The organism is Burkholderia sp. NRF60-BP8, assembly GCF_001522585.2.
In the GTDB taxonomy this organism is placed as follows: Bacteria; Pseudomonadota; Gammaproteobacteria; order Burkholderiales; family Burkholderiaceae; genus Burkholderia.
The window spans coordinates 910,879-1,363,270 of the sequence record NZ_CP013373.1 but is presented as its reverse complement, the minus strand read 5'-3'; the positions used below and the strand labels follow the sequence as shown (position 1 = coordinate 1,363,270).

The following is a 452,392-nucleotide window of genomic DNA, read 5'->3' as shown; positions in this document are numbered from 1 at the left end:
CGACCGGGTGGCGCTCAAGCGGCTGATCGTGCTCAATCGCGACATCTTCCTGCGCACCCTGTGCGTGCTCGGCGCCTTCGGATGGTTCGCGCATCTCGGCGCAAAACAAGGCGACGCGACACTCGCCGCGAATGCGCTGCTGCTGAATTTTCAGACCTTCATGGCGTACGGCCTCGACGGCTTCGCGCATGCGGCCGAGGCGCTCGTCGGCGCGGCGGCCGGCGCGCGCGATCGCCACGCTTTCCGGCAAGCCGTACGCGTCACGCTGTTCTGGTCGGCGCTCGGTGCGCTGCTGTTCGCGCTCGTTTACTGGGTGGCGGGCGGCTGGATCGTCGCACGTCTGACCGACCAGGCCGAGATCCGCGCCGTCGCGCTGCGCTACCTGCCGTGGGCCGCGATCTCGCCGATCGTGTCGGTCTGGGGTTTCCTGCTCGACGGCGTGTTCATCGGCGCGACGCAGACGCAATCGCTGATGCGCGCGATGGTCGTGTCGCTGTCGATCTTCGTCGCGGCCACGCTCGCCGCCGTCGACACGTTCGGCAATCACGGCCTCTGGTTCGCGCTGCTGGTATTCATGGCGGCGCGCGGCGTGACGCTCGCGCGCTACCTGCCGGCGCTGTTACGGCGCATTGGCGCCGACCCGCAAGCCGCATCCGCGGCCCGCGCGTGACAGCGGGCCGAGCGACCGTTACTGCACGGGTTTCGGCGACGGCGCGTCGAGCATCGACGGCGGCGTCATGTCGGTCGGCACGCCGCGATAGTCGGCCGGATCCTCGGGCGGGTGGCCGCGGCGCGCCTGGCGGGGATCGCTGCTGCAGGCGGCAAGAAGGGATGCGACCAGCACGGCCAGCATGAAACGGGTCATCAGGTAGGGCTCCAGAAAACGGCGCGCCCATCGCACGCCGGGACCGCGCCGAGTCTAGCGGAAATCCGGTTTCAGGGTTGCGCCGTGCATGTCCTACTATGTACGCATGGCGCTGTGCCGTTGATAGGAGGCTGCCATGTCGTCTGAGGAAATTGCGGGCCTGATCGGCCTGTTCATCGGTGTGATGGTGCTGGTCGCGCTGTCGTACTTCGAGTCGCGCGAATACAAGCGCAGCCACGAAGGCGAAGGGATGATCCACCACTGGATGGCGGAACACCACTTGCTCGACTGGCGGCGCAAGCACTGAGCGCGCCGCCGCCGTACGGCCCTCCTCCGGCCGTCGCGAACGTGCCGCCCTGCGGCACGGGGGTCTTCGCGTATCGCTGAAATTATCAGGGCCCGATACGCTCACATTGATCGGATACACGAACGCCGTCGCGCGGCACAGGCCACGCGACGGCGTTCGCTTGCGCGCGCCGCGCCTCGGAAGGTGCGACGCGGTTCGATCCGCTCAGCCCAGGAAGTGGCGGGCGTAGCGCGCGTTGATGTCCGACAGGCGGAACAGCGTCAGGAAATCCGCGCAGTTGAAGTCGGGATCCCAGGCCGGTGCGCCGCAAATCTTTGCACCGAGACGCAGGTAACCCTTGATCAGCGGCGGCGGCGCGACGACGGTGCCCGTCTGCAGTTCGTCGACCGGCAGCGCCGTGTGCGGGAACGCGCGATACTCGGGCGCCGTCAGCGAGCCTGCCGACAGCGACTGGTACAGGTTCGCCGCGTAGTGACCGCCATCGGCCATCGACACGCTCGCGCAGCCGAGCATCGTCTCGTAGCCGTTCTGCATCATGTACGCGCCGAGGCCGCCCCACAGCGCCATGATGACGGCGCCGCTGCGGTAGTCGCTGTGCACGCACGAGCGGCCGACCTCGACCATCTTTCCGCGCAGGTGCGTGAGCCGCGACAGGTCGAATTCGCCTTCGGCGTACAGGCGGCCGACACGCGCCGCCTGGTGCGGCGGCAGCACGCGATACGTGCCGACGACTTTCAACGTGTCGAGATCGCGGACCAGGAGGTGATCGCAATACGCGTCGAACGGATCGACGTCGAGCCCGGAAGGGCCGCTGACCTGCGCGCCCATTTCTTCGGCGAACACGCTGTAGCGCAGGCGCTGGGCTTCGCGCAATTCGTCTTCCGTACGCGCCCATGCGGCGCGCAGGCGATACTCCGATGTGACGGTTTCACTGGCGCGCGGCAGGTGGCGCCGCGACGTGTCGAGGGGCAGCGAGGCAAAAGGGAGCGTAGGCGTCGGCAGTTCTCGCATTAGGCTTTCCTGGTCGTAAGGAATAGGACGACATGCCCGCCAATGTAGTAATCGGCCGTGACCGTTATGTGGCACGACCGTGTCCTTTCAATGACGTGTCGCCGAATTGACTTTAGCAGAAAGCTCGCAAAACCGTATGATCAATCCCTTCAAACCCATTCGGGCGGGCCTCACGCCAGTTCGGGCGTCAGGACGGCCCGCAGCACGGCCTGCCGGCTGCCGTCGCGCGTGCGGCTAGCCAACCACACGATTCCGCCCTTCTTGACGCTCCAGCTGTCGTCGCCGCCGGCGATCAATTGCGCGGCGACGCTGCCGAGCGTCGGCTGGTGGCCGACGATCACGACCGTCGGGGCGATGCCTTCCGGCCAGCCGGCCGCTGCCAGCACGTCGTCGACGCTGCCGCCCGGGGCGAGCGCGTCGACGGTGCGGTACTGGTCGGTCAGTGCCTCGACGGTCTGTACGGTGCGCGCCGCCGGGCTCGCGAGGATCACGGTATTCGTCTCGAGCCGGCCGCGCAGCCATTTGGCCATCGCCTGCGCGTCCTTGCGGCCGCGCACGGTCAACTGGCGCGCGAGATCGCTCGTCGCGTAGTCTTCGGCCTCGGCGTGGCGCCACAGGATCAAGTTCATCATGATGTTCTCCTTGCTTCGGCGAGCGAACGCGCGCGCATGCGCGCGGGGCGGCCGATCTCACGAGAATTGTCGCAAATCGCGGCCGATTCGCGGCCGGGGCATTTACCCGCATATCGTGATTGACCGAATCGGTCATTCGACGTTATTATCTTTGGCTCGTCGGAGCGTAGCGCAGCCTGGTAGCGCATCTGATTTGGGATCAGAGGGTCGAAGGTTCGAATCCTTTCGCTCCGACCAAAGGAATCAAGGGGTTAGCTGATGCTAACCCCTTTTTCTTTGGAGCTCCGTCGGGCTATTGCTACCATCTGGGGTGATTTCCATCAGGAACCGCGCCCGATGGCTGACCGCCTTGTCCTCGCCCAGCACCGTCTTTTCATCACCCGCGCCGACTGGCGTAATGCCGAACAATATCCCAAAGCGACCTTCCGCGATCCATCGACCTGGTCTTGGGAACTCCTCCGGCGCAATAGCGAGTACGCACAAGACTACATCCAGTATCGTCCCGATATGCTGACGTTCCAGCGGCTCCCGCTACGTCGACGCGGGGCATCACACGTCGACCGACATGGCCTGTTGTGAAGCAACGAGCTTCGGTGGCGGGGTGCACTTGCAAATACACAGGTCATCGCTCAGCGCGACGCGCCGTCCATCCGGCCCTGTCATTGGAAGTCGTGGACCGGCGCATTGAATCTTGCCGATCGATTTGCAAGCTGGGCAAATTACGTCGTCATCTTCGTGCGCGATATGCCTGCCGTCCAATTCAAACGGTGTTGCCTTCACACGAACGGTTCCCGCCACGGTCGTATGATCGCCATCGAGAATCAAGTATCGGGTCATTTGCCATTACCTCAGTCACATCCCCAAACGGTCGAATAAAGGTGTGCCACGCAGTCAGCCATGTGGAGCCAAGCCTCCGATTAAAAAGGCCAATCTCGCCATCCCAACGCCCACGCACCACCCCACTAGAATAGGACCGATTTCACCCGTGTACTCGCGGTCGTACTTCCAAGCTGCGACGAATAGCAACGGCACTGGTACACCAATCATCCCGATCATCTTGGGCCAATCGGCATACGGAGCGAATACATGAAGTGCACTGCTCACAAGGGCCCAGCACGGCAGCCCAAGGACGAACAGCAACCAGCCCAACCCTGTCAACGTCACGGGGTGCGCACGCCTCTTCGCTTCATTCGGTTGGTTCACGTTGAACGATCTTCCTGTCGATTACAGAAGAGGCCATCCGCTTGTAGTCTTCCAGCGAGGAACCGAGTCACGACTGATCAAGGTATGCAACGAGTTCCCACGAAACAGGGGCCATGCGCTGACGTGTACCCAACATGCTGTCGAGGACCGCTAGCCGTCGAGGTTCGTGCACGACGACGGAAGGCAACACGTCACCCTTAAGAAACCTGCGTTCCACGTCGCCAACCTGACCAGCCTCCAGTTTCGCACACCATACGCCATCTTCCGGACACTGCTGGCCGGTACGCGCGACGGCCCCCAATGGCAGACGTGCCGCAACGTTTTGCGATTGCTCTTGTTGCGAAATCTGCTTGGCTTTCCGTTCAAGCGGCAGGCCGGTTTTCGGATCGAGATTTTGAGCCCTCGCCATCTCATTGATCATCTCGTCCGAAGGCTTCTGTGGCGGGACAGCGACGTCCTGCTCCTTTTGCCATTGGAATGTACCATCCCACGCCGGGAGCTTCGCGGGCGGGAGCGGTACGATCTTGTCAATCTCCGGAACTCTGGGATTACGGCCATCGTTACGATCAATGAATTCGCCGATTAGCTCATAGCGACGCGAACGCTCGGGATCGTTCGCAAGTCCGAGGTAATACAACTTATTGGATTCCGGTGGCCCTCTAAAGCCTTTTTCCAGAAAGGAAGCTGATTGAGAATCACCTGCCGCAACACCTTTCTGAAATTCTGCAATAGCATCGGAATACGATTGAGCAGCCATTCGGTCCACGCCCAACAAGCTTGCTGCTTGACCAAAGCCTTGATCAGCAGCACACGCCAGCATCTGCCGCGCGACATCAGGAGCATTATCATTCGGCAATAACTTGTCACCAATGTAATATTGCGCCTCAGGATTACCAAGGTCAGCCGCTTTTCGAAAGTAACGTAGAGCAGCCTCGGAGTCCTGCTTTAGACCATAACCAATTTCTAGATAATGACCAACAGAATAATATCCACTTGGAATATTCTGCCTAACAAGCGACATGGCGAGATCGACAGACTCTGAGCGCGGGTCCGGCGAGTTCGCTAGCCCCTCCGAAAGGAGCGATTGCAAATTTTGATTCGCCTTGTAGTGCCCGTGCGCCGCAGCGATTCGATAATACCGGGCAACATCATCGTAATCCTTTGGCCCATCTTTTTTTTCAAGATAGCGTGCATACCGAAACAGATTGTCAGCCTTTGGATCAAGCGGTGGTAGACGATCTGCCTGATGTATGCATGTAAAAGCCAAATTGGCGCGAACAGCGCCCATGTCAGGAGAGGATGCCACTGAATTATCCTTTTTGGTACAAGCACATAACGTGAGCGCAGCAACAACGATCAAAAATTTTTTCATCATATATCAGTCGCTACGGTTGATTGCATTTGACGTGCGCAAAAAACCGACGAGAGAAGCAACCGGGGGCAGATTTTGATTCTTGTTAACTTTATTGCGCACGATAATATCCCCCCAATTCTTGAATGCTTTCACTGGGTCCTCTTGATCACTCGCGTCGCCCGTATGCAAACTCCACAACTGCAGCCTCAGCGACTTCGCGATATCTTGCTGGTCTGTACAGATATTCAACTCACTATCGCCCTCCATGCTGCGGGAATTGATATTTGCTGAACCGATAGTCGTGAATGCATCGTCAACAGTCATCAACTTCGCATGAACGTACACCGGAACCCAGCCGCCGGCCGGCGAATCGGGCGCGACTAACGTGCACACGTGAACCTTCAGTCCGGTTATATCTTTCGTCGGAATATCGATTTTGTCTGCGTCATCTTTTTCCAGCTTGTCTTGATCGCGCGTCTTGTCCACAATAGCCTGATTTTGACGCTTCAACTCATTGATTTGCTGTTGCAGGTCCTGCTGGCGCAACCTGCTTTGCTGTATGAACGTCATGACGCCTTGCACCGCTGACGACGTATAATCCACTCCCTGTGTAGCAATTTTCTGCTCGGCGGCTTGCTCGGCGGCAAGTTTCGCTTCGAGTGTCTGCTGCTGTACTTCAAGCGATTGCTTGTTTAGCTCGCGTACGACACCCGGAATCGAATTGCTCTGACCCAGTGCATCGAGCATACGATAGGTGTTGAACGAGCCGGGGCCCACGCCCTCATCGCTGGAGTTCGTGATGACAAAAAGATGAATCGGACCGTGGTAACCTGGGTCGCGTCCGCCTTTGATTTGCCGTTTCACCGCCTCCTTAATCTGATCGGCAAGCGGTACCCATCGGAAGTACTGGTTCTGGATGAAAACGTACTTCGTCGCGTTATTCACGGCCTGGAGGTACATGGCTCCAATATCGGTCACCACGCCCTTCGATGTCGATTGCTTCGACTTTGTGCGCACTATTTGCGCCATCACCTTCGCTCCGGCGTCTGGCCCGGCGCGCATCGTCAGACGCTTTTCCATACCGGCGCGGGCCTTTCCAAGACTTTGCCCCGTGGCAGCGTCCCATGCCTGACAAAAATTCGCATTCAAATATTGAAGAATGGGGCCAGTCACGCGACTTGAAATATCCTGCCAAGGAAACGGGCCGCAACGTCCTTGCTCAGGTTCACTGCGCTTGGCGCTGTGATCGTCTTTGTCCCAGTACTGATCGAGCATGTTGTGCCCCATCACGAACCCTGTTGCAAGACTCGGCTCCTCGTAGTCGATCAACACCATTTTCTGGTGATGGGTCGGCGTAGCGATAGCCGTTAAGCCAGCATTCATTACCTTGGTGCGCGTATCTCGGGTGGAGTCCTTGCCGCGCATGTAGAGTCGCCACGCGTTTTCGACCCGAGCTTTTAAGTCGAAGTCACGCGTAGCAAATTCAACGTTCGAGAAGGTAAGCGGGTAGTGGGTCAACCAGTTAACTTTGCGCTGCAGAGATTCGTGCCACGAGCCGGTCATGCTTACGTTGTTCAGATTGGCGCAGTAGTACCAAAACGTATCGTAGATTCGTTGACCGGTGGTCTGGTAGTCTTGCGACATTAGCGAGAGCTTCTTATATACCCAGTCTGGCGTGACGGCCTTGATCCAAGTTTGCATGTTGTATCCCGGCATGTTGTTCTCACCCCACTGAGATACATACCAGTCGTCATGCCAGCACAGTAACCGGACCTTTACATTTTCCTTGCCCTTCTGTACCAGCAGACTCCCGATGGTTCTCACACCACGCTCGCCACGCCTGAAATACATCGACGGCTGAAATCCCCAACAGATAATATCGACTGAGTGCTTCGCGTTGTGGATCGCGTCATACACCGCGCCAAATGCCTCTTTGCCGTTCACGAGTGGCCTAAACGTAGCCCACGTCGGATTGTATTCCGTGTTTTGCACAAACCAGGGCAGCGTGATATTTCCTGAATTCGTATGATTCAGCGCAATCGGCGTCGTTATGGATTTGATCAGATTCGCCATGGCCTATGCTTCCGAAGACGGGTTGAGCAGTTCAAAATAATGTTGCCGGTGTTTGGCACGGTCCGGGGCCTCACTCTCGCCTTCAGCCAGTCCTTCGTGAAACGGAAACCCCTGATTCGCCAGTTTGCCGTTCGCAGCGTCGCGATACTCACCGGGAACGGGAATCTCATGTTTGACGCCGTTCGCCAGTTCAAGTGTGTACTTCTGTGTCACCACATGGTGGTCGATAGGCAACTGCCCGGACTTATCGAATACTCCTTGTTTGACTAGAACGCCATCGGCGTAAAGCTTATAGGGCATTCCCACCGGGATAACACCGGTTGAGGAGGGCGACGCGAACGTGTTCAGTGACAGCTTCTGCGTCGGCGAATCCTTGAACGCCGGGTTCGTTATATCGACCCGTGCGGGGCCAGCGAACGAATAGCTTGCGGCCTTGAAGTCGATCTTGCCCGGTGAGTGGATATTGATGCTGCCGTCCTGACTGATCTGGATGATCGCGCCGCCGCACAGAATCCGGATTTCCTTACCGGAGGCGACTTCGATAACATCCGTTACGGACCGGATGTGCAATGCAAGTTGGGCTGCCAAATCGATGACGCCGGCATGCGCCTGAATATCGATGTCGCCCTTACCGGCGATTGCCTTCATCCCGCCGTTCTGCGCAAAGATGCTGATCAAGTTGAGCGCCGCGACGATCAACGACTGTCCCGACGCGACGGTCGTGGTCTGACCGCTGACGAGGTTGATGAGCTGGTCCGCCGCGAGATGCACCGACTGCTGCGTCGACGCGGCAATTCCGGCCGGACTGTCCAGCAGCATCACGGGTTCCTTGAAGGCGTTCGCGGTGCCCGTGCCGCCACCTGCCGTGCGACCGCCCTTGGCCTCCGGTGTCTGCGGCAATTCGAGTGCATCCGTGAAATGCTTCAACGCATCTTGACCGGTCTTGAGGTCCGCCGCCTGATGCCCCTTGCTGGCTTCCGACAACGAATCGACCAAATTCCCCGCACGGGCCAGTTGCTGGCGTGCTTCCCGCACGTCCAGTTGTTCGGCGTCCGGGGACTTGTGCTGCGTGCTGATCGCCATCCCCTGATTAGCGCGCATGGCACCGAATGCGTCGGTATGAAGCTTGTAGCCAATCCCGCGATACCCGCCTCGCGTGTTGCCCGTCTGATCGATCAAGTACCCTTGATGAAATAGATGGTAGGTTCCCCCGGTATAGCTCGTCAGGCGCTGCCCGCCCTGATGCGTGGAATCGTCGTGGATCAGGGCGTTGTAGGCACCGGTATTGCCGAAGCCGCGCGACTGTTGACCTGATTTCAGTACGTCCGAATGCCACGGCTGCTGAGTCGTCCCCCCAGGCAATCTACCCATCACGAAGGGGCGATCACAATCCCCTTGCCAGTAACCGACCGCGACCCATTCGCCCTTGCGCGGCACGTGAACTGCACCATAGCCGTCACCCGTATCGCCTTGCATGACCCGCAACCACGGCGATGTGTTGTAGTCGTCTGGCTTGCTCTGCCGGTCCCATGCGAACCGGCCACGTATCTCGTTGTTCTTGTTCGTCCACGCTTCCTCGCCGTCCGGTGCGCCGACCAGCAGGTGCTCGACTTGCATTGTCGGCTTCTTATGCTCGAGCGGACTGCGATACACAACATCCGTGTGCTGCGCTTCCATCTTCATCAAGAAGAAACCCACCGAACCATCGTTGGCACGAGGCCGGGATACCGACGCCTGCTCGTATTCCGCCTGAACACGATCGAACTCCGATTGCAGGCTGAACGGAAACGCTTCCGACTGCCGGGCGAACGGCACGTTGTTCAGGATGAACCAGTGCATATCGACCGCCAGAAACTCTCGGTCTTTCGAATCGGGGGCATCGTGACGAGGATGATCATTCAGAACGAACCGCGAACCTGAATCGAGCCAGCGCACCCCACCGACGCCTATAAAACGACGGGCCATCGCATCCCATGCTTGCGTCCGAATCTGTGCCCGGCGAGCACCACTGTCTGAGTCGGGGTAGCCCAACGTCGTCGGTTCGTACACTGTCGCCGGGACGTCCGGGATACTAAGGGTTTCCTTGTCACGGTAATGCTGGACGGTGTATGTAGTCGTTTCCATCAAGCTCCCGGCCGCGAAGCTCGAAGCCGGTCGATCCTGATCGAAAGAGGTAGACCTGAACTCCATAGGCTGAGCAGTCTGTTGCATCACCCACTGCGTCAAGCCATTGATCTCATCGCCTGTATTGCTTCGGGAATACGCGACATCATGAGCCTCCGGTAGCGCCGAGATCCTGTCCACGATCACAAGCGTTGTCTTTGGCGGCTCGCTCTCCTTGACCGGCGCATGCTCCCAATAGAAGTACCAGCCCTCATCTTCCAAAAGCCGATGGACCAAGTTCAGGTCCGATTCACTTTGCCGCGTATACGTGCGGGTACTTGGCTGACTACCGAGATTGAATCGATAGCGCCCGCGCAGTTGAGGGTATTTGTCGAAGACTGTGCTAATGCTTTGGACCGCGTCGGAATCGAGCCAGTAGTAATCGTCTCGACCTTCACCCAAGAAGAACAAGGCGGACGCGAACTCGATCTGGTAAAGCGAAAGCGCGCCATCGGCTCCCAATCGCCTGATCTGATAGACAAAGCCGTGGATCGGCCGATATTCCGCGTCGGAATTGGCGGCTGCCGGTTGCTGGATGAACAACGACACCTGCTGATGCATTAGAGCGAGCAATTCGATGTCGTCACGCGTGGAGACTGCATCAACGGTCCAGCGGTAATCGCGACCGATCTTCGACCAGCCTTTCGCGCGAACGGGCGTAAGCGCGTTATCGCCCAACGGGGTGCGCAGCGTCAGCAAACGGCCGTGCTGCATGAGGCCTCGGTTAATCGCGTCGAAGACGTCGCTGTATCTCAAACTCCCCGAATCTGTCAGTCCGAGTGCCATCGGTTCTTGTCCTTGTCTCTCAGGTTCGACCGTCGCAAAGATGCAAGGCAAGGACGGTCTGCGGTCGCGAATATTGCCGCTCGCGCGATTTTATCCGGAATAAGGCAGTTTCGTGACGCGGACAGAACTTGTCGGGCGATTGTTTGACAATTATTTGCGGAGACATCCGCAAATAATTCACAAAATAACAGGAGATCGTGCCATTTCTTTCGTTTTGCTTTCGCCCCAGCCTTGAGGTTCACTAACCTACTACGTGGGGGCGCGCAGGCGCGTTGTTTGCCATGTCTCGTTCGCTGGGATGCTCCCTGTTTCGGGACTCGCCCCGGTACGGCCCGGCCCCGGCTCAACCACCCCATCGCCCCGCCTACACATACACCGCCAAGCCCGCGCACGGAACTTGCTGGAACACGCGATAATACGTGTGAACAACCCGCAACCGCGCATGAAAAACAACGTTCTCAAGCCAGCCCTCTGCGCGTCGCTGCTCGTGCTCGCCACCGTCGGCTCCGCATCGGCGAAAGCGCTCGACGACGCGCTCGACTGCCATTCGACCGGCCACAAGTTCGTCGCGCCGCTGCTCGCCGCCGGCGACATCCAGTCGGAGCCGATGCACGTCGAATCGAACTCGGTCAATGCGTTCCGCACGAGCCGCCCGCTGACGGCCTACGGCTTCGGCGTCTATGTCGTGCTCGGCTACCAGGCGAATGACCCGATCTTCCGTCCGGGCGACGGCACGCCGATCGGCGACTGGGCTTACGGGGTCGTCGTGCGCGGCACGAAGAGTTCGGTCGAGGAAGCCGTGCGCAAGGCCGGCAGCGACGCGACCGTCAAGCAGGCGTTCCCGTTCCTGACCGCGATCGTCTGCTCGTCGGACTGAGCGGATCGCCGGCACGCCGGTGCGGCCGCGCCTGAGGGGGCGCGCCGCCGGCATCGCTCCACCCGGAGCCCGAGCGCCTTCCGGGCCGCTATCGCCCCGTCACGCGCCGGTATACACCACGCGATACGGAATACCGACCTTCTCCCACTCCGCCGCCTCCTGGCTGAGGCTGTAGTCGGTCAACGGGTTCTGCTCGACCCAGGCGTTCGGCAGACGCACCTCATACCCGCCCTTCTTCATCTGCGAAACGGAAATGTCGGGCAGCCCCGCGTCGGTCCGGCGCCGGCACAGCAGTGCCGCGAGCCGCAGGCAGAACAGCAGCGGCCACTCGACCTCGCGCGCCTGCGACAATTTCCCGAGCTTGCCCGCATGGCCGAGCACGAGCGCGGCGAGCCGCGCCTGGTCGGTGCGCGAAAAACCCGGCATGTCCGCGTTGCTCGCGATATAGGCCGAATGCTTGTGATATGCGCTGTGCGAGATCGACAGGCCGATCTCGTGCAGCGCGGCCGCCCAGCCGAGGAACATCCGCCCTTCCTCGCGCGCTTCCTCGTCGTCTTCCTCGAGCTCGTCGTAGAAGCGCCCGGCGAGCGCGCCGATTCGCTCGGCCTGCGCACGATCGACGCCGTAGCGGCGCATGAAACCCTCGACGGTCACCGCACGCATGTCCTCGTGCTGCGTCCGGCCGAGCAGGTCGTACAGCACGCCGAGGCGCAGCGCGCCGTCGGTCGTATCGACGTAGTCGACGCCCAGCTCCTCGAACACCGCCAGCATGATCGCCAGGCCGCCCGCGAGCACCGGCACGCGGTCGGGTTTCAGCGCGATCAGCTTCAGCCGGTTGACGTTCTCCGACTTGATCAGCGCACGCTTGAGCCGCTCGAGGCCGCCGCGCGAAATGCCGTGCGTGATGCCCGGATCGTTGAAGCCGTTCGCCTCGACGAGTTCCGCGAGCGCGCGTGCGGTGCCGGACGACCCGATCGCCTGATCCCAGCCGGCCTTCTTGTATTCGCTCGAAATGATCTGGATCTCGCGCTTGGCCGCGAGTTCGGCCTGCCGCATCGTGTATTCGTCGACGTTGCCGGCCGGAAAGAAGGTGCGGCTATGGCTTACACAACCGATGTAAAGGCTCTCCATCACGATCGGCGTGTAGTGCGAACCGATGATGAATTCGGTCGAGCCGCCGCCGATGTCGACGACGAGCCGCTTGCCGGCGCTCGCCGGCACCGAGTGCGCGGCGCCCGCATAGATGAGGCGCGCCTCTTCGCGGCCCGCGATCACTTCGATCGGGAACCCGAGCGCCGCCTCGGCCTCGCCGAGGAATTCGGCGGCGTTCTTCGCGACGCGCAGCGTGTTGGTCGCCACCGCGCGCACATGATCGGGATGGAAATCGCGCAGGCGCTCGCCGAACCGCTTGAGCGCCTCCCAGCCACGCTCCTGCGACGCGCGATCGAGCATCTTGTCGCTCGACAGGCCGGCGGCCAGCCGAACCGGCTCGCGCAGCGCGTCGACGGGGTAGATCTGGCTGCCCGCCGGCGTTTCCTCGACGCGCCCGACGATCAGCCGGAAGCTGTTCGAGCCGAGATCCACGGCAGCCAGCAAGTGGGGAGTTGTAACCATCAGAAGGGGGCTCCGTGCGCGTTCTTCCGCGGCCGCCGTTCCGGCAACCGCGGGCGATCAATCAAAGGCGACATTTTAAGCGTGGAACGCTTGCCGTTGCCACGCTTCACGGGCATGCACACGGCTCGATTCCATATAGCCGAAACATTTATGCGACGAAACGGTTACGGCGTAGAATTTCCCGATATAAAAACCATTGCTGTCATCAGCACGTCATCGTACCGTGAGAGTTTCCGAGCGTCCTTTCGATTCATCGCCTGAATTCCCCCCTACTCTGCCGATGTCCGTCCGTTACCCGCTTCTCAATCGTGAACTCGGCATCCTCGGTTTCAACGAGCGCGTGCTGGCCCAGGCGGCCGACCCGCAAGTGCCGTTGCTCGAGCGCCTGCGCTTCATCTGCATCACCAGCAGCAACCTCGACGAATTCTTCGAAGTCCGGATGGCCGGCCTGCAGGAACAAATCCGCGACAACCCCGGCGCGCTCACGCCCGACGGCATGTCGTTACAGCACGCTTACGATCTCGTCGTCGAACGCGCGCAGCGGCTCGTTCATCGACAGTACACGATGCTGCACGAAACCGTGCTGCCGGCGCTCGAACAGGAAGGCATCTACTTCCACGCGAGCGACTCGTGGAACGACGAGCAGCTCGAATGGGCGCGCCGCTATTTCCTCGACGAGCTGCTGCCCGTGCTGACGCCGATCGGCCTCGATCCCGCCCACCCGTTCCCGCGCGTACTGAACAAGAGCCTGAACTTCGTCGTCGAGCTCGAAGGCCGCGACGCGTTCGGTCGCCAGGCCGTGATGGGCATCGTGCAGGCGCCGCGCGCGCTGCCGCGCGTGGTGCGCATGCCGCATGCGCTGTCGGGTTTCGAGCACGGCTTCGTGCTGTTGAGCTCGTTCATGCAGCGCTTCGTCGGCGAACTCTTCCCGCAACTCGTCGTGAAGAGCTGCAACCAGTTCCGCATCACGCGCAACAGCGAGCTGTTCGTCGACGAAGACGAAATCACGAACCTGCGTGTCGCGCTGCAGGGCGAACTGCCCGCGCGCCACCTCGGCAACGCGGTACGCCTCGAAGTGTCGGCCGACACGCCGCTGCACATCGTGCGACGCCTGCTCGAGGAAAGCGAACTCGGCGACAAGGACTGCTATCGCGTGGCCGGGTCCGTGAACCTCGTGCGCCTGATGCAGATTCCCGATCTCGTCGACCGCCCCGACCTGAAGTTCACGCCGTTTACCGCATCGACGCCTGCCGCCATCACCAACGCGCCGACGATGTTCGACGCGATCGACGCCGGCGACATCCTGCTGCACCACCCGTACGAAAGCTTCCAGCCGGTGCTCGAACTGCTGCAGCAGGCCGCGAGAGACCCGAGCGTCGTCGCGATCAAGCAGACGATCTACCGCACCGGCACCGACTCGCCGCTGATGGACGCACTGATGGAAGCCGCGCGCAACGGCAAGGAAGTGACCGTCGTCGTCGAGCTGCTCGCACGCTTCGATGAGGAAACCAACATCAACTGGGCGTCGCAGCTCGAAGCCGTCGGCGCGCATGTCGTGTACGGCGTGGTCGGCCACAAGTGCCACGCGAAGATGATGCTGATCGTGCGACGCGTCGTGCAGGCCGGCAAGGCGTCGCTGCGCCGCTACGTGCATCTCGGCACCGGCAATTACCATCCGCGCACCGCACGCCTCTACACCGACTTCGGGTTGATGACGGCCGACCAGAAGATCTGCGAGGACGTTCATCACGTATTCCAGCAACTGACCGGCATCGGCGGCGAACTGACGCTGCACGAGCTGTGGCAGTCGCCGTTCACGCTGCATCCGCGCATCATCGATTCGATCCGCGCGGAGATCGTCAATGCGCAAGCCGGCAAGCGCGCGCGCATCGTCGCGAAAATGAACGCGCTGCTGGAGCCGTCGGTGATCGCCGCGCTGTACGAAGCGTCGCAGGCCGGCGTCAAGGTCGACCTGATCGTGCGCGGCGTCTGCGCGCTGAAGCCCGGTGTGCCGGGGCTGTCGGAAAACATCACGGTGCGCTCGATCGTCGGCCGCTTCCTCGAACACCACCGCATCTACTATTTCCACGCGGGCGGCGCCGAGGACGTCTATCTGTCGAGCGCCGACTGGATGGACCGCAACCTGTTCCGCCGCGTCGAAGTCGCGTTCCCGATCCGCGAGCGCAAGCTCAAGCGGCGCGTGATCGCCGAAGGGCTGTCGGTGTGCCTGGGCGACAATCAGTCGGCCTGGCAAATGCACAGCGACGGCCACTATCGCCGCCGTCGCACCGGCAAGACGATCCGCAACGCACAGCTCGGGTTACTCGCGAAGTTCTGCTCGTGAGCCGCCGGCGCGATGCGGGTCGAGCGCCGCTTCGCCCCCCAAAAAAAGCAGCCCGCGGGCTGCTTTTTTGATGCCGGGCCGCTAAGCGATCATGCTTCGTAAGCGGCCGGCCGGATCGCGATGATGCGCGAGCCCGGGAACCGTGCGGTGAACGTACTGCCGCGCCCTTCCTCGCTCTGCACGTACAGATGCGCGTCGTGCCGCTGCAGTACGTGCTTGACGATCGCGAGCCCGAGGCCCGTGCCGCCCGTATCGCGCGACCGGCTGCGATCGACGCGGTAGAAGCGCTCGGTGAGCCGCGGCAGGTCCGCGGCCGGAATCCCGAAGCCGCTGTCCGTGACGGAAAACACGCCCTGCGCACCCTCGCGCCGCCACGACACGACGATCTTGCCGCCGTCCGGCGTATAGCGGATCGCGTTCGTGACGAGATTCGCGAACGCGCTGAACAGTTCCGTCTGCGCGCCCGTGACGCCGAGCGTCTCGTCGATCGAGAACGCGATGTCGTGATGCCCGTTCGACAGCGTGTGCGCATCTTCCTTCAGATGATCGAACACCGCACGCATGTCGATCGCGTGATCGATCGGCGGCTTGCTCTCGCCTTCCAGCTTCGCGAGCACCAGCAGGTCGGTCACGATGTGCCGCATCCGCGACGCCTGCTGCTCCATCATGTCGAGATAGCGCGCGCGATCCTCCTCGTTCAGCGGCAGCTCGCGCATCGTCTCGAGGAAGCCCGACAGCACGGTGAGCGGCGTCTTCAATTCGTGCGACACGTTCGCGACGAAGTCGCGCCGCATCGCGTCGGTGCGCTCGAGCTCGGTGATGTCCTGCGTGAGCAGCAGCTTGCGGTTCTCGCCGTACGGAAACACCTGCACGGCCAGCACGTTCTGCCGCGAATCGCCCATGCCGCGCATCACGAGCGTCTCGTCGTAATGCTGCGCATTCAGATAGCGGACGAAGTCGGGATGGCGCACCAGGTTCGTAATGTGCTGGCGCAGGTCGCGCTTCGCATCGAGGCCGAAATGGACTTCGGCGATCGCGTTGCACCACTCGATCTGGTCGTGGTCGTCGAGCATCGCGACGCCGTTCGGTGAGGCCTGGATCGCCTGGATGAAGCGCGAGTGCTGCTGTTCGACCTGTCGCACCTGCGCATGCCACTGCTTCGCGAGCTTGTGCAGCCGATAGTAGATTTCGCCCCAGATGCCCGGCGCGCTCGGCACCTCGCCGTAGACCGGTGCATCGAGCAGGCGCCACAGGCGTTGCGTATGGAAGGTGCTGAAAAAGCCCTGCGCGACCAGCATCACGACCACGAACGCAAGGCCCGCGGTCGGGCCGGCGAAGACGCCGACCAATACGCCGATCAGCACGAGCAGCACGAGCGACACCAGAAAGCGCGCCCAGATGATGTTCATGATTCAGCGTCCGAAAGAATGAACGGCATGCCGCGGCACACGGCATGCCCGAATACGTTACGCGTGCTTGGCGAGGCGGTAGCCGCTGCCGCGCACGGTTTCGATCATCGCATCGCAGCCGGCCGGTTTCAAGGCCGCGCGCAATCGTTTGATGTGCACGTCGACGGTACGCTCCTCGACGAACACATGGTCGCCCCACACCTGGTCGAGCAACTGCGTGCGGCTGTGCACGCGCTCCGGATGCGTCATGAAGAAATGCAGCAGGCGGAACTCGGTCGGGCCGAGATCGAGCTTGATCTCGCTGCCGTCGCCGTGCGCGGCGACGCGATGCGTGGCCGGATCGAGGCGCAGCCCGTTGATCGACACGACGTCCTCGGTCAGCTGCGGCGCGCGGCGGCGCAGCACGGCCTTGATGCGCGCCATCAATTCCTTCGGCGAGAACGGCTTCGTCACGTAGTCGTCCGCGCCGATCTCGAGGCCGAGCACCTTGTCCTGCTCGTCGCCGCGGGCGGTGAGCATGATGATCGGGATGTGCTTGGTCCGTTCGTTGTTGCGCAGGTCGCGCGCGAACGCGATACCGGACTTGCCCGGCAGCATCCAGTCGAGCAGCACGAGATCGGGCAGCACGTCGCTGATCAGGTTCTGCGCCTGTTCGGCGTTGTACGCGCGGATCGGGCAGTGACCGGCGTGCTGGAGATTCACCGAGATCAGTTCGGAAATCGCGGGCTCATCTTCAACGACGAGAATGTTGCTGGGCATCGGCACCTCTGTTCTTCCTGTACGGAGTCGATTAACTGTTGGCTTCGCGATCGAGCGTGTCGCGCGGCTGGTGCCGCACGTCGGTGCCCTTCACGATGTAGATGATGAATTCGGCGATGTTCTTCGCGTGGTCGCCGATCCGTTCGATCGCTTTCGCGATGAACAGGTACTCGAGGCCGACCGAGATCGTGCGCGGATCTTCCTGCATGTACGACACGAGCTTGCGCACGAACGCGCGAAACTCCATGTCGATCTCCTTGTCGTCCTTGACGATCTGCGCGGCGGCCACCGTATCCAGGCGCGCGAACGCGTCGAGCGCGCGGCGCAGGATCGTCACGGCCATCTCGCCCGACACCTTGATCTCGGCGATGTTGACCGCACGCGCGGCCGGCTCGTCGACCAGGCGGCGCACGCGCTTCGCGATCTTCTCGGCCTCGTCGCCGGCGCGTTCGAGGTTCGTAATCGTTTTCGAAATCGACATCAGAAGACGCAGGTCGCGCGCGGCGGGCTGCCTCCGCGCGATGATGTTGCCGCACTCCTGGTCGATGTCCACTTCCATCGCGTTCAGCGTTTCCTCGGCCGCGATCACCTTCTCGGCCGTCTCGCGATCGAATTCGTTCAGCGCGTGCATCGCGCCGACGATCTGCGACTCCACGAGGCCGCCCATTTCCAGCACTTTCGACGACACGGCATTCAGGTCCGCATCGAACTGGCTCGACAGATGTTTATCCGACATGACTGTTGTTCTCCGTCATCAACCGAAGCGGCCGGTGATGTAGTCTTCCGTTTCCTTGCGCACCGGCTTGATGAAGATCTTTTCGGTCTCGCCGAACTCGATCAGCTCGCCCAGGTACATGTAGGCCGTGTAATCCGAGCAGCGTGCGGCCTGCTGCATGTTGTGCGTGACGATCACGACCGTGTAGTCGCTCTTCAGCTCCGCGATCAGCTCTTCGATGCGGCCCGTCGAGATCGGGTCGAGCGCCGAGCACGGTTCGTCGAGCAGCAGCACTTCCGGACGGATCGCGATGCCGCGCGCGATGCACAGACGCTGCTGCTGGCCGCCCGACAGCCCGTAGCCGCTCTGGCTCAGCTTGTCCTTCACTTCGTTCCACAGCGCGGCCTTCGTGAGCGCCCATTCGACGCGGTCGTCCATTTCGGAACGCGTGAGCTTTTCGAACATCTTCACGCCGAACGCGATGTTGTCGTAGATCGACATCGGGAACGGGGTCGGCTTCTGGAACACCATGCCGATCCGCGCGCGCAGCAGCGAGATGTCGCGCTTCGTCGTCAGCAGGTTCTCGCCGTCCATCAGGATTTCGCCTTCGGCGCGTTGCTCCGGATAGAGCGCGAACATCTTGTTGAACGTGCGCAAGAGCGTCGACTTGCCGCAGCCCGACGGGCCGATGAACGCCGTCACCTTCCCTTCGGGAATGCGCAGGTTGATGTTCTTCAGCGCATGGAACTTGTTGTAGAAGAAGTTGAGGTTGTTGACCTCGATCTTCGCGTTCAGCGGCGCGAGCGGACGGCCGTTCGCCGCATCGTGCGTGCCGGTGGGCGCAGCGTTGCGCTCGACGGGATTCAGGTGGCTTTCTGCCATATTCATCGGATTGCTCCGCCGTTACTTTTTCGAGAAGATCGAGCGCGCCAGGACGTTCAGTCCGAGCACCCCGAGCGTAATCAGGAACACGCCCGCCCATGCGAGCGACTGCCACTCCGCGAACGGGCTCATCGCGAACTTGTAGATCGTGACCGGCAGGTTCGCCATCGGCTGGCTCATGTCCCACGAGAAGAACTGGTTCGACAGTGCGGTGAACAGCAGCGGCGCCGTTTCGCCGGCGATCCGCGCGACCGCGAGCAGCACGCCCGTCACGATCCCGCCGACCGACGCGCGCAGCGTGATCTTCAGCACCATGCGCCACTTCGGCGTGCCGAGCGCGACGGCCGCTTCGCGCAGCGCATTCGGCACGAGCTTCAGCATGTTCTCGGTCGTGCGGATCACGATCGGGATCTGCAGCAGCGCGAGTGCGATCACGCCGGCCCAGCCCGAGAAGCGCCCCGACTTCGCGACGACGATCGCGTACACGAACAGGCCGATGACGATCGACGGCGCCGACAGCAGGATGTCGTTGATGAAGCGGATCGTGCTCGCCAGCAGGTTCTTCTGGCCGTATTCGGCGAGATAGACGCCCGCGAGGATACCGATCGGCGTGCCGACCAGCGTGCCGAAGCCGCACAGCAGCAAGCTGCCGACGATCGCGTTCGCGAGACCGCCGCCTTCCGTGTTCGGCGCCGGCGTCGATTCGGTGAACAGTTGCAGCGACAGGCCGCCGACGCCGAGGTGCACCGTCGTGTAGAGAATCCACACGAGCCACACCAGGCCGAAGGCCATCGCGCCGAGCGACGCGGCGAGCGCGATCGCGTTGATGGCCTTGCGCTTGCGCTGCAGGCGGTTGCGCATCGCGTCGAGCGCGGCGCCGTCCGGCCCCGGGAAATTCATGATGGGCTCGCTCATTTCTTGCCCTCTCCCTTCTCGAGACGAAGCAGCAGCAGTTTGGAGATGGACAGCACGATGAACGTGATCACGAACAGGATCAGGCCCAGTTCCATCAGCGCGGACGTATGCAGGCCCGGCTGCGCTTCCGCGAATTCGTTCGCGAGCGCCGACGTGATGCTGTTGCCCGGCGCGAACAGCGACACGCTGTCGAGCAGGTTGGTGTTGCCGATCACGAAGGTCACGGCCATCGTTTCGCCGAGTGCGCGGCCGAGGCCGAGCATCACGCCGCCGATCACGCCGGTCTTCGTATAGGGCAGCACGACCTTCCACATCACTTCCCAGGTCGTGCAGCCGATTCCGTATGCCGATTCCTTCAGCAGCACCGGCGTGACCTCGAACACGTCGCGCATCACCGACGCGATGTACGGGATGATCATGATCGCGAGGATCACGCCGGCCGCGAGGATGCCGATGCCGATCGGCGCGCCGGACGTCAGCGGGCTGAGCACCCACACGTCCTTGAACAGGCGGCCGATCGGTTTCTGGAAGTATTCGGCGAAGATCGGCGCGAACACGAGCAGCCCCCACATGCCGTACACGATCGACGGAATCGCGGCGAGCAGTTCGATCGCGATGCCGAGCGGACGGCGCAGCCACACGGGCGCGAGCTCGGTGAGGAACAACGCGATGCCGAAACTGACCGGCACTGCAATGACGAGCGCAATGATCGACGTCACGATGGTGCCGTAGATCGGCACGAGTGCGCCGTAGATGTCCGAGTTGGGATCCCACTCGGATTGCCACAGGAAGCCGAGGCCGAACTTCTGGATGGTCGGCATCGACGCAATGATCAGGGAAACGATGATCCCGCCCAGCAACAGCAGGGTCACGATCGCGGCGAGCCGCGCAAGGCCGCCGAACAGGACATCCCCGAGACGGCTCGGCGCGCGCTGTGCACTGTCGGGCGATCGGGAGGACGTGTATGAAATATCAGACATGGGTGCCTGCTTTTGATTGCCGGGCGCCGTAACGCCCGGCTTTACCGCACACACTGCCCGACCGGCACGGCCGGGCAGCGAACCGCTGGATGGCTTACTCGGCGGCGACCGGCTTGCCCGAAGCGTCCGTCACCTTCGTCTTCCACTGCTTGCGGATTTCCGTCTCGACCGACGCCGGCAGCGAGATGTAGTCGAGGCTGTCGGCTGCCTTCTCGCCGTTCTTGAACGCCCAGCTGAAGAACTTCAGCGTTTCCGCGCCCTGCTCCGGCTTGTCCTGCTTCGCGTGCAGCAGCACGAACGTCGCACCGACGACCGGCCATGCTTCCTTGCCCGGCTGGTTCGTCAGGATCTGGTAGAACGACTTCGACCAGTTCGCGCCTGCGGCTGCCGCCTTGAACGTTTCCGTCTTCGGCTCGACCACCGTGCCCGTCGAATTCTTCAGCGCGGTGTAGGTCATGTTGTTCTTCTTCGCGTACGCCCACTCGACGTAGCCGATCGCGCCCGGCAGGCGCTGCACGAAGGCCGCGACGCCGTCGTTGCCCTTGCCGCCCGTGCCCGTCGGCCAGTTGACCGTCGTGCCTTCGCCGATCTTCGACTTCCACTCGTCGTTGACCTTCGACAGGTAGTTCGTCCAGATGAAGCTCGTGCCCGAACCGTCAGCGCGGCGGACCACGGCGATGTCCGTATCCGGCAGCTTGACCTTCGGGTTCAGCGCGACGATCGCCGGGTCGTTCCACTTCTTGATCTTGCCGAGGTAGATGTCGCCGAGCACCGGGCCCGACAGCGTCAGTTCGCCGGCCTTCACGCCCGGCACGTTGACGACCGGCACCACGCCGCCGACCACCGTCGGGAACTGGAACAGGCCTTCCTTCGCGAGCTCTTCGTCCTTCAGCGGTGCGTCCGAACCGGCAAAATCGACCGTCTTCGCGACGATCTGCTTCAGGCCGCCCGACGAGCCGATGCCCTGGTAGTTGACCTTCGAACCGCCGGACTGCTGGTAGTCCGCAGCCCATTTCGTATAGATCGGCATCGCGAACGTGCTACCTGCGCCCGTGATGTCGGCAGCGTGGGCGGCGACGGCGAAAAGCGCGCCAGCCAGGCCGGCAATCGCGGTTTGCATCAATTTCATGAGACCTCCAGTGTGTGAGCGGATGACTACGGCACCGCGAAGGTTAGGGGCTCCTCATGACGGTAATGTGACAATCGATGAAACTGGCGTGACAGTAACATGACTGGTTGAAAGGGAGTATCGGGGTGGCGCGGCGAGGCGCGGGAGCGCCGCGGGCGGCAAGAATTGCGTTGCTCGGAGAGGGCGGGAGGCACGCCCTTTCCCACGGGCGTGCGGGCGCATCGTAGCGCACCGTCAGCCGGACGGGAAACCCGCCCGGGCAAGAGTCATGATTTTGGGGTCGAATGCATGATTCGGTCGGAACAGCGCGTGTGCCGAACGTCGCTTCTATTAGGTAAGGCAAACCTTTGCGTCAGACGAAACGACGGCGCCCGAGGGCGCCGTACGCACATTCATCGACAGCCGGCGCGCGGGTCCGTCGGACCGTTGCGCGCCCCGGCGCAGGTCAGGTCGTCGCCGCGCGCACCGCGTCGGCGATCGTCTCCGCATGGCGCACGGCATCGGCCGCCTGCTGCGCTTCGACCATCACGCGCAGCACGGGCTCCGTGCCCGATGCGCGGATCAGCACACGGCCGCTGCCGGCGAGCGCGGCTTCGGCTGCATCGATCGCGGCGCGAATCGACGCGCTGCCCTTCCAGTCGGCGCCCGGCTTCATCCGCACGTTGATCAGCTTCTGCGGGAACAGCGTGACGCCGTCGAGCATCTGCGCGAGGGTGCGGCCGCTGCGCTTGAGCGCGGCCAGCACGAGCAGCGCCGACACGATGCCGTCGCCGGTCGAGTGCCGGTCGAGCGACAGGATGTGGCCCGACCCTTCCGCGCCGAGCTGCCAGCCGTGCTCGCGCAACTGCTCGAGCACGTAGCGGTCGCCGACCGCCGCCCGCACGAATTTCACGCCCTCGCGCTGCAGCGCGACTTCGACGGCGAGGTTCGTCATCAGCGTGCCGACCGCGCCGTCGACCTTGCCGTCGGTCGCGATCCGGTCCTTCACGAGCACGTAGAGCAGCTCGTCGCCGTTGTACAGGCGGCCGGTCGCGTCCACGACCTGCAGGCGATCGGCGTCGCCGTCGAGCGCAATGCCGAGATCGGCGTGGTTCGCCCGCACCGCGCGCACCAGCGCATCCGGCGCGGTCGCGCCGACGCCGTCGTTGATGTTGAAGCCGTTCGGCGCGACGCCGATCGGAATGACGTCGGCGCCGAGTTCGTGGAATACGTGCGGCGCAACCTGGTACGCGGCGCCGTGCGCGCAATCGATCACGAGCTTCAGCCCGCGCAGGTCGAACGCGGCCGGGAACGTGCTCTTGCAGAACTCGATGTAGCGGCCGCCGGCGTCGTCGAGGCGGCGCGCCTTGCCGAGCCCGTCCGACGGCGCGCACTCGAGCGGCTTGTCGAGCCACGCTTCGATCGCAGCCTCGGTGTCGTCGGGCAGCTTGTTGCCGTCAGCCGAGAAAAACTTGATCCCGTTGTCGTGATACGGGTTGTGCGACGCGCTGATCACGACACCGGCCGACAGACGCAGCGCACGCGTCAGGTACGCGACGCCGGGCGTCGGCATCGGGCCGGCCAGCATCACGTCGACGCCGGCCGCCGAGAATCCGGCCTCGAGCGCGGCTTCGAGCATGTAGCCCGACACGCGCGTGTCCTTGCCGATCAGCACGGTCGGACGCGAGCCTGCCGCGACGTCGGCCGAGCTGGCCAGTACCTTGCCGGCCGCATAGCCGAGACGCAATACGAAATCCGGCGTGATGGGCGCGTCGCCCACCGTGCCGCGAATGCCGTCCGTGCCGAAATATCGACGTCCCATGGGATCCTTCCTCCTTCGTCTTTCTGACTTGCTTATCGTTGCCGCGCGGCTGCGCGCACGGCTTTCCATACTTTCAGCGCATCGACCGTCGCCGCGACGTCGTGCACGCGCACGATCGCGGCGCCGCGCTCGACCGCGCACACCGCGGCCGCCACGCTCGCCGCGACGCGCTCCATCGGCGGCTTGCCGCCGATCACCGCGCCGAGCATCGATTTGCGCGACATGCCGGCGAGAATCGGATAAGCGCGCCCGTCGGGTCGCGCCGGTGCCGTGTCCGGCAATGCGGCCAGCAGCGCATAGTTGTCGTCGACGACCGCCTTGCCGAACCCGAAGCCGGGATCGACGCAGATGCGCTCCGCCGCCACCCCCGCGTCGCGCAGCGCCTGCGCGCGGGCCGCGAGAAAGTCGCGCACGTCGGTCACGACGTCGCCGTAGTCGGGTTCGCCGACCTGCATCGTCTGCGGCTCGCCGAGCATATGCATCGCGCACAGGCCGCTATTGCCGTCGCGCACCGCGTCGATCGCACCCGGCTGGCGGAACCCCCAGATGTCGTTGATCAGGTCCGCGCCGGCGGCCAGCGCCGCGCGCATCACGGCCGGCTTGTAGGTATCGATCGACAGCGGCACGTTCAGCGGCCGCAGCGCCTCGACGAGCGGAATCACGCGCGCGAGCTCGTCGTCGAGCGGCACGGGCGGCGCGCCGGGGCGCGTCGATTCGCCGCCGATGTCGAGCAGGTCCGCGCCGTCGGCGATCATCCGCTCGGCCTGGCGCAGCGCATCGTCGCGCGCGAGGAAGCGGCCGCCGTCGGAAAACGAATCGGGCGTGGCGTTGAGGATGCCCATCACGAGCGGGCGTTCGAACGTCAGTTCGAAGCGGCCGCACCGGAGCGGCGCGGGAATGAACGGGGACACTGCGGAATCGGACACGAGCAACTAGCGTGGATGAATGCAAAACGGGCCGGTGTGAAGCCACACCAGCCCGTGAACGGTGCTAAAGCGGAGATTATGCCGCCGGCGTAGCCGGCGCCGGCGCGCTGCCGGGCTTGACCTCGGCGCTGCCGCCGCCCGACGAATCGCCGCCGACAGCCGGCGAGCTCTTCGGCGAGCGCGGCGGACGGCCTTCCATGATGTCGTTGATCTGATCGGCGTCGATCGTCTCCCACTCCATCAGCGCGGCCGTCATCGCCTCGACCTTGTCGCGGTTCTCTTCGAGCAGGCGACGCGCGAGGTTGTACTGTTCGTCGAGCACGCGGCGGATTTCCGAGTCGACCTTCTGCTGCGTCGCTTCCGAAATCGTGCGCGTGAAGCCGCGGCCGAACGGCGACGCATCGTTCTCGTCGTCGACGTAGACCATCGGCCCGAGTGCGTCGGTCATGCCGAAACGCGCAACCATCGCACGCGCCGTCTGCGTGGCCTTGTTGAAGTCGTCCGATGCGCCGGTGCTGACCAGATTCATGAACAGCTCTTCGGCCACCCGCCCGCCGAACAGGATCGCGAGGCGGTCCAGCAGGTAATCCTTCGAATACGTCTCGTTGTCATGCTCCGGCAACTGCCAGGTGACGCCCAGCGCGCGACCGCGCGGGATGATCGTGACCTTGTGCACCGGGTCGGCCTTCGGCAGCAGCTTCGCGATCACCGCGTGGCCCGACTCGTGATACGCGGTTGCGCGCTTCGCTTCCTCGCGGATCACGGCCGACTTGCGCTCCGGACCCATGAAGATCTTGTCCTTCGCGTCCTCGAAATCCTGCATCTCGACGATGCGCTTGCCGCGACGTGCGGCGAACAACGCCGCCTCGTTCACGAGGTTCGCGAGATCGGCGCCCGAGAAGCCCGGCGTGCCGCGCGCGATGACCGCCGCGTCGACGTCGTTCGCGATCGGCACCTTGCGCAGGTGCACGCGCATGATCTGCTCGCGGCCGCGGATGTCCGGCAGGCCCACATACACCTGACGGTCGAAACGGCCCGGACGCAGCAGCGCCTTGTCGAGCACGTCGGAACGGTTGGTCGCGGCGATCACGATCACGCCCGAGTTCGCCTCGAAGCCGTCCATCTCGACGAGCATCTGGTTCAGCGTCTGCTCGCGCTCGTCGTTGCCGCCGCCCATGCCGGCGCCGCGATGACGGCCGACCGCGTCGATTTCGTCGATGAACACGATGCACGGCGCATGCTTCTTCGCCTGCTCGAACATGTCGCGCACGCGGGCCGCACCGACACCGACGAACATTTCGACGAAGTCCGAACCCGAGATGCTGAAGAACGGCACCTTCGCTTCACCCGCGATCGCGCGAGCGAGCAGCGTCTTGCCGGTACCCGGAGGGCCGACCAGCAGCACGCCGCGCGGAATGCGGCCGCCCAGTTTCTGGAATTTCTGCGGATCGCGCAGGAAGTCGACGAGCTCGGACACTTCCTCCTTCGCTTCGTCGCAGCCCGCGACGTCGGAGAAGTTCACCGCATTGTTGTTCTCGTCGATCAGCCGCGCACGCGATTTCCCGAACGAAAATGCGCCGCCTTTGCCGCCTCCCTGCATCTGCCTCATCATGTAGAACCAGAACGCGATGATCAGGATCGTCGGCCCGAGGTAATACAGCGCGGACATCAGCGCGTTCGGCTCGTCGTCGGCCTTGCCGCTGACCTGCACGCCGTACTTCATCAGATCGCCGACCATCCAGATGTCGCCGGGCGACACGATCTGGTATTTCTGGCCATCAGCCGGAGTGACGGTGAGGTTGCGCCCCTGAACGATGACGTTCTTGACCTTGCCGTTCTTGGCGTCGTCCATGAACTGCGAATAGGACACGCCTTCCTGGACGCGGGGCTTGTCGAACTGCTTGAACACCGTAAACAGCACCAGTGCGATCACCAGCCACACCGCTGCCTTCGAAAACATATTGTTGTTCAAAGCACCACTCCTTCACTCGTAGACGAGCGCCTACATTTTCCTTGCGGCGCCCCTCGGTCATTCTAATCCAGTCCGACCACCCCTGCCATAAGCATTGACAACCGCCGCGATAGCGCTTCGCTTGTCTGGCAAGGGCCGGAGCCCGTTTGCGCATCAGCGCGGGTGCTTCAGTTGCCGACCCAAAATGAACGTTTCGGACGATTTGTCGCGGGATGCCTTGGGCTTGCGCGGCGCGACGACCTTAAACTGCTGTTTGAACTTCTCGACGATCTGGCTGTAGCCGCTGCCGTGAAAACACTTCACGAGCAGCGCACCGTCCGGCTTCAGATGGTTCTGCGCGAATTCGAGCGCCAGATCGCAGAGATGCTCGATGCGCGCCGCGTCCGCCGAGGCCACCCCGGACAGGTTGGGGGCCATGTCGGAAATAACAAGGTCCACTGCGCGGCCTTCGAGCACTTCTTCGAGCTGGTGGAGGACGTCGTCCTCGCGGAAGTCGCCCTGCAGGAAGTGGACGTCGGCGATCGGCTCCATCGGCAGGATGTCGAGCGCAACGATCGTGCCGTCGATGCCGCCTTCGCGCGCCGCGTCGCGCTTCTTGCCCTGCGCGAGCTTGTTGCGGGCATACTGGCTCCAGCTGCCCGGCGTCGCGCCGAGATCGACGATCACCTGGCCCGGACGGATCAGCTTGTCCTGCTCGTCGATTTCCTTCAGCTTGTACGCGGCGCGCGCGCGATAGCCCTCCCGCTGCGCCATTTTGACGTACGGGTCGTTGATGTGGTCGTGCAGCCAGTGCTGGTTGAAGCGGTTTTTTGCCATTCGAGAGAGAGATTGCTGCCAATTGCTTCGTGAAGCCGCGCTTTTAGCGGATAATACGCGTCTTCTTCGCGCGGCTGCGGCCCCTTTTCAGGCCCAAGCCGCGATTTTACGTGGTTTCGGCGCACGGCTGACGCGGTAACGTTCCGCGATCGCTATCCAGTCGGCGCGCCCTTATTAAGATTTCGACATTTCCATGCCCGCCCTTTCGCTTTCTCCCGCCGAGCGCTCCGCGCTGCGCTCCCAGGCCCATGCGCTCAAGCCCGTCGTGCTGATCGGCGCCGAAGGGCTGACCGACGCCGTACTGAAGGAAATCAAGGTGCACCTCGACGCGCACCAACTGATCAAGATCCGCGTGTTCGGCGACGAACGCGACACGCGCGTCGCGATCTACGACGAGATCTGCGACCGCCTGAACGCGGCGCCGATCCAGCACATCGGCAAGCTGCTGGTGATCTGGAAGCCCGAGGCGGCGGTTGCGGCCCCGACCCGCGGCCGTCGTGCCGGCGCGCTGCCGAGCGCGGCCGAAGCCGCCGACGACCGCAAGGGTCGTGCGCCGCGCACCGTCAAGGTCGTCAAGGTGTCGCCGAACGCGAGCCCCGTGCGCCGTCCGCGGCCGGTCAAGGTCACCGTGCGCGGCAACGAGCGCGTGACCGCAGGCGGCACCGTGAAGCGTGCGAAAAAGCGCCAGGCCAGCACCAAGCGGCCGTTCCAGGGCAAGTAACACGCCGGTGCGGCACGGATTCCCGTGCCGCCCTGCCCCGGCGCGCCGCTCAGGCGTCGCGCGCCGGCAGACGCCAGATCAGCATCAGCCCCAGCACGCTCTCGACGAGATAGAACACGCTCGAGACGCCGTGCAGCATCCCGAAGCGGCTCGCATACGGCGAATTCGCGATATCGGTGCCCGCATCCATCGCGGCCACCCGCAGCGCGTTCATGAACGGCTGCAGCGCGAAATACCCGACCAGCACGCACACGACCATCGCGGCAACGATCCAGCGCACGCGGCGATATTCGCTGATGCCGCGCCGCACCTGCTGGTTCGACAACGCGAGCAGCAGCACGCCGCACACGACGCCGAGGATCGCCTCGATGCGAAACAGCTGGGCGGCGACCGAACCGGCCGTCATCCGCTCCAGCGTCTTGAACAACACGGGCGCGACCGCATACCCGATCGTCAGCAGGCTGCCGACCCACACGGCCGACAGCAGACGGAACACGCGATGCGGCATCACGTCGCCCCGCTTCAGATGTAGCTGACCGAGATGATTTCGTACTCGCGCACGCCGCTCGGCGCCTGCACGGCCGCGACGTCGCCTTCGGACTTGCCGATCAGCGCGCGCGCGATCGGCGAGCTGACCGAGATCAGGCCGTGATCGATGTCGGCTTCGTCGTCGCCGACGATCTGGTACTTGACGGTGTCGCCCGACTCGAGATCCTCGAGCTCGACCGTCGCGGCGAACACCACGCGGCCATCGGCGTCGAGCACCGTGGGGTCGATGACCTGCGCGGCGGACAGCTTCGATTCGAGTTCGGCGATGCGCCCCTCGATGAAGCCCTGTTTTTCCTTCGCGGCATCGTATTCGGCGTTTTCGGACAGGTCGCCCTGTGCGCGGGCCTCCGCGATCGCGTTGATCACGGCCGGCCGCTCGACGGACTTGAGGCGCTGCAATTCATCGCGCAGTTGCTCTGCGCCACGCTTTGTCAACGGAATGGTGCTCATAAACGGCTCAATCGCTAAAAACGGCTATAAAAAAAATCACCGCGATTAAGCGCGCTTCCGATGCACTGGAAACACCGCCTAATCGCGGCACGTGTTGCTTCGACAGGTAACTGACCGCTTAGTTTAGGCGAGCGTGAAGACCTTGTAAATCATAGACTTCCAGATCCTTCAGGTAGCGCAAGCCCTCGACGGCCGCGCGCGCGCCCGACATCGTCGTGTAGTACGTGACCTTGTGCGCCTGCGCGCTCATGCGGATCGAACGCGAATCGGCGATCGCCTGGCGCGTCTCGTCGACCGTCGTGAACACGAGTGCGATCTCGCCGTTCTTGATCATGTCGACGATGTGCGGACGGCCGTCCTTCACCTTGTTCACGACCTTCACCGGCACGCCGGCCGCTTCGATCGCGGCAGCCGTGCCCTTGGTCGCGACGATCGGGTAGCCGAGGTCGTGCAGCATGCGCGCGACTTCGACGGCCTTCGGTTTATCCGCGTCCATCACGGTCAGCAGCACCGTGCCCGACTCCGGCAGGCGCGAACCGGCCGCGAGCTGCGACTTGAACAGCGCTTCGCCGAACGTCTGGCCGACGCCCATCACTTCGCCCGTCGAGCGCATTTCGGGCCCGAGGACCGGATCGACGGTCGGGAACTTGACGAACGGGAACACCGCTTCCTTCACGCTGAAATACGGCGGCTCGATTTCCTTCGTCACGCCCTGCTGCGCGAGCTTCTGGCCGACCATCGCGCGCGCCGCGATCTTCGCGAGCGGCAGGCTGGTCGCCTTCGACACGTACGGCACCGTGCGGGACGCGCGCGGGTTCACTTCCAGCACGTAGATGATGTCCTGCTTCGACCCATCCGCCTGCGGCACCTGCTGGATCGCGAACTGCACGTTCATCAGGCCGACCACGTTCAGCGCCTTCGCCATCGCGCCCGTCTGGCGCTTCAGTTCGGTCACGGTTTCCTTCGACAGCGAGTACGGCGGCAGCGAGCACGCCGAGTCGCCCGAGTGAACGCCCGCCTGCTCGATGTGCTCCATCACGCCGCCGATGAACACGGCTTCGCCGTCGCAGATGCAGTCGACGTCGCACTCGATCGCATCGTTCAGGAAGCGGTCGAGCAGCACCGGCGAATCGTTCGACACCTTCACGGCCTCGCGCATGTAGCGCTCGAGGTCGCGCGGCTCGTGGACGATTTCCATCGCGCGGCCGCCGAGCACGTACGACGGACGCACGACGAGCGGATAGCCGATTTCGTCGGCCAGCGCGAGCGCTTCGTCTTCGGCGCGGGCGGTGCGGTTCGGCGGCTGGCGCAGGCCGAGGTCCTGCAGCAGCTTCTGGAAGCGTTCGCGGTCTTCGGCCGCGTCGATCATGTCCGGCGACGTACCGACGATCGGCACGCCGTGCGCCTCGAGGTCGAGCGCGAGCTTCAGCGGCGTCTGGCCGCCGTACTGGACGATCACGCCGACCGGCTTTTCCTTGTCGACGATCTCGAGCACGTCTTCGAGCGTCAGCGGCTCGAAGTACAGGCGATCGGACGTGTCGTAGTCGGTCGACACCGTTTCCGGGTTGCAGTTGACCATGATCGTTTCATAGCCGTCCTCGCGCATCGCGAGCGCCGCGTGCACGCAGCAGTAGTCGAACTCGATGCCCTGGCCGATCCGGTTCGGGCCGCCGCCCAGCACCATGATCTTCTTGTTCGTGGTCGGCTGCGCCTCGCACTCTTCCTCGTAGGTCGAGTACATGTAGGCCGTTTTCGTCGCGAACTCGGCCGCGCACGTGTCGACGCGCTTGTAGACCGGGCGCACGTTCAGTTCCACGCGGCGCTTGCGGACGTCTTCCGGCGTCGCGCCGAGCAGCTTCGCGAGGCGGCGGTCGGAGAAGCCGCTCTGCTTCAGGTAGCGCAGCTCGTCGAACGTCAGCGACGCGAGCGTGCGGCCGCCGAGCGCCTTTTCCTTCAGGATGATCTGCTCGATCTGCTCGAGGAACCACGGGTCGATCGCGGTTTCCGCGAAGATTTCCTCGGCCGTCATGCCGATGCGGAACGCATCGCCGACGTACCAGATGCGATCCGGGCCCGGCTCGTGGATCTCGATCGCGATCTCGTCGCGGTTGGTCGACTTCTCGTCGAGGCCGTCGACGCCGACTTCAAGGCCGCGCAGCGCCTTCTGGAACGATTCCTGGAACGTGCGGCCGATCGCCATCACTTCGCCGACCGACTTCATCTGCGTGGTCAGGCGCGAATCGGCTTCGCGGAACTTCTCGAACGCGAAACGCGGGATCTTCGTGACGACGTAGTCGATCGTCGGCTCGAACGACGCCGGCGTCTGGCCGCCGGTGATTTCGTTCTTCAACTCGTCGAGCGTGTAGCCGACCGCCAGCTTCGCGGCGACCTTCGCGATCGGGAAGCCGGTGGCCTTCGACGCGAGCGCCGACGAACGCGACACGCGCGGGTTCATCTCGATGACGACCATGCGGCCGTCCTTCGGGTTGATCGAGAACTGCACGTTCGAGCCGCCCGTGTCGACGCCGATCTCGCGCAGCACCGCGAGCGATGCGTTACGCAGGATCTGGTACTCCTTGTCGGTGAGCGTCTGTGCAGGCGCGACCGTGATCGAGTCGCCGGTGTGCACGCCCATCGGGTCGAGGTTTTCGATCGAGCAGACGATGATGCAGTTGTCGGCGCGGTCGCGCACGACTTCCATCTCGTATTCCTTCCAGCCGAGCAGCGACTCTTCGATCAGCAGCTCGCGCGTGGGCGACAGGTCGAGACCGCGCTTGCAGATCTCCTCGAACTCTTCGCGGTTGTACGCGATGCCGCCACCCGAGCCGCCGAGCGTGAACGACGGACGGATCACGACCGGGTAGCCGCTGCCGCCGGTGGCCGCCATGATCTCGGCGTGCACCTTGGTCGCTTCTTCCATCGAGTGCGCGATGCCCGACTTCGCGGAGCCGAGACCGATCTTGGTCATCGCGTCCTTGAACTTCTGGCGGTCTTCCGCCTTGTCGATCGCTTCCGGCGACGCGCCGATCAGCTCGACGCCGAACTTCTCGAGCACGCCGTGGTGGTGCAGGTCGAGCGCGCAGTTCAGCGCGGTCTGGCCGCCCATCGTCGGCAGGATCGCGTCCGGGCGCTCCTTCTCGATGATGCGCGCGACGACTTCCCACGTGATCGGCTCGATGTAGGTCACGTCGGCCGTATTCGGGTCGGTCATGATCGTCGCCGGGTTGCTGTTGACGAGAACGACCTTGTAGCCCTCCTCACGCAACGCCTTGCAAGCCTGCGCGCCCGAATAGTCGAACTCGCACGCCTGGCCGATGATGATCGGGCCGGCGCCGATGATGAGGATGCTCTTGATGTCTGTGCGTTTTGGCATGGCTTGTGAATTCAATAAGTAATCGTTGTCGTGGGTCGGCCGGCGGCGCTCAGCTCATGGTCGCGAGCGCAAGCTTCACCGAGAAACCGATGAACAGGCCGCCCACGCTGCTCGCCGCGCCTGCCGCGAGCTTGCGGCGGCGACGGAAATGCTCGGCGAGCCGCGCCCCCGCGAAGATCAGCGTGCTCAGGTACAGGAAGCTCGCGCATTGCGCGATCGCCCCGAGCACGACGAACGACAGCGCGGGATGCGGGAATGCCGGGTCGACGAACTGGATGAAGAACGAGATGAAGAACAGGATCGCCTTCGGATTCAGCAGGCTCACGATCAGCGCCTTGCGGAACGGCCTGTCGAAAGACCGCTCGCCGTCGTCCGCCTGCGGCGCCTCGACCGGCGCATCGCCGCGCGCGCGCAGCTTGCTCCACGCGCCGCGCAGCATCCCGATGCCGATGTACAGCAGGTACGCGGCGCCGCCGTACTTGACGACGGAGAACAGCAGCGGGTTCGCCTTCAGCAGCGACGCGACGCCCGCGGCCGACAGCACCATCAGCACGGTATCGCCGACGAACACGCCGCAGGCCGCGCGATAACCGGCCTTCACGCCGCGCTGCGCGGCGAGCGACAGCACGTACATCGAGTTCGGCCCCGGCAGCAGGATGATGAAGATCACGCCGAACACGTAGGTCCAGATATCCGTGATGCCGAGTGCGTGGCCGAACATGATGCGAATCTCCCGTCCTTCGGTTGCGTCGATGACGTTAAGCGTTGCGCTGCTTCGCCGCGTCCATCAGCGCGGTGAAACGGTCGAACAGGTAGCCGATGTCGTGCGGGCCAGGCGACGCTTCCGGGTGGCCCTGGAAGCAGAACGCCGGCTTGTCGGTCAGCTCGAAGCCCTGCAGCGTGCCGTCGAACAGCGATACGTGCGTCACGCGCGCGTTGGCCGGCAGCGAATCGGCGTCGACCGCGAAGCCGTGGTTCTGCGACGTGATCACGACACGGCCGTCGCCGAGATCCTTCACCGGATGGTTCGCGCCGTGGTGGCCCGTTTTCATCTTGAGCGTCTTCGCGCCCACCGCGAGGCCCATGATCTGGTGGCCGAGGCAGATGCCGAAGGTCGGCACGCCGCGCTCGATGAACTCCTTCGTGGCCGCGATCGCGTAATCGCACGGCTCCGGATCGCCGGGGCCGTTCGACAGGAACACGCCGTCCGGATTCAGCGCGAGCGCATCGGCCGCGCTGGCCTGGGCGGGCAGCACCGTCACGTGGCAGCCGCGCTCCGCGAGCATGCGCAGGATGTTGTACTTGACGCCGAAGTCGTACGCGACGACGCGATACTTCGGCGCTTCCTGCATGCCGTAGCCGCCTTCGAGACGCCATTCCGTCTGCTTCCACTCGAACGGCTTGGCGGTCGACACGACCTTCGCGAGATCCATGCCGGCGAGGCCCTCGAACGAGCGCGCGAGCTCGATCGCCTTCGCTTCGTCGTCGGAGCCCGTCAGGATGCAGCCGCTCTGCGCGCCCTTGTCACGGAGGATGCGGGTCAGCTTGCGGGTGTCGATGCCGGCGATCGCGACGACGCCTTCGTCGCGCAGGTAGTCGCCGAGCGTGCGGTCCATGCGGAAGTTCGATGCGAGCGTCGGCAGATCGCGGATGATCAGGCCGGCGGCATGGACTTTCGTGGCTTCGACGTCTTCGGCGTTCACGCCGACGTTGCCGATATGCGGATAGGTGAGCGTGACGATCTGGCGCGAGTAGCTCGGATCAGTCAGGATTTCCTGATAGCCGGTGATCGCGGTATTGAACACGACTTCGCCGATCGTATGGCCTTCGGCCCCGATCGAATAACCACGAAAGACCGTGCCGTCGGCGAGTGCAAGCAAGGCGGGAGAAAAAGACGGCAACACGGGAGGCTCCTTGGGGAACACCCTGCTGCCGACCTGTTTACCCTGCCGCGCGAGCGCCGCGCTGCGTGGGCGCGCGCGGTCGCTAGCTGGACGCGGCCTGCGTTGTCGAGACGCGAACCCGGCGCATGGCGCACGAGGCTTCGCGGCATCGCCCGACAGACGGCGTGCGGCGGATGAACGGGATGTATGAGGTAGGCGCTAGGGTGCGAGGTTGATCAGCACAAACTTTCAAATTATAGCCTGAAAATGGGCCTATCTTCAATTGATATGGCCGTCCGATCGCGGTCGCGCCGCACTCCGCGGCGCGGCGCGGCGTGCTACGGCCCCGTTTCCGGGGCCGCCCTACCTGTCAGCGTACCGCCGGATCAGTGCGCTTGGCCAGTGCCGCGCGCAGGCCACGCGTACCAGACCGCACTCGCGAGCTGCAGCGCGAGCAGCACGCCCCAGGCGGTGAAATGCGCGGCCGCCGGATAACGGCCGTCGACCGCCGGCCAGTGCGACAGCACGGCACCGACGCCGATCTGGAACGCGAAGATCAGCAGGAAGATCACGAGCGTGAGCGTCGTGTTCGCGCGACCGATCAGATGGGCGGGAAAATGGCCGGCCATCACCGCGTAGGTCAGGATGCCCACGCCGCCGAACATGCCATAGGCGGCCCACAGCCCGGCCGGCGGCAACGGCACGCGCGCGACGATCGCGAACTGCGTCGCGACGAACAGCGCCATGCCGATACCGCAAGTGGCGTAGACCGACACGCCGCGCCGCTCGAGCACGCGCGCCGCCGCGCCGAAGCCGACGCAGCCGGCCATCATCGCGAAGCCGAGCACCGACACGAGGCGCGCGGCATGCGGCGCATCGAACCCGCCGACATCGCGCAGATACGGGCCGACCCACAGCGACTGCATCGCATAGAACACGCCCTGCGTGACGACGGAAAACGACGCGATCTTCCAGAACGCGCGGCTGCTCAGGATGTGCCACGTGCCCTTGAACTGGCTGACGAGCCCGCCCTGATGGCGTGCCTGCTGCGCGTCGGGCGCCCCGAAGCCGATCGACGCCGCCACGACCACCGTCAGCGCCGCGAGGCCGAAACAGATCGCGCGCCAGCTCGTCCAGCCGAGCAGCCAGGTCAGCGGCGAGCCGACCATCACGCCGCCGAGACCGCCCACGGCCATCACGAGGCCGTTGACGAGCGGCAGCCGGCCGACCGGAAAATGCTGCGCGAGCGCCTTGAACGCCGCGCCGAGACACACCGATACGCCGACGCCGATCAGCAGGCGGCCGACCATCATCGCGCCGATGCCGTGCGCCGCGCCGAACACGGCCGCGCCGGCCGCCGCGAACAGCAGCATGCCGGCCGTCACGCGGCGCGGGCCGAAGTGGTCGAGCATCACGCCGGCCGGAATCTGCGCGCCGGCGAAGCCGAGGAAATAGAGGCTGGTGAGCAGGCCGAGATCGGCGGCCGACAGCCCGAGCTCGTGCGTGACGAACGGCGCGAAGCCCAGATTGACGCCGCGAAACACATACGACACGAAATACCCGACCGAAAACAGCGCGAGCACCCTCACCTGCACCGACGACATCGCTTCCCCTTGTCATATGAAGACGCGCGACGCAGCGCCGCCGCGCCGCGCGCAAACGAAAACGCCGTCACCTCGGTGACGGCGTTTCGTCGAATTCGTCGGATGATAGCGCAATCGTGCGGGCGTTACCGGCCGCCACGCCGTGCGCACCCCCGCGCTTACTTCTTCTTGCCCTTGTGCGCGGCGGTCTTGGCCGGCGCGGCTTTCGCGGGGGCGGCTTTCGCGGGCGCGGCCTTCGCCGGCTTCGCCGACGACTTGGCGGCGCCGCGCTTGCCGCCGTGCGACTTGCCGCCCACCGCCAGGCTCGCGCGCTCGATGTGCGCACCGCCCGTCGACGTCGCGATCCGTTCCGGACCGGGTTCCGCCGGCACCGCACGGCCGACCGGCACGTGCAGCACGAGCGCCTGGCCCGGCATCGCGAGATCGCGGTGCGTACGGTTCCACGCCTTCAACTGACCGACCGACACGCCGTAGCGGCCGGCGATCGCCGCCATCGACTGCTTGCGGCGCACGCGGATCAGCATCTTGCGCGTATCGGGAACGTCCGGCTCCATCGCGAGCACGCCGTTTTCGGCGACGTCGGCGCTGATGTCCTCGTCGTCGTCGTCGCCGCGCGGCACGACGATCGTCGAGCCCGGCTTCAGGCGCATGCCGGCCGGAATCTTGTTGACCGACATCAGCGTATCGGCGTCGACGCCGATCTTCTCGGCGATCGCGGCCGGGCGCGCACGCTCGCTGACCGTGTAGGTGGTCCACGACGACAGCTGGCCGCTGTAGGCTTTCAGGCTCTTCTCGAACGCGGACGCGTTGTCGAACGGCAGCAGGATCTGCGGCTCGGTCGCGCCGAGGATCACCGGCTTCGAGAACGACGGGTTCAGCGAGCGGAACTCGTCGAGCGGCAGGTTCGCGAGCTTCGCGGCCACCGCCACGTCGATGTCGCGCGACGTCGTGACCGTCACGAAATACGGGTGGTTCGGGATATCGGGCAGCGTCAGGCCGTACTGCTGCGGGCTCGCGATGATGTTCTTCACCGCCTGCAGCTTCGGCACGTAGTTGCGCGTCTCGTTCGGCATCCGCAGGCTCTGGTAGTCGGTCGGCAGGCCGGCCGCCTGGTTGCGCGCGATCGCGCGCTGCACGTTGCCCTCGCCCCAGTTGTACGCGGCCAGCGCCAGATACCAGTCGCCGAACATGTCGTGCAGGCGGGACAGGTAGTCGAGCGCGGCGCTCGTCGACGCGAGCACGTCACGACGCTCGTCCTGCCACATGTTGCGCTTCAGGTTGTACGTGCGGCCGGTGCCGGGCATGAACTGCCACATGCCGGCCGCTTTCGCGACCGACAGCGCCTGCGGGTTGTACGCGGACTCGATGAACGGCAGCAGCGCAAGCTCGGTCGGCATGTGACGCGCCTCGAGCTCCTCGACGATGTGATACAGGTACTTCTGCGAGCGCTCGGTCATGCGCTGCACGTAATCGGGCCGCTGCGTGTACCAGGTCGTCTGCATGTCGACGAGATCGCTCTGCAGGTCGGGCATCTGGAAGCCGCGACGGATGCGCGCCCAGAGATCGGAGTCTGCACTGGTCAGGTCGCCGACGGATTGCTTGTCGACGTCGACAGTTTCTTTGGCGGTGGCTGATTTACGGAGGTAGTTGGACGTCGCCTGCGAATCGGCGGCGTTGTTGGCGACAGGGGGCTGGCTCGCACACGCGGCGAGGAGTAGCACCACCATCGCACTCAATATAAGTCGCATGAAAATCTCGGCTTCCGACGGCTGGAAATTGCAGGCGATACTACGGAAGTGCGTGCTTCACGTCAATAAAAACACCGAAAACTCAGCGAAATCCTACATTTGGAGCAATTTTTACAGGCACCGCTTGAGCTTTGGAGTCCTCCGGAAAACGTCATCGAAACCGGTTTTTCCATTCGCGCATCAGCGTGAACGCCGCCAGACGATCCGTCACCGTTTCGTGCAGCTCGGCCTCGAGCGTCGCGTGGATCGCCGCGTTGTCCGCCCGCATGAACGGGTTAACGGCACGCTCGTGCGCGATCGTAGTGGGCAGCGTCGGCACGCCGCGCGCCCGCAGCGCCTGCGCGTCGTCGCGCCACGCCGCGAGCGCCGCATTGTCGGGCTCGCACGCGAGCGCGAAGCGGATGTTCGACAGCGTGTATTCGTGTGCACAATGCACGCGGGTGTCGCCCGGCAGCGCCGCGAGCGCGTCGAGCGACGCGAGCATCTGCGCGGGCGTGCCTTCGAACAGGCGGCCGCAGCCGCACGAGAACAGCGTGTCGCCGCAGAACACGTGCGGCGCCGCGTTGCCCTGCCCGACCCGCTGGAAATACGCGATATGGCCGCGCGTATGACCCGGCACGTCGAGCACGTCGAATGCGACGGCCGGTGCGTCGAGCGTCACGCGATCGCCGCCCGAAAGCGGCCGCGTGACCACGTCGATCGCTTCGGCCGCGGGGCCGTAAACGGCGAGCGGAGCATCGGCCGGTTGGCTATTGCGCAGCGCCTCGACACCGCCGACGTGGTCGGCGTGGTGGTGCGTGAGTAAAATAGCGGTCAACCGCCAGCCTCGTTCGGCAAGAACCCGGCGTACGGGCGCGGCTTCACCCGGGTCGACGGCGATCGCATCGCAGCCGTCCGAGACGAGCCAGATATAGTTGTCTTCGAATGCCGGAACCGGCACGTATTCCAGCTCGTTCATGGGCGCGCAATCATCGTTATGTCTGACCGTCAAATTATAGACTGGCCCGCCTGGACCGACTCGCCGCCCGGCCGCTACGTGCTGGGCTGGGAGCAGGCGCAGCTCGACCGGATCGTGTCCGACGTCTTCGGCTTCCACGCGCTGCAGCTCGGCTTGCCGCAGCTCGACGCGCTGCGCGAGAACCGCATGCCGTATCGCGGCCTGGTGCTCGACCCGGCGAGCGGCGCGAGCGCGCCGTATCAGTATCCGCGGGCGCGCGAAACGCACGCGGCGGCCCACGCGCCGGCCGATCGCAGCACGACCTGGTGCGATCTGCTCGACCTGCCGTTCGAGTCGCAAAGCGTCGACCTGATCGTGATGCCGCACACGCTCGAATTCACGTCCGATCCGCACCGCCTGCTGCGCGAGGCCGAGCGCGTGCTGATGCCGGAAGGCCAGCTCGTGATCACCGGCTTCAACTCGCTCAGCCTGTGGGGCATGCGGCAGTCGTTCGGGCGCATGGCGAACCGCCCGTTCGTGCCGGCCACGCGCGACCAGATCGCGTTCATCCGGCTCAAGGACTGGATCAAGCTGCTCGGCTTCGACCTCGAACGCGGCCGCTTCGGCTGCTACCGGCCGCCGCTCGCCACCGATCAGTGGCTGGCCCGCTACGGCTTCATGGAGGCCGCCGGCGACCGCTGGTGGCCGATCTTCGGCGCCGTCTACATGGTGACGGCCGTCAAGCGCGTGCGCGGCATGCGTCTCGTCGGCCCGATCAGGATGAAGAAGCCCGTGCTCGCACCGGGCCTGACGCCGGCGGCCTCCCCGACCACCCACCAAGAACGTTCATGACAACCGACACCATCGACATCTATACCGACGGCGCCTGCAAGGGCAACCCCGGCCCCGGCGGCTGGGGTGCGCTGCTGCGCTACGGCACCCAAGAAAAGGAACTGTTCGGCGGCGAGCCGAACACGACCAACAACCGCATGGAGCTGATGGGCGTGATCGCCGCGCTCGAGGCGCTCAAGCGGCCGTGCCGGGTGATCGTGCATACCGACTCGCAATACGTGCAGAAAGGCATCAGCGAGTGGATCCACGGGTGGAAGAAGAAAGGCTGGGTCACCGCGGCGAAGACGCCCGTGAAGAACGCCGACCTGTGGAAGCGGCTCGATGCGCTCGTCGTGCAGCACGACGTCGAATGGCGCTGGGTGAAGGGCCACGCGGGCCACCCCGAAAACGAACGCGCCGACGCGCTCGCGAATCGCGGCGTCGAATCGCTCGCGGCCTGAATCCGGGCCGCCCTCCACTCTTTCCCGATTTATCCGCCGATTTATCCGACATGCGCCAGATCATTCTCGATACCGAAACCACCGGCCTGAACGCCCGCACGGGCGACCGCCTGATCGAAATCGGCTGCGTCGAGCTGCTGAACCGACGGCTCACCGGCAACAACCTGCACATCTACGTGAACCCCGAGCGCGACAGCGATCCGGGCGCACTGGCCGTGCACGGCCTCACGACCGAGTTCCTCAGCGACAAGCCGAAGTTCGCGGAAGTCGTCGACCAGATCCGCGACTTCGTGAAGGGCGCCGAGCTGATCATCCACAACGCACCGTTCGACCTCGGCTTCCTCGACGCCGAATTCGCGCGGCTCGGCCTGCCGCCGTTCACCGAGCATTGCGGCGGCGTGATCGACACGCTGGTGCAGGCCAAGCAGATGTTCCCCGGCAAGCGCAATTCGCTCGACGCGCTGTGCGACCGCTTCGGCATCAGCAACGCGCACCGCACGCTGCACGGCGCACTGCTCGACTCGGAGCTGCTCGCCGAGGTGTATCTCGCGATGACGCGCGGCCAGGACAGCCTCGTGATCGACATGCTCGACGACACGGGCGCCGACGGCGGTGCGGCGAACGGCCAGCGCGTGTCGCTTGCGGCGCTCGATCTGCCGGTCATCGCAGCAAGCGACGACGAGTTGGCCGCGCACCAGACGCAGCTCGACGAGCTCGACAAGTCGGTCAAGGGCGCCTGCGTGTGGCGCCAATCCACCTCCACCGACGCGGAAGCAGCGGACGCCGCGCAGGCCGCCTGACGCGGCACCCGCCCCGCCGCGCGTGCGGCCGCGCCTACGCGCGCGGCTGCAGCGCGATCACCGCCATCCCGCCGAGCGCGAGCACCGCGCCGGCCACGTCCCAGCGGGTCAGCGCGACGCCGTCGACCACCCGCAGCCAGATCAGCGCCACCGCGATGTACACGCCGCCGTACGCGGCGTAAGTGCGCCCCGCCGCGCTCGGGTGCAGCGTCAGCAGCCACGCGAACAGCGCGAGCGACAGGGCGGCCGGCACCAGCAGCCAGGCCGGGCGCCCGGCCTTCAGCACGAGCCACGGCAGATAGCAGCCGACGATTTCGGCCAGCGCGGTAGCGGCGAACAGCGCCGCGATCCTCATCAGTTCGGTCATCCGGTTCCTCGCGAATTCAGCCCGGTCGCGACGGGCGGTACGGCCGCGCCGCGCGCCGCCGATCATACCCGAGCGGGCCGCGCCGGCGCCCCCGCCAGACGGGCGACTCCGGTCAATTTGCACGATCGTCCGTCATCGTGCTATCATGTCGCCTGTTTCAACATTCAATCTCTGTCTTTTCGATTTTGAGAGAAGTCCGTCCGCACAATGCGGGCCGGTGCCTCGATCGAAATTGCATCCACAGGAAAGCCCGCCCGACAGGCCCGCTTTTCTCGTTTCGTTGCCCCTCCGGGGCGTTGCCGGAACGCCGGACCCTCGTCCGCACCGGCATCTGCCGCCTGCATCACGCGGCCCATTCTTCATGAGCGCACTGTCGCGACGGCCCATCGGGCCCGCGTCGAAGCAGCCCCTCGGCCCTTTGCTGCCTTGCGCAGTCAGTGCTCGATGGTCTGCCCCGACGCGCAGCACACGACCCCGCGCTCGCCGGCAAACCGTGTCGGACGGCCTGCCCGTTCCGGCGCTGTCAAAGGAGTGCATGACCTTGACCGCAACACACGTCAGCCCGACCGCTGTCTCCTCCCCCGCTTCGTCGTCCGCCGAAGCCCCGCTCGCCGTGGACGACATCACCGTCGTCGACCAGAGCCTGCTCAAGCGCGCCGTCAGCGCGATGGCCATCGGCAATGCGATGGAATGGTTCGACTTCGGCGTCTACAGCTATATCGCCGTCACGCTCGGCAAGGTGTTCTTCCCGTCCAGCAGCCCGTCCGCGCAGTTGCTCGCCACCTTCGGCACGTTCGCGGCCGCGTTCCTCGTGCGTCCGCTCGGCGGCATGGTGTTCGGCCCGCTCGGCGACCGCATCGGCCGCCAGCGCGTGCTCGCCGCCACGATGATCATGATGGCCGTGGGCACCTTCGCGATCGGACTGATCCCCAGCTACGCGTCCATCGGCATCATGGCGCCCGTGCTGCTGCTCGTCGCCCGCCTCGTGCAGGGCTTCTCCACCGGCGGCGAATACGGCGGCGCCGCCACCTTCATCGCCGAGTTCTCGACCGACAAGCGCCGCGGCTTCATGGGCAGCTTCCTCGAATTCGGCACGCTGATCGGCTATGTGCTGGGCGCGGGCGTCGTCGCGCTGCTCACCGCGTCGCTGTCGCAGGACGCGCTGCTGTCGTGGGGCTGGCGCGTGCCGTTCCTGATCGCCGGCCCGCTCGGCCTGATCGGTCTCTACATCCGGATGAAGCTCGAGGAAACGCCCGCGTTCAAGCGCCAGGCCGAACAGCGCGAAGCGCAGGACAAGGCCGTGCCGAAAGCGCGCTTTCGCGAGACGCTGCTGCGCAACTGGCGTGCGCTGCTGCTGTGCGTCGGCCTCGTGCTGATCTTCAACGTGACCGACTACATGGTGCTGTCGTACCTGCCGAGCTTCATGTCGTCGACGCTGCATTTCGACGAATCGCACAGCCTCGTGCTGGTGCTGATCGTGATGGTGCTGATGATGCCGATGACGCTGTACGCCGGCCGCCTGTCGGACAAGATCGGCCGCAAGCCGGTGATGCTCGCCGGCTGCGTCGGCCTGCTGGTGCTGTCGATCCCGTCGCTGATGCTGATCCATGCGGGCACCACGGCGTCGGTGTTCGGCGGCCTGCTGATCCTCGGCGTGCTGCTGTCGTGCTTCACCGGCGTGATGCCGTCGGCGCTTCCCGCGCTGTTCCCGACCGAAATCCGTTACGGCGCGCTCGCGATCGGCTTCAACGTGTCGGTATCGCTGTTCGGCGGCACGACGCCCCTCGTCACCGCGTGGCTCGTCGACGTGACGCACAACCTGATGATGCCCGCGTACTACATGATGGGCGCCGCGTTGATCGGCGTCGTGTCGGTCGTCGCGCTCGCCGAAACCGCGCGCCAGCCGCTGAAGGGCTCGCCGCCGGCCGTCGCGACGCGCCGCGAAGCGCATCAGCTCGCGCGCCAGTTGCGCGAGGAAAACGACGAATCGGACCTCTACGGCGTCGCGACGCCCGCACGCGCATGAGCGTCGCTCAATGAAAAAGCCCCGGCCGAAGCCGGGGCCCGATCGAACCCGATCCGCCCGACCGGCTTGCGCCGGCCGGGCTTTTTTTCATCCGCGCGCCGCGAACGTGCTCATGCGTGCGCTTCGCAGTGACGGCAGAAGATCAGCGCGCGCGAGCGCGACACGGCCGCCTGCGCGCCGCGCGCCGCGACGATCAGCCCGACCTGGCCGAGATTGAAGTCGCGCTCGACCATCAACTGCGCCAGCGCGGCAAGCGGCAACACGACGGACGGGTGGTACAGACTCGATTCGATCAGGGCTTTCATCATCGGCTCCATCTGGCAACGCGTAATTCGATGGAGTGGATTCTAGGGATCGGTCGCCTCCGGATAAACAGCGCGAATGCGAAGTCACTTGTCAGCCGTCGAGAACAATCGGCAGCGACTGGCCGGACACGAGCCGGCGGCGTCCAACATCGATGTGCGACGGCCCGGCGCGCGAACCCTAGGCGAGCGGCGTTTCGACGAAGGCCGGCAGCGCTTCCGCCCGCGCGGAATGCGCGGCGAGCGCCGGATAACGGGCCGGATCGATCCGCGCAAGCACCGGGTAATCTGCGGCCACGAATTGCGTGAAGCGCCACGCCACCGCGACCGTCACGTCGGACTGCAGCAGCCGCGCACCGCCGAACCAGCCGTTGGTGGCCGCGACCAGCGGCTCCAGTGCGCCGTATGCGGCTTCGAGCTGGCTCAGCACGCGCTCGACCCACGGTTCGTGCTGCTTGTCCGACGGCCGCAGCGCCTGCTCGCAGACGACCTGCACGGTCTTCTCGGCGGCAGCCAGCGCGAACCCGATCGGCACCAGCGCGCGCAGCCGGGCATCGACGGCGTCGGGCAGCAGGCGCCGCTCCGGCGCGGCCAGGTGGTCGAGATAGTCGACGATCAGCGACGAATCGATCAGCGTCGCGCCGCCGTCGGTCACGAGCGTCGGCGCCTTGACGACCGGGTTGGTCGTCCTGAACTGCTCGACATGACGAAACACCGAGAGCGACTCGTGTTCGAACGGCAGGTCGAGCAGCTTCGCCGAGATGGCGACGCGGCGCACGAACGGGGAATCCAGCATGCCGATCAGCTTCATCGCAAACGCTCCGTTTCGAGGAAATGGAACCGCCGACTGTAGCAGCGTCGCGCGGCAGCGCCTAGCACCCGTTCGCGCCAATAACGGGCTTGTGCTGGCCTCAGCGTGCCCGTGCGCTCGACACGCGCGGCCGCGCATCGAGCTCGCACTGCCCGTCCACAGTGACCATAATGCAGGTTCACGCTCCTTCCGCCCCAGGGTCCGCCATGTGGTACGCCGTCGTCGAGCAGCAGCGGGAATGGATGCGCGCATGGCGCGCGGCGACGCGATACGCGTTCGATGCGTGGCCCGCGGCGTCGCTGCCGCATGCCGCGTCGTCGTGCTACGACGACCTGTTCGAACCGCTGCTCGGGCCGCAGGCCGCGCCGCCGGGCTTCGACCTCGCGTGGCCGGACGTCGGCGAGCAGGTCGTCGCGCACACGCCGTTTTGCGACTTGCGGCGCTTCGCGCACGCCGATGCGCGCCGCACGGTGTTGCTGTGCGCGCCGCTCGTCGGGCACGCGGCCGTGATGATGCGGGAAACCGCCGAAACGCTGCTCGCCGATGGCGACGTCTGCGTGACCGACTGGCGCAATGCGCGCGACGTGCCGCTCGCGGCAGGCCGTTTCGGGCTCGACGAGTACGTCGCGATGCTCGACGACTTCGTCGCCACCCTCCAGCGCGACGATCGGCCGCTGCACGTCGTCGCCGTGTGCCAGGCGACCGTACCGGCGCTCGGCGCACTCGCGCTGCGCGCCGCACGCGGCCTCGCGCCGCCCGCGAGCATCACGCTGATCGGCGGCCCGCTCGACGCGCGGCTGAACCCCAGCGCGCTCGGCGCCGCGGCCGCCGCCCATTCGCTCGACTGGTGCCGGCGCCACCTGATCGACATCGTGCCGCCCGGCTTCGCGGGGCACGGCCGCGCCGTGTTCCCGACCTATCTGCAGCAGGGCGAGATCGCGCTCCTGTATCCGCAACGCTTCCTGACGCTGATCGAAACCTACGCGCTGGCGGCGTCGCGTTTCGACATGAGCGGGCTTGCCGACGCCCGGCGGGCGCTGCGCGAATACACGGCGCTGCTCGACATGCCGGCCGACTATTTTCTCGACACGGTCGACGTCGTGTTCCAGCGCATGCTGCTCGCGACCGGCGCGTGGCGCGTGCGTGGCCGGCGCGTCGACCCCGCCGCGCTGCGCGACGTCGCGCTGCTGACCGTCGAAGGCGCCCGCGACGCGGTCACGGGCGCCGGGCAGACGCATGCGGCGCTCGCCCTGTGCAGCGGCCTGTCGGCCGACGAGCGCCATCGCGTCGACATCGACGATTGCGATCACTATGGGCTGTTTACGGGGCCACGCTGGCACGGCAACGTCCATCCAGCGCTGCAGCGCGTGTTCGCGCTGGCGGAAGCCGGCCGAGCCCGCCCGCGCCGGAGCCGTCGGACGTGACGCCGCGTCAGGGGCGCACCGCGTCGAGCAGCGCGCGCACCTCGTCGTCGCTCGTCTGCTCGAAGCGCGCGTAGAACTGGCTGATCCCGAAGAACCGCAGCGGCTGCGACACCGTGACGAACGCGTCGGCCAGGCCGTCGAACGCGTGCGCCGCGCCCGCCGGCGCGACCGGCACCGCCGCGACGATGCGCGCCGGGTGGCGCTCGCGCAGCGCCTGCAGCGCGACGCGCATCGACGCGCCGGTCGCGACGCCGTCGTCGACGACGATCGCGATGCGTCCGTCCACCGCCTGCGGCGGCACCGCGCCGCGGTACAGCGCCTCGCGGCGTTGCAGTTCGGCCGTCTCGCGCGCGATCACGTCGGCGAGTTGCGCATCGGAGACGTCCATCGAACGGATCACCGAGCGTTGCAGATGCATCGCGCCGCCCGTCGCGATCGCGCCCATCGCGAGTTCGGGGTCGAACGGCACGCCGAGCTTGCGCACGACCAGCACGTCGAGGGGCGCGCGCAGCGCGCATGCGACCGGATACGCGACGGGCACGCCGCCGCGCGGCAACGCGAGCACGACCACATCGCTTCGCCCTGCGTATTCGCGCAACGCGTCGGCCAGTTGGCGGCCCGCGTCGGCGCGATCGGCAAAACCGCTTTCGGTCACGATCGACTCCCTGCCGTTGCGCCGCGTGCGCGCCACCCGCGCCGGCGCCTGTCAACGAGGATGGTGCATCGCTCGCGCCGATGCAAGCAGGGTCACACCGGCGCGACGCGCCGCAAGGAAGGGTCAGAGGCCGCCGGCCTGCCGGTACAGCCGCCAGAACGACTGGGCGTAGGACTGCGCGAGTTCGGGTGCGCGCCGGAACACGTTCACCGTGTCGGCGTGCTCGGCCGCGCCGTCGGACAGCGTCGTCAGCGCGACGCTGTCGTCGACGATCACGAAGCGCGACGCGGGGCCGCCGCCCCGGGAGTCGATCGCGACGTCGATGCCCGCGGATTTCAGATAGCCGGCGCCGCTGTACCTGCCCGCACGCGGCGGGCGCACCAGCACGACGCGCACTTCGATCCCGCGCGCGCGGGCCGAGCGCAGCGCGCTCGCGACAGCCGGCGGCACCTGCGTATAGCCGGCCAGCAGCACGCGGCGCTGCGCCTGTTCGATCAGGTCGACGGTCGCGTCGGCCGCCGCGTTGTCATACGAAAAGTACGTGCCGACCGATGCGGCGTCGGACGGAATGTGGCTGGCGTGGACGCTCGTCGCGCAGCAGAACGCGGCGAGAATGAAGGCGGCTGGTCTCATGGCGGGCGCCATTGTAGCGACGCCATTTCGCGTGGCAAGGGGCGGCGACGACGCTGCTGCGCCGGCGCAACACACGGTGCGAAACAGGTGCCCGGCGGCCGGGTTTCAGCCGGGTTTCGCCGTGCCGATCAGCCGGCCGCGACGCGCGCGAGCCAGCTCGTCACGCCTTCGACGGAACGGAAATCCGCGAGGCTGCGCGCCGGCAACGCGGGATACGCGCCGGCGGCCATCTCGGCCAGCGCGCGGCCGGGGCCGAGTTCGAGAAACGCGGTTGCGCCGGCCTCCACGCACGCGGCGAGACAGGCCGCCCACTCGACCGGCTCGGCGATCTGCCTCGCGAGCTTGTCGAGGCCCGTGTCGACGTCGAGCACCGACGCGCCGTCGATCCCCGAAAACAGCCGCGTGCCGGGCAACGGCCGACGCACGGGTGTCGTGGCCAGCGTCGCGCGGAATGCGGGTACGGCCGCCGCGAGCCGGCGCGTGTGCGACGCGATCCGCACGCAGACGGGCGCGACGCGCAGCGCGCCGGCACGGGTCGCATCGTCGGCCACGGCATCGACATCGGCGCGCCGCCCCGCGACCACGAACGCATCGCCGGGATTCGCGATCGCGATGGCCGCGTCGCGACCGTCGCACAGCCGCGCGAGTTGCGGGCGCGTCAGGCCGCGCACGAACACCATCCGCTCGTCGCCGCCGCTCGCGGCATCCATCTCGCGTGCCCGCGCGGCGGCCAGCTCGAGCGCATCGTGCGGGTCGATCATCCCCGCGACGCTCCACGAGCCGACCTCGCCGACGCTGTAGCCCGCGACGCAACGCCGGCGCGGCCACGCCGCGTCGAGCAGCGCCGCCGCCGCGAGCGCCTGGACCGTGCAAAGAATCTGCGCGGCGCGGTTTTCCCGCAGCGCGTCGGGTCCGGCCTGCCGGACCCACGCGCGCGGATCGTCGCCGAGCAGCCGGCCCGCATGCGCGAACAGTGCGTCGGCCTGCGGCGCCGACCCGGTCAGGCCGAACATGTCGGCGCGTTGCGCCCCCTGCCCCGAGCACAGAATGGCCAGCGTCATCGCGCATCCCCTTCGGCGTCGAGCGCATCGACGAACACGCTCATCGCGAGCAGGTCGGCCGCGCCGCCCGGGCTCAGCCGGCGCGCGACGAACGCACGATGCGCGGCCGCCGCGCGCAGCCGCCAGTCGGGCGTGCGCACGCCGCCGCGCGCGACGAACGCGCGGGCGGTCGCACGGGCGAAATCGAGGCCATCCCGGCCGCCCCGATGCAGCAGATTCGTGTCGTCGAGCACGGCGATCAACGCGAAGCACGCGGCAACCCGCGCGGCTTCCGGATCGTCCGGCAGGTCGCGCCGTGCGCGGCGCAGCGCGGGCAGCCCGACCGCGTACACGGACGGGAAACCGTCGGCCGCCTCGCGACGCGCGCCGCCGACACCGTAGCGACGGCTGGCGCACTCGCCGTGGCTGTCCGGCAAACGCGGGCCGCCGAGGATCTCGACGCCCCAGCGACGGGCCACGAACGCACCGAGCGTGGTGCCGTCCGGCATCGCACCCGGCCGCGCGCGCCGGCCGGCGGCCGCGCACAGCAGCCCGAGCCCGAAGATCGCGCCGCGATGCGTATTGACGCCGCCGGTCGCGGCGAGCATCGCGTGTTCGGCTCGCAGGCCGATCTTGCGCAGCACGGCCATGTCCGCGTCGCGCGCGCCCGCGTCGGCGAGTTCCGCGAAGTACGGTCGCAGCACGGCCGCGCTGCACGCGAACGTCGCCGCGTCCATGTCCGCGTGACTGCCGGTGTCGACGTGACTGACGAGGCCCGGCTTCGGATAGGTCTCGATCTCGAGCACGAGGCTGCGCTCGGCCAGCGCGGCGATGCGCTCGACATCGGACGGCGCCGCCAAGCGGCAGGCACCGCGGGCGCTCATCGCGAGCCTCCGGCGAATGCGTCGGCGCGCATCAGCTCGACGGCCCGCGCGGTCTTCACCGCGACTTCGGGCAACCGCGCGTGCAGTTCGCGCCAGTTGACGCCCGCGCCGTCGTCGCGCAGCAGCTCGCCGTCGATGCGCATCGGCGCGCGCGCGTCGATCGCCGCGAGACCGTCGAGCAACGGCGCGAGCGACGCGGGGTCGGGCAGCGGGAATACGATGTCGAGATCGGATGAGGCGCTCAGGTAAGCCTCGCCCGTCAGCGCCTGCCAGGCGAGGCTACCGAACACGCGGCCCAGCACGCCGCAGCGCGCGCCGAGCGCATCGAGCGCGCGCAACGGCGCGTGCCATGCCGCGGGCGCGGCGGCGCGCACGTCCGTCAACGTCGGCAGCGGACCGACCGTCGCGAGCGCGTCGGCGGACACGTTCAGCGCGATGCGCCGCTTGCCTGCCGAAGGCGGCAGCGGCAGGCCGAGCGGCACGCGGCCGGCATCGGCTTCATCCGGCGACGCGCGACGCACGATCAGCGGCCAGCCGCGTGCGGCCCATGCGCGTACGAGCGGGTCGCCCGCGAGCGCGGGGTCGCGGGCGAATGCCGCACCCCACCCGCCCGCCGTCAGCGTGACGAGCGTATGGCGGCGCAGCGGCAGCTCAGCGTGCGGCACGCGCGAGTGCCTCGACGCGGGCGGCGACGTCGGTCGCGATCGGCCTGCCGCGCGCCGCGCGCCGGTCGATGCGCTCGGCCGGCTTGCCGAGCCATTCGCCGACCTGCGCGTCGAGCGCGCGGGACGGATCGAGCACGGCGTCGACGGCGCCCATCTTCACGAGATTGTCGAGCCCCGGTGCGAACACCGGTGTCGAACGCGCCATCTCCTTCAGCACGTCGATCGGCAGCTTGGTCACGCGCGACATCGACGGTAGGTCCATCACCTCGGGCTCGGCGCCCGGCACCGCGAGCAGCGTACGCGTCGCGAGCGCGGTCGCGATGAATGCGCCGGCGGCCGTGTGGCCGTACAGCACGCCGATCGTCCGGTGCCCGACGAGATCCGCGTGCATCAGGCACTTCGCGAGATGCGACAGCCCTTCGTTCAGGCCGAGCAATTCGTCGCGCTTGCTCATCCGCTGGCTGTCGCTGTCGACCAGCACGAGGATCGGCGTGTCGCCGCCGCGCGCGACCGTCTCGAGCACGTGCGACGCGAGCGTCAGCGCCTCATCGATGCCGAACGGCAGGCGCTCGGCAACGCCGATCACGTCGACGCGCATGCCGGCCAGTTCCGCGTGCCCCGTCAGCAGCCCGCCATGACGCGCGATCGCATGGCCCGCGGGAAACAGCGCGTTCAGTACTTCATCGAGCGTCATGCTGCCTCCCGCCGGGCCGCCCCAAGGGAAGCAGGCGCCCCCTCGGGGCGCAGCGAACGAAGTGAGCGTGGGGGTCGTTTCATTTCTGCTCCTGTAACTGGTCGGCGAGCGCGGCGAATGCTTCGTCGGACATGCCGGGAATCGCTTCCGGCCGATCCGCGCCGAGCATGCGCCACACGTCGAGCGCATCCTGGCAGGCGCCGAACCGTTCGACCCGCGCTTCGAGGCGCGCCTGCTCCGCGCACAGCATCGCCGCATCGAACGCCGGCGCCCGGTCGATCAGCGCGAGCGCGGCCGCGCGGAACGCGTCCGGCGTATCGGCCACGTAGCGATCGGCGCCGCCGATCAGCCGCCGGTGCTTGCCGCCCATCGTGCGCCAGATCAGCGCGCGATCCTTCGAGTCGAATTCCTCGACGCCGCGATTGGTCTCGATCACCTCGGGGCCCGACACGCTGATGCGCCCCTGCTCCGACACCGCGAGCGCGGAACAGCACGCGGCGAGCAACCCGCCGCCGCCGTAGCAGCCCGCGCGCCCGCCGATCAGCCCGATCACCGGCACGCCGGCCGCACGCGCTTCGACGAGCGCGCGCATGATCTCGGCGATCGCGAGCTCGCCCGCGTTCGCTTCCTGCAGCCGCACGCCGCCCGTATCGAACAGGATCAGCACCGGCTTGCCGACTTCGCGCGCGGCGCGCAGCAACCCGGTGAGCTTCGCGCCGTGCACTTCGCCGAACGCGCCGCCCATGAAGCGGCCCTCCTGCGCGGCGACGAATACCGGCCGGCCGTCGAGCCGGCCGTGGCCGACCACCATCCCGTCGTCAAACTGCTGCGGCAGATCGAACAGCGGCAGATGCGGGCTCGTCACGCGCTCGGCCGGCCCCAGGAATTCGCCGAAACTGCCCGCGTCGAGCAGCCCGTCGATACGCTGCCGCGCCGATGCTTCGTACCAGCTCGCTGCGTTCGCGACGAACGCCGGCGCGTCGTGAATCACGTCGCTCATCATGCGTCTCCCTCGATCGCGCGCACGGCCTGCGCGAGCCGCAGCGACACCATGTCGGGGCGCGCGCCGCCGTCGTTGATCGACAGCTTCAGACCGCCCGGCGTGCGCCGCTCGACGAAATCCGACACGACCGCCTGCCAGACCGCGCCGAAACCGACGGCCGCGGTACGGATGTCGATCTCGCATTCGTTGCCCGGCAGCACGCGCTCGACCAGCACCTCGAGGTTGCCGGACGCGACCACGCCGACGAGCGCCGCGGCCTGCTCGCCCTTCGCGCGTTCGCGCGCGGTGAAGCGATAGTTCAACTGTTCCATGCCCTCTTCCTCACCAGTTGCGGAACCGGGCCGGCGGCGCATAGAGCCCGCCCGACCAGTGCACGAGATCCTTGATCGAACGCGCGGCGAGCCAGCGGCGGTCGGCGTCGAGCGGATCGATGCCGAGATCTTCCGGGCGGCGGATCACGCCGCGCTCGCGCAGCCGTTCGACCAGCTTCCGGTCGCGGCCGCGGCCGACGTCCGTATAGCCGGCGACGCCGCGGATCGCGTGCTCGCGTTCGTCCTTGTCGCGGCACATCAGCAGGTTCGCGATCCCTTCCTCGGTGACGATGTGCGTGACGTCGTCGCCGTACACCATGATCGGCGCGAGGTCGAGCTGCAGCTTGTCGGCAAGCTTCAGCGCGTCGAGCTTCTCGACGAACATCGGCACGTTCTTGTCGCCGAACGTCTCGCCGATCTGCACGACCAGCTTGCGGCCGCGCCGCAGCGCCGCCGGCGTGTCGGGGTCGGCTTGCGCGCCGGCCTTCAGCCACGGCTCGCTCGGATGGCGGCGGCCGCGCGCGTCGCTGCCCATGTTCGGCGCGCCGCCGAAGCCGGCGATCCGCTCGGCCGTGACCGTCGACGAATGGCCTGCCAGGTCGATCTGCAACGTCGAGCCGATGAACATGTCGCATGCATAGAGGCCCGCCGTCTGGCAGAACGCGCGGTTCGAGCGCAGCGATCCGTCGGGGCCCGTGAACCACACGTCGGAGCGCGCACGGATGTAGTCGTCCATCCCGACTTCGGAGCCGAAGCAGTGGATCTGCTCGACCCAGCCCGATTCGATCGCGGGAATCAGCGTCGGATGCGGATTGAGCGCCCAGTGCGTGCAGACCTTGCCCTTCAGCCCGAGCTTCTCGCCGTAGGTCGGCAGCAGCAGCTCGATCGCGGCCGTGTTGAAGCCGATCCCGTGATTCAGGCGGCGGATGCCGTACGGCTCGTAGATGCCCTTGATCGCGAGCATCGCGGTCAGGATCTGCGTTTCGGTGATCGCGGCCGGATCGCGCGTAAACAGCGGCTCGACGTAGAACGGCCGACCGGCCTCGACGACGAAATGCACGCGATCGCCCGGGATGTCGACGCGCGGCACCTTGTCGACGATGCGGTCGACCTGCGCGATCACGATGCCGTCCTTGAACGCGGTGGCCTCGACGACGGTCGGCGTGTCCTCCGTATTCGGGCCGGTGTACAGGTTGCCGTCGGCGTCGGCGCTCACGGCCGCGATCAGCGCGACCTGCGGCGTGAGGTCGATGAAGTAGCGGGCGAACAGTTCGAGGTAGGTATGCACCGCGCCGAGCGCGATCTTGCCGCCGAACAGCAGCTTCGCAATGCGCTGCGACTGCGGGCCCGAATACGCGAAGTCGAGACGCTTCGCGATCCCGCGCTCGAACACGTCGAGATGCTCGGGCAGCACGACGCCCGACTGCACCATGTGCAGGTCGTGGATCTTCGCGCTGTCGACGTCGGCGAGCGCGGTGGCGAGCAAGTCGGCCTGCTTCTGGTTGTCGCCTTCGAGGCAGACGCGGTCGCCGGGCCGCAGCACCGCCTCGAGCAACGCGACGGTGTCGCGCGCATCGACCCGCTTGCCGTGCGCGTAGGCCGCGCCGGCCGCGAGGCGTGCATCGCGCGCCTGCCGCGCGTGATTCCATCCCGTCATGAACAGTTCTCCGCTTCGATGGTTCAGCGGCATTCTAAGCCTGGCGCCGCCGCCGATTGATGATGTTGACGAATGCGACTCAGAGGACGCCGCGATGGATGCGGCCCGCCGCGGCCGGCACGCGCCGGCCGCCCGGATCGCACTCGGCGGCTATGCGCCGACCAGCGCGCGCGTCGTGAAGAACAGCAGCGAAGGCCCGAGCAGGCAGCCGACGCCGGTATGGAACGTCGCGACCAGCGCGCCGTACGGAACGAGCCGGCGATCGGTCGCGGCGAGCCCCGCGCTCACGCCGCTGACGGTGCCGGCCAGCCCGCCGAAGATCATCGCGGAGCGCGGCGTCTTCAGGCCCATGAAGTTGGCCGCGACCGGCGTGCCGACCATCACGATGATCGCCTTGACGAGCCCCGTCGCGATGCTGAGTGCGATCACGTCGGAGCTCGCGCCGATCGCCGCGCCCGTGACGGGCCCGACGATGTAGGTGACGGCGCCCGCGCCGATGGTCGTCATGCTGACCGCATCGGTATAGCCGAACGCGCGCGCGATGCACGCGCCGACGATGAACGGCAGCACGGTGCCGAGCAGCAGCGACACGACGCCGACGAGCCCGGCCTTGCGCGCTTCGGTCGGCTGCACCTCGAACGCGGTCGCGACGATCGCGAAATCGCGCAGCATCGCGCCGCCCATCAGGCCGATGCCGGCGAACAGCTTGACGTCGGCCAAGCCCTTCTCGCCGCCGGTGAATGCGCCGCCGACGTACGCGAGCACGAGACCGATGACGATCGCGATCGCCGAGCCGTGCACGCGGCCGAACGTGAGCTTGCGCGACGCGATCGAAGACAGCCACATGATCAGGCCGACCAGCGCGAACGAAGCGACGAGCCCGTTGTGGGCGACGGTTTTTTCGAGCATCTGCAGCATGGCGGCCTCCGTTATCGTTCTTCGAATTGCGGCACGCCCGCGAAGGCCGTGTCGTCGCGCCCCATGCGCGCGAGTACCGCGATGCAGCATGCGCAGACCGCGACCGCGCCGACGGCGGCCAGCAGCGCGACCGGCCCGCCCTTGAGCGCGGCGACGACGTTCTGGTTCGCGGCCATCGCGACGACGACCGGGATGTACATCGCGCCCCAGAAACCGACGCCGGCCTCGGTCTCCTTCGGCAGCCAGCCGCGCCGATGCAGCCACAGGCGCAGGCAGATCAGCAGCAGCATCGCGATGCCGACGCCGCCGACGTTGGTCTTCACGCCGATGGCTGCGCCGAGCAGGTCGCCGAGAAACAGTCCGGCCAGGTGGCAGAACGCCAGCAGCGCGGTTCCGTAGATGATCATGAGTCGTCTCCAGTCTCTTCGTGACGGGCGCCTGACGCGCGCGGGAGCCAGGCCCGCACGCCGATCCCGGGCGGACTGTTCGTCTCCTGCGGCGGGGCGCCGCGGCCCGGCGGCTCGTCGTGCGAGCGCGTTCTCGGGGTCGATGGGATGATGCGGGTTCGGGCCGGACGCCGGATGCCTTAGACTGACCGATGCAACCGGCGGCGCGACACGGGCTACGCGTCCGGTGCCCCCTTCGCGGAGGCCGCACTGGCGCGTGATCCGATACTAGCGCCGCAAAATCCGGCCATTTATGAAGTTGTCGAAACCGATTCAGTGGATTTAGCAATGCGTCCGTTACCGCCCGAGCTGCTGCGCAGCTTCGTCGCCGTCGCCCAGTCCGGCAGCTTCACCGCTGCGTCCGAGCGCGTGAGCCTGTCGCAGTCGACCGTCAGCCAGCATATCCGCCGCCTCGAGGAGCTGCTCGACCGGCCGCTGTTCGAGCGCGACACGCGCAACGTGCACCTGTCGCAGCACGGCGACGCGCTGTTCCGCTACGCGGTGCGCATCCTCGAACTGATGGACGAGGCCGTCACGTCGGTATGCGGGCCGCCGCTGTCGGGCAAGGTGCGGCTCGCGATGTCGGAGGATTTCGCGTCGGCGCACCTGACGGCCGCGCTCGCGAGCTTCGTGCAGCGCAACCCGGACGTCGAACTCGCGATCTCGACCGGGCTGTCGGGCGACCTGTTCGACGCGCTCGACGAAGGCCGGCACGATCTCGTGTTCGCGAAACGCATCGCCGGCAGCCGGCGCGGACGCGTGATCCGCAGCGAACCGCTGTACTGGTGCACCGGCCCCGATTCGCCGATCACCGGCCACGAAGCCGTGCTGCCGCTCGCGATGCATCCGGAACCGAGCGTGTCGCGCCGCCGCGTGCTCGAATCGCTCGAAGCCGTCGGGCGCCCTTACCGGATCGCCGTCGTGAGCAGCAGCATCGCGGTGTTGCGGGCGGCCGCGAGCGCGGGACTCGGCGTCAGCGCGTTCGCCGGCTACGTGATCCCGGCCGGGCTCGCGCGGCTCGAGGCGGGACTGCCGGAACTCGGCGAACTCGAATACGTGATCGACCGCCCGGCGGCCGCGTCGCGCTCGACGCTCGCGCTGGAAGCCACGTTGATCGCGGCGGCGGCCGAGTTGTAACGGCGCCGTGCGCACCTGACGGCTTTGCCCGGCACGCGTCATCGTCCGCGCAGCACCCGCTCGCGACAATGGGACCCATCGGAGGCGCGCCGCGCATCGCCACGCGCCTCCGATACCCCGTCCCCTTGATCGGAGCCCGCCATGAAGAACGTCCTGCGATTCGCCGCCGCGACCGCTGCAGCCGCGCTGCTGTCCCCCGCCTTTGCCCAGACCGACGCGTCGGCGCCCGCACCGGGCCTCACGCGCGCGGAAGTCGTCGACCAGCTCAAGCAGGCCTATCTCGACGGCGAACTACCGACGAACGACGGCAACTACCCGCCGGACGCCGCGACCCGCGCGCGCAATCGCGAACTCGTGCAGGCCGCGAGCCCCGCGTGGCTGGCCCATGTGCCGCCCGCGCCCCAGGCAACGTCGCAGCAGTGACCGGCGCCGCCGCCGCGCGCGATCGGGTCGTGATCAGGGCAGGAAGCTGCGGCGCCGCGCGTCGATCAGCTCGACGAGCAACCGGTCGCGCTCCGCCGCCAGTTCCTGCATCGAGCGCTCGCCCTGGATCGCGCGCAGCGCGTCGTTCAGCTTGCGATCGACTTCCGGATCGAACGAAGGCGTGCCGAGGTCGTCCCACCAGCTCGTGATCGGCCCCGACAGGTGCTCGAGGAAGTGCGCGATCCCGCCCGCGCCGCCGCCGAGGTGATAGGTCAGGCACTGCCCCATCAGCCCCCAGCGCAGGCCGGGGCCCCACGCGACGGCCTTGTCCGCATCGGCGACGCTCACGACGCCTTCGCCGACGAGGTGATACACCTCGCGAAACAGCGCGGCCGCGAGCCGATTCGCGACGTGGCCGGTCATCTCCTTGTTCAGGACGATCGTCTGCTTGCCGAGCCCGTCGTAGAAACGCTTCACGCGTGCGATCACGTCCTGGCCGGTCGCATCGCCGCCGACCAGCTCGACGAGCGGAATCAGGTGCGGCGGATTGAACGGATGCGCGATCAGGCAGCGTTCCGGATGCTTCGCGCACGCGGTCTGGATCTCGGACATCTTCAGGCCCGACGAGCTCGACGCGATCGGCACGTGCGCGGGCAGCACGCCGTCCATCTGGCGATAGAGCGCGCGCTTCAGGTCGAGTCGCTCGGGGCCGCTCTCCTGCACGAAGTCGACGCCGTCCAGCGCACGCACGAGATCGGCGTCGAACGACAGCCGCGCGGCAAGCTCGGCGGCCCGCTCGCCGAGAAACGCGGCCAGCGCGTCGCGCAGCCGCGCATCGGCCTGCGGGGCCGGGTCGGTCGCGACGACGTCGAAGCCCTGCGTCAGGTAGAAAGCGGCCCAGCTCGCGCCGATCACGCCGGCGCCGACGATCGCGATACGTCGAATGTCCATGGTTGTCCCGTGTGGTTGGTCTGCAGATATGCCGCGCCGATTGTCGCATCGAATCCCGCGCGCACGCGTCGACGCAGATTGCGCAATCCCTCTTGAAATGCGCGACGGCGGCCACTAATTAAGCGTCGTCGGGCAGTGCCTCATGCAACGCACCGCCCCCGTATCGATCCAGTGGAGCCACCCGTCGCGCCCGCCGCAGGCGCCGCGCCGTCACGTCTCCCGCGTTCCCTGTTCAGGAGGACCAACATGAGCGGTATCCATTTCGGCAACGACCTGTTCGACGAATTCGCCCGCGTGCAGCGGCAGATGGCGAGCCTGCTCGGCGAGCGCCCGTCCGGCATCCGCGCGGTGCGCCCCGGCGCCTTTCCCGCACTCAACGTCGGCGCCACCGACGATGCGATCGAGATCGTCGCATTCGCGCCCGGCATGGCCGCGGCCGATTTCGACGTATCGATCGACAAGGATCTGCTGACGATCAGCGGCGAGCGCAAACCGGCGCCGCGTACCGAAGGCGACGACGTGCGCACGTATGCGCAGGAGCGCTTTCACGGCGCGTTCCGCCGCGTGGTCGAACTGCCGCGCGACGCGGACCCCGACCAGGTCAGCGCCCGCTACGAAAACGGCTGCCTGCTGATTCGCGTCGGCCGGCGCGAAGCATCGAAGCCGCGCGCGATCACCATTCAGTAAACCTTCAGGATACCGACATGAACACGAATCCGACCCTGGCCGAACGCCACCCGGGCACCGTTCACGCTGCCGCCGCCGAAGCCGCCCGCCGGCCCGCGATCACCCCGTCCGTCGACATCGTCGAGGGTTCGCGCGGCGTCACACTGCGCGCCGACCTGCCCGGCGTGCCGCGCGAGAACCTCGACGTGAAGGTGCACGACAATACGCTGACGATCGAAGCCGCCACGCACATCGACGCGCCGGCCGAGCTGCGCGTACGGCACGCGGAAGTGCGGGCGACGCGCTATGCGCGGTCCTTCGTGCTGAGCGCCGATCTCGACACGTCGCGGATCGACGCGAACCTGCGCGACGGCGTGCTGACGCTGACGATTCCGCGCCGCGAGGAAACGCGCCCGCGCCGCATCGACGTGACGGCCGGCAATGCGTAAAGGTCGATGCGCGTCCTGACACGACGCGCGTGAAAAAGCCCCGCACCGGCGCGATGCCGGGCGGGGCTTTGTTGCATCGAGCCGCGCGCATTCGGGCGCGCGGACGGCAGATTCAATCGAAATCGAACAGGTCGAACACCGACTTCTTGCGACGCCGGCCGTCGTGCCGGTATCGCTCGTCGTGCGAGCGGCCGTCGCGCCCCCAGCCGTCGTCGCGGCCGTGCTGCGCGTACGCATCGCGTTGCGCCGGCGTGTCGCGGCGAGCCGGCGCGTCATCGGTTTCGCGGGCGATCAGCTTGTCGAGTTCGCCGCGATCGAGCCATACGCCGCGGCAGGTCGGACAGTAGTCGATCTCGATCGACTGGCGCTCGGCCATCAGCAGGTCGGGCGTCTTGCAGACAGGGCATTTCATCGCATTTCTCCTTTCCGTTCGAATTTCATTCGGAATCCGTATGAGGTGAAAGAGCCGGCCGCTGCGGCGGCCGGCGTCACGCGTGCCGCGTCAGTCGCGCGCCACGTGCGCCGCCCGCTTCGCCTTCGCGCGCCGCGCCAGCATGTTCATGCCCTCGACGAACGCCGAGAACGCCATCGCCGCATAGATGTACCCCTTCGGCACGTGCGAACCGAATCCTTCGGCGATCAGCGTCATGCCGATCACGACCAGGAACGACAGCGCGAGCATCACGATCGTCGGGTTGCGGTCGATGAAGCGTGCGAGCGGCTGCGCGGCGAACAGCATCACGGCCACGGCGACGATCACGGCGACGAACATGATCGGGACGTGCTCGGTCATGCCGATCGCGGTCACGATGCTGTCGATCGAGAACACGATGTCGAGCATCACGATCTGTCCGATCGCGGCCCACACCGTCAGGCCGGCCGCACCGACGGCCCCGCCCGCGCCGTTACCGTCGTGCGACACGTGGTGATGGATCTCGGTGGTCGCCTTCCACACGAGGAACAGGCCGCCCGACAGCAGGATCATGTCGCGCCACGAGAACGCATGGTCGAACAGCGTGAACACGGGTTCGGTGAGGCTCGCGATCCACGCGACGCTGCCCAGCAACGCGAGGCGCATCACCAGCGCGAGCGCGATGCCGAGGCGCTGCGTCCGCGCGCGCTGCGCCTCGGGCAGCTTGTTGCTGAGGATCGAGATGAAGATCAGGTTGTCGATGCCGAGCACGACTTCCATCACGACGAGCGTGAGGAGCGCGGCCCAGACGGCGGGGTCGGCGGCAAGCGTCAGCAGGTAGTCCATGGAATGGGCCGATACGAAAGTGGAAAGCCCGATGATATGCCGCCCCCACACTTCGGAAAAATCAGAGAGAATCTGACATTAGGTTCGGTTTTTACGATATATCCTGCTCCGATGCTGAATTTTCGACATCTGTACTATTTCTGGGTCGTCGTGAAGGAAGGCGGCTTCGCGCGTGCGGCCGCCCGGCTGGACATGGCCGTGCAGACGATCAGCGCGCAGGTGCGCGAACTGGAGAAATCGCTCGGGCACCAGTTGCTGCGGCCGGCCGGGCGCGGCGTCGCGATGACCGACGCGGGGCAAGCCGCCTTCGCGCGCGCGGAGGTCATCTTCGAGATGGGCCGGCTGATTCCCGACGACGTACGCGCGGCGGCCAGCCAGCCGACCGTGCGGCTCGCGGTCGGCCTCGCGGACGGCATCTCCAAGCTCGCCGCGCACGCGATCCTGGCCCCGGTGCTCGACACGCCCACGCTGCGGCTGCTGTGCCACGAGGGCGAGCACGACGCGCTGCTCGCGGAACTCGCGCTGCATCATCTGGATCTCGTGCTGGCCGGTCAAGGCGCGCCGTCCGGGTCGAACCTGCGCGTGACGAGCGAGCGCCTCGTCGCGTCGCCGGTCGACTGGTACGGGCCCGCGGCACTCGTCACGCCGAGCGCACGGCAGCGCTTTCCGCAGTGCCTCGCCGGCCTGCCGGTGCTGCTGCCGACCGCGCATTCGGCATTGCGCGCGCGTCTCGACCGGTGGCTGGAAAGCGAGCGGATCGTGCCGCGGGTGGCCGGAGAGTTCGAGGACAGCGCGCTGATGGCCGTGTTCGCGGCGCGCGGCCTCGGCGTGTTTCCGCTGAGCGAACTCGGCGCGAACGATGCGTCGCTGTTGCGCGGGCTCAGGCGGCTCGGCCGGGCGGGCGACGTGACCGAGGAAATCCACGCGATCCGCTCGCGGCGCGGCGAACATCATCCGCTGACGTCGCGCTTGCTGGCCGCGGCGCACGGCGCGCCGGCCGTCTGAAGCGAGCGCGACATCAAACGAAACTATAATGTCGCCCCGGCCACACGAGACGTGTGTGCACGCCCATCCGGGCACCACCCTTGCGCCGCCTCTCGCCGAGCCTTCTGAAAGACGCCATGCACAACCGATTTCGCCTGTTTTCCGTTTCGTGCGCGCTCGCGGCCGCGACCGTGCTGGCGGCATGCTCGTCGCCGCCCAAGCCGATCTACCAGCAGGAACAGTTCGACGCGACCAGCAGCCCGTATGCGCATACGTTCCACTCGAAATCCGACGCGGCCTGCGAGGCCGCGCGGCGCGCGCTGCTGAGCCAGGGCTACGTGGTGTCGTCGTCGCGCAACGATGCCGTCGACGGCAGCAAGAATTTCCAGCCGAGCAACGACATGCACGTCGTGATCGAGTTTCACGTCGTGTGCGCGGATGCGAATGCGGACGGCTCGTCGAGCATCGCGTACGTGAACGCCGTGCAGGACCGCTATACGCTGAAGAAGTCGAATACGTCGGCCAGCGTCGGCCTCAGCGTGTTCGGCTCGCTGTCGCTGCCGATCGGGTCGAGCGACGATGCGCTCGTCAAGACCGCGAGCGAGACGATTCCCGCCGGCGTGTTCTATGAGCGCTTCTTCAATCTCGTCGACCATTTCCTGAAGATCGATCCGGCGCGCCGCGACCGTGCGACCGTGAAGGCTGCCGAGAAGGAGCCCGTCGCGCCGCTGCCCGAGCCCGCGCCGACGCCGCAGGGCGAGCCGATGAAGATGACGACGCCGGTCGTGCCGACGCCGCCCGCGGCGCCGGTGCCGCTTTCGGCGCCGGGCGTCGCGCCGGGGTCGGGTGCGAATGCCGTGCCGTCGGCGGCATCGGCTGTCGCGGCGCCTGCAACGCGCGCTGCCGCGCCGGCGGCGGCGTCCGGGTCGGTGCCGGCTTCGGGCGCCGCGCCCGCAGCGGCGTCCGCGCCTGCGCCGGCTTCGGCGGCCGGTCCGGCGCCTGCGTCGGCTCCCGCATCAGCGCCTGCTCCCGCATCAGCGCCTGTGCCGGCTTCCGGGCCGGCAACCGCGCCGGCCCCTTCGTCGACCTCAGGTTCGACGGCCGCACCGGCTTCCGCGCCCGCGTCTGCTCCGAGTCCGGCAGCAGCGCCGGCCACCGCCGCTCCGTCGTCGGCCGCGTCCGCGCCTTCGGCGGCAGCGACGGCACCCGCGTCGGCATCGGCATCGGCGCCGCCGAGCGCATCGCCTGCGCCGGCTGCCGCCGATCCGGTCGCATCGTCCGCGCCGTCCGGCGCGAGCGCGCCAACCGCGCACTGATCGCCCTCCCGTATCGTCGCGCCCGGGCGAATGCACCGTAGCGCGACGGTACGCCTCCCTTCCGCGTCATTCCCCGAAACCGTTCACGTCCATGCGGCCGTACGCCCGCCGCGCATGGCCGCGCGGGATTGAAGGGATGACGGCGAGGTAACGCCGACGCATCGCCGCTGGCCGCACGCGGCCCAAAACCGCAGTTCACCACACGCGACGATCACAGACGGCCCGCCGTCTCGCCGTCTCGCGACTGTGCTGTCCGCCGGCGCCGTTGCCTACCGCAACGTCGCGCGCAGCGTCTGCAAATGCTCGACGGTCGTGGTCACGCCGCCGCAGACGATCACCGCGATGTCCGCTGCCGACGCGAGCACCGGCACCGGCCGCTCCAGCGCGGCCAGCGCAGCGCCGCACGCAGGCTCGACGACGATCCTGTGTTCGTCGAGAAACCGCAGCGATGCAGCCACCGCGTCGGCATCGGACACGACGACCGGATGGATCGCGTGGCGTGTCGCCCATTCGACCGCCGCGTCGCACGGCCGCTTCGCGCCGAGCGTCGTCGCGATGCTCGCGATGGCCGCCAGTTCGACCGGACACCCCTGCGCGAGCGAGCGCGCGTAGCAGTCGGCGCCTTCCGTCTCGGCCGCGACGACCGGCACGTCGTACCAGCCGTTGCGCGCCAGCCCTTCGAGCACGCCGCACAGCAGACCGCCGCCGCCGACCGCGAGCACGACCGCGTCGGGCTTCGGGCCTACCGCCGCCATCTCGTCGATCATCGTCGCGTGCCCCTGCCACAGGATGCGGTCGTCGAACGGATGCACGAACGCGTCGTGCTCGCCGAGCGCCGACTGCGCGAACGCGTTCGCCTCCGCCCAGCTCGCGCCGTGCACCACGAGTTCCGCGCCTTCGACGCGGATCAGCTCGCGCGCCCGGGCCGACGTGCTTTCCGGCACGACGACGCGCACCGGCACGCCCAGCTCGCGGCCGCAATACGCGACCGCGATGCCCGCGTTGCCGCCCGACGACGACACGAACCGCCGGGCCCCGTCCGCCTGGCGCGCCTCGCAGACGGCGCCGATGCCGCGCAGCTTGAACGAGCCTGACGGCTGCAGCGCATCGAGCTTCAGCCGGATGACCTTGCCGAGCCGACGGGACGCGATGGGCGAGCGGATATAAGGAGTCGGGATATGAAGCGGCATGGGACGGGACGCAATGAGGACGGAGGAAAACGCACGCGACGCGCGACGAAGCGAATGCGGCAACGACGGTGGTCATCGTACGGCACGCTCGTCATGCTTTCCAATACCATCGAATGGCGTTTGCTATGCTTGGCAGGCATATCCACTCACCGGACCGGACACCGCATGCGCCAGATCGAACTGCGTCACCTGCGCTACTTCGTCGCCGTCGCCCAAGCCGGCAGCGTGATGGCCGGCGCCCGCGCGGCCGGCATCGTGCAGCCGGCGCTGTCGCGGCAGATCCGCGAGCTCGAGGACGCGATCGGCACGCCGCTGCTGATTCGCCGCGCGACGGGCGTCACGCTCACGGCGGCCGGCACGAGCTTCCTGCACGACGCGACCGGTCTGCTCGCGATGCTGCAGGACAGCCGCGAGCGCGCGTTGCGCAGTGCGGCCGGCCAGCTCGGCGAACTGCGGCTCGGCGCGCTGCCGAACTGCCTGCCGTTGCCGGTCGTCGCGAACGTCCTGAAGGCGTTTCGCGACGCGTGCCCGGACGTGAAACTGTCGATCGCGCCGATGCTGTCGGCCGAACAGGCGAACGCGCTGATGCGCGGCCAGCTCGACGCCGGGATCATGGCGTGGCGTCGCGAGGAAGCGCCGCACCTGACGGGCGTACGGCTGTTGAGCGATCGCTTCGTGCTGGCGATGCCCGCGCCGCCGGGCGGCCGCTTCGTCGCGCCGCGCACGCTGGCCGACGTCGCGAACGAGCCGTTCGTCTGGTTCGATGCGCAGCGCTCCGCCGCGCACCACCGGTTCCTGATGACCCAGTGCCAGCAGGCCGGCTTCACGCCGCGCATCGCGCAGGTCGGCAGCGACATCCCGACGCTGATCGGTCTCGTCGCGGCCGGGATGGGCTGCGCGTTCGTGCCGGAAAGCGCGTCGCCGACCTGCCCGCGCACGGTCCGGCTCGTCGCGCTCGACGAACTCGCGAGCCGCTTCGACATCGAGTTCGTGTTCGACGGCGCGGCGGCGGCGCCGTCGCCGGTCGTCGCGCGTTTCCTGGCGGCGGTCCGCGAGGCGGCCGGCGAATCGGGCTGAACGAAGGCGGATGCATCGGCGCGCGATCGGACGACGCACGTTGCCACGCCGACGAACGGAAGGCCCATTTCCGCGATCCCGGCGTTTCTGCGGTTTTCGTGGACTAAACGACGCCATCGCGTCTTCGAAAAATCTTTCGGAACGCCGACGGACGACGCCACGACCCCGCAATTTTCAAATTGACACCAAAAACAGTCGTTTAACGCCGATTCGAATCGTCATGGCCCGAAATATACTGCGCGCGCATCCAACCCCTCGTGCCAAAGAGAGGATGCGTTTCCGCCCCGGCCACGGTCCCCCTGTGGTCGGGGCTTTTTTGCCGTCGAGCCCGGCGGTGAAAGGCTTTCCGGCTATTGCGCGACGTCGGCCATCGGCGCTCGCCTTCCCCGCCGAAGCATGGCTCCCAGGTCACGCCATGCGTTCGCCCGCACGCTGCATTGTTGACATGAAATCAAGATAATTTCGCCCGGATGCGGCTTTTTCCGCAAAAGTCATGCTGGCACACTTCACGCTGTCCTCGACGGCCTCGCGCCGTCGTTCCCCGCTTACAGGAGCTCACCGCGTGAACCCCACGACTTCCTCCCCGTCCCGCGGCGGCGCCGCCCTGCCGCTGCTCGCGCTCGCCGCCGGCGCGTTCGGCATCGGCACGACCGAGTTCTCGCCGATGGGCCTGCTGCCCGTGATCGCCGACGGCGTGCACGTGTCGATACCGCAAGCCGGCATGCTGATCAGCGCGTATGCGATCGGCGTGATGGTCGGCGCGCCGCTGATGACGCTGCTGCTCGCGCGCTGGTCGCGCCGCGCCGCGCTGATCGCGCTGATGTCGATCTTCACGATCGGCAACCTGCTGTCGGCCGTCGCACCGGACTACACGACGCTGCTGCTCGCGCGGCTCGTGACGAGTCTCAACCACGGCGCGTTCTTCGGGCTCGGCTCGGTGGTCGCGGCGAGCCTCGTGCCGCGCGACAAGCAGGCCAGCGCGGTCGCGACGATGTTCATGGGCCTGACGATTGCAAACGTCGGCGGCGTGCCGGCCGCGACCTGGCTCGGCCACCTCATCGGCTGGCGCATGTCGTTCGCGGCGACCGCCGGCCTCGGCGTGATCGCGATCGCCGGCCTGTTCGCCGCGCTGCCGAAGGGCGAAGCCGGCACGATGCCCGACCTGCGCGCCGAACTCTCCGTGCTGACGCGGCCCGTCGTGCTCGGCGCGCTCGGGACGACGGTGCTCGGCGCCGGCGCGATGTTCACGCTCTATACGTACGTCGCACCGACGCTCGAACACCTGACGGGCGCGACGCCCGGCTTCGTGACCGCGATGCTCGTGCTGATCGGAGTCGGCTTCTCGATCGGCAACGTCGCGGGCGGCCGGCTGGCCGACCGCTCGCTCGACGGCACGCTGATCGGCTTCCTGGTGCTGCTGATCGCGACGATGGCGGCGTTCCCGCTGCTCGCCGCCACGCATGCGGGCGCCGGCGTCACGCTGCTGGTCTGGGGAATCGCGACGTTCGCGGTCGTGCCGCCGCTGCAGATGCGCGTGATGCGCGCGGCCCATGAAGCGCCGGGCCTCGCGTCGGCCGTCAACATCGGCGCGTTCAACCTCGGCAACGCGGTGGGCGCCGCCGCCGGCGGTGCGGCGATCTCGGCCGGGTTCGGCTACGCGGCGGTGCCGCTCGTCGGCGCGCTGATCGCCGCCGCCGGACTCGCGCTCGTCATGCTGCAGGTCACGCAGCGCCGCCGCGCGCCGGCCGCCGCGAATTCGTGAGCACTGCGCGCCCGGACCGCCTGCCGCCTTCCGCACGCATTTTCACGGCCGCGCCATTGAACCGATCCATGAAGCTGGACTGTTGACGTCCAGGCGGTTCAATGAAAAACACCCCAAAGGCTGGATCTAGTCCAACTTTCGGGATGTGGTCCACATGCGGCCGTTTTCATTTTCGACGGACGGTCCGATTCCGCCGGCCCGGTCAGCGCCCCGTGGCAAACCCGCCGAAGAACGCGCGCGCGTTCGCATCGAGACTCTCGAGGTGATAGCCACCCTCCTGCACGATCACCGTCGGCAATCCGAGCGCGCCGATCGCGCCGCCCAGTCGCCCGAACCCGTCGGTCGTGACCGCGACCTGCGATTGCGGATCGTCCTTGTAGATGTCGAAGCCGAGCGCGAGCACGAGCGCATCGGGCTGAAACCGCGCGAGCGCGCGCAGCGCGTCGTCGAGCCGCTCGAAGAACGCCGACTCCGGCGCGCCGTGCGGCATCGGCAGGTTGAGGTTGAAGCCGGCGCCGGCGCCCGCCCCCGTCTCTTCCTCGTAGCCCGCGACGACCGGGTAGAAGTTGGTCGGGTCGCCGTGAATCGATACGTACAGCACATCGTCGCGGCCGTAGAAAATCTCCTGCACACCCTGCCCGTGATGCATGTCGGTATCGAGAATCGCGACGCGGCGATGGCGGCCGAGCAGCGCCTGCGCGGCGATCGCCGCGTTGTTCAGGTAGCAGAAGCCGCCGGCCGCGTCGCGGCGCGCATGATGACCGGGCGGCCGGCACAGCGCGTAGGCCTCGCGTGCGCCGTCGTTGACGTCGGCGGCCGCGGCCAGCGCGTCCTGCGCCGACCAGTACGCCGAGCGCCACGTATTCGCGCCCACCGGGCAACTGCCGTCGGCGAGATAGCGCGCGGCTTTCGCGAGCACGCCGCGCAGCGGGTTCGGATCGCGCACGAACACGTTCGACATCACTTCGTCGCCCCAGTCGTCGGGCATCCGCTTCCAGTCGCGGTGCGCGTCCTCGAGAAAGCGCAGGTAGTTCATGTCGTGCACGGCAGCAATCGGCGCGGCGCCGCGGTCGGCCGGCTCGCGCACGTCGAAGTCGAGCGAGCGGACGGCCGCGACGAGCCGCGCCGCGCGCTCGGGCACTTCCTGCGGCTCGCGCATCTGCCCGCGCGACAGGTAGCTGCGCGGATGGTGCAGCAGCTGTTCGGGATGGAAATAGGTTTTCATGAAGGTCCTCGTCGATTCGCCGTATCAGGCGCCGTGCGTCACGGCCGGCGCGTCGACGCGCGTCGCGATGCCCGCGCGCGCCAGCACCGCATGGAGCAGCACGTTCGTGCCGCGCGTCACGTCGTCAGGCAACGCGTCCTCGGCTTCGTTGTGCGACAGCCCGTCGACGCACGGAATGAACACCATCGCGGTCGGGCAGCGGCGCGCGAGCAGGATCGCGTCGTGGCCGGCGCCGCTCACGATCCGCTCGTGCGTGTAGCCGAATGCGGCCGCCGCCTGCGCGACCAGCCCGACGCAATCGCGGTCGAACGGCGTCGCCGGGCTGCGCCAGCAGGTATCGATCGCCACCTGCACGCCGCGCACGGCGGCGACGCGCGCGCATGCGTCGCGCAGGTCGCGCTCCATCGCATCGACTTCGGCATCGTCGTGATGACGCAGGTCGACCGTGAACGTCAGGTCGCCGGCAATCGTGTTGCGCGATGCGTTGCGAATCCCGACCTGCCCGATCGTCGCGAGCCCGCGCGGCGCGTAGGCGGCGACGATCCGTTCGAGCTCGAGCGCAATCTGCGCGCTCGCGAAATACGCATCCTTGCGATACGGCATCGGCGTCGTGCCCGCGTGCGCAGCCACGCCCGTCACCGTCACGTCGAGCCAGCGGATCGCCTGCCCGCCCGTGACGACGCCGATCGTCGTGCCGTTCGCCTCGAGCACCGGCCCCTGTTCGATGTGCGCCTCGAAATACGCGTCGACCGCGCCGCCCGTTGCGCGCGTGCCGCGATAGCCGCACGCGTCGAGCGCCGCGCCGAGCGTGACGCCGTCGGCGTCCTGCGTCGCGAGCGCGTCGTCGAGCGGCAACGCGCCCGTGAACACGGCCGAACCGAGCATCGCCGGCGCGAAGCGCGCGCCTTCCTCGTTGGTCCACGACACGATCTCGAGCGGCTTGTCGGTCGCGATGCCCGCGTCGTTCAGCGTGCGCACGAGTTCGAGCGCGGCGAGCACACCGTAGACGCCGTCGAAGCGGCCGCCTTCGGGCTGCGTGTCGAGATGGCTGCCGATCAGCACCGGCGCGGCGTGCGCATCGGCGCCGTCGCGCCGGGCGAACAGGTTGCCGACGGCATCGACGCTCACCGCCAGCCCCGCGTCGCGGCACCATTGCGCGAACAGATCGCGTCCGCGCCGGTCGTCATCGGTGAGCGCGACGCGCCGCACGCCGCCGCGCGGTGTCGCGCCGACGCGCGCCATGTCGGCCAGGCTGCGCCACAAGCGGGCGCCGTCGATTTCCAGCAGGTCGTTCATAAGCATTCCCGATCGATTCGTTCGTTGAGGTTCAATGCGAGCCGAGCGCTTCGGCGGCGGCCGGCCGCGCGGCGCGGCGCGCATCGAGCGCGACGATGCAGAGCAGCGAAATGCCGGCGAGACACGTGTAGAACACCGCGAGCGGCCACCACTGGCCCGTGAAGCGATGCGCGAGCCACGTGCCGACGAGCGGCGTCAGGCCGCCCGCGATCGCGCCGCAAATCTGGTAAGCGAGCGAGATCGCCGAATAACGCACGTGTGCGGGAAACACGTCGCTGACGAAACCCGCGATCACCGAGTAGAAGCCGGCCATGCAGACGACGGCGAGCGCGATGCCCGCGACCAGCGAAGCGGACGTGCCGCCCTGCACGAGCATGAACATCGGATACGGCGACAGCATCGCGAGCAGTGCCGCGAGTTTCAGGAAGCGCGCCCCGCCGATGCGCTCGGCGATCCATGCGGCGAGCGGCTGCGCGAAGAACTGGATGATCGCGACCGCGAACAGGCTGTCGAGGATCAGCGAGCGCGAAACGCCGACGTACTGGGTCGTGTACGCGATCATGAACGTATTCGTGAAATAGACGCCCGCGATGCCGATCGTGTTCGCGCCGATGCAGAGCAGCACGAGCCCCGACGCAGAACGGAACACTTCCGCGACCGGCAGCTTCACCGTGCGGTTGGCTTCCTTGACCCGCGCGAATTCCGGCGACTCGTTCACGCCGAGCCGGATCAGGATGCCGACCACGAGCAGCACCGAACTCGCGAGAAACGGCAGGCGCCAGCCCCATGCGAGGAAGTCGGCCTTGTCCATCGACGTGACCGCGCGGAACGCGATCAGCGACAGGATCAGCCCGGCCGGGCTGCCGAGCTGCGCGAACGACGCGAAGAACGTGCGGCGCCCCTGCGGCGCATGCTCGCCCGCCATCAGCACCGCGCCGCCCCATTCGCCGCCGACCGCGATCCCCTGCACGATGCGCAGCGCGACGAGCAGCACCGGCGCGAGGATGCCGACCTTCGAATAATCGGGCAGCAGCCCGACGCAGACGGTCGCGACGCCCATCATCATCAGCGTCGTCATCAACGCCTTCTTGCGGCCGATGCGGTCGCCGAGATGGCCGAAGATCACGCCGCCGAGCGGACGCGCGAAGAAGCCGACCGCGAACGTCGCGAACGACGCCATCGTGCTGACGAACGGATCGTGCGACGGGAAATAGAGTTCGCCGAACACGAGCGCGGCGGCGGTCGCGTAGATGTAGAAGTCGTACCACTCGATCATCGTGCCGATGAACGCGGCCGTCGCGGCGCGTCCCGGCTGGCGGGCGGAAGGAAGGGACTGGGTCATGCGGGCTCCTGACGCACGCCGCGGCGGGGCGACGCGCAATATCGTGACGACGGCCGTCTGTCGCGGCCTCGCGCCGCACGCTGCGGCGCCCCTCCTTTATCGGCGACCGCAAATCATTAGTCAAATTTCAAGTTATTATTCATGATATAAATCGAACTAATGACCGCTCCGGAGACCCGATGCGCCCCGATCTCGCCCCGTTCCTGAACGACCGCCTCGACTGGAACCTGCTGCGCACCTATCTGGTGATCATGCAGGAGCGCAGCGTGAGCCGCGCGGCCGCGCGCCTGCACGTCACGCAGCCGGCCGTCAGCCAGGCGCTGCGGCGGCTCGAGGAGACGCTCGAGCGCCGGCTGATCGAGCGGCGCGGCGCGCACTTCGCGCCGACGCCGGCCGGCGAAGCCGTGTACCGGATCGCGAGCGACATCTACGGCGGCATCTCGCGCCTCGAGACCGAAATCGACGACAGCACGGCCGACTTGACCGGCTCGATCCGGCTGCTGACGGTGAGCCGCATCGAGTCGCCCGTCTACGACGAGTTCCTCGCGGATTTCCATCGTGCGTATCCGCGTATCGATCTGCAGATCGAAGTGATGCGCTCGTCGGACATCCTGTCGTCGCTGCTGCAGAAAACGGCCACGGCCGGGCTCGGCCTGTGCCGCACGCCGCACGACAAGCTGGAGATGCGCTGCTTCCTGCGCCAGCGCTACGCGATCTACTGCGGCCGCCATCACCGGCTGTTCGGGCAGACGCAGTTGCGGATGGACGACCTGCTCGCGGAGAATTTCGTGTCGTTCACGAGCGACCAGATCGGCGACAGCCTGTCGCCGCTCACCGTGTTCCGCGACCAGAGAGGCTTCACGGGGCGCATCGTCGCGTCGTCGCCGAGCCTCGAGGAAGTGCGGCGGCTGATCTTCGCGGGCTATGGGATCGGTTGCCTGCCCGAGCACATCGTGCGCGACGACATCGCGCAACAACGGCTGTGGCGGCTACCGCCCGACGACGGGCTCGTCGATGTCGACGTGTTCCTGCTGTGGCATCGCGACCGCAAGATGAATGCGGCCGAGCACGCGTTTCTCGATGCGATGGAGCGCTGCATGCAGCGCTACTCGCTCGCGGAGCGGCTCGGGAAATGACGGCGCGCGTGCGGCCGGAGCACGCGCCGGGCGCCCAAGGCCCCGGCGCGTCGCGCGTTAAAAGCGATGCACGATACCGAGTTGCACGCCGCGCGCATTCGCGCCCGGGTACGCGAGCGGCAGGCCGGGGTTCGCCGCACCGGCGAGCGTGTAGCCGGCCTGGTTGCGGTTGCGCAGGTAAGACAGCGCACCGTAGAAGCTCGTGCGCTTCGACAGATCGTACTCATACATCAGCCCGAGCTGATCCGCATTGTTGCCTTGCGACGACTGGTCGTGCAGATACGCGTAACCGAGCGCGACGTAGCTGGCAGGGTTGAACTGGTATTTGACCGACAACCCGTACACGCGCGAATCGATCCCGAGGTCGGCCCACTTCACTGCGGAAAAGCCGCCGTACACGGTCGCCTTGCCGATCGCGTAAGACGCACCGGCCATGAGCGTGCGATCGGTCGCGGTCGCCGCGGCGTTCTTCAACCACTGGCCCGCGACGAACGCGCCGAACGGGCCGTGTTCGTAAGTCAGGTCGAACTGCTGGCTGGAACCGGCCGAACGTACGCCGCCCGCGTCGCCGAATCCGAAATACAGCCCGCCCTGGAAACCGGCGATCTCCGGGCTCTGGTACGACAGCGTGTTGCTCGTGCGGAACGCGAACACGGTCAGGTTGTCCATGCCGGACGCCTGCGTGACGCCGCCGAACGCATCCTGCCCGCCCTGATCGTTGAATAGCGGCGAATTCTGCCGGCCCGCGCGCACCTTGCCCCACTGTCCCGCGATGCCGACCCACGCCTGCCGGTTGAACATGCTGCCGGCGCTCGCGAGCGAGCCGTCGTTCGGATTGAAGCCGTTTTCCAGCGCGAACTCGATCTTCTGGCCGCCGCCGATATCCTCGCCGCCCTTCAATCCGAATCGACTGCCCCACTGGCCGCCCGAGTTGATCGCGGCCGTATAGCCGTTGCCCGTATTCACGTACTGCGCGAATTCGTCGATCACGCCGTACAGCGTGACGCCGTCCTGCGCGCGCGCAGCGCCCGAACCGGCGACGCAGGCGATCGCCACCGCGACACGAACACCGGCGTGCACCGGCTGCGCGCGGCCATCGATACCACGCACTTCACTATGCTTAGTCATACTATTCAATGGACAGAGGTTGAAACGATGCGTGGCGCGGCACGAATGCCGCACCGCCATCGCGGGATACGGGATTGCGTCGACAGCGCCCGGCGCAGGCTGCGCCCGGCTTCGCGCTCAGGCCGGCGGCTTGCCGGTCCGATGCGCGAGACGTGTCGTCAGTGGTGGACTTCGCCGCGTTCGAGCGGCAGGATCAGTCGCTCGGGAATGCTGCGTCGCGACGCGCGGGCGCCGACGTAATACAGCACGGCCGGCACGACGAGGCCGAGGATCCACGAGATGTCGGTGCCGCCGAGTGCATCGACGAGCGGCCCCGTGTAGATGTGCGTCGACATGAACGGCAACTGCACCAGGATGCCGATCACGTAGATCGCGATGGCCATCGCGTTCCAGCGGCCGTAGCGGCCATCCGGATCGGACAGCGCCGGCACGTCGTAGCGCGACCGCGTGAAGCAGTAGTAGTCGACCAGGTTGATCGCGCTCCACGGCGTGAAGAACGCGAGCAAGAACAGGATGAACGCGGTGAATTCCTTCAGGAACGAATGACGGCCCGCGAGCGCGATCAGCGTCGACACGCAGATCATCCCGAAGATGTAGACGAGGCGGCTCTTCGACGATACCGCGCCCTTGCCGCGAAAACCGCTGACGATCGTGGCCATCGACATGAAGCTGCCGTACGCGTTGAGCGCCGTCACCGTCACCTTGCCGAACGCGATGCTGAGATACAGCAGCGCGGCCACGGCGCCCGTCGAGCCCAGGCCGACGATGTACGACACTTCATGGTGCGCGAACTGGCTGCCGGCGAGCGCGGCCGCGAACACGCCGAACACCATCGCCGCCTGTGCGCCGATCACCGAGCCGAGGCCGACCGCGAGAAACGTCGCGACCGACGACGTCGAGCGCGGCAGATAGCGCGAATAGTCGGCCACGTACGGGCCGAACGCGATCTGCCACGACGCTGACAGCGACATCGCGAGCAGGAAACTCGGCAGCGAGAAATGCCGGTTCGCGAGCAGCGCGCCGATGTCGTGGTTCGCGAACAATTGCGCGAACATGTAGACGAACGCGACGATGCCGACCACGCTCGCGATCCGGCCGACGAAATGGATCGCGCGATAGCCAAACACGGTCAGCACCACGATCACGGCCGCGAACAGCAGGATGCCGGCCGCGTCGTCGACGTGCAGCAGTTGCGCGACGGCCTGCCCGGCCAGCACCGAGCCGCTCGCGGAAAAGCCGATGTACATCAGGCACACCAGCACGATCGGGATCATCGCGCCGTACACGCCGAACTGCACGCGGCTCGAGATCATCTGCGGCAGACCGAGCTGCGGCCCCTGCGCACCGTGCAGCGCCATCACCGCGCCGCCGACGAGCTGGCCGAGCAGCAGCGCGACCAGCGACCAGAACACGTCGCCGCCGAGCACGACCGCGAGCGCGCCCGTGACGATGGCCGTGATCTGCATGTTCGCCGACAGCCACAGCGTGAACTGGCTCAGCACGCCGCCGTGGCGCTCGGCGTCGGGAATGAAGTCGATCGAGCGAACCTCGATCAGTCCGCCGGCTTTTCCACTGGAATTCGTTGACACGGGTCAATCTCCAAAATACTCAGGATCACATATGGTTTGAACGAGACGGGAAACTGCGAGCCGCCCTTTCGGCTCGGCGAATGCGGGGCGCCGTGGATCGCCGGCATGCGCCACGCACGCAGGGTCTGCCCGCTGGCGCGCAAAGCGGCACGACGCGTGCCGACATTGCCAGCGGATGATCTTGTATATACAACTTGCGAGATATCGGTGATTACCCGATATCGATCGACTTTCGAAATTGTCCGAGCAATCGCGGTCTACCTGCGCAGGTTTTGCCACAAGCCGGGCGTCGGGAAAGTGAAAGCTCGATCGGGGGTGGCCGGCCAGGCGTGGCTGCCATGGCGCCGGCGGGAGGAGGTGCGGCAGGTGTCGTGCGGCGTCGATGTCGCGCGCGCCGCCACGCGTTGGCGTCGTGGCGACGCAGCGCCACGACGTCGCGCGGTCGGCGCGCGCATGCGGCAATGACCCGATTGCGTGGTCTGACCAAGCAGTTGTCCGAACCGGGGAAGCGTCGAGATCCGAACAACGCGTCCGATCAGCCGCGCTGCCCGACCTGAAACGTGAGGATCTCGTCCCCCGCGTCGTCCAGCTCGCCGGTCGGCGTCCAGCCGAGGTGACGATAAAACCCGTACGCGCGCGACGCGGGATCGGTCGAGCAGCCGAGAAACAGCGACGTGATGCCGTTCGCCGCGAAATCGTCGATCACATGCCGCAGCAACCGCTTGCCGATTCCCGCTCCTTCGTACTCGGGCAGCATCGCGAGCACGACGATCTCGCCCGAGACGGTGTTGCCGAAGCAGTAGCCGACCATGCATCCGCGCGCGCAGCACACGTGGCCCGAGAACAGCCCGTCGCGGATACCGTCGTCCCAGCTTTCGACGGTGATGCCGAGCGCGCGCAACTGCGCTTCGGTGAACGCGTTCTCGCGGGTGCGTGCCCGCAGCGCGATGCATTCGGCGGCGTCGCCGGGAACGGCCTTGCGCCAGGTGAGGTCATCCATCGATCGACGCGTCCTTTTTCTGCCGCCGGCGCGACGCATACAGGCAGATCAGCTCCAGCGCGATCGTCGCACCGGCCAGCGACGTGATTTCCGCATGATCGTACGGCGGCGACACTTCGACCACGTCCATACCGACCAGGTCGATGCCGTCGAGGTGACGCAGGATTTCGAACGCCTGATGGCTCGACAGGCCGCCCGAGACCGGCGTCCCGGTGCCCGGCGCGAACGCCGGATCGAGACAGTCGATGTCGAACGTCAGGTACACCGGACGATCGCCGACGCGCTCGCGAATGCGCGCGGCGACCGCGGCGGGCGTCGACCCATGCACGTGGCGCGCATCCTGGATGTCGAACCCCATCGGTTCGTCGTTGGTCGTGCGGATGCCGATCTGGGCCGACCGTTCGGGCACGACCCACCCTTCCCGCGCCGCGTGATAGAACATCGTCCCGTGATCGATGCGCTTCACGCCGCGGTCGGGCCACGTGTCGGTGTGCGCGTCGAAATGCACGAGCGACAGCGGCCCGTGCACCTTCGCATGCGCCTTGAGCAGCGGATACGTGATGAAGTGATCGCCGCCGAGCGTCAGCATCGCGCAGCCACGCGCGAGAATCGCGTCGGCATGCCGCTCGATCGCGCCCGGCACCGATTCGGGCTGCCCGAGATCGAACGCGCAATCACCGTAATCGACCGCGGCCAGCACGTCGAACGGATCGAACGACCACGGCCACGGGCGCTCCCACGCGATGCCCGTCGACGCGATCCGCAACCCGCGCGGGCCGAACCGCGTGCCGGGACGGTGCGATGCGGCGGAATCGAACGGCACGCCGGTGATCGCGAGATCGACGCCGTCGAGATCGCGGCTGAAACGCCGGCGCATGAAGCTCGTCGCGCCCGCGAAACTCGGTTCGGCCCGGGTGCCGTAGAGGCTGTCGCGCGTGAACGCGAAATCGTTCTGGCTCATCGTCGGATTCCTGTCTGAAGGGGACACGGTCGCGCGGTTGGCGACCTCGTGGCCGATTCTGCCTCCCCCGTACGCAACGAAAAATATGAACTAACATAAGCCGACTTCACAAAATACGATGTATCGCCATGCTGACCCGACTCAGAGACATGGATGTGCAGTTGCTGCGGCTCTTTCTGACGATCGTCGAAAGCGGCGGCTTCAGCGCCGCGCAGGGTACGCTCGGCATGGCGCCGTCCACGATCAGCACGCAGATGGCCAAGCTCGAGACGCGGCTCGGGTTCCGGCTCTGCGATCGCGGTAAAAGCGGCTTCCGGCTGACGCCGAAGGGCGAACGCGTGCTGCAGTCGACACGCCGGCTCCTGCACGCGATGGACGTGTTCACGCGCGACACGCAGCACGTATCGGGCACGTTGCTCGGCGAATTGCGCATCGGCCTGTCCGAGCGGCTCTCCCCCGACGTCGTCGAATCGATCGCGGCGGCCGTCGGGCGCTTTCGCGAGCGCGCGCCGGACGTGCTGATCGAAATGATCGCGGTGCCGCCCGACGAGCTGGAACGCCGACTGCTGAAAGGCGAACTGCACCTCGCGATCGGCTATTTCTCCGGCCATCAGGCCGGCCTGCACTACGCGCCGCTGTTCGTCGAGCATCAGTCGCTGCATTGCGGCGCCCGCCATCCGCTGTTCGCGAAGAAAACCGTGTCGGTCAACGACATCGCCCGCGCGAGCAACGTCGCGCGGCTCTACAAGACGAACACGTCCGGGGCGGCGCTGCGCAACACGCAGCCGACCGCGTTTTCGGAAAACGTCGACGCCGACGTGATCTTCATCCTGTCGGGCGCGCATGTCGGCTTCCTGCCCGACCACGTCGCGGCGCCGTGGGTCGCCGCCGGGAAGATGCGCCGGCTGCTGGCGAGCAAGCTGAGCCACGCGGTCGAATTTCAGCTCGCGACACCGAGGAATTCCGACGGCAGCGAAGCGCTGGATGCGTTCACGGCGGCGCTCGCCGAGCAGTTCGGCGCGCTCGATGCGAACGCAGATGGTTAGCCGGGCGGGCGCGTCGCCCGCGCCGCATCAGACGAGCCGATCCGATGCGATGACCTGCACACCCGGCCGTGCGTCGATCGCCGCGTCGAGCATCGCGCGCGCAATCCGCGCCGCGGGATTCACGCGCCACTTGGCCGGCAGCACCGGCCCGACGGCGCCCAACGCGAACACGAACAGCCGCTCGACGAACCTGAACTCGTCGCGGCTGCCGTCGATCAGGCCCGGTCGCACGTACGTGAGCGAATCGAACCCGACGCCGGCGAGCGCCTGTTCGACCTCGCCCTTCACGCGGTTGTAGAAGATGCGCGATGCGGCGTCCGCGCCCAGTGCGGAATTCAGCACGTAGGTCGGCGTGCCGTGCCGGTGCGCAAGCCGCGCGACCGCGAGCGGATAGTCGTGATCGACGCGGCGGAATGCGGCCTGCGAGCCCGCGACGCGCATCGTAGTGCCGAGCGTGCAGATCACCGCATCGGCCCGCCACCAGTCGGCCGCCTCCGGCAGTCGATCGAAGTCGACCTCCAGCGCGCGCATCTTCGGATGCGGCGACAACGGCCGGCGCGCGAGCACGACGACCTGGTCCACCCGCGCGTCGGCGAGCGCGACTTCGAGGACGTGGCGCCCGACGAGCCCGGTCGCGCCGATGAGCAACAGTTTCATGTCCGGTCGTTCCGTGACGCGCACGTGTGCGCCAATCGGCAGAAAAAGCCGCGTGCGCGCGGCGTTTCGCCATGCCGCACCGCGGCGAACCCGCCGGTGCGCGGCCGATGAATCAGGCGGGATAGCGACACGATGAACGGTTCGCGCGGGACGGTCAACCGCGACCGCCGCCCCGCCCGCGCCCCGCTATGAACCGAGCGCCGCCTGCCGCGACACGCTCGGCGCCACGCCCGTCCAGCGCTTGTACGCCTGCGAGAACGACGAGATGTCGCTGAACCCCAGTTCGTCCGCGATTTCCTTGATCGACAGTCGCCCTTCGGCAATCAGCGTCTGCGCCCGCGCCTTGCGCACCGCATTCGAGATGTCGCGGAAACACGCACCCTCCTCCCGTAGCCGACGCTTGAGCGTGCGCTCGCTCGTGTTCAGCAGCGTCGCGATGTCCTTCAGTTGCGGCGGCCGGTCGAACGGCCGCGTGGACAGGTATTCGTTCAGGAACGACACGAGGTCGACCCGCGTCCGCCGGCGCGCGATCAGCTCCGCGCACATGCGCTCGCACATCGCGGCCGTCGCGGCATTGGCCTGCGGCAACGGCCGTTCGAGGTGCGCATGCTCGAACGTGATCGCATTGGCCGGCCGCCGGTACCGGACCGGCGTGCCGAGCACGTGCCGGCCGCCGGGTTCGGCGTCGTACGCGAGGTCGAACGTCGCGAGCGTGAACGCGCTGCCGATCACGTCGCGCAGCACGCGGCACGCGGCGCCCATCGCGCGCTCGACGAAGAAGCGCTGCAGCGGCGCGGACAACTCCGGCGCCGCGTCGAACACGATCGTGCCGTGCCGCCCCGCGCGACGGTACGTCATCCCGACGAATGTATAGGTCAGAGCCAGATACCGGCCCGCGAGCGCGACCGCATCCATCCCGGTCGCGCTGCTCAGCAGCCCGTATCCGAGCAATCCGTAGGCGGAAAGCTGGTACGACAGGCCGACCGTCAAGCCCACGCCCGGCTCGTCGCCGGCCAGCGCGAGCAGGTTCGACGCGACGACCCGTTCCTGCGCGGCCAGCACCGTGAAATCCGGATCGGCGAGTTGCTTCAGCGTGAGCTGCGAGCCCTTCAGCAGCGCGGCCGGCGCGATCCCGCGGTCGCGCCCGAACGCGATCATCAGCAGGACTGAAGCCGGGCTGCGGACAAAGTTCCAGACGTTCATCGGGCGCCTCGTGACGTGTGTTGGCCTCGATTCTAAAGCGGTTGGCCCGCGCCAGCATGGGCGAGCGCCGCGTGCCGCGCGATGATGGCTCCATCGCAACCGCCCTTTCACTCGACCGACCGGAGTCCGATGCCATGTCCAGGACCTATGCAGATCAGCCCGTCTGGCGCGCCATGCAGGCGTTCCTGCCGCCCGACTTCCAGTGGGCGGCCGATCGCCAGCCCGACGAGCAATGGTGGCGCTGGAGGGGCCATCGTCTTCATCTCGATACGTATCGCAATCCCCGCGCGCAGGTGAAGGTGATCCTGTTCCATGGCGTCGGCACGAACGGACGGCAGATGTCGATGATCGTCGGCGAGCAGTTGGCACGCCGCGGCTACGAGACGATCGCGGTCGACATGCCCGAATACGGGATGACCGAAGTGGCGCGCGGCGCGCTGGTGCGCTACGACGACTGGGTGCGCGCCGGCAGCGACCTGATCGACGCGGAGCGCGCGAAGGACGATCGGCCGATCGTGCTGTACGGGTTGAGCGCGGGCGGCATGCTGACGTACCACGTCGCCGCGCTGAACGGGAAAGTCGACGGCATCGTCGGCATGACCTTTCTCGACCAGCGCCTGCAGCAGGTGCGCGACGAAACCGCGCGCAATCTGTTCATGAGCCGCGTCGGTGGCCCGATGACGCACTTCGCCGCGAAGACGCCGCTGCGCGCCATGCGCATCCCGATGTCGCTCGCGAGCAAGATGCACGCGCTCGTGAACCGCGACGACGCGCTGAAGGTATGGATGTCCGACCGGACCTCGGCCGGCAACGCGATGACGATGGCGTTCCTCGATTCCTACATGTCGTACCGGCCAGTGGTCGAACCGGAGGATTTTTCCGTGTGCCCGATCCTGCTCACGCAACCGGCCGCGGATCGCTGGACGCCGCTGCATCTGAGCGAGCCGTTCCTCGCGCGGGTTCGCCACGTGCCGGTCAAGGTCGAGATGCTGGAGAACGCCGGTCACTATCCGCTCGAACAGCCGGGACTGTCGCAGATGGTCGAAGCGATCGACGCGTTCTATCGTGACGTGACGACGCGGCACGCCGATCCGAGCGCGCTCGCCTGACACCCGGCGCATACGCGGCCAGCCGTTTCGGAGCGGTTCCGACACGGCGGCGGGCCGTGCACGCCCGATGCAGGCCCGCCGCACGCCGATGCGCGCGCGGCGCTGCGGCGCGTGCGTTCGGCGAACGCGTCACACGTGCAGCGCGTGCCCGAGCGCGCGCAGCGCCGCTTCCTGAAGCGCCTCGCCGAGCGTCGGATGCGCGTGAATCGTGCCGCCGATGTCTTCGAGCCGCGCGCCCATCTCCAGCGACTGCGAGAACGCCGCGGCCAGCTCCGACACCCCGCGCCCGACCGCCTGCCAGCCGACGATCACGTGATCGTCGCGCCGCGCGACGACGCGCACGAACCCGTCGGTCGCCTGCAACGTCATCGCGCGCCCGTTCGCCGCGAACGGGAACGATGCGCTCAGGCAGTCGACGCCGGCCGCGTGCGCGTCGTCCGGCGACCAGCCGGCCGTCACGATCTCGGGATCGGTGAAGCACACGGCCGGAATCGATGCGGGCGTGAACCGGCGACGCCGGCCGGCGATCAACTCGGCCACCATCTCGCCTTGCGCCATCGCGCGATGCGCGAGCATCGGTTCGCCCGCGACGTCGCCGATCGCCCAGACGTTGCGCATCGAGGTCCGGCACGCGTCGTCGATCCGCAGCGCGCGCCCGTTGCGATCGAGCATCAGCGACTCGAGCCCGAATCCGTCGACGCGCGGCCGCCGGCCGACGGCAACCAGCACGCGATCGGCCGGCAGCGTGTGCTCGGCGCCGTCGGCCGCCTGCACGCGCACCGCGCCGTGCGCGTCCAGCCCGAGCACCTTGTGGCCGAGCCGCAGCCGCACGCCGAGGCGCGCGAGCGAATCGGCAACCGGCCGCGCGAGTTCGGCATCGTACGCAGGCAGCACGCGCTCGGCCGCTTCGACGACGCTGACGTCGACGCCGAGCTTGCGATAGACGATCCCGAGTTCGAGCCCGATATAGCCGGCCCCGACGACGACCAGCCGCTTCGGCAGCGTCGCGGGCGACAGCGCCTCGGTGGACGACACGACATGACCGCCGAACGGCATCGACGGCAGTTCGACCGGCTCGGACCCGGTCGCGAGCAGCAGGTGTTCGCAACCGATCCGCACCGCATGGCCGCCGCCGACGACTTCGACGGTCTTGCCGTCGATCACGCGCGCTTCGCCGTGCAGCACGCGCACGCCGTTCTTCTTGAGCAGCGCGCCGACGCCGCGCGTCAGCCGGTCGACGATGCCGTCCTTCCACGCGACGCTTTTCGCGATGTCGATCTCGGGCGTGCGCACGCGGATCCCGAGCGCGCCCTCGCCGGCATGACCGCACGCCTGTTCGAACGCGTCGGCCACGTGGATCAATGCCTTCGACGGAATGCAACCGATGTTCAGGCAGGTGCCGCCGAGCCGGTCGCGTTCGACGAGTATCGTCGGAATGCCGAGCTGGCCGGCGCGGATCGCGGCGACGTAGCCGCCCGGGCCGCCGCCGACGACGAGCAGCGTGGTGTGTTCGTTCTTCATCGGCTCACTCCACGAACAGCAGTGCCGGGCGCTCGAGCACCGCGCGCACGGCCTGGATGAATTCGGCCGCGTCCGCGCCGTCGACAACGCGATGGTCGAACGACGACGACAGGTTCATCATCTTGCGCGCGACGACCGCGCCGTCGCGGATCATCGGCCGCTCGACGATCCGGTTCACGCCGACGATGCCGACTTCCGGATGATTGATCACCGGCGTCGATACGATGCCGCCGAGCGCGCCGAGGCTCGAGATCGTGATCGTCGACCCGCTCAGCTCGTCGCGCTGCGCGCGGTTCGCGCGCACCGCATCGGCGAGCCGCGCGACTTCCGCCGAGATCGACCACACGTCGCGCGCTTCCGCATGCCGCAGCACGGGCACCGTGAGGCCGCCGTCCGTCTGCGTCGCGACGCCCATGTGCACCGCGCCGTAGCGCGTGACGACGCCCGCTTCGTCGTCAAAACGCGCGTTGATCTGCGGGAAGTCGCGCAGCGCGATCACCATCGCGCGGATCAGCAGCGGCAGCGGCGTGAGCTTGCCGCGCGTGTCGCCGTGGCGGCGGTTCAGTTCCGTGCGCAACGATTCGAGCTCGGTGACGTCGATCTCCTCGACATAGCTGAAATGCGGGATGCGGCGCTTCGCTTCCTCCATCTTGCGCGCGATCGCCCGCCGCAAACCGATCACCGGCACTTCGGTTTCGTCGTGGCGTTCGTCGTAGCCGCGCGGTTGCGATCCGTGCGCCGGGCTGCCGCCGGTGCGCGCATACGCGTCGAGATCCGCATGCAGAATCCGCCCGGCTTCGCCGGTGCCGCGCACGTAGCGCAGCTCGATGCCCATGTCCCACGCACGCTGACGCACGGCCGGCGATGCGAGCGGCCGTTCGCCGGGCGCGAGCGCCGCGCGCGGCGGCGCGGCCGGTTCGTCGCGGTGCGGTTTCGTCGGTGCGCGCGGCGCCGCGGGCTGCGCCGGCCGCTCGGCCGGCGCGTCGGCCGACGGCTTCGACGGCGCGGCCGCCGCGACCGGTGCGGTTTCCACCTTCGTTTCCCGCACCGGCGCCGCGGCCTTCAGGTTGCCGTCGCCTTCGACTTCCAGCCGTATCAGCTCGCTGCCGACCGCCATCATCTCGCCGATCCGGCCGCCCAGCTCGATCACCTTGCCCGCCACCGGCGACGGAATCTCGACCGCCGCCTTGTCGGTCATCACGTCGGCGAGCGGCTGGTCTTCCTTGATCGTCTGCCCGACTTCCACGTGCCAGGCCACCAGCTCGACCTCGGCGATCCCTTCGCCGATATCCGGCATCTTGATGACATGAATCCCCATCTCACGCCTCCATCACGCGTCGCAACGCTTCACCGACCCGGGCCGGGCCCGGAAAGTACGCCCACTCCTGCGCATGCGGATACGGCGTGTCCCAGCCCGTCGTGCGCTCGACCGGCGCTTCGAGGTGGTAGAAGCAGTGCTCCTGGACGAGCGCGACGAGCTCCGCGCCATAGCCGCAGGTGCGCGTCGCCTCGTGCACCACGACGCAGCGCCCGGTCTTGCGCACCGATGCGACGACCGTGTCGAGATCGAGCGGCCACAGCGTGCGCAGGTCGATCACTTCCGCGTCGATGCCCGTCTCCTCGGCCGCGGCGAGCGACACGTGCACCGTCGTGCCGTACGTGAGCACCGTCACGTCGTTGCCTGGCCGCACGACGGCGGCCGTATCGAGCGGTACCGTGTAGTAGCCTTCGGGCACCGCGCTCGCCGGATGCTTGAGCCACGACGTGACGGGCCGCTCGTGATGGCCGTCGAACGGCCCGTTGTACAGCCGCTTCGGCTCGAGGAAGATCACCGGATCGTCGTTCTCGATCGACGCGATCAGCAACCCTTTCGCGTCGTACGGATTCGACGGCATCACCGTGCGCAGCCCGCACACCTGCGTGAACATCGCCTCCGGGCTCTGACTGTGCGTCTGCCCACCGTAGATGCCGCCGCCGCACGGCATCCGGATCGTCATCGGCGCGGTGAACTGGCCGGCCGAGCGGTAGCGCAGCCGCGCGCCTTCCGACACGATCTGGTCGGACGCCGGATAGAAATAGTCGGCGAACTGGATCTCGCAGACCGGCCGCAACCCGTACGCGCCCATCCCCACCGCCGCGCCGACGATCCCGCCTTCCGAGATCGGCGCATCGAACACGCGCGACTTGCCGTATTTGTTCTGCAGTCCTTCGGTACAGCGGAACACGCCGCCGAAATAGCCGACGTCCTGCCCGAACACGACCACGTCGCCGTCGCGCCCGAGCATCACGTCCATCGCGGAGCGCAGCGCCTGGATCATCGTCATCGGCTGCGTCGCCGTCCCTGTCTCGTGTTGCGCCATGATCACGCTCCCAGTTCCTGGCGCTGACGGCGCAGGTGCGCGGGCAGCTCCTTGTACACGTCGTCGAACATCGACGCCGGCGACGGAATCCGGTCGTCGGCCAGCGTCCCGTACTTCTCCGCTTCCTTCTGCGCGGCGAGCACCTCGGCCTCGAGCTCGGCCGTCAACGCGTCTTGCGCGCCGTCCGACCAGATGCCCTTCGCGATCAGGTGGCGCTTGAAGCGCTCGATCGGATCGCCGAGCGGGAAATGGGACCAGTCGTCGCTCGGCCGGTACTTGGTCGGATCGTCCGACGTCGAATGCGCGCCCGCGCGGTAGGTCACCCACTCGATCAGCGTCGGGCCGAGGTTGCGGCGCGCGCGTTCGGCCGCCCAGCTCGACGCCGCGTAGATCGCGAGGAAGTCGTTGCCGTCGACGCGCAGCGACGCGATCCCGCAGCCGACGCCGCGTCCGGCGAAGGTCGTGCCCTCGCCGCCCGCGATCGCCTGGAACGTCGAGATCGCCCACTGGTTGTTGACCACGTTCAATACCACCGGTGCGCGGTACACGTGCGCGAACGTGAGCGCGGTGTGGAAATCGGCTTCGGCCGTCGCGCCGTCGCCGATCCACGCGGACGCGATCTTCGTGTCGCCCTTGATCGCCGACGCCATCGCCCAGCCGACCGCCTGGATGAACTGCGTCGCGAGGTTGCCGGAAATGGAGAAGAAGCCGGCCTCGCGATCCGAGTACATCACCGGGAGCTGGCGGCCCTTCAGCGGATCGCCTTCGTTCGACATCAACTGGCAGATCATGCGCTCGAGCGGCACGTCGCGCGCGATCAGGATGCTCTGTTGCCGGTAGGTCGGAAAGCACATGTCGCCGTCGCGCAGCGCCATCGCGTGCGCGGTGCCGATCGCCTCTTCGCCGAGGCTCAACATGTAGAAGGAGATTTTCTTCTGGCGCTGCGCGATCATCATGCGCGCGTCGAAAATGCGGGTCTTGAGCATCGCGCGCAGCCCGGCGATCAGGCGCGCATCGTCGAGATCGGGCGCCCACGGGCCGACGGCCCTGCCGCTGTCGTCGAGCACGCGCACGAGGCTGCGGGCGAGATCGGCGGTGTCCGCCGCGGCAACGTCGATCGGCGGGCGGCGGACGGCGCCGGCCGGCGATAGATGCAGATAGGAAAAATCCGTCTTGCAGCCCGGGCGCCCGGTGGGCTCCGGCACATGCAGACGCAATGGCTCTGACAGGCTCATCGTGTCGTCTCCACGCTCGATTGTGTCTCACGCTGTTTGGGAACGCGCGGGCCGGTTGCCGGCCTGCGCGCGAGCTGACGCGCGGATAAGCACGTCAACCTTGGAAATCTATGCCTTGCGGCGGCGCGCGTCGATGCCCAAGCCGCTCGTTCGCGGTGAGCAGATTTGCCATGACGGATCGCCGCGGCGCGTGAAGTGCGGCCGGCGGAGTCGGCGCAGCACGGGTTTGCTGCGGTGCAGGGCCGTCGGGCGGGCGGCGATCGGGCGTCGCCGACGGATCGACGCGTCCCGATCATGTGAGGGTACGAAGCAAAAGACCCCGCGAAATCCTCGATCTCGGCGGGGTCTTTCGGGTTCGGGCGCGCGCGCGCCCGATCGCCGGTTCACTGCGACGCGCGATCGATCACGCGTCGGGACGGAACAGGTCGAAGCGGCTGTCGGGCGTCACGTGCACGTAGGCCGACGGGCCGCCCGCACGCAGGATGATGCCCGCGCCGAACGTGTCGAAAATGCCGTCCTTCAGCAGGTCACGACGGATATGGACGGCGACGACCTCGCCGAGCACCAGCGTGGCCGGCGTCTCGACGCCGTGGTGATCGCGCAGCCGGATCACGTCCGTCACCTTGCATTCGAAGTTCACGCCGCTTTCCGCGACGCGCGGCACGTCGACGAGGCGCGACGGCACCGCGGTCAAGCCGCCCAGTTCGAATTCGTTCACGTCGTACGGCACGGCGGCGCAGGTCTGGTTCATCTGCTCGGCGAGATCGCGTGTCGCGAGGTTCCACACGAACTCGCCGGTCTCCTGCACGTTGCGCACGCTGTCCTTCGCGGCGGTGCTCGAAAAGCCGATGATCGGCGGGCGATAGTTGAACGCGTTGAAGAAGCTGTACGGCGCGAGATTGAGCGTGCCGTCGCTGCCGCGGGAGGAGATCCAGCCGATCGGGCGCGGGCCCACGATCGCGTTCAACGGATCGTGCGGCAGGCCGTGGCCTTGCGACGGTTCGTAATAGTGATGGGTCGAGTCGGTCATGACGGATGGGATGGCGAGAGGCGAACTGCGTTGGAATGCGTCGGTAAGACGCGCGTGCCAAGTATCACATGGCGGCGCTTTCGTCGCATCGACGCGCAGCGCGAGCCGCACGCGCGTGCCGCTGCATGCATCCGCACCAAACAAAAAACCCGCGAGCGCTGCATTTCTCGCGGGTTTTTTACACCTTCATCGAATCGAATCGCGTCGGGCGATCGATGGTGCCGGGGACCGGACTTGAACCGGCAAGCCAATTAAGGCGGCGGATTTTCGTCACACTGCTTCTTTCGAAGCCGGCGTCGCGTGCGCGAACCGTTCGTGCGCTGGACTATGCCTTCACCGTCGCGCGCGGGCGTGACCACTGCCCGTGCGCCTTAGGTGCCCCCCGTCTAGTCTCTACACCTTCCTCGCGCGTGCCGCGAGGCTTGGCTCGGCGTTGCCTCGATGCGCACATCAGGGGTTTCGCCGAATTTGAAGGGTTCTGCACCGACCGTTTCCGGCCGGGCACTCAATCGTTTAAGTCCGCTATGTTTACCAATTTCATCACCCCGGCAAGAGGGCGGACGCGATTCTACCATTGCTTGGCGCATGCGTTCCCTCATTGCGCCGCGCCGCATCGCGACACCGGCCATCGTCGCACCGTTTCCTCCCGCGCATTCGGCACCGATACGACACCGATACCGCACGGCCGACGATTTCGTCCCGCGCCGCACCTTCGGCCGATACAATCGACCGCGCGTGTCGGACGGCCTGAACCGTCTGACGTTTGTATCGTGCTCATCGCGAAACAAGCGTCGCATGCGTCATCGCGAAGTCACAAACGTTTTCGATAATTCCCCGGCCGAAAACGTTTACATCGCATGACTTCATGACCTCGACCATCAAGGACGTCGCCGCCCTCGCGGGCTTCTCGATCGCCACCGTTTCGCGTGCGATCAACGCGCCGCATACGGTCAGCCCCGCCACGCTGCAGACGATCCGCACCGCCATCGACACGCTGCAGTTCCGCCCGAGCCCGCTCGGCCGGCAACTGCGCGGCGAGCGCACGCGGCTCGTCGGCGTCGTCGTGCCAACGCTGTCGAACCCGGTGTTCGCCGACTGCCTGCAAGGCATCGATGCGCTCGCGACCGCGGCCGGCTTCAAGCTGATCCTGATGACGACCGAATACGACGCGGCGCGCGAGCGTCATGCGATCGAGACGCTGCGCGAGCAGCGCGTCGAAGGGTTGATCCTCACCGTCGCCGATGCGGATACGCACCCGCTGCTCGACATGCTCGACCGCGACGGCCCGCACTACGTGCTGATGCACAACGACACGCAGCGCCGTCCGTCGGTGTCGGTCGACAACCGCCGCGCCGCCTACGACGGCGTGAAGATGCTGACCGCGCACGGTCATCGCCGCGTGCTGATGCTGGCCGGTTCGCTCGCGGCGTCGGATCGCGCGCGCCAGCGTCATCTCGGTTACGCGCAGGCACTCGAGGAAATCGGCGTGGCGCCGTTGCCGCCCGTCGAAGTCGACTTCAACGCGCCCGAGCTGCCCGATGCGGTGCTCGCGCACCTCACCGCGCACGCCACGCACCCGACCGCCCTCTTCTGCAGCAACGACCTGCTCGCGATGGTCGTGATGCGCGGCCTGCGTCGCGCGGGTTTCTCGATTCCCGACGACCTGTCGGTGCTCGGCTTCGACGGGATCGCGATCGGCGAGTTGCTCGCGCCGCCGCTCGCGAGCGTCGCGACGCCGAACCGCGACATCGGCCGCCACGCCTGGCAGCGTCTCGTCGAATCCATCGGCGGCGCGGCGATCGACCGCACGTCGATGATCCTGTCGCATGCGGTACGCGACGGCGCGACGATTGCGCCGCCGGCCGCCGAGCTGCACTTGCGCAAGGCGTGACCGCAGGCCCCGTCCACGCACACCGATACCACACCACCCCAGCGCCACACCCACTCGCCCGGAGACTCACCGTGTCCTTTCGCCTGATCTCGCTGCTGCGCGCGCTCGCCGCGCCGCTCGCCTGCGCCGCGCTCGTCGCCGGCGCCCCCGCGGCCCACGCCGACGAAACGGCGATCTGTTACAACTGCCCGCCCGAATGGGCCGACTGGGCCGCGCAGATCGCCGCGATCAAGCAGAAGACCGGCATCCGCGTGCCGTTCGACAACAAGAACTCGGGCCAGTCGATCGCGCAGTTGATCGCCGAGCAAAAGAGCCCGGTCGCCGACGTCGTCTACCTCGGCGTGTCGTCGGCGTTCCAGGCGAAGGACAAGGGCGTGATCGCGCCGTACAAGCCCGCACACTGGAACGACATCCCCGCGAACCTGAAGGACCCGCAAGGCTACTGGTTCGCGATTCACTCGGGCACGCTCGGCTTCTTCGTGAACAAGGACGCGCTCGACGGCAAGCCGGTGCCGCGTTCGTGGGCCGATCTGCTGAAGCCCGAATACAAGGGCATGGTCGGCTATCTCGATCCGTCGAGCGCGTTCGTCGGTTACGCGGGCGCGGTCGCCGTCAACCAGGCGCTCGGCGGCAGCCTCGACAACTTCAAACCGGGCCTCGACTGGTTCCGCAAGCTGAAGGCGAACGCGCCGATCGTACCGAAGCAGACCGCGTATGCACGCGTGCTGTCCGGCGAGATTCCGATCCTGCTCGACTACGACTTCGATGCGTATCGCGCGAAATACAAGGACAACGCGAACGTCGAGTTCGTGATCCCGAAGGAAGGCACGATCGCGGTGCCGTACGTGATGAGCCTCGTGAAGGGTGCGCCGCACGACGCGAACGGCAAGAAGGTGCTCGACTTCGTGCTGTCCGACGAAGGCCAGAAGCTGTGGGCCAACGCATACCTGCGCCCGGTGCGCGCGCAGGCGCTCGGCGCCGACGTCGCCGCGAAGTTCCTGCCGGCGAGCGAATACGCGCGGGCGAAGTCGGTCGACTTCGGCAAGATGGCGGCCGGCCAGCAGGCGTTCGGACAGCAGTACCTGCAAGTGATGCAGTAAGCGGCCGGTCCCACGTCATGCTCGACCTGACTTTCCCGCTGCGCTGGCGCGTCGCGCTCGTCGCGCCGGCGCTGGCGGTATTCGCCGCGTTCTGGCTGCTGCCGATGGCTGCGCTCGTGCAGGTGTCCGCCGACGGCGCCTTCTTCTCGCACTACGCGGCGCTGCTCGGCAACGCGCGTTACATGAAGAGCCTCGGCGAGACGGTTGCGCTGTCCGCGGGCGTCACGCTCGCGACGCTCGCGCTGTCGACCGTTTCCGGCCTGCTGCTCGCGCGCCGCGAATTCGCCGGCAAGCGCGTGCTGCTCGCGTTGCTCACGTTTCCGCTCGCGTTCCCGGGCGTCGTCGTCGGCTTCATGGTGATCATGCTCGCGGGGCGCCAGGGGCTGATCGGCATGCTGTCGGCGAAGCTCGTCGGCGACAAGTGGGTGTTCGCCTATTCGGTGGCGGGCCTGTTCGTCGGCTACCTGTACTTCTCGATTCCGCGCGTGCTCGTCACCGTGATCGCGGCCGCGTCGAAGCTCGACGGGTCGCTCGAGGAAGCCGCGCGTTCGCTCGGCGCGTCGCCGTGGCGCATCTTCGTCGACATCGTGCTGCCCGCGCTCGCGCCGGGGCTGATCGCGGCCGGCGCGATCTGCTTCGCGACCGCGATGGGCGCGTTCGGCACCGCGTTCACGCTCGCCACCGATCTGAACGTGCTGCCGATGACGATCTATACCGAATTCACGCTGAACGCGAACATCGCGACGGCGGCCGGCCTGTCGATCGTGCTCGGCATCGTCACCTGGGCCGTGCTCGCGCTCGCGCGCCGCTTCACCGGCCACACCGCCGCCGCGGCGGCCTGAGGATTCCCGCATGCAATCGCTTTCCGGTTCTTCCGCGCCGTCGCCGGCCCCCGCGCCGGCCCCCTTGCAGACCAAGCGCGTCGCGCGGCATGCGCCGCGCGTCGCCGGCGCGCGTGCGATCGCCACGCTGCAATGGGGCGTCACGCTGCTGCTGTGCGCGTTCCTGATCGTGCCCGTCGTGATGTCGGTACTCGCGGGCCTCACCGTCAACTATTTCCGCGGCCTGTCGAGCGGCCTCACGCTGCGCTGGCTCGAACAAGTGTGGCAGCAGTATCACGGCTCGGTCGCGCTGTCGCTCTACGTCGCGTTCGCGACGCTCGCGATCGTGCTCGTCGTCGGCGTGCCGGCCGGCTATGCGCTCGCGCGCAGCAAGAGCCGTATCGCGCGTGCGATCGAGGAAGCGCTCGTGCTGCCGGTCGCGCTGCCGGGGCTGGCTTCGGCGCTCGCGCTGCTGGTCGTGTACGGCGGCTTCACCGCGTTCCGGATGAGCCTGTGGTTCATCGTCGTCGGCCACGTCGTGTTCACGCTGCCGTTCATGGTGCGCGCGGTGGCGGCCGTCGCGGCCGGCGCCGACCTGCGCACGCTCGAGGAAGGCGCGGCGAGCCTCGGCGCATCGTTCGTCACGCGTTTCGTCACGATCGTGCTGCCGAACCTGCGGCCCGGGATCGTCGCCGGCGCGCTCGCGGTGCTCACGCTGTCGATCGGCGAATTCAATCTCACGTGGATGCTGCACACGCCCGACACCAAGACGCTGCCGGTCGGGCTCGCCGATACGTATGCATCGCTGCGCCTCGAAGTCGGCAGCGCATACACGATCCTGTTCCTGCTGATGACGCTGCCGCTGCTCGTCGCGATGCAGTGGCTCGGCGTCGATCCGTCCGGTACGCGCGCGCCGAAGAAGCGCCCGCGCTGATTTCTTGCAGACATGAAACTCGATTCCACTCCCATCACCCTGACCGGCTGCGCGAAGACGTTCCGCGGCACCCGCGTGCTCGAACCGCTCGACCTGTCGATCGGCGCCGGGGAAACGCTCGTGCTGCTCGGGCCGTCGGGCTGCGGCAAGACGACCACGCTGCGCCTGATCGCGGGCCTCGACACGCCGGACGCCGGCGGCAAGATCGCATTCGGCGACGACGACGTCACCTTGCTGCCGATCGAGCGCCGGCAGGTTGGCATGGTGTTCCAGAACTACGCGCTGTTTCCGAACCTGACGGTGCGCGGCAACGTCGGCTACGGGCTGAAGATCCGCAAGACCGAACCGCGCACGTTGCGCGAACGCGTTGACGAACTGCTCGCGATGATGCGGCTCGACGCACATGCGGACAAACCGGTCGATCAACTGTCGGGCGGCCAGCGTCAGCGCGTCGCGCTGGCGCGCGCGCTCGCGGTGCGTCCGCGCGTGCTGCTGCTCGACGAACCGCTGACCGCGCTCGACGCGAAGCTGCGCGACGTGCTGCGCCGCGACATGAACACGCTGCTGCGCGCGCTCGGCGTGACGACCGTCTACGTGACGCACGACCAGGCCGAGGCGATGGAGCTCGGCGACCGGATCGTCGTGATGGGCGCGGGCCGCATCGAGCAGATCGGCACGCCGCGCGAGATCTACTATCACCCCGCGAACCGGACGGTCGCGCAGTTCATCGGCACGCTGAACCGGCTGGCGGGCCAGTGGCGCGACGGCGCGCTCGCAACGACGGGCGGTGCGATCGTCACGCCGCATGCGGCCGACGAATGGTTCTTCCGCCCCGAGGATGCGCAGCTCGTCGATCCCGCGCATGCGCCGCTGCGCGGCGCGGTGGGCGCGTGCGCGTTCCTCGGCGAGCGCACGCGGCTCACGATCGAGCATGCGGCGCCCGACGCGCTCGTGATCGACGTACCGGGCCGCATCGCGCTCGCACGCGGTACGGCGGTCGGCCTCACGATCGCGCCGGAAGGCCTGATCGCGCTCGGCGCGTAAGCCTTCGATCGGGCATCATTCACGCAACACCCCACGGCGGCGCACGCCGCCGGGACGACAACCAGACGATTCCGAGGAACGACGATGCTGCTTGCTCAAATCAGCGATCTCCACATCAAGCGCCCGGGCCAGCTCGCGTACCGGCGCGTCGATACGGCGGCCGCGCTCGCCCGCTGCATCGCGAAGCTGAACGCGCTCGTGCCGCGCCCCGACGCCGTGCTCGTCACCGGCGACCTGACCGACTTCGGCCACGACGAGGAGTACGGCAATCTGCGCGGGCTGCTCGCGGCGCTCGAGATTCCGTACTACCTGATGATCGGCAATCACGACGACCGCGCCGGATTGCGCCGCGCGTTCGCCGATCGCGCCGAGCTGCAGGACGGCGAATTCGTGCAGTACGCGCTCGACGTCGGCGCGGTGCGCGTGCTCGCGCTCGATTCGCAAGTGCCGGGCGCGAGCCACGGCGACCTGTGCGACGCGCGCCTCGCGTGGCTCGCCGCGCAGCTCGACGCCGCGCGCGACCGGCCGGTGATCGTCGCGCTGCATCACCCGCCGTTCGCGTCGGGCATCGGCCACATGGACAGGCTGCGTCTCGCGCCCGCCGCCGCCGCGAAACTCGATGCGCTGCTGCGCGGTCATCCGAACGTCGAGCGCGTGCTGTGCGGCCACGTGCACCGCACGATGTTCACACGCTTCGGCGGCACGCTCGCGTGCGCGGTGCCGTCGCCCGCGCACCAGGTCGCCTTCGACCTGCGAGCCGATGCGCCGTCCGCATTCCGGCTCGAACCGCCGGCGTTCGCGGTCCATCGTCATGCACCCGAGACGGGGATGACGTCGCATCACGTCTACGTGGACGAAGGGGCGGGGCCGTATCCGTTCTATGAGCCGACTGGCGAGCTGGTCGACTGACGACGTGAAGCGCGTGCCGTGACCGGCGGCGGCCGGCCGGTTGTGCCGGTTGTGCCGGTTGTGCCGGTTGTGCCGGTTGTGCCGGTTGTGCCGGTTGTGCCGGTTGTGCCGGTTGTGCCGGTTGTGCCGATTTGCCGATTTGCCGATTTGCCGATTTGCCGATTTGCCGGTTCGCCGGTTCGCCGGTTCGCCGCCGGCAGGATTCACGCCGCTCCGGTATGATCGGCAACCTCGACCGGCGCCCGGCCCGCCTGCGCACCCGACGCGTGCGCCGCCTGCCGCGCCGCCCCACTCCGTGCCTGCCGCCATGTCCACCGCCTCCACCGACCGTCCGACCGACGCCGCCTCGCCCCACTACTCGCGCAGCCTGCTGTTGCTGCTCGCGACGATCGCGGGCGTGTCGGTCGCGAACATCTACTACAACCAGCCGCTGCTCGACAGCTTCCGCTCGGCCTTTCCGGACGGCGCATCGTGGATCGGCGCGGTGCCGACCGCGACGCAGCTCGGTTATGCGGCCGGCATGTTCCTGCTCGCGCCGCTCGGCGACCGCTTCGATCGCCGCGGGCTGATCCTGCTGCAGATCGCGGGGCTGTCGATCGCGCTGATCGTGGCGGCCACCGCGCCGTCGCTGGCCGTGCTCGCGGCCGCGAGCCTCGCGATCGGCATCCTCGCGACCATCGCGCAGCAGGCCGTGCCGTTCGCCGCCGAAATCGCGCCGCCGGCCGAACGCGGCCACGCGGTCGGCACCGTGATGAGCGGCCTGCTGCTCGGCATCCTGCTCGCGCGGACCGCCGCCGGCTTCGTCGCCGAGTATTTCGGCTGGCGCGCGGTGTTCGCCGCATCGGTCGCGGCGCTCGTCGCACTCGCCGTCGTGATCGTGTTGCGGCTGCCGCGCAGCTCGCCGACGTCGACGCTGTCGTACGGCAAGCTGCTCGGCTCGATGTGGCACCTGGCCGTCGAACTGCGCGGGCTGCGCGAGGCGTCGCTGACGGGCGCCGCGCTGTTCGCGGCGTTCAGCGCGTTCTGGCCGGTGCTCACGCTGCTGCTCGCCGGCGCGCCGTTCCATCTCGGCCCGCAGGCGGCCGGCCTGTTCGGGATCGTCGGGGCCGCGGGCGCCCTCGCCGCGCCGTATGCGGGCCGCTTCGCGGACACGCGCGGCCCGCGGGCGATCATCTCGCTCGCGATCGCGCTGCTCGCGCTGTCGTTCGTGATCTTCGCGCTGTCGGGGTCGAGCCTCGTCGGGCTCGTGATCGGCGTGGTCGTGCTCGACGTGGGCGTACAGGCCGCGCAGATCTCGAACCAGTCGCGCATCTATGCGTTGAAGCCCGACGCGCGCAGCCGCGTCAACACGGTGTACATGGTGTGCTATTTCATCGGCGGCGCGCTCGGCTCGTCGGCCGGCGTCGCCGCATGGCGCGCGTTCGGCTGGACCGGCATGTGCGCGGCCGGCCTGCTGTTTACCGCGCTCGCCGGCTGGTCCCACCATCGCGGCGGCCGGCGCGGCTGAGCGCGGCCGGCCACCGCGGCGTCACGCGTCGGTGCGCGAGGCGGCCGGCTCGGCGGCGGCGGGCGGCGGCGCGAACGCCGGGGCCGGGTCGATCACTGCGCCGGGATCCATCACCGCCGCGGGCGCCGGCACCGCGAGCGGGACAGCGGAAGGCGCGAGGATGGGCGCCGCATCCGGCGTGGCGATCGGCTCGGCGACGGCAGAAGCGTCCGCCGCACCGGCCTGCTCGGCCGCGACGGCCGGCGAACCGGTGGCCGTGGCCGCCGCCGCGGGCCGGCGCGCCGGATCGAACACGAACGACAACCCGACGCTGCCGAGGATCGCGACGGTCGCGACCACGGTCGCCATCGTCACCGGTTCGCCCAGCAGCAACGCACCGAGCGCGACCGCGACGATCGGATTCACGTACATGCAACTGCTCGCGATGATCGGGCTCGTGTGGCGAATCAGATAGCCGTACGCGACGTACGCGGCCATCGTGCAGAACACCATCAGGTACACGAACGCGAACACGGACCCGACGGCCAGCTGTTCGACGCGTTCGCCGAGCAGCCACGCGACGATCGTCGACATCAGCCCGCCGAGGCCGATCTGCAGCGACGTCGACAGAAACAGGTCGGACGGCAGCTTGAGCCGCGTCGCGAGATGCGCGCCGCCTGCCCAGAACAATGCGCCGGCCAGCACGCAGATCGTGCCGAGCGCCGAGTTCGCGGCGGCCGCGCCGCCCGAATTCAGCACGACGATGCCGACCATCCCCAGCGCGACGGCCGCCCATTCGCCCTTCGTCACCGGCCGCCCGGCGACCGCCGCGATCACGGTCGCGAACAACGGCACCGTGGCCACCATCACCGCGGCCGAACCGCTGCTGACCGTGCGCATGCCGAGCGCGATCGTGCCGGACGACAACGCGACGAGCATCGTGCCGACGATCGCCGCGTTGCGGATTTCCAGCAGCGTCGGCCATTCGGGCTTGCGCCGCAGCGCGAAGATGAACAGGCCGACCCCGCCGAGCAGGTTGCGCAGCCCCGACAGCAACAGCGGCGGGAACGATTGCAGCGCGAAATGCAACCCGCTGTAGGTCGAGCCCCAGACGAAATAGATGAAGACGAGCGCGAGCGCCACACGGCCGCCGCGGCTTTGCGGCAGGCGGATCCGGAACGAAAAGCGGGCGAGGAAATCGAGGAGGCGGTCGAGCGGCGTCATCGTGCGGCCCGCCCGCACGTCACGCCGCGTGCCCCGCTGAAAGACGCCGGCGATGCCGGCAAACGATCCACGCGGGACCGGGAAGGCAGAGCGAACGTGCGGAACGACATGGCAGTGCGAACGGCGACGAAAGAGAACCGGCGAGCGGCGGCAAAAGGCAAAAAAAACGTGCGCAACCGTATCCGGTGCACACGCTCGGCATTATGGCATCAAGGATTCGAAAGCATCGTCGGACCTGTCTGAAAGCATATCGACTGATGTTTCGGCGCGACATTTTTCGCGCGACGCCGGAGGAAAGCGGCGGCTGGAAAATGGGGCTCGACATTGCCGCCCGTGCCGCATTCGGCCCATCGCGCGCGAGCCGTCGGCCGAACGGCCAGTTGTGCATGGCCGTCGCCGTTTCGCCCTTATCGTGACGGGGCGACGCGTGCTGCGCGCCGCACGCTCCGTTCGAACTGCACCTTCACGCTCATACAAAATTTTGTATAATCTTGCCATTCTCCCGCCGAAGCCGGTCGTTTTCATCGGCAGCGCCCTCGACGCGCTTCGCGATTTCCCACCTGCCGTACGACGCGAAGCCGGTCATCAAATCGATCAGGTGCAGCGCGGCCTGGCGCCCGACGACTGGAAACCGATGCGCACCATCGGCGTCGGCGTACGGGAGATTCGCCTGCGCGACGCGAGCGGCGCGTTCCGGATCGTCTACGTCGCGACGTTTGCCGACGCGGTCTATGTGCTGCACTGCTTCCGGAAGCAATCGGCACGCACGTGCAAGGCCGATATCGAACTGGCCGCCCGGCGCTATCGCGCCCTGTTGACGGAGTGGAAACGATGACCAACGAACGCTACAAGAGCATCTGGGACGCGATCGAGGAACAGCCGGCCGAGGCCGAGAACATGAAGCTGCGGTCCGAACTGATGATCGCGCTCAAGCAACGCCTGGCGCAGCTTGAACTGAGCCAGGCGCAGGCCGCGAAACTGCTGGGCGTCACGCAGCCGCGCGTGTCCGACCTGATGCGCGGCAAGATCAACCTGTTCGCACTCGACGCGCTCGTCAACATGGCGGCGGCGGCCGGCCTGCACGTCGAGCTTCAGGTGCGGGAATCCGCATGACGCCCATGCGCGATGCATTGCGGCGCGCATGCGCCGGTCACGAGCCGCCGAACCAGTTGTACCCTTGATCGACCCAGTAGCCGCCCGGAAACGTATCGGTCACGAAGATTTCCATGATGTGCTTCGGGTTTTTGTAGCCGAGCTTGGTCGGCATCCGCAGCTTCATCGGGAAACCGTATTCCGGCGGCAGCCGGCGGCCGTCGTAGTCGAACGCGAGCAGCGTCTGCGGATGCAGCGCGGTCGGCATGTCGATGCTTTCGTAGTAATCGTCGGCACATTTGAAGCCGACGTATTTCGCACCGGTATCGGCACCCGCGCGTGCGAGAAACGCGCCGAACGGCGTGCCGCCCCAGCGGCCGATCGCACTCCACCCTTCCACGCAGATATGCCGCGTGATCTGTTCCGCGTGCGGCAGCGCCCGAAGCTCGTCGAGCGTCCACACGCGCTTGCCCGTCACGCGGCCGGACAGCACGAGCCGATACGTCGATGCGTCGACGTGCGGCACGTCGTCGATCCCGTAGTACGCATTGAACGGGAACGGCCGCGTGATGTCGGCTTCGGTGTAGGTCGGCGCGAGCCGGTCGGGGCTGAACAGCCATGCCTGCACGCGATCGTTCATGCGCGACACTTTCTCGAGGAACGTGTTGACCGACGCGTCGTCCTGCAACGTGCAGCCGGTCAGCATCGCGAGGCCGCCGAGCGTCAGCACGCGCCGGTTGAAGAGCCGTCGCGACGGCATCTCGAGCGTGCGGCGCACGTCGAGTTCGAGCGACTGCCGATCGAGCGTCCAGCGCGGCTCGCCGCGGTTTTTTTCGGATTCCGACATGATGATTTCCTTCGCCCGCGACGCGCGGGTCAGCGGCCGCGCAGCATCGCGAGCAGCGAGCGCGGCACCAGCAACGCCATCGCGACGTGAACGACGACGAATGCGACCAGCAGCGACATCGCCCAGAAGTGCACGATGCGCGCGTCGTCGTAACCGCCGAACAGCTCGCGCAGCAGCGGAAACTGCACGGATTTCCAGATCGTGAGGCCCGACAGCACCAACACGACGAGATCGACGATCGCGGTCAGGTACGCGGCACGCTGCACCGCGTTGTAGACGCTCAGGTCGTCGTGCGACAGCCGGCCGCCGAGCGCGGCGCGTACGTCGCGCCACACCGATGCAGGCGTGACCGGCAGCAACTTGCGCGCGAAGCGCCCCGTCGCGATCGACATCGCCAGGTAGAACAGCCCGTTGCCGACCAGCAGCCACATCGCCGCGAAATGCCATTGCAGCGCGCCGCCGAGCCAGCCGCCGAGCGTGATGCCGTGCGCGAACGTGAACGACGGATAGATCGGCGACGCGTCGTAGATGCGCCAGCCGGACAACACCATGAGGATCGCCGCGAGCGCGTTGAGCCAGTGACTCGCGCGCACCCAGCGCGGATGGATCGTCGGCGCGGGCGGCGGCACGCCCGCGCGATCCGTGACAGGAACCGTTTGCATGATGATGACTCCCGGGATGAAGCGGCGGGACGCGGTGCGCGCCGGCAACCGGCCGGTCGCGCCCCGCACGCGTTCGTCAGTTCGACGGGCTCATCGCGTCTTTCTTCATCGCGTCTTTCTTCATCGCGTCGTCCTTTTTCATCGCGTCGTGGCCCATCGCGTCCTTCTTCATCGCATGCTTCTTCATGCCGTCCTTCTTCATCGCGCCGTCCTTCGCCATCGCGTCGTGGCCCATCGCGTCCTTCGACATCGACATGCCGTCCTTCGACATTGCGTCGTTCTGCGCGTGAGCGCCCGTTGCGATCGTGGCAAGTGCGGCGACACAGGCGGCGAGGAATACGTTTTTCATGACATCTCTCCGATACATGGGTTTGGGAGCCGAATAGACGGAGGACGCCGCCGGAAATGACAGCGATGTCGAAAAATTTTTTGAAGCCGGAAACACGGGATGGAAATGCTGCACTGCCCGCCTCTTCCGTCCCGGACGGCATCGCGCGTCGACGGCCGCGCTTGCTGCGGCGCACCGTGCGCGCGCCGGCGGTCGCGATCCGCCCGTCGCCCGGCGGCATCGGCTTCGCACCCGGTTGAAACCGCCGGCAAGCCGGTGTATCGTGTGCCCTTGCTAACGCGGGGGTCCTGCAATGCGTTGGGTCGAATGACCGGCATTGCGGGTGAGAAATACCCTTTGAACCTGATCTGGATAATGCCAGCGCAGGGAAGCGTACGGATTTCGCCGCCATCCTTCTGACGAAATCCGCCGCCTCACCAAGCCTCGTCTCCTGCTTAGCTCGAGCCCCACATTCGTCAAGGGCTCCGGGCAAGCGCCGAAGCGCCTGTCCGGCGCCCGCACAGGAGATTGCATGAACGCCAATCCGAAGTTTCTGTCCGCCGACGCCCACGTCGACGCCGCTGCCGTCGCGCCGCTGCCCAACTCGCGAAAGGTGTATGTAACCGGCTCGCAGCCCGACATCCGCGTGCCGATGCGTGAAATCACGCAGGCCGACACCCCGACCGGCTTCGGCGGCGAAAAGAATCCGCCGATCTACGTGTACGACACGTCGGGCCCCTACACCGATCCGGACGCGAAGATCGACATCCGCGCGGGCCTGCCCGCGCTGCGCCAGCGCTGGATCGAAGCGCGCGGCGACACCGAGGTGCTCCCCGGCCTGTCGAGCCAATACGGCCTCGAACGCGCGGCCGATCCGGCCACCGCCGACCTGCGCTTTCCGGGCCTGCACCGCAACCCGCGCCGCGCGCAGGCCGGCAAGAACGTCACGCAGATGCACTACGCGCGTCAGGGCATCATCACGCCGGAAATGGAATACATCGCGATCCGCGAGAATCAGCGCCGCGCCGAGTACATCGAGAGCCTGAAGTCGAGCGGCCCGAACGGCGCGAAGCTCGCCGCGATGATGGGCCGCCAGCACCCGGGCCAGGCATTCGGCGCCGCGGCCTTCGGCGCGAACGCGCTCGCCGAGATCACGCCCGAGTTCGTGCGCGACGAAGTCGCACGCGGCCGCGCGATCATTCCCGCGAACATCAACCACCCTGAATCCGAGCCGATGATCATCGGCCGCAACTTCCTCGTGAAGATCAACGCGAACATCGGCAACTCGGCCGTCACGTCGTCGATCGGCGAGGAAGTCGACAAGATGACGTGGGCGATCCGCTGGGGCGGCGACACGGTGATGGACCTGTCGACCGGCAAGCACATCCACGAAACGCGCGAGTGGATCATCCGCAACAGCCCGGTGCCGATCGGCACGGTGCCGATCTACCAGGCGCTGGAGAAGGTCAACGGCAAGGCCGAGGACCTGACCTGGGAAATCTTCCGCGACACGCTGATCGAGCAGGCCGAGCAAGGCGTCGACTACTTCACGATCCACGCGGGCGTGCGCCTGCAGTACGTGCCGCTCACCGCGAACCGGATGACGGGCATCGTGTCGCGCGGCGGCTCGATCATGGCGAAGTGGTGCCTCGCGCATCACAAGGAAAGCTTCCTGTACGAACACTTCGAAGAGATCTGCGAGATCATGAAGGCGTACGACGTGAGCTTCTCGCTCGGCGACGGCCTGCGCCCCGGCTCGATCTACGACGCGAACGACGAAGCGCAGCTCGGCGAGCTGAAGACGCTCGGCGAGCTCACGCAGATCGCGTGGAAGCACGACGTGCAGGTGATGATCGAAGGCCCCGGCCACGTGCCGATGCAGTTGATCAAGGAGAACATGGATCTGCAGCTCGACTGGTGCAAGGAAGCGCCGTTCTACACGCTCGGGCCGCTGACCACCGACATCGCACCGGGTTACGACCACATCACGTCGGGCATCGGCGCCGCGATGATCGGCTGGTTCGGCACCGCGATGCTGTGCTACGTGACGCCGAAGGAGCACCTGGGCCTGCCGAACAAGGACGACGTGAAGGAAGGCATCATCACGTACAAGCTCGCCGCGCACGCCGCCGACCTCGCCAAGGGTCACCCGGGCGCGCAGGTGCGCGACAACGCGCTGTCGAAAGCGCGTTTCGAGTTCCGCTGGGAAGACCAGTTCAACATCGGTCTCGACCCGGACAAGGCGCGCGAATTCCACGACGAGACGCTGCCGAAGGATTCGGCCAAGGTCGCGCACTTCTGCTCGATGTGCGGCCCGCATTTCTGCTCGATGAAGATCACGCAGGACGTGCGCGAATTCGCGGCCCAGCAGGGCGTGTCGGAAACCGAGGCGCTGAAGAAAGGGATGGAGGTCAAGGCGGTCGAGTTCGTGAAGACCGGCGCCGAGATCTACCACCGTCAGTAAGCGCGCCGCGAGCCGCACCGGCTCGCATCGCGATGCACGCAGCCCGCTTTCGAGCGGGCTTTTTTGCGCATGTCGCGTGCCTGCCGGCCCAGACGAAACAATTGATTACGAAACCGCGCGAGCCTTAACAAGTCCTTACAGCAGCGTCGCGGGACGGCGCGTAGATTGGGGACATGCGCGGCCGCCAGCCGGTCGTGCGCCTTCCGTTCACTACCACAAGGACAACGATCATGAACTCGATTCGGCGTTTTGGGGTATGCGCTCTGCTCGTCGCGACGGTGGCCAGCCTGTCGGCCTGCGATTCGATGTCGCGACGCCAGCGCGATACGGCAATCGGTGCGGGTGTCGGCGGCGTCGCCGGCGCGGCGATCGGCGGCAACGCGCTGTCGACGCTGGGCGGCGCGGCGGCCGGCGGCATCATCGGTAACCAGGTCGGCAAGTAAAGCAGTCGCATCGGCCGGTTGGGCGTCGCCCAGCCGTCGGCCGGTCGGTTCAACGGCGTTTCCGCACCGCGGAAGCGCCGTTTTCGCATGCGGCATCGCAGCCGGTCCGGCCGCGGCCCGGAAATGATCGGTTACCGTTTCTCATACCGTGTCATCGGTACTCGGCCTAAGCTTCAAGCATCTGCCGATGGCCGGCTTTCGCCGGAGACACATGATGAACAGGACCTTCGTCGCCGCAGCGCTCGCCTGCACGACGCTCGCCGGCTGCTATTACCCGTACGGCTACTATCCGGGCGGCTATTACACGGCGGCGCCCGTGCCGGTACAGCCCGCGCCCGTGTATGTCGATCCCGGCCCCGCCTACTACTATCCGGCCCCCGCGTATGCGCCCGCGTGGGGCAGTTATTGGGGCCCCGCGCTGTCGCTCAATTTCGGCTTCGGCGGACGCGGCGGCTGGCGTCATCACTGATCGATCGCGCCGCCGGCGTGTGGCCGTCCGCCGTCGGCGCCAAGCGGCGCAATTCCCGTTTCTTGTCGTTTCATCCGATCGTGAAACGACGGTGCGGTAACGCGGTGTAAGATTCGTCGCATCCCGTCCCCGCCCTCGCCGATCGATGTCGCCCAAGAACGCTTTCCTGCTGACCGTGCTCGCCGCCCTGTGGGGCGCCTCCTTCCTGTTCATCCGGATCGGCGTAGTCGATTTCGGCGTCGCGCCGCTGATGGCGCTGCGCGTGGGCATCGGCGCGCTGTTTCTCGCGGGCTTCGCGCTGACGCGCTTCACACCCGCCGATCTCGGCGCCCGGCTGCGCCGTCATGCGTGGCCGCTGTTCGTCGTCGGCGCGCTGAATTCGGGCATCCCGTTCTGCCTGTTCGCGTTCGCCGAGCTGACGCTGTCGGCCGGCGTGACGTCGGTGATCAACGCGACGACGCCGCTGTGGGGCGCACTCGTCGCTTACCTGTGGCTGAAGGACAAGCTGTCGCTGCCGCGCGCGCTCGGCCTCGTCATCGGGTTTGCCGGCGTGCTCACGCTCGTGTGGAACCAGATCGCGAACGCGCACGGCGACACGGGCGCCGCAGCGACCGCGCTCGCCGCGGCGGCCGCGCTCGGCGCGACGCTGCTGTACGGCATCGCGGCCAACTATACGAAACGCAAGCTCGGCGGCGTCGATCCGCTCGTCAACGCGGCCGGCAGCATGATCGGCTCGACCGTCCTGCTGCTGCCGTTCGCGATCGCGACGTGGCCGGCCGCGCCGGTCGGCGCGCACGCATGGGGCGCGGTGCTCGCCCTCGGCATCGCGTGCACGGGCATCGCGTATTTCATCTTCTTCTACCTGATCGCGCATATCGGGCCCGCCCGCGCCATTACCGTGACGTTCGTGATCCCCGTGTTCGGGCTGCTGTGGGGCGCGCTGTTCCTCGGCGAACACGTGTCGGCCGTGATGATCGAAGGCTGCGCGATCGTGCTCGTCGGCACCGCCCTCGCGACCGGCGTGATCAAGCGGATTCCCGGCGTCCGACCGCGCGGCGGCGAAGCGGCCTGACGATCGGCGCGGCCGGCGCGCGGAGACCGCCGTCCGCCGGCAATGCCGATGGCGACGCGACGCGACGCGGGTATGCGGACGCGCCGCCGATCGCGCCGCGGCGCGCACGCATCTGGCTCATTCGTCTGACGGCGGCGGCTCCGGCCGCCGGGATTTCCCGCATCGGCCTGCGCATCGGACGGCAGCGACGCACGGCCATGCCGCCGCCCGGTGGCGGGACGCGGGATCGTCGTCCGCCGCCGCGGCGCGCTTCGTTTCGCGACGGTCATGCACCGTACGCATGCACGCGAGGCCGGTCGCCGCGCCGCAGCGCGCGGGCCGGAATCGCGGTGTACCGTTTGCGTCTGGAGTTACCCTGATACGCGCGCCGCGGCAATCCCGTTACACTCGGAACACTCATCCGCAGAAGGCGGTTTCGATGCCCCCCGTTCTTTCGCGTCCGCCTGCGCATGCGGCTGCATCGGCGTGGCGGTGCGCCGCCGCCCGCTCCCGGGCACCGTCGACATGAAGTCCAGCCGCGACCTGTCGCTCGACGCCCTGCTCGAACGCCTCACGCCGACGCCCCACGGCTGGCTCGCCACCTACCGCGCCACGACATTGCGCAGCGTGTTCCAGCCCGTGCTGTCGATCACGCACAAGCGCGTCGTCGGCTACGAGGCGCTGCTGCGCGTCGTCGACGGGAACGGCGCGCTGGTGTCGCCCACCGCCCTGTTCGACAAGACGCGCGGCGACGCCGACGCGCTGCTGCTCGACCGGCTCGCGCGCTGCCTGCACACGGCCAACTTCGTCACGCAGGGAATCGGCGACGGCTGGCTGTTCCTGAACGTGACGCCGCGCGTGCTCGACACGGGCCTCGTGCAGCGCGAGTTCGTCGAGGCGCTGTGCCGGCATTTCGCCCTGCCGCCGAACCGCATCGTGCTGGAAGTGGTCGAGCAGCCGGCACGCGACGAAGCCGCGCTTGCCCGCACGATCGACATGATCCAGCATCGCGATTTCCTGATCGCGATCGACGATTTCGGCACGGGGTTCTCGAACTTCGACCGCGTGTGGCGGGCGCGGCCCGACATCGTGAAGCTCGACCGCTCGCTCGTCGAGCGCTCGACCGCCTCGGCCGACGATCGCCGCATCATGCATCACCTCGTGTCGATGCTGCATCAGGCCGGCGCGATGGTGCTGGCCGAAGGCGTCGAAAGCGACGACGCACTGCAGGCGCTGATGGAAGCCGACATCGATTTCGTGCAGGGTTTCCAGTTCGGCCAGCCCGATGCATCGATCGCGCACGCGAGCGCGGCGGCGCCCGCGATGCTCGATGCCGCGTGGCGGCGCTTCATCGCCCGCCGGCACACGCCGGTGGCCGCCCAGCAGCCGGGCTTCGACGCGATCGAACGGCTCGTGCTCACCGGCGCGGCCGCGTTTTCGGCGAGCGGCAACCTGCAGGACGCCGCGCAACGCGTGTTCGCGGTACCGGCCGCGCGGCGCGTGTTCGTCACCGACGAGACCGGCGAACAGTTCCTGCCGTCGATCGGTGCGCCGCCCGACGACAGCCAGGCGAGCGTGACCCGCCTCGCGCCGCTCTTCCCGGAAACCCACAGCAACTGGTCGCGGCGCCCGTATTTCCAGCGCGCGATCGCCGCCCCCGGGCGCGTCGCGCTGATGGGCCCGCATTTCTCGCTGACGGAAGGCCGCGACTGCTATACGGCCGCCGTCGCGATCCGCGCGCAGAGCCGGCTCGTCGTGTTCTGCGTCGACTTCGTGCTCGACAGCGCGGGAACCGTGATGCGGTAGCCGCCGCGCGCGGCGGACGAGCGCGTGCGACGCGCGTGAGCGTTCATTGGTCAGTCGACCACCTTCCCACGCCCCGACTTCACCACGCTGCGGCGCGACTTGTGCTCGAGCCGCCGCTCCTTCGACGCGCGCGTCGGCCGCGTCGCGACCCGGGCACGCGGCGTGTGCGCGACGCTGCCGATCAGCGCATCGAGCCGCGCGAGCGCGGCCTCGCGGTTCTTCTCCTGCGTCCGATACTCCTGCGACTTGATCACGACGACGCCGTCGCGCGTGATGCGCTGGTCGGACAATGCGAGAAGCCGCTCCTTGATGACCGGCGGCAGCGACGACGCGCGGATGTCGAAGCGCAGATGAATCGCGCTCGACACCTTGTTCACGTTCTGCCCGCCCGCGCCCTGCGCACGCACGGCCGTCCATTCGACCTCGGCCGGATCGAGCGTGTAGCGAATCATCATCGCGAAGCCTCCGTGCGGCGCCGGGCGAGCGCCTCGTCGACGCGGGCCGCGAGCCCCGAATCGCGCTGCGTGCGCGTCGCGACCGCCTGCGCCAGCACGCGCCGCGGCCCGATCACCTGCACACGCGTGCGCGCGCGCGTGACGGCCGTATAGACGAGCTCGCGCGTGAGCACCCGGCCGAACGACGCAGGCAGCACGAGCGCGGCTTCGTCGAATTCAGAGCCCTGCGATTTGTGCACCGTCAGCGCGAACGCCGTTTCGTGCGGTGGCAGCGCGGCCGGCGACACCGCGCGCGCGGCGCCGTCCGCGCGCCGGAACCACACGCGCAGCACACCGTGCGCGTCGGGCAGCGCAATGCCGATGTCGCCGTTGAACAGCCCGAGCGCATAGTCGTTGCGCGTGACCATGATCGGCCGCCCGGTGAACCAGTGCGCGCCGACCGCGAGCGGCACGCGCGCCGCATGCCGCACGTGCGCGGCCACCAGCGCATTGACGTGTTCCGCCCCGCGCGAGCCGCTGCGGGTCGCGCACAGGATCCGGAACCGGTTGAGCGCGTCGAACAGCGGTAGCGGATCGGGCGCCGGCGCGGCCAGCGTGTCGCGCAATGCATCGAGGTATGCGCCGAAACGCCGTGCGAGCCGCTCGACCGTCGACGACGCCAGCGTGTCGCCCGCATCGTCGTGAAACGATGCGGCTGCCGAGTCGTCGGCGGGCAGCGCATCGAGCGCCGCCTGCACGTCGCCGCGGCGGATCGCGAGCGACAGCCGGCCGATCGGCGAATCGAGACCGAAGCGGTAATTGCGTTCGAGCCACACGACGCAGTCCGCGAGCGGTGCCGGAGCGGGCGTGCCTGCGGATGCGGCAGCGGCTTCGCCGGCCCATGGCGATGCGGCCGCCGCCGCCGACGCCAGCGCCGCATCGTCTGCGTGGAACGGCGCCAGCTCGACGGCGTCGAGCCAAGCGAGCTCGTCGGCCTCGATCCAGGCCGGCGCATCGCCCGGTGCGCCGGCATCGACCGGTGCCGACCCGGATGACGGCGACGGCGCGATGTCGGCCGACGACGCTTCGTCATCCTGCGGTTCGTCGTCGAAGAGCGACGCCTGTCGCGCATCGACTTTCGGCCGAGGCGCCGATTTGCGCGCAACAGGCGCGGATGCCGACGGCGAAGCCGGCGCCCGTGCGGACGCGGAAACCGGATGCGCGCGCGCATCCGCTGCCGGCGCGGCTTCGTCCGGCACCGGCAACGCCGCGACGAACGCCGCCTCGTCGATGCCCAGCGCCTGCGCGATGCGCGTGCGGGCCGCGGCGGTGAACGCCGGCCGTGCGCTCAGCTCCGCGAACACGGCGCCAGCCTCGACCGCGGCCAGTTGATCCTTGTCGCCCAGCAACACGAGACGCGCACCCGGCGCGAGCGCGTCGAGCAGATGCGCGGCGAGCGCGACGTCGATCATCGACGCCTCGTCGACGACGATCAGATCGTACGGCAACGGATTGTCGCGATGATGCCGGAAGCCGGCCGCCCCGCCGCCGCCCAGCAGCCGATGCAGCGTGTACGACGTGTCGGGCAGGCGCGCCGCGAGTTCGGGCGGCAGATCGCCGGCGCGCGCGTGCAGCGCCTCCTGCATCCGCTGCGCGGCCTTGCCGGTCGGTGCGGCCAGCGCGATGCGCAGCCCCGGGTGAGCATCGAGCAGGCAGGCCAGCACGCCGACGACGGTCGTCGTCTTGCCCGTGCCCGGCCCACCGCTGACGATCGTCACGCGGCCGGTCAGCGCGACGATCGCCGCCACGCGCTGCCAGTCGACTTCGCCGGTGGCCGGCCCGAAGTAACGGGCGAGACTGTCGCGCAGCCGGTCGGGCGACAGGCTTTCGTCCGGCGCGGCGACACCGGCCTGCGCGACGAGCGCATCGGCGAGCCGCCGTTCGTAATCGAAATAGCGCGACAGGTACAGATGATCGAGCCGGTCGACGATCAGCGGCCGCTCGTCGCCGCGCGCGAGCGTGCCGAACGCGACCATGCCGCTCGCGGCCAGCGCCGCGCGCACCTCGTCGAGCGACGCTTCGTAGCGCTGCGCGAGCGCGCCAAGTGCGACGCACACGTGGCCGCCGGCGGTCGCACGGCTCGTCGCGAACGCGGCGCGCGCGGCCCAGCGCGCCGCCGCGGCCGGCGCACCGGCACGGCGCGCGAGGTCGCCGATGCGGCGTGCGAAGCCTTCCGCGAGCGCGATGCCGAAATCGGCCGGCTCGGGCAGCCGCGCGACGAGGCCGCCGGTGAATTCGAGCATGTCGTCGGACGCGGTCATGCGCGGCCCCCTTCCATCATCCGGTCGAGTGCGTCGACGAGCGCGCGCGCGGGCCGCCGCGCATGCACGCCGGCCGGCTCGCCGCCGCTGCGCCAGCCGGGACGCACGCCGCGCACGAACAGGTACAGGTAACCGGCGATGTGCGTGTCGTAGTCGTAATCGGGCAGCCGGCCGCGCAGGTAGCGATGCAGCGCGACCGTATAAAGCAGCGCCTGCAGGTGATACGCGTGATCGGCCATCGCGACGTCGAGCGCGCGCGGGCCATAGGCATCCGGCGTCGTGCCGAGGTGGTTCGACTTCCAGTCGACGATCCAGAAACGGCCGTCGTGTTCGACGATCATGTCGATGAAACCCTTGATGAAACCGGCGAGCGTGCCCGCCTCCAGTGCAACGTCCGGATAGCCGTGCGCGACCAGCAGCCGGCGCAGCGCCGTCAGGTCGAGCGACGGCGCCGGGAACAGGAAGCCCATTTCGTCGAGCCGCTTGGCCGGATCGAGATCGGCGAGCCGCATGCCCGGCACGAGCTCGGTGTGCACGACGTCGTCGACGAGCCGCGCCATCATCGCCGGCAGGCGTGCCGCGAGCGCCGGCTCGGCCTCGACCGGCCGGTCGTGCAGCGCGCCGAGTGCGGCCTTGTGCCACGATTCGGGCTCCGCGAACCGGCTGAGCTCGAACAGGCGGTGCAAGCATTCGCCGGCCGCCGCCCCGCGCGGGAACATGAGGATGTCGTCGTCCGGCGGGGCGGCCGCCACCGTGTCGGCCAGTATCGGTTCGCCATCCGGCGCCACCGCGGCAAGCGCATCGTGATCGGGCCGCAATTCGTCGTCGGGCACGGCCGCGACGCCCGCCTCCTCGCGCGCCATCGACGCGGTCAACGAGCTGAAGCTCGCCATCCGCCACGCATCGCGCAGTATGCGCGTCGCATGGCGCGCCGCGAGCGTCTGCGACGCGTCGTGCCCGGCCGCGAGACGCTCGCGGCGCGCAGGCACGGGCAGCGGCGCGATGCTCACGGGGCCGCCCGCGAGCGCGCGCCATGCCGCATCGAGCGCGGCCTCGTCGGGCGGCTCGTCGAGCCACGCGTCGAACGCATGGCCGGCACCCGCGACGAGCCAGTTGAGCACGCTGCGCCGCGCTTCGCGCGTCGAGCGCGACGACAGGTACGGCCCGGCGACGACATAGCAGCGATACACCGCGCGCGTGAGCGCCACGTAGACGAGCCGCGCGCGTTCCGCGGCCTGCTCGCGCAGCGCCTGCCGCGCCGCGTGCGCGGCCGCCTCGTCGTCGCATCCGTAATGCAGCACCGCATCGCCCGCGTCGTCGTGATACTCGCGCGCATCGGGCAGCGCGGACGACGGCGGCTCGCGCAGCCCGCCGTCGTTCAGGAACGGACAGAACACGATCGCGTATTCGAGGCCCTTCGACTTGTGTACCGTGACGATCTGCACGAGGTTGCGATCGGATTCGAGCCGCAGTTGCGCTTCCTCGCCGCCGCCGTCGAGTCGTTGCGCGGCGAGCCAGCGCAGCGTCGGCGCGATGCCGGGCTGTGCGGACGCCCGCGCTTGCGTCAACTCGGCCAGATGGTTGACGTCGGTCACGCGGCGCTCGCCGTCCGCACCGGCCATCAGCCGTTCGGCGATCCGCAGCTCGCGCGTGAACGTGCGCCACATCACCGCGAAACCGCGTTCGCGCCACAGCAGCCGATAGCGCGAGAAGCGCTCGACCCAGCTCATCGCATCAGCGCTGTCGGCCGCCGACGCGCCGGGTGACGCATCGCCGTCGCCCTGCTCCATGCGCCACAGCGCGCCGGCGTCGAGCCCGAACCAGTCGGACGCGAGCGCCGCGCGCAGACGCCGCAGGTCGCCCGGCGCATCGATCGCCGCGAGCACGCGTTCGAGCTGCTCGGCGTCGCCGGTCGAGAACACCGACGCCTGCGCCAGCTCGACGCTGCCGATGCCCCACGTCGCGAGCACGCGCTTCACGAGGCTACCCTGCCGGTGCGTTTGCACGAGCACCGCGATGTCGCCCGGCGACAACGGCGTGTCCCCCAGCCGCACGCGCCCTTCACGTGCACCGCGCATCAGCCGCGCGATCTCGGCCGCGCAGGCCTGGGCAGCCTGCGCTTGCGCGTCGCGCTTGAGCAACATGCCTTCGCCGCCCGGCAGCGCCCATATCCGGAAATCGCCCGCCGGCCCCGGATCGGTTTCGTCGACGAACGGCGCCCGCACGCGCGTGCCGGCGCGCACCGCGTAATAGTCGAGCCCGTCGAGCACGAATGCGCGCGGATTCGACATGAAGAAGCGGTTGCACGCATCGACGATCGCGGGCGTCGAGCGCTGATTGACCGCGAGCGTGTAGCACGCGCTCGCCCGTGCGCGCGCGGCGAGATAGGTATGCAGATCGGCCGCGCGAAAACTGTAGATCGCCTGTTTCGGATCGCCGACGAGGAACAGCGGGCCGCCCGGCGCGAAGATCCGGTCGAAGATCGCGAACTGCAGCGGATCGGTATCCTGGAACTCGTCGATCAGCGCGGCCGGATAGCGCGCGCGCAGCGTGTCGGCGAGCCACGGATGCGCGTGCAACGCGTGATACAGGTTCGCGAGCAAATCGTCGAACGACACGACGCGCCGCGTGCGCTTGCGCTCGGCCAATTCGCGCGGCGCCATGTCGAGCCATTCGGCGATCAGCGCGAGCCAGCGCGCGCGCTGCGTGGCCTCGGCCGCGGCCACGGCCGCTTCGAGCGCGTCGGCCACCTCGAAGAACGCGTGTGCGGGCGTCGTACCGCCTTTTTTCGTCGCCTTCGTGAGCGCGGTTTGCGTGAGCTTCAGCGCGGCTTTCGGCAGCGCGGCCGTCGCGTCGCCCTGCTCGAAATGCACCGCCCACGCGGCGAGCGCATCGGCGAGCGCGTCGGGCTTGTGCGAGCGTTGATTGAGCGCGGGCTGCGCGGCGCGCAGCAGCGCATCGATCGCCTCGCGCTCGGCCGCCCACATGCGCGCGGCTTGCGCGAAGCATTCGGCCGCGGCCGCTTCGGCCGATTCGTCCGGCTCGGTCACGCCGTCCCAGCGCAGCGCGGCAAGCGGCTTCTTCAGCCGGCGTGCGAGTTGCGCATCGAGCGCGGCCGGGCCGGCCCCCGATTCGACGAGCCAGGTCGCGAAGCCCGGCCAGCGCGCGGCCGCCGGTTCGACGCGCGTGCGCCAGAAATCCGCGGCGAGTTCGAAGCGCAGCGACGCATCGTCGGCCTCCATGTCGAACGCGAACGGCATCGCGGCCGCGAACGGCGCTTCCTGCAGCGCGCGCTGGCAGAACGCGTGGATCGTATGGATCGCGGCCTGGTCGAACGCGCGCAGCGCGCGCCGGATCCGCTTCGCAGCCGTCTCCGGATCGAGCGCACCGTCGACGCCGAGCGCGGTCTCCCACAGACGCGCGATGAACGGATCGCCGCCGTCGTCGCCCGTGTCGAGCGCATGCGCAAGCTGCGCGAGCCTGCTGCGAATCCGCTCGTGCAGTTCGGCCGTCGCCGCTTTCGTGAAGGTCACGACGAGGATTTCGTCCGCGCCGAGATCCTTTTCGAGCAGCAGACGCACATACAGTGCGCAGATGTTCCACGTCTTGCCGGTGCCGGCCGACGCCTCGATCTGGTTGACGCCGTCGAGCGGGCACGCGAACACGTCGAGTTCGAGCGCCTGCGGCTGCGACACGGCGCTCATGCGACCTCCTTCAGATGCTCGACGAGCGGCTCGAACACGAGCCGCGCGAGCGTGCCGAACGGCTCGTCGAGCGACGGATGCGCGCCGCGCCATGCGATCGCGATGGCCGGATCGTCGGCTTCGCTCGCCACCCGCTCGTTGATCCACACGCTCGCGGCCTTGACCTCGCCGTCGGACACCCGCGCCCACGCACTGCGCGGGAAGAACCGCAGCGGCATGCGTCGCCCCGCGCGAAACAGCGCGGCCAGCGGCGCGAGCCGTTCGAGCGGCGCCGCGACGGGCGTCAGCTCGAACGCACCGCCGCTGCCGAACCACAGCGTGCGGCGCGGGCCGCCGGGCTCGATCGCACAGTAGACGAGATGCGCGAGCCACGCGGACAGGTAATCGCGCGCACTCGGCCGCGCATAGCGATAGATGACCTGCCCGGCCGGCGTCAGCCGATTCAGCGTGCCGTGCAATTCGAGCGGCGCGCTCACCGCGTCGGCCGCCAGCAATTCGTCGTCGGCGCCGAACAGCGCCTGCTCGGTATCGGGCCACGTCGGCACGACGGTGAGCGAGAACGGCCGCCGCTCGATGCCGTCGGCCAGCGCACGGCGCACGTTCGACGCAAGCTGCGTCATCGAACCGAGCGCCTGATCGCGCCATACCGCGCCCGTCGCACCGCCGGGCAGTTCGGGGCTCGCGTCCGCAATGCGCAGCGCATGATCGTGCACGCCGCCGTCGCCGGCTTCGATCAGGAGCGGCAGCACGCGCTCGGCAAGCGCGTCGCTGCCGGCAAAGTCCAGCGCGAACGGCTCGGTATCGAGCAGTTCGGCCTGCGCATCGGCCAGCACGATGCCGAGCCGGCCGCGCAGCAACGCGCGCGCCGGATGGCGCCAGAAACGTTCGAATTCGCCGAACGCGACGGGCTCGACCGGCTCCGCCGGCAGCGGCTGCGCGAAGAACGGCTGCTCGCGCGGCCCGTCGCGCGACGCCTCGGCGGCCAGCAGCGACGCGAGCGTCGCGCGCTCGGCGTCGTACGAAACGAGGCCGCTGCCCGGCTGGAAATACGCGGCCGCGAACGGTTGCAGCGGATGCTCGACGATGAACGCGCGGCGCGCGGCATCGACCGCGTCCGGTGCGGCGCCGGGCCCGGCCGTGACGTCCGCGAGATGATCGAGCAGTTCGTCGACCAGCGCCGCCGGTGGCAACGGCGCGTTGTCGCGAATGCTGCGGCCCGTATAGGCGATCAGCAACCGGTCGCGTGCGGCGAGCAACAGGTCGAGAAACAGATTGCGCTCGTCGTCGCGGCGCTGCCGGTCGCCCAGCTTCGGCAGCACGGCCATCAGGTCGAACTCGTCCGCGCGCGCGAGGCTCGGCAGCACGCCGTCGTCCATCCCGAGCAGGCAGACGACGCGATACGGCAGCCCGCGCAAGCTCGTCAGCGACGAGAACGTGACGCCGCCCCACGGCACGCCGCCGCGGGCCGGATCGTCGAGCGCCGCGGCGAGCCCCGCGCGGACGACGGCCGCCGGCAACGCCTCGTCGGGCGCGCCCTCCGTCATCGCGGCCAGCATCGCGTCGAGCGCGTCGCGCACGCCGGCCAGCGCGTCCGCATACGCGGCGCCCGAGTCGAAGAAGCGCGCGAGCGTGTCCGCGAACAGTTCGCTCCAGCCGCGCGGCGTGTGCGACTCCGCGAGCCGCCGCGCGAAGCCGTCGAGATCGTCGGTAAACCGTGCGAGCCGGCCGAGCAGTTCGGCCTCGCTGCCCGTGGCCGCCTCGATCGGCAGCCACGCCCCGATCGGCGCCGCCCCTTCGGGCATCGCATAGCCGAGAAAGAGCCGCGCGAGCGCATCGGAGAACGTATGGCGCGGCGCGGGCACGGCCGCGTCGTCGCTTGCGAGCGGCGACAGCCCGCGCCGCGCGCCGGCGGCCGCGAGCCAGGTCTGCGCCGTTTCGAGCGCGGCCGCGTCGATGTCGTAGCGCGCGGCCACCGCATCCACGCGCAGCCATTCGACCAGCTCCGGCGCGCCGACCTGCCGCTCCGGCAACGCGAGCCAGTCGAGCAGCACGCGCGCGACCGGATTCGCCTGCGACGGCGGCAGGCCGGTGATCCGGTAAGGCACCCGCGCACCGCCGGCGCCGGCCGTGCCGAACACCGCGTCGATCAGCGGCCCGGCCGCGGCGAGATCGGCCACCGCGACGAGCACGTCGGACGGCTGCAGGCTCGCATCGGCGTCGAACCACGCGAGCAGCCGGTCGTGCAGCACCTCGAGCTGGCGCGCGAGGCTGTGGCACACGTGCACCTCGATCCCGCGCTCGACCGGCGTGTCGCCGATTTCGGCCTCCGGTTGCAGTTCGAGGATCGCGTTCTGCACGCGCGCGAGCCAGGTGGGCGCGGGATTCTCGACGAAACGCGACGCATCGCCTGATGCGGCGCCTTCGGTCAGCTCATGCAGCATGTGCAATTGCGCCTGCGTCTGCCTGCCCCATTCGGCGAGCAGCGGATGGCCGACCTCCTGGAAGTCGCGCCGCCCGGCCGCATCGAGCGCCTCGGCGTGCGCGGCGGTCACGATGTCGAACCAGAATTCGCGGCACGGATTCAGCGCGTAGACGCGCACGTCGATCCAGCGCGACAGTTCGCGCAACAGCGCGACGTGCAGCGGCGGCATCGTCGGCAGCGCGAACACGCTGACCGATTCGGGCCAGTCGGCGCGCGCGAGCGCATCGGCATCGAGATGGCGCGCTTCGACGAGAAAGCGGTGCGCCGGCGGCGTGCCGCTGTCGCTCAGCTCGGCGAGCAGCGCGCGCCACAGCGCGGCCTGCCAGCGCTCGTCGTCGCGCGCGGCGTCGCCGATCCCGCGCGGCGCGCCGTCGCCCGCGAGCACCGATTCGCCGGCCTGCCACGCGGCCAGCCATTCGGGGCGATAGGTCAGGTAATGATCGAGCACGGCCGCGACGCGATGAGCCAGTTCGTAGCGCATCGCATCGTCGGACGCCGACAGATACGCGGCCAGCCGCGGCGACGCGCGCCACGGCGCACCGTCGGCCGCCTGCGCGAACAGCCGGTAGCAGCGCCACACGAGCCGGTCGGGCGCGAACGGCGAGCGCGCGGGCACCGTCAGCACGCGGCCGATCTGCGCCCACAGCCACTGCGCGAGATACGTGAACTCGACGTTCGCGCACACGCCGTTGCGCGCGGCGATGTCGAGCTCGAGGCGGCGGCGCAGCGCCGCGCTCGGCACGATGACCTGTTGCGGCGCCCACGGGCCGTTGCGGGCCGGGAACGCGGCCAGATCCTCGAGCAGCGCGTCGGCCAGCGTTTCGTGACGGTTCGAATAGAAAAGATGGAGCATGAAGCGGGCGTCGGAACCTCGCACCGGCGGGATCGGGCGAACAGGATCACCAAGGATAGCAAATGGGCCGCCGCCGCGAACCTCGGCCGGAAAGCCAGCTTTTGCGAGCCGCGAAATACGATAGACTCGTCGCCAGTCAATACGCCGCCCCCGGGCGTCTTCGTCTGCCATTCAGCCCATCGATGCGCTATTCGGTCGAAATCAGAAAGTTTTTCTACAGCCAGTACTTTTTCGGCGGCCTGCGGATCGCGGTCGGCGTGTCGCTGCCGGCCGTGTTGTGCCTGATCGTGTTTCACAACCGGGAGCTCGGCTTCACGATCTCGACCGGCGCGCTCGGCGCCTGCGTCGTCGACATGCCGGGCCCGCTCAAGTACAAGCACAACGAAATGCTCGCGTGCAGCGTGATCGGCTTCCTGGCCGCGCTCGCCACCGGCCTCGCGACACCGAACATCTTCGCGCTGTGGCTCACGATCGTGCCGCTCACGTTCGTGCTGTCGCTGATCGTCGTCTACGGCAACCGCTGGCCGCAGATCAGCTTCGCGACGCTGTTCATGATGGTGATGACGCTCGAGGAAAAATTCACGCCGCTGCAGGCGTTCGTCAACGCGGGCTGGATTCTCGCGGGCGGCCTCTGGTACACGTACTGGGCCACGCTGGTGTCGCAATGGCAGGCCCGCCGGATCGAGCAGCAGGCGCTGGCCGAAAGCCTGTTCGCCTGTGCCGACTACCTGCTCGCGCGCGCGCAGTTCTACGATCTCGACGCCGATCTCGACGAGTGCTATCGCAATCTCGTCGCCCGGCAGATCACCGCGGTCGAAACGCAGGAAACCGCGCGCGACATCGTGCTGCGCAACCTGCCGAAGCTGCGGCGCGGCAAGCTCGATCCCGGCCGCACGACGATGTACAACCTGTTCATCAACAGCGTCGACCTGCACGAGCTGTTCGTCGGCGCGCATACCGATTACCCGCTCGTGCGCAACACGTTCGGCGGCTCGGATCTCATCATTTTCTACCGCGACCTGATCCGCAAGGCCGCGGCCGATCTCGAGGAAATCGGTCTCGCGGTGCTCGAGAACCGCGCGCCGCATTCGCGGATCAGCGTGAAGGCCGAGCTGCGCGCGATCGAGTACGAGATCGAGCTGATGCGCAAGAAGAACTTCGCGGCCACCCACGCGGAAGCGTATGCGGCCGTGCTCGCGACGTTCCGGCGCATCTGGAGCGCGACGCGCCTGATCGACCGGATGCGCCGCAACCTGTCGGGCCACGCCGATCCGCAGCAAACCGAACTGAAGATCGACAAGGCGCTCACGCGTTTCCTGCAGCGCCGCCGCATGTCGCCGCTGCTGATCTTCTCGAACCTGAACATGCGTTCGCCGAGCTTCCGCCATGCACTGCGCGTGACGATCGCCGTGGCGGTCGGCTTCTGGATCGGCCGGCTGCTGCCGCTCACGAACGCGTACTGGATCGTGATGACCACCATCATCATCCTGAAGCCCGGCTACTCGCTGACCAAGCAGCGCAACGCGCAGCGGATCATCGGCACGCTGATCGGCTGCGCGGCGAGCATCGCGCTGATCTACACGGTGAAGGAGCCGCACCTGCTGATCGCGATCATGTTCGGGTCGATGGTGATGAGCTACAGCCTGCTGCTGTTCAACTATGCGGCGAGCGTCGTGTTCACGTCGTCGTACGTGCTGCTGATGTTTCACTTGCTCGCGCCGGGCAGCATGCGGATCATCGGCGAGCGCGCGATCGACACGGTGGTCGGCTGCATGATCGCGATCGCCGCGAGCCGGCTGTTCCCGTACTGGGAATACCGGCTGATGGGCAAGCTCGTCACCGACATGCTGACGTCCACCCGCAAGTATTTCGAGGCCGTGTGGCGCGCCGGGCGCGGCATGTCGCCGCCGCCGGTGCCGACCGCCGACGGCGCGGCCGTCGTACCCGTCGTCGCCGCGGCGATCGAAACGCCGGTCAGCCCGCTCGACGACGACTACCGCTACCGCCTCGCCCGCAAGGACGTGCACATCGCGTTCGCGAACCTCGGGCAGGCGTTCCAGCGGATGATGATCGAGCCGAAGGCGCACCAGCGCTTCGTGCCCGAACTGAACGACCTGCTCGTGCAGACGCACGTGCTCGGCGCGCAGATCACGGCTGCCGCGCCGCTGATTCGCAGCGCATGCGCGGCCGATGGCGGCCTCGTCCACGACGACGCGCTGCAGCGCGGCCTCGCCGCCGTGCTCGAGAATCTCGAAAAGGCCGAAGCCGGCGAGCCGCCGCCTGCCGACCAGCTCGAAACGTCGAAGCAGATCACGCGCGATCTCGATGCGATGGTCGTGTCCGCGGAAAAATCCGACGCGGTCGGCGCCGAGCTCACGCACGACCTGAAGGTGCTCGCGCACCAGTGCAAGCAGATGCTCGCGTCGTCGCTGCTGATCCGCAAGGATGCGAGCGTGATCCGCCTGCCCGCCTGACCGCGCATGTCCGCGCCGGCAGGCCGGCCCGCGCACGTCGCGACCGGGCCGCCGGCGCGCGCCGGCTTGACGGTTGCCCCGAAGCATGCCCCACCCGCTCACACGGCCCGCACCTGCGGGCGCGCGAGTGTTCCATGCGCCGTTCCTCTCGCCGCGCCAGTCAGGGAATACCCGATTCCGGTCACCAGGCCCGGCTTGTTATCATTCGTTCACATTCAAGTTGTATAGACAACTTGAGCCAATCGGACCGGCCGCGCTCGCCCGGTTCGTCGCATAAAACGATATCGGAGACTCGATGAAAAACTTGCAGCGCCACCTGAGCGCGCGGCACATCCGCTTTCTCGCACTGGGCTCGGCGATCGGCACGGGCCTGTTCTACGGGTCGGCGTCCGCGATTCAGCTCGCGGGCCCGGCGGTGATCCTCGCGTACCTGCTGGGCGGCGCGGCCGTCTACATGGTGATGCGCGCGCTCGGCGAGATGGCCGTGCGCGAACCCGTCGCGGGCTCGTTCGGCCACTACGCGACCGAGAACCTCGGCCCGTTCGCGGGCTTCGTCACCGGCTGGACCTACACACTCGAAATGGTGATCGTCGCGATCGCCGACATCACCGCGTTCGGCATCTACATGGGCTTCTGGTTTCCGGATGTCCCGCAATGGATCTGGGTGCTCGGTGTCGTCGCGATCATCTGCGGGCTGAACCTATGCCACGTGAAGGTGTTCGGCGAGCTCGAATTCTGGCTGTCGATCATCAAGGTCGGCGCGATCGTCGCGATGATCGGCGGCGGCGTCGCGATCCTGCTGACCGGCATGCACTTCGGTCATTCGGCCGACGTGCCGACGTTCGCGAACCTGTGGAACCACGGCGGCTTCCTGCCGAACGGAATCGGCGGGCTGATCGCGTCGCTGTCGGTCGTGATCTTCGCGTACGGCGGGATCGAGGTGATCGGGATGAGCGCCGGCGAGGCGAAGGACCCGGAGCGCGTGATTCCGCGCGCGATCAACGCGGTGCCCGCGCGCATCCTGCTGTTCTACGTGCTGACGATGGTGGTGCTGATGTCGATCGGACCGTGGACCGGCGTCGGCAGCGACGGCAGCCCGTTCGTGCAGATCTTCTCGGCGCTCGGCGTGAAGTCGGCGGCGACGATCCTGAACCTCGTCGTGATCAGCGCGGCGATCTCGGCGATCAACAGCGACATCTTCGGCGCGGGCCGGATGATGTTCGGGATGGCGCGGCAGGGTCAGGCGCCGCGCGTGCTGATGACGACGTCGCGCCACGGCGTGCCGTGGGTCACGGTGCTCGTGATGGCCGCCGCGCTGCTGGTCGGCGTGCTGCTCAACTACCTGATGCCGAAGGACGTGTTCCTGGTGGTCGCCGCGATCGCGACGTTCGCGACCGTGTGGGTGTGGCTGATGATCCTGCTGTCGCAGGTCGCGATGCGCCGGCGCCTGTCGCGCGCGGAAGTCGCGGCGCTGAAGTTCAAGGTGCCGCTGTGGCCCGTCGCGCCCGCGCTGACGATCGCCTTCATGGGTTTCGTGATCGTGATGCTCGGCTGGTTCGACGATACGCGCGTCGCGCTGTATGTCGGCGCGGCATGGCTCGCGCTGCTCGCGGCCGTGTTCTATGCCCGGATCCGGCCGAAGTTCGCGCCTGCGTCACGGTGACGCACGGCTGACTCTCCATGCGGTGCGCCGGCTCCGGCGCCCGCGTCTCTCGCGTCTCTCGCGTCTCTCGCGTCTCTCGCGGATCCCACAGCGTCACACGACGCATCGTACCGCCCACCGCAGTCCCGCTCTCCCGTTCCCGTACCTGCGCATCGCTGCGGCCCCGTCCCGGGCCGCGCGGCGATCACGCACGGGCACGACGCGTCAATGCGACGCGGCGCTCGCGCTCGCGGCCTCGGCCGGATGGGCCTCGTCGTACGCGTGCTTCTGCGAGATCGCGTTGTACAGGATCGTCCCGATCACGAGCAGCACGGCCACGACGATCAGAATGCTCACGTTGCGGACAGGGTTCTTCTTGCGCTGATCGTTCATGGTCGGGGCGGCTCCGTCGAATTCGTTGAAGCCGGCATTCTACGCGCTTGTATCCGCGCCGCACCGTGCCGTCGCGCTCTCCGCCCGGCGTCTTCCCGACGGCTTTCGAAAGCTTTCATTTGATAATCATTCCCATTTCGATCTAGAATCGCAAATCTTTCGTTTTGTAATGTTCCGAGTCGCTCGGGCGGCAGGCGCGCGCCGGAACGCTTCCTCGTCCACCTGCCCCACCGGAGTTCTCCATGTCGAATCCGCGTACCCGCCTGCTGCCGCTCGCCGGCGCTCTCGCCCTGGCTGCGGCCGCCTTCGCGCCGCTTGCCCAGGCAGCCGAGGAAGTCAGTCTGTACACCACCCGCGAACCGAAGCTGATCCAGCCGCTGATCGACGCGTTCACGAAGCAAAGCGGCGTCAAGGTCAACACCGTATTCGTGAAGGACGGCCTGCTCGAGCGCGTGAAGGCGGAAGGCGCGCAGTCGCCGGCCGACGTGCTGATGACGGTCGACGTCGGCAACCTGCTCGACCTCGTCGACGGCGGCGTCACGCAACCGGTGCGCTCGAAGGCGCTCGACGACGCGATTCCCGCGAACCTGCGCGGCGCGCAGGGCGACTGGTATGCGCTGTCGCTGCGCGACCGCGTGCTGTACGTCGAAAAGGACCTGAAGGTCGATGCGTTCCGCTACGAGGATCTCGCCGATCCGAAATGGAAGGGCAAGGTCTGCATCCGCTCGGGCCAGCATCCGTACAACACGGCGCTCGTCGCCGCGATGATCGCGCACGACGGCGAAGCCGCGACCGAGAAGTGGCTGCGCGGCGTGAAGGCGAACCTCGCGCGCAAGGCGACGGGCGGCGACCGCGACGTCGCGCGCGACATTCTCGGCGGCATCTGCGACGTCGGTCTCGCGAACGCATACTACGTCGGCCACATGAAGAACGCGGAAGCCGGCACCGATGCCCGCAAATGGGGCGATGCGATCAAGGTCGTGCGCCCGACGTTCGCGAACGCGAAGAGCGGCGGCACGCACGTGAACATCAGCGGCGCGACGGTCGCGAAGCATGCGCCGCACAAGGCCAATGCGGTGAAGCTGCTCGAATACCTGGTGTCGCCGGAAGCGCAGGCGCTGTATGCGCAGGCGAACTACGAATACCCGGTGCGCGCGAACGTGAAGCTCGATCCGGTGATCGCGAGCTTCGGCCCGCTGAAGGTGGACCCGCTGCCGCTGGCGGATATCGCGAAGTATCGCAAGCAGGCAAGCCAGCTCGTCGACAAGGTCGGCTTTGACAACTGATGCATCGCCTGTCCGCGCCTGTCGCGAGCCGCGTCGTTCGCGGCCGCGCGCGGGCAGCCTGTGGCTGCTCGCAGCGCTGACGATCGCCGCGGCGGTCGCGGCGCCGCTCGTGGTGCTCGTGGCCGCCGCGTTCGACGCCGATCTCGCGCACTGGCGGCATCTCGCCGAATTCGTGCTGCCGCAGGCACTCGTCAATACGCTGCTGCTGCTCGCGGGTGTCGGCACGATCGTGTCGATCGTCGGCACCGGCTGTGCATGGCTCGTCACCGCCTACGATTTTCCCGGCCGCCGGATCCTGACCTGGGCGCTGCTGCTGCCGCTCGCGGTGCCTACCTACATCGTCGCGTTCGCGTATCTCGACCTGCTGCATCCGATCGGCCCCGTGCAGGGCGCGATCCGCTGGCTGCTCGGCTTCGACAGTCCGCGCCAGTTCCGCCTGCCCGACCTGCGCTCGCTGCCCGGCGCGATCTTCGTGCTGGGCTTCGTGCTGTATCCGTACGTCTATCTGAGCACGCGCGCGATGTTCGTCACGCAGTCCGCGAGCCTGCTCGAGGCCGCGCGCACGCTCGGCGCCGGCCGCGTCGCGACGTTCTGGCGCGTCGTCGTGCCGCTTGCCCGGCCGGCGATCGCGGTCGGCATGAGCCTCGCGCTGCTCGAAACGCTGAACGATATCGGCGCGTCGGAATTTCTCGGCGTGCAGACGCTGACCGTGTCCGTCTATACGACGTGGATCACGCGCTCCGATCTCGCCGGCGCCGCGCAGATCGCGCTTGCGATGCTCGCGATCGTCGTCGGCATGATCGCGCTCGAACGCTACGGGCGCCGCCGCCAGCGCTACGCGCACGGCCGGCGCATGCGGCCGATCGCGCCGCGCCGCCTGGCCGGCGCGGCCGCGCTGGGCGCCGCGGCGCTCGGCTGGCTGCCCGTCCTGCTCGGCTTCGGCGCGCCGGCCGCCTATCTCGCGGTCGAGACCGGCAAGCGACTGCACCTCGTCGGCGGCGTATCCGCGCAACTGATGACGGGGCTCGCGAACACGCTGACGATCGCGACCGCCGCCACCGCCACGACGCTCGCGTGCGGGCTCGTCGTCGCGTGGGCCGCGCGCGCGCAGCGCGACAGCGCGCGCGCGGGCCCTGCCCGCCTGTGCACGCGGATCGCGAGCCTCGGCTACGCGGTGCCGGGCACCGTGCTCGCGATCGGCCTGCTGATTCCGTTCGCGGCGGCCGACCGGCTGTTCGGCGTGGCGCTCGGCCGCGACGGACTGTTGCTGATGGGCTCCGCGACCGCGCTCGTGATCGCGTATACCGTGCGCTTCCTCGCGATCCCGGCCGGCGGCATCGAAGCCGGCCTCGCGCGCATTCCGCCGTCGCTCGAACAGGCCGCGCGCTCGCTCGGCGAGACGGCCGGCGGCACGTTGCGCCGCGTCCATCTGCCGCTGTTGCGGCCCGCGCTCACGACGAGCGCGCTGCTGGTGTTCGTCGACGCGATGAAGGAGCTGCCGGCCACGCTGCTGCTGCGCCCGCTGAACTTCGACACGCTCGCGACGTGGCTGTATGCGGAAGCCGCGCGCGGCACCTATGAAGAAGGCGCGGTCGCCGCGCTCGCGATCGTGCTGGCCGGGCTCGTGCCCGTGATCCTGCTCGCCCGCACCCGCCACAAGATCGGAGCCTGACACCGTGAACCTGCTCGAACTCGACGACCTCTGCGTCGCCTACGACACGCCGCACGGCCGCCGCACCGTGGTCGACGGCCTGAGCCTCGCGCTGCCGCGCGGCGACATCGGCTGCCTGCTCGGCGCGTCCGGCTGCGGCAAGACCACCGTGCTGCGCGCGATCGCCGGCTTCGAACCCGTGCGCATGGGGCGCATCGTGCTGGACGGCACGCCGGTCGCGGCGCCGTCGCTCGACGTGCCGCCCGAGCGGCGGCGCATCGGCATGATGTTCCAGGATTACGCGCTGTTCCCGCACCTGAGCGCGGCCGACAACGTCGCGTTCGGCCTGCGGCGCAGGCCGAAAGCCGAACGGCGCCTGCGCGTCGCGCAGATGCTCGAGCTCGTCGGCCTCGCCGATTCCGGCGACGCGTATCCGCACGAACTGTCCGGCGGCCAGCAGCAGCGCGTCGCCCTCGCGCGCGCGCTCGCGCCGTCGCCGGAATTGCTGCTGCTCGACGAACCGTTCTCGAATCTCGACGTCGATACGCGCGAGCGGCTCGCGTTCGAGTTGCGCGACATCCTGAAGCACACGGGCCACACCGCGATCCTCGTCACGCACAATCAGGCGGAAGCGTTCGCGATCGCCGACCGGATCGGCGTGATGAAGGACGGCCGGCTCGCGCAATGGGATACGCCGTACGCGCTGCACCATCATCCGGCCAGCCCGTTCGTCGCGGATTTCGTGCGCCGCGACGCCCTGGCCGACGAGCGCGCACGCGCCCTCGCGCGCGGCCGCTGACACCGCGCCGCCGACGCGACGGCGTGCCCGTCAGGCGGGCTCGGCCAGATCGCGCACGGGCAGCGCGGTCGAATACTTGATCTGCTCCATCGCGAACGACGAACTGACGTCGAACAGCGGCACCGTGCGAATCAGTTGCTTGTAGACGCGATCGTAGTCGTCGATACCCGCGACGACGACGCGCAGCAGATAATCGGTCTCGCCGCTCATCCGGTAGACCTCGACCACTTCCGGCATGTCGCGCACCGCCTGCGTGAAACGCTGCGCCCATTCCTCGGTGTGCTGATTCGTGCGGATCGCGACGAACACGGTCGTGCCGACCCCGAGCTTGCGCGGATCGCACAGCGCGACCTGCGCGCGAATCGCACCGGTTTCCTTCAGCCGCTGCACGCGCTTCCAGCACGGCGTCTGCGACAGGTTCACGCGCTGCGCGAGCTCGGCGATCGGCAGCGTGGCATCCGCCTGCAGCAGCTCCAGCAGCTTACGATCGATGGCGTCCATTTCTCCATTCCCTCGTCGATAGAAATTTATTCTATTCATCCTGTCCAACGGGGAACAATATGAAAACTGCCTCGTTGCGTCGACCGGTGTAAATACCGATCCGTCATGCACGCGACGCTTTCGCCGCGCGCCGCGCCAAATGAAACAGGCGACGCCGCCCGCGAGGGCGGAATCGCCTGACATGGCTGCGCGTCGCCGCTTGCACGTCGCGCCCGGGCCGGCGCTTACCCGCCGCCGGCCGTCACGCCGCTCAATACGCGACCGTCGCGATCTCGCGCACGAAGCTGTCCTGCTCGAGCGCGTCGACGAACGCGACCGCGTAATCTTCCGCCGAGATCTTGCTGTTGCCTTGCGCGTCCACGATCAGCTTGCCGATGCCGGTGCGGAACGTGCCCGTGCGCTCGCCCGGCGCGATCAGCGCGGCCGGTGCGAAGAAGGTCCAGTCGAGATCGGCGACCGTCTTCAGGTAGCCGAGCGCGTCGCGGTGCGCGAGCGCCTGCGGCTTGTACGCGTCCGGGAAACCTTCGGTGTCGACGAGTTGCTTGCCCGGCGCGACTTCGAGCGAACCGGCGCCGCCCACGACGACGAGCCGCTTCAACCCGGCCTGACGCGTGCCGGCGACCAGCGCCTTCGCGACCGCGACGACCTGCGCCGCATCTTCCTGCTTCGGGCCGTACGCGCTTGCGACGACGTCATGGCCCGGCAGCGCGGCCGCGATGCTGGCGGCGTCGAACAGGTCGGCCGCCTTCGCGGTGATGCCGTCGCCGGATGCGCCCGGATGGCGCGACAGCGCCGTGACGCGGTGGCCGCGCCGCACGGCTTCCGCCGCGATGCGCGAGCCGATCATCCCGGTGGCGCCGAACAGCGCGATATTCAACGAACGTTGCGTCATATCGATTCTCCAGAAATAGAAATATGTAACACAATTAATTACATATAAGACCGAAAAAAACGGGGCGAAGCCCCCGTTGCGCCGATCGTCGCGTGCATACGCGCCGCCCGGCTTCCTGCCCTGCCCGCCGCCGGGCACCCGTCGTCGGTTGTCCGCCGCGAGTTGCCCGTTGGCGGTCGCCCGCCGCCGGTCGCCCGCTGCCGGTTACCCGCCGGCGCGCGCCGCTCGTTGCGTGCGCTGTTCCAGATCCAGCATGTCGGCCGTCACGTCGACCAACGTGCGCGTGGCGAGCGAAGCCTCCATCGCGCGCTGCGCGTCGCCGATATAGCCCGTCAGCACGCCCTGGATGTGCCGCCCGACGAGACACGCCGGATTCGGCGCCTCGCGGTGCAGCGCGAACAGTTGCGCATCGTCGACCGCGCGATACACGTCGAGCAGCGTGATCTCGCCCGGCTCGCGCGCGAGCAGCGCACCGCCGCCCGCCCCGAGCTGCGACGTCGTCAACCCGGCTGCCGCCAGCATCGACAGCAACCGGCGAATCAGCGCCGGATTCGTATTCACGCTGCCCGCGATGATGTCGGACGACAACGGCACGCCTTCCTGCATCGACAGCAAGGCGAGCACGTGAACGGCAAACGCGAACCGGCTGCTGGTATTCATCCCTGACTCACTCGGCGACGCCGGCCCGACCCGCGACCGGCGAAATGTGTACCCATCATAATTACATTTTGCGGATCGTGCAAGCCTGCGTCATTCGCCGCTCGCGGGTTTCGCCCCCGCGGCATTCTGCTGGCTCCACTGCTGGAGTTTCTTGCCGGCTTCGGCGATCTTCGCGCCCGCTTCGGAAGCCGCATGCGCGACGACGGCGGACGCCGCCGCGTCGATCTGCGCCTGCGCGGCCGACGCGAGGCCGCTCGCGGACAACGGCGGCACGGCCGACGCCGCGGATGCGATACCCGCCTTCGCCGCGTTGATCTGTTGATTGACGGTGCTCGCCACCTGGTCGAGCGCCTTGGCCGCATTGTTCGCCGCATCAGCGGCCGCGCTCGCGGCCGTATCGGGTTGCGCGGCCGGCGTGCCGGACTTCTCGCAACCCGCGAGCAACAGCAGCGCGCCGGCGGTCACGGCCGCCAGCACGGACCCGGGCACGCGGCGCGCCCGCGATGTCTTCATGTTCATCAGCAATCTCCGGCCGCGCATTGCACGACTTCGTGGTTGGACCGGTGTCGATGATACCGCCTGTGGAACAGGCCCAATGACGACCAGCGATTAAAAATCCCTTTCAATTTCGGATTCGTCTGATTCAATCGCGGGCGCCACGCCTCTAAAGTTGGCACGCTCCAATTCGCTTCATCCGTGCCTCCTTTTTCCTCGTCATGGCTTTCCTCGTCGACTGGCTCATCGCCCTGGCCGCGCTGCTCGCCGGCACCCTGTTCATGTGTCTGCGCGCGCCGTCGGCGCGCCGCCTCGCCGAATCCGGGCGTCCGCGCCGCATCGCCTGCGCGCGCCTGCTCGCGCAAGCCGTGATCGGCTTCTGGACGGCCGCGCTGATCGTCGCGCAAGGCATCCTCGGCGCAGACGGCGACGGCCAGTCCGTCGCGGGCTTCGCGGCGCTCGCGTTCGCCGCGCTCGGGCTGGCGACCGTCGCCGCCTACTGGTCGGCGTGCGCGCTGCGGCTGCGCCGTCCGCCCGCGCTGTTCGCGCGCCACTGACGCGCCAGATCGGTGCACCGCAACGCCGCGCCGCGCACCGCTTCATTCGCCGTACGCACCGATTCGGCACGCGCCGCACCACACGCGTGCATCGGGCATGGCCCCGCGCCGACGTCCGCCGCGCCCTCATCCCGTGCACGATTCACCGGAATGCCGCACCGCGCGGTATCCGGGCACCAGTTCCACGCAGCCGTTCACCACATTGGCTCGATACTTGCATTCCTTGCCCGTTTTTTGCGCAAGGAAGCCAGGGCATGGATGGTCTGAAATCCGGCGTCGACACACTGTTCCTGTTGATCGGCGCCGTCATGGTGCTCGCGATGCACGCGGGCTTCGCATTTCTCGAACTCGGCACGGTCCGCAAGAAGAACCAGGTCAACGCGCTCGTGAAGATCCTGGTCGACTTCTCGGTGTCGACGCTCGCGTATTTCTTCATCGGCTACACGATCGCGTACGGCGTCGAATTCTTCGACGACATCGGCACGCTGTCGCAGCACAACGGCTACGCGCTCGTGCGCTTCTTCTTCCTGCTGACGTTCGCGGCGGCGATCCCGGCGATCGTGTCCGGCGGCATCGCCGAGCGCGCGAAGTTCAACCCGCAGCTCGTCGCGACGCTGATCATCGTCGGGTTCATCTATCCGTTCTTCGAAGGGATCGCCTGGAACGAGCGTTTCGGCGTGCAGGCCTGGCTCACGCATGCGTTCGGTGCGCCGTTCCACGACTTCGCGGGCTCGGTCGTCGTACATGCGTTCGGCGGCTGGGTCGCGCTGCCGGCCGTGCTGCTGCTCGGCGCGCGCCACGGCCGCTATGCGAAGGACGGCCGGATCGCCGCGCACCCGCCGTCGAACATCCCGTTCCTCGCGCTCGGCGCCTGGGTGCTCGCGGTCGGCTGGTTCGGCTTCAACGTGATGAGCGCGCAGACGCTCGACAAGATCAGCGGCCTCGTCGCGGTGAACTCGCTGATGGCGATGGTCGGCGGCACGCTCGCGGCGTGGATGGCCGGCCGCAACGACCCGGGCTTCACCTACAACGGGCCGCTCGCGGGCCTCGTCGCGGTATGCGCGGGCTCCGACGTGATGCATCCGATCGGCGCGCTCGTCACGGGCGCCGCGGCCGGTGCGCTGTTCGTCGCGATGTTCACCTGCGTGCAGAACCGCTGGCGCATCGACGACGTGCTCGGTGTCTGGCCGCTGCACGGGATGTGCGGCGCGCTCGGCGGCCTCGCGGCAGGCGTGTTCGGGCTGCCGGCGCTCGGCGGTCTCGGCGGCGTGTCGTTCCTGTCGCAGCTCGTCGGCACGCTCGGCGGCATCGCGCTCGCCACGGCGGGCGGCACGCTCGTCTACGGCGCGCTGAAGGCGACCGTGGGCCTGCGTCTCGATCGCGAAGCCGAATTCGACGGCGCCGACCTGTCGATCCACCGCATCTCGGCCACGCCCGAGCGCGATTGAGCGCGAGCAAGCATCCGATGGGCATCCCGCAGCATGCCTGACGGATGCCCGACGCATCATTACGTTTTCAATTCAAAAAACTTTCATCTAGCGTCCCTACACTTCGGTCCAGATTTCAACTTGCCTTCGCGAAGCTTGCCGCTCGCCTGCTTCGCGAACGCCATTCTTCCAACAACCGAAACTGGACTCCACATGCCCGCGTTGCCCAATGCTTCCCGTCGTCAAGCCCTGAAGATCCTCGCCGGCGCACCGATGCTCCCCCTTTCCGGCCTCGCGCTGCCGGCCCTGCTGACGGGTTGCGGCGGCGACGACGATCCCGCGTCGACGCCGGCCCCGGTCGCCGCTGCCTATACGTCGGCGGCATTCTCGACGATGGCCGCGCCCACGCTCGACAACGCGGCCGCGATGGCCACGACGACGGTTGGCTCGACGCTGTCGGTGTCGTTCTCGGACGGCTCGTCGCGCAACTTCAAGCTCGCGTACCGGCCGTTCTTCGTGACGGGCGACATGGTGCCGGACGGCAACGGCGGCACGACGCTCGCAGGCGGCTACTACGACATCAACAACCAGCCGATCATCGATCGCTCGGTGGCCGGCAAGGAGCGCCAGTTCTATTCCGACTGCCCGGACGGCAGCTCGCTGCTGACGCTGAAGAACGCGAACGTGCCCGGCGTGAAGGGCAACACGGTGTTCGCGGTCGTGCAGTTCGAATATACGACGCGCGACCAGGCCAGCGCGTCGCAGTACGGCCAGCTGCCGTCGCCGATCGCCGTGCTCACGCTCGACCAGGATCCGGCCACCGGCGCGCTGAAGGTCGTCAAGTACCACAACGTCGATACGTCGAAGGCGCACGGCCTGTGGATCACCTGCGGCGCGAGCCTGTCGCCGTGGGGCACGCACCTGTCGAGCGAGGAATACGAGCCGGATGCGACCAAGGCCGCAACCGACGCGCAGTTCAAGGCGTTCAGCAAGAACACGTTCGGCGACGAGACGAAGGCGAACCCCTACCACTACGGCCACCTGCCCGAGATCACCGTGAACCCGGACGGCACCGGCACCGTGAAGAAGCACTACTGCCTCGGTCGCATCTCGCACGAGCTGATCCAGGTGATGCCGGACCAGCGCACCGTGATGATGGGCGACGACGCCACCAACGGCGGCCTGTTCATGTTCGTCGCCGACAAGGCGGCCGACCTGTCGGCCGGCACGCTGTACGTCGCGAAGTGGACGCAGACGTCGTCCGCGGGCGCGGGCACCGCGACGCTCACGTGGATCAAGATCGGCCACGCGACCAGCAGCGAAATCGAAACGCTCGCGAACACGCTGAAGGCGTCGGACATCATGGACCTCGCGACCGCCGATCCGAACGATGCGAGCTACACGAAGATCCACTTCGGCGGCAAGTTCAACTGGATGCGCGTGAAGCCGGGGATGGAAAAGGCGGCCGCGTTCCTCGAGACGCACCGCTACGCGGCGCTGCTCGGCGGCAGCATGGCGTTCACGAAGCTCGAAGGCACGACCGTGAACGCGAAGGACAAGATCGTCTACACGGCGATGTCGCGGATCGAAACGTCGATGGTCAAGGGCAACGCGGTGTCGCGCGACGTCGCGGTCGACAAGAAGATCGCCGCGGGCGCCGTCTATGCGCTGAACCTGAAGGCCGGCCAGCGCGACACGACGGGCGGCGCGATCGACAGCGAATGGGTGCCGGTCGACATGGGCGCGCCCGCCGCGCTCGTCGGCGAGGACCTCGCCGCGGCCGACGCGCTCGGCAACCTCGCGAACCCGGACAAGATCGCGAACCCGGACAACCTGAAATTCTCCGAAAAGCTGCGCACGCTGTTCATCGGCGAAGACTCGGGCATGCACGTGAACAACTTCCTGTGGGCCTACAACGTCGACACGAAATCGCTCGCGCGCGTGCTGTCGTGCCCGGCGGGCGCCGAATCGACGGGCCTGCACGCGGTCGACGAGATCAACGGCTGGACGTACATCATGAGCAACTTCCAGCACGCGGGCGACTGGGAATCGCCGCTGCACGACAAGGTCAAGCCGACCCTCGACCCGCTCGTACGCGCGAACTACAAGGATCGCTTCGGCGCGAGCGTCGGCTACCTGACCGCCGAGCAGACCAGCATCAAGCTCGCGAAAGGCTGACGGGCCGCGCGCGAGGGGGCACTGCTTCCTGCAGGGCGCCCCTGGCCGGGGGGCTTTTCTTCATCACCGTTCATTCGTCGGCGCTCCACGCCGTTTCACGCGCGATGCCCATTGCGGGCATCGCGCTTTTTTTTTCACTGCGATGCGCCCCCGCGCCGGATGACGAGCGGCACGCCTGTTCGAAACCCGGCCTGCCACCATGGGCCGCTACGGCGATGCGCACCAGATCGCACAGACGACCGTATCGACGGGCGACCCGTAACGCTCCTTCACGTTCCGTCAATCGCAGCTTCCCACCGCTCTCCTCCGTCCCTTTTCGTGACGCGAACGCTTCATTCCAACATCCGTTCGGGCTTTGAACCGTCAATACAGCTTCCGCGCCCCCGGATGAATGCGCGTCGGACAATCTTCACTCCACCAACAACAATGAGACTCATTCGCATTTGAATTACGATGCAAATCGGATGGCCCTCCGCTTGCATCGCTGCTTCTTCTTTGAACAGGAGTACAGATAACAGTCATGCTTTCGTCCATCGCCTTTCACCGCGCGTATCTGGCTGCCAACTTCCCCGCATGGCTCGTTCATGTCGCCATGTTCTGGGTCTTCGCCGAAGACTATGTCGCAGACTATGTGTTCGGCAGCGTCGTCGGGATGACGTGCATCGCCATGTATTGCCATTTTTCGACGGCGCACCAACAGCGCATCGACGCCATCCCTTACTACTCGCGGGCGTTGCTCGTGTCGGCGTCTGCAATATCGATCGGCACCTGCTCGATCGGTCTGATCTCGAAGCTCAACGGCGGCGCAGCCACCTTTTCCTTCGCGCTTCCGATCATGCTTGGAAGAGTCGGCTACGACTACTTGCGCAAGATTCGATTCAAAAACCCCCATCGCTGAGCGCATGGCATCGCACGCTCGCACGGTCACTGCGGCAGACGCGCGATAATACGGGTTTGACACATCACGGCGGGCATACGAATCGGGAGCGGGAGTCAGGCAGCGTGACCGCCACCTTCCCGGATCATTGAGCATGCGGACGGGCGAGCGACGGACCGAAGGAAATGGGGGCGCCCCCTGTGCCGAAAGCAGCTCTCATCGTCAGCTCACGACTTGTGATCCAGTCTTCACTCCTGCACCCGGTTTGCCCTCATGCGGCTGCGCTTCGCTTCGTTTGCGATAATCGAGCCAGGACGGGACTGCGGGAGTGCCTCATGCAGGGTGCACAAAAAAAAAGCGCCACGGAGACCGTGGCGCTAAAAAAGTTCTAGCCATTCCGAGGGCCGTGCTAGAACCTGAGAGACTGCGCGAAACATCGTTGCCGGTTAAACTCTTGAAACGATGTTTCGAAAACGTGAGACATTCTTTCCGTTTCCGCCCGACAAGTCAAGCGGTATTTGCACCGGCTCATGCACTTTCCGACCACGCTCATTTGAGTGTTTTCCCAATAAACCAAGGGTGAACCCGTAAAATCTCATCCGATGACCGGTTCACCCGCGGAACATGCATCTTTTGACAATAGTCCTACAATACCAACAAAATTGAAATCGAGTTTCGGAATTAGAGAGAATCCCTCGTGTCGACCACTGTAACCTCTCCCGCGTCGCGGGACCGTGAATCGTCGCCCGACGAGATCACCGCCCTCGCCCGCGGTCTCGCCGTGCTGCGCCGCATCGCGGCTGCCGACGCCCCCGTCAGCAACCGCGAACTGACCGAATTGACCGGCATCCCGAAGCCGACCGTCTCGCGCATCACCGCGACGCTCGTCAGCGCCGGCTTCCTGTTCCAGTTGCCCGACAGCGAGCGCTTCGTGCTGACCGCGTCGGTGCTCGAACTCAGCCACGGCTTCCTGCGCAACTTCGACATCCGCGCGCGTTCCCGGCCGTTCATGATCGAGCTGGCCGAGCGCACGTCGCTGTCCGTGCACCTCGCGGTGCGCGACCGGCTCGACATGGTCGCGATCGACGTGATCCGCCCGCGCTCGGCCGTGCTCGTCACGCGCCTCGAAATTGGCTCGCGGATGGACATCGCGCGTACGGCCGTGGGCCGCGCGTATCTCGCCGCGCTCGAGGACGACGAGCGCCGCCAGTTGCTCGAATCGCTGCGCACCACCGCCGGCGACGACTGGCCGCACGTGTCCGCCCGCCTGACGCCCGCGCTCGACGAAGCGATGCGCGACGGCCACGCGATCGCGATCGGCGAATGGCGCGAAGGCCTGAACGCGGTCGCGGCCGGTTTCGTCGGCCCGTCGGGCCAGCGCTATTCGGTGAATTGCGGCGGCGCGTCGCACCAGTGTCCGCCCGAATGGCTGCAGGAACACGTGGTGCCCGCGCTGCACGAATGCATCGCGAAGATCACCCGCGAAATCGGCGGCGCGCCGGCCCGGCGCATCGGCCCGTAATCGTTTCGTCATCGTCGTGTCGCGTTGTGTAACGACCGTAACCCGTTGAAAGATAGACCGCTGGACTGTAACGGGGACGGCACGTAGGATCATGCCCATCGTCGCACCGCATTCGCGGCGCGCACCGCTCTTTTCCCGCGCGGATCGGCGGGGCCCCGGACCGAGCCGGGCCGCCCCGCCGCGTCGCCCACGCGCAGCCGAGCAGCCCGATTTCCGGGCCGCCGCGCCGTCTTCCTGACAGAACACGATGGATAACGAACAAAAGCCCACGCCCCCTTCGAAAGACCCCGCACCCACCGTCGCACGCCGCCCGCGCCGCACGCTGCTGCTCGGGACCGTCGCGGTCGTCGTCATCGGCGGCCTGTTGTGGTGGCACCCGTGGAACCGCACGCCGGCGGCAGGCAGCACGGCGAAAAGCGCGGGCGCCAGCGCCGCCGCGGGCAGCCATCGCGGCCGCGGCGGCCCCGCTGCGATGGCGAACGTGCCGCAGCCGGTGCAGGTCGCCACCGCGACGCAGGGTGAGATGCCGATCGTGCTGTCCGCGCTCGGCACCGTCACGCCGCTCGCGAACGTGACGGTGAAGACGCAACTGTCGGGCTACCTGCAGTCGGTGTCGTTCCAGGAAGGCCAGATCGTCAAGAAGGGCGACGTGCTCGCGCAGATCGATCCGCGCCCGTACCAGGTCGCGCTCGAGAACGCCGAAGGCACGCATGCCCGCGACGCGGCGCTGCTCGCGACGGCCCGCCTCGACCTGAAGCGCTACCAGACGCTGCTGGCGCAGGACTCGATCGCGTCGCAAACCGTCGATACGCAGGCGTCGCTCGTCAAGCAGTACGAAGGCGCGGTGAAAACCGACCAGGCCGCGATCGATTCCGCGAAACTCAATCTCACGTATGCGCGCATCACCGCGCCGGTCTCCGGTCGCGTCGGCCTGCGCCAGGTCGACCCCGGCAACTACGTGACGCCGGGCGACACCAACGGCATCGTCGTGATCACGCAGTTGCAGCCGATGAGCGTGATCTTCACGACGTCGGAAGACAACCTGCCGCAGATACTCAAGCAGGTGAACGCGGGCCAGAAGCTGTCGGTCACCGCCTACAACCGCAACAACACGGTGCCGCTCGAGACGGGCTCGCTCGCGACGCTCGACAACCAGATCGACACGAGCACCGGCACGGTCAAGCTGCGCGCGAACTTCGATAACAAGGAAGGCATGCTGTTCCCGAATCAGTTCGTGAACACGCGGCTGCTCGTCGACGTGATCCGCAACGCGACGATCGTGCCGACCTCCGCCGTGCTGACGGGCTCGATCGGCCAGTTCGTCTACGTCGTGAAACCCGACAACACGGTGACGGTGCGCAAGGTCACGGTCGGCCCGGTCGACGGCGAACGCACGAGCATCGTCAGCGGCGTCGCGCTCGGCGAGCGCGTGGTGACCGACGGCTCGGATCGCCTGCGCGAAGGCGCGAAGATCTCGATTCCGGCCGACAAGCCGAAAGGCGCGTCGGGCGCGCGCGGCGCAGGCGCGGCGTCAGGCGCATCGGGTGCCGGCGGTCATCGCGGCGGACACCGGCACGGCGCGTCGCAGGCAGCGGCCCCCGCGGCCCAGTAACGCGCGGGCCGCTCGATGAATCCATCCCGCCTGTTCATTCTCCGGCCGGTCGGCACCGCTCTCCTGATGGCGGCGATCATGCTGGCCGGTCTCGTCGCGCTGCGGTTCCTGCCGCTCGCCGCGCTGCCCGAGGTCGACTACCCGACGATCCAGGTCCAGACCTTCTATCCGGGCGCGAGCCCGGAAGTGATGACGTCGTCGGTCACCGCGCCGCTCGAACGCCAGTTCGGGCAGATGCCGTCGCTGAACCAGATGTCGTCGCAAAGCTCGGCCGGCGCGTCGGTGATCACGCTGCAGTTCTCGCTCGACCTGCCGCTCGACATCGCCGAACAGGAAGTGCAGGCCGCGATCAACGCGGCCGGCAACCTGTTGCCGTCCGATCTGCCGGCCCCGCCGATCTACGCGAAGGTGAATCCGGCCGACGCGCCGGTGCTGACGCTCGCAGTCAAGTCGAAGACGCTGCCGCTCACGCAGGTGCAGGACCTGGCCGACACGCGCCTCGCGATGAAGATCTCGCAGATCGCCGGCGTCGGCCTCGTCAGCCTGTCGGGCGGCAACCGGCCGGCCGTGCGGATCCAGGCGAACCCGACCGCGCTCGCGAAGTACGGGATGAACCTCGACGACCTGCGTACGACGATCTCGAACCTGAACGTCAACACGCCGAAGGGCAACTTCGACGGCCCGACGCGCGCGTACACGATCAACGCGAACGACCAGCTGACGAGTGCCGACCAGTACAACAGCGCGGTCGTCGCGTACAAGAACGGCCGCCCGGTGATGCTGACCGACGTCGCGACGGTCGTCGCCGGCTCGGAGAACACCAAGCTCGGCGCGTGGGTGAATTCGGACCCCGCGATCATTCTGAACGTGCAGCGCCAGCCGGGCGCGAACGTGATCGCGACCGTCGATGCGATCAAGGCGCAGTTGCCGAAGCTGCAGGAGACGCTGCCGGCCGCGCTCGACGTCGAGATCGTCACCGATCGCACGACGATGATCCGCGCGGCCGTGCGCGATGTGCAGTTCGAGCTGCTGCTCGCGGTCGCGCTCGTCGTGCTGGTGATGTACCTGTTCCTCGCGAACGTCTACGCGACGATCATCCCGAGCCTGTCGGTGCCGCTGTCGCTGATCGGCACGCTCGCGGTGATGTACATGGCCGGCTTCTCGCTGAACAACCTGTCGCTGATGGCGCTCACCATCGCGACCGGCTTCGTTGTCGACGATGCGATCGTGATGATCGAGAACATCGCGCGCTACGTCGAGGAAGGCGAATCGGGGCTCGAGGCCGCGCTCAAGGGTTCGCGGCAGATCGGCTTCACGATCATCTCGCTGACGGTCTCGCTGATCGCGGTGCTGATCCCGCTGCTGTTCATGGGCGACGTGGTCGGGCGCCTCTTCCACGAATTCGCGATCACGCTCGCGGTGACGATCGTGATCTCGGCGATCGTGTCGCTCACGCTCGTGCCGATGATGTGCGCGAAGCTGCTGCGCCATTCGCCGCCGCCGGAGAGCCATCGCTTCGAGGCGCGCGTGCACCGGGCGATCGACTGGGTGATCGCGCGCTACGCGGTCGCGCTGGAATGGGTGCTGAACCGCCAGCGCTCGACGCTCGTCGTCGCGCTGCTGACGCTCGGGCTGACCGCCCTGCTCTATGTCTACGTGCCGAAGGGCTTCTTCCCCGCGCAGGACACCGGCGTGATCCAGGCGATCACGCAGGCGCCGCAGTCGATCTCGTACGGCGCGATGGCCGAACGCCAGCAGGCGCTCGCGGCCGAGATCCTGAAGGATCCGAACGTCGACAGCCTCACGTCGTTCATCGGCGTCGACGGCAGCAACATCACGCTGAACAGCGGCCGGATGCTGATCAACCTGAAGGCGCGCGACGAGCGCTCCGAAACCGCCGCGCAGATCATCCGCGACCTCCAGCAGCGCGTGTCGAACATCACCGGCATTTCGCTGTTCATGCAGCCGGTGCAGGATCTGACGATCGACTCGACGGTCAGCCCCACGCAGTACCAGTTCATGCTGACGAGCCCGAACGCCGGCGAATTCGCGACCTGGGTGCCGAAACTCGTCGCGCGGCTGCAGCAGGAGCCGTCGCTCGCCGACGTCGCGACCGACCTGCAGAGCAACGGGCAGTCGGTGTACATCGAGATCGACCGCGCGAGCGCCGCGCGCTTCGGCATCACGCCGGCGACCGTCGACAACGCGCTGTACGACGCGTTCGGCCAGCGCATCGTGTCGACGATCTTCACGCAGTCGAACCAGTACCGCGTGATTCTCGAGTCGGAGCCGAAGGAGCAGCACTACGCGCAGTCGCTGAACGACATCTACCTGCCGTCGGCCGGCGGCGGCCAGGTGCCGCTGTCGTCGATCGCGTCGTTCCACGAGCGGCCGTCGCCGCTGCTGGTCGCGCACCTGTCGCAGTTCCCGTCGACGACGATCTCGTTCAACCTCGCGCCGGGCGCGTCGCTCGGCGAAGCGGTCAAGGCGATCGAGGCAGCCGAGAAGGACATCGGCCTGCCCGGCTCGTTCCAGACGCGCTTCCAGGGCGCGGCGCTCGCGTTCCAGGCGTCGCTGTCGAACCAGCTGTTCCTGATCCTCGCGGCGGTCGTCACGATGTACATCGTGCTCGGCGTGCTGTACGAGAGCTACATCCACCCGATCACGATCCTGTCGACGCTGCCGTCGGCCGGCGTCGGCGCGCTGCTCGCGCTGATGATCACCGGGCACGATCTCGACATCATCGGGATCATCGGCATCGTGCTGCTGATCGGCATCGTGAAGAAGAACGCGATCATGATGATCGACTTCGCGCTCGAGGCCGAACGCGTCGAAGGCAAGCCGCCGCGCGAGGCGATCTATCAGGCGTGCCTGCTGCGCTTCCGGCCGATCCTGATGACGACGCTCGCCGCGCTGCTCGGCGCGGTACCGCTGATCGTCGGCTCGGGCGCCGGCTCCGAGCTGCGCCAGCCGCTCGGGATCGCGATCGCCGGCGGCCTGATCGTGTCGCAGGTGCTGACGCTGTTCACGACGCCCGTGATCTACCTCGGCTTCGACTCGCTCGCGCGCCGCGTGCGCGGCTGGTTCGAACGCCACGGGCCGGGCGCCGATGCAGGCAAGCACACGGGTGCATAAATGAAACAACCCCCACGCTCACTTCGTTCGCTGCCCCCCAAGGGGGCGGTCGGCACCCTTGGGGCGGCCCAGCGAGTGCCGACATGAAACAACCCCCACGCTCACTTCGTTCGCGTGGGGGGGCGCAGCCCCCCCATCTCCCGAAAACGCATCCGTCGGAACACGCGGCGGCCCAGCGGGTGCCGACATGAACCTGTCGCGCCCCTTCATCAACCGCCCCGTCGCGACGACGCTGCTCGCGCTCGGCGTCGCGCTCGCGGGCCTGTTCGCGTTCATCAAGCTGCCGGTGTCGCCGCTGCCGCAGGTCGACTTCCCGACGATTTCCGTGCAGGCGTCGCTGCCGGGCGCGAGCCCGGAAACCGTCGCGACCAGCGTGACGAGCCCGCTCGAACGGCATCTCGGGTCAATCGCGGACGTCTCCGAAATGACGTCGACGAGCACGGTCGGCAACGCACGGATCATCCTGCAGTTCGGCCTGAACCGCGACATCGACGGCGCCGCGCGCGACGTGCAGGCCGCGATCAACGCGGCGCGCGCCGACCTGCCCGCCGCGCTGAAGAGCAATCCGACCTACCGCAAGGTCAACCCGGCCGATTCGCCGATCATGGTCGTGTCGCTGACGTCGGAGACGGCATCGCCGGCGAAGGTATACGACGCCGCGTCGACGGTGCTGCAGCAGTCGCTGTCGCAGATCGACGGGATCGGCCAGGTCACCGTGAGCGGCTCCGCGAACCCGGCCGTGCGCGTCGAGCTCGAACCGCAGTCGCTGTTCCACTACGGGATCGGCCTCGAGGACGTGCGCGCGGCGCTGGCTTCCGCGAACGCCAACGCGCCCAAGGGCGCGATCGAGTTCGGCCCGCAGCGCTTCCAGCTCTATACGAACGACCAGGCGTCCGAAGCGTCGCAATACCGCGACCTCGTCGTCGCCTACCGCAACGGCTCGGCCGTGCGGCTGTCCGATCTGTCCGACGTCGTCGATTCGGTCGAGGACCTGCGCAACCTCGGCCTGTCGAACGGCAAGCGCGCGGTGCTCGTGATCCTCTACCGCTCGCCCGGCGCGAACATCATCGAGACGCTCGATCGCGTGCGCGCGGCGCTGCCGCAGCTCACCGCGTCGCTGCCGGCCGACATCACGGTCACGCCGGTACTCGACCGCTCGACCACCATCCGCGCGTCGCTGAAGGACACCGAACACACGCTGCTGATCGCGATCAGCCTCGTCGTGATGGTCGTGTTCCTGTTCCTGCGCAACTGGCGCGCGACGCTGATCCCGAGCGTCGCGGTGCCGATCTCGATCATCGGCACGTTCGGCGCGATGTACCTGCTCGGCTTCTCGATCGACAACCTGTCGCTGATGGCGCTGATCGTCGCGACCGGCTTCGTCGTCGACGACGCGATCGTCGTGCTCGAGAACATCGCGCGGCACATCGAGAACGGCAAGTCGCGGATGCAGGCCGCGCTCGACGGCGCGCGCGAAGTCGGCTTCACGGTGCTGTCGATGAGCATCTCGCTCGTCGCGGTTTTCCTGCCGATCCTGCTGATGGGCGGGATCGTCGGGCGCCTGTTCCGCGAGTTCGCGCTGACGCTGTCGCTCGCGATCGCCGTGTCGCTCGCGGTGTCGCTTACGGTCACGCCGATGATGTGCGCGCGCCTGCTGCCCGACAAGCGCGACCCGCGCGACGAGGGCCGCTTCGGGCGCTTCCTCGAACGCGGCTTCGCGCGCATGCAGCGCGGCTACGAGCGTTCGCTGTCGTGGGCGCTGCGCCGGCCGCTGCTGATCCTGCTGACGCTGTTCGCGACGATCGGGCTGAACGTCTACCTGTACGTCGTCGTGCCGAAGGGCTTCTTCCCGCAGCAGGACACCGGGCTGATGATCGGCGGCATTCGGGCCGACCAGGCGACGTCGTTCCAGGCGATGAAGCTGAAGTTCTCCGAGATGATGCGGATCGTGCAGGCCAATCCGAACGTGAAGAGCGTCGCGGGCTTCACCGGGGGCACGCAGACCAACTCCGGCTTCATGTTCGTCACGCTGAAGGACCGCACCGAGCGCAAGCTCTCGGCCGATCAGGTGATCCAGCAACTGCGCCCGCGGCTGGCGGACGTGGCAGGCGCGAGCACGTTCCTGCAGGCCGCGCAGGACATTCGCGTGGGCGGCCGGCAGAGCAACGCGCAGTACCAGTTCACGCTGCTCGGCGATTCGAGCGCCGACCTGTACAAGTGGGGGCCGATCCTGACCGAGGCGCTGCAGAAGCGCCCCGAGCTGACCGACGTGAACTCCGACCAGCAGCAAGGCGGCATGGAGGCCATGGTGACGATCGATCGTGCGACGGCTGCGCGCTTCGGCATCAAGCCCGCGCAGATCGACAACACGCTGTACGACGCGTTCGGCCAGCGCCAGGTCTCGACGATCTACAACCCGCTGAACCAGTACCACGTCGTGATGGAAGTCGCGCCGAAGTACTGGCAGAGCCCGGAGATGCTGAACCAGGTGTGGATCAGCACGTCGGGCGGCAGCGCGAACGGTTCGCAGACCACCAACGCGGCCGCCGGCACCTTCGTCGCGACCGCGGCCGGCACGTCGAGCGCGGGCACGGCCGCGCAGAGCGCCGCGGCGATCGCATCCGATTCCGCGCGCAACCAGGCGCTCAACGCGATCGCGGCGAGCGGCAAGTCGAGCGCGTCGTCGGGCGCGTCGGTGTCGACGTCGAAGTCGACGATGATCCCGCTGTCGGCGATCGCGACGTTCGGGCCGAGCACGACGCCGCTGTCGGTCAACCACCAGGGGCTGTTCGTCGCGACCACGATCTCGTTCAACCTGCCGCCGGGCGTGTCGCTGTCGCAGGCGACCCAGGTGATCTACCAGACGATGGCGCAGATCGGCGTGCCGCCGACGATCGTCGGCAGCTTCCAGGGCACCGCGCAGGCGTTCCAGCAGTCGATGAACGATCAGCCGATCCTGATCCTCGCGGCGCTGCTGGCCGTCTACATCGTGCTCGGGATCCTGTACGAGAGCTACATCCACCCGATCACGATCCTGTCGACGCTGCCGTCGGCCGGCGTCGGCGCGCTGCTCGCGCTGCTGCTGTTCAAGACCGAGTTCAGCATCATCGCGCTGATCGGCGTGATCCTGCTGATCGGCATCGTGAAGAAGAACGCGATCATGATGGTCGACTTCGCGATCGACCAGACGCGCAACAACCGGAAGTCGTCGTTCGACGCGATCCACGAGGCGTGCCTGCTGCGCTTCCGGCCGATCATGATGACGACGATGGCGGCGCTGCTCGGCGCGCTGCCGCTCGCGTTCGGCAGCGGCGACGGCGCCGAGCTGCGCGCGCCGCTCGGGATCGCGATCGCCGGCGGCCTGATCGTGTCGCAGGTGCTGACGCTCTATACGACGCCGGTCGTCTACCTGTACATGGACCGGCTGCGCGTGTGGGCCGAGAAGCGCCGCAACCGCCGCGGCAATACCGGCGGGCCGGCGGTCGCCGGCGAGTGACGGAAAGCGGCCGCCGGCCAGGCGGGCGCTGTCCGCGCTTGAACACCGGCCGCGATCGACTATCGTGTGTGCATGCCCACCGCCGCGCCCTTCCCGGGAACCCGCCATGAACGTCCAGCTCAACCACACGATCGTCTGGTGCCGCGACAAGCATGCGTCGAGCCGCTTCCTCACCGAACTGCTGGAATTGCCGCCGCCGACGCCGTTCGGCGCGATGCTGGTCGTCGCGCTCGACAACGGCGTGTCGCTCGATTTTTACGAACAGGCGAGGGAGATCCGGTCGCAGCATTACGCGTTCCTGATCGACGAAGCCGGCTTCGATCGCGTGCTCGCGCGCATTCGCGAACGCGGGCTGCCGCACTGGGCCGATCCCGCGAAACGGCAAGCCGACGATATCTACCGCCACAACGGCGGACGCGGCGTGTACTTCGACGATCCGGACGGTCACTTCCTCGAAGTGATGACGCGGCCGTACGTGCTGAACGGTTAGCGCGACAGCGCCGGCATTGCACCGGCCCGGATGGCGCGGCGCGGGTGTCGGCCGGTTGCGTCGGCCGGTTGCGGACGAGAACCGGCCGAGCGCGCGACCGCCGCCGGCCGCCGTTACTCGCGTTACTCGTTACTCGGCGGCAACCGTCGTCTTGCGCGGACGACGCGCACGCGGCGCCGCCTTCCGGGCCGGCTTCTTCGGCTTGGCGGCGGCCGATGCTTCGGCAGCCTCGTCGGCCGCCGCTTCGACCGGCGCCACGTCGTGCGACGGCTGCACGGCTTCGCTCCGGGCGCCGGAAGCGTGAGACGCCGGCTCGGCGGGCGCCGCCGCCGCGTGCCGCTCGTCATGTGCCGCGTCGCGATTCGGTTCGTCCGCATGCTGGCCGTGCGCCTGCGCATCGCCACTCTGCTTCGCGTCGCCGTGCGCGGCGGCGTCCGGCTTGCCGGCCGCGTGGCGACCGGCGCCCTTCGCGGCCGCGCCCTTCTTCGTGCCGGTCTTCTTTGCCGCGCTCTTGCGCGCCCGCTTGCGGCCATCCTTCGCGTCACCCTGCGCATCGGCCACCTCGGCCATCTCGGACGTGTCGCGCGTTTCGGCCGGCGCCGCGTCGGCGACCTCGGCAAGCGCCGCGTCTTCCGTGTCGACCTGCACGCTTTCGTGAACGACCGCTTCCGCCCGCTCCCCGCGCCGGCGCGCCCCACGGTCGGTCGGCGCCGGCTCCGCCGCGCGCGTGCCGCGCTGGGCGCCGTGGTACGCCGCGCCGCCCTCACCGCCTGCCGCGACGGGCTCGGCTGCAACCGACTGGCGAGCCCGCGACACGAACGCCCCCGATTTGTCGTCGCGCCCCACTTCGAGCAGGCCGCGCGCCTGCGCCTCGTCGAGCAGGTTGCCGAACGCGCGGAATCCGTAGTACGACTCGTTGAAATCAGGCTTGCGGCGCTTGATCGCGCTCTTGAGCACCGACGCCCAGATCTTGCCGACGTCGTCGCGCTCCGACGCGAGCGCGTCGAACGTCTCGACCGCCAGTGCGATCGCCTCGGCCTTGCGCGCGTCCATGTCGTGCTTGCGCGACGGCTCGTCCGGCCGCTTCGCGCCGCCGTTGCCCGCGCGCTGCTGCTGTTCGCGCTTCGCAAGCGCACGCTGCTGCTCGCGCACCAGATCGTCGTAGAAGATGAATTCGTCGCAGTTCGCGACCAGCAGATCCGACGTCGATTTCTTCACGCCGACGCCGATCACCTTCTTCGCGTTCTCGCGCAGCTTCGACACGAGCGGCGAAAAATCCGAATCGCCGCTGATGATCACGAACGTATCGACGTGCGACTTCGTGTAGCAGAGATCGAGCGCGTCCACCACGAGCCGGATGTCGGCCGAATTCTTGCCCGACTGGCGCACGTGCGGAATCTCGATCAGCTCGAAACTGGCTTCGTGCATCGACGCCTTGAAGCCCTTGTAGCGATCCCAGTCGCAATAGGCCTTCTTCACGACGATGCTGCCTTTCAGCAGCAGCCGCTCCAGCACGGGCTTGATGTCGAATTTCTCGTACTTCGCGTCGCGCACGCCGAGCGCGACGTTCTCGAAGTCGCAGAATACGGCCATGCTCACGTTGTCCAGGGGTAATGCCATGTGTACTCCAACCGGTGGGCCGACGCGTTGTTCACACGTAGCGGCGAAAAATGCATCGCGCACATGATAGCCGGTCGGCGCGTCATTCCCGCATCCGTGTGAACGAATGAACGCCGCCACCCGTGCCGGTATGCCCGTGCCGGTATGCCCGGGCCGGTACGCCCGCGCCGGTATGCCCCTTATTACGCGCCCGCCGCCGGGCCGATTCGACATTACACTTGAGTTATCGGTCGTCCGTCCCTATCTGGGAGGATGACGCATCGAGCAAGGAGCGGTTTCATGACGACGAAGGTACTGCTGATTGGCGCGACCGGACGGACGGGCCGGGCCTGCGCGGATCTGCTGCTCGAGCAGCCGGAGTTCGAGCTCACGGCGCTCGTGCGCCGGCACGGCTATGCGCTGCCCGGCGCGCGGGTCGTCGAGGCCGATCTGACGAACGATTTCTCGCACGCGTTCCAGGGCATCACGCACGTGATCTACGCGGCAGGCTCGGCCGAATCGGAGGGCGCGACCGAAGAGGAACAGGTCGACCGCGACGCGGTCGCCCGCGCGGCCGAGTACGCACTCGCCTACAACGCGCAGAAGCTCGTGGTGGTCAGCTCGCTGTCCGCATACCGGCCCGAACAGGGGCCGGACGCGCTGCACCACTATTCGCAGATGAAGCGCGAAGGCGACGATCGCGTGATCGCGTCGGGCGTCGACTACGTGATCCTGCGCCCGGGCCCGCTTACGGACGACCCGGGCGTCGGCAAGATCGCGCTGACCGACACGTGGCTCGAGCCCGCGCCGCCCGTCTCGCGCCAGGACGTGGCATGGGCCGCGATCGAGGCGATCAAGCTCGGCATCTCGCGCAAGGTCGTCGGCTTCGTCGGCGGCAGCGTGCCGATCGAACAGGCGTTGCGCGCGTAACGGCCCGTTGCGCGCCGCCGGCAGGCGGCGCATGCCCATGCCCGCGGCCCGCACGACGGGCCGTTTTCACGCGCGGGGCAGCCGCTTACTGCTTCGGATGCGCGTCGGCCCACGCCTTCACCGCGGCGAGCGTGTTCTCGACGTGCTTGTCGGGCGACAGGCTCGTGTATTCGTAGAGAATCCTCCCTTCCGGCGAAATCACGTAGGACACGCGGTTCGCGCGGTCGAGCGCCGGCAGCTTCGCGTCGTATTCGCGGATGATCTTCGCATCGGGGTCGGCCGCCACCGGGAACTTGCTCCGGCACTCGCTCACCGAGAACTTCGTCAGCGTGTCGATGTTGTCGGCCGACACGCCGATCACCGTCGCGCCGTAAGCCTTGTAACGGTCGACCGCGTCCGCGAACGCATGCGCCTCGATCGTGCAGCCTTTCGTGAACGCCGCCGGATAGAAATACAGCACGACCGGCCCCTGTTTCAGGGCGTCCGCGAGCGAGTACGTGTAAGTCTTGCCGCCCAGCGACGCCTGCGTCGTGAAATCGGGCGCCGCGGCGCCCGGCTTCAGTTCCGCCTGCGCCAGCAGTGCATGGCCGGCCACCAGCGCCGCCATGGCGCCCAGCAACAGTTTTCGCTTCATCTGCGTCCTCGTTTCTTATAAAGTCAGCCCGATGTAGGCCACGAGAGCGTTCGCCTGCCGAACACCCGTGTCGATGATCCGGATCCGCGGCAGCGCCGCCCGCGGCCGGCTCGTTAAAGATTCCGCACAGTCTGCCGTTATTCCTTCCGGACAACCGGTTCCAGCCCTTCACGTCAGCGAGAAACATGGAAGCCAACAGGAAACAGACGTCACGCAAGGGCTCCTGGCGCAGCGCCTTGCATACGCTGCGCCGCTTCGCCCGGTCGGGCGGCGCGCTGATGCCCGCGCGCGCCGTCGCGCCGCGCCGCGACGATTCCGTGCGCAACTGGCTGGAACAGACGGTCGGCACGGTGGATTTCCTCGCCCATGTGGACCGCGAACTGCGCTTTCTGTATGTGTCCGACGCCAGCCTGCGCTTCATCGGCTACCACCGCGACTACCTGCATACGCTGACGCTGCGCGACCTGATCGCCGAACAGGATACCCCGGCGCTCGAAGGCCTGCTCGCCCGTGCCGCACGTTCCGGCCAGGTCGAGAAGGCGACGATGTGCATCGTCAAGTCGCTCACCTACCCGCTGGACGTCGAGGTCCGCGCGTTCAAGAGCCGCCACCACGGCGTCGACGGCTTCGCGATCGCGGCCTTCGACGTGTCGTCGTGGCGCGCGCTCGAGGCACGCCTCACGTACGAAATGCACCACGACCCGATGACGGGGCTCGACAACCTGTCCGCGCTCGTGCCGGCGCTGATGCGCGCGCAGCAGACCGCCGACGAGGACGGCACCTGCGCGGCGCTGCTGCTGCTCGACCTCGACGACTACCAGCGGATCAACCGCGCGCTCGGCTACGACGCGGGCGATATGCTGCTGCGCGAGACCGCGCAGCGGCTGAAGACGCTCGTCACGCCGAACGAACGGCTCGCGCGCGTCGCGAGCGACAAGTTCGCGGTCGTGCTGGGCGCACCGGACCGCACGCAGGCGAGCCAGACCGCCGATGCGCTCGCGCGCCGGCTGCAGGCCGCGGTGCGCGAGCCCTACGTGTATCAGGGGCAAACCGTGCACCTGTCCGCGAGCATCGGCATCGCGCTCTACCCCGACGAACGTGCCGCGCCGCATCGGGCCCAGCACCACAGCCCGCTGCTGCGCCGCGCCGACCACGCGCTCGCGCAGGCGAAGGCATCGGGCGGCAACGCGCTCGCGTTCCATGCACCCGTCGACGATCCGGCCGACGCCGAACGGCTCAAGCTCGAGGCCGACCTGTACGACGGCGTGCGCAACGGCGAGTTTTCGCTGCATTTCCAGCCGATCACGCGCAGCCAGTCGGGCGCGGTGGTCGGCGTCGAGGCGCTGATCCGCTGGCGCCATCCGGTGCACGGCCTCGTGCCGCCAGCCACCTTCATCCCGCTCGCCGAATCGATCGGGCTGATCAACTACCTCGGCAACTGGGTGCTCAAGGCCGCGTGCATGCAGCTCGTCGCGTGGGACGGCCAGGGGCTCGCGCTGCAATACGTGGCGGTCAACGTGTCGCCGCAGCAGTTCCGCGACCCGCGCTTCACGCAAAGCGTGCGCGAGGCGATCGCGCTGACCGGCATCGACCCGCGCCGTATCGTGCTCGAAATCACCGAAAGCCTGCTGATGCACGATCCCGCGCACGCGAAAATGCTGCTCGAGGAACTGACCGGCCTCGGCATCCGCTTCGCGATCGACGATTTCGGAACCGGCTATTCGAGCCTCGCCTATCTGCAGCGCTTCCCGCTCGCGAAGCTGAAGATCGACCGCAGTTTCGTCGAGAACCTGCTGACGTCGCGCAACGACCGCGCGATCGTGTCGGCAGTGGTCGGCCTCGCGCAAACACTGGATCTCGAGCTCGTCGCCGAAGGCGTCGAGACCGAGGCGCAGCGCGAGCTGCTGACGGAGATGGGCTGCAATCACATCCAGGGCTGGCTCGTCTGCCAGGCGCTGCCGTCCGAGGAGCTCGCGCGGCGCTTCGAGGCGCAGCAGCTGCACCTGCACGCCGCCGCCTGACGCGCGCGGCGAACCGAACAGATCCGTATGTCAATCACCGAACACCTGCCCCGCACCGCGCTGCTCGACAAGCTGTGGGCCCGGATGAACGAACGGGGCGATTTCCCGCTGCTGTCGGAATCGCTGCGCGCGACGATGGCCGCGATGAAGAACGACGACCTCGACTTCACCGCGCTCGTGCGCGTCGTGCTGTCGGACTTCGCGCTCACGCAGAAAGTGCTGCGCCTCGCGAACTCCGCGATGTACATGGCGTTCGGCGGCAACATCACCACCGTGACCCGCGCGCTGATGGTGCTCGGCATGGACGCCGTCGGCCATCTCGTCGTCGGACTCAAGCTCGTCGACCATTTCCATCAGAGCACGCCGCGTCGCATCGACGCGAAGCTGGAGCTGAACCGCGCGCTGCTGTCCGGCTGCGTCGCGCGCAAGCTCACCGAACGCGTCGAACTGCGCGCGGGCGAGGAGGCCGTCGTCTGCACGCTGATGCGCCAGGTCGGCAAGCTGCTGGTGGTCTGCTATCTCGACAGCGAATGGGACCGCATCCGCCGCCGCGCGTCCGAGCTGAACGGCGACGAATCGGCCGCCTGCGCCGAGGTGCTCGGCGTCGGCTTCGACGAGATCGGCCTCGAGGCGGCCGCGCGCTGGCGATTGCCCGACGTGATCCGTGCGGGGATGGCCAACGACGACGGCCACGCGACCTGTGCCGACGCGTTCGACGATGACGGCGTCGGCTGCTGCCCGGCGGTCGCCGCCGACGACGGCCCGGCCGATCGCGGCCCGGCCGATCGCATCCGCTGGCTGCGCGCGGTGAGCCGCTGCTCGACCGACGTCGCCGGTGCGCTCGCGCTGCCGGCCGGCCCGCAGCGCGACGCGCGCGTCGCGGCGCTCGCGCTGCACTGCAGCCCGACACTCGGCATGGAACCCGCGGCGCTCGTCGAGATCGCCGAGCGCCTCGCGCGCGAGGAAGCGAGCGACACCGTGATGCGCGAGATCGTCGAGCTGCGCGCGAACGCCGATGCGATCGCGCGCGCGCAGGCCGAGCCCGAGGCATGCCTCGAAGCCGGCCTCGCGGACCTGCGCGCGCTGCCGTCCGAGCACGTGCTGACGCCGGTGCTCGCGCTCGCGTCGGAAAGCCTGCTGGCCGGCCTCGCCTTCACGCGCACCGTGATGTTCGTGCGTCACGACGACGGCACGTTCGCCGCGCGTCTGGGTTTCGGCCCCGGCGTCGATACGGCGCTCGACCGGCTGCGCTTCGACGAGCGCTTCGAGCCGGACGTGTTTCATCTCGCGATCTCGAACTCGGTCGGGATCTTCATCGAGCAGGCGCAGGAGCCGAAGATGATGAAGCGCCTGCCCGCGTGGTATCTCGACGCGTTCGACGACACGCGCGCGTTCGTGCTGCTGCCCGTGCGCGTCGGCGCAACGAGCGTCGCGCTGCTGTACGGCGACTGGGCCGGCGTGCAGCCCGCGCGCAAGATCTCGCAGCAGGAGATGGCCGTGCTCAACGAACTCGCGCGCGAGCTCGGGCGGTTCTTTCCCGCGCCGCCCGGCTGACGCTCCGCCCCACCGCCGCTTGCGCTCCACCAAAGCAAACCGGCCGCATCGGCGGCCGGTTTTTTACCATCGTGCGATCGAACGAAACGCTTACTTGAGCGTGACGGGCACGCTGAAGTACTTCTTCGCGAGGTTGTCGATCGTGCCGTCGGCCTTCAGTTCCTTCAGCGCCTGATCGAGCGCGGTCTTCAGCGCCGCGTCGTTCTTGCGCAGGCCGAAGCCGACGCCCGAGCCGAGGATTTCGGTGTCGCTGACCGTGCCGCCCGCGAACGCGAAGCCCTGGCCTTGCGGCTTCGTCAGGAAGCCCTTCGAGCCGGCTTCCGAATCCTGGAAGGTTGCGTCGAGACGGCCCGACTTCAGATCGGCGTACGCCAGATCCTGCGTCTGGTACGGCACGACTTCGACGCCGGCCGGCGCCCACTTCTTCTTCGCGTACGCTTCCTGGATCGTGCCCTGCAGCACGCCGACGCGCTTGCCCTTCAGCGATTGCGGTGTCGGCAGCAGGCCGCTGCCCTGCTTCGCGATCAGCTGATTCGGAATCGTGTAGATCGGGTCGGTGAACGCGATCGCGTGCTTGCGCTGGTCGGTGATCGTCATGTCCGAGTTGATCGCGTCGAACTTGCGCGCCTGCAGCGCCGGGATCAGGCCGTCGAAGTCGTTCTCGACCCACACGCACTTCGTCTTCAGCTTCGCGCACACCGCGTTGCCGATATCGATGTCGAAGCCGGTCAGCTTGCCGTCGGGCGTCTTGTATTCGAACGGTGCGTACGAGGCCTCGACGCCGAACCGGATCTCCTTCAGATCCGCGGCAAACGCGCTGCCTGCCGCCACGGCCGATGCCGCCACCACCGCATGCGCGGCCACTTTACGCCAATCCAACTTCATCAGGTGTTCTCCTCGATACTCGAATGTTCCGGAACGACGGGCGCATGCATCATCGCAGGGTCGGATGACCCCGGCAATGCCGACGCCGCGCCGTGATGCGACGCAACAGTCGCAAGGCCGCGATTGTACCAATCCGTGCGGCCCGATATGGCAAAGCGGCCGGCGATACGCGATGCTGCGCTGCGTGCCGGGCGGCCGCCACGCGACCTGTCGAACTTGCAAGACGGTGTCGCAAATACGCAAGCGCGGCGCCCACGCCGTGGGCACGACGTGCGGGCGTCATCGCAAAAATGAATGGATCGCGAACGATGCGCGGGCCGCGAGGCGCAGCAGCCCGCCCGATCGCGCATCGATCAGACGAGTGCGGCCAGCGTGTCGTGCGTCGTATCGACGACCAGCAGGCCCGCGCGCAACCCCGGCTTCACGGTCGGGTTCGGGAACACGATGCGCTCCTCGTCGTGCTGCACCGTGTAGCGATAGTCGCCGTCCTGCGCGAGCACGGTGCCGCGCGGGAACGCGGTGAAGTTCGCGACGTCGGCCGCGACGAACAGCTCGAGCGCGTCGCTCTGCTTCGTGATCTGATCGATCACCGTGAAGACGCGCGGCAGCGACGGATGGCCGCCCGCGGCATCGACGTCCGTCGCCCCCGCCGACACGAGCTTGCGCACCGCGCGGTCGGCCGGCGCGAAGCGCGTCAGGTCGTTCTGGCCGAACGGCCGCACCTTGCCGAGTTCCAGCGTGCACGCGAGCGCGCCGCAATGCTCGGCCGTGAAATGCGAATACGTGTTGCCTTTCGCCGTATGCAGCAGCACGGCCGCGATGCGGGCGTCGCCGAGCCATTCGACCATCGCGCGCGTGGGCGGCGTGCCCGTGTACGGCAGCAGCGCGAATTGCTCGAACACCGATGCGCGAATCGCCGTGTGCATGTCGATGTGCCAGCGTGCGCCGGCCGCCGGCGCCGCCGCGAAGAATGCGGAAGCCGCCGCTTCGAGTTGCGCGGCGCGCGGCGCTTCGCGGCTCGCGGGCGCCTGCGCGTGACGACCGCCGAACAGCCGGTTCAGGTCGTCGTCGAAATAGCGTTGGCCCGCGCGCATCGCCGGCACGTTGCCGAGCACGACGAGCAGCCGGCACGCGAGCGGCAGCGCGCCCGACGCCAGATCGCGCACCAGCAGCGACAGCAGTTCGATCGGCGCGGTCTCGTCGCCGTGCACGCCGGCCGACACGAGCACGCTCGCGCGCGCCGCGGCGCCGGCCGCGGCCGGTTCGAACGCGAGCAGCCCGTCGCCGAGCCATTGCCAGCGCACCGCGCCGCCCGCGCAGACGCCGCCCTGGTCGGCCGGCGCCTCGCCGGCCAGCGTGAACGCGAGAAAATCGTCGAGCAGCGCGACGGCCGGCATCCGTGCCTCAGCGCTGGAAGTCATACAGCGACCCGACGCGCAAGATCTGCGTGAGCTCGTCGAGCGCCGTGCGCGACTCGGCGAGCAGCGCCGGATCCGCGAGGTCTTCCGGTGCGAGGCGATCGCGATAGTGCTTGTCGATCCACGCGTCGAGCGACGCGAACAGCGTATCGTTGATCCACACGTTCGACGTGACGGCCGCGCGCTCCGCTTCGGTCAGCACGACGCGCAGGCGCAGGCACGCGGGGCCGCCGCCGTTCTTCATGCTTTCGCGCAGGTCGAACACGAGCACGTCGCGAATCGGGCCGTTGCCGGCCGCGAGCTGGTCGAGATAGGCGGCGACCCTCGCGTTCTCGCGGCATTCCTGCGGCACGACGAGCACCTGCGACCCATCCGCGCGCGACAGCAGCTGGCTGTTGAACAGGTACGACGTCACCGCGTCGTTCACGCTCACGGCCGCGTCCGGCACCTCGATCACGTTCAGGCGCGCACCGCGCGCGTCGAGCGCGGCGGTCAACGTGTCGTAGATCGCCTGCTTGTTGACGAACGCGCGCTCGTGCGTGAACAGCGTATCGCGGTTGCCGACCGAGATCACGTCGTTGTGGAACACGCCCGCATCGATCACGTCCGGATCCTGCTGCGCGTAGACCGTCGCTTCCTCGGCGAGCCCGTGACGATGCGCGACCGCGCGGCTCGCCTCGAAGGTCTGGCGTGCCGGGAAGCGCTTCGGCTCCGGGCCGCGGCGGTATTCGGCGCGGCCGTACACGAAGAACTCGATGCCGGGCTTGCCGTATTCGGCGCAAAAGCGCGTGTGGTTCGCCGCGCCTTCGTCGCCGAGCGCCGGCGTGCCCGTCAGCGCTTCATGCACCGCGAAGTGCGCGGGGTCCGCGAACAGCGTCGACAGCGTGCGGCGCGTCGCTTCGTGTTCGATCGCTCGATGCAGCTTGCTGCACAGGTTCGCCGGCGTGAAGTGCACGCGGCCGTCGCTCGTATCCGCCGACGGGCTGACGGTGGCCGCGTTCGCGGTCCACATCGCCGACGCCGAACTCGCCGCGGCGAGCAGCTCGGGCGCCTGTTTCGCGGCCTTCGCGATCACGTCGGCGTCCTTGCCCGAGAAGCCGAGCTCGCGCAGCAAGCGCAGCGACGGCCGCTCCTGCGGCGGCAGCACGCCTTGCGCGAAGCCGAGATCCGCGAGCTGCTTCATCTTGCGCAGCCCTTGCTTCGCGGCGGCCTTCGGGTTCGCGGCCGACTTCTCGTTGTTCAGCGACGCCACGTTGCCGAACGACAGCCCGGCATAGTTGTGGGTCGGGCCGACGAGCCCGTCGAAATTGGCTTCTTGTGCGTTCATCGTCGTTCCCTCGATCAGAAATGCAGGCCCGGCGACAGGCTCGCGGGCAAAGTCAGTTGCGTGCTTTCCACCGACGCCATCGGATACGCGCAGTAATCGGCCGCGTAGTACGCGCTCGGGCGATGGTTGCCCGAGCGGCCCGTGCCGCCGAACGGCGCGGCGGACGACGCGCCGTTGGTCGGCCGGTTCCAGTTGACGATCCCGGCGCGGATCGTGCGGCGGAAGTGCTCCCACACCTTCGCGTCGTCGGCCAGCAGGCCCGCGGACAGGCCGAACGCCGTGTCGTTCGCGCGCTCGATCGCGTCGTCGAACGTCGCATAGCGGACGATCTGCGCGAGCGGGCCGAAATGTTCTTCGTCGGGCAGGTTCGCGACGCCCGTCACGTCGACGATCGCGGCGTTCACGAAGCCGAGGCGCGGATCGCGCTGCGTCATCGCGACGATCGGCTTCGCGCCCTGCTCGACCAGGCGCGCCTGCGCGTCGACCAGCTTCGCGGCCGCGCGTGCCGAGATCACCGCGCCCATGAACGGCTGCGGATCGGCGTCGAACACGTCGGCGGTGATCTTCGACGTGACGTCGGCGAAGCGCGCGAGGAAGCGGTCGCCGAACGCGCCCTGCGGCACGAAGATGCGGCGCGCGCACGTGCAGCGCTGGCCGGCCGACAGGAACGCCGACTGGATCGTATGATGCACGGCCGCGTCAATGTCCTCGACTTCGCCGATCACGAGCGGGTTGTTGCCGCCCATCTCGAGCGCGAGCACGATTTCCGGACGGCCGCCGAACTGCTTGTGCAGCAGCGTGCCGGTATCCGAGCTGCCGGTGAAGAACAGCCCGTCGATCTGCCGATGGTTCGCGAGCGCGATGCCGGTATCCTTCTCGCCCTGCACGAGGTTCAGCACGCCGGCCGGCAGCCCGGCTTCCTTCCATACCTCGACCGTTGCGCGCGCAACGCCCGGTGCGAGTTCGGACGGCTTGAACACGACCGTGTTGCCGGCGATCAGCGCCGGCACGATATGACCGTTCGGCAAGTGGCCGGGGAAGTTGTACGGGCCGAACACCGCGACGACGCCGTGCGGCCGGTGACGCAGCACCGCGACGCCGTCGGCCATGTCCTGGCGCTTCTCGCCGGTGCGTTCCTGGTAGGCCTGGATCGAGATGCCGACCTTCGCCGCCATCGACGCGACTTCGGTGCGCGCTTCCCACAGCGGCTTGCCCGTCTCGCGGCCGATCGCGGTCGCGAGCGCTTCCTTGCGTTCGGTGAGCAACGCGGCGAAGCGCTGGACGATCTCGCAGCGCGCTTCGAAGTCGAGCGCCGACCAGCCGGCGAACGCACGGCGCGCGCTCGCGACCGCACGGTCGACGTCCGCCGCCGACGCACTTTCGCCCTGCCACGCGACAGCGTCGGTACCCGGGTTGCGCGAAGCGAAGACGGGGCCCGAGCCTGCGGTCCAGGCGCCGTCGATGAAGAGTTCCGTCATGATTCGTTTATCCCTGTTTGACTTTGAGCGGCAGCACGCGGACCGGGTCGCCGGCCTTCACGTCGAGCGCGGCGGCATCGTCGGCCGACAGCACGAACGAGCCGTTCGCGACCACGCCCGGCGCGACGCCGACGCGGAAATCGTTGAGCGACGTGTTCGACACGAGCGACTTCGGCGCGTCGTCACGTGCATCGGGCACGCCGATCGCGACCGGTACGACGACGCTCTCGCGCACCGTGCGCAGGTCGTTGACGTGGCATTCGAGCACGGGGCCCGCATCGAAGATGTCGACGTGATTCTGGTAACGCAGCCCTTCCGCTTCGAGCATCTTGCGGGCCGGCAGCGTGTCGCGATGCGTGAGGCCGACCGCGTCCTGCGCGTCCTGCGGCAGCAGGTCGACGTACACCGGGTAGCGCGGCATCAGTTCCGCGAGGAACGACTTGCGGCCGTGCGAGCTGAGGTAATCGGCCGCGTTGAAATCGATCTGGTAGAAGTGCGAACCGACCGCGCGCCAGAACGGCGACGTGCCGTCCTCGTCGAAGTGGCCGCGCAGTTCCGCGCAGATGCGCTCCGGAAAGCGGTCGCGGAATTGCGCGATGAACATGAAGCGCGAACGCGACAGCAGGCCGCCGACGCCGCCCGTGCGATAGCGCGGGCTCAGGAACAGCGAGCACACTTCCGCGTAGCCCGTCAGGTCGTGCGAGATGTTCAGCGCGGACATCCGCGTCCACACGCCGAGCTCCTGGCTCGCGTGCACGACCGTGCTCACGCGGTAGTTGTAGAACGGCTGCTCGAGGCCGACCTGTGTTTCGATCCCGCACACGCCTGCGATGTCGCCCGTCTTCGAGTCTTCCATCACGAAGAAGTAGCCGGCCTCGCCCGGTGCGGCCCGGCCTTCGAGCGTGCGGCGCGAGCGCTCGATGCGCGCGGCGAGCGCGTCGCGGTCGGGCTTGAACGTGGTCAGGCCCGGCCCGGTTTCCTGCGCGAGCGACACGAGCGCGTCGACGTCGCCCGTTTGTACGACCCGAACGACGATCATGCTGCGTCTCCCGTCAAATCTTCATCGCTGCGGCGATGCAGCGGCACGCAGCGCACCACATCGCCTTCCTTCACATCGAGCGCCGCGCGCACGTCGCCGGCCAGCGGCGCATCGTGCGCGTCGCCCGGCAGGTCGGCCAGCACGCAGCGGAACGATTCGCCGCTGCCCGTCGACACCATGTACGCGACGTCGCCCTGCTGATGCGCGGCCTCGCGCACGACGCGCTCCGAGCCATGCTTCACGCACGCGGTGCGGTCGACCTGCGCGGTCAACACCGGGCCGGCGTCGAAGATGTCGACGAAGCGGTCGGGCTCGAAGCCTTCCTCGAGATGGATGTCGTACGCGAGCAACGCCGTTTCGTTCGGCTCGCCGAGCACGCGCTGCGCGGCTTCCGGCAGCAGCGGCACGTAGAGCGGATAGGCCGGCATCACTTCCGCGATGAACGTGCGGCTGCGGCCGCCCGATGCGATGTCGACGTCGGTGAAATCGCGGCCGAAGAACTTGCGGCCCACCGCTTCCCAGAACGGCGATGCGCCGGTGCCGTCGCTCACGCCGAGCAGCAGCGTGAAGACTTCCGGCGTGAAGCGGCGCCGGTTCGCGGCGATGTACATCATCCGGGCGCGCGAGATCAGGTGCGCGGCCGCGTCGCCGCGCAGCGACGGATCGACGTAAAAGCCCGCGAGCCGGCTCTTGCCGGTCAGCTCGTGCGACATCGTGAGCGCGTGGATCTTGCGGTTCACGTGCAGCTCGCGCGACGCGTGGATCAGTGCGTCGTTGCGGAACGCGTAGAACGGTTCCGAGTAGCCGGCCGCGGCCACGATGCTCGCCGTGCCGAGCAGCTTGCCCGTCGACGAATCCTCGAGCACGAACAGATAGAACTCCTCGCCGGCGAAGTCGACGTCCGCGCGAAACGAATCCTCGGAGAGCGCCACGCGCGCTTCGAGCGCCGCGCGGTCGTGCGGCAGCGAGTGCAGGACCGGCTGCGCGGTGCGCGCCATGTGCGCGAGCGCATCGAGATCCGTGAGTTTGCCGGGGCGAACAAATAGCATCGTCGTTCCTGTCTGCGATGGGCGCGCCGCTCAGCGCGCGGTGGCTTCCTGTGCGGCGAGCACGTGTTCGACCGCCTTCTCGAAGCGCTTGGTGCCTTCGTCGAGCAGGTCGAACGGGATCACCAGCGACGGCACGAAGCGCAGCACGTTCGGGCCGGCGATCAGCATGATCAGGCCGTTCTCGGCGGCGGCGGTGACGAAGTCCTTCGCGCGGCCGTCGAATGCGGCGGTGAGTTCCGCGCCGACCAGCAGGCCCTTGCCGCGGACGTCCTTGAAGATGCCGAAACGCGCGTTGATGCGTTCGAGCGCGCCCTTCAGGCGCACGCTGCGTTCGCGCACGCCTTCGAGCAGGGCCGGATCGCCGATCAGTTCGACGACCTTGTCCGCGATCGCCGACGCGAGCGGGTTGCCGCCGTACGTCGTGCCGTGCACGCCGACCTTGAAGTGCGCGGCCAGCTCGTTCGTCGTCAGCATCGCGCCGATCGGGAAGCCGTTGCCGAGCGCTTTCGCGGTCGTGAGGATGTCCGGCGTGACGCCCGTGTCCATGTAAGCGTAGAACTGGCCCGTGCGGCCCACGCCCGTTTGCACTTCGTCGAAGATCAGCAGTGCGTCGTTGGCGTCGCATGCTTCGCGCAGCGCCTTCAGGAACGCCGGATCGGCCGGGATCACGCCGCCCTCGCCCTGCACCGGCTCGACGATCACGGCGCAGGTTTGCGGGCCGATCGCGGCCTTCGCGGCTTCGATGTCGTTGTACGGCAGGTGCTTGATGCCGGCCGGGACCGGGCCGAAGCCTTCCGAGTACTTCGGCTGGCCGCCGACGCTGACGGTGAAGAACGTGCGGCCGTGGAACGACTGCACGAACGAGATGATTTCGAATTTGTCGGCGCCGTGGCGATCGAACGCGACGCGGCGCGCGAGCTTCAGTGCGGCTTCGTTCGCTTCCGCGCCCGAGTTCGCGAAGAACGCGCGATCGGCGAAGGTCAGCGATTCGAGGCGCTTCGCGAGGCGCAGCACCGGCTCGTTCGTGTAGCCGTTGCCGATGTGCCAGAGCTTGCGGCTTTGTTCGTCGAGCACCTTCAGCAGTTCCGGGTGGCCGTGGCCGAGCGACGTCACCGCGATGCCGCACGCGAAATCGATGTATTCGCGGCCGGCCGTGTCCCACACGCGGGAGCCCTCTGCGCGATCCGGCACGAACGGGGCGGGGGAAAATACCGGCACCATCACTTCGTCGAATGTCTGGCGGGTCACGGTCGAGGTCGTCATGGTCGTTCCTTTCGGTTTCGTAAGAGGGTTCAACAGGTTCAAGTTTAGGTAAGGGTGGCGCAAGCGTCTTGCGGAATTGCGACGGGTTCTATCGGAAGCAGATAGTGCGCGTCATTTTGCCCTCTCGGGCGGGGGGCGTGGCTTGGTTCGTATTTTTCGGAGCTTGTGGGGGTCCGCTCGGGTTGGTCGTGAAGCACCTGCGATCGCGTCGGTCTATTAGCGTCGCCCCTGCGCGGGGCGGCGGTCACTTTTCTTTGTCTTGCCAAAGAAAAGTAACCAAAAGAAAGGCGCCCGACATCGCATGACCTCCCGGTGCCATGGCCATCAGAGTGGCCACCATCTAAGTGTCCGCGCCAGTCAGGACAACGGAGTGGTTCGAGCAATGGTTCTGACACCACTCACTACCCCACGGAGCGGTATACCATCCGCTAGCTCCATCCTCGCTACGCTCGGCTGCAAGGTACTTCAGGGCATGCCGGTGCGTTCGCGCTCCTCCAGGAACTGTCAGTGCCAGCCCTCTTTCTGCTCTCGGCATTTATATGGGCAGGTCGTTCGACGATCGGCGTTCTCCGATAGGCATGTATGCGCCCCCCTTTCTCGCGAGGCTTTCCTGCGTATCGAAAATACAGTGGGTCCCTGGTGAGGACGGGCAATGCCGGCATGGTGGGGATGGACCTGTCGGCCGAGCGAAGCGAGGACGGAGCTAGCGGATGGTATACCGCTCCGTGGGGTAGTGAGTGGTGTCAGAACCATTGCTCGAACCACTCCGTTGTCCTGACTGGCGCGGACACTTAGATGGTGGCCACTCTGATGGCCATGGCACCGGGAGGTCATGCGATGTCGGGCGCCTTTCTTTTGGTTACTTTTCTTTGGCAAGACAAAGAAAAGTGACCGCCGCCCCGCGCAGGGGCGACGCTAATAGACCGACACGATCACAGGTGCTTCACGCCGCCGCTGGGCGGGCCGCCCCAAATCCGAAAACGCAAAAAAGGCCCAAAAAACCGCTAATCTTTCCCGCGCTCGACGAGCGCCCCACCGCGAGGTTCGCTACCGCCCCCGGTCTGCTTCTCGAGCCAGGCTCGCCGATCTTCCCGCGGCGTGACGCCGAACCTTTCCCGATAGGCATTGGAAAAATGCGCAGCAGAAGAGAACCCACAGGCGAGACTCACCTGCACCACCGACTTGCTGGTCCGCTGCAACTGCGTCCGTGCCTTGAGCAACCGAAGATTGAGGTAATACTTGGAGGGCATCGCCCCGAGATACTGCCGAAAGAGCCGCTCGAGCTGTCGGCGCGACACGCCGACCAACCCGGCGATCTCATCGGTCGTCAACGGATCCTCGACATTGGCCTCCATCAACAGCAACGCGTCGTTCAACCGAGGATGCCGCTCGCCCGGCGCAGTCACGAAAGGAATCCGCTGCCGCTCCTCGCCGCTGCGCAGCGCCCCGACGCCCAGCGCATCGGCAATCCGCTCCGCGAGATCCGCCCCATGTTCCCGGCCGATCATCGCCAGCATGAAGTCGACGGTCGCTTGCCCGCCGGCACAGGTCGCCCGGTCGCGATCGATCTCGAAGATCTGCTGCGTGACGATCGACCGCTCGAACTGTTCGGCGAACTGCTGGTACGTCTCCCAGTTCACGCTCACGCGATACCCGGAAAGCTGCCCCGCCATCGCGAGCCACCACACGCCGTGGTGAATGCCGGTCACGACCGGCGTGCGCTGCCCGACCCGGGCGAGACTCGCGAGAAACAGCCGGTAATCGGCAAACTGCTGAAACCGCTCCGACACGACGATCAACCAGTCGCACGCGATCGCGTCGTTGAACGCCGCATCGGCATGCCATTGCGCGCCGCCGGCGAGCGGCACCGGCCGCCCGTCCCACGAACACACCTGCCAGCGGTACAAAAGCCGCCCGTCGATCTCGTTCGCGAGATTCAGCGCATCGACGATCGGACCCACACCCGACATCGACACGGGCGGCAATGCAACGATCGCCACCTGCGTCGTGCGGGTGGCGCCTGCGGGACGGGACACCGGTACCACGGTTGAAACCTGCCCTGTCGCGTTACTTGAGGCTGCCCGACAGGAACTGCTTGAGCCGCTCGCTCTGCGGGCGCACCAGCACTTCCTTCGGATCGCCCTCTTCCTCGGTCCGCCCCTGATGCAGGAACATCACGTGGTTCGACACGTTGCGTGCGAAGCCCATCTCGTGCGTGACGACGATCATCGTGCGGCCCTCCTCGGCCAGCTTCTGCATCACCTTCAGCACTTCGCCGACCAGTTCCGGATCGAGCGCGGAAGTCGGCTCGTCGAACAGCATCACGTCCGGATGCATCGCCAGCGCACGCGCGATCGCCACGCGCTGCTGCTGGCCGCCGGACAGATGCGACGGATACTGCTTCTCGACGCGCGGCGGCAGGCCGACCTTCTCCAGGTACTCGCGCGCACGCTCCTCGGCTTCCTTCTTCGAAATGCCCAGCACGTGCACCGGCGCTTCCATCACGTTCTCGAGCACGTTCATGTGCGCCCACAAGTTGAAGTGCTGGAACACCATCGCGAGCTTCGTGCGGATGCGCTGCAGTTGCTTGTGATCGGCCACCTCCAGCGCGCCGGTCTTGTCGGCCTTCGTGCGCACGGCCTCGCCGTCGACGACGATCTGCCCCGCATTCGGCCGCTCGAGAAAATTGATGCAGCGCAGGAACGTGCTCTTGCCCGAGCCGCTCGCGCCGATGATGCTGATGACGTCGCCGGCCTTCGCGTCCAACGACACGCCCTTGAGCACCTCGTTGTCGCCGTAGCGCTTGTGAATGTCGACCGCGGCAAGCTTCACGGAAGCGGACGCGCTCGTTTGAGTGATCTCGGCCAACTGGCTCTCCTCGAGTGAATTCAATGACGGGCGGCCGCGAGATACGCGAGCCAGTGGCGCTCCGCGCGGCGAAACGCCGCGACGAGTGCGAACGATACCGCAAGATAGATCAGCGCGGCGATTCCGAACGACTGGAACGCCATGTAGGTCGCGGAATTGGCGTCGCGCGCGACCTTCAGGATGTCCGGCACGGTCGCCGTGAACGCGACGGTCGTCGCGTGCAGCATCAGGATCACCTCGTTGCTGTACAGCGGCAGCGCGCGGCGCAGCGCCGACGGCAGGATCACGCGGCGGTACATCGTGAACGGCGTCATCCCGTACGCGCGCGCCGCCTCGACTTCGCCGTGCGGGATTGCACGGATCGCCCCGGCGAAGATCTCGGTGGTGTATGCGCAGGTGTTCAGCGCGAACGCGAGGATCGCGCAGTTGAAGCCGCTGCGGAAGAACGCGTCGAGCAGCGAGTGCGAACGCACGAACTCGAGGCTGTACATGCCCGTGTACATCAGCAGCAACTGCACGTAGAGCGGCGTGCCGCGGAACACGTACGTGTAGAAGCGCACGGGCATCGACACCCACTTGTTCCTCGACACGCGCGCGACCGCCAGCGGCACCGCGCACACGAAGCCGAGCGAAATCGATGCGACGAGCAGCCACAGCGTCACCGCGAGGCCGGACAGGCGCTGGCCGTCCCAGAAAAGGAACGCCTTGCCGAATTCCTGGAGGATCTCGATCATAGTTCTGCGTGCCGCACGCCCATGGAATAACGCTTCTCGAGCTGGATCAGCACGAGGTTGGAGACGGTCGTGATCGCGAGATAGATCAGCGCCGCGACGAGAATGAAGAAGAACATGTTGAACGTGCTCTTGCCGGCGTCCTGCGCGGCCTTCACGACGTCCGCGAGACCGATGATCGACACCAGCGCGGTCGCCTTCACGAGCACCTGCCAGTTGTTGCCGATGCCCGGCAGCGCAAAGCGCATCATCTGCGGAAACATGATCCGCGCGAACACGCGCGCGCCGCTCATCCCGTAAGCCGCACCGGCTTCGAGCTGGCCGCGCGGGACCGACAGGAACGCGCCTCGAAACGTCTCGGTGAAGTACGCGCCGTAGATGAAGCCGAGCGTCAGCACGCCGGCCACGAACGGATCGATGTCGATCTGGTTCCAGCCGACGAGGTCGGTGAACTGGTTCAGCCAGATCTGGATGCTGTAGAACAGCAGCAGCATCAGCACAAGATCGGGCACCGAGCGGATCAGCGTCGTATAACCGGTCGCGATCGCTCGCAGCACCCGGTTGTGCGACAGCTTCGCCACCGCGCCGATCAGTCCCAATGCCACCGCAGTGGCGAGCGACAGCACCGACAGCTCGATGGTCTGCACGGTGCCGGCCCAGAGGACAGGACCAAAGCCGTAAAGGAACACGCGCGTCTCCAGAATTGAATGAATGCCGACGCGTATGCCTGTCCCGCGCCGGGCTGACGCGGATAGTCGCAAGCGAAATTGATTGCCTCAAATCACCGTGCGCGCGGTTGCTGCATCGCAGCAATTCGTCCCACCATTTGTGCGCACGACTTACGCCGCTGTTTCAAAAGGGAAAAACCCGCTTCCTGACAGTCTCATGACGCGTCGGGAAGCGGGTTTTTTGCAATTTTCCGGTCGCTTTTTCGATATAGCGCCGCACTGGCCATCGGGCCGAATGGGCATGTCCGGACACGCGCCACACAATCGCTCGGTCCTGCCCGCGACGCGAGCGGCGCCGATTCGCTGCCATCCACGGCGGCGCCCGCTTTTTGCATCTACAAAAACCCATTGCCATCTCATGTTTTTGCATCCACAATTAGTCGAAATTCCATTCGTTTTCGACGAGGCCAAGGATCTGTCGAACCGACTGAAACACGGCGTCTCGTTGCGAATGGCCGAATTCGCCGAGTGGGAAGCAGCGCGCACATGAGTGGATACCCGCAGGGACTACGGCGAGACACGCTGGATCTGTCTGGTGCCGATCGGCGCGCGCCTTTATACGGCGATCGTCGTCCCGCGCGGCCGCACGCTGCGTGTCGTCAGTCTGCGAAAAGCCAACAACCGAGAGATGAGTCGATATGAAGAAGGCGGTTAAATTCATCCGCAACACGCCCGAGGAAGAAGCGGCGATCGCGCGCGGCATCGCCGCCGATCCGGACGCCCATGAACTCGGCGACGACGAAATCGATGCGATGGAGCCATTCGTCGAGGTCGTCGCGAAGAAGTTCGGGCGCCCGAAGCTCGAGCACCCGAAGGAACAGGTCAGCATCCGCTACGACGCCGACATCCTCGCCGCGTTTCGGGCGGACGGCCCCGGCTGGCAGACGCGCATGAACGACGCGCTGCGCGACTGGCTGAAGAAGCGCCGCGCGTGAGCGTCACCGCCCTTTCAGGATGTCGGAGCGCGACGTCGTATAGACGAGCCCGTCCGGGCCGAAATGGACGTTGAAGAACGCATCGGTGTTGACGCCGTCCTCGAGCCAGCGCCAGCTCCAGACCGTCTCGGGCTTCAGCGGATATTGCGCGATGTCGCCGGGCTTGCCGAGCAGGCGTCGCACCTCGTCCTCGTTCATCCCCGGGCGCACTTTCGCGAAATTCTCGGCGGTCAGCACCTGCGTCGCGCCCGTGTAGCGCCCGTTCGCATCGAGGTCGACGAACCAGGTCTGGTTGCCCATCGGGCCACGCGGATATTCGAGACGCTTCGAGCCGTCGGTGAACGTGCGCTCGGTCTCGGGCTTGCCCATCGTGCCGCGCACGTCGGCCTCGGTCGACTCGCCGACCTTCAGCCCCTTCAGCAGCAGCGGCGCGGGTTTGATCGCGTTGAAGAAATCCCTGATACGTTGCACGTCGAGATGGCCTTGGTCGTCGCAACCGGTTAGCGCCAGCGCGGCGGCCAGCATCGTCACGGAAAGCAGCCGGAAACGGAAAATCATCGGAAGACATGCGCGTGGAGAAAACACGCGGCAAGGATACCCGCACCGCGCCAAAAGCGCGAGACGGGTCGTGCGGGCCGTCCCTCGTTCAATGCGTCGTTTCGGTTTCGGTCCGGGTTTCGGACGCCCGCTTCGCCGGCGGCGCCGTGCGCGGCACGGCCGGCGGCGCGCCCAGACGGCGGCGCGTGCGCACCAGCTCGGCAAGCTGCCACGAGCCGAGCGCGAGGCAACCGAACAGCACCTCGCGGCCGCGCTTGACCACCGCGAGCGACAGCGCCGTCTCGCGGTCGACGCCGAACATCTGCGCGAGCAGCACGACGGTCGCTTCCTGCACGCCGAGCCCGCCCGGCACCATGAATGCCGCATGCCGCACCGCCTGCGTCATCGCCTCGATCGCGATCGCCCCGCCGATCGACACCGGGTGGCCGAGCAGTGCGAGCGCCCAGTAGATCTCGAGCGCGCCGAGCACGTAGCCGGCCAGTTGCCAGAAGAAGGCGCTGAACAGCAGGCCCGTGCGCGACATCAGCGAATCGATGTCGGCGTCGAGGCGACGGCCGTCGACGCCCTGCAGCAGCCGGTGCGAATCGCCGAGCAGGCGGCCCGCGAAACGCTCGATCGCGTGGAAAATACCGCCGCGCCGCATCAGCACCACGCCGAGCACCGGCAACGGCAGCGTCAGCAACAGCGCAAGGCCGATCGTGCCGCCGCCCATGTTGTCGGTCGTCGCAAGCAGCAGCACGAGGCCGAGCGCCGCGAACGCATACTGCACGACGATCGTCACGAGCACCTCGACGATCACCGACGCGGTCACACGGCTCGCGTCGGGCACTTGCCAGCGCGCGAGCCGGATGCCGACGATCTCGCCGCCGATCCCGACCACGGGCAGCAGCCGGTTCACGGCCTCGCGCACGGTCGCGATCCACCACAGGAACGGCAGCGAGCTGCGCCGGTCGAGCAGCAGATGCCACGCGAACGCGTCGAGCAGCAGCGGCAGCGCGTGGAACGGTACCAGCCACAGCAGCGCGTAGCCGGCGCGCGCGAGCATCTGCGACACGTCGCCGACGCCTTCGTGCAGCCCCAGCGCGAGCAGGATGCCGATGCCGATCGGCCAGCCGAGCCTCTTGATCCACTTGCTCATGACGGCTGGGCTCCCGGTGCGCGCGACGCGTGCGCGCCGCGCCGTGCCGCGGGCTCACCGAACACGGCGGCGAAACCGCCGGTCGCGACGCCCGCCGCTTTCAGCGCGGCCGCGACGCGCGGCGACAGCAGCGCATCCAGTTCGTCAGCCGGACGGTAGCCGGCCATCGTCGGCGTGATCGGGCCGTCGCCGGCTTCGGCCGGATGGCAGTAGATCTCGCCGACGCCCGGCGGCAGCTTCGCGAGCGCGTCGAGCAGCACGGCCTCGTCCATCGCGCCCGTATGCTCGATGCCGACCACGTAGTCGTTGTGCGCGAGCCCGGCCCGCTCGAGCCGCGCGCGCACCAGCGCGATCCACGGCTTGAGCCACGCGGGCGCGCCGGTTTCGTAAGGCAGCCGCACCGCGCGCAGCCCGTAGTCGCGGCCGATCTCGACGATCATCGACAGCACGGTCGGATGCAGGTGGAAATGCTTGTGCGCGTTCACGTGGTCGAGCGGCAGGCCGCTCGCCGCGAACGCATCGAACTGCGCACGGATTTCGCGGCGCAGTTGCGCGCGAACGTGCGGCAGGAAGAAGAAGCGACAGCCGTCCTTCGCCATCGCGTCGCCGAATCGCCCGTCGGGGCCGACGAGTGCGGGAATGTCACGCGCGGGCAGCGTGGCGGGGCCGTCCGCGAGCACCAGATGCAGCCCGACCGCGAGCGACGGCAGCCGCCGCGCGCGTTCGATCGCATCCTGCGCGGCGCTCGCGCCGACCATCAGGCTCGCGGCATTCAGCACGCCGTCGCGATGCGCACGCTCGACCGCCGCGTTGACGCGCGGATGCAGCCCGAAGTCGTCCGCGGTGAAGATCAGCGCCCGCGCCGCCCGCTGCGTCGCCACGAATCAGGCCTCGTGCGCGCGCAGGAAGCGGAAGAACTCGACGCCTTCGCGCAGGCGACGCTTCATCATGTCCCAGCTCGTCAGCATCTCGCGCACGATCTCCCAGATCTTCGACGGACGGAAGTAGAACTCGCGATAGAACTGCTCGAGATGGTGATAGATCTCGTCGCGCGACAGATGCGCATAGCCGATCGCAGCAAGCTGCACGCCTTCCTTGCTCACCAGGTTGATGGTCTTGTTCTCTTCCATCCAGCCGTTTTCCACGGCCTGCTTGTAGAGCGTCGTGCCCGGATACGGCGCGGCGAGCGAGACCTGGATCGTGTGCGGGTTGATTTCCTTCGCGTACTCGATCGTCTTCTTGATGGTCTCCTGCGTCTCGCCCGGCAGGCCGAGGATGAAGGTGCCGTGGATCTTGATGCCGAGCTTCTTGCAGTCCGCGCTGAAGCGGCGCGCGAAATCGGTGCGCACGCCCTTCTTGATGTTCACGAGGATCTGGTCGTCGCCCGATTCGAAGCCGACCAGCAGCAGGCGCAGGCCGTTCTCCTTCATCACCTTCAGCGACTTGTACGGCACGTTCGCCTTCGCGTTGCACGACCAGGTCATGCCGAGCTTGCCCAGACCGATCGCGATGGCTTCCGCGCGCGGCAGGTCGTCGGTGAAGGTGTCGTCGTCGAACATCAGTTCCTTCACTTCCGGCATGTTGTCGCGGATCCACTTCGCTTCCGCGAGCACGTTCTCGACCGAGCGCGTGCGGTAGCGATGGCCGCTGACCGTCTGCGGCCACAGGCAGAACGTGCAGCGCGACTTGCAGCCGCGGCCCGTGTAGATCGACACGTACGGATAGTTCAGATAGCCGATGAAGTAGTTGTCGATCTTCAGGTCGCGCTTGTAGACGGGCGCGACGAACGGCAGTTCGTCCATGTTCTCGAGGATCGGACGCGCTTCGTTGTGCTCGATCGAACCGTCCTTCGCGCGCCAGCTCAAGCCCTTGATCTCGGCGAACGGCTTGCCTTCGGCGAGTTCCTTGCAGGTGTAGTCGAACTCCTCGCGGCACACGAAGTCGATGGCGTCGCTCGCCGTGAGCGAGTTGTGCGGATCGACCATCACTTTCGCGCCGACCATGCCGACCAGCATCGACGGCTTCATCTTCTTGAGATCCTGCGCGAACATCGCGTCGGTCGGGAACGACGGCGTGCTCGTGTGGATGATCACGAGATCGTAGTCGTTGGCGATCTTCAGCGTCTCCTCGACCGACAGGCCGTCGGCCGGCGCGTCGACGACGCGGCTGCCCGGCACGAGCGCGGCCGGCTGCGCGAGCCAGGTCGGATACCAGAAGGAACGGATTTCGCGCTTCGCCTGATAGCGCGAGCCGGCTCCGCCGTCGAAGCCGTCATACGAAGGGGCCTGCAAGAACAGCGTTTTCATGAATGCTCCGGTAGCCTGCATAGTTCGTTTCGTTGCAACGATTCAGTCAAAAATCGCGGGCCGCCATGCGGGCGCCCGCCTCTCCGTCATGTCGCGCCGCGCGGCTTCGCCGTGCGACGCGTCTCGGCCCGCGGGCCGGTTCGATCGACGGCCCTAGCGGCCGTCCACTGCTTCCACGGCGGCCGCCGCGCGTTCGCCGCCGACGACCGTCATCCTCGCGCCGCGCCACACGACGTGCGTGCCGAACACGGCCGCGAGCCACTCGAGCGCGAGCAGCGTATCGCGCACCGCGACGAGCGGCAGGTCGCGCCAGAACGCGCGCCAGCCGTCCTCGCCGCGCGCATGCAGCACGAGCCGCCCGAATGCGCCGACCGCGGCCGCTCCGCCCGCCAGCCAGCCGGCGACGGTGCCGTCGAGGCGCAATGCGAGCGCCGCGCCGATCGCGAGCCACGGCACGGTAAACGTAATGAACAGGAACGCGAAGCCGGCCGGGTTCAGCGAACGAATCGTGCGCAGCCAGCGCGTCTCGCGGTGCCATAGCGGCCCGAACGACGGTTCGATCACGTCGGTCGCGACCTCGACCTCCGACAGCACGGTGCGCCGCCCGAGGCGGCGCGGCAGCTCGGCCAGCCAGAAATCGTCGGCCAGCTCGTCCTTCAGCGCGACGAGACCGCCGATCCGGTCGAGCGTGTCGCGCGTGAGCGCGAGCGTCGCGCCGAAGCCAAAGCGGCTCGAACGGCCGAGATGCGTGATCCGCACCGACGGCGCGAACCAGGCGTCGACGAACTGGGCGCCGATCCGCGTCCAGAAGCCGCCGACGCTGCGCGCATGATACAGGCACGTGACGACCCCGACCGACGCGTCGGCGAGCGGCGCCGTCACGCGCTCCAGATAGTCGGGCTCGACCGCGATGTCGCTGTCCGCGATCACGATGCGGCCGTATTTCGCGCGCTCGGCGAGATTGATCAGGTTGCTGACCTTCAGGTTCTTGCCATGCACGCGCGCGTCGATCACGAGCGTGATGTCGCACTCCGGATGATCGGCGCGCAGCCGCTCGACGATGGCGATCGCCGGATCGGCGGACGATGCGACGCCGAACAGCACCTCATAGCGCGGATGGCGCTGCACGCAGAAAGTCGCGAGGTTTTCGTACAGGTGCGGCTCGGCGCCGCACAGCGGCTTGAGCACGCTGACCGGCTCGAAGCCGTCGCGCACCGCCGTGCGCGGCATGCGCGGCCGCGGCGCGAAGGCCGCGACGAGCGCATAGCCGGCCGCGGCCAGCGTGAACGCGATCAGGAGCCAGTCGAGCAGCGTGACGGTGGGCGTCATGCGCGACGCCTCCCGACGACCTGGGCGCCATGGCAAGCGCGCGAGCGCGATTGAGCGTGATGCGGTTTTCCGACAACGACGAACGCGGGCACGACCCGACTCCTTGTTCCAGCAGCGTCTGTAATGGGGAGGCACGACCCGTTGTTCGGGTTCGGCCATGCCCGGCTTCGCGTGGCGTATCCCCGCGCAGCGCAAGGACGGCATGCGGGAAGACTCGAATGGCTCCATCGGCACAACATGGGCAGGCGCCGGATTTTAGCAGTCCGCGCTGCCCCGCGCTCGGCGCTACGAGAAACGGACTAGTGCAATTCCGGCAAAGCTGAGCGGTCGACGAACCGGATCGGCCCGGCCACGTTCACATTAGCGTAAGCACTTTGCAGGCGTATTGCAGTCTTGAAAATCAAACGTTTCGTGCAAATTTGTATGTCGATGCGGTATCACTTCCAATCGCCGTAAAGTTTGGTAATTAATCGGCGATTGGTTCGATTTTTGCAACGATCGTCGCGAGCAACCCTGCGCCCCTGTAAGGCGCATGGGTATCCGCGCGCCGCCAGCACGTTCCGGAACCCTTTGGCAAAATCCTTGGCGTCTGTTGCGTAATCGCATCACCACGCCACCCCGTTTCGAAGGTCTTCCGATGACACCGTTTTCCGTACTCGATCTCGCCCCCATTCCGGCCGGCGCCGACGCCTCGCAAGCGTTCCGTAACACCGTCGACCTCGCGCAGCACGCGGAGCGCTGGGGCTACCGGCGCTACTGGCTGGCCGAGCATCACAACATGCCGGGGATCGCGAGCGCGGCCACCGCCGTCGTGATCGGCCACGTCGCGGGCGCCACGCAGACGATCCGGGTCGGCTCGGGCGGCATCATGCTGCCGAACCATGCACCGCTCGTGATCGCCGAGCAGTTCGGCACGCTCGCGTCGCTGTATCCGGGGCGCATCGACCTCGGCCTCGGCCGCGCGCCCGGCACCGACCAGACCACGTCTCGCGCGCTGCGCCGCGACCTGGTCGGCAGCGCAGACTCGTTCCCGGACGACGTCGCGGAGTTGCAGCGCTACTTCGCGGAGCCGGTACCCGGCCAGCGCGTGCGGGCGGTGCCGGGCGCCGGGCTCGACGTTCCGGTGTGGCTGCTCGGGTCGAGCCTGTTCAGCGCGCAGCTCGCGGCGATGCTCGGACTGCCGTTCGCGTTCGCGTCGCACTTCGCGCCGGACTATTTGATGCGGGCGCTCGAGATCTATCGCGCGCAGTACCGGCCGTCGGCCGCATGGCCGAAGCCGCATGCGATGGTCGGCGTCAACGTGTTCGCGGCCGACACCGACGACGAGGCGCGGCGCCTGTTCACGTCGTTGCAGCAGCAGTTCATCAACCTGCGGCGCGGCACGCCGGGCAAGCTGCCGCCGCCCGTCGACGTGCTCGAGGCGAGCGAACTCGAACTCGCGACCGTCGCGCATTCGCTGTCGTTCGCGGCGGTCGGCTCGCGCGACACGGTGCGCGACAAGCTGCGCGACCGTATCGCGCAGACGGGGGCCGACGAGCTGATCGTCACCGCGCAGATCTACGATCATGCCGCGCGGCTGCGCTCGTTCGAGCTGACCGCGCAGATCCGCGACGAGCTCGCGAACGAAGCAAGCTGACGGCCCGACCGGGCGCGGCCGGCCGCCTGCCCCGCATCACTGCGGGTGCACGGCGTCCAGCCCGTCGAGCAGCGCCTTGTGGAACGCGTCCGGGTCCTGGATCTGCGGCGCGTGTCCGAGCGCCGGGAATTCGACGAGCTGCGCGCCGGGAATCGCGGCCTGCGTGCGCTTCGCGAGTTCCGGATAGCGGCCGAGCTTCGCGTGCACGTCGGGCGGCGCGACGTCCTTGCCGATCGCGGTCGTGTCCTTGTCGCCGATCATCAACAGCGTCGGCACGCGGATCGCGCCGAATTCGTAGACCACCGGCTGCGTGAGGATCATGTCGTAGATCAGCGCGGAGTTCCACGCGACCGCGTCGCGGCCGGGGCCGCGATACATCCCGGCGAGCATCTGCACCCAGCGCTCGTACGACGGCGACCACTTGCCCGCGTAGTACGTGCTCTGCTCGTAGCGGCGGATGCCGTCGGCCGTGGTCTTCTGTTCGCGCGCATACCAGTAGTCGACCGACAGCGGCGGCACGCCGAGCGCCTTCCAGTCCTCGAGGCCGATCGGGTTCACGAGCACGAGCTGGTCGGTCGCCTTCGGATACATCAGCGCGTAGCGGATCGCGAGCATCCCGCCCGTCGAGTGGCCCAGGATCGTCGCCGACTTCACGCCGACCGATTCGAGCAGCGCGTGCGTGTTGCGCGCGAGTTGCTGGAAGCTGTACTGGTAGCGCTCGGGCTTCGACGACTTGCAGAAACCGATCTGGTCCGGCGCGATCACGCGGTAGCCGGCGCGGCTCAGCACGCCGATCGTGTCCTCCCAGGTCGCCGCGCAGAAGTTCTTGCCGTGCAGCAGCACGACGGTGCGGCCGTTCGGGTGCGCGGGCTGCACGTCGAGGTACGCCATCTCGAGGGTTTCGCGCTGCGACACGAACGCGTATGCGTGCACGGGCGCCGGATACGCGAACCCTTCGAGGCGCGGGCCGTACGCGGGCCCGTCGTTGGCGGCGGTCGTCGCGGCGACGGTCGCAACGGGCATCGCGCACGCGGCGGCGGCGCTCGCGCCGAGCACGGCGGCGCGCGCGACGGACAACATCTTGCAAATCGAAAGCATGGCGATCACGGTGATTGGAGACACGCGCGGGCAGTCGGGCTGCAGCCTTGCTGCGTCGCGCCCCGCGATTCTACGCGGTCGCGTGACGACGACGCGCAACACTCCGGGCCGCGCGACTTCCGCGCGTACGACGAACTCGGGTATCGTGTGACGTGACCCTGAAACGCGTGCAGGCGAATTCCCATGAAAAACGTCCTCAGCATTCAGTCGCACGTCATCTACGGCCATGCCGGCAACAGTGCGGCCGTGTTCCCGATGCAGCGTCTCGGCATCAACGTCTGGCCGCTCAACACCGTCCAGCTGTCGAATCACATGCAGTACGGCCACTGGGCCGGCAGCGCGATCGATGCCGCGAAGATGGAACAGCTCGTCGACGGCGTCGCCGCCATCGGCGCGCTCAAGCGTTGCGACGCGGTGCTGTCCGGCTTTCTCGGCTCGCCGCCGCAGGCGCGCGCGGCCGTCGAGATCGTGCGCTCGGTGAAGGCGATGAATCCGAACGCGTGGTACTTCTGCGATCCGGCGATGGGCCAGACGGGCGGCATCCGGCCCGAGCCCGGCGTCGAGGAATTCATCGTCCAGGAGATGCCCGCGCTCGCGGACGGCATGTCGCCGAACCACTCCGAACTGCAGAAGCTCGCCGGGCGGCGCATCGAGACCGTCGCCGAAGCCGTCGACGCGTGCCGCGCGCTGATCCGCCGCGGCCCGAAGATCATCCTCGTCAAGCACCTGCACGACCGCAACAGCCCGGCCGACCGTTTCAACATGCTCGCCGTCACCGAAACCGAAGCGTGGATCGGCCAGCGGCCGCTGTATGCGTTTCCGCGCCATCCGGTCGGCGTCGGCGACCTGACCAGCGCGATCTTCGTCGCGTGCCGGCTGCGCGGCGACTCGGTGCGCGCCGCGTTCGAGCACACGCTCGCGGCCGTGCATGCGGTCGTGAAGGCCACCTACGACGCCCGTCGCTACGAGCTCGAACTCGTCGCCGCGCAGGACGAAATCGCACGGCCGAGCGAATGGTTCGGCGCGTGGGTGACCGACGCCTGACGCGTACGCATCGCGTTCCTCGCCGCCGCCGCTCTGCGTCCTCTGCCGTCCCCGCAGCCATCCCGCCGCTCCCCGCTCCTCCGGCGTGCCACGCGCCACCCGCCTCACCTGCCTCACCGCCTCACCCGCCTCACCCGCCTCACCCGCCTCACCGCCTCACCGCCTCACCGCCTCACCGCCTCACCGCCTCACCGCCTCACCCGCCTCACCCGCCTCACCCGCCTCACCCGCCTCACCTGCCTCACCGCCTCACCCGCCTCACCCGCCTCACCCGCCTCACCTGCCTCACCGCCTCACCCGCCTCACCCGCCTCACCCGCCTCACCCGCCTCACCCGCCTCACCCGCCTCACCCGCCTCACCCGCCTCACCCGCCTCACCCGCCTCACCTGCCTCACCCGCCTCGCCCGTCGCCGCTTCTTCGCCGTTCGTACCGCGGCGCGCAGCCGGCGGCAATCCGATCCACGCGTGCAAACGTTTCCGGACTTCACATGAATGACACCGATTCCTCGCTATGCTCGCGGCGGCACGAACCGGCGCAGCCGCATCCTGCGCTCCGGCGCGTGCCGTTCCCGCAGGTCCCGCCAATCGGCTCCCCCTTTTCCGCACGATAACGACCATGACCCGATCGAACCGTCGTGACTTCCTGCGCGTCGCCGCCGGCACTGCCGGCGCCGCCGCGCTGAACCTGTTCCCGCCCGTGATCCGAGATGCGCTCGCGATTCCCGCGAACCGCCGCACCGGCACGATCCGCGATATCGAACACATCGTGATCCTGATGCAGGAGAACCGTTCGTTCGACCACTACTTCGGCACGATGCGCGGTGTCCGCGGCTTCGGCGACCCGCGCCCGCTGCGCCTCGCGAACGGCAAGTCGGTGTTTCACCAGCCGGTCGGCCCGGCCGAACTGCTGCCGTTCCACCCGGGCGCCGACAAGCTCGGCCTGCAGTTCCTGCAGGACCTGCCGCACGGCTGGCAGGACATGCACGCGGCCTGGAACAAGGGCCGCTACGACCAGTGGGTGCCGAACAAGGGCACCACGACGATGGCGTACCTGAAGCGCGACGACATCCCGTTCCACTACCAGCTCGCCGACGCGTTCACGATCTGCGACGCATACCACTGCGCGATCCCGAGCTCGACCGACCCGAACCGCTACTACATGTGGACGGGTTACGTCGGCAACGACGGCACGGGCGGCGGCCCGGTGCTCGGCAACGACGAAAAGGGCTACGGCTGGACGACCTATCCGGAAGTGCTCGAACAGGCCGGCGTGTCGTGGAAGATCTACCAGGACATCGGCACCGGGCTCGACGCGAACGGCTCGTGGGGCTGGACGCAAAACCCGTACATCGGCAACTACGGCGACAACTCGCTGCTCTACTTCAACCAGTACCGCACCGCGCTGCCCGGCACGCCGCTGTACGACAAGGCGCGCACCGGCACCAACGTCAGCGCCGGCGGCACGCTGTTCGACGTGCTGCAGCAGGACGTGAAGAACGGCACGCTGCCGCAGGTGTCGTGGATCTGCGCGCCGGAAGCGTATTCCGAGCATCCGAACTGGCCCGCCAACTACGGCGCGTGGTACATCGAGCAGGTGTTGAAGGTGCTCGTGTCGAATCCCGACGTGTGGAGCAAGACCGCGCTCTTCATCACGTACGACGAAAACGACGGCTTCTTCGATCACGTGCCCCCGCCGTTCGCGCCGCAGTCGCGCGACAACGGGCTGTCGACGGTCGCGACGACCAACGAGGTGTACGCCGGCGACGCATCGCACATGGCCGGCCCGTACGGCCTGGGGCCGCGCGTGCCGATGCTCGTCGTGTCGCCGTGGACCAAGGGCGGCTGGGTCTGCTCGCAGACCTTCGATCACACGTCGCTGCTGCAATTCATCGAGGCGCGGTTCGGCGCGCAATATCCGGTCACGGCCGCCAACGTGTCGCCGTGGCGTCGCGCGGTGTGCGGCGACCTGACGTCGGCGTTCGACTTCGCGACCGCGGACGCCGCCTGGCCGACGCTGCCCGACACGAGCGGCTACGCGCCGCCCGACCGCGCGCGCCATCCCGACTACATCCCGGTGCCGCCAGTGCTGCAGAAGCTGCCGAAACAGGAGGCCGGGCTGCGTCCGGCGCGTGCGCTGCCGTACGAGCTGTTCGTGCACGGTCGCGTCGAAGCCGCGAACGGCCAGTTCCGGCTGACCTTCGCGAACACCGGCCGGGCAGGCGCGGCGTTCCAGGTCCAGTCGCGCAATCGCGTCGACGGCCCGTGGGCGTACACGGTCGAAGCCGGCAAGCGCGTCGCCGACACGTGGAGCGCCGCCGCGTCGCTCGGCCTGTACGACCTCGACGTGTACGGCCCAAACGGCTTCTACTGCCATTTCCGCGGCCCGTTCGCGACCGGTGTCGGCAGCGCGAACGTGAACCCCGAAGTGATCTACGGCTACGACGTTGCGAACGGCAACATCACGCTGCGCCTGATGAACCGCGGCCACAAGGCCGTGCGGCTCAAGGTCACGAACGCGTACGGCCACGGCCACGCGCGCACGTTCGACCTCGCGCCGGGCGCGCACGTCGACGATTACTGGGACCTGCGCGGCAGCCACGGCTGGTACGACCTGACCGTCAGCGACGGCCGGCTGCTCGGCTTCCTGCGCCGCTTCGCGGGCCACGTCGAAACGGGCCGCCCGAGCACCAGCGACCCGCTGATCCGCACAAGCGCGTCGCACGACGACGCCGAGGCCGCATCGGACGCCCTGTCCGACTGACGTCGGCCCTACGCGGCGCGGCCCCGGGCGGGCCGCGCCGCTGCGTTGCCCCGCTCCGCCCCCTTTCCTCCCCACCCGTTCCGTTCGCGACGGGAAATTCCCGATACCGGCCGCCTGCGCACGCGCGGAAGCTATGCGCAAATCCGCATCGAATGCGCGGCAAATTTCCAAGACCCGTGCATATCGGCGACCTATATATCGAGGCAATCGGGGCTCTTCGCGGAGCCTGACGGGAGATGTTTCCGAGAATCGCGATGCCGACCTCCCCGCCCGATTCCGAGAAGCGGTCGAACCGCCCGCCCGTCGCACGCGCCGGCCCGCCCGAACGCGTGCGGTACCCACTCGCAGGTGTCGAACAAGAGGAACAACATGAAATTCCGTCATTCCCTGCTGTCGGTGTCGATTGCATCCGCGCTTGCCCTCCTCTCGCAACAGGCCGCCCAGGCTGCCGACGCAACCGACGTGAAAGTCGGCTTCGCCGCGCCGCTCACCGGCGTGAACGCCGGCTACGGCAAGGATCTGCAAAACGGCGTACAACTCGCGCTCGACGATGCGGTCGCGCAGAAGGTGCAGATCGCCGGCAAGCCTGCCCGTTTCAATCTCGTCGTGCAGGACGACCAGGCCGACCCACGCATCGGCGTGCAGGCCGCGCAGGCGCTGGTCGACCAGAACGTGTCGGTCGTGGTCGGTCACTTCAACTCGGGGACGACGATCCCGGCGTCGGTGGTCTACGACAAGGCCGGCATTCCGGTGATCGACCCGGCCGCGACCAATCCGACGCTCACGTCGCGCGGGCTCGCGAACATGTTCATGGTGATCGCGACCGACGGCCAGAATGCCGGCAACGCGGGCAAGTACGCGGTCGACGTGACGAAGGCGAAGCGCATCGCGATCATCGACGACCGCACGGCGTTCGGCCAAGGCGAGGCCGACGAATTCGAGAAGGCGGTGAAAGCCGCGGGCGGCAACCTCATCGGCCGCGAGTTCACCAGCAACCAGGCGGTCGATTTCCGCGCGCAGATCACGAGCCTGAAGGCCAAGAACCCCGACCTGATCTTCTTCGGCGGCCTCGATTCGCTCGCCGCGAACTTCATCAAGCAGATGCGGCAGCTCGGGCTGAACGCGCAGTTCGTCGGCGGCGGCGGCGTGAAGGACAACGAATTCATCAAGATCGCGGGGCCGGCCGCCGAAGGCGCGATGGCGTGGGAATATGGCCGGCCGCTCGACGAACTGCCACAGGGGAAGGACTTCGAGGCGCGCTTCAAGAAGCGCTTCGGCGTCGACGTGCTGTCGTACGCGCAGTTCGGCTACGACGCCGCGTGGGCGGCGATCAAGGCGATGCAGGCGGCCGGTTCGACCGACCCGAAGGCCTATCGCCCGGCGCTCAAGAAGATCGACTTCGAAGGCGTGACCGGCCGTATCTCGTTCTCGAACGACGGCTCGCTGAAGAGCGGGATGTCGACGCTGTACCAGGTGAAGAACGGCGCGTGGAAAACGATCGTGACGAAGGGAGGCTGATCGGCGAAGGAGGCGGCCGGCGGCGGAAACGCCGCGCGGCCGCCGAGATCGAGGCGGTCATGCCAATCTTGTACGACGACTGATGTTGATGCGGCGGGACACGCAGCCATGCGCGTCCCGCGAGACTTGACGGTCAGCCGGCCTCGGCCTCGGCTGCCTCGTGCGCGCGGCGCAGCCGCTCGCGGCTGTTCGTGAGGTGCGTGCGCATCGCGGCGCGGGCGGCTTCCGGGTCGTGGCGCGCGATCGCCTCGTAGATGTCCTCGTGCTCGTGGTTCAGCCGGCCGACGTAGCGCTCGAGGTCGTCGCCGGCAAAGCGCGCCGAATTCACGCGCGTGCGCGGGATGATCGACGTGCCGAGCTGCGTCATGATGTCGACGAAATAGCGGTTGCCGGTGGACTGGGCGATCTGCAGGTGGAACTGGAAATCGAGTTGCGCGGTGTCGCGGCCGCTGCCCGCGCCCGTCGCGATCGCGTCGAGCGCGCGCCGCAGCGCGGCGAGGTCGGTATCGTTCGCGCGCTGTGCAGCGAGGCTTGCGCACTCGCTTTCGAGGCTGATGCGCAACTCCAGCACCGCGAGCACGTCGCGCAGCGTCGTGATCGTCGCGGGATCGATGCCGAGCGTCTGGCGGCGCGACGGCTCCAGCACGAAGCTGCCGATGCCGTGGCGCGTCTCGACGAGGCCGCTCGCCTGCATCCGCGAGATCGCCTCGCGCACGACCGTGCGGCTCACGCCCTGTGCCGCCATGACTTCGGTTTCGGTCGGCAGCTTGTCGCCGGGACGCAGCGTGCCGTTTTCGATCTGCGCGGTCAGCGCGTCGACGACATCTTGTGCGAGGCTGCGTGCGCGACGGCGCGGCGCTGCGGGAAGCGTAGGCACGGACATGTGGCCGGTTCCTTTTTGAATGATCGTAATGTGAGCCGAGGGTTTACGCGGGGTTTGAGCGAAAGCCGATGATTCATTATACTGCGTCACAAGTCATCCGACGACTGATGATCGGCGCACGGATCTCCTGTCGACTCAGGTCGGCTGTTCGGCACGCCCGGTCCCGTGCGCGACGATCGACCCGCGTTCGCGTTCTGCGCGCCACCGGCCGGCTGTCGCCCTCACCCCGTTCCGGGGTTGCGTCGACGTGCGGGCTTGCGCGCCGCGCACGTCGGTTGTCGAATGATCGCACCTCCCGCCGCGCGCGGCAAAGCTTTTGCCGCACGGCATCGCCCACTCTTTCGCCATCGCCGCCCATGAACGCCGTCACTGCCTCGCCCTCCCACGACACGCCGCGCATCGTCGACCTGCAAGCGATTCCGGTCGCCGGCCACGACAGCATGCTGCTCAACCTGAGCGGCGCGCACGGCCCGTTCTTCACTCGCAACCTCGTGATCCTGAAGGACAGCGCGGGCCGCACGGGCGTCGGCGAAGTGCCCGGCGGCGAAAGCATCCGCCGCACGCTCGACGACGCGCGCGCACTGGTCGTCGGCCAATCGATCGGCAACCATCATGCGGTGCTCAACGACGTGCGGCGCACCTTCGCCGACCGCGACGCGAGCGGCCGCGGGCTGCAGACCTTCGACCTGCGCACGACGATCCACGCGGTCACCGCGCTCGAAGCCGCGCTGCTCGACCTGCTCGGCCAGCATCTGGGCGTGCCGGTCGCCGCGCTGCTCGGCGAAGGCCAGCAGCGCGAGCGCGTCGAAATGCTCGGCTACCTGTTCTACATCGGCGATCGCACGAAGACCGCGCTGCCCTACCGCGACGGCCGCGGCGCAACCGACGACTGGACGCGCGTGCGCGACGAAGCCGCGCTGACGCCCGAAGCCGTCGTGCGACTCGCCGAAGCCGCGCACGCGCGCTACGGCTTCAACGACTTCAAGCTGAAGGGCGGCGTATTCGAGGGGGCACGCGAGATCGAAGCCGTGACGGCGCTCGCCGAGCGCTTTCCCGACGCGCGCGTGACGCTCGATCCGAACGGCGCTTGGTCGCTCGACGAGGCCGTGCGGCTGTGCCGCGACCAGCATCACGTGCTCGCGTATGCGGAAGATCCTTGCGGCGCGGAGAACGGTTATTCGGGCCGCGAGGTGATGGCCGAATTCCGCCGCGCGACGGGGCTGCCGACGGCAACCAACATGATCGCGACCGACTGGCGGCAGATGGGCCATGCGGTGCAGTTGCACGCCGTCGACATCCCGCTCGCCGATCCGCACTTCTGGACGATGCAGGGGTCGGTGCGGGTCGCGCAGATGTGCCGCGACTGGGGCCTCACGTGGGGTTCGCATTCGAACAACCACTTCGACGTGTCGCTCGCGATGTTCACGCACGTCGCAGCCGCGGCGCCGGGCCAGGTCACCGCGATCGATACGCACTGGATCTGGCAGGACGGCGAACGGCTGACGCGCGAGCCGCTGAAGATCGAGAACGGGCTGGTGGAAGTGCCGAAGCGGCCGGGGCTCGGCGTCGACATCGACATGGATGCGGTCGCGCGCGCGCACGAGCTGTACAAGCAGCACGGCCTCGGCGCCCGCGACGACGCGGCGGCGATGCAGTATCTGATCCCGGGCTGGACGTTCAACAACAAGCGCCCCTGCCTCGTGCGCTGAGCATGGGCGAGCCGGGCGGCGGAACCGCCCGGTCGGACGGGAATCGGCGGGCACGACGCCGTGCGCGGCCGGTCCGGCTGGCGCCGGGCTCGAAACGCCTCGCGAGTGGGACGGGATCCGGATGGTTGTCGCCATGCCGGACTTGCGTGGCTTCACCCGGCTGACCAATCGTCCCTAACCGGGCGTCCCTAGCCGGGCGCCCCTACCCCCCGCGCCATCCCCGACGCGGCGAACACGATGACGATCACCAGCACCGCCTGCCAGTGGCCGATCCGCACATAAGTGCGCGCACGGCCGATATCGGGCATCTGCTGCCGCCGCGCGGCGACACGCCAGCGGATCAGCCCCAGCATCGGCGCGATCTCGAGCAGCAGGATCAGCACGAGCGCGGTCATCTTCAGGTGAAAGAGCGGTTCGTGCAGGTAGTAAGCGGTCCCTTTCTCGAAACCGCCGAACGCGCGTGCAAGGCCCGTCGCGATCAGCACGAGCGCGGACAGCCCCCAGACCGCATCGGCCTTGAACACGCCCGACAAATCGGCTGCCTGCGCCGAAGCGACGAGCCGGCGCAACGCGCGGTTGCGCCCCGCGATCGCGGCAAACGCGACACCGAACGCACTCAGGTGAATGGCGGCCAGCAACCAATGGACGATCATCGCGCCTCCTTGTCGCCCGCGCCCGGTGCGCGAGCCCTGTCAGACGATCTGCTTGAGCGCCGCGTCGAGCGCGAGCACCGCGACGCGGTCGCCTTCGGTCGCGAGCGGCGTGCGCATCACGGTCTGCCGGTTGTGACCGACCGCCGCCGGCGAATCCCACAGCAACTCGACCTTCGGCCGATTGAACAGGCTGCCGCGGCGCGGCGGCACGACCGCCGGCTGCGCGCCCTGCTCGCCCGCGGCGAGCGCCGCGTGGCCGGGCCAGCGCACCGACAGCTCGCGCGCGTCGTACTGGCCGACCTTGCGACTTTCCATCCAGACGATCGCGGTACGCGTCAGCACGTCGAGCGAAATCGCATACCGGCCGACCGCGAAGCGGCGCGCGGCCACGTTGGTCCGCCACAGCGGCCGGGGCCGGCAGATCCAGACGATCGCCGCGTACAGCGCCGGCGCGGCGACGAGCCAGCCGTTGGTCGCCGTCACCGCATGCAGCGCGCGGCGCCAGCCGGCCGCCCACGTGAATGCACCGATCGACCACACGGCGAACAGGAGACCGATCAGCGCGAACGCGCGCAGCGCCTGGCGCAGCCACTGCGGCAGCGGATGGAACGGGCGCTCGGCCCGTGCGGCGGCGCCGGGCAACGCGAGCAGCAGGAAGATCAGGATCAGGTAGACGAATGCCCACGGCGACGACACCATCGCCGACAGCGACGAGCGATAGCCCATCTGGGACATCGAGAACAGCCAGCGCGCGAGCAGCACGAGACCGATCGCGCGCAACGCGAAGATCACACCGGCGCCGGGGGCCGGCGCTGCGCGCGTGGTTTTCGTTCTCGCCAAGACTGCTCTCCTCTGGATATTCGTACCGGCCGGATTTCACGGCACGGCCATTATAGGGACATTACCGTCTGGACAGATGGCCGGATGGCGTGGCGGGCCGCTTCGGGGGCCGTTCGCGGCGCCGGGCGCGGCGAGAATACAACAGATCCGCGCCGCAGATGTGACAACGCCCCGCCGGAAAACCCGGACGGGGCGTCGTGACGGCCGCGCGGCGGCGGCCCGCAATCAGCTTGCGTTGACTTCGCGGAGCACCGTGCGGCGCTTCTGGCGCAGCAGTTCCTCGTAGCCCTTCACGTAATTCTGCGCCATCACCTTCGACGAGAAACGGGCTTCGAACGCGGCGCGAACCTTCTCGCGCGGCAGCGTGTCGAGACGCTTGAGCGCGGCAACGGCCGACAGCTCGTCTTCGACGACGAAGCCCGACACGCCGTTGTCGATCACTTCCGGCACCGAGCCGCGCTTGAACGCGATCACCGGCGTGCCGCAGGCCATCGCCTCGATCATCACCAGGCCGAAGGGCTCCGGCCAGTCGATCGGGAACAGCAGCGCATGCGCGTTACCGAGGAATTCGGTCTTCTCCGCCTCGCTGATTTCGCCGATGTACTCGACGTGCGGCAGCGCGAACAGCGGCTTGATCTTCTCTTCGTAGTACGCGCGGTCGGCCTTGTCGAGCTTCGCGGCGATCTTGATCGGCAGGCCGGCCTGCTCGGCGATGCGGATCGCCGTGTCGACGCGCTTCTCCGGCGAGATGCGGCCGAGGAACGCGAGGTAGCTCGGCTTCACGTTCGGGATCGGCGTCAGCAGGTTTTCCGGCAGGCCGTGATAGACGGTCGACAGCCAGTTCGCCTGCGGCAGCGGAATGCGCTGGTTGTCGGAGATCGACACGACCGGCACGTCGCTGAACGCATTGAAGATCGGCTGCAGTTCCGGCAGGTCGAGACGGCCGTGCATCGTCGTCAGATGCGGGACCGGCTGGCGCGAGAACAGCGAGAACGGGTAATAGTCGATGTGGCAGTGCAGGACATCGAACTCTTCCGCGCGGCGGCGCACCTGCTCGAGGAGCAGCATGTGCGGAGCCATCACGTCGCGGATCGTCGGGTCGAGGCGCAGCGCCTGCGGCCAGCACGCTTCGAGCTTCGCGGACGTTTGCGAATCGCCGCTCGCGAAGAGCGTGACGTCATGCCCCATCTCGACGAGTGCTTCGGTGAGGTAGGACACCACTCGCTCGGTACCACCGTACAGTTTCGGGGGCACCGCTTCGTGCAACGGAGCGATTTGGGCGATTCGCATGCGTAACTCCTAAAAAATCGGCAAAAAACCAGGTATGGGTCGGCAACCTGCCGGCGGTCCGGGCTGGCTGCGCGTCGCCCGAACATCGGACGAATCGGCCTGCCGGGAGCGTCGAAACCCGCGCTGCTCAAGGAGCGTCGGCGACGCGACAGGCATAGAACGTTTGAAACGAAGACCCGTTGACAGGGGTTCGTAAAAAAACCTGGAATCGAACCCGGAGCCGATTATCTAGGGTTAATCCCGATACGGCGCACGACATTTCAAACACTTTACTTTGTTACAAAGGCGCAACACTTTGCAACCCGCGGACTCGGGCGTCCGTTCTAGAGTGGAAGGCCGTTTTGGCGATCCTTGTTAACCCGCAGCTGCCGGCAGCGCGATTCCGGCATACGACACAGGACGGGATGCCGGATTTTATCTCAAAATCGAGCGCGAGCCCCTGGCCAAGGCAAGATTCGCGCAGCGCGACGCGCGGCGTTGTTTACAATGCCGGATTATTCAGTCCGGGCGAACGCCGGCCTGCGACCCAGCCGCCTCGCTCACTCACCGAATCACCGCACGCATATTTTGGAATCTCTCACCCCCGCCCAGCGCAACGCCCACAACGCGAAGCTGTCGAGCTACGCGCACCGGCCGATCGCGTTCCTGTTCCGCTACATCCGCCTCCACCCCGTCGCGCACCTGGTCGTGCTCTGCAGCGTGTTGGCCGCCGTCGGCTGCGCGCTCGGCTCGCAATATGCGATCAAGCACCTGATCGACGTGCTGGCGACCGGACGCCATCACCCGGGCCCGCTGTGGAGCGCGTTCGCGCTGCTCGTCGGGCTGATCGCGGCCGACAACCTGCTGTGGCGCGTCGGCGGCTGGGTCGCCGCGCACACGTTCGTCGCGGTCACGGGCGACCTGCGGCGCGACCTGTTCCAGTATCTGATCGGCCATTCGCCGACGTATTACTCGGAGAAGCAGCCGGGCACGCTCGCCAGCCGCATCACGGCCACGTCGAACGCGGTCTACACGTCGGAGAACACGATGGCGTGGAACGTGCTGCCGCCGTGCATCGCGGTGATGGGCGCGATCCTGATGATCATCGTCGTCAATCCGCTGATGGCGGCCGGCCTGCTCGGCTGCTCGGCCGTGCTGTCCGTCATCCTGTTCAAGCTCGCCGGCCGCGGCTCCGCGCGCCACCATGCGTTCGCGGCGAAGGCCGCGGCGGTCGACGGCGAGCTCGTCGACGTGATCGGCAACATGGGCCTTGTGCGCGCGTTCGGGATGACGCTGCGCGAACAGAAGCGCTTCAGCGCGACGGTGAAGGCCGAGATGGATGCGCGCCAGCAGAGCCTGCTCTATCTCGAAAAGCTGCGGCTGCTGCATGCGGTGATCACCGCGATGCTGTCCGCCGGCCTGCTCGGCTGGGCGCTGTGGCTGTGGGATCAAGGCCGCGCGACGTCGGGCGACATCGTGCTCGTCAGCTCGCTCGGCTTCACGATCCTGCACGGCACGCGCGATCTCGCGGTCGCGCTCGTCGACGTCACCCAGCACGTCGCACGCCTGTCCGAAGCCGTGAAGACGCTGCTCGAACCGCACGGCATGCCGGACCGCTCGGACGCGCAGCCGCTGTCGGCCAAGGGCGGGCGCGTCGACTTCGAGCGCGTGACGTTCGCATACCCGCACCGCCGCGCGATCCTCGACCACTTCGACCTTCATATCGAACCGGGCCAGCGCGTCGGCCTGATCGGCAAGTCGGGCGCCGGCAAGTCGACCGTGCTCGCGCTGCTGCAGCGCTTCTACGACACGCAGGACGGCGCGGTGAAGGTCGACGGCCAGGACGTGAAGGGCATCACGCAGGACAGCCTGCGCCACGCGATCGCGCTAGTGCCGCAGGACATCTCGCTGCTGCACCGGACGATCTACGACAACATCGCGTACGGCCGCCCCGACGCGACCCGCGACGAAGTGCTCGCCGCCGCGCGCGACGCGCGCTGCGCGGAGTTCATCGAAGCGATGCCGGAAGGCTATGACACGATCGTCGGCGACCGCGGCGTCAAGCTGTCGGGCGGCCAGCGCCAGCGCATCGCGATCGCGCGCGCGATCCTGAAGGATGCGCCGATCCTGCTGCTCGACGAAGCGACGTCGGCGCTCGACAGTGCGTCCGAGGAAGCGATCCAGAGCGCGCTCGACCGCCTGATGGTCGGCCGCACGGTGATCGCGATCGCGCACCGCCTGTCGACGCTGCGCAACTTCGACCGCATCATCGTGATGAACAACGGCAAGGTGATCGACGACGGCCCGCCCGACGTGCTGCGCAGCCGCCCCGGCCTGTATCGCGACCTGCTCGCGAAGCAGCATGGCCGCCATCATGCGGCCCCCGACGGCAACGCGCCGACCGGCGAACGCGTAGCCTGACGCGCCGGCATCGCGCCGACGAAAAAAGCCGCCGTGCTTCTCGCACGGCGGCTTTTTCAATTGCGCCGACAGCAACGGAACGGATCAGACCTGCTGCAGATCGCGCAGGAAATTGTCCCGCCACACCGACACGTTGTTCTCGCGAAGCTGCGCGATCATGTCCGCATAGCGCGCGCGCCGCTCGGCGAGCGGCATCGTCAGCGCCTGCGACAGCGCATCGGCCATTCCGTCGATATCGATCGGATTGACGATCAGCGCGCCCGCGAGCTCGCGCGCGGCGCCTGCGAAACGCGATAGCACTAGCACGCCCGGATCGTCCGGATTCTGTGCGGACACGTATTCCTTCGCGACGAGGTTCATCCCGTCGCGCAGCGGCGTCACGAAACCCACGCGCGCGAGCCGGTACAGCGCGGCCAGCACCTGACGGTCGTACTGACGGTGAATGTAGAGGATCGGCGCCCAGTCGAGCTCCGCGTAGCGCCCGTTGATACGCCCCGACTCCGCTTCCAGCTGCAGGCGGATGTCCTGGTACGCACGCAGGTCCGCACGCGTCGACGGCGCGATCTGCAGGAACGACACGCGGTTGCGGATCGACGCCTGGTGCTCGAGCAGCTTCTCGAACGCACGGAATCGTTCGACGAGCCCCTTCGAATAATCGAGCCGGTCGACGCTCATGATCAGTTGCCGCCCGCGCAGCGACGTCGCGAGCGTGCGCACCGCCTTGCCGTGCTCGCCCGCCTGCGCGAGCGACGCGATCTCGTCCGGATAGACGCCGATCGGATAGGCGGCCGCGCGCAGCGTCTGGCCGAACGCGCGTACGCGCACCGTGTGCCCGTCGTGCTCGACTTCGCCGTCCGCCTCGAACTCGACGTAGTCGCAGAACGCGCGCAGATCGGGCCCGGTCTGGAAGCCCAGCAGATCGAACGCGCACAGCGACTCGACGAGCTCGCGGTGCGGCGGCACGTTGACGAGCACCTGCGCGGCCGGAAACGGGATGTGCAGGAAGAAGCCGATACGGTTCTTCACGCCGGCGTCGCGCAACGCGCGCGCGAACGGAATCAGGTGATAGTCGTGCACCCAGATCACGTCGTCGTCCTGCAGCAGCGGCACGAGCTGCTGCGCGAGCCAGACGTTGACACGGCGATAGCCGTCGAACTCGTGGCGATCGTACTGGATCAGGTCCGCGCGGTAATGGAACGCGGGCCACAGCGTCGCGTTGGAGAACCCGCGGTAATACTGGTCGTAATCGCGGCGCGACAGCCCGACCGTCGCGAACGTCACGGGCCCGCGCTCCTCGATGCGGATTTGCGGCTGCGGTGCGCCGGATGCGACCACTTCGCCGCTCCAGCCGAACCACATGCCGCCGGTTTCCTTCAGCGCGTCGTAGACGCCGATCGCGAGGCCGCCCGCCGCCGGTTCGCCTTCCGAAATCGGCGCGACGCGGTTTGAAACGATGATGAGCCGGCTCATGCGTGCGGCTGCCCCGCGCCGAGCCAGCATGCGATCTGCTCATGCAATGCGTCGACCGAATCGAGCCGCATGCGCGCGGACGTCTCGCCCGCACCGACCTTGATCGACAGGCCGCCGCGCGCGTTGACCACCGCGAAGCCCTTCTCGTCGGTCAGATCGTCGCCCGCGAACAGCGGCACGCGGCCCGCAAAGGGCGGCTCGTCGAGGAACGCGGCCAGCGCGCGACCCTTGTCGACGCCCTTCGGCTTGATCTCGAACACCATCTTGCCGGGTTGCAGCACGTACGCATCCGCATAGTCGGCGACGAGGCGCTCGGCCGCTTCGCGCGCCACCGCCTCGCGCTCGGGCGCATTGCGAAAATGCAGCGCGACGGCCGCGCCCTTGATCTCGAGCAGCATGCCCGGATGGCGGTCGACAACGTCCGCGAGCTCGCGCTCGATGCGCAGCAGGCGCTCGTCGTTGAAGCCGATGCGCTGCGTGTCGCCGTTCGCATCGCGGCGCTCCGCGCCGTGCAGGCCGGCGATCGGCAAGCCGGGCATCTTCAGGAACGTGTCAAGGTTGTCGATGCCGCGCCCGGACACGATCGCGACCGCGCCGTGCGAGCGGCGCGACAATTCGTCGAGCAGCGTCAGCAGCGACGGCGGAACACGAATGCTGTCGGGCGTCGGCGCCAGTTCGACGAGCGTGCCGTCGAAGTCGAAGAAGAACGCGGTATCGGTCAGGGACAGGGAAGCCGGAACGGATTGCATCGATTCGATAGTTTGAGGGGCAGCCGGCACATGCCGGCCGCCGCTGCGCGAATGGAGTTGTGCGCATCTTACCGCGCCTGCGCGTCCAGATGGGCGAAACCGGAGCTGCGCGGACACCACGCAGGCCGCCGCGTCAACTGCGACATATTGCCCCGCTCGCCCGTGCCGTACGGGTTTCGAAAGGACGCAGGCGCGCGAATTGCGCTACAGTCGCAACCGCCTGCCGCGCGACGCATGGCATCGTGCCGGCCGGCTACTCGTTGAGTCCGATCGAGCTTGGGGACCGTTTCCGTATGGAACGCACATGCGAATGTCCGAAACTGCTCGTAGGGCAACGAGTGAGGAGCACCGTTTGGCCGAGCCAAACAAGCGACGCGCGACGCCGCCATACGGGCAGTTTCGGACAATCCCGTAGAATATTTTTTAATTTGGGGTTGCGCGTTCCATATGGAAACAGTCCCTGAGATGCCGTCTGCCTGTCCCGCGCCGCGCCGGCGCCTCTCCCGCCTCATCCGCACGGCCGCGGTCCTCGCCGCCGCCCTGGCGCTCGCCGCGTGCACGCACGACGAGCCGCGCTGGAACCTGACCAACGTCACCGGCCACCTGCCCGACCTGTCGTTCGAGCTGACGGGCGGCGACGGCCATCCCGTCGATGCCGATGCGTTCCGCGGCCGCGTCGCGCTCGTCTACTTCGGCTACACGCACTGCCCCGATGTCTGCCCCGAAACCCTGGCGCGGCTGATGGAAGTGCTGGCGAATCTCGGCCCGCAGGCGGACCACGTGCGCATCCTGTTCGTCTCGGTCGATCCCGCGCGCGACACGCCGCAGGCGATGCAGTCCTATGTCGCCGCGTTCGACGCCGCGCACGCGCGCGGCCTGACCGGCACCGACGGCCAGATCGAATCGCTCGCGAAGCGCTATCGCGTCGCGTACCAGATGGAAAAGCGCGATCCGTCCGGCGGCTACGAAGTGACGCACAGCTCGGCCGTCTACATCTTCGACGCGACCGGTCGCGCGCGCCTGCTCGCGACCGATCGCGATTCGCCCGACGCCATCGCCGCCGATGTGCGCCGGATCATCGACCCTGCCTCCACGACCTGAATTCCGCGATGAACACGAAAACGACCCTCAAGACGTTCGCCCTCCTCGCCGCGCTGTGCGCCGGCACCCACGCCTATGCCGCCGGCGCGATCAGCGCGCAGAATGCCTGGGTGCGCTGGCTGCCGAACAAGCTGCCCGCGGGCGGCTACGTGACGCTCGTGAACGCCGGCGACAAGCCGATCGACCTCGTCGACGTCGACAGCCCCGACTACGGGATGGCGATGCTGCACCAGACGGTATCGAACGGCTCGACGCAGAAGATGGAGATGGTCGACAAGCTGACGATCCCCGCGCGCGGCAAGGTCGACATCGCGCCGGGCGGCTATCACTTCATGCTCGAGGAGCCGAAGCACGCGATCAAGCCGGGCGACACCGTGCATCTGCGCCTGAAGTTCTCCGACGGCGAAACGGTCGATGCGCCGTTCGCCGTGAAGTCGCCGGCCCGGGCGAAGTGATACACGCGCGATGAACCTCCTGTACTGGCTCGATCCGTGGGAACCGTCGCCGACCGTGGTCATCGCGGTGCTGGCGGCCGCCGTGCTGTTCGCACGCGGCGTGAAGAAAGCGAAGGTGTCGCCGCTGCGGCAGTTCTCGTTCTGGTTCGGGCTGACGGCGCTCTACATCGCGCTGCATACGCGGCTCGACTACTTCTTCGAGCACGAATTCTTCATGCACCGCGCGCAGCACCTCGTGCTGCATCACCTCGGGCCGTTCTTCATCGCGCTGTCCTATCCGGGCGCGGCGATCCGCGCAGGCATTCCGTTCCGCTGGCGGCAGCGCTTCGTGCGCCCCGCGCTCGCGTGGGCGCCGGTGCGCGCGACGCTCGACGTGGTATTCCATCCGGTCGTCGCGGTCGTGCTGTTCGTCGGGCTGATCTATTTCTGGCTGCTGTCGCCGATCCACTTCATCGCGATGCTCGACTGGCGTCTCTATCGCGCGATGAACTGGAGCATGGTGATCGACGGGCTGCTGTTCTGGTGGCTCGTCGTCGATCCGCGTCCCGCGCCGCCCGCGCGGCTGTCGCCGGGCCGCCGGATCCTGATCGTCGTCGCGGCGATCCCGCCGCAGATCGCGCTCGGCGCGCTGATCTTCTTCACGCCGCACGAGCTGTATCCGATCTATTCGATCTGCGGCCGCGCGTTCACGTGGCTGAGCCCGCTGCGCGACCAGCAGATCGGCGGCCTGCTGCTATGGATTCCCGGTTCGATGATGAGCGTGATCGGCGCACTGATCGCGCTGCGGCACTGGCTACGGCTGTCCGCGCGCGGGCGCCTGATCGGCGAACGGGCCGCGCGGCGCACGGACGAACCGCCCGTCGCACGCGGCGCGCACTGACTGCCGCGCAGCGCGGCGCGCGTCACGCGCGCGCGCTGCTCATCCAGACGTGCGGAATGCCGTCCTCGTCGTGCACGTCCGAACTCGGCGTGAAGCCGAACGCTCCGTAGAAACGTTGCAGGTGAGCCTGTGCATGCAGGCTCACCTGCGTATCCGGCCACTGCGCGCGGATATGCTCGAGCGCGCGCGACAGCAGCCCGTTGCCGAGCCCGGCGCCGCGAAACGCGGCGGTCGTCAGCACGCGGCCGATACGCACGTCGGTGTGCTGCGCGTCTGGCAGCAGCACGCGCAGATAGCCGGCCAGACGGCCGGCCGGATCGAAGGCCGCCAGGTGCCACGCGGCCTGGTCCGCATCGTCGATGTCGCGATACACGCAGTTCTGTTCGACGACGAATACGGCGCTGCGCGCTTCGAGGATCGAATAGATTTCGCGCGCCGTCAGCGCGTCGAAGGATTTCCAGCGCCAGTCGAGATCGGCGGTGCTCGGGGATGCGGCGGGTGCGGATGCGTTCATGTGCGGTCCTGAGTCGGGCGCGCCGACCGGCGCGCGGCAACCGTCGATTATGCCTCGAAGCGCGCATCGCGCGCGACCGCCTGCCCGCGTGCGAAAAAAAGCCCCGCATCGCGCGGGGCCTGCTCGTCATGCCGTCATGCCGGCATCTGGCCGAAGCGGCCGCTGTTGAAATCTTCGATCGCGGTACGAATCTCCGCTTGCGAGTTCATCACGAACGGACCGTAGCCGACAACCGGCTCGTCGATCGGCTCGCCGCTCAGGATCAGCAGCTTCGCGTCGCCGTTCGCTTCGATCTCGACGTCGCTGCCGTCGCGGCTCAGTTGCACGAACTGCGCTTCGCGGGCCACCGTCTCGCCGTTCACCTGCACGGTGCCGCTCAGCACGACCACCGCGAGCGTACGCCCTTCGGCGACCGGAAACCGCGCATGGCCGCCTGCGACGAGCCGCACGTCCCACACGTCGATCGGCGTGTGCGTGCGGGCCGGGCCGCGCCGCCCGTCGAGCTCACCGGCGATGATCCGCGCCCGTCCCGCGCCGTCCGGCAACTCGACCACCGGGATATCGGCGTTCAACAGCGTCTGGTAGCCGGGCGCGCCCATCTTGTCCGCGGCGGGCAAGTTCACCCACAGCTGCACCATCTCGAGCGGGCCGCCCCGCTTCGTGAACGCCTCCGAGTGGAATTCCTCGTGCAGGATCCCGCTCGCGGCCGTCATCCACTGCACGTCGCCCGGGCCGATCGTGCCGCCCGCGCCGGTCGAGTCGCGGTGCGCGACTTCGCCGTCATAGACGATCGTCACCGTTTCGAAACCGCGGTGCGGATGCTGGCCGACACCGCGCGGCGTGCTCGTCGGTTCGAACGTCGCCGGGCCCGCGTAATCGAGCAGCAGGAACGGGCTCAGGTGCGTGCCATGAGACTGGTAGCTGAACATCGAACGCACCGGGAAACCGTCGCCGACCCAATGACCGCGCGGCGCACTGTACACACCCTGGATCTTCTTCATTGCCCTTCTCCGTATTGCGGCGAAACCCGTGTTTCGCATCCATGGATGACAATATAGAGATGGAACGATCGATCCGGTAGACTGCCAAAATCGCACTCAGCGTTCCATTTCATGAACGATAAAGCGCGGGATCTCAACGATCTCTACTACTTCGTGCAGGTCGTCGAACACGGCGGCTTCGCGCCGGCCGGGCGCGCACTGGACATGCCGAAATCGAAGCTGAGCCGCCGCATCGCGCTGCTCGAGGCGCGGCTCGGGATGCGGCTGATCCAGCGTTCGACGCGCCGCTTCACGGTCACCGACGTCGGCCAGACCTATTACGCGCATTGCCGCGCGATGCTCGTCGAGGCCGATGCCGCCGACGAGGCGATTGCGCTGCTGCACGAGGAGCCGCGCGGCATCGTGCGCGTCAGTTGCCCGATCGTGCTGCTCGATTCGCTGGTCGGCACAATGATCGCCGCGTTCATGGCCGCGTGCCCGCGCGTCGAGATCCACCTGGAAGCCACGAATCGGCGCGTCGACGTGGTCGGCGAAGGAATCGACGTCGCGATCCGCGTGCGTCCGCCGCCGCTCGAGGACAGCGATCTCGCGCTGCGCGTGCTCGCCGAGCGCGGCCAGTGTCTCGTCGCGAGCCCCGCGCTGCTGCGCGAGCATGGCGTACCGGTCGTTCCCGCCGATCTCGCGCGGCTGCCGAGCCTCGATCACGGCGTGCCGCAGTCCACGCACGTGTGGCGGCTGCGCGGGCCCGACGGCGCGCACGCGGAAATCCATCACCAGCCGCGCTTCGTGACGGGCGGGATGCTCGCGCTGCGCGCGGCGGCCGCCGCGGGCGTCGGCGTCGTGCAGTTGCCGACGATGATGGTACGCGACGAGGTGTCGCGCGGTGAACTGGTCACGGTGCTACCGGACTGGGCACCCCGCCGCGAAATCGTGCACGCGGTGTTCGCGTCGCGCCGCGGGCTGCTGCCCGCGGTACGGGCGTTGCTCGATTTCCTGGCCGAGCGGTTCGCCGAACTCGAACCGGACTGAACGCGCCGCATCGCCCACGCCCCTGCGCTGCAGACCGCGCGCGCGTGCCGTAGACTGCGGTACGCGCAGTGCGCGCTTTCACAACCTCTATCGCTTTCCCGCCATGTTCACGCTGTCCAACGACCCTACCGCCTCCAAGGCCGACCAATACGCGACGCTCGTCGAGCAGGCGCGTGCGCTCGTCGAATCCGAACGCGACCTGATCGCGAACGCGGCGAATTTCTCCGCGCTCGTCTATCACTCGCTCGATCGCCTGAACTGGGCGGGCTTCTACTTCTTCGACGGCACCGAACTCGTGGTCGGCCCGTTCCAGGGCAAGCCCGCGTGCGTGCGGATCGCGCTCGGCAAGGGTGTGTGCGGCACCGCCGCGCAGACGCGCGAGACGCAGGTCGTGCGCGACGTGCACGACTTCCCCGGCCATATCGCTTGCGATGCGGCGTCGGAATCGGAAATCGTCGTGCCGCTGGTGGCCGGCGACGGCACGCTGATCGGCGTATGGGACGTCGACAGCCCGGTCGCCGCGCGCTTCGACGACGAAGACCGCCGGGGCATGGAAGCACTGTGCCGCGTGTTCGTCGAACACGCGTGGCAGAAGGCGCGCGGTTAAGCTCGGCGGCGCCGCGGCGCAGGCCGCGGCAAGCGAAACGGGCTCCGCGAAGGAGCCCGTTTCATTGCAACGCCGCGCCGCCGTATGCGGCGCACGGTCGCCGTCAGGCCGCGTGCGTGCCGGAAAGCGCGGCGAACGCCTGCGGCTTCGCGTCCTCGGTCAGCACCTCGACGCCCGTTTCCGTCACCACGACCATGTGCTCCCATTGCGCGGACAGCGAATGGTCCTTCGTGACGACCGTCCAGCCGTCGGCCAGCACCTGCGTATCGCGCTTGCCCGCGTTCAACATCGGCTCGATCGTGAAGATCATCCCCGGCCGCAGCGGCAGACCGGTGCCCGGGCGACCGTAATGCAGCACCTGCGGTTCGTCGTGATAGACGTCGCCGATGCCATGCCCGCAATATTCGCGCACCACGCTGAACCCTTCGCGATGGGCGACCTGCTGTATCGCATAGCCGACGTCGCCGAGCGTCGCACCGGGGCGCACCGCGCGGATGCCGGCGTGCATCGCCTCGTAGGTCGCCGCGACGAGCCGCCGCGCGAGCGCGTTCGGTTCGCCGACGAAATACATGCGGCTCGTATCGCCGAACCAGCCGTCCTTGATCACCGCGATGTCGAGGTTCACGATGTCGCCGTCGCGCATCGGCCGCGACGTCGGAATGCCGTGACAGACCACGTGGTTGACCGACGTGCACAGCGTCTTCGGATAGCCGTGGTAGCCGATGTTCGCGGGAATCGCGCCCAATTCGTCGACGATGTATTCGCGGCAGCGCGCATCCAGCTCGTCGGTGGTGACGCCCGGCTTCACGTGCTCGGTGATCATCGTCAGCACCTGCGACGCGAGCCTCGCGGCTTCGCGCGACTTGGCGATTTCCGCGGCGCCGCGGATCGGGATTTCGCGTTTCGCCATTACGCCACCTGCTCGATATGCTGCGCTACCGGTTCCGCCGGCCCCACGTCGCCGCCACGCGCCTCTGCCTCGATCAACATCTTGCAGATGTCGCCGTAGGACAGCGACGGATTGAGCTCCGCCAGCATTCCGACGCGCAGCCAGTGTTCGGCCTGCGCGTTGATCGAACGGCTCAGTGCCGTGCTCGTCGAGCGCAGCCGCTCATGCATGTGCTCGGAAATCTTGATGATGCCCATATATCCCCAATTAAACGAAACGTAGCTATTTCGTATATTACGCTGCGCCTGATGACCGAGCAAGCCGTTCGGTTCCGTCCCCTTCTTCAATCCGCGTCGGGGAATGCCGTTGACATCGAATTCCATCTTGCTGGAAAATAAATCCATCATGAAAGAATCAGCGATTCCCACGGCCGACGACGCCGGTATCAACGAGCGCATTGCCCGGCGCGTGCGCGATCTGCGCGCCGTTCGAGGCTACACGCTCGATGCGCTGGCCGCGCGTTCCGGTGTCAGCCGTTCGATGATCTCGCTCATCGAACGCGCGTCGGCCAGCCCGACGGCCGTCGTGCTCGACAAGCTCGCGGCCGGCCTCGGCGTGTCGCTCGCCGGGCTGTTCGGCGGCGACCGGGACGACGCGCCCGCGCAGCCGCTGGCCCGCCGCGCGCAGCAGGCCGAATGGCGCGACCCGGCGTCCGGCTATGTGCGGCGCAACCTGTCGCCGGCCGGCTGGCCGTCGCCGCTCCAGCTCGTCGAGGTCGATTTCCCGCCCGGCGCGCGCGTCGCGTACGACAGCGGCGGGCGCGAAAGCGCGCTGCATCAGCAGGTGTGGATCATCAGCGGCCGCGTCGACGTCACGTTGGGCGATGCGCTTCACGAACTTCGCGAAGGCGACTGCCTGGCCATGCGGCTCGACCGGCCGCTGATCTTCAGCAATCCGTCGTCGCACGCCGCGCGCTATGTCGTCGCGATCTGCGACGCATCCGCCGCCGCGCGGAGCGCGTGATGCGCGCGTCGAGTGCGCACCCGATTTAGAGCCAACAGGAAGGAACCCGTATGAACTCCCCGTCACAGCGCGACGACGTGCGCCTGATCGATTGCAGCGAGGCCGAACACGCAGCGGCCATTCTCGACATCCTGAACGACGCGATCGTGAACTCGACCGCACTGTACGACTACCGGCCGCGGCCGCCGGAAGCAATGGTCGCGTGGTTCGCGACGAAGCGCGTGGGCGGCTTTCCGGTCTTCGGCGCCGTCGACGCCGCGGGCACGCTGCTCGGCTTCGCGAGCTGGGGGACGTTCCGCGCGTTCCCGGCCTTCAAGTACACGGTCGAACACAGCGTGTACGTGCGCAACGATCAGCGCGGCCGCGGGCTCGGCGAACTGCTGCTGCGCGAAGTGGTGCGGCGTGCACGCGAAGCGCAGGTGCACGTGCTGGTCGGCTGCATCGACGCGACCAATGCCGGAAGCATCGCGCTGCATACGAAACTGGGATTCGTGCACGCGGGCACGATCGCCGAGGCGGGATTCAAGTTCGGCCGCTGGCTCGATGCGGCGTTCTACCAGTTGAAGCTCGAGACGCCGGTGCAGCCGGTGGATGGGTAATTGATGGGCGGCCGTCGCATGCATCGTGTGCGATCGACGGAAACGGACGCGGAACAAGAAAAGCCCCGGCGAAGCGGGGCTTTTCTCCTTCTACCTGGAGACGCGGGCCAGAGTCGAATCGAGCCAAACGGCTTCTCGGGCCGGCATAAGTTTCATTACGTCAATGAGCTTACCCGGATTAAACCGCCCAGGGTCGCCGCTTCCTGAATGCGCGCTTTGCATGACTGCTCCGCCATCTTCAACACTACCTCCGATTGCGCTCAATCCTCGGCAACTTCTGCGCCCGAAATGACTCGGTGATGAAGTCCACGAACGCGCGTGTTTTGGCTGGCAAGAGCTTTTGGTTCGAAAAATACAACGACAATGGCCCAGCATCGACATGCCAATCTTCCAGCACTCGCACCAGGGCGCCGCTGGCGAGGTGTGGCGCTGCATGTAGCAGCGAAACCACACCGACGCCAATACCCAGTAGCGCCGACCGACAAACCGCATCAGGGTCATTGACCAGCATCACCGGCTTTTCTGCCACTGCCATCTCAGTGCCAACCGAGTTGCGCATGACCCATGCGCGCTGACGACTGCTTAGCGGCGAACGCATCGACACGCTTCCCAGTCTCGCGAGATCAGCGGGATCTTTCGGGGGAAGTTTATCGACCATGTATGCCGGTGATGCCACCGCGATCAAATGAATCCGGCCCAACTCGCGAGCCACCATCCCCGCAGGTAGCTCGAAGCCGCCCCCAATTGCCACGTCGAATCCTTCCCCGATGAGATCGACCGGCCGGTTATCGAAAAACCAATCCGGCCTCACCTCAGGATAGCGTTCCAGGAAAGCAGGCATCAGCGGTAACAGATAGTCCATTCCGAAACCCGCTGGAACGCTCAATTTCAGAACGCCCGACGGTTTGGCGGCATTGACCATGAGATCCGCAATCGCACCTTGGATACTGTCGAGACCGCTCCGCACCGACAGCAGGAAGCGGTCGCCCGCTTCGGTGGGCGTCAGGCCGCGCGTGCTACGTTGAAACAATTGGACGCCCAGGTTGCGCTCAAGATGCGCAACGTTGCGGCTGACCGCTGCAGGCGTAAGCGCGAGCCTGCGTGCAGCCGCCGAAAAGCTTCCTGACTCGGCGCTCCGGACGAAGCATTCCAGGTTGGCAAGACTTTCCATGACGAGCTTCAAATATTGATTGAAACTGATTCTACTTGCACTCAACTACCTGTAAAGACTCAACGAGCATAAAGTCCCTCTACGAAATGACTTTCAACCAGAGGGAACCAGTATGAGTATCGCAATCATCGGGGCCGGTGCCATTGGCTCGGCCATCGCGCGCAATCTCGCCCGTAGTGGCATCTCGGCTTCCATTGCCAATAGCCGCGGACCGCAATCACTACAAGCACTGTCCGATGAACTCGGCCCCTATATTCGAGCCGTGAGCGTAAAAGAGGCTGCACGCGCTGACATCGTGTTTCTCGCGGTGCCTTGGGATCAGGTGGCCACGGCCTTGAAGGATCTCGGTCCGTGGAACGCCCGTGTTCTAGTCGACGCAAACAATGCGGTAGAAGTACGAATCGGTGCCGACAACGTACCGTCGTTCCATGCCATCGATTTTGGCGGTCGTGCTTCCAGCGAGCTGGTCGCGCAGTGGGCGCCGGGAGCAAGGGTTGTGAAGGCGTTCAATCATTTGAGTGCCGGGCCGCTGGCCTCTGGCCCCAAGGTTGACGGTGGTCGACGCGTGCTGTTCCTGGCCGGACAAGATGCTGATGCAAAGAAATCCGTCAGCGATCTGATCATTCGCCTCGGTTTCGCGCCGGTCGATCTCGGCGGTGTGGACGAAGGTCGGCTCATCCAGTTTCCGGGTGGGCCGCTCGCGGTGATTAACCTCACCCAGCTGGATCAGTAACGACAAAGCGATGCAGAAAAAGAAAAGCCCCGCCGAAGCGGGGCTTTTTTTCTGGAGGCGCGAGCCGGAGTCGAACCGGCCTAAACGGCTTTGCAGGCCGCTGCATAACCGCTTTGCTATCGCGCCAAAAGCGGACTGTCCGGATGCCGTGAGGCAAGCGACAGATTTTCATTCGAGGACCGGAAGTCCATCAAATAAAAAGGGAAGCGTGGCTTCCCCGTTACCTGGAGCGGGAGACGAGTCTCGAACTCGCGACCTCAACCTTGGCAAGGTTGCGCTCTACCAACTGAGCTACTCCCGCATTGTCCTGCATCTGCAGCGCTTCGCCGTACTACACGCTGCCAGAAAAATCTGGAGCGGGAGACGAGTCTCGAACTCGCGACCTCAACCTTGGCAAGGTTGCGCTCTACCAACTGAGCTACTCCCGCATGTGTCCTGCATCTGCAGCGCTTTGCCGTACTACACGCTGCCAGAAAAAATCTGGAGCGGGAGACGAGTCTCGAACTCGCGACCTCAACCTTGGCAAGGTTGCGCTCTACCAACTGAGCTACTCCCGCGTATCGCTACGCTACTGCTTCCCCGTCACACACTTACTTCGTCGTGCAGCGGAGAAGCGAGATTATGTCGAAGGCACATTCGTGTGTCAAGAGCTTTTCCAGCCCTTTTTACAAAAACCGCCGGCCCATGCCGCGCGGCTTACGCGCCGCCGCGCTCGCGAATCTGCGGCCATGCGAGCTTCATGTAGTACAGCATCGACCAGATGGTCAGCACCGCGGCGAGATACATCAGCCACTCGCCCCACACGCGCGTATCGATCGTCACGATGCCGAGCGGCAACGGCCCGTAGAACAGCAGCATCGGAATCGCGACCATCTGGCATGCGGTCTTGAACTTGCCGAGCTGATTCACAGCGACGCTCTTCGACGCGCCGATCTGCGCCATCCATTCGCGCAGCGCCGAAATCGCGATCTCGCGCCCGACGATCACGAGCGCGATTGCCGCGTCGACCCGCGAAATCTGCACGAGGATCAACAGCGCGGCCGTCACCATCAGCTTGTCCGCCACCGGGTCGAGAAACGCGCCGAACGATGACGTCTGGTTCCACTTGCGGGCGAGGAAGCCGTCGAACCAGTCGGTCAGCGCGGCGAGGATGAAGATCGCCGCCGCCGCGAGGTTGCGGTGCGCGCCGTCCATCACCGAGTCCGGCAGATAGAACACGCCGACGACGAGCGGAATCAGCACGATCCGTACCCACGTCAGGAAAATCGGGAAATTGAACGGCATGGCATACGGGACAGTAAAGGATTCGCAATTGTGCCGTGTCGACCGGCCTGCCACAAGAATGCTGGCAAATGCCGCCGGCCGCACGGCCGCGTCAGTGAAGCTGCTTGTAGATCTGCTCGGCGAGCGCGTGCGAAATGCCTTCGACGCTCGCCAGCTCCTCGACACTCGCGGCCACCACGCCGCGCAATCCGCCAAAACGCGCGAGCAGTCGCTGCCGGCGCTTCGCGCCGACGCCCTCGAGCTCCTCGAGCCGCGACGTCTGGCGCGCCTTCGCCCGCTTCGCCCGCATGCCGGTGATCGCGAAACGGTGCGCCTCGTCGCGGATCTGCGCGACGAGCATCAGCGCGGCGCTCTCCTTGCCGAGTTCGAGCGGCGCGCGACCGTCCGCGAACACCAGCGTCTCGAGGCCGACCTTGCGCCCCTCGCCTTTCGCGACGCCGACCAGCATCGACGTGTCGAGGCCGAGCTCGGTGAACACCTGTCGCGCGATCTCGACCTGGCCCTTGCCGCCGTCGATCAGCACGATGTTCGGCAGCAGGCTCGACGCCTCGGCCTGGCGCGTCGACTCGCCGTCGATGCCGGCCGCTTCGTCGGCGGCCGCGGCCTGTGCGGCCTGTTCCACCATCTTCTCGTAGCGGCGCGTGAGCACCTGCCGCATCGCCGCGTAATCGTCGCCCGGCGTGATGCCCGTGATGTTGTAGCGGCGATATTCGCTCGATTGCATCTTGTGATGGTGATAGACGACGCACGACGCCTGCGTCGCCTCGCCCATCGTATGGCTGATGTCGAAGCATTCGATCCGCAGCGTCGCGAGATCGTCGCTGTCGTAGCTGAGCGTGTCGGCCAGCGCACGCGTGCGCGCCTGCTGCGAGCCCTGCTCGGACAGCAGCCGAGCGAGCGCGAGCCGCGCATTCTGCTCGGCCATCGACAGCCACGCGCGTCGCTGCCCCTGCGGCTGCCGCACCAGCGACACCTTGTGGCCAGCCTGCTCGGACAGCAGCTCCAGCAGGTCGCGACTCGCGGGCGCATGACTGACGACGAGCACGGGCGGCACGCGATTGCCGAGATAGTGCTGCGCGATGAACGCATCGAGCACCTCGGCCTCGACCGATGCCGCCGTCGTGCCACGCGCGCCGCCGGCCTCTTCCTGGGGCTGGTCGGGCAGCGTGTCGAGCGTCGCATCGACCGCCTCCGCCGGCTCGGCCTCGTCGCCGAGACCGCCTTCGGCGAGCGTCAGCGCACTTTCGACGTGTGTCGGGAAATACGCTTTGTCCCCGAGGTGCCGGCCGCCGCGGACCATCGCGAGATTCACGCACACGCGTCCGCCCTGCGCGACGACGGCCAGGACGTCGACGTCGCTGTCGCTGCCGACCTCGATCGCCTGCTGGTGCAGCACCGTCGCGAGCGAACTCATCTGATTGCGCACGGCCGCCGCCTGCTCGAATTTCAGCTCGGCTGCGAACGCGTGCATCTTCTGCTCGAGCTCCTTCATCACTTCGGACTGCCTGCCGAGCAGGAACCGCGCGGCGTTCGATACGTCGACCGCGTAATCCTCGTCGGAGATCGCGCCGACGCACGGCGCCGTGCAGCGCCCGATCTGGTGCAGCAGGCACGGCCGCGTGCGGTTGTTGAAGACCGAATCCTCGCAGGTGCGCAACTGGAACACGCGCTGCAGGATCTGGATGCTCTCGCGCACGGCCCACGCGCTCGGGAACGGCCCGAAATACTGGTTCTGCTTGTCGACCGAGCCGCGGTAGTAGGCCATCCGCGGAAAGCGATGCGCGGTGAGCTTCAGGTACGGATACGACTTGTCGTCGCGAAACAGGATGTTGTAACGCGGCGCGAGCGCCTTGATCAGGTTGTTCTCGAGCAGCAGCGCTTCGGCTTCCGAGCGCGTGACGGTGGTTTCGATGCGCGCGATGCGCGTGACCATCATCGCGATGCGCGGCGACAGTTGCGTCTTCGTGAAATAGCTCGACACGCGCTTTTTCAGGTCGCGCGCCTTGCCGACGTAGAGGACGGCGCCCGCCGTGTCGTAATAGCGATAGACACCCGGCATGTGCGGCAACTGCGCAAGGATCTTCTTCGGTTCGAACGGGGTATCGGAGGCTTCTGGGGATGTCATGCGTGAGCCGGGCGCCTTGTAACGCGGAACGGGTCTATTAGAATCGCCAGTTTAGAGCATTCACCGGCCCGCTTCGATGCCACGCTCCCCCGCTGCCCCCCTCTCCGCCGTGCCGCTCGCGCCGGGCGAACCGATCGCCTGCGACCTCTTCTGCACGGTGATCGACAATTTCGGCGACATCGGCGTGTGCTGGCGCGTCGCGCGCCAGCTCGCGCACGAGCACGGCTGGCAGGTTCGCCTGTTCGTCGACGACCTGCACACGTTCGCACGCCTGCTGCCGCAGGTCGATCCCGACGCGACGCGGCAGACGGTCGACACGATCGTGATCGAGCACTGGCATGCGGAAGTCGGCGACGCGCTGGACATCGCCGACGTCATAATCGAGGCGTTCGCGTGCGAGTTGCCCGGCGCGTATCTCGCGGCGATGGCGCGGCGCGCGCGGCGCCCCGTGTGGATCAACCTCGAATACCTGAGCGCCGAGGACTGGGTCGCCGATTTCCACTTGCGGCCGTCGCCGCATCCGCGCTACCCGCTGCTGAAGACGTTCTTCTTCCCGGGCTTGTCGGCCGGCACGGGCGGCGTGCCGAAGGAGCACGACCTCGACGCGCGCCGCACGGCCTTCGACACCGATCCGGCCGCGCGCGCCGCGTGGTGGCAGCGCGCGACCGGCGCCGCGCCGCCGGCGCCCGGCACGACGGTCGTCAGCCTGTTCGCCTACGAAAACCCGGCCGTCGACGCGCTGCTCGCGCAATGGCGCGACGGCCCGTCGCCGGTCGTCGCGCTCGTGCCGGTCGGACGTCTGTCGCCCGCCGTCGCGCGCTTTTTCGGGGTCGAATCGTTCGCGGCGGGCGCACGGGCGCGCAGCGGCAACCTGACCGCTCACGGTCTCGCGTTCGTTCCGCAGGCCGACTACGACCCGCTGCTGTGGGTCGCCGATTTCAATTTCGTGCGCGGCGAGGATTCGTTCGTCCGCGCACAGTGGGCGCGCAAGCCGTTTGCGTGGCACATCTACCCGCAGGCCGACGACGTGCACCTGCCGAAGCTCGACGCCGCGCTCGCGCACCTGTCGGCCGGTCTCGCCGATGCGCCGCACGCGGCGCTCGAGCGGTTCTGGCATGCCTGGAACGGCGCCGGCACACCCGACTGGGCCGATTTATGGCAGCACCGCGCCGCACTGGAGGCCAATGCAGCCCGCTGGGCCGAGGCGCTCGCGGCCGTCGGCGATCTCGCCGGAAAGCTGGCGGAATACGCAAAATCTCAGTTAAAATAAGCGGTTATCCGACGGCTGACCATGCAAGCGCTCGCGTTTGAGCTTTGGGGGCCCACCGGAACGCATCTGCTTGGCGCCTCACCCGTTGTGCAACGCTCAGGCACCTATTTATTCGATTGGATCAGGACAGTTTTTTATGAAGACCGCACAGGAACTCCGCGTAGGCAACGTCGTGCAGATCGGCAGCGACGCATGGGTCATCGCCAAGACGGAATACAACAAGTCGGGCCGTAACGCCGCCGTCGTCAAGATGAAGATGAAGAACCTGCTGACGAACGCAGGCCAGGAATCGGTCTACAAGGCCGACGACAAGTTCGACGTCGTCGTGCTCGATCGCAAGGAAGTGACGTACTCGTACTTCGCCGACCCGATGTATGTGTTCATGGACGCCGACTACAACCAGTACGAAGTCGAAGCGGAAATGATGGGCGAAGCGCTGAACTACCTCGAAGACGGCATGGCTTGCGAAGTCGTGTTCTACAACGAGAAGGCGATCTCGGTCGAACTGCCGACGATCCTCGTTCGCGAAATCACCTACACGGAACCGGCCGTCAAGGGCGACACGTCGTCGGGCAAGGTGCTGAAGAACGCGAAGCTGGCAACCGGCTTCGAACTGCAAGTGCCGCTGTTCTGCAACACCGGCGACAAGATCGAAATCGATACGCGCACGAACGAATACCGCAGCCGCGCGTAATCGTCGGCGATACCCGCATCGAACAAAGCGCCCTTCGGGGCGCTTTTTGTTTGTCTGGCGCCAACAGCTACCACGAGCGAGAGCCATAAAGAGCACAAAAGCCACCGGTAAAGATATTCAATTTGTATCATCGGTAACTGTTTTATAGCGCCGGAGAAATAATGCGCGTGACGCGTTCGGCGGGGCATAAAATCAATCTTTAATCCGACATGCGGCTGCGGCCCGCTGGCCGACAGCCCGCCTCTCTTGACTCGACTCGCGTCCACCATGCCACACGCCCTGATTGTCGAAGACGATCCCAACAGCCTGTCAGGCCTCACCGCACTGCTCGCCGCAGACGGCTTCTCGGTCGACACGGCCACGTCGCTCGCCGAAGCGCGCACGGCGCTCGGCCGCTCGATTCCCGATGTCGTGCTCGTCGACCTGAACCTGCCGGACGGCAGCGGGTTCGACCTGCTCCAGCATTTGCCGCAGCAACAGCCGAACGGCTCGCTGCCGGTGATCGTGCTGACGGGCAACGCGACGGTCGAGAGCGCCATCGAGGGCCTGCGCCACGGCATCTGGGACTACCTGCTGAAGCCGATCAACATTCCGCGCCTGCGCAGCCTGCTCGCGCGGATCCCGCGCCCGTACGAACTGATCGACGAAGTGCAGTCGCTGCGTGCGTCGCTGCGCCAGCTCGGCCGCTTCGGCGCGCTGGTGGGCCGCAGCGACGCGATGCAGCACGTGTACGACATGATCGAGCACAACGCCCGCACCGAAACAGCCGTGCTGTTCTCGGGCGAAGCCGGCACCGGCAAGAAACTGGCGGCGCGCACGCTGCACGAACTGAGCCGGCGCCGCAAAGGGCCGTTCGTGTCGTTCGACTGCCGCATGCTCGCGCAGGCCGGCCGGCACGGCGCGTCGCTCGACAGCGTGCTGTTCGGCCATGAACGCGGTGCGTTCGACGGCGCCGAGCGCCGCGAATCGGGCCTGTTCGAGCAGGCCGGCGGCGGCACGCTATTCCTCGACGAAATCACCGCGCTGCCGCTCGTGCTGCAGGAAGCGCTGCTGCACGCGCTCGATTCGCAGAACTTCATGCGGATCGGCGGCACGAGCCCGATCACCAGCGATTTCCGGCTGATCGCGGCCACGCGCCGCCCGGCGCGCGAAGCGGTGGCGAACGGCACGCTGCGCGAGGATCTGTGGCTGCGCCTCGACGCGGCGTCGATCACGATGCCGCCGCTGCGCGAGCGCGACGGCGACGCGCTCGCGATCGCGGACGCGCAGATCGACGAACTGAACCGCGAAGCGCGCGCAACCGGCCGCAGCACGACCGACAAGCGGGCGGCGCCGGGCTTCGTGCGCGAATGCCTGTCCTACGAATGGCCGGGTAACGTGCGCGAGCTGCAGGAACGCGTGCGCTTCGCGTACGACGCGTCGGGCGACTTCATCGAGACGCTGCGCGCGGGCGAAGCCAGTTTCTCCGCCGGCGCCGCACTGAACGGCAGCAGTGTGCAGATCAAGGTCGGCACGCCGCTGTCCGACGTCGAGGATCTGCTGATCCGCGCGACGCTTGACGCGGTCGGCGGTACGCGCCACCGCGCGGCTACGCTGCTCGGCATCAGCCCGAAGACGCTGTACAACAAGCTGCAGCGGATGAAGGTGAACTGAGCGGGCCGCCCTGAATGCGGGCGCTGATGGGATCAGACCGTTAGTTGCGTCCAGGCTCATCCCGGCGACTGCCCCGATCGGGCGGTCTCGACCCATAAACAAAGCCGCGCTATTGCGCGGCTTTCTGTTTGAGGCGACCCAAACGGCGCGACGCGCGCCATCCGTGCCCGCTTACGCCAGCGCGCTGCTCAACAGCGCCTGCGCCTGCAGATACTCGGGCTGCGCGACCAGCTTCTCCCACTTGAGCGCCTTGCCGCGCGCACGCATCCGCTTGATGCGCCGCACCGACTCGGCCGAGGCCCGCGCCTTCAATCCGTTCAGCACGACTTCGGCCGCGTCCGGCTGGTTGCAGACGAGCACCATGTCGCAACCGGCGGCGAGCGCGGCGTCGGCTGCCTGCGTGAGCGTGCCGCCTTCGCGCGCCGCCTCCATCGACAGGTCGTCGCTGAAGATCGCGCCCGTGAAGCCGAGCTTTCCGCGCAGGATGTCCTGCAACCATACGCGCGAAAACCCGGCCGGCCGCTTGTCGACCTGCGTGTAGATCACATGCGCCGGAATCACCGCCGACAGCGACAGCCCGAGCCAGTCGTACGGCGCGACGTCCTGCTCGAGGATCGCATCGAGCGTGCGGTCGTCGGTCGGCAGCGCGACGTGCGAATCGGCTTCCGCGAAGCCATGCCCGGGGAAATGCTTGCCGCAGTTCGCCATGCCGGCGAGCGACAGCCCGTGGTTCAGGCTCTTCGCGAGCAGCGTGACGACGCGCGGATCGCGATGGAACGCACGATCGCCGATCACCTTCGAGTGCCCGTAGTCGAGATCGAGCACCGGCGTGAAGCTCATGTCGATCCCGCACGCACGCAATTCGGCAGCCAGGATGTAGCCGACGGCGGTCGCGACCTTCGTCGCGAGCAGTACGTCGCGATCCCACAGTTCGCCGAGGCGGCGCATCGCGGGCAGCACCGTGAAGCCGTCGGTGCGGAACCGCTGCACGCGCCCGCCTTCGTGATCGACGGCGATCAGGATGTCTTCGCGCACCGCGCGAATCGAATCGGTCAGCGCGGTCAGTTGCGCACGATTCTGGAAGTGCCGCGCGAACAGGATCACGCCGCCGGTATTCGGATGCGCGAGGCGCCGCGCATCGTCGCGCGACAAGGTCGTGCCGACGACGTCGAGCATGACCGGGCCGGGAGTCGTTTTCATCGAATCGGGAATTCCGTCAGGAGGGGGTTCGGGAAACAGGTCCGGGGGCAGGCGCGGCGTCCGTTTCGGCGATCACGAACGACACCGCGTAGTCGCGTTCGTCGCTGACCGTCACGCGCGCCGTGATGCCGCGAGCGGCCAGCCAGTCGGCCAGCTCGCCTGAAGCGACCACGTACGGCTCGCCGCTTGGATGGTTGAGCGTCTGCAGTGCGCGCCACGTCATCGGCCAATGCATGCCGAGTCCGATTGCCTTCGAAAACGCTTCCTTCGCGGAGAAGCGCGTCGCGAGAAACGCGATGCCGCGCGCCTCGGAGCGGGCGCGCCGCGCGTGGAACACGCGCAGCTCGTCGGGGCCGAGCACCTTCTCGGCAAACCGGCCGCCCGTGCGTTCGAGCACGGCTGCGACGCGGCTCACCTGCGCGATGTCGGTACCGATGCCGTAGATCGCCATGTCAGTCTCCGCCGGGGCAGCCCGGCGCGGCCGGGTCAAGCGTGTCGCAAACGGCGTGCGGGGCGCGGCGGCCTCGCATCTCAGCGCGCGCCGCCGTGCAGCGCGGCGACGCGTGCGGCGACCATGATCGCCTTCATCTCGCGCACCGCGTTGTCCCAGCCCGCGAAGATCGCGTGCGCGACGATCGCGTGACCGATGTTCAACTCGACGATGCCGTCGATCGCGGCAATCTGCTGCACGTTCGTGTAGTGCAGCCCGTGGCCCGCATTGACCTTCAGTCCGAGCTGCGCGCCGGCCTGCACGCCCGCGACGATACGCTCGTATTCGCGCTGCTGCTCCGCCTGGTCGTGCGCTTCGGCGTAGCGGCCCGTATGCAGCTCGATCACCGGCGCGCCCGCTTCGTGCGCGGCGCGGATCTGCGTGTCGTCCGGGTCGATGAACAGCGACACGCGCACGCCGACGTCGGCGAGTTGCTTGCACGCCGCGCGCACGGCCTCGAAGTGGCCGGCGACATCGAGACCGCCTTCGGTCGTCAGTTCCGCGCGCTTCTCCGGTACGAGGCACGCATCGTGCGGACGCACTTCGCACGCGATGTCGAGCATCTCGGCCGTCACCGCGCATTCGAGGTTCATGCGCGTCTTCAGCAGCGGGCGCAGCTCGCGCACGTCGGCGTCGACGATGTGACGACGATCCTCGCGCAGGTGCAGCGTGATCGCGTCCGCGCCCGCCTCTTCGGCGGCGAGCGCCGCGCGGATCGGATCGGGATAGCGCGTGCCGCGCGCATTGCGCAGCGTCGCGACGTGGTCGATGTTCACGCCGAGGTCGATGGCGGTGGGCGTTGTCAGGAAGAAGCTCATAGGTTTTGCAGGTCGATCAGGATCTGACGCGTGGCGAGCGGCGTGCCGCCGAGATAGGTGTTCAGCAGGAAGCGCATCAGCGTCTTGCTCTGCGCAACCGTCTGGGCTCGATGGTAATCGTCCTGCTCCATGTCGAGCAACGTCTGTCCGGTGATGACCGGCCAGTGCGACGGCACGTCGTCGTCCGCATTGCGCACGCCGCGCTCGGGATCGAACACGTAGCGGCGCTCGGGCTCGACCGCGCGGCGCGCGACCGTGCGATTCAGCGCCATCGCATACCCGGTCTCGCGCAGCAGCACACGCTCGAACGAGCGCAGCACCTGCACCGCGGGCTCGCCGTGCGCGAGGCGCGTGAGGGTCAGCACGTAATGATTGAACAGCGGCGGCTGGGGATCCTCGCGCGCGCAGAATTTCACGAGCAGCTCGTTCGCGTAGAAACCGCACAACAGCCCGTCGCCGCTTAGCGGCAGCATCCCGCCGACCCACTCGGCGCCCGTCAGCGTGCGCACCTCGGATTTGCCGGACCACGACAGCAGCAGCGGCTGGAAGGTCTGCAATACGCCGCGCAACGCCGAGTGCGGGCGTTTCGCGCCCTTTGCGACGAGCGCGAGCCGGCCGTGGTCGCGCGTCAGCACGTCGACGATCAGGCTCGTTTCCCGATACGGATAGCTGTGCAGCACGTACGCCGGCTGCTCGGTCACGCGGAAATCGGACGTGCGAGACGCCGCGCGCCGCACCTTGCGCGGCGGTTCGGGCGGTGCCGGCAGCGGCGCGTCGTTCGCGCCGGCGGCTACCGCGTCTTCGGTCGACGTCAGCGCGTCATTCGTACCCATAGGCACGCAGCCCCGCCTCGTTGTCGGCCCAGCCGCTCTTCACCTTCACGAAGGTTTCGAGGTAGACGGGGCCGTCGAACAGCTTCTCCATGTCCATCCGCGCCTCGGTGCTGATCTGCTTGAGCTTCTCGCCCTTCTTGCCGATCACCATCGCCTTGTGCGAATCGCGCTCGACGAGGATCGTCGCGAAGATGCGCTTCAGGCGGCCCTCCTCCTCGAACTTGTCGATCAGTACGGTGCTCGTGTACGGCAGTTCGTCGCCGGTCCAGCGGAATACCTTCTCGCGCAGGATTTCGGCCGCGAGAAAGCGCGAGCTGCGGTCGGTCAGTTCGTCCTCGCCGTAGATCGGCTCGCCTTCCGGCAGGTACGGCTTGATCGTGTCCAGCAGGCGCTTGATGTCTTCCGGCCGCTGCGCCGACAGCGGCACGAGCTCGGTGAATTCGCGCAGTTCGCTCACTTTCTGCATGAACGGGAACAGCGACGCCTTGTCGTTCACGCGGTCGATCTTGTTCGCGATCAACAGCGTCGGCATGCCGGGCGGGATCAGGTCGAGCACCTTCTGGTCGTCGGGCCCGAAGCGGCCGGCCTCGATCACGAACAGGATCACGTCGACCGACGTCAGCGTCGACGTGACCGCGCGGTTCAGCGAACGGTTCAGCGCGGTGCTGTGACGGGTCTGGAAGCCGGGCGTGTCGACGAACACGAATTGCGCGTCGTCGAACGTGTTGATGCCGGTGATGCGGTGACGGGTCGTCTGCGCCTTGCGCGACGTGATGCTGATCTTCTGGCCGACGAGTGCGTTCATCAACGTCGATTTGCCGACGTTCGGGCGGCCCACGATCGCGATCATGCCGCAACGGAAACCGGTAGGAGCGGGAGTGTTCATATCGTTTGGGGGACAGGTTCGGAAACGGCCGCGCGGCGCGCGGCACGATCGATGGGCAATTCAGTGGCCGGCATCGGCCACGCGCGCCTGCGCGGCAGCAAGACTCGCGCCGCCGGGCGGCGCATCGGCGTCGGGCGTCGCGGCATCGCGTGCGCGCGCCGGCGTGCGCGCAGCGGCGTCGGCACTCGCGGAAGGCTTGTCGGCCGACGGCGATGCCGAATCGGCTGCGTGGCCGGCCGGCTTGTCGGCTGCGCGCGACGCGGCCTCGGCGGGTTTTTCCGCGGCCTTGTCGGGCCGCTCGGCCGGTTTGTCGGCAACCTTGTCGGTCGCCGGCTTCGCCGCCCGCTCGCCCTTGTCCGTGGCCGGCTCGACATGCGCCGCGCGAATCGCCGCCATCGGCGCGACGGCCGGCTCGCCCGTCGTTGCAGCTGCTGCAGCAGCCGCAGCGGTTGCAGCCGGCGCCGCGCCGGCCGCCCTGGCCTCGCGCGCCGCCGCACGTTCCTTCCGTTCCGGCGAGCGCAGGTCGAGCGCTTCCTGCACGCCCTTCACGCCCGGCACGATCTCGGGTTCGACATGCTTGGACCCGCGTGCGTTTTTCGAGCGCTTCGGCTTCGCGGCCAGCATCGGCGCGGCCGCCATCACCTCGTCGAGCGCCTTCTTCGCGGCGGCCTGCTCGGCCGCACGCCGGCTCGCGCCGGAACCCGATACCTTCACGTCCAGCTTCGGCACCGTGCACTCGACCTCGAACTGCTGATTGTGCGCCGCACCATGCGTCGCGACGACCGTATAGGTCGGCAGCGCGATCTTGTGCCCCTGCAAGTATTCCTGCAGCAGCGTCTTCGCGTCCTTGCCGAGCGTGCGCGGATCGATGTGGTCGAGAATCGGGATGTAGAGCCGCTTGATGACCCCTTGGGCGGCTTCGAAGCCGCCATCGAGGAATACGGCCCCGATGATGGCTTCGAACGCGTCCGCGAGGATCGACGGGCGACGGAATCCGCCGCTGCGCAGCTCGCCCTCGCCAAGCCGCAGGCCGTCCGAGATATTCAGGGCCTGAGCAATTTCGTACAACGATTGCTGTTTGACGAGGTTGGCGCGTACGCGCGACAGGTCACCTTCGTCCAGCTTGCCGAAACGCTGGAACAAAAGGGCGGCCACCGCGCAATTCAGAACGGAATCGCCGAGAAACTCGAGCCGTTCGTTGTGCGTGGCGCTGTGACTGCGATGGGTCAAAGCCTGGCGCAACAATTCCGCATTGCGAAATTCGTAGCGCAGCCGGCTTTCCAACTGGGATAGGGGCATGTGCAGGAGTATAACGCGGGCGCCCGGTCGGGCCGAAACGGCACGGCCGGACGCGAAAAGGCGTGACGAGGCGGTGTTACCGCCGGTTCTTAAAGTAGTTCGGCAATACGCGACGCGGCCCGTGCGTCGCGTATTGCGTGCGAATCGAATGCGGTCAGTTGAAGGAACCGATGCGCTTCAGGTCGCCGAAGTTCATCCAGATGAAGAACGCGCGGCCGACGATGTTCCGGTCCGGCACGAAACCCCAGTAGCGGCTGTCCGCGCTGTTGTCGCGGTTGTCGCCCATCATGAAGTAGTGACCGGGCGGCACCTTGCAGATCACGCCGCGGCTGTTGTACGTGCAGTTGTCGCGATACGGATAGTCGTATGCGCCCATCACGAACGGCGGCACGGCCGGGTTGTTGAGGATCGCGTTCTTCTTGTTGCCGATCGTTTCCTCGAACTGCTTCGCGTAATTCTGGCGCTCGTCGTCGAAGAAATCGGGCAGCGGCGTTTCGGGCACCGGCTGGCCGTTGATCGTGAGTTGCTTGTCCTGATACGCGACCGTGTCGCCCGGCAGGCCGATCACGCGCTTGATGTAATCGACCGACTCGTCCTTCGGATAGCGGAACACGACGACGTCGCCGCGCGACAGCGGGCTGCCCTGCGTGATCTTCGTGTTCGTGACCGGCAGGCGCAGCCCGTACTCGAACTTGTTGACGAGGATGAAGTCGCCGACGAGCAGCGTCGGCACCATCGAGCCCGACGGAATCTTGAACGGCTCGACGACGAACGAACGCACGACGAACACGGCCAGGATCACCGGGAAGAAGCTCGCCGTGTACTCGAGCCACCACGGCTGGCGCAGCTTTTCGTCACGCAGCTTCGAACGCGTCTGCGCCGCGTTTTCGTCCGCGAAACGCTTGTCGATGCGCGACTGCTGGCGATCGAACTCCTCGATCGCCGAGTCGGCCGCCTTGCGACGCCGCGGCAGGAACACCAGCTTGTCCAGCACCCACGCTACGCCCGTCACGATGACGAGCACAAAAAGAATCAGCGCAAAATTCATAAAGGATCAGTCCTGTTATTTGTCTTCGACGCGCAAGATCGCGAGGAACGCCTCCTGCGGGATCTCGACCGAACCCACCTGCTTCATGCGTTTCTTACCTTCTTTCTGCTTCTCGAGCAGCTTCTTCTTGCGCGTGATGTCGCCGCCATAGCACTTCGCGAGCACGTTCTTGCGGAGCGCCTTGATGTTCTCGCGCGCGACGATGTGCGCGCCGATCGCGGCCTGGATCGCCACGTCGTACATCTGGCGCGGGATGATCTCGCGCATCTTCGCGGCGACTTCGCGGCCGCGATATTGCGATTGCGACCGGTGCACGATGATCGACAGCGCGTCGACCTTGTCGCCGTTGATCAGCATGTCGACCTTCACGACGTCCGACGAACGGTACTCCTTGAACTCGTAATCCATCGACGCATAGCCGCGCGATACCGACTTCAGGCGATCGAAGAAGTCGAGCACGATCTCGGCCATCGGAATCTCGTACGTGAGCTGCACCTGGCGACCGTGATACTGCATGTTGATCTGCGAGCCGCGCTTCTGCTCGCACAGCGTGATCACCGAGCCGACGTAATCCTGCGGCATGTACAGGTTCACGGTGACGATCGGCTCGCGCACTTCGGCGATGCGGCCAGGCTCCGGCATCTTCGCCGGATTCTCGACCATGATCGTCGAGCCGTCGCTCTGCACGACCTCGTAGACGACCGTCGGCGCGGTCGTGATGAGATCCATGTCGAACTCGCGCTCGAGCCGCTCCTGCACGATTTCCATGTGCAGCAGCCCGAGGAAGCCGCAACGGAACCCGAAACCGAGCGCCTGCGACACTTCCGGCTCGTACTGCAGCGATGCGTCGTTCAGCTTGAGCTTCTCGAGCGATTCGCGCAGCGCGTCGTACTGGTTCGCCTCGACCGGATACAGCCCCGCGAACACCTGCGGCTTCACTTCCTTGAAGCCCGGCAGCGGCTCGGCAGCGGCCTTGGTCGCGTGCGTGACGGTATCGCCGACTTTCGCGGCCGTCAGTTCCTTGATGCCCGCGATGATGAAGCCCACCTGCCCGGCCGACAGCGACTCGAGATTGCGCGACTTCGGCGTGAACACGCCGACGTGCTCGACCGGATACTGCGCGCCGGTCGCCATCATCTTGATCTTGTCCTTCGGACGCAGCGTGCCGTTGACGATGCGCACGAGCATCACGACGCCGACGTAGTTGTCGAACCACGAATCGATGATCAGCGCCTGCAGCGGCGCGGCCGGATCGCCCTTCGGCGGAGGCACCTTCGCGATCAGCGACTCGAGCACGTCCTCGACGCCGAGGCCCGTCTTCGCGCTGCAGTGCGTCGCGTCGGTCGCGTCGATGCCGATCACGTCCTCGATCTCCGCGATCGCGTTCTCGGGGTTCGCGGCCGGCAGGTCGATCTTGTTCAGCACGGGCACGACCTCGACGCCGAGCTCGATCGCCGTGTAGCAGTTCGCGACCGTCTGCGCCTCGACGCCCTGACTCGCGTCGACGACCAGCAGCGCGCCCTCGCACGCGGACAGCGAACGGCTGACCTCGTACGAGAAGTCGACGTGCCCCGGCGTGTCGATCAGGTTCAGGTTGTAGACCTTGCCGTCGCGTGCGCGATAGGACAACGCGGCAGTCTGCGCCTTGATCGTGATGCCGCGCTCGCGCTCGATATCCATCGAGTCGAGCACCTGCGCTTCCATTTCACGGTCGGCGAGGCCGCCGCATACCTGGATGATGCGATCCGCGAGCGTCGACTTGCCATGGTCGATGTGGGCGATGATCGAGAAATTGCGAATATGATCCATTCAGTGCCGATCAAGCGAAAAAGGCGCGCTCACGACTGCGGAGCACGCCTTGTAAGTCGGTGAAAAAACGGCTTATTTTAGCCGAAAAGGCTTACGCCGGGCGGGATTTCGGACGCCCCGCCACGCGGGAGCCCGGCCGAGCCGACCGCCGGATCGTGCCCCGTGCGAAGCGGCGCCGGCTCGCGGCGGACCCGGCTCAGCGCCGGGACGCCAGCGCGTCACGCACCCGCGCGTCGTCGAACCGGTGGCGGCACACTTCCGCGCCGTCCAGCAGCAGCACGGGCACGTCCTCGTCGTAACGCGCGACGAGCGCCGCATCGGTGTCGATGTCGATGTAGTCGACCGCGACGCCGAATTCGGCCGCCACCGGCGCCAGTGCGTCGCGCATGTCGTCGCACAGGTGGCACCAGCCGCGGCCGTAGAGCGTGAACATCGGCGCGTTACTTCTGGCGCGGCCGCACGGGCACGAACTGCGTGTTGTCGCCACGCCGCACGAGCACCGCGACCGCCTTCTGCGGATCGAGCTGCGCGGTCACGTCGGCGAACTGCTTCGCGCTCGTGATGTCGGTGTCGCCCACCCGCAGCACGATGTCGCCGCGCTGCAGGCCCGCACGGGCGGCCGGGCCGTCGACGCCGTCGATCTGCACGCCGTTCTTCAACTTCAGCGTCTTCATCTGCTCCGCCGTCAGGTCGCTGACCGTCAGGCCGAGCGAATTGGTCTGGCGCGGCTTCTGCGGCGCGTTCTTGCGCTGCTCGGCCTTCGCCGTCGACTCGGCCGGCGTCTCGGCGATCGTGATCGGCAGATCGCGCGCCTGACCCTTGCGCCACACGCTGACCGTCGCCTTCGTGCCAGGCTTCGTGTCGCCGACCATGCGCGGCAGATCCGACGCCGCATCGACCGGACGGCCGTTGAACTTCAGGATGATGTCGCCCGGCTGGATGCCGGCCTTGTCGGCGGGGCCGCCCGGCTCGACGCTGCTGACGAGCGCGCCTTCGGCCTTCGGCAGCCCGATCGAGTCGGCCACGTCCTTCGTCACCTCGCCGATCGCCACTGCGATGCGGCCGCGCGTGACCTTGCCCGTCGCCTTCAGCTGGTCGGCCACGCGCATCGCCTCGTCGATCGGAATCGCGAACGAAATGCCCATGAAACCGCCGGTGCGGCTGTAGATCTGCGAGTTGATGCCGATCACCTCGCCCTGCATGTTGATCAGCGGGCCGCCCGAGTTGCCGGGGTTCACGGCGACGTCGGTCTGGATGAACGGCAGATAGTCGCCCGTGTTGCGGCTCTTCGAGCTGACGATGCCGGCCGTGACCGTGTTGTCGAGGCCGAACGGCGAACCGATCGCGACGACCCATTCGCCGACGCGCACCTTGTTCGAATCGCCGATCGCGACGACCGGCAGGTTCGACGCCTGGATCTTGACGACCGCGACGTCCGTGCGGTCGTCGACGCCGATCAGCTTCGCCTTGAATTCGCGCTTGTCGGTCAGCGTCACGTAGATGGTGTCCGCATCGTCGACGACGTGCGCATTGGTCATCACGTAACCGTCGGCCGACACGATGAAGCCCGAGCCGACGCCGCGGTTCTGCTCGGTGTCGGGCGGATTGTCCGGCGCCGGCGCGTTCTTCGGGTTGCCGCCGTTACCGGGCGCCTGCGGCAGCGGAATGCCGAAGAAGCGCCGGAAGAATTCGGACATGTCGCCGTTGTCGAAGCCGGGCGGGAGCATCCCGCGCGGGCCGCTCGTCGGCACGTTGGCGGTGGTCCGGATGTTCACGACGGCCGGGCCGACCTTTTCGACCAGATCGGCAAAGTCGGGCAGGCTGGCAGCGGGAGCCGTCACAGCGAACGCGGTATGCGGCACGAGCGGCAGGCAGGCAGACAGCGCCGCCGCCGCGAGCCATTTGCGCAGCGTGAGTTTCATCATGTCGGAAGCCGTAGCGTTACTTGGAAGCCTTGTATTCTATGGCAGACGCGAACTGCTGCAACGTGGCCGGCGGCACTTCGCCGAGCACGGTGATCCAGTAGTCGCCGCGGCGCTTCACGAGAACGTGCGTCGCACCGGTGCTGCCCGCGCCTTCCTTGCGCGTATTCTTTTCGGCCGGCTCGATGAAAACCGAGATCGTCGCGAGGCCGTCGGTGAAGACGGCCTGATCGACCGGGATCGGCGGATCGCCCGCATCGCGCGCGGCCATCGGCCGGCGCACTTCACGAATCTTCTGGAAGCCGGCGACGCTCGGCGCAAGCTGCCAGCCCTGCGCTTCCATGTCGACCGCTGCGACCGGCGGGCGCACGACCGTCCAGCCGCTCAGATTGCGCATGCCGGCTGCAATCGCGGCCTTGTCGCCGCTTGCGCCACCCGTCTGCAGTTGCGAGAACGCGATCTGTTCGAGCACGTGATCGTTCGCGTCGAGCGTCTGCGAACGCAGCAACAGCCCGGTGCGCGCATCGGCCCACAGCTTGTACGTGAAACGATACGCATCCTTCGGCACGAGCTCGACGACCTGCGCGTCGATCCCGGCCACGCGGTCCTTGCCGAGCGACTTCGCATCGTAGACGGACATCACGTGCTCGCCGCTCGCGCCGAGCAGCGCGGGGAACGAGTCACGCGTCTGACGGCGCTCGACCACGCACAGCTTGCGTTCGGGCACGAACGTATACAGCTCGTCGTTGTGCCGCAGCAGCTTGCGCGGCTTGCCGTCGAGCGTCTCGATCCGCTCGAACTCGCCGTCGCGGGACGAGACGTGCGCGATGCGCGACGACTGCACGTACCCGCCTCGCTGGTAGACGAACGTACCTTCGTAGCTCTGCTGCTGCGCCGCCTGCTGGACGCGGTCGAGCCAATCAGCGGCGCCCTTGCGGGTCGCGACGGGATCGTCCGGTTGCTGGGCGCTGGCGGGAAGGGATTGAACGGACAACAGGGCGGCTGCGCAAAGCAAAAGGGCCGGCAGCCGCTTCCATCCGGAGATGGCGTGATTCAACTGCAATGTCCGCATCGGGGTTATTGGCCTGGCGTGGTGGTCACGGCAGCGCGGATCAGCGGCATCGAACCCGTGACGACGGGCTGCTGCGCGAATTGCTGGTGCGCTTCAAGGTATTGGTCGAGGCTGGCGTCGCGAATGATGTTGACGTCCTGCAGGCCCGGCTGGGCCGATGCCTGCGCAACCGTCACGCGCTGCAGGTTGCCGGTCTGCGGCGCGCCTACCGATGCGACCTGGACGGCGCCCGGGGCGCCGGCCGTCTGCATCTGCGGGACGACGATCCACGTCAGCGTGGCGGCCGCGGCGGCCACCGCGAACGCGGGCACGACGCGGCGGCGCAGCGACAGCAGCTTGCGCGCAACCGGCGCGGCCGCCGGCGCCAGCAGGTGCGGCTCGCTTTCGAGCGCAGCCGACATGCGCGCGGTGAACGCGACGCTCAGCGCGGGCGACAGCGCGAGCTCGTCCGAGCGCAGCGCATCGCCGATCAAGTGGTACTGGGCCCATACGGCGCGATCCGCGCGGTCGAGTTCAGCCAGAAACTGCCCGTGATCCGGGCCGTCGAACATTTCGCCGTCGACCAGCGCGGAAATGCGCTCGCCGCGCGAGCACGCTTGCGATTGCGTATTGACCGACCCCATGATGCTCCCCATCTTGCACACCCCGTCGTGACTTCACGACTCTATCCGTAACTAGACCCCGACCCGCGTCGTTCCGCCCGTCGCGCTTACCAGCGCTTGCCTTCGGGCGTATCGAGCAGCGGACGCAATTTGGCAGCGATTGCTTCGCGTGCGCGGAAGATCCGCGACCGGACCGTCCCGATCGGACAGCCCATCATTTCCGCGATCTCTTCGTAGCTCAGGCCCTCGATCTCGCGCAGCGTGATTGCCTGGCGCAGTTCTTCGGGCAGCAGAGCCATTGCAGCGTTGACCGTCTCGGCAATCTGCTTGCTCATCAACATCGACTCAGGCGTGTTGATATCCCTTAGTTGGTCTGCATCGGAGAAAGTTTCCGCTTCCTCCGCATCGGCCTCGGTCGAGGTCGGCGCCCGGCGGCCTTGCGTCGCAAGGTAGTTCTTCGCCGTATTGACGGCAATCCGGTACAACCACGTATAGAACGCCGATTCGCCGCGGAATTGCGGCAGCGCACGATACGCCTTGATGAACGCGTCCTGGGCCACATCCTCGACCTCGGCGGGATCCCGCACGAGGCGCGAGATCAGCCGAATGATCTTGCGGTGGTATTTGGAGACCAGGAGTTCGAACGCTGCCTTGTCGCCCTTCTGTACGCGCTCGACCAGAGCCTGATCGATTTCTTTTTCACTCACCTGACAAATCCGTTAACTAGGGATGCAACGCGGAGCGCTATTGTAGCGTTCCGGCGCCGGACGCTGGTTACGGCCGGTAACCGTGCCGCCGTCATGCCCGCCCGGCCGCCCCGGCCGTCCTCGCCAGCACCGACAGCGCGCTGAACGATGCGGCATCGAGCGCGTCGGCCGGAATCAGCAGCGGCCGGGCCCGCCGCGCGCCCTGCCCGACCGACAGCACCAGCAGCAGGCTGCTCCAGTGCGCGTGGCCGGTCACGCGGCCGCGGGCCAGCAACTGCCCGGTGCGGCCAAACGCCGCAATCTCCCCGAAGGCATCGATCCGCAGCTCGGCCGGGAGCCGGCGGGCGCAGGCCCGCGCCGCCCATACGGCCAGCAGTGCCGCCGTCGCGGCCGACACGCCCGCGCCGGCGGCAGCGCCCGCGCGCGGCGCCCAGAACAGGTACGCCGACGCGGCAGCCGACGCGACGAACGCGGCCAGCACGAGATACGACACGGCCGAGGCCCGCAACGCGAAGCGCTGCGGACGCCCGGCCGGAGCATCGAATGGACTCGTCAAGCGATTCGACTCAGACGCGCTTGAACACCAGCGTGCCGTTGGTCCCGCCGAAGCCGAAGTTGTTCTTCACGGCCACGTCGATCTTCATGTCACGCGCGGTGTTCGCGCAGTAATCGAGATCGCACTCGGGGTCCTGGTTGAAGATGTTGATGGTCGGCGGCGACACGTTGTTGTGCAGCGCCAGCACCGTGAACACCGATTCGAGGCCGCCCGCGCCACCCAGCAAGTGACCCGTCATCGACTTCGTCGAGTTGACCACCATCTTGTACGCGTGCTCGCCGAAGGCCGCCTTCACCGCGTCGGACTCGTTCTTGTCGCCCAGCGGCGTCGACGTGCCATGCGCATTCAGGTACTGGACCTCGTCGGCGTTCACGCCGGCGTCGCGCAGCGCCGCGACCATGCAGCGGCGCGGGCCGTCCATGTTCGGCGCGGTCATGTGGTACGCGTCACCCGTCATGCCGAAGCCCGAGACTTCCGCGTAGATCTTCGCGCCGCGCGCCTTCGCCGCCTCGTACTCCTCGAGCACCATCACGCCGGAACCCTCGCCCAGCACGAAGCCGTCGCGGTCCTTGTCCCACGGCCGCGACGCGGTAGCGGGATCGTCGTTGCGGGTGGACAGCGCGCGCGCCGCCGCGAAACCGCCGATGCCGAGCGGCGACACCGTCGATTCGGCGCCGCCCGCGACCATCACGTCCGCGTCGCCGGCCTGGATCAGGCGCGCGGCGAGGCCGATGCTGTGCAGGCCGGTCGTGCAGGCCGTCACGGCCGCGAGGTTCGGGCCCTTCAGGCCGAACATGATGCTCAGGTGACCGGAGATCATGTTGATGATCGAACCCGGCACGAAGAACGGCGAAATGCGGCGCGCGCCGCGATCGACGTAGGTCTGGTGCGTATCTTCGATCATCGGCAGCCCGCCGATGCCGGAACCGACCAGTACGCCGATGCGTTCCGCGTTGGCTTCGGTCACTTCCAGCCCGCTGTCGCGGATAGCCTGGACGCCGGCGGCGATGCCGTAATGGATGAACGTATCCATGTTCCGGGCTTCCTTCGCCGGGATGTACTCCTCGGCGCTGAAACCCTTCACTTCACCCGCGAAATGGCAGGCGAGGTTCGACGCATCGAACTTCGTGACGGTGGCAATACCGGACTTGCCGGCGACGAGATTGGCCCAGCCGTCGGCAACATTATTGCCAACAGGCGAAATCAGCCCCAGGCCTGTAACGACAACACGACGGCGGCTCACGGTAACCTCTTTTCCATTATTGGATGACAAAAACAAAAGCCACAGTGGCCACAGGAATCAGCCCTGCGAGCCCTGTGGCTGTTAGTCCGTCCGGCGCGAAGCCGGCAGGATGGCGCGTCAATCGCGAAGATCGCGGCGACGTGGCGGACAAGCGCGAAAGGCGCTTACGCCTTGACGTTTGCGCGAGCGTAGTCGATCGCTTGCTGAACGGTCGTGATCTTCTCTGCTTCTTCGTCCGGGATTTCCATGCCGAACTCGTCTTCGAGCGCCATCACCAGTTCGACCGTGTCGAGCGAGTCGGCGCCCAGGTCGTTCACGAACGAAGCTTCGTTCTTGATCTCGGCTTCGGCGACGCCCAGTTGTTCAGCGACGATCTTCTTGACACGTTGTTCGATGTTGTCCATTACCCCTCCGAGGGAAAGTTCAGATTTACAAGTGCGCGCATTTTATCAGGTTTGCTGACGCCAAAACGCGCGTTGGCTTGATGGTCGATCAAGCGCCGATCCGCCTGAAAAACGGGATACGGCGCGGATGGTAAACGAAAACCGTTACGACATGTACATGCCGCCGTTCACGTGCAGCGTCGTGCCGGTGATGTAACCGGCCTGCGGCGAGGCGAGGAACGCGACGGCATGGGCGATGTCTTCCGGGCTGCCGAGGCGGCCGAGCGGAATCTGGGTCTTGAGCGCGGCCTGCTGTTCTTCCGGCAGCGTCTTCGTCATGTCGGTGTCGATGAAGCCCGGCGCCACGCAGTTCACGGTGATGCCGCGGCTGCCGATTTCGCGCGCGAGCGCACGCGTCATGCCCGCGACGCCGGCCTTCGCGGCCGCATAGTTGACCTGACCCGGATTGCCGGCCGAGCCGACCACCGACGTGATGTTGATGATACGGCCGCCGCGCGCCTTCATCATCGGGCGCAGCACCGCACGCGACAGACGGAACACCGACTTCAGGTTGGTGTCGATCACCGCGTCCCAGTCCTCGTCCTTCATCCGCATCGCGAGCTGGTCCTGCGTGATGCCCGCGTTGTTGACGAGCACGTTCAGCGCGCCGAATTCCTTCACGGTCGCATCGATCAGCGCTTCGGCAGCCGCCGCGTCGTTGACGTTCAGCACCGCGCCGCGGCCCGCGACACCCGCTTCCGCGAACGCCGCGGTGATCGCGGCGGCGCCCGATTCGCTCGTCGCCGTGCCGATCACCGTCGCGCCCAGACGCGCGAGTTCGAGCGCGATCGAGCGGCCGATGCCGCGCGACGCGCCGGTCACGATCGCAACCTGTTTATCGAGAGTCTTGTCCATGAATCGAATATCCGTTGCTTGGGAAAAGGCGCCGCGTCAGGCGGTCACCAGCTTGAGCGCTTCGTCGAGCGAAGCCGGATCGAACACCGACGCCCCCGTCAGGTTGCCGTCGATGCGCTTCGTCAGGCCGGCGAGCACCTTGCCCGGACCGCATTCGATCACGTGCGTGACGCCCGTGCCCGCGATGTGCCGCACGCATTCGACCCAGCGCACCGGGCCCGCGGCCTGGCGCACCAGCGCATCCTTGATCGCGGCCGGATCGCCGACCACGGCGACGTCGATGTTGTTGACGACCGGAATCTGCGGCGCCTTCACGTCGACACTCGCGAGATAGTCGCGCAACTGATCCGACGCCGGCTTGAGCAGCGACGAATGGAACGGCGCCGACACCGGCAGCGGCAGCGCGCGCTTCGCGCCCTTCGCCTTTGCGATTTCGCATGCCTTTTCGACCGCAGCCTTGCTGCCTGCGATCACGACCTGCGCGGGCGCATTGAAGTTCACCGCTTCGACGACGCCCGCTTCCGCGGCTTCGGCGCACACCGCACGCACCGTGTCGTCGTCGAGGCCCAGGATCGCGGCCATGCCGCCCTGGCCGACCGGCACGGCCGTCTGCATCGCCTGCGCGCGAAAACGCACGAGCGGCACCGCGTCCTTGAACGCGAGGGCGCCGGCCGCGACGAGCGCCGTGTATTCGCCGAGGCTGTGGCCGGCGACGATCGACGGCGCCGGGCCGCCCGCCTGCTGCCACGCGCGGTAGCACGCGTACGCTGCGGTCAGCATCACGGGCTGCGTGTTGGTGGTCAGGTTCAGCTCTTCGGCCGGACCTTCGGCGATCAGCTTGCCGAGATCCTGATCGAGCGCATCGGACGCTTCCTGGAGCGTCTCGCGCACGACGGCCAGATCGGCGAATGCGTTGAGCATGCCGATCGCCTGAGAGCCCTGCCCCGGAAAAACGAATGCAAATTTCATATCGTCCCCAATTGAATCGATTCGGACGGCGCACGCGAACGGCGCGCCGACGGGATCCGCGCGCGGCTTGTCGCGCGCCGCGGATCAGAAGCGGAAGACCGACGCGCCCCAGGTGAAGCCGCCGCCGACGCCTTCGATCAGCACGTGCTGACCGCGCTGGATGCGGCCGTCGCGCACCGCGGCGTCGAGCGCCAGCGGGATCGACGCGGCCGACGTGTTGCCGTGCTGGTCGACCGTCACGACCATGCGCTCCTGCGGCAGGCCGAGCTTGCGGCAGGTGCTGGTCATGATGCGGATGTTGGCCTGGTGCGGAATCAGCCAGTCGATTTGCTCGGGCGCGAGATTCGCCTTCGCGAGCGCTTCGATCGCGACTTTTTCCAGCACGTTGACCGCGAGCTTGAACACGGCCTGCCCGTCCATGTGCAGGAACGCGCTGCCGTCGATCACGCCGCGATTGACGTTGCCCGGCGTGCACAGGATGTTCGAGTAGCTGCCGTCCGCGTGCAGCGCGCTGCCCAGCACGCCCGGCTCTTCCGATGCGGACAGGATCACCGCGCCCGCGCCGTCGCCGAACAGCACGCAGGTCGTGCGGTCCTTGAAGTCGAGAATGCGCGAGAACGTCTCCGCGCCGACCACGAGCGCCGTACGGTGCTGGCCGCTGCGGATGAAACTGTCGGCCGTCGCCATCGCGTACGCGAAGCCCGAGCACACGGCCTGCACGTCGAATGCCGCGCCGCCGTTCTTGATGCCGAGCTTGTTCTGCAGCAGGCACGCGGTGCTCGGGAACACGAAATCGGGGGTCGAAGTCGCGACGATGATCAGGTCGATCGACTGCGGATCGACACCGGCCGCTTCGATCGCACGACGCGACGCTTCGAGCGCGAGATCGCTCGTCGTGACGTCGGGTGCGGCGAAATGGCGCGCGTGGATGCCCGTACGCGCCACGATCCATTCATCGCTCGTCTCGATGCCTTCCTTCGCAAGACGATCGGTCAACTGCTGGTTCGTGACGCGGTCGGGCGGCAGGAAGCTGCCCGTGCCGAGCACGCGGGAATAGAGAGTCGATTGGGCCATTTATGCTTTAGAGGATTGCGCAGCGGAAGGTTCGGCGTGATGGCCTGCGGCCGGGCTTGCATGGCCCGCGCCGCCCGCGTCGTGCTCGCCGTCGCCGAGCGACGCCGAATTATCCGCCATCGCGCGCGCGAGGCGCTCCAGCACCCCGTTTTTGACGGCATCATACCCGCGTTTGATCGCCCACTCAAACGCGTAGGCGTCGGCCGAGCCGTGGCTCTTGATCACGAGGCTCTTCAGCCCCAGCAGCGCCGCGCCGTTGTACTGGCGGTGGTCGACGCGCTTCTTGAAACGCATCAGCACGGGCAGCGCGAGCAGCGCCATCAGCTTCGACATCAGCGAACGGCCGAACTCCTCGCGGATGATGTCCGACAGCATCTGCGCGAGCCCTTCGGACGTCTTCAGCGCGACGTTGCCGACGAAGCCGTCGCAGACAATCACGTCGACGGTGCCCTTGTAGATGTCGTTGCCTTCCACGTTGCCGCGGAAATTGAGCGTGCTGGCGCGCAGCAGCTCGCCTGCGCGCTTGATCGTCTCGTTGCCCTTGATGACCTCTTCGCCGATGTTCAGCAGGCCGATCGTCGGGCGCTCCTTGCCTTCGAGCGCGGCCACCAGCGCGTGCCCCATCTCCGCGAACTGCAGCAGATGCTGCGGTTCGCAGTCGACGTTCGCGCCGAGGTCCAGCATCATCGTGTAGCCGGTCGGGTTCGGCAGCGCGAACGCGATCGCGGGCCGCTCGATGCCGGGCAGCGTCTTGAGTACGTAACGGGAAACGGCCATCAACGCGCCGGTATTGCCGGCGGAAATGCAGGCCTGCGCCGCGCCTTCCTTGACGTGGTTGAGCGCGACGCGCATCGAAGAATCCTTCTTCTTGCGCAGCGCCACTTCGACAGGGTCGTCCATCGCCACGACTTCGGTGGCGGGCACGATGGTCAACGCGGGATCGTCGAGGGCTTTCAGCTTCTTCAGCTGAGCGCGAATCGCGCTTTCGATGCCGACGAGCATCAGGTGCGCATCGGGATGCGCGCGGACGAACTTGACTGCCGCGGGAACGGTCACGGACGGGCCGTGGTCGCCTCCCATGCAATCGATTGTGAGCTTTACGGTCATGGAATGCGACGAATTTCAGGCACAAAAAAGCGGCAGTTGAATGCCGCCTTTTTGTCGAGCCAGGAAAGTGTCAAGCGAACCAGTTGTCACGCGAACGGCGAGCGTAGCGCGCAACGCGTGACTTGACGCTTAGTCGTTCTTCGTCTTGACGACTTTCTTGCCGCGATAGTAGCCGTTCGGGCTGACGTGGTGACGCAGGTGCACTTCACCCGTGCTCGGCTCGACTGCCAGCGGCGCTGCCGTCAGGAAATCGTGCGAACGATGCATGCCGCGCTTCGACGGCGACTTCTTGTTTTGCTGGACTGCCATGACTAACTCCTAAATAATTTTCCGGATTCTAACACAGCCCGATCCGGCGCTTAACTACCCTGGCCCAAAGCCCTACGCCTTCCCGCGCCACAACTGCTCAGTGTTTCTTGGTGCCGTCACCGTCCTTCTTCAACGCTTGCAGCGCTGCGAACGGATTCGGCCGTTTGCCTTCGTCCCCGGCTTCGTCGGACTCCTCGTCCGACTCTTCCGCGGGACCGCTCGCGCCCGACACGAGGCTTTCGTGAACTGCCGGGCAAACCTCGTGCTTGGGCACGAGCGGCAACGAAAGCAGCAATTCCTCTTCGATCAAGTCGACGAGATCGAACTGGCGCGAGCCCACGATCACATCGGCTTCATCGTCGTCGAGCGGAAATTCCTCGGCTTCTTCTTCGGTCGCGACGATCCGGTACGTCATGTCGACGTCGAACGCCTGGTCGTACGGCGTCATGCAGCGCTGGCACGTGAGCCATGCATGGCCGTGCACCGCGAGGCGCAGATACGGCTGCTGCCCGTCGGCGCCGTCGTCCTGCAACTCTTTCTGCGTGAACCCTTCCGCCTGCCACGTGAAGACCGTGTCGCGATCCGGCGCGTCCGTCGGCACTTCGTTTAACATGCGCGGCAGTTGCGAGAGACGCACGGCCCCGGCCGCCTGCCGCCCGCTGCGGGCGAACTCGAACAGGTCGACCGCATGCGGATCGAGGGCCGCTGCAGGTTTGCCAGAAGAAGTGTTCATGCGCGCTCCTGCCTACAGGCTGACTTGCGGGATCCGGCTTGGCACCGCTCGCGTACGGCTCATCGAGGGATGCCGTACTTTACTTCCGAAGACCCGGCAGGCGCCACCACAGCGAAGCCTGCCGACGAAAAGCGGGAAAGCATACCTGTTTTACCTTTTGCGGTCAATCACTTAAGCTTGCGTCCGCGCAACGCCGCGCCACACCTGACGACTCATCGACCCAACCGACCATGCCGGATACCGTTTGCCGCCCGCCGCGGCTGATTCTTGCCTCCAGTTCCCGCTACCGCCGCGCGCTCCTCGAGCGCCTCGGCGTACCGTTCGACGTCGTGTCGCCCGACCTCGACGAAACTCCGCGCGCCGGCGAAACGCCGGCCGCGACCGCGCTGCGTCTCGCCGGCGCGAAGGCGCGCGCCGTGGCCGCGACGATCGACGCACCGGACGGCGTGCTCGTGATCGGGTCGGACCAGGTCGCGACCTTCGACGGGCGCCAGATCGGCAAGCCCGGCACGCATGAGCGCGCGCTCGCGCAGCTCGTGTCGATGCAGGGCCGCGAAGTCGAATTCCATAGCGCGCTCTGCCTGTACGACAGCCGTACGGACGACGCGCAGATCGAGGACATCGTTACGCACGTGCGCTTCCGTTCGCTGCCCGAAGCCGAACTCGACGCCTACCTGCGCGCGGAAACGCCGTACGACGTGGCCGGCAGCGCGAAGTCCGAAGGGCTCGGCATCGCACTGCTCGACGCGATCGACTCGGACGACCCGACCGCGCTCGTCGGCCTGCCGCTGATCGCCCTCACGCGGATGCTGCGCGCCGCCGACTACCCGCTGTTTGCCATCACCCGAGGAGACCGCGCATGACCGCCGGCACGCTTTATCTCGTCCCCAACACGCTCGGCGAAGGCGACGAATCGATGCTCGCCGCCGTGCTGCCCGCGGCCGTGCAGGCGCGCGCCGGCACGCTCGGCTATTACATCGGCGAAAACGCGAAAACGACCCGCGCGTTCCTGAAGAAGATCGGCACGACGCGCCCGATCCAGGAAATCGAGATCAGCGAGCTGAACGTGAATACGCCGGCCGGCGCCGTCGACCGGCTGCTCGCGCCCGTGCTGGCCGGCGCGGACGCCGGACTCGTGTCGGAGGCCGGCTGCCCTGCCGTCGCCGACCCCGGCGCGCTGCTGGTGCGCCGCGCGCACGAGCGCGGCGTGAAGGTCGTGCCGCTCGTCGGGCCGAGTTCGATCCTGCTCGCGCTGATGGCGTCGGGCCTGAACGGCCAGAGTTTCGCGTTCAACGGCTACCTGCCGGTCGATGCGGCCGCGCGCGCGAAGCGCCTGCGCGAACTCGAGCAACTGTCGCGCAAGGCGCGCCAGACGCAGATCTTCATCGAAACGCCGTACCGCAATCACGCGATGCTCGACACGCTGGTCGCGACCTGCGCGCCGTCGACGCAGATCTGCGTGGCGGCCGATCTGACCCTTGCGACCGAGACGATCGCGAGCCGCACGGTGGCGGATTGGAAAAAGGCGCCTGCGCCGAATCTGCACAAGCGCCCCGCGATCTTCCTGCTGCTCGCGAATTGATGCCACGACCGGCGCTCGCCGGTCGGCAACCGATGAAAGTGAAAGACGGGCCGTCGCGGCCCGCCGATTGCCGCCGTCGGCCGCCGGCCGTCAGCGCAGGTTGACCGACGCGCCGCCGGCCGTCAGCGCCTTCATCGCGGCGCCCCCGACGGCCGCGCCGAACTTGCGCGCGACACGATTCGTCAGGCTTTCCTTCACCGTATAGTCGACCAGATCCGGTGCCTTCAGCACGTCGCGCGCGACCGTGTCGGTCGTGCCGTAGCCGTCGGCGAGCCCGAGCTCGACGCTCTTCTCGCCGGTCCAGAACAGGCCCGAGAACATGTCGGGTGTCTCGTGCAGCCGCTTGCCGCGGCCGTCCTTCACGGCCTTGATGAACTGCGCATGCACCTGATCGAGCAGCGCCTGCGCGTGCGCATCCATCTTCGGCGTTTCCGGCGAGAACGGGTCGTAGAAGCCCTTGTTTTCGCCCGACGTATGCAGGCGCCGTTCGACGCCGAGCTTGCCCATCAGCCCGGTGAAGCCGAACCCGTCCATCAGCACGCCGATCGACCCGACGATGCTCGCCTTGTCGACGAAGATCTTGTCGGCCGCGGACGCGATGTAATAGCCGCCCGACGCGCACATGTCGGTCACGACGACGTACAGCGGCTTGTTGGGATACTTGCCGCGCAACCGCCGGATCTCGTCGTAGACCATCCCGGCCTGCACCGGGCTGCCGCCCGGGCTGTTGATTCGCAGCACGACGCCGACCGTGCCGTCGTCGTCGAACGCGGCGTCGAGCGCCGTGTTGATGTCGTCGGCGTTCGCGTTGACGCCGGCCGCGATTTCGCCGTCGATCGTCACGAGCGCCGTATGCCGCCCGCTCGACGAAAACTTCGAATCGCTCGAGAAATCGATCAGCGCGAACGCCAGCAGCACGAACACGCCGAGAAACGCGAAGCGGAAGAAGATCTTCCAGCGCCGTGCCGCGCGCTGCTCCTTGACGGCCGCGAGCGCGATCCGCTCGAGCGCCGCGCGCTCCCAGCCCGGGTCACGGTCGTCGGGACGGGAGGAGGAATCCGGGAAATTCGGTTGGTCGGCCATGCAATGGTGTCGTCAGTCGGTCGTGGCGGGAGTGGCGGGATGCAGATCGGCATCGGGCACCCAGAATACCGCACGCCCGTCGGGCGTGTCGCGCTCGTCGACCTCGACCGGCCGCAGGCGGCCGCCGCGGCACGGGCCGCCGACGCACTTGCCGGTATCCGGCGCGTAGATCGCGCCATGCGTCGCGCACATCAGATAGAGGCCCGACGACTCGAAGAACTGCCCTTCGGCCCAGTCGAGCTCCATCGGCACATGCGCGCAGCGGTTCAGGTAGCCGTAGGCGCGGCCGTCGTAGCGCACGAAGAACACGACGGCCTGCTCGCCGCGCAGTGTCGCGTCGACGCGCACGCCGGCGCCGCCGTCGATCAGCGCGTCCGACGCGCACACGCGCACGGCGTCCGGCGCCGCGCTCATGCGTGCTCCCGCAGCCATGCGGCCAGCGCGCCGACGTCCGGCGCGACGAAGCGCGGCGCGAGCGCCGCCAGCGCGTCGGCCGTGTGCGCGCCGTACGACACCCCGACGCCTGCCGCGCCGGCGCTGGCGGCCATTTGCAGGTCGTGCGTGGTGTCGCCGATCATCACGGTGCGCGACAGGTCCTGCCCCAATTCCCGCGACAACTCGTGCAGCATCGCCGGATGCGGTTTCGAGAACGTCTCGTCCGCGCAGCGCGTCGCGTCGAACCAGCTCGTCAGCTTCGACTGGTCGAGCACGCGATTCAGCCCGACCCGCCCCTTGCCAGTCGCGACGGCGAGCAGGTAGCCCGTGTCGCGCAGTTCGGCGAGCAGCTCGCGCACGCCGGCGAACAGCTCGATGCGCTGGTCGTCGAGCAGATAGTGGTAGCGGTAGCGCTCGGCGAGCCGCGCGTAGTCGGACGGATCGAGGGTCGGCGCCGCGATCCGCAGCGCATCGCGCAGGCCAAGGCCGATCACGTAGCGGGAAGCCTCGTCGGACGGCGTGGGCAAGCCGAGATCGCGGCACGCGGCCTGGATGCTGTGCGCGATGTGCGCGGTCGAATCCATCAGCGTGCCGTCCCAGTCGAAGACGATCAGGTCAAATTGCTGTCGGGCCATGCGGTTCAGGCGGTATCGCGCAATGCGCTGAGTTGGTCGAGAAAGCGCCGGCATTCGGCCGGCAGCGGCGCATCGAACTGCAGCGCCTCGCCGGTCAGCGGATGAGCCAGCCGCAGCCGGTGCGCATGCAGGAACATCCGTTTCAGCGACGGCTGCGCGTTCGCGCGCGCCAGCGCCTTGTTCAGTGCGAAATCGCCATACTTGGCGTCGCCGGCGATCGGCAGGCCGAGATGCGCGAGGTGCACCCGGATCTGATGGGTCCGACCCGTTTTGAGTTCCGCTTCGACGAGCACATAGTCGGACCAGCGGTCGACGAGGTTGAACACCGTATGCGACGGCAGCCCGTCGTCCTGCACGCGCACGCGGCGCTCCCCTTCCGGGGTCGAATACTTGAACAGCGGCGCCTTCACCGCGCGGCGCCGGCCCCAGTCGGGCTGCCATTCGCCGTGCGCGCATGCGAAGTAGCGCTTGTCCATCCGGTTCTCGCGGATCTGCTCGTGCAGGCCCACGAGCGCCGTGCGCTTCTTCGCGAGCATCAGGATCCCGGACGTCTCGCGGTCGAGCCGGTGCACCAGTTCGAGGAATTTCGCACGCGGGCGCGCCTGGCGCATCTGCTCGATCACGCCGAACGCGACGCCGCTGCCGCCGTGGACCGCGACCCCGGCCGGCTTGTCGATGACGAGCATCGCGTCGTCCTCGTACAGCACGTCGAAATTCGCGGGCGGCACGACGGGCGTGTCGGCGCGCGCGAGGTCGGCCGCGGCCACGCGCACCGGCGGCACGCGGACGAGGTCGCCGAGCGCCAGGCGATACTGCGCATCGATCCGGCCCTTGTTGACGCGCACTTCGCCGCTGCGGAGGATCCGGTAAATATGGCTTTTCGGCACGCCTTTACAGACGCGCAACAGGAAATTGTCGATCCGCTGACCGGCCGAGTTTTCGTCGATCTCGATCGTCGATACCTGGCCGCTTGCGACCGAATTCTGGGATATTTTGCCTAACTCATTCATACTGAATATAATTTTGCCCAGCCTGACGTTGTGGGTGGCCTGATCGGCCGGCCCCGGCTGAATTGGGCAAGGCGCAAGCGCAAACTGCTATTTTACTTGCGCCGGGGGTCCGCTGCTCGCCCCTAATCAAAGAGAAGCAGCAAGTTGCACGCACGGCGCCGCCCGTCGGCAAGGATCGCGCCCACAGGCGGATTCGGTCGGCAAGGCGCCGCGGTAACGGAAAGTTGGTTGAAAAGAATTTGATCGGCAGCCCGGCGGCGCGAAGTACGTCCGCAGGCTGCCGGTTGCGAAAATTACGGCGTTGCGCCCGATTTGGCCCCGCGAAGCGTGCGGGGCTTGGCGACGTCAAACCAGGGAAGTACACCCCAAGCGGGAAAGTCGGGCTGGATTCGATACTCCCCGCTGCGGCCCAAGCCGCAGCATCTGCCGCCCGTCGGCGCGCGCGACGCATTGTGCGCGCCCGTGGCAATGCCCGGACAGGCTTAGCGCGCTTTTGCAGCGTGCGGTGTGTGAACGCCGTGCTTTGAAGCCGTATTCGCAGGTGCCCTATGGCCGCCGGCCCCGTCTTTCGGGCCCAAGCGCCTCTTCAGGCAATTCTCCCCGCCAGCGTTCCCGCTCCAGCGTGCTCGTGACAACACAACAAGGTGCGGCCTGCCGTCGTTCCCGCCCTCGCGCCTGACAACCGCGAGGCGTCGGCAGCGGAGCCGCCTGGAGCCGTTCATGAAACGCATGCTGTTCAATGCGACGCAGCAGGAGGAGCTGCGCGTCGCCATCGTCGATGGGCAAAAGCTCATCGACATCGACATCGAAACCGCCGGGCGCGAACAGCGCAAAGGCAATATCTACAAAGGTGTCATCACCCGTATCGAGCCGTCGCTCGAAGCGTGCTTCGTCAACTACGGCGAAGACCGCCACGGCTTCCTGCCGTTCAAGGAAGTCGCCCGCCAGTACTTCAAGGACGGCATCGACATGCGCTCCGCGCGCATTCAGGATGCGCTGCGCGAAGGCCAGGAGCTGATCGTCCAGGTCGAGAAGGAAGAGCGCGGCAACAAGGGCGCGGCCCTCACCACCTTCATCTCGCTCGCCGGCCGTTACCTCGTGCTGATGCCGAACAATCCGCGCGGCGGCGGCGTGTCGCGCCGGATCGAAGGCGACGAGCGCCAGGAACTGCGCGAAACGATGGCGCAACTGCAGATTCCGGACGGCATGAGCATGATCGCCCGTACCGCGGGCATCGGCCGCAGCGCCGAGGAACTGCAGTGGGACCTGAACTACCTGCTGCAACTGTGGCGCGCGATCGAGGCCGCGTCGCAAAGCGGCAACGCCGGCCAGCCGATGCTGATCTATCTGGAATCGAGCCTCGTGATCCGCGCGATCCGCGACTATTTCCAGCCGGATATCGGCGAAATCCTGATCGATACGAACGAAATCCACGATCAGGCCCGCGCATTCATGGACATCGTGATGCCGGACAACGTCGCGAAAGTGAAGCGCTACCACGACGACGTGCCGCTGTTCTCCCGCTTCCAGATCGAGCACCAGATCGAAACCGCGTACTCGCGCACGGTCCCGCTGCCGTCCGGCGGCGCGATCGTGATCGACCACACCGAAGCGCTCGTCGCGATCGACGTGAACTCGGCGCGCGCGACCAAGGGCGCGGACATCGAGGAAACGGCCACCCGCACGAACCTCGAAGCGGCCGACGAAGTCGCCCGCCAGCTGCGCCTGCGCGACCTCGGCGGCCTGATCGTGATCGATTTCATCGACATGGAATCGGCGAAGAGCCAGCGTGAAGTCGAGCAACGCCTGAAGGACGCGCTCAAGCACGACCGCGCGCGCGTCCAGATGGGCAAGATCTCCCGCTTCGGCCTGATGGAGCTGTCGCGCCAGCGCCTGCGTCCGGCGCTGTCGGAAGGCAGTCACGTCACGTGCCCGCGCTGCAACGGCACCGGCCACATCCGCGACACCGAATCGTCCGCGCTGCAGGTCCTGCGGATCATTCAGGAAGAAGCGATGAAGGAGAACACCGCGGCGATCCACTGCCAGGTGCCGGTCGAGGTGACCGCCTTCCTGCTGAACGAAAAGCGTCAGGAAATCAACAAGATCGAGTCGCGCTTCAAGGTCGGCATCGTGCTGATCCCGAACAAGCACCTCGATACGCCGCACTACAAGCTCGAGCGCCTGCGTCACGACGACGCGCGCCTCGACGATCCGCGCGCGTCCTGGAAGATGGCCGAGGAAGCGGCCCGCGAGCTCGAGTCGGAAACGGGCTACAGCAAGCGTGCGGCCGAAGTGAAGCCGAAGCAGGAAGCCGCGGTGAAGGGCATCACGCCCGAGCGTCCGGCGCCGAGCCCGGCCCCGCAGCGTCCGGTCGAGCCCGTTGCGGCTCCGGCGGCGCCCGTCGCCGCGGCAAGCGGTGGCTTCATCGGCTGGCTGAAGGGGCTGTTCGGCGTGTCGCCGGCACCGGCACCCGCACCGGTCGCACCGGCACCGGCGAAGGAGCAGGCAGCCCGTCCGGCGCGCGAGCGCACCGAAAAGACCGAGCAGCGCGGCGGCGATCGCAATCGCAACCGTCGCGGCGGCGCCCAGCAGGCGCAAGGCGGCCGCGACCAGGCAGCGGCGGGCCGTGGCCAGCCGCAACGCCAGGAACGCGAAGGCAAGGAAGTGCGCGAACCGCGTGAAGGCCGTGAGCCGCGCGAGGGTCGTGAACTGCGCGAAGGCCGGGAAAACCGCGAAGGTCGCGAAAACCGCGAGGGTCGCGAGGGCCGTGGTCCGCGCGAAGGCCGTGAGCCGCGCGAAGGCCGTGAGCCGCGCGAACCGCGCGAAAACCGCGAACCGCGCGAGCGTGTCGAACAGCCGGAAGGCGTCGAAGCAGCCGGCCGCGGCGAGCGCCAGGAACGCGGCGAGCGTCGCGAGCGCGGCGAACGCCGCAAGCCGATCCAGCATGCGGCCACGCTCGAAACCGTCACCCGCGGCGAAAACCATCCGGAACCGGAAACCGACAAGGCCGTTGCAGAAGCCCTGCCCGGCGCGGAGCCGGCAGCCGATGCGGAAGCCGGCGCACGTGACGGCGAAGAACGCCGCCGTCGCCGTCGCGGCCGCCGCGGCGGTCGTCGCGAGCGCGAGGAAGATGGCGCAGTCGACCAGGCCGAGCAAGGCGCCGAAGGCGACGTCGCCGCGCAAGCCGTGACGCCGAATGCACCGGTCGCAGCCGAGCCGGCCCACACGGCCGCACCGGCAGTCGTCGCGGCCGTGGCAAGTGCGGTCGCAGTGGAAGCCGTCGCCGAGCAGCATGCCGCTCCGGCCGCCGTCGAAGCGCAGCCGGCACCGGCAGCCGAAGCGGCACCGGCCGAGCCCGTCGTCGCCGTCCAGGCAGCCGAACCGGCACCGGTCGCACCGGCGGCGGCGGAAGCAGGCCCGGCGCCGGTCGCGGTGTCGCCGACCGATGCGTTCGAAGTGCCGGCAGCCGCTCCGGCCGCTGTCGAGGCGCCGCAAGCCGCACCCGTCGAGCCCGCCGCACCGGCCGTCGCGATCGAAGCCGCTCCGGTGGCGGTCGAGGCGCCGGTCGAGGCAGCACCGGCAGAGGCCGTCGCTGCACCGGCACCCGCCCCGACACCGGCTCCCGCCCCCGCCCAACCGGCAGCCGCGCCCGCTTCGGCGAGCCTGGATGCCGTGCTGGAGCAGGCCGGTCTCGTCTGGGTGAACACGGACGCCGACAAGTTCGCGGCCGCGCAGGAAGCCGCATCGCGACTCCCGCGCCCGGCCCGCGTACCGCGCGAGCGCAAGGTGCTGCCGCCGGTCGATACGGCCCCGATGCAGCAGGTCGAAACGACGACGCACCACTGAACGGCGCATCGCACGACCAGGAAAAGCCCGCCTCCGGCGGGCTTTTTCATGCCCGTGCTGCGGGTTTCCGCCCCCGGACCCGCCGGCCGGTTGCGGCTAAAATAGCAGTCTGGTCCGTACTTCTTCCAACATGTCCCGACGCATCATTCCCCTCGCCGACGTCAGCGGGATGCCGGACGTCTCCGGCGTCGCGCATGCCCCCGACGGCACGCTGGCCGACACGTTCGCCAGGCCGCTGCGCGACCTGCGCATTTCGGTGACGGATCGCTGCAATTTCCGCTGCGTGTACTGCATGCCGCGCGCCGTCTTCGACAAGGACTACCCGTTCCTGCCGCACAGCGCGCTGCTCACGCACGAGGAAATCGAGCGCGTGGCGCGGCTCTTCGTCGCACACGGCGTCGAGAAGATCCGCATCACGGGCGGCGAGCCGCTGCTGCGCAAGAACCTCGAATTCCTGATCGAGCGGCTCGCGCGTCTGACGACGCACGCCGGCCGCCCGCTCGACCTGACGCTGACGACCAACGGCTCGCTGCTCGCGCGCAAGGCGCGCGCGCTGAAGGACGCCGGGCTCACGCGCGTCACGGTCAGCCTCGATGCGCTCGACGATGCGCTGTTCAAGCGCATGAACGATGCCGAGTTCGCGAGCGCCGACGTGCTCGACGGCATCTTCGCCGCGCAGGCCGCGGGCCTCGCGCCGGTCAAGGTCAACATGGTCGTGAAGCGCGGCACCAACGACGGCGAGATCCTGCCGATGGCCGAGCGCTTCCGCGGCACCGGCGTGATCCTGCGTTTCATCGAATACATGGACGTCGGCACGTCGAACGGCTGGAACATGACCGAGGTGCTGCCGTCGGCGGACGTCGTCGCGCGTATCGCCGAACACTTCCCGCTCGTGCCGCTCGAGCCGCACACGGCGGCCGAAACCGCGCAGCGCTGGGGCTATGCGGACGGCAGCGGCGAGATCGGCGTGATCTCGAGCGTCACGCAGGCCTTCTGCGGCGACTGCACGCGCGCGCGACTGTCGACCGAAGGCAAGTTGTACCTGTGTCTGTTCGCGTCGGCGGGCCACGACCTGCGTGCGCTCGTGCGCGGCGGCGCAAGCGATGCCGAGATCGCGACCGCGATCGCCCGCATCTGGCAGGCGCGCACCGACCGCTATTCGCAGCTGCGCGGCAGCGCATCGTCCGACGCCGCGCCCGAGGGCGCCGGCAAGCGCGTCGAAATGTCGTATATCGGCGGCTGACGCCCGCCGCTCTTTCCGCCCGCGCACGATGTCCGCTCCCGCGTCCGCCCCGTCGATCGCCGGCCTGCTGCTCGCAGGCGGGCGGGCCACCCGCATGGACGGCGTCGACAAGGGCCTGCAATTGCTCGACGGTACGCCGCTCGCGCTGCACGTGCTGCGCCGGCTGTCGCCGCAGGTCGACGAGACGCTGATCAGCGCGAATCGCCATGCCGATCGCTATGCCGAACTCGGTGCGCCGTTCGACGCGCGCATCGTCGCCGACGAAACCCCCGACTTCCCCGGGCCGCTCGCGGGCCTGCTTGCCGGCATGCGCGCGGCGCGCGCGCCGCTGCTCGCGTGCTCGCCATGCGATACGCCCTATCTGCCCGTCGACCTCGTCGCGCGGCTGCATGCGGCGCTCGACGCGCAGCAGGCCGACATCGCGATGGCGATTACCGTCGACGCGCGGCAGATGCGCTCGCCGCAGCCGACGTTCGCGCTGCTGCGCACGTCGCTGGCCGACGACCTGGCCGCCCGGCTCACGGCCGGCGACCGCAAGGTGCGTGCGTGGTACGCACGCCACAAGACGGTCGAAGTCGAGTTTCGCGACGAGCGTGCGTTTTACAATGCCAACTCCTGGCAGGAACTCGCCGCGCTGGCCCGCCGCTGACGGCCCGTGCCGTTCCCGCCCGGCGCCCGCCACACGCGAAACCCGCGCCCCGGCACCCTCCTCGCGCCACCGGCCACGAACCCGATACGCCTCGCGGCGCAGTCCGACTGATGATCACGCAATCCTCGCCCGCTTCCCGAACCGCACCCGGCCCCGATGCCCCGCTGTCGCTCGCCGACGCGCAGGCGCTCGCGTGCCGCTTCGCGGCGCCGGTCGACGCGTACGACACGGTGACGCTGCGCGACGCGCTCGACCGCGTGCTCGCGGCCGACGTGAGCGCGCCGTTCGACATTCCCGCGTACGACAACTCGGCAATGGACGGCTATGCGTTCGACAGCAGCAGCGCAGCATTCGCGTCGGCGCAGAGCGAGGTCGCGATGACGGTCGCCGGCACCGCGTTCGCCGGCCATCCGTTCGACGGCGCCGTGGCGGCCCATGCATGCGTGCGCATCATGACCGGCGCGCCGATGCCGGCCGGATGCGACACGGTGATTCCGCAGGAACGCGTACGCGTCGATGGCGACACGATACGGTTCGCCGCACACGACGTCGCGCGCGGCGCGAACTGCCGCAAGGCCGGCGAGGATCTCGCGCGCGGCGCCTGCGCGCTCGCCGCGGGCCGTATCCTGCGGCCATCGGATCTGGGCCTGCTCGCGTCGTTCGGGGTCACCGACGTCACGGTGCGCCGGCGCGTGCGCGTCGCCGTGTTCTCGACCGGCGACGAGCTGCGCGAGCCCGGCGAACCGCTCGGCCGCGGCGCACTGTACGACAGCAATCGCGGGATGCTGATCGCGATGCTCGCACGGCTGCACGTGGACACGATCGATCTCGGGATCGTCCGGGACGACCCGGCCGCGCTCGAAGCCGCATTGCGCGACGCCCTCGCCGCGCAGGCCGATGCGGTCATCACGTCGGGCGGCGTGTCGGTCGGCGAAGCCGACTTCACGCGCGACGTGATGGCGCGGCTCGGCGACGTGACGTTCGCGAGTCTCGCGCTGCGGCCCGGCCGGCCGCTCGCGTGCGGCACGCTCGCACGCCCGGGCGACAGCGCCGGCCACGCGCTGTTCTTCGGGCTGCCCGGCAATCCGGTCGCCTCCGCCGTGACGTTTTACGCGATCGTGCGCCCCGCACTGCTGACGCTGGCCGGTGCGCAGACGCCGCCGCCGGCGATGTACACGGCGCTCAGTACGCAGCCGTTGAAGACGCGTCCCGGCCGCACCGAATACCTGCGCGGCATCGCGACGCGCGCCGCCGACGGCCAATGGCACGTCGCGCCGGCCGGATCGCAAAGCGCCGCGTCGCTGAGCGGTCTCGCGGCCGCCAACTGTTTCATCGTCCTGGGCCACGATACCGCGGCAATCGACGCGGGCGCCCCGGTCGACATCCTGCCGCTCGACGGCCTGATCTGAATTCCAATCGGTATATCACTACGGGGGCAATCCGCACATGAAGAAACAAATCTCGTCGATCGCCGCGGGGCAGACCGCAAAGGCGCTGATCCTCGTCTACCTGACGTTCAGCGTGCCGATCGTGCTGCTCGGCATTCTCGTCGCGTATATCCGTTACGGGATGGTCGAGTTGAGCACGATCCTGAGCGCGCTGCTGCTGAACGCGATCCTCGGTTTCGTGCTGCTGTGGATCGCATGCCATGCGTACAACTGGGTCGCGTCGCGCTTCGGCGGCATCGAGATCGTGCTGTCCGATCCGCCGGAGGAAGCGTGAGCGGCACGCCGCTGATCCGCGCGGCCGACCCGCGCGACGTCAGCGCGATCCTCGCGCTGATGCGCGAGCTGGCCGAGTTCGAGAAGCTCACGCATCTGTTCGTCGCGACCGAAGCCGATCTCGCCGACGCGCTGTTCGGCGAGCACCCTGCCGCCGAGGCACGGGTGGCCGAGCAGGACGGCGCGATCGTCGCGTATGCGCTGTTCTTCCACAACTATTCGACGTTCCTCGGCCGCCGCGGGCTGTATCTCGAGGATCTGTACGTGCAGCCGTCGCAGCGCGGCACGGGCCTGGGCACCGCGATGCTGCGTCATCTCGCGGCACTCGCCGTCGAGCGTCGTTGCGCGCGCTTCGAATGGTCGGTCCTCGACTGGAACCAGCCGGCGATCGATTTCTACGAGAAGATGGGCGCGACCGTGCTGCCGGAGTGGCGCATCGTGCGCGTGACGGGCGACGCGCTGGACACGCTCGCCGCGCACTGAGCGCGAGCCGGCCGCGCCGGCGATCGCTGTCAACGAAAACGGGCGCCGCGGCGTCCGTTTTGTTCGTCCGGCAGTTGCCGCCAACGCGCGTCACGCGTCGTCCGCGTCGGCGCCTTCGGCCCCTTCCGCGCCGAGCAGACCGGCCGCCGCATCGCCCGGCAGCGCCTCGACCTGCTTGAGCTTGCGGCTCATCACGCGCGTGCGCTGCTCGGCAGACTCGATCGAGCGCGTGACCGTTTCGAGCTGCGCCTTCGTGCGCGCGAGCACGTCGCCGAACTTGCCGAACTCCGTCTTGACCGCGCCGAGCACCTGCCACACCTCGCTCGAGCGCTGCTCGATCGCGAGCGTGCGGAACCCCATCTGCAGGCTGTTCAACAGCGCGGTGAGCGTGGTCGGCCCGGCGACCGTCACCCGATAGTCGCGCTGCAGCAGGTCGGTCAGCCCCGGGCGGCGCAGGATCTCCGCATACAGCCCCTCGGTCGGCAGGAACAGCAGCGCGAAATCGGTCGTGTGCGGCGGCGCGACGTACTTCTCGGCGATCGTGCGCGCTTCCATCCGCACCCGCGCCTCGAGCGCACGGGCCGCCTCCTCGACCGCCACCGCATCGGCGCGCTCCTGCGCGTCGATCAACCGCTCGTAGTCTTCGCGCGGGAATTTCGCGTCGATCGGCAGCCACACCGGCGGCGCGTCGCGCGTGCCGGCAGCGCGGCCCGGCAGCCGGATCGCGAATTCGACGCGCTCGGTACTCTTCGGCACCGTCGCGACGTTCTTCGCGTACTGGTCGGGCGTCAGCATCTGCTCCAGCAGCGCCTCGAGCTGCACTTCGCCCCAGGTGCCGCGCGTCTTCACGTTGGTCAGCACCTTCTTCAGGTCGCCGACGCCGGCCGCGAGCGTCTGCATCTCGCCGAGCCCGCGATGCACCTGTTCGAGCCGGTCCGACACGAGCTTGAACGATTCGCCGAGCCGCTGCTCGAGCGTCGCGTGCAGCTTCTCGTCGACGGTGCGGCGCATCTCCTCGAGCTTCGCCGCGTTGTTCGTCTCGATTTCCTTCAGCCGCTGTTCGAGCGTCGCACGCACTTCGCCGATCCGACGATCGTTCGCCTCCGTCAGTTGCGTGAGCTGCCGGTTCAGCGTGTCGCCGAACAGCCGCAGCGCGCCCGTCTGTTCCTCGCGCGCCTGCTGGGCCTGGCGCTGCAAGCTCTCGCGCATCGCGTCGAACTGCTGCGCATTGCCGGCGACGAGCTTGCCGAGCTGCTGCGCGAACCCCTCGATCTGGCTGTTCTGCACGGTCGCCACGCTCGTCAGTTGCGCGGCGAGCGTCTGCTGCAACTGGGCGAAGCTGCCGGCCAGCTCGGTACGCGACCCGCGCGCATTGTCGACGATCTCGCCGCGCAATTCGCGTTCGAGCCGCTCGACCGCGCGCGCCTGCGCATGCGCGGCATCCTCGATCTGGTCGCCGAGCACGGCCACGTCGTCGTGGCGGCCGCCGCCGCGCACGAGCGCGACGATCGCCACGGCGAGCGCGACGGCCAGCACGACGACCGCCGCCAGCAACAACGTCATCGTCATGCGCGCGGCTTCCCGATCACGTCAGGGTTGATCGGATTCGGCGGCCGCCCCGCACGCGGCCCCTCGCCGAGCGCGGCGATCAGGTTGTCGGCAGCGAGATTCGCCATCGCGCGGCGCGTCTTTTCGGTCGCGCTCGCGATATGCGGCGTCAGCACGACGTTCGGCACTTCGAGCAGCGCCGGATGCACGCTCGGCTCGCCTTCGTACACGTCGAGGCCGGCCGCGGCGATCGTCCCGTCCCGCAGCGCAGCGGCCAGCGCCGCATCGTCGACGATCCCGCCGCGCGCGATGTTGGTCAGCGTCGCCGTGGGTTTCATCTTCGCGAGCTCGGCCGCGCCGATCGTGTGATGGTTCTCCTTCGTGTACGGCAGCACGAGCACGACGTGATCGGCGCGCGCGAGCAGCGCATCCTTCGACACGTATTCGGCCTCGAGCTCGGCTTCGATCTCGGGCGCGACCCGCGAACGGTTGTGATAAATCACCTGCATCCCGAAGCCGCGCGCGCGCCGCGCGAGCGCCTGGCCGATGCGGCCCATCCCGATGACGCCGAGCGTCGAGCCGTAGATGTCGGTGCCGAGGAAGCCGTCGTACGCCCACTTCCGCCAGTGACCGGCGCGCAGCCAGTGTTCGGATTCGGCGATCCGACGCGCGGCGGCCATCATCAGCGCCCAGCCGAAATCGGCGGTCGACTCGTTCAGCACGTCGGGCGTGTTGGTGCCGAGCACGTTCGCCGCGTTGAACGCGGCCATGTCGAAGTTGTTGTAGCCGACCGCCATGTTCGCCACGACGCGCAGGCGCGGCGCGGCCGCGAGCGTGGCCGCGCCGACCGGGTCGCCGGCCGTCAGCGCGCCGTCCTTGTCGGCCAGACGCGCGGCGAGCGCGTCGGGCGCGAGCGCGTCGCCGTCGTTCCAGTCGACTTCGAAATACTGCTTGAGCCGTTCGATCACGTCCGGAAAGATCGGACGCGCGACCAGGATCTTCTGCATCGCCATCTCCGCATGCCGCGGACGGGTCGTAGCGCCGCGCGCCGCCGGGACCGCCCGCTCGGGGTTGAAAATCGTCAGCTTACGCCGGGAAGAAAAGCCAGGACGTGAGCAGGAATACCGGTATCAGCACGACGAGCGCCCAGCCGAGGTACGCAAAGAAGCTCGGCATCTTCACGCCGCGCGATTCGGCGATCGCCTTCACCATGAAGTTCGGCGCATTGCCGATATAGCTGTTCGCGCCCATGAACACCGCGCCGGCGGAAATCGCGGCGAGCGTCGATGCGCCGGTCGTCATCAGCGTCTGCGCATCGCCGCCCGCGAGGTTGAAGAACACGAGATAGGTCGGCGCATTGTCGAGGAACGACGACAGGATGCCGGTCGCCCAGAAGTACATCGCGTCGATCGGCTTGCCGTCGGGCCCCGTGACGAGATGGACGATCTGCGCGAACGCGCCGTCCGCCCCCGCGCGCAGGATCACGATCACCGGCGCGATCGTCACGAAGATGCCGGCGAACAGCTTCGCGACTTCCTCGATCGGCGCCCAGTTGAACGCGTTGCCCTCGCGCGCGGAACGCGGCGTCAGCGCGAGCGACGCGAGCGTCACCACCACGAGCGCGACGTCGCGCACGAGATTCTGCAGCGCGACGTGCGTGCCCCACACGTCGAACGAGACGCCCGGCTTCCACACGCCGCTCATCAGCACGAGCGCGATCACGGCCGCCAGCAGCACGAAGTTGATCTTGCCGTCGATCGACAGCGCCGCGCCGTCGGGCGTCGGATCGAGCGCGGCCGGCCGCTCCTCGCCGCCCTTCCGGTAGAAGTACGTATCGAGCGCGAAGAACAGCGTCAGCAGCACCGCGCAGATGAACAGCATCGGCAGCGCGAGATGCGTGGTCGTCCAGAAGAAGCTCACGCCGTTCAGGAAGCCGAGGAACAGCGGCGGATCGCCGAGCGGCGACAGCGAGCCGCCCGCGTTCGCGACGAGGAAGATGAAGAAGATCACGACGTGCACGACATGCTTGCGGTTGTCGTTGGCGCGCAGCAGCGGCCGGATCAGCAGCATCGCGGCGCCCGTCGTGCCCATCACGCTCGCGAGCAGCGTGCCGAGCGCGAGGATCGCGGTATTCAGTTTCGGCGACCCATGCAGATTGCCGTTCACGCAGATGCCGCCCGCGACCGTATAGAGCGCGGTGAGCAGCACGATGAACGGAATGTATTCCTCGAGCAGCGCATGCACGAGCGTGCCGAACGCGGTGCCGGCGCCGAACGCGACCGCGAACGGCGCGAGGAACACGATCGCCCAGCCGGCCGCGATCTTGCCGAAGTGGTGATGCCAGAACACGGGGGCGACGAGCGGGAACAGCGCGATGGACAGCAGAATCCCGGCGAACGGGATACCCCAGAGCGCCGACAGCGTGGAACCGTCGAGCGTGGCGGCCGATGCGAGCGCGGGAGCGGCGCCAAGCGCGATTCCCGACGCCATGCCCGCCCAGGCGGCATGTCGTTTCATGCGGAACTTCCTTGTTCGAAATAAGGGTGAAGGCAGCGGGCCCGTCATGCGCCCCGTACGACGATCGCGTGCACGCGGTACGGACCGTGTGCACCCAGAATGATCGTTTGCTCGATGTCGCCGGTGCGCGACGGGCCCGACACGAAATTGACCGCGCGCGGCAGTTCGCCGCGCTCCGCGCGAATCAGCGCGAACGCGTCTTCATGACCGGCGACGATGCGCGACGCCGGCACGATCGCGATGTGGGTTTCCGGCAGCAGACCGGCCGATGCGTAAGTGTCGGGGCCGGACAGCAACACCAGCGACCCCGTTTCGGCGGTCGCGCAAAAGCAGCCGGTCAGGCCGACGAGATCGCCGTCGCGCGGCTTGCGGCACTCGACAGACAGGCCGGCGGCGGCCCAGTCGAGATCGGCCAGCGTGCGCCACGCGATGGCCTGCGCCGGCAGGCCGTGAGCGGCAAGATAGCGGGCGGCGGCGGCAGGCACGTCGGCCAGCGTCGCGACTTCGTCGACCGTGGTCGACAGGCGCTGCGCTTCGTCGACGAAAGCGGCGACGAGGTCGGCCGGCGCCGGCGGGCGCGGGCCTTGCGGATGACGGGCAAGGTAGTCGGCGACGCCGTCGCGCTCCGCTGCATCGGGTTCGGCCGCGCGCCCCTGCGCCGCGCGGATGCGCGCGAGGATCTGGCGACGGGCAGCGGAAGTGTCCATGAACGGTCCTCGTGACGTTACGTGCAATACGTCGGATTATACCGGCCGCCCCTGCTGCGACACACCTTCGGCCGAACGGCCGGCGCCTACTTCGACGCGTCTTCCTCGACCGGCTGCGCGATGCCGAACACCTGGCGCAGGTACGCGAGATACGCCTTGTCGTCGCACATGCTCTTGCCCGGCGAATCCGACAGCTTCGCGACCGGCTGGCCGTTGCAGCGAACCATCTTGATCACGATCTGCAGCGGCACGTAACCGAGATCGTTGGTGAGGTTGGTGCCGACGCCGAACGCGAGCTTGCAGCGGCCGCGGAACCGTTCGTACAGCTGCATGACCTTCGGAATGTCGAGCGCGTCCGAGAACACGAGCACCTTGGTGCGCGGGTCGCACCGGTTCGCCTCGTAATGGCGCAGCATCCGCTCGCCCCAGTCGAACGGATCGCCCGAATCGTGGCGCGCGCCGTCGAACAGCTTGCAAAAGTACATGTCGAAGTCGTTCAGGAACGCGTCCATGCCGTAGACGTCCGACAGCGCGATCCCGAGGTCGCCGCGATACTCCTTCGCCCACATCTCGAAGCCGTAGATCTGCGAATCGCGCAACCGCGGGCCGAGCGCCTGGCACGCCTGCAGGTATTCGTGCGCCATCGTGCCGAGCGGCGTGATGTCGTGCTTCATCGCGTACAGCACGTTGCTCGTGCCCGCGAACTGCGGGCCGAGCCCGTCGCGCAGCGTGAGCGCGACTTCCTCGTGCCAGACCTTCGAGAAGCGTCGGCGCGTGCCGTAGTCGGCGATCTTGCAGTCGGCGAATTCGGGCTTCGCGCCGAGCAGCTTGATCTTCTCGCGCAGCCGTTCGCGGCCTTCGCGATAGTCGGGCTCGCGCTGCGTGTTGCGGAAATAGACTTCGTTGACGATCGCGAGCACCGGGATCTCGAACAGGATCGTATGCAGCCACGGCCCTTCGATCACGATGTCGATCTCGCCGTTGCCCTTCGGCGAAGGCGCGATCGAGATGTACTTCTCGTTCAGGTGGAACAGCGCGAGGAAGTCGACGAAGTCGCTCTTGATGAAGCGCATCCGCCGCAGATAGTCGAGTTCGACGTCGGAAAAACGCAGCGAGCACAGGCCGCGCACCTCGTCGCGAATCTCGTCGATGTACGGCACGAGATCGACGCCGGGCGTGCGGCACCGGAAACGGTATTCGACGTTGGCAGCGGGAAAGTGATGCAGGACGACCTGCATCATCGTGAACTTGTAGAGATCCGTGTCGAGCAGCGAAGTGATGATCATGATGACGGCAGCGCCAATATCGTGACCGGGCCCCGACGCACCGCGCGCCGCCCGGTCTGTCGGTCATGTTACCCGAATGCGTGCCGGACCATCGCGAAACCGCCCTCCGCCGTGCCGCATCACGCTCGTGCGCGGCGCGCGGTTGTGTCCGCGTTGCGCCGCCCATAAACTAATCACGAAACGATATAAGCCGGATAGCCGACCACGCGATGCGGGTTTTGCGCTTCAGTTACAATGCCGCTTTTGGCGCAAACGCCACCCCATATATACCGCCAAGCAGGAGCGTTTTAATGACTCACGTTGTGACCGAAGGCTGCATCAAGTGCAAATACACGGATTGCGTGGATGTGTGCCCGGTGGATTGCTTCCGTGAAGGTCCCAACTTTCTCGCCATCGATCCGGACGAGTGCATCGACTGCGCCGTGTGCGTCGCCGAATGCCCGACCAATGCGATCTATGCCGAAGAAGACGTTCCGGGCGACCAGCAGCAGTTCACCGCGTTGAACGCGGAGCTGGCGAAGAACTGGCCGTCGATCACGAAGACCAAGCCGGCGCCCGCCGACGCGGACGAGTGGAAGGACGTGCAGGACAAGCTGCACCTGCTCGAGCGCTGATCGCACGGCGGCGACTGAAAAAAAATTTATTCGCCGCGGCTCCAAAGTATTGACAGGTTAGCGAACACTCCATACAATCTCGTTTCTCTGCTGTTGTTGTTTGTTCCCCGATAGCTCAGTCGGTAGAGCGCCGGACTGTTAATCCGTAGGTCCCTGGTTCGAGCCCAGGTCGGGGAGCCAAAAACGCAAAGGCCCGTTGAAAGTGGACGGGTTTTTTGTTGAACGAGCAACACGCAGATGTACCGATTTATTCCCCGATAGCTCAGTCGGTAGAGCGCCGGACTGTTAATCCGTAGGTCCCTGGTTCGAGCCCAGGTCGGGGAGCCAAATAGCGAAAGGCCCGTCATTCGACGGGCCTTTTGTTTTTTCGGCCGCCGTTCCGCCCTTCTGCTTTTCGTGGCCTTTCGTGGCCCGGTCATGCGCATGCTAGAGTCTCTGTCCCGCATTCTCATCCGGTTCCGTCGATGAAGCATCGCCTCCTGCGCTCCGCCCCCGTCGCCCTCCTGCTCTCCGCATTCGCTGCAGCGCCGTTCGCGCAGGCGGAGGAAGTCGGCAGCGTCAATACCCATTTCCGCGTCACGGGCTCCGATCGCGTGGTCGTCGAGGCCTATGACGATCCGGTCGTGAACGGCGTGACCTGCTACGTGTCGCGCGCCCGCACCGGCGGGATCAAGGGCACGCTCGGCGTGGCCGAGGATCCGAGCGAGGCATCGATCGCGTGCCGGCAGGTCGGCCCGATCAGCTTCAAGGAACCGCTCAAGCAGCAGACCGACGTGTTCAGCGAACGCATGTCGTTCATCTTCAAGACGCTGCACGTCGTGCGCGTGGTCGACAAGAAACGCAACACGATCGTCTACCTGACCTACAGCGACCGCATCGTCAGCGGCAGCCCGAAGAACGCCGTCACCGCGGTGCCGATGCCGGCCGGCACGACGATTCCGGTCAAGTAAGCCCGCGCCGGCCGGGCGCGCGGGCGATACACTTTCGGTTCGACCGCTCCCGCGCCCGATCATGTCCGCCACCCGCCTTCCCGATTCCGCACGCTACTGGCGCACGCCGCTCGTGCCGGACGCGGATCTCCTCACGGCCACCTATCGCGATCACGCGTTCGCGCCTCACTGGCACGACGCGTACACGATCCCCGTGATTCTCGAAGGCGCGGAACGCTTCACCTATCGCGGCACCGGCCATGTCGCCGAAACGGGCACCGTGCCCGTGATCAATCCCGGCGAAGTCCATACGGGGTCGCGTGCCGCCGACGAGGGTTGGTGCTATCGCGTCAGCTACATGCCGGTCGAATTCATCCGCGACCTCGCCGGTTCGATCGCGGGCCGCCCGCAGGATGCGCCGTGGTTTGCGCCCGACGTGATCCGCGACGCCGATCTCGCGGCCCGGCTCACGCTCGCGCACCGGATGCTGGAAGCCGGCAGCGAGCGCGCGCTGTCGTCGCATGCGTCCGGGCAGCCGGCAGGCGCTTCGGCGGCAGGCGACCCGGCGGCCGACGGTCCCGCCACCGGCGCGCCGCGCATCTACGATCCGCTCGCCGCCGAAACCGCGATGCTCGACGCGCTGTCGACGCTGATCGCGCGCCACGCCGACGTGCGGCCGCAGCCGGCGCCGCTCGCGGCCGACGAACCGCGCGTCGACGCGATGCGCGAGCGGCTCGCCGCCGATCTGACGGGCGCGGTGACGCTCGACGATGTCGCGCAGGCGGCCGGCCTGTCGCCGTTTCACGCGGCGCGCCTGTTCACCCGTACGGTCGGCATGCCGCCGCATGCATGGCGCAACCAGTTGCGGCTGCAGCGTGCGCTGGCGCCGCTGCGCGCGGGCATCCCCGTCGCCGATGTCGCGGCGGCCAGCGGCTTCGTCGACCAGAGCCACTTCACGCGGCATTTCAAACGGATGTTCGGCGTGCCGCCCGGGCGCTGGCAGGCAAGCTGACGCGCGGCTTCCCGCAACCGTCGGCCGCGCCCGCGCCCCGCGCCGGCCGACACGCGAACCGGCGCCGCTGCGGCGGGCGCAAGAACATACAAGCCGGCTCGCCACCGGCCCGCTATCCTCCCCCTCATGGAGGAGCGCTTCTTGAACGAGACACCCGCATCGCCCCCGCGCCGCCCGCTCAACGAATGGCTCGACGGCGCACGCGACACGATTCCGATGATGATCGGCGCAGCACCGTTCGGCGTGATTTTCGGCACGCTCGTCGGCGGCGGCCCGCTCGCCGCCTGGCACGGCGCGCTGATGTCGCTCGCGGTGTTCGCGGGCTCCGCGCAGTTCATCGCGCTCGGCCTGATCGCCGGCAGCGCGAGTTTCGCCGTCGTGCTCGCCACGACGCTGATCGTGAACCTGCGCCACCTGCTGTACAGCGCGACGCTCGCGCCCTATGTCGCCCACCTGCCGCTGCGCTGGCGCGCGACGCTCGGCGCGTTGATGACCGACGAGGTATTCGCGGTCGCCTACGGACACTACCGGCACTACCCGCCCGGTACGATCGGCCCCCACTACTTTTTCGGCTCCGGGCTCGCGATGTACCTGAACTGGCAGGTCTGGACGCTCGCGGGCATCGGCTTCGGCACGGCATTCCCGGGCCTGCAGTCGCTCGGCCTCGATTTCGCGATGGCGGCGACCTTCATCGCGATCGTCGTCCCGCAGCTCGGCACGCTGCGCTACTTCTCGGCGGCCGCCACGGCCGGCACGCTCGCGTACTTCTGGCAGGGCTGGCCGTACAAGCTCGGGCTACTCGGCGCGGTCGCCGCCGGCGTCGCGGTCGGCGTCGCGCTCACGCTGCTGCACGATCGCACGCGCGCCGGCTCCCGCCCGGAGGCGGCATCGTGAGTTACGCGCTGCTGATCCTCGGGATGGCCGTCATCACGTATGCGATCCGCTCGACGCTGTTCCTGTTCGGCGAGCGGCTGGCGTTCCCGCCGCTCGTGCGGACCGCGCTCGGCTTCGTGCCGGTCACCGTGCTGACCGCGATCATCGTACCGATGACCGTCTCGCCGCACGGCGGCACGGCCGAGCTGACCTGGCGAAACCCGCAGCTCGTCGGCGCGCTCGCGGCCGTGCTCGTATCGGCCGCGACCCGCCGCCCGCTCGTGACGATCGCCGCCGGGCTCGCGGTGTTCTTCCTGTGGCAAGGGGTCGTACTGCCGCACTGGCCGCCCGCCTGAGCGCGGGCTGCGTCGCGCGCGCTCAAGTTTCCGCCCGGTGCGCCGATATAGGAGAGGAAGACCCGCCACCGGCCCCGGCGCGCATCGGTCGATCGACGCCGTGCCCCGTTCCCGGTGCGCCGCGCCGGCGCCGGCTTGCGCGGGCCGCCATCGAGACGATTCATGGGCCAGATCACCCTTTCCCTCAAGGACGACACGCTCGAGTCCCTGCGCAAGGACTACGATGCGTTCGTCCGCGTGTCGCTGAAACTCGACCCGCAATTCGCGACGCCGTCGTTCGAGGATTTCCTGCGCGCCAAGCTGCTCGACAACATGGTGCCGCTGACCGAGCACGCCGTGCAGCGGATGCTGCAGGGCGGCCAGTACGCGTGGGCCAAGCGCACGCTCGACAAGGAATTTCCGGACGTCGTCGCGATCCTGATGCGGCAGGCCGGCGAATTCGGCTTCGGCTTCGCGTCGCGCTCCGAATGGACCCCCGACGAACTCGCGAAAGCATGTCGCGACTGGGCGAAGGCGATCGTCGCCGAAGCGCAGGGCGACGCGTCGCTGATCGACCCGCTCGCGTCGCAGATCAAGAGCGCGGCGCAGGACATCCAGACGCTCGAGGAACTGATGCAGACACCTGCGTGGCGGCTCGCGGAATCGCTGCGGCAGCGGATCTACGAGGCCAAGCTCGCGTGCGAGATGAGCGTCGGCAGCACCGCACGCGACAAGCTCGGCGAACTGCGCGGGCTGCTGCGGCTCGGGCTCGCGCACGGCTCGTTCCAGAAGCAGGAAGCGCAGCAGATCATGGAATACCTGCGGCTGCTGAAGCCGGAGATCTTCGTCGAGGAACCGTACGACGTCTTCGCGCGCCTGGCCGCCTGGCTTCGCAGCGTGTTCACGCCGGCCGTCGCACGGCCGGCCCAGGGACAGGGGCAAGGCCAGCGCCGGCCCTGACCGCGCTCGTCCCGCGCAACGCATCCCCCCACGAAAACGGCCCGGTCGCGCGAAGCGAACCGGGCCGCCTGACGATTGCCGTCGCGACGCGCCGCTCCAGGCGCGCGTCGCGACGGCGTCGGACACGCTTACTGCGTGGCGCCCTGCGCCGATGCACCGCCCTGCGCGCCGACCGATGCGCCGCCTTCGGTCGCCTCGTCGGCCTTCGCCTTGGCCGAGCCCGCATGGCCCTTGGCCGACTTCGCCGCATGCTTCGTATGCTTCTTGGCCGAATGAACGGCCGACGACGTCGTATCCTTCGCGCCATCGGCCGCCGCGCCGACCGCATCGGTCGCACCGCCCGTCGCATTGCCCGACGCGTTCGCGCCGGCGCCGCCCTGCGCGCCCGCACCGACACCCGCCGCCGGCGTCTGCGCCTGCACGCCGGCGCCGGCTGCGCCTTGCGCCGTCGTGCCCGTCTGGGCGAATGCGGCCGAAGTGGCGAACGCCGTCAGCGCGGCACCGATCAGCATCGTACGAATCTTGGACATGGCAATTCTCCTCAAGAAGTTGTGCGTCCGGACCGCAGCGATGCGGCCCGTCGCGTCCCCGCCGCAACACGCAGCAGGTACGACAGAAGACCGGCCGCCCGCACGGCCGGTTCGCGAATCTCTCAGACTGTTACCCACCGTTTCATTTGCTGACGAATCGCTCACAGTCCTTTACATCCGCCGGCGGCCGCCCGCGCTCGCGTGCGGGCGCGCGGTGCCGTATGATGCGGAGCGTTTCCTCCCGCGCGTAGCGCCCCTTCCTCGTCATGCCCAATCTGGATTTCACGCTGACCGGCGAATACGTCGAGCTGCACAACCTTCTCAAGATCACCGGTCTCGCGGACAGCGGCGGCACCGCGAAGCTGATCGTCGCGTCCGGCGCCGTGAAAGTGGACGGCGCGATCGAGCTTCGCAAGACCTGCAAGATCCGCGCGGGCCAGGTCGTGCTGCTCGGCGACACGCGCATCGCGGTACGCGAGGCCTAGCGCTCGCGGGGGTTCCCCCTGCCCGCGACATGGCCATCGGCGCGCGCGTTCGACACGGTACGAATAAAGCCGTAAGCTAGCCGTCTCTCAAAATAAATACATATAGCGCGGGCCCGCACCCGCGCGAGCGCCCATTCCATGTCGCATTCCGGTCTTACGAGGACGGCCGCCGCGCCGCCGTCCCTGTCCAGTCATGCCGCCGATACCGCACGCCTCGCCGCGCCGCTCGCGATCGCGCAACTTTCCCAGATGGCGATGAGCGTCACCGACACGGTGCTGCTCGGTTCGCTCGGCCCCGATTCGCTCGCGGCGGGCGGGCTCGGCGCGAACTTCTTCTTCGTCATCGTGACGATCCTGCAAGGCGTGCTGTCGTCGGTCAGCGTGAGCGTCGCGCATGCGCGCGGCGCCCAGGCCGAGGATCGCGTGCCGCACATCTACTGGACGGGCTTCGCGCTGTCCGTGCTGCTCGCGATTCCGGCCATCGTCGCGCTGTCGCTTGCCGAACCGATCCTGCTGATGTTCCACGAGCCGCCGCTGCTCGCGCATCACGTCGGCGAATACACGGGCATCCTGCGCTTCGCGGCGCTCGGCAGCCTGATCGGCGTCGGGCTGATGCGCGCGTTCCTGCCGGCGATCGGCGCCGCGCGGCGGCTCCTGTGGGTGTCGATCGGCGGCGTCGGCGTCAACGGCGTGCTGAACTACGGGCTGATCCACGGCGCATTCGGGCTGCCGCGCCTCGGCTTTCTCGGTTCGGCCGTCGCGACGACGATCACGATCTGGCTCACCGCGCTCGCGCTGATCTGGCTGCTGCACGGCCGGCAGCGCTTCCGCCATTTCGTGACCGCGGCGCGCCCGAAGCTGCCCGTGATGGGCGAGCTGATCGGCATCGGCTGGCCGGTCGCGATCACGTACGGGGTCGAATCGACGCTGTTCCTCGCCACCGGCCTCACGGTCGGCGTGCTGGGCGCGACGTCGCTCGCCGCGCACCAGATCGCGCTGAACGTCGCATCGGTGTCGTTCATGGTGCCGCTCGCGATCGGCCAGGCGGCCAATGTTCGCGTCGGCTACTGGATCGGCGCGGGCTCGCCCGTCGCCGCGCGGCACGCGGGCTTCGTCGCGCTCGCGCTCGGCGTCGGCTTCATGTCGCTGTCGGGCCTCGTGATGATCGTCGCGCCGCATACGATCGTCGGCCTGTACCTGCACCTCGACGACCCGGCCAACGCGGCCACGGTGTCGCTCGCCGCGTCGCTGCTCGGCATCGCCGCGGTGTTCCAGATCGTCGACGGCATGCAGACCGTCGCGTCGGGTGCGCTGCGCGGCCTGAAGGACACGCGCATCCCGATGCTCGCCGCGACCTTCGGCTACTGGGGCATCGGCTTCCCGACCGGCTACTGGTTCGCATTCCACGCGGGCCTGGGCGCGCGCGGCCTGTGGTGGGGGCTCGCGGCCGGCCTGGCGAGTGTCGCCGCACTGATGGCATGGCGCTTTCACCGCAAGACCACCTCGCTCATCGCGACGGCGCGCTAGGCGCGACACGACGCAAAATCGCGGTCGGCGCTATGCTTGTCGATAGCCATCGAGACGCCGCGCGAGCGGCGCGACTGCCTCACGATACGTCCGATTACGTCTGACGCCGCGCGACGGCGCGCGGCCTTTCCCCTTTCCTGGAGGAGTGCATCATGAACGAAGCAGTTCGGATGGAACGCGACACGTTCGGCGAGATCGCCGTGCCGGCCGACCGGCTCTGGGGCGCGCAGACCGAGCGCTCGCTGCAGAATTTCCGGATCTCGACGGAGAAGCAGTCGCCCGAGCTGATCCACGCGCTCGCGATCGTCAAGCGCGCCGCGGCGGCCGTCAACCAGTCGCTCGGCGTGCTCGCCGACGACAAGGCGCGCGCGATCATCGAAGCCGCCGACGAGATCATCGCCGGCCGGCATCCGCGCGAATTCCCGCTCGCGGTGTGGCAGACGGGCTCCGGCACGCAGACCAACATGAACCTCAACGAGGTGATCGCGAACCGCGCGAGCGAGCTGATGGGCGGCGAGCGCGGCGAAGCGCGCAAGGTGCATCCGAACGACGACGTGAACCGCGGCCAGTCGTCGAACGACGTGTTCCCGACCGCGATGCACGTCGCGGCCGCGTATGCGATCGTCAATCACCTGCTGCCGGCACTGCGCACGCTGCGCGCGACGCTCGACGCGAAGTCGAAGGCGTTCGCCGACATCGTGAAGATCGGCCGCACGCACCTGCAGGACGCCACGCCGCTCACGCTCGGCCAGGAGTTCTCCGGCTATGTCGCGCAACTCGACCACGGCATCCGTCACGTCGAATCGGCGCTGCCGCACCTGTACGAGCTCGCGCTCGGCGGCACCGCGGTCGGCACGGGGCTGAACGCGCATCCGGAGTTCGCGGTGCGCGTGGCGGACGAGATCGGCCGGCTGACGAAGCTGCCGTTCGTGACCGCGCCGAGCAAGTTCGAGGTGATGGCCGCCGCCGACGCGCTGGTCTTCGCGCACGGCGCGCTGAAGACGGTGGCGGCCAGCCTGATGAAGATCGCGAACGACGTGCGCTGGCTCGCGAGCGGGCCGCGCTGCGGGCTCGGCGAGCTGTCGATTCCGGAAAACGAGCCGGGCAGCTCGATCATGCCGGGCAAAGTGAACCCGACGCAGTCGGAAGCCGTGACGATGCTGTGCTGCCAGGTGTTCGGCAACGACGTCGCGGTCAACGTCGGCGGCGCGAGCGGCAATTTCGAATTGAACGTGTTCCGGCCGATGATCGCGCACAACGTGCTGCAGTCGGTGCGCCTCCTCGCCGACGGCGCGCAGAGCTTCAACGATCACTGTGCGGTGGGCATCGAGCCGAACCGCGCGCGGATCGATCTGTTGCTGAACGAATCGCTGATGCTCGTGACGGCGCTCAATCCGCACATCGGCTACGACAAGTCCGCGCAGATCGCGAAGAAGGCGCACAAGGAAGGCACGACGCTGAAGGCGGCCGCGCTCGCGCTCGGCTACCTGACCGAGGCGGAATTCGATGCGTGGGTGCGCCCCGAGCAGATGATCGGCACGCGGTAACGGCAGGACGGCGGGCGCGGCGCACGACGCGCGGCGCCCGCGGCACTCAGACGGTGCCCTTCGCGACTTCTTCCGGCTTCATCTCGACGATTTTGTCGAGCGCGGCCCGCACGTCGGCCGCGTATTTCGCCAGCACCCGCTGCTCGTCGGTTTCGGGCACGAACGGCGGCACCGGCACCGGGTTGCCGTTCTCGTCGACCGCGACGAACACGACGAGGCAATCGGTCGTCTGACGCAGCACGCCGCCCTTCGGATCGCCGGCGTGCACCGACACATGAATGTGCATGCTGGTACGGCCCGTCGCGACGACGCGCGCCTTCAGCTCGACCAGATTGCCGACCAGGATCGGACGCTGGAAACGGATGTTGCCGACGCTGACCGTCACGCAATAGCGGCTCGACCAGACGGCCGCGCACGCATACGCGACCTCGTCGATCCACTTCATCAGCGCGCCGCCGTGCACCTTGCCGCCGAAGTTCACGGACGAAGGCTCGGCAAGGAAGCGGAATACGGTTTCGGTGCGGTCGAGGGCAGCCGGCACGGGGGACGGTTGAGGCATTGTTCTGGCTCCAGGCGGCAGGGGCGCCGTCATCGGGCCATTATACGTTGCACTGCGGCAACGCGGCGCGGCAAGCCCCGCGTGGCGGGGCTGCGGCGGCCATGCCGGCTCGCGCCGGACCGGCGCCGGTCAACGGCGTACCGTGACGCCCTGGTCGATCGTTCCGTACATCTCGATACTGCCGCCGCGCTCGCCGGTCACGCCCGCGCCGCCGGGTGCACAGGCGGCGCACACGAGCGCCGCCGCCAACACACAGAAAATCGTCTTCATCGTTGCATCGCGTCTCAGGCGGCGGCCCGCTGCCGCCGCGTCCGGCCATTCTACGCGTGCCCTGCAACGGGCTGCGGTTCGGTCCGCGCAGGGGGCGGCGCGCTGCATCCGACATTTCATCCGAGAGCGAAACATCGAGTGCGCATCCGGACTACACTGCCCTCATCCCGCTCGACGAGACACGACGATGACCGATCAAGACGACCACCATTTTCCGGGCCTGAGCCGCATCGGCGCGCTGATCGCCGATCCCGGCCGCGCCGCGATGCTATGGGTGCTGATGGACGGCAGCGCGCGCCCTGCCGGCGAACTGACGATGATCGCGGGGCTGTCGCCGTCCGCGGCCAGCGCGCACCTCGCGCGCCTGACCGAGGGCGGCCTGCTGGCCCTCGACGTGCGCGGCCGGCATCGTTACTACCGCATTGCGTCGGCCGACATCGCGGCCTCGCTCGAAGCGCTGGCGAACGTCGCCCGCGCGGCCGCGCCGCATCGCCCGGTTCCGCCGCCGTCGCGCACGGTCCCGGCCGAACTGCGCTACGCACGCACCTGCTACGACCACATGGCCGGCGAGCTCGCGGTACGCATCTTCGACGGCCTCACCGCGCGCCGCTGGCTGCTCGCGAACGGCGACGCGATCGAGGCCACCGAACTCGGCACGCAGGCGCTCGCGCAATGGGGCATCGACGTCGCGCAGCAACGCACGCGCCGGCGCCGCTTCGCGTGCGGCTGCCTCGACTGGAGCGAGCGGCGTTCGCATCTCGGCGGCGCACTCGGCGCGGCGCTGCTCGAAAGCTTCTGCGCGCACGGCTGGATCGAGCGCGCCGACCGACCGCGCGTGCTGCGCGTCACGGTGCCCGGACAGCAGGTTTTCGACGCGTGGCTTACGTCCGCTTGACGCCGGCATTGCAGCTGCACGACAACGGCGCGCGATGGACAGGTTTTGTTACATCGCGTGCCATTCGACTTACAAAACACCGTGCCTTGAAACAGGCCGAGCGGATATTGTGAACTGGACGGCACGAATCGACGCGCCGCGATCACAACGATGACGCTCACCATGGCCTCCCTCTTCACGCTCAAGCGCACCGCCCGCTACACGCTGCTCGCGTTCGTCGCGCTGGCGGCGCTGCCGCCCGCCTTCGCCCAATCGGCCGATGCGCCGCCGAACCTGGCCGCGGCACGGCAACCGGGCGGCGATCCGCCCGGCCGCGTCGCGCGGCTCAATTACCTGTCGGGCGCCGTGACGATCGAACCGGCCGGCACCGATACGTGGTCGTATGCGGCGGTGAACCGGCCGCTGACGACCGGCGATCAGCTCTGGAACGATGCCGGCGCGCGTTCGGAGCTGCACATCGGCTCGACCGCGGTGCGGCTCGGCCAATCGACGAGCCTGTCGGTGCTGAACCTCGACGACACGACGACGCAATTGAAGGTGGGGCTCGGCACCGTGTCGACGCACGTGCGCGATTTGCCGGCCGGCGGATCGTACGAAATCGACACGCCGAACCTCGCGCTCGGCATCGCCGGCCCCGGCGACTATCGTGTCGATGTCGCGCCGAACGGCGCGAGCACGACGGTGACGGTACGCAGCGGGAGCGCGACCGTCTACGGCAGCAACGGCCAGTATCCGCTGTCGCCGGGGCAGCAGGTGGTGTTCACCGGCACCGATCTGCAGGTCGCGCAGCAATCGGCCGCGCCGGCCCCCGACGCGCTCGACCAGTGGGCTGCCAGCCGCGACGCGGCCGAAGCGCGCTCGGTGTCGGCCCGCTACGTGTCCCGCGACATCCCCGGCTACCAGGATCTCGACGCGAACGGCACGTGGCGCGAAACCCCGAATTACGGCGCGGTATGGGTGCCGAACGACACGCCGGCCGATTGGGCGCCGTATCACGACGGCCATTGGATCTGGCAGGCGCCGTGGGGCTGGACCTGGGTCGACGACGCGCCGTGGGGCTTCGCGCCGTATCACTACGGCCGCTGGGCGTACGTGGACGACAGCTGGGCATGGGTGCCCGGCCCGATGGTCGTCGACCAGCCGCCCGTCTATGCGCCGGCGCTCGTCGCGTTCGTGGGCGGCGGGGGCGGCGGTTCCGACTGGAGCGTCGCGCTGACGGTCGGCGGCGTCGCCGCGGCCGGCTGCGCATGGTTCGCGCTCGGCCCCGGCGAGCCGTGGCATCCGGGCTGGGGCGGCTGGAGCCCGCACTACTACGACCGCGTCAACCGCAACATCGTGGTGAACAACGTCAACGTGAACAAGACCGTGAACGTGACGAACATCACCAATATCACCAACATCAACAAGACGTATGTGAACTTCCGTGCGCCGCACGCGATCACAGCCGTGCCGGCCACCGCGTTCGTGCACGGCCAGCCGGTCGCGCACTTCTCGCAGCACGTCGATCCGCAGCAATGGCGCAACGCGCACGTCACGCCGGGCACGCCCGGCATCGCGCCGGTGCGCCAGAGCTTCACCGGCGGGCTGCGCAATGCCAGCTACCGCCCGCCGGCGGCGATCGCGCAGCACCCGTACGTCGCGACACGCAATCCGGCCGTGCCCGCCGCCTATCGCGACCAGGCCGCCGCCCACCTCGCGCAGCAAGGCGGGCGCGTACCGGGCGCCGGCGCGCCCGTCGTGAAGACGAACGTGCCGGCCGACTATACGGCTCGGCCGGTCCGCGTTCCGGGCCAGCCGCCGGGCGGCGGCGCATGGGCGATGCGCAACGTGCAGCTCGTGAATCCGCACGGGCCCGTCGTGCAGCCGGCCCACGCGTCGCGCGAAGGCCAGCCGGCCGGCGAGCAGGCCGCGCGGCCAGGCGCGCCGACGCCGGGCATGTCGAATGTCGCGCGGCCGCCGAACGGCGAAAGCCCCAACGCACCGCGTTTCGCCAACGGCGGCACGCCGCCGGCACCCGGCAACCCGATGCCGCATCAGGCGTTCGCGCCCGGCAATGGCGTCCCGCATCCGCCGGGCGCGAACGACGTTCCGGCCGCGACCGGCAACGCGCACGCAGCCAATGCGCCGTCGCCCGTGTGGATGCAGCCGCACACGCCGATGGCGCGTCAACGCGCCGACTCGCCGACCGCGCTGCACGCGGCAGGACAGAATGCGCTGCCCCCCGTGCGCAGCGCAGCGGCGCCGCATCCGGACGGCGTGCCGGCGCCGCAAGGCGTACAGCCCGGCGGCCGCAACGAAACGCCGCGCGCGCTGCCGCAACCGCGGGTCGACAATACCGCGCAGATTCAGCAACCGCGTCCGCACCCCGACTTCCAGACGCCGGCCCGGCATGCACAACCTCAGCCGCAACCGGAACGGGCCGCCCCCGCGCCGCAACCACGCCCGGACTTCGCTCAACCGGCGCCGCATCGCGAGGTCGCGCCGCCGCGCGCGAACGAGTACCGTCCGCCGGCGCCCGCGGTGCACGACATGCCGCGTCCGCAGCCGCAGGCGCCGCACATGGAGCCGCGACCGCAGCCGGCGCCCCGCATGGAACCGCGCCCGTCGATGCCCGCTCCCCGGATGGAACCGCGGCCGCAGCCGGCGCCGCACGTCGAGGCGCCGCATCCGGCCAATCCGCCGCCGCAGGGCGGCCACGAGGAGCGGCATCGCCAGTAAGGGCAGCAAAGATGAAACAAAAGGCTCGACCGGCCAATACCGGTCGAGCCTTTTTTGCAGGGTACGGATCGACGAAACCGTGCGGCCTCGCCCGCGCGATCAGACCGCCATCGGCGCGGTCAGCGGCTCGTGGTGGCGATAGCCGACGAGCGAGAAATCGGACGGCTCGACCTGCTCCAGCCATTCGGGCGCATAGACGCCCGTTTTCGCGTACTCGGGCACGCGCTCGGCAATCTCGAGCCGCGGGCTTTCGTACGGCTCGCGCGTGAGCTGCTGCTGCAGCATGTCGAGCTGGTTCTCGTAGATGTGGGCGTCGCCGATGAAATACGTGAACCAGCGCGGCGTGTAGCCCGTCAGCCGGCCGACGAGCGACAGCAGCGCGGCCCCTTCCGTCAGGTTGAACGGCGTGCCGAGACCGACATCGTTGCTGCGGATGTACAAGCACAGCGAGATCTCGCGCTTCGTCGCGTTCGGCAGGAACTGGTACAGCAGATGGCACGCGGGCAGCGCGATCTGGTCGAGCACGGCCGGATTCCATGCGTGAAACAGGATGCGACGATCGGACGGATTCTCCATGATCGTGTCCAGGCATTGACGCAACTGGTCGATCGCCTTGTACAGCAGCACCTTCGGCGCGCCATCCTCGTCGAAACGCGTGACGATCCGGAAGCCGCGGCGCGTCGCGTCGGCGATCTGCGCGTCGGCGCCCGCATCGAGCACCTTGTAGCCAGGCCACTGGCGCCATTGCACGCCGTATACGTCGCCGAGATCGTCGACGCCCTGGCGATACGGGTTCGCGAGCCACTGCGCGTTCTCGTTCGCGTTCGCATCCCACACCTTGCAGCCGAGCGCGCGGAAATCGGCCGCGCTGCGCGACGCACGCAGGAAGCCGACCAGCTCGCCGATTGCCGACTTGAACGCGAGCTTCTTGGTCGTCACGGCAGGAAAGCCTTGCTGCAGGTCGAAGCGCAGCATCGCGCCCGGCATGCTGATGGTGCGGATCCCCGTGCGGTTCTCCTGCCAGGTGCCGGTATCGAGAATGGTACGAACGAGATCGAGATACTGTTTCATGCGGGTTCCTTCGGCCGCGAGAGGCGGCCGTACCCGCCGATTTTAGCAAGCGTGGCGCGGAAGCTCCGGCAACGGCGCCGAAAACCCTGCCAGCGTGTCGCCGCGATCGCGCATGCCGTGCGCGCACATCAGCCGGTAGAGCGTGACGCGCGACACGCCGAGCTCGCGCGCGGCATCCGCAAAACGGCCGCGATGGCGCAGCAGCGCCTGCTCGATCGCCTGCCGTTCGGCCGCCTCGCGCGCCTCCAGCAGCGACACCGGCGCGAGCGTCGCATAGTCGTTCAGCTCGAGATCGGCGGCGGTGATCATCCGGCCTTCGGACATCACGATCGCGCGGCGCACGCGATTGATCAGCTCGCGCACGTTGCCGGGCCACGAATAGCCGTACAGCGACGCGACCGCGTCCGGGGAAAAGCCGCGCAGGCGGCGATGCGCATCGCCCTTGAAGCGCTCGAGCATGTGGCGCGCGAGCACCTCGATGTCCTTGCCGCGCGCGCGCAGCGGCGGCTCCTCGATCTTCAGCACGCACAGCCGGTGAAACAGGTCCTCGCGAAAGCGCCCTTCGCGCAGCGCCGCTTCCATGTTCACGTGCGTCGCGCAGATCACGCGCACGTCGACCGGCATCGACACGTGCGCGCCGAGCCGCTCGATCTTGCCTTCCTGCAGGAAGCGCAACAGGCTCGCCTGGCTTTCGAGCGGCAGATCGCCGATCTCGTCGAGAAACAGCGTGCCGCCGTTGGCGGCCTCAACGCGGCCGATCTTGCGCTGGTTCGCGCCGGTGAACGCGCCGCGCTCATAGCCGAACAGTTCGGCCTGCAGCAGCGTCGACGGTATCGCACCGCAATTGATCGCGATGAACGGCGCCTGGGCGCGCGACGAACGCTCGTGAATCGCGACCGCCGTCAGCTCCTTGCCCGTGCCCGACTCGCCGGAGATGAACACCGGCGCGTCGGTCGCCGCGACGCGGCGGATCGTCCTGAAGAGCCCGAGCATCGCATCGCAGGTGCCGACCATCTCGCCTTCGCTGCGTCCTGCGCCGACGGGCGGCGAAACGGGATCGGTCAGTGCGACCATGCCGTGCGCATGACCGACGGTCTCGACGATCCGCGCCGTTTCGTACGGCATCGTCACGTAGTCGAAGCAATAGTCGCGAATGAGATGGCGCAGCGTCGCGTCCTGCAACTGGCCGCGCCGCGTCGCCGCGATCCAGCCGATATGCTGGATGCTCAGGCAGGATTCGAGTTCGCGCAGGTCCGACGGCTTGAAGCCCGGCGAGAAATCGAGCAGGCCGGCGGTCGCCACGCCGTGCTGCACGACGCGCCGCACATCGCGCACGGTCTCGGCCAGGTCGACGCGCCAGCCGCATTCGTCGAAATGGCCGCGCAACGCGTCGTTCGGTTCGCGCGAATAGTAGACCACGTGCCGCTGATCGGCTCCCATATGCTCACCCCGTTCATCAACCGTCCAACGATTGCCGCACACGTCGGATTGCGTGCAAAAGGATCGAATCGGGTCAGCCAGAGGTGGCTCGATTCGCCATGCCGATGCGTGGCAACGACACAGCCTCGCATGATGGCGCTTGTCTCGCGTCCAGTATTTTTTTGATCAAGACGATCTGGTTATAGGCACCGAATACGACAAATCCGTTTCGGTGCCGATGGCGACACGGCCGAATCGCTCAGCGGTCGATGCAGATCAATCATCTGCACATAGCACATGTGCAGCAAGGGTTTCGTCATCGACACACGCGCCGATTTTCATCCTTGAAGCGTGTCGATTGAATCAGCAGTATTCCCGAGCCCCATCGTTTCACGCCTGAAACATTTTCAGGCGTTTTCGGCCACCATTCGCAACGCTCGAGCGCGAGTCGCAATGGCGGCAATGGCCCCGGTACGGTGGCATGTATTTCGCTGAATACGTACACGATCGGAGACATCCGCCATGCGAAAAACTTTTTTACTTTCTTTCGTGTCGATGGCGCTCGCGCTCTCGGCCGCCGGGCCCCCTGCTCCGGCATGCGCGGACGAAGGCATGCAACCGGATCGCGCCATGCAGCTTGCCGGGAACACGCCGAGCACGCAGCACGGCAACGGGTTCGGCATCCTGACCGTGTCGGCCCCGCAACCGCTGCCGGCCGCCAACGCCGCCGTGACGCTGTGGGACGAGATCCCGCCGCCGCCCCTGTTGCCGATGCCGCTGCCGGCGCCGCAACCGGGCGACGTCCGGCATGCGATGGAAGGCAATGCGCGGGGCAATACGCATCCCTGATGCATGCGCCCCTTCAATTAATCAGGATAACGTATTTAACCGACGAGCCGGTCGAACGGGATGCCGTCGAGCGGACCCGGCCTCGCCGATCTCGCGACGTAAAACGTTTTGGTGCTCCGTCCCCCGGCGGGCACTCTTTTTATTCGGACGGGCCGTCGCGACGCGGGGCATCGCGCGTCGCGACGGACGGCGCCGGAAACGCCGGTCGCCGTGCGGGCGTGCGGAATCCGGCGCACGCCGTCGTTCCGGTAAAATCGGCCCCGTTCCCCTCTTTTCCGACCTTCATGACGACGTTGACCCTGATCGTCGCGCGTGCCCGCAACGGCATCATCGGCCGCGACAACCAGTTGCCCTGGAAACTTCCCGAGGATCTCGCGTTCTTCAAGCGCACGACGATGGGCGCGCCGATCGTGATGGGCCGCAAGACCCACGAATCGATCGGCCGGCCGCTGCCCGGCCGCCGCAATATCGTCGTCACGCGCGACGCCACGCGCCGTTTCGACGGCTGCGATACGGTCACGTCGCTCGCCGACGCACTGGCGCTCGCCGCGCGCGACGGCGCGTCGGAGGTCTTCCTGATCGGCGGTGCGCAACTCTACGCGGAAGGTCTCACGCTCGCCGACAGACTGGTCGTCACCGAGATCGACGCCGACTTCGACGGCGACGCGTCGTTCCCGGCGCCCGACGCCGCGCACTGGCAGGAAATCTCGCGCGACGCGCATCAGGCTGCCGCGCCGAACACGTTCGGCTATGCGTTCGTCGTCTACGAACGCAAGCGCGGCTGACGTATTCTTCCGCACGATGAAAAAAGCCCGACCGGCTTCGCGCCGGTCGGGCTTTCGTTTTCCGGCGGCCTGCGCCGCGTGCGGCTTACTGCCCCGCGATCGTCATCTGCTCGATCAGCACCGAGCCGGTTTCCTTCGTCCCGCGCACGATCGAATCCGCACCGATCGCGACGATATGACGGAACATCTCCTGCAGCGTGCTGGCAACGGTGATTTCCTCGACCGGATACTGGATCACGCCGTTCTCCACCCAGAAGCCGGCCGCGCCGCGCGAATAGTCGCCCGTCACGTAGTTCACGCCCTGCCCCATCAACTCGGTCAGCAGCAACCCCGTGCCGAGCTTCTTCAGCATCGCGTCGAAATCGTCGCCCGCCTGCGTGTTCGCGCTGCGCAGCGCGAGATTGTGCGAGCCGCCCGCGTTGCCGGTGGTTTGCGTGCCGAGCTTGCGTGCCGAATAGGTCGACAGGAAATAGCCTTCGACGACACCGTCCTTCACGACGCTGCGCGCGCGCGTGCGCACGCCTTCCTCGTCGAACGGCGCGCTGCCCATCGCGCGCGGCACGTGCGGATCCTCGACGATCTGGATGTGCGGTGCGAACACCGGCTTGCCGAGGCTGTCGACGAGGAACGACGTCTTGCGATACAGCGCGCCGCCGCTCACGGCCTGTACGAATGCGCCGAGCAGGCCGGCCGCGAGCGGCGCCTCGAACAGCACGGGCACCTTGCGCGTGTCCAGACGGCGCGCGCCCATCCGCGCGAGCGCACGCTCGGCCGCGTAACGGCCCACCGCCTCGGGCGCGGCGAGATCGATCGCGCTGCGCTTCGACGAATACCAGTCGTCGCGCTGCATGTGGCGGCCGCTGCCCGCGATCGGCGCGCATGCGATGTAGTGGCGCGAGTACGGATAGCCGGCGAGAAAGCCGCGCGACGTCGCAAGCACGAACTGAGAATGCTGCGCCGACACGCTCGCGCCTTCAGAATTGCGAATTTGCGGGCTGACCGCAAACGCGGCGTCTTCCGCGCGGCGGGCAAGCTCGACCGCGTCGTCGGCCGTCAGCGCCCACGGGTGGTACAGATCGAGGTCCTGCGGGTCGGTTTCGAGCAGCTCGGCTTCGGCGAGACCGGCCGCTTCGTCCTCGGCCGTGAAGCGCGCGATGTTGTAGGCGGCGGCGACGGTATCCTTGATCGCGGCCGGCGAGAAGTCCGACGTGCTCGCGTTGCCGCGTTTCTTGCCGATGAACACGGTGACGCCGACCATCTTGTCGCGGTTGTGCTCGATCGTTTCGACCTCGCCGCGGCGCACCGACACCGACAGGCCGTCGCCCTCGGAGATTTCGGTCGCGGCGTCCGTCGCGCCGAGCGCCTTCGCATGGCGAAGGATGTCCGATGCGATTTCCTTGAGCTGGTCCTGCGTGTGCGGGAAATAGCGCGCTTGTACGTCGAGATTGGCTGCCATCGTCTTGGTATCCGGTGGCGGGCGGGCGCCCGCATGGTCAAAATGTTGCGTATCCCGCGATCATAGCAAGGTCCGGGGCCGGACACAGACAAGCTTGGGGTATCCGCGCCGCGATACAATGCGGCCCATGACACGCAAAACCCGAATCCAGCCGATCGAACATGCCGTCGAGGACGACGACAATGGCTACGATCGCCCCAGCAAATCCCAGTTGAAACGCGAAATGCACGCGCTGCAGGAACTCGGCCAGGCGCTCGTCGACCTGCCGAAGGACGCGCTCAAGCGCATGCCGATGCCCGAAGATCTCGCGGACGCCGTGCGCGAGGCCCGCCGGATCACCGATCACGAAGGCAAGCGCCGCCAGCTCCAGTACGTCGGCCGCGTGATGCGCTCGCTGACCGACGACGAAACGGCCGCGCTGCGCACCGCGCTCGACGCGCAACGCGGCGTGAACAAGGCCGCGACGGCCCGCCTGCACTGGATCGAGCGCACGCGCGAGCAACTGCTCGCGAGCGACGACGCGCTGACCGAATTCCTGCGCCAGCACCCCGACGCCGACATCCAGGAAGGCCGCACGCTGATCCGCAACGCGCGCAAGGAAGCCCAGCAAGGCAAGCCGCCGCGCTATTTCCGCGAGCTGTTCCAATGGATCAAGACCGCGAGCGGCGCGCCCGGCGGCGATGACGAAGCGGGCGACGACGCCGGAGACGACCATGACGACGAAGCCTAACCATCCGGACGAGCTCGTGGTCGGCCTCGTGTCGATCAGCGACCGCGCGAGTACGGGCGTCTACGAGGACAAGGGCATTCCGGCGCTGCAGGAATGGCTCGCCGGTGCGCTCGTCTCGCCGTGGCGCGCGCAAACACGCCTGATCCAGGACGACGCGCCGACGATCTCGGCCACGCTGACCGAACTGGTCGACGTCGCCGGCTGCGACCTCGTGCTGACGACGGGCGGCACCGGTCCCGCGCGCCGCGACGTGACGCCGGAAGCCACGCTGGCCGTGGCGACGAAGGAAATGCCGGGATTCGGCGAACAGATGCGGCAGATCAGCCTGAATTTCGTGCCGACCGCGATCCTGTCGCGGCAGGTCGCGGTGATCCGCGAAACGGCCGACCATGCGGCGCTGATCATCAACCTGCCGGGCCAGCCGAAGTCGATCCGCGAGACGCTGGAAGGGCTGCGCGATGCCGACGGCAAATCGACCGTGCCCGGCATCTTCGCCGCGGTGCCCTACTGCATCGACCTGATCGGCGGCCCGTATATCGAGACCGACGCCGCGGTGGTCGCGGCGTTCCGGCCGAAAAGCGCGCGGCGCTGAACGTGGCTCGAGCGCCGCGCGCGTGCCGACCCGCTCAGGCGGCCGGCACGGAATCGCCTGCCGGCGCCGATGCGGCCGGAATCAGGAAATGCTCGCGATAGTACTTCAGCTCGTCGATCGACTCGTGGATGTCGGCGAGCGCGGTGTGCATCGCCCGCTTCTGGAAACCCTTGTAGATGGCGGGCTGCCAGCGGCGGCACAACTCCTTGAGCGTGCTGACGTCGAGGTTGCGGTAGTGGAAGAACCGCTCGAATTCCGGCATCCAGCGCGCCATGAAGCGGCGGTCCTGGCAAATCGAGTTGCCGCACATCGGCGACTTGCCCGGCGACACGTACTGCGCGAGGAACGCCTGCAGTTGCGCGGCGGCTTCCGCCTCGGTCACGGTCGATGCGCGCACGCGGTCGATCAGCCCCGAGCGGCCATGCGTCGACTTGTTCCAGTCGTCCATCTTCGCGAGCGTCTCGTCGCTCTGGTGAATCGCGAACACCGGGCCCTCGACGGCAACGTCGAGCGTGGAATTGGTCACGACGACCGCGATCTCGATGATGCGGTCGTTTTCCGGGTCGAGGCCCGTCATCTCCATGTCGAGCCAGACGAGGTTCAACTCGTTGCGCACGAGCGCGGGCTGGCTGGCGGAAGCGGCGGTATCGGTCATGATTCATCCTGGAAAATGGCGGACCGGGCGCGCCGACGCGGCGCCGCCCGGGCGGCCGGCATCGCATCAGCGGGGCCGGTCCGCAAGAACATATAATTCTCGCATAGAACCCTTTGGCGCCTTCGATGTCACCCTTTTCGTTCACCCTGCTGTTCGCGATCGCCGTACTCGCGATGGTCGTCACCAAGCTGTGGCTCGCGTCGCGGCAGATCCGCTTCGTCGCCGCGCACCGCAACGGCGTGCCCGCGCAATTCAGCGCCACCATCCCGCTGAACGCCCACCAGCGCGCGGCCGACTATACGGTCGAGCGCACCCGGCTCACGATGCTCGAGATCGTCGTCAGCGCGGCCGTGCTGGTCGGCCTCACGCTGCTCGGCGGCGTCGGTGCGCTCGACACGCTGCTGACCGGCTGGCTCGGCCGCGGCTACGGGCAGCAGGTCGCGCTGGTCGCCGCGGTGCTCGTGATCATGAGCGTGATCGACGTCCCGTTCGAGTATTACCGCCAGTTCGGGATCGAGCAGCGTTTCGGCTTCAACCGGATGACGAAGCGGCTGTTCTTCACCGACATGCTGAAGAATTCGCTGCTCGGCGCCGCGCTCGGCCTGCCGCTGCTGTTCGTCGTGCTGTGGCTGATGAACCAGGCCGGCAGCCTGTGGTGGCTGTGGACCTGGATCGTGTGGGTCGCGTTCCAGATGCTCGTGCTGCTGATCTACCCGACCTTCATCGCACCGCTCTTCAACAAGTTCGAACCGCTGAAGGACGACGCGCTGCGCGCGCGCATCGAGTCGCTGATGAAGCGCTGCGGCTTCGCAGCGAAGGGCCTGTTCGTCATGGACGGCAGCCGCCGCTCCGCGCACGGTAACGCGTATTTCACGGGCTTCGGCGCATCCAAGCGGATCGTGTTCTTCGATACGCTGCTCGCGCGCCTGTCCGGCCAGGAGATCGAAGCCGTGCTCGCGCACGAGCTCGGCCACTTCAAGCGCCGCCACGTGATGAAGCGGATGCTCGTGTCGTTCGTGCTGAGCCTCGTGCTGCTCGCGCTGCTCGGCTGGCTCGCCCAACGCACGTGGTTCTATACGGGGCTCGGCGTCACGCCGTCGCTCGACACCAGCAACGCGGGCGCCGCGCTCGTCCTGTTCTTCCTCGCGATTCCGGTATTCCTGTTCTTCGCGACGCCGTTCAGCAGCCTCACGTCGCGCAAGCACGAATTCGAGGCCGACGCGTTCGCGGCCAGCCAGACCGACGCGCAGGATCTCGTCAGCGCGCTCGTGAAACTCTATGAAGACAACGCGTCGACGCTGACGCCCGACCCCGTCTACACGGCCTTCTACTACTCGCATCCGCCTGCGTCGCAGCGGATCGACCGCCTGCTGCAGCACGCATGAGCCGGCCGACCTCCCGCAAGCCGGCCCCGCGCGCATCGGGCGCGCAACGGGCCGAAGGCCGCGTGATCGCGGCGCACGGCCGCCACTACATCGTCGCCCCCGACGACGGCGGCCCGATGCTGCAATGCTTCCCGCGCGGCAAGAAGAGCGACGTCGCGGTCGGCGACCGCGTCGCGTACGAACTCGCGTCGGCCGACCAGGGCGTGATCGTGGAGATCGGCGAACGGCGTAACCTGCTGTACCGCTCCGACCAGTTCAAGTCGAAGCTGTTCGCGGCGAACCTCGACCAACTGCTGATCGTGCTCGCGACCGAGCCCTATTTCAGCGAGGATCTGCTCGGCCGCGCGCTGATCGCCGCCGAAGCGAACGAGTTGAAGCCGCTCGTCGTGCTGAACAAGATCGACGTGGAGGCCGCGCTGCCGGTCGCGCGCGAACGCCTCGCGCCGTACCGCGCGCTCGGCTACGACGTGCTCGAGCTGTCGGTGAAAGGCGCGCCGGACGACGCGCGCGCGCAACTGATGCCGCACCTCGCCGGCCATTCGACGATCCTGCTCGGCCAGTCGGGGATGGGCAAGTCGACGCTCGTGAACCTGCTCGTGCCCGACGCCGAAGCCGCGACCCGCGAGATTTCGGCCGCGCTCAACAGCGGCCGTCACACGACGACGTTCACGCGCCTGTACCCGCTGGAAGGCGGCGGTGCACTGATCGATTCGCCGGGCTTCCAGGAATTCGGCCTCTACCACCTGACCGAAGGCCGCCTCGAGCGTGCGTTTCCGGAATTCCGGCCGCTGCTCGCGGACTGCCGTTTCTATAATTGTCATCATCTGCACGAGCCGGGCTGCGCGATCCTCGAAGCCGTCGCCGACGGCCGCATCGCGCCGTCCCGGCATGCGCTGTACGCGCAGCTCGTGCACGAGGCGAGCCAGATCGTCCGCTGATCGCGCGACGTGTGCGACGGCCGGCCGGCGCCAGACGGGCCGGCCTTCATCGACAGGAGCGGCGATGCGTTTCAAGGCACCCGACCTCGCGACCGCGCAGCATTGGGCCAACGTGCTCCAGGTGGCCGGCATCGGTTGCGAACTGCACAACTGCTACGCGACCGGCGCGCTCGGCGGCCTGCCCGCCGATGCGTGCACGCCCGAACTGTGGCTCGACGACGAACGCGACGACGCGCTCGCCCGCCGGCTCCTCGATGCCGCATCGCACGGCCCGTCGGCCGGTGCCGCACCCTGGCGCTGCCGGCAGTGCGGCGAAGCGCTCGAAGCGCAATTCACCGCGTGCTGGCAATGCGGCGCCGTGCGCGATCCGCGCGACGACTGAACGCACTGCGCCGACCCACAGCGAAAAGGCCGGCATCAAGCCGGCCTGTTCATTTCGTCGGGCGCCGGGCTAGCGCGTCACGATACCCAGACCGCCAGCGTCAGCATCAGCAACAGGATCATCCACAGGATCACCGCGCGCCACACGAGGCCGACCGCCGACTGCAGCGTGCGCGGCGTGCAATCGTCACCGACCGTCAACGGACCGCTGTCGCCGACCGCCAGCGCATCGAGGCTCGACGGCTCCGCGAGCGGCCCGGCGAGACGCGCGCCGAGCGCCCCGCTGCCGGCGGCCAGCAGCACGCCGTCGTTCGGGTCGGGCCACTGGCGCGTATGGTTGCGCCACGCGTAGATCGCATCCTCGAAATTGCCGACGATCGCGAAGCCGAGCGCCGTCAGCCGGGACGGAATCCAGTCGATCACGAAGAACGCGCGCTGCGCGAACGTCGAGAAGGCAGCCGTGCGGTCGTCGCCCGGCGTCGACCAGCTGCGCGCGAGGTATTCGGAAATCCGGTACAGCACGGCGCCCGCCGGACCGAGCGGCAGCACGTACCAGAAGAACACGCCGAAGACGTGGCGATGCGACGCGACGACCGCGTGGATCAGCGTATGACGGACGATTTCGCCGACCGGCATGTCGACCGTGTCGATACCCGTCCACTCGTGCAGGATTTCACGCGCGCGCGGCACGTCGTCGTTGTTGAGCGCGAGATGGATATCGGTGAAGTAGTGGCTGAACTGGCGGAAGCCGAGCGTGAAATACACGACGGCGACGTTCCACAGAAACGCGAGCACGAAGCTCACCTTGTACAGCAGGAAATAGATCAGCGCGACGACCAGTACCCACGGCAGCACGACCGCGAGCCAGGCGAGGATTCCGTGCTTCTGCTTGCCGGCGTCGAGGCCATGCGCGACGGTTTCCGCATGAAACTGGAACAGCGCGAACACCGGATTGCTCGGCGACAACGCGCGGACCTGTTCGATGATGAGGGCGAGGAGAACCGAAAAGAAAGTCATGCGTGGCGCCGTCTTCGGAGTTATGTCATTTTTTGCATAACGATAGCACAGCGTCAGTCGCGCATGGCTGCGCGGCGCGGTCGCCGGGCAGCCGGTCGCGCGCGCCGGCCGGCGCGCCCGCCTAGCCGGCGGCCAAGAAGCGATACAAATTGCGAAACATGGCGGCAGTTGCACCCCAGATGAAGTAATGGCCGTCCGGTTTGCCATTCGGATAGGGCATGGCAAAAAAACGACGCTCGCCGCCCTCCCATCGGAACACGCGCACCTGATGGTTCGCGGGGTTCATCACGAACGCGAGCGGCACCTCGAAAATCTCGGCAACTTCGAACGTGTCGGCCTGCACGGTGAACGGCGGATGCACGAGGCCGACCACCGGCGTCACGCAGAACCCCGTGCCGGTCAGGTAGTCGGGCAGCGCACCGAGAATCTCGACGCGTTCGGCGGCCAGCCCGATCTCCTCCTTCGCCTCGCGCAACGCGGTGGCGGTCGCGTCGCGGTCGAACGGCTCGCGACGGCCGCCGGGAAAGCTGATCTGTCCGGCGTGGTCGTTCAGGTGATCGGCGCGCTGCGTCAGCAGTACGGTGAGGCCCGACTCGCGGACGACGAGCGGCATGAGGACGGCCGCGCTACGGGGATCGACGCCTTCCTGCAGCCTCGCCTCGCCGGGTTCGACGCTCCATTCGAGCGTGCGCGCGAACCGTTCGCGCAGGCCGGGCGGCGTCATCAGCCTGGAATCGATGACAGGCAGGCCGGCGCCGGTGCCTTCGACCGGCAATACTTCGGGATCGATGATGGGGCGGCGATTCAATGGGGCTCTCGGGTTCGTGTCGTATCGAGCATATTGTCGCGCCAGAATGAAAAAAGCACCCGGTTGGGTGCTTTTTCCTTACAGCTCTTACTCTTGGGAAGCTGCTGCGGCGCGATCCTTCGACACCAGCTTTTCCTTGATACGAGCCGACTTGCCCGAACGCTCGCGCAGGTAGTACAGCTTCGCACGACGCACATCGCCGCGACGCTTCACGACGATGCTTGCCAGCAGCGGCGAGTACGTCTGGAACGTACGCTCGACGCCTTCGCCCGACGAGATCTTGCGGACGATGAAGTTCGAGTTCAGACCACGATTGCGAATCGCGATCACGACGCCTTCGTAAGCCTGAACGCGCTTGCGGTTACCTTCAACCACGTTCACGTTCACAATCACCGTGTCGCCCGGGGCGAAATCGGGGATCGTCTTGCCGGCGAGCGCGCGCTCGATTTCTTCCTGCTCAAGTTTTGCGATCAGATTCATTACTGACTCCTTATGCCATCGTGTCGGCGTTCAACCCGCCTGCTTCCAGGCTTGGCCCCGATAGAGGATGGATTCACATCAGGCGCCGCACACGCATGTACGGCACCGCCAATTCCCGCTCGCGCAGCCGCCTCAGGAGGCGTCCTTCGCTTCGCGTGCGAGGTTCGCGAGCCACGCCTCGTCGGCGCGGCTCAACAACTTCTCGCGGCGCGCCCGGACGATCAGGTCCGGCCGCTTCCGCAACGTATTCCTCAATGCTTCCTGGCGCCGCCACCGCTCGATCTCGGCATGATGCCCGCCGAGCAGCACGTCCGGCACGCGCACGCCGGCGTATTCCTCGGGGCGCGTGTAGTGCGGGCAATCGAGCAGACCGTCGGCGAAGCTGTCCTGTACGGCCGACAGCGAATCGTTCAGCACGCCGGGCAGCAACCGCACGACCGCATCCATCATCGCCATCGCCGGCAGTTCGCCGCCCGACAGCACGAAATCGCCGAGGCTGATTTCCTCGTCGACGCAACGGTCGAGCAGGCGCTGATCGATCGCTTCGTAGCGACCGCACAGCACGACGACGCCGGGCTCCTGCGCCATCCGCACCGCACGATCATGCGTGAGCGGCGCGCCTTGCGGCGACATCATCACGACACGCGTGCTCGCGATGCCCTGCTCCGCCTGCGCCGCTTTCGCGGCGTCGATCGCGGCTTCGAGCGGCCTGGCCAGCATCACCATGCCCGGACCGCCGCCGTACGGACGATCGTCGACCGTGCGGTAGTTGTCCGTCGTGAAATCACGCGGGTTCCAGGTGCGCAGCCCGAAGCGCCCCTGCTTGACGGCCCGGCTGGTGATTCCCCAGTCGGTCAGTGCGCGGAACATCTCGGGAAAGAGCGTGACGACGTCGAACTGCACCGCGCTCTCGGTAACCTGGTTCATTTCAGTAATCGGCTTCCCAGTCGACGACGATGCGACGCGCCGCCTGATCCACCGTTTTGACGTAGACGCCGACGAACGGAATCAACCGCTCGTCGGTGGTCGGCCGACCGTCTTTGCCGGTTGCCGGATACTCGACGCGCATGATCGAATGCACGCCGTTGTCGATCATCCCGCTCACCTTCCCGAGCGCCACCGATTGCTCGTTGACGACATCGAGGCCGATCAGGTCGACCCAATAGAATTCGTCCGCGGCCAGTGCCGGGAAATCTTCCCGGCGCACGAACACGCGAAAGCCGCGCATGGACAGCGCAGCATCGCGGTCGCCGACACCCGCGGGTTGCGCAACGACAGTGTCGCTGTGCGTCTTCGACTGCATGATGCGGACGGAAAGCCGCTCCGCACCGCGTTCCAGCCACCAGCGACGCGCGCTGAGCAGCGCGTCGCCACCGCGACCGTTATCGGCATGCGTCGCCACCTTGACCCAGCCCTTCAGGCCGTAGGCGTCGACTACCGCCCCGACCTCGACGGCATCGTCGGGCCAGGCTTGCGTCGCTTCGGGGCCGCCCTGTTCGGCAGCCTGACCGGCGTTCGCGACCGTGTCGCGCTCGACCGGCTTGCGGACGAATGCGCCGAATGACGCACGCCCGCGCCTTGCATTACCGGAATCGTGACCCGCCATCAATGCACCTCACAGCCGGCACGACCGGCACACCGTGCCACGTTAGGCAGCCGGTTGCGCCTTTTGCGCTTCCTTCACGAGACGCTGGACGGTCGGCGACAGTTGCGCGCCAACGCCTTGCCAGTACGTCAGGCGATCCTGAGCGATACGCAGCGATTCGCCCTTCGTGGCGACCGGGTTGTAGAAGCCGACGCGCTCGATGAAGCGGCCGTCACGACGGTTGCGCGAATCGGTAGCGACGATGTTGTAGAACGGGCGCTTCTTCGAGCCGCCACGAGCCAGACGGATGATAACCATATGATGTCCTTCGGGAAAACCGGGTTCGAAACTACTGAAACACGCGATTATAGCCGGAAACCAGAGGTACAACAAACACTTACGCGTAAAAATCCGCGGACGGCCCGCCAGCCGGGCCTACAATCGTCGTACCGAGGATGCTCCCGACCGCCATGCCGCCCCTTCGCGCCACCCCGATGCGCCGCGTGCAGCGCCAATTGGCGGCGCTGCTTGCCGGCCTTGCCTGCGTCGCGCCCGCACCGGCGTTTGCCGCGCTGCCGGTGAACGAACTCGTCGTGCCGCCCGGCTTCCATGTGAGCGTGCTGACCGACGCCGTACCGGCCGCGCGCGAAATGGCGTGGTCGCCGCGCGGCATTCTGTATGTCGGCACGCGAGACGGCCACGTCCATGCGTTCGCGATGCACGAGGGCCGGATCAGCGCACACTACGTCATCGCGTCCGGGCTCGACCTGCCCGTCGGCGTCGCCTATCGCGACGGCGCCCTCTATATATCCGCCGTCTCGCGCATCCTGCGCCTCGATCGTATCGACGACCGGCTCGCCCGACCGCCCGCGCCCGTCGTCGTGACCGACGCGCTGCCGACCGACCATCATCACGGCTGGAAATTCATCGCGTTCGGCCCCGACGGCAAGCTGTACGTGCCCGTCGGCGCGCCGTGCAACGTCTGCCTCGCCGATCGCGACCGCTACGCGATCATCGCGCGGATGAACGCCGACGGCAGCGGGCGTGAAGTGGTGGCTCGCGGCATACGCAATACGGTCGGCTTTGCATGGCACCCTGACTCGGGCGAGCTGTGGTTCACCGACAACGGGCGCGACATGATGGGCGACGACGTACCCGACGACAAGCTGAACCGTGCGCCGCGCACCGGCCTCGACTTCGGCTTTCCATACTGTCACGGCGGCGATACGCCCGACCCCGAATTCGGCGGCGTCGACGTCTGCCGCCGTTATGTGCCGCCCGTCCTGAAACTCGGCGCGCACGTCGCGGCGCTCGGGATGCGCTTCTATACCGGGGCGATGTTTCCGGCGTCGTATCGAAATAATGTTTTCATTGCCGAGCACGGCTCATGGAACCGCAGCACGAAGGTCGGCTACCGCGTGATGCGCGTAGTCGTCTCGGCGGACGGCAGCCACGCTCGACAAACACCGTTCATCACGGGCTGGCTGCGGCCCGACGGCACCGTATGGGGACGCCCGGCCGATGTATTGCCGCTACCGGACGGCTCGCTGCTCGTCAGCGACGATTACGCCGGCGCGATCTACCGCGTGACCTATGCGGCACCTTGACGCAGGCGACGCGTGACCGGGCCCGACCGGGCATCGTAGAATGCGTGCCGGGCCGCGCGTCCGCGCCGGCCTGCCGGCCCGCCCATGCCAACGACAATACGCCGCCATCCATGTCCAGCAGCACCGCTTCGCCCCGCCGCTTCCGCTCCAAGACGCTCACCGCCGCCCTCGCGTTCCTGCTCGGCTCGCTCGGCGCGCACCGCTTCTACCTGTACGGCTTTCGCGATGTGTACGGCTGGGCTCACCTGCTCGCGACGATCGTCGGCGTCCCGGGCTTCCTCCTGCTCGCCGCAACGCAGCGAAGCGCCGGCCTCGGCTGGTGGCTCGCGGTACCCGGCGCAATCTCGCTGCTGGCGGCGTTTCTTGCCGCACTCGTCTACGGGCTGCGCCCCGACGAAAAATGGGATGCGCAATTCAACGCGGACACCGGCAAGCACAGCCGGTCGGGCTGGACCGTGATCTTCGTCGTGATCTTCTCGCTGCTGATCGGCGCGTTCCTGTTGATGACCGCGCTCGCGCTGTCGTTCCAGACCTACTTCGAATCGCAGGTCGAAGCAGCCAAGCAGATTTCGCAGTAAGCACGACCGATACGGTCGATACGGCACACCGGCGACTGCATGGCTCGCCGGTCAGAACAGGTTCAACTGCATGTCGTCGCGCGGCTTCGCGCCGGCTGCGCGCACCGCGACACGCGGCGCCGGCACCACGGCGGCAGGTGCACCGCTGAACCGCGACAGATCGAGGATACCGTTCGTGCGTTCGTTCAACCCGAGCCGCTTGACGGCCTGGCGGAAGCGCTGCCGCAACAGGTCGGCCCAGATCCCCTCGCCCTTCATCCGTTTCGAGAAATCCGAGTCGTAATCCTTGCCGCCGCGCATGTCGCGCACGCGGTTCATCACGCGCTCCGCACGATCGGGAAAATGCGCGGCAAGCCATTGCTTGAACAACGGCGCAACCTCCCACGGCAACCTCAGGATGATGTAGCTCGCATGCGTCGCGCCGGCTTCCGCGCAGGCCTCCAGCACGCGCTCCATGTCGGGCTCGGTCACGAACGGAATCACCGGGGCAATGCTCACGCCGACCGGCACGCCCGCATCTCGCAGCGCGCGAATCGTGCGCAGCCGCCGCGCCGGCGTGGCCGCACGCGGCTCCAGCGTGCGCGCGAGCTCGGCATCGAGCGTCGTGATCGTGACCGCCGCCATCACCTGCCCGCGTTCGGCCATCGGTGCGAGCAGGTCGAGATCGCGCTCGATCAGCGACGATTTCGTGATCGCCGCGAACGGCAGCCCGCGATCGTGCATCACCTGGATCACGCTGCGCGTAATGCGCAGGTCGCGCTCGACGGGCTGGTACGCGTCGGTGTTGACGCCGAGCGCGATCGGCTCCGGCACGTAGCGCTTGCGCGAAATCTCGCGCTCGAGCAGTTCGGCCGCGTTCACCTTCGCGTAGATGCGGCTTTCGAAATCGAGCCCCGGCGACAGCCCGAGGTAGCTGTGCGTTGGCCGCGCGAAGCAGTAGATACAACCGTGCTCACAGCCGCGATACGGATTGAGCGACACGCTGAACGGAATATCGGGCGACTGATTGTGCGTCAGGATGCTTTTCGCCCGCTCCTCGAATACCTGCGTGCGCAGCGGCGCGGGGAAATCGGCGTCGTCGGACTCGTGCGTCCAGCCGTCGTCCACCGCTTCGCGCTGCGCGATTTCGTACCGCCCCTGGAAGTTGTCGACCGCACCGCGCCCCTTGCGGGGCACGGGCGGCGCTATCGGAAATTCGTTGTCGGACCGATCGTCCATGTGCCCACCCATTTGCCTGCGCCCAATACTGTACATTTATACAGTATTGGGCGCAGCATGCCAAGGACGGGATAAAGGGCCCGACAACGGGCCGTCGGCGCGTCACTCGCCGACGGCGATCGTCAGCGTTTCCTTGATTTCTTCCATCACGACGTAGCTCTTCGACTGCACGGCGCCGGGCAACTGCAGCAGGATGTCGCCGAGCAGTTTCCGGTAGTCGGCCATCTCGCCGATCCGCGCCTTGATCAGGTAGTCGAAATCGCCGGAAACGAGATGGCATTCGAGCACCTCGTCGATCTTCATCACTTCCCGGCGGAATTGCTCGAACATGTTGCCGCCCTTGTGGCCGAGCGTGATCTCGACGAACACCAGCAGCGCGGCGCCCAGCTGACCCGGGTCGACCCGCGCGTGATAACCGGTGATCACGCCGTCGCGCTCCATGCGTCGCACGCGCTCGATGCACGGCGTGACGGTCAGTCCGACCTGTTCCGCGAGATCTTTCATCGCCATCCGGCCGTCGTCCTGGAGCAGTTTCAGAATGCGCCGGTCGAGCTTGTCGAGCGAGCGTACGGGCTGACGTTGCGTTCTCATTTGTTTATGCTGAAAACCGAAAAAATACGATAACAAAAACTGTACATTCGACAATACCATAGCTCGAAAAACTAGATCAGCTAGAGGTTACACGGAGCCGCAGGTGCGCCCGGCCTCAATCTGGTCCCTTCCATCTGGAGCAGCTATGCGAGTCGTCATTCTGGGCAGCGGTGTAGTGGGCGTGGCAAGCGCGTATTACCTTGCGCGCGCCGGCCATGAAGTCACTGTGATCGACCGGGAAGCCGGCCCGGCGCTGGAGACGAGCTTCGCGAACGCAGGCCAGATCTCGCCCGGCTATGCCGCGCCGTGGGCCGCGCCCGGCGTGCCGCTGAAGGCCGTCAAGTGGATGTTCGAAAAGCACGCGCCGCTCGCGATCCGCCTCGACGGCACGCGCTTCCAGCTCCAGTGGATGTATCAGATGCTGCGCAACTGCACGGCCGAGCGCTATGCGGTCAACAAGGGGCGCATGGTCCGTCTCGCCGAATACAGCCGCGACTGCCTGCAGGCGCTGCGGGCCGACACCGGCATCCAGTACGAAGGCCGCACGGGCGGCACGCTGCAACTGTTCCGCACGCAGCAGCAGCTCGACGGCGCGGCGAAGGACATCGCCGTGCTGCAGGAAGCGAACGTGCCGTTCGAACTGCTGTCGCCGGCCGAACTGAAAAAAGCCGAACCGGCGCTCGCCGCCGTCTCGCACAAGCTGACGGGCGGCCTGCGTCTGCCGGGCGACGAAACGGGCGATTGCCAGCTGTTCACGACGCGCCTCGCCGCGCTCGCCGAATCGCTCGGCGTCAAGTTCCGCTACAACACGCCGATCGATGCGCTCGCGATCGCGGGCGGCAAGATTGCCGGCGTGCAGTGCGGCAGCGAGACGGTGCGTGCCGACGCGTACGTCGTCGCGCTCGGCTCGTACTCGACGCGCTTCATCTCGAACCTGATGAAGATTCCCGTCTATCCGCTCAAGGGCTATTCGATCACCGCGCCGATCGTCAACGAAGCCGCCGCGCCCGTGTCGACCGTGCTCGACGAGACCTACAAGATCGCGATCACGCGCTTCGACCAGCGCATCCGCGTCGGCGGCATGGCGGAAATCGTCGGCTTCGACAAGACGCTGCGCGCGGCACGTCGCGAAACGCTCGAGATGTGCGTGAACGACCTGTTCCCGGGTGGCGGCGACACGTCGAAGGCCACGTTCTGGACGGGCCTGCGCCCGATGACGCCGGACGGCACGCCGATCGTCGGCCGCACGCCGGTGTCGAACCTGTTCCTGAACACCGGCCACGGCACGCTCGGCTGGACGATGTCGTGCGGCTCGGGCCAACTGCTCGCGGACCTGATCTCCGGCAAGATGCCCGCGATCCAGGCCGACGACCTGTCGGTGCATCGTTACCTGAAGGACGTGCCCGGCCAGACGCGCCCGGCATACGCGTAAATCGGAACGGCCCGCGGCGATGCGGGCCCGTTGCATCAGCGAGAAAGGCGCCCGAGGGCGCCTTTCTCATTTCGGCGGCTGCGAGCGCAACCGCGACCGCGAGTGTCGATTCGGCACGACGCTTCAATCGACCTGCGCATGCCGCCGTCGCACGGCGCTCGAATCGACGCTACCCGTCGTGCGTGCGCGAGGATACGTTCCGCACGACACGGTACGATCCGGATTCTTCCCGCCGAGCGACGCTCGCGCCTCTTCCACGACGACACAACAAAAAAGGGGCGCTCGTCGCGCCCCTCTTCCCGTGTGCTTACCGCTGAAGCGTCACGCCGCGTCAGCCGAGCTCGCTCACGAGTTCCGGCACGAGCGCGAACAGGTCGCCAACGAGGCCGTAGTCGGCCACGCTGAAGATCGGCGCTTCGGGATCCTTGTTGATCGCGACGATCACCTTCGAATCCTTCATCCCGGCCAGATGCTGGATCGCGCCCGAGATGCCGACCGCGATGTACAGCTGCGGCGCGACGATCTTGCCGGTCTGGCCGACCTGGTAGTCGTTCGGCACGTAGCCGGCGTCGACTGCCGCGCGCGATGCGCCGAGTGCGGCCGACAGCTTGTCCGCCAGCGGCTCCAGCACCTTCGTGTAGTTCTCGCCGCTGCCCAGACCGCGGCCGCCCGACACGATGATGCTCGCGCTGGTCAGCTCCGGACGGTCCAGCTTCGTCACTTCACGGCTGACGAATTGCGACTTGCCGGCGTCGGCTGCCGCTTCGATCTTCTCGACCGCTGCGCTGCCGCCTTCCGCTGCAACCGGATCGAAACCGGTCGCACGCACCGTGATGACCTTGATCGGGTCGCTCGATTGCACCGTCGCGATCGCGTTACCGGCGTAGATCGGGCGCTCGAACGTGTCGGCCGAATCGACTGCCGTGATGTCCGAGATCTGCGCGACGTCGAGCTTCGCGGCGATGCGCGGCGCGACGTTCTTGCCGTAGGCCGTCGCCGGCGCGAGGATGTGCGAGTAGTCCTTCGCGATGTTCAGCGCGGTCGCCTCGACGTTTTCCGCCAGGCCTTCGGCCAGTTGCGGCGCGTCGGCCAGCAGCACCTTCGACACACCCGCGATCTTCGCGGCCGCGTCGGCAGCCGCTTGCGCGTTGTGACCCGCGACCAGCACGTGAATGTCGCCGCCGATCTTTGCCGCCGCCGCCACCGTGTTCAGCGTCGCGGCCTTGATCGACGCGTTGTCGTGTTCTGCAATTACCAGAATCGTCATTTCTTTCCGCTCCCTTTACAGCACCTTGGCTTCGGTCTTCAGCTTCTCGACCAGCGTCTTCACGTCCGGCACCTTCACGCCGGCCGCGCGCTTCGGCGGCTCGACCACCTTCAGCGTCTTCAGACGCGGCGCGACGTCCACACCGAGGTCTTCCGGTTTCACCGTTTCGAGCGGCTTCTTCTTCGCCTTCATGATGTTCGGCAGCGTCACGTAGCGCGGCTCGTTCAGGCGCAGGTCGGTCGTCACGACCGCCGGCAGCGTCAGCGACAGCGTTTCCGCGCCGCCGTCGACTTCACGCGCAACGGTTGCCTTGCCGTCGGCGATCGTCACCTTCGATGCGAACGTCGCTTGCGGCAGACCTGCCAGCGCGGCCAGCATCTGGCCGGTCTGGTTCGAATCGTCGTCGATCGCCTGCTTGCCGAGGATCACCAGTTGCGGCTGTTCCTTGTCGACCAGCGCCTTGAGGATCTTCGCGACGGCCAGCGGCTCGACGCTGTCGTTCGACTCGACGAGGATCGCGCGATCCGCGCCGATCGCCAGCGCCGTGCGCAGCGTTTCCTGCGCTTGCGCGACGCCCACCGACACCGCGATCACTTCGGTCGCGACGCCCGCTTCCTTCAGGCGCACGGCTTCTTCAACGGCGATTTCGTCGAACGGGTTCATCGACATCTTCACGTTCGCGATGTCGACACCCGTGTTGTCCGACTTCACGCGGACCTTCACGTTGTAGTCGACCACTCTTTTCACTGGCACCAGGATTTTCATGCACACGCTCCAAAGTTACGAATACGACCAGAGGCCATTTTATAGCGCGACCTCATGACTGCGCGGCCAGGCGGACCCAACCATCATGGTTGTCGAGGATACCGCTTCTTGGCGACGCGCCAATGATAGCGAACGGTCGTTCTATTTTAAAAGAGAAAAAACCCGGACGCAAAGCCCGGGTTTTCGATCATCGACTCTAATCCCGCCGGGCGTCCGCGCTCCATCGGTTACCAGGCGGCAACGACCGCGCCGCCGAACTTGCCTTCGATGAACTGCTTCACGTCGGCCGAGTGGTACGCCGCAATCAGCTTGGCGACCCACGGCTTGTTCCGGTCCGCCTCGCGGATCGCGAGAATGTTCGCGTACGGGCCGTTCGGGCCCTCGATCGCGATCGCGTCCTGCTTCGGTTTCAACCCCGCTTCCATCGCGTAGTTGGTATTGATCGCGGCCGCGTCGACGTCGCCGAGCGAGCGCGGAATCTGCGCCGCGTCGAGCTCGACGATCTTCAGCTTGCGCGGATTGTCGACGATATCGAGCGGCGTCGCCTTCAGCCCTGCATCCGCGCGCAGCTTCAACAGCCCCTGCTTCTGCAGCAACAGCAGCGCGCGGCCGCCGTTGGTCGGATCGTTCGGAACCGCGACGCGCGCGCCCGGCTTCAGTTCGGCCAGCGACTTCACGCGCTTCGAATAGATGCCCATCGGGAACGTGACGGTGTCCGCGACCTTGAGCAGCTTGTAGCCGCGATCCTTCACCTGCGCCTGCAGATACGGATCGTGCTGGTAGCTGTTCGCGTCGAGGTCGCCCGACGCGAGCGCCGCGTTCGGCTGCACGTAATCGGAGAATTCGACGATGCGAATCTCCAGGCCGTCCTTCGCCGCGACCTTCTTCACCACTTCCATGATCTGCGCGTGCGGACCGCCCGTCACCCCCACCTTGATGGTTTCGGCCTGCGCATGCGCGCCCGCGAACAGCGCGGCCGCGCCCAGCGCCGCCGCAAACTTCAGCATGAAGCGTCGTTGCATCGTGTCTTTCCTGTCGGATCGGTTTGGTCTTATTTGTGGCTCAGCCGGCGCACCAGCCAGTCGCCGAACGATTGCACGATCTGCACGAACACGATCAGGATCGCGACGACCGTCCACATCACTTCCGGCAGATAGCGCTGGTACCCGTAGCGGATCCCGAGATCGCCGAGCCCGCCGCCGCCGATCGCACCCGCCATCGCCGAATAGCCGACGAGCGACACGAACGTGATCGTCAGGCCCGCGACGACGCCCGGCAGCGATTCGGGCAACAGCACCTTGAATACGATCTGCGACGTGGTCGCGCCCATCGACTGCGCAGCCTCGATCAACCCGCGATCGACCTCGCGCAGCGCCGTTTCGACGAGACGCGCGATGAACGGCGCGGCCGCGAGCGTCAGCGGCACGACCGCCGCGGCCGTGCCGATCGACGAACCGGTGACGAGCCGCGTGAACGGAATCACCGCGACCAGCAGAATGATGAACGGCGTCGAGCGGACCGCGTTCACGATGCCGCCGAGCACGCGATTCACCGCGAGGTTCTGCAACACGCCCTGGCGATCGGTCAGGTAGAGCAGCACGCCGAGCGGCAGGCCGACGAGCGCGCCGACCGCCCCGGAGATGCCGACCATGATCAGCGTCTCCCAGAACGACTGCACGAACATATCGAACATCTCACTCAACATACGAAAGCTCCTCTACCACCACACCTTGCTCGCGCAGGAACGCGAGCGCCTGCCCGACCTTGCCCGGCTCGCCGCCGGCGAGCACCGCGAGCGAACCGAATGCCTGCCCCTGGATCTCGTCGATCTGGCCGTGCAGGATGTTGAAATCGAGTTCGTACCGGCGGATCGTCTCCGACAGGATCGGCTGGTCGACACCCGAGCCCGTAAACGCGAGCCGCAGCAGATGGCCGCTGCCCGTCTTCAGCCGCTCGGCCACGCGCGCCTTCAGCGCGGGCGGCAGTTCCTGCGCGATCACGTCGCCGATCAGCGCGCGCGTGACTTCGTGATGCGGCTGCAGGAACACGTCGATCACGCGGCCCTCTTCGACCACGCGCCCCGCGTCGAGCACCGCGACGCGATCGCAGACCTGCTTGATCACTTCCATCTGGTGCGTGATCAGCACGATCGTCAGCCCGAGTTCGCGGTTGATGCGCTTCAGCAGATCGAGGATCGAACGCGTGGTTTCGGGATCGAGCGCGGACGTCGCCTCGTCCGACAGCAGCACCTTCGGCTGGCTCGCCAGCGCGCGGGCGATGCCGACGCGCTGCTTCTGGCCGCCGCTGATCTGCGCCGGATAGCGATCCTTCTGCGCGGACAGCCCGACCAGGTCGAGCAGCGGCAGCACGGCGGCCTCGATGTCGGCACGGCTCGCGCCGGCCAGTTCGAGCGGCAGCGCAACGTTGTCGAACACCGTGCGCGACGACAGCAGGTTGAAGTGCTGGAAGATCATGCCGATCTCGCGGCGCGCCTCGCGCAGCGCGCTGGCCGACAGCAGCATCAGGTCGCGCCCGCCGACGACGACATTGCCTTCGGTCGGCCGCGTGAGCAGGTTGATGGTGCGCACGAGCGTGCTCTTGCCGGCGCCGCTTCGGCCGATGATGCCGAACACCTCGCCTTGCGGGATCGTCAGGTTGACGTTGCGCAACGCTTCGACCCAGCCGCCCGGGCCGGGGAAACGCTGCGAAAGATTGCGTAATTCGATCATGTAAACAAAACGGCGGCCGGCCGGCGAGTTGGCCCGCCAGTCGGCCGCCGATGCATCGGGAATAGCCGGCGATTTTACCGCAAACCCCTCATTCCCCTTAATAATCGATTTCGATCTTTTCATAACCAGACGAAATTAGAGGAGCGCTGCTTCGCCCACGCCGGGAAGCCGCGACTATGATCGGGAACTCACTCGCCAACGAACCGGAGACACGCCAGATGAGCGCCACCACCACGCCGGCCGCCGCACCCGCCGCCATTGCCGGATCGGCGCCTTCGGCGCCCGCGCCGCACATGGGCCGGCTGCGTACCGCGGACGGGCTCGAACTGGCGTCGTACCGCTGGCCGGTCGGCGACGGCAGCGCGCCGCCGCGCGCGACGATCGCGCTGGTGCACGGTCTCGCCGAACACGCGGGCCGCTATGCCGCGCTCGCCGGCCGGCTGAACGCAGCCGGCATCGACGTGCTTGCGATCGATCTGCGCGGGCATGGCCGGTCGCCCGGCAAACGCGTGTGGGTCGAGCGTTTCGACGGCTACCTGAACGACGCGGATGCGCTGGTCGCCGAAGCCGCGCGCGGCGATGCGCCGCTGTTCCTGATGGGGCACAGCATGGGCGGCGCGATCGCGGCGCTCTACGCGATCGAACGTGCACCGGCTCGCGGCCACGCGGTGGCCGGCCTCGTGCTGTCGAGTCCGGCGCTTGCGCCGGGGCGCGACGTGCCGCGCTGGATGCTTGCGCTCAGCCGCCTCATCAGCCGTGCATGGCCTACTTTCCCCGCGATCAGGATCGATGCGGCCCTGCTGTCGCGCGATCCGGCCGTCGTCGCCGCCAATCGCGCCGACCCGCTCGTGCATCACGGCGCCGTGCCCGCCCGCACCGGCGCGGAGATCCTCGATGCGATGGCGCGCATCGAGCGCGGCCGCGGCGCGCTGCGCGTGCCGGTGCTCGTCTATCACGGCACGAAGGACAAGCTGACCGAACCCGACGGCAGCCGGGCGTTCGGCGCGCACGTCGGTTCGCCCGATCGTACGCTGACGCTGTACGAAGGCGGCTTCCACGAAACGATGAACGATCTCGAACGCGACCGCGTGATCGACGCGCTGATCGCGTGGATTCATGCGCGCGTGCCGGCGCGCTGAACGCGCCCAGCCCGGCCGGTCAATCGCGAATCAGATCCCGGCCAGCACGCGCAGGTGCGCGACGACGCTGCGCCCGAGCGCGGACAGGTTATAGCCGCCCTCGAGGCAACTGACGATACGGCCCTGCGCATGTCGGCGCGCCACGTCGACGATTCGCGCGGTCAGCCATTCGAAGTCGGCTTCGACGAGCCCGAGATTGCCGATATCGTCCTCGCGATGCGCATCGAAGCCGGCCGACACGAACAGCATCTGCGGCTTGAACGCGTCGAGGCGCGGCAGCCAGAACATGTCGACGGCTTCGCGGATCGCCATCCCGTTGCTGCGTGCGGGCATCGGCAGGTTGACCATGTTCGGCGCCTGATGATCGACGCCCGAGAACGGATACAGCGGATGCTGGAAGAAACTGCACATCAGCACGCGCTCGTCGTTCGCGAACGCCGCCTCGGTGCCGTTGCCGTGATGCACGTCGAAATCGACGATCGCGACGCGCTCGATGCCGTGTACGTCGAGTGCGTGCCGTGCGGCGATCGCGACGTTGTTGAAGAAGCAGAAGCCCATCGCGCGCGCGGGCTCCGCATGGTGGCCGGGCGGGCGGACGCCGCAGAACGCATTCGCATAGCGGCCTTCGATCACCGCGTCGGTCGCCGCGATCGCGGCGCCGGCCGCGCGCAGTGCCGCGCGCCACGTGTCGCGATTCATCAGCGTGTCGGGATCGATCTCGACGTAACCGTCGACCGGCGTCATGCTCCGGATGTAGTCGATGTGCGCCTGCGTATGCACCCGGCCCAGCGCGACCTCGCTCGCGAACGGCGCGGTTTCGTGCACGATCAGGTCGTCGATGCGGCTCGCAATCAGTTGATCCTGGATCGCCGACAGGCGGGCCGGACATTCCGGATGCCATTCCCCCATCTCGTGCAGCATGCAGTCGGGGTGCGTATAGAAAGCGGTTGCCATAAGCTGTCATCCGCGGCGCACGGTGCGTCGCAGGTCTCCATCAATGATGTCCATCGTCTGCCGCGAATTCGCCGCTAACTTACCACAACGGGGGCCAGCTTCGGCCCGGTGCGCCGGATGCGTCGGGTATACTGCGCCGAACACAATCGCCCTGTCCGCCCGCTTCGACATGAATTCCAGCAAGCCTGCCGCCCTTCTTTCCGCGCTGTTCCGGGTTCGCGTTCCGCTCGTCGCCGCTGCCCTCGCCGCGGCCCTCGGCACCGCGTCTGCCGTCGCGCAGACGCAGCCGGCGAAGCCCGCCGGCACGCTCGTCGCCCAAGCCCAGCCGCAGCAGGAGACGCCGCAAGGCCAGACCTTCGAAGAGGAAATCGTTCCACAGCGTTACGCGAACAATGCGAAGGTCGACGCGTTCATCGACGAGATGGTGAGCCGCAACGGTTTCGATTCGGCAAGCCTGCATGCGCTGTTTTCGCGCATCAGCTACTCGGCGACGGCCGTCAAGCTCGTGAAGCCGGCCCCGTCGCCGACGGTCAAGAACTGGCGCGTCTATCGCTCGCGCTTCATCGAGCCGATCCGCATCAACGCGGGCGTGAAGTTCTGGAAAGCGAACCAGGCCACGCTTCAGCGCGCGTCCGAGCAGTTCGGCGTGCCGCCCGAGGTGATCGTCGGCATCATCGGCGTCGAGACCATCTATGGCCGCTACATGGGCAATTTCCGCGTGCTCGACGCGCTGACGACGCTCACGTTCGACTACCCGGACACGCCGAACCGCGACAGCCGCCAGGCCACGTTCCGCAAGAACCTCGAAGACTTCCTGGTCTGGACCCGCGACAACCAGCTCGACCCCACCACCGTGCTCGGCTCGTACACCGGCGCGATCGGGATTCCGCAGTTCCTGCCGAGCAGCATCCGCGAATATGCGGTCGACTTCGACGGCACGGGTCACGTCGATCTGCGCAGCAGTCCTGTCGATGCGATCGGCAGCGTCGCGAACTACCTGAAGCAGCACGGCTGGGAAACGGACCGTCCGGTGGTCTGGCAGATCACGCCCGATACAGGCAGCCTGGGCATCGCCCAGGCCGCCGCCGACGGCCAGCCCGAACCGCACTGGGCGCTGTCGCAACTGCTGCGCGCGGGCATGACGTTGAACGAGCCGACGGTCAACATCACGACCGAAGCCGGCACGCCGGTCACCGTGGTCGACTTGCCGACGCCGGGTCGCGCGACCGAATACATGCTCGGCCTGAAGAACTTCTACGTGCTGACGCGCTACAACCGCAGTTTCTTCTACGCGCTCACCGTGTACCAGCTCGGCGAGGCCGTGAAAGCGCAGATGGAAGCGAGCGGCGCGCTGCAACCCGCCGCTGCCGCGGCGCAGTCGCAGTAAGCACCGGTCGCCCAAAGAAAAAACGCCGCAGAAGCGGCGTTTTTTATCGATGCGCGCGCCGCGCCCCCTCTCGCTCAGGCGGGAAACACGCCCGTGGACAGGTAGCGGTCGCCACGATCGCAGACGATGAACACGATCGTCGCGTTCTCGACCTGGCGCGCGATGCGCAACGCGACTTCGCATGCGCCGCCCGACGAAATGCCCGCGAAGATACCTTCGACCGCCGCGAGCCGGCGCGTCATCGTTTCCGACGCAGCCTGACTCACGCTCTCGACGCGGTCGACGCGGCTGCGATCGAAAATGGTCGGCATGTACGCTTCCGGCCACTTGCGAATACCCGGAATACGCGAGCCGTCTTCCGGCTGCGCACCGATGATCTCGATCGCCGGATTCTGTTCCTTCAGGTAGCGCGACGTGCCCATGATCGTGCCCGTCGTGCCCATGGCGGACACGAAGTGCGTGATGCGCCCCTCGGTATCGCGCCAGATCTCCGGCCCCGTGCCTTCGTAGTGCGCGACGGGATTGTCGGGGTTGCCGAACTGGTCGAGGATCACGCCCTTGCCTTCGCGCTGCATCTGCTCCGCGAGGTCGCGCGCCAGTTCCATCCCGCCCTTCACCGGCGTCAGGATGATTTCGGCGCCATAAGCCGCCATGCTCTGGCGGCGCTCGACCGACAGATCCTCCGGCATGATCAGCACCATCTTGTAGCCGCGGATCGCCGCGGCCATCGCGAGCGCGATGCCCGTGTTGCCGCTCGTCGCCTCGATCAGCGTATCGCCCGGCTTGATGCGCCCGCGCGCCTCGGCCTTGCCGATCATCGACAGCGCCGGACGATCCTTCACGGAACCGGCCGGATTGTTGCCCTCGAGCTTCGCGAGCACCACGTTGTTGCGGGCGCGAATCTCGTCGTCCGGCAGGCGGACCAGTTGCACGAGCGGCGTATTGCCGATCGTGTCTTCGATAGTTTTGTAAGCCATGGATATACCGTGAGTGCGAGGCCGATCAACCGATCGATTGTAAACCAGCGCCGGCACGCGCGTCGGCAACCCCATTGCGACGATGGAATACGCACGCCGCGCGGTCGCGATCGCCGCGCATGCCGCTCCATGCAAAAAAACCCGCGGCATGCCGCGGGAAGCCGTCGCAACGACGGCGACTGAAGGAGCCGTTGGTCGGGTAGGTGCGACCCGTTATTTCTGCGCGGTGCGAGCCGGTGCAGCGGCAGGTTTCGCCGCCGCCGGCTTGCCTGTGGCTGACGGCGCCGCGCCCGCCGCCGCACCGATCGTCAACCCTTCCTGCTGAAGCCGCTCGACGGTATGCCCGCCCATGCCCTTCACGCGCGCGGCGAGATCGTCTGCATTCCTGAACGGGCCGCGTGCGCCGCGCTCGTCGAGAATCGCCTTCGCCCGCGCCGGACCGATGCCCTTGATACCGACGAGCGCATCCTCGTTCGCGGTGTTGACGTCGACGGCCGCCCAGGCCGACGCCACTGCGCCGAGCATGACCGCCGCGGCAAACCATTTCCTGATCATGTGCTGGATCTCCGAAGAAAAACGGCCGGCGGCTGCCGACCGTGAGACCCAGTCTATCGACGCAACGCGTCGGTTTAAACCTGGCCGGATAGCCAACGGACGTAGCGGTCGACGCCTTCCTGCACGGTCAGGAACGGTGCGTCGTAGCCGGCCGCGCGCAGCTTCGTCTGGTCGGCCTGCGTGAAGCACTGGTACTTGCCGCGCAGCGCATCGGGGAACGGCACGTATTCGATCAAGCCCTGCTCGACCTGCTGCGCGAGCGTGAGCGGCGGCTGGTTGTCGAGTGCGCGCAGCGTGTTCACGACCGTCGACGCGATATCGTTGAACGGTTGCGCGCGGCCGGTGCCGAGATTGAAGATGCCCGACTTCTCCGGATGATCGAAGAAGAACAGGTTCACCTTGGTTACGTCCTCGACGGACACGAAATCGCGCGTCTGCTCGCCCGGCGCATAACCGTTGTACTCGCCGAACAACTTCACCTTGCCTTCCGCGCGGAACTGGTTGAAGTTGTGGAACGCGACCGACGCCATGCGCCCCTTGTGCGTCTCGCGCGGGCCGTACACGTTGAAATAGCGGAAGCCCGCGATCTGGCTCTTCGCGCTCGGCAGCACGCGACGGATCACCTGGTCGAACAGGAACTTCGAATAGCCGTATACGTTCAACGGCGCCTCGACGTCGCGTTCCTCGACGAAACGCGTCGAGCCGCCGTAAATCGCGGCCGACGATGCATACAGGAACTGCGTACCCTGCGCGAGGCAGGTATCGAGCACCGCGCGGCTGTAGCGGAAGTTGTTGTCCATCATGTAGCGGCCGTCGGTTTCCATCGTGTCCGAACAGGCGCCTTCATGAAATACCGCGCGCACCTTGCCGAAATCGCCGCGCGCGAAGCGTTCGACGAATTCGGTCTTGTCGAGATAGTCGTCGATCTCGCAGTCGACGAGATTGCGGAACTTGTCCGCGCGCGTCAGGTTGTCGACCGCGATGATGCGCGTCTCGCCGCGCTCGTTGAGCGCCTTGACGATGTTCGCGCCGATGAAACCGGCTGCGCCGGTAACGATGAGGGTCATGATCGTCCTGCCTGAAAAGTGCGAGCCACTCGTGCGGCGCGCTCGTCGCGCCGCCGAATGCACTCAGTGAAACAGTTCGTCGTAGTCCACCGTGGCCGTGCCGAGCTTGCCGACCACGATGCCGGCCGCGCGATTCGCGAGCACCACGGCGTCGACGAGCGGCACACCGGCGCCGAGCATCGTCGCGACCGTCGCGATGACGGTGTCACCCGCGCCCGACACGTCGAACACTTCACGCGCGAGCGCCGGCGCATGCAGTTCGCCGCCCGCGGAAAAGAGCGTCATGCCCTCTTCCGAGCGCGTGAGCAACAACGCGTCGATGCCGAGCGCCGCACGCAGATTCGCGACGCGCGCGCGCAGGTCGTCTTCCGATTTCCACTGCCCGACCACCTCGCGCAGTTCCGCGCGATTCGGCGTGATCAGCGATGCGCCGCGATAGCGTTCCCAGTCGTCGCCCTTCGGGTCGACCAGAACCGCCTTGCCGGCCGCACGCGCCTTCTCGATCATCGTCGTGACGTGCGTCAGGCCGCCTTTCGCGTAATCCGACATCAGCACGACGTCGTGCTGCGGCAACAGCGCATCGAAGCGCGCGAGCCCCGCGAGCAGCACCTCGTGCGTCGGCATCGCCTCGAAGTCGACGCGCAGCAACTGCTGCTGACGCGCGAGCACGCGCAGCTTGATCGTGGTCGGCAAGGCCGGATCGCGCTCGAGATGCGGCGTCACGCCGCTGCTGCCGAGCAGCTCGACGATCCGCTCGCCGGGCTCGTCGCAACCCACGACGCACAACAGCCCGGCCTGGCCGCCGAGCGTCACGGCATTGCGCGCAACGTTGGCCGCACCGCCGAGCCGCTCCTCCTGACGCTGCACGTGCACCACCGGCACCGGCGCTTCGGGCGAAATGCGATCGACGTTGCCGAACCAGTAACGGTCGAGCATCACGTCGCCGACGACGAGCACACGCGAGCGCGCGAGTTGCTCGCGCGGCACCGGAACGACTTCGCGAAGAGTATTCATCGTACGTTCAGCCACGGGGGAACGACTGGGGATCGACATACGGCCGGCCAATCGCGTAGTAATCGATGCCCAGTTCGGCCATCGCGTCCGGCTCGTACAGGTTGCGCCCGTCGAAGATCACCGGTGCCTTCAGTTCGGCCTTCAGGCGCGTGAAATCGGGGCTGCGGAATTCCTTCCATTCGGTCACGATCACGAGTGCGTCCGCGCCCGTGACCGCGGCATCCTGCGTGTCGACGAGATGCAGTCGCGCCAGCATGTGCGCATCGTCGCCGAAATCCAGCGCGAACACGCGCCGCGCTTCGTCGACGGCGACCGGATCGTAGGCGCGCACGGTCGCACCGCGTTCGAGCAGCGCGGCGATCAGGCGGCGGCTCGGCGCCTCGCGCATGTCGTCGGTGTTCGGTTTGAACGCCAGACCCCAGACCGCGAATTCGCGCCCCGTCAAGTCGGCGCCGAAGCGCTGCTCGATCTTGCCGATCAGCACGTCCTTCTGTGCATGGTTGGCGGCCTCGACGGCCTCCAGGATGCGCAGCGGCTGGCCGTTCTCGCCGGCGGTGCGGATCAGCGCCTGCACGTCCTTCGGAAAGCACGAGCCGCCGTAGCCGACGCCCGCGTACAGGAAGTGATAGCCGATGCGCGGATCGGAGCCGATCCCGCGGCGCACGGCCTCGATGTCGGCGCCGACCTTGTCGGCGAGATTCGACATCTCGTTCATGAACGAGATGCGCGTCGCAAGCATCGCGTTCGCCGCATACTTCGCGAATTCGGCCGAACGCACGTCCATGTAGATCGTGCGCTCGTGGTTGCGGTTGAACGGCGCGTAGAGCTTCTTCATCTTCTCGCGCGCGATCGTGCCGGTGTCGTCGTCGTCGACGCCGATGATGATCCGGTCCGGGCGCATGAAGTCTTCGACCGCGGCGCCTTCCTTCAGGAATTCCGGGTTCGACACGACCGAGAAGCGATGCGCGACGCTGCCCGCGAGCCCGCGTGCGGCCAACGCCTCGTCGACCACCCCGCGCACGCGCCGCGCGGTGCCGACCGGCACCGTCGACTTGTCGACGATCACCTTGAAGCCCGTCATGTGGCGGCCGATGTTGCGCGCGGCCTCGAGCACGTATTGCAGGTCGGCCGAGCCGTCCTCGTCGGGCGGCGTGCCGACCGCGATGAACTGGATCTCGCCATGCGCGACGCTCGCCTCGATGTCGGTCGAGAAGCGCAGACGCCCCGCCGTGCGGTTGCGCGCGATGATGTCCAGCAGCCCCGGTTCGTGAATCGGCATCCCGCCGTTGTTCAGGATATCGATCTTGCGCGGATCGACGTCGAGACAGAAGACGTCGTGACCGATCTCCGCGAGGCAGGCGCCCGTGACGAGGCCGACATAGCCGGTGCCGATGATGGTGATTTTCATAGATGTTCCGGTACTTCCCGGTAATTGACTAACTTGGCCGCCGGGGCGAGCCCGGCGGCAACCGCAGCGCGTTGGCTCCGCGTGCCGGGATCAGCCCGGCATCGCAGGTTCGACGCGGCGCGGCGCATAGGTTTCCCAGCCGCTGCATCCGGGGCACTGCCAATAGAAGAGCCGCGCCCGGAAACCGCAATTCTGGCACGTATACCGTGGCAGATTTTTCGTGCGCTGCTTGATCAGCGCACGCATCATTTCAAGTTCCTTACGACGCGGCTCCTCGGCCGCCGCGATCTGCGCATCGAGCAGGTGCAGCATCCCCGACAGGTTCGGCGACTTTTCCATCTGCGTCCGCGCAAGCGTGTGTGCCGCATCCTGGCCGCGCAGCCCGGCGATATGCTGATAGGCGATGTCGAGCAGGTCGTTCGACGGATAACGATCGACGTACCCCATCAGCAACTCGGCGCCTTCGACGTTCTTGCCGAGCGCGACGTATGCCTTCATCAGCTTGTCGGCCACGAGCGGCAGATACGCCGGGTTCTGCGCTTCGACGCGCTTCCAGTGCTCGATCGCGCCCGCGTGATCGCCCGCCGCTTCCGCCGCGTCGCCGGACAGGACCGTCGCACGCACGTTCTGCGGATTCACGGTCAGCGCAAGGCGCAACTGTTCGGCCGCCGCGGCGGCATTCTTGCGCTGCAGCGCGTCCTGCGCGAGTTCGCAGTGAAACTGCGCGATTTCGACGCCGAGCGGCTTGTCGCTCATCGACTCGATGCGTTTCGCCGTATCGATCGACTTGTTCCAGTCCTTCTCGATCTCGTAGATCGTCAGCAGCGCCCGCTGCGCGCCGAGCGCGTAGTCGCCGTCCGCGAGCTTGTGGAACGCCTCTTCCGCGCGATCCAGCAGGCCGGCCTTCAGGAAATCCTGGCCCAGTTCGTACAGCGCGTGGTCGCGTTCGTTGACCGGCAGATCGGTGCGGCTCAGCAGGTTCTGGTGCACGCGGATCGCGCGGTCGGTCTCGCCGCGACGGCGAAACAGGTTGCCGAGCGCGAAGTGCAGCTCGACCGTTTCTGGATCGAGCTTGGCAACCTCGATGAACGCGTCGATCGCCTTGTCGGGTTGTTCGTTCAACAGAAAATTCAGGCCGCGAAAATACGAACGCGGCAGGTTGGCGCTCTCCGACAGGAGATTCTTCAGGTCATAGCGTGACGCCGCCCAACCGAGCGCGAACGCGACCGGAATCGCGAGCAACCACCAGAAATCCAGATCCATGCGAAATATCGAAGCAGAGACGAAAACCGCGCGATGATCGCGCGGCGTCCGTGTTAAATGACGGGCGGCATCGGCGGCTGGTCGATGACGGCAGGCGTTTCGCGCGCCGCACGCAGATCGCGCTTCAAACGCCCGTTCTCGAGACGCAGGCGGAAGATCGAAGGCAGCGCGGACAGCAGGCCGGCCAGCAGCCCCACGGCGAAGAATGCCAGGCCGATCAGGATCAGCGGCGCTTGCCATGTGTAGCCGGCAACGAAATTCAGCGTCGCGGTTTGCGTATTGGCCAGCGCAAGCACCAGCAGCAGGACGAACACCAATACCCGGATCAGCCAGACGATAAACTTCATGAAGCCCTCTCTTTGTTGAGGTTTGCCGCGGCGCGCGACTCCCCTTCGTCGCACCGAATCGACCCGTATTGTAAAGGAAGCGTTTCCGCGGCTGCGCACATCCTGTGCGCGGCGTTGCGTGCGGTGGCCGGAAATGAAAAAAGCGCCCGCAAGGGGCGCTTTTCTTTTCAGCCTTCGCCGGACAGGTTCCGGGCACACCGAACGACGTTCAACGCTCGTCGTCCGGATCGTCAGCCTTCAGCGGTTCACCGGCGCGGCCGTCGACGCGTTCACGCAATTCCTTGCCAGGCTTGAAGTGCGGCACGAACTTCTCGGGCACCTGCACTTTCTCCCCCGACTTCGGGTTGCGTCCGACGCGCGCCGGGCGACGATTGAGGCCAAAGCTGCCGAAACCCCGAATTTCAATGCGATGCCCTTTCGCCAGGGCGTCGGACATCGCATCGAGCATCGTTTTCACCGCGAAATCCGCATCCTTGAGGACAAGTTGCGGAAATCGCGATGCCAGCTGCGCGACCAACTCGGATTTGGTCATACTTCAGCAGACCTCGTAAGGCTTACTGGTTTTGGCCGTCGAGCTTCGCCTTCAGCAGCGCGCCAAGGTTGGTCGTACCGGTCGCAGCAGCGCTGGAGTCCGACTGCAGGCCGCGGATCGCTTCCTGTTGTTCGGCCGAATCCTTCGCCTTGATCGACAGGTTGATGCCGCGCGACTTGCGATCGATGTTGATCACCATCGCGTTGACCTTGTCGCCTTCCTTCAGCACGTTGCGTGCGTCTTCGACGCGATCCTGCGAGATTTCCGACGCACGCAGGTAGCCTTCGATGTCGCCCGTCAGGGTGACGACCGCACCCTTCGCATCGACCGTCTTCACGACGCCGTCGACGATCGAGCCCTTGTCGTTCATTGCAACGTAGTTGCTGAACGGATCGCCTTCGAGCTGCTTGATGCCGAGCGAAATGCGCTCCTTCTCGACGTCGATGCCGAGCACGATCGCTTCGACTTCGTCGCCCTTCTTGTACTTGCGAACGGCTTCTTCGCCGGCTTCGCTCCACGACAGGTCCGACAGGTGGACCAGGCCGTCGATGCCGCCCGGCAGACCGATGAACACGCCGAAGTCGGTGATCGACTTGATTGCGCCCGTGATCTTGTCGCCCTTCTTGAAGTTGCGGCTGAAGTCGTCCCACGGATTCGGCTTGCACTGCTTCATGCCGAGGCTGATACGACGACGGTCTTCGTCGATCTCGAGGACCATGACTTCGACTTCGTCGCCCAGCTGGACAACCTTCGACGGCGCAACGTTCTTGTTGGTCCAGTCCATTTCCGACACGTGGACGAGGCCTTCGATGCCCGATTCCACTTCGACGAATGCGCCGTAGTCGGTGATGTTCGTGACCTTGCCGAACAGGCGCGTGCCCGACGGGTAACGGCGCGAGATGCCTTCCCACGGATCGTCGCCCAGTTGCTTGATGCCCAGCGAGACGCGGTTCTTCTCTTGGTCGAACTTGAGGATCTTCGCGGTGACTTCCTGGCCAACCGACAGGACTTCGCTCGGGTGACGCACACGACGCCATGCGATGTCGGTGATGTGCAGCAGGCCGTCGATGCCGCCGAGGTCGACGAACGCGCCGTAATCGGTGATGTTCTTGACCACGCCGTTGACGATCGCGCCTTCCTTCAGCGTCTCGAGCAGCTTCGCGCGCTCTTCGCCTTGCGTTGCTTCGATCACTGCGCGACGCGACAGCACGACGTTGTTGCGCTTGCGATCGAGCTTGATCACGCGGAACTCGAGCGTCTTGCCTTCGTACGGGGTCGTGTCCTTGACCGGACGCGTGTCGACCAGCGAACCCGGCAGGAACGCGCGGATGCCGTTGACCATCACGGTCATGCCGCCTTTCACCTTGCCGGTGATCGTGCCGGTGACGAGTTCGTTGTTGTCGAGGGCCTTTTCCAGCGACAGCCACGATGCGAGGCGCTTCGCCTTGTCGCGCGACAGGATCGTGTCGCCGTAGCCGTTTTCGAGTGCGTCGATCGCGACGGACACGAAATCGCCCGACTGCACCTCAACCTCGCCCTGATCGTTCAGGAATTCCTCGATCGGAATGTAAGCCTCGGACTTCAGGCCTGCATTGACGACCACGAAGTTGTGGTCGACGCGCACGACTTCGGCGGAAATCACTTCGCCGGCGCGCATGTCTTGGCGGGTCAGCGACTCTTCGAACAGAGCCGCAAAGGATTCGGTATTCGGGGTGGAGGTTTGCAGGTCGGACATAAAAATCTGATTGTGCATGGCTCGCTGTGCCACGCCGGCCGGAATGGCAGGCTGAAAGGGCCAGATCGAAGACCACACGGGGTTAAGGGTTCGAAACACGCTCCGCACTCACGCGCGGAGCACCTACTGCCGCCCAGCCTTCTCAGGCTGGCTGGCCGAGCGCCCGGTACCACTGCAGCACCTGATCGACGGCTTCATCGACCGAAAGTGCCGACGTATCGAGCAACTTGGCATCTGCCGCAGGCTTCAGCGGCGCGGCTGCGCGATTGCTGTCGCGCGCGTCACGTTCACGAAGATCCCGGAGCAAGTCATCTATGTTAGCAGAAAAACCTTTTTGCATCAATTGCTTATGCCGTCTGGTCGCACGCGCCTCGGCGCTCGCCGTCAGGAACACCTTCAGCACGGCGTCGGGGAAGATCACCGTGCCCATGTCGCGCCCGTCCGCCACGAGGCCCGGCGTCTTGCGAAACGCCCGCTGGCGCGCGACGAGCGCGGTGCGCACGGGGCCGTGCACGGCAATGGCCGACGCGCGGTTGCCGACCGCTTCGGCACGGATGTCGTTCGACACGTCGACGCCGTCGAGCTGCGCGCAACCTTCACGGAACGTGATGTGCAGATCGTCGATCAGCTTCACCAGCGCGTCGATGTCTTCCGCTGCGATTCCGTAGCGCACGCTCGCGAGCGCCGCCAGCCGGTACAGCGCGCCGCTGTCGAGCAGGTGGAAGCCGAGGTGCGCGGCGACGAGCGCCGCGACGGTGCCCTTGCCGGAGGCGGTCGGGCCGTCGATCGTGATGACGGGAGTCGGGTGAAAGGGTCGGGTCGATTTCATCGGAACAGTCGGATCAGGCTTTGGCGAGCGCGGCGAAGCGGTCGAAATAGTCGGGGAACGTCTTGCCGACGCACTTCGGATCGTTGATCCGCACGGGCACGCCGCCCAGGCTGACGAGCGAGAAGCACATCGCCATCCGGTGATCGTCGTACGTATCGATCGCCGCGTTCGGCGTGAGCTTTTCCGGCGGCGTGACGACGAGATAGTCGGGGCCTTCCTCGACGATCGCGCCGACCTTGCGCAGCTCGGTCGCCATCGCGGCGATGCGGTCGGTCTCCTTCACGCGCCAGCTCGCGATGTTGCGCAGCGTGCTCGTGCCGTTCGCGAACAGCGCCGCGATCGCGATGGTCATCGCCGCGTCGGGAATCAGGTTGAAGTCCATGTCGATCGGCTCGAGCTTGCCGTGATCGTGGCCGATGCCGCGCACGTCGATCCAGTCGTCGCCCATCGTCACGTTCGCGCCCATCTGCATCAGCGCATTCGCGAAGCCGACGTCGCCCTGGATGCTCGCCCGCCCCACGCCCTCGACCCGCAGCGGGCCGCCGCCCAGCGCGCCGGCCGCGAGGAAGTACGACGCGGACGACGCGTCGCCCTCGACCATGATCCGCCCCGGCGAGCGGTAGCGCACGCCGGCCGGCACGACGAAGCGCTGCCAGCCGTCGCGCTCGACGGTCACGCCGAAGCGCGCCATCAGCCGGATCGTGATGTCGATGTACGGCTTCGAGATCAGCTCGCCGTCGACTTCGACGACGGTCCGGCCGTCCTTCGCCTTCACGAGCGGCAGCGTCATCAGGAGCGCGGTGAGGAACTGGCTCGACACGTCGCCGCGCACGCGGATCGGCGCATCGACCGAGATCGTCGCGGGCTTGATCCGCAGCGGCGGGTAGCCTTCGTTCAGCTCGTAGTCGATCTGCGCGCCGATCTGGCGCAAGCCGTCGACGAGATCGCCGATCGGCCGCTCGTGCATGCGGGGCACGCCGTGCACCCGGTAGTCGCCGCCGTTCACCGCGAGCGCGGCGGTCAGCGGCCGCACGGCCGTGCCCGCGTTGCCGAGGAACAGGTCGGCCGTCTTCGCGGTAAACGCGCCGCGCGTGCCGGCGACGACACAGGTGTCGCCGTCGCGCGCGAGCTTCACGCCGAGCTTGCCGAGTGCGTCGAGCATCACGCGCGTGTCGTCGGAGTCGAGCAGGTTGGTGATCGTCGTTTCGCCTTCGGCGAGCGCCGCGAGCAGCAGCACGCGGTTCGAAATGCTCTTCGAGCCGGGCAGGCGCACGGTGCCCGATGCACTGGAGTACGGGCCGAGATCGAGGTAGTCCATGGGAATCGTCCTGTTATTTCTTGACCGGTTCGGCAGCGGGCGCGCCGCCGCGCTCCTGCCATGCCTTGCGCGCGGCGCGCGAGCGCGTGAATACGGCTTCGAGCGCCGCGCCGTCGCCGGCGTCGATCGCCGCGCGCAACCGCGTGAGCACACGCGTGTAGCCGTCGAGTTCGTCGAGCAGCGCCGCGCGGTTCGCGACGCACACGTCGCGCCACATTTCCGGGTTCGACGCCGCGATGCGCGTGAAATCGCGAAAACCGCCGGCCGCGTACGAGAATTTCAGTTCCGCGTCGGCCTCGCCGAGAATCTGCTCGACGAGCGCGAACGACAGCACGTGCGGCAGATGGCTGATCGACGCGAATACGCGATCGTGCTGTTCGGTGGTCATCGTGCGCACGTCGGCGCCGGTCGCGCGCCACATCGCGTCGATCCGGGCCACCGCTTCGAGCGCGTTCTCCGGCAGCGGGCACAGTACGACGTTGCGGCCGACGTAGAGGTCCGGCAACGCAGCCTCGACGCCGCTCGACTCGCGCCCGGCGATCGGATGCCCCGGCACGAACTGCACGATCCGCGCGCCGAGCGCGTCGCGCGCAGCCGCAACGACATCGGACTTGGTGCTGCCCGCATCGGTGACGATCGTCGCGCCGTCGAGCCACGTCGCAATGCGCGCGAGCAACGGGCCCGTCTGCGCGACGGGCGCGGCCAGCAGGACGAGATCGGCGCCGGCAAGGGCGTCGCGCACCTGCGCGTCGTCGTCGAGCGCCGCCGCGCGGTCGATCACGCCGAGCGACAGCGCGCGCTCGACCGACGCACGCGAACGGCCCACGCCGACGATCTCGCCCGCACCGCCCGGCGCGCGCTCGCGCAGCGCGCGGGCCAGCGATCCGCCGATCAGGCCGACGCCGAAGATGACCAGTTTGTTGAATGCAAAGCCTGACACGACAAGAGCCAAGTTACGCATGCGGGACGACGCCCCGCACGCGGAATTCCAGATTCCGGGCAACGGGCCCGCACCCGGCGCAACCTGCGCCGGATACCGCCCGCTCCCGCCTTCGGCAGCGCCGATCGGCCTGCCCTGCCCGCTTCTTCGCGCGCCGCCTGCGCACCGCAGGCGACGCGCCGCCGCGTCAGCGTGCGCGCGGATACGAACCGAGTATCTTCAGGAACGCGGCCTTTTGGCCGAGTTCCGTCAGCGCGGCCGCCACCGCCGCATCGTCGCGATGCCCTTCGATGTCGATGTAGAAGTAGTACTCCCACGTGCCCACGCGCGCCGGACGCGACTCGAAGCGCGTCATCGACACGCCGTGCCGCGCGAGCGGCTCGAGCAGCTTGAACACGGCGCCCGGCTCGTTCTTCACCGACACGATCAGCGACGTCTGGTCGTGACCGCTCTGGCCGGCCGGCTGCTTGCCGACGATCACGAAACGCGTGCGGTTGTGCGGATCGTCCTGGATCAGCGAGAACGCGATCTGCAGGCCGTAATGCGCGGCCGCGCGATCGCCCGCGATCGCGGCAACGGTCGGATCGGCCGCGGCCAGACGCGCGGCCTCCGCGTTGCTCGCCACGGCTTGCCGCTCGAGCTGCGGCGCATTCGCCGCGAGCCACTGCTGGCATTGCGCGAGCGCCTGCCCATGCGCGCAGACACGCTTCACGCCGTCGAGCGTGCCGCTCTGCGTGAGCAGGTTGTGATGGATCGGCAGCGCGAGCTCGCCGCTGATCACCAGTTGGGTCTGCAACAGCAGGTCGAGCGTGCGCGATACCGCGCCTTCGGTCGAATTCTCGACCGGTGCGATGCCGAACGCGCACGCCCCGGCCTCGACCGAGCGGAACACCTCGTCGATCGACGGGCACGGCAGCCCTTCGATCGACTGGCCGAAATACTCGAGCATCGCCTGCTCGCTGTACGTACCGACCGGCCCGAGGAACGCGACGTGGATCGTCTGCTCGAGCGCGCGGCTCGCCGCCATGATCTCGCGCCAGATGGCGCTGATGTGCTCGCTCGCGAGCGGCCCGGCACTCATGTCCTGCAGCCGCGCGATCACCTGCAGCTCGCGCTCCGGCCGGAACACCGGCGCGTTGAAATGCTTCTTGACCTCGCCCACCTCCAGCGCCACCGCGGCGCGCTGATTCAGGAGCGCGATCAGCTGCGCGTCGATCGCGTCGATGCGGTCGCGCAGCGGTTTCAGGCGGGAATTCAGTTCGTCGTCCATGCGTTTTGCCGTGCTGTTTGAACAGCGCCGCCGTCAGGCGCCGCGCTGCTCGAAGTCCTTCATGTACTCGACGAGCGCCTTCACGCCCTCGAGCGGCACCGCGTTGTAGATCGACGCCCGCATGCCGCCGACGGACTTGTGGCCCTTCAGCTGCAGCAGCCCGCGCGCCTTTGCGCCGGCGAGGAAGTCTTCGTTGCGCGTTTCGTCGGCCAGGAAAAACGGCACGTTCATCCGCGAACGTGCTGCCGGCTCGACCTTGTTCAGATAGAAACTGCTCGCGTCGATCGTGTCGTAGAGCAGCTTCGATTTTTCGATATTGCGGGCCTCGATCGCTTCGAGCCCGCCCTGCCGCTTCAGCCACTGGAACACGAGGCCCGCGATGTAGATCGCGTAGGTGGGCGGCGTGTTGTACAGCGAATTGTTCGCGGCGATGGTCTTCCATTCGAATGCGGACGGGCAGATCGACAGCGCGCGATCGAGCAGATCCTCGCGCACGATCACGACCGTCACGCCAGCCATCCCGATGTTCTTCTGCGCACCGCCGAACAGCACGCCGTACTTCGCGACGTCCATCGGGCGCGACAGGATGTGCGACGAGACATCCGCGACCAGCGGCACGTCGCCGAGATCGGGGATCTCGAACGTCTCGACGCCGTCGATCGTCTCGTTGGTGCACAGATGCACGTAGGCGGGATCGTCCGACAGCTGCCATTCGGCGCGCGCGGGCGCACGCGTGAAACCGCCCTCCGTCTTGCCGGTCGCGGCCAGATGCGGCGTGCAGAACTTCTTCGCCTCGCCGAACGATTTCTGCGACCACGAACCCGTCACGACGAAGTCGGCCGTCTTGCGCGAGCCGAGCAGGTTCATCGGCACGATCGCGTTTTCCGCGATGCCGCCGCCCTGCAGGAACAGGATCCGGTGGCTCGCCGGCACGCCGAGCAGGTCGCGCAGGTCGGTCAGCGCGGCCTCGTGGATCGACATGAACTCCTTGCCGCGATGGCTCATCTCCATCACGCTCATGCCGCTGCCGTGCCAGTCGAGCATTTCGTCGGCGGCCTGCCGCAGTACTTCCTCGGGCATCGCCGCGGGGCCGGCGGAGAAATTAAAGACGCGCATCGTGAAAACCTCGGGAGGGACGCGACCGGCTTGCCGCCGGCAGAACGCGCCAGAAAAGAAATGGCCGCTTGCGCTCGCGCGCAAACGGCCATTATCGCACTGTCGTCAGGCTCCCGCCAAACCCGGCCGAACGGCCGGGGGCGTGCCGGACAGCTTACTTGCCCGGCTTGACTGCTGCGACTTCCTTGTCAGCCTGCGTACGCGTTGCCTGGATCGCTTGCGGCATGTACTTCTGCATCAGGCCGTTGACCACGTCGCGACCGACCTGATCCTGAACCTGGATGAACTTGCGGCCCGTCGGGCTCTTGTAGAACGTCGTCAGATCCTTGATCTCCGACGTGCTGTAGTACTTCGCGTACGCGTCGTACTGAGCCGACATCGCGTCGCTCTGGAACTGTTGCGTGCCGAACACCTTGCCTGCGCCGTCGACCAGCTTCGGCACCGCGTTCTTCTGCAGCGTCGGAACGGCAGCCTGCTTCTGCTTGTCGTTCAGCGTCTTGTTTTCCGACAGCGCGTCCGACAGGATCGCCGGCACGAGTTGCTTGGCCTGCATTTCGGCGCTGTTGCCGATTGCCGACACGAGCTTCGGCGCGTCGATCGCGTCGAGCAGATCCTTGATCGCTGCCTTCTTGTCGGCGTCGATCGGCGCAGCTGCCGCCGGAGCAGCCGGTGCGGAATTCGACAGCGCCTGCGCCATCGCGAACGTCGGCACCAGTGCAGCCAGCAGAACCAGTTGCTTGAATTGCTTTTGCATCATCACTCCCTTTTGGAAATATGAATGGTTGCTCGCCGGCCGCGGCGCATTTCGCCCGCGGCGGCCAGAGTCTCATCCGTTCTTCAGGCTTCGCCGTCCGACGCCTCGTCGGCCTCGCCCTCTCCCTCTTCGGCCTCCGCGATCTGCTGCAGACCAGAGAGCTTGGTACCCTCATCGAGACTGATGAGTGTAACACCTTGCGTGGCGCGTCCCATCTCGCGTATCTCGGAAACACGGGTGCGAATCAACACGCCGGCCGTCGTGATCAGCATGATCTGATCCTCGGCGTCGACGAGCGTGGCGGCCACGACCTTGCCGTTGCGCTCGGACGTCTGGATCGCGATCATGCCCTTCGTGCCGCGACCGTGACGCGTGTACTCGGTGATCGGCGTGCGCTTGCCGTAGCCGTTTTCGGTTGCGGTGAGCACCGTCTGCTCCTCGCTGCCCGCGACCAGCATCGCGATGACCTGCTGCCCGTCCTCGAGCTGCATGCCGCGCACGCCGCGCGCCTCGCGCCCCATCGGGCGCACGTCGTTCTCGTCGAAACGCACGGCCTTGCCGGAATCCGAGAACAGCATCACGTCGTGCGCGCCGTCGGTGATCGACGCACCGATCAGGTAGTCGCCATCGTCGAGGCCGACCGCGATGATGCCCTTCTTCATCGGGCGGCTGAATGCTTCGAGCGGCGTCTTCTTCACGGTGCCGAGCGACGTCGCCATGAAGATGAACTTGTCGGCCGAGAATTCCTTGACCGGCAGCACGACGTTGATCTTCTCGCCTTCCTGCAGCGGGAACATGTTGACGATCGGGCGGCCGCGCGAGTTGCGCGAGCCCTGCGGCACTTCATAGACCTTGACCCAGTACACGCGGCCGCGGTTCGAGAAGCACAGGATGTAGTCGTGCGTGTTCGCGATGAAAAGCGTCTCGATCCAGTCGTCTTCCTTCATCTGCGTCGCCTGCTTGCCGCGACCGCCGCGCTTCTGCGCGCGGTACTCGGACAGCGGCTGCGACTTCACGTAGCCCGCATGCGACATCGTGACGACCATGTCCTGCGGCGTGATCAGATCCTCGGTGTTCAGCTCGGTCGCGTTCAGCTCGATCTTCGAGCGGCGCGCGTCGCCGAATTCGGCCTTCACCGAGGTCAGTTCCTCGCCGATCATCGTCGTGATCCGCTCGGGGCGCGCGAGGATGTCCAGCAGGTCGGCGATCTGTGCCATCACTTCGCGGTACTCGCCGATGATCTTGTCCTGCTCGAGGCCGGTCAGGCGCTGCAGACGCATCTGCAGGATTTCCTGCGCCTGCGTGTCGGACAGACGGTACAACCCGTCGGTCTGCATCCCGAACGCCGGGTTCAGGCCTTCCGGACGGTACGCGGAACGGCCGCCGGCCGCCGCGTTCTCGCTCTCGGCGCGCGTCAGCATCTCGCGCACGAGCGACGAATCCCACGGCTTCGCCATCAGTTCCTGCTTCGCGATCGGCGGCGTCGGCGCGGCCTTGATGATCGCGATGAACTCGTCGATGTTCGCGAGCGCGACCGCGAGACCTTCGAGCACGTGGCCGCGCTCGCGGGCCTTGCGCAGTTCGTAGATCGTGCGGCGCGTCAGCACTTCGCGTCGATGCGACAGGAAGCACTGCAGGATTTCCTTCAGGTTCAGCAGCTTCGGCTGGCCGTCGACGAGCGCGACCATGTTCATGCCGAACGTGTCCTGAAGCTGCGTCGCCTTGTACAGGTTGTTCAGCACCACTTCCGGCACTTCGCCGCGCTTGAGCTCGATCACGACGCGCATGCCGCTCTTGTCGGACTCGTCGCGGATGTCGGAAATGCCCTCGAGCTTCTTCTCGTTGACGAGCTCGGCGATCCGCTCGAGCAGCGAGCGCTTGTTCACCTGGTACGGCAGCTCGTCGACGATGATCGCCATCCGCTGGCCGCGGTCGATCTCCTCGAAGTGCGTGGCCGCGCGCATCACGACGCGACCGCGCCCGGTGCGGTAGCCGTCGCGCACGCCGGCGACGCCGTAGATGATGCCGGCCGTCGGGAAATCCGGCGCCGGGATGATCTCGATCAGCTCGTCGATCGTCGCCTCCGGGTTGCCGAGCAGATGCTGGCACGCGTCGACGACTTCGTTCAGGTTGTGCGGCGGAATGTTGGTCGCCATGCCGACCGCGATGCCCGACGAGCCGTTGATCAGCAGGTTCGGGATGCGCGACGGCAGGACCGACGGCTGCGTTTCGTTGCCGTCGTAGTTCGGCTCGAAGTCGACCGTTTCCTTGTCGATGTCGGCGAGCAGCTCGTGACCGATCTTCGCCATGCGAATTTCGGTGTAACGCATCGCCGCGGCATTGTCGCCGTCGATCGAGCCGAAGTTGCCCTGCCCGTCGATCAGCATGTAGCGCAGCGAGAAGTCCTGCGCCATCCGCACGATCGTGTCGTAGACCGCGGTATCGCCGTGAGGGTGATATTTACCGATCACGTCACCGACGATACGCGCCGATTTCTTGTACGCGCGGTTCCAGTCGTTGTTCAGTTCGTGCATCGCGAACAATACGCGCCGGTGCACTGGCTTCAGGCCATCGCGGACATCCGGAAGGGCACGTCCGACGATCACGCTCATCGCGTAATCGAGATACGAACGGCGCATTTCCTCCTCGAGGGAGGTGGGCAGGGTCTCTTTGGCGAATTGATCCATGTATCCGTATCGTTTCGGAGCGAAGACGGCGAACGCCTTTCGCGTGGGCGCTGCATGCGCAACGCAACGCGAGATTCTAACATGCGCCCATCAGCCGCCAATCCGCTTCCCCTCTATATGTAAACAGCAAAAATCGCGGCGGCGGCGAATCGGCCGAAATCGCGCGCGACGCTCGGGACGTCGTACGCGATTGCATCCGCCGTGTTTCACGCGCGCGAGTAAACGACGGCATGCATTCGTGCGATTTCCCGGTCGCGCTCTTGACAATCTCTAAAAGTTACGGCAGGCCGGTGTTGCGCATGCACCACAAAGTTGAAGCGATCTTGGGGTGGGGAGGATTTTTTTTCGTAGGAAGGGAACGATATGGCAAAATGCCAACGCACTGAAAGTTAGACGCTGCTCGAAGTCTACACAGAGCGGTGCCGCGTTTTTTGTGCCGCACCAATGTTATACTTCGAGCAATGTATGACTTGTCACCGTCAACAGGCTCGCAGTAAACCTGCGGTAATCTCAATTTCGAGAGGAGAAATATGAATAAACTTTCAAAGCTCGCGTTCATTGCAGCTACCGCAGTTATGGCTGCATCCGCTTCGGCACAGTCGGTGCCGGCGTCGCGTCAAGCCGTCAATGACAACTGGGTGAACGGCACGGGCGAATGGGTGTGGATGAACGGCACGAACGAGCTCTGCTGGCGCGATGCGTTCTGGACGCCGGCCACCGCCAACGCGAAGTGCGACGGCGCACTGGTCGCCCAGGCACCGCAGCCGCCGGTCGCTCCGGTCGCTCCGGCCATCACGAGCCAGAAGATCACGTATCAAGCTGACGCACTGTTCGACTTCGACAAGGCAACGCTCAAGCCGCTGGGCAAGCAGAAGCTGGACGAACTGGCATCGAAGATCCAGGGCATGAACACGGAAGTGGTCGTCGCAACGGGCTACACGGACCGCATCGGTTCGGACAAGTACAACGACCGTCTGTCGCTGCGCCGTGCGCAAGCCGTGAAGTCGTACCTGGTCAGCAAGGGTGTGCCGGCCAACAAGATCTACACGGAAGGCAAGGGCAAGCGCAACCCGGTCACGACCGGCTGCAACCAGAAGAACCGCAAGCAACTCATCGCCTGCCTCGCACCGGACCGCCGCGTGGAAGTCGAAGTGGTCGGTACGCAAGAAGTGCAGAAGACGACCGTTCCGGCGCAGTAAGCCGCGGTTTTCGACTGCTTCAAAGCCCCGCTCCGGCGGGGCTTTTTCATTGACGCCCGTCCAGACGCTCGCTGGCCTCGTCGTCCGCCCGCTTATATACTCGGGGCTGACGCACCGAAGCATCGCCCTCCTCTTGTAGCCCGTTTGCCGACATGACCAACGCCGATCCGCACGAACTCCAGAAATTCAGCGACCTCGCTCACCGATGGTGGGATCCGAATGCCGAATTCAAGCCGTTGCACGACCTGAACCCGGTGCGGCTCGGCTGGATCGACGCGCATGCGCACCTGGCTGGCAAGCGCGCGCTCGACATCGGCTGCGGCGGCGGCATCCTGTCCGAATCGATGGCCGGGCTCGGCGCCCAGGTGAAAGGCATCGACCTGTCGACCGAAGCGCTCGGCGTGGCCGACCTGCACAGCCTCGAAAGCGGCATTTCGGTCGATTACGAGGCGATCGCAGCCGAAGCGATCGCCGCGCGCGAACCGGGCGCCTACGACGTCGTCACGTGCATGGAGATGCTCGAGCACGTGCCGTCACCCGGCGATATCGTGGCCGCGTGCGCGACGCTCGTGAAACCGGGCGGCTGGGTGTTCTTCTCGACGCTGAACCGCAATCTGAAGTCTTACCTGTTCGCGGTGATCGGCGCGGAATACATCGCACAAATGCTGCCGAAGGGCACGCACGATTACGCGCGCTTCATCCGCCCGTCGGAACTGGCCGGCTTCGTGCGCGCGACGGATCTGCACATCGTCGAGATCAAGGGCATCACGTATCACCCGATCGGCAAGCGCTTCGCGCTGTCGAACGACACCGACATCAACTACCTCGTCGCATGCCGACGCGGCGCATGATCTTTTGACCGGCATGACGACTCCCCTTTCGAGCGCGCGGATCGCAGACGAACCGCGCCTGCTGCACTGCGATGCGGTCCTGTTCGATCTGGACGGCACGCTCGCCGACACGGCGCCCGATCTCGCGGCAGCCGTCAACAAGATGCAGCGCGAGCGCGGCCTGCCCGAAACGTCGCTCGACGTGTTGCGGCCGCTGGCCTCGGCCGGCGCGCGCGGCCTGCTCGGCGGCGCGTTCGGCATCGATCCGCACACGCCCGGCTACGAAGCGATGCGCGACGAGTTCCTGGCCAACTACGCGGCCGATCTCTGCGTGCATACGACGCTATTCCCCGGCATCGGCGACGTGCTCGACGAACTCGATGCGCGCGGCGTGCGCTGGGGCATCGTCACGAACAAGGCGATGCGACTCACGGCACCGCTCGTCGAGCTGCTCGGTCTCGCGCCGCGCGCCGCGTGCGTCGTCGGGGGCGACACAACGCCGCACTCGAAGCCGCATCCGGCCCCGTTGCTGCATGCGGCCGACCAGTTGGCGCTCGCGCCTGCGCGCATCGTCTACGTCGGCGACGACCTGCGCGACATTCAGGCCGGCAGCGCCGCCGGCATGGCCACCGTGGCAGCCGCGTACGGCTATTGCGGCGACGGCGTCGCACCGGTCGACTGGCAGGCCCGGCACCTCGTCGACACGACGCAGGAACTGCGGGACCTGCTGCGCGATGTTGGGCTATAATGTTTGATCTTATCCGCGGGGGCGACCTGGTTTCGACAGGGGTTGTGAAGCGGCTAGGGCATGTCGAGGACCCGTCACCTCGTTAATCAATGGGAAAATCGTAACTGCAAACGACGATACGTTCGCACTGGCAGCCTAAGGGCCGCCGTCCTCTGCCTAGTTCACTGACGGGCTAGTGTCGCAAGACCGGTAGCAATACCGCCAGAGGTCATTTACGTCAGTTAAGCCCTGTCGGCGTCGCGACGCCAGGGTCGAAAACCTAGCGAATCGCCGTAGTGCAGCGTGTTCGTCCGCGTCGCTGCGGTTAAATCAAAAGACTGGACTAAACATGTAGAACTAGTCGTGGAGCGCTTCTGGACGCGGGTTCGATTCCCGCCGCCTCCACCAAATTCCGCGCTCGTCGCACGAACCCCGCATGACGCAAGTCTGCGGGGTTTTTTGTTGCCGGCGAAACGCACGTCCGACGCCTTCCGAAAAAGCGCCCAGCCCCCGATGGGCCGGGCGGAATGCCGCCGATGTCCGGCGGCAGGAGGTGACGGATGTTCTGCCGCGCGTGCCCCATCATCGGCTGCGCCGGGCGATGACCGACCCGATGATCCGGCGTCGGGCGCGACGCCGCGCCGGTACCCGCCCGTAACCACCCCTACCGGGCGATACACGGCTTAACTGCCGCGATACAGCGACTTCATTTCTTCCGCGCTGGCCGGGCGCACGCCCATTGCGCGCGAACCCGACGCCGATGCGCCCTGTGCCTGCGCACCGTAGCCGCTGGCGTCGGCACCTCGAGCTTGTGCGAGCGCGCTGCGCTGCTGCTCCGCGATACGGGCCGTGGCGGCCTGGATCGCTTCCGGATAGTGCGGATCTTCGCCGCGGGCTGAGTTGTAACCGACCTGCTGGAGTTGAACCAGTTCGGCGCGCACCTGCGCCCGGGTGATCGTCGAACCCGACTGGGCGAACGAAGCGACCGGAGCAACGAGAGCAGCAGCAACGACAACGGCTTGAACGAGCGACTTCATGATGACCTACCTCCAGATTTGTCTGATTCGGCGGTGAACACCTTGATCAGCGCCGACAAACCGAAGTTTATGTAGGTGGATGCTTAAGAATAAGGCAGGTTTCAGGAAGACACCCTTCCTGATTTACGGGTTAACCCTAGATTCCTGTCGGAACCGCAATGCGGGCGAACGGCCATTTCGTCCGCCCCGCATTGCATGAAGGACCGCAAAAGCGCAAGCCCCGCGAAGCGGCAGGCTTCGCGGGGCTCGAATGGAAGAGCGGAATCGGGCGGAACCTCTGCCGCCGTCTGTCGGTCGAGCAGAACTGCTGCACAGAAGACAGGCGCGCCCGCTCGGGCGCAGACACGCCGGCTGCTCGTTACCGGGTATCCATCGGGCACTTCAGGTTGCAGCCGTTCGGGTCGCCCAGGTCACCCTTGCGGCGCAATGCCGACTTCTTGCCGGTCTGGTATTTCTGCGACGGCGCCGACGCGGCGAACGGCATCTGCGGATGCTCGTTCAGGCGGAACTGATCGCTCAGGATGCCGCCGGGCACCCCCGGGGAATTCTGCGCGAACGCAAACGGCGAAGCGACGACCAGCAGCCCCGCGGTCAACGCTGCCGCGGCAAGGGGAACGGAAAATTTCATGGCGGGATGACGCCTGAACGGCGTGCTTGTTGGAACGTTGATCAAGCGGCAAGCGTAGCGCAATTCCCCCACTGCTGCAGCGCGGCTCGATCGCGTCTTCGTTACCGGGCATTGCCGTCCGGGCCGCTCGCGTCGTCGCGGCCGGCCAACCCGGTCGCGATGCGCTCCAGCGCGCCGCACGCGGCCGGATCGTAGCCGTCCAGATGCGCGACGCGCTCGACGAAGCGTGCGTCACGCAGCAGTGCCAGCACATCGGCGAGCGGCCGCCCATCGAGCCGTGCGCGTTCGCATGCGAAGTAATAGTCCTCGTCGACGACCGGGATGAAGTCGAGCCCGAAATGACGGGCGGCCGGCTCGACGCCGAACCCGAGATCGGCCATTCCGCTCGCGACGAACGCCGCGATCGCAGAATGCGTGAGTTCGGCCGACGCATAGCCGTCGATGCGCTCCGGATCGATGCCGATCGCGCGCAACGCGAGATCCAGCAACATGCGCGTGCCCGATCCCGGCTGGCGGTTGACGAAGCGGATGTCGTCGCGTGCCAGATCCGCGAGCCCGCGCACCTGCTTCGGGTTGCCGCGCGGGACGAACAGTCCTTGCTGTCGGCGCGTCAGATGGATCAGCACGTGGCGCGTGTCGTCGAGCCAGGGCCGGTAGATTTGCGCGCACTGCGCGCGAAACACGCCGCGCGGCAAATGGAAGCCCGCGAGGTCGCATTCGCCGCGCGCGAGCGCCTGCACGGCCTCGACGCTTTCGCGATACTTGATGTCGACGGCCGCCTGCGCCTCGACGAGCGCGGAAACGAGCGTCGCGACCGCGTAACCGTGCGACGCATGAATACGCACGGCGCCGTCGCGCCGCACGAGCCGGCGGTTCAGGTCGCTGGCCACCTCGGCCGCCAGCGTGCGCAGGTTCCCGTCGAGGCGGCTGCGCGCCAGACGCTGCGCATCGACGACCGCCTGCCCGAGCGCCGACAACGTCGAACCCTTGCCGCGCGCGGTTTCGATCAATTCCCCGCCGATACACGACTCCAGCGCGCGCAGCATGCCCCACGCGTGCCGGTACGACAGCCCCTTGGCTTGCGCGGCCTGCGCGATGCTGCCCGTCTCGGCCACGAGCTCCAGCAACGGCGCGACGTCGGACAGACTGGCCGAACGGCCTTCCGTGTCGCGTACGGTCAGATACGCGTCGCATTCGATGCGAATCAATTATGCACTCCGATTTCCTATTGCGACCGCGAAATCTTCCGCTTATCGTTGGTCAAAATCAATCAGAACGAAGTCCCGACGCGCACTATATGAATTTCGAGCGCATATGAGACTTTGGAGGAGCATAACGATGTCCCCGAATTCCCCTGCGCCCGACGCGCTCGTCGAGCGCCATGCGCGCGCCGGCCGTTCGCTCGTCGCGATCCTGCACGCGATCCAGGACGACGCGGGCTACGTGCCGCCGGGCTGCGTCGCGCCGCTCGCCAAGGCGCTGAACCTGTCGCGCGCGGAAGTACACGGCGTCCTGACCTACTACCACCACTTCCGCACCGCGCCGCCCGCCCGCGTGACGATCCAGATGTGCCGCGCCGAAGCGTGCCGCAGCATGGGCTGCGAAACGCTCGCCGCCCATGCGGAAGCCCGCACCGGCTGCCGGTTCGATGCGGCGCACGGCGATGCCGCCACAGCACACACGCGTGACGACGTCGCGCTCGAATCGGTGTACTGCCTCGGGCTGTGTGCGCAATCGCCATCGATGACGATCAACGGGGTGCTCCACGCAAAGGTCACGCCGGAGAAGTTCGACGCGCTGCTGGCCGACGCGGTCGCCCGCACGCCGGAGGCCGCATGACGACCCGCATCTACGTTCCGCGCGATTCGTCCGCGCTGGCACTCGGCGCCGACGCGCTCGCCGCCGCGATCGTGGCCGAAGCCGAACGGCGCGGCGTCGCGATCGAGGTGATCCGCAACGGTTCGCGCGGGCTGCTGTGGCTCGAACCGCTCGTCGAAGTCGGGACGGCCGCGGGCCGCGTCGGCTATGCGAACCTGTCGGCCGCCGACGTGCCGGCCCTGTTCGACGCCGACTGGCTCGACGGCGGCACGCATCCGAGCGGCGTCGGCCTCGTCGACGCGCTGCCCTATCTGGCGCGCCAGCAGCGGCTCACGTTCGCGCGCATCGGCCTGACCGATCCGCTGTCGATCGACGATTACCTGCAACACGACGGCCTCGCCGGCCTGAAGAACGCCTTGGCGCTCGACGGCGACGCCGCATGCGAAACGCTGATCGAATCGGGGCTGCGCGGCCGCGGCGGCGCGGCGTTCCCGGCCGGCATCAAGTGGCGTACCGTGCGGCAAGCACGCGCCACGCAGAAATACATCGTCTGCAACGCGGACGAAGGCGATTCGGGCACGTTCTCCGACCGCCTGCTGATGGAATGCGATCCGTACTGCCTGATCGAAGGGATGATCATCGCGGGCGTCGCCACCGGCGCGACGGTCGGCTACATCTACGTGCGCAGCGAATACCCGCACGCGATCGCCACGCTCGAAGCCGCGATCGTCCGCGCGCGCGAAGCCGGCTGGCTCGGCGAGCACGTGCTCGGCTCCGCGCACGCGTTCGAGCTGCACGTCGCGAAAGGCGCGGGCTCGTACGTATGCGGCGAGGAAACGGCACTGCTCGAATCGCTCGAGGGCAAGCGCGGCGTCGTGCGCGCGAAGCCGCCGCTGCCCGCGCTCGCGGGCCTGTTCGGCCAGCCGACCGTGATCAACAACGTGATCACGCTTGCGTCGGCGCCGGTGATCTTCGCGCGCGGCGCCGCGTTCTATCGCGACTACGGGATGGGCCGCTCGCGCGGCACGCTGCCGTTCCAGCTGGCAGGCAACATCCGTCACGGCGGCCTCGTCGAGCTCGCCTTCGGCGTCACGCTGCGCGAACTGCTGTTCGACTTCGGCGGCGGCACGGCCAGCGGCCGGCCGGCACGCGCCGCACAGGTCGGCGGCCCGCTCGGCACCTACCTGCCCGACCACCAGTGGGACGTGCCGCTCGACTACGAGGCGTACACGGCGATCGGCGCGGTGGTCGGCCACGGCGGCATCGTGCTGCACGACGACACGTCGAATCTCGCCGAGCTGGCCGAATACGCGATGAAATTCTGCGCGATCGAATCGTGCGGCAAGTGCACGCCGTGCCGGATCGGCTCGACGCGCGGCGTCGAGACGATCGCGCGGATTCGCGACGGCGATACGTCGGAGCGGCAGGTCACGCTGTTGCGCGACCTGTGCGACACGATGCTCGCCGGCTCGCTGTGCGCGATGGGCGGCATGACGCCGTACCCGGTGCTGTCCGCGCTCGACCATTTCCCCGAAGATTTCGGGCTCGCTGCCGGCAAGGATGCCGCGTCGGGCCCGGTCAAGGCTGCGGCCTGACCCAGAAGGAGCCCTGCATGTCCCTCGACACGAACAACGTCCGCCAAGGCGGCTGCGGCTCGGGCCAATGCGCGTGCAAGAGCGCCGCACAGGCGCGCGCCCGCGATCCGTTGGACGATACCGACTACGGCACGCCGCAACGGCATGCCGACACCGACGTCACGCTCGAAATCGATGGCCAGCCGGTCACGGTGCCGGCCGGCACGTCGGTGATGCGCGCGGCGATCGAAGCCGGCATCAACGTCCCGAAGCTCTGCGCGACCGATTCGCTCGAGCCGTTCGGCTCGTGCCGGCTGTGCCTCGTCGAGATCGAGGGCCGGCGCGGCTATCCGGCGTCGTGCACGACGCCCGCCGAAGCCGGCATGAAGGTGCGCACGCAGTCGGACCGGCTGCAGTCGCTGCGCCGCAACGTGATGGAGCTGTACATTTCCGACCACCCGCTCGACTGCCTCACCTGCCCGGCCAACGGCGACTGCGAGCTGCAGGACATGGCGGGCGTGGTCGGCCTGCGCGAAGTGCGCTACGGCTTCGACGGCGCGAATCACCTGAAGGACGCGAAGGACGAATCGAACCCGTACTTCACGTACGATCCGTCGAAATGCATCGTCTGCAATCGCTGCGTGCGCGCGTGCGAGGAAACGCAGGGCACGTTCGCGCTGACGATCGCCGCGCGCGGCTTCGAATCGCGCGTCGCCGCGGGCGAAAGCGAATCGTTCATGGCGTCGGAATGCGTGTCGTGCGGCGCGTGCGTGGCAGCCTGCCCGACGGCCACGCTGCAGGAAAAATCCGTCGTGCAGCTCGGGCAGGCCGAGCACTCGGTGATCACGACCTGCGCGTACTGCGGCGTCGGCTGCTCGTTCAAGGCCGAGATGAAAGGCACGCAGGTCGTGCGCATGACGCCGCACAAGAACGGTCTCGCGAACGAAGGCCACGCATGCGTGAAGGGACGCTTCGCGTGGGGCTATGCGACGCACAAGGACCGCATCACGAAGCCGATGATCCGCGAGAAGATCACCGACCCGTGGCGCGAAGTGAGCTGGGACGAAGCCCTCACCTACGCGGCGACGCAATTCCGCAAGCTGCAGCAGAAGTACGGCCGCGATTCGATCGGCGGCATCACGTCGTCGCGCTGCACGAACGAGGAAACCTATCTCGTGCAGAAGCTCGTGCGCGCCGCATTCGGCAACAACAACGTCGATACCTGCGCACGCGTGTGCCACTCGCCGACCGGCTATGGCCTCAAGGCGACGCTCGGCGAATCGGCCGGCACGCAGACGTTCGCATCGGTCGGCCAGGCCGACGTGATCGTCGTGATGGGCGCGAACCCGACCGACGGCCACCCGGTATTCGGCTCGCGGCTGAAGCGGCGCGTGCGCGAAGGCGCGAAGCTGATCGTGATCGACCCGCGCCGCATCGACGTGGTCGACGGCCCGCACGTGAAGGCCACGCACCACCTGCAGTTGCGTCCGGGCACCAACGTCGCGATCGTCAATGCACTGGCGCACGTGATCGTCACCGAAGGGCTGGTGGCCGACGCGTTCGTCGCCGAGCGCTGCGAGACGCGCGCGTTCGAGCAATGGCGCGACTTCGTCGCGCAGGCCGACAATTCGCCCGAGGCGACAGCGGACGTGACGGGCGTGCCGGCCGAGCTGGTACGCGCCGCCGCGCGCCTGTACGCAACGGGCGGCAACGCCGCGATCTATTATGGGCTGGGCGTGACCGAACACGCGCAGGGCTCGACGACGGTGATGGGCATCGCGAACCTCGCGATGGCGACCGGCAACGTCGGCCGCGAAGGCGTCGGCGTCAATCCGCTGCGCGGCCAGAACAACGTGCAGGGTTCCTGCGACATGGGCTCGTTCCCGCACGAACTGCCCGGCTACCGCCACATCGGCGACGCAGTCGTGCGCACGCAGTTCGAGCAGGCGTGGGCAGCCACGCTGCAGCCGGAGCCCGGATTGCGCATCCCGAACATGTTCGATGCGGCACTCGACGGCAGCTTCAAGGGGCTTTACTGCCAGGGCGAGGACATCGTCCAGTCGGATCCGAACACGCAGCATGTCGCGGCCGCGCTGTCGGCGATGGAATGCATCGTCGTGCAGGACATCTTCCTGAACGAAACCGCGAAATACGCGCACGTGCTGCTGCCGGGCTCGACGTTCCTCGAGAAGGACGGCACGTTCACGAACGCGGAACGCCGGATCTCGCGCGTGCGCAAGGTGATGCCGCCGCTCGCGGGCTACGCGGACTGGGAAGTCACGCTGCTGCTGTCGCAGGCGCTCGGCTACGACATGCACTACACGCATCCGTCGGAAATCATGGACGAGATCGCACGGCTCACGCCGACCTTCTCGGGCGTGTCGTACGACAAGCTCGACGCGCTCGGCAGCATCCAGTGGCCGTGCAACGAACATGCGCCGGAAGGCACGCCGACCATGCACATCGACACGTTCGTGCGCGGCAAGGGCCGGTTCGTGATCACCAAGTTCATTCCAACGCCGGAGAAGGTCACGCAGCGCTATCCGCTGATCCTGACGACGGGCCGCATCCTGTCGCAATACAACGTCGGCGCGCAGACGCGCCGGACCGAAAACGTGCGGTGGCACGAAGAGGATCGCCTCGAGATCCATCCGCACGACGCGGAGGATCGCGGAATCCGCACCGGCGACTGGGTCGGCATCGAATCGCGCGCGGGGCAGACGGTGCTGCGCGCGCTCGTGACGGAGCGCATGCAGCCGGGTGTCGTATACACCACGTTCCACTTTCCCGAATCGGGCGCGAACGTGATCACGACGGACAGCTCCGACTGGGCGACGAACTGCCCCGAATACAAGGTGACTGCCGTGCAGGTGATGCCGGTGGCTCAGCCGTCCGACTGGCAGCGCGCATATGCGCGCTTCAACTCGGAGCAGCTCGACTTGCTCGAGCGCCGCGCCGCCGCGCCAGCCGCCGTGACGACAGGCAAGTGAGGCAGCAATGGACAACGACCACCTGATCGACATGGCCAACCAGATCGGCGCATTCTTCGAATCGATGCCCGATCGCGACGAAGCGCTGACCGGGATCGCCGAGCATATCCGGCGCTTCTGGGAGCCGCGGATGCGACGCGCGTTGCTCGCCGCGCTGGACGATCCGTCGAACGAAGCCGGGCAACGCGCGATGCCGATCGTGCGCGATGCGGTCGCCGCGCATCGCGCATCGCTCGTCCCTGCCGCGGCGCCCGCCTGACCTCCCGGCTACGCAGACACCGACAGGCCCGCGAACCAGCTCTCGCAGTGGCGCAGCAACGCGTTGGCGTCGGTCGCCGTGCGCCCCCGCGCGGCGACATAGCCGTCGGGCCGCAGCAGATAGAACGACGGCCGCGAGCGGCCGTATTCCTGCGCGAGCCCCGCCGCACCGTCGCCTTCGGCATCGGCGACGCGCCACACGCGCACCGCTTCCGGCATGATCCGTTCGAGCCCCTGCACGAGCACCTGCGCATCGGCCGGGATCGGCGGCACTTCGCCGGCGTCGGTGTTCACCGGCTCTTCCAGCAGCAACAGCGTGAAACTCGCCGGATCGTGAAGATCGTATAGCCGCGCCGTGCCGGGCGCCCGACCGAGCGGCCCGTCCAGCACGTGCACGAGCGCATCGGGCGCGCGCTCGCCCGCGCGCGGGCCGCCGTCGAGCACGCGTTCGAGCGTGAGCGGACTCTTCCGATACTGCACGCCGAGCTCGCTCACCGTGCGCCTGAGCGCGTCGCGCATCGGCCCGAACGACGCCAGCAGCGGCACGACATGATCGCGCAGCAGCTTCATCGCACCACGCTCGGCTTCGACCACCTGGGTGACGAAACCGGTCTGCCGCAACACGTCGCGCTCGATCGGATGGCGCTCCGCGTGATACGTGTCGAGCAACCGCTCGGGCGCGCCTGCGCCGAGGACGCGCGCGAGCTTCCAGCCGAGGTTGAACGCCTCCTGAATGCCGGTGTTCATGCCCTGCGCGCCGGCCGGGCTGTGGACGTGCGCGGCGTCGCCCGCGAAGAACACGCGGCCATGACGCAGCCGGTCGACCATCCGGCTGTGCAGGTGGAAATAGGACGACCACGCGAGATCGCTTGGCGAGATCGACGCGCCGACGCGCGCGCGGATGATCGCGTCGCATTCCGCGAGCGACGGAGCCGGTGCGTCGGGCGACGCACCGCTGCCGGGCGGCCGGTCCGCCACGAGCCGGTAACGGCCGCCTCCCATCGGAAACAGCCCCGCGATGCCTGCGGGCGTCGTGAACAGATGGATCTCCTCGTCCGGCCAGTCGGGTATCGCCGCGAAATCGGCAAGCAGGAAAGTCTGCTCGAACGCATGCCCGGCAAAGCCGAGGCCGAGGAGATGCCTGACCGTGCTGTGCGCGCCGTCGGCGGCAATCAGGTATGACGGGGTGAACGACTCGTCGCGGCCGTCGGCGCGGCGCAGCGTCACGTCGAGCGACGTGCCGCCCGCGTCGCATGCGGTCAGCGTCGTCCCGCGTTCGACGGTCACGCCCATCGTGGCCAGGTGTTCGGCGAGCAGCCGCTCGGTGATGCTCTGGTCGAGAAACATCAGATACGGATAGCGCGTTTGCAGCGGATCGAAATCGAGCCGTGCGATCACGCGGCCGTCGGCATGCAGCTCGGCCGCATGCGCGCGATGGCCGAGCGCGAGAAACGGTTCGACCGCACGATGCTGCTCCAGCAGCTCGAGCGTGCGCGCCTGGATGCCGATCGCACGCGAAAACGGCGCCGGCGCGACGAGACGATCGATGATGCGCACCGGCACGCGGGCCCGCGCGAGGCTCATCGCCGCGGCAAGGCCGGTCGGCCCCGCGCCGACGATCAGCACGGGCGGGATATCGGACAGTGTGTCAGCCATGAGACCCTCGATGACACGCGACTCTGCAAGTCTACGCCGCTCCGCGTCACGGGGCCATATGCCGACCGGCCGATACGCGCCCCCGCCGCGCGGTGTGGGAAAATACGCGCTTTCCGCCAGTTTTCGCGTCATGGATTCCGCATTCGACCGGGCGTACGCCGCGCACCGCGCGGGTCGCCTCGCCGAGGCCGAGCACGGCTATCGCAACGCGCTCGCCTCCAACCCCGCCGACGCCGACGCGCTGCACCTGTTCGGCGTGCTGCGGCACCAGCAGGGCCAGCACGCCGAGGCCGCCGATCTCGTCGGCCGCGCCGTCGCGCTGCGTCCGGACGATGCCGCGCTGCAGCTCAATCTCGGCAACGCGCTGAAAGCGCTCGGCCGGCTCGACGAAGCGATCGACCGCTTTCGCAACGCGCTGACGCTCGCGCCCGAGTTTCCGCTCGCGCACTACAACCTCGGCAACGCCTATGCGGCGGTGCAGCGTCACGACGATGCGATCGACGCCTTCGGCCGCGCGCTACAGCTCACGCCCGACGACGCATCGATCCACAACAATCTCGGCAACGCGCTGAACGCGCTCGGCCGCCACGACGACGCGCTCGCCGCGTTCGGTCGCGCGCTCGAGCTCCGGCCCGGGCATGCAGGCGCGCACAACAACCTCGGGATGGCACTGAGCGCGATGGGGCGCGCCGACGAGGCGATCGCGCACTTCCAGGCCGCGATCGCCGCGCAGCCGCGGTTCGTCGCCGCGCATTTCAATCTCGGCAACACGCTCGACGCGGTCGGCCGGCATGCCGAGGCGGCGGCCGCCTTCGAAGCCGCGCTCGCGCTGCACCCGCCGTTTCCGCTCGCGCTGTTCGGGCTCGCGAACGCCCTCTGCGCGCAGGCGCGCCACCGCGACGCGCTGCCCTACTACGAACGCGCCGTCGGGCTCGATCCGTCGTTCGGGCTCGCATGGCTGAATCTCGGCAACGCGCATCACGCGCTCGGCGCGCACGAGATGGCGCTGCGCGCGTTCGACCAGGCGCTGCGCGTCGCGCCCGATCTCACGCTCGCGCGGCTGCATCGCGCGGTCACGCTGCTGACGCTTCGCGACTTCACGCGCGGCCTGCCCGCCTACGAAGCGCGCCACGAGACGCCCGGCGCGACGTCGCTCGGCGCGCTGCCGCGCTGGCAGGGCGAGCCGATTGCGTCGCGCACGTTGCTGATTCGCGCGGAACAGGGGTTCGGCGACACGCTGCAGTTCGTCCGCTTCGTGCCGCTGGCCCGCGCACGCTGCGCGCGCGTCGTGCTCGAAGTCCAGCCGGAACTCGTCGCGCTACTGACGCCGGCCGCGTCGCGCTGGCGCGTGACGCTCGTCGCGCAAGGCGCCGCGAAGCCGCCTGCCGCGGACGTCGGCTGCACGCTGATGAGCCTGCCGTTCCTGCTCGGGCTTCAGCCGGAAGACATCGTCGGCTCGCGCTATCTCGACGCGCCCGACGGCGCCCGGCGGCGCTTTCGCGGGTCGCTCGGCGGCCAGTCGAAGCGCAAGTTCGGCCTGGCATGGTCGGGGCGCCGGCAGGCGCAGGAAAACCGCTCGATGCCGTTCGACGCGCTCGCGCCGTTGCTCGCGCTGCCTGACATCGACTGGATCGTGCTGCAGCCCGCGCTGGCCGACGACGAACGGGTGCGCGTCGACGCGCATCCGCGCGTGCATCGCCTCGACGGCCGGCTGAACGACTTTGCCGATACGGCGGCGCTGATCGAGCGCCTCGACGGCATCGTCACGATCGACACGGCCGTCGCGCACCTCGCGGGCGCGCTCGGCAAGCCGCTGTGGGTCATGCTACCGTTCGCGCCCGACTGGCGCTGGTTCACCGGAAACGACTGCCCGTGGTATCCGCAGGCCAGGATCGCCCGCCAGCCTGCGCCGGGCGCATGGCCCGACGTGGCGGAGGCGGTGGCCGACATGCTGCGCGAGGCATGACCGTCAACGAGAAAGGGAGCGCATGGCGCTCCCTTTTTTCGATGCGATGCGATGCGCGGCCGACGCCACGCGATGGACCGGCCGCCGTCAGGCCGACTTGTACTGGTTGCGCGCGTCGGCGGTGCGATAGAGCACGAGCGTCGCGATCAAGCCGCAGATCGCGGCCACGCTCAACCACAGCCCCGGCGCCGCTTTGTTGCCCGTCTGGTGGATCAGCAGCGTCGAGATCGCCGGCGTGAAGCCGCCGATCGTCGTTGCCAGGCTGTACGCGAGCGAGAAGCCGGCCGTACGCACGTCGGGCGGCATCACTTCGGTCAGCGCGACGACCATCGCCCCGTTGTACGACGCGTACAGGAACGACAGCCACAGCTCGACCGCGAGCAGCCGCAGGAACGACGGATCGCCGACGAGCCACAGCACGGCCGGATAAGCCGACAGCAGCGTCAGCACGGTGAACGCGATCAGCACGGGGCGGCGGCCGATGCGGTCGGACAGCGCACCGGACAGCGGCAGCCACACGAGGTTCGAGATCCCGACGCAGACGGTCACGACGAGCGCGTCGAGCGACGACAGGTGCAGCACTTCCTTGCCGAAGGTCGGCGTATAGGCGGTAATCATGTAGAACGACACCGTCGTCATGATCACCATCCCCATGCCGGCCACCACGACACCCCAGTTGTCGAGCATCGAGCGCATGATCTCGCCCATCGTCGGGCGGTGACGCTTTGCAAGAAATTCGTCGGTCTCCTTCAGCGAACGGCGGATCAGGAACAGGAACGGCACGATCAGGCAGCCGATGAGGAACGGAATGCGCCAGCCCCACGCGGTCATTTCCTCGACCGGCAGCGCGCGGTTCAGCACGACGCCGACGAACGCGGCGAACACCACAGCCACCTGCTGGCTCCCCGACTGCCACGACGTGTAGAACCCTTTGTGGCCCTTCGTCGCGATCTCCGACAGGTAGACCGACACGCCGCCGAGTTCGACGCCCGCCGAGAAACCTTGCAACAACCGGCCGAACAGCACGAGCACCGGCGCCAGCACGCCGATCGTCGCGTACCCCGGTATCGCGGCCACCGTGAGCGTGCCGATCGCCATCAGCCCGAGCGTCAGGATCAGCCCCTTGCGGCGGCCGTGATGGTCGATATACGCGCCGAGCACGATCGCACCGACCGGCCGCATCAGGAAGCCCGCGCCGAATACCGACAGCGACAGCATCAGCGACGCGAAGGCGTTGCCGCTCGGAAAGTACGTTTTCGCGATGGCCGACGCGTAATACCCGTAGACCATGAAGTCGTACATTTCCAGGAAGTTGCCGCTGACGACCCGGAAGACGGTGCGGACTTTGGATTCCTGCGCGATGGCAGGGGATGCAGTGGACATGTTTTCTCGCTCAGCTCGGACGGCGCATACCGCACCGCATGAATCCGACGATGCACGACGCGCCGAGCCGAGCCGGCGCGCACGGGCATCGCTGCCCGCCGGCGGCGCGGCGCGTAACGGCGCGCCGCCGGCATGATTCGCGAATCATGCCACGCCAAGCCGACATTTGCCTTGTGGCGCCCTGTCATGACCGTCGCGGTATCCATCTCGTACACGTCGCCCCGAAACGGACTCGAGAATCAGATCGATCCGATCGATCTGCATTCGCCTGCCGACCACAATGTCAGGATTTGCGACGACATTTCCGCGCCGCGCCGCACGGTCGCCCGTGTCGCACGGCGCCCCCGTTCATGACCCCATCGCCTCTCGTCCCGGTCGAGGGCGCGCTCGCCCGCCCGCGCGCCACCCCGCTCGATCACGTCCCGCCGTTCGGCCGCGAATGGCGACTCCCTGGTGCGCCCGGCACGCGGCCCGGCAGGACCTGTCTCGCGACACTGACGACGTCCTGCATCGACGTCGACCGGCCACACCGCGCGTGCCGATGGCAACCGCTGCCCGCGGTGGCATCGTTGCCGGCTTCGGTCGAGGTGGCGGCCACGCCGGTCGCGGCAACCGCCCGTCGCGCACGCGCCTCTCACGATCAGCGCGCGATGTACGCCGTCTGCTGGAGCATCGGCGCACTCGGCATCATCGGCTGGCTGATCGGCGCATACGACCCGCCCGCGGGGTTCGGTCCTGCGTCCGCAACTCGGGCAGCCGGCAGTGCGGCCGAGCTCGTCACGACATCGACCGGCACGATTCACGCCGCTGCGGCGCAACCGGGTACGTCGACGCACGCCGTGCCGCAGCGCAACGTGGCGATGCCTGTCGCGAACATGCCCGGGTCGCCGCCAGCCACGCATCGCGTCGCACTTCGCCCCGCGCCGTCTCACCCGCAAGCGACGGCCGACGCGCGGAACGTCCGCCCTGCCTCGCCACGTCGGGCAACCCGCCAACACGCAACGGAAGCCCCGCCCCGCACACCGGTCGTGCCGCGGCTCGCCGCACATCCGTCGATCCAGCGCAGCGCGACCCACACCGGCACACGCGATCGGCTCGCTCCGCCGCCGCACCTGGCGGACACCCTCGATACCCGCGACTCGCTCGACGATCCGGTCACGTTGATTGCCATGGCGAACGCGCTGCGCGCCACGCAGCCCGCGCGCCCGGCGCCGCCGCCCGCGGCCGGTTTCGACTGGATGGCGCAACTGTCGCACCGTCGCGTGACCGACGCGCCGGACGTGTTCGCGCACTGACGCCCACACAATAAAAAACCCGGCGAAGCGATCTTCGCCGGGTTTTTGCTCGTCTCGCTCCGTCCGTTCGACGAATCGTTACTTGTGCGCGGGCAGCCCCGTCTCGGTCTGCTTCTCGAGTTGCCGCACCTGCTCCTGCAGATCGCGCAACTGCAGTTGCGCAGCCCGCTTCTCGACCTGCAGCGCTTGTGCCTGCTCCTGCGCCGACTTCTGCCGCTGCGCGACTTCGGCCTGCTGGCTGCGCGCGACGCTCAAGTCGGCCTGCAACTGTTGCGCACGATTCGCCTGCAGCGCGATCACGCGTTCGAGAAAGGCCTTCTGCGCCTGCAGCTCGGTCCGGCGGATCTCGATATCGGCGAGCTGCGTCGTCTGCTGGACGAAGTTCGCGTACACCATCTCCGCGCGATTCTTTTCCTGCGAACGGATCACGCGCCACAGGTTCTTGTCCTGGAACAGCGCGACGTAGTACGTCATCTCGCGCGGATCGAACATCAGGCTCGCGCCGTAGCTGCCGTTGTACGTCGTGCGCATCTCGACGATCCGGCCGTCGTGCAGCATCTGCGTCAGTTCGGCGACGTTGCCTTGCGCAGCGGCGTCCGTCGCGGTCGCGGCCGCGGCCGATGCCGACGGCTGCGCGCCGCCGCTCAGGCTCGTGACCGCCGGACGCGTACCGGCGACGGGTGCGGTCGCATCGGCGGACCAGGCCGTGCCCGCTTGTGCGCAGGCAATCAGCGCAACGATCCACGTCGCGCATCGTGCTGGGGAGAAGTTTCGGAAAGCCAACGTCGGACTCCGGCGAACGAATCGGAACTCGCGATTATCGTTCAAAACCAAACGGCCGCATCTCGAATTTATCGGAATGCGGCCGGCCGTCGTGCAACGCGAAAAATACTGCGTACTACAGACGCGTTTCGCGCGCCGCGCGCAGGAACGCATCGAGCAGCGGCGTGCAGTCGAGCAGTTCCGAGCCGCCCGCGCGATGGAACTCCGGATGCCACTGCACGCCGACGACGAACGGCGAACGCCGATGGCGAATGCCTTCGATGATCCCGTCGCCGGCCGACACGGCCTCGATGTTCAGGTCGCGACCGAGATCGCGGATCGCCTGGTGGTGTATCGAGTTGACGATCGCTTCGCTGCGCCCCGGGAACATGCTCGCGAGCGTCGACGAATCGGGGAAGCGGATCGCGTGACGATGCTGGTCGTAATGCTCGCTCACGTGCGCGTTCGCGGTCGGCACGTCGGTGGCGATGTCCTGGTACAGCGAGCCGCCGAACGCGACGTTGATCAACTGGCAGCCGCGACACACGCCGAGCACGGGTTTGCCGGATTCGACGAATTCGTGCAGCAGTTCGAGCTCGTACATGTCGCGCACGCGATCGCCCGGCCATTCGGGGCGCGCATCCGACGCCGCGTAGGTCTGCGGCGACACGTCGGCGCCGCCTTGCAGCAGCAGGCCGTCGAGATGCTTCGCGTAATCGCGCAGGCGGATGTTGCTCGGATGGATCATGCCTTGATGGCCGACGGTCGGAATCATGAACACGAGCACGTCGCGCGACATCACCCAGTGGGCGATCGATTCCTCGAGATACTGCAGCGTCTTGCCGCGCAACCCCTTCGCGCCGGGCTCCGGATGGAAGATCCGCGCCGACACGCCGATGCGCAGCGTGCGCTGCGTGATGCGCTGACCGGCGCGGTCGAACAGCCGTCGCGCGCGGGCCGCGACGATCCGGCCGAACACCGACCACGGCGTGTCGCTCTGCTTCAGGTAGGCCGGCGGCGCATTCTGCGCGTTCGCGGGCGGCGGCCGAGGCGTGTCGAAATCGGGCGGCGCGCCGAATCCGGGCGGCGGCGAGCCGGGCCTCGGCGGCGCGGCCGTGGCGGCGCCATCACCGGGTGCGCCCGCCGCGCCGGGCGCACCCGGCTCGGAGGCGGCCGTGACGGGCGACGCGCCGTCGTCGGCGACGTTCTCAGCGGCGGCCTGCGTGGCCGACGCAGCGGGCGTTTTCGCCGGATCGGGACGGGGGGAATCGGAAGAAGCGGAAGAGGTGCCGGGCAGACCGGCCGGAGAAGGCGTGTTTTCGCTCATGACGATGGTCTGATGCGTCGCTCGCGCGTAGGGATAGACGAGGATTCATTATGCTTCAGTGCACGATCGCGCGGCAAACCTGCAACATCCTGTCGATATTGTTGCAAGTCGTCGGCAAGTCGCGCGGCAGAACGGCTCGGTCACGCGCCCGCCGCGTATCGACCACGCTGGACATCACTGATATATCACAATAATATCCAGAGATCGTCCATGCTTCCCGAGCCATCCGCGCCATGATCGCGCCCCTTCCGGCCCTGGCGCCGCACCCCGTATGAGCACCCTCACCGACGTCGCCCGCGACCGCGCCGCCGCGTCGCCGGCCAGCCTCGCCGAGCGCGCGTACGCGCTGATTCAGCGGGACATCATCACGATGCGCCTGAAGCCGGGCGCCGCGCTCAACGAAGCCGATCTCGTCGCCCGCACGGGGATCGGCCGCACACCGGTGCACCAGGCCGTGCATCGGCTCGTGCTCGAAGGGTTGCTGTCCGTGATGCCGCGCAAGGGCTTGATGGTGCAGCCGCTGTCGCTCGACGACATCGTCGCGGTGATCGACGTGCGGCGCATCAACGAAGCGCACTGCGCCGAACTCGCCGCGCGCCATGCGACGCCCGACGATCTCGCGCGCCTGGCCGCGTTGCTCGACGACGGGCAGGCCTGCGTCGACACCCACGACGTCGAGGGCATGATGGCGCTTGATCGCGCGTTTCATCAGACGATCGCCACGGCCGCGCGCAACGCGGTGCTCGCCGACATCCTGCGCGCGCTGCACGATCGTTCGCTGCGCTTCTGGTTCGTCACGCTGTCCGAACCGCACCATCTCGCCGACGTCCAGCACGAGCACCGCGCGCTGTTCGATCGGCTGTCCGCACGCGACGGCGCCGGCGCACGCGCGGCCGTCGAAAGCCATATCGATTCGTTTCGCTCCACGCTTCTTCAACATCTTCGCCCCTGAGCCGCCATGACCACTTTCACGCCCTTCCCCCCGCTCGCCCAGCTCGCCGCCGACCTCGCCGCCGGCCGGACCACGAGCCGCGCGCTCGTCGACACCGCGCTCGACCGGATCGCCGATCCGTCGGGCCAGGGCGCCGTCGTCTTCACCGAAGTCGACGCGGACAACGCCCGCGCGGCCGCCGACGCACACGACCGGCTGCGCGCCGCGGGTACCGTGCTGTCGCCGCTCGCGGGCATTCCCGTGTCGGTCAAGGATCTGTTCGACGTCGCGGGCCAGGTCACGCGCGCGGGTTCGCGCGTACTCGACGGCGCGCCGGCCGCGCGCACCGATGCGGTCGCCGTCGCGCGGCTCAAGCGTGCGGGCGCGGTGCTGGTCGGCCGCACCAACATGAGCGAGTTCGCGTTCTCGGGGCTCGGGCTGAATCCGCACTTCGGCACCCCGCGCTCGCCGTACCGCCGCGACGTGCCGGGCGATGCACGGATTTCGGGCGGCTCGTCGTCCGGTGCGGCCGCATCGGTCGCCGACGGGATGGCTGCGGTCGCGCTCGGCACCGACACCGGCGGCTCGATCCGCATTCCGGCCGCGCTGTGCGGGCTGACGGGCTTCAAGCCGACCGCGAGCCGGATCCCGACGCAAGGCGGCGTGCCGCTGTCGACGACGCTCGACTCGTTCGGCCCGATCGGCCTGACGGTCGCGTGCTGCGCACTCGTCGACCGGATGCTCGCGGGGCTCGAGCCGCACGTGCCGGCGGCCCGGCCGCTCGAGGGCGTGCGGCTCGGCGTGCTGACGAACTACGTGACGGACGGCGTCGATGCCGACGTCGCGGCCGCGCTCGACACCGCGCTCAAGCATCTCGAAGCCGCCGGCGCGATCGTCGCCGAAGTGCGCTTCCCCGCGCTCGACCGGCTGCCGGAGATCAACCGTTTCGGCTTCTCGCCGATCGAGGCGTACGCATGGCATCACCCGCTGCTCGCCACCCATCGCGACCGGTACGACCCGCGCGTGCTGACGCGCATCCTGAAGGGTGAGCCCGCGACGGCCGCCGACTATCTGGACCTGCTCGCCGCACGCGCCGCGATGCTCGACGAAGCCGCGCACACGGTCTGGTCGCGCTTCGATGCGCTCGTCGCGCCGACGGTGCCGGTCGTGCCGCCGCGCATCGCCGAACTCGAAACCGACGACGACGCGTTCACCCGCACCAACGCGCTGATCCTGCGCAACCCCAGCGCATTCAACTTCCTCGATGCGTGCGGGCTGTCGCTGCCGTGCCATCCGCGCGACGCCGCGCCGGTCGGCCTGATGCTCGCGGCGGCGCCGCATCGCGACGACGCGCTGCTCGCGATCGGCCAGTCGGTCGAGGCCGTGCTGAACACGATCCGCTGACCGCGCCGGCCGGTGGCCAGCCGATGGCGAGCCGATCGCCGGCGGCCGGTGCGCGGTGCGGCAGGGTGCCGCACGCGCGCCGTCAGTTTCGTGCCAGACCGTTCGCGCTAAAATCGCGCGATTGTTTTCCGGACCGACCGACGAGGAACCCCGCCGACATGAACGACTACACGCTTGCACTACGCCGCGAACGCCGCCTGCTGATGCTGCTCGGATGGGTGTGCATCGCCCTGTTGGCCGGCGCGCTGTACCTGCAGTACGTGAAGAACGAAGACCCGTGCCCGCTATGCATCATCCAGCGCTACTTCTTCTGCGCAATCGGGATCTTCGCGTTCCTGGCCGCGGGGATCCGCAACTGGCGCGGCGTCTGGGTGCTCGAACTGCTGATCGCGATCGCCGCGGCCGGCGGCGTCGCCACGGCCGCGCGGCACCTGTCGATCCAGATGAATCCGGGCTTCAGCTGCGGCTTCGACACGCTGCAGCCGATCGTCGACAGCCTGCCGCTCGCGCAGTGGTTCCCCGGCATGTTCAAGGTCGCCGGGCTGTGCGAGACCGTCTACCCGCCGATCTTCGGCATCCTGCTGCCCGGCTGGGCGCTGATCGGCTTCGCCGCGATCCTGATCGCGGTCGTCGCGAGCCTCTGGCGCCATCGCCGCAAGCTCGCGAGCTGACCGGCCGGCCGTTTTGCCGGCCCATGGCCGGCGCGGCCCGGCCGGATGGGCCGCGCGGCGCCGACGAGCCGCCACCCGGTCGCGGCGGGCGCCTGCGCCGGCCCTGCCCGGTCGGCGCGTGTAAACACCTACCCCGCCGCCGCCCGGATCGCCGGGCCGGCGTGCGTCGCGCGATCGCCGCGCTCCCGCCCGCCGCGCGGGCGTTTCCGCCCGATGCGCATGCGTCGGCGCCCCGATCCCGCGCAGCGCGCCTATGATCGACATGATCGCCGCCTGATAGCCCGGATCACCGCCCGCCCATGTTCCCGGCGCGTGGCGGTGCTATCTTCGGGACTGGATGGCGATCTACGTGCGCGAGGCCAGGCGGTCTCACCGCTGCCTGCGTAACGCGCGCCCGATCCGCAATGTCGACTGGATTCATCATGACAACGCAAACCATCCGCATCCGTCACCCTCATGGCGTCCGCGCGACCGGCGGCGCCGTTCGCGCACGCCGTCGGTCCCCGGCCGCCGCGCCGCATCGGCCGTGCAGCCGGCCCGCCCCGCTCCCGTCCGTCCTCGTTGCCGCCGCGCCCGCCAGCCGGCGCCGCGTGTCGTGCCGCGTCGTCCCGAACGGAGCGTGCTGATGGAAGCCTGGCTCGGCGATCTGCAGCAACTGCTCGCGCACGGCGAAGCGGCCGTGCTCGTGACGGTCGCGCACACCGACGGCTCCGCGCCGCGCGAGGCCGGCACCAAGATGCTCGTCACGCGCGACACGGCACGCCATACGATCGGCGGCGGTCATCTGGAATGGAAGGCGATCGAGATCGCGCGGCACCTGCTGAAGGACGGCGCGCACGTGCCGCACGCCCGCCGGCTCGAGCGGCTCGCGCTCGGCCCGAGCCTCGGCCAGTGCTGCGGCGGCGCCGTGGTGCTCGCGTTCGAGCGGCTCGACGTCGGCGATCTCGGCTGGATCATGTCGCTCGCGAAGCGTGTCGCGGCCGGCGCCGCAACCGTCCGTAGCGTATCATTCGGCCCCTCGCCGGGCGCACCGCTGTTGAACGAGCCCGAATCGGAAGCCGCGCGCGCCGACTGCCTGCTGTGGGAAACCGGCGGCGTATCGCTGATGACCGAAACGATCGCCCCGTACGCGTTCCCCGTCATGCTGTTCGGCGCGGGGCACATCGGCAGCGCGCTCGTGAAGGTGCTGGCGACGCTGCCGTGCCACGTGCGCTGGATCGACCGGCCCGATGCGGCATTCCCGCCGGCCGACGCGCTCGCCGGCATCGGCAACCTCGCGATCGATGCGGCCGCTTCCCCGGCGGACGCGGTCGACGCAGCGCCGCCGCAGTCCTACTTCGTCGTGATGACGCACGACCACGCACTCGATTTTGCGCTGGCCGAGCGCATCCTGCGACGCGGCGACTATGCATACTTCGGGATGACCGGCTCGCACACGAAACGCGTGCAGTTCGATCATCGCCTCGCCGCGATCGGCATCGACCCCGCCCAGCTCGCGCGGATGCACTGCCCGATCGGCGTCGAAGGCATCGTCGACAAGGCGCCCGAAGTGATCGCGATCTCGGTGGCCGCGCAGTTGCTGCAGGCCGTCGAGGCGAATGCGTCCGCGCAGGCTTCCCCATCCTACTGACCGACCAAGAACGACGCCATGACCCCGACATTCAAGGACAAGATTGCCCGCGCACCGAAAGCGGAGCTGCACATCCATATCGAAGGCTCGCTCGAGCCCGAGCTGATCTTCGCGCTCGCGCAGCGCAACGGCGTGAAGCTCGCCTACGATTCGATCGATGCGCTGCGCGCCGCGTACGCGTTCACCGACCTGCAATCGTTCCTCGACATCTACTACGCCGGCGCGAGCGTGCTGCTCACCGAGCAGGATTTCTACGACATGACGGCCGCGTACTGCGAACGCGCGCTCGCCGACAACGTCGTCCACACCGAACTGTTCTTCGACCCGCAGACGCACACCGAGCGCGGCGTGCCGATCGAGACGGTCGTCGCGGGCATCGAGCGCGCACTCGCCGATGCCGAACGACGCGGGCTGTCGAGCAAACTGATCCTGTGCTTCCTGCGCCACCTGTCCGAAGAAGATGCGCTCGCGACGTTCGAATCCGCATTGCCGCTGTTCGAACGCTATCGTCATCGCCTGATCGGCGTGGGCCTCGATTCGTCGGAGCTCGGCCATCCGCCGACGAAGTTCGCACGCGTGTTCGAGAAGGCGCGTGCGCTCGGGCTGAAGCTGGTCGCGCACGCGGGCGAGGAAGGTCCGCCCGCGTATATCTACGAAGCACTCGACGTGCTGAAGGTCGACCGGATCGACCACGGCGTGCGCAGCATCGAGGATGCGGCGCTCGTCGAACGCCTCGCGAAGACGCGCACGGCGCTCACCGTCTGCCCGCTGTCGAACCTGAAGCTGTGCGTGTTCGACGACATGGCGAAGCACTCGCTGAAGGCCCTGCTCGACCGTGGCGTGGCGGTGACGATCAACTCCGACGATCCGGCCTATTTCGGCGGCTACGTCAATGAAAACTACTTCGCGACGGCCGAAGGGCTGCAACTCACGGATGCCGAAGTCCATGCGGTGATCCGCAACGGCTTCGAGGCGTCGTTCATCGAGCCGGCGCAGCGCGACGCACTGTACGCGCGCCTCGACGCTTACTGGAACGCCGCGTGACGACCCGCATCGAGGAACGCTGACGGATGAAACACGACAACGGCATCGGCTTCGCGATCACCGGTTCGGCCTGGCGCCGCGCCGACTGGCTGCGTGCATGCGGAGCGATCGCGCCGCGCGTCGTCGCCCGCACGCACCGGCCGTCGCGGCTTGCCGTGCCGTTCGCCGTCGTACCGGTTGCGGACGCAACGGCCGCGAGGTGCGCGGGCAACTACTCGCTGGCGGCTTCGGCCGCCACGTCCGCCCGCGCCGTCGCCGCCGGCCGTGCCGCACGTCGCGCGCCGCCGCCGCTCGCGAAGCACCGTCCCGCCGCCACGCGGCGTCGATCGCTTTCTTCCGTTCGCCTTACCTTGATGCAGGACCCTTCGTCATGACGCAAACCGCTTTCCGTTCCCAACTGCTGACCTTCAACGGCGACCCGGCGCAATCGAGCCAGGCCGCGAATTACGAGACCGACGGGCTCCTGATCGTCGACGCCGGCAAGGTCGTCGCGGCCGGCCCGTATGCACGGCTCGCCGCGACGCTCGCGCGCGACGCGGTGGTCCACGACCTGCGCGACAAGCTGATCGTGCCCGGCTTCATCGACACGCACATCCACTATCCGCAGACGGACATGATCGCGTCGCCGGCCCCGGGCCTGTTGCCGTGGCTCGACCAGTACACGTTCCCGACCGAGCGCCGGTTCGGCGACCCCGAGCATGCACGCGAAGTCGCCGACTTCTTCGTCGACGAACTGCTCGCATGCGGCACGACGAGCGCGCTCGTCTACTGCACGGTGCACAAGCAGTCGGCCGATGCGCTGTTCGCGGCGAGCGACGCACGCAACTTGCGGATGATCGCGGGCAAGGTGCTGATGGACCGCAACTGCCCCGAATTCCTGCGCGACACCGCGCAATCGGGCTATGACGACAGCGCCGAGCTGATCGGCCGCTGGCACGGCAAGGGCCGCCAGATGTACGCGCTCACGCCGCGCTTCGCGCCGACGTCGACCGAGGCGCAGCTCGAGGCGTGCGGCGAACTCGCGCGCCGCCATCCGGACGTGTTCGTGCAAAGCCACGTCGCGGAAAACGTCGACGAGGTGAAATGGGCGGCCGAGCTGTTCCCCGGCCACCGCAGCTATCTCGATATCTACGACCGCTACGGGCTGCTGCGTCCGCGCGCGGTGTACGGCCACTGCATCCACCTCGACGACGAGGATCGCCGCCGGATGGCCGAGACGCGCACCGTCGTCGCGCACTGTCCGACGTCGAACTTCTTCCTCGGCAGCGGGCTGTTCGATTTCGACAAGGCCGGCGAATACGACGTGCCCGTCACGCTCGCGACCGACGTCGGCGGCGGCACGTCGTTCTCGATGCTGCAGACGATGAATGAGGCGCACAAGGTCGCGCGGCTGTCGGGCCATCACCTGAGCGCCACGCGGATGTTCTGGCTCGCGACGGCCGGCGCCGCGCAGGCGCTCGACCTCGCGGACACGGTCGGCACGCTCGAGCCGCGCACCGAAGCCGACTTCGTCGTGCTCGACCCGCAGGCGACGCCGCTGCTCGCGCGCCGCACGAAGCGCGCGGAGTCGCTCGAGGAACTGCTGTTCGCGTTCGCGCTGCTCGGCGACGACCGCGCGGTATACCGCACTTATGCGGCCGGCGAACTCGTGCACGAGCGCGGTGCCGCTCGTCGCCCCGCCGCCGCGTAACGCCCGGCGGGCACGCCGTGCCGGCAGCGCGGCCGCTTCGCCGCCGTGCATGCCGGCAATCGAATGCACGGCGGCCGGCCCGCTTTCCCGTGTGCAATGCGCCGTGCTAGAATTCGCCGCTCATTGGGGAGTAGCCGCTCCGCTCGATGTCCCGCGCCACCGGCGCGCATCGTGACGGAGGCGTCCGTCAACAGACTTGGCCGTTCGGCCATGGCGGGCGCAGCCACGTTGGCCTGGCGAGACCGATGGTTCACAGCGCGTCGCATCAGGGCCCGGCGCGCGGTGGATCGTCGCTCGCACGCACAACAACGGCCCGTGGAACCCCATTCGTGTCTCAAGCCTTCCTGATCTCCACCGGCGCCGTCGCCCTCGCTGAAATCGGCGACAAGACCCAACTGCTTTCCCTCGTTCTGGCCGCGCGCTATCGCAAGCCGATACCGATCATTCTCGGCGTGCTCGTCGCGACGCTCGTGAATCACGGGTTCGCCGGCGCGCTCGGCGAATGGCTGGGTGTACTCGTCACGCCGTCGATCATGCGTTGGGCGCTCGCGTTCTCGTTCATCGCGATGGGGCTGTGGATTCTCGTGCCGGACAAGCTCGACGAGAACGAAGCCAATGCGACCCGCTCGCGGCTCGGCGTGTTCGGCGCGACGCTCGTCGCGTTCTTCCTCGCGGAAATGGGCGACAAGACGCAGATCGCGACCGTTGCGCTGGCCGCGCGCTTCCAGGATTACATCGGCGTCGTGGCCGGCACGACGTTCGGGATGATGCTCGCGAACGTGCCGGCGATCCTGCTCGGCGACCGCTTCGCGCACCGTCTGCCGACGAAGCTCGTGCACGGCATCGCGGCCGTGCTGTTCGTCGTGCTCGGCGCGCTGGCGCTGCTGGGTATCGGGATCTGACGGAAAGGCAGGTAGCCGGCGCGGCCGGGCGGCCGCGCCACGATGGATGCGGGGTTACTTCGCGACGGTCGCGCCCGCCGGCGGCGCGGTCGGTACCGCGCGCTCGTTGGCGGCCGGTGCCGCCGGCCCGCCGCGCTTGTCGACCGGCAGCCGGACCGAGCGAACCGCCCCGTTCGACAACGGGAAATCGGCGAGCGCACTGCGCGCGAGGAACGGCATCGCGTACAGCAGCGTGCCGTTGTCGCCGGTCGTGCGTGCGGACACGTTGTAGACCTCCTTGCCCGTCGCGCGCTCGGTGATGCGGATGCCGAGCACGTAGTCGAACACCTGGTACGTCTGCGCGACGTAACCGGCCGGCATCGGCCCCCAGGGACCCCACGGGCCCCAGGGATTCCACGGTCCGCGCCGCCAGTACGGCCCGGGCGCGAACCACGGATCGTAGTAGACCGGCTGCGGCACCGTCACGAGATCGCTGCCAACCGCATAGGTCAGCCCGACGAGATAGCGCGCCTGCGACTGCGGCACCTGCCGGAACGCATACGCGGACAGCTCGTTCGCGACGATCGGCTCGTAGGTCGACTGCTCGATGCTGTTCTTCTGCGCGTCCGTGCGCGTGAACGCATAAGTGCGCGTCGCGTCGCTGCCGCTCCAGTCGGAGAAGGCCGTGACCTGGGTGGTCACGTAGCTGGTGCAGCCGGTCAGCAGTGCGACGCACAGCGCCGCCGCCCAGCCCGCACTGCGGAAAATCCATTCGCGTTTCATGATGATCCTCGTCGATCCGTCACCCGTTCGTCGCACCGCGCGAAGCGTACGGGATGCCGATAATACGCGGACTCCCGGGATCGGTAAAAAGTTCGCCCGACACGCAGCCGCCAGCCTTTGTACAATGGCCCGGTTCGCCTGGCCCGCGCGAAGGGCCGCCCCCCACTCCACCGATCTCGACGACCATGTCCGACAACGCCTCCTCCACCGTGATCCGCCGCGCCGACTACACGCCGCCGGCCTTCCTCATCGATTCCGTTGCACTCGAATTCGATCTCGCGCCGGCCCGCACGATCGTCAGGAACACGATGCGCGTGCGCCGCAATCCGGACGCCGCGCCCGCGCCCCACCTGGAACTGATGGGCGAGGCGCTCGAATTCCTTGGCGCGCGGCTGGATGGCGCACCGCACAGCGCGGTGCGCGCGCACGAACACGGCCTGACCGTCGAGAACGTGCCCGACGCGTTCGAGCTGACGCTCGAAAGCGCGTGCGCCCCCGATCAGAATACGACGCTGTCGGGCCTTTACGTGTCGAGCGGCAACTTCTTCACGCAGTGCGAAGCCGAAGGCTTTCGCCGCATCACCTACTTCCTCGACCGCCCCGACGTGATGGCGTCGTACACCGTCACGCTGCGTGCCGACAAGGCCGCGTACCCGGTGCTGCTGTCGAACGGCAACCTCGTCGATTCGGGCGACCTGCCCGACGGCCGCCACTTCGCGAAATGGGAAGACCCGTTCCGCAAGCCGAGCTACCTGTTCGCGCTGGTCGCGGGCAAGCTCGTCGCGATCGAGGAAACGATCACGACCGGCTCCGGCAAGGAAAAGCTGCTGCAGGTATGGGTCGAACCGGCCGATCTCGACAAGACGCGTCACGCGATGGACTCGCTGATCCACTCGATCCGCTGGGACGAAAAGCGCTTCGGCCTCGAGCTCGATCTCGACCGCTTCATGATCGTCGCGGTCGGCGATTTCAACATGGGCGCGATGGAAAACAAGGGGCTCAACATCTTCAACACGAAGTACGTGCTGGCGAACCCCGAGACCGCGACCGACACCGATTTCGCGAACATCGAGTCGGTGGTCGGCCACGAGTATTTCCACAACTGGACCGGCAACCGCGTGACCTGCCGCGACTGGTTCCAGTTGAGCCTGAAGGAAGGCCTGACGGTGTTCCGCGACCAGGAATTCTCGGCCGACATGGCCGCGGGCGACGACGTCGAATCGGCGGCCCGCGCAGTGAAGCGCATCGAGGACGTACGCGTGCTGCGTCAACTCCAGTTCGCCGAGGATGCCGGCCCGATGGCGCACCCGGTGCGCCCGGAAAGCTACGTCGAAATCAACAACTTCTACACGATGACGGTCTACGAGAAAGGCTCGGAAGTCGTGCGGATGTACCAGACGCTGTTCGGCCGCGACGGCTTCCGCAAGGGGATGGATCTCTACTTCAAGCGCCACGACGGCCACGCGGTGACCTGCGACGACTTCCGCCTCGCGATGGCCGACGCGAACGGGCGCGACCTCGCGCAATTCGAGCGCTGGTACAGCCAGGCCGGCACGCCGCGCGTGTCGGTGCGCACCGCGTACGACGCGGCCGCGCGCCGCTATACGATCACCCTCGCGCAAGGCTACGGCGACGCGTCGCCGGCCGCGCGCGAAACGCAGCAGGGGCCGCTGCTGATCCCGTTCGCCGTCGGGCTGATCGGCCGCGACGGCCGCGACCTGCCGCTGCGTCTGGACGGCGAAGCCGCCGCATCGGGCACGACGCGCGTGCTCGAGTTCACCGATACCGAGCAGACCTTCACCTTCGTCGACGTGCCGGAAGCGCCGCTGCCGTCGCTGCTGCGCAACTTCTCGTCACCGGTGATCGTCGAGTACGACTACAGCGACGACGATCTCGCGTTCCTGCTCGCGCACGACAGCGATCCGTTCAACCGCTGGGAGGCCGGCCAGCGCCTCGCGACGCGCGCGCTGCTGACGCTCGCCGCGCGTGCGGCCGCCGATGCGCCGCTCGCGCTCGGCGAGAACTTCGTCGCCGCGTTCCGCCGCGTGCTGACCGATGAAAGCCTGTCGCCGGCGTTCCGCGAACTCGCGCTGACGCTGCCGTCGGAAACCTATCTCGCGGACCAGATGGCCGAGGCCGACCCGGCCGCCGTGCATCGCGCGCGCCAGTTCGTGCGCCGCCAGCTCGCGAGCGCGCTGCGCGCCGACTGGCTCGCCGCGTACGAACGGCACCAGACGCCCGGCGCCTACGAACCGACGCCGGAAGCCTCGGGCCGCCGCGCGCTGAAGAACCTCGCACTCGCGTATCTCGCCGAACTCGACGATCCGGCCGATGCCGTGCGCCTCGCCACGGCCCAGTACGACGCGGCGAACAACATGACCGATCGCGCGGCTGCGCTCGGCGCGCTGCTTTCCGCGGCCGCCGCGGGCGCGGACGGGCCGGCCGAGCACGCGCTCGACGACTTCTACCGTCGCTTCGAGAAGGAAGCGCTCGTGATCGACAAGTGGTTCGCGATGCAGGCGGCGCAACGCGGCACGCCCGCGCAGCCGACGCTCGCGAAGGTGCGCAAGCTGCTCGCGCACCCCGCGTTCAACCTGAAGAATCCGAACCGCGCGCGTTCGCTGATCTTCAGCTTCTGCGCGGCCAACCCCGCGCAATTCCATGCGGCGGACGGTTCGGGCTACGCGTTCTGGGCCGAACAGGTGCTCGCGCTCGATGCGATCAACCCGCAGGTCGCGGCGCGCCTCGCGCGCTCGCTCGAACTGTGGCGCCGCTTCACGCCGACGCTGCGCGACCGGATGCGCGAAGCGCTCGAACAGGTCGCCGCCGGCGCGAAATCGCGTGACGTGCGCGAGATCGTCGAGAAAGCGCTCGCATAAGTCGCGCGATCGCCCTGTCGCGTCCGAGCGATCGAGCCGGCGCCCGCTGACGCGGCGCCGGCTTTTTTATTGCGCGGGACCCGTCCTGAAATCACCCGCACGCGCGGGGTCGAACCGCGCGGCGCACCTGCGTCGCGATGCGCGCCCCGCCCGTCACCGCCGCCCGACTCCGCCCCGACCCGGCGGCCGGCCATGTAACCGGACGAAAAAAGCCGGCGGCACCGGAGGCGCGACGGGTAAAATTGCGGCCATTCAAGGATTCTTTGGCCTTTCGGAGTCTGTCATGTCCATTGCCCGCCGCACCACGCTGTCGAAGTTCCTGATCGAACAGCAACGTGAGACCAACAACCTCCCCGCCGACCTGCGCCTGCTGATCGAAGTCGTCGCCCGCGCGTGCAAGGCGATCAGCTACAACGTGTCGAAGGGCGCGCTCGGCGAGGCGCTCGGCACCGCCGGCAGCGAGAACGTCCAGGGCGAAGTGCAGAAGAAGCTCGACATCCTGTCGAACGAAATCCTGCTCGACGCGAACGAATGGGGCGGCAACCTCGCCGCGATGGCGTCGGAAGAAATGGAAACGTTCTTCCCGATCCCGGCGAACTATCCGCGCGGCGAATACCTGCTCGTGTTCGATCCGCTCGACGGCTCGTCGAACATCGACGTGAACGTGTCGATCGGCACGATCTTCTCGGTGCTGCGCTGCCCGGACGGCAAGCAGGCGACCGAAGAATCGTTCCTGCAGCCCGGCACGCAGCAGGTCGCGGCCGGCTACGCCGTCTACGGCCCGCAGACGGTGTTCGTGCTGACGACCGGCAACGGCGTGAACTGCTTCACGCTCGATCGCGAAGTCGGCTCGTGGGTGCTCACGCAGAGCAACATGCAGATCCCGGCCGACACGCGCGAGTACGCGATCAACGCATCGAACGCCCGCCACTGGTACGACCCGGTCAAGCGCTACGTCGACGAACTGAACGCCGGCAAGGACGGCCCGCGCGGCGACAACTTCAACATGCGCTGGATCGCGTCGATGGTGGCCGACGTGCACCGGATCCTGAATCGCGGCGGCATCTTCATGTATCCGGCCGACAAGCGCACGCCCGATCGTCCGGGCAAGCTGCGCCTGATGTACGAAGCGAACCCGATGTCGTTCATCGTCGAACAGGCGGGCGGCGCCGCGACGACCGGCACGCAGCGCATCATGGAAGTGCAACCGACCGGCCTGCACCAGCGCGTGCCCGTGTTCCTCGGCTCGAAAAACGAAGTCGAGCGCGTGACCGGCTATCACGACGAAGCAAAATAATTGCACTGCAGCACTGGACGGAGGCGCGAGACATCAGTACAATCGCGCCTTCGCGATGTGGCCCTAACCGGTCGCGTCGCAGTGAAGTGAAAGCGGAAAGTCCGCCGGATCGAGGGTTTCGCGAAGCAGCCGCAGCAAGCTGAAAAAATTTCGCAAAACCTATTGCCAAGATCGCGGATTTCGCCATATAATTTCATTTCTCTGCTGCCGGTGTAGCTCAGTTGGTAGAGCAGCGCATTCGTAATGCGAAGGTCGTAGGTTCGACTCCTATCTCCGGCACCAAGACATAAAGGTCTGACAAGCATCGCTTGTCAGACCTTTTCTCTTTTCCGGCGCCGAAATCCCGAAGTCGTTCGACGACGCACCGCCCGATCGCCGATCGCGCCGCACGCGATCGCATGCGCGTTCGGCAACCGCCGCGCACGTTGCTTTACTCGTCGCCAATCGTCGCACCAGCCGTTCTCCGCGCAACCTCGCCGACACATCGGCACGACGTTTCCACGCACGCGACGGCTACCCGCGATCGCATCGCACGCGGTGCGCAGCGCACGGCCTGCATGGCGACGATGGCCAGATCGACGACCTCCACGGCGCACGCGCCGGCGCCGTCCATCCCGGGCTCGGCCGCTGGCACGACGCACGCACCGACGACATGGCCGCCACGGTCGATCTCCCGCTCCATCGCATACCGTGACCGAAGCCTGTCCTTCAGGATACCGAACGATGACGGACATCGGATACGACCGCCCTACACCGATCCGCGCCACACGACACCCCGGATCGGCGAAGCGACGCACCGTGCTGCCTCACCCGTTTTGCACTGCTTTCGATCGAGGCGATCGACGACGCGCGACCGTCACGAACTGATCGCCGACGCAGCCGATAGACACCAGCGGCGGCCAATTCTTACAAATTCATTTCGTCAAACCTGGGGCCCGCACGGATCGTGCCGTACGCAGACAAATCCCCCTGGCAAATCTGCTTAAGGGTGCATAACATTACTTAACGATCCTGACCCGTCTATCGCGTTACATTGCGTGGGCGGCGCGGCGGTCGCAGTCGCTTTCAATCGGCTTTTCGGCGTGCGGCAGCCGACGCGCGGTCATTTCGACTCAACCCCAAGGAGAGGACCACCATGACTCATGGCTTGATTATGTGGCTCATCATCGGCGCGATCGCCGGCTGGCTTGCCGGCTTGCTCGTGAAGGGCGGCGGCTTCGGGCTGATCGTCGACATCATCGTCGGCATCGTCGGCGCGGTGATCGGCGGCTGGCTTGCCGGACTGCTCGGCATCAGCATCGGCAGCGGCTTCATCGGCTCTGTGATCGTCGCGGTCATCGGCGCGGTGATCCTGCTGTTCGTGATCCGGCTATTCAGGCGAGCGGCCTGACGTTTCTCTCCACGCGCCTTCGGGCGCGTTTTCGCATCGGGCCGGCGCGCGGCCGGTTCGCCGCGCGCCGCCGGGTCCGTCAGCGCTTCGCTTGCTGCCGCCGATCATCGAGCGCGTCGGCCGCCAGCAATCCCCTGCTCGCTTCGCGCACAACCTTCGCGCCCGATCCATACGGTGCGCGGCACCTCCCCATCCCCCATCGAGCGGCATCGACCACGATACGTATACCGCACGCCGATCCGGGCTCGTCGCGAGCTTCGGGCGATTGTCGGCGCGCGTGGAGACCTGCTCAGGCACCGCGTAGACGGTGACGGACGCGGACAGCGTGCGGCCCGCATCGTCGCCAGGGTCGACGACATGCGCGCCGCCGACCTAGGCAACTCACAGCGGGCGCCGCGCGTCGAACGCGGCGCCGATCGCGAGCGGCTGCTTCCTGCGCAGACGCGGCATGATGCTCATATGCGCGACGAGCGGTTCGGCGGCCTCGCCCCACCGGGCCCATCGCACGCGCCGGCGGGCGACGGCGCCGCGAACGATTTCACAGCGACCATTTCAGTTCTCCATAGAAAGTGCGGCCCGGATACGGGTGGAACGTGTAGTAGCGGCGGTCCGTCAGGTTGTCGATGCCGGCCGACGCGCTCCAGTGACGATCCAAGCGGTAGCGCGCCTTCAGATCGACGACGGTGAACGAACTCGTACCGCCGTAGACGTCCGGATTCACGTCGCTGTTGTCGAGCGTGTTGAACTGGCGGCCCGAATAGCGCACGCCGACGCTCGCGAGCCAGTGCTCGTCGAAGCGATACGACGCGAGCAGATTCGCGCGCATGCGCGGAATGCGCGGGAAACGCGAACCGACGTAGGCCGGGTTCGCGGCATCGGCGAGAATCTGCGCGTTGCTCGCCGACACGTTCGCATCGACGTTGAATCCGCGCAGCCCGACGTTCTCGCCGCTGAACGCGAACTCGACACCGCGTACGCGTACGCGGTCGACGTTGGAGATGTTCGTGACGGTCGTGGCGCCCGACACCGTCGTCTGGCTGTAGATCGAATCGCGCAGGTCGCTCTGGAACACGCTGGCGCGCACGACGCCGACGCCCACGTCGCGCTCGGCGGTGAAATCCCAGTCGATCGCCTTTTCCGGCCGCAGGTTCGGGTTGTTGTTGACGATCGCGTTGTTCGAAATCGTGCCCTGGAACAGTTCGCCGACCGTCGGGAATCGCGTGCCCGTCGCGAACGACAGCCGGAAGCGCCAGGCCTCGGTCGCGTCCCACTGCAGCGCGACTTTCGGCGACAGCGCATTCGCGCTGCGGTCCGCATAGCCGAGCGTGCCGCTCGCATTGCCGAGCGCGCCGCCGTACGCATCCCAGCGCTCGTAGCGCAGCCCGAGCGTCGCCAGCCAGCCCGGCGCGAAGCGCCACGCGTCCTGCCCGAACAGCGCCTGCGCGCGCGTGTCGCCGCGATAGACGCTCGCGAGCGACGTGGTCGGTCCGGCCAGCCAGTCGGCCGTGTTGTACGTGACGTTGCGCAGGAAGTAGTTGTCGTAGTGATAGCCGAACGTGAACGCATGCCCCTTCACTTCGGGCGCCTCCGCCTTCAGGTCGAGCGTGCGCCAGCCGGTGCCGTCGCCCTGGAATAGCGTACCCGCGCCGCCCTGCACGGTCGACGCCGCGCGCAGTACGTCGCGCGAGACGTCGTACGCGGACACGACGCCCGACAGCCGCCAGCCGGAATCGAGCCGGCCGTTCAGCCCGAGCGCATACAGCCAGTTCTCCTGGTCGCCGCGCTGCGGCGCGAAAGCGTTCGGCGCGACGGTCATGTTCCGGCCGCCGATCGACACGTTGCCGCCGTAGACCGGATTGCCGGCCGCATCGCGCAGGAAGGTCTCGCCGTGCTGCCGGTAATGGTTCTCCCAATGCCCGAGCGTCAGCGTCGCATCGACATGATCGGTGAACGCATAGCCCATCCGGACCGTCTCGTTGAGCTGCTCGGTCCGCTCGATCGTCTGTGCGCCGACGATCGCCCGCGGCTTGCCGTTGGGTCCGATGTCGGTCACGGCGCCCGTCACGGGCACGGCGGCGCCGAGTTTCGGGTTGTAGGCCGAATTGGGGCTCGCATACTGCATCGGCTGGCCGTCGTTCTCCAGCCGGTCGAGCGACAGCGCGAACCAGAACCGGCCGACGCGGTTCGCGATTCGCGCGGTCTGGTGATTGCCGCCGAAGCTGTCCGCGAACCCGTAGCCGTCGTGGTAGCGCTGCGTAAAGAACTGCGTCGACAGCGACGCCTCGAGCCGTTCCGGGCGGCGCGTGGCGAGCAGCACGGTCGAGCCGATCGCATTGCCCGGATACAGCGCGGAAAAAGGGCCATAGAGCACGTCGGCGCGCGCGATGTCGTCGGGCGGAATCAGCGACCAGCGCGGCGGGTACGCATAGCTCGACCCGAGCAGGTTCGACAGCAGCACGCCGTCGGCATAGACGAGCCCGCGCGCGCTCTGCAATTCGTTGAAGTCCCGGCCTGCGAATACGCTGTTGCGGTCGCCGATGTAGCGCTTGCGGACCATCAGGTTCGGTGCGTACTTCAGCGCGTCCTCGGTGGTGACGTTGGTGTGCGCATCGATCTGCTCGCGCGTGATCGACGTGACGACGGCCGGCGTATCCGGGTCGACCGGTTGCCGTTGCGCGGTCACGCTGACGGCGGTCAGCGTATCGCCGGCCGGTGCAGCCGACGCAGCGACGCCCGAGGCAACCGGTGCGGCGGCGGCGGGGCGACCGACGCCACCGCTGCGGGCGGTCTCGGCGCGTCCATCATCCATCGAAGCCGCGTGAGCGGCCGGCCATGCGAAAGCGGCCGCGCATGCGAGCGCGAGCCGGCCGCGCGACGGCCGCGCGGCAAGAGTAGACGACATGAGTGAGTTCCTGAAAACGTGATCGGACGCCGCCGGACACAAGCGCGCGAGCCGCGCACGAACGGCGCGACACGCGGACCAGGATCGCGGGCGGCTCGCGCGCCACCGGGGCGCGCGGACGACATCAATCAGACCGGAACGTTTTCAGGCGGGGCGCGCGGCTGCGCGAGACGGATGCCCTTGCGGGGCACATCGGGAACGATCGGAGCGGCTGCCCGATACGCGAACGTGCGCACGAAGCCCGGCATCGCGGGCAGGCTCGTACCCAGCGCGACGTTCGCCGCGAAGCCGGGGCAGTACACGCAATGCGGGACGCCGGCATGGTCGAACGACGCCGTGTCGCGGTCGTCGCCCGCTTGCGCGAGCACGACCTGACGCGCGCCCGCTGCACTGCACAACTCAAGCGTGAGCGCGCCGGAGCCGCTCGACGCGAGACGCGCGTAGCCGACGACGGGCGACAGTACGTTCAGTACCAGCGCCAGCCATACGAGGCCGATCCATCGCGTCGTTCGTCTCATCGCGGTCCAGGAAAAAGTGCGCGCAAGTATAACAAGCAGCCCGATTGTTGCCGATCGTGCAGCGTGCAATACCGGGGATCGCAGCGCGCGCCGGAACGCATGTGCCGTTAATACAACAGAGACAAAATCTAACGATTCGCCGCTGGCATAAATCCGAGCGCGAGGTTGATAATCATTGCACCTGCTGGAGAAACGATCATGGACGAAAGACCAACTCGCATGCCACCGCCCGAGCAAGTGATGAGCCCGGATCCGGAACCCGTCGGCGTGGAATTTCTCGCCGAATTGCCCGAGCACGTTCGGGCGTTCTTCGACGAGCAGCACAAGCTGTACGCGCCGAAGTGAACGTCAGTTCGGTTCTGTAACCGCCACGTGTCGATCATCGCTATCGTGCGGTTCATTCGTGCGCTTCGCGCGCAATTCGCCTCGCACCCGGGCCGCAACAGCCTGACGGTGCCGGATCGGCTCGCCCGCTGATTCTGCTGTCGCGACGCTGCGCCGCGCGACTGTCTTCGTCTATCCTTCTGGTTTTCCACGTCCGGCCCGCCCGGCCCTCCCGATCGCTCCGATGAAGCAAGCCATTCGTGCCAGCCTCGCTGTCGCCGTGCTCGGCGTCGCCCTCTTTTCGTCTCCTCACATCGCTCGCGCCGACGGCGACGACACCGCCCTCACCAACGTCGTGGCGCTCGCGTCGCAGCGCCTCGCGCTCGCCGAACCGGTCGCGCGATGGAAATGGGCGAATCACAGGGCCATCGAGGACGGGCCGCGCGAAGCGGCATTGCTCACCGCAGTCGAAAAACGCGCCGTACAAGCCGGCGTCGATCCCGCATTCGCCCGCACGTTCTTCGAGGATCAGATCGCCGCAAGCAAGGACGTGCAGAACGCACTGTTCGCGACCTGGCGCACGACGCGGCCGCCGGAAGGCACGCCGCCCGATCTCGCGACCAGCACGCGCCCGGCACTCGATCGGCTGACGCAGAAAATGCTCGCCGGTCTCGCGCAGGTCGCCCCGCTGCGCGATGCGCCCGACTGCCAGGCGCGACTCGCGCGCAGCATCGCAAACTGGAAGACGCTCACGCGCTACGATTCCACGCAGACGCAGGCACTCGATACCGCGCTGTCGCATGTCTGCGCTGCCGGCGGAGCCAGCGCGATCGGCTGACGCCGCGGACGCGGATCGCACCGTGGCGCTCGTATGTTTGAGCGTGACCAGTGCGGTAAAGTCCTAACGTAACCCGACTAGACGCGCAGTTTGTCGGGCACTCAGTCCGCCGGCGTCAGCGCCATGAGCGGAATCATTTGCAGGCCGCGCGCGAGATGCGTCTGCAGCAGGCGATGAGTGAAGGGTTCGAACGTGCCGCCCGCCGCGTCGGCCACAAGCCGTGCGGCTGCATCGAGCGATTCCGCCGAACCGAGATAGCACCAGCCGTCGATCACATGAAACAGGCGGCGCTCGCCGCTCGCCTCGAACGCGACCGCGCCTTCGAACGGCCAGGGCGCGCCGCCCCCGCGAGCGCCGTCGGCTGCCGGACGCCGGTTGTACGACGGACGCAAGCGGGCGATCCATTGCGCTTCGGCAAGCATCGCCCCCAGCTCGTTGCCGGTCTCGCGCCATTCGACGCGGCGCACCTGCCGCGCCAGCCGCATTTCCTTCGACGAGCGGCGCTCGCCGGTCAACAGCGCGCGCAGCCGCTGCCGTACGCGCACACTGCGGCCGACATACAGCGCTTCGTCACGCTCGCCGAAGAGCGCATACGCGCCGCACCCTGCCGGCGCGGTATCCAGCCAAGCCTCAGTCAGGTCGCCGCCCAGACGGAAGTGGCGTGTCGTCCGCGCGATCTGGTCGCGCAGCCGCTCGAGCGGCACGATGTCGTGCAGTTGGCGCCAGAACTGCCAAAGCAGGTCGGCATCGGCCAGCGCCCGGTGGCGCGCGGCCGGAACGAGCCCATGCCGCTCGATCAACGCATCGAGCCCGTGCCGCGATTCGCGCGGAAACAGCGCGCGCGACAGCCGCACCGTGCACAGCACATCGGGATTGAACGCCAGGCCGGCACGCTCGAACTCGGCGCGCAGGAAAGCGCGGTCGAAGCTCGCGTTGTGCGCGACGAACAGCTTGCCGTCGAGCCGCTCGAACAGCGCCGGCGCGAGCGATGCGAACGTCGGCGCATCGCGCACCATCGCGTCCGAGATGCCCGTCAGTTGCTGGATGAAGGGCGGAATCGCCTGCCCCGGATTGACGAGGCTCGTCCACGTCGACACGCCGAGCGGTCCGATTTCGACCACGCCGACTTCGGTGATCCGGTGGTCGGCGGGCGAACCGCCGGTGGTTTCAAGGTCGACGAAGACGAGCGGCTGCTCGCTGGCGGGATCGGACGGACGGGAATCGGACATGAAAAGGCAGGGAAACGATGCTTCCATGAGTATGCACCGGCATGCGTACTCGCGGCCAGCCCGGACGGCTCGTTCCGTCCCCGGAAAACAAAAAGCCCCCGCGATGCGGGGGCCGGACGTGATCGGCAATGCGAGGCGCGTCAGACCGCCTGGATATTCGCCGCCTGCTTGCCTTTCGGCCCGACTTTGACCTCGAACGAAACACGCTGGTTTTCCTTCAGCGTCTTGAAGCCGTCCATCCGGATTTCGGAAAAGTGCGCAAACAAATCTTCACCGCCATTGTCCGACGTAATAAAGCCAAAACCTTTAGCATCGTTAAACCATTTCACGATACCGGTATCCATGTCTTCGTTCCCCACTCGATAAGATCAAAAAAGCTATTTTTATAGCCGTTTCCCGAAATCCCGAAACATCGCGCCAGCACCCGTACCAGCGCTCCGCCCGAGGACGGAGTGCTGACTTTATAAATTGGACGATCCGGGCGCGTCAAGAAAATTTTTAGCGAACGCTTTCTCCAAAAGACGCTAATACCACTGGAATCGGTACACCATCGCCTTTAATTAATTGATGCGCATCAAGAACCTGTCAATATTACCGGGACCGGATCGTCATTAATCCGGAGCGTGAAATTCCTACCGGGGACAAATCGATTCGGTAAAATCCTCGGGTTTTTTCCGGGTTGCGGAAATCCGGTGACGTTGCGATCCTGAATCAACGCCGAAAGGAAGGAGAGGGTCATGTGGTTGGACGGAATCATGCGCTTCGCGAGCCGGCTCGGGCGCGTACGTCGCAAGTCCCGCGCCCTGGCCGAGTCCGCGCGCGAAGCGCCGTGCGATACCGAATTCGATACGACGTGGCACGGCGATCACTGGCAGAACCTGCTCGCATCGCCTCTGGATGCCCGTCACTACGTGATGGAAGACTGGACCTACACGCCGCCGCCGATCGAGGCAGAAGACGCCGCGCCTGCGGGCAAGCGCAAGCGCCGCTCGTACACGCCGTAGCGCGCCGGGCAGCGGGCAAAAAAAAAGCGCGACTGGGAAGTCGCGCCGACAAAGGTTTGGAGATCTTTTCCGTCAACGAAAAAGTCTGCTTCGGAAAGCAGAGATCGCAGTATAGCGAGAGAACTACCTTTCATTATCCATGCTCCACACAAACCTCTATTGCCGATGTGTCAATAATCGCGCTATAGCGGCCCCCGCCCTCCACTGACCGTCTGTCGCAATCACGCAACGCCCCCTCGGCAGTCCTGATCGTCATTTCTCTTCGCTGCACCGCCACAAACCCTTGCCTGGCAACCGTTTGCGCGGTTTTTCCGATTTTTGCGGATTCCAAAATATATTATTTCTTAAAGCGTAAGACACCCCTGCTCCGCACACTCCGTACACTGCAGACGGCTTTCTGATAAGCGCACCGCCGTTCTGCCGGACCGGCTACAGCGTCAAGCAAACCACCGCCAGTCCACCGCAGGTTCGATCGACATCATCGTGTTTGGAGACATATCCATGAAAAAAACCCTGATCGTCACCGCGTTGTCGGGCGTGTTCGTTACCGCAGCCCATGCTCAAAGCAGCGTGACGCTGTACGGCCTGATCGATGCTGGCATCACCTACACGAACAATCAGGGCGGGCACAGCTCATGGTCGGAACGCAGCGGCCAGATCAACGGCAGCCGCTGGGGCCTGCGCGGCACGGAAGATCTCGGCGGAGGCCTGAAAGCGATCTTCGTGCTGGAAAACGGCTTCAACATCGCCAACGGCACGCTCGGCCAGAATGGCCGCGAATTCGGCCGCCAGGCGTTCGTCGGCCTGTCGCAAGACCAGTTCGGCTCCGTCACCCTCGGTCGCCAGTACGATAGCGTCGTCGACTACATCGGGCCGCTGTCGCTGACCGGCACGCAATTCGGCGGCACCCAGTTTGCCCACCCGTTCGATAACGACAACCTGAACAATTCGTTCCGGATCAATAACTCGGTCAAATATACGAGCGTCAATTTCGGCGGCTTGAAGTTCGGCGCGTTGTACGGCTTCTCGAACAGCAGCCAGTTCTCGAACAATCGCGCATACAGCGCGGGCGTGTCGTATTCCTACGCCGGCTTCAATATCGGCGCCGGCTACCTGCAGTTGAACAACGACATCTCGGGGCTCACGTCGGCTGCGGTCACCAACAGCGCCGGCGCGGTGGCAGGCGACAACACGTTCGTCGGCAAGCGCCAGCGCGTGTTCGGCGGTGGCCTGAACTACACGTTCGGCCCGGCCACGGCCGGCTTCGTATTCACGCAATCGCGCGTGAACCGCGCGCTCGGCATCTCGGCGGGTGCGTCGGGCGTGTCGAACGGTCTGGCCCTCGACGGCACGTTCGCCCGCTTCAACAACTACGAAGTCAACGCACGCTATGCGCTCACGCCGGCCTTGTCGCTGGCCGGGTCGTACACGTACACCGCAGGCTTCCTGGACGGCCGCCATCCGGGCTGGAATCAATTCAACCTGCAGACCGACTATGCGCTGTCCAAGCGAACCGACGTGTATGTGCAAGGCGTGTATCAGCGAGTCAGCACGGACGGCCTGGGCCTCGGCGCCTATGTCAATGGTCTCGGCGGTGCTTCGTCGACCAACAAGCAGATCGCGGTGACTGCCGGCCTGCGTCACCGTTTCTGACCGGAGCGGCTTCGGCACAAAAAAGCGCCTCGCGAGGCGCTTTTTTTTCGCGAAGAGGTCTCGCCGATGGCCGGACTGCCCGGCGAAGGGCCGGCCACGGGGTTCACGTCCCGCTGTCCGCGGCCGGGTAACGCACATCGAGGATATCGATCGGCTGCGGGCCGGCCGGCGTCATCAGCGTGACGGTATCGCCGATCCTCGCCTTGATCAGCGCGCGTGCGACCGGCGAAATCCAGCTGACGCAGCCGCGATCGAGATCGACCTCGTCGATCCCGACGATCGTCACCGTGTGATCCTCGCCGTCCGGCGTCTCGTAATCGACCGTCGCGCCGAAGAACACCTGATCGACGTTCTCCTGCCGGCTCGCGTCGACGACTTCGGCGAGATCGAGCCGCTTCGTCAGGAAGCGGATCCGGCGGTCGATCTCGCGAAGCCGCCGCTTGCCGTAGATGTAGTCGCCGTTTTCCGACCGGTCGCCGTTCGACGCGGCCCACGATACGAGCCGCACGACCTCGGGACGCTCGACGTCGATCAGGTTCAGCAGCTCGTCGCGCAGCCGCTTGTGGCCGGCCGGCGTGATGTAGTTCTTCGCGCCCGCCGGAATCGCGGGTTGAGCCTGGTCGAGATCGTCGTCGTCACCGTCCGATTCTTTGACAAACGCCTTGTTCATGATGCAGATTCAACGTGGATGACTGATCCCCCAAGGGTACACGAAGGGCGGCCGGCCAAGGCCATGCCACCTTATTCGCGAATAAGGCTTCCCTTTTTATATGACTCTGCTATACTTCCGCTTCTGCGTGCGGCTGTAGCTCAGTTGGATAGAGTACTTGGCTACGAACCAAGGGGTCGTGGGTTCGAATCCTGCCAGCCGCGCCACTTTTTCGAGGGCCTTCCGAACCGAAGGCCCTTTCAGTTCGAAGCAGTAGAAGTTTGTTTTTGCGTGCGGCTGTAGCTCAGTTGGATAGAGTACTTGGCTACGAACCAAGGGGTCGTGGGTTCGAATCCTGCCAGCCGCGCCACTTTTTTGGGGGCCTTCCCATCGCAGAAGGCTCCGACAGTTGAAGCAGTACCGTTTTGCGTGCGGCTGTAGCTCAGTTGGATAGAGTACTTGGCTACGAACCAAGGGGTCGTGGGTTCGAATCCTGCCAGCCGCGCCACCTTAAAAGGGCTTTCCTCCGGGAAAGCCCTTTTTCTTTTTGCGCCCACCTCCCCCTCGCTCGCGCCATCAGTCCGGACGCCGCCGGCAACGTCGGCCGCGTTTCAGCAAGCTCCAATGAAAACGGCGGCCATAGGCCGCCGTCCGTCGATCGTCGAATTCGCCCGCCACCAAGGAGCGCCTGCGTCAGTAATCCTGCCGCTCGCGCTCGATGCGCATGCCGCCGTCATGGCGCGCGTGCGCGCCGTCGTCGGTCGAACGCTCGCGCATGATCCGCATCACGTCCGGATTGGTTCTCACGCGCCGCATCACGTTCGCGAGATGCACGCGGTCGCTGACCTGGATCACGAAGCGCAGCACCGTCGATTCGTGCGTCAGATCCTCGTCCATCGCGATATGGACGATGTTCGCGTCGGCCGACGTGATATCCGCCGCGACGCGCGCGAAGATGCCCTTCGTGTTCTTCACGAGCGCCTTCACCGCGACATCGAACAGGCGGCCCGGCTGCGGCGCCCATTCGACGTCGATCCAGCGCCCCGGATCGCGGCGATGGATGCGCTGCGCGACACGGCAATCCGTCGTATGAATCGCCATGCCCAGACCGATGCCGATGTAACCCATGATCGCGTCGCCGGGGATCGGCCGGCAGCAGGCGGACAACTGCACGGACATCCCTTCGGTGCCGGTGATCACGACCGGCGGCGCGTGATGCGCGGGATGCCGCTCGGACTTCGGGAGATCGTCGTCCGCGTCGCGGCCGCTCATCAGCACCTCGATGCGCTTGGCCATCACCGCGGCGACGCGACGGCCGAGGCCGATGTCCGCGAAGATTTCCTGGCGACTCTTGTTGCCCGTCCACTGCACGAGCTTCTCCCACACTTCCGGCTCGACGTCGGCCAGCGCGAGACCATAGACCTTCAGGCTCTGGTCGACGAGCCGCTCGCCTAGTTGCACGGACTCGTTCAGGCGCATCGTCTTCAGGTAGTGGCGAATCGCCGAGCGCGCCTTGCCGGTACGCACGAAGCCGAGCCACGCGGGGTTCGGCTTCGAATACGGCGCGGTGATCACCTCGACGATGTCGCCGCTCTTCAATTCGGTGCGCAGCGGCAGCAGCTCGTTGTTGATCTTCACGGCCACGCACTGGTTGCCGAGATCGCTGTGGATCGAATACGCGAAATCGAGCGCCGTCGCGCCGCGCGGCAGCGCCATGATCTTCGACTTCGGCGTGAACACGTAGACCGCGTCGGGGAACAGGTCGATCTTCACGTGCTCGAGGAATTCGCTCGAATCGCCGGCTTCGCTCTGGATGTCGAGCAGCGACTTCAGCCACTGATGCGCGCGCTTCTGCACATCGCTGAGATCCGCGCTGCCGTTCTTGTACAGCCAGTGCGCAGCGACCCCCGCCTCGGCGATCTCGTGCATCTTGCGCGTGCGCACCTGGAACTCGATCGGCGCGCCGAACGGGCCGACGAGCGTCGTGTGCAGCGACTGATAGCCGTTGATCTTCGGGATCGCGATGTAATCCTTGAACTTGCCGGGCACGGGCTTGTACAGCGCATGCAGCGCGCCGATGCACGTGTAGCAGTCGAGCGGGCTGTCGACGACGACCCGGAAGCCGTACACGTCGAGCACCTGCGAGAACGACAGCTGCTTGTCGCGCATCTTGCGGTAGACGCTGTAGATGGTCTTCTCGCGGCCGGTGATCTCGGCGTCGATCTTCGCGTCGGCCATCGCGCGCTGCGCGGCCTCGAGGATCTTGCTGATCACTTCGCGGCGGTTGCCACGCGCGGCCTTCACGGCCTTCTCGAGCGTCGCGTAGCGATGCGGGTTGAAGTTCGCGAAGCTCATGTCCTGCAGCTCGCGATACGTGTTGTTCAACCCGAGCCGGTGCGCGATCGGCGCGTAGATGTCGAGCGTTTCGCGCGCAACGCGACGGCGCTTTTCCATCGGCACCGCGCCGAGCGTGCGCATGTTGTGCAGGCGATCGGCGAGCTTGACGAGAATGACGCGCACGTCGCGCGCCATCGCGAGCAGCATCTTGCGGAAGTTTTCCGCCTGCGCTTCCTCGCGGCTGCGGAATTCCATCTTGTCGAGCTTCGACAGGCCGTCGACCAGTTCGGCGACCTTCGGGCCGAACCGCTCGGCCAGCTCGTTCTTGGTCACGCCCTGGTCTTCCATCACGTCGTGCAGCAACGCGGCCATCACGGCCTGCGCGTCGAGCTTCCAGCCGGCGCAGATTTCCGCGACGGCGACGGGATGGGTGATATAGGGCTCGCCGCTCTGGCGATATTGACCGAGGTGGGCTTCGTCGCTGAAGTGGAACGCCGCCTTGACCTCTTTGATTTCGTCCGGAGCGAGATATTCGGCAAGCATGGCCGTCAGTTTCGCGATCGAAACGACGCCGTGCTTGCGCGGCTGCTCCGGTGTGGCGGTCGGCCCGAACAGATGCCGGAAGGACTGTTCGAGGACCGCGTCGATGTACTGGCGCGCAGGCGACTGGGCCGGGGCTTCGGTGGTCGGATCCGCGGAGGCGGACGATGGGGTGGTGCTCATATTCGCCTCCAGGTCGAGTCGTTGCGCGCGGGGACTACATGGCTGGAACGGGCCGGATGCGCGTTACACCGGCACCTTCTTCAGCATCTCGACGCCGACCTGGCCGGCGGCGATTTCGCGCAGCGCGACGACGGTCGGCTTGTCGCGGCTTTCGATTTTCGGCGTATGGCCTTGCGCGAGCTGCCGCGCGCGATAGGTGGCGGCGAGCGCCAGTTCGAAGCGATTCGGGATTTGCTTCAGGCAGTCTTCGACGGTAATGCGAGCCATGTTGGTAATTCCTTCTGAATATAGTCCTTATTCTACCTTATGTCCCTCGTGCCCCGCGTCATTCCGCGTGGGGCAGATGGATGCCGAGCTCGATGAACAGCTCCGCGTGTCGCGCGTACTGCGAAGCAAAACGCAGGCGCGTCGCCGCGACGATGCATTCGAGTTCCGCGAGCGCACGCTCGAAATTCTCGTTGATCACCACGTATTCCGCTTCCGACGCGTGCGCGATCTCGCTGCCGGCGGCCAGCAGGCGTCGCGTGATCACGTTCGGTTCGTCCTGGCCGCGCTTCTTCAGGCGCTCCTCGAGCGCATCGAGCGACGGCGGCAGGATGAAGATGCCGACCGCGTTGCGGAACTGCTTCTTCACCTGCAACGCACCCTGCCAGTCGATTTCGAGCAGCACGTCGTGGCCGTTCTTCATCTGCTCTTCGATCCAGACGCGCGACGTGCCGTAGTAGTTGCCGTGCACTTCCGCGCTCTCGAGGAATTCGTGCGCCGCGTGACGCGCGCGGAAGTCCTCGACGGTCGTGAAGTGGTAGTGCTGACCGTCCTGCTCGCCCGGGCGCGGCTTGCGCGTCGTGTACGAGATCGACAGGCAGATTTCGCTGTCCTTCGACAGCAGCGCATTCACGAGCGTCGACTTGCCGGCGCCCGACGGTGCGACCACCATGAACAGGTTACCGGGATAGACGCCGCCGTGCAGCGAATGCGACGCGTGGCCGTCGCGATGGGATTCGGTCATGTTGCTTTTACTCCAGGTTTTGCACTTGCTCGCGCATCTGCTCGATCAGCAGCTTCAGCGCCATCGACGCGTCGGCGAGTTCCTTCGCCGCCGCCTTCGAGCCGAGCGTGTTCGCTTCGCGATTCAGTTCCTGCATCATGAAGTCGAGACGCTTGCCGACCCGGCCGCCCTTCTCGATCACGTGACGCGTTTCGTTCAGGTGCGCGGTGAGTCGCGACAGCTCTTCCGCGATGTCGATCCGGATCCCGTACATCGTCACTTCCTGACGGATGCGCTCCGCGGCTTCCTCGCGCGTGACGACCGTCGAGCCGCCTTCGGGCGCCGCGAGGCCGAGCGCTTCCTGCAGCCGCTCGACGATCTTCTGCTGGTGCTTCGCGATCAGCTCCGGCACGAGCGGCGTGATGCGCGCGACGATCGCCTCCATCTCGGTAACGTTCGACAGCAGCATCGTCGCCAGTTGCGCGCCTTCGCGCGAACGCACGACGACGAGCTCGCCGATCGCCTCCTTGCCGCATGCGAGCACCGCGTCGCGGATCGCGTCGGCCGACACCCCGCTCTCGGCGAGCACGCCGGGCCAGCGCAGGATTTCGCCCGCGCGCAGGCGGCCGACGCCCGGAAACGAATCGAGCACCGCACGTTCGAGCTCGGCAAGCTGGCCGAGCGCCGACTGATTCAGCGCGCCCGCGCCGATGCCCTGCTCGCCGCGCTGCAGGTTGATGCGCACGTCGACCTTGCCGCGCGACAGCTTGTTCATCAGCATTTCGCGCAGCGCGGGTTCGCACGCGCGCACGTCGTCCGGCATCCGGAAATTGAGATCGAGGAAGCGCGAGTTCACGGTGCGCAGTTCGACCGACACGCTGGTGCCGCCGTTGCCGGTGGCCGTCGCGAGTTCGCGCGTCGCGCTCGCGTAGCCCGTCATGCTGTAGATCATGGTTCGTCTCGCCGTCTGGTGCCCTCGCGGGCGGGGATACATCGAGGCGCCCGGCGCATCGAAAGGCGCGGGGCGGGAAGCGCGCATTATCCCATTTTTGCGGACCATCCCGCCGGGCACGCCCGCCGTTCGGCGCTAAAATCGGGGTTTCCTCCCCTTCCGCGATTTCCCATGACGTCTTCCGTTTCCCGCCCTAGCGGCCGCCGCGCCGACGAACTGCGCAAGGTCGCCCTCACGCGCCACTACACGAAACACGCCGAAGGCTCCGTGCTGGTCGAATTCGGCGACACCAAGGTGCTCTGCACCGCAAGCGTCGCCGAGCGCGTGCCCGAGTTCCTGCGCGAGCGCGGGCAAGGCTGGCTGACCGCCGAATACGGGATGCTGCCGCGCGCGACCCACACGCGCAGCGACCGCGAAGCCGCCCGCGGCAAGCAGACGGGCCGGACGCAGGAAATTCAGCGCCTGATCGGCCGCGCGCTGCGCGCGGTGTTCGATCTCGAGGCGCTCGGCCCGCGCACGATCCACATCGACTGCGACGTGATCCAAGCCGACGGCGGCACGCGCACGGCCAGCATCACCGGCGCGTTCGTCGCCGCGCACGACGCCGTGTCGACGCTGATCGCGGCCGGCAAGCTCGCGCGCTCGCCGATCACCGACCATGTCGCTGCGATCTCGGTCGGCGTGTACGAAGGCGCGCCCGTGCTCGATCTCGACTACGCGGAAGATTCGCGCTGCGACACCGACATGAACGTCGTGATGACGGGCGCGGGCGGCTTCGTCGAAGTGCAGGGCACGGCCGAAGGCGTGCCGTTCTCGCGCGCCGAGATGAGCGCGCTGCTGGACCTCGCTCAGGGCGGGATCGCCGAGCTCGTGCGGCTGCAAAAAGATGTCCTGGGCGTGAGCCATGCCTGACGACCTCACCCTCGCGCCGCTGTCGCGCATCGTGCTCGCATCGAACAACCCGGGCAAGCTGCGCGAATTCACCGCGCTGTTCGCGACGGTCGGCATCGAGATCGTCCCGCAGGGCGACCTCGCGGTGCCGGAGGCGGAAGAGCCGTTCGGCACGTTCATCGAGAACGCGCTGACCAAGGCGCGCCACGCATCGCGGCTCACCGGGCTGCCGGCGATCGCCGACGATTCCGGCCTGTGCGTGCGCGTGCTGCGCGGCGCGCCGGGCGTCTATTCGGCGCGCTACGCGCAGCGCGCGGGCCGCGCCAAGGGCGACGCGGCGAACAATGCGTATCTCGTCGAGCAGTTGCGCGGCGTCGACGACCGGCGCGCCTACTACTGCTGCGTGCTCGCGCTCGTGCGCCATGCGGACGATCCGGAACCGCTGTTCGCCGAAGGGCGCTGGGCCGGCGAGATCGTCGATACGCCGCGCGGCGAACACGGATTCGGCTACGACCCGTATTTCTACCTGCCGTCGCTCGGCGCGACGGCCGCCGAACTCGAGCCGGCCGTGAAGAACACGCACAGCCATCGCGCGCTGGCGCTGAAGGCACTGCTCGCCCGGCTCGCGGAGGAAGCATGACCGTACCCGATATCGCTTCGCCGCGGGAGGTGGCATGAGCCAGGCCGCGGAAACCGGCGCACGCGTCGTCGCGACCTTCACGTCGCCCGGCCAGGTGCGCCTCACGTCGCTGCCGCCGCTCGCGCTGTACGTGCATTTCCCGTGGTGCGTGCGCAAGTGCCCGTACTGCGATTTCAACTCGCACGAATGGAAAGGCGAGCGGTTTCCGGAAGCCGACTATCTCGACGCACTGCGTGCCGACCTCGAGCAGGCGCTGCCGCTCGTGTGGGGGCGGCAGGTGCATACCGTGTTCATCGGCGGCGGCACGCCGAGCCTGCTGTCGGCGGCCGGCCTCGACCGGATGCTGTCCGACGTGCGTGCGCTGCTGCCGCTCGACGCCGATGCCGAGATCACGCTCGAGGCGAATCCGGGCACGTTCGAAGCCGCGAAGTTCGCGCAGTTCCGCGCAAGCGGCGTGAACCGCCTGTCGGTCGGCATCCAGAGCTTCAACGAGGCGCACCTGAAGGCGCTCGGCCGGATTCACGACACCGCGCAGGCACGCGCGGCCGTCGAGATCGCCGCGCAGAACTTCGACAACTTCAACCTCGACCTGATGTTCGCGCTGCCGAACCAGACGCTCGACGAATGCCGCACCGACATCGAGACCGCGCTGTCGTTCGCGCCGCCGCACCTGTCGCTGTATCACCTGACGCTCGAGCCGAATACGCTGTTCGCGAAGTTCCCGCCGGTCGTCCCCGACGACGACGCGTCGGCCGACATGCAGGAATGGATTCATGCGCGCACGGCCGAAGCCGGCTACGGACGCTACGAAGTGTCCGCGTACGCGAAGCCGAATCATCAGTGCAAGCACAACCTGAATTACTGGCGCTTCGGCGACTATCTCGGGATCGGTGCGGGCGCCCACACGAAGCTGTCGTTCCCGAACCGGATCCTGCGGCAGGCGCGCTACAAGCATCCGGCGACCTTCATCGAGCAGGCGAAGGCCGGCACGGCCGTGCAGGAAGAGCGTGAAGTCGGCGCGCGCGATCTACCGTTCGAATTCATGCTGAACACGTTGCGGCTCGTCGAGGGCTTCCCCGTGCACAGCTTCGCGGAACGCACGGGCCTGCCGATGAGCACGATCGAGCCGGCGCTGAAGGAAGCGGAGCGGCGCGGACTGATCACGCGCGATTTCACCCGAATCGCGCCGACGCCGCTCGGCCAGCGTTTCCTCAACGACCTGCAGGAATTGTTCCTGCGCGACGACTGATCGAATGAACGCGGCGGCATTTCGGTTACAATGCCGCCTCGTGTGGAAGCGTGGCCGAGCGGTTTAAGGCACTGGTCTTGAAAACCAGCGACGGGAAACTGTCCGTGAGTTCGAATCTCACCGCTTCCGCCAGAAGCCCTTACGTATAAAGGGTTTCGGGCGGACAAAATAATCCAACCCGCCATACAACCCACCTAAACACAAAGTCGTATTTCTGCCACTGGGAGGCAAGAAATGCCGAGCTACACTCTGACCGCCCGAGTCGTGCTGCACAAAGACGACAAACGAACCAAAGAGCACTCCCCTGACGCCGAAGAGTACGCGACGCTGCATGCCGAAATGCATTCTCGCGACTATCGCCGGTATTACATTGCCAATAACGGGAAGATGTATAAATTGCCGCCCGGCGAATACAACATCGACCTCACTGCCGATGATGGCGCGAAAGCACGTGACGCAGCGCTGAAGAAGGTGCAGGAAGCAGCAACGCTCGCTACGTCTGCCAATCGCTACTCAGCTCTCGTCACCGGCGGTGGCGGCCTGCTCTCGGCGAACCTTGAAATCATCACGAAAGATCCAGACGCGTAACCCGCATCCTTCAACGTCCCAACAACGTTGACGATGCTCGCTGCGCCGGCGCTCCGCTAGAATGAATGTTGATATCCTGCGTCAGGTTTCCAGCGATGGACATTCAATCGATTCGAACCGAGGACGATTACGGCGTAGCCCTGAAGGCGGTGTCCGAGCTCGTCGATGCAGATCCGGCACCTGATACGCCGGCCGGCGACGAGTTGGAGCGGCTGTCGATCCTGATCGAACGCTACGAGGCTGAACACTGCGCGCCAAAGAACACCGGCGCACGCATGCCGTTCTCCCGCGAACGGTATCTGCAGCAACTGCGCGAGGGGAAACTGGAACCGCATCCGGTCGTCGACTTCGGCGAGCCGCGGAGCAGCGAGTTTGGCGGTCCCGACGAACAATCCTGACGCGGCTGCGGACGCATCAAACCAATGGCGCCACACGGGCGCCATTGTTCATTTAATTCCCAGATCCGGGGGCCGCGTCAGCACGCGCAAGTGCCCGTTGCCGATCAGGAAATTTCGATACGACCGTATTGCGACGTCCCATACCGCGCGCATCACGCTCGGGCCGGCCTCGACGATCTTGCCGTTCTGGTCGACTACCGCGAGTGTTGCGGCATTTCCGTCCGGAGTCACGATGCTGAGCCCCTGAAAGCTGACGGCGCTGATCGTGCTCCTGAGTGGCGCGATCACCTCGCGATCCGTGGACGGTTTTGTATCCGCCACTGACTTTCGTTTCGCCATTTCCATACCTCCTATACAGGCTGTGGCAAGGTGGTTGCTCGCCCGGTCGATTCCTCGTCGGCCAGCGGTTCGCCGCGGAGCGGCAGCAGCGACGAATCGCTGAACCTAAGCTTGTGGGTCACGCGCGGCCGGCCGCTGAGCGGCCCCACACCCACCACCGGCGCGCCGAACAGCGTCACATTCCACAGGTGCGAGCCGTCCGGCGGCGACACGCCGACGCCCTCCACAAAGACGGTGCGGCCGACAAGGCCGTCGAGCTTCGAGTAGATCACGCGGGCAAGGTCGCCGGGCCTACAGCGCAGTTCACGCATGATTGGCCTCCCTCTCGCCCTGTTCCGTCTCCAGGCCGTCGCCACGCAGTGGCTCGAGCGCGTAATCGGGAAACAGGTAATAGTTCGTGAAAATGGGGCCGTCTTCGTCGGCAGCTGCGCCGAACACGGCCTGCCCGAGAACGGTCACTTCCCAACAGTCGCCGTGGCGCAGGCGATCGACAACGACGATGCGCCCGGGAAGCGCAGGATTTTTCGAGCGCACGACGCGCGCCAGATCGCCCGGCCGGCAACGAAGCTTAGCCATGGCACACCTCCCGCGAAATCACATCGAGCGTGTCCGGAAGCGCTTCCGCCAGCGTCAGGATGTGCTTCAGCGTGCTGTGGATCGGGAGCGCGCCAGGCTTGTCGTCGGGTACCGCGCTATACAGCACGCGCAGCAGGTCACATACAAGGTGCGCGTCGAGCTGGGCGTCGATGAAGCTTTGTTCGATGTCAGCCATGGCTCACCTTCGCGGTCAGTTCCTTGTGTGCAGTCTCGGTCAGGTCGAGATACGTTTCAGCAACATCGGCGCCGACGATGGCGACGGCCGCCGTGTACGCATCGCCGTTCGCCTCTGCGAAGCGCGCGATTGCGGCTAGCAGATTGCTCATGCGCAGGAAGCCTTCCCGCGAGCACGACACGCCATCGATGCCGCGGCGCACGAGCGCTTCGAGTTCAGGGTTCGTCTTAGCCATGCGCCACCTCTGCACGGGCCAGGTCAGCGAGACGGCGCAGCGCGTCGCCAGTGATGTCGAGCGCGGCGCGATCGGTCGGGGCCAGCGCGGCCGCGCGCACGGCGTCGGAGACAATCTCAAGGAAAAGAAGGCTGCGCGGCTCGGCGCAGCGGAGAGGAACGACGCTCGACGGGCGAGCGGAGATAGCGGTTCGCATGGTGCAGCTCCTGTGTTTTCGGAGCCTGCCGCCGCTGTCAAACGGGTGGGCAGGCTGGTGACAGGGTTGACAGACCGGAACACAGGAACCGGCGAGCGCAAGCGCTCCCCCACCACAGCCCGCCCGTAAAAAGGGCGCGAGCGATGATACTACGGACGTAAAAAAACCGCACTCTGGCGGCCGTCCGCCCTGTGTATTCCAGGCTGTCAAACCCGGGTCGCTGTTGTTTCAACGACGGCTACAGGTTAGGCCATTATGGCGAGGCGCGCAAGAGCCTGATTAACGACGGCGCGGTCGTTGCTTGACGTAGTCGTAAAGCGCATCGAAGTTAGGTTCCGTGGCAAACCGACTATCTGTCGCCGGCTCCTCTGGAGCGATCCCGAGCTTCTGGTCATGTAAGGCCCGCGCGACCTTTGGCATCCCATTGATGTCGATCACGTATCGCCAGCCGTTGCGATCGAGCCAGCGAGCCATCGTCGCCCGCTGGTTGGGCTTACAGCCGACAAGGTCGGCGAGCTCGCTCGCGGTGAGATAGACACTCATGTGATGATCGATTGTTGAGGCGGTGAGCCATTATCAGCGACGTCCCTTCCGCGTTTCAAATTGCAAAGGGTAAGCACCGCTGATCTATTGAGCGCCGAGCCGCGGCGGTAGGCGGCACAACCACCGTCGATGGTTGCGCGAGATTGCTGGAATTCCAGCAATCCAGCAAAATCAACGAGTTATCGCATTCCCTCAAGTTGAGGAAATGCGCCAACGCCGGAATTCCGGCTTCGATAGGGACACAGGAATTCCTGTAACGGAGTCGTGAGACCCTTCACCCTCAACCTGAGGGCGGACCGAAAACCGAGCCTCCGGTTATTGCGGGCTTCAGGAGATTCCTCGAATCTGAGAAATTCAGTTGGCGGGCAAGATGGCGGGTAGACGGGCACCAGCGCCGTACCCGCCATGCGGGTCGGGCCACGTCGGCGGACCTTCGTTCCTCCATGCATGAGCGTCTGGCGTCGTCAGTCCCTCCGAGCTATCCTCCGGCAACACTGGAGAATCCAATGCCGACACAAAATGACGCGGTTGAGGTGCTACGCCTCGCCGAAAAGGCAGGCGTGAAACTCGTGGTTCAGTTTCGAGCCCCGGATGGCTGGATGGAGCGCCCCATTACACCGGAAGTGCTCGCCCAATGCATCGCGTCCGGACGATCGGCGCCGGCCGCAGCGGTCGGCGTGTCCGACGAAGAATATGCCGAATGGGTCGAAAACAACGGGGCTGTCAAGTGCATAGCGAAAACGCGCGCAGGCAAGCGCTGCCGATGCTTCGTGCCAGGCGCACACTACCGCGATGCGCTCGCATGGAAGGAAGCGAACGATGCCGGCGGGTATTGCTCTGTCCACGGCGACGCATAGCGGCGCATCAGTACCGCAGCTCGAGCTCACGCTCGATCGCGTCCAGCTCTACATCCGATAGCAGCATCAGCTCGAAGCGCGCGGCCCACGCGTGCGCGCCGCGGTCGCGCAGCTCTGCAACGTACCGACGGGCGTCGGCCTCGATCTCGGCGGCCTGGTCGGCATCACGGTCGACCGGCACGCGCCAGCGCCATAGCAACTCCCGGAACGCCTCACACGCGGCCCACGGATGGCGGTCGATTGGATCGGCCCGGATCACGTCGACGAAGGCGGTGGGCGTCCAGTCCGGCAGCGGACGTCGATAGGCCAGCGCCAGCAGCACCGGCTCGCGCCGGGCCCGCGCCTGGTACGCACCGAGTTGCTGCCAAGCCTGCTCGATCGCGCGCACCGCGGCACCCGTCGTGTCGGAACGCTCGGCCTCCAGGCGCGCAACCTCCTCGCGCAGTTGCTGCAGCATCCTTCTATGGCGGGTCGCCATCAGCGGTTACCCCCCAACGCGGCGAGCCTGCGCTGCAGGTCGGCCAGCTCTGCGCCTTCGCACTCGCGCGAGATCTGTTCGATCAACTGGGCGGTCAGCACGATATTGCCGGAGTTCTCGGCTCGGGTCATGAGCCGTTCCAGTCGACGCAGACGCACGGCCCGATGCGACATGGCGCTCTGCCCGAGGTCGGCGAGGAAGGCCGCACGGATCGCCTCGAACTCAGCCCGCCGCTTCTTCCCGACCTTGGCGCCGGCTGCCTTCGTCGGGTCGTAGCTCTCGCAGTGCTGCGGCGTCACAGACAAGCCGAACTCAGCCAAGATGTCGCGCGCCACCTGCGAGGGGCTGTCGAAGCATGCCAAGCCTTGCACGATGCGGGCTTTCACGTTTTCAGGGAGCGCGGCCATCGGTCGAATCCTTCTATGCTGGGTCTATGCAAACCCGGGGCAATCCCGGAATTCCAGGTATTTGCTCTCACCCTCGAAGCTGCGGGAAGCCACAAGACGGCAACGCCATTCGTAGCGCGGCGTCTACGGCGGGCCGCACTTCGTCGGTACCCATCCAGTCAAGCATCACGTACGCCACGGCCCAGTAGAGCGATGCTCGCTCTTCCTCGATCCACTTGTCGCGTCGGCGCATGGCCGACCATTCGAGGGAGCGTGCCCATACGAGATGGAGCATCGAATCGCGGCCAGGCTCGATGTCGCTGGCGTCAGCCGGATTGGCGCCGATCAGCGCCAATCGCTCGTCGAGCGTGGTACCCGCGTCGATGTCCTGAAACTGCGCGATCAAGCGCTCGCCGACGAGTGAGAGACGGTGTCGCCTTGCCTCGCCAACCTCAGTGATGATCCGACGCGCTTCACGGCGGCTGAAGGCGATCAGGTTCCCAAAGCGGCACAGGTCACTCCGCATGCGCCACATCCTCGGCGAGCGGCCGGTCGAGCGCGGCGTTGCTGTTGCCATGCCGCGCCTTGTTCGGCTGCGGCTGCGGGCCGATGACCCACTCGCGATCGAGGCAATCGCCGACGATGCGATCGAAGGCGACCGCGGCGGCATCCCGGAAGCGTTCACCGGTGGCCGCGGACGTCGAAATGTCGAGCATCGGAATCTCCATCAGTTGACCGGGCCGGTGTTGCCGCCCTGTGCATCCGGGTGCGTGTGCGTGTCGTCGACGCGCTTGCCGTTCGCGAAGACTTCGCCAGCGAACTGCGTAGCTCCGTTGATCGAGCACGCAGTGCGCGCGCCGTCCTCGTTCAGCACTGCGATCGCGCCTGTCATGGTCACCGTCGGCGCGTCGAGCGTGATGCCGCCCGGCGCCTTCACTTTCACGACTTGGCCGGCCGGATTGAGGTCGACGAACGTCGAGCCATCGTCGCTGCGCAGCTGCGCGGATGTCGTGCTGACATTCGCAAGGACGCGGGGCTTCGAGCGAAAGCCGAGCAGCGCGAAGCCATCCGACAGATCGTGCATGCGGACGGATACCTTCTCGCCCACACCGCCCGACTGCCACCAGGCGTCGATCGCGCCGTCGGCGAACACCACAAGACACTCGTCACCCTTGGTCACCGGAAAGGTCATGGTCGCGCCACCGCCAGCTGGAAACTGCACCGGGCAATCGACAAGCAGCGGAAGCGCCACGGTTGACAGTGTGCCGTCTTCCGCGCGCAGCGTTGCTTTAATGCCGGCCTGCACGACGACGGTCTGGGCGTCGACGTCGTATGATTCGACAGTGCCCGGAAGTGCGACGTGCGTTTCGTTTTTGGCAACAAACACGCCAAGCCGAAATACTTCCAGTGCGTCTGGCGCAATTTCGTTCTTATTCACGTGGGAACCTCAATGAGAATTACCGCCTGGTTGCTTGCGATGCTTCTGTGCACATCGGCCCTTGCCACGCCGCCGAAACATCTCGCCGACGATGTGCTCGTATGGCCAACGGGTGAGGCAAAGGCCGGCGACAGAATCGATTTGGCCGCAATGACCTATACGCTTCACACATCGAAGCGATGCAGCCTGCCCATCGTCAATGCAGAGCAATATCGTGAGCTCGAAGTGCATTCCGGCACGAGTCAATACGTTGGATGTTGGGGAGCGACGCTCAACAAGTCCGTGGTAATGATCGCGCCCGACGGGCAAAAACCGGTCGATTCCCTCGCGATATTCGGGCGGGCCGCCCCGAACGGTGACGGGTCGGCCACGCTCCAATATCCCAGCTACAGCCGCCGCTAACCGTTCGGATTGACCGGTGGGATCCTGCTTGCGCCGAAAGGATCATTGGGATCGATCTTCGACGGCGCTGGCGCGATCGAATAGTGCGAAGCCTTGTTGGCGATTTCGATCGAGGCAGTGGCGTTCACCGCAATGCACGTCGCCTCCGTGTACCATTCTTTGCTGTGCGTGTCGCCGAGATGCTCGGCAACCATGACTCTGTATAGGCCGTATTTTCCGGCCGGGTTGTTGAGCTGATTGCTCACCGCGTCGAAACCATTTTTCGGCTGATCACTGATCGAAAGCCCATACTCGTACCGCTGAATGCTGGCGTTCTCGAGCTGGATCACATTGCCGATTTTGATGTTCGGATTCAGTAGCATCCGGACAAAAATATAGTTGCGCTGTTGGACGGGCAAACCCACCATCCCGGTATTCCGGTTCACCTCGTAGATATCGCCCGGGATGAACTCCGTTCGAGGAATCATCGTGAGCTGGCCATTTTGGATGCTCCAGTCCATGTCGAGGTCCATTGCCACATCCCGCATCACATCGCGCGCCATCCCGAACAGCACGCGGCCGCGCGGATATGCGTTCACGGTCAAATCAGGGATGTAGCCGCGTGTCACGCCCTTCTCCGCGAACGCCTTGGACACTGCATCGACAACGTCGGCATGGGTCGCGCCAGCCGCCAACGTCGTGTTGATCGTCGCAAAGTTGTAGGCGCGATCCCCGTCCGCGCAGGTCAGGTCCAGAAAGGTGTCGGTCGGGCTTTCTCGACCCTGTCGTGCCTGTATCAGCGAACCGTCGAAAATGATCCCGCAATTCCCCTTGTAGCCTGCCTGCAGCACCACTCGCGAGAACTCCTGGCTCACCCTGTTTGCCGTGCTCGGATTCAGGTTGTAGACCCGAATCCGCGCTGAATTCGGGGTCTCACGATCCCCGCGCCGCACCTCGAACGTGAATCGAAGCGCTGACAGGTCGATACCGTCGTCATTCAGGTCGCCCGCCAGAAGCGACGCCTTCCGAAGCCATTGCTGCGTCATTTTCTCGTCCTATGTCCGGGCTGCCGATTACGGCGACTCGTTGAACACGATCACGATGCGGCAGGGAGCGCGCAATGCGCCCCCTACGCACCGGCGGGCCGCGCCCACTCCCGGTGGGCCGCCTGCTGTCGGGGTTTTTCGGAGCCGTGGCACTGTCCGACTGATCCACGCCGAGCGACGATGAACTCGGGTTGCTTCCAGCGAGGCAACAGCGTTACGAAGCGGCCTGCGCCGCCCAGAAGCGGCGGTGCCGCTCGTTGATGTCATCGACCGGCGCGGCGTCGCGTGTGGGCGTCGTATGCACGCCTTGAGCGTCCCAGAAACGCCGGTTGATCTCGTTGATGTCCGGGCGGTCGGCGGCGGCCGCGGCGGCCGTCTTGTCAGCCGTCACGCGGCCGCTGAGCGAGATACCGCGATCGATGGTGCGGCAGCGGATTCGGCGGGTCATTGCTTCACCTCGGTGGGTTGATCTTCGAACTGCACATCAGCGTCCTGCCGAAGCGCTTCGCGATAGTTGTGCAGGCGCACGTGCATATCCTGATCGCCGCTCCAATGCAGATCGGGTATCACGAGTGCCTCACGCGCCGCGGAAATATCGATCGGCATGCCACAACGCAGCGCGTCGTCAATGAACTGACGAAGCGGGACCATCTGTTCTCGCAACGCCACGAGCTGCTCGATGCGCTGTTGCAACTCCGAGCGCATCACCACGTCGGCGGCAAGTTGCGCATCGTGGGCCGCCTGCTCCATCGCCTTGGTGGCCGCAGTGACATCGGCGCCGAGCAACTCGCACGCGCCCAGCGCCGCATCGCGCCGCGCCTCGGCGTCGAGAACTGCAGCGCGACCGGTGCGCAGTTTCGGTTCGGGTGGCGCGGCCTGGCCAGCCTTGAGCCGATCCGCAAGCTGCGCGCCAGCGGACGCCGTCTCGGCGACGTCTGCCGCACGCAGTCGCGTCAATTCAGCCTCGCATCCCGCCAAGTGTTCGCGCGCCCGTTCCGCCGCAACCTTGGCGGCCTCCAGCGCTGTCAGCGTCACCTTGCACCGCTCGATGCACTCACGTAGGTGGGCGCGCTCGCGGCCGGCCTCGATGTCGGGCAGCTTCGGCGGCGTAGGCACCGCCATCGGTTTGTAGATGTCAGGCGAGAAAACGATCGGCGCCGGCATCGGTTTGGGCTCGCTGCGCTTGATCTCGAGCCCGTTGCCATACGCCGGATTGCTTTGCATGTAGAACCACTTCATGTCATCGGCCGTCGAGCGCGGGACGAGGCTGCACAGTTCCTTGCCCTGCTTATCTACGACGCTCCAGCCGGTGCGCATCGGGGAGTCGTTGGAGATCGTGCTCACGCCACCACTCCCAGCTGGTCGGCCGGCACTTCCTGAAACGTGAAGCGCTGCGACGGGCACCGATGTTGGAGAATGCTGGCGAAATTCCAGGCGATGTCGTGCGGCAGAAAATTGACGACGACGCGGCCGTCAGGTGCGACGATCTGGTACAGCTTCGGCTGGCCGGGATGGGTCAGCAGCCCACGCAGGAAATGATCGGCAGGGACGTTCGGATTCGGGCCAGCCTCGGGCACCAACGCCACCGCGGTCGGAACGATCCTGAGCGTGCTGGCGAGGCTCGCGTCGGTCTTCCGATAGTCCTCGACCAGGCGGGTGCAGGCATGCAGCGGCAGATCCCGATGGAGTTGGCTGCCCGCCGCATCCACGATGGAGTGCGGCACCTCCTGGGCGCCCGGGTGTTCGTTGACGGTGGTGAGGGGATTGAAGGTCATCGCTCGGCGGTCCGGGTTCGTGATGGCCGGACTATCTCACCCCCGACTCATCGCACCGCTATTCGATGATTTCCGCGCTCGGCGCTCTGCCGAGGCGTGGTTCGCGAACGCCCGGTAATCGACGTTCTGGCCAGCCTCCGGCCCCTCCGCGTAGCGGCCCGCCCGGTTGTCGTGCAGCGTCCAGCCGCGCGGGGGCGCCGCGGCCACCATCGCCCATAGCTCTTTCGTCGATGCGCTCGGCGCGCGCCCGAGCGCGGCGCGAATCGCCAGCCGGATCGGACCCACCGCGCCAAGCTGCCGCCCGCCGGCGAACCGGTCGTGATGTGCGTGCACGTACAGGTCGACCAGCACGTCACTGAACGTCGCCGGCACGCCGCCGCGCAGCCGCGCAAGCACCTCGCTGCGGCCGACGATACGCAGCGCCTCGGCGACCAACTCGGCGTCCTCGCAGGCCTTCAGGAAGATCCGGCACCGGCGCGCCCAGAAAGCGGCGACGCGCGCCGGCGGCCACCGGTTCGGACTCTGCGACATGGCGGGTTGATGGCGGGTCGACCGGCGCTTTCTCTTCACGGGCGTTTCGGGGCTCGCGACAGGGGGGAACAGACCTCCGCTATCGTCACGCATGCACAGCTCCATCGTTTGGCGGGTCGTAGTAAAACGCACGTAGGCGCTCATACGCTTCGTCGCCGAATCGCTTCTCGGCAGCAAGTTCATCGCGAATCCATTGCCCGTCACCGGCGGCCTTGAACACGCGCCGCTTGAAGACAGCGAACGGTTCGGCATCGCTCTTCGCGATGCCCAGTACGACGGCTTGTGCCTCAATGCCGGCGGTCGTCGTGTGCCAGTCAACACCGACACCGGGGGCGCCTGCGCCGGCCGCGCGAGCGAGCTGCAGCTTGCCTGTGACGTCGCCGAATCCCTTCGGGCCGATGAGGTAATCGAATCCGACACGTGGCGGAAGCTCGACTCGATCGCGCACGGCCGGGAAATAGCGGGCCACAGCATCGATGTCGCCCTTCAGGTGCTCGATCAACGCACGGATAGCGCCGGCACGCGCCTCGACAAACAGCGCAGGATCTACGCGGCCGAGACGGTCGCCGAGTGCTGCGTTGTACGCATCGATGACGGCCAGCTCCGCATCGCTGTACGCGGTCTGCAGTTCGTCCAGCCATCCTGCCGCATTCAACCAGGTCGAGGCGTGCGGGATGAATTTCGGATCGCTCCACTGGCCGGATGTCGTGGCCCGCTGGACGCCGGCCATGATGGCGGCGAATAGCTGCTCGTCCGGGTTCCGCTTTGCGAAGGCCTTCAGCGCAGCGTCGTGAGAGCGCTTGCGCGGATATGCCGCCCAGAATCGCTCAAAGCGCTCGCGCAGCGAGTGCGGGATTTCTTTTGGAGTTGTCTTTCTTTTCTTTCCTTTCTTTTGTGGTTGTCGATTTGGCAACTGTTTCGTTGTCGATTTGGCAACCCCTTCGGTTGTCGATTCGGCAACCCCCGGTTGCTGATCTGGCAACTGTTGTTCATCCGGCAACGGTTGCCGAATTGGCAACTCCCAAGACGAGGAATCAGTGTTCACGGCAAGGCGGTGCCCGTGGCGGCCGGCGCCGCGCGTGACGATCCCCAAGGCCTCCAACTCGCGAACAGCGCGGCTGAGATTGGCCTTGTCGATGCCGGTCATATCGCGCAGCTGCCCGAGACCGATCTCGTCAGCGGTCTTGTTGTAGCCGTAGGTCTTGCGGATGATCGCGAGCAGCACGTTCAACTGCCGTGCTCCAAGCCGAGCGGCCAGGATCGCGTCGAGCAGGTTGTTCGGGATCCGCGTGAAAGGGCTTTCGAACGGTTCAGTCGACATCAACCCATCCGATCACACGGCGAACGGACTGCGCAGATACGCCAGGTCACGCAAGCGCGCGGCCGGCTCCTCGAGACGCTTCTGCACCGGCCGCAGGAAGCCAGTGAGAATGTCGCCGTGGTGCTGCGGTTCCTCGGCCGCGAGCAAGGTCAACAGCTGCACGGCAAGGGCATCGGGCACCGCCGTGTCGGCATCGATCTGGGCGAGGATGGTGGCCGCCGCGCGGCCGGCCTCGATGGAACGCACCGCGGCGTCGGCCAGCTCGGTGACGGTCGGAGTCGGGATCAGCACGCCGTCGCTCATACACGGCTCCCTTGCGCCTTGCGCGCGAGGTACGTGTCGAGTTCGGCCGTGTAGAACAGCGTCATGCGCCCAACCTTGAAAGGGCGCGGAAACATCGGATCGTTCTTCACGAGCGACCAAAGCGTCGTCAGTCCGGAGCCGATATATGCAGCGGCTTGTTTGGGGCGCTTCGCGCCACCCTGAATCGTGCTCATTCACTCATCTCCGTTCAAGATCGTGCGGGATTGCACGTTGAGCGGATCATCTGCCACGCACGGAGCGAATTACTAGGGTGTCAGCCAGTTGACGGGGGGTGTTTGCCAGTTGACGGGGGGTATCTACGGGCAAACAGGGTTTCGGCATCGGGCATGCTTTTCAGCCAGCCATCGATCGTTTCGGGAGCTTGGGTATCGGTGAGGCGCGCATTGTTCGCTTCGGCGCACTTTTGCACATCATCAAGAATGGCACGGACGGCCTGTGCCCGCGATGGCCATTTGCCACTGGTCGGGACGCGATCGCGTGCGAGACGCTGCGCTTCTTCACTGACGACCGCGTACTTTTCTGCCCTGGTACGGCCACCGGAACTCGCCTTGCGCCTTGCCAGCTCTTCCGAGATTCGTTCGCCGATCGACGCGACGCGTGCTGCCAGTTCGTCACCGGTGTTCGCCAACTCGCGCAGCTCGGATGCCGAGATACTGGAAAGACGATCAAGGGAGGTTTCGAGTAGTGACAGCTTTCGTGCATAGGCCGAAGCAGCATGCAAAAAAATGTCCCTGTATTTGGCGGATACGGCTTCGCGCACCTTTCCGGATACCGAATAGGCTCCCCGCACGAATGCATTTGCGCAGTTCTTAGCGGTACGGGAAAACTCCTGAAACGCGATCCTCACCTCTTCGTCGGTGCGGATGAGATGGGCGAGAACAAGCGGAACCATGTCCCACCGCTCTCCGATTGCGATCTCCGAAAGTTTGGTCTCGTCAATCACATGAGCAGGTAAGCCCTTGCTCTCCACGATGACGATAAAGGCCGCAAACGCCTCTGCTCGCTTTACTAGCCTGCGCGCAAGGATCTCGCGTTTGCTCTTCTCTATTGATTCGTTGGTGCGTTCAACTCGCACTATCTTGTACGCGGGATTTTGATCGCGCTGCTGCCGTTGCCGTCGCCCAGGTTGAACCAACTCGAAACCATCGAAATGGTCTACCTGCTTAGCAACCTGATTCAGGTCGTCATTGCTCACATGCACCCTCATGCATCCCTCGTTGAGGTACCGCGCCGGCCGGCGAGGGAGCCGGTTTTCGGGGATCAGCCTAGGCGCGGTGAAAACGATTATGCCTGTCGTTGGAGAGGCAAAATAGAGCCGCTCTTGAACGGCCGCGAAATAAAAGCAGCCCAGTCGGCCATCAACTGCCGGCGCCGCTCGAGCACGTCACCGCGCCAGTACGACATCTCGGACTGATCGCCGGGAATGTGCGCGAGCGCCACCTCGATCAGTTCGCGCGGATGGCTGGTGCACTCGCCCGCCCAATCACGAAACGTCGACCGGAAACCGTGCGGCGTCGCCGGCACCTCTAGCCGGCGCACCATCATCAGCAACGTCATGTCGCTGAATACCTTGCCCCGCGGACTAGGGAACACCAGGGCATCCGGATCGTCGGGCTCGTTCCGCGGGAGTGCCTTCAGAAAGGCCACGACTGCGGCCGATAGCGGCACGCGGTGTTCCTTCTTCAGCTTCATACGCTCGGGCGGTACGCGCCAGACGCCGGCATCGAGGTCGAACTCCGACCATCGCGCGCCGCGCGCCTCACCGGAACGAGCGGCCGTCAGGATTGTGAATTCCAGACAACGCGCGCCCGTGGCGTCGATCGCACGCAGCCGCTTCATGAAGGCGCCCATCTCTTGATACGGCAACGCCGGATGGTGCCGGACCTTCGCAATCGCCGCGGGCTTCGCGAGCAGGTGATCGAGGTTGCCGCGCCACAACGCCGGATTCTCGCCATCGCGATATCCCTTCACGCGTGCCCAGTCGAGCACGTTCTCGATCCGGCCCCGCAGACGAGATGCCGTTTCCGTCTTGGTCGTCCAGATCGGATCGAGCACGCGCAGCACGTGCTCACGAGTGATATGTCGGACGAGCATCCTCCCGAGGATCGGGTCGGCATATTCGGCGATCGTGTTTCGCCATTGGTCGCCGTGCTTCGCATTCTTCCAACCGTGCGCGCGCGACGCGATGAACTGGCGTGCGGCCTCGGCAAACGTGATTTCCGACGCGTGCGCGGCCCGCAGCGCGCTTTCGGCCGCCTTGCGCTCGAGCACCGGGTCGATACCTCTCTTGATCTTGTCGCGCTCGGCCTGCGCTTTTGCATGCGCATCCTTCAGGCTCACTGCGGGATACGGGCCAAGCCCGATCTCACGGCGCCGATCACCGATCTTGACGCGCAGGATCCACGATCGCGCTGTCGGCGATGCGACCTGCAGATACAACCCCGCCACCTTGCCAACCGGATATGAGCCCGGCTCCTTCAAACGGGACACGGCAAGCGCACCCAGTTCCTTCGCCACCTTCGGCATGAACCCTCCATAACCCGCCAACGAACCCACCATAGATTCACGAATTTGAGGGTACACGAACGAACGCCGGCGAACAATAAAATCCTGCATTCCCTTTATTTAAAAGGTCAACCTATCGTTCACTGTCGTTCGCCGCCATTCAATAATGGCGGACACCGCTTCCGCCAGGAAGTTCGCCCAACCCCGTCCATTCCCGGAATGACGGGGTTTTTGTTTGGCCGCACACGTGCGCGCCGCACGTTCCGACGCGCCCCGCCGGATGCCGTTACAATCCCGCGCTCCGATTCGCGAAACGGGAAATCCACGTCATGAAGCCCTTCCTCGTCTCGTCGCTCGCCACGCTGCTGGTTGCCGTCAGCGCGCAGGCGACGGCCGACACCAACTCCGGCAGCGACGCGCAGGCATCGTGCGCGATCGCGTACGTGACCGGCGTCGGCGGTTCACCGCGCGGCCTGAGCGAATATCTCGCCAGCCCGTCGCCGTACAACTACCTGAAGGACAACGAGCTTCAGTGCAAGGTGGGCGACGACGGACGCACGTCGAACTGCACCGGCGTGACCTACCTCCGCAACGAACAGGTCAGCGTGTACGACGATTCCGATCCCGCGACGCTGACCGTCGTCGCGCGCGTGGAGCTCGATCACGGCCAGAAGTATCCGGTGATCGTCGTCGTGCAACGCAAGGACGCGCGCTGCAAGTAGCGATGTCGCGGTGCGACACGCCTGTCGATCGAGTCGGAACGCGCGTTTGTGCCGCGCCCTGCGCGGCACCTGGCTGGCAAGCCGGGGCGGCGGCGCCGGACACGAACGCGCCGCACGCGATCAATACGACAATCCCCGTTTCCGTCGCTCGCCAATGGAATCGGCGCCCGATCGTCGGCGCCGAATCGGCGTGGTATGTGTGCCCGGCCGGAGGTCGCCGCACACCGCCGCACGCCTCCCGACCCGCCCCGCCATCGCCTAGAATTCGTTCAACACGGCGACACGAACGCCGCCGCGTATTCGATGCCGCACGCGCCACCCTTGCGTGCGGCACACGGAGATCGCCATGACCGACCTGTCGACCGCGACGGACCACGTCGATTACGAAGGCTTCGAGATCCATGTCGTGCCGGCCGCGATGCCCGGTAGCGACACGCGCTATACGTACACCGGCTACGTGTGTCATCCGGGCGCGAATCCCGCGCTGCCCGGCCATGCGGTGCCGTTCCACGCGGACGGCGAGGAAAGCTTCGCGAGCCTCGACGAGGCCGCCCACGAAGCCGTGCACGTCGGCAAGAGCATCATCGACGGCACGCACCCCGATCTGTCGGTACTGTCGCTCGTGACGCACGGCTTCTGACGCGGCCGGCCCGCATCGCCTGCGATCGCGCGGACGGACGGCCGAGGTTGCCGCATAGGTCAATCGCGCCGCCCGGCCGGACGATCGCGGCATGCCGCGGCTTGCGACCTCGCAACGTGCGCCCCCCACGGACGCTGTCACATGTCGCGTCACATCGGGACACACGCTGCACGACGGACGTAGCCCGACGCGGCGCCCGGCCGCCATCATCAGCGATCGCCGCGACCGCTCCCGCGCGCTATGCGTTTCTCCCCATATCGCCTCGCGTCGGTGCGCCTATCATTTTTTTATCGTCCCTCCTGGCCATTACCTCATGCGCCCCCTTCTCCGTCCGCGCGTCGCCCGGCTGCGTGTTGCCGCGCTGGCCGCCGTCGCCCTGCTTGCCGCGTGCACGATCACGCCGCCTTCGTCGCTACGCTCGGTCCTGACGATTCCGTCGGTCACACGCAGCGGCAGCCTCGACCAGTATCGCGTCGAGGTCGCCCATCGGGTCGCCGAACGCAATCCGTCCGGGATGCTGCACGGCACACCGCAAGCCATGCTGCGTTCGCTCGTCGTCGTGGCCTTCACCGTCGACGGCAGCGGCCGCGTCGTCAATGCATCCGTCTATCGCAGCAACGGCGACAGCGAAGCGGAAGCGCTCGCGCTCGCGTCGCTGCGCCGCGCGGCGCCGCTGCCGGCGCCGCCGTCGCGGCTGCTCGACGGCAACGGCCGGCTCGAACTGATGGAAGGCTGGCTCTTCAACGACGACGGTCACTTCCAGCTGCAAAGCACCGCGTCCGCGCAGGCGCAATCGATCGATTGACGCGCCGCCGCGACCCGATTGCGGGTGAGCGGCGGCGCTGGCTATAATTTTCCGCACTCGCGCGGCCATCACGCCGCGCGTGCGTTCGCGCGCCCCACCCGGCAAGCGAGCCGACCACGCCGGCACCGGGCGGCGACGTACCCGTCTCCATCGTCGACCGGCGGGTGACGTCCGCGCCACGGCGCGCGTCCACGCCGCTACCGCGTCATCCGCATCATCCTCTGCCCGGCTGCTCCCGGCAGGCAGTCGCCTGCCCGAGTGCATGCCCGGCCGACCGCCCCAACGACAAAACGGAGACATCCATGTCCGCATCCCCCCCGGCCGTTGCACACGCAACCGGTTCGGCCGGCGCCGTCAGCCATCGGCGTATCGTGTTCGCGAGCTTCATCGGCACCGCGATCGAGTTCTACGATTTCTACGTGTACGCGACGGCCGCCGCGCTCGTCATCGGCCCCGTCTTCTTCCCGCACGGTTCGGCGACCGCCCAGGCGCTGTCCGCGTTCGTCACGTTCGGCATCGCGTTCATCGCGCGCCCGATCGGCTCGTTCCTGTTCGGGCACTTCGGCGACCGCATCGGCCGCAAGTCGACGCTCGTCGCATCGCTGCTCGTGATGGGCGTGTCCACCACCGCGATCGGCTTCGTGCCCGGCTACGACGCGATCGGCGCGCTCGCGCCGGTACTGCTGTGCGTACTGCGCTTCGGCCAGGGGATCGGCCTCGGCGGCGAATGGGGCGGTGCGGCGCTGCTCGCGACCGAGCACGCGCCGCAGGGCAAGCGCGGCTGGTTCGGGATGTTCCCGCAACTGGGGCCGTCGGTCGGCTTCCTGATGTCGAACGGGCTGTTCTTCGCGCTCGCGCTGTCGTTGTCCGACGCGCAGTTCCGCAGTTGGGGCTGGCGCATCCCGTTCCTCGTCAGCGCGGTGCTCGTCGCGCTCGGCCTGTACGTGCGACTCAAGATCGCCGAAACGCCCGCGTTCCAGGCCGCACTCGACCGCAACGAGCGGGTGCGCGTGCCGGTCGCGACGCTCGTCACGCAGCACTGGCAGCCGACGCTGCTCGGCGCGCTCGCGATGGTCGTCTGCTACACGCTGTTCTACATCTCGACGGTGTTCTCGCTGTCGTACGGCGTGTCGACGCTGCACATTCCGCGCCAGAGCTTCCTCGGCCTGCTCTGCTTCGCGGTCGTCTTCATGGGCCTCGCGACGCCGCTGTCCGCATGGGCGTCGGACCGTTTCGGGCGCAAGCCGGTGCTGGTCGTCGGCGCGATCGCGGCATTGCTGTCGGGATTCGCGATGGCGCCGCTGCTCGGCAGCGGCTCGATGCCGCTCGTCGCGCTGTTCCTGACGATCGAGCTGTTCCTGATGGGCGTGACGTTCGCCCCGATGGGCGCGCTGCTGCCGGAATTGTTCCCGACCAACGTCCGCTATACGGGCGCGGGAGTCGCGTACAACCTCGGCGGGATTCTCGGTGCGTCGATCGCACCGTATATCGCGCAACTGCTGGCTGCGCATGGCGGGCTGTCGTGGGTCGGCGGTTACGTGTCGGTGGCGGCGGCGATCAGCCTGATCGGCGTACTGCTGATGCGCGAAACGCGAGACGCGTCGCTCGTCTGACCCTCCGGGGCGACCCGGGTTGTACGGCGGCGAGCGCGCTCTATACTCGATCCTGGGCGCGGCGTTACGCGCCCGGTGATCCCGCCCCGACAGGAGCCGCCGCCATGAACATCCGCCTCGCCAATGCCGATCTGATCCTGATCCTCGCACTCGCGCTGGGTGGCGCGCTGCTGCTCGCGCTGCGGTTCCGGCCGAAGACCTGGCGCGGCCTCGTGTTCGAGGCGCTGCTGGCGAATCTGGCGGCCATTGCCGCCGTCGTCACGGTCGAGATGTTGCTGGCCTGATCGCGGCCGCCGCGCCGCGTCAGGCAGACAGCCGCGCGCGCAACGCGCCGTAGGCCGGGCAAACCGTATCGATCGCGTCCAGCGCCTCGCCGACGGTCGGCATCGCGCCCGGCTCGCCGATCGACAGCGCATTCGGCGCGCCGCCGATGCCGCAATGGTGACGCGACGTCGCGACGAAAATCATCACGGTCGGCCGCTGCAGCGCGTGCGCCATGTGCACGAACCCCGTATCGACCCCCACCACGAGCGCAGCCCGGCCAAGCGCCGCGCCGAGCTCGCGCACCGTCATCGCCGGTAACACGATCGCACCCGGCGCACGGGCGGCGATATCCCGCGCATCGTCGTGCTCGGCCGCCGATCCCCACGGCAACAGCACGCGCACGCCGCGCGCCATCATCTGCGCGGCAAGGGCGGCCCAATGCTCGGCCGGCCATTTCTTGTCGGGATTGGACGTTGCATGGAACAGCAACATGAACGGCCCGCCGTCGGTCACGGCGGCCGGCAGGCTCGCATCCTGCGGTGCGACGATGCCGTACGTGGCAGGCCCTTCGGGCACATAGCCGAGCGCTTCGCCGGCACTCACGCGCATCCCGTGCCATGCATCGCAGTCCGGCCGCGGACCGAAACGGTGCGAATACGCGAAGCGCGCGCCCGTTTCGCCGAGATCCTGCGTCTGGTAGCCGACGCGGCGCGCGGCACGCGCCAGCGACGAAATGATCGCGCTCTTGTAGACGCCGTGCAGATCGATGGCGGCGTCGTACCGATGCGCACGCAACGCACCGATCGAAGCGGAGATCGCCTTCAGGTCGGCGACGTTGCGCATTTTCTTGAAGCGGCGCAGCGGCGCGCACAGCACGGCGCTCACGCCCGGATGCCAACGCACGACCTCCGCGCACGATTCGTCCACGGCCCAGTCGACCGTCACGCCGGGGAAGGCGCGATGCAGGTCGGCGACGACGGGCAGCGTCTGGACGACGTCACCGAGCGACGTCACTTTCACGATGAGGATGCGTTTCACGATGTACGGGAATTCCTGACTGGCCATTCGGCATGCTAACGACGGTTTCTGTGCGCAAACATTACGCCCGCATTACATTTGCAACAAATTGCATCTCCTTTGTGAATTTTTGTCGCGCCTCGCAGGCGTTTGTCGCCCCCGCTGGCATCGGGTTCTTTTTATAATTCACTCTTTGCCCCCGGCCCGAGCCAATGCCGCGCCCCGCCCTTCCCTCGCTGTTCCCCGCCCTCACCCGCCGCTCGCTGCGAATCTGGCGTCAATACGGTGTTTTCTGGCTCGGCGCGATCGTCGTCGGCCTCGCCGCCGTACTGTACGCCCGGTTGATCGACTGGGGCTACGAGACTTTCCGCACGATGCGCGATCACGCCGTCTGGCTGCCGCTGCTGCTGACGCCGGCGATCGCCGCGATGTCGGTATGGATCACGCGCCGTTTCTTCCGCGGCGCCGAGGGCAGCGGCATCCCGCAGGTGATCGCGACGCTGCATGCGCGCCCGAGCGCATTCGGCGCCCGGCTGCTGACGCTGCGCATCCTGTTCGGCAAGGTGCTGATCTCGCTCCTCGGCATCCTCGGCGGCTTCACGATCGGCCGCGAAGGGCCGACGGTGCAGGTCGGCGCAGCGCTGATGTTCAACCTGCGGCGCTTCTACCCGCGCTCGAACGCGCAGATCGAACGCCAGCTGGTGCTGGCCGGCGCGGCGGCCGGGCTGTCGGCCGCGTTCAATACGCCGCTCGCCGGGATCGTGTTCGCGATCGAGGAGCTGACCCGCAGCTTCTCCGCGCGCGCCAGCGGCGTACTGATCACCGCGATCATCCTCGCCGGCGTCGTCGCGCTCGGCCTGAACGGCAACTACACGTATTTCGGCACGATCGACACCGGTCTCCATTTCCCGAAGCTGCTGGCGGTCGCGGTGCTGGTCACCGCGATCGTGACGGGCATCGCGGGCGGGCTGTTCTGCTGGCTGCTGCTCAATACGGGGCGCTGGCTGCCCGCGCAACTGCTGAGCCTGTATCGCGAGCGGCCGGTCGCGTTCGCCGCACTGTGCGGCTTCGCGATCGCCGTCGTGGGCCTCGTATCGGGCGGCACGACGTTCGGCAGCGGCTACGCCGAGGCGCGCGGCCTGCTCGACGGCAGCCAGCAGTTGTCGGTGTTCTATCCGTTCCTGAAGATGGTGTCGATGGTCGCGTCGTACCTGCCGGGCATTCCGGGCGGGATCTTCGCGCCGTCGCTGTCGATCGGCGCCGGCTTCGGCAATCTGCTGCATGCCGTGTTCACCCACATGAGCCTGCCGATGCTGATCGCGCTCGCGATGGTCGGTTATCTGGCCGCCGTCACGCAGTCGCCGATCACGTCGTTCGTGATCGTGATGGAAATGATCAACGGTCATGCGCTGGTGATTTCGCTGATGGCGACCGCACTGGTATCGAGCCGGGTCTCGCGCTTTTTCGCGCCGCCGCTCTACGAAACGCTCGCGCAGCGCTATCTCGCGCCGCCGGTCGCGGCGGCCGCGCCGGCTGCGGCAACCGCAGCGGCCGCTGCGAGCAACGTGACCGACGTGACCGAACCCCAGGACGCGAACGCCGCCCCCGCCGATCCGCTCGACACGCTGCGCGACGAAGGCGGCAACGAGCCGGCCACCGCAGCAGCAGCCGACAGGGCTGCGCATGCACCGGCGCCGCACGATGACGGGCCGGCTGCGACCGACGCAAACGGTTCGGCGCAGCGGCACGGCCCGCGCGACGCTCAGTAGATCACGACGGGCGCCGGCCGGTAGTAGACCGGCCGCGCCGGCACGACGATGCATCCGGCCAGCGTGATCGCGACGAGCACGATGGCGATTGCGGTTCTTTTCATCGAGCGCCTCCGTCAAGCCCAGTGGCCGCGCGTCCAGAACCAGTTCGGGCCGCGCTGGTCCCAATGCCCCGGCACCCATTGCATGCCCACGCGCTCGGCTTCCCAGTGGCCGCCGATCCATACGTAGCGGCCATGATCCCAGTGCCAGTGCCCGCGCTCCCACACGTAGCCCACGCGCGTGGCCGGTACGACCTCGTAGCGCACGGGCGGCGGCGCATTCGGCGCGACGACGACGATTTCCTCGGTGCGCACGGCGACCGGCTCCGCGATGACCATGCGCCCCTGCGGCGCGAGCACGGGCGCGCCGACGAGAATCTCGTCCGCCTGCGCGGCAAACGGTGCGACGACGGCTGACAGGCCCGCGGCGAACAGCGCGAGCGAAACGATACGACGTGAAACGGTAGAAACGGCCATCACAACCTCCGGGTTGAACAAGTCACGCGAGCGTATTCGTTCAATGCGGGAGGGTCGATTGCAGCCGACAGGCGCCGTGTTACGGCGTGCCCGAAAGTGCAACAGAGCGTAAGACGCGCACGGCGGCGGGCGCCGCCGTGCGGAAGGACGCGCGCAAGCGTCAGGCTTGCGGGATCTCGATCTTCACTTCGAGGACTTCGAGATCGTCCTGGCGCTCGAGGCTCACGCGAATGTCATCGTCGGAAATATGAACGTACTTCGAGATGACCGCGACGAGCTCTTTCTGCAGCGCCGGCAGGTAATCGGCCGGCGGCCGGCCGCCGACCCGCTCGTGCGCGATGATGAGCTGCAGGCGCTCCTTCGCGACCGATGCGGACTTCTTCTTCTCGCCGAGGAGAAACGAAAGGATGGACATGGGCGGCCTCCGTTACTTGCTGCCGAAGAGGCGCTGCAGCAGGCCCGGCTTCTGGTAATCGGTGAAGCGCAGCGGCTTGTCCTCGCCGAGAAAGCGCGCGACGACGTCCTTGTACGCTTCCGCGACGTCGGTGCCGTCGATGTGCACGGCCGGCAGACCCTGGTTCGATGCGTGCAGCACGGCCTCCGACTCGGGCACCACGCCGATCAGCTTGATGCGCAGGATCTCGCTGATGTCCTCGAGCGACAGCATCTCGCCCTCGCTCACGCGCTTCGGGCTGTAACGCGTGATCAGCAGGTGTTCCTTGATCGGCTCCTTGCCTTCGGTCGCGCGCTTCGTCTTCGACGACAGGATGCCGAGAATGCGATCCGAGTCGCGTACCGACGACACTTCCGGGTTCGTGACGATCAGCGCTTCGTCCGCGAAGTACATCGCGTGCAGCGCGCCCGCCTCGATACCGGCCGGCGAATCGCAGACGATGTATTCGAAGTCCATCGCGACGAGGTCGTTCAGCACCTTCTCGACGCCGTCGCGCGTCAGCGCATCCTTGTCGCGCGTCTGCGACGCCGGCAGGATGAACAGGTTCTCGCACTTCTTGTCCTTGATCAGCGCCTGGTTCAGGTTCGCTTCGCCCTGGATCACGTTCACGAGGTCGTACACGACGCGACGCTCGCAGCCCATGATGAGATCGAGGTTGCGCAGGCCGACGTCGAAGTCGATCACGGCCGTCTTGTGGCCGCGCAGCGCGAGGCCCGACGCGAAGCTCGCGCTCGTCGTCGTCTTGCCCACGCCGCCCTTGCCCGAGGTCACCACGATGATTTTTGCCATTTACCCAATACCCTGTGTTCGTCAATGAGAGCCGATCGATCCGGAGCGCACCGCGTGAATCACGTCAGGCGCAGCGGTTCGATCATCAGTTTTTCCTCTTCGAGCCGGATCTGCACCGATTTGCCCAGTACGTCGGCGGGCAGCGGGTTCTCGGTCGTTCGATAGATACCCGCGATCGAAATCAGTTCCGGTTCGAGACACGTGCAGAAAATGCGCGCGTCGTGATTGCCGTGCACGCCCGCGAGCGCGCGGCCGCGCAACGGCGCGTAGATGTGGATATTGCCTTCCGCGATGATTTCCGCGCCGTGACTGACCGGCGCGAGCACCACGAGGTCTCCTTTCGCGTAAATCTGCTGCCCCGAACGCAGCGGCCGGTCGATCACCAGCGTCTGGCCGCCGGCCTGCGAGAGCGTCGGCGCGGGCTCCGACGACTGTTCGGGCGCCGCTGCGGTTGCCGCAGCGGCGGCGGTCTCGGCGGCTGGCACGGCCGCCGGTTCCGCTTCGTCGGCAGGTTTGGCCGGCGCGCGGCGATCGCGCGCCTCCAGCAACGGCAGGCCGGCTTCCCCCGCCCAGCCCTGCGTTGCCAGTGCGACGACGCCCACCGGACGCATCCGCACGTCGTTCAGCATCTGCCGGATGTCCGCGAGCGCGACGCGTTCGCCGTCAGCCAGGCGGCGGACGTCGATCGCGACGACATCGTCGGCGAAAAACTCGGGAGTCGCTTCGAAGCGCTTGACCAGTTCGGTACGCAACGCATCGAGATCGGTCGTCTTCACGGTGAACAGCAACGTATCGACCGATCCGCTGCGCAGCTCGAAGAATGGCGATTTTTTAAGCGACATGGACACTCTGCAAAAATTTTTTGCGTATTTTACAGGCGTCCACGCGTGCGGCCATTATTTTTGGGACGAGGCGTGGCGGCGAGCCGGGCGGACGCGCCACCGGCCAGCGGGCGGGCCGGTGGGCGACCGGCTGTCATCGCGCCACGCGGTGGCCTTTTTGAGGTCGCGTCAGTGCTTCACCTGCGACACGAACAGCGATTTCATCGCGCCGGGCATCCGTGCGATCGGCGCGTGTTCGCCGGTGTTGCCGAAGCCGGCACGCTCGTAGAAGCGGATCGCGTTGCGGTTCGCATCGGCGATCCACGCGTAGACGTCGGTGGCGCCGCGCTCGGCGAGCCATGCGGTGGCCGTCTCCAGCAGCAGCACGCCGCCGCGCAGGTGACGCACCGCATGCGCGACCCACAATTCGCTGACGAACGCGCGCCGCTCGGGGGTGTTGTCGAAATACGCGCCGATCATGCCGGCCGGATGACCTTCGGTGTACAGCAGGAAAGTCGTCGACTCGTCGGACACGGCGCGCTGCGCGGCAATCGCCGACGCCTCGTCCGTTTCGACGGTCAGCAATTCGGCCTCCGGCGCTTCGCCGGGTGCGTAGGGCTCACGCAGCGACGCGGCGCGGAGTTCGCGATACACGCCGCCCTGATCGGCAGCGATACGACGAACGGTCAAGGTCGAACTCATGCAGGCACAGCCCCCTTCGGACAGCAAGCTAGTAGCTTCAACCGAAAGCGGGGCATGAGTCAAATCGTAATTTTCAAATGGCGGCGCGGATCGAAAGGCGGCAGACGTCATCCGCGGCAATATGCGCCGCTCGGTGTGCAGGTGCAGCATCGGCGCATCGACGCAGGCCGGCCGACGATGAGCGCGATCTCGCGATCCGACGCTTCGCGTCGTTCTCCTTGCGACGCGCGGCCGTCCCGAGCCGCGTCGGGTCGCATTGCCGCAACCGTAATGCTACGTAATATAAGCGAACGAAAAGCCCGCTGCGCCCCTCCTTCGCCGACTTCCGTATTGCAACGCAACATTTGTTGTAACCGCGTCGTACCGGCCGGTGCGTGCCGCCTGCGGAGTCATTCATCCGACGAACACATCGCCGCCGCGGGCCGATCCGCCGTCGTCGGCATGTTTCAATCAGCGCGCGTCGGGCCCTCCCCGGCGCACGTCGCACGCACCCCGTCGTTTGGAGCGACACGCCTAGCGTCGGAGTTTGGCAAGCGCGCGCACCGGTCGTATAACAGGCAGAACCGGACGGCGATCCGGCGGCTGCCGCGCGCGTCGCGGCCCACGAGGATTCGAACGATGTTGCGGCCGCCCGCGGGTCGGCCGACTGGAGGGAGACAATGGCAATGACCGACGGACCGGCTTCGGGCTGGTCGGATGGCAAGCGTTACCTGTGGCTGCTCGGCGCGTTGACGATCACGCTGCCGATCCTCGCCGCGCAGCTCGCGCTGTCGACGGGCCTTCATGTGTTCTGGTGGTTCGGCCCGCTGTTCGCGTTCGGCGTGATCCCGATCCTCGACACGCTGATCGGCGACGATCGCGACAATCCACCCGAAGCCGTCGTCCCGCATCTCGAACGCGAGCGCTATTACCGGTACATCGTCTATCTCGCGACTTTCGTCGAATACGTCGCGTTCTTCATGTGCGTGCGGATCGTCGGCACGCATGCGCTCGCGTGGTACGACTACGTCGGCTTCGCGCTGTCGCTCGGCGCCGCGACGGGCATCTCGATCAATACCGCGCACGAGCTCGGACACAAGACCGACCGCTTCGAACGCTGGCTCGCGAAGATCACGCTCGCGCCGGTTGCTTACGGCCACTTCTACGTCGAGCACAATCGCGGCCATCACGTGCGCGTCGCGACGGCCGAGGATCCGGCGAGCGCGCGCTACGGCGAGTCGTTCTGGGCATTCCTGCCGCGCACGGTGACCGGCAGCATCCGCTCCGCGTGGCGGCTCGAAAAGGCCCGCCTCGAACGGCTCGGGCATTCGCCGTGGACCTGGCGCAACGAAGTACTGCACGCGTGGGCGATGACCGCGGTCGTGTGGGGCATCGCGATCGCGATGGCCGGCAAGGTCGCGATCCCGTTCCTCGTGATCCAGGCCGTCTACGGCGCGTCGCTGCTCGAAGTCGTGAACTACGTCGAACACTACGGGCTCGGTCGTCGCAAACTGCCGAGCGGCCGCTACGAACGCTGCACGCCGCAGCATTCGTGGAACAGCAATCACGTCGTCACGAACCTGTTCCTGTACCAGTTGCAGCGACACGCCGACCATCACGCGAATCCGACGCGCTCGTACCAGGCGCTGCGCCACTTCGACGATGCGCCGCAGTTGCCGGCCGGCTACGCGACGATGATCCTGCTCGCGTACGTACCGCCGCTCTGGTATCGCGTGATGAACCCGCGCGTGGTCGCACACTATCGCGGCGACATGGCGCAATCGAACATCAAGCCGTCGATTCGCGACAGGGTGCTGGCGCAGTATCCGGCGGCGGCGTGATGCTCGGCGAGAGCCGGCGAAAGCCAGCGCGACCGCCCTGCCGTCACGCCATCTCCGGCAGCCTGAACACGGCCACCGCGTGCCGCAGTGCGCTCGCCTGCTCGGCCAGTGCGTGAGTCGCGGCCGCGGCCTGCTCGACGAGCGCCGCGTTGCGCTGGGTCGCCTCGTCCATCTGCGTGACCGCGACGTTCACCTGATCGATGCCGCCGCTCTGCTCTTGCGACGCGGACGAGATTTCCCCGACGATCGTCGTGACGCGCTGCACTGCGTCCACGATCTCGTGAATCGATTCCCCCGCACGGCCGATCAGCACGGCACCCTCGTCGACCCGCCGAGTCGATTGTTCGATGAGTCCCTTGATCTCCTTCGCGGCCGACGCGCTGCGCTGCGCGAGCGTGCGCACCTCCGCCGCGACGACGGCGAAGCCGCGCCCCTGCTCGCCGGCGCGCGCGGCTTCGACCGCCGCGTTCAGCGCAAGGATGTTGGTCTGGAAGGCGATGCCGTCGATCACCGCGATGATTTCACCGACTTTCGTCGCGCTATCGGCAATGCCGTTCATCGTGTGGACGGCGTCCGTCATCACGCCGCCGCCGGTCGACGCGATGTTCGATGCATCGTGCGCCAGTTGCGCCGCATGTTGCGCGTGCTCGGCCGACTGACGCACGATGCCGGTCAACTGCGCCATGCTCGCGGCTGTCTCCTCGAGCGACGCGGCCTGCGATTCGGTCCGCGACGACAGGTCGTGATTGCCGGAGGCGATCTGCGCGCTCGCGGTTGCGACGGCCTCGGCATGCGTGCGCACTTCGAGCACGACGCGAGACAGGCTGGTCTGCATCGTCTGCAATGCCCGCAGCAGATGGGCGATCTCGTCTCGGCCGCTCGCGTCGACGTCGCGGGTCAGGTCGCCGCCGGCGACGGCCTGGGCACACGCCACTGCGCGATCGAGCGGGCGCAGGATCGCGCGACTGAACAGGAACGCCCCGACCATCGCGACGCCGAGCACAATCAGCATCAGCACGAGGCTCACGGCGGTCGCCCGCTGCGCGTCACGGCTCGCCTTCGCCGACACGGCGGCACTCTCCGCGGCGATCGTCCGTGCCGCCCGCTCAAGCAGCGCAGCGGGCTCGCGGTCGACGCCCGCGACGGCGGCGTCGCCGGCCGACGGGTCGAAACCGGCGGCCTTGAACGCGTCGAAGCCACGCCGGTAGCCGTCACCCATCGTCGCGTGCTCGCGCATGAACTGCTCGACGAGCGAGCGGCTCTCGCCGGCCGGCAACCGCCGGACGAGCTGCGCGGCGAGCGAATCGACCGCGCGTTCGCGCGTCTGGAATGCCTGCCAGTAGCGCTCGAGCTTCTCGGGCTGCTTGCCGCGCAACAGCGTGTCCTTCCATTCCTGCACCTGCAGCTTGAATTGCACGAGCGAGGCCGACACGAGCCGTTCGTTGCCGACGTTCGTCTGCACGTCTTCGGCAAACGTATCGATCGACCGGTTGAGGATGTGGATGCCATATAGCGCGCCACAGAACATCAGTGACAGCGCGACGGCAAATGCGAGAGGAATCTTGTAGCTCAGCTTCATGGAACCTTGAGTCGACGTGGAACGATGGCGGGCGGCATGGGTGCCGGCCGCGGTACCGTGTTAACGGCGCGGACATCGAAGGTTTAAAGCTGAGGAAAGCGGTGAAGGCCGGGTACCGCGCGGACCGGTCAGGTCGAACGGCGCGTACGGTGCAGTGGCACGACTGTCCCGCGGCGTCATCCAGCGGCGCACGATGACGAGCTACACATTGCACCGGAGACCAAAACGAAAAACCCCTTGATCCTTCCGGATCAAGGGGCTTCGTATTTTGGCGGAGAGGGTGGGATTCGAACCCACGGTACGGGGAAACCGTACGCCTGATTTCGAGTCAGGTACATTCGACCACTCTGCCACCTCTCCTTCCTTACTGCATTTCGCGGTTGGTCGTTTCCGCGAAAGAAAAGATTATAAAACGATCTTTTCTTGGCTGACAAGCCCCCTCTGCAAATTTTTTTGCGGGGCTTCGGAAGGCCCGCGTTACGACGCCTGTGCCGGCGCGTCGATGCGCTCCATGCCGCCCATGTACGGACGCAGCACTTCCGGCACCGTGACCGAGCCGTCCGCGTTCTGGTAGTTCTCCAGCACCGCGACGAGCGTGCGGCCGACCGCCAGGCCCGAACCGTTCAGCGTGTGCACGAGCTCCGGCTTGCCTTGCGCGTTGCGGAACCGCGCCTGCATCCGGCGCGCCTGGAACGCCTCGGTATTCGAGCAGCTCGAGATCTCGCGATAGGTGTTCTGCGCGGGCAGCCACACCTCGAGGTCGAACGTCTTCGCGGCCGAAAAGCCCATGTCGCCCGTGCACAGCGTGATCACGCGGTACGGCAGGCCGAGCTTCTGCAGGATCGCCTCCGCGTGGCCGACCATCTCGTCGAGCGCCGCGTACGACGTTTCCGGCGCGACGACCTGCACCATCTCGACCTTGTCGAACTGGTGCTGACGGATCATCCCGCGCGTGTCGCGGCCGTACGAACCGGCTTCCGAGCGGAAGCACGGGGAATGCGCGGTGAGCTTGATCGGCAGCGCGGATGCGTCGACGATCGACTCGCGCACGGTGTTCGTCAGCGAAATCTCGGACGTGGAGATCAGGTATTGCGTGACCGTGTTTTCCGCGCCGCCCTTCTCGACGCGGAACATGTCGTCCGCGAACTTCGGCAACTGGCCCGTGCCGTACAGGATCTCGGGATTCACGATGTACGGCGTATACGTTTCGGTATAGCCGTGCTGCTGCGTGTGCGTGTCGATCATGAACTGCGCGAGCGCGCGGTGCAGGCGCGCGATCGGGCCGCGCAGCATCGTGAAGCGCGCGCCGGCGAGCTTCGCGCCGGTCTCGAAATCGAGACCGAGCGGCGTGCCGACGTCGACGTGATCCTTCACCTCGAAGTCGAACTGGCGCGGCGTACCCCAGCGGCGCACCTCGACGTTGTCGGCTTCGTCCTTGCCGACCGGCACGCTTTCGTGCGCGACGTTCGGCATGCCGAGCATCAGGTCGGACAGGCGCGCCTGGATCTCGCCGAGCTTGGCTTCCGACGCCTTCATGTCGTCGCCGATCCCGCCGACCTCGGCCATCACGGCCGACGTGTCCTCGCCCTTCCCCTTCATCGCGCCGATCTGCTTCGACAGGCTGTTGCGGCGCGCCTGAAGCTCTTCGGTGTGGGTCTGGATCGCGCGGCGTTCCGCCTCGAGGGCAGAGAACGCGGCGACGTCGAGGGTGTAGCCGCGATCGGCGAGGCGCTTGGCGACGCCGTCGAGGTCTTTGCGCAGCAACTGGATGTCGAGCATGGGAGGACTTGGAAAAATCGTTGTGTAAGACGGGAATTCTAACGCACCCCGCGGCCGCCACGGCATTGGCCGGACGGACGATGCCGCAAATGGGCGGCCATGGCAGTATCGCATTGGCGGTCGGCCGCACCGGTGGCCGGCGAATGGCCGCGCGCCTCGCGATGACGGATCGCGACACGCCCGCGCCGGCGCATGGCAACCGAATCAGGCGAAGCGCCGGCTCCGCGTCACAGCCCCAAGGAATCCGATGACCATCGAACTCGACAAGGATCTACGCGACCGCGCGATCGCGTCGCTGCAACGTTATTTCACAGAAAACATGGACGAGCCGATCGGCAACATCCAGGCCGGCGCGCTGCTGCATTTCTTCGTCCAGGAAATCGCGCCGGCGATCTACAACCTCGCGATCGCCGACGCGCAGGAACGCCTGCATGCGCGGGTCGCCGAACTCGACATCGAATGCCACGAAGAGCCGTTCGAATACTGGAAGAAACAGCCGCCGGGCCGCAACAAGCGCTGACGCCTCCGCGGCGGCGCAGGCCGGAGCGGCCCGCGCGGCGCCGTCAGTCCTTCTTGCCGGCCTCGCGATCGAGCTCGCGCAGCCATGCAAGCTTGTCGGCGATCTTCGATTCGAGCCCGCGCGGCACCGGCTGATACCAGCGCGGCTCGCGCATCCCGTCCGGCAGGTACGTCTCGCCGGCCGCGTACGCGTTCGGCTCGTCGTGCGCGTAGCGATAAGCGTGACCGTAGCCGAGCTCCTTCATCAGCTTGGTCGGCGCGTTGCGCAGGTGCACGGGCACCTCGCGCGACTTGTCCTGCTTCACGAACGCCATCGCCTGGTTGAACGCGTTGTAGCCGGCGTTGCTCTTCGCCGCGCACGCGAGATAGATCACGGCCTGCCCGAGCGCGAGCTCGCCTTCCGGCGAGCCGAGCCGCTCGTAGGTTTCGGCGGCGTCGTTCGCCACCTGCAACGCACGCGGATCGGCCAGGCCGATGTCTTCCCATGCCATCCGCACGATGCGCCGCGCGAGATACTTCGGATCCGCGCCGCCGTCGAGCATCCGGCAGAACCAGTACAGCGCGCCGTCCGGGCTCGAGCCGCGCACCGACTTGTGCAGCGCCGAAATCTGGTCGTAGAAGTTGTCGCCGCCCTTGTCGAAGCGCCGTGCGTTCAGCGTCATCGCGCTGCTGACGAAATCCGCATCGATCGTCGCCACCCCGGCCGACGCCGCCGCCGTCTGCGCCTGTTCGAGCAGGTTCAGGAAGCGGCGCGCGTCGCCGTCCGCGTAGCCGACCAGCGTATCGATCGCCTTGTCGTCGAACGCGAGGCCGTCGAGCGCGATGTCTTGCGCCCGCTTCAGCAACTGGCGCATCTCGTCGTCGTTCAGCGACTTCAGCACGTACACCTGCGCACGCGACAGCAACGCCGAATTCACCTCGAAACTTGGGTTTTCGGTCGTCGCGCCGATGAAGGTCACGAGGCCCGACTCGACGAACGGCAGCAGCGCATCCTGCTGCCCCTTGTTGAAACGGTGGATCTCGTCGACGAACAGGATCGTGTGGCGCCCGGTGCGGTTCAGCGTGTCCTTCGCCTGCTCCATCGACTCGCGGATGTCCTTCACGCCGCCGAGCACCGCGGACAGCGCGATGAACTCGCAGTCGAACGCGAGCGCGGTGAGCCGCGCGAGCGTCGTCTTGCCGACGCCGGGCGGCCCCCACAGGATCATCGAATGCGGCTTGCCCGATTCGAACGCGAGCCGCAGCGGCTTGCCTTCGCCCAGCAAATGCGTCTGGCCGATCACCTCGGCGAGCGTTTTCGGCCGCAGCGCCTCGGCGAGCGGCCGGCGCGGCTCGACTTGAAACAGGTCGGACATGAACCCTCGCTCCAGATCAAACGATGGCGGCCGAACCGGCCGCCGGACCTGACATTATGACAGCCGCGCGACCATGCCGCCGCGCGTGGTGGGCAGTGATGGCGCCTGGCCCCGGTACTCCGTACCCGCACCGAGTACGGACGCCATGCGCCGCGCCCGGTAACCGCGCCTGAAAACAACACGGGCCTGCCGTCGCCGGCAGGCCCGTGTCGGGAAAACGACGCAACGAACGTCAGCCGTTGATCACGTCCGCGCCCTTCGGCACGACGAACTTGAACGTATCGCCCTTCAGCGGCGGGTTCGTCTGGATGTTCGTGAACGTCAGCAGCGTGACGTTGCCGAACACGTCGTGCAGCTCCATCGCGGCGAGCGTGCCGTTGCGGAAGCCGATGCCGATCCGCTGGAACTGCGTGTCCTGCGCCTTCGGCAGCATCTCGAGCCACTCGATGCCGCCCTTCTCGCCGGCATCGCGCAGCGTGTAGTTCTTGTCGAGATCGTTGCTGCCGAACAGGATCGCGGCCGGGCTCGCGCCGAGCGCGCCGTTCAGCTTGCGCTCGGTGACCTGGTTCAGGTCGCGGTCGTACACGTACAGCTTGTCGCCGTCGGCCTGCAGCACCTGCTGGTACGGCTTCTGATACGTCCAGATGAATTTGCCCGGACGCGAGAACACGAACGTGCCGCTCGAATTGTCGGTGGGCTTCGGCGCGGCCTGCGCGGCGCTCGCGCCCTTGGCCGGCGCCTTGACGATCTGCTGCGTGAAATCGCCCTTGGCGGAACGCACCTGCGACACGAAGGCCTTCAGTTGCTCGGTGCCGCCCGCGAACGCGTGCGTCGCCGCGAGCATCAGCGAGGCGCCGGCGAGCGCCGCACCGAGCCAGCGCCGCGTCGAACGAAGAGACATGGCGAACGAATGTTGCTGCATATTGCGGTTTTCTCCCTGGGTGGCCGGCGCCGCGGACTCATTCCGCATCGCGCGCCGGCACAAGAATTTCGCGGTTGCCGCTCGACGACATCGCCGACACGAGCCCCGACTGTTCCATCTGCTCGAGCAACCGCGCCGCGCGGTTGTAGCCGATCCGCAGATGACGCTGCACGAGCGAGATCGACGCGCGGCGGTTCTTGATGACGATCTCGACCGCCTGGTCGTACAGCGGATCAGACTCGCCGCCGCCTTCGCCGGTTCCCGCGCCGGCCGAGCCCTCGTCGCCGTCGGCGGTGCCGCCTTCGAGCAGACCCTCGACGTAGTTCGGCTCGCCCTGCTCCTTGAGCTTCTCGACGACGCGGTGCACTTCGTCGTCGGCGACGAACGCGCCGTGCACGCGCACGGGCAGCCCGGTACCGGGCGGCAGGTACAGCATGTCGCCCATCCCGAGCAGCGATTCGGCGCCCATCTGGTCGAGAATCGTGCGCGAGTCGATCTTCGACGACACCTGGAACGCGATCCGCGTCGGCACGTTTGCCTTGATCAGGCCGGTGATCACGTCGACCGACGGCCGCTGCGTCGCGAGGATCAGGTGGATGCCGGCCGCACGCGCCTTCTGCGCGATCCGCGCGATCAGCTCCTCGACCTTCTTGCCGACGACCATCATCAGGTCGGCCAGCTCGTCGATCACGACGACGATGTTCGGCAGCCGGCCGAGCGGCTCGGGATCGTCCGGCGTCAGGCTGAACGGGTTCGGGATCTTCTCCTCGCGCTTCGCCGCGTCGTCGATCTTGTTGTTGTAGCCGGCGAGGTTGCGCACGCCGAGCTTGCTCATCAGCTTGTAGCGGCGCTCCATCTCCGCGACCGTCCAGTTCAGCGCATGGCCGGCCTGGCGCATGTCGGTGACGACCGGACACAGCAGGTGCGGAATGCCTTCGTAGACGCTCATTTCGAGCATCTTCGGATCGATCAGGATCAGGCGCACCTGCTCGGCGGTGGCCTTGTACAGCAGCGACAGGATCATCGCGTTGATCCCGACCGACTTGCCCGAACCGGTCGTACCGGCCACCAGCAGATGCGGCATCTTCGCGAGATCCGCGCACACCGGCTTGCCGCCGATGTCCTTGCCGAGGCTCAGCGTCAGCGCCGACGCCGCGGCCGCATACACCTCGGAGCCGATGATCTCGGACAGGTGCACCGTCTGGCGGCGCTGATTCGGCAGCTCGAGCGCCATGTAGTTCTTGCCGGGGATCGTCTCGACCACGCGGATCGACACGAGCGACAGCGAACGCGCGAGATCCTTCGCGAGGTTGACGATCTGGCTGCCCTTCACGCCGGTGGCCGGTTCGATCTCGTAGCGCGTGACGACCGGGCCCGGATACGCGGCGACGACGCTCGCCTCGACGCCGAAGTCCTTCAGCTTCTTCTCGATCAGGCGCGACGTGAACTCGAGCGTATCGGCGGAAATCGCTTCCTGCGTCTTCGGCGCGGGATCGAGCAGCGACACCGGCGGCAGCGTCGAATCGCCCGGCAGGTCGGTGAACAGCGGCACCTGGCGCTCGCGCTCGACGCGCTCGGACTTCGCGGGCGTGACGACCGGCGGCACGATCGTCACGGGCTCGTGATCCTCGATGCGCACGCGCTCCTCCTCGACCTTGCCTTCGCGGCGCACCGCCGCGGCCTCGCCGAGCTTGCGGTCGCGCTCGGCCTCGCGGCGCAGCTTCGCGACGTTGACCGCGGACAGGATCGCGCCGCCGACCCGCTCGGCGACCGACAGCCACGAGAAGCGGAAATACAGCGACAGGCCGATCGCGAGCGCGATCAGCAGCAACAGCGTGCCGCCCGTGAAGCCGAACGCATGCGACATCGCACCCGCGACGGCCTCGCCGACGACGCCGCCCGGCGCACGCGGCAACTGCACCTTCAGCGACCACATGCGCAGCGCCTCGATGCCGTCGCAGGCGAGCACGACCAGCACGAACGCAAAGATTTCGGTCAGCCAGCCGATCGGCCGCTCCGGTTCGTCGGGAATCGCGTCGTGGCGCGTGATGCGGCGGTAGTTGACGGCGATGCGCCGCCCGAGCGGCACGATCAACCAGTAAGCCGACAGGCCGAACAGCAGCAGGATGATGTCGGCCGTCCACGCGCCGACGCGGCCGGCCCAGTTCGAGATGTGATCGACCTGGGCGGCGTGCGTCCAGCTTGGATCGCGCCGGCTGTAGCTCAGCAGGGCCATCACCAGAAAGGCGCAGAGCGCGACCTGGAGAATCCAGCGGATCTCCGTGAGGAGCTTCGACATCCGGTGCGGCAACGCCTGTGCCTGGGCGGAATAAGGAGCTTTTGCCATGAATCCGTATAAAGAGGACGGGCCGTGCGCCCGCCTGTCGTTCGATCGCGCTTATTGTAAACGCTGCACCGCGCCGCCAAGTGTAAATGACGGTTACATAAGAGGGCCGGGATCACGCATCGAGCGGATACCGGGACACCGCGCATGCGAGCGCGACATGAGCCGCGCAGTCACTCGCGCTCGACTGCGACAATGCGCCGCCCGATGCGGCGGTGCCGGTCGTCGCTGACGCCCCACCTGCTTGCCGCGCCGGCCGGCCGCCCGCGAGACACTATCGTCGCGATTGAAACTCTCGTTCGGCAGCGCAGCAACGGGGCCTTTATAATGCGCGTCTGATACCCATCTATGACGGCATCCCGGTCAACCCAGACCGTCCGGCGAGCCCTACCCCGCCCGCCGCGGCCGCCTTTTACGGATTCGCACATGTCCACGCCCAAACACGCCAAAGTCCTGATTCTCGGTTCCGGCCCCGCCGGCTACACGGCCGCCGTCTACGCGGCACGCGCCAACCTGTCGCCGGTGCTGATCACCGGCATCGCGCAGGGCGGTCAGCTGATGACCACGACCGACGTCGAAAACTGGCCGGCGGACGCGAAGGGCGTGCAAGGCCCGGAACTGATGGCGCGCTTCCAGGAGCATGCCGAGCGTTTCAACACCGAAATCGTCTTCGACCACATCCACACCGCGAAGCTGCACGAGCAGCCGATCCGGCTGATCGGCGACTCGGGCGAATACACGTGCGACTCGCTGATCATCGCGACCGGCGCGTCGGCGCAGTATCTCGGCCTGCCGTCCGAGGAAGCGTTCATGGGCAAGGGCGTGTCGGCCTGCGCGACCTGCGACGGCTTCTTCTATCGCGGCCAGGAAGTCGCGGTGATCGGCGGCGGCAACACGGCCGTCGAGGAAGCGCTCTACCTGACCGGCATCGCGAAGAAGGTCACGGTGATCCATCGCCGCGACAAGTTCCGCGCGGAGCCGATCCTGATCGACCGCCTGCTGGAGAAGCAAAAGGAAGGTGTCGTCGACATCAAATGGGATCACGTGCTCGACGAAGTGACGGGCGAGGAGTCGGGCGTCACGGGCCTGCGCATCAAGAACGTGAAGACCGGCGCGACGGAAGACCTGCACGTGCAGGGCGTGTTCGTCGCGATCGGCCACAAGCCGAACACCGACCTGTTCCAGGGCCAGCTGGAGATGAAGGACGGCTACATCCTGACGAAGAGCGGCCTGCAAGGCAACGCGACGTCGACGAGCGTGCCGGGCGTGTTCGCCGCGGGCGACGTGCAGGACAACGTGTACCGCCAGGCGATCACCAGCGCGGGCACGGGCTGCATGGCCGCGCTCGACGCGCAGCGCTACCTCGAAAGCCTGCACGACAAGAAGTAAGGCGAGCGCTGCCGCGCCGGACGCTACAATGGCGTCCGCTGCCGCGAAGCGGGCTCGACCGGAAAGCCGCTGCCGCCGCGCAGCGGCTTTTTTTGTGCCCGCGCGCCCGAACGCGCCTGCCCCGTTACCGAATCATGGCGAAGAACCAGCCCCATCCGAGCGATCCCGCGAAGCGGAAGATCGCTGCCCGTCCCGTGACCCCGGCGCCCGAGGCGCCGCCGCCCGCGCCCGATGCGGCCGCATTGCGGGGCCAGGGTCTCGCGGGCCTCGGCGCATTGCGCAAGTCGCTGCAAGGCGAAGCCGATCGTCGCGAACGCGCGCGCATCGAAGCCGCGAAGGCCGAGCGCAAGGCGGAAGCCGACGCGAACCTGTTCCGCAACGAAATCGGCGCGATCCGACCGCTGAACGCGCCGCCGCGCGCGTCGTCCGGCCGCATGCCGCCCGACCCGGTGCCGAAACAGACGCAGCGCGACGAGGAAGCCGTGCTGAACGCGACGCTGTCCGACGAATTCGATCCGGAGACGCTGCTCGACAGCGACGAATCGCTGTACTACCACCGCCCCGGCATCAGCCGCGAGGTGGTGCGCAAGCTGAGGAGCGGCGCATGGATCGTGCAGGCGCAGATCGATCTGCACGGCATGCGGCGCGACGAAGCGCGCGACGCGCTCGCCGAATTCATCCGCGAAGCCGGCAAGAAAGGGCTGCGCTGCCTGCGCGTGATCCACGGCAAGGGGCTCGGCTCGATCGGCAAGGAACCCGTGCTGAAGGGCAAGGTGCGCGCATGGCTCGTACAGAAGGAAGAAGTGATCGCATTCTGCGAGGCCCGCGGCCACGACGGCGGCGCGGGCGCGGTGCTGGTGCTGCTGCAGCCGCACGCGGCGCCGGCCGACCGGGGGCCGCGTGCCGCATCCTAGGCTGACGCTCGCGATCGCGGTACTGGAGGCGATCGCCACGCTGGCCTTCGCGATTTCGGGGTTCATCGAGGCGCGCAAGAACCGCCTCGACTCGGTCGGCACGTTCGTCGTCGCGCTCGCGACCGCATTCGGCGGCGGCACGCTGCGCGACATCCTGCTCGAGCGCCGGCCGTTCTACTGGGTCGTGCACGACGATTACGTGATCGCGATCTTCGTGCTCGCGCTGTTCGCGCCGTTCGTGCTGCGAATGCTGTCGCGGCTGTCGGCCGAACGGCTGCTGCTGATCGCCGATGCGATCGGGCTCGGCATCTTCAGCATCTCGGGCACGGCGATCGCGCTCGACGCCGAGATGCCGCGCTTCATCGCGGTGATGATGGGCGTGATTACCGGCGTGGTCGGCGGGATCGTCCGCGACGTGCTGTGCAACGACATCCCGCTGATCCTGCGCGATTCGCGGCCCTACGCGACCTGCGCGTTCGTCGGCTGCTGGTTCTACCTGCTGCTCGTGTGGCTGCAGTTCGACTCGGTGTACAGCGTGCTGCTCGCGACCGGCTTCATCCTCGTCGCCCGGCTCGCGACGTTCAAGTTCGACGTGCGGTTGCCGCACTGACCGACGCTTCCGCCGACGCGTCGGCCGCATCGCCGAAACGAAAAAGGGGCCGTTCGAAACGGCCCCTTCTCCTTCGTTCAGCGCGAACGCCGCGTCACGCGATCCGCTCTTCCGACGCCGGATCGAACAGCACCGCCTTCGACACGTCGAACAGCAGCGACTGCGTCTGCCCCGGCTGCGGGTTCGCGGCCGGATGCACGCGGCTCACGATCCGCTTGCCGTTCACCTGCGCGAACACGTGCGTGTCCGGCCCGGTCGGCTCGGTCACGTCGACGCGCACGTCGATCGGCTGCAGGTTCGACGCCTCGCCGTTGTGCGCGTTACGCGCGTCGGTGATGCGCTCCGGACGCAGGCCGAGGATCACCTCGCGGCCGACGTGCGACTTCAGCTTCGCCGCGTCGAACGGCAGGATCAGCGCGCTGCGCGCGAGGCCCGTGTCGATCTCGAGCGCGATCCCGCTGCCCTGCTCGACCAGCTTGCCGTTGATGAAGTTCATCGGCGGCGCGCCGATGAAGCCCGCGACGAACAGGTTCGACGGCGAATCGTAGATCTCCTGCGGCGCGCCGAACTGCTGGACCACGCCGTCCTTCATCACCGCGATGCGATCGCCGAGCGTCATCGCCTCGATCTGGTCGTGCGTCACGTAGACGATCGTCGTGCCGAGGCGCTGGTGCAGCAGCTTGATTTCCGCGCGCATCTCGATGCGCAGCTTCGCGTCGAGGTTCGACAGCGGCTCGTCGAACAGGAACAGTGACGGATCGCGTGCGAGCGCGCGGCCCATCGCGACGCGCTGGCGCTGGCCGCCCGACAACTGGCCCGGCTTGCGATCGAGCAGATGCTGGATCTGCAGCATCTGCGACACGCGCTCGACGATCTGCTGCTGCTCGCTCTTCGGCACCTTGCGGATGTTCAGCCCGAACGAGATGTTCTCGCGCACCGTCATCGACGGATACAGCGCGTACGACTGGAACACCATCGCGATGTCGCGATCCTTCGGCGACAGGTCGTTGACGACCTTGCCGTCGATGCAGATCTCGCCGCTCGTCACGGTCTCGAGGCCGGCGATCATGTTGAGCAGCGTCGACTTCCCGCAGCCCGACCCGCCGACCAGGATCAGGAACTGTCCGTCCTCGATCTCGATGTCGACACCCTTCAGGACCGGCACCCCGTTCGGGTAGGTCTTGTACACGTCACGGATGGAAAGGCTTGCCATGCTGTGAATCCTCTGTCTCGTCTCGCGCGGCGCGCTCCGGCGCCGCGTCGGGTTCGTTTCGATGCGCCGCGCGTCCTGCGCGGCCGGTTCGTCGTATCGGATAAAGCCGCGCTTACCCCTTCACCGCGCCCGCCGTCAGCCCGCGCACGAAGTAGCGGCCGGCGACGATGTAGACGAGCAGCGTCGGCAGCGCGGCGATGATCGCGCCGGCCATGTCGACGTTGTATTCCTTCACGCCCGTCGACGTGTTGACGAGGTTGTTCAGCGCCACCGTGATCGGCATCGAGTCGACGCCGGAGAACACGATCCCGAACAGGAAGTCGTTCCAGATCTGCGTGAATTGCCAGATCAGGCACACCATGAAGATCGGCAGCGACACCGGCAGCAGGATCTTCGTGAAGATCGTGAAGAAACCCGCGCCGTCGATGCGCGCGGCCTTCACGAGTTCGGCCGGCACGCTCACGTAGAAGTTGCGGAAGAACATCGTCGTGAACGCGATCCCGTACACGACGTGCACGAACACGAGGCCCGGAATCGTATTGGCGAGGCCGAGCATCCCCTGCAGGCGCGCCATCGGCAGCAGGATCACCTGGAACGGGATGAAGCAGCCGACCAGCATCATCGTGAACAGCGCATCCGCGCCGCGAAAGCGCCAGTGGGTGAGCACGTAGCCGTTGAACGCGCCGATCAGCGACGAGATCAGCACGGCCGGAATCACCATCTGCAGCGAGTTCAGGAAGAACGGCTTCATCCCGTCGCAGCGCACGCCGGTACACGCGCCGCTCCACGCCTTCACCCACGGATCGACGGTCCAGTGCGACGGCGGCGTCAGCAGGTTGCCGGTGCGCAGCTGGTCGAGGTCCTTGAACGACGTCGACAGCATCACGTAGATCGGGAACAGGAAATACAGCGCGAACAGGATCAGCGCCGCATAGATCACTGCCCGGCTGATCGTCATCTTAGGCTGCATTGCGGGTGCTCCTCGATTCCATATACATCAGCGGCACCAGCACCGCGACCACGGTCGCGAGCATCATCACCGAGGACGCCGCGCCCAGGCCCAGCTGGCCGCGGTTGAACGAAAACGTGTACATGAACATCGCCGGCAGCGACGACGACGTGCCCGGGCCGCCTGCCGTCAGCGCGACGACGAGGTCGAAGGTCTTGATCGTGATGTGGCAGAGGATCAGCAGCACCGAGAAGAACACCGGGCGCATGCTCGGGATCACGATCTTGCGGTAGATGGTCGGCAGCGTCGCGCCGTCGACCTGCGCGGCCTTGAAGATCTCGCCGTCGACGCCGCGCAGCCCCGCGAGGAACAGCGCCATCACGAAGCCGGTCGACTGCCACACGGCCGCGATCACCACGCAGAAGATCGCCTTGTCCGGATCGTCGAGCCAGCCGAACGAAAAGCTCGTCCAGCCCCAGTCGTGCATCACCTTCTCGAGGCCGAGGCCCGGGTTCAGGATCCACTGCCACGCGGTGCCGGTGACGATGAACGACAGCGCCATCGGGTACAGGAAGATCGCGCGCAGCGCGCCTTCGTTGCGGATCCGCTGATCGAGCAGGATCGCGAGGAACAGCCCGAGCCCGACGCAGATCGCGATGAACGGAATCCCGAACCAGCCGAGGTTCGCGGCGGAAGTCCACCACACGTCGTTCTGGAACAGGTCCGTGTAACGGTCGAAGCCGTCGAATTCGTAGTTGGGCAACAGCCGCGAGTTGGTCAGCGACAGATAGCCGGTAATCAGGATGAAGCCGTAGATGAACACCACGGCGATCGCGACGCTCGGCGCGAGCACGAGCTTCGGGATCCAGCGATCGGCGAAGGCCGACATCGGCGACGTACGCCGTGCGGCGGCAGCGCCGGATCCGTTTCCGCTAAGAGGGGCAGCCACTTGATTCGACTCCTGGAACGAGGGCGGCGCAGGCCGGGCCGGCGCCGGGTACGGCACGAGCCCGCGGGCGAGCCCGTTTGCTGCACATGCAAAAACGCCCGGCCGATGAAGCGTTTCCGGCCGGGCGCCTGGCGCGCGTTACTTGACCTTCGCGGCCTTCGCGAGCGCGGCGACCGCGCTCTTCGAATCCTGCTGCGAGTTCATGAACTTCGTCACGACGTCGGTGATCGCGCCGGCGGTCGCGTCGCCTTGCGCCATGCCGTGCGCGAGCGACGGGACGAAACCGCCCGACTTGATCGCGGTCTGCTCGTCGGCATACGACTTCTTCGCGCAGTCGTCGAACTTGTCCATCTTCACGCCGAGACGCACCGGCACCGAGCCCTTCAGCAGGCTGAACTGCTCCTGGAAGTCCGGCGTCATGATCGTCTTCGCGAGCGCGAGCTGGCCCGGCGTCGCGTTCTTCTCGCCCTTCTGCTGGAAGAACACGAACGAATCGACGTTGAACGTGTACGAATTCGCGGTGCCCGGCACCGGCGCGCAGATATAGTCCTTGCCCGCCTTCTTGCCGGCGTTCTCGAACTCGCCCTTCGCCCAGTCGCCCATGAACTGCATGCCGGCCTTGCCGTTGATGACCATCGCGGTCGCGAGGTTCCAGTCGCGGCCGTTACGGCCGGTATCGAAGTAGCCCTGGATCTTGCGCACCGTGTCGAACACCGACAGCATCTGCGGCGACGTCAGCGTCGCTTGGTCGAGATCGACCAGCGCCTTCTTGTAGAACGCCGGGCCCTGCGACAGCACGACGTCTTCCCACAGCGTCAGGTCCTGCCACGGCTGGCCGCCCATCGCGATCGGCTGGATGCCCGCGGCCTTCAGCTTGTCGGCCACCGCGAAGAATTCGGGCCAGGTGGTCGGCACCTTCGCGCCGACCTTGTCGAGCGCGGCCTTGTTGATGTAGAGCCAGTTGACGCGGTGCACCGAGAACGGCGCGGCGACGGTGTGACCCTTGTACTTGATGATCTTGTCGATTTCCGGCGGCAGGTTCTGCTTCCAGTCGCCGGCGGCCGAATCGATGTTGACGAGCACGCCCTGGTCGGCCCAGTCCTGGATCAGCGGGCCCTTGATCTGCGCGGCCGACGGGGAGTCGCCGCTGATCACCTTGGTCTTCAGCGCGGTCATCGCCGCGGCGCCGGCGCCGCCCGCGACCGCGAAGTCCTTCCACACGTAGCCCTGCTTCTGCAGGTCGTCCTTCAGCACGCCGACGGCCTTCGACTCGCCGCCCGAGGTCCACCAGTGCAGCACGGTTACGTTTTCGGCTGCCTGCGCCGCCACGGCGCCAGCCATCAGGCCTGCGGCGCAGAGCGCGCCCATGATCGAGCGAACTTTCATTACTTATCTCCTCCAGACTGAATCAACTCGTGAAGTTCCCTGACCGGGAACCGGCTTCTTGATAACGACGGGGAAATCGAGCCGCGGGACGCCTGCAGCGTACGGGCCGATGACCGGCCGGGCTCTTACAGAAAGCGTGAATCGAGATTCAACGGCGTGTCTCCTCTTTGTGTTTCTGGCCCGCCGCGATGCGGCACGAGCCCGGGGCTCGACGGCGCGCGGACGATGCGCTCCGTCAATGTCCGATAACATTCGGCACAAGGCGTTCCCGGAAGCGAAGCTCGCGCAGCTCATCGACCGCACTTCTTTTTTTCTTCACCCAGGTGCTACCCCTTGCGGCGGATTGTAGTTAAACTACAATTCAGTGTCAAAAATATTTTTATCGCACTACGGATCGCTTCCGAGCACCCCAACACGGCGGAGACACATGCATACCGATTCCAGCTTTACCTTCGTACTTTTCGGCGGCACCGGCGACCTGTCGATGCGCAAGATCCTGCCCGCGCTGTTCGAAGCGCACCGCGGCAACATGCTCGCGGAAGGCGGCCGGATCATCGCCGTCGCGCGACACGAATCGGACCGGGCCCACTATCTCGAGTGGGTCGACACGCACGTGAAACCGCATGCGGCGAAGGCAGCCGGCGGCGCATTCGACGAAAGCGCCTGGAAGTCCTTCCTCGAGCGCATCGAATACGTGAACCTCGACCTCGGCCGCGCGGAGGACTACGGCGTGCTGCGCGACGCGATCGCGCATCTGCCCGGCATTCGCGTGTTCTACCTCGCGACGGGCCCGTCGCTGTTCGTGCCGATCTGCAAGGCGCTCGCGTCGGTCGGCCTGAACGAAGGCTCGCGCATCGTGCTCGAGAAGCCGCTCGGCTACGACCTGAAGTCGTCGAACGCGATCAACGACGCGGTCGGCGAAATCTTCGCGGAAGGCCAGATTTACCGGATCGACCACTATCTCGGCAAGGAGCCGGTACAGAACCTGCTCGCGCTGCGCTTCGGCAATGCGCTGTTCGAGCCGCTGTGGCGCCGCGAATGGGTCGAGAGCATCCAGATCACGATCGCCGAGGAGCTCGGCGTCGAGGCGCGCGGCGATTTCTACGACAATACGGGCGCGCTGCGCGACATGGTGCAGAACCACCTGCTGCAGTTGCTGTCGATCGTCGCGATGGAGCCGCCGCACTCGATGGATTCCGACTCCGTGCGCGACGAGAAGCTGCGCGTGCTGCGTGCGCTGAAGCCGGTCGATCCGCGCGACATCGGCAAGGTCGCGGTGCGCGGCCAGTATCATGCGGGCGTGATCAAGGGCGTGCAGGTGCCGGCCTACGCGACCGAGCCGGGCGTGAAGCCCGACAGCCAGACCGAAACCTTCGTCGCGCTGAAGGTCGAGATCGAGAACTGGCGCTGGGCCGGCGTGCCGTTCTTCCTGCGCACCGGCAAGCGTCTGGCCGACCGCGTCGCGGAGATCGTCGTCAACTTCCGCCCGGTGCCGCACTCGGCGCTCGGGGCCTCCGCGCTGCGCCCCGGTGCGAACCGTCTCGTGATCCGGCTGCAGCCGAACGAGACGATCCGCCTGTACTGCCTCGCGAAGCAGCCGGGCGAAGGGATGAATCTCGCGAGCGTGCACCTCGACCTCGCGTTCGACCAGTTCTTCAAGGAAGGGCAGATGGAGGCGTACCAGCGCCTGCTGCTCGACGTGATCAACGGCCGGCTCGCCCTGTTCGTGCGTCGCGACGAACAGGAAGCCGCATGGCAGTGGGTCGAGCCGATCCTGAACGAATGGGCACGCACGCTGAAGCCGCCGAAGCCGTACGCGGCGGGCACGTGGGGGCCGGCCGCGTCGAGCGCGATGCTCGCGCAGCACGACACCTGCTGGCTCGAAGAAGAAAACTGATGCAACCCGTTGCCGCGTACGCCACCGTACGCGGCAACACGCTTCACGATTCGTACGATTTAAACAGACAAAGCAGTCCGGAGGAGATGTGATCGAGATCCACGCTTTCGACACCCAGGAAGCGCAAAGCGAAGCGCTCGCGCGCGCCGTCGGCGACGCGCTGCGCGCGGCGCTCGCCGGCCCCGCGCGCCCGACGCTCGCGGTGTCCGGCGGCACCAGCCCGCGCCCGTTCCTGCACACGCTGTCGCATGCGGCGCTCGACTGGGCCGGCGTCGACGTCACGCTGGTCGACGACCGCTGGGTGCCGGACGACGACGCGGCGAGCAATGCGCAACTCGTGCGCGACACGCTGCTGCAGCACGCGGCGGCCCCTGCCCGCTTTCTGCCGCTCGTCGACACGCGCACCACGCTCGACGCACGGGTCGCCGCGCTCAACGCGAACGCCGATTACCGCGTGCCGAGCGTCGCGGTGCTCGGCATGGGCGAGGACGGCCACACCGCGTCGATCTTCGCCGACGCGCCCGAATGGGACCACGCGATCACGACGCCCGAGCGTTTCGTCGCCGTGCATCCGGGCGCGGCGCCCCATGCACGCGTGAGCTATTCGCTCGATGCGCTCAAGCGCGTCGAGCGGCTGTTCCTGCTGATCGCGGGTGCCCGCAAGCGCGACGTGCTCGACGCCGCGGCCGCGTCGCTGCAGAAGAACGCGATTTCCCAACTGGCCAACGACAAGGGGACCCAGCTCGATGTCTACTGGTGCGCAAAGTAAGGCGGTCGTCGCGGGTCAGCATGCCGACGGCCCGCGCCTGCTCGCGGACGTCGGCGGCACCAACGCGCGCTTCGCGCTGGAAACCGGCCCGGGCGAGATCACGCAGATCCGCGTGTATCCCGGCGCCGACTATCCGACGATCACCGACGCGATCCGCAAGTATCTGAAGGACGTGAAGATCAGCCGCGTGAACCACGCGGCGATCGCGATCGCGAACCCGGTCGACGGCGATCAGGTCACGATGACCAATCACGACTGGCGCTTCTCGATCGAGGCGACGCGCCGCGCGCTCGGCTTCGACACGCTGCTGGTCGTCAACGACTTCACCGCGCTCGCGATGGCGCTGCCCGGCCTGACCGATGCGCAGCGCGTACAGATCGGCGGCGGCACGCGCCGCCAGAACAGCGTGATCGGGCTGCTCGGGCCCGGCACCGGACTCGGCGTGTCGGGCCTGATTCCGGCGGACGACCGCTGGATCGCGCTCGGCAGCGAAGGCGGTCATGCGTCGTTCGCGCCGCAGGACGAGCGCGAGGATCTGGTGCTGCAATACGCGCGCAAGAAATTTCCGCACGTATCGTTCGAACGCGTGTGCGCGGGCCCCGGCATGGAGATCATCTACCGGGCGCTCGCCGCGCGCGACAAGAAGCGCGTCGCCGCGTCCGTCGATACGGTCGAGATCGTCGAGCGCGCGCATGCGGGCGACGCGCTCGCGCTCGAGACGGTCGAATGCTTCTGCGGGATTCTCGGCTCGTTCGCCGGCAGCGTCGCGCTGACGCTCGGCGCGCTCGGCGGCGTCTATATCGGCGGCGGTGTCGCGCTGAAGCTCGGCGAGCTGTTCACGCGCTCGTCGTTCCGGGCGCGCTTCGAGGCGAAGGGCCGCTTCGCGCACTATCTCGAGAACATCCCGACCTACCTGATCACCGCCGAATACCCGGCGTTCCTCGGCGTGTCGGCGATTCTCGCGGAGCAGTTGTCGAATCGTTCCGGCGGCGCGTCGTCTGCCGTGTTCGAGCGGATCCGCCAGATGCGCGACGCGCTGACGCCGGCCGAACGCCGCGTCGCCGATCTCGCGCTGAACCATCCGCGCTCGATCATCAACGATCCGATCGTCGACATCGCGCGCAAGGCCGACGTGAGCCAGCCGACGGTGATCCGCTTCTGCCGCTCGCTCGGCTGCCAGGGCCTGTCGGACTTCAAGCTGAAGCTCGCGACCGGTCTCACCGGCACGATTCCGATGAGCCACAGCCAGGTGCATCTCGGCGACACGGCCACCGATTTCGGCGCGAAGGTGCTCGACAACACGGTGTCCGCGATCCTGCAACTGCGCGAGCACCTGAATTTCGAGCACGTCGAAAACGCGATCGAGATCCTGAACGGCGCGCGGCGCATCGAGTTCTACGGGCTCGGCAATTCGAACATCGTCGCGCAGGACGCGCACTACAAGTTCTTCCGCTTCGGGATTCCGACGATCGCGTACGGCGATTTGTACATGCAGGCCGCGTCGGCCGCGCTGCTCGGCAAGGGCGACGTGATCGTCGCGGTGTCGAAGTCGGGGCGCGCGCCCGAGCTGCTGCGCGTGCTCGACGTCGCGATGCAGGCCGGCGCGAAGGTGATCGCGATCACGTCGAGCAACACGCCGCTCGCGAAGCGCGCGACCGTCGCGCTCGAGACCGACCACATCGAGATGCGCGAATCGCAGTTGTCGATGATCTCGCGGATTCTGCATCTGCTGATGATCGACATCCTCGCGGTCGGCGTCGCGATCCGTCGCGCGTCGACCAACGGCGAGCTGCCCGAGGCCGTCGCGCAGGCGAAGGCGCGCGCCGCCGACGACGAAACGGCCGACGTGCTCGACTGGCTGAGCCACGGCGCGTCGCCGGCGGCGAAGGACGTCGCGCGGGACTGACGCGCGGCGCGGCGAGCGCCGCTGCCCGCGTCCCGATGAAAAACGCCACCGGCGCATCGCGCGCGGTGGCGTTCTTCATTGCGCGGCCCGGCTGGCGGGGCGGCTCAGGCGCCCGCTTTCACCGGCCGGCCGTGCCAGCGCAGCACGAGGTAGCGCCCGGCGAAACACAGCAGGCCCGACACGCCGATCGTCACGCCCATCGCGAACGGCGTGCCGTCCGCGAGTACGCCGATCGCCACGCTCGCCAGCGCGCCGAGCGCGAGCTGCATCGCGCCGAACACGGCCGCCGACGCGCCCGCGTTGTGCGGATAGCGGTGCATGAGGTCGGTCGTGCAGTTCGCGGACAGGATCCCGACCACGCCGACGACGAAGAACAGACACACGACGATCGACCACAGCCCGCCCCACCCCGTCAGCGCGACGAGCGCGACCGCGAGCGACGCGACGCAGCTCACGAGCGACGCGGCCGCGATGATGCGCAGCGAACCGACGCGGCCGACGAGGCGCGTGTTCGCGAAGTTGCCGATCATGATCCCGACGACGTTCAGGCCGAACAGCAGCCCGTAGTGCTGCGGCGACACGTGGAAATACTCGATGTACACGAACGGCGTCGCGGTGATGTACGAGAACATCGACGCGAACGCCATCCCGCCGCACAGCATGTGCCCCCATGCGACCGGGTCGGACAGGATGCGCCCGTACGATGCGAATGACGCGAGCACGGCCGCACTCTTGCGCCGCTCCTTCGGCCAGGTTTCGGGCACCCGCAGATACGCGGTCGTCGCGCAGATCGCGCCGAACACGGCCAGCACGACGAACACGCCACGCCAGCCGGCGAAGCGCAGGATCTGGCCGCCGATCAGCGGCGCGAGCAGCGGCCCGACCGCGGTGACGATCGCGACCATCGACAGCACCTTCGCCGCGTCGCTCGGCTCGTGCGCGTCGCGTGCGATCGCACGCGCGAGCACCGACGCGGCGCCGGCGCCGAGCGCCTGCAGGAAGCGCACGACGATCAGCATGTCGATCGAGCCCGACACGAAGCAGCCGACGCTCGCGAGCGTGAACAGCGCGATCCCGCCGAGCAGCACGGGCCGGCGGCCCCACGTGTCGGACAGCGGGCCGTACAGCAGCATGCCGATCGAGAAGCCGGCCATGAAGCTGGTCAGCGTGCGCTGCGCGGCGCCGGGGCTGACCGAAAAGCCGGCGGCGATCGACGGCAGGCTCGGCAGGTACATGTCGGTGGCGATCGGCCCGCAGGCAGCGAGCGCGCCGAGCAACAGGATCAGCCGGGCATCGGGCCGGCGCCGGACGACGTGGGACATGGGTATCCGGAATGGGAGTCCGCGCGCATCGGGGCGCGCGTGACGGTGAAGACGGGAAGCCGCACCGCAAGCGGCGCGTTCAGGCCCATGATTGTACGCGCAACTTTTTTGCGTGCCTCGGACCGCGCGGCGGCGGCCGGGGAACCGCCCACGCGCGTCGCGCATACCCACGAGCACGCCGGCGGATTCGATTAAGCTTGCGGCTGCCCGCCGCACTTGTCCGATCCATTCGACGTACGACCGACCCGATGACCGCTTTCCTGCTGATCTGGAGCCCCAAGAAATGGCCATGGCCCGAACTGCCCGACGTCGCCGCGCGCGTGAAGGCCGGCGAGGCCGTGCATGACGTATGGGGCTGCGGCTTCGCGCGCGGCATCCTGCCGGGCGACCGCGTATTCCTGCACCGCGTCGCGCAGGCGCCCAAGGGCGTGTTCGGCTCCGGCTACGTGACACGCGCACCTTACGAGGTGCCCGATCCGGCGACCAGGCGCGGTTACCGGCTGTGCATCGACTTCGTGTACGACTGGCTCGTCGACGCGCATCAGGACGTCGTGATTGCGCGCGACGCGCTGCGCGTCCATCCGTATTCGGTGCAGACCTGGGATGCGCAGAGCTCCGGCACGTCGATCAAGCCGATGGTCGAAGGCCCACTCGAAAAGCGCTGGGCCGAGCTGACCGGCAAGCGCAAGCCGCCACGGTGACCGGAAACCGGGTCGAATCAGGCCTGCATTACCCGGCCCGGCAATCCCCTGCGCGCCGAAAGGCCGCGGACCGGCGGCGGGCCTGCCTCGCGCGTCTCCGGTACAATCGGACGATCGTTCCGCCCAGGCGCCGCGGCCCGTGCACAGGCCCCCGCGCCGTTCTCTCGCAGGTTTCGCTCATGTCCAACAATCAGATCCTCTTCGAACGCGCCCAGAAGACCATTCCGGGCGGCGTCAACTCGCCGGTACGCGCGTTCCGTTCGGTCGGTGGCACGCCGCGCTTCGTCGCGCGCGCGCAAGGCCCGTATTTCTGGGATGCCGACGGCAAGCAGTACATCGACTACATCGGTTCGTGGGGCCCGATGATCGTCGGCCATGTCCATCCGGAAGTGCTGTCGGCCGTGCAGAACGTGCTCGCCGACGGCTTCTCGTTCGGCGCGCCGACCGAAGCCGAGATCGAGATCGCCGAGGAAATCTGCAAGCTCGTGCCGTCGATCGAGCAGGTGCGGATGGTGTCGAGCGGCACCGAGGCCACGATGAGCGCGCTGCGTCTCGCGCGCGGTTTCACGGGCCGCAGCCGCATCGTGAAGTTCGAGGGCTGCTACCACGGCCACGCGGACAGTCTGCTGGTCAAGGCCGGCTCGGGCCTGCTGACGTTCGGCAATCCGACGTCGGCTGGTGTGCCCGCCGACATCGCGAAGCACACGACCGTCCTCGAATACAACAACGTCGCCGCGCTCGAGGAAGCCTTCGGCGCGTTCGGCGACGAAATCGCCGCGGTGATCGTCGAGCCGGTGGCCGGCAACATGAACCTCGTGCGCGGCACGCCCGAATTCCTGAACGCGCTGCGCGCGCTGTGCACGAAGCACGGCGCCGTGCTGATCTTCGACGAGGTGATGTGCGGGTTCCGCGTCGCGCTCGGCGGCGCGCAGGCGCACTACGGGATCGCGGCCGACCTCACCTGCCTCGGCAAGGTGATCGGCGGCGGGATGCCGGCCGCCGCGTTCGGCGGCCGCCGCGACATCATGGCCCACCTCGCGCCGCTCGGCGGCGTCTACCAGGCCGGCACGCTGTCGGGCAACCCGATCGCGGTCGCCGCGGGCCTGAAGACGCTGCAGCTGATCCAGGCGCCGGGCTTCTACGACGCGCTCACCGCGCAGACGAAGCGGCTCGCCGACGGCCTCGCGGCCGAAGCGCGCGCGGCCGGCGTGCCGTTCGCGGCCGACTCGATCGGCGCGATGTTCGGCCTGTACTTCGCCGAGCGCGTGCCGGGCAGCTTCGCGGAAGTCACGAAGAGCGACACCGAGCGCTTCAACCGCTTCTTCCACCTGATGCTCGACGAGGGCGTGTACTTCGCGCCGTCGGCCTACGAGGCGGGTTTCGTGTCGAGCACCCACGACGACACGGTGATCGACGCGACGCTCGCGGCCGCGCGCCGCGCGTTCGCGGCACTCGCCGCCTGACCCGGGGCCGCGCGCATGTTCTCGGATACCGATTTCGCCCACATGCAGCGCGCGCTCGCGCTCGCCGCGCGCGGCATGTACACGACCGCGCCGAATCCGCGCGTCGGCTGCGTGATCGTCAAGCACGGCGAGGTGATCGGCGAAGGCTTCACGCAGCCGGCCGGCCAGGATCACGCGGAAGTGCAGGCGCTGAAGGACGCGCGTGCGCGCGGCCACGACGTCGCGGGCTCGACCGTGTACGTGACGCTCGAACCGTGCAGTCATTTCGGCCGCACGCCGCCGTGTGCGAACGCGCTGATCGACGCGCGCGTCGCGAAGGTCGTCGCGGCGATGGAAGACCCGAATCCGCAGGTGTCGGGCCGCGGCCTCGGGATGCTGCGCGATGCGGGCATCGACGTGCGCTGCGGGCTGCTCGCGCACGAGGCCGGCGAGCTGAACATCGGCTTCGTGTCACGGATGACGCGCGGCCGCCCGTGGGTGCGGATGAAGACCGCCGCATCGCTCGACGGCCGCACCGCGCTGCCGTCCGGCGAAAGCCAGTGGATCACCGGCGAGGCCGCGCGCCTCGACGGGCACGCGTGGCGCGCCCGCGCGTGCGCGATCCTCACCGGCATCGGCACCGTGCGCGAGGACAATCCGCTGCTGACCGTGCGCGGCATCGACACGCCGCGTCAGCCGCAACGCATCCTCGTGGACAGCCGCCTCGACCTGCCGCTCGACGCGCGGCTGCTCGAAGGCGCGCCGCTGCTGATCTTCTGCGGCCGGCTCGACGCCGCCGGCGAGGTCCGCGCGAACGTGCTGAAGTCGCGCGGCGCGGAAATCGTGCCGCTCGCGAACGCGCACGGCAAGGTCGACCTGCCCGCGATGCTGGCGGCGCTCGGCGCGCGCGGCGTCAACGAGCTGCACGTCGAGGCCGGCCACAAGCTCAACGGTTCGCTGCTGCGCGAACGGTGCGTCGACGAATTGCTGGTGTATCTGGCGCCGAGCCTGCTGGGCGCCGACGCGGCCGGCATGTTCGATCTCGCCGCGCCGGCGAGCCTCGATGCGCGCACCCGACTGTCGTTCCACGGTATCGAGCGGATCGGCGACGACTTGCGGATCCTCGCGCGGCTCGCGTCGCCCGACGCCTCTCACTGAACGGAATCGTCACGATGTTTACCGGAATTGTCGCGGCCGTCGGCCGCATCGAATCGATCGCCCCGCTCGGCACGTCGGCCGACGCCGGCGTACGCCTGACCGTGCAGGCCGGCGGGCTCGACCTGGCCGATGTCGCGCTCGGCGACAGCATCGCGATCCAGGGCGCGTGCATGACGGTGATCGCAAAGACCGATACCGCGTTCGACGTCGACGTGTCGCGCGAAAGCCTGAACCGGACGGTCGGCCTCGCGCAGCCCGGCGAAGTGAATCTCGAGAAGGCGCTGCGCGCGCACGATCGCCTCGGCGGGCATATCGTGTCGGGCCATGTGGACGGCCTCGGTACCGTGTCGCGCTTCGCGCCGGTCGGCGAGTCGCACGAACTGCGGATCGTCGCGCCGCGCGAACTCGGCCGCTATCTCGCGTACAAGGGCTCGATCACGGTGAACGGCGTGAGCCTGACCGTCAATACGATCGACGATCGCGCGGACGGCTGCGAATTCTCGATCAACCTGATTCCGCATACGGTCGAAGTCACGACGCTGCGTCACGTGAAGGCCGGCGACAAGGTCAATCTCGAAGTCGACATGATCGCGCGGTACGTGGAGCGGATGCTGTCGTCGTCGCAGGGCGTGCATCAGGACTGATCGGCCAGCGCCGTTCGGTGGGGGGAATGACGGCTGGCGGTTCGCCCGGCATGGTTCGGGCGTCGCCGCCGCCCCGTCGCTTGACCACTCGCCGGCCACCGGCCCGATAGCGTGCATGGGCCGAACGGGCCGCGCCGCGCTTTGCTCCCACCCTACTTCGTGCCGGGCCGCTCCGTCGCCGGACACCGACACGCCGCCATCGGGATCGCGTTCGGTCGTTGACCGTTTGGCCAGCCGACACCTGGCCAAACGGCCAACGACGCGCACGGGTCATGCCGTCGCGCTAAGATGCGTCGACAGCGGTTTCAACGCCGCAACGCACGACGTGCCGCGTACCGCGCCGCCTCTCTTCCAACAGGAGTCGTTCCCATGTCCATCTCCATGTACCAGGCTTCGCTGCCCGTCCTGATCCGCGGCCTCACCAACCTGCAACACATCCTCGGCAAGGCGCAGGCCCATGCGGCCGAAAAGCAGATCGACCCGTCGGTATTCGTCGGCGCACGCCTCTATCCGGACATGCTGCCGCTCGTCCGCCAGGTCTACATCGCGACCGACACGGCCAAGGGCTGCGCCGCGCGGCTCGCCGGCGTCGACATCCCGAGCTACCCGGACGTCGAGCAGACCTTCGACGAGCTGTATGCGCGCATCCAGAAGACGATCGACTACCTGAAAAGCTTCGACGCCGCGCAGATCGACGGCAGCGAGACGCGCCAGGTCGTGCTGAAGATGCGCGTCGGGCCGATCGAATTCACCGGCCAGTCGTATCTGCTGAATTTCGTGCTCCCCAACTTCTTCTTCCACGTGACCACCGCGTACGACATCCTGCGCCATAGCGGCGTCGAACTCGGCAAGCTGGACTACCTCGGTGGGCGCAACGAGCACGCGTGACGCGCGGCCGCGCACCGCCGGCCCGCTGCCGTGCGCACCCGCGCGCAGGCCGGCCACAGCGCTTTCCGGAGCGCAGGCCGGCCCCGCCCGGCCCGCGCCAGCCGAAACGCCGCCCGGCTGGCGTAAAATACGCACTTTCCTCTTTCTCGCCCCCTTATGACGCTCGCCTCCACGCTCGACATCATCGCCGAGCTGAAAGCCGGCCGGATGGTGATCCTGGTCGACGAAGAAGACCGCGAAAACGAGGGCGACCTCGTGATCGCCGCCGAATTCGTCACGCCGGAAGCGATCAACTTCATGGCCAAGTACGGCCGCGGCCTGATTTGTCTGACGTTGACGCAGGAACGCTGCAAGCAGCTGCACCTGCCGCTGATGACCTATCGCAACGGCACGCAGTACGGCACCGCGTTCACGGTCAGCATCGAAGCGGCCGAAGGCGTGACGACCGGCATCTCGGCCGCCGACCGCGCGCACACGATCGCCACGGCGGTCGCGCACGACGTGCGCCCCGAGCACATCGTGCAGCCGGGCCACGTGTTCCCGATCATGGCGCAACCGGGCGGCGTGCTCGTGCGCGCGGGCCACACCGAGGCCGGCTGCGACTTCACCGCGCTCGCGGGCCTCACGCCGGCCGCGGTGATCTGCGAGATCATCAAGGACGACGGCACGATGGCGCGCCTGCCGGACCTGATCGAATTCGCGAAGGAACACGACCTGAAGATCGGCACGATCGCCGACCTGATCCAGTACCGCAGCCGCACCGAATCGATCATCGAGCGGATCGCCGAGCGCACGATGCAGACCGCGCACGGCACGTTCCGCGCGGTGCTGTACCGCGACCAGCCGAGCGGCTCGCCGCACATCGCGCTGGTGCGCGGCATGCCGTCGCCCGACGTCGATACGCCAGTGCGCGTGCACGAGCCGCTGTCGGTGCTCGACCTGCTCGAGACGGGCATCTCGACGCACTCGTGGACGCTCGACGCCGCGATGCGCGAGATCGCGGAACGCGACCTCGGCGTGATCGTGCTGCTCAACTGCGGCGATACGAAGGAACACCTGATCGACGTCTTCAAGGCGTTCGACGAGGAAGAAAGGGCCGCTGCGCTCAAGCGCCGGCCGGTCGATTTCAAGACGTTCGGCATCGGCGCGCAGATCCTGCGCGATGTCGGCGTCGGCAAGATGCAGGTGCTGTCGAATCCGCGCAAGCTGGGCAGCATGTCCGGCTACGGCCTCGAAGTCACGGGCTTCATTCCGATGCCCGGCGGCGAGGCCAAGTCCTGCCCGGCGTCCCACGCGTAACCCGCCACGGCGCTTTCGCCCTATAACCGTTCATCCACACCACGGACCAGATCATGGAAATCGGACAATACCAACCGAATCTCGAAGGCGACGGCCTGCGTATCGGCATCGTGCAATCGCGCTTCAACGAACCCGTGTGCAACGGCCTCGCCGACGCGTGCGTCGAAGAACTGGAGCGCCTCGGCGTCACCGGTGAAGACGTGCTGCTCGTGTCGGTGCCCGGCGCGCTGGAAATCCCGCTCGCACTGCAGAAGCTCGCCGAAAGCGGCCAGTTCGACGCACTGATCGCGCTCGGCGCGGTGATCCGCGGCGAGACCTACCATTTCGAACTCGTGTCGAACGAGAGCGGCGCGGGCATCACCCGCATCGGCCTCGACTTCAACCTGCCGATCGCGAATGCGGTCCTGACGACCGAAACCGACGAGCAGGCCGTCGCGCGCATGACCGAAAAGGGTCGTGACGCCGCACGCGTCGCCGTCGAGATGGCCAACCTGACGATGGCGCTCGACCAGCTCGGCGACGACGAGGACGAAGAGGAAGACGAAGACGACGAAGAGGAGCGCGCATGAAGAAGAGCGCCCGCCGACAATCGCGCGAGCTGGCGACGCAGGGCCTGTACCAGTGGCTGCTGTCGAACGCGCCCTCCGGCGAGATCGACGCGCAACTGCGCGGCGCGCTCGGTTACGACAAGGCTGACAAGGAACTGCTCGAAGCGATCCTGCACGGCGTGATCCGCGAACATGCGACGCTCGTCGAAGCGCTGGCGCCGTCGCTGGACCGTCCGATCGATCAGTTGTCACCGGTCGAACGCGCGGTGCTGTTGATCGCGACGTTCGAGCTCACGCACCACGTCGAAACGCCGTATCGCGTGATCATCAACGAAGCCGTCGAACTCGCGAAGACGTTCGGCGGCTCCGACGGTTACAAGTACGTGAACGGCGTGCTCGACAAGCTGGCCGCGAAGCTGCGCCCCGCCGAAACGCAGGCGCGTCGCAACGGCTGATACCGTTGGTTGGTCCACGGGCGCGCAAGCGCCCGTTTTTCATTCTTTTCCCCTCCGCCCCGCCCGCCGATGAATACCACCGCCGATTCGCTCGTCACGCTCGCCGCACGCGTCGACGCGATCCAGCCCTTCCACGTGATGGAATTGATGAAGGAGGCACAGCGGCTCGAGTCCTTGGGACGCGACGTTATCCACATGGGCATCGGCGAGCCGGATTTCACCGCGCCGGAGCCGGTCGTCGAGGCCGCCGCGGCCGCGCTGCGCCGCGGCGTCACGCAGTACACGAGCGCGCTCGGCATCGCGCCGCTGCGCGAGGCGATCGCCGCGCACTATGCGCGCGCGTACGGCCTCGCGATCGCGCCCGAGCGGATCGTCGTGACGGCCGGCGCATCGGCCGCGCTGCTGCTCGCGTGCCTCGCGCTGGTCGGCCGCGACGACGAAGTGCTGATGCCCGACCCGTCGTATCCGTGCAACCGGCACTTCGTCGCGGCGGCCGAAGGTCGCCCGGTGCTCGTGCCGAGCGGCCCGGACGCACGCTTCCAGCTCACCGAAAACGACGTCCGCACGCACTGGAACGCGCGCACGCGCGGCGTGCTGCTCGCGTCGCCGTCGAACCCGACCGGCACGTCGCTCGAACCGGACGAACTGAAGCGGATCGTCGAAGCGGTGCGCGCACGCCACGGCTTCACGATCGTCGACGAGATCTACCAGGGGCTCAGCTACGACGCCGCGCCCGTCTCGGCGCTGTCGTTCGGCGACGACGTCATCACCGTGAACAGCTTCTCGAAGTATTTCAGCATGACGGGCTGGCGGCTCGGCTGGCTCGTCGTGCCGCCCGCGCTCGTCGGCTCGTTCGAGAAGCTCTCGCAGAACCTGTTCATCTGCCCGTCCGCGCTCGCGCAACACGCGGCGCTCGCCTGCTTCGAACCCGCGACGCTCGATATCTACGAAACACGTCGGCTCGAATTCAAGCGCCGCCGCGATTTCATCGCACCGGCGCTCGAACGGCTCGGCTTCACGGTGCCGGTGATGCCAGACGGCGCGTTCTACGTGTATGCGCATTGCGGCGGCGTCGCCCACCCGGCGGCCGGCAACAGCGCCGCACTCACGCAGGCGATGCTGCACGACGCAGGCGTGGTGCTGGTGCCGGGCATGGACTTCGGTGTCCATGCGCCGCGCGACTATATCCGCCTGTCCTATGCGACGGCCTACTCGCGGCTCGAAGAGGCCGTCGACCGGCTCGCGGCGCTGTTCTGTCGGCACTGACGCCGCGGCCGGGGCGTACCGCCGCTTCACGCATCGCAAAAAGAAAAAGCACCCGATTCGGGTGCTTTTTTCATGTCGTGCCGGCCGGAGCCGCCGAAACGCGACCGTTACGCGCCGAGCTCCGAATGATCGCCGTGCGACTGCTTCGCGGTATCGACGCTCGCGTCGTCCTGCGGGGCGGCTTCCTTCGGCGCCGCCTTGATCGAGGTCGTGCCATCGAGCGTCGCATGCACGCGCTTCGCGCCGCCTGCCGCGGCCGTCACGGCAGCGGCGGTGACGATCGGCTTCGCGGGTTGCGCGGGCGCCTGCGGCGCGTTGATCGGCACGCTGCGGCCACGCGCGACGTCGCGCAGGCGACCGCGTTCGGCCATCACCTTCGCGCCGTAGCCGTTGTCGTCGGGATTCGTCGAGCCGTTGTACAGGCGCAGGCCGTTCGCGAGCGAACCGCCGCGCGCGATGCAGTCCTTCAGCACCAGCGCGCCGACCTGCAGGTTCGCGAGCGGCTGCAGCGCGGTGTCGGTGCCGCCGAAATACTCGAACTTGTCGGAATGCACCTTCGACATGACCTGCATCAGCCCCTTCGCGCCGACGCCGCTTTCGGCGTACGGGTTGAAGCCCGATTCGATCGCCATCACGGACAGCAGCAGCAGCGGATCGAGGCCGACGTCGCGACCGGTCTGGAACGCCGCCTTGACGAGCTGGCCGAGCGGCTCCTGGGCGACGCGGTAACGGCGCGACAGATAGGTGGCGACGAGCGCCTGTTCGCGGTTCGACGCGAGCGCGCGATCGTCGCGGGCATCGGCCGCCACGCGCTGAATCGGGATCAGTTTCGCCAGCGCGACGGGCGACGGGCCGTTACGGGCCGGATCGGACGCATCGCCCTGGGCGCCCTGAGCGGCGGCTTCCGGTGCGACGTCGAGGCCGACTGCAAGCGCATCCGTTTCCGGATTCTCTTCCTGCTGCGGCTGCGCGCCGGCAGGCGCGAAATTCGGCAGCGGATGGCCGGACAGCAGACGGGCCGGACCGGCCTGCACGGCCGCGGACACGACCGGCATCAGCTTCGCGGCGAGCGTGCCGCGCACGGTCGGCAGCAGCCACAGTGCAAGCGCGACCGCGACAGCGAAACAGCCGACAACGCTGAATAGATGGTGACTGACACGCGTCCCGCGACGCAGCAAGTTGCGCACGATTTGCGCATGCTGCTCGGTGGGACGCCACGATAACCAAGCGTTCATTCAGATCATCTCCCATGAACATGACTCGTGCGGCTCGCTCAGCTCGATGGCGAGACGGAAAACGCGCCGCGGAATCACGACGCCGCACGCCTTGGTTGGGACGCGCAAGCATCGGGGAAACGGTATAAGTACCGTTCGAGGCCACGGTGTAAGAAGGCCGGCGCCTTCGCACACTGGGCGAGGCGGGCATACGCGGTGGCACCCACGCAAAAAACCAGCGTCTGGTGGCGCTGGCTGGGACTACGACAAAGGCCGTCGAAAACGCCGTGCAGGATTCGGCGGACGGTGACGCGCTGCGTCAAGGATCGGTGATTGGCGGCTCGAAGCCTTTTACCCTGCAACCAATGTGAGCGGATTCTAGCAGGGTTTTATAGATCGTCAACACTATAAAACTTTCAAATCATAACAAAAAGTAATTTAAAACCACTCTTCAGAACGCAATCCCCGTGCCGTAAGGGGTTTGCGCTCGATCGACTTTTTTCTGCGCCGGGCGGCCGCGCGGCGACCCGGGTAAAATCGTCGGTCGATTCGGGGTCGCAGCCGGCCGCTGCCCCCGCCCACCGCTGCCCGTCCTGCGGGCAGCCCGGACCTTCTTCATGAAATACAAAGACTTACGCGATTTCATTCAGCGCCTCGAGGCGCTCGGCGAACTGCGGCGCGTCACGCAGCCCGTGTCGCCCGTGCTCGAAATGACCGAGCTGTGCGACCGCGTGTTGCGCGCCGGCGGCCCGGCGCTGCTGTTCAACGCGCCGCCCGGCCATGCGTTCCCGGTGCTCGGCAACCTGTTCGGCACGCCGCGCCGCGTCGCGCTCGGGATGGGCGTCGATGCGGGCGACGATGCCGCGCTCGGTTCGCTGCGCGATCTCGGGCGCCTGCTGTCCGCGCTGAAGGAACCCGATCCGCCGAAGAGCCTGAAGGACGCCGGCAAGCTGCTGTCGCTCGCGAAGGCGGTGTGGGACATGGCGCCGAAGTCGGTGTCGTCGCCGCCGTGCCAGGAAATCGTCTGGGAAGGCGCCGACGTCGACCTGAACAAGCTGCCGATCCAGACCTGCTGGCCCGGCGATGCGGGGCCGCTCGTCACGTGGGGCCTGACGGTCACGCGCGGGCCGAACAAGCCGCGCCAGAACCTCGGCATCTACCGTCAGCAATTGATCGGCCGCAACAAGCTGATCATGCGCTGGCTCGCGCACCGCGGCGGCGCGCTCGACTTCCGCGAGTTCGCGCTGCGCAACCCCGGCAAGCCCTATCCGGTCGCGGTCGTGCTCGGCGCCGATCCGGCCACGACGCTCGGCGCGGTGACGCCCGTGCCCGATTCGCTGTCCGAGTATCAGTTCGCCGGCCTGCTGCGCGGCAGCCGCACGGAACTCGCCAAGTGCCTGACGCCCGGCGTCGACACGCTGCAGGTGCCCGCACGCGCGGAAATCGTGCTGGAAGGCTTCATTCATCCGCAGGAAGGCGCCCCTGCCCCCGCACTGGCCGGCGCGCCGCCGCGGCCGGCCGGCAACGCGGCGGCCGCGTACGAACACGCGCTCGAAGGGCCGTACGGCGACCATACCGGCTATTACAACGAGCAGGAGTGGTTTCCGGTGTTCACCGTCGAGCGCATCACGATGCGCCGCGACGCGATCTACCATTCGACCTATACGGGCAAGCCGCCCGACGAGCCCGCAGTGCTCGGCGTCGCGCTCAACGAGGTGTTCGTGCCGCTGCTGCAGAAGCAGTTCACGGAAATCACCGACTTCTATCTGCCGCCCGAAGGCTGCAGCTACCGAATGGCCATCGTCCAGATGAAGAAGAGCTACGCGGGCCACGCAAAGCGCGTGATGTTCGGCGTGTGGAGCTTCCTGCGGCAGTTCATGTATACGAAGTTCATCGTGGTCGTCGACGAGGACGTGAACATCCGCGACTGGAAGGAAGTGATCTGGGCGATCACGACGCGCGTCGACCCCGTGCGCGACACGGTGATGGTCGACAGCACGCCGATCGACTATCTCGACTTCGCGTCGCCGGTGGCCGGACTCGGCTCGAAGATGGGGCTCGACGCGACCAACAAGTGGCCGGGCGAAACGCATCGCGAATGGGGCCGCCCGATCGAGATGGACGCGGCCGTGAAGGCGCGCGTCGACCGGCTGTGGCAGGAGATCGGCCTCTGACGCCACGCGGCCGGCGCCCGCCGGCCCGCGCATCGCAATCGCCGCACGCCCCCGAGGATGAACTTTCCGCCCGCCTCCATGCTGTCCGACGGATTCTTTCTGTCGCTATCGTTGTGTCTCGACATCGGCCTCGTCAACGTCGCGATGCTGTCGCTGACGCTGTCGCACGGCTTCCGGCCGGGCTTCTGGCTCGGCGTCGGCTCGTGCGTCGGCGATCTCGTCTACGCGGCGCTCGCGCTCGCGGGGATGGCCGTGCTGCTGCAGTTCGAACCCGTGCGCTGGATCGTGTGGATCGGCGGCGGCGCGGTGCTGCTGTTCCTCACGTGGAAGATGGCGCGCGAAGCGCTGGCGCCCGTCGACGCAGCCGACGACGACGCGGACGATGCGCCGCCGCCGCGGGCGAGCGCGCGGCGCAGTTTCGTGCGCGGGATGCTGCTCGCGATGTCGTCGCCGAGCGCGATCCTGTGGTTTGCGGCGGTCGGCGGCGCGCTGATCGCCAAAGCCGGCGCGACGACGCCGGCCACCGCGTCGGTGTTCCTGTCGGGCTTTTTCCTCGGCGGCCTCGCGTGGACGCTCTTCATGTGTACGCTCGCGGCGCAGGGCCGCAAGCGCGCGGGCGCGGGGCTGATGCGCGCGTGCCACGTCGCGTCGGCGCTGCTGTTTGCGTATTTCTCGTACAGCGTGATCGTCGGCGGCTATCGCGACCTGATCGCGCACGCGGCGTAGCGGCGACGCCTGCCGCGTGCGAAGCCGCGCGGCTCCAATGAAAACGGCGCAATGCCCTTGCGGACATTGCGCCGTTTCGCCGTGACGCGGCTTGCGTCGGATCACCAGCGACGCCAGCCGTGCCCGTAGTAGCCGTGATGACGCCAGTACGGACGGCCGTAGTAGCCGCCGACGACCACGGCGGGCGGCGGCGCATAGTAGGCCGGCGCCGGCGCGTAGTACACGGGCGGAGGCGGCGGCGCATAGTACACGGGCGGCGGCGGTGCATAGACGGGATACGCGGGTGCGACCGGGATGCCGATGCCGACCCCGATCGACACGTGTGCCTGCGCGGCGCTTGCGGCACCCAGGCCCAGCGCGGCGGCGGCGATGAACGGAATGAGCTTTTTCACTTCGATTCTCCTGCTGGAGCGGTATTTTAGGCGCTCCTGTCGGCAACGGCGGGCATGCACGTCGCATGCAAGCAATGTAGCGAAAAGCCGCCCCGCGCGTATCGTGCATTTGTTGCAAATTGCAATTGCGCGCGGCCGGAGCCGCCGCCCGGCGCGGGGCCCGGCGTGGGCGGCGACCCTTGCGGGTCGCGCGATTCCATCCGAGAAGTCGGGTCGCGACACGACGACCGGTCAGTCTTACCGGATCCGGCGCGCGCAGCCGGCACGCGTACGTAATGAACGATTACAAATTCGAGACAACATGCCGACATTTCAAGCGGGGCGGCGCACGAAATTTCGGGGTCGGATTCTGTAATCCTGATTCCGCCGCGATACCGGACGCCTGCCAACGCATCGATCGCACCGCGTACCGGTAATTCATACGTGCGGCCGCCTCGCAGGCGGGCTTGCGCGACACCGCCGTCATTCCTGCGATACTGACGGCTGCTTCGTTTTCGCTTACATCCGCTGCCATGCCGCTTCCCGACACACCCCGCCTCGGCTTCATCGGCGCCGGCCGCCTCGCGCGCTGTGTCGCGCAACGTTTCGCGCAGGCCGGCTTTCCCGTCGTCGCGATCGCGAGCCGCACGCCCGCCTCGGCCACCGGCCTCGCCGCGCGCATCGACGGCTGCCGCGCGGTCGATACCCCGCAGCAGGTAGCCGACGTCGCCGACCTGATCTTCGTGACGACGCCCGACGATCATCTCGCGTCGAGCGCCGCGGCGCTGCGCTTCGACGCGTCGCGCGCCGCCCGCCAGGCGGTCGTCCATTGCAGCGGCGCATCGCCGGTCGCGCTGCTCGACCCGGCGAATCAGCAAGGCGTGGCCACCGGCGGCTTCCATCCTCTTTATTTGTTCGGCGGCACCGATGCCGACCTCGCCCGCATCGACGGCTGCTCGGTCACGATCGAAGCGGACGGTGCGCTGCACGCGGCGTTGCTGCGACTCGCCGCCGCACTCGGCTGCCATCCGCTGTCGATTCCGGCCGGCGGCCGGATGCTGTATCACGCGGCCGCCCACTACGCGGCGAGCTTCGCGCTGTGCGGGCTGTCGGAAGCGGTCGAGCTGTGGCGCGGCCTCGGCTTCGACGAGGAAGCCGCGCTGCGCGCGCTGCTGCCGATGCTCGCCGGCACGATCGAGACTGCCCGCGACAAGGGGCTCGCGAATGCGCTGTCCGGGCCGGTGTCGCGCGGCGACACGGGCATCGTCGAGCGCCAGCTCGCGCTGCTCGAGGCGCGCGGCGGCGATCATGCGGCACTGTACGCGCTGCTGACGCGCCGCGCGATCGCGCTCGCGGCGAAGCGCGCGACGCCGCCGGCCTCGCTGCCGGCGCTGACCGAAGCCGTCGAAACGTCGCTCGCGCGCGCGGCCGCACGCCCCTCCCCGTCGCGAGACGAGGCGTGATAAGGTGTCGGCCGATGCGCCGCCAACCGGCGTTGGCGGCCGCACGCTACTGACTGTATAAAAAGGATGCCAACGATGTTCGGCGAGATCGCCCGTTTTCTGCTCAATACCGTCTTCACGCTATTCGGTGCCGCGCTGATCCTGCGCGTCTGGATGCAGGCCGTCCGCGTGCCGCCGTACAACCCCGTCACGCAAGCCGTGCTGCAGGCGACCAACTGGCTCGTGCTGCCGCTACGCCGCGTGATCGCGGGCGTACGCGGCATCGACTGGGCCAGCGTCGTCGCCGCGCTGCTCACCGCGCTCGTCTACGTCGTGCTGATGGTCGTGATGGCCGGCTTCGATCCGGCCGCCGTGATCGCGACGCTCGTCGTGGTCGCGCTGCTCACCGTCGTGAAGTGGGCGCTCAATCTCGTGATCTGGATGACGATCCTGATGGCGCTGCTGTCGTGGCTCAACCCGCACTCGCCGGCGATGCCGATCCTCTACCAGCTCACCGCGCCGTTCCTGAACCCGCTGCGCCGCGTGATCCCGAACCTCGGTGGCATCGACCTGTCGCCGATCCTGCTGTTCGTGATCGTGCAGGTGCTGCTGATGATCGTCACGCGCGCCGCCGTGTCGCTGACGATGTTCGGCATCTGATCCGCGCCACGCCCTACGCCGCCGGCCCCTGCGCCGGCGGTGCGCCGAGCGTGTCGATCACGCCGAACCGCGCGGGCATCATCGCGTAGCACACGCGCACTTTCTCGTGCGACAGCCGCTCGAGCAGCCGTTGCGCTTCGTCCTCGGTGACGATGAATTCGACCTCGATCGCGACCGAGCCCTGCAGTTCGAAGAAGCGATCCTCGTGCAGCACGCGATGCTGGCCGAAACCGGCCATCGCGCGAAACGCGGAACCGCCCGCGACGCCCATCCAGTTCGCCTCTTCCAGCAGCCATTCCCACAGCGGCTTCCAGTGCAGCCGGTGCTGCTCGTGCACGTAGAAGCGCAACAAGACCCTGTCCATCGCTCCCTCCGATGACGACCCGCTCAGGCCGCCGCGAGCCACGCGCGCGCGGTCCACATGCCGAGCGCCGTCAGCGCGAACGATCCAGTCAAGTGTAGGGCAGCCACCGCCAATGCCCATCCGAATTCGCCCTCGAGCGCGTGCGTCATCACTTCGACCGAAAAGGTCGAGAACGTCGTGAGGCCGCCGAGAAAACCCGTGATCACGAACAGCCGCCACTCGGGCGGCAACCCGACGCGAGCGGTAAACAGGACGGCGGCCACGCCGATCACATAGCCGCCGATCAGATTCGACGCGAGCGTGCCGAGCGGCACCGCGGGAAAGAACGCGTTGAGCGCGAGGCTCAGGAACCAGCGCAGCAACGCGCCGAGCCCAGCGCCGACGAAGATCGCGACGATCGAATAGAACAAGGGCACTCCTGTCTGGCGGCGCCGCGCGGCGCGCGCGGCCTACGCGGAACTGTATGCGCAATCGCGCCGCGCCGGCAATGCCGACGGGCGGCGGATCGTGTCGCGGACGCACGACGCCCTTCACGATTTCCACACGCGCGCCGCGGCCTCGGTTCGCCGATCGCGCCGGTGCTCGTGCAGGCGCTCGTCGCGCGGCCGTAATCGGCGCGGGCTCGGCCGGTCGGCGCGTGGCTCAACCGCCGCGCCACGCGCGCTCGAGCGCGTTCAGCGTCGCCAGCGCACCGCCCTTCAGCCCGATCACGTCAGGCCGGCGCGCATGCGCTTCGCGCGCGTTGATGCGGATCACGTCGGCGCCGAACCGTTCGCTCGACAGGCGCACGGTCGGAATCGCGGTGCCCGCGCCGATCTCGACCACGGCGACGCGCCCCGCCCGCGCGATCCATTCCTCGAGCGCGCGCGCCTGAGCGTCGTAGCGCGCACCGAGCCAGCCGGTGTCGCCGAACATCAGAATGTTCGGCCGCGCGAGCCCGCCGCAGTGCGGGCAGCGCGGCAGGTCGCCCACCAGGCGGCACGTCGTTTCGTCGACCTCCGGCACGAACGGCGCCGCGTCCCACGTCTCGTCCGTGCACGGGCGCAGGCATTGCATCGCATGAATCGAGCCGTGGATCTCGACGATGCGCGCCGGATCGAAGCCGGCTTTCTGAAACTGGCCGTCGACGTTGCTCGTCAGCACGAAGCCGCCGTTCGGCATCGCGTCGATCCAGCGGCGCAGGATCGCGAAGCCGGCGTGCGGCACCGTCGCGCGGTAGAGCGCGAGACGGTGCCCGTAGAACCCCCACGCGAGCGGCGCACGCGCACGAAACGCGTGCGGCGACGCGATCTCGTGGAATTCGAAACGCTCGTGGCGCAGCGCCGGATACGCGCGCCAGAAGCCGTCCGTGCCGCGAAAATCGGGCAGCCCGGAATCGACGCCGATGCCCGCGCCGGCCGTGACGAGCAATGCGTCCGCGCGCGCGAGTGCGTCGACGGCGGACGCGACGAGATCGGCGGGAAGCGGCGCGGCGGCGGAACCGGAGGGATCGGCGGAGTCGGCGAAATCAGCGGGATCGGAAAAAGGCATGATGGAGAAGCAGTGGCGTCGAGCATTGCGCGAGTGGCGTCGCGATCATACGCCGGTTCGGACGCCGCGCTGCATCGGCCGCGCAACGCGGCATGCACGCCACGCGCCGGCCTGGGGCGATGCGCGTGCCGGCCGGCAGCAAGCGCCGCACCGGCGATGCCGCCAACCGACGCCCATGTTCGCTCAGTCAGCCGAATCGTCCCGCGCAACCGGCATCTCGTCGACCGCGAAATAGACCGGCTTGCCGAGTCGCCGCGCAAGCGCCACGTCCGCATCCGCCCCGCGCGACCCGCCGTCGATCCGCAGCACCGCGTCGCAGCGCCGCAGCAGCCGGTGCGCGGCCGGATACAGGAAGGTTTCGCCGATCGCGTCGCCGACCCCCGTCGACCCGGCCGCGGCCGCGAGCGGCAGCGACACCCACTCGCCGATCATCGGCACGTGCCCGCGCCGATACACGGCGAGCGCCGCCGCTTCCAGCCGATGCAGGTTCGCGGCGATGCGCGCCGGGTCGCCGTCCGTGCCGCTGCGATAGGGGCCGGCGACCAGCACGAGCTGCGGCGTCATGCGGCGCGCGCGCCCGCGGTGTCCCGCAGCGCGACGTACTGGAGCAGCATGATCGTCTTCGCATCGACGATCTCGCCGCGCTCGACCGCGTCCAGCGCCGCCTGCAGCGGCATCTCGACGACCTCGAGATCCTCGCCCTCTTCCGCGACGCCGCCGCCCGCGCCGGTGCGCAGCGACGCATCGTATTCGCCGACGAAGAAATGCAGCTTCTCCGTCACGGAACCCGGGCTCATGAACGCCTCGAACACCTTGCGCACGCCGCGCACGCGATAGCCGGTCTCCTCCTCGGCTTCCGCGCGGATGCGCGCTTCGGGCGTTTCGTCGTCGAGCAGGCCGGCGGCCGCTTCGAGCAGCATGCCGTCGTGCCCGCTCACGAACGCCGGCATCCGGAACTGCCGCGTCAGCAGCACGTCGCCCGTTTCGGCATGACGCAGCAGGATCGTCGCGCCGTTGCCGCGATCGTAGGTCTCCCGGCTCAGGCGTTGCCACGTGCCGTCGCGGCGCAGGAAATCGAACGTCACCTTGCGCAGCACATACCAGTCATCGGACAGCACCGTCGTATCGACGATGCGGACCCGCTCCCGCGTTGCAGCCATTGCAGCCTCCGGTTCGACAAAGGACGGCGCCCATGGTAACGTGCAGATTCGTGCAATTTCAAGAATTTTCGTGCAAAGACGATGCTGACGACGCAACGCAAGAAAGCGATCCTCGATGCGCTCGCGCGCGACGGCCAGGTGCTGGCTGCCGAGTTGAGTGTGCAATTCGGCGTGTCCGAAGACACGGTGCGCCGCGACCTGCGCGAACTCGCGGCCGAAGGGCTGCTGCAGCGCGTGCATGGCGGCGCACTGCCGGCGTCGCCGGCCGTCGTGCCGTTCGCGCAGCGCGAGGCGCTCGAAACCGCGGAGAAGCGGCGCATCGCGCGGCGCGCCGCGCAGATGATCGCGCCCGGGCAAGTCGCGATCGTCGACGGCGGCACGACCTCCGCGCTGCTGGTCGGTCAGTTGCCGGCCGACCTGCGCGCGACGATCGTCACGCACAGCCCGAGCGTCGCGGTTGCGCTGGCCTCGCATCCGTCGATCGACGTGATCCTGATCGGCGGGCGGCTCTACAAGCACTCGATCGTCGCGGTCGGCGCGGCGGCGATGGAAGGCATCGCGCGCATCCATGCGGACCTGTACTTCATGGGGGTCACGGGCGTGCATCCGGTCGCGGGGCTGAGCACCGGCGATTTCGAGGAAGCGGCGATCAAGCGCGCGCTGGCCGAACGCGCGGCCGAGACGGTCGTGCTCGCGTCGCAGTCGAAGCTACGTGCGGCGTCGCAGTTCGTGATCGGCGATATCGCGCTGGCGCAGGCGATCGTCGTCGAAAAGGAAACCGACGCCGCGCTGACGAAGCCGATCGAGGCCGCCGGCGTGACGGTGGTGCGCGCATGACGCGCGGCGGCCCGGCCGCGTCGAACCGCTCGCGGAGCCGGGGTGATGCGGGCGCCGCGCCCATGTCAGCGTGCTGACAGGCACCGCTTGCTAACATGGGCGATCGCCCGATCCCCACGTACTACCCGCCCGATGCCTCCCGCCTCCACCACGACTCCCCCGGCCCCTCCGGCCAGCGACGCGCCGCCAGGCGTCCTCGCACTGTTCGTCGCGTTCGCGCAGATCGGCCTGACCAGCTTCGGCGGTGGACTCAGCGGACGGATGATGCGCGACTTCGTGCACGAGCGGCGATGGCTCGACGAAGAGGCGTTCCTCAACGGCCTCGCGCTGTCGCAGGCGTTGCCGGGCGTCAACGTGAAGAACCTCGCGATCTGGATCGGCTACCGTCTCGCCGGATGGCGCGGCGCGGTGGCAGGCTTCACCGGCATCATCGCGCCGCCCGCCGTGCTGATCGTGCTGTTCGGTGTCGCGTTCTCGACCCTCACGCGCTTCCCGCTCACGCACGTCGCGCTCGCCGGCGCGGCGGCCGCGGCGATCGGGCTGTCGATCTCGATGGCGATCACCGCGGTGCGCCGCCTGCCGCGCCGCGTGCTGCCGTTCGCGGTCATGACGCTCACCTTCGTGTCGGTCGCGGTGCTACACTGGCCGCTGGTGTGGACCGTGCTGATCGGCGGTACGCTGAGCGTCGCGCTCGAATACCGCCGTGCGACCGCGGCGCCGGGCGGGAGCGACGCACGATGAACGCGTCCGCACGTTACGCCGCGCTGTTCGGCGTGTTCGCACCGCTGTCGATCGCGACGATCGGCGGTGGGCAAGCGGTCATCGCGGACATCCAGCGGCAGGTCGTCGACGTCCATCACTGGATGAGCGCCACGCAATTCGTGAACGACTTCGCGCTCGCGCGGATGGCGCCGGGCCCCGGCTCGCTGCTGGCGACGCTGATCGGCTGGCAGGTGGCCGGTTTCTGGGGCGCGGTGATCGCGACGCTCGCGCTGTTCGGGCCGACCGCGTTCCTGATCTACGGTGTCGCGCATCTATGGCGGCGACACCGAGGCGCGCGCTGGCAGATCGCGCTCGAAGCCGGCCTGCGCCCGGTCGCGGCCGGCATGATTCTCGCGTCGGTGTGGGTGCTGCTGCAGGCGCTCGACGGCGGCTGGCCCGCGCGTGCGATCGCCGTCGCATCGACGCTGTGCGTGATCTACACGCGCGTTCATGCGCTGCTGCTGATCGCGATCGGCGCGCTGCTGCTCGTCGGCGTACATGCGCTCGGCGGCGCATGACGCTCGCCACCATCGTCGCATCGGACCGTCGTCTGTCCGCCTACATCCCGCGAAACACCGGCGCGCGGCGTTCCGCGAACGCGCGCAACCCTTCGTCGAAATCCGCGCCTCCGCACGCCTGCCGACGCAACTCGGCGATGCGTTCGAAGGCGTCGGCCGGCAATGGCCGCGCGTCCTGCAGCACGCGCAACTGCTCCTTCACCGCGTGCACCGCGAGCGGCGCCTTCGCGGCAATCGTGCGCGCGACGTCGAGCGCCGCATCGTCGACCCCGCCCGCGTCGGCCAGCCGGTTCACGAGCCCGTGATGCGCGGCGCGTTCCGCGTCGAGCGGCTGCGCGCAGAAAAACATCTCCTTCAGCACGTGGATCGGCAGGTTGTCGTAGAAGCGCAGCAAGCCGCTCGTCGAATACGGCAGGCCGATGTTCGCGGGCGTCATCGCGAAACGCGCGTCGCGCGCCGCCACGACGAGATCGCAGCTCATCGCGAGATCGACCGCCCCGCCCCACGCCGATCCGGCCACCGCCGCGATCACCGCGCCCGGATAGGTCCGCACGCGCCGCAGCGCGCGTTCGAGCGGCTTGCCGTATGCGAGCGGATCGCGATCGTCGGCCAGTTCGCGCAGGTCGTGCCCCGCGCTCCACACGTCGCCGCTGCCGTCGTTCGACAGAATCACGACCGGCGGCGGACGATGTCCGGCCAACGCATCGAGGTGTGCAACGAGGGCGTCGAGCAGCGGCGCGTCGAGCGCATGCCGTCGCGCCGGGTTCGCGAACCGCACGCGCGCGATCCGCTCGCCGATCAGGTCGACCGTCACGGTCGACGCCCCGTCCCGTTTCGTCGTGTCGGTCATTGCACGACCTCCGCCACCGCATCCGCCTGGAAGATCGCGCGCTGCGCCAGCAGCGCGTCGATCGCGTCATCGCCGTAGCCGGCTTCGCGCAGCACGTCGACCGTATGTTCGCCGAGCAGCGGCGGCGCGTGGCGCGTGCGCGGCACCGGCAGGTCGTCGCCCATCCCGCCGAGCGGCGTGACGACCTGACGCAGCGTGCCGAGCGTCGGATGCGCGACCGGCTCGACCAGCCCGCAATGCGCGAGCTGCGGATCGTCGAACACTTCGTCGAGCGTATGGATCGGCCCGGCCGGCAGCCCGGCCTCGACGAACCGCTGCGTCCATTCGTGCTTGCCGCGCGTGCGCAGCCGGCTGTCGAGCAGCGCCTTCAGTTCGTCGCGATGGGCCACGCGCGCATCGTTGGTCGCAAAGCGCGGATCGGCCGGCAGTTCGGGCAGGTCCAGCAACCGGCACAGCCGCTCCCACATGTCGGTCGTGATCGGTGCGAGGTTCAGCGGGCCATCGGCCGTCTCGAACACGCCGTACGGCGCGATCACCGCATGCGCGTTGCCGGTGCGGCGCGGCACGTCGCCGAGGCTCAGGTAGCGTTGCCCGTGCACGCTCAGCAGCGCAACGAGGCTTTCGAGCAGCGACGTGCCGACATGCTGGCCGCGCCCGGTGCGCTCGCGCTCGAACAGCGCGGCCATCACGCCGGTCGCGACCCACATTCCCGAGCTGAGATCGCCGATCGCGGTGCCCGTGCGGGTCGGCTCGCCGTCCGGGAAGCCGGTGAGGCTCATCAGCCCCGCATAGCCCTGCGCGATCTGGTCGAAGCCCGGCCAGTCGCGCAGCGGGCCGCGCGGGCCGAACGCGGTGACGCTGCCCATCACGAGCCGCGGGTCGCGCGCGCTCAGTGCGGCGTAGCCGAGCCCCATCGCGTCCATCGTGCCGGCCTTGAAATTCTCGATCACGACGTCGGCCTGCGCAATCAGGCGCCGCACGACGTCGAGGCCGGCCGGCTGCCGGAAGTCCACGCAGATGCCGCGCTTGTTGCGGTTGCAGGACAGGTAGTACGTGCTCACGCCGCGATCGAACGGCCCCCACGCGCGGCTCATGTCGCCGTGCGGACCCGACTCGACCTTGATCACGTCGGCGCCGAGATCGGCGAGCACCATCGAGCAGAACGGCCCCGACAGCGCGCGACTGAGATCGACGACCCTGATTCCCGTTAATGCCTGCATTCCGGACTCCTGATGTTGATGACTGGGTGTGGCGTGTTGGCGAACGACGGCGGTATGCCGCTCATTCGGGCAATGTCTGGTGGCGCGTTTCGACCGCGAACGGCAGGATCAGGATGCCGAGCCCGAACACGGCCGCAGTCCATGCGACCGGCACGCCGAGCGATCCGTAACCGTGAATCGCGGCGCCGAGCAGGAAGTTCACGCCCGCGCCGATGAAGCGGCCGACCGACGCGTTGAACGCGAACGCGGTGGCCCGCACGCGCGTCGGATATTGCTCGGGCAGCCACAGCGAGAAGATCGCGAAGTTGCCGCCGAAGAAGCCGAGGAACGCGAGCGACACCATGAACGCGACAAGGCCGTTCGGCTGGTAGAACGCCCAGCCGAACGCGAACACGATCGAGCCGGCCATTCCCGCGAAATACACGCCGAGCGCGGTGCGCCGGCCAAGCCGTTCCGACAGCCACGGCGCCGCCAGACAACCGGCGATCGTCGCGCACGACAGGATCGCCGCCCCGATCGACGCCAGCCGCAGCGCACCGACGTGATCGATGCCCGCGCGTGTCGCCAGCGTGGTGACCGCGCTCGCCTCGTAGACGGAGCCGGCCCACAGCCCGACGATCGCGACGCCGACGAGGCTTGCGCTCGTCAGCGTGCGGCGCAGGAACGCCGGCGCGAAGATCTCGCGCAGCGGATGCGCGCGGCGCGCGTCGGCCACGTCGCCGTCGCGCGCGTCGTGCCGGCGCCACTGCCCCGGCTCCTTCACGCGCATGACCGTAAACACCGCGAGCAGCGCGGGCGCCAGCCCGCACAGGAACATCGCGCGCCAGCCGTAGGCCGCGCCGATCGTGTAGTTCAGGCAGGCCGCGATGAAGAAGCCGAAGTAGTAGCCCGTCTGCAGGTAGCCGGCGCCCATCTTGCGGCGGTCCTCCGGCCAGCTTTCGGCGACGTAGGTGCCCGCGAGCGCCCATTCGCCGCCGACGCCGATCCCGGCGATCAGCCGGCACGCGGCCAGCGCCCACACGTCGTGCACGAACGCGGCCGCGCCGGTGAACACCGAATAGATCAGGATGCTCGCCGCGAGCGTGCGCACGCGGCCGAAGCGGTCGGCGAGCGGCCCCCAGACGAACGACAGCCCCCAGCCGATCAGGAACAGCGCGAACAGGATCGAGCCGTACATCCCCAGATTCGCGGGCGTCGCCGCGATGCCGGAGGCCGGCAGCAGTTCGGTCAGCGCGGGGATCAGCACGAGCGCGTAGATCACCGAATCCACGCCGTCGAGCACCCAGCCCGCGTACACGGCCCAGAAGCCCTTGACCTGCTCGCGCGTGAGCGGCGTGCGCCGCGGCTTCGCGCCGGCCGCCGGCGCGTCGATCGCCTTGAACATCTTCGTCTCCTTGCCGGCGGGGCCGGCGCTTTCGCCGCGTCCGGTCCGGGATGGCCGGCAGTCGGGCTCTTGTGTGAGACGAGTATAGAAACGCGATCGATCGCCGAAAAATATGATATTCATCTTGCTCGATCGGATTGGCTTATGGCTCAAATCGAGCGCGAATCGGGAGACGGCGGCGATGGACTTGAGACAGTTGCGCTATTTCGTGAAGGTCGTCGAATGCGGCAACGTCACGCATGCGAGCGAGGCGCTGCACGTCGCGCAACCGGCCGTGAGCCAGCAGATGCGCAATCTCGAGCAGGATCTCGGGATGCAACTGCTCGAACGAAGCGTGCGCGGCGTCGCGCCGACCGCCGCCGGCCGCACGCTGTACCGGCACGCGCTCGAACTGCTGCGCCAGGCCGACGGCACGCGCGAGTTGCTGCGCCGCGACGCCGACACGCCGCAAGGCCGCGTGACCGTCGGCATGCCGTCGAGCACGGCGCGCGTGCTGGCCATTCCGCTCGCTCGCGCGGTGCGCGACCGCTTTCCCGGCATCATGCTGGAGCTGATCGAGGCGCCGAGCGCCGATCTCGACACGCTGCTCGAACGCGCACGGCTCGATCTCGCGATCGTCGTCGATGCGGTGGACACGCGCGGCATCGCGATCCATCGGCTGCTGACGGAAACGCTGTACCTGATCACGTGGCCCGGATTCCCGGTGCCGGACGCCCCCGTGCCGCTCGACGCGATCGCGCGAATGCCGCTCGTGCTGCCGAGCGCGCCGAACACGATCCGCAACCGCGTCGACTGGGCGATGCGCGAGGCCGGGCTGTCGTACGAGATCGGCTTCGAGGCAAGCTCGACAGGGCTGCTGTTCGCGGCCGTGATGGCCCGGCTCGGCGTGACGATCCTGCCGTGGACGGCCGCGCACGTCGAGATCGAGGAGCGCAAGCTCAAGCTGTCGACGGTCGCGCACCGGCTGTTCGCACGCGACCTGTCGCTGTGCTGGCACGACACGGCGCTCGTCAGCAACGCGGTGCAGAAGGTGAAAGCCGAAATCGTCCGGCTGTTCGACACGCTCGGGCAGCGGCCGGAGTGGGCGGCCGGCCATGCCGGTCGCGCGTGACGGACCTTGTGCCGCCCCGCCGCGCGTACTAAGCTCGTTTCATCCTGGGTACCGCTGACACCCCGCTTTTCCTCGCCGTTCGGTATAAGCGTCGGGGGGAAGGAGGCCGTTCGTGTCCCCGTCCCAGTTTGCCTGGCTTCTGCTGGGCGTCAGTGTCTTCGCCGAAGTGCTCGGCTCCGTTGGCCTGAAGTGCTCGGCCGGTTTATCCCGCCCGTTGCCGTCCGCGATCGCGATCGTCTGCTATGCATGTGCGGTATGGCTGATGGCGCTCGCGACGAAGCGAATCGAAATGGGGCTCGCGTATGCGAGCTGGGCCGCTGCCAGCACGGCGGCCACGGCCATGATCGGCATCGTCTGCTTCGACGAATCGGTGTCGTCGCTGAAGCTCGTCGGCATCGCGCTGACCGTCTGCGCGCTCGTCGCGCTCAACCTCGGCGATGCGGCGGCACGATGATCCCCTGCGCACGCATCCGACGGGGGCATTGACAACGCTCCCCGCCACCCCTTAACGTTTCCCTCATCGTAACCATCACCGGTTCAGCTTAAGAGGTTGTCGGCCCGCTCGTGCTCGACACCTCCGCCTTCCTCGAAGGCCTGCTGCTTGGCGCCGGCCTGTTCACGTCGGTCGGCCCGAAGGACGCCTTCGTCATCAAGCGCTCGATTTCGAGCCCTCACCTGCTCTCCATCGCCCTCGTCTGCGCGGGCAGCGACGCGCTGCTGATCGCGCTCGGCGCGCACGGGCTGTCGTCGTTGCTGTCGCGCCATCCCGGCGTGGTGGCGGCCGCACTGTGGGCCGGCATCGCGTATCTCGCCGGTTACGGGCTGCTCGCGCTGCGCGCGGCGATCGTCGGACGGCGGCCCGCGCACGTCGGCAGCGCGTCCGCTCGCCGCGAACCCACCCGGTCGCGCACGGTGCTCGCGGCCGCCGCGGTTTCGCTGCTCAATCCGTATGCATGGATCGATACGGTGCTGCTGCTCGGGACCGTGATCGCGAGCCACGCGCCGTCCGCACGCGAGCCGTTTGCGATCGGCGCGATGACGGCCTCGCTCGCGTGGTTCCTGATGCTCGCGTACGGCGCACGCGCGTGCCGTGCGTGGTTCGCTCGAACGCTCGCATGGCGCGTGCTCGACGGCTTCGTCGCGGTGACGATGCTCGGCTTCGCGATGCGTTTCGCGATCGACGCGCTTTAGGCGTCAGCGGCCCGACGCCGAAACCGTGCGGAATGCGTCGTGCGCGTGGGCATGCAGTTCGAACCCGATACCCGGCGCCTGCGGCACGCGCGCGTATCCCGCGTCGACGATTTCGCCATCGGCGAGGCCGCTGAACGGATGGAAGGCGAACGGGCTGACTTCCGCGCCGCCGAGCCCGAGCGCCGCGACGACGTGCAGCGAGAACAGATGGCCGCCATGCGGCCAGAACGCGTCGCGCCGCCAGCCGCGCGACACGAAGTGATCGACGATCTGCAAATAGCCCGGCAGCCCGTAGCTGTGCACCGGATCGAACACCAGCACGTCGCGGTCGGCGCGCAGGCCGCCGTAACGGTCGAGCAGCTTCGCTTCCGCAAGCGAGAACAACGCTTCGCCGGCCGCGATCGGCGGTGCGTACCGCGCAGCGACGTCTGCCTGGAGCGGCAGGTCGAGCGGGTCGCAGATGTCCTCGAACCACCAGAGACCGAACGGCGCGAGCATGTCCACGGCCTGGCTGGCGGTCGTCGCGTCGTACGTGTTCATCGCGTCGACCGCGAGATGCGATGAGCCGGCAAGACGCGCGGCCGCGGCTTCGATACGGCGCCGGTCCTGATCGAGATTCGCGCCGCCGATCTTGATCTTCGCGTGCGTGTAGCCGAGATCGACGATCCGGCGCATCTCGTCCGACAGGCGCGCGAGATCGTCGTGCGGATAGCGGTAGCCGCCGCCCGCGTACACGCGCACGCGCGGTGCCGCCGTGCGCTGGAGGCGGTCGGCGAGAAAGCGGTGCAGCGGCAGGTCGGCGACCTTCGCGGCGGCGTCCCAGATCGCCATGTCGAGTGTGCCGACCGCGACGCAGCGTTCGCCGTGTCCGCCCGGCTTCTCGCCGGCCATCATCGCGCGCCATGCGCGCAACGGGTCGAGGTTCGTGCCGGCTTCGTCGGCGAGCGTGTCGGCCGCGGCCAGCAAACGCGGCGCGAACCGTTCGCGGATCAGGCCGCCCTGCGCGAAGCGGCCGATCGACGCGTAGCCGTAGCCCGTCACCGGGCGGCCGTCGCGCACGACGTCGGTGACGACCGCGACGACGCTCGTCGTCAGGCCACCGGACGCAATCGCCGGATCGGCATAGCGGGACACGGGAATCGCGCGTTCGTGAATCGCGGTGATGCGCATGGTCGGGCTCCGGAGGGGCGTCCGGCGCAGGCGGAAGAGTCGCGCTGCAGCGGAAACGATGGGCGGATCGCTGCATCTTAGGGGTTTGTGCGGCAGCGTGCAGGGCCGGCGGCGCGCGTCATCGTGTCGTCGCCGGACAACCGCGTGTCGCACGCGTTACGTCGCGGGTTGCAGCCGGATAGCGGAGCGCGCCGGGCCCGTCACCACGCTCGGCGCGCCGTTTCCGAACCGGTCGACCTGCATTGAACCGGAATCCCGCGTTTGTCCGGCCGGCTTCGTGAACCGGGAGGATGGGGGCTGGTATGCGTGGGTCGGGCGAACCGGCCGGCCCGCTCAGGCGAACACGAAGTACTTGCGCACCGTCTCCACCACTTCCCACGTCCCCTTCATGCCGGGCTCGATCACGAACACGTCGCCGGCTTTCAGGTGCACCGGCTCCTCGCCTTCCGGCGTGATGATGCAATAACCGTCGAGGAAGTGGCAGTACTCCCATTTTTCGTAATTCACCTCGAACTTGCCCGGCGTGCAGATCCACGTGCCCATGATCTTGCTGCCGTCCTTCGAGACGTACGCGTTGAGGTTCACGGTGTGCGGATCGCCGCCGATGCGCTTCCATTTGGTCGCGTCAAGGACAGGCGTCGGGCAGGTTTTGCGCAGAACGGTGATGAAATCGGACATGTCGGCTCCAGGCTAACGATCGTGTGAGAGGCCTGTCACGTTAGTTCGAAAGCGTTGTCGCGACTTGTATGCGTCCGACACCGACTCGTCAATTTTCGACATAGGGTTATGTGCGCCCCCTGCCGGCACACTTCGTTCGGCTTGGGAGCCATGGTACAGCCCCGCGTTTCGGTCGATCATCTGTTCGCGGAACCTGCGCAATGGGATGAGGCACCATCGAACAAAGCGAAACCGTTTGACGGGCGTGACCCATCGTTTGGCCGTTCGAGGCAGCAATGAGCATCTACGGTACTTCGGTGCTTAAGCTGGATGCTACGCTGCATTTCGCTTTCCATCTTGAGCGATGCTCGCTGCAGCGCACACAACATATAGTACAAACCCGTCCTTGCATACACCATAAATTGTGCATATCTTTTCCACATAGATTGGGGGATCCCGCATGGACGAAATCGACAAGAAGGCGATTGCCAAAGAGGTAAAGCGCTTTCAATATGAAATCTGGCAGCGCGCTGGCATGACTCACAACACCGTGCCGCATTTGCTGCAATTGTTTCGGCCGGACCATGCCGCTAATGTCCACGGCTATGAATATGAAGTTGCCGAGGGCTCGCTGGGGATTCACGGCATCGGCAAGGACCTATACCAAGTAGCCGGCCTCGTCGACCCGACGAACAACATCATCAAAATCGCCGGCAACCTAACATATGAAGTGCAGCGCTTTACTGCTGCGCACGAACTCGGTCACATGGTCCTGCATCCGGGCATGTCGCTGCACCGCGACCGCCCTCTGACGGGAGAATGGTCGTCACCTGACAAACGCGAGCGCGAAGCTAATCATTTTGCGGCGTGTTTCCTTGCTCCCGAAAAGCTGGTTCGACAGGCTTTCGAAGCACGCTTCCACACCTCGACTCTGCACCTTGACGATACGACTGCCTTCTATTTAGTTGGTTGCCGCGAGATGCAGAACCTTCTCCGCTCATCAACGGGCTCACTGGAATTCGCCCGTGCGGTGGCAACGGCAAAGGCGTTCGGCCCGGGCAACTGTTTCAAGCCGCTCAGCAAATTGTTCGGTATGTCACCGACGGCGATGGCCATCCGCCTAGATGAACTGGGCCTGGTGGAGAATGGCCGCGCCATTGCTGCTTAATCCCTCTGGCAAACCGCACCCTCAGTACCTTCGGGAACGATACTTGAGATAAGCGCCTGTTCGATTCGGCAAAGGGAAAAACTGCTTGGCCCAGTGCCGCCGCGGGCCAAACTCGGACCGCGACCACCGCCAGATGATCCAGCGATGCCAGCGCCTGAAAACCGCCTGCTTGCCATCCTCACGTCAAACTCTGCAGAATTGCGCGTTCTGCGGGCGTCGTATAATGGCCATTACCTTGGCTTCCCAAGCCTCGGCGCGTTAATCAGAACCACTAGTCACGCGCGTTCTAACGTCGTATTTTCTCCCGGCTCCACGAAGAACCGCTGTCTATGCGGGATACACGGCGATGCCAGTTTTCGTACCAGTGCCGACATCAAGAAGCTGATGACCTAGCATCGTGAAGTCTCCCGAGACAGTAGATGCATGGATCAATCTACTGTCGCATTCAGGGGTTGATTCTAAGTAGCGATGCATCGAGCCAGGCCTCTTCTGCTCACCGTCCGCACAGTTAGCCGAAGTACGGTTCACGCGGTCCGGGCCACTGATCGCGCTCCAACTCAAGTGCGAAATCACGATCGGTAATGCGTCGGACAGAAGACGCCGCAATGAATTGAACCCCAAGCGCCAGTCTCACAATATCAAGCCGGGTCAACTGCGTACCGTCATACCGACTACTCACGTAATCTGGCAACTTCGAAACAATCGAGGCAATCAACGCGTCATCGCGATGCGGTCGCATTCTCGCCAGCCTCTCTGCCAAAACGGCATGTCGATGGCCAATATCTCGACGCCCAAGCGTTTTTGGATCATCCCCGAGATATACCAAGGTCCCTTTCATCGCTAGCTCCGCCGTCATGCAAACCGGCTGCAGCACTGAGGCGACATTGAACCCACTCACCAAGATATTCGTGACATCTTCGAGATTGGACAGCGCCATCTGCCAGTATTTGGTTGCTGAATTTGACTGCTGCAGTTCATCGAGGCCGTACGTCAAATCGGACAGATCGGCTAGCGCAAAAGCGGTACCGGCAGCAATTGAGCTGTCATTTCGACACCAGCTCAACCACTCCTCTCGAGAGGAGAATCCCAAACCCTCATCAAGTGAGAACGCCTTCTGTCCATAAACAATCGCAACAACAACCTTGCGCACCCTGTCGATAGACGTCGCAAGCCCAATCCCCATTCCAGGCCAAATCGTATTCACCTCTGGGATGAGTCTCCGATAGGCGGATTCAATCTCCTGAAAACCTGGGCTCCCTAGCACATCGAGAACAGTCCCACTTCCCAGCAAATCCATAGCAGCCCGCATTGGCCGCGCGTGAAATGGAACCCCTACCTCTGCGTAGCGCCTATCGAGCCGCAACAAATCTTCGTCTGTCCAATTAATCATGGGAACCGTTAAAAATGACACTCTACATCTGCCGCGCCGACATCACCACGGAACGGTGCCGTCCAAATCTGAGTGACTCACCTGCGACATCACTGCAGACGTCTTCGAGATAACTGGCAATAGATCCAATGCCCGTCTAATCGACGCGAGGCGCTTTGCAAGCGCAGCGCCCTCTGCTGCGTGAAATCTACCTAGCATACTGACGCGACCACCAGCAGAAGGCAATCGCTCTCGAACCCCGACTAGGTCCCCATCAGCAAAGAGCGCTTCGAGTTTATGGACACCGCCGCTTGTGCCGCCTTCGCTGCGGTATCGTTCCCCGTCGAGTTCGAGGCCACGTCTTGCTTCTGGTCAACAACAATCGGCTTGCCAGCTTTCTCGCCCTTGCCCGTTGCACCTTGCGTCTGATCGACCATGATTGCACTCCGTTCGCTAAAAGTGTGCCCAAGGTCCGGCAGATCGACCGTCGAGGCAACGGCGCCGAGCAATCACGACCGACACGATAGCCAGGAGCACGAAATCCGATGAGGAACAGTGACAGTTTTCACGCCATCCTCGTCCGCATCCCTCCTATCCTCTTGATCTTCCGGGGATTTCAGAATCAGATCATCAGCTTTGTAGTCCCTGCGAGTTAACCAAAACCACTATTCAAGCGCGCTCTCGCGTCATGTTTTCTCCCAGCGCCACGAAGAGTCACTGTTCACGCGAGGTTCGCGACGATGCCAACTCTCACGCCAGCAACAATCTTAAAAAGCTGATTGCGCAGATCGATATTTCGCAGGGTAAAAACTAGATTAGCCACACGAACACACTCATCAGGAGCAAACATCCACCGAAGATGAGCGCGGCCAGAAGCGGTTGGTCAACAACGTTCTGTACAAAATTAGCCACATTCGACGCGATCCCGAAGTGAACCTTGCCCTCACGAATTTCCCCTACCCCGTCGGGGAAGCTGACATTCACCGGTGCACTGGCACTAACCGCATCCTTTCCCAAATAAACGTACGTAAGTACCACGCTGGAACCAGGCCTGATCGAGCCAAGATTGATGGTCCGCGTTGCAGCAGTGTTATCAACCCGACTCCGATTAGCGATCCAGAAAGCCGGAGCAGCCTCAAGATCTACCTTGACGTCGACGGCCTCTTTACTTCCATCATTAGTCACCTGGCAGTACTCCGTGTCTTGAACCCTGTAGTCGCGATAATCCACCGAATGACCACCAATCAACATAGTTAGAGGAACATGGCGAGCGTTCAGCGCCGCGTTCACCGGACCTCCCCCACCATCTTGACAAACAGATCCAATTTTTTCGTTCAGCTCCACATCAGCAGCGACAAGCGACTGACACTGCTTACGCTCCCCGTCCAACGCCCCAATTAGGCCGGAATCCAGTTCGAACACCGTTGGAGGATAGTTAGTGCAGTACGCGCGCAACTTCGCGCCTTGGGGGAAGAACTGCGGGATCAATTGCAAGGCGGGAACCAACACGGCGAGAATTGCCAGCCACCGACTCAGTGAAGAATTACTAGCTTGATCAGCATTACCCATCTGGAAGGAATCCGAGCTATCGACGCTAGTGTTAACGACCAGCTAACGGATTTTCTTGAGCCGGCTTGTTGGTCGCAGGCGCTAGCTGATGGAAATCACTTTCTTACCTAGCGGTTCGTGCTTATTCTTGATCGTCTGGTAGTACGTCCTCGCACTGGCCTTCGTCAGCTTCACTTCAGTGGTGAACTTCTCGATGATGTTCATCCGGGTCACATCCTTCAACGAAGGCTGCGAGTTGCATATCATCGACAAGACCTTGACCGCCGAACAGATCGAATACCTCAAGGAACTCGGCGAGACGCACGGGGAAATGACAAGCGAGACGGCGGCAATCCGAACGTGAACAACTTCGTCCGCTCGTCCCTGTACGTCGCCGAAGATCATTGCCCCCGCATTCGTGGCGGAAAACAAGCCGCCCCTCTCCACGCTCGCGAGCGGAATCCCGGTACACTGCCCGCACCACTCCGACCGGAACCAGTGAAGGTTCCGCTTATATCACCCGCGCGGAACCTGCACGCAAGCCCTCAGCGAAGCATATCGTGCGGTCGAAGCCCCTCCGTGACCGCACCAATTATGTCGAGATGTTCGGTAGTCGTCGCGTTCGGATGGTAGCTTCCTCCTCATACTCGACAGCAGTCGTCCGTGATCTCGACACGGGTCGCGCCGAAGGCGAGAACTCATCGCCCGCACATCGACGCGGACAGCCTCCGAATTCCAGCCAGTCTCTGGCGACCGTCGCAGCGACGCCACCGCTCCAGCATCGAGCGATGCCAGTTTCAACGCCGCCGGCCAAATCTCCGCGCTTGCCATCCCCACTCCAAACCCTGTAGAATTACGCGTTCTGCGGGCGTCGTATAATGGCCATTACCTCAGCTTCCCAATCCCCAGCGCATTAATTAGAACCATTATTCATGCGCGTTTTCACGTCGGATTTTCTCCCGGCTCCACGAAGAACCACTGTCCATGCGGGATTCACCGCGATGCCAGTTTTCACCCCACTTGCGTTTCCCAGAAGCTGCAGTCCTACCCCTTGGTAAGATGACATAATTTCGTCGCCACAGTTGTTGCTGCAGTTGCAACGAACGCAAGGCGCATATCGTTCACCTTTACATCCATAACGTTCAAGTACCCGATGGCAACAGCAAAGCAGCAACTCGGCTCGTGGGGAGAGCAGTTGATTGTCAAGAAATGCTCTTGCCCGAAATGCAAGAGAAGCAAAACATTCAAACGGCTTCCGACCAATTTCAAGTGTGCCGACATCATCTGCGATTTTTGTGGGTTCCTTGCACAAGTTAAGACCATGTCGGCATCTGACGTTGCTCCGCTACCTAAGCAGCTGTTGGGCGCCGCGTGGGGACCACAGAAAGAACGCATGGACGCGGCAATTTACTTTGCTCTGTTTCTTGTGCTTAAGACGGCCGACGCTCACGCCATCTATTACCTGCCAACAGACTTTCAGAACCCTGCACTCTTTTCCGCTCGAAAACCTTTGTCCGACAACGCACGTCGCAAGGGCTGGCAGGGTTTCATGTACGTCCTGAGTGCAGTTCCGGATGGAGCATTCGTCCGCCTACTTTAGACGCATGAGGGCACCCTTGCAGGGCATTGGCATCAGTAACCAAATCAGATCAAACTTAAAAAATTACGGGCTGCCGGCGACAATTTGTCGATGTTAATCCCAAGACCTTCACTGTAGATTCTTCGAAGTACTCGTTGTTCCAGCTTCCCCAACTCGCGACTCAGATTCTCTACGTTGTGGCACATGTCATAGGCTGCTAGATATCCGTTTCGCCTCAGCATAAGCACGTGACCTAACTTTGGCAGAGCTATCCCTCGCGTCACGAGTTCTTGTACAGAGCCGAGCTTAAGTAAGTCATCACGGATGACATCGATTTGCTCCTGCGTCAATTCAAGCCGGTAGCCGGCCGTGTGGCGAACCAAGCTCACGCCAAGAAATTCGGCAGCCTCATCGGGTTCGTATATCGCCGACTTCGAACCGAGCTCAACTGGTGGAACCGTTAGGCCAATCGGGGCGAGATGGCGCGCGCAGAATTCAGCCGCATCCTCACACTCACCACGAGACGAGGCAAAGAAAATCAGGTCGTCCGCATACCTGACCGCACGAAGACTCTTCTGCTCAATCACGCGATCAAAACCGGCCAGCATGATATTGGAAAAGAATGGGGATAGCGGCATTCCCTGTCGCACGCCTCGCCCGGCTTTGATGCCGAGTCGATTGATCCTCTTCGCAACGCTCCCCTTCGTCGCGGAAATCTCGCAACCAATTGCCTGCACCAGCAACGGATGGAGGGAGCGCTCACGGATGACAGCCTTCAGCGCTCGCTCAAGATGCAACCGTTCAATGGAATCAAAAAAAGACGCGATATCTGTCTTGTAGACCCATCCATACTTCGCTCGAATCTCACAAGCGTCGTGAACAGCCTTCTTCACCCCACGATCCTTCACGAAGCCATAGCTGATCTTGTTAGCAAGCCGATCTGCGTAGCGATCCGAAAGAAAATTCAAAAGCGCTCTCTGCACAATGCGATCTTGGACCGTCGGAACGCAGATCAACCGATCCTTTCCTGAAGTCTTCGGAATGAGGTGTGGTCGAAGATCGGAAAATTGGAACGCTCTGCGGTGCAAATCGCGAGCCAATCGATTGAGACGAGCCTTTTCGTCAGCACGAAAGTCGTTGATGGAGATGTCATCGACACCCGTAGTGTTGCGGGATCGAGGTGAAGATTTCTTAAATAGAATGCCCCACGCCGCGCGTAGGGCATCAAGTGACAGGGCAGTATGGTATGCGTTTTTAGCCATAACTCAGGTGCTTCGCTGGCGTTGAACATCCTCCCTAGACCAGCGGCCGAAAGCCCCTTCGGCATCCTCGTTGCGGACCGCATCTTGCGATTCGGACCCGCCCCTGATTCCGCCGGTCACGCACACGCGATCGCTCGCATGGGCGCAGGTTGCCGATTGGTAACGTGCAGCGCAACCCGCAGAGATGCCCGTGGGCGCAGCACTTCGACCGAAGCGGCCGCTTCGACGCAAATGCTTCTCATTCTCACCTCCATTACGCTGGTTTTGATTCCGGTGACGCAAGCGATGGCGGCCACGGCCGCGCAGACCAGCTTCCGGCCGGCGCAACGAGGGCGATGCATGGAAGACATGCGCCGCGACGTTGCCGGCGCGCCCGCCTCCCTGCCTCGGGGATGCCCCGCACGTTTGTTAATCGCCTTCCCAACAGTTCTAGGGACAGAAAGCGACCCGGTCGCCCCTTCGGCATCCTCGTTGCGGACCGCATCTTGCGATTCGGACCCGCCCCTGATTCCGCCGGTCACGCACACGCGATCGCTCGCATGGGCGCCAGAGGGCCGATTGGTAACGTGCAGCGCAACCCGCAGAGATGCCCGTGGGCGCTACCGAACTAGTCTATTTTGCCGGATAGGGTCACAAGCGACAACCGATCGAACGCTTCCGCATCAACATACATCGCGCGCGTCTCGGTATGCGGGTGCAAGCATGGCAAACTATCGGTTTTCGACCACGAGACCAAGCCATGCTCGGCAGCACAAAAAAATACAGTCAAGACGCCAATAGGTACGATCAAAAGACGGTAAGTCAGCGGATCGAAGCCTTATTTCTCAACAACATTGGCTTAGTCGTGACGCGCGATCAGATCCTACGGGCAGCAACCGACCCAGTTACCGGCAAAGAACCGGAGAACTGGCACCAACGCCTATCCGAATTGAGAACAGACAAGGGCTACACGATCTTGTCATGGCGGGATTCCAAGGATCTTGCTCCGCAGGAGTACCTGATGCCACATAGCGAGCGGCGAGAGAGTGCAGGCAAACGCGTTCTCCCCACAAGGGACTGTTGGGGCCAAGTACTAGCGCGAGCCGGTAACCGCTGCGAATGGTCCGAGGATGGGCGGACTTGCGGGCTATATGAGGGGGATATCGACCCTGTCGGCGGGGGAACTGTAAAGTTGACGCCCGACCATGTGACGCCTCACTCGATCAATCCGAACACGGATACTGCCGATCCGACTCAGTGGCAAGCATTGTGCGGAAGGCATCAGGTGATGAAAAAGAATTACTGGGATTCTGGCACGGGGAAAATCAATATTTCAGGGATACTTCAGTCGATTGGAGTGCAGCAGAAGAAGGAAGCACTAGAACTTCTGCTTAAATATTTCGGTAAAGAACTAAAGTGAATTACGATCTATTTTCTACCGCCACAGAAGGCATCCAGAATCAAACCTCAGGCTACATATTGGCTCAAACGCGGCTTAATGCACGAACTCGCGCCATCGCTACAGCCATGGGCCTTAACGAACCCGACACAGTTGCACCCGGGACGCCTAAAGCCATACTACCCGTCGATGAATGCGTTCTAATCAAAGGTGATAATCTACGCGCCTTGTCCCAATTGCTCGCAGAAGATCAAAAAAAGATTGATTTTTGCTACATCGACCCACCATATAATACCGGGCAAAAATTCGTCTATTGCGATAACCGAGCAAGGGAGTCAGGGACAATTTGGGGAAAACATCATGACTGGATGACCTTCATGTTACCTCGACTTGTCGCCGCGCACTTGATTCTCAAAGAAACAGGAATCATAGCCGTCAGCATTGACGACTACGAATATGCGCACCTTAAAATCTTGATGGATAGTATATTCTCGAGCGAAAACCATATAGCCACGCTGGTCGTACATAGAAGCAAAAATGGGAAAGGCAGCAAGAAGCATGTCGCAGTTATGCACGAATATGTTGTTCTATACGGAAAATCGAGCCTAGCAACTGTCTCCGGCGTTGTCGAAAAAAGCACACGACGATACGAGAAGGAGGACTGTTACGGCAAGTATACTATCGATGGCTTATTTCGAAAAAAAGGAGATGCGAGCCTAAGAGAAGACAGGCCCAACATGTACTACCCCCTGTATTATTCGGATAATGGGGAAGTATTTACAGAGAAAGTACGTAATGATCTCAAAGAGATCTACCCACATGACTCAAAAGGTATTGCCAGACGCTGGCTCTGGGGACGTGACAAAGCGAAAGCCGAGTCATGGAAACTGTTTGCCTCGAAGAAGGGAACAATTTATGTCAAAAACTACCACACGGATAACAAGCGCGTGAAGCTACGCAGCATCTTGGATAGCGACGATTACCTCACCGACAAGGCAACAGCAGAAGTAAAAAATATTTTTGGAGAAAAAATATTCGAAACCCCCAAACCCATCACATTAATTTCGGACTTAATTGACGCTTGCTGCCCGTTTGACGGTACGGTGCTAGATTTTTTTGCAGGAACCGGAACAACCGCCGAAGCAGTGTGGAGGTTGAATGTGCAAGAAGATGCCCACAGGAAATCTATACTGATTGAGCAAAATCACCCTATCGAGCCAAATCACTTGGCCGCCAAGCATGGCTTTAAATTCACATCGGATATAACTGCCTTTCGCTTAAGCTCAATCCGCGCCAAGGATAAGAACTTTCGCTTCACATGTTGTTTGCAAGACGACTGAACGATCCGTCAAATAACGATGGATGAATCACAGAGTCAGATGAAGATTCAGCCCGAGTCCTCCGAAGTGGGGAAGTAGCCACAGTCGGGCCACTCCCCGCGCGTTCAGCCAATGCTCACTTCTTGCCGAGCGGTTCTTGCTTGTCCTTGATCATCTGATAGTAGGTGCTCGCACCGGCCTTCGTCAATTTCACCTCGGCGATGAACTTTTCGATGATGTCCTTCCGCGTCACATCCTTGACGGTCCGCATCCGCTTGTAGATTTCCGTCGCCAGCTCCATCTTCGTCGGCGTAGCTGGTGCCGCCTTCGCTGCGGAATCATTTCCCGTCGAACTGGTTGCCGGAATCACCGGCTTCTGGTCAGCAGCAACCGGCTTGCCAGCTTTCTCGTCCTTGCTCGTTGCACCTTGCTTCTGGTCGACCATGACAGCACTCCGTTCGTTGAAAGTGCGTCCAGGGTCCGGCAGACTGCCCTTTAGGGCAACATCGAGCGCGCCCTTGATAGACACGGCGGCGACCATCGTGAAATCCGTCGAGCAACAGTGACAGTTTTCACGTCACCCTCACCCCCATCTCCTCTATCCCCTTGATCTACCGGGAATTTCCGAGCTAGACCATCAGCTTTCTAGGATTCTGCCGTAGGACCTTCCCGCTCGCCCCCTCGTATTCCAGCGTCGCCGACCGCCCCCGCGTTGCGGGGATGAAATTTCTTCACATCCAACAGAAGGGGAACGGCTTTTTAAACAATTAAACAATTCTTCCTGTTTTTAGAAAATTTGTATAGGAGGAGAGAGAAATGGAGAAATTTTTGAAAAATGAAGAAATCGTTGAATTGTTTAGGATGTGTTGTGCTCGCGCGCACGGGTGAGAGGGCGAGGAGAAGGACGCCGAGCGACCGAGGGAGCCGGCCCGCCGGACGTCTCCCAATGACCAATATACGACAGGCTCCCCCCGAAAATTTGCACCTACTGCTCATGGAATCGAATCGTCAAAAATAGGTGTTTTCACTAGATTGACGTAAGAAAGCAACGAAACCACACCAACGGATAAGGGTTTTCACTAGCAACACATGTGAGGGAATTGTGCATCCGATCTCGAGGGGGTGTCTCGACCGAAAACATGCATCGTCGACCGTCAAAACGGTCCGACAAGGCCTGTTACAAATAACGTAACCCCTCCACCCCTTCCCCCTTTTTTTGTAACACCCTTCTAGCTCGCGCATTCGATTTTTCGGCTCCCGCCAGTTCGTGCTCCGCGCCGGAAAAGACAAAAACTACTCATCTTGCGCCGCGCTTTCCGCCTCCGTACAGTCCAGTCCATCGAATTTTTCTGCACACCTCCTCGGCGACGAAGAACGTGCGGCGAGGTGCTCCCTCGCATTTGATTTCGATCCAGCGACGTTCACGGTGAACAGCTTGGCCTTCCACTTCACAGGGAAATATTATGCATACCGAATTTAATGACGCGACACGCTCCCTCCACCTGTTTCTTGAAGAGGGGCTTCTTCAATGGTCCGGCCCTGATAATTGGGTCCTTGACTTGCCCCCCGAGTACCCCGTTTGGCCGGTTACCGCTGTTGACGGCCAGCAGCCCCTGTCCAGCCTTCGGATCGGAGATTACATCCACTGCCCCATGCACCCGATCGGGCACAGTCCACTCCGCATTATCGGGATGAACGGAAAACCGTATGGCTTCGTCTGCGAGGAGTGCAACGCCATCTACACAACAACGGACCTCGCTCTGCCAATGGACTCTGTACCGGTCGGCTCCGAGGAGATGGTGTATGCCTGACACCTGCGGACCTCGTAACCACGACTTGACATGCCCGATTACGGGCGAATAACACTCAAAATCTGCTAACCCGCTACCGGGAGATGGTGCATGCACTACCTCTCGGTCATCTATTATGCATTCCTAATCATGAATACGGATCCAATCAAAAAATACTCCGCCCTCGCAGCCGAAGGCCTCGCCCCGCTCCCTATCCGCCTGAACGATAAGGTTCCTGCTACGCAGCACGGATTCAAGGATGCGAACATGGATCCCGACAAGCATCGCGCATGGGCGAATGAATGCCCCGACTACAACGTCGCCTACGCGACAGGACCGGCGTCCGGTTACGTGCTCGTTGTCGATGTCGATGTGAAGAATGGGGATGCAACCGGCCTCAAATCGATCAGTCGTCTGGAGAAAGAACACGGCGCACTCCCTCCTACTCGCAAGGTGTTCACACCGTCAGGTGGGTATCACCTCATCTACCGGTATCCTGAGAACCTGAAGGTGCCGAGCAGGATCAACTTCCTGCCTCGCGTCGATGTAAAGGCGGAGGGCGGTTACTGTCTCGCTCCACCGTCAGCCATCAACGGAGAGCCCTATTTCTTCGAGGAACCCGTACTGCCCATTTCCCGTGCCCCTGCGTGGCTGCTTGAACTGCTCTGCTCGACGCAGGGCACGAAGACGCGCAAACGGAAATCCGCCAAATCGAAATCTGCGATCCTCGGTAACCGCAACGAGTCCGTCGCATTCGAGGGGTTCTCCCTGCTCAATGCAGGTCTGAACCCTGACCTGCTGGAAGAGGAACTGCTGGAGTACAACGCCGCCAATTGCGACCCGCCGCTGTCGGAGTCGGAGGTATCCCAGATTGCCGCAAACGTGGCGAACTCGCACCAGAAGAACAACGACAGCGTCTCGCGCGCAACCGACCTCGGTAATGCGAAACGGATGTCGGAACGGTATAGCGACACGCTCCGTTACGTCTCTGAGATGAAGCGTTGGCTCGAAAAATCCCCGTCCGGTGCATGGCGTTTCATCGATGAACTTCGCGTGCTGCTGCTCGCCCGCGAAATCATTCCGATGATCCACGACGAGATTCGCCGCCTTAATCCTGGTAATCGCCGTGAACTGATGGATCACGCGAAGTACAGCGAAAGCAATAAGGCGCTCAAGGATGCCGTCGAACTGTTCAGGTCCGAACCCGGCATCGCCGTCTCGGCCAGCAACCTCGATGAAGGGGAATGGATGTTCCCCGCGAAGAACGGCCTCGTTGATTTGCAGACCGGCAAGTTCATGCCGATGGACCCCGCGCTGCACATCACGCAGACCGCGGGGGTGAGCTTCGATCCGGATGCAACCTGCCCGCGGTGGGAAGCCTTCCTGCTGGAAATCATGAACGGGAACGTCGAGCTTGTGGAGTACCTGCGCCGCGCCATTGGGTATACGCTGACCTGTCAAACCTCGGAACATGCCCTGTTCTTTGCCTTCGGCAGCGGAGCAAACGGGAAGTCAACCTTTCTCAATTTGCTGCGGGCTCTCTTCGGAGATCTTGGAGCACAGGCGAACGGCGACATGTTGCTCGACAAGAACGGCGGGCAAGCTATGTCCTCGAATGCCTCAAGCAGTGAAGTCGCACGCCTCGTCGGGAAACGTCTCGTCGCCATGAGCGAGGTCGAAGAGGGACGCCATTTCAGCGAGAAAACGGTGAAGTGGTATACGGGCGGCGAAGACATCGTCGCTCGCATGCTCTACCAGAATGCGTTCTCGTTCACGCCTCGCTTCAAGCTTTGGCTCGCCGGAAACTACAAGCCTACGATCAAGGGCAACGATCATGGCATCTGGCGTCGCATGAAGCTGATCCCGTTCACGGTGACGATTCCGCCCGAGAAACGTGACCCCGACCTTGAGCGCAAGCTGCGTGATGAACTCCCGGGCATCCTGAACTGGGCGCTCGTGGGCTGCCAGCAATGGCGTGAGAACGGCTACAAGCTCAAGGAGCCGGCAATCATCACGAACGAGGTGTCCGAGTACCGTGGCGAAATGGATGTTGTCGAGAGCTGGTTGTTGGAATTCACACGCGATGATCCGGATGGCGAAATCCACTTCGGTGACGCGTACAAGTTCTTCAAGGCGTGGAGCGAGGCGGAATACAATTTCTCCTACTCCCGCAAGCGGCTCGGCATGATTTTGCAGGATAAGGGGTACAAGCCCGCTGCTAGGCCTCATCGCGTCTATCAGGGTTTGACGCTGCTCGTTGACCTCCAGTTCAACGAGAACACGGGGGCCTACGTCGGCCATGAGTTCTACGACTACGAACTTGAGCTGCGGAAGCGCGACTGGCAAAGCAAGCTGCTCTCGGGCATGACCGGCGAAGATGTAGGCCCCGATGACAACGAGGGTGAGCCCCTCGCCGCATAACCCATCGTAAGTGACTTCTCCCGAACGGATCGTGCTCGCGCACGCTCCGTTTTTTGCATCTGGCATGGGCGAAAGCTGTTGTCATACCCCGGTCTCAGCCCGGATGGTGTTACTCATCAATTACATTCCGTAAGGAGCAACACCATGACACTCATCCGTCGAAACAACAGCAAGAATTGGTACTACCAGTTCCAGATTCAGGGCAAGAAATTCTTCGGGTCGACCGGAACGCCAAACAAGACGAAGGCCGCTCAGGTCGAACGCGAGATGCGCAATCGAGCCCACGCCGAGCAGTATCTCGGGGATGCGCAGCCCATCACGCTCAAGGATGCGTTGGAACAATATGTCGAAGCGCGGAGCGAGACTTCCTATCACAGGAACATGTGCTCGATCGTTCGAAAGACGCTCGGCTACAAGCTTCATCCGCGTACGAAAGCCAAGCTCCCCTGCTATGGCATGTCGCCCGACAGGCTGTTGCATGAGCTGACGACGCGCGATGTTGATCTTCTCGTCGCGAAGCGCAAGGCCGAGGGCGACAAGCCCGCGACGATCAAACACGAGATCGGACTCCTTCGAGCGACCATCAACGAGATGGCGAAGCTCGGATTCAAAGTCAGTCGTGAGATCGTTTTTCCAGAGCTTAGGACTTCGTATAGGCTTCGATATCTGGATTCTAACGACGAGTCGGCGTTATTGCTCGAACTCGATCCGGAACGGCTTAAAACGCGTATAAACTCGTCTAAACCGCAAACACCCGAAATGACACGGAATATGCAGGACAACTACGATATCACGGTTTTCCTGCTCGATACGGGGTGCCGTTACTCGGAGGTCGCGAACATTCCGTGGTCGGCGATCAACCTCGACACGTGCACGATCAGCCTCTATCGGAGCAAGGTGCGAAACGAAGATGTGCTACACATGACCTCCCGACTCGAAGCGATCCTTCGTCGGCGGTGGGAAGAACGTCGATCCGGGCAGCGATACGTGTTTGAAGATCGCACCGGCAACGAACGAGGCTACAGCACGAAGTCGATCAAGAAGGCAATCGAGCGGGCCGGACTCAATGATCCCGTTCTCGTCAAGGAACGCGGTGGGCGCGTCACCCTGCACACGCTCCGGCACACGTTCGCGAGCAAGCTCGTCAAGGCGGGCGTCAGTCTGTATGAGGTGTCGGTCTTGCTCGGCCACAGTGATCCGAAGATGACTCAACGCTACGCGCACCTCAGCCCGAACGACGCGAGCCGGAAGGCCGTAAAAGTCATCGACTCGTTGCTGCTCAATCCCGTATGAATCGTGGGATTACCCGGCCCCGACGTATCTGAATTTGGGGCACTTTGAGGACTTATTGAAGGCGTACAAAACCGGAGTTCGTGGGGTTGGAATCCCGGCTGCGCGCTCGTCCTTATTTGTGCCCGTTCCACTCTGGATCAGGATCATCCTCCCACGCTGGCGCGAATTCTCGATTCGCCCAGCGGGGATGCGTCAGATCGAAAAGCTGATCGAGTCCACGACGTGGGAGCTTATAGTTGTAGATGAATCCCGACGTGCCCGCCGCGATGATCTGAGCCTCGATTTCATGGAACTGCGCCGTACTGTATTTCGGGCCAAACTGAAAGAACAGCGCACCTTCGAGCGGCGAATCCGGAGTCCATATCTGCCAGATGTATTTGTACATCCGTGGATTCGGATGCAAATACGTCCCGAAGAACGCGAGCCCGGTCTCGCCCCACCGCGCGAAGTCTTCCCGTGTCGGGCGAAGCATTATTGGTCCCCGTCTGCGTCGATCTTATTGATGTGGTATCGCATCGCGTCGTACAACTGCTGAGTCCGGGTCGGATCGACGTGCCAGAACTCGGGAACCGAGAGTCTGCCGTTCTCGATGGTCGCTCGCACCATGACTTCGATACAGAACTTGCCGTCATAACGCATCCCCATGCGGCCGAGTAATGCCGCCTGACCGTCTCTCGACTTTGCGATCAGATAGCCGCCTTCTTCGGCAACGGGTATCCATAGCCGATCGAGCGAATCGACCGACATAACGCCGATCCGCTCCGACACCTCCGGCCATACCTTTCCCTCGAACAGCTTTCCGAACTTCATGTCCGCCTCGATCTCGGTCACTTCGATCGGCTGAAGTACGATGCCCGAGGACACTCTTCGATTTTTCTCCAGAGGTCGGCCTTCTCCGCCTCCCATTTCTCGATCAATTTCCGTCGCTTCTCTTCGGGAAGTTCGTCCCAAGCTGGATGATTGCTTGGGTGTTGCATTTTATGCATGTACCACTGTTTCGACAGCGCTCGGGAAGGCGCTTCCTCGTGTTCAAACTGAGCGATTCGCTCACGATTGACTCGATTCGGTGCTATCCAGTCGCCCGCTTCATCTACGTGGCCGAACACGCGCAACCAGCTCAATGCAAACGAGCATAGGAACACGATGAAGACGCCGAAGAACGTCGGCATCAGGAGAGCCATCGGGTCATCGCCGAACACACCGCTCTGGCCGGAAGCACCATACCAAATCGCAGCCGGCAGGCCCATGATTGTGTCGAAGTAGGCGGTGAACCGCGCCTGAGCCTGAAAGCTAAACGGGAGGAAAAGGATGTCTTGGAAGATGTGGTAATAGACCACTACGGTCCCGTACAGCAGGCACCAGTTGAACAGGATTTCGTTACGCCAATAGCGCCGTTCGTGCTTGTCCGTGGCAGCACGTTTTCTGCGATACGCGACGTACAAACCGCGCACCGCTACGATAGGGAGCAGCACCATTACTGCTACCCAATACATTGCTACGAACGCTCGCCATAGGCGATCGATCATCGCGAAGAAGCCGTTCTTCGAATCGTGCGACATACTGGCCTCGCCTTTTGTCAGTAGATCGCGTTGTAGCCGAAGTTCGTCAGATAATATGTACGTCGATCCGCGCCGGGTTCGAGATACCCGTCTTTGCACAACGAGTCGATGGCCGAATAGAGATTCTTCTTGTCCTTAGGATTCAACCAGTCCTGGATATCGACTTCCCAGAAATCTTCGGTCAGACGCTCTGCCGTTTCGATCTTCCGCCACTTGATATGGTCGAGGATCTTTTTCTTGGTCGATTCATAGGGATCTGCGACAGGAGTTGCGGCAATGGTCGCCTCAATACCCTTCAACTGCGGCTTCATTTCGGCAAGAACCTTCCGCAGCACAGCTTCCAGCTGACGAGCTTCGTCCGGCCCCGCTCCTGTAAGACTGATTTCCAGCTTGATCATTCCCGTCACCCCGTTTGGCTTTCTGTAATTTTCCGGCGACCATTGATGGCATGGCGACATGCCGCCACCCCAAACTGTCACTCATAGTGCGTGTCACTATAGAGAGTGGCTTCATAAAGGTCAAATCCATACCCTCCACCGGATGTTCATGGACATCCAACGATGGATTACGACCCGCTCGAATTGTTCGGAAAACGGCTGGTGGAACTGCGGAAGGCGAAAGGCTGGTCGCAGGAAAAACTCGCCCTCGAATCGGGCTTGGCGCGGTCGTATGTCGGCGGGATCGAGCGTGGCCAACGGAATATCGCGCTATACAATATCTGCGTCCTAGCCGAAACCTTGAACGTGGCACCGAGCGACATGCTGGCGTTCGAGGTCGAGCCAGTGAAGGCCGCGCGACGCAAGTGATCTAGTCGCCCTCGTAGTCCGCCGTATAGCGTCGGCACTCCGACGACAGTCGATGGAGATATGAAAGCAGGTCCGCGATTTCGGCCTGAAGCCGACCAAGAGCTGCGGCGTGAGCCGCCTTGATGTGCCCTCCTGCAATCCGGTCTGTGGTGTGTGCGTACAGAAGCCCAATCGACGCCAACCCGTCATGCATGATCTGCATCGCCAGCTCCGCTGATTCGGGAAGCTGGACCAGCCGTTCTGGATCGGCTTCGGCGTAGTCTGGCTCCCCAGATAGCTCTGTAGGAAGCTGCATAAGCCCTGCGATCAGATCACGCAAAGGACGACGGATCATGCCCGGCGTGGCCATCTCCGGCACGATAGGATGCTTGCCCATCATGCTCAGTACTCGCTCGGAAACAACAGCGTCGTCATGCGCCGATCTGCCTCGGTGATGATCCAAACGTACTTACCCGCAATCTCGTAGCTCGACAGGATGCGTGCGCCGTGTCCGATCGCTAGGTGATTCGCCTTCGCGTCCTCGGCGGGTACACTCCCCCAATCGCCGTGTGCGTGACGGTCGAGGTACAGGAAAGCGGAAATGTGGTGGTGTTCAAGATGGGCGGCTACGCCGCGCGTTGCAACAACCTGACCGAGTGGGAATAGCGGTCGGCTCATGAGCGACCGCCCGAGTAGATGTCCCACGCTGACTCGATGAACGTCGCTGGGACATCGCCAGTCTCGAATCCCGGCACGTCTTCTAGCAGTGCCAGCAGATGGTTCGTGAATTCGGCCCGCGAGAAATCAGTGCCGAACGCGTCTTGGATGGATTCCGCCAGCCCCTGAATCTGCTCGATGGTCAGGGGTGGAAAATCGTTGGGGTGTTTGATGTCGTCCATGCGACGACTATCCCGGCTATACCGTGATCTTGGCAACGAAGCACGCCCGTCTCCGCACTGCCTTCGCTATACTTCCCTGACGGCGGCCTATCGTTTCGCCGTTTTGGGGGCAACGATGAGCACCTATGGTATTTCGATGATTCAGCTGGACGCGACGATCGGGGAAGTGGCCGAAGCAAAAATACATCGGTTCAGTAAGAACGACGACGGAAGCATCGGATTAGATGTGGGCCGAGCGCTGGCTTATCATGAGATTGCCAGTCTGATCATGCGCGGTGATACCGTGTTCGTCATCGTGCCTGACGGTCCCGGCTCATACCGCAACACGGATAAGATTCGAGTGAAGCCACGACAGCACGAATATCTGGAAAGCGTCGGGGACGACGGTGCCGCCAGCGCGGCACTGATGGCGCTGCCGACCTACGAGTAGCTCAATGCAATCTTGCTGTGCCCCTCCGTGCATAGATCGGCGATAAGAACCGTATTCAGACAGACTTTGCTGCTGCGGCGACAGCAGCCTTGTCAATTTCAACAGCGCCGGTGTCGATCTCGTACGGCTCTCCATTGCTAACCTTGCGGAATAGATCAACGGCCGCATCTGTATAGCGATGGCTTAGCTGCGGAGACTTGTGGCCAAGCTTTAGCGCGATGTGATACTTGTTGTCCGTGGCGGTGATGTCGAAACCCTTTTCTTCTTTGATGCGGTTGATGATCTTCCTGACCTCGTGCCAAGTGTCGTAGCCGAGCAACTGGCCAACGCCCGTCGCGGCGTACTTGTAGTCGAGATTGACCTTCGAGGGGTCCGCGAGCGAAGTGACGCCGAACAGCTTCGCGAAGCTTTCCCCGGACTCTACAGCGTGCTCCAATTGCTCAAAGTTGATCTCTACGTGCTTCTTCGGGATGTCCGAACGGATCAGTTCGACCGAGCGCGCCATCAGCGCCCGCAAGAGCTTCGTGTTGATCTTCTCCAGGTTGCCCGCTTGCCCAAACGCCTTGAACACCCACTCGAATGAGTTTGCCGTGATGCTTTTGATTCGAATGTTGATGTCGGGCGCGACCGAGACCACGTATTCGCGCGCGGGGCTCGACGCCTCGTTAATTGTCTCATCCCACTGCAAGATGTAGATGTTCGGGACGACGTCCGCGGTCGTGGCTCGCACCATGCGGTACACGTCGTACAAGATGGCCTTAATGTTCGGGTCGTCAGCACGATAGCCGATGAAGATGAGAGGATGCTCGATAAAGTATGTAAGTAGCTTCGCGCTAAGGTACTTGTGATCTTCGTCGAAACGCTGGTAGTCGGCCTCGTTTACTACGAGCGACTGCGGAATCGTTCGGCACCCGTGGATCTTAAAAATTTCGCCGATCGCGAGATAGCCCTTCCTCATGATCTGTTGCCCAATTACGGTTTCGTATTGTGGAAACAAGGGCTCGATCACCTCGTCGTAATTCGTCGTGATGATCGCGTGCGCGCTGATGTTCTTCAGCGCCTCTATTTCGGCGTCTAGCTGGGGCGAGCCGTACGAACCCTTTACGTTCGGGCCAAGGCCCTTGAGCAATTCGGCGATAGCATGTTTTATGAAAATGTCGGCGGGCGCACTCGCGCTGAAATAATCCGCAGGAAACTCGTCTTTGCCTTTGCCCCACGCCCATTCTCGATAAAGGTCGGTGAAGACCGAGCCGATCTTCTTGAAATCGCCGTTGTACGTCTGCTTGAAGTAGGCGAAGTCCTTGTCGATCTGCGGGCACTTCTTTGCCAAAGCCGTCAGCAATTCCTCCCAATTCGGCCCGCCCGCGTACCGCTTTGAGAATCCAGAGCCGACAAACAGGATGGGTTGGCACTCGGCGTCGGCAAGAACCCTCGCTACGTCGGAACAGACTTCTTCCTGGTATTGCTTGTAGTCGATTGGCATGAGTTGGCCTTTTTATTACTTGCCGATCAGTATGCCCGACAGCCCCTTGCTGTGCCACCCCATACGCAGGTAGCTCGAGAACAGCCGCGATATGTAATCACCAGAGTCTGCGAGGGTTCGCGCACTATTGGATGAGTGCCCGGCGTCTAATGCAACCGCTGCTCCAACGACTGAAATTGCCGTCCTGGACATCGATCGGGGTAACGCCCGCAACGACGCGGCCGATTCTTGCTGGTCTACCGAACTCGCAGAGGTAAGTTGCGAGCTTCAAACCGAGTCGGTCAGCGGGGATCTCGCGCCCCTTACAACCCGCGATAGCTACGATACCCTGCGATACTTTACGATACGCAAGATACGTATGATACTGGAAATTTTTAAAAATTCGTTTTAAATCAATCTGCTACATAAATTCATGACGGCAAATTTGCCGACTCAGATCTGAGTTGTTGCGAATCCCGAAAACTCACCTACGTCTTCGTGAAAGAACTGCTATCTACTCACCGACTGGAAAATTCGCTTTCGTTGTGACGGCAAACCTGTGCTGGCAGACTAGATGCATCGAAACCAACTCCCTGCACCCATGTCCGACAACCTCCCCGTTCCAGCCGCCGACAACCTGTCCGCGCCTTCCGCCGCAGCACCTGGCGGCGCAGTAACTCCACCGACCGCAGCCGGAACTATTGCGCTCGGCAGTACATCGATGACAGAGAATCCATTTGCAAGCATCATTGCAGGCCAATTGACAGGCAAACAACACGCGAAACGGATCAGTAAAGCGCAACAAACCGCTATCGAGATTCGCAATCTCCATTGGCCCGACGTAAAGGCAGAGGATCTTTGGCTACTCGGCGATCGCAAACGAGGTGGGTTCGCACAAGTACCGCGCCCACTTGCCATGATGATGAACGTAATCAACGACATCACCAAGCGCAAAACTGGAAAAGCGATTCCGGCGGGGAAAACCTACCTTGTTTTATGGCTGCACGTCTTCGACGAAGCGCTTGTTCGCATCGACAGCGAGGCTGATGCTGCCTTCGAAGCCGGCTACGAGGGTGAGCGAAACGTAAGCACCTTCCGCAACCACATGAAGATGTTGAAGGAGCTTGGCTTTATCGATTTTCGGAAAGGCACTAAAGGGCCGATGCAGTATGTGCTTCTGCTTAACCCGTATAAGGTTGTGAAGAAGCTGCACGCCGCTGGACTCGTTCCCGACACCCAGTATGCAGCTTTGCTTGAGCGAGCAAGTGCCATTGGCTCTAGCCAAGAGTTGAAGGAGTAGGCCATGGCGCGGCTAACCATCGACGAACTCTATCGCGAGCTGGAAGCGACCGACGAAGGCTATATTCGGCGCAAGCTTGCTATCGGCGGCTACACATCTGCTCAGACTAAGCATGTCCAAGCTTGGCTCACGCAGCGCGATTCTGAGCGCGCGGAGCAACGGGCAGCGCGCGACCTCCTGGCATCGAGCCGGACTGCGTTTTGGACGATGGTCGGGGCCTTCGGCGGAGTTGGCGCCGTCCTGGTAGCGATAGCCGCGATGGTTTTCGCCCGAGTGAGCTAGCCCCCTAGGGCCAATCAGACCGGCGCAGCGAGTCCAGTCAGCTAGAACGACGCAACGTTGACTGCAGTGCAACGTTCATGCTCTTAGATTGAATCGCCGTTGGAAGGGTGGCCCGACGAGAAAACGTGATTCCAGCAGGAACTTCCGGGGTGGATACGCTTTCTCGCCAGCAAACCCGGGAGGTACACTTGACTGGATCATGCGCCCCTGATAAATTTGATAAAAATTTTATCAACTCCAGAAGAGAACAGCGCATGGCAACGAGTAAGCTGCCGGTGATTCGTCGTATGCCTGCACCGGCCATCTCCCCCAAACAACATCAGCCGATGGTGCCGGTTGCAGGCCTGCAGTCGCAACTTAGCGAGATGGGCATCGAAGAGTATAAGGTCACGTACAAGAACGGGGTACACACGCTTGTTGGCAAAACGGCAAGCGGGGATACCGTCCGTTTGACCAAAGCGGAGCATGCTGGTCTGACTATGCGCACGATGTCGAAATCGGAGCCAAGTGAAATTGACGTTCGTCGCAGTAACGTGGCACGGCTGCGAATGCAACAGAAGATGACTCAAACGACGATCGCCGACACACTAGGCGTTTCCCAGGCCACCGTCCACAACGACCTCAAGGCGATGGGTTTAAAGTAGCGGACGGCTAGTTACAACGCTTCCCCGAAGAAATCTGTACGAGCGCTGCCACCGCGCGGCCATCGAGTCATGCCAGTTTCGATGCCAGCGACCGCGAAACGCCACTCCCCAAACCTCAAAAATCCCTGTAGAATTGCGCGTTCTGCGGGCGTCGTATAATGGCCATTACCTCAGCTTCCCAAGCTGATGACGTGGGTTCGATTCCCATCGCCCGCTCCACTCCCCTCTCAAGTCCTTTCCGCGCTTGGCGCGCAGCGTTTTCGGCAGCCGCCGAATCTCCCTTTGCCAGCGATATTTGCTCCAGAGTGTGCGTAGCGAAGCACTTCCTTGGCCCCTCGTCGCCCGATAGCTCGTTCGTGGCGAAAAGCCCGACGCCCGCTCCCCTGGAAGCACCCCCCCAGCCGCGCGCGCACGCAGCCGCTACCTCATACCGCCTGCAAAAATCACGATGAGAATGGGCAGACACAGCAAGCCATGAAGCACGATCGCGCAATACGCGGGAATTGCATCAGATCCGGCAGACCCGGCATCGTCGTTCGCGTGGAGCAAGGTGCCGATCGCCCAAGCGAGACCGCCCAGCGATACGATGCCGCACAGGATCGCGACGCCCAGTGCCGCGCCGATCGCACCGAATCCCGACGCGCCGGCAAAACTGCCCGGATCGCTCACGATTGAAATGCCCGCGATGCCGGCGATCACGCACTCTGCAAGGGCGAGCATCGCCGGGCCACTGCCGACCTTGCGGCGCGCGGAAGTTGTTTCACTCATGGCTTTTCTCCCTAAAGGCCATTGGTCGTAGATCGTTCCGACGCGCCATTTCGCACTGTCGTTGCGAAAGCAACCATCGCTCGAACGTGAAGCGTCATGGCGACCGCCGTCGTTTCTCGTCGTTCCGGCTGCGAGCACCCGAACGAAGCGCGCGCGGTTCATTTTCATCGCGTTACGCACGCCTCTGACGCATCCGGTCGCGCCTGTAGCGCCCGCGATTCTACTCAATCGCCCGGCGGCAGCGAGACGTCGCGCGAACGCCCCGCTACCTTGCCAGCCCGATCAAACCAGTCCATAATCCGGCTCTTTCCGGTTAGCTGGACGAGAAATCCTTAAGGATCAACGGCTTGACGGCGCATCGCCGCGTCCGTCTCCACGTTCCGCAACCGCGCGCCAGCCGCCTCGTCGAAGGCGGCTTTTTGTACCGCGCCTTGTACCGCGCCGGCGCGTCCCGCGCGCCTGATGCCCTCGCCCGAACCCAGCCTTTCTCTGTACCGATGATGCACGACGATCCGAACGAAGCCGGCCTGCCGCCACGCGACGACGCCATTCCCGACGAAGCGCCCGAAGGCGCCGACGCAGTCAACCCGCTGCACCACCGCCGCATCCGCAGCTTCGTGACGCGCGCCGGCCGCGTGTCGACCGGCCAGCGCCGTGCGCTCGACGAATTCGGCCCGCGCTTCGTCGTCCCGTATGCGCCGGCACTGCCCGACTGGGACGCGATCTTCGGCCGCAGCGCGCCGCGCATCCTCGAGATCGGCTTCGGGATGGGCGCATCGACCGCGGAGATCGCCGCGAACCGCCCGGGCAACGATTTCCTCGGCGTCGAGGTGCACGAGCCGGGCGTCGGCGCGCTGCTGAAGTTGATCGGCGAGCAGGATCTGACGAACATCCGCATCATCCAGCACGACGCGGTCGAGGTGCTCGAGCACATGATCGCGCCGGAAAGCCTCGACGGCGTGCACATCTTCTTCCCCGATCCGTGGCACAAGGCGCGTCACCACAAGCGCCGGCTGATCCAGCCGCCGCTCGTCGCGCATCTCGCGTCGCGGCTGAAGCCCGGCGCCTACATTCACTGCGCGACCGACTGGCAGAACTACGCGGAACAAATGCTCGACGTGCTCGGTGCGGAACCGACGCTCGAAAACACGGCCGCCGACTACGCGCCGCGCCCCGACTACCGCCCGGTGACGAAGTTCGAGCGGCGCGGGCTGCGGCTCGGCCACGGCGTGTGGGACCTGGTGTTCCGCAAGCGCGCAGGCTGACACCCGGCCGGCGCACGACCCGGCGGCTTCGCCAAATAAAAAGGCCTGATCGGCAATTGCCGATCAGGCCTTTTTTCATGATGCCCGCGATGCGCGCCGGACCCGGCCGGTGTATCCGCCCGGCATCACGCCCAATTCAACCACCCGCTGTACCCCACCAGCAGCACGAACAGCCCGAACGCGATCCGGTACCACGCGAACACCGTGAAGTCGTGCGTCGCGACGTAGCGCAGCAGCCAGCGCACGCACACGAACGCGCTGACGAACGCCGCGACGAGCCCGAGCGCGAACAGGCCGAGCGAATCGACGGTGAACGCCTGCCAGTCCTTGACGGTTTCGTAGAGCGTCGCCCCGAAGATGATCGGAATCGCGAGAAAGAACGAGAATTCGGTCGCCACGCGCCGATCGAGACCGAACAGCATCCCGCCGATGATCGTCGAGCCCGAACGCGACATGCCGGGCACGAGCGCGAAGCACTGCGCGATGCCGACCTTGAGCGCGTCGAGCGGCGTCAGCGCATCGACCGACATCACGCGCGGCGGCTCGCTGCGTTCGCGCTGCCGCGCCTCGGCCCACAGGATGATCGCACCGCCGACGACGAGCGCGAACGCGACGGGCACCGGCGAGAACAGCACGGCCTTGATCTTCTTCTCGAACAGGAGGCCGAGCGCGATCGCGGGAATCGTCGCGATCACGACGTTGAGCGTGAAGCGTTGCGCGTCGGGCCGGCTCGGCAGCCCGGACACGACGGACACGATCCGTTGCCGGTATTCCCAGCAGACGGCGAGGATCGCGCCGAACTGGATCACGACGTCGAACGTCTTCGCGTGCGAATCGTTGAAATTCAGGAAGCTGCCCGCGACGATCAGGTGACCGGTGCTCGACACCGGCAGGAATTCCGTCAGCCCCTCGACGACGCCGAGGATCAATGCCTTGCAGATCAGGATCCAGTCCATCCGTGGCCCAACTCCGAAATGGTCGAAAGAAAAGGCCACTCTTGCGCGCGCGGCCCGCCCGGCCGTGCGCGCCCCGTCGTCACTTTTCGACGATCGCCACGCGTATGCCGTTTGTAAGGATCGTAATTGTACCGGGTTCGTAGTTCACCCCGGCAAATTGCAGTTGTTCCGGCTTGAACGTGTAGATCGGATAGTTGGTCAGCAGCTGCGTCGCGAGCAGGCCGGCGGCCGCGCCGACCTGCTGCGCGTACATCTGCGCGTCGCCGTCGAGCGCGAGGCTGTCGACGGCCGGCGCCTTCAGCACGACCGAGCGGCTCGGCGCGTCGTACGCGAGCTGGCCCGACACGGTGAACTTGCCGCTGACGGGCTCGCGCAGGAACGGGCTCGCGAAATGGGCATCGAGCTGCACGGCGACGCGGTTCTGGTCGGGCAGCAGGTTGACGGCCGGGTTCGCGAGCGACACGTCGACCACCTGCGCGACCGTCTTCTGGTACGGAAACTTGCGCGCGACGGCCTTCTGCACGTCGCCGCGCGAGAACGTGTAGTGATCGGGGATGAACGGGAACGTCGACGCGCACGCGGCAAGCGATACGCACACGCCGACGGCGCCGACAGCGGCGGCGAGAAAACGGCGCCGACCGGGCGCGCGAGGGATGGTCATGCTGAACGCTCTCCTGGATGCGCCGGCCGCGTCGCGACCTCGAGGCGCGTGAGCCACGCGAGCGCGTCGTCGCGCGACGCGCCGCACATGTCGGCGGACGGCTGCAGCCCGGAACAGCACGCAGGGCGCTCGGGCCGCCCGAAAATCATGCAGCGGAGGTCGTCGCCGAGCTGCGCGCAGCGCACGCCGGCCGGCTTGCCGCCGGGCATGCCCGGAATCGGGCTGGAAATCGACGGCGCGATGCAGCACGCGCCGCAGCCCTCGCGGCACGCATGCGGCGGCGGGACTTCGGCGGGCGCCGGGCGAACAACAGGCATTTCGACGGACACTCGGCTCTCTCGACGAACAACGAAAAACGGTGCGGCAACCGGACGCGGCATCCGGCAGCCCCACCCCGCATTGTGCCATCGCCGGCTGCGACGTTATTACACAATGCAGCCCGATCGGGCGTTCATATACTCGAAAGCATCTAAAAAACGCGAGACCGTCATGCGTTCTGGTTCTGCCGACACGATGTTCCGTCCCGATTTACTCGCGAAATACGGCGCGAACGGGCCGCGCTACACGTCGTACCCGACCGCGCTGCAATTCCGCGACGATTTCGATCCGGCCGACTACGTACGCGCGGCCGGCGACCCCGGCGCATCGTCGAGCGACCTGTCGCTGTACTTCCACATCCCGTTCTGCAACACCGCGTGCTTCTACTGCGGCTGCAACAAGATCGCGACCAACAACCGCCGCCGCGCGCGCCCGTATCTCGACCAGCTCGAGCGCGAAATGGCGCTGCAGGCCGCGCTGTTCGATCCGTCCCGCCCCGTCACGCAACTGCACTGGGGCGGCGGCACGCCGACCTTCCTGTCCGACGACGAAACGGCCGAGCTGATGGCGGCCACGCGCGAGCATTTCGTGCTGGCGCCGGACGCCGACGCCGAGTTCTCGATCGAGATCGATCCGCGCACCGTCACGCCGGCAACGCTCGTCCACCTGCGCACGATCGGCTTCAACCGGCTGAG

The 452,392-nt window shown here is 66.6% G+C and carries 440 protein-coding genes, 14 tRNA genes, 1 other RNA gene, 1 pseudogene and 2 riboswitches (2 of these 458 running past the window's edge); of the genes and pseudogenes, 192 read left to right on the top strand and 264 right to left on the bottom strand.

Translation table 11 applies throughout. The annotated features are described in order from the left end of the window. Positions 1-670, top strand: partial view of an MATE family efflux transporter gene (locus WS54_RS19720; RefSeq protein WP_059782650.1) — the final stretch only. Its footprint begins 710 nt before the window's first position; the window shows 670 of its 1,380 coding nt (coding positions 711-1,380); its start codon lies beyond the left edge, outside the window; its stop codon occupies positions 668-670. 18 nt (positions 671-688) lie between these two features. Here WS54_RS19720 and WS54_RS34015 read toward each other — a convergent pair whose 3' ends face one another. Then, positions 689-865, bottom strand: a complete 177-nt coding sequence (locus WS54_RS34015; RefSeq protein WP_179949990.1) for a hypothetical protein — start codon at positions 863-865, stop codon at positions 689-691. A gap of 136 nt (positions 866-1,001) precedes the next feature. Between WS54_RS34015 and WS54_RS34010 the strand changes: the two genes are divergently transcribed. Next, complete coding sequence (locus WS54_RS34010) at positions 1,002-1,172, top strand: hypothetical protein (protein WP_175888554.1); 171 nt, start codon at positions 1,002-1,004, stop codon at positions 1,170-1,172. A 204-nt stretch (positions 1,173-1,376) separates the two neighbouring features. Here WS54_RS34010 and WS54_RS19715 read toward each other — a convergent pair whose 3' ends face one another. After that, positions 1,377-2,183 (bottom strand): GNAT family N-acetyltransferase, encoded by an 807-nt coding sequence (locus WS54_RS19715; RefSeq protein WP_034206968.1) that lies wholly within the window; start codon positions 2,181-2,183, stop codon positions 1,377-1,379. A 170-nt stretch (positions 2,184-2,353) separates the two neighbouring features. Continuing rightward, a complete protein-coding gene (gene sixA / locus WS54_RS19710) occupies positions 2,354-2,815 on the bottom strand; it encodes a phosphohistidine phosphatase SixA (protein ID WP_034206967.1) in 462 nt (153 codons plus the stop codon). Positions 2,816-2,975: 160 nt separating this feature from the next. On the opposite strand from sixA, the gene WS54_RS19705 reads away from it, so the two are divergent. Both WS54_RS19705 and WS54_RS33725 read left to right on the top strand, forming a co-directional pair. Continuing rightward, positions 2,976-3,052, top strand: a tRNA-Pro gene (locus WS54_RS19705). A 99-nt stretch (positions 3,053-3,151) separates the two neighbouring features. Then, positions 3,152-3,394 (top strand): transcriptional regulator domain-containing protein, encoded by a 243-nt coding sequence (locus WS54_RS33725; RefSeq protein WP_159086696.1) that lies wholly within the window; start codon positions 3,152-3,154, stop codon positions 3,392-3,394. Here the strand turns inward: WS54_RS33725 and WS54_RS19700 are convergent. From WS54_RS19700 to WS54_RS19685, 4 genes are all read right to left on the bottom strand, one after another. Then, positions 3,365-3,652, bottom strand: a complete 288-nt coding sequence (locus WS54_RS19700) for a PAAR domain-containing protein (protein WP_082725111.1) — start codon at positions 3,650-3,652, stop codon at positions 3,365-3,367. The genes WS54_RS33725 and WS54_RS19700 overlap by 30 nt on opposite strands. 433 nt (positions 3,653-4,085) lie before the next feature. Next, positions 4,086-5,393, bottom strand: a complete 1,308-nt coding sequence (locus tag WS54_RS19695; protein WP_236872806.1) for an SEL1-like repeat protein — start codon at positions 5,391-5,393, stop codon at positions 4,086-4,088. Positions 5,394-5,396: 3 nt separating this feature from the next. Beyond that, entirely contained in the window at positions 5,397-7,445 is a 2,049-nt protein-coding gene (locus WS54_RS19690) for a phospholipase D-like domain-containing protein (RefSeq protein ID WP_059782645.1), read from the bottom strand. 3 nt (positions 7,446-7,448) lie between these two features. Further along, entirely contained in the window at positions 7,449-10,394 is a 2,946-nt protein-coding gene (locus WS54_RS19685; RefSeq protein WP_034206963.1) for a type VI secretion system Vgr family protein, read from the bottom strand. Positions 10,395-10,836: 442 nt separating this feature from the next. Between WS54_RS19685 and WS54_RS19680 the strand changes: the two genes are divergently transcribed. Then, positions 10,837-11,271, top strand: coding sequence for a hypothetical protein (locus WS54_RS19680; protein WP_059782643.1), 435 nt, complete (start codon positions 10,837-10,839; stop codon positions 11,269-11,271). A gap of 99 nt (positions 11,272-11,370) precedes the next feature. Here WS54_RS19680 and ppx read toward each other — a convergent pair whose 3' ends face one another. After that, the gene (gene ppx / locus WS54_RS19675; RefSeq protein WP_034206962.1) at positions 11,371-12,885 is read right to left on the bottom strand and encodes an exopolyphosphatase; all 1,515 of its coding nucleotides are present in this window, start codon (positions 12,883-12,885) and stop codon (positions 11,371-11,373) included. 280 nt (positions 12,886-13,165) lie between these two features. On the opposite strand from ppx, the gene ppk1 reads away from it, so the two are divergent. Beyond that, a complete protein-coding gene (ppk1, locus tag WS54_RS19670) occupies positions 13,166-15,229 on the top strand; it encodes a polyphosphate kinase 1 (RefSeq protein WP_034206961.1) in 2,064 nt (687 codons plus the stop codon). Between the two features lie 89 nt (positions 15,230-15,318). Here ppk1 and phoR read toward each other — a convergent pair whose 3' ends face one another. The 11 genes from phoR to WS54_RS19610 all read right to left on the bottom strand — a co-directional run bounded on the left by phoR (position 15,319) and on the right by WS54_RS19610 (position 27,533). Continuing rightward, the gene (gene phoR / locus WS54_RS19665) at positions 15,319-16,638 is read right to left on the bottom strand and encodes a phosphate regulon sensor histidine kinase PhoR (RefSeq protein ID WP_034206960.1); all 1,320 of its coding nucleotides are present in this window, start codon (positions 16,636-16,638) and stop codon (positions 15,319-15,321) included. A gap of 57 nt (positions 16,639-16,695) precedes the next feature. Continuing rightward, complete coding sequence (gene phoB, locus WS54_RS19660) at positions 16,696-17,397, bottom strand: phosphate regulon transcriptional regulator PhoB (protein ID WP_006750313.1); 702 nt, start codon at positions 17,395-17,397, stop codon at positions 16,696-16,698. A gap of 31 nt (positions 17,398-17,428) precedes the next feature. Continuing rightward, positions 17,429-18,133, bottom strand: coding sequence for a phosphate signaling complex protein PhoU (phoU, locus tag WS54_RS19655; protein ID WP_034206959.1), 705 nt, complete (start codon positions 18,131-18,133; stop codon positions 17,429-17,431). An 18-nt stretch (positions 18,134-18,151) separates the two neighbouring features. Further along, the gene (gene pstB, locus WS54_RS19650) at positions 18,152-19,000 is read right to left on the bottom strand and encodes a phosphate ABC transporter ATP-binding protein PstB (protein ID WP_034206958.1); all 849 of its coding nucleotides are present in this window, start codon (positions 18,998-19,000) and stop codon (positions 18,152-18,154) included. 15 nt (positions 19,001-19,015) lie between these two features. Further along, positions 19,016-19,909, bottom strand: a complete 894-nt coding sequence (gene pstA / locus WS54_RS19645; RefSeq protein WP_034206957.1) for a phosphate ABC transporter permease PstA — start codon at positions 19,907-19,909, stop codon at positions 19,016-19,018. Continuing rightward, positions 19,906-20,889, bottom strand: a complete 984-nt coding sequence (gene pstC / locus WS54_RS19640) for a phosphate ABC transporter permease PstC (RefSeq protein WP_059782641.1) — start codon at positions 20,887-20,889, stop codon at positions 19,906-19,908. Before pstC ends, pstA begins: the two co-directional genes overlap by 4 nt. Before the next feature lie 94 nt (positions 20,890-20,983). Beyond that, entirely contained in the window at positions 20,984-22,018 is a 1,035-nt protein-coding gene (pstS, locus tag WS54_RS19635) for a phosphate ABC transporter substrate-binding protein PstS (protein WP_034206955.1), read from the bottom strand. A gap of 445 nt (positions 22,019-22,463) precedes the next feature. Continuing rightward, positions 22,464-23,819 (bottom strand): phosphoglucosamine mutase, encoded by a 1,356-nt coding sequence (glmM, locus tag WS54_RS19625; RefSeq protein WP_059782639.1) that lies wholly within the window; start codon positions 23,817-23,819, stop codon positions 22,464-22,466. 32 nt (positions 23,820-23,851) lie between these two features. Continuing rightward, a complete protein-coding gene (folP, locus tag WS54_RS19620) occupies positions 23,852-24,745 on the bottom strand; it encodes a dihydropteroate synthase (RefSeq protein WP_034207873.1) in 894 nt (297 codons plus the stop codon). A 76-nt stretch (positions 24,746-24,821) separates the two neighbouring features. Continuing rightward, positions 24,822-26,717 carry an ATP-dependent zinc metalloprotease FtsH gene (ftsH, locus tag WS54_RS19615; RefSeq protein WP_059782638.1) on the bottom strand — a complete coding sequence of 632 codons (1,896 nt, stop codon included), beginning with the start codon at positions 26,715-26,717 and terminating at the stop codon, positions 24,822-24,824. A 153-nt stretch (positions 26,718-26,870) separates the two neighbouring features. Further along, a complete protein-coding gene (locus WS54_RS19610) occupies positions 26,871-27,533 on the bottom strand; it encodes an RlmE family RNA methyltransferase (protein WP_034206952.1) in 663 nt (220 codons plus the stop codon). Between the two features lie 193 nt (positions 27,534-27,726). Here WS54_RS19610 and WS54_RS19605 point away from each other — a divergent pair, with 193 nt between their 5' ends. After that, positions 27,727-28,254: a YhbY family RNA-binding protein gene (locus WS54_RS19605; protein ID WP_059782635.1), complete on the top strand. Its 528-nt coding sequence runs from the start codon at positions 27,727-27,729 to the stop codon at positions 28,252-28,254. Between the two features lie 49 nt (positions 28,255-28,303). Here the strand turns inward: WS54_RS19605 and WS54_RS19600 are convergent, their stop codons facing one another. From WS54_RS19600 to gloB, 8 genes are all read right to left on the bottom strand, one after another. Further along, positions 28,304-28,762 (bottom strand): DUF4149 domain-containing protein, encoded by a 459-nt coding sequence (locus WS54_RS19600; RefSeq protein ID WP_059782634.1) that lies wholly within the window; start codon positions 28,760-28,762, stop codon positions 28,304-28,306. A 14-nt stretch (positions 28,763-28,776) separates the two neighbouring features. Then, positions 28,777-29,253: a transcription elongation factor GreA gene (gene greA, locus WS54_RS19595; RefSeq protein ID WP_034206950.1), complete on the bottom strand. Its 477-nt coding sequence runs from the start codon at positions 29,251-29,253 to the stop codon at positions 28,777-28,779. Between the two features lie 118 nt (positions 29,254-29,371). Next, the gene (carB, locus tag WS54_RS19590) at positions 29,372-32,626 is read right to left on the bottom strand and encodes a carbamoyl-phosphate synthase large subunit (RefSeq protein WP_059782632.1); all 3,255 of its coding nucleotides are present in this window, start codon (positions 32,624-32,626) and stop codon (positions 29,372-29,374) included. Between the two features lie 49 nt (positions 32,627-32,675). Continuing rightward, positions 32,676-33,347, bottom strand: a complete 672-nt coding sequence (gene leuE, locus WS54_RS19585) for a leucine efflux protein LeuE (RefSeq protein ID WP_034206948.1) — start codon at positions 33,345-33,347, stop codon at positions 32,676-32,678. A 37-nt stretch (positions 33,348-33,384) separates the two neighbouring features. Then, a complete protein-coding gene (carA, locus tag WS54_RS19580) occupies positions 33,385-34,530 on the bottom strand; it encodes a glutamine-hydrolyzing carbamoyl-phosphate synthase small subunit (RefSeq protein WP_034206947.1) in 1,146 nt (381 codons plus the stop codon). Between the two features lie 365 nt (positions 34,531-34,895). Next, positions 34,896-36,113, bottom strand: a complete 1,218-nt coding sequence (locus tag WS54_RS19570) for an MFS transporter (protein WP_108041928.1) — start codon at positions 36,111-36,113, stop codon at positions 34,896-34,898. Between the two features lie 158 nt (positions 36,114-36,271). Then, the gene (locus WS54_RS19565; RefSeq protein ID WP_034206946.1) at positions 36,272-37,861 is read right to left on the bottom strand and encodes a transglycosylase SLT domain-containing protein; all 1,590 of its coding nucleotides are present in this window, start codon (positions 37,859-37,861) and stop codon (positions 36,272-36,274) included. A gap of 151 nt (positions 37,862-38,012) precedes the next feature. Continuing rightward, positions 38,013-38,819 (bottom strand): hydroxyacylglutathione hydrolase, encoded by an 807-nt coding sequence (gene gloB / locus WS54_RS19560; RefSeq protein WP_059782630.1) that lies wholly within the window; start codon positions 38,817-38,819, stop codon positions 38,013-38,015. Positions 38,820-38,837: 18 nt separating this feature from the next. Between gloB and WS54_RS19555 the strand changes: the two genes are divergently transcribed. Genes WS54_RS19555 through dnaQ form a run of 3 tightly spaced genes read left to right on the top strand, consistent with a single transcriptional unit; the run spans position 38,838 to position 40,890 of the window. Beyond that, positions 38,838-39,650 (top strand): class I SAM-dependent methyltransferase, encoded by an 813-nt coding sequence (locus WS54_RS19555; RefSeq protein WP_034206944.1) that lies wholly within the window; start codon positions 38,838-38,840, stop codon positions 39,648-39,650. Then, positions 39,647-40,090: a ribonuclease HI gene (gene rnhA / locus WS54_RS19550; protein WP_034206943.1), complete on the top strand. Its 444-nt coding sequence runs from the start codon at positions 39,647-39,649 to the stop codon at positions 40,088-40,090. Before WS54_RS19555 ends, rnhA begins: the two co-directional genes overlap by 4 nt. Positions 40,091-40,140: 50 nt before the next feature. Further along, positions 40,141-40,890, top strand: coding sequence for a DNA polymerase III subunit epsilon (dnaQ, locus tag WS54_RS19545; protein WP_059782629.1), 750 nt, complete (start codon positions 40,141-40,143; stop codon positions 40,888-40,890). 34 nt (positions 40,891-40,924) lie between these two features. On the opposite strand, the gene WS54_RS19540 is transcribed toward dnaQ, so the two are convergent. Beyond that, entirely contained in the window at positions 40,925-41,257 is a 333-nt protein-coding gene (locus WS54_RS19540; RefSeq protein ID WP_011545077.1) for a YnfA family protein, read from the bottom strand. Between the two features lie 535 nt (positions 41,258-41,792). Here WS54_RS19540 and proP point away from each other — a divergent pair. Further along, positions 41,793-43,283, top strand: coding sequence for a glycine betaine/L-proline transporter ProP (proP, locus tag WS54_RS19530; protein ID WP_034206940.1), 1,491 nt, complete (start codon positions 41,793-41,795; stop codon positions 43,281-43,283). Positions 43,284-43,393: 110 nt separating this feature from the next. On the opposite strand, the gene WS54_RS19525 is transcribed toward proP, so the two are convergent. After that, positions 43,394-43,591, bottom strand: coding sequence for a hypothetical protein (locus WS54_RS19525; protein WP_034207872.1), 198 nt, complete (start codon positions 43,589-43,591; stop codon positions 43,394-43,396). Positions 43,592-43,766: 175 nt separating this feature from the next. Next, positions 43,767-44,396: a glutathione S-transferase family protein gene (locus WS54_RS19520; protein WP_059782627.1), complete on the bottom strand. Its 630-nt coding sequence runs from the start codon at positions 44,394-44,396 to the stop codon at positions 43,767-43,769. Positions 44,397-44,602: 206 nt separating this feature from the next. Between WS54_RS19520 and WS54_RS19515 the strand changes: the two genes are divergently transcribed. After that, positions 44,603-45,820, top strand: a complete 1,218-nt coding sequence (locus tag WS54_RS19515) for a polyhydroxyalkanoate depolymerase (RefSeq protein ID WP_059782625.1) — start codon at positions 44,603-44,605, stop codon at positions 45,818-45,820. A 7-nt stretch (positions 45,821-45,827) separates the two neighbouring features. Here the strand turns inward: WS54_RS19515 and WS54_RS19510 are convergent, their stop codons facing one another. From WS54_RS19510 to madL, 11 genes are all read right to left on the bottom strand, one after another. Next, the gene (locus WS54_RS19510; RefSeq protein ID WP_059782764.1) at positions 45,828-46,475 is read right to left on the bottom strand and encodes a phosphoribosyltransferase; all 648 of its coding nucleotides are present in this window, start codon (positions 46,473-46,475) and stop codon (positions 45,828-45,830) included. Positions 46,476-46,598: 123 nt separating this feature from the next. Then, on the bottom strand, positions 46,599-47,120 hold the full coding sequence (locus WS54_RS19505; RefSeq protein ID WP_059782623.1) for a phospholipase D-like domain-containing protein: 522 nt from the start codon (positions 47,118-47,120) through the stop codon (positions 46,599-46,601). 116 nt (positions 47,121-47,236) lie between these two features. Next, a complete protein-coding gene (locus tag WS54_RS19500; protein ID WP_059782621.1) occupies positions 47,237-48,169 on the bottom strand; it encodes an acyltransferase domain-containing protein in 933 nt (310 codons plus the stop codon). Then, positions 48,166-49,032 (bottom strand): triphosphoribosyl-dephospho-CoA synthase MdcB, encoded by an 867-nt coding sequence (gene mdcB / locus WS54_RS19495; RefSeq protein WP_059782619.1) that lies wholly within the window; start codon positions 49,030-49,032, stop codon positions 48,166-48,168. The genes WS54_RS19500 and mdcB overlap by 4 nt, the downstream gene beginning before the upstream one ends. Next, positions 49,029-49,697, bottom strand: coding sequence for a malonate decarboxylase holo-[acyl-carrier-protein] synthase (gene mdcG, locus WS54_RS19490; RefSeq protein WP_059782618.1), 669 nt, complete (start codon positions 49,695-49,697; stop codon positions 49,029-49,031). The genes mdcB and mdcG overlap by 4 nt, the downstream gene beginning before the upstream one ends. After that, positions 49,684-50,391 carry a biotin-independent malonate decarboxylase subunit gamma gene (mdcE, locus tag WS54_RS19485; RefSeq protein WP_059782616.1) on the bottom strand — a complete coding sequence of 236 codons (708 nt, stop codon included), beginning with the start codon at positions 50,389-50,391 and terminating at the stop codon, positions 49,684-49,686. Before mdcE ends, mdcG begins: the two co-directional genes overlap by 14 nt. Before the next feature lie 79 nt (positions 50,392-50,470). Beyond that, positions 50,471-51,394: a biotin-independent malonate decarboxylase subunit beta gene (locus tag WS54_RS19480; protein ID WP_059782614.1), complete on the bottom strand. Its 924-nt coding sequence runs from the start codon at positions 51,392-51,394 to the stop codon at positions 50,471-50,473. Further along, entirely contained in the window at positions 51,391-51,705 is a 315-nt protein-coding gene (gene mdcC, locus WS54_RS19475) for a malonate decarboxylase acyl carrier protein (protein WP_006485317.1), read from the bottom strand. The genes WS54_RS19480 and mdcC overlap by 4 nt, the downstream gene beginning before the upstream one ends. Positions 51,706-51,715: 10 nt before the next feature. Then, the gene (gene mdcA, locus WS54_RS19470) at positions 51,716-53,362 is read right to left on the bottom strand and encodes a malonate decarboxylase subunit alpha (protein ID WP_034206931.1); all 1,647 of its coding nucleotides are present in this window, start codon (positions 53,360-53,362) and stop codon (positions 51,716-51,718) included. Between the two features lie 150 nt (positions 53,363-53,512). After that, positions 53,513-54,280, bottom strand: a complete 768-nt coding sequence (gene madM / locus WS54_RS19465; RefSeq protein WP_027784056.1) for a malonate transporter subunit MadM — start codon at positions 54,278-54,280, stop codon at positions 53,513-53,515. 11 nt (positions 54,281-54,291) lie between these two features. Next, positions 54,292-54,687 (bottom strand): malonate transporter subunit MadL, encoded by a 396-nt coding sequence (madL, locus tag WS54_RS19460; RefSeq protein WP_034206930.1) that lies wholly within the window; start codon positions 54,685-54,687, stop codon positions 54,292-54,294. Positions 54,688-55,014: 327 nt separating this feature from the next. On the opposite strand from madL, the gene WS54_RS19455 reads away from it, so the two are divergent. After that, on the top strand, positions 55,015-55,863 hold the full coding sequence (locus WS54_RS19455; protein WP_034206929.1) for a LysR substrate-binding domain-containing protein: 849 nt from the start codon (positions 55,015-55,017) through the stop codon (positions 55,861-55,863). Between the two features lie 141 nt (positions 55,864-56,004). Beyond that, a complete protein-coding gene (locus tag WS54_RS19450) occupies positions 56,005-56,286 on the top strand; it encodes a DUF4148 domain-containing protein (protein ID WP_034206928.1) in 282 nt (93 codons plus the stop codon). Positions 56,287-56,319: 33 nt separating this feature from the next. Here the strand turns inward: WS54_RS19450 and WS54_RS19445 are convergent, their stop codons facing one another. Beyond that, positions 56,320-57,237 (bottom strand): 3-hydroxyacyl-CoA dehydrogenase NAD-binding domain-containing protein, encoded by a 918-nt coding sequence (locus tag WS54_RS19445; protein ID WP_059782613.1) that lies wholly within the window; start codon positions 57,235-57,237, stop codon positions 56,320-56,322. 246 nt (positions 57,238-57,483) lie between these two features. Between WS54_RS19445 and WS54_RS19440 the strand changes: the two genes are divergently transcribed. Both WS54_RS19440 and WS54_RS19435 read left to right on the top strand, forming a co-directional pair. After that, a complete protein-coding gene (locus tag WS54_RS19440; protein WP_034206926.1) occupies positions 57,484-57,924 on the top strand; it encodes an Hsp20/alpha crystallin family protein in 441 nt (146 codons plus the stop codon). Positions 57,925-57,941: 17 nt separating this feature from the next. After that, complete coding sequence (locus tag WS54_RS19435; protein ID WP_059782611.1) at positions 57,942-58,352, top strand: Hsp20/alpha crystallin family protein; 411 nt, start codon at positions 57,942-57,944, stop codon at positions 58,350-58,352. Between the two features lie 112 nt (positions 58,353-58,464). Here the strand turns inward: WS54_RS19435 and WS54_RS19430 are convergent, their stop codons facing one another. Next, a complete protein-coding gene (locus tag WS54_RS19430) occupies positions 58,465-58,764 on the bottom strand; it encodes a TFIIB-type zinc ribbon-containing protein (protein ID WP_059782609.1) in 300 nt (99 codons plus the stop codon). 90 nt (positions 58,765-58,854) lie between these two features. Beyond that, positions 58,855-59,610: a TerC family protein gene (locus tag WS54_RS19425; RefSeq protein WP_034206923.1), complete on the bottom strand. Its 756-nt coding sequence runs from the start codon at positions 59,608-59,610 to the stop codon at positions 58,855-58,857. A 111-nt stretch (positions 59,611-59,721) separates the two neighbouring features. On the opposite strand from WS54_RS19425, the gene WS54_RS19420 reads away from it, so the two are divergent. Together WS54_RS19420 and WS54_RS19415 are read left to right on the top strand one after the other, a co-directional pair. Further along, a complete protein-coding gene (locus WS54_RS19420) occupies positions 59,722-60,615 on the top strand; it encodes a LysR family transcriptional regulator (protein WP_059782607.1) in 894 nt (297 codons plus the stop codon). Positions 60,616-60,731: 116 nt separating this feature from the next. Beyond that, on the top strand, positions 60,732-61,910 hold the full coding sequence (locus tag WS54_RS19415) for a DUF2242 domain-containing protein (RefSeq protein WP_059782606.1): 1,179 nt from the start codon (positions 60,732-60,734) through the stop codon (positions 61,908-61,910). 269 nt (positions 61,911-62,179) lie between these two features. Here WS54_RS19415 and WS54_RS19410 read toward each other — a convergent pair whose 3' ends face one another. After that, positions 62,180-63,100 (bottom strand): pyridoxal-phosphate dependent enzyme, encoded by a 921-nt coding sequence (locus tag WS54_RS19410; RefSeq protein ID WP_059782604.1) that lies wholly within the window; start codon positions 63,098-63,100, stop codon positions 62,180-62,182. 165 nt (positions 63,101-63,265) lie between these two features. On the opposite strand from WS54_RS19410, the gene WS54_RS19405 reads away from it, so the two are divergent. Together WS54_RS19405 and WS54_RS19400 are read left to right on the top strand one after the other, a co-directional pair. Continuing rightward, positions 63,266-64,177, top strand: a complete 912-nt coding sequence (locus tag WS54_RS19405; protein ID WP_034206919.1) for a LysR family transcriptional regulator — start codon at positions 63,266-63,268, stop codon at positions 64,175-64,177. Positions 64,178-64,739: 562 nt separating this feature from the next. Next, positions 64,740-65,939, top strand: coding sequence for an MFS transporter (locus tag WS54_RS19400; RefSeq protein ID WP_059782601.1), 1,200 nt, complete (start codon positions 64,740-64,742; stop codon positions 65,937-65,939). Positions 65,940-66,141: 202 nt separating this feature from the next. Here the strand turns inward: WS54_RS19400 and WS54_RS19395 are convergent, their stop codons facing one another. The 3 genes from WS54_RS19395 to WS54_RS19385 are packed head-to-tail and all read right to left on the bottom strand — an operon-like array spanning position 66,142 to position 69,802. Continuing rightward, positions 66,142-67,164: a histone deacetylase family protein gene (locus tag WS54_RS19395; RefSeq protein WP_059782600.1), complete on the bottom strand. Its 1,023-nt coding sequence runs from the start codon at positions 67,162-67,164 to the stop codon at positions 66,142-66,144. 24 nt (positions 67,165-67,188) lie between these two features. After that, positions 67,189-68,460, bottom strand: a complete 1,272-nt coding sequence (locus WS54_RS19390; RefSeq protein ID WP_059782598.1) for a Zn-dependent hydrolase — start codon at positions 68,458-68,460, stop codon at positions 67,189-67,191. A gap of 31 nt (positions 68,461-68,491) precedes the next feature. Then, entirely contained in the window at positions 68,492-69,802 is a 1,311-nt protein-coding gene (locus tag WS54_RS19385; RefSeq protein WP_059782596.1) for an MFS transporter, read from the bottom strand. A 179-nt stretch (positions 69,803-69,981) separates the two neighbouring features. Here WS54_RS19385 and WS54_RS19380 point away from each other — a divergent pair, with 179 nt between their 5' ends. Further along, positions 69,982-70,938: a LysR family transcriptional regulator gene (locus WS54_RS19380; RefSeq protein WP_034206911.1), complete on the top strand. Its 957-nt coding sequence runs from the start codon at positions 69,982-69,984 to the stop codon at positions 70,936-70,938. A 57-nt stretch (positions 70,939-70,995) separates the two neighbouring features. Here the strand turns inward: WS54_RS19380 and WS54_RS19375 are convergent, their stop codons facing one another. The 4 genes from WS54_RS19375 to speB all read right to left on the bottom strand — a co-directional run bounded on the left by WS54_RS19375 (position 70,996) and on the right by speB (position 75,616). Then, the gene (locus WS54_RS19375; protein WP_059782595.1) at positions 70,996-72,066 is read right to left on the bottom strand and encodes a porin; all 1,071 of its coding nucleotides are present in this window, start codon (positions 72,064-72,066) and stop codon (positions 70,996-70,998) included. A 158-nt stretch (positions 72,067-72,224) separates the two neighbouring features. Continuing rightward, positions 72,225-73,655 carry a purine-cytosine permease family protein gene (locus tag WS54_RS19370; RefSeq protein ID WP_034206909.1) on the bottom strand — a complete coding sequence of 477 codons (1,431 nt, stop codon included), beginning with the start codon at positions 73,653-73,655 and terminating at the stop codon, positions 72,225-72,227. 535 nt (positions 73,656-74,190) lie between these two features. After that, complete coding sequence (locus WS54_RS19360) at positions 74,191-74,655, bottom strand: GNAT family N-acetyltransferase (RefSeq protein ID WP_059782593.1); 465 nt, start codon at positions 74,653-74,655, stop codon at positions 74,191-74,193. Then, the gene (gene speB, locus WS54_RS19355) at positions 74,648-75,616 is read right to left on the bottom strand and encodes an agmatinase (RefSeq protein WP_059782591.1); all 969 of its coding nucleotides are present in this window, start codon (positions 75,614-75,616) and stop codon (positions 74,648-74,650) included. The genes WS54_RS19360 and speB overlap by 8 nt, the downstream gene beginning before the upstream one ends. A 128-nt stretch (positions 75,617-75,744) precedes the next feature. Between speB and WS54_RS19350 the strand changes: the two genes are divergently transcribed. Further along, on the top strand, positions 75,745-76,662 hold the full coding sequence (locus WS54_RS19350) for a LysR family transcriptional regulator (RefSeq protein ID WP_059782590.1): 918 nt from the start codon (positions 75,745-75,747) through the stop codon (positions 76,660-76,662). A 27-nt stretch (positions 76,663-76,689) separates the two neighbouring features. On the opposite strand, the gene WS54_RS19345 is transcribed toward WS54_RS19350, so the two are convergent. Together WS54_RS19345 and WS54_RS19340 are read right to left on the bottom strand one after the other, a co-directional pair. Beyond that, positions 76,690-77,319 carry an NAD(P)H-binding protein gene (locus WS54_RS19345; protein ID WP_059782762.1) on the bottom strand — a complete coding sequence of 210 codons (630 nt, stop codon included), beginning with the start codon at positions 77,317-77,319 and terminating at the stop codon, positions 76,690-76,692. A 186-nt stretch (positions 77,320-77,505) separates the two neighbouring features. Then, complete coding sequence (locus tag WS54_RS19340; RefSeq protein ID WP_059782589.1) at positions 77,506-78,522, bottom strand: AraC family transcriptional regulator; 1,017 nt, start codon at positions 78,520-78,522, stop codon at positions 77,506-77,508. 134 nt (positions 78,523-78,656) lie between these two features. Between WS54_RS19340 and WS54_RS19335 the strand changes: the two genes are divergently transcribed. Beyond that, positions 78,657-79,631, top strand: coding sequence for an alpha/beta hydrolase (locus WS54_RS19335; RefSeq protein WP_059782587.1), 975 nt, complete (start codon positions 78,657-78,659; stop codon positions 79,629-79,631). Between the two features lie 129 nt (positions 79,632-79,760). Here WS54_RS19335 and lpdA read toward each other — a convergent pair whose 3' ends face one another. From lpdA to WS54_RS19310, 5 genes are all read right to left on the bottom strand, one after another. Then, positions 79,761-81,152, bottom strand: a complete 1,392-nt coding sequence (gene lpdA / locus WS54_RS19330; protein ID WP_059782586.1) for a dihydrolipoyl dehydrogenase — start codon at positions 81,150-81,152, stop codon at positions 79,761-79,763. 4 nt (positions 81,153-81,156) lie between these two features. Continuing rightward, the gene (locus WS54_RS19325; RefSeq protein ID WP_059782584.1) at positions 81,157-82,470 is read right to left on the bottom strand and encodes a dihydrolipoamide acetyltransferase family protein; all 1,314 of its coding nucleotides are present in this window, start codon (positions 82,468-82,470) and stop codon (positions 81,157-81,159) included. Position 82,471: 1 nt separating this feature from the next. Then, a complete protein-coding gene (locus tag WS54_RS19320; RefSeq protein ID WP_059782583.1) occupies positions 82,472-83,512 on the bottom strand; it encodes an alpha-ketoacid dehydrogenase subunit beta in 1,041 nt (346 codons plus the stop codon). Between the two features lie 2 nt (positions 83,513-83,514). Beyond that, positions 83,515-84,747, bottom strand: a complete 1,233-nt coding sequence (locus WS54_RS19315) for a 3-methyl-2-oxobutanoate dehydrogenase (2-methylpropanoyl-transferring) subunit alpha (protein ID WP_059782581.1) — start codon at positions 84,745-84,747, stop codon at positions 83,515-83,517. 403 nt (positions 84,748-85,150) lie between these two features. Next, complete coding sequence (locus WS54_RS19310; RefSeq protein ID WP_034206901.1) at positions 85,151-85,777, bottom strand: flavin reductase family protein; 627 nt, start codon at positions 85,775-85,777, stop codon at positions 85,151-85,153. Between the two features lie 865 nt (positions 85,778-86,642). Between WS54_RS19310 and WS54_RS19295 the strand changes: the two genes are divergently transcribed. From WS54_RS19295 to WS54_RS19260, 7 genes are all read left to right on the top strand, one after another. Continuing rightward, positions 86,643-87,668, top strand: a complete 1,026-nt coding sequence (locus tag WS54_RS19295) for a LacI family DNA-binding transcriptional regulator (RefSeq protein WP_059782580.1) — start codon at positions 86,643-86,645, stop codon at positions 87,666-87,668. Positions 87,669-87,739: 71 nt separating this feature from the next. After that, entirely contained in the window at positions 87,740-88,768 is a 1,029-nt protein-coding gene (locus WS54_RS19290) for an ABC transporter substrate-binding protein (protein ID WP_059782578.1), read from the top strand. A gap of 17 nt (positions 88,769-88,785) precedes the next feature. After that, the gene (locus tag WS54_RS19285; protein ID WP_059782576.1) at positions 88,786-89,610 is read left to right on the top strand and encodes an ABC transporter permease; all 825 of its coding nucleotides are present in this window, start codon (positions 88,786-88,788) and stop codon (positions 89,608-89,610) included. Between the two features lie 10 nt (positions 89,611-89,620). Further along, on the top strand, positions 89,621-90,523 hold the full coding sequence (locus WS54_RS19280; protein ID WP_059782574.1) for an ABC transporter permease: 903 nt from the start codon (positions 89,621-89,623) through the stop codon (positions 90,521-90,523). A 12-nt stretch (positions 90,524-90,535) separates the two neighbouring features. Then, on the top strand, positions 90,536-91,567 hold the full coding sequence (locus WS54_RS19275) for an ABC transporter ATP-binding protein (protein WP_059782572.1): 1,032 nt from the start codon (positions 90,536-90,538) through the stop codon (positions 91,565-91,567). 84 nt (positions 91,568-91,651) lie between these two features. Then, positions 91,652-92,476 carry a phosphodiesterase gene (locus WS54_RS19270; RefSeq protein ID WP_034206867.1) on the top strand — a complete coding sequence of 275 codons (825 nt, stop codon included), beginning with the start codon at positions 91,652-91,654 and terminating at the stop codon, positions 92,474-92,476. 307 nt (positions 92,477-92,783) lie between these two features. Beyond that, positions 92,784-93,983: an MFS transporter gene (locus WS54_RS19260; protein WP_059782570.1), complete on the top strand. Its 1,200-nt coding sequence runs from the start codon at positions 92,784-92,786 to the stop codon at positions 93,981-93,983. A gap of 21 nt (positions 93,984-94,004) precedes the next feature. Here WS54_RS19260 and WS54_RS19255 read toward each other — a convergent pair whose 3' ends face one another. Next, positions 94,005-95,186, bottom strand: coding sequence for an EamA family transporter (locus WS54_RS19255; RefSeq protein WP_059782759.1), 1,182 nt, complete (start codon positions 95,184-95,186; stop codon positions 94,005-94,007). Between the two features lie 481 nt (positions 95,187-95,667). Between WS54_RS19255 and WS54_RS19250 the strand changes: the two genes are divergently transcribed. After that, the gene (locus tag WS54_RS19250) at positions 95,668-96,021 is read left to right on the top strand and encodes a type II toxin-antitoxin system RelE/ParE family toxin (RefSeq protein ID WP_059782568.1); all 354 of its coding nucleotides are present in this window, start codon (positions 95,668-95,670) and stop codon (positions 96,019-96,021) included. Beyond that, the gene (locus WS54_RS19245; protein ID WP_034206864.1) at positions 96,018-96,299 is read left to right on the top strand and encodes a helix-turn-helix domain-containing protein; all 282 of its coding nucleotides are present in this window, start codon (positions 96,018-96,020) and stop codon (positions 96,297-96,299) included. Before WS54_RS19250 ends, WS54_RS19245 begins: the two co-directional genes overlap by 4 nt. A 37-nt stretch (positions 96,300-96,336) precedes the next feature. On the opposite strand, the gene WS54_RS19240 is transcribed toward WS54_RS19245, so the two are convergent. The 3 genes from WS54_RS19240 to WS54_RS19230 form a co-directional block, all read right to left on the bottom strand. After that, on the bottom strand, positions 96,337-97,125 hold the full coding sequence (locus WS54_RS19240) for a molybdopterin-dependent oxidoreductase (protein WP_034206863.1): 789 nt from the start codon (positions 97,123-97,125) through the stop codon (positions 96,337-96,339). 29 nt (positions 97,126-97,154) lie between these two features. Continuing rightward, a complete protein-coding gene (locus WS54_RS19235) occupies positions 97,155-97,787 on the bottom strand; it encodes a cytochrome b/b6 domain-containing protein (RefSeq protein ID WP_059782566.1) in 633 nt (210 codons plus the stop codon). A gap of 76 nt (positions 97,788-97,863) precedes the next feature. After that, positions 97,864-98,136 (bottom strand): pentapeptide MXKDX repeat protein, encoded by a 273-nt coding sequence (locus WS54_RS19230; RefSeq protein WP_059782564.1) that lies wholly within the window; start codon positions 98,134-98,136, stop codon positions 97,864-97,866. A 56-nt stretch (positions 98,137-98,192) separates the two neighbouring features. On the opposite strand from WS54_RS19230, the gene WS54_RS33720 reads away from it, so the two are divergent. From WS54_RS33720 to WS54_RS19200, 6 genes are all read left to right on the top strand, one after another. Then, the gene (locus WS54_RS33720; protein ID WP_159086695.1) at positions 98,193-98,375 is read left to right on the top strand and encodes a hypothetical protein; all 183 of its coding nucleotides are present in this window, start codon (positions 98,193-98,195) and stop codon (positions 98,373-98,375) included. Between the two features lie 31 nt (positions 98,376-98,406). Then, positions 98,407-98,523: riboswitch (TPP riboswitch) on the top strand. 124 nt (positions 98,524-98,647) lie between these two features. Then, positions 98,648-100,579, top strand: coding sequence for a phosphomethylpyrimidine synthase ThiC (gene thiC, locus WS54_RS19225; protein ID WP_034206861.1), 1,932 nt, complete (start codon positions 98,648-98,650; stop codon positions 100,577-100,579). 230 nt (positions 100,580-100,809) lie between these two features. Continuing rightward, positions 100,810-101,022: a glycine zipper 2TM domain-containing protein gene (locus WS54_RS19220; RefSeq protein ID WP_011545020.1), complete on the top strand. Its 213-nt coding sequence runs from the start codon at positions 100,810-100,812 to the stop codon at positions 101,020-101,022. A gap of 214 nt (positions 101,023-101,236) precedes the next feature. Beyond that, positions 101,237-101,491 carry a hypothetical protein gene (locus WS54_RS19215; RefSeq protein ID WP_027784015.1) on the top strand — a complete coding sequence of 85 codons (255 nt, stop codon included), beginning with the start codon at positions 101,237-101,239 and terminating at the stop codon, positions 101,489-101,491. Positions 101,492-101,636: 145 nt separating this feature from the next. Continuing rightward, on the top strand, positions 101,637-102,563 hold the full coding sequence (locus tag WS54_RS19210) for a DMT family transporter (protein WP_059782562.1): 927 nt from the start codon (positions 101,637-101,639) through the stop codon (positions 102,561-102,563). A gap of 504 nt (positions 102,564-103,067) precedes the next feature. Then, positions 103,068-104,348 (top strand): sensor domain-containing phosphodiesterase, encoded by a 1,281-nt coding sequence (locus WS54_RS19200; RefSeq protein WP_059782757.1) that lies wholly within the window; start codon positions 103,068-103,070, stop codon positions 104,346-104,348. A 50-nt stretch (positions 104,349-104,398) separates the two neighbouring features. Here the strand turns inward: WS54_RS19200 and arfB are convergent, their stop codons facing one another. Genes arfB through recC form a run of 4 tightly spaced genes read right to left on the bottom strand, consistent with a single transcriptional unit; the run spans position 104,399 to position 114,142 of the window. Beyond that, positions 104,399-104,803, bottom strand: a complete 405-nt coding sequence (gene arfB, locus WS54_RS19195) for an alternative ribosome rescue aminoacyl-tRNA hydrolase ArfB (RefSeq protein WP_059782560.1) — start codon at positions 104,801-104,803, stop codon at positions 104,399-104,401. Further along, entirely contained in the window at positions 104,800-107,103 is a 2,304-nt protein-coding gene (locus WS54_RS19190) for an AAA family ATPase (RefSeq protein WP_059782559.1), read from the bottom strand. Before WS54_RS19190 ends, arfB begins: the two co-directional genes overlap by 4 nt. Then, positions 107,100-110,807 (bottom strand): exodeoxyribonuclease V subunit beta, encoded by a 3,708-nt coding sequence (recB, locus tag WS54_RS19185; protein ID WP_059782557.1) that lies wholly within the window; start codon positions 110,805-110,807, stop codon positions 107,100-107,102. Before recB ends, WS54_RS19190 begins: the two co-directional genes overlap by 4 nt. Then, positions 110,804-114,142, bottom strand: a complete 3,339-nt coding sequence (gene recC / locus WS54_RS19180; protein ID WP_059782555.1) for an exodeoxyribonuclease V subunit gamma — start codon at positions 114,140-114,142, stop codon at positions 110,804-110,806. The genes recB and recC overlap by 4 nt, the downstream gene beginning before the upstream one ends. 182 nt (positions 114,143-114,324) lie before the next feature. Between recC and WS54_RS19175 the strand changes: the two genes are divergently transcribed. Both WS54_RS19175 and WS54_RS19170 read left to right on the top strand, forming a co-directional pair. Beyond that, the gene (locus WS54_RS19175; RefSeq protein WP_034206855.1) at positions 114,325-116,616 is read left to right on the top strand and encodes an FUSC family protein; all 2,292 of its coding nucleotides are present in this window, start codon (positions 114,325-114,327) and stop codon (positions 116,614-116,616) included. A 295-nt stretch (positions 116,617-116,911) separates the two neighbouring features. After that, entirely contained in the window at positions 116,912-118,279 is a 1,368-nt protein-coding gene (locus WS54_RS19170) for an amino acid permease (protein ID WP_034206854.1), read from the top strand. A gap of 204 nt (positions 118,280-118,483) precedes the next feature. Here WS54_RS19170 and WS54_RS34005 read toward each other — a convergent pair whose 3' ends face one another. Then, the gene (locus tag WS54_RS34005; RefSeq protein ID WP_108041923.1) at positions 118,484-118,651 is read right to left on the bottom strand and encodes a hypothetical protein; all 168 of its coding nucleotides are present in this window, start codon (positions 118,649-118,651) and stop codon (positions 118,484-118,486) included. A 242-nt stretch (positions 118,652-118,893) separates the two neighbouring features. Here WS54_RS34005 and WS54_RS19160 point away from each other — a divergent pair, with 242 nt between their 5' ends. From WS54_RS19160 to WS54_RS19150, 3 genes are read left to right on the top strand one after another with little or no spacing between them, the layout of a single operon-like run. Continuing rightward, entirely contained in the window at positions 118,894-119,937 is a 1,044-nt protein-coding gene (locus WS54_RS19160) for a Fe(3+) ABC transporter substrate-binding protein (protein WP_059782553.1), read from the top strand. Beyond that, positions 119,927-121,609, top strand: a complete 1,683-nt coding sequence (locus WS54_RS19155; protein WP_059782552.1) for an ABC transporter permease — start codon at positions 119,927-119,929, stop codon at positions 121,607-121,609. Before WS54_RS19160 ends, WS54_RS19155 begins: the two co-directional genes overlap by 11 nt. Before the next feature lie 4 nt (positions 121,610-121,613). Continuing rightward, positions 121,614-122,387, top strand: coding sequence for an ABC transporter ATP-binding protein (locus WS54_RS19150; protein ID WP_034206851.1), 774 nt, complete (start codon positions 121,614-121,616; stop codon positions 122,385-122,387). Positions 122,388-122,417: 30 nt separating this feature from the next. Here WS54_RS19150 and WS54_RS19145 read toward each other — a convergent pair whose 3' ends face one another. The 4 genes from WS54_RS19145 to WS54_RS19130 form a co-directional block, all read right to left on the bottom strand. Next, positions 122,418-122,888, bottom strand: coding sequence for an Lrp/AsnC family transcriptional regulator (locus tag WS54_RS19145; RefSeq protein ID WP_006484401.1), 471 nt, complete (start codon positions 122,886-122,888; stop codon positions 122,418-122,420). 250 nt (positions 122,889-123,138) lie between these two features. Further along, a complete protein-coding gene (locus WS54_RS19140; RefSeq protein WP_034206850.1) occupies positions 123,139-123,780 on the bottom strand; it encodes an NAD(P)-dependent oxidoreductase in 642 nt (213 codons plus the stop codon). Between the two features lie 204 nt (positions 123,781-123,984). Continuing rightward, positions 123,985-124,440: an Rrf2 family transcriptional regulator gene (locus WS54_RS19135; protein WP_034206849.1), complete on the bottom strand. Its 456-nt coding sequence runs from the start codon at positions 124,438-124,440 to the stop codon at positions 123,985-123,987. 90 nt (positions 124,441-124,530) lie between these two features. After that, entirely contained in the window at positions 124,531-124,959 is a 429-nt protein-coding gene (locus WS54_RS19130; RefSeq protein ID WP_059782754.1) for a hypothetical protein, read from the bottom strand. A gap of 197 nt (positions 124,960-125,156) precedes the next feature. On the opposite strand from WS54_RS19130, the gene WS54_RS19125 reads away from it, so the two are divergent. The 3 genes from WS54_RS19125 to WS54_RS19115 all read left to right on the top strand — a co-directional run bounded on the left by WS54_RS19125 (position 125,157) and on the right by WS54_RS19115 (position 129,097). Further along, positions 125,157-125,492 carry a hypothetical protein gene (locus WS54_RS19125; protein ID WP_059782550.1) on the top strand — a complete coding sequence of 112 codons (336 nt, stop codon included), beginning with the start codon at positions 125,157-125,159 and terminating at the stop codon, positions 125,490-125,492. A gap of 254 nt (positions 125,493-125,746) precedes the next feature. After that, a complete protein-coding gene (locus tag WS54_RS19120) occupies positions 125,747-126,940 on the top strand; it encodes an ammonium transporter (protein ID WP_059782548.1) in 1,194 nt (397 codons plus the stop codon). A gap of 192 nt (positions 126,941-127,132) precedes the next feature. Continuing rightward, the gene (locus WS54_RS19115; RefSeq protein ID WP_059782546.1) at positions 127,133-129,097 is read left to right on the top strand and encodes a PhoX family protein; all 1,965 of its coding nucleotides are present in this window, start codon (positions 127,133-127,135) and stop codon (positions 129,095-129,097) included. 70 nt (positions 129,098-129,167) lie between these two features. On the opposite strand, the gene WS54_RS33715 is transcribed toward WS54_RS19115, so the two are convergent. Further along, positions 129,168-129,503, bottom strand: a complete 336-nt coding sequence (locus WS54_RS33715) for a hypothetical protein (protein ID WP_159086694.1) — start codon at positions 129,501-129,503, stop codon at positions 129,168-129,170. A 114-nt stretch (positions 129,504-129,617) separates the two neighbouring features. Here WS54_RS33715 and WS54_RS19110 point away from each other — a divergent pair, with 114 nt between their 5' ends. The 6 genes from WS54_RS19110 (at position 129,618) to WS54_RS19085 (ending at position 140,229) form a co-directional block, all read left to right on the top strand. Continuing rightward, positions 129,618-129,995 (top strand): hypothetical protein, encoded by a 378-nt coding sequence (locus WS54_RS19110; protein ID WP_059782544.1) that lies wholly within the window; start codon positions 129,618-129,620, stop codon positions 129,993-129,995. Between the two features lie 676 nt (positions 129,996-130,671). Beyond that, complete coding sequence (locus tag WS54_RS19105) at positions 130,672-131,496, top strand: IclR family transcriptional regulator (RefSeq protein ID WP_034206844.1); 825 nt, start codon at positions 130,672-130,674, stop codon at positions 131,494-131,496. Positions 131,497-131,743: 247 nt separating this feature from the next. After that, complete coding sequence (locus tag WS54_RS19100) at positions 131,744-133,108, top strand: MdtA/MuxA family multidrug efflux RND transporter periplasmic adaptor subunit (protein WP_059782542.1); 1,365 nt, start codon at positions 131,744-131,746, stop codon at positions 133,106-133,108. Between the two features lie 15 nt (positions 133,109-133,123). Then, a complete protein-coding gene (locus tag WS54_RS19095; RefSeq protein WP_059782540.1) occupies positions 133,124-136,243 on the top strand; it encodes an MdtB/MuxB family multidrug efflux RND transporter permease subunit in 3,120 nt (1,039 codons plus the stop codon). 187 nt (positions 136,244-136,430) lie between these two features. Next, a complete protein-coding gene (locus WS54_RS19090) occupies positions 136,431-139,739 on the top strand; it encodes an efflux RND transporter permease subunit (protein WP_059782538.1) in 3,309 nt (1,102 codons plus the stop codon). 106 nt (positions 139,740-139,845) lie between these two features. Then, a complete protein-coding gene (locus tag WS54_RS19085; protein WP_059782535.1) occupies positions 139,846-140,229 on the top strand; it encodes a VOC family protein in 384 nt (127 codons plus the stop codon). 129 nt (positions 140,230-140,358) lie between these two features. On the opposite strand, the gene WS54_RS19080 is transcribed toward WS54_RS19085, so the two are convergent. Then, a complete protein-coding gene (locus tag WS54_RS19080) occupies positions 140,359-141,849 on the bottom strand; it encodes an NYN domain-containing protein (RefSeq protein ID WP_059782533.1) in 1,491 nt (496 codons plus the stop codon). A gap of 279 nt (positions 141,850-142,128) precedes the next feature. On the opposite strand from WS54_RS19080, the gene WS54_RS19075 reads away from it, so the two are divergent. Continuing rightward, positions 142,129-142,758 (top strand): SDR family oxidoreductase, encoded by a 630-nt coding sequence (locus WS54_RS19075; RefSeq protein ID WP_034206834.1) that lies wholly within the window; start codon positions 142,129-142,131, stop codon positions 142,756-142,758. Positions 142,759-142,843: 85 nt separating this feature from the next. Here the strand turns inward: WS54_RS19075 and WS54_RS19070 are convergent, their stop codons facing one another. After that, the gene (locus WS54_RS19070) at positions 142,844-143,392 is read right to left on the bottom strand and encodes a peroxiredoxin (protein WP_059782531.1); all 549 of its coding nucleotides are present in this window, start codon (positions 143,390-143,392) and stop codon (positions 142,844-142,846) included. Between the two features lie 278 nt (positions 143,393-143,670). Here WS54_RS19070 and cdpA point away from each other — a divergent pair, with 278 nt between their 5' ends. Both cdpA and WS54_RS19060 read left to right on the top strand, forming a co-directional pair. Further along, positions 143,671-145,413: a cyclic di-GMP phosphodiesterase CdpA gene (gene cdpA, locus WS54_RS19065; protein WP_196251231.1), complete on the top strand. Its 1,743-nt coding sequence runs from the start codon at positions 143,671-143,673 to the stop codon at positions 145,411-145,413. A gap of 27 nt (positions 145,414-145,440) precedes the next feature. Next, entirely contained in the window at positions 145,441-146,967 is a 1,527-nt protein-coding gene (locus tag WS54_RS19060) for an HDOD domain-containing protein (protein ID WP_059782528.1), read from the top strand. Between the two features lie 90 nt (positions 146,968-147,057). Here the strand turns inward: WS54_RS19060 and WS54_RS19055 are convergent, their stop codons facing one another. The 11 genes from WS54_RS19055 to WS54_RS18990 all read right to left on the bottom strand — a co-directional run bounded on the left by WS54_RS19055 (position 147,058) and on the right by WS54_RS18990 (position 159,714). Beyond that, positions 147,058-147,852: an ABC transporter substrate-binding protein gene (locus WS54_RS19055; protein ID WP_006490898.1), complete on the bottom strand. Its 795-nt coding sequence runs from the start codon at positions 147,850-147,852 to the stop codon at positions 147,058-147,060. Positions 147,853-148,205: 353 nt separating this feature from the next. Then, positions 148,206-149,249 (bottom strand): succinylglutamate desuccinylase, encoded by a 1,044-nt coding sequence (gene astE / locus WS54_RS19045; protein ID WP_059782525.1) that lies wholly within the window; start codon positions 149,247-149,249, stop codon positions 148,206-148,208. 7 nt (positions 149,250-149,256) lie between these two features. Beyond that, entirely contained in the window at positions 149,257-150,597 is a 1,341-nt protein-coding gene (astB, locus tag WS54_RS19040) for an N-succinylarginine dihydrolase (protein WP_034206829.1), read from the bottom strand. Positions 150,598-150,611: 14 nt separating this feature from the next. Further along, positions 150,612-152,075, bottom strand: coding sequence for a succinylglutamate-semialdehyde dehydrogenase (gene astD, locus WS54_RS19035; RefSeq protein WP_059782523.1), 1,464 nt, complete (start codon positions 152,073-152,075; stop codon positions 150,612-150,614). A gap of 7 nt (positions 152,076-152,082) precedes the next feature. Next, positions 152,083-153,114: an arginine N-succinyltransferase gene (gene astA, locus WS54_RS19030; RefSeq protein WP_034206827.1), complete on the bottom strand. Its 1,032-nt coding sequence runs from the start codon at positions 153,112-153,114 to the stop codon at positions 152,083-152,085. Then, complete coding sequence (gene aruF, locus WS54_RS19025) at positions 153,111-154,163, bottom strand: arginine/ornithine succinyltransferase subunit alpha (RefSeq protein WP_034206826.1); 1,053 nt, start codon at positions 154,161-154,163, stop codon at positions 153,111-153,113. The genes astA and aruF overlap by 4 nt, the downstream gene beginning before the upstream one ends. Positions 154,164-154,193: 30 nt before the next feature. After that, the gene (locus tag WS54_RS19020; RefSeq protein WP_059782521.1) at positions 154,194-155,426 is read right to left on the bottom strand and encodes an aspartate aminotransferase family protein; all 1,233 of its coding nucleotides are present in this window, start codon (positions 155,424-155,426) and stop codon (positions 154,194-154,196) included. Positions 155,427-156,430: 1,004 nt separating this feature from the next. Further along, complete coding sequence (locus WS54_RS19005) at positions 156,431-157,471, bottom strand: GlxA family transcriptional regulator (RefSeq protein ID WP_059782519.1); 1,041 nt, start codon at positions 157,469-157,471, stop codon at positions 156,431-156,433. 22 nt (positions 157,472-157,493) lie between these two features. Then, positions 157,494-158,294, bottom strand: coding sequence for an ABC transporter ATP-binding protein (locus WS54_RS19000; RefSeq protein ID WP_034206824.1), 801 nt, complete (start codon positions 158,292-158,294; stop codon positions 157,494-157,496). Between the two features lie 20 nt (positions 158,295-158,314). Further along, on the bottom strand, positions 158,315-159,028 hold the full coding sequence (locus tag WS54_RS18995; RefSeq protein ID WP_034206823.1) for an ABC transporter permease: 714 nt from the start codon (positions 159,026-159,028) through the stop codon (positions 158,315-158,317). Beyond that, on the bottom strand, positions 159,025-159,714 hold the full coding sequence (locus WS54_RS18990) for an ABC transporter permease (protein WP_006488734.1): 690 nt from the start codon (positions 159,712-159,714) through the stop codon (positions 159,025-159,027). The genes WS54_RS18995 and WS54_RS18990 overlap by 4 nt, the downstream gene beginning before the upstream one ends. A gap of 82 nt (positions 159,715-159,796) precedes the next feature. Between WS54_RS18990 and WS54_RS34285 the strand changes: the two genes are divergently transcribed. Genes WS54_RS34285 through WS54_RS18980 form a run of 3 tightly spaced genes read left to right on the top strand, consistent with a single transcriptional unit; the run spans position 159,797 to position 160,688 of the window. Further along, positions 159,797-160,243, top strand: coding sequence for a hypothetical protein (locus WS54_RS34285; RefSeq protein WP_236872805.1), 447 nt, complete (start codon positions 159,797-159,799; stop codon positions 160,241-160,243). Beyond that, positions 160,244-160,408 (top strand): BrnT family toxin, encoded by a 165-nt coding sequence (locus tag WS54_RS34280; protein WP_257792066.1) that lies wholly within the window; start codon positions 160,244-160,246, stop codon positions 160,406-160,408. Further along, complete coding sequence (locus WS54_RS18980) at positions 160,392-160,688, top strand: BrnA antitoxin family protein (protein ID WP_059782517.1); 297 nt, start codon at positions 160,392-160,394, stop codon at positions 160,686-160,688. Before WS54_RS34280 ends, WS54_RS18980 begins: the two co-directional genes overlap by 17 nt. A 3-nt stretch (positions 160,689-160,691) precedes the next feature. Here the strand turns inward: WS54_RS18980 and WS54_RS18975 are convergent, their stop codons facing one another. The 5 genes from WS54_RS18975 to hpnI form a co-directional block, all read right to left on the bottom strand. Next, positions 160,692-161,246 (bottom strand): lipoprotein, encoded by a 555-nt coding sequence (locus WS54_RS18975; RefSeq protein ID WP_034206821.1) that lies wholly within the window; start codon positions 161,244-161,246, stop codon positions 160,692-160,694. Positions 161,247-161,334: 88 nt separating this feature from the next. Continuing rightward, positions 161,335-162,384 carry a lysylphosphatidylglycerol synthase domain-containing protein gene (locus WS54_RS18970; RefSeq protein ID WP_059782515.1) on the bottom strand — a complete coding sequence of 350 codons (1,050 nt, stop codon included), beginning with the start codon at positions 162,382-162,384 and terminating at the stop codon, positions 161,335-161,337. After that, positions 162,381-163,265: a hopanoid biosynthesis-associated protein HpnK gene (gene hpnK / locus WS54_RS18965; protein WP_059782514.1), complete on the bottom strand. Its 885-nt coding sequence runs from the start codon at positions 163,263-163,265 to the stop codon at positions 162,381-162,383. Before hpnK ends, WS54_RS18970 begins: the two co-directional genes overlap by 4 nt. 3 nt (positions 163,266-163,268) lie before the next feature. Continuing rightward, positions 163,269-164,711 carry a hopanoid biosynthesis associated radical SAM protein HpnJ gene (gene hpnJ / locus WS54_RS18960; protein WP_306453921.1) on the bottom strand — a complete coding sequence of 481 codons (1,443 nt, stop codon included), beginning with the start codon at positions 164,709-164,711 and terminating at the stop codon, positions 163,269-163,271. Positions 164,712-164,843: 132 nt separating this feature from the next. Further along, positions 164,844-166,019 carry a bacteriohopanetetrol glucosamine biosynthesis glycosyltransferase HpnI gene (gene hpnI, locus WS54_RS18955; RefSeq protein ID WP_034206817.1) on the bottom strand — a complete coding sequence of 392 codons (1,176 nt, stop codon included), beginning with the start codon at positions 166,017-166,019 and terminating at the stop codon, positions 164,844-164,846. A gap of 637 nt (positions 166,020-166,656) precedes the next feature. Between hpnI and WS54_RS18950 the strand changes: the two genes are divergently transcribed. Continuing rightward, a complete protein-coding gene (locus tag WS54_RS18950) occupies positions 166,657-167,655 on the top strand; it encodes an LLM class flavin-dependent oxidoreductase (RefSeq protein ID WP_034206816.1) in 999 nt (332 codons plus the stop codon). A 36-nt stretch (positions 167,656-167,691) separates the two neighbouring features. Here WS54_RS18950 and WS54_RS18945 read toward each other — a convergent pair whose 3' ends face one another. Beyond that, a complete protein-coding gene (locus WS54_RS18945) occupies positions 167,692-168,753 on the bottom strand; it encodes an alpha/beta fold hydrolase (RefSeq protein ID WP_034206815.1) in 1,062 nt (353 codons plus the stop codon). Between the two features lie 183 nt (positions 168,754-168,936). Here WS54_RS18945 and pdxY point away from each other — a divergent pair, with 183 nt between their 5' ends. The 3 genes from pdxY to WS54_RS18920 all read left to right on the top strand — a co-directional run bounded on the left by pdxY (position 168,937) and on the right by WS54_RS18920 (position 174,077). Then, positions 168,937-169,797, top strand: coding sequence for a pyridoxal kinase PdxY (gene pdxY / locus WS54_RS18940; RefSeq protein ID WP_034206814.1), 861 nt, complete (start codon positions 168,937-168,939; stop codon positions 169,795-169,797). A gap of 617 nt (positions 169,798-170,414) precedes the next feature. Next, positions 170,415-172,559: a phosphocholine-specific phospholipase C gene (locus tag WS54_RS18930; protein WP_059782141.1), complete on the top strand. Its 2,145-nt coding sequence runs from the start codon at positions 170,415-170,417 to the stop codon at positions 172,557-172,559. Between the two features lie 369 nt (positions 172,560-172,928). Further along, on the top strand, positions 172,929-174,077 hold the full coding sequence (locus WS54_RS18920; RefSeq protein WP_059782139.1) for a branched-chain amino acid ABC transporter substrate-binding protein: 1,149 nt from the start codon (positions 172,929-172,931) through the stop codon (positions 174,075-174,077). Between the two features lie 133 nt (positions 174,078-174,210). Here the strand turns inward: WS54_RS18920 and WS54_RS18915 are convergent, their stop codons facing one another. Continuing rightward, positions 174,211-174,960, bottom strand: a complete 750-nt coding sequence (locus WS54_RS18915) for a FadR/GntR family transcriptional regulator (protein ID WP_034206811.1) — start codon at positions 174,958-174,960, stop codon at positions 174,211-174,213. A 356-nt stretch (positions 174,961-175,316) separates the two neighbouring features. On the opposite strand from WS54_RS18915, the gene gudD reads away from it, so the two are divergent. Continuing rightward, positions 175,317-176,669, top strand: coding sequence for a glucarate dehydratase (gene gudD / locus WS54_RS18910; RefSeq protein WP_034206810.1), 1,353 nt, complete (start codon positions 175,317-175,319; stop codon positions 176,667-176,669). A 188-nt stretch (positions 176,670-176,857) separates the two neighbouring features. On the opposite strand, the gene WS54_RS18905 is transcribed toward gudD, so the two are convergent. From WS54_RS18905 to WS54_RS18895, 3 genes are all read right to left on the bottom strand, one after another. Further along, on the bottom strand, positions 176,858-177,322 hold the full coding sequence (locus WS54_RS18905; protein ID WP_059782138.1) for a DUF2214 family protein: 465 nt from the start codon (positions 177,320-177,322) through the stop codon (positions 176,858-176,860). A gap of 39 nt (positions 177,323-177,361) precedes the next feature. After that, positions 177,362-178,162: a hypothetical protein gene (locus WS54_RS18900; protein WP_059782136.1), complete on the bottom strand. Its 801-nt coding sequence runs from the start codon at positions 178,160-178,162 to the stop codon at positions 177,362-177,364. A gap of 225 nt (positions 178,163-178,387) precedes the next feature. Then, a complete protein-coding gene (locus WS54_RS18895) occupies positions 178,388-179,452 on the bottom strand; it encodes a glycosyltransferase family 4 protein (protein WP_034186533.1) in 1,065 nt (354 codons plus the stop codon). A gap of 567 nt (positions 179,453-180,019) precedes the next feature. Between WS54_RS18895 and WS54_RS18890 the strand changes: the two genes are divergently transcribed. Further along, positions 180,020-181,852 (top strand): ABC transporter ATP-binding protein, encoded by a 1,833-nt coding sequence (locus WS54_RS18890; RefSeq protein ID WP_059782135.1) that lies wholly within the window; start codon positions 180,020-180,022, stop codon positions 181,850-181,852. An 84-nt stretch (positions 181,853-181,936) separates the two neighbouring features. Here WS54_RS18890 and otsA read toward each other — a convergent pair whose 3' ends face one another. Together otsA and otsB are read right to left on the bottom strand one after the other, a co-directional pair. Continuing rightward, complete coding sequence (gene otsA, locus WS54_RS18885) at positions 181,937-183,322, bottom strand: alpha,alpha-trehalose-phosphate synthase (UDP-forming) (protein WP_059782133.1); 1,386 nt, start codon at positions 183,320-183,322, stop codon at positions 181,937-181,939. Continuing rightward, on the bottom strand, positions 183,319-184,071 hold the full coding sequence (gene otsB, locus WS54_RS18880; RefSeq protein WP_034206805.1) for a trehalose-phosphatase: 753 nt from the start codon (positions 184,069-184,071) through the stop codon (positions 183,319-183,321). The genes otsA and otsB overlap by 4 nt, the downstream gene beginning before the upstream one ends. Before the next feature lie 465 nt (positions 184,072-184,536). On the opposite strand from otsB, the gene WS54_RS18870 reads away from it, so the two are divergent. The 3 genes from WS54_RS18870 to WS54_RS18860 are packed head-to-tail and all read left to right on the top strand — an operon-like array spanning position 184,537 to position 186,507. After that, a complete protein-coding gene (locus tag WS54_RS18870; RefSeq protein ID WP_059782131.1) occupies positions 184,537-185,172 on the top strand; it encodes an SCO family protein in 636 nt (211 codons plus the stop codon). A gap of 8 nt (positions 185,173-185,180) precedes the next feature. Continuing rightward, complete coding sequence (locus tag WS54_RS18865; RefSeq protein ID WP_059782129.1) at positions 185,181-185,627, top strand: copper chaperone PCu(A)C; 447 nt, start codon at positions 185,181-185,183, stop codon at positions 185,625-185,627. 10 nt (positions 185,628-185,637) lie between these two features. Then, positions 185,638-186,507, top strand: coding sequence for a cytochrome c oxidase assembly protein (locus WS54_RS18860; protein ID WP_059782127.1), 870 nt, complete (start codon positions 185,638-185,640; stop codon positions 186,505-186,507). A 22-nt stretch (positions 186,508-186,529) separates the two neighbouring features. Here WS54_RS18860 and WS54_RS18855 read toward each other — a convergent pair whose 3' ends face one another. Further along, positions 186,530-187,021, bottom strand: coding sequence for a GNAT family N-acetyltransferase (locus WS54_RS18855; RefSeq protein WP_059782125.1), 492 nt, complete (start codon positions 187,019-187,021; stop codon positions 186,530-186,532). A gap of 134 nt (positions 187,022-187,155) precedes the next feature. After that, positions 187,156-188,022: a pirin family protein gene (locus WS54_RS18850; protein WP_059782123.1), complete on the bottom strand. Its 867-nt coding sequence runs from the start codon at positions 188,020-188,022 to the stop codon at positions 187,156-187,158. A gap of 111 nt (positions 188,023-188,133) precedes the next feature. On the opposite strand from WS54_RS18850, the gene WS54_RS18845 reads away from it, so the two are divergent. Both WS54_RS18845 and WS54_RS18840 read left to right on the top strand, forming a co-directional pair. Further along, positions 188,134-189,051 carry a LysR family transcriptional regulator gene (locus WS54_RS18845; protein ID WP_034206799.1) on the top strand — a complete coding sequence of 306 codons (918 nt, stop codon included), beginning with the start codon at positions 188,134-188,136 and terminating at the stop codon, positions 189,049-189,051. Positions 189,052-189,154: 103 nt separating this feature from the next. Continuing rightward, complete coding sequence (locus WS54_RS18840) at positions 189,155-189,658, top strand: GAF domain-containing protein (RefSeq protein ID WP_034206798.1); 504 nt, start codon at positions 189,155-189,157, stop codon at positions 189,656-189,658. A 103-nt stretch (positions 189,659-189,761) separates the two neighbouring features. Here the strand turns inward: WS54_RS18840 and map are convergent, their stop codons facing one another. Both map and WS54_RS18830 read right to left on the bottom strand, forming a co-directional pair. Continuing rightward, on the bottom strand, positions 189,762-190,568 hold the full coding sequence (map, locus tag WS54_RS18835) for a type I methionyl aminopeptidase (protein ID WP_059782121.1): 807 nt from the start codon (positions 190,566-190,568) through the stop codon (positions 189,762-189,764). Further along, positions 190,568-190,804, bottom strand: a complete 237-nt coding sequence (locus tag WS54_RS18830; RefSeq protein WP_034206796.1) for a ParD-like family protein — start codon at positions 190,802-190,804, stop codon at positions 190,568-190,570. Before WS54_RS18830 ends, map begins: the two co-directional genes overlap by 1 nt. 148 nt (positions 190,805-190,952) lie before the next feature. Between WS54_RS18830 and WS54_RS18825 the strand changes: the two genes are divergently transcribed. After that, positions 190,953-191,570, top strand: coding sequence for a helix-turn-helix domain-containing protein (locus WS54_RS18825; protein WP_059782119.1), 618 nt, complete (start codon positions 190,953-190,955; stop codon positions 191,568-191,570). A gap of 50 nt (positions 191,571-191,620) precedes the next feature. After that, positions 191,621-192,169, top strand: coding sequence for a GNAT family N-acetyltransferase (locus WS54_RS18820; RefSeq protein WP_059782117.1), 549 nt, complete (start codon positions 191,621-191,623; stop codon positions 192,167-192,169). Positions 192,170-192,413: 244 nt separating this feature from the next. Here WS54_RS18820 and WS54_RS18815 read toward each other — a convergent pair whose 3' ends face one another. After that, positions 192,414-193,340, bottom strand: coding sequence for a LysR family transcriptional regulator (locus WS54_RS18815; protein WP_059782115.1), 927 nt, complete (start codon positions 193,338-193,340; stop codon positions 192,414-192,416). A gap of 112 nt (positions 193,341-193,452) precedes the next feature. On the opposite strand from WS54_RS18815, the gene WS54_RS18810 reads away from it, so the two are divergent. After that, a complete protein-coding gene (locus tag WS54_RS18810; protein ID WP_080747744.1) occupies positions 193,453-194,073 on the top strand; it encodes an NADPH-dependent F420 reductase in 621 nt (206 codons plus the stop codon). A 52-nt stretch (positions 194,074-194,125) separates the two neighbouring features. Here the strand turns inward: WS54_RS18810 and WS54_RS18805 are convergent. From WS54_RS18805 to uvrC, 6 genes are all read right to left on the bottom strand, one after another. Beyond that, positions 194,126-194,199: transfer RNA gene (locus WS54_RS18805), tRNA-Cys, on the bottom strand. A 99-nt stretch (positions 194,200-194,298) separates the two neighbouring features. Beyond that, positions 194,299-194,374, bottom strand: a tRNA-Gly gene (locus tag WS54_RS18800). Between the two features lie 51 nt (positions 194,375-194,425). Then, positions 194,426-194,501 (bottom strand) — tRNA-Gly (locus WS54_RS18795). 53 nt (positions 194,502-194,554) lie between these two features. Next, positions 194,555-194,630 (bottom strand) — tRNA-Gly (locus WS54_RS18790). Positions 194,631-194,769: 139 nt separating this feature from the next. Next, positions 194,770-195,357: a CDP-diacylglycerol--glycerol-3-phosphate 3-phosphatidyltransferase gene (gene pgsA / locus WS54_RS18785; protein WP_034206791.1), complete on the bottom strand. Its 588-nt coding sequence runs from the start codon at positions 195,355-195,357 to the stop codon at positions 194,770-194,772. 91 nt (positions 195,358-195,448) lie between these two features. Continuing rightward, complete coding sequence (gene uvrC, locus WS54_RS18780; RefSeq protein ID WP_059779761.1) at positions 195,449-197,482, bottom strand: excinuclease ABC subunit UvrC; 2,034 nt, start codon at positions 197,480-197,482, stop codon at positions 195,449-195,451. A 76-nt stretch (positions 197,483-197,558) separates the two neighbouring features. Between uvrC and earP the strand changes: the two genes are divergently transcribed. The 3 genes from earP to WS54_RS18765 all read left to right on the top strand — a co-directional run bounded on the left by earP (position 197,559) and on the right by WS54_RS18765 (position 201,099). Next, a complete protein-coding gene (gene earP / locus WS54_RS18775; protein ID WP_059779759.1) occupies positions 197,559-198,752 on the top strand; it encodes an elongation factor P maturation arginine rhamnosyltransferase EarP in 1,194 nt (397 codons plus the stop codon). Between the two features lie 136 nt (positions 198,753-198,888). Then, complete coding sequence (efp, locus tag WS54_RS18770) at positions 198,889-199,446, top strand: elongation factor P (RefSeq protein ID WP_034206788.1); 558 nt, start codon at positions 198,889-198,891, stop codon at positions 199,444-199,446. A gap of 267 nt (positions 199,447-199,713) precedes the next feature. Further along, positions 199,714-201,099: a sigma-54-dependent transcriptional regulator gene (locus WS54_RS18765; protein ID WP_034206787.1), complete on the top strand. Its 1,386-nt coding sequence runs from the start codon at positions 199,714-199,716 to the stop codon at positions 201,097-201,099. 171 nt (positions 201,100-201,270) lie between these two features. On the opposite strand, the gene nagZ is transcribed toward WS54_RS18765, so the two are convergent. The 22 genes from nagZ to WS54_RS18655 all read right to left on the bottom strand — a co-directional run bounded on the left by nagZ (position 201,271) and on the right by WS54_RS18655 (position 221,074). Then, positions 201,271-202,299 carry a beta-N-acetylhexosaminidase gene (nagZ, locus tag WS54_RS18760; RefSeq protein ID WP_059779758.1) on the bottom strand — a complete coding sequence of 343 codons (1,029 nt, stop codon included), beginning with the start codon at positions 202,297-202,299 and terminating at the stop codon, positions 201,271-201,273. A gap of 16 nt (positions 202,300-202,315) precedes the next feature. Continuing rightward, positions 202,316-202,750 carry a holo-ACP synthase gene (gene acpS, locus WS54_RS18755; protein ID WP_034206785.1) on the bottom strand — a complete coding sequence of 145 codons (435 nt, stop codon included), beginning with the start codon at positions 202,748-202,750 and terminating at the stop codon, positions 202,316-202,318. 80 nt (positions 202,751-202,830) lie between these two features. Next, positions 202,831-203,607 carry a pyridoxine 5'-phosphate synthase gene (pdxJ, locus tag WS54_RS18750; protein WP_034206784.1) on the bottom strand — a complete coding sequence of 259 codons (777 nt, stop codon included), beginning with the start codon at positions 203,605-203,607 and terminating at the stop codon, positions 202,831-202,833. After that, positions 203,604-204,440, bottom strand: a complete 837-nt coding sequence (gene recO, locus WS54_RS18745) for a DNA repair protein RecO (protein ID WP_059779757.1) — start codon at positions 204,438-204,440, stop codon at positions 203,604-203,606. Before recO ends, pdxJ begins: the two co-directional genes overlap by 4 nt. Continuing rightward, positions 204,427-205,326, bottom strand: a complete 900-nt coding sequence (gene era, locus WS54_RS18740; protein ID WP_034206782.1) for a GTPase Era — start codon at positions 205,324-205,326, stop codon at positions 204,427-204,429. Before era ends, recO begins: the two co-directional genes overlap by 14 nt. Before the next feature lie 60 nt (positions 205,327-205,386). Further along, entirely contained in the window at positions 205,387-206,625 is a 1,239-nt protein-coding gene (gene rnc / locus WS54_RS18735; protein ID WP_059779756.1) for a ribonuclease III, read from the bottom strand. 154 nt (positions 206,626-206,779) lie between these two features. Continuing rightward, positions 206,780-207,673, bottom strand: coding sequence for a signal peptidase I (lepB, locus tag WS54_RS18730; RefSeq protein ID WP_034206780.1), 894 nt, complete (start codon positions 207,671-207,673; stop codon positions 206,780-206,782). A gap of 15 nt (positions 207,674-207,688) precedes the next feature. After that, positions 207,689-209,482, bottom strand: a complete 1,794-nt coding sequence (lepA, locus tag WS54_RS18725) for a translation elongation factor 4 (protein WP_034206779.1) — start codon at positions 209,480-209,482, stop codon at positions 207,689-207,691. A 196-nt stretch (positions 209,483-209,678) separates the two neighbouring features. Next, positions 209,679-209,915, bottom strand: coding sequence for a glutaredoxin family protein (locus tag WS54_RS18720; RefSeq protein WP_011544941.1), 237 nt, complete (start codon positions 209,913-209,915; stop codon positions 209,679-209,681). A gap of 7 nt (positions 209,916-209,922) precedes the next feature. Further along, positions 209,923-211,407 (bottom strand): DegQ family serine endoprotease, encoded by a 1,485-nt coding sequence (locus WS54_RS18715; protein ID WP_059779754.1) that lies wholly within the window; start codon positions 211,405-211,407, stop codon positions 209,923-209,925. Positions 211,408-211,423: 16 nt separating this feature from the next. After that, positions 211,424-212,476 carry a MucB/RseB C-terminal domain-containing protein gene (locus WS54_RS18710; RefSeq protein WP_011544940.1) on the bottom strand — a complete coding sequence of 351 codons (1,053 nt, stop codon included), beginning with the start codon at positions 212,474-212,476 and terminating at the stop codon, positions 211,424-211,426. Between the two features lie 5 nt (positions 212,477-212,481). Next, the gene (locus tag WS54_RS18705) at positions 212,482-213,099 is read right to left on the bottom strand and encodes a sigma-E factor negative regulatory protein (protein ID WP_034206776.1); all 618 of its coding nucleotides are present in this window, start codon (positions 213,097-213,099) and stop codon (positions 212,482-212,484) included. Between the two features lie 86 nt (positions 213,100-213,185). Further along, positions 213,186-213,785: an RNA polymerase sigma factor RpoE gene (gene rpoE / locus WS54_RS18700; RefSeq protein ID WP_006490873.1), complete on the bottom strand. Its 600-nt coding sequence runs from the start codon at positions 213,783-213,785 to the stop codon at positions 213,186-213,188. A gap of 91 nt (positions 213,786-213,876) precedes the next feature. Beyond that, the gene (locus tag WS54_RS18695; RefSeq protein WP_059779753.1) at positions 213,877-214,341 is read right to left on the bottom strand and encodes a protein YgfX; all 465 of its coding nucleotides are present in this window, start codon (positions 214,339-214,341) and stop codon (positions 213,877-213,879) included. Between the two features lie 10 nt (positions 214,342-214,351). Continuing rightward, positions 214,352-215,584 (bottom strand): beta-ketoacyl-ACP synthase II, encoded by a 1,233-nt coding sequence (gene fabF / locus WS54_RS18690; RefSeq protein ID WP_034206774.1) that lies wholly within the window; start codon positions 215,582-215,584, stop codon positions 214,352-214,354. A gap of 164 nt (positions 215,585-215,748) precedes the next feature. After that, positions 215,749-215,988: an acyl carrier protein gene (acpP, locus tag WS54_RS18685; protein WP_004197638.1), complete on the bottom strand. Its 240-nt coding sequence runs from the start codon at positions 215,986-215,988 to the stop codon at positions 215,749-215,751. A gap of 144 nt (positions 215,989-216,132) precedes the next feature. Further along, the gene (fabG, locus tag WS54_RS18680) at positions 216,133-216,882 is read right to left on the bottom strand and encodes a 3-oxoacyl-ACP reductase FabG (protein ID WP_034206773.1); all 750 of its coding nucleotides are present in this window, start codon (positions 216,880-216,882) and stop codon (positions 216,133-216,135) included. A 36-nt stretch (positions 216,883-216,918) separates the two neighbouring features. Continuing rightward, the gene (gene fabD / locus WS54_RS18675) at positions 216,919-217,851 is read right to left on the bottom strand and encodes an ACP S-malonyltransferase (protein WP_059779752.1); all 933 of its coding nucleotides are present in this window, start codon (positions 217,849-217,851) and stop codon (positions 216,919-216,921) included. An 84-nt stretch (positions 217,852-217,935) separates the two neighbouring features. Next, positions 217,936-218,925, bottom strand: a complete 990-nt coding sequence (locus WS54_RS18670; protein ID WP_034206771.1) for a beta-ketoacyl-ACP synthase III — start codon at positions 218,923-218,925, stop codon at positions 217,936-217,938. Then, positions 218,926-220,032, bottom strand: a complete 1,107-nt coding sequence (plsX, locus tag WS54_RS18665) for a phosphate acyltransferase PlsX (RefSeq protein WP_034206770.1) — start codon at positions 220,030-220,032, stop codon at positions 218,926-218,928. A gap of 129 nt (positions 220,033-220,161) precedes the next feature. After that, complete coding sequence (gene rpmF / locus WS54_RS18660) at positions 220,162-220,341, bottom strand: 50S ribosomal protein L32 (RefSeq protein WP_006051932.1); 180 nt, start codon at positions 220,339-220,341, stop codon at positions 220,162-220,164. 97 nt (positions 220,342-220,438) lie between these two features. Further along, the gene (locus tag WS54_RS18655) at positions 220,439-221,074 is read right to left on the bottom strand and encodes a YceD family protein (RefSeq protein WP_034206769.1); all 636 of its coding nucleotides are present in this window, start codon (positions 221,072-221,074) and stop codon (positions 220,439-220,441) included. A gap of 230 nt (positions 221,075-221,304) precedes the next feature. Between WS54_RS18655 and WS54_RS18650 the strand changes: the two genes are divergently transcribed. Together WS54_RS18650 and WS54_RS18645 are read left to right on the top strand one after the other, a co-directional pair. Beyond that, a complete protein-coding gene (locus tag WS54_RS18650) occupies positions 221,305-221,937 on the top strand; it encodes a Maf-like protein (protein WP_059779751.1) in 633 nt (210 codons plus the stop codon). Continuing rightward, complete coding sequence (locus tag WS54_RS18645; protein ID WP_059501598.1) at positions 221,934-222,656, top strand: SAM-dependent methyltransferase; 723 nt, start codon at positions 221,934-221,936, stop codon at positions 222,654-222,656. Before WS54_RS18650 ends, WS54_RS18645 begins: the two co-directional genes overlap by 4 nt. Before the next feature lie 90 nt (positions 222,657-222,746). On the opposite strand, the gene WS54_RS18640 is transcribed toward WS54_RS18645, so the two are convergent. From WS54_RS18640 to WS54_RS18625, 4 genes are read right to left on the bottom strand one after another with little or no spacing between them, the layout of a single operon-like run. Continuing rightward, on the bottom strand, positions 222,747-223,739 hold the full coding sequence (locus WS54_RS18640) for a S49 family peptidase (RefSeq protein ID WP_059779750.1): 993 nt from the start codon (positions 223,737-223,739) through the stop codon (positions 222,747-222,749). Positions 223,740-223,751: 12 nt separating this feature from the next. After that, positions 223,752-224,153, bottom strand: a complete 402-nt coding sequence (locus WS54_RS18635) for a Rieske (2Fe-2S) protein (RefSeq protein ID WP_034206765.1) — start codon at positions 224,151-224,153, stop codon at positions 223,752-223,754. Further along, entirely contained in the window at positions 224,150-224,809 is a 660-nt protein-coding gene (locus WS54_RS18630) for an HAD-IA family hydrolase (protein WP_034206764.1), read from the bottom strand. Before WS54_RS18630 ends, WS54_RS18635 begins: the two co-directional genes overlap by 4 nt. A gap of 5 nt (positions 224,810-224,814) precedes the next feature. After that, positions 224,815-225,819, bottom strand: a complete 1,005-nt coding sequence (locus tag WS54_RS18625; protein WP_034206763.1) for an RluA family pseudouridine synthase — start codon at positions 225,817-225,819, stop codon at positions 224,815-224,817. Positions 225,820-226,539: 720 nt separating this feature from the next. Between WS54_RS18625 and WS54_RS18615 the strand changes: the two genes are divergently transcribed. The 6 genes from WS54_RS18615 to WS54_RS18590 all read left to right on the top strand — a co-directional run bounded on the left by WS54_RS18615 (position 226,540) and on the right by WS54_RS18590 (position 233,761). Continuing rightward, on the top strand, positions 226,540-229,665 hold the full coding sequence (locus tag WS54_RS18615) for an Rne/Rng family ribonuclease (protein ID WP_059779747.1): 3,126 nt from the start codon (positions 226,540-226,542) through the stop codon (positions 229,663-229,665). A 130-nt stretch (positions 229,666-229,795) separates the two neighbouring features. Next, positions 229,796-230,908 (top strand): GTP 3',8-cyclase MoaA, encoded by a 1,113-nt coding sequence (gene moaA / locus WS54_RS18610; protein ID WP_059779746.1) that lies wholly within the window; start codon positions 229,796-229,798, stop codon positions 230,906-230,908. Between the two features lie 28 nt (positions 230,909-230,936). Beyond that, positions 230,937-231,557 (top strand): molybdenum cofactor guanylyltransferase MobA, encoded by a 621-nt coding sequence (mobA, locus tag WS54_RS18605; RefSeq protein ID WP_059779744.1) that lies wholly within the window; start codon positions 230,937-230,939, stop codon positions 231,555-231,557. Between the two features lie 110 nt (positions 231,558-231,667). Further along, entirely contained in the window at positions 231,668-232,966 is a 1,299-nt protein-coding gene (gene moeA / locus WS54_RS18600) for a molybdopterin molybdotransferase MoeA (protein ID WP_059779743.1), read from the top strand. Between the two features lie 37 nt (positions 232,967-233,003). Continuing rightward, positions 233,004-233,279, top strand: coding sequence for a hypothetical protein (locus WS54_RS18595; RefSeq protein ID WP_006476519.1), 276 nt, complete (start codon positions 233,004-233,006; stop codon positions 233,277-233,279). Then, positions 233,276-233,761, top strand: a complete 486-nt coding sequence (locus WS54_RS18590; protein ID WP_059779741.1) for a GNAT family N-acetyltransferase — start codon at positions 233,276-233,278, stop codon at positions 233,759-233,761. Before WS54_RS18595 ends, WS54_RS18590 begins: the two co-directional genes overlap by 4 nt. Before the next feature lie 90 nt (positions 233,762-233,851). On the opposite strand, the gene rmuC is transcribed toward WS54_RS18590, so the two are convergent. From rmuC to pncB, 5 genes are all read right to left on the bottom strand, one after another. After that, positions 233,852-235,330, bottom strand: a complete 1,479-nt coding sequence (rmuC, locus tag WS54_RS18585) for a DNA recombination protein RmuC (RefSeq protein ID WP_059779739.1) — start codon at positions 235,328-235,330, stop codon at positions 233,852-233,854. Continuing rightward, positions 235,327-236,316 carry a 2-hydroxyacid dehydrogenase gene (locus WS54_RS18580; RefSeq protein ID WP_059779821.1) on the bottom strand — a complete coding sequence of 330 codons (990 nt, stop codon included), beginning with the start codon at positions 236,314-236,316 and terminating at the stop codon, positions 235,327-235,329. The genes rmuC and WS54_RS18580 overlap by 4 nt, the downstream gene beginning before the upstream one ends. A 79-nt stretch (positions 236,317-236,395) precedes the next feature. Beyond that, positions 236,396-237,826 (bottom strand): sodium:proton antiporter, encoded by a 1,431-nt coding sequence (locus tag WS54_RS18575; protein WP_059779737.1) that lies wholly within the window; start codon positions 237,824-237,826, stop codon positions 236,396-236,398. Positions 237,827-237,870: 44 nt separating this feature from the next. Continuing rightward, positions 237,871-238,533 carry a LutC/YkgG family protein gene (locus WS54_RS18570; protein ID WP_034206755.1) on the bottom strand — a complete coding sequence of 221 codons (663 nt, stop codon included), beginning with the start codon at positions 238,531-238,533 and terminating at the stop codon, positions 237,871-237,873. A gap of 86 nt (positions 238,534-238,619) precedes the next feature. Then, positions 238,620-239,819: a nicotinate phosphoribosyltransferase gene (pncB, locus tag WS54_RS18565; protein ID WP_059779734.1), complete on the bottom strand. Its 1,200-nt coding sequence runs from the start codon at positions 239,817-239,819 to the stop codon at positions 238,620-238,622. A 290-nt stretch (positions 239,820-240,109) separates the two neighbouring features. Here pncB and fdxA point away from each other — a divergent pair, with 290 nt between their 5' ends. The 8 genes from fdxA to WS54_RS18520 all read left to right on the top strand — a co-directional run bounded on the left by fdxA (position 240,110) and on the right by WS54_RS18520 (position 244,542). Beyond that, positions 240,110-240,433: a ferredoxin FdxA gene (gene fdxA / locus WS54_RS18555; RefSeq protein WP_009688972.1), complete on the top strand. Its 324-nt coding sequence runs from the start codon at positions 240,110-240,112 to the stop codon at positions 240,431-240,433. Positions 240,434-240,537: 104 nt separating this feature from the next. Further along, positions 240,538-240,613: transfer RNA gene (locus WS54_RS18550), tRNA-Asn, on the top strand. A gap of 71 nt (positions 240,614-240,684) precedes the next feature. Continuing rightward, positions 240,685-240,760 (top strand) — tRNA-Asn (locus WS54_RS18545). 137 nt (positions 240,761-240,897) lie between these two features. Next, positions 240,898-241,383 (top strand): CreA family protein, encoded by a 486-nt coding sequence (locus WS54_RS18540; protein WP_034206753.1) that lies wholly within the window; start codon positions 240,898-240,900, stop codon positions 241,381-241,383. A gap of 61 nt (positions 241,384-241,444) precedes the next feature. Next, positions 241,445-242,374: an AraC family transcriptional regulator gene (locus tag WS54_RS18535; protein ID WP_059779732.1), complete on the top strand. Its 930-nt coding sequence runs from the start codon at positions 241,445-241,447 to the stop codon at positions 242,372-242,374. 126 nt (positions 242,375-242,500) lie between these two features. Continuing rightward, positions 242,501-243,268: an AzlC family ABC transporter permease gene (locus tag WS54_RS18530; protein WP_059779730.1), complete on the top strand. Its 768-nt coding sequence runs from the start codon at positions 242,501-242,503 to the stop codon at positions 243,266-243,268. Then, a complete protein-coding gene (locus WS54_RS18525) occupies positions 243,265-243,603 on the top strand; it encodes an AzlD domain-containing protein (protein WP_034206750.1) in 339 nt (112 codons plus the stop codon). Before WS54_RS18530 ends, WS54_RS18525 begins: the two co-directional genes overlap by 4 nt. A gap of 162 nt (positions 243,604-243,765) precedes the next feature. After that, complete coding sequence (locus WS54_RS18520; RefSeq protein ID WP_059779728.1) at positions 243,766-244,542, top strand: DUF4088 family protein; 777 nt, start codon at positions 243,766-243,768, stop codon at positions 244,540-244,542. Positions 244,543-244,670: 128 nt separating this feature from the next. Here the strand turns inward: WS54_RS18520 and WS54_RS18515 are convergent, their stop codons facing one another. Then, positions 244,671-245,072, bottom strand: coding sequence for a hypothetical protein (locus WS54_RS18515; RefSeq protein WP_059779725.1), 402 nt, complete (start codon positions 245,070-245,072; stop codon positions 244,671-244,673). 266 nt (positions 245,073-245,338) lie between these two features. Here WS54_RS18515 and WS54_RS18510 point away from each other — a divergent pair, with 266 nt between their 5' ends. From WS54_RS18510 to fumC, 3 genes are all read left to right on the top strand, one after another. After that, on the top strand, positions 245,339-245,557 hold the full coding sequence (locus tag WS54_RS18510; RefSeq protein WP_027783904.1) for an RNA-binding S4 domain-containing protein: 219 nt from the start codon (positions 245,339-245,341) through the stop codon (positions 245,555-245,557). 138 nt (positions 245,558-245,695) lie between these two features. Then, positions 245,696-247,084: a multidrug efflux MATE transporter NorM gene (gene norM, locus WS54_RS18505; RefSeq protein WP_059779723.1), complete on the top strand. Its 1,389-nt coding sequence runs from the start codon at positions 245,696-245,698 to the stop codon at positions 247,082-247,084. A 152-nt stretch (positions 247,085-247,236) separates the two neighbouring features. Continuing rightward, complete coding sequence (gene fumC / locus WS54_RS18500; RefSeq protein ID WP_059779721.1) at positions 247,237-248,631, top strand: class II fumarate hydratase; 1,395 nt, start codon at positions 247,237-247,239, stop codon at positions 248,629-248,631. Between the two features lie 46 nt (positions 248,632-248,677). Here fumC and WS54_RS18495 read toward each other — a convergent pair whose 3' ends face one another. Next, the gene (locus WS54_RS18495) at positions 248,678-249,190 is read right to left on the bottom strand and encodes an acyl-CoA thioesterase (RefSeq protein ID WP_023475851.1); all 513 of its coding nucleotides are present in this window, start codon (positions 249,188-249,190) and stop codon (positions 248,678-248,680) included. A gap of 129 nt (positions 249,191-249,319) precedes the next feature. Then, positions 249,320-249,460, bottom strand: coding sequence for a hypothetical protein (locus WS54_RS34000; protein ID WP_179955221.1), 141 nt, complete (start codon positions 249,458-249,460; stop codon positions 249,320-249,322). 187 nt (positions 249,461-249,647) lie between these two features. On the opposite strand from WS54_RS34000, the gene WS54_RS18485 reads away from it, so the two are divergent. Continuing rightward, a complete protein-coding gene (locus WS54_RS18485) occupies positions 249,648-250,355 on the top strand; it encodes an ArsR/SmtB family transcription factor (RefSeq protein ID WP_034206745.1) in 708 nt (235 codons plus the stop codon). A 150-nt stretch (positions 250,356-250,505) separates the two neighbouring features. Further along, a complete protein-coding gene (locus WS54_RS18480) occupies positions 250,506-253,073 on the top strand; it encodes a DUF6600 domain-containing protein (protein WP_236872804.1) in 2,568 nt (855 codons plus the stop codon). Between the two features lie 99 nt (positions 253,074-253,172). Here WS54_RS18480 and WS54_RS18475 read toward each other — a convergent pair whose 3' ends face one another. Next, positions 253,173-254,144, bottom strand: a complete 972-nt coding sequence (locus tag WS54_RS18475; protein ID WP_034206744.1) for a thymidylate synthase — start codon at positions 254,142-254,144, stop codon at positions 253,173-253,175. 42 nt (positions 254,145-254,186) lie between these two features. Next, positions 254,187-255,584, bottom strand: a complete 1,398-nt coding sequence (locus WS54_RS18470) for a sigma-54 dependent transcriptional regulator (RefSeq protein WP_034206743.1) — start codon at positions 255,582-255,584, stop codon at positions 254,187-254,189. 609 nt (positions 255,585-256,193) lie between these two features. Here WS54_RS18470 and WS54_RS18460 point away from each other — a divergent pair. Then, positions 256,194-256,412, top strand: coding sequence for a hypothetical protein (locus WS54_RS18460; protein ID WP_373557155.1), 219 nt, complete (start codon positions 256,194-256,196; stop codon positions 256,410-256,412). Positions 256,413-256,696: 284 nt separating this feature from the next. Continuing rightward, positions 256,697-257,197 (top strand): dihydrofolate reductase, encoded by a 501-nt coding sequence (locus WS54_RS18455; RefSeq protein ID WP_034206741.1) that lies wholly within the window; start codon positions 256,697-256,699, stop codon positions 257,195-257,197. Between the two features lie 85 nt (positions 257,198-257,282). Here the strand turns inward: WS54_RS18455 and pmbA are convergent, their stop codons facing one another. Continuing rightward, complete coding sequence (pmbA, locus tag WS54_RS18450; RefSeq protein ID WP_059501644.1) at positions 257,283-258,653, bottom strand: metalloprotease PmbA; 1,371 nt, start codon at positions 258,651-258,653, stop codon at positions 257,283-257,285. Between the two features lie 127 nt (positions 258,654-258,780). Here pmbA and yjgA point away from each other — a divergent pair, with 127 nt between their 5' ends. Further along, entirely contained in the window at positions 258,781-259,383 is a 603-nt protein-coding gene (gene yjgA, locus WS54_RS18445) for a ribosome biogenesis factor YjgA (protein WP_272482656.1), read from the top strand. Continuing rightward, positions 259,367-259,975, top strand: a complete 609-nt coding sequence (gene mog, locus WS54_RS18440) for a molybdopterin adenylyltransferase (protein WP_082725004.1) — start codon at positions 259,367-259,369, stop codon at positions 259,973-259,975. The genes yjgA and mog overlap by 17 nt, the downstream gene beginning before the upstream one ends. A 34-nt stretch (positions 259,976-260,009) precedes the next feature. Here the strand turns inward: mog and orn are convergent, their stop codons facing one another. Further along, positions 260,010-260,630, bottom strand: coding sequence for an oligoribonuclease (gene orn, locus WS54_RS18435; protein WP_059501648.1), 621 nt, complete (start codon positions 260,628-260,630; stop codon positions 260,010-260,012). Between the two features lie 125 nt (positions 260,631-260,755). Between orn and WS54_RS18430 the strand changes: the two genes are divergently transcribed. From WS54_RS18430 to WS54_RS18420, 3 genes are all read left to right on the top strand, one after another. After that, positions 260,756-262,015: a M48 family metallopeptidase gene (locus WS54_RS18430; RefSeq protein ID WP_059779715.1), complete on the top strand. Its 1,260-nt coding sequence runs from the start codon at positions 260,756-260,758 to the stop codon at positions 262,013-262,015. After that, positions 262,012-262,953: a ribosome small subunit-dependent GTPase A gene (gene rsgA, locus WS54_RS18425; RefSeq protein ID WP_034206736.1), complete on the top strand. Its 942-nt coding sequence runs from the start codon at positions 262,012-262,014 to the stop codon at positions 262,951-262,953. The genes WS54_RS18430 and rsgA overlap by 4 nt, the downstream gene beginning before the upstream one ends. A gap of 64 nt (positions 262,954-263,017) precedes the next feature. After that, a complete protein-coding gene (locus tag WS54_RS18420; protein WP_021159739.1) occupies positions 263,018-263,335 on the top strand; it encodes a putative signal transducing protein in 318 nt (105 codons plus the stop codon). A gap of 77 nt (positions 263,336-263,412) precedes the next feature. Here the strand turns inward: WS54_RS18420 and WS54_RS18415 are convergent, their stop codons facing one another. The 6 genes from WS54_RS18415 to rpsP form a co-directional block, all read right to left on the bottom strand. After that, the gene (locus WS54_RS18415) at positions 263,413-264,351 is read right to left on the bottom strand and encodes a CobD/CbiB family protein (protein WP_034206735.1); all 939 of its coding nucleotides are present in this window, start codon (positions 264,349-264,351) and stop codon (positions 263,413-263,415) included. A gap of 121 nt (positions 264,352-264,472) precedes the next feature. Next, the gene (locus WS54_RS18410) at positions 264,473-265,159 is read right to left on the bottom strand and encodes a CoA pyrophosphatase (RefSeq protein WP_034206734.1); all 687 of its coding nucleotides are present in this window, start codon (positions 265,157-265,159) and stop codon (positions 264,473-264,475) included. Between the two features lie 87 nt (positions 265,160-265,246). Continuing rightward, positions 265,247-265,639 (bottom strand): 50S ribosomal protein L19, encoded by a 393-nt coding sequence (rplS, locus tag WS54_RS18405; protein ID WP_006486838.1) that lies wholly within the window; start codon positions 265,637-265,639, stop codon positions 265,247-265,249. Positions 265,640-265,771: 132 nt separating this feature from the next. After that, on the bottom strand, positions 265,772-266,566 hold the full coding sequence (gene trmD, locus WS54_RS18400; RefSeq protein WP_034206733.1) for a tRNA (guanosine(37)-N1)-methyltransferase TrmD: 795 nt from the start codon (positions 266,564-266,566) through the stop codon (positions 265,772-265,774). Between the two features lies 1 nt (position 266,567). Further along, positions 266,568-267,245: a ribosome maturation factor RimM gene (rimM, locus tag WS54_RS18395; RefSeq protein ID WP_059779713.1), complete on the bottom strand. Its 678-nt coding sequence runs from the start codon at positions 267,243-267,245 to the stop codon at positions 266,568-266,570. Between the two features lie 42 nt (positions 267,246-267,287). Beyond that, positions 267,288-267,542 (bottom strand): 30S ribosomal protein S16, encoded by a 255-nt coding sequence (gene rpsP, locus WS54_RS18390; protein ID WP_006476550.1) that lies wholly within the window; start codon positions 267,540-267,542, stop codon positions 267,288-267,290. A 152-nt stretch (positions 267,543-267,694) separates the two neighbouring features. On the opposite strand from rpsP, the gene WS54_RS18385 reads away from it, so the two are divergent. Both WS54_RS18385 and WS54_RS18380 read left to right on the top strand, forming a co-directional pair. Continuing rightward, positions 267,695-268,831 (top strand): PQQ-dependent sugar dehydrogenase, encoded by a 1,137-nt coding sequence (locus WS54_RS18385; RefSeq protein ID WP_059779816.1) that lies wholly within the window; start codon positions 267,695-267,697, stop codon positions 268,829-268,831. A gap of 110 nt (positions 268,832-268,941) precedes the next feature. Further along, positions 268,942-269,409: an NINE protein gene (locus WS54_RS18380; protein ID WP_034206731.1), complete on the top strand. Its 468-nt coding sequence runs from the start codon at positions 268,942-268,944 to the stop codon at positions 269,407-269,409. Between the two features lie 51 nt (positions 269,410-269,460). Here the strand turns inward: WS54_RS18380 and WS54_RS18375 are convergent, their stop codons facing one another. After that, complete coding sequence (locus WS54_RS18375; protein WP_059779711.1) at positions 269,461-270,639, bottom strand: PA0069 family radical SAM protein; 1,179 nt, start codon at positions 270,637-270,639, stop codon at positions 269,461-269,463. Between the two features lie 90 nt (positions 270,640-270,729). Then, complete coding sequence (locus WS54_RS18370; RefSeq protein ID WP_012492860.1) at positions 270,730-271,218, bottom strand: Lrp/AsnC ligand binding domain-containing protein; 489 nt, start codon at positions 271,216-271,218, stop codon at positions 270,730-270,732. 145 nt (positions 271,219-271,363) lie between these two features. Here WS54_RS18370 and WS54_RS18365 point away from each other — a divergent pair, with 145 nt between their 5' ends. Beyond that, complete coding sequence (locus tag WS54_RS18365) at positions 271,364-272,650, top strand: D-amino acid dehydrogenase (RefSeq protein ID WP_034206729.1); 1,287 nt, start codon at positions 271,364-271,366, stop codon at positions 272,648-272,650. Positions 272,651-272,981: 331 nt separating this feature from the next. Here the strand turns inward: WS54_RS18365 and WS54_RS18360 are convergent, their stop codons facing one another. From WS54_RS18360 to WS54_RS18340, 5 genes are all read right to left on the bottom strand, one after another. Next, positions 272,982-273,917 (bottom strand): electron transfer flavoprotein subunit alpha/FixB family protein, encoded by a 936-nt coding sequence (locus WS54_RS18360; RefSeq protein WP_034206728.1) that lies wholly within the window; start codon positions 273,915-273,917, stop codon positions 272,982-272,984. A 15-nt stretch (positions 273,918-273,932) separates the two neighbouring features. Further along, positions 273,933-274,682, bottom strand: coding sequence for an electron transfer flavoprotein subunit beta/FixA family protein (locus tag WS54_RS18355; RefSeq protein WP_034206727.1), 750 nt, complete (start codon positions 274,680-274,682; stop codon positions 273,933-273,935). 227 nt (positions 274,683-274,909) lie between these two features. After that, complete coding sequence (locus WS54_RS18350) at positions 274,910-275,704, bottom strand: MetQ/NlpA family ABC transporter substrate-binding protein (protein ID WP_034206726.1); 795 nt, start codon at positions 275,702-275,704, stop codon at positions 274,910-274,912. Between the two features lie 29 nt (positions 275,705-275,733). Continuing rightward, a complete protein-coding gene (locus tag WS54_RS18345; RefSeq protein WP_006486982.1) occupies positions 275,734-276,387 on the bottom strand; it encodes a methionine ABC transporter permease in 654 nt (217 codons plus the stop codon). After that, positions 276,377-277,411 carry a methionine ABC transporter ATP-binding protein gene (locus WS54_RS18340; RefSeq protein WP_034206725.1) on the bottom strand — a complete coding sequence of 345 codons (1,035 nt, stop codon included), beginning with the start codon at positions 277,409-277,411 and terminating at the stop codon, positions 276,377-276,379. Before WS54_RS18340 ends, WS54_RS18345 begins: the two co-directional genes overlap by 11 nt. Before the next feature lie 218 nt (positions 277,412-277,629). Here WS54_RS18340 and WS54_RS18335 point away from each other — a divergent pair, with 218 nt between their 5' ends. After that, positions 277,630-278,550, top strand: coding sequence for an alpha/beta hydrolase (locus tag WS54_RS18335; protein ID WP_059779813.1), 921 nt, complete (start codon positions 277,630-277,632; stop codon positions 278,548-278,550). 30 nt (positions 278,551-278,580) lie between these two features. On the opposite strand, the gene WS54_RS18330 is transcribed toward WS54_RS18335, so the two are convergent. Next, complete coding sequence (locus WS54_RS18330) at positions 278,581-279,504, bottom strand: histone deacetylase family protein (protein WP_034206723.1); 924 nt, start codon at positions 279,502-279,504, stop codon at positions 278,581-278,583. A gap of 169 nt (positions 279,505-279,673) precedes the next feature. On the opposite strand from WS54_RS18330, the gene mltB reads away from it, so the two are divergent. After that, on the top strand, positions 279,674-280,891 hold the full coding sequence (mltB, locus tag WS54_RS18325; protein WP_059779710.1) for a lytic murein transglycosylase B: 1,218 nt from the start codon (positions 279,674-279,676) through the stop codon (positions 280,889-280,891). A 74-nt stretch (positions 280,892-280,965) separates the two neighbouring features. Here the strand turns inward: mltB and cysM are convergent, their stop codons facing one another. The 16 genes from cysM to gyrA all read right to left on the bottom strand — a co-directional run bounded on the left by cysM (position 280,966) and on the right by gyrA (position 298,703). Continuing rightward, positions 280,966-281,868: a cysteine synthase CysM gene (cysM, locus tag WS54_RS18320; protein ID WP_034206721.1), complete on the bottom strand. Its 903-nt coding sequence runs from the start codon at positions 281,866-281,868 to the stop codon at positions 280,966-280,968. Positions 281,869-282,081: 213 nt separating this feature from the next. Further along, positions 282,082-282,423 (bottom strand): ComEA family DNA-binding protein, encoded by a 342-nt coding sequence (locus WS54_RS18315; RefSeq protein ID WP_059779708.1) that lies wholly within the window; start codon positions 282,421-282,423, stop codon positions 282,082-282,084. Positions 282,424-282,497: 74 nt separating this feature from the next. Continuing rightward, on the bottom strand, positions 282,498-283,490 hold the full coding sequence (gene rfaD / locus WS54_RS18310) for an ADP-glyceromanno-heptose 6-epimerase (protein ID WP_006496538.1): 993 nt from the start codon (positions 283,488-283,490) through the stop codon (positions 282,498-282,500). 63 nt (positions 283,491-283,553) lie between these two features. Then, the gene (rfaE1, locus tag WS54_RS18305) at positions 283,554-284,504 is read right to left on the bottom strand and encodes a D-glycero-beta-D-manno-heptose-7-phosphate kinase (RefSeq protein ID WP_052100257.1); all 951 of its coding nucleotides are present in this window, start codon (positions 284,502-284,504) and stop codon (positions 283,554-283,556) included. A 7-nt stretch (positions 284,505-284,511) separates the two neighbouring features. Beyond that, complete coding sequence (locus WS54_RS18300) at positions 284,512-285,912, bottom strand: UDP-glucose dehydrogenase family protein (RefSeq protein ID WP_059779702.1); 1,401 nt, start codon at positions 285,910-285,912, stop codon at positions 284,512-284,514. A gap of 90 nt (positions 285,913-286,002) precedes the next feature. Continuing rightward, on the bottom strand, positions 286,003-287,175 hold the full coding sequence (gene lapB, locus WS54_RS18295; protein ID WP_059779700.1) for a lipopolysaccharide assembly protein LapB: 1,173 nt from the start codon (positions 287,173-287,175) through the stop codon (positions 286,003-286,005). A 53-nt stretch (positions 287,176-287,228) separates the two neighbouring features. After that, entirely contained in the window at positions 287,229-287,522 is a 294-nt protein-coding gene (locus WS54_RS18290) for a lipopolysaccharide assembly protein LapA domain-containing protein (RefSeq protein WP_059779691.1), read from the bottom strand. A 208-nt stretch (positions 287,523-287,730) separates the two neighbouring features. Further along, positions 287,731-288,054, bottom strand: coding sequence for an integration host factor subunit beta (locus WS54_RS18285; RefSeq protein WP_006486894.1), 324 nt, complete (start codon positions 288,052-288,054; stop codon positions 287,731-287,733). Positions 288,055-288,076: 22 nt separating this feature from the next. Beyond that, the gene (rpsA, locus tag WS54_RS18280; protein ID WP_011544885.1) at positions 288,077-289,789 is read right to left on the bottom strand and encodes a 30S ribosomal protein S1; all 1,713 of its coding nucleotides are present in this window, start codon (positions 289,787-289,789) and stop codon (positions 288,077-288,079) included. Positions 289,790-289,931: 142 nt separating this feature from the next. Next, a complete protein-coding gene (gene cmk, locus WS54_RS18275; protein WP_006476573.1) occupies positions 289,932-290,618 on the bottom strand; it encodes a (d)CMP kinase in 687 nt (228 codons plus the stop codon). Positions 290,619-290,631: 13 nt separating this feature from the next. Then, entirely contained in the window at positions 290,632-291,936 is a 1,305-nt protein-coding gene (gene aroA / locus WS54_RS18270) for a 3-phosphoshikimate 1-carboxyvinyltransferase (RefSeq protein ID WP_059779688.1), read from the bottom strand. A 13-nt stretch (positions 291,937-291,949) separates the two neighbouring features. Continuing rightward, positions 291,950-292,876, bottom strand: a complete 927-nt coding sequence (locus WS54_RS18265) for a prephenate dehydrogenase (protein ID WP_059779686.1) — start codon at positions 292,874-292,876, stop codon at positions 291,950-291,952. Between the two features lie 187 nt (positions 292,877-293,063). Continuing rightward, positions 293,064-294,146 (bottom strand): prephenate dehydratase, encoded by a 1,083-nt coding sequence (gene pheA, locus WS54_RS18260; protein WP_059779684.1) that lies wholly within the window; start codon positions 294,144-294,146, stop codon positions 293,064-293,066. Positions 294,147-294,179: 33 nt separating this feature from the next. Beyond that, the gene (gene serC / locus WS54_RS18255; protein WP_059501692.1) at positions 294,180-295,262 is read right to left on the bottom strand and encodes a 3-phosphoserine/phosphohydroxythreonine transaminase; all 1,083 of its coding nucleotides are present in this window, start codon (positions 295,260-295,262) and stop codon (positions 294,180-294,182) included. Between the two features lie 154 nt (positions 295,263-295,416). Next, the gene (locus tag WS54_RS18250; RefSeq protein WP_006486966.1) at positions 295,417-296,016 is read right to left on the bottom strand and encodes a DUF2059 domain-containing protein; all 600 of its coding nucleotides are present in this window, start codon (positions 296,014-296,016) and stop codon (positions 295,417-295,419) included. 83 nt (positions 296,017-296,099) lie between these two features. After that, the gene (gene gyrA / locus WS54_RS18245; RefSeq protein ID WP_059501694.1) at positions 296,100-298,703 is read right to left on the bottom strand and encodes a DNA gyrase subunit A; all 2,604 of its coding nucleotides are present in this window, start codon (positions 298,701-298,703) and stop codon (positions 296,100-296,102) included. A 530-nt stretch (positions 298,704-299,233) separates the two neighbouring features. Here gyrA and ompA point away from each other — a divergent pair. The 4 genes from ompA to ssrA all read left to right on the top strand — a co-directional run bounded on the left by ompA (position 299,234) and on the right by ssrA (position 301,867). Next, complete coding sequence (gene ompA / locus WS54_RS18240; RefSeq protein ID WP_006400736.1) at positions 299,234-299,902, top strand: outer membrane protein OmpA; 669 nt, start codon at positions 299,234-299,236, stop codon at positions 299,900-299,902. A gap of 152 nt (positions 299,903-300,054) precedes the next feature. Next, positions 300,055-300,753 carry a bifunctional 2-polyprenyl-6-hydroxyphenol methylase/3-demethylubiquinol 3-O-methyltransferase UbiG gene (ubiG, locus tag WS54_RS18235; RefSeq protein ID WP_059779682.1) on the top strand — a complete coding sequence of 233 codons (699 nt, stop codon included), beginning with the start codon at positions 300,055-300,057 and terminating at the stop codon, positions 300,751-300,753. 13 nt (positions 300,754-300,766) lie between these two features. Beyond that, positions 300,767-301,480: a phosphoglycolate phosphatase gene (gph, locus tag WS54_RS18230; RefSeq protein ID WP_059779681.1), complete on the top strand. Its 714-nt coding sequence runs from the start codon at positions 300,767-300,769 to the stop codon at positions 301,478-301,480. 17 nt (positions 301,481-301,497) lie between these two features. Then, positions 301,498-301,867: a transfer-messenger RNA gene (gene ssrA, locus WS54_RS18225) on the top strand. A gap of 275 nt (positions 301,868-302,142) precedes the next feature. Here the strand turns inward: ssrA and WS54_RS18220 are convergent. The 3 genes from WS54_RS18220 to WS54_RS18210 form a co-directional block, all read right to left on the bottom strand. After that, a complete protein-coding gene (locus WS54_RS18220) occupies positions 302,143-302,496 on the bottom strand; it encodes a DUF4148 domain-containing protein (RefSeq protein WP_059779680.1) in 354 nt (117 codons plus the stop codon). A 358-nt stretch (positions 302,497-302,854) separates the two neighbouring features. Beyond that, entirely contained in the window at positions 302,855-303,124 is a 270-nt protein-coding gene (locus WS54_RS18215) for a hypothetical protein (RefSeq protein WP_034206710.1), read from the bottom strand. A gap of 101 nt (positions 303,125-303,225) precedes the next feature. Then, the gene (locus WS54_RS18210; protein WP_059779678.1) at positions 303,226-304,332 is read right to left on the bottom strand and encodes a substrate-binding domain-containing protein; all 1,107 of its coding nucleotides are present in this window, start codon (positions 304,330-304,332) and stop codon (positions 303,226-303,228) included. 130 nt (positions 304,333-304,462) lie between these two features. Between WS54_RS18210 and WS54_RS18205 the strand changes: the two genes are divergently transcribed. The 4 genes from WS54_RS18205 to WS54_RS18190 are packed head-to-tail and all read left to right on the top strand — an operon-like array spanning position 304,463 to position 309,765. Next, positions 304,463-304,963 (top strand): NAD(P)H-dependent oxidoreductase subunit E, encoded by a 501-nt coding sequence (locus tag WS54_RS18205; RefSeq protein ID WP_059779677.1) that lies wholly within the window; start codon positions 304,463-304,465, stop codon positions 304,961-304,963. Then, positions 304,960-306,537, top strand: coding sequence for a formate dehydrogenase beta subunit (locus tag WS54_RS18200; RefSeq protein WP_059779676.1), 1,578 nt, complete (start codon positions 304,960-304,962; stop codon positions 306,535-306,537). The genes WS54_RS18205 and WS54_RS18200 overlap by 4 nt, the downstream gene beginning before the upstream one ends. Before the next feature lie 17 nt (positions 306,538-306,554). Then, a complete protein-coding gene (gene fdhF, locus WS54_RS18195; RefSeq protein ID WP_059779674.1) occupies positions 306,555-309,506 on the top strand; it encodes a formate dehydrogenase subunit alpha in 2,952 nt (983 codons plus the stop codon). Between the two features lie 7 nt (positions 309,507-309,513). Then, complete coding sequence (locus WS54_RS18190; RefSeq protein WP_034206705.1) at positions 309,514-309,765, top strand: formate dehydrogenase subunit delta; 252 nt, start codon at positions 309,514-309,516, stop codon at positions 309,763-309,765. An 8-nt stretch (positions 309,766-309,773) separates the two neighbouring features. Here the strand turns inward: WS54_RS18190 and WS54_RS18185 are convergent, their stop codons facing one another. After that, on the bottom strand, positions 309,774-311,420 hold the full coding sequence (locus tag WS54_RS18185) for an FAD-dependent monooxygenase (RefSeq protein WP_059779673.1): 1,647 nt from the start codon (positions 311,418-311,420) through the stop codon (positions 309,774-309,776). A 130-nt stretch (positions 311,421-311,550) separates the two neighbouring features. Here WS54_RS18185 and WS54_RS18180 point away from each other — a divergent pair, with 130 nt between their 5' ends. Next, positions 311,551-313,386: a tetratricopeptide repeat protein gene (locus WS54_RS18180; RefSeq protein ID WP_442861319.1), complete on the top strand. Its 1,836-nt coding sequence runs from the start codon at positions 311,551-311,553 to the stop codon at positions 313,384-313,386. Positions 313,387-313,473: 87 nt separating this feature from the next. Here WS54_RS18180 and WS54_RS18175 read toward each other — a convergent pair whose 3' ends face one another. Then, positions 313,474-314,769: an MFS transporter gene (locus WS54_RS18175; RefSeq protein ID WP_059779671.1), complete on the bottom strand. Its 1,296-nt coding sequence runs from the start codon at positions 314,767-314,769 to the stop codon at positions 313,474-313,476. A 560-nt stretch (positions 314,770-315,329) separates the two neighbouring features. On the opposite strand from WS54_RS18175, the gene WS54_RS18170 reads away from it, so the two are divergent. Further along, positions 315,330-316,064, top strand: a complete 735-nt coding sequence (locus WS54_RS18170) for a hypothetical protein (RefSeq protein WP_236872803.1) — start codon at positions 315,330-315,332, stop codon at positions 316,062-316,064. Positions 316,065-316,142: 78 nt separating this feature from the next. Here the strand turns inward: WS54_RS18170 and WS54_RS18165 are convergent, their stop codons facing one another. Together WS54_RS18165 and WS54_RS18160 are read right to left on the bottom strand one after the other, a co-directional pair. Further along, entirely contained in the window at positions 316,143-316,847 is a 705-nt protein-coding gene (locus WS54_RS18165; protein ID WP_059779664.1) for a DUF2968 domain-containing protein, read from the bottom strand. Between the two features lie 115 nt (positions 316,848-316,962). Further along, positions 316,963-318,153 (bottom strand): gamma-glutamyl-gamma-aminobutyrate hydrolase family protein, encoded by a 1,191-nt coding sequence (locus WS54_RS18160; protein WP_059779663.1) that lies wholly within the window; start codon positions 318,151-318,153, stop codon positions 316,963-316,965. Positions 318,154-318,424: 271 nt separating this feature from the next. Here WS54_RS18160 and WS54_RS18150 point away from each other — a divergent pair, with 271 nt between their 5' ends. From WS54_RS18150 to WS54_RS18115, 7 genes are all read left to right on the top strand, one after another. Further along, on the top strand, positions 318,425-319,105 hold the full coding sequence (locus WS54_RS18150; RefSeq protein ID WP_059779662.1) for a GntR family transcriptional regulator: 681 nt from the start codon (positions 318,425-318,427) through the stop codon (positions 319,103-319,105). 6 nt (positions 319,106-319,111) lie between these two features. Then, positions 319,112-320,488: an amidase gene (locus tag WS54_RS18145; protein WP_059779661.1), complete on the top strand. Its 1,377-nt coding sequence runs from the start codon at positions 319,112-319,114 to the stop codon at positions 320,486-320,488. Between the two features lie 158 nt (positions 320,489-320,646). Next, entirely contained in the window at positions 320,647-321,159 is a 513-nt protein-coding gene (locus tag WS54_RS18140; protein WP_059779659.1) for a disulfide bond formation protein B, read from the top strand. Positions 321,160-321,784: 625 nt separating this feature from the next. Beyond that, positions 321,785-322,789 (top strand): xanthine dehydrogenase accessory protein XdhC, encoded by a 1,005-nt coding sequence (gene xdhC, locus WS54_RS18135; protein WP_059779657.1) that lies wholly within the window; start codon positions 321,785-321,787, stop codon positions 322,787-322,789. 18 nt (positions 322,790-322,807) lie between these two features. Further along, positions 322,808-323,833 carry an adenosine deaminase gene (locus tag WS54_RS18130; protein ID WP_059779655.1) on the top strand — a complete coding sequence of 342 codons (1,026 nt, stop codon included), beginning with the start codon at positions 322,808-322,810 and terminating at the stop codon, positions 323,831-323,833. 370 nt (positions 323,834-324,203) lie between these two features. Next, entirely contained in the window at positions 324,204-325,523 is a 1,320-nt protein-coding gene (gene guaD / locus WS54_RS18120; protein WP_059779652.1) for a guanine deaminase, read from the top strand. A gap of 113 nt (positions 325,524-325,636) precedes the next feature. Further along, positions 325,637-325,758: riboswitch (yybP-ykoY riboswitch) on the top strand. A 94-nt stretch (positions 325,759-325,852) separates the two neighbouring features. Next, positions 325,853-326,425 (top strand): TMEM165/GDT1 family protein, encoded by a 573-nt coding sequence (locus WS54_RS18115; RefSeq protein ID WP_034206691.1) that lies wholly within the window; start codon positions 325,853-325,855, stop codon positions 326,423-326,425. Positions 326,426-326,479: 54 nt separating this feature from the next. Here the strand turns inward: WS54_RS18115 and WS54_RS18110 are convergent, their stop codons facing one another. Continuing rightward, positions 326,480-327,187 carry a DUF4136 domain-containing protein gene (locus WS54_RS18110; protein WP_059779650.1) on the bottom strand — a complete coding sequence of 236 codons (708 nt, stop codon included), beginning with the start codon at positions 327,185-327,187 and terminating at the stop codon, positions 326,480-326,482. A 185-nt stretch (positions 327,188-327,372) separates the two neighbouring features. Here WS54_RS18110 and pepN point away from each other — a divergent pair, with 185 nt between their 5' ends. From pepN to WS54_RS18095, 3 genes are all read left to right on the top strand, one after another. Then, positions 327,373-330,066, top strand: a complete 2,694-nt coding sequence (gene pepN / locus WS54_RS18105) for an aminopeptidase N (RefSeq protein ID WP_059779648.1) — start codon at positions 327,373-327,375, stop codon at positions 330,064-330,066. A gap of 283 nt (positions 330,067-330,349) precedes the next feature. Beyond that, positions 330,350-331,363 carry a class 1 fructose-bisphosphatase gene (locus WS54_RS18100; protein ID WP_006485729.1) on the top strand — a complete coding sequence of 338 codons (1,014 nt, stop codon included), beginning with the start codon at positions 330,350-330,352 and terminating at the stop codon, positions 331,361-331,363. Between the two features lie 206 nt (positions 331,364-331,569). Continuing rightward, a tRNA-Thr gene (locus WS54_RS18095) sits at positions 331,570-331,645 on the top strand. A 148-nt stretch (positions 331,646-331,793) separates the two neighbouring features. Here the strand turns inward: WS54_RS18095 and WS54_RS18090 are convergent. After that, the gene (locus tag WS54_RS18090) at positions 331,794-332,045 is read right to left on the bottom strand and encodes a hypothetical protein (protein ID WP_059779646.1); all 252 of its coding nucleotides are present in this window, start codon (positions 332,043-332,045) and stop codon (positions 331,794-331,796) included. Positions 332,046-332,498: 453 nt separating this feature from the next. Here WS54_RS18090 and WS54_RS18085 point away from each other — a divergent pair, with 453 nt between their 5' ends. Then, entirely contained in the window at positions 332,499-332,753 is a 255-nt protein-coding gene (locus WS54_RS18085) for a GlsB/YeaQ/YmgE family stress response membrane protein (RefSeq protein WP_006476609.1), read from the top strand. Between the two features lie 183 nt (positions 332,754-332,936). On the opposite strand, the pseudogene WS54_RS34275 reads toward WS54_RS18085, so the two are convergent. The 3 genes and pseudogenes from WS54_RS34275 to WS54_RS18075 all read right to left on the bottom strand — a co-directional run. Then, positions 332,937-333,304 (bottom strand): annotated as a pseudogene (locus tag WS54_RS34275) (exo-alpha-sialidase); the annotation flags it as partial. After that, positions 333,292-335,655 (bottom strand): TonB-dependent receptor, encoded by a 2,364-nt coding sequence (locus WS54_RS18080; protein ID WP_059779644.1) that lies wholly within the window; start codon positions 335,653-335,655, stop codon positions 333,292-333,294. The gene WS54_RS18080 and the pseudogene WS54_RS34275, both read right to left, overlap by 13 nt. 128 nt (positions 335,656-335,783) lie before the next feature. Next, a complete protein-coding gene (locus tag WS54_RS18075; protein WP_059779643.1) occupies positions 335,784-336,173 on the bottom strand; it encodes a DUF2946 domain-containing protein in 390 nt (129 codons plus the stop codon). A 240-nt stretch (positions 336,174-336,413) separates the two neighbouring features. On the opposite strand from WS54_RS18075, the gene WS54_RS33865 reads away from it, so the two are divergent. Together WS54_RS33865 and WS54_RS18070 are read left to right on the top strand one after the other, a co-directional pair. Then, a complete protein-coding gene (locus WS54_RS33865; protein ID WP_162499609.1) occupies positions 336,414-336,518 on the top strand; it encodes a chorismate mutase in 105 nt (34 codons plus the stop codon). 223 nt (positions 336,519-336,741) lie between these two features. Next, entirely contained in the window at positions 336,742-337,335 is a 594-nt protein-coding gene (locus WS54_RS18070; RefSeq protein ID WP_059779641.1) for a chorismate mutase, read from the top strand. 101 nt (positions 337,336-337,436) lie between these two features. Here the strand turns inward: WS54_RS18070 and WS54_RS18065 are convergent, their stop codons facing one another. Further along, entirely contained in the window at positions 337,437-338,564 is a 1,128-nt protein-coding gene (locus WS54_RS18065) for an exonuclease domain-containing protein (RefSeq protein ID WP_059779639.1), read from the bottom strand. Between the two features lie 140 nt (positions 338,565-338,704). Next, positions 338,705-338,908 carry a cold-shock protein gene (locus WS54_RS18060; RefSeq protein ID WP_027783827.1) on the bottom strand — a complete coding sequence of 68 codons (204 nt, stop codon included), beginning with the start codon at positions 338,906-338,908 and terminating at the stop codon, positions 338,705-338,707. 393 nt (positions 338,909-339,301) lie between these two features. On the opposite strand from WS54_RS18060, the gene WS54_RS18055 reads away from it, so the two are divergent. Together WS54_RS18055 and WS54_RS18050 are read left to right on the top strand one after the other, a co-directional pair. Continuing rightward, complete coding sequence (locus WS54_RS18055) at positions 339,302-339,568, top strand: hypothetical protein (protein ID WP_034206682.1); 267 nt, start codon at positions 339,302-339,304, stop codon at positions 339,566-339,568. Between the two features lie 501 nt (positions 339,569-340,069). Beyond that, positions 340,070-341,221, top strand: a complete 1,152-nt coding sequence (locus WS54_RS18050) for a porin (RefSeq protein WP_034206681.1) — start codon at positions 340,070-340,072, stop codon at positions 341,219-341,221. Positions 341,222-341,324: 103 nt separating this feature from the next. Here the strand turns inward: WS54_RS18050 and greB are convergent, their stop codons facing one another. Beyond that, positions 341,325-341,891 carry a transcription elongation factor GreB gene (gene greB / locus WS54_RS18045; protein WP_034206680.1) on the bottom strand — a complete coding sequence of 189 codons (567 nt, stop codon included), beginning with the start codon at positions 341,889-341,891 and terminating at the stop codon, positions 341,325-341,327. 129 nt (positions 341,892-342,020) lie between these two features. Here greB and WS54_RS18040 point away from each other — a divergent pair. From WS54_RS18040 to WS54_RS18030, 3 genes are all read left to right on the top strand, one after another. Further along, positions 342,021-342,097 (top strand) — tRNA-Arg (locus WS54_RS18040). 66 nt (positions 342,098-342,163) lie between these two features. Next, positions 342,164-342,240: transfer RNA gene (locus tag WS54_RS18035), tRNA-Arg, on the top strand. 61 nt (positions 342,241-342,301) lie between these two features. Next, positions 342,302-342,378 (top strand) — tRNA-Arg (locus WS54_RS18030). Positions 342,379-342,563: 185 nt separating this feature from the next. Here WS54_RS18030 and WS54_RS18025 read toward each other — a convergent pair. From WS54_RS18025 to WS54_RS18010, 4 genes are all read right to left on the bottom strand, one after another. Continuing rightward, a complete protein-coding gene (locus tag WS54_RS18025; RefSeq protein WP_034206679.1) occupies positions 342,564-344,930 on the bottom strand; it encodes a RelA/SpoT family protein in 2,367 nt (788 codons plus the stop codon). 63 nt (positions 344,931-344,993) lie between these two features. Further along, a complete protein-coding gene (rpoZ, locus tag WS54_RS18020; protein ID WP_006025620.1) occupies positions 344,994-345,197 on the bottom strand; it encodes a DNA-directed RNA polymerase subunit omega in 204 nt (67 codons plus the stop codon). 58 nt (positions 345,198-345,255) lie between these two features. Continuing rightward, positions 345,256-345,939, bottom strand: a complete 684-nt coding sequence (gene gmk, locus WS54_RS18015; protein WP_059779637.1) for a guanylate kinase — start codon at positions 345,937-345,939, stop codon at positions 345,256-345,258. A 7-nt stretch (positions 345,940-345,946) separates the two neighbouring features. Further along, entirely contained in the window at positions 345,947-346,870 is a 924-nt protein-coding gene (locus WS54_RS18010; RefSeq protein ID WP_034206677.1) for a YicC/YloC family endoribonuclease, read from the bottom strand. Positions 346,871-347,041: 171 nt separating this feature from the next. On the opposite strand from WS54_RS18010, the gene rph reads away from it, so the two are divergent. From rph to WS54_RS34270, 6 genes are all read left to right on the top strand, one after another. Further along, positions 347,042-347,782 (top strand): ribonuclease PH, encoded by a 741-nt coding sequence (rph, locus tag WS54_RS18005; RefSeq protein ID WP_059779635.1) that lies wholly within the window; start codon positions 347,042-347,044, stop codon positions 347,780-347,782. Beyond that, on the top strand, positions 347,775-348,401 hold the full coding sequence (gene rdgB / locus WS54_RS18000) for an RdgB/HAM1 family non-canonical purine NTP pyrophosphatase (protein WP_034206675.1): 627 nt from the start codon (positions 347,775-347,777) through the stop codon (positions 348,399-348,401). The genes rph and rdgB overlap by 8 nt, the downstream gene beginning before the upstream one ends. A gap of 34 nt (positions 348,402-348,435) precedes the next feature. Beyond that, positions 348,436-349,650, top strand: coding sequence for a radical SAM family heme chaperone HemW (gene hemW / locus WS54_RS17995; protein ID WP_059779633.1), 1,215 nt, complete (start codon positions 348,436-348,438; stop codon positions 349,648-349,650). A 44-nt stretch (positions 349,651-349,694) separates the two neighbouring features. Beyond that, positions 349,695-349,782, top strand: a tRNA-Ser gene (locus tag WS54_RS17990). A gap of 102 nt (positions 349,783-349,884) precedes the next feature. Further along, positions 349,885-350,238, top strand: a complete 354-nt coding sequence (locus WS54_RS17985) for a hypothetical protein (RefSeq protein WP_059779631.1) — start codon at positions 349,885-349,887, stop codon at positions 350,236-350,238. Between the two features lie 95 nt (positions 350,239-350,333). Next, positions 350,334-350,636 carry a hypothetical protein gene (locus tag WS54_RS34270; RefSeq protein WP_236872802.1) on the top strand — a complete coding sequence of 101 codons (303 nt, stop codon included), beginning with the start codon at positions 350,334-350,336 and terminating at the stop codon, positions 350,634-350,636. A 48-nt stretch (positions 350,637-350,684) separates the two neighbouring features. On the opposite strand, the gene WS54_RS17970 is transcribed toward WS54_RS34270, so the two are convergent. The 7 genes from WS54_RS17970 to WS54_RS17945 all read right to left on the bottom strand — a co-directional run bounded on the left by WS54_RS17970 (position 350,685) and on the right by WS54_RS17945 (position 352,721). Continuing rightward, on the bottom strand, positions 350,685-350,975 hold the full coding sequence (locus WS54_RS17970) for a hypothetical protein (RefSeq protein WP_059779811.1): 291 nt from the start codon (positions 350,973-350,975) through the stop codon (positions 350,685-350,687). An 11-nt stretch (positions 350,976-350,986) separates the two neighbouring features. Then, on the bottom strand, positions 350,987-351,286 hold the full coding sequence (locus tag WS54_RS17965) for a hypothetical protein (RefSeq protein WP_059779629.1): 300 nt from the start codon (positions 351,284-351,286) through the stop codon (positions 350,987-350,989). Continuing rightward, positions 351,279-351,551, bottom strand: a complete 273-nt coding sequence (locus WS54_RS17960) for a hypothetical protein (protein ID WP_059779627.1) — start codon at positions 351,549-351,551, stop codon at positions 351,279-351,281. Before WS54_RS17960 ends, WS54_RS17965 begins: the two co-directional genes overlap by 8 nt. After that, a complete protein-coding gene (locus WS54_RS17955) occupies positions 351,544-351,747 on the bottom strand; it encodes a hypothetical protein (RefSeq protein WP_059779624.1) in 204 nt (67 codons plus the stop codon). Before WS54_RS17955 ends, WS54_RS17960 begins: the two co-directional genes overlap by 8 nt. Beyond that, positions 351,740-351,982 (bottom strand): hypothetical protein, encoded by a 243-nt coding sequence (locus tag WS54_RS33705; protein ID WP_059779622.1) that lies wholly within the window; start codon positions 351,980-351,982, stop codon positions 351,740-351,742. The genes WS54_RS17955 and WS54_RS33705 overlap by 8 nt, the downstream gene beginning before the upstream one ends. Continuing rightward, positions 351,975-352,178 (bottom strand): hypothetical protein, encoded by a 204-nt coding sequence (locus WS54_RS17950; RefSeq protein ID WP_059779621.1) that lies wholly within the window; start codon positions 352,176-352,178, stop codon positions 351,975-351,977. Before WS54_RS17950 ends, WS54_RS33705 begins: the two co-directional genes overlap by 8 nt. Positions 352,179-352,457: 279 nt before the next feature. Next, positions 352,458-352,721, bottom strand: coding sequence for a DUF4224 domain-containing protein (locus WS54_RS17945; RefSeq protein WP_059779620.1), 264 nt, complete (start codon positions 352,719-352,721; stop codon positions 352,458-352,460). Between the two features lie 506 nt (positions 352,722-353,227). Here WS54_RS17945 and WS54_RS17940 point away from each other — a divergent pair. Then, positions 353,228-353,578 (top strand): hypothetical protein, encoded by a 351-nt coding sequence (locus tag WS54_RS17940; protein ID WP_159086693.1) that lies wholly within the window; start codon positions 353,228-353,230, stop codon positions 353,576-353,578. Positions 353,579-353,585: 7 nt separating this feature from the next. On the opposite strand, the gene WS54_RS17935 is transcribed toward WS54_RS17940, so the two are convergent. The 5 genes from WS54_RS17935 to WS54_RS17915 form a co-directional block, all read right to left on the bottom strand. After that, positions 353,586-354,035 (bottom strand): hypothetical protein, encoded by a 450-nt coding sequence (locus tag WS54_RS17935; protein WP_159086692.1) that lies wholly within the window; start codon positions 354,033-354,035, stop codon positions 353,586-353,588. 20 nt (positions 354,036-354,055) lie between these two features. Further along, the gene (locus WS54_RS17930) at positions 354,056-354,463 is read right to left on the bottom strand and encodes a DUF2280 domain-containing protein (protein ID WP_059779615.1); all 408 of its coding nucleotides are present in this window, start codon (positions 354,461-354,463) and stop codon (positions 354,056-354,058) included. Between the two features lie 67 nt (positions 354,464-354,530). Beyond that, positions 354,531-354,968, bottom strand: coding sequence for a hypothetical protein (locus tag WS54_RS17925; protein WP_108041917.1), 438 nt, complete (start codon positions 354,966-354,968; stop codon positions 354,531-354,533). Continuing rightward, positions 354,958-355,158: a hypothetical protein gene (locus WS54_RS17920; RefSeq protein WP_159086691.1), complete on the bottom strand. Its 201-nt coding sequence runs from the start codon at positions 355,156-355,158 to the stop codon at positions 354,958-354,960. The genes WS54_RS17925 and WS54_RS17920 overlap by 11 nt, the downstream gene beginning before the upstream one ends. An 11-nt stretch (positions 355,159-355,169) precedes the next feature. Beyond that, positions 355,170-355,880, bottom strand: a complete 711-nt coding sequence (locus WS54_RS17915; protein WP_059779609.1) for a Gp138 family membrane-puncturing spike protein — start codon at positions 355,878-355,880, stop codon at positions 355,170-355,172. 12 nt (positions 355,881-355,892) lie between these two features. Between WS54_RS17915 and WS54_RS17910 the strand changes: the two genes are divergently transcribed. Beyond that, a complete protein-coding gene (locus WS54_RS17910; RefSeq protein WP_059779606.1) occupies positions 355,893-356,282 on the top strand; it encodes a hypothetical protein in 390 nt (129 codons plus the stop codon). Here the strand turns inward: WS54_RS17910 and WS54_RS17905 are convergent. The 10 genes from WS54_RS17905 to WS54_RS17865 form a co-directional block, all read right to left on the bottom strand. Next, positions 356,279-357,307 carry a phage protein gene (locus tag WS54_RS17905; protein ID WP_059779604.1) on the bottom strand — a complete coding sequence of 343 codons (1,029 nt, stop codon included), beginning with the start codon at positions 357,305-357,307 and terminating at the stop codon, positions 356,279-356,281. The two genes, WS54_RS17910 and WS54_RS17905, sit on opposite strands and share 4 nt — an antisense overlap. A 214-nt stretch (positions 357,308-357,521) precedes the next feature. Continuing rightward, the gene (locus tag WS54_RS17900; protein ID WP_059779603.1) at positions 357,522-357,755 is read right to left on the bottom strand and encodes a hypothetical protein; all 234 of its coding nucleotides are present in this window, start codon (positions 357,753-357,755) and stop codon (positions 357,522-357,524) included. Beyond that, entirely contained in the window at positions 357,752-358,651 is a 900-nt protein-coding gene (locus tag WS54_RS17895; RefSeq protein ID WP_059779600.1) for a hypothetical protein, read from the bottom strand. The genes WS54_RS17900 and WS54_RS17895 overlap by 4 nt, the downstream gene beginning before the upstream one ends. After that, positions 358,648-359,082, bottom strand: coding sequence for a hypothetical protein (locus WS54_RS17890; RefSeq protein WP_059779597.1), 435 nt, complete (start codon positions 359,080-359,082; stop codon positions 358,648-358,650). The genes WS54_RS17895 and WS54_RS17890 overlap by 4 nt, the downstream gene beginning before the upstream one ends. Before the next feature lie 36 nt (positions 359,083-359,118). Continuing rightward, the gene (locus tag WS54_RS17885) at positions 359,119-359,706 is read right to left on the bottom strand and encodes a hypothetical protein (protein ID WP_159086690.1); all 588 of its coding nucleotides are present in this window, start codon (positions 359,704-359,706) and stop codon (positions 359,119-359,121) included. Continuing rightward, positions 359,699-360,934 (bottom strand): replication protein, encoded by a 1,236-nt coding sequence (locus tag WS54_RS17880; RefSeq protein WP_059779594.1) that lies wholly within the window; start codon positions 360,932-360,934, stop codon positions 359,699-359,701. Before WS54_RS17880 ends, WS54_RS17885 begins: the two co-directional genes overlap by 8 nt. A 12-nt stretch (positions 360,935-360,946) precedes the next feature. Next, positions 360,947-361,237, bottom strand: coding sequence for a hypothetical protein (locus WS54_RS17875; RefSeq protein WP_059779592.1), 291 nt, complete (start codon positions 361,235-361,237; stop codon positions 360,947-360,949). Continuing rightward, positions 361,234-361,431, bottom strand: coding sequence for a helix-turn-helix transcriptional regulator (locus tag WS54_RS17870; protein ID WP_059779590.1), 198 nt, complete (start codon positions 361,429-361,431; stop codon positions 361,234-361,236). Before WS54_RS17870 ends, WS54_RS17875 begins: the two co-directional genes overlap by 4 nt. Positions 361,432-361,511: 80 nt before the next feature. Further along, positions 361,512-362,453 carry a hypothetical protein gene (locus WS54_RS33700; RefSeq protein ID WP_159086689.1) on the bottom strand — a complete coding sequence of 314 codons (942 nt, stop codon included), beginning with the start codon at positions 362,451-362,453 and terminating at the stop codon, positions 361,512-361,514. 89 nt (positions 362,454-362,542) lie between these two features. Beyond that, positions 362,543-363,784 (bottom strand): tyrosine-type recombinase/integrase, encoded by a 1,242-nt coding sequence (locus tag WS54_RS17865; protein WP_059779588.1) that lies wholly within the window; start codon positions 363,782-363,784, stop codon positions 362,543-362,545. A 308-nt stretch (positions 363,785-364,092) separates the two neighbouring features. Between WS54_RS17865 and WS54_RS17860 the strand changes: the two genes are divergently transcribed. From WS54_RS17860 to WS54_RS17835, 5 genes are all read left to right on the top strand, one after another. Then, complete coding sequence (locus WS54_RS17860) at positions 364,093-364,485, top strand: hypothetical protein (RefSeq protein WP_059779586.1); 393 nt, start codon at positions 364,093-364,095, stop codon at positions 364,483-364,485. Positions 364,486-364,831: 346 nt separating this feature from the next. Next, a complete protein-coding gene (locus WS54_RS17855; protein WP_059779808.1) occupies positions 364,832-365,125 on the top strand; it encodes a hypothetical protein in 294 nt (97 codons plus the stop codon). A 313-nt stretch (positions 365,126-365,438) separates the two neighbouring features. Continuing rightward, positions 365,439-365,930 carry an energy transducer TonB family protein gene (locus WS54_RS17850; RefSeq protein WP_034206671.1) on the top strand — a complete coding sequence of 164 codons (492 nt, stop codon included), beginning with the start codon at positions 365,439-365,441 and terminating at the stop codon, positions 365,928-365,930. Positions 365,931-366,232: 302 nt separating this feature from the next. Further along, complete coding sequence (locus WS54_RS17840; RefSeq protein WP_034206670.1) at positions 366,233-367,543, top strand: MFS transporter; 1,311 nt, start codon at positions 366,233-366,235, stop codon at positions 367,541-367,543. A 104-nt stretch (positions 367,544-367,647) separates the two neighbouring features. Then, positions 367,648-367,827: a hypothetical protein gene (locus WS54_RS17835; protein WP_034206669.1), complete on the top strand. Its 180-nt coding sequence runs from the start codon at positions 367,648-367,650 to the stop codon at positions 367,825-367,827. 19 nt (positions 367,828-367,846) lie between these two features. Here WS54_RS17835 and waaC read toward each other — a convergent pair whose 3' ends face one another. Then, positions 367,847-368,845, bottom strand: a complete 999-nt coding sequence (gene waaC / locus WS54_RS17830) for a lipopolysaccharide heptosyltransferase I (RefSeq protein WP_059779805.1) — start codon at positions 368,843-368,845, stop codon at positions 367,847-367,849. Positions 368,846-369,036: 191 nt separating this feature from the next. Between waaC and WS54_RS17825 the strand changes: the two genes are divergently transcribed. Beyond that, the gene (locus WS54_RS17825; RefSeq protein ID WP_034206668.1) at positions 369,037-370,593 is read left to right on the top strand and encodes a chloride channel protein; all 1,557 of its coding nucleotides are present in this window, start codon (positions 369,037-369,039) and stop codon (positions 370,591-370,593) included. A 116-nt stretch (positions 370,594-370,709) separates the two neighbouring features. On the opposite strand, the gene WS54_RS17820 is transcribed toward WS54_RS17825, so the two are convergent. The 5 genes from WS54_RS17820 to WS54_RS17800 all read right to left on the bottom strand — a co-directional run bounded on the left by WS54_RS17820 (position 370,710) and on the right by WS54_RS17800 (position 373,988). After that, positions 370,710-371,111: a YXWGXW repeat-containing protein gene (locus tag WS54_RS17820; RefSeq protein WP_059779584.1), complete on the bottom strand. Its 402-nt coding sequence runs from the start codon at positions 371,109-371,111 to the stop codon at positions 370,710-370,712. A 160-nt stretch (positions 371,112-371,271) separates the two neighbouring features. Further along, positions 371,272-371,526: a cell division topological specificity factor MinE gene (gene minE / locus WS54_RS17815; RefSeq protein WP_006476634.1), complete on the bottom strand. Its 255-nt coding sequence runs from the start codon at positions 371,524-371,526 to the stop codon at positions 371,272-371,274. 12 nt (positions 371,527-371,538) lie between these two features. Continuing rightward, a complete protein-coding gene (minD, locus tag WS54_RS17810) occupies positions 371,539-372,354 on the bottom strand; it encodes a septum site-determining protein MinD (protein ID WP_006476635.1) in 816 nt (271 codons plus the stop codon). Positions 372,355-372,413: 59 nt separating this feature from the next. Continuing rightward, a complete protein-coding gene (gene minC / locus WS54_RS17805) occupies positions 372,414-373,196 on the bottom strand; it encodes a septum site-determining protein MinC (protein ID WP_034206666.1) in 783 nt (260 codons plus the stop codon). A 168-nt stretch (positions 373,197-373,364) separates the two neighbouring features. Continuing rightward, positions 373,365-373,988, bottom strand: a complete 624-nt coding sequence (locus WS54_RS17800) for a GNAT family N-acetyltransferase (RefSeq protein WP_257127820.1) — start codon at positions 373,986-373,988, stop codon at positions 373,365-373,367. A 548-nt stretch (positions 373,989-374,536) separates the two neighbouring features. On the opposite strand from WS54_RS17800, the gene WS54_RS17795 reads away from it, so the two are divergent. Next, a complete protein-coding gene (locus WS54_RS17795) occupies positions 374,537-375,697 on the top strand; it encodes an alkane 1-monooxygenase (protein ID WP_059779582.1) in 1,161 nt (386 codons plus the stop codon). A 43-nt stretch (positions 375,698-375,740) separates the two neighbouring features. Here the strand turns inward: WS54_RS17795 and WS54_RS17790 are convergent, their stop codons facing one another. The 3 genes from WS54_RS17790 to serS form a co-directional block, all read right to left on the bottom strand. Beyond that, positions 375,741-377,276 (bottom strand): methyl-accepting chemotaxis protein, encoded by a 1,536-nt coding sequence (locus WS54_RS17790; RefSeq protein ID WP_059779580.1) that lies wholly within the window; start codon positions 377,274-377,276, stop codon positions 375,741-375,743. A gap of 269 nt (positions 377,277-377,545) precedes the next feature. Further along, positions 377,546-377,636 (bottom strand) — tRNA-Ser (locus WS54_RS17785). Positions 377,637-377,753: 117 nt separating this feature from the next. Next, on the bottom strand, positions 377,754-379,055 hold the full coding sequence (gene serS, locus WS54_RS17780) for a serine--tRNA ligase (protein ID WP_034206662.1): 1,302 nt from the start codon (positions 379,053-379,055) through the stop codon (positions 377,754-377,756). 247 nt (positions 379,056-379,302) lie between these two features. On the opposite strand from serS, the gene WS54_RS17775 reads away from it, so the two are divergent. Continuing rightward, on the top strand, positions 379,303-379,575 hold the full coding sequence (locus WS54_RS17775) for a DUF2164 domain-containing protein (protein ID WP_059499917.1): 273 nt from the start codon (positions 379,303-379,305) through the stop codon (positions 379,573-379,575). Positions 379,576-379,618: 43 nt separating this feature from the next. Here WS54_RS17775 and WS54_RS17770 read toward each other — a convergent pair whose 3' ends face one another. The 3 genes from WS54_RS17770 to WS54_RS17760 form a co-directional block, all read right to left on the bottom strand. Beyond that, positions 379,619-380,929: a replication-associated recombination protein A gene (locus WS54_RS17770; protein ID WP_059779579.1), complete on the bottom strand. Its 1,311-nt coding sequence runs from the start codon at positions 380,927-380,929 to the stop codon at positions 379,619-379,621. A gap of 232 nt (positions 380,930-381,161) precedes the next feature. Beyond that, positions 381,162-381,851, bottom strand: a complete 690-nt coding sequence (gene lolA, locus WS54_RS17765) for an outer membrane lipoprotein chaperone LolA (RefSeq protein WP_034206659.1) — start codon at positions 381,849-381,851, stop codon at positions 381,162-381,164. A gap of 37 nt (positions 381,852-381,888) precedes the next feature. Then, positions 381,889-384,198, bottom strand: a complete 2,310-nt coding sequence (locus WS54_RS17760; RefSeq protein ID WP_034206658.1) for a DNA translocase FtsK — start codon at positions 384,196-384,198, stop codon at positions 381,889-381,891. Positions 384,199-384,621: 423 nt separating this feature from the next. Between WS54_RS17760 and trxB the strand changes: the two genes are divergently transcribed. The 3 genes from trxB to WS54_RS17745 all read left to right on the top strand — a co-directional run bounded on the left by trxB (position 384,622) and on the right by WS54_RS17745 (position 387,108). Beyond that, entirely contained in the window at positions 384,622-385,584 is a 963-nt protein-coding gene (gene trxB / locus WS54_RS17755) for a thioredoxin-disulfide reductase (protein WP_034206657.1), read from the top strand. 134 nt (positions 385,585-385,718) lie between these two features. After that, a complete protein-coding gene (locus WS54_RS17750) occupies positions 385,719-386,498 on the top strand; it encodes a Smr/MutS family protein (protein ID WP_034206656.1) in 780 nt (259 codons plus the stop codon). Continuing rightward, a complete protein-coding gene (locus WS54_RS17745; protein WP_006491172.1) occupies positions 386,485-387,108 on the top strand; it encodes a trimeric intracellular cation channel family protein in 624 nt (207 codons plus the stop codon). Before WS54_RS17750 ends, WS54_RS17745 begins: the two co-directional genes overlap by 14 nt. Positions 387,109-387,202: 94 nt before the next feature. On the opposite strand, the gene WS54_RS17740 is transcribed toward WS54_RS17745, so the two are convergent. The 4 genes from WS54_RS17740 to WS54_RS17725 form a co-directional block, all read right to left on the bottom strand. Beyond that, positions 387,203-388,321, bottom strand: a complete 1,119-nt coding sequence (locus tag WS54_RS17740) for an ABC transporter ATP-binding protein (RefSeq protein WP_059779577.1) — start codon at positions 388,319-388,321, stop codon at positions 387,203-387,205. A 112-nt stretch (positions 388,322-388,433) separates the two neighbouring features. Continuing rightward, positions 388,434-389,291, bottom strand: a complete 858-nt coding sequence (locus WS54_RS17735; RefSeq protein WP_034206653.1) for a carbohydrate ABC transporter permease — start codon at positions 389,289-389,291, stop codon at positions 388,434-388,436. Beyond that, positions 389,281-390,219 (bottom strand): carbohydrate ABC transporter permease, encoded by a 939-nt coding sequence (locus WS54_RS17730; RefSeq protein ID WP_034206652.1) that lies wholly within the window; start codon positions 390,217-390,219, stop codon positions 389,281-389,283. Before WS54_RS17730 ends, WS54_RS17735 begins: the two co-directional genes overlap by 11 nt. Positions 390,220-390,357: 138 nt before the next feature. Continuing rightward, on the bottom strand, positions 390,358-391,605 hold the full coding sequence (locus WS54_RS17725; RefSeq protein WP_034206651.1) for an ABC transporter substrate-binding protein: 1,248 nt from the start codon (positions 391,603-391,605) through the stop codon (positions 390,358-390,360). Positions 391,606-392,032: 427 nt separating this feature from the next. Between WS54_RS17725 and zwf the strand changes: the two genes are divergently transcribed. The 3 genes from zwf (at position 392,033) to WS54_RS17710 (ending at position 396,177) form a co-directional block, all read left to right on the top strand. Beyond that, positions 392,033-393,502, top strand: coding sequence for a glucose-6-phosphate dehydrogenase (gene zwf, locus WS54_RS17720; protein ID WP_034206650.1), 1,470 nt, complete (start codon positions 392,033-392,035; stop codon positions 393,500-393,502). A gap of 88 nt (positions 393,503-393,590) precedes the next feature. Next, positions 393,591-394,271 (top strand): 6-phosphogluconolactonase, encoded by a 681-nt coding sequence (pgl, locus tag WS54_RS17715; protein ID WP_034206649.1) that lies wholly within the window; start codon positions 393,591-393,593, stop codon positions 394,269-394,271. After that, on the top strand, positions 394,249-396,177 hold the full coding sequence (locus WS54_RS17710; RefSeq protein WP_027783791.1) for a bifunctional transcriptional regulator/glucokinase: 1,929 nt from the start codon (positions 394,249-394,251) through the stop codon (positions 396,175-396,177). Before pgl ends, WS54_RS17710 begins: the two co-directional genes overlap by 23 nt. A gap of 104 nt (positions 396,178-396,281) precedes the next feature. Here the strand turns inward: WS54_RS17710 and WS54_RS17705 are convergent, their stop codons facing one another. Next, the gene (locus WS54_RS17705; protein WP_059779575.1) at positions 396,282-397,499 is read right to left on the bottom strand and encodes a Bcr/CflA family multidrug efflux MFS transporter; all 1,218 of its coding nucleotides are present in this window, start codon (positions 397,497-397,499) and stop codon (positions 396,282-396,284) included. A gap of 248 nt (positions 397,500-397,747) precedes the next feature. Here WS54_RS17705 and WS54_RS17695 point away from each other — a divergent pair, with 248 nt between their 5' ends. The 9 genes from WS54_RS17695 (at position 397,748) to WS54_RS17655 (ending at position 405,900) form a co-directional block, all read left to right on the top strand. After that, positions 397,748-398,200, top strand: a complete 453-nt coding sequence (locus WS54_RS17695) for a hypothetical protein (protein ID WP_059779574.1) — start codon at positions 397,748-397,750, stop codon at positions 398,198-398,200. 179 nt (positions 398,201-398,379) lie between these two features. Next, on the top strand, positions 398,380-399,663 hold the full coding sequence (gene hemL / locus WS54_RS17690; protein ID WP_059779573.1) for a glutamate-1-semialdehyde 2,1-aminomutase: 1,284 nt from the start codon (positions 398,380-398,382) through the stop codon (positions 399,661-399,663). Between the two features lie 15 nt (positions 399,664-399,678). Beyond that, positions 399,679-400,800, top strand: a complete 1,122-nt coding sequence (ribD, locus tag WS54_RS17685; RefSeq protein ID WP_034206645.1) for a bifunctional diaminohydroxyphosphoribosylaminopyrimidine deaminase/5-amino-6-(5-phosphoribosylamino)uracil reductase RibD — start codon at positions 399,679-399,681, stop codon at positions 400,798-400,800. 14 nt (positions 400,801-400,814) lie between these two features. Next, positions 400,815-401,444, top strand: coding sequence for a riboflavin synthase (locus WS54_RS17680; protein ID WP_059779572.1), 630 nt, complete (start codon positions 400,815-400,817; stop codon positions 401,442-401,444). Positions 401,445-401,813: 369 nt separating this feature from the next. Further along, complete coding sequence (locus WS54_RS17675) at positions 401,814-402,332, top strand: DUF1993 domain-containing protein (protein WP_059779571.1); 519 nt, start codon at positions 401,814-401,816, stop codon at positions 402,330-402,332. Positions 402,333-402,488: 156 nt separating this feature from the next. Continuing rightward, positions 402,489-403,631: a bifunctional 3,4-dihydroxy-2-butanone-4-phosphate synthase/GTP cyclohydrolase II gene (gene ribBA / locus WS54_RS17670; protein ID WP_034206642.1), complete on the top strand. Its 1,143-nt coding sequence runs from the start codon at positions 402,489-402,491 to the stop codon at positions 403,629-403,631. 53 nt (positions 403,632-403,684) lie between these two features. Beyond that, positions 403,685-404,200: a 6,7-dimethyl-8-ribityllumazine synthase gene (gene ribH / locus WS54_RS17665; protein WP_034206641.1), complete on the top strand. Its 516-nt coding sequence runs from the start codon at positions 403,685-403,687 to the stop codon at positions 404,198-404,200. Continuing rightward, on the top strand, positions 404,197-404,634 hold the full coding sequence (gene nusB / locus WS54_RS17660) for a transcription antitermination factor NusB (RefSeq protein WP_006476662.1): 438 nt from the start codon (positions 404,197-404,199) through the stop codon (positions 404,632-404,634). Before ribH ends, nusB begins: the two co-directional genes overlap by 4 nt. Before the next feature lie 69 nt (positions 404,635-404,703). Continuing rightward, positions 404,704-405,900: a pyridoxal phosphate-dependent aminotransferase gene (locus WS54_RS17655; protein ID WP_059779570.1), complete on the top strand. Its 1,197-nt coding sequence runs from the start codon at positions 404,704-404,706 to the stop codon at positions 405,898-405,900. A 107-nt stretch (positions 405,901-406,007) separates the two neighbouring features. Here the strand turns inward: WS54_RS17655 and WS54_RS17650 are convergent, their stop codons facing one another. Further along, positions 406,008-407,135, bottom strand: coding sequence for a transglycosylase SLT domain-containing protein (locus tag WS54_RS17650; RefSeq protein WP_059779569.1), 1,128 nt, complete (start codon positions 407,133-407,135; stop codon positions 406,008-406,010). Between the two features lie 596 nt (positions 407,136-407,731). Between WS54_RS17650 and WS54_RS17645 the strand changes: the two genes are divergently transcribed. Together WS54_RS17645 and WS54_RS17640 are read left to right on the top strand one after the other, a co-directional pair. Beyond that, entirely contained in the window at positions 407,732-409,288 is a 1,557-nt protein-coding gene (locus WS54_RS17645; protein ID WP_059779568.1) for a UbiD family decarboxylase, read from the top strand. A 57-nt stretch (positions 409,289-409,345) separates the two neighbouring features. Continuing rightward, positions 409,346-410,014, top strand: a complete 669-nt coding sequence (locus WS54_RS17640) for a LysE family translocator (RefSeq protein ID WP_059779565.1) — start codon at positions 409,346-409,348, stop codon at positions 410,012-410,014. Positions 410,015-410,115: 101 nt separating this feature from the next. On the opposite strand, the gene WS54_RS17635 is transcribed toward WS54_RS17640, so the two are convergent. After that, on the bottom strand, positions 410,116-410,406 hold the full coding sequence (locus tag WS54_RS17635; protein WP_034206636.1) for a hypothetical protein: 291 nt from the start codon (positions 410,404-410,406) through the stop codon (positions 410,116-410,118). Between the two features lie 512 nt (positions 410,407-410,918). On the opposite strand from WS54_RS17635, the gene WS54_RS17625 reads away from it, so the two are divergent. Together WS54_RS17625 and WS54_RS17620 are read left to right on the top strand one after the other, a co-directional pair. Then, positions 410,919-411,848 carry a Rossmann-like and DUF2520 domain-containing protein gene (locus WS54_RS17625; RefSeq protein ID WP_059779563.1) on the top strand — a complete coding sequence of 310 codons (930 nt, stop codon included), beginning with the start codon at positions 410,919-410,921 and terminating at the stop codon, positions 411,846-411,848. Between the two features lie 75 nt (positions 411,849-411,923). Then, positions 411,924-412,487: a YggT family protein gene (locus WS54_RS17620; protein ID WP_034206634.1), complete on the top strand. Its 564-nt coding sequence runs from the start codon at positions 411,924-411,926 to the stop codon at positions 412,485-412,487. A 13-nt stretch (positions 412,488-412,500) separates the two neighbouring features. Here WS54_RS17620 and WS54_RS17615 read toward each other — a convergent pair whose 3' ends face one another. The 5 genes from WS54_RS17615 to WS54_RS17595 all read right to left on the bottom strand — a co-directional run bounded on the left by WS54_RS17615 (position 412,501) and on the right by WS54_RS17595 (position 415,541). Then, a complete protein-coding gene (locus WS54_RS17615; RefSeq protein WP_059779561.1) occupies positions 412,501-412,851 on the bottom strand; it encodes a DUF190 domain-containing protein in 351 nt (116 codons plus the stop codon). A 23-nt stretch (positions 412,852-412,874) separates the two neighbouring features. Continuing rightward, complete coding sequence (crcB, locus tag WS54_RS17610) at positions 412,875-413,261, bottom strand: fluoride efflux transporter CrcB (protein WP_034206632.1); 387 nt, start codon at positions 413,259-413,261, stop codon at positions 412,875-412,877. 232 nt (positions 413,262-413,493) lie between these two features. Next, positions 413,494-414,381 (bottom strand): SIR2 family NAD-dependent protein deacylase, encoded by an 888-nt coding sequence (locus tag WS54_RS17605; RefSeq protein WP_059779559.1) that lies wholly within the window; start codon positions 414,379-414,381, stop codon positions 413,494-413,496. Positions 414,382-414,564: 183 nt separating this feature from the next. After that, a complete protein-coding gene (locus tag WS54_RS17600) occupies positions 414,565-414,945 on the bottom strand; it encodes a hypothetical protein (RefSeq protein WP_059779557.1) in 381 nt (126 codons plus the stop codon). Then, a complete protein-coding gene (locus WS54_RS17595; protein ID WP_034206629.1) occupies positions 414,942-415,541 on the bottom strand; it encodes an NUDIX domain-containing protein in 600 nt (199 codons plus the stop codon). Before WS54_RS17595 ends, WS54_RS17600 begins: the two co-directional genes overlap by 4 nt. A gap of 81 nt (positions 415,542-415,622) precedes the next feature. Here WS54_RS17595 and WS54_RS17590 point away from each other — a divergent pair, with 81 nt between their 5' ends. From WS54_RS17590 to WS54_RS17580, 3 genes are all read left to right on the top strand, one after another. After that, a complete protein-coding gene (locus WS54_RS17590) occupies positions 415,623-416,378 on the top strand; it encodes a DeoR/GlpR family DNA-binding transcription regulator (protein WP_059779556.1) in 756 nt (251 codons plus the stop codon). A gap of 132 nt (positions 416,379-416,510) precedes the next feature. Then, entirely contained in the window at positions 416,511-417,119 is a 609-nt protein-coding gene (locus WS54_RS17585) for a chromate transporter (RefSeq protein ID WP_059779554.1), read from the top strand. After that, a complete protein-coding gene (locus WS54_RS17580; protein ID WP_059779552.1) occupies positions 417,116-417,658 on the top strand; it encodes a chromate transporter in 543 nt (180 codons plus the stop codon). The genes WS54_RS17585 and WS54_RS17580 overlap by 4 nt, the downstream gene beginning before the upstream one ends. Positions 417,659-417,698: 40 nt before the next feature. Here WS54_RS17580 and scpB read toward each other — a convergent pair whose 3' ends face one another. From scpB to WS54_RS17565, 3 genes are all read right to left on the bottom strand, one after another. Then, on the bottom strand, positions 417,699-418,508 hold the full coding sequence (scpB, locus tag WS54_RS17575; RefSeq protein ID WP_059779551.1) for a methylmalonyl-CoA decarboxylase: 810 nt from the start codon (positions 418,506-418,508) through the stop codon (positions 417,699-417,701). Next, entirely contained in the window at positions 418,505-419,728 is a 1,224-nt protein-coding gene (locus WS54_RS17570; protein WP_059779550.1) for a CaiB/BaiF CoA transferase family protein, read from the bottom strand. Before WS54_RS17570 ends, scpB begins: the two co-directional genes overlap by 4 nt. A gap of 61 nt (positions 419,729-419,789) precedes the next feature. Continuing rightward, a complete protein-coding gene (locus tag WS54_RS17565) occupies positions 419,790-421,112 on the bottom strand; it encodes an MFS transporter (RefSeq protein WP_059779802.1) in 1,323 nt (440 codons plus the stop codon). Between the two features lie 181 nt (positions 421,113-421,293). Between WS54_RS17565 and WS54_RS17560 the strand changes: the two genes are divergently transcribed. The 3 genes from WS54_RS17560 (at position 421,294) to WS54_RS17550 (ending at position 423,414) form a co-directional block, all read left to right on the top strand. Next, positions 421,294-422,223 carry a LysR substrate-binding domain-containing protein gene (locus WS54_RS17560; RefSeq protein WP_059779549.1) on the top strand — a complete coding sequence of 310 codons (930 nt, stop codon included), beginning with the start codon at positions 421,294-421,296 and terminating at the stop codon, positions 422,221-422,223. Between the two features lie 112 nt (positions 422,224-422,335). Continuing rightward, positions 422,336-422,677: a DMT family transporter gene (locus WS54_RS17555; protein ID WP_059779547.1), complete on the top strand. Its 342-nt coding sequence runs from the start codon at positions 422,336-422,338 to the stop codon at positions 422,675-422,677. A 110-nt stretch (positions 422,678-422,787) separates the two neighbouring features. Beyond that, the gene (locus WS54_RS17550; RefSeq protein WP_059779545.1) at positions 422,788-423,414 is read left to right on the top strand and encodes a LysE/ArgO family amino acid transporter; all 627 of its coding nucleotides are present in this window, start codon (positions 422,788-422,790) and stop codon (positions 423,412-423,414) included. A gap of 3 nt (positions 423,415-423,417) precedes the next feature. Here WS54_RS17550 and WS54_RS17545 read toward each other — a convergent pair whose 3' ends face one another. Together WS54_RS17545 and WS54_RS17540 are read right to left on the bottom strand one after the other, a co-directional pair. Beyond that, a complete protein-coding gene (locus WS54_RS17545; RefSeq protein ID WP_059779544.1) occupies positions 423,418-424,584 on the bottom strand; it encodes an enolase C-terminal domain-like protein in 1,167 nt (388 codons plus the stop codon). Positions 424,585-424,917: 333 nt separating this feature from the next. Further along, positions 424,918-425,262 (bottom strand): cupin domain-containing protein, encoded by a 345-nt coding sequence (locus WS54_RS17540; RefSeq protein WP_027783759.1) that lies wholly within the window; start codon positions 425,260-425,262, stop codon positions 424,918-424,920. A gap of 439 nt (positions 425,263-425,701) precedes the next feature. Here WS54_RS17540 and WS54_RS17535 point away from each other — a divergent pair, with 439 nt between their 5' ends. Then, entirely contained in the window at positions 425,702-426,409 is a 708-nt protein-coding gene (locus WS54_RS17535; protein WP_059779542.1) for an ImmA/IrrE family metallo-endopeptidase, read from the top strand. Positions 426,410-426,917: 508 nt separating this feature from the next. Here the strand turns inward: WS54_RS17535 and WS54_RS17530 are convergent. The 3 genes from WS54_RS17530 to WS54_RS33695 all read right to left on the bottom strand — a co-directional run bounded on the left by WS54_RS17530 (position 426,918) and on the right by WS54_RS33695 (position 429,347). Then, entirely contained in the window at positions 426,918-427,706 is a 789-nt protein-coding gene (locus WS54_RS17530; protein ID WP_082724998.1) for a hypothetical protein, read from the bottom strand. A gap of 335 nt (positions 427,707-428,041) precedes the next feature. Continuing rightward, positions 428,042-428,215: a hypothetical protein gene (locus tag WS54_RS17525; RefSeq protein WP_159086688.1), complete on the bottom strand. Its 174-nt coding sequence runs from the start codon at positions 428,213-428,215 to the stop codon at positions 428,042-428,044. 373 nt (positions 428,216-428,588) lie between these two features. After that, positions 428,589-429,347 (bottom strand): hypothetical protein, encoded by a 759-nt coding sequence (locus WS54_RS33695; RefSeq protein ID WP_159086687.1) that lies wholly within the window; start codon positions 429,345-429,347, stop codon positions 428,589-428,591. A gap of 193 nt (positions 429,348-429,540) precedes the next feature. Here WS54_RS33695 and WS54_RS33995 point away from each other — a divergent pair, with 193 nt between their 5' ends. Together WS54_RS33995 and WS54_RS17515 are read left to right on the top strand one after the other, a co-directional pair. Further along, positions 429,541-429,690, top strand: a complete 150-nt coding sequence (locus WS54_RS33995) for a hypothetical protein (RefSeq protein WP_179955220.1) — start codon at positions 429,541-429,543, stop codon at positions 429,688-429,690. Positions 429,691-430,479: 789 nt separating this feature from the next. Then, positions 430,480-430,926 carry a DpnI domain-containing protein gene (locus WS54_RS17515; protein WP_043036304.1) on the top strand — a complete coding sequence of 149 codons (447 nt, stop codon included), beginning with the start codon at positions 430,480-430,482 and terminating at the stop codon, positions 430,924-430,926. Positions 430,927-430,970: 44 nt separating this feature from the next. Here the strand turns inward: WS54_RS17515 and WS54_RS17510 are convergent, their stop codons facing one another. Then, complete coding sequence (locus tag WS54_RS17510; RefSeq protein ID WP_082724997.1) at positions 430,971-432,167, bottom strand: reverse transcriptase domain-containing protein; 1,197 nt, start codon at positions 432,165-432,167, stop codon at positions 430,971-430,973. 739 nt (positions 432,168-432,906) lie between these two features. Between WS54_RS17510 and WS54_RS17505 the strand changes: the two genes are divergently transcribed. Together WS54_RS17505 and WS54_RS17500 are read left to right on the top strand one after the other, a co-directional pair. Next, complete coding sequence (locus WS54_RS17505; protein WP_043036305.1) at positions 432,907-433,566, top strand: hypothetical protein; 660 nt, start codon at positions 432,907-432,909, stop codon at positions 433,564-433,566. Continuing rightward, a complete protein-coding gene (locus WS54_RS17500) occupies positions 433,563-434,885 on the top strand; it encodes a site-specific DNA-methyltransferase (protein WP_159086686.1) in 1,323 nt (440 codons plus the stop codon). The genes WS54_RS17505 and WS54_RS17500 overlap by 4 nt, the downstream gene beginning before the upstream one ends. Positions 434,886-435,000: 115 nt before the next feature. On the opposite strand, the gene WS54_RS17495 is transcribed toward WS54_RS17500, so the two are convergent. Then, positions 435,001-435,309, bottom strand: a complete 309-nt coding sequence (locus tag WS54_RS17495) for a hypothetical protein (protein ID WP_025369826.1) — start codon at positions 435,307-435,309, stop codon at positions 435,001-435,003. Positions 435,310-436,765: 1,456 nt separating this feature from the next. Between WS54_RS17495 and WS54_RS17485 the strand changes: the two genes are divergently transcribed. Together WS54_RS17485 and WS54_RS17480 are read left to right on the top strand one after the other, a co-directional pair. Then, positions 436,766-439,075 carry a phage/plasmid primase, P4 family gene (locus tag WS54_RS17485; protein ID WP_236872801.1) on the top strand — a complete coding sequence of 770 codons (2,310 nt, stop codon included), beginning with the start codon at positions 436,766-436,768 and terminating at the stop codon, positions 439,073-439,075. A gap of 144 nt (positions 439,076-439,219) precedes the next feature. After that, positions 439,220-440,368, top strand: a complete 1,149-nt coding sequence (locus tag WS54_RS17480; RefSeq protein WP_059779532.1) for a site-specific integrase — start codon at positions 439,220-439,222, stop codon at positions 440,366-440,368. 112 nt (positions 440,369-440,480) lie between these two features. Here WS54_RS17480 and WS54_RS17475 read toward each other — a convergent pair whose 3' ends face one another. From WS54_RS17475 to WS54_RS17460, 4 genes are all read right to left on the bottom strand, one after another. After that, positions 440,481-440,753, bottom strand: coding sequence for a hypothetical protein (locus WS54_RS17475; protein WP_236872800.1), 273 nt, complete (start codon positions 440,751-440,753; stop codon positions 440,481-440,483). 86 nt (positions 440,754-440,839) lie between these two features. Then, on the bottom strand, positions 440,840-441,199 hold the full coding sequence (locus WS54_RS17470; RefSeq protein WP_236872799.1) for a hypothetical protein: 360 nt from the start codon (positions 441,197-441,199) through the stop codon (positions 440,840-440,842). After that, the gene (locus WS54_RS17465) at positions 441,196-441,927 is read right to left on the bottom strand and encodes a hypothetical protein (protein ID WP_159086685.1); all 732 of its coding nucleotides are present in this window, start codon (positions 441,925-441,927) and stop codon (positions 441,196-441,198) included. Before WS54_RS17465 ends, WS54_RS17470 begins: the two co-directional genes overlap by 4 nt. A 17-nt stretch (positions 441,928-441,944) precedes the next feature. Continuing rightward, on the bottom strand, positions 441,945-442,325 hold the full coding sequence (locus WS54_RS17460; protein ID WP_059779525.1) for a hypothetical protein: 381 nt from the start codon (positions 442,323-442,325) through the stop codon (positions 441,945-441,947). A 162-nt stretch (positions 442,326-442,487) separates the two neighbouring features. Between WS54_RS17460 and WS54_RS17455 the strand changes: the two genes are divergently transcribed. Beyond that, positions 442,488-442,733, top strand: coding sequence for a helix-turn-helix domain-containing protein (locus WS54_RS17455; protein ID WP_059779522.1), 246 nt, complete (start codon positions 442,488-442,490; stop codon positions 442,731-442,733). Position 442,734: 1 nt separating this feature from the next. Here the strand turns inward: WS54_RS17455 and WS54_RS17450 are convergent, their stop codons facing one another. From WS54_RS17450 to WS54_RS17440, 3 genes are read right to left on the bottom strand one after another with little or no spacing between them, the layout of a single operon-like run. Then, the gene (locus WS54_RS17450; protein WP_059779521.1) at positions 442,735-443,112 is read right to left on the bottom strand and encodes a hypothetical protein; all 378 of its coding nucleotides are present in this window, start codon (positions 443,110-443,112) and stop codon (positions 442,735-442,737) included. A 2-nt stretch (positions 443,113-443,114) separates the two neighbouring features. Then, a complete protein-coding gene (locus tag WS54_RS17445; RefSeq protein ID WP_059779519.1) occupies positions 443,115-443,390 on the bottom strand; it encodes a hypothetical protein in 276 nt (91 codons plus the stop codon). Further along, positions 443,387-443,611, bottom strand: coding sequence for a hypothetical protein (locus WS54_RS17440; RefSeq protein ID WP_059779518.1), 225 nt, complete (start codon positions 443,609-443,611; stop codon positions 443,387-443,389). The genes WS54_RS17445 and WS54_RS17440 overlap by 4 nt, the downstream gene beginning before the upstream one ends. A gap of 115 nt (positions 443,612-443,726) precedes the next feature. On the opposite strand from WS54_RS17440, the gene WS54_RS17435 reads away from it, so the two are divergent. Beyond that, positions 443,727-444,041, top strand: a complete 315-nt coding sequence (locus tag WS54_RS17435) for a hypothetical protein (protein ID WP_059779516.1) — start codon at positions 443,727-443,729, stop codon at positions 444,039-444,041. A gap of 55 nt (positions 444,042-444,096) precedes the next feature. Here the strand turns inward: WS54_RS17435 and WS54_RS17430 are convergent, their stop codons facing one another. Next, positions 444,097-445,524, bottom strand: a complete 1,428-nt coding sequence (locus tag WS54_RS17430) for an SIR2 family protein (protein ID WP_059779515.1) — start codon at positions 445,522-445,524, stop codon at positions 444,097-444,099. Between the two features lie 580 nt (positions 445,525-446,104). Here WS54_RS17430 and WS54_RS33690 point away from each other — a divergent pair. The 4 genes from WS54_RS33690 (at position 446,105) to WS54_RS17410 (ending at position 447,948) form a co-directional block, all read left to right on the top strand. Continuing rightward, entirely contained in the window at positions 446,105-446,803 is a 699-nt protein-coding gene (locus tag WS54_RS33690) for a hypothetical protein (RefSeq protein WP_159086684.1), read from the top strand. Positions 446,804-446,806: 3 nt separating this feature from the next. Then, the gene (locus WS54_RS17420) at positions 446,807-447,085 is read left to right on the top strand and encodes a hypothetical protein (RefSeq protein ID WP_059779510.1); all 279 of its coding nucleotides are present in this window, start codon (positions 446,807-446,809) and stop codon (positions 447,083-447,085) included. Positions 447,086-447,234: 149 nt separating this feature from the next. Continuing rightward, positions 447,235-447,729 (top strand): HTH domain-containing protein, encoded by a 495-nt coding sequence (locus WS54_RS17415; RefSeq protein ID WP_159086683.1) that lies wholly within the window; start codon positions 447,235-447,237, stop codon positions 447,727-447,729. Between the two features lie 144 nt (positions 447,730-447,873). After that, positions 447,874-447,948: transfer RNA gene (locus WS54_RS17410), tRNA-Gly, on the top strand. Positions 447,949-448,149: 201 nt separating this feature from the next. Here WS54_RS17410 and WS54_RS17405 read toward each other — a convergent pair. Continuing rightward, positions 448,150-448,665: a hypothetical protein gene (locus WS54_RS17405; RefSeq protein ID WP_236872798.1), complete on the bottom strand. Its 516-nt coding sequence runs from the start codon at positions 448,663-448,665 to the stop codon at positions 448,150-448,152. A 329-nt stretch (positions 448,666-448,994) separates the two neighbouring features. Here WS54_RS17405 and trmB point away from each other — a divergent pair, with 329 nt between their 5' ends. After that, positions 448,995-449,762: a tRNA (guanosine(46)-N7)-methyltransferase TrmB gene (trmB, locus tag WS54_RS17400; RefSeq protein WP_059779505.1), complete on the top strand. Its 768-nt coding sequence runs from the start codon at positions 448,995-448,997 to the stop codon at positions 449,760-449,762. A gap of 125 nt (positions 449,763-449,887) precedes the next feature. On the opposite strand, the gene WS54_RS17395 is transcribed toward trmB, so the two are convergent. From WS54_RS17395 to WS54_RS17385, 3 genes are all read right to left on the bottom strand, one after another. After that, positions 449,888-450,718 carry an undecaprenyl-diphosphate phosphatase gene (locus WS54_RS17395; RefSeq protein WP_011544783.1) on the bottom strand — a complete coding sequence of 277 codons (831 nt, stop codon included), beginning with the start codon at positions 450,716-450,718 and terminating at the stop codon, positions 449,888-449,890. A gap of 79 nt (positions 450,719-450,797) precedes the next feature. Further along, positions 450,798-451,379 carry a DUF1439 domain-containing protein gene (locus WS54_RS17390; protein WP_034206615.1) on the bottom strand — a complete coding sequence of 194 codons (582 nt, stop codon included), beginning with the start codon at positions 451,377-451,379 and terminating at the stop codon, positions 450,798-450,800. Next, complete coding sequence (locus WS54_RS17385; protein ID WP_059779795.1) at positions 451,376-451,696, bottom strand: YkgJ family cysteine cluster protein; 321 nt, start codon at positions 451,694-451,696, stop codon at positions 451,376-451,378. Before WS54_RS17385 ends, WS54_RS17390 begins: the two co-directional genes overlap by 4 nt. Before the next feature lie 172 nt (positions 451,697-451,868). Here WS54_RS17385 and hemN point away from each other — a divergent pair, with 172 nt between their 5' ends. Then, positions 451,869-452,392, top strand: partial view of an oxygen-independent coproporphyrinogen III oxidase gene (hemN, locus tag WS54_RS17380; RefSeq protein ID WP_059779503.1) — the beginning only. The gene runs 868 nt beyond the window's last position; the window shows 524 of its 1,392 coding nt (coding positions 1-524); its start codon is at positions 451,869-451,871; its stop codon lies off the right edge, out of view.

Coding starts and splice junctions, on each gene's coding strand:
- rimM (WP_059779713.1), bottom strand. CDS start 267,245: ATGGCGGGTCACGATTCCGGTAATGCAAGGCGCGGGCGTGCGTCATTC.
- WS54_RS18595 (WP_006476519.1), top strand. CDS start 233,004: ATGAAGAAACAAATCTCGTCGATCGCCGCGGGGCAGACCGCAAAGGCG.
- era (WP_034206782.1), bottom strand. CDS start 205,326: ATGAACACTCCCGCTCCTACCGGTTTCCGTTGCGGCATGATCGCGATC.
- WS54_RS18945 (WP_034206815.1), bottom strand. CDS start 168,753: ATGCTTTCGATTTGCAAGATGTTGTCCGTCGCGCGCGCCGCCGTGCTC.
- WS54_RS18980 (WP_059782517.1), top strand. CDS start 160,392: ATGAAGAAGGCGGTTAAATTCATCCGCAACACGCCCGAGGAAGAAGCG.
- WS54_RS17820 (WP_059779584.1), bottom strand. CDS start 371,111: ATGGCCGTTTCTACCGTTTCACGTCGTATCGTTTCGCTCGCGCTGTTC.
- WS54_RS19275 (WP_059782572.1), top strand. CDS start 90,536: ATGAAACTCGATTCCACTCCCATCACCCTGACCGGCTGCGCGAAGACG.
- minE (WP_006476634.1), bottom strand. CDS start 371,526: ATGTCCATCCTTTCGTTTCTCCTCGGCGAGAAGAAGAAGTCCGCATCG.
- WS54_RS19700 (WP_082725111.1), bottom strand. CDS start 3,652: ATGACCCGATACTTGATTCTCGATGGCGATCATACGACCGTGGCGGGA.
- WS54_RS17435 (WP_059779516.1), top strand. CDS start 443,727: ATGAGCACCTATGGTATTTCGATGATTCAGCTGGACGCGACGATCGGG.
- minD (WP_006476635.1), bottom strand. CDS start 372,354: ATGGCAAAAATCATCGTGGTGACCTCGGGCAAGGGCGGCGTGGGCAAG.
- lepB (WP_034206780.1), bottom strand. CDS start 207,673: ATGAATTTTGCGCTGATTCTTTTTGTGCTCGTCATCGTGACGGGCGTA.
- WS54_RS18160 (WP_059779663.1), bottom strand. CDS start 318,153: ATGAGCGAAAACACGCCTTCTCCGGCCGGTCTGCCCGGCACCTCTTCC.
- WS54_RS18430 (WP_059779715.1), top strand. CDS start 260,756: ATGTCACCCTTTTCGTTCACCCTGCTGTTCGCGATCGCCGTACTCGCG.
- WS54_RS19125 (WP_059782550.1), top strand. CDS start 125,157: ATGGCTTTCCTCGTCGACTGGCTCATCGCCCTGGCCGCGCTGCTCGCC.
- lepA (WP_034206779.1), bottom strand. CDS start 209,482: ATGGATCATATTCGCAATTTCTCGATCATCGCCCACATCGACCATGGC.
- WS54_RS18065 (WP_059779639.1), bottom strand. CDS start 338,564: ATGTCCGATTCCCGTCCGTCCGATCCCGCCAGCGAGCAGCCGCTCGTC.
- proP (WP_034206940.1), top strand. CDS start 41,793: ATGACCTTGACCGCAACACACGTCAGCCCGACCGCTGTCTCCTCCCCC.
- WS54_RS18380 (WP_034206731.1), top strand. CDS start 268,942: ATGTCCAGCAGCACCGCTTCGCCCCGCCGCTTCCGCTCCAAGACGCTC.
- WS54_RS18355 (WP_034206727.1), bottom strand. CDS start 274,682: ATGAAAATCCTGGTGCCAGTGAAAAGAGTGGTCGACTACAACGTGAAG.
- WS54_RS17800 (WP_257127820.1), bottom strand. CDS start 373,988: ATGACGTCTGCCGCCTTTCGATCCGCGCCGCCATTTGAAAATTACGAT.
- cysM (WP_034206721.1), bottom strand. CDS start 281,868: ATGGCTTACAAAACTATCGAAGACACGATCGGCAATACGCCGCTCGTG.
- WS54_RS17465 (WP_159086685.1), bottom strand. CDS start 441,927: ATGTCGCACGATTCGAAGAACGGCTTCTTCGCGATGATCGATCGCCTA.
- WS54_RS19430 (WP_059782609.1), bottom strand. CDS start 58,764: ATGAAATGCCCTGTCTGCAAGACGCCCGACCTGCTGATGGCCGAGCGC.
- speB (WP_059782591.1), bottom strand. CDS start 75,616: ATGAGCCAGAACGATTTCGCGTTCACGCGCGACAGCCTCTACGGCACC.
- pstS (WP_034206955.1), bottom strand. CDS start 22,018: ATGAAATTGATGCAAACCGCGATTGCCGGCCTGGCTGGCGCGCTTTTC.
- WS54_RS19325 (WP_059782584.1), bottom strand. CDS start 82,470: ATGGGGATTCATGTCATCAAGATGCCGGATATCGGCGAAGGGATCGCC.
- mdcC (WP_006485317.1), bottom strand. CDS start 51,705: ATGGAACAGTTGAACTATCGCTTCACCGCGCGCGAACGCGCGAAGGGC.
- moaA (WP_059779746.1), top strand. CDS start 229,796: ATGTCCCGACGCATCATTCCCCTCGCCGACGTCAGCGGGATGCCGGAC.
- rmuC (WP_059779739.1), bottom strand. CDS start 235,330: ATGACGATGACGTTGTTGCTGGCGGCGGTCGTCGTGCTGGCCGTCGCG.
- WS54_RS18850 (WP_059782123.1), bottom strand. CDS start 188,022: ATGAAGAAGATCCAGGGTGTGTACAGTGCGCCGCGCGGTCATTGGGTC.
- WS54_RS19280 (WP_059782574.1), top strand. CDS start 89,621: ATGCAATCGCTTTCCGGTTCTTCCGCGCCGTCGCCGGCCCCCGCGCCG.
- WS54_RS19455 (WP_034206929.1), top strand. CDS start 55,015: ATGCGTCCGTTACCGCCCGAGCTGCTGCGCAGCTTCGTCGCCGTCGCC.
- WS54_RS18530 (WP_059779730.1), top strand. CDS start 242,501: ATGGAGGAGCGCTTCTTGAACGAGACACCCGCATCGCCCCCGCGCCGC.
- WS54_RS17910 (WP_059779606.1), top strand. CDS start 355,893: ATGAGAATTACCGCCTGGTTGCTTGCGATGCTTCTGTGCACATCGGCC.
- WS54_RS18915 (WP_034206811.1), bottom strand. CDS start 174,960: ATGTCCGTGCCTACGCTTCCCGCAGCGCCGCGCCGTCGCGCACGCAGC.
- WS54_RS18970 (WP_059782515.1), bottom strand. CDS start 162,384: ATGAGCAAGTGGATCAAGAGGCTCGGCTGGCCGATCGGCATCGGCATC.
- WS54_RS18630 (WP_034206764.1), bottom strand. CDS start 224,809: ATGGCCCGACAGCAATTTGACCTGATCGTCTTCGACTGGGACGGCACG.
- WS54_RS18720 (WP_011544941.1), bottom strand. CDS start 209,915: ATGTTCACGCTCTACGGCCGCGGCTGGTGCCACCTGTGCGACGACATG.
- rplS (WP_006486838.1), bottom strand. CDS start 265,639: ATGAATCTGATCGCAAAACTTGAGCAGGAAGAAATCGAGCGCGCGCTC.
- WS54_RS18710 (WP_011544940.1), bottom strand. CDS start 212,476: ATGCGGACATTGCAGTTGAATCACGCCATCTCCGGATGGAAGCGGCTG.
- WS54_RS18810 (WP_080747744.1), top strand. CDS start 193,453: ATGAGTATCGCAATCATCGGGGCCGGTGCCATTGGCTCGGCCATCGCG.
- hemW (WP_059779633.1), top strand. CDS start 348,436: ATGAGCCAGGCCGCGGAAACCGGCGCACGCGTCGTCGCGACCTTCACG.
- WS54_RS19440 (WP_034206926.1), top strand. CDS start 57,484: ATGAGCGGTATCCATTTCGGCAACGACCTGTTCGACGAATTCGCCCGC.
- astE (WP_059782525.1), bottom strand. CDS start 149,249: ATGCCGGCCGTCGCGCTGCTCGACGATTTTCTCGCGTTCACGCTGGCC.
- WS54_RS18145 (WP_059779661.1), top strand. CDS start 319,112: ATGACCACTTTCACGCCCTTCCCCCCGCTCGCCCAGCTCGCCGCCGAC.
- minC (WP_034206666.1), bottom strand. CDS start 373,196: ATGTCGCTTAAAAAATCGCCATTCTTCGAGCTGCGCAGCGGATCGGTC.
- WS54_RS18110 (WP_059779650.1), bottom strand. CDS start 327,187: ATGAAACGCGAATGGATTTTCCGCAGTGCGGGCTGGGCGGCGGCGCTG.
- WS54_RS18025 (WP_034206679.1), bottom strand. CDS start 344,930: ATGAGCACCACCCCATCGTCCGCCTCCGCGGATCCGACCACCGAAGCC.
- WS54_RS19410 (WP_059782604.1), bottom strand. CDS start 63,100: ATGCCGCTTCATATCCCGACTCCTTATATCCGCTCGCCCATCGCGTCC.
- WS54_RS19295 (WP_059782580.1), top strand. CDS start 86,643: ATGACCTCGACCATCAAGGACGTCGCCGCCCTCGCGGGCTTCTCGATC.
- greA (WP_034206950.1), bottom strand. CDS start 29,253: ATGAGCACCATTCCGTTGACAAAGCGTGGCGCAGAGCAACTGCGCGAT.
- WS54_RS18670 (WP_034206771.1), bottom strand. CDS start 218,925: ATGGCCCAATCGACTCTCTATTCCCGCGTGCTCGGCACGGGCAGCTTC.
- WS54_RS19345 (WP_059782762.1), bottom strand. CDS start 77,319: ATGAAACTGTTGCTCATCGGCGCGACCGGGCTCGTCGGGCGCCACGTC.
- WS54_RS17475 (WP_236872800.1), bottom strand. CDS start 440,753: ATGTACAAATACATCTGGCAGATATGGACTCCGGATTCGCCGCTCGAA.
- WS54_RS17850 (WP_034206671.1), top strand. CDS start 365,439: ATGCGCCCCCTTCTCCGTCCGCGCGTCGCCCGGCTGCGTGTTGCCGCG.
- WS54_RS19435 (WP_059782611.1), top strand. CDS start 57,942: ATGAACACGAATCCGACCCTGGCCGAACGCCACCCGGGCACCGTTCAC.
- rnhA (WP_034206943.1), top strand. CDS start 39,647: ATGACAACCGACACCATCGACATCTATACCGACGGCGCCTGCAAGGGC.
- otsB (WP_034206805.1), bottom strand. CDS start 184,071: ATGCAATCCGTTCCGGCTTCCCTGTCCCTGACCGATACCGCGTTCTTC.
- WS54_RS19500 (WP_059782621.1), bottom strand. CDS start 48,169: ATGACGCTGGCCATTCTGTGCTCGGGGCAGGGGGCGCAACGCGCCGAC.
- WS54_RS19695 (WP_236872806.1), bottom strand. CDS start 5,393: ATGATGAAAAAATTTTTGATCGTTGTTGCTGCGCTCACGTTATGTGCT.
- WS54_RS19270 (WP_034206867.1), top strand. CDS start 91,652: ATGCTGCTTGCTCAAATCAGCGATCTCCACATCAAGCGCCCGGGCCAG.
- WS54_RS18575 (WP_059779737.1), bottom strand. CDS start 237,826: ATGAAACGACATGCCGCCTGGGCGGGCATGGCGTCGGGAATCGCGCTT.
- WS54_RS17840 (WP_034206670.1), top strand. CDS start 366,233: ATGTCCGCATCCCCCCCGGCCGTTGCACACGCAACCGGTTCGGCCGGC.
- WS54_RS18285 (WP_006486894.1), bottom strand. CDS start 288,054: ATGACCAAATCCGAGTTGGTCGCGCAGCTGGCATCGCGATTTCCGCAA.
- recC (WP_059782555.1), bottom strand. CDS start 114,142: ATGCTCCATCTTTTCTATTCGAACCGTCACGAAACGCTGGCCGACGCG.
- pheA (WP_059779684.1), bottom strand. CDS start 294,146: ATGGACGACGAACTGAATTCCCGCCTGAAACCGCTGCGCGACCGCATC.
- WS54_RS17540 (WP_027783759.1), bottom strand. CDS start 425,262: ATGTCCGATTTCATCACCGTTCTGCGCAAAACCTGCCCGACGCCTGTC.
- rdgB (WP_034206675.1), top strand. CDS start 347,775: ATGCCTGACGACCTCACCCTCGCGCCGCTGTCGCGCATCGTGCTCGCA.
- WS54_RS18825 (WP_059782119.1), top strand. CDS start 190,953: ATGAAAGAATCAGCGATTCCCACGGCCGACGACGCCGGTATCAACGAG.
- WS54_RS17935 (WP_159086692.1), bottom strand. CDS start 354,035: ATGCTGCAGCAACTGCGCGAGGAGGTTGCGCGCCTGGAGGCCGAGCGT.
- WS54_RS19680 (WP_059782643.1), top strand. CDS start 10,837: ATGAAAAACAACGTTCTCAAGCCAGCCCTCTGCGCGTCGCTGCTCGTG.
- WS54_RS17940 (WP_159086693.1), top strand. CDS start 353,228: ATGCCGACACAAAATGACGCGGTTGAGGTGCTACGCCTCGCCGAAAAG.
- pncB (WP_059779734.1), bottom strand. CDS start 239,819: ATGATCATCACTTCGCTGCTCGACACGGATCTCTACAAGTTCACGATG.
- WS54_RS18220 (WP_059779680.1), bottom strand. CDS start 302,496: ATGAAGTCGCTCGTTCAAGCCGTTGTCGTTGCTGCTGCTCTCGTTGCT.
- WS54_RS17795 (WP_059779582.1), top strand. CDS start 374,537: ATGGCAATGACCGACGGACCGGCTTCGGGCTGGTCGGATGGCAAGCGT.
- arfB (WP_059782560.1), bottom strand. CDS start 104,803: ATGATGATTCGCTACACGCTCGATCCGGCCGAGGTCGAATGGACGGCC.
- pstA (WP_034206957.1), bottom strand. CDS start 19,909: ATGAGCGAGCCCATCATGAATTTCCCGGGGCCGGACGGCGCCGCGCTC.
- WS54_RS18100 (WP_006485729.1), top strand. CDS start 330,350: ATGTCCATTGCCCGCCGCACCACGCTGTCGAAGTTCCTGATCGAACAG.
- WS54_RS18200 (WP_059779676.1), top strand. CDS start 304,960: ATGACGACCCGCATCTACGTTCCGCGCGATTCGTCCGCGCTGGCACTC.
- WS54_RS19425 (WP_034206923.1), bottom strand. CDS start 59,610: ATGGACTACCTGCTGACGCTTGCCGCCGACCCCGCCGTCTGGGCCGCG.
- WS54_RS17625 (WP_059779563.1), top strand. CDS start 410,919: ATGCCGCTTCCCGACACACCCCGCCTCGGCTTCATCGGCGCCGGCCGC.
- WS54_RS18615 (WP_059779747.1), top strand. CDS start 226,540: ATGAAACGCATGCTGTTCAATGCGACGCAGCAGGAGGAGCTGCGCGTC.
- WS54_RS18640 (WP_059779750.1), bottom strand. CDS start 223,739: ATGGCCGACCAACCGAATTTCCCGGATTCCTCCTCCCGTCCCGACGAC.
- madM (WP_027784056.1), bottom strand. CDS start 54,280: ATGCTGCAGATGCTCGAAAAAACCGTCGCCCACAACGGGCTCGTCGCT.
- aroA (WP_059779688.1), bottom strand. CDS start 291,936: ATGGACTACCTCGATCTCGGCCCGTACTCCAGTGCATCGGGCACCGTG.
- WS54_RS18370 (WP_012492860.1), bottom strand. CDS start 271,218: ATGAGAACGCAACGTCAGCCCGTACGCTCGCTCGACAAGCTCGACCGG.
- gmk (WP_059779637.1), bottom strand. CDS start 345,939: ATGACCGAATCCCATCGCGACGGCCACGCGTCGCATTCGCTGCACGGC.
- mobA (WP_059779744.1), top strand. CDS start 230,937: ATGTCCGCTCCCGCGTCCGCCCCGTCGATCGCCGGCCTGCTGCTCGCA.
- WS54_RS18180 (WP_442861319.1), top strand. CDS start 311,551: ATGGATTCCGCATTCGACCGGGCGTACGCCGCGCACCGCGCGGGTCGC.
- lapB (WP_059779700.1), bottom strand. CDS start 287,175: ATGGATCTGGATTTCTGGTGGTTGCTCGCGATTCCGGTCGCGTTCGCG.
- mdcE (WP_059782616.1), bottom strand. CDS start 50,391: ATGACGCTCGATGAAGTACTGAACGCGCTGTTTCCCGCGGGCCATGCG.
- WS54_RS18330 (WP_034206723.1), bottom strand. CDS start 279,504: ATGGCAACCGCTTTCTATACGCACCCCGACTGCATGCTGCACGAGATG.
- mdcA (WP_034206931.1), bottom strand. CDS start 53,362: ATGACGGGATGGAATCACGCGCGGCAGGCGCGCGATGCACGCCTCGCG.
- sixA (WP_034206967.1), bottom strand. CDS start 2,815: ATGATGAACTTGATCCTGTGGCGCCACGCCGAGGCCGAAGACTACGCG.
- hpnJ (WP_306453921.1), bottom strand. CDS start 164,711: ATGCAGGCTACCGGAGCATTCATGAAAACGCTGTTCTTGCAGGCCCCT.
- WS54_RS18845 (WP_034206799.1), top strand. CDS start 188,134: ATGAACGATAAAGCGCGGGATCTCAACGATCTCTACTACTTCGTGCAG.
- WS54_RS17920 (WP_159086691.1), bottom strand. CDS start 355,158: ATGCTCGACATTTCGACGTCCGCGGCCACCGGTGAACGCTTCCGGGAT.
- norM (WP_059779723.1), top strand. CDS start 245,696: ATGTCGCATTCCGGTCTTACGAGGACGGCCGCCGCGCCGCCGTCCCTG.
- WS54_RS18515 (WP_059779725.1), bottom strand. CDS start 245,072: ATGTCCAAGATTCGTACGATGCTGATCGGTGCCGCGCTGACGGCGTTC.
- WS54_RS17390 (WP_034206615.1), bottom strand. CDS start 451,379: ATGACCATCCCTCGCGCGCCCGGTCGGCGCCGTTTTCTCGCCGCCGCT.
- acpP (WP_004197638.1), bottom strand. CDS start 215,988: ATGGACAACATCGAACAACGTGTCAAGAAGATCGTCGCTGAACAACTG.
- WS54_RS17890 (WP_059779597.1), bottom strand. CDS start 359,082: ATGACCTTCAATCCCCTCACCACCGTCAACGAACACCCGGGCGCCCAG.
- WS54_RS17725 (WP_034206651.1), bottom strand. CDS start 391,605: ATGAAAGTTCGCTCGATCATGGGCGCGCTCTGCGCCGCAGGCCTGATG.
- xdhC (WP_059779657.1), top strand. CDS start 321,785: ATGGAAGCCTGGCTCGGCGATCTGCAGCAACTGCTCGCGCACGGCGAA.
- WS54_RS17675 (WP_059779571.1), top strand. CDS start 401,814: ATGTCCATCTCCATGTACCAGGCTTCGCTGCCCGTCCTGATCCGCGGC.
- WS54_RS18580 (WP_059779821.1), bottom strand. CDS start 236,316: ATGCAGAAGATCCTGGTCGCGCGTCCGATCTTTCCGGACGTGATCGAA.
- WS54_RS18920 (WP_059782139.1), top strand. CDS start 172,929: ATGAAATTCCGTCATTCCCTGCTGTCGGTGTCGATTGCATCCGCGCTT.
- WS54_RS18860 (WP_059782127.1), top strand. CDS start 185,638: ATGAACCTCCTGTACTGGCTCGATCCGTGGGAACCGTCGCCGACCGTG.
- WS54_RS18130 (WP_059779655.1), top strand. CDS start 322,808: ATGACCCCGACATTCAAGGACAAGATTGCCCGCGCACCGAAAGCGGAG.
- WS54_RS18950 (WP_034206816.1), top strand. CDS start 166,657: ATGACACCGTTTTCCGTACTCGATCTCGCCCCCATTCCGGCCGGCGCC.
- WS54_RS19685 (WP_034206963.1), bottom strand. CDS start 10,394: ATGGCACTCGGACTGACAGATTCGGGGAGTTTGAGATACAGCGACGTC.
- WS54_RS33720 (WP_159086695.1), top strand. CDS start 98,193: ATGACAGCGATGTCGAAAAATTTTTTGAAGCCGGAAACACGGGATGGA.
- WS54_RS18460 (WP_373557155.1), top strand. CDS start 256,194: ATGCAGCTTGCCGGGAACACGCCGAGCACGCAGCACGGCAACGGGTTC.
- WS54_RS17735 (WP_034206653.1), bottom strand. CDS start 389,291: ATGCAGCCTAAGATGACGATCAGCCGGGCAGTGATCTATGCGGCGCTG.
- WS54_RS17900 (WP_059779603.1), bottom strand. CDS start 357,755: ATGACCCGCCGAATCCGCTGCCGCACCATCGATCGCGGTATCTCGCTC.
- rnc (WP_059779756.1), bottom strand. CDS start 206,625: ATGCCCCTATCCCAGTTGGAAAGCCGGCTGCGCTACGAATTTCGCAAT.
- WS54_RS19415 (WP_059782606.1), top strand. CDS start 60,732: ATGCACAACCGATTTCGCCTGTTTTCCGTTTCGTGCGCGCTCGCGGCC.
- zwf (WP_034206650.1), top strand. CDS start 392,033: ATGCATACCGATTCCAGCTTTACCTTCGTACTTTTCGGCGGCACCGGC.
- WS54_RS17775 (WP_059499917.1), top strand. CDS start 379,303: ATGACCATCGAACTCGACAAGGATCTACGCGACCGCGCGATCGCGTCG.
- WS54_RS19570 (WP_108041928.1), bottom strand. CDS start 36,113: ATGTCGTCGGTGCAGGTGAGGGTGCTCGCGCTGTTTTCGGTCGGGTAT.
- WS54_RS19240 (WP_034206863.1), bottom strand. CDS start 97,125: ATGTCGGAATCCGAAAAAAACCGCGGCGAGCCGCGCTGGACGCTCGAT.
- WS54_RS18140 (WP_059779659.1), top strand. CDS start 320,647: ATGAACGACTACACGCTTGCACTACGCCGCGAACGCCGCCTGCTGATG.
- WS54_RS19360 (WP_059782593.1), bottom strand. CDS start 74,655: ATGGATGACCTCACCTGGCGCAAGGCCGTTCCCGGCGACGCCGCCGAA.
- plsX (WP_034206770.1), bottom strand. CDS start 220,032: ATGACCGTAAAGCTCACAATCGATTGCATGGGAGGCGACCACGGCCCG.
- WS54_RS18520 (WP_059779728.1), top strand. CDS start 243,766: ATGGGCCAGATCACCCTTTCCCTCAAGGACGACACGCTCGAGTCCCTG.
- WS54_RS17605 (WP_059779559.1), bottom strand. CDS start 414,381: ATGCCTTTTTCCGATCCCGCTGATTTCGCCGACTCCGCCGATCCCTCC.
- WS54_RS19515 (WP_059782625.1), top strand. CDS start 44,603: ATGTGGTACGCCGTCGTCGAGCAGCAGCGGGAATGGATGCGCGCATGG.
- fabG (WP_034206773.1), bottom strand. CDS start 216,882: ATGGACAAGACTCTCGATAAACAGGTTGCGATCGTGACCGGCGCGTCG.
- WS54_RS18350 (WP_034206726.1), bottom strand. CDS start 275,704: ATGCAACGACGCTTCATGCTGAAGTTTGCGGCGGCGCTGGGCGCGGCC.
- ppx (WP_034206962.1), bottom strand. CDS start 12,885: ATGGTTACAACTCCCCACTTGCTGGCTGCCGTGGATCTCGGCTCGAAC.
- WS54_RS18055 (WP_034206682.1), top strand. CDS start 339,302: ATGTGGTTGGACGGAATCATGCGCTTCGCGAGCCGGCTCGGGCGCGTA.
- WS54_RS17515 (WP_043036304.1), top strand. CDS start 430,480: ATGGCAACAGCAAAGCAGCAACTCGGCTCGTGGGGAGAGCAGTTGATT.
- WS54_RS17560 (WP_059779549.1), top strand. CDS start 421,294: ATGGACTTGAGACAGTTGCGCTATTTCGTGAAGGTCGTCGAATGCGGC.
- recB (WP_059782557.1), bottom strand. CDS start 110,807: ATGAGCGCCGTGTCGCAGCCGCAGGCGCTCGAACTCGACGTGTTCGCG.
- nusB (WP_006476662.1), top strand. CDS start 404,197: ATGAAGAAGAGCGCCCGCCGACAATCGCGCGAGCTGGCGACGCAGGGC.
- WS54_RS17385 (WP_059779795.1), bottom strand. CDS start 451,696: ATGCCTGTTGTTCGCCCGGCGCCCGCCGAAGTCCCGCCGCCGCATGCG.
- WS54_RS17620 (WP_034206634.1), top strand. CDS start 411,924: ATGTTCGGCGAGATCGCCCGTTTTCTGCTCAATACCGTCTTCACGCTA.
- WS54_RS17600 (WP_059779557.1), bottom strand. CDS start 414,945: ATGACGCCGCAGCTCGTGCTGGTCGCCGGCCCCTATCGCAGCGGCACG.
- WS54_RS17950 (WP_059779621.1), bottom strand. CDS start 352,178: ATGCGAACCGCTATCTCCGCTCGCCCGTCGAGCGTCGTTCCTCTCCGC.
- WS54_RS18510 (WP_027783904.1), top strand. CDS start 245,339: ATGCCCAATCTGGATTTCACGCTGACCGGCGAATACGTCGAGCTGCAC.
- WS54_RS34010 (WP_175888554.1), top strand. CDS start 1,002: ATGTCGTCTGAGGAAATTGCGGGCCTGATCGGCCTGTTCATCGGTGTG.
- greB (WP_034206680.1), bottom strand. CDS start 341,891: ATGAACAAGGCGTTTGTCAAAGAATCGGACGGTGACGACGACGATCTC.
- WS54_RS19600 (WP_059782634.1), bottom strand. CDS start 28,762: ATGCCGCATCGCGTGTTCCGTCTGCTGTCGGCCGTGTGGGTCGGCAGC.
- WS54_RS17860 (WP_059779586.1), top strand. CDS start 364,093: ATGAAGCCCTTCCTCGTCTCGTCGCTCGCCACGCTGCTGGTTGCCGTC.
- WS54_RS34005 (WP_108041923.1), bottom strand. CDS start 118,651: ATGAACGATCAGCGCAAGAAGAACCCTGTCCGCAACGTGAGCATTCTG.
- WS54_RS19130 (WP_059782754.1), bottom strand. CDS start 124,959: ATGAACATGAAGACATCGCGGGCGCGCCGCGTGCCCGGGTCCGTGCTG.
- WS54_RS18905 (WP_059782138.1), bottom strand. CDS start 177,322: ATGATCGTCCATTGGTTGCTGGCCGCCATTCACCTGAGTGCGTTCGGT.
- pepN (WP_059779648.1), top strand. CDS start 327,373: ATGTCCGACAACGCCTCCTCCACCGTGATCCGCCGCGCCGACTACACG.
- moeA (WP_059779743.1), top strand. CDS start 231,668: ATGATCACGCAATCCTCGCCCGCTTCCCGAACCGCACCCGGCCCCGAT.
- nagZ (WP_059779758.1), bottom strand. CDS start 202,299: ATGAAAACGACTCCCGGCCCGGTCATGCTCGACGTCGTCGGCACGACC.
- WS54_RS18705 (WP_034206776.1), bottom strand. CDS start 213,099: ATGGGGTCGGTCAATACGCAATCGCAAGCGTGCTCGCGCGGCGAGCGC.
- WS54_RS17650 (WP_059779569.1), bottom strand. CDS start 407,135: ATGAACGCTTGGTTATCGTGGCGTCCCACCGAGCAGCATGCGCAAATC.
- WS54_RS17460 (WP_059779525.1), bottom strand. CDS start 442,325: ATGATCAAGCTGGAAATCAGTCTTACAGGAGCGGGGCCGGACGAAGCT.
- WS54_RS18420 (WP_021159739.1), top strand. CDS start 263,018: ATGCGTTTCAAGGCACCCGACCTCGCGACCGCGCAGCATTGGGCCAAC.
- WS54_RS19390 (WP_059782598.1), bottom strand. CDS start 68,460: ATGAACGACCTGCTGGAAATCGACGGCGCCCGCTTGTGGCGCAGCCTG.
- WS54_RS19480 (WP_059782614.1), bottom strand. CDS start 51,394: ATGATGAGCGACGTGATTCACGACGCGCCGGCGTTCGTCGCGAACGCA.
- WS54_RS18865 (WP_059782129.1), top strand. CDS start 185,181: ATGAACACGAAAACGACCCTCAAGACGTTCGCCCTCCTCGCCGCGCTG.
- scpB (WP_059779551.1), bottom strand. CDS start 418,508: ATGACCGACACGACGAAACGGGACGGGGCGTCGACCGTGACGGTCGAC.
- WS54_RS19610 (WP_034206952.1), bottom strand. CDS start 27,533: ATGGCAAAAAACCGCTTCAACCAGCACTGGCTGCACGACCACATCAAC.
- WS54_RS18540 (WP_034206753.1), top strand. CDS start 240,898: ATGAAGCATCGCCTCCTGCGCTCCGCCCCCGTCGCCCTCCTGCTCTCC.
- rsgA (WP_034206736.1), top strand. CDS start 262,012: ATGAGCCGGCCGACCTCCCGCAAGCCGGCCCCGCGCGCATCGGGCGCG.
- WS54_RS17640 (WP_059779565.1), top strand. CDS start 409,346: ATGAACTTTCCGCCCGCCTCCATGCTGTCCGACGGATTCTTTCTGTCG.
- WS54_RS17865 (WP_059779588.1), bottom strand. CDS start 363,784: ATGCCGAAGGTGGCGAAGGAACTGGGTGCGCTTGCCGTGTCCCGTTTG.
- dnaQ (WP_059782629.1), top strand. CDS start 40,141: ATGCGCCAGATCATTCTCGATACCGAAACCACCGGCCTGAACGCCCGC.
- WS54_RS18645 (WP_059501598.1), top strand. CDS start 221,934: ATGACCGCCGGCACGCTTTATCTCGTCCCCAACACGCTCGGCGAAGGC.
- leuE (WP_034206948.1), bottom strand. CDS start 33,347: ATGTTCGGCCACGCACTCGGCATCACGGATATCTGGACCTACGTGTTC.
- WS54_RS17835 (WP_034206669.1), top strand. CDS start 367,648: ATGAACATCCGCCTCGCCAATGCCGATCTGATCCTGATCCTCGCACTC.
- WS54_RS19110 (WP_059782544.1), top strand. CDS start 129,618: ATGCTTTCGTCCATCGCCTTTCACCGCGCGTATCTGGCTGCCAACTTC.
- WS54_RS18085 (WP_006476609.1), top strand. CDS start 332,499: ATGACTCATGGCTTGATTATGTGGCTCATCATCGGCGCGATCGCCGGC.
- WS54_RS19070 (WP_059782531.1), bottom strand. CDS start 143,392: ATGAAGCGAAAACTGTTGCTGGGCGCCATGGCGGCGCTGGTGGCCGGC.
- WS54_RS17595 (WP_034206629.1), bottom strand. CDS start 415,541: ATGGCTGCAACGCGGGAGCGGGTCCGCATCGTCGATACGACGGTGCTG.
- WS54_RS19405 (WP_034206919.1), top strand. CDS start 63,266: ATGCGCCAGATCGAACTGCGTCACCTGCGCTACTTCGTCGCCGTCGCC.
- WS54_RS18635 (WP_034206765.1), bottom strand. CDS start 224,153: ATGAGCGCGGCGCCGGACGCCGTGCGCGTGTGCGCGTCGGACGCGCTG.
- WS54_RS17740 (WP_059779577.1), bottom strand. CDS start 388,321: ATGGCAAGCCTTTCCATCCGTGACGTGTACAAGACCTACCCGAACGGG.
- WS54_RS17855 (WP_059779808.1), top strand. CDS start 364,832: ATGACCGACCTGTCGACCGCGACGGACCACGTCGATTACGAAGGCTTC.
- WS54_RS19055 (WP_006490898.1), bottom strand. CDS start 147,852: ATGAAGTTGGATTGGCGTAAAGTGGCCGCGCATGCGGTGGTGGCGGCA.
- WS54_RS19690 (WP_059782645.1), bottom strand. CDS start 7,445: ATGGCGAATCTGATCAAATCCATAACGACGCCGATTGCGCTGAATCAT.
- gph (WP_059779681.1), top strand. CDS start 300,767: ATGACGACTCCCCTTTCGAGCGCGCGGATCGCAGACGAACCGCGCCTG.
- WS54_RS18250 (WP_006486966.1), bottom strand. CDS start 296,016: ATGCAAAAGCAATTCAAGCAACTGGTTCTGCTGGCTGCACTGGTGCCG.
- recO (WP_059779757.1), bottom strand. CDS start 204,440: ATGGGTACGAATGACGCGCTGACGTCGACCGAAGACGCGGTAGCCGCC.
- WS54_RS18475 (WP_034206744.1), bottom strand. CDS start 254,144: ATGAAACAGTATCTCGATCTCGTTCGTACCATTCTCGATACCGGCACC.
- lolA (WP_034206659.1), bottom strand. CDS start 381,851: ATGCAGCAACATTCGTTCGCCATGTCTCTTCGTTCGACGCGGCGCTGG.
- glmM (WP_059782639.1), bottom strand. CDS start 23,819: ATGGGACGTCGATATTTCGGCACGGACGGCATTCGCGGCACGGTGGGC.
- WS54_RS19085 (WP_059782535.1), top strand. CDS start 139,846: ATGAACGTCCAGCTCAACCACACGATCGTCTGGTGCCGCGACAAGCAT.
- astA (WP_034206827.1), bottom strand. CDS start 153,114: ATGATCGTCGTTCGGGTCGTACAAACGGGCGACGTCGACGCGCTCGTG.
- WS54_RS18010 (WP_034206677.1), bottom strand. CDS start 346,870: ATGATCTACAGCATGACGGGCTACGCGAGCGCGACGCGCGAACTCGCG.
- WS54_RS18975 (WP_034206821.1), bottom strand. CDS start 161,246: ATGATTTTCCGTTTCCGGCTGCTTTCCGTGACGATGCTGGCCGCCGCG.
- WS54_RS19210 (WP_059782562.1), top strand. CDS start 101,637: ATGTCGCCCAAGAACGCTTTCCTGCTGACCGTGCTCGCCGCCCTGTGG.
- WS54_RS17585 (WP_059779554.1), top strand. CDS start 416,511: ATGCCTCCCGCCTCCACCACGACTCCCCCGGCCCCTCCGGCCAGCGAC.
- WS54_RS18385 (WP_059779816.1), top strand. CDS start 267,695: ATGCCGCCCCTTCGCGCCACCCCGATGCGCCGCGTGCAGCGCCAATTG.
- WS54_RS17750 (WP_034206656.1), top strand. CDS start 385,719: ATGGCGAAGAACCAGCCCCATCCGAGCGATCCCGCGAAGCGGAAGATC.
- WS54_RS19075 (WP_034206834.1), top strand. CDS start 142,129: ATGACGACGAAGGTACTGCTGATTGGCGCGACCGGACGGACGGGCCGG.
- WS54_RS18080 (WP_059779644.1), bottom strand. CDS start 335,655: ATGTCGTCTACTCTTGCCGCGCGGCCGTCGCGCGGCCGGCTCGCGCTC.
- WS54_RS17530 (WP_082724998.1), bottom strand. CDS start 427,706: ATGGATTTGCTGGGAAGTGGGACTGTTCTCGATGTGCTAGGGAGCCCA.
- WS54_RS18995 (WP_034206823.1), bottom strand. CDS start 159,028: ATGATCGAGATCCTCCAGGAATTCGGCAAGGCGTTCCTTTTCTGGGAC.
- WS54_RS18470 (WP_034206743.1), bottom strand. CDS start 255,584: ATGGGAGCCGATCAGCGGCACGTGGTCTACTATTCGCGCGAACCGAAC.
- WS54_RS19395 (WP_059782600.1), bottom strand. CDS start 67,164: ATGAAAACCTATTTCCATCCCGAACAGCTGCTGCACCATCCGCGCAGC.
- WS54_RS18205 (WP_059779677.1), top strand. CDS start 304,463: ATGTCCCCGAATTCCCCTGCGCCCGACGCGCTCGTCGAGCGCCATGCG.
- WS54_RS19120 (WP_059782548.1), top strand. CDS start 125,747: ATGGATGGTCTGAAATCCGGCGTCGACACACTGTTCCTGTTGATCGGC.
- WS54_RS18625 (WP_034206763.1), bottom strand. CDS start 225,819: ATGAATGAGTTAGGCAAAATATCCCAGAATTCGGTCGCAAGCGGCCAG.
- mltB (WP_059779710.1), top strand. CDS start 279,674: ATGAATTCCAGCAAGCCTGCCGCCCTTCTTTCCGCGCTGTTCCGGGTT.
- rfaD (WP_006496538.1), bottom strand. CDS start 283,490: ATGACCCTCATCGTTACCGGCGCAGCCGGTTTCATCGGCGCGAACATC.
- WS54_RS19115 (WP_059782546.1), top strand. CDS start 127,133: ATGCCCGCGTTGCCCAATGCTTCCCGTCGTCAAGCCCTGAAGATCCTC.
- WS54_RS34270 (WP_236872802.1), top strand. CDS start 350,334: ATGGACATTCAATCGATTCGAACCGAGGACGATTACGGCGTAGCCCTG.
- WS54_RS17960 (WP_059779627.1), bottom strand. CDS start 351,551: ATGGCTAAGCTTCGTTGCCGGCCGGGCGATCTGGCGCGCGTCGTGCGC.
- WS54_RS17565 (WP_059779802.1), bottom strand. CDS start 421,112: ATGTTCAAGGCGATCGACGCGCCGGCGGCCGGCGCGAAGCCGCGGCGC.
- WS54_RS17455 (WP_059779522.1), top strand. CDS start 442,488: ATGGATTACGACCCGCTCGAATTGTTCGGAAAACGGCTGGTGGAACTG.
- cmk (WP_006476573.1), bottom strand. CDS start 290,618: ATGAAATCGACCCGACCCTTTCACCCGACTCCCGTCATCACGATCGAC.
- WS54_RS18290 (WP_059779691.1), bottom strand. CDS start 287,522: ATGAAGTTTATCGTCTGGCTGATCCGGGTATTGGTGTTCGTCCTGCTG.
- WS54_RS18495 (WP_023475851.1), bottom strand. CDS start 249,190: ATGCCTCAACCGTCCCCCGTGCCGGCTGCCCTCGACCGCACCGAAACC.
- uvrC (WP_059779761.1), bottom strand. CDS start 197,482: ATGACATCCCCAGAAGCCTCCGATACCCCGTTCGAACCGAAGAAGATC.
- WS54_RS17985 (WP_059779631.1), top strand. CDS start 349,885: ATGCCGAGCTACACTCTGACCGCCCGAGTCGTGCTGCACAAAGACGAC.
- WS54_RS18895 (WP_034186533.1), bottom strand. CDS start 179,452: ATGCGAATCGCCCAAATCGCTCCGTTGCACGAAGCGGTGCCCCCGAAA.
- WS54_RS17535 (WP_059779542.1), top strand. CDS start 425,702: ATGGACGAAATCGACAAGAAGGCGATTGCCAAAGAGGTAAAGCGCTTT.
- ribBA (WP_034206642.1), top strand. CDS start 402,489: ATGACGCTCGCCTCCACGCTCGACATCATCGCCGAGCTGAAAGCCGGC.
- WS54_RS18190 (WP_034206705.1), top strand. CDS start 309,514: ATGGACAACGACCACCTGATCGACATGGCCAACCAGATCGGCGCATTC.
- carB (WP_059782632.1), bottom strand. CDS start 32,626: ATGCCAAAACGCACAGACATCAAGAGCATCCTCATCATCGGCGCCGGC.
- WS54_RS17405 (WP_236872798.1), bottom strand. CDS start 448,665: ATGAAAATGAACCGCGCGCGCTTCGTTCGGGTGCTCGCAGCCGGAACG.
- WS54_RS19340 (WP_059782589.1), bottom strand. CDS start 78,522: ATGAACGTCTGGAACTTTGTCCGCAGCCCGGCTTCAGTCCTGCTGATG.
- fumC (WP_059779721.1), top strand. CDS start 247,237: ATGAACGAAGCAGTTCGGATGGAACGCGACACGTTCGGCGAGATCGCC.
- WS54_RS19230 (WP_059782564.1), bottom strand. CDS start 98,136: ATGAAAAACGTATTCCTCGCCGCCTGTGTCGCCGCACTTGCCACGATC.
- trmD (WP_034206733.1), bottom strand. CDS start 266,566: ATGAACCAGGTTACCGAGAGCGCGGTGCAGTTCGACGTCGTCACGCTC.
- WS54_RS17485 (WP_236872801.1), top strand. CDS start 436,766: ATGCACTACCTCTCGGTCATCTATTATGCATTCCTAATCATGAATACG.
- yjgA (WP_272482656.1), top strand. CDS start 258,781: ATGACACGCAAAACCCGAATCCAGCCGATCGAACATGCCGTCGAGGAC.
- WS54_RS18340 (WP_034206725.1), bottom strand. CDS start 277,411: ATGATCGAATTACGCAATCTTTCGCAGCGTTTCCCCGGCCCGGGCGGC.
- WS54_RS17525 (WP_159086688.1), bottom strand. CDS start 428,215: ATGGTCGATCAGACGCAAGGTGCAACGGGCAAGGGCGAGAAAGCTGGC.
- WS54_RS34000 (WP_179955221.1), bottom strand. CDS start 249,460: ATGAAGACGATTTTCTGTGTGTTGGCGGCGGCGCTCGTGTGCGCCGCC.
- WS54_RS17430 (WP_059779515.1), bottom strand. CDS start 445,524: ATGCCAATCGACTACAAGCAATACCAGGAAGAAGTCTGTTCCGACGTA.
- fdxA (WP_009688972.1), top strand. CDS start 240,110: ATGACTCACGTTGTGACCGAAGGCTGCATCAAGTGCAAATACACGGAT.
- WS54_RS19215 (WP_027784015.1), top strand. CDS start 101,237: ATGAACAGGACCTTCGTCGCCGCAGCGCTCGCCTGCACGACGCTCGCC.
- WS54_RS19160 (WP_059782553.1), top strand. CDS start 118,894: ATGTCGAATCCGCGTACCCGCCTGCTGCCGCTCGCCGGCGCTCTCGCC.
- WS54_RS17510 (WP_082724997.1), bottom strand. CDS start 432,167: ATGGCTAAAAACGCATACCATACTGCCCTGTCACTTGATGCCCTACGC.
- ubiG (WP_059779682.1), top strand. CDS start 300,055: ATGACCAACGCCGATCCGCACGAACTCCAGAAATTCAGCGACCTCGCT.
- WS54_RS18650 (WP_059779751.1), top strand. CDS start 221,305: ATGCCGGATACCGTTTGCCGCCCGCCGCGGCTGATTCTTGCCTCCAGT.
- trxB (WP_034206657.1), top strand. CDS start 384,622: ATGTCCACGCCCAAACACGCCAAAGTCCTGATTCTCGGTTCCGGCCCC.
- WS54_RS19375 (WP_059782595.1), bottom strand. CDS start 72,066: ATGACTAAGCATAGTGAAGTGCGTGGTATCGATGGCCGCGCGCAGCCG.
- cdpA (WP_196251231.1), top strand. CDS start 143,671: ATGCCCGCGCGCGCCGTCGCGCCGCGCCGCGACGATTCCGTGCGCAAC.
- WS54_RS18840 (WP_034206798.1), top strand. CDS start 189,155: ATGTTCACGCTGTCCAACGACCCTACCGCCTCCAAGGCCGACCAATAC.
- WS54_RS19135 (WP_034206849.1), bottom strand. CDS start 124,440: ATGAATACCAGCAGCCGGTTCGCGTTTGCCGTTCACGTGCTCGCCTTG.
- otsA (WP_059782133.1), bottom strand. CDS start 183,322: ATGAGCCGGCTCATCATCGTTTCAAACCGCGTCGCGCCGATTTCGGAA.
- WS54_RS19540 (WP_011545077.1), bottom strand. CDS start 41,257: ATGACCGAACTGATGAGGATCGCGGCGCTGTTCGCCGCTACCGCGCTG.
- WS54_RS19525 (WP_034207872.1), bottom strand. CDS start 43,591: ATGATGAAAGCCCTGATCGAATCGAGTCTGTACCACCCGTCCGTCGTG.
- WS54_RS17645 (WP_059779568.1), top strand. CDS start 407,732: ATGAAATACAAAGACTTACGCGATTTCATTCAGCGCCTCGAGGCGCTC.
- WS54_RS17590 (WP_059779556.1), top strand. CDS start 415,623: ATGCTGACGACGCAACGCAAGAAAGCGATCCTCGATGCGCTCGCGCGC.
- WS54_RS19335 (WP_059782587.1), top strand. CDS start 78,657: ATGTCCAGGACCTATGCAGATCAGCCCGTCTGGCGCGCCATGCAGGCG.
- WS54_RS17710 (WP_027783791.1), top strand. CDS start 394,249: ATGTCTACTGGTGCGCAAAGTAAGGCGGTCGTCGCGGGTCAGCATGCC.
- WS54_RS19170 (WP_034206854.1), top strand. CDS start 116,912: ATGAAAAACTTGCAGCGCCACCTGAGCGCGCGGCACATCCGCTTTCTC.
- WS54_RS17875 (WP_059779592.1), bottom strand. CDS start 361,237: ATGAGCGACGGCGTGCTGATCCCGACTCCGACCGTCACCGAGCTGGCC.
- WS54_RS18535 (WP_059779732.1), top strand. CDS start 241,445: ATGTCCGCCACCCGCCTTCCCGATTCCGCACGCTACTGGCGCACGCCG.
- WS54_RS19260 (WP_059782570.1), top strand. CDS start 92,784: ATGTCCACCGCCTCCACCGACCGTCCGACCGACGCCGCCTCGCCCCAC.
- WS54_RS19245 (WP_034206864.1), top strand. CDS start 96,018: ATGACCAACGAACGCTACAAGAGCATCTGGGACGCGATCGAGGAACAG.
- WS54_RS18485 (WP_034206745.1), top strand. CDS start 249,648: ATGACCGATCAAGACGACCACCATTTTCCGGGCCTGAGCCGCATCGGC.
- WS54_RS18175 (WP_059779671.1), bottom strand. CDS start 314,769: ATGTCCACTGCATCCCCTGCCATCGCGCAGGAATCCAAAGTCCGCACC.
- fdhF (WP_059779674.1), top strand. CDS start 306,555: ATGTCCCTCGACACGAACAACGTCCGCCAAGGCGGCTGCGGCTCGGGC.
- WS54_RS19235 (WP_059782566.1), bottom strand. CDS start 97,787: ATGCAAACGGTTCCTGTCACGGATCGCGCGGGCGTGCCGCCGCCCGCG.
- WS54_RS17790 (WP_059779580.1), bottom strand. CDS start 377,276: ATGAAGCTGAGCTACAAGATTCCTCTCGCATTTGCCGTCGCGCTGTCA.
- hemL (WP_059779573.1), top strand. CDS start 398,380: ATGTCCAACAATCAGATCCTCTTCGAACGCGCCCAGAAGACCATTCCG.
- WS54_RS19095 (WP_059782540.1), top strand. CDS start 133,124: ATGAATCCATCCCGCCTGTTCATTCTCCGGCCGGTCGGCACCGCTCTC.
- WS54_RS18455 (WP_034206741.1), top strand. CDS start 256,697: ATGACGACGTTGACCCTGATCGTCGCGCGTGCCCGCAACGGCATCATC.
- WS54_RS19385 (WP_059782596.1), bottom strand. CDS start 69,802: ATGACCCAGTCCCTTCCTTCCGCCCGCCAGCCGGGACGCGCCGCGACG.
- WS54_RS18815 (WP_059782115.1), bottom strand. CDS start 193,340: ATGGAAAGTCTTGCCAACCTGGAATGCTTCGTCCGGAGCGCCGAGTCA.
- WS54_RS18830 (WP_034206796.1), bottom strand. CDS start 190,804: ATGGGCATCATCAAGATTTCCGAGCACATGCATGAGCGGCTGCGCTCG.
- gudD (WP_034206810.1), top strand. CDS start 175,317: ATGAACGCCGTCACTGCCTCGCCCTCCCACGACACGCCGCGCATCGTC.
- WS54_RS19080 (WP_059782533.1), bottom strand. CDS start 141,849: ATGGCATTACCCCTGGACAACGTGAGCATGGCCGTATTCTGCGACTTC.
- WS54_RS18765 (WP_034206787.1), top strand. CDS start 199,714: ATGCCACACGCCCTGATTGTCGAAGACGATCCCAACAGCCTGTCAGGC.
- WS54_RS19175 (WP_034206855.1), top strand. CDS start 114,325: ATGCGCTATTCGGTCGAAATCAGAAAGTTTTTCTACAGCCAGTACTTT.
- WS54_RS17440 (WP_059779518.1), bottom strand. CDS start 443,611: ATGGACGACATCAAACACCCCAACGATTTTCCACCCCTGACCATCGAG.
- WS54_RS18365 (WP_034206729.1), top strand. CDS start 271,364: ATGCGAGTCGTCATTCTGGGCAGCGGTGTAGTGGGCGTGGCAAGCGCG.
- aruF (WP_034206826.1), bottom strand. CDS start 154,163: ATGCTATTTGTTCGCCCCGGCAAACTCACGGATCTCGATGCGCTCGCG.
- WS54_RS18090 (WP_059779646.1), bottom strand. CDS start 332,045: ATGGAGCGGGAGATCGACCGTGGCGGCCATGTCGTCGGTGCGTGCGTC.
- WS54_RS19555 (WP_034206944.1), top strand. CDS start 38,838: ATGTCTGACCGTCAAATTATAGACTGGCCCGCCTGGACCGACTCGCCG.
- WS54_RS19605 (WP_059782635.1), top strand. CDS start 27,727: ATGCCCGCCCTTTCGCTTTCTCCCGCCGAGCGCTCCGCGCTGCGCTCC.
- serS (WP_034206662.1), bottom strand. CDS start 379,055: ATGCTCGACATCCAGTTGCTGCGCAAAGACCTCGACGGCGTCGCCAAG.
- WS54_RS18930 (WP_059782141.1), top strand. CDS start 170,415: ATGACCCGATCGAACCGTCGTGACTTCCTGCGCGTCGCCGCCGGCACT.
- WS54_RS19715 (WP_034206968.1), bottom strand. CDS start 2,183: ATGCGAGAACTGCCGACGCCTACGCTCCCTTTTGCCTCGCTGCCCCTC.
- WS54_RS17505 (WP_043036305.1), top strand. CDS start 432,907: ATGCTCGGCAGCACAAAAAAATACAGTCAAGACGCCAATAGGTACGAT.
- WS54_RS19505 (WP_059782623.1), bottom strand. CDS start 47,120: ATGGCGCCCGCCATGAGACCAGCCGCCTTCATTCTCGCCGCGTTCTGC.
- WS54_RS19520 (WP_059782627.1), bottom strand. CDS start 44,396: ATGAAGCTGATCGGCATGCTGGATTCCCCGTTCGTGCGCCGCGTCGCC.
- WS54_RS19060 (WP_059782528.1), top strand. CDS start 145,441: ATGTCAATCACCGAACACCTGCCCCGCACCGCGCTGCTCGACAAGCTG.
- WS54_RS18570 (WP_034206755.1), bottom strand. CDS start 238,533: ATGGACACTTCCGCTGCCCGTCGCCAGATCCTCGCGCGCATCCGCGCG.
- WS54_RS17770 (WP_059779579.1), bottom strand. CDS start 380,929: ATGTCCGACCTGTTTCAAGTCGAGCCGCGCCGGCCGCTCGCCGAGGCG.
- guaD (WP_059779652.1), top strand. CDS start 324,204: ATGACGCAAACCGCTTTCCGTTCCCAACTGCTGACCTTCAACGGCGAC.
- WS54_RS17480 (WP_059779532.1), top strand. CDS start 439,220: ATGACACTCATCCGTCGAAACAACAGCAAGAATTGGTACTACCAGTTC.
- WS54_RS19445 (WP_059782613.1), bottom strand. CDS start 57,237: ATGGACATTCGACGTATCGCGATCGTCGGCGCCGGCGTGATCGGCGCG.
- astB (WP_034206829.1), bottom strand. CDS start 150,597: ATGAACGCACAAGAAGCCAATTTCGACGGGCTCGTCGGCCCGACCCAC.
- efp (WP_034206788.1), top strand. CDS start 198,889: ATGAAGACCGCACAGGAACTCCGCGTAGGCAACGTCGTGCAGATCGGC.
- WS54_RS33995 (WP_179955220.1), top strand. CDS start 429,541: ATGATGTTCATCCGGGTCACATCCTTCAACGAAGGCTGCGAGTTGCAT.
- WS54_RS17905 (WP_059779604.1), bottom strand. CDS start 357,307: ATGACGCAGCAATGGCTTCGGAAGGCGTCGCTTCTGGCGGGCGACCTG.
- WS54_RS18655 (WP_034206769.1), bottom strand. CDS start 221,074: ATGAACACTTCTTCTGGCAAACCTGCAGCGGCCCTCGATCCGCATGCG.
- WS54_RS18870 (WP_059782131.1), top strand. CDS start 184,537: ATGCCGTCTGCCTGTCCCGCGCCGCGCCGGCGCCTCTCCCGCCTCATC.
- WS54_RS18480 (WP_236872804.1), top strand. CDS start 250,506: ATGACGCTCACCATGGCCTCCCTCTTCACGCTCAAGCGCACCGCCCGC.
- trmB (WP_059779505.1), top strand. CDS start 448,995: ATGATGCACGACGATCCGAACGAAGCCGGCCTGCCGCCACGCGACGAC.
- ribH (WP_034206641.1), top strand. CDS start 403,685: ATGGAAATCGGACAATACCAACCGAATCTCGAAGGCGACGGCCTGCGT.
- serC (WP_059501692.1), bottom strand. CDS start 295,262: ATGCGCGTCTTTAATTTCTCCGCCGGCCCCGCGGCGATGCCCGAGGAA.
- rfaE1 (WP_052100257.1), bottom strand. CDS start 284,504: ATGAATACTCTTCGCGAAGTCGTTCCGGTGCCGCGCGAGCAACTCGCG.
- map (WP_059782121.1), bottom strand. CDS start 190,568: ATGGCGAAACGCGAAATCCCGATCCGCGGCGCCGCGGAAATCGCCAAG.
- WS54_RS19020 (WP_059782521.1), bottom strand. CDS start 155,426: ATGACGACCTCGACCGTGACCCGCCAGACATTCGACGAAGTGATGGTG.
- WS54_RS17870 (WP_059779590.1), bottom strand. CDS start 361,431: ATGAGCACGATTCAGGGTGGCGCGAAGCGCCCCAAACAAGCCGCTGCA.
- WS54_RS18375 (WP_059779711.1), bottom strand. CDS start 270,639: ATGGGTGGGCACATGGACGATCGGTCCGACAACGAATTTCCGATAGCG.
- thiC (WP_034206861.1), top strand. CDS start 98,648: ATGAACGCCAATCCGAAGTTTCTGTCCGCCGACGCCCACGTCGACGCC.
- WS54_RS19320 (WP_059782583.1), bottom strand. CDS start 83,512: ATGGCGCAACACGAGACAGGGACGGCGACGCAGCCGATGACGATGATC.
- mdcB (WP_059782619.1), bottom strand. CDS start 49,032: ATGAGCGCCCGCGGTGCCTGCCGCTTGGCGGCGCCGTCCGATGTCGAG.
- astD (WP_059782523.1), bottom strand. CDS start 152,075: ATGACGGAACTCTTCATCGACGGCGCCTGGACCGCAGGCTCGGGCCCC.
- WS54_RS19090 (WP_059782538.1), top strand. CDS start 136,431: ATGAACCTGTCGCGCCCCTTCATCAACCGCCCCGTCGCGACGACGCTG.
- WS54_RS19565 (WP_034206946.1), bottom strand. CDS start 37,861: ATGCGACTTATATTGAGTGCGATGGTGGTGCTACTCCTCGCCGCGTGT.
- WS54_RS18060 (WP_027783827.1), bottom strand. CDS start 338,908: ATGGATACCGGTATCGTGAAATGGTTTAACGATGCTAAAGGTTTTGGC.
- WS54_RS19140 (WP_034206850.1), bottom strand. CDS start 123,780: ATGACGCAACGTTCGTTGAATATCGCGCTGTTCGGCGCCACCGGGATG.
- WS54_RS17680 (WP_059779572.1), top strand. CDS start 400,815: ATGTTTACCGGAATTGTCGCGGCCGTCGGCCGCATCGAATCGATCGCC.
- WS54_RS19315 (WP_059782581.1), bottom strand. CDS start 84,747: ATGAGCCTGTCAGAGCCATTGCGTCTGCATGTGCCGGAGCCCACCGGG.
- pdxJ (WP_034206784.1), bottom strand. CDS start 203,607: ATGAGCTTCTTCCTGACAACGCCCACCGCCATCGACCTCGGCGTGAAC.
- WS54_RS18300 (WP_059779702.1), bottom strand. CDS start 285,912: ATGAAAATCACCATCATCGGCACCGGCTATGTCGGCCTCGTCACGGGC.
- acpS (WP_034206785.1), bottom strand. CDS start 202,750: ATGGCGATCTACGGCATCGGTACCGACATCGCGCAGGTGAGCCGCGTC.
- WS54_RS19310 (WP_034206901.1), bottom strand. CDS start 85,777: ATGACCGACTCGACCCATCACTATTACGAACCGTCGCAAGGCCACGGC.
- WS54_RS17955 (WP_059779624.1), bottom strand. CDS start 351,747: ATGGCTGACATCGAACAAAGCTTCATCGACGCCCAGCTCGACGCGCAC.
- WS54_RS17695 (WP_059779574.1), top strand. CDS start 397,748: ATGACCGCTTTCCTGCTGATCTGGAGCCCCAAGAAATGGCCATGGCCC.
- WS54_RS18050 (WP_034206681.1), top strand. CDS start 340,070: ATGAAAAAAACCCTGATCGTCACCGCGTTGTCGGGCGTGTTCGTTACC.
- WS54_RS19450 (WP_034206928.1), top strand. CDS start 56,005: ATGAAGAACGTCCTGCGATTCGCCGCCGCGACCGCTGCAGCCGCGCTG.
- WS54_RS18335 (WP_059779813.1), top strand. CDS start 277,630: ATGAGCGCCACCACCACGCCGGCCGCCGCACCCGCCGCCATTGCCGGA.
- pgsA (WP_034206791.1), bottom strand. CDS start 195,357: ATGCCGTTCAATTTCCCGATTTTCCTGACGTGGGTACGGATCGTGCTG.
- phoR (WP_034206960.1), bottom strand. CDS start 16,638: ATGAACATCATCTGGGCGCGCTTTCTGGTGTCGCTCGTGCTGCTCGTG.
- WS54_RS19255 (WP_059782759.1), bottom strand. CDS start 95,186: ATGACGCCGCTCGACCGCCTCCTCGATTTCCTCGCCCGCTTTTCGTTC.
- WS54_RS17580 (WP_059779552.1), top strand. CDS start 417,116: ATGAACGCGTCCGCACGTTACGCCGCGCTGTTCGGCGTGTTCGCACCG.
- fabD (WP_059779752.1), bottom strand. CDS start 217,851: ATGAAATTTGCATTCGTTTTTCCGGGGCAGGGCTCTCAGGCGATCGGC.
- WS54_RS17395 (WP_011544783.1), bottom strand. CDS start 450,718: ATGGACTGGATCCTGATCTGCAAGGCATTGATCCTCGGCGTCGTCGAG.
- WS54_RS17445 (WP_059779519.1), bottom strand. CDS start 443,390: ATGAGCCGACCGCTATTCCCACTCGGTCAGGTTGTTGCAACGCGCGGC.
- WS54_RS18070 (WP_059779641.1), top strand. CDS start 336,742: ATGAAGCAAGCCATTCGTGCCAGCCTCGCTGTCGCCGTGCTCGGCGTC.
- WS54_RS17615 (WP_059779561.1), bottom strand. CDS start 412,851: ATGGACAGGGTCTTGTTGCGCTTCTACGTGCACGAGCAGCACCGGCTG.
- WS54_RS19200 (WP_059782757.1), top strand. CDS start 103,068: ATGAAGTCCAGCCGCGACCTGTCGCTCGACGCCCTGCTCGAACGCCTC.
- WS54_RS19350 (WP_059782590.1), top strand. CDS start 75,745: ATGCTGACCCGACTCAGAGACATGGATGTGCAGTTGCTGCGGCTCTTT.
- rph (WP_059779635.1), top strand. CDS start 347,042: ATGACGTCTTCCGTTTCCCGCCCTAGCGGCCGCCGCGCCGACGAACTG.
- WS54_RS18150 (WP_059779662.1), top strand. CDS start 318,425: ATGAGCACCCTCACCGACGTCGCCCGCGACCGCGCCGCCGCGTCGCCG.
- WS54_RS33705 (WP_059779622.1), bottom strand. CDS start 351,982: ATGGCTAAGACGAACCCTGAACTCGAAGCGCTCGTGCGCCGCGGCATC.
- hpnI (WP_034206817.1), bottom strand. CDS start 166,019: ATGACGCCCACCGTCACGCTGCTCGACTGGCTCCTGATCGCGTTCACG.
- phoU (WP_034206959.1), bottom strand. CDS start 18,133: ATGTCGGATAAACATCTGTCGAGCCAGTTCGATGCGGACCTGAATGCC.
- mog (WP_082725004.1), top strand. CDS start 259,367: ATGACGACGAAGCCTAACCATCCGGACGAGCTCGTGGTCGGCCTCGTG.
- earP (WP_059779759.1), top strand. CDS start 197,559: ATGCCACGCTCCCCCGCTGCCCCCCTCTCCGCCGTGCCGCTCGCGCCG.
- rpsP (WP_006476550.1), bottom strand. CDS start 267,542: ATGGTTATCATCCGTCTGGCTCGTGGCGGCTCGAAGAAGCGCCCGTTC.
- WS54_RS17930 (WP_059779615.1), bottom strand. CDS start 354,463: ATGGCCGCGCTCCCTGAAAACGTGAAAGCCCGCATCGTGCAAGGCTTG.
- rpoZ (WP_006025620.1), bottom strand. CDS start 345,197: ATGGCTCGCATTACCGTCGAAGACTGCCTGAAGCAAATCCCGAATCGC.
- WS54_RS17970 (WP_059779811.1), bottom strand. CDS start 350,975: ATGGCGAAACGAAAGTCAGTGGCGGATACAAAACCGTCCACGGATCGC.
- WS54_RS19285 (WP_059782576.1), top strand. CDS start 88,786: ATGCTCGACCTGACTTTCCCGCTGCGCTGGCGCGTCGCGCTCGTCGCG.
- WS54_RS17885 (WP_159086690.1), bottom strand. CDS start 359,706: ATGCGTGACGATAGCGGAGGTCTGTTCCCCCCTGTCGCGAGCCCCGAA.
- WS54_RS17925 (WP_108041917.1), bottom strand. CDS start 354,968: ATGCGGAGTGACCTGTGCCGCTTTGGGAACCTGATCGCCTTCAGCCGC.
- WS54_RS18345 (WP_006486982.1), bottom strand. CDS start 276,387: ATGTTGAGTGAGATGTTCGATATGTTCGTGCAGTCGTTCTGGGAGACG.
- WS54_RS18855 (WP_059782125.1), bottom strand. CDS start 187,021: ATGAACGCATCCGCACCCGCCGCATCCCCGAGCACCGCCGATCTCGAC.
- WS54_RS17420 (WP_059779510.1), top strand. CDS start 446,807: ATGGCGCGGCTAACCATCGACGAACTCTATCGCGAGCTGGAAGCGACC.
- rpsA (WP_011544885.1), bottom strand. CDS start 289,789: ATGTCCGACCTGCAAACCTCCACCCCGAATACCGAATCCTTTGCGGCT.
- pdxY (WP_034206814.1), top strand. CDS start 168,937: ATGAAAAACGTCCTCAGCATTCAGTCGCACGTCATCTACGGCCATGCC.
- pstC (WP_059782641.1), bottom strand. CDS start 20,889: ATGTCTGATATTTCATACACGTCCTCCCGATCGCCCGACAGTGCACAG.
- WS54_RS17495 (WP_025369826.1), bottom strand. CDS start 435,309: ATGGTCGACCAGAAGCAAGGTGCAACGAGCAAGGACGAGAAAGCTGGC.
- pmbA (WP_059501644.1), bottom strand. CDS start 258,653: ATGGCAGCCAATCTCGACGTACAAGCGCGCTATTTCCCGCACACGCAG.
- WS54_RS18360 (WP_034206728.1), bottom strand. CDS start 273,917: ATGACGATTCTGGTAATTGCAGAACACGACAACGCGTCGATCAAGGCC.
- WS54_RS33695 (WP_159086687.1), bottom strand. CDS start 429,347: ATGGGTAATGCTGATCAAGCTAGTAATTCTTCACTGAGTCGGTGGCTG.
- WS54_RS19100 (WP_059782542.1), top strand. CDS start 131,744: ATGGATAACGAACAAAAGCCCACGCCCCCTTCGAAAGACCCCGCACCC.
- WS54_RS18315 (WP_059779708.1), bottom strand. CDS start 282,423: ATGATCAGGAAATGGTTTGCCGCGGCGGTCATGCTCGGCGCAGTGGCG.
- WS54_RS19380 (WP_034206911.1), top strand. CDS start 69,982: ATGCGCCCCGATCTCGCCCCGTTCCTGAACGACCGCCTCGACTGGAAC.
- ribD (WP_034206645.1), top strand. CDS start 399,679: ATGTTCTCGGATACCGATTTCGCCCACATGCAGCGCGCGCTCGCGCTC.
- WS54_RS18715 (WP_059779754.1), bottom strand. CDS start 211,407: ATGATGAAACTCACGCTGCGCAAATGGCTCGCGGCGGCGGCGCTGTCT.
- ompA (WP_006400736.1), top strand. CDS start 299,234: ATGAATAAACTTTCAAAGCTCGCGTTCATTGCAGCTACCGCAGTTATG.
- orn (WP_059501648.1), bottom strand. CDS start 260,630: ATGACCGATACCGCCGCTTCCGCCAGCCAGCCCGCGCTCGTGCGCAAC.
- pstB (WP_034206958.1), bottom strand. CDS start 19,000: ATGAATATGGCAGAAAGCCACCTGAATCCCGTCGAGCGCAACGCTGCG.
- gyrA (WP_059501694.1), bottom strand. CDS start 298,703: ATGGATCAATTCGCCAAAGAGACCCTGCCCACCTCCCTCGAGGAGGAA.
- WS54_RS19420 (WP_059782607.1), top strand. CDS start 59,722: ATGCTGAATTTTCGACATCTGTACTATTTCTGGGTCGTCGTGAAGGAA.
- WS54_RS17825 (WP_034206668.1), top strand. CDS start 369,037: ATGCCGCGCCCCGCCCTTCCCTCGCTGTTCCCCGCCCTCACCCGCCGC.
- rpmF (WP_006051932.1), bottom strand. CDS start 220,341: ATGGCAGTCCAGCAAAACAAGAAGTCGCCGTCGAAGCGCGGCATGCAT.
- WS54_RS19190 (WP_059782559.1), bottom strand. CDS start 107,103: ATGACCGCGTCCGACGACATGCTCGAATTCACCGGCGGCCTCGTCGCG.
- ppk1 (WP_034206961.1), top strand. CDS start 13,166: ATGTCCGTCCGTTACCCGCTTCTCAATCGTGAACTCGGCATCCTCGGT.
- WS54_RS17880 (WP_059779594.1), bottom strand. CDS start 360,934: ATGTCGACTGAACCGTTCGAAAGCCCTTTCACGCGGATCCCGAACAAC.
- WS54_RS17655 (WP_059779570.1), top strand. CDS start 404,704: ATGAATACCACCGCCGATTCGCTCGTCACGCTCGCCGCACGCGTCGAC.
- madL (WP_034206930.1), bottom strand. CDS start 54,687: ATGATCATCTACGGAACCGCGCTGCTGGCGTTCTGCCACCTGGCCGGA.
- WS54_RS19220 (WP_011545020.1), top strand. CDS start 100,810: ATGAACTCGATTCGGCGTTTTGGGGTATGCGCTCTGCTCGTCGCGACG.
- WS54_RS17945 (WP_059779620.1), bottom strand. CDS start 352,721: ATGAGTGTCTATCTCACCGCGAGCGAGCTCGCCGACCTTGTCGGCTGT.
- lpdA (WP_059782586.1), bottom strand. CDS start 81,152: ATGAAGAACGAACACACCACGCTGCTCGTCGTCGGCGGCGGCCCGGGC.
- WS54_RS33690 (WP_159086684.1), top strand. CDS start 446,105: ATGTCCGACAACCTCCCCGTTCCAGCCGCCGACAACCTGTCCGCGCCT.
- WS54_RS18215 (WP_034206710.1), bottom strand. CDS start 303,124: ATGAAATTTTCCGTTCCCCTTGCCGCGGCAGCGTTGACCGCGGGGCTG.
- WS54_RS18415 (WP_034206735.1), bottom strand. CDS start 264,351: ATGACTTTCTTTTCGGTTCTCCTCGCCCTCATCATCGAACAGGTCCGC.
- WS54_RS17570 (WP_059779550.1), bottom strand. CDS start 419,728: ATGCAGGCATTAACGGGAATCAGGGTCGTCGATCTCAGTCGCGCGCTG.
- WS54_RS17705 (WP_059779575.1), bottom strand. CDS start 397,499: ATGTCCCACGTCGTCCGGCGCCGGCCCGATGCCCGGCTGATCCTGTTG.
- WS54_RS34015 (WP_179949990.1), bottom strand. CDS start 865: ATGACCCGTTTCATGCTGGCCGTGCTGGTCGCATCCCTTCTTGCCGCC.
- WS54_RS18185 (WP_059779673.1), bottom strand. CDS start 311,420: ATGGCTGACACACTGTCCGATATCCCGCCCGTGCTGATCGTCGGCGCG.
- WS54_RS17545 (WP_059779544.1), bottom strand. CDS start 424,584: ATGCGCATCACCGCGATTCACGAACGCGCGATTCCCGTGTCCCGCTAT.
- phoB (WP_006750313.1), bottom strand. CDS start 17,397: ATGCCCAGCAACATTCTCGTCGTTGAAGATGAGCCCGCGATTTCCGAA.
- WS54_RS33725 (WP_159086696.1), top strand. CDS start 3,152: ATGGCTGACCGCCTTGTCCTCGCCCAGCACCGTCTTTTCATCACCCGC.
- WS54_RS33865 (WP_162499609.1), top strand. CDS start 336,414: ATGAGCCCGGATCCGGAACCCGTCGGCGTGGAATTTCTCGCCGAATTG.
- WS54_RS17965 (WP_059779629.1), bottom strand. CDS start 351,286: ATGCGTGAACTGCGCTGTAGGCCCGGCGACCTTGCCCGCGTGATCTAC.
- WS54_RS17760 (WP_034206658.1), bottom strand. CDS start 384,198: ATGGCAAAAGCTCCTTATTCCGCCCAGGCACAGGCGTTGCCGCACCGG.
- WS54_RS18075 (WP_059779643.1), bottom strand. CDS start 336,173: ATGAGACGAACGACGCGATGGATCGGCCTCGTATGGCTGGCGCTGGTA.
- WS54_RS17450 (WP_059779521.1), bottom strand. CDS start 443,112: ATGATGGGCAAGCATCCTATCGTGCCGGAGATGGCCACGCCGGGCATG.
- gloB (WP_059782630.1), bottom strand. CDS start 38,819: ATGAACGAGCTGGAATACGTGCCGGTTCCGGCATTCGAAGACAACTAT.
- WS54_RS19145 (WP_006484401.1), bottom strand. CDS start 122,888: ATGGACGCCATCGATCGTAAGCTGCTGGAGCTGCTGCAGGCGGATGCC.
- WS54_RS18820 (WP_059782117.1), top strand. CDS start 191,621: ATGAACTCCCCGTCACAGCGCGACGACGTGCGCCTGATCGATTGCAGC.